The organism is Bradyrhizobium sp. JR3.5, from assembly GCF_054057015.1.
Map to the genome: position 1 here is coordinate 5,739,397 of NZ_JBSRYV010000002.1, position 456,920 is coordinate 6,196,316.

At 64.7% G+C, this 456,920-nt stretch carries 363 protein-coding genes, 54 pseudogenes and 1 riboswitch (2 of these 418 only partly in view); of the genes and pseudogenes, 259 read left to right on the forward strand and 158 right to left on the reverse strand.

The genetic code is table 11. The annotated features are described in order from the left end of the window. The 6 genes from ACVWW1_RS44280 to hpaH all read right to left on the reverse strand — a co-directional run. Nucleotides 1-1,345: the 5' portion of a thiamine pyrophosphate-dependent enzyme gene (locus ACVWW1_RS44280; RefSeq protein ID WP_456660230.1), read on the reverse strand. Its footprint begins 284 nt before the window's first position; only the first 1,345 of its 1,629 coding nucleotides appear in the window; the start codon lies at nucleotides 1,343-1,345; its stop codon lies beyond the left edge, outside the window. Between the two features lie 23 nt (nucleotides 1,346-1,368). Next, complete coding sequence (locus ACVWW1_RS44285) at nucleotides 1,369-2,241, reverse strand: fumarylacetoacetate hydrolase family protein (protein ID WP_456660231.1); 873 nt, start codon at nucleotides 2,239-2,241, stop codon at nucleotides 1,369-1,371. 10 nt (nucleotides 2,242-2,251) lie between these two features. Beyond that, nucleotides 2,252-3,235 carry a 3,4-dihydroxyphenylacetate 2,3-dioxygenase gene (hpaD, locus tag ACVWW1_RS44290; RefSeq protein ID WP_456660232.1) on the reverse strand — a complete coding sequence of 328 codons (984 nt, stop codon included), beginning with the start codon at nucleotides 3,233-3,235 and terminating at the stop codon, nucleotides 2,252-2,254. Between the two features lie 103 nt (nucleotides 3,236-3,338). Next, the gene (gene hpaE / locus ACVWW1_RS44295; RefSeq protein WP_456660233.1) at nucleotides 3,339-4,883 is read right to left on the reverse strand and encodes a 5-carboxymethyl-2-hydroxymuconate semialdehyde dehydrogenase; all 1,545 of its coding nucleotides are present in this window, start codon (nucleotides 4,881-4,883) and stop codon (nucleotides 3,339-3,341) included. Further along, entirely contained in the window at nucleotides 4,876-5,274 is a 399-nt protein-coding gene (locus ACVWW1_RS44300; RefSeq protein ID WP_456660234.1) for a 5-carboxymethyl-2-hydroxymuconate isomerase, read from the reverse strand. The genes hpaE and ACVWW1_RS44300 overlap by 8 nt, the downstream gene beginning before the upstream one ends. Nucleotides 5,275-5,295: 21 nt before the next feature. Continuing rightward, nucleotides 5,296-6,102 (reverse strand): 2-oxo-hept-4-ene-1,7-dioate hydratase, encoded by an 807-nt coding sequence (gene hpaH, locus ACVWW1_RS44305; RefSeq protein ID WP_456660235.1) that lies wholly within the window; start codon nucleotides 6,100-6,102, stop codon nucleotides 5,296-5,298. Nucleotides 6,103-6,218: 116 nt separating this feature from the next. Between hpaH and hpaR the strand changes: the two genes are divergently transcribed. Then, a complete protein-coding gene (gene hpaR, locus ACVWW1_RS44310; RefSeq protein ID WP_456660236.1) occupies nucleotides 6,219-6,755 on the forward strand; it encodes a homoprotocatechuate degradation operon regulator HpaR in 537 nt (178 codons plus the stop codon). Nucleotides 6,756-6,780: 25 nt separating this feature from the next. On the opposite strand, the gene ACVWW1_RS44315 is transcribed toward hpaR, so the two are convergent. Continuing rightward, entirely contained in the window at nucleotides 6,781-7,776 is a 996-nt protein-coding gene (locus ACVWW1_RS44315; protein ID WP_207840801.1) for a GntR family transcriptional regulator, read from the reverse strand. Nucleotides 7,777-8,063: 287 nt separating this feature from the next. On the opposite strand from ACVWW1_RS44315, the gene ACVWW1_RS44320 reads away from it, so the two are divergent. The 11 genes and pseudogenes from ACVWW1_RS44320 (at nucleotide 8,064) to ACVWW1_RS44370 (ending at nucleotide 23,903) form a co-directional block, all read left to right on the forward strand. Then, on the forward strand, nucleotides 8,064-9,209 hold the full coding sequence (locus tag ACVWW1_RS44320) for an ABC transporter substrate-binding protein (RefSeq protein WP_092125095.1): 1,146 nt from the start codon (nucleotides 8,064-8,066) through the stop codon (nucleotides 9,207-9,209). A 72-nt stretch (nucleotides 9,210-9,281) separates the two neighbouring features. Further along, on the forward strand, nucleotides 9,282-10,157 hold the full coding sequence (locus ACVWW1_RS44325; RefSeq protein WP_029082157.1) for a branched-chain amino acid ABC transporter permease: 876 nt from the start codon (nucleotides 9,282-9,284) through the stop codon (nucleotides 10,155-10,157). Next, nucleotides 10,154-11,926 (forward strand): branched-chain amino acid ABC transporter ATP-binding protein/permease, encoded by a 1,773-nt coding sequence (locus tag ACVWW1_RS44330; RefSeq protein WP_456660237.1) that lies wholly within the window; start codon nucleotides 10,154-10,156, stop codon nucleotides 11,924-11,926. The genes ACVWW1_RS44325 and ACVWW1_RS44330 overlap by 4 nt, the downstream gene beginning before the upstream one ends. Continuing rightward, nucleotides 11,926-12,654, forward strand: coding sequence for an ABC transporter ATP-binding protein (locus ACVWW1_RS44335; protein ID WP_176532603.1), 729 nt, complete (start codon nucleotides 11,926-11,928; stop codon nucleotides 12,652-12,654). The genes ACVWW1_RS44330 and ACVWW1_RS44335 overlap by 1 nt, the downstream gene beginning before the upstream one ends. A gap of 36 nt (nucleotides 12,655-12,690) precedes the next feature. Continuing rightward, nucleotides 12,691-13,776 (forward strand): malate/lactate/ureidoglycolate dehydrogenase, encoded by a 1,086-nt coding sequence (locus ACVWW1_RS44340; protein WP_456660238.1) that lies wholly within the window; start codon nucleotides 12,691-12,693, stop codon nucleotides 13,774-13,776. A 49-nt stretch (nucleotides 13,777-13,825) separates the two neighbouring features. After that, complete coding sequence (locus tag ACVWW1_RS44345) at nucleotides 13,826-14,602, forward strand: HpcH/HpaI aldolase family protein (protein WP_456660239.1); 777 nt, start codon at nucleotides 13,826-13,828, stop codon at nucleotides 14,600-14,602. Nucleotides 14,603-14,803: 201 nt separating this feature from the next. Further along, nucleotides 14,804-16,327 (forward strand): UxaA family hydrolase, encoded by a 1,524-nt coding sequence (locus ACVWW1_RS44350; RefSeq protein WP_456660240.1) that lies wholly within the window; start codon nucleotides 14,804-14,806, stop codon nucleotides 16,325-16,327. A 182-nt stretch (nucleotides 16,328-16,509) separates the two neighbouring features. Then, nucleotides 16,510-16,971, forward strand: a complete 462-nt coding sequence (locus ACVWW1_RS44355; protein ID WP_456660241.1) for a GDSL-type esterase/lipase family protein — start codon at nucleotides 16,510-16,512, stop codon at nucleotides 16,969-16,971. 224 nt (nucleotides 16,972-17,195) lie between these two features. Continuing rightward, nucleotides 17,196-20,464 (forward strand): annotated as a pseudogene (locus tag ACVWW1_RS44360) (transglutaminase family protein). Between the two features lie 20 nt (nucleotides 20,465-20,484). Beyond that, the gene (locus ACVWW1_RS44365; protein WP_456660242.1) at nucleotides 20,485-23,028 is read left to right on the forward strand and encodes a circularly permuted type 2 ATP-grasp protein; all 2,544 of its coding nucleotides are present in this window, start codon (nucleotides 20,485-20,487) and stop codon (nucleotides 23,026-23,028) included. Beyond that, nucleotides 23,025-23,903: a transglutaminase family protein gene (locus ACVWW1_RS44370; RefSeq protein WP_456660243.1), complete on the forward strand. Its 879-nt coding sequence runs from the start codon at nucleotides 23,025-23,027 to the stop codon at nucleotides 23,901-23,903. Before ACVWW1_RS44365 ends, ACVWW1_RS44370 begins: the two co-directional genes overlap by 4 nt. Before the next feature lie 45 nt (nucleotides 23,904-23,948). On the opposite strand, the gene ACVWW1_RS44375 is transcribed toward ACVWW1_RS44370, so the two are convergent. Together ACVWW1_RS44375 and ACVWW1_RS44380 are read right to left on the reverse strand one after the other, a co-directional pair. Then, on the reverse strand, nucleotides 23,949-25,451 hold the full coding sequence (locus ACVWW1_RS44375; protein ID WP_456660244.1) for a diguanylate cyclase: 1,503 nt from the start codon (nucleotides 25,449-25,451) through the stop codon (nucleotides 23,949-23,951). Nucleotides 25,452-25,622: 171 nt separating this feature from the next. After that, nucleotides 25,623-27,329 carry a methyl-accepting chemotaxis protein gene (locus tag ACVWW1_RS44380; RefSeq protein WP_456660245.1) on the reverse strand — a complete coding sequence of 569 codons (1,707 nt, stop codon included), beginning with the start codon at nucleotides 27,327-27,329 and terminating at the stop codon, nucleotides 25,623-25,625. A gap of 348 nt (nucleotides 27,330-27,677) precedes the next feature. Here ACVWW1_RS44380 and ACVWW1_RS44385 point away from each other — a divergent pair, with 348 nt between their 5' ends. The 4 genes and pseudogenes from ACVWW1_RS44385 to ACVWW1_RS44400 all read left to right on the forward strand — a co-directional run bounded on the left by ACVWW1_RS44385 (nucleotide 27,678) and on the right by ACVWW1_RS44400 (nucleotide 34,157). After that, a complete protein-coding gene (locus tag ACVWW1_RS44385; protein ID WP_456660246.1) occupies nucleotides 27,678-29,060 on the forward strand; it encodes an ethanolamine ammonia-lyase subunit EutB in 1,383 nt (460 codons plus the stop codon). A gap of 128 nt (nucleotides 29,061-29,188) precedes the next feature. After that, nucleotides 29,189-30,775, forward strand: a complete 1,587-nt coding sequence (locus tag ACVWW1_RS44390; protein WP_456660247.1) for a B12-binding domain-containing radical SAM protein — start codon at nucleotides 29,189-29,191, stop codon at nucleotides 30,773-30,775. 4 nt (nucleotides 30,776-30,779) lie between these two features. Further along, nucleotides 30,780-31,574, forward strand: a complete 795-nt coding sequence (gene eutC, locus ACVWW1_RS44395) for an ethanolamine ammonia-lyase subunit EutC (protein WP_456660248.1) — start codon at nucleotides 30,780-30,782, stop codon at nucleotides 31,572-31,574. A gap of 197 nt (nucleotides 31,575-31,771) precedes the next feature. Then, nucleotides 31,772-34,157 (forward strand): annotated as a pseudogene (locus tag ACVWW1_RS44400) (efflux RND transporter permease subunit). 79 nt (nucleotides 34,158-34,236) lie between these two features. Here the strand turns inward: ACVWW1_RS44400 and ACVWW1_RS44405 are convergent. Next, entirely contained in the window at nucleotides 34,237-34,740 is a 504-nt protein-coding gene (locus ACVWW1_RS44405) for a hypothetical protein (RefSeq protein ID WP_207836402.1), read from the reverse strand. 405 nt (nucleotides 34,741-35,145) lie between these two features. Between ACVWW1_RS44405 and ACVWW1_RS44410 the strand changes: the two genes are divergently transcribed. The 9 genes and pseudogenes from ACVWW1_RS44410 to ACVWW1_RS44450 all read left to right on the forward strand — a co-directional run bounded on the left by ACVWW1_RS44410 (nucleotide 35,146) and on the right by ACVWW1_RS44450 (nucleotide 45,805). Beyond that, on the forward strand, nucleotides 35,146-35,385 hold the full coding sequence (locus ACVWW1_RS44410) for a hypothetical protein (protein WP_173641725.1): 240 nt from the start codon (nucleotides 35,146-35,148) through the stop codon (nucleotides 35,383-35,385). Between the two features lie 196 nt (nucleotides 35,386-35,581). Next, nucleotides 35,582-36,460 carry a squalene synthase HpnC gene (gene hpnC / locus ACVWW1_RS44415; protein ID WP_176532590.1) on the forward strand — a complete coding sequence of 293 codons (879 nt, stop codon included), beginning with the start codon at nucleotides 35,582-35,584 and terminating at the stop codon, nucleotides 36,458-36,460. Then, on the forward strand, nucleotides 36,457-37,293 hold the full coding sequence (gene hpnD, locus ACVWW1_RS44420) for a presqualene diphosphate synthase HpnD (RefSeq protein WP_207836405.1): 837 nt from the start codon (nucleotides 36,457-36,459) through the stop codon (nucleotides 37,291-37,293). The genes hpnC and hpnD overlap by 4 nt, the downstream gene beginning before the upstream one ends. Further along, a pseudogene (gene hpnE, locus ACVWW1_RS44425) lies at nucleotides 37,293-38,544 on the forward strand (hydroxysqualene dehydroxylase HpnE). Before hpnD ends, hpnE begins: the two are co-directional and overlap by 1 nt. Before the next feature lie 66 nt (nucleotides 38,545-38,610). Then, complete coding sequence (shc, locus tag ACVWW1_RS44430; RefSeq protein ID WP_456660249.1) at nucleotides 38,611-40,572, forward strand: squalene--hopene cyclase; 1,962 nt, start codon at nucleotides 38,611-38,613, stop codon at nucleotides 40,570-40,572. Then, nucleotides 40,569-41,438 carry a phosphorylase gene (locus tag ACVWW1_RS44435; RefSeq protein ID WP_456660250.1) on the forward strand — a complete coding sequence of 290 codons (870 nt, stop codon included), beginning with the start codon at nucleotides 40,569-40,571 and terminating at the stop codon, nucleotides 41,436-41,438. The genes shc and ACVWW1_RS44435 overlap by 4 nt, the downstream gene beginning before the upstream one ends. A 284-nt stretch (nucleotides 41,439-41,722) precedes the next feature. Beyond that, nucleotides 41,723-42,367 (forward strand): TetR/AcrR family transcriptional regulator, encoded by a 645-nt coding sequence (locus tag ACVWW1_RS44440; RefSeq protein WP_207836412.1) that lies wholly within the window; start codon nucleotides 41,723-41,725, stop codon nucleotides 42,365-42,367. After that, nucleotides 42,364-44,052 (forward strand): acyl-CoA dehydrogenase family protein, encoded by a 1,689-nt coding sequence (locus tag ACVWW1_RS44445; RefSeq protein ID WP_456660251.1) that lies wholly within the window; start codon nucleotides 42,364-42,366, stop codon nucleotides 44,050-44,052. Before ACVWW1_RS44440 ends, ACVWW1_RS44445 begins: the two co-directional genes overlap by 4 nt. Before the next feature lie 13 nt (nucleotides 44,053-44,065). Further along, nucleotides 44,066-45,805, forward strand: a complete 1,740-nt coding sequence (locus ACVWW1_RS44450; protein ID WP_456660252.1) for a DUF2520 domain-containing protein — start codon at nucleotides 44,066-44,068, stop codon at nucleotides 45,803-45,805. 71 nt (nucleotides 45,806-45,876) lie between these two features. Here ACVWW1_RS44450 and hpnH read toward each other — a convergent pair whose 3' ends face one another. Both hpnH and ispH read right to left on the reverse strand, forming a co-directional pair. Further along, the gene (gene hpnH, locus ACVWW1_RS44455) at nucleotides 45,877-47,037 is read right to left on the reverse strand and encodes an adenosyl-hopene transferase HpnH (protein ID WP_207836420.1); all 1,161 of its coding nucleotides are present in this window, start codon (nucleotides 47,035-47,037) and stop codon (nucleotides 45,877-45,879) included. A gap of 45 nt (nucleotides 47,038-47,082) precedes the next feature. Then, nucleotides 47,083-48,009 (reverse strand): 4-hydroxy-3-methylbut-2-enyl diphosphate reductase, encoded by a 927-nt coding sequence (gene ispH, locus ACVWW1_RS44460; protein ID WP_092125121.1) that lies wholly within the window; start codon nucleotides 48,007-48,009, stop codon nucleotides 47,083-47,085. A 453-nt stretch (nucleotides 48,010-48,462) separates the two neighbouring features. Between ispH and hpnN the strand changes: the two genes are divergently transcribed. After that, nucleotides 48,463-51,078, forward strand: a complete 2,616-nt coding sequence (gene hpnN, locus ACVWW1_RS44465) for a hopanoid transporter HpnN (RefSeq protein WP_456660253.1) — start codon at nucleotides 48,463-48,465, stop codon at nucleotides 51,076-51,078. Nucleotides 51,079-51,165: 87 nt separating this feature from the next. Here the strand turns inward: hpnN and ACVWW1_RS44470 are convergent, their stop codons facing one another. Next, nucleotides 51,166-51,822 (reverse strand): DUF2147 domain-containing protein, encoded by a 657-nt coding sequence (locus ACVWW1_RS44470; RefSeq protein WP_176532578.1) that lies wholly within the window; start codon nucleotides 51,820-51,822, stop codon nucleotides 51,166-51,168. Between the two features lie 102 nt (nucleotides 51,823-51,924). On the opposite strand from ACVWW1_RS44470, the gene hpnO reads away from it, so the two are divergent. After that, complete coding sequence (hpnO, locus tag ACVWW1_RS44475; protein WP_176532577.1) at nucleotides 51,925-53,316, forward strand: aminobacteriohopanetriol synthase HpnO; 1,392 nt, start codon at nucleotides 51,925-51,927, stop codon at nucleotides 53,314-53,316. A gap of 134 nt (nucleotides 53,317-53,450) precedes the next feature. Here hpnO and ACVWW1_RS44480 read toward each other — a convergent pair whose 3' ends face one another. The 4 genes from ACVWW1_RS44480 to ACVWW1_RS44495 all read right to left on the reverse strand — a co-directional run bounded on the left by ACVWW1_RS44480 (nucleotide 53,451) and on the right by ACVWW1_RS44495 (nucleotide 56,166). Further along, nucleotides 53,451-54,215, reverse strand: a complete 765-nt coding sequence (locus ACVWW1_RS44480) for an anti-sigma factor family protein (RefSeq protein ID WP_456660254.1) — start codon at nucleotides 54,213-54,215, stop codon at nucleotides 53,451-53,453. Beyond that, nucleotides 54,212-54,769 (reverse strand): sigma-70 family RNA polymerase sigma factor, encoded by a 558-nt coding sequence (locus ACVWW1_RS44485; RefSeq protein WP_092125126.1) that lies wholly within the window; start codon nucleotides 54,767-54,769, stop codon nucleotides 54,212-54,214. Before ACVWW1_RS44485 ends, ACVWW1_RS44480 begins: the two co-directional genes overlap by 4 nt. Nucleotides 54,770-54,863: 94 nt before the next feature. Then, nucleotides 54,864-55,187, reverse strand: a complete 324-nt coding sequence (locus ACVWW1_RS44490) for a cupredoxin domain-containing protein (protein WP_176532575.1) — start codon at nucleotides 55,185-55,187, stop codon at nucleotides 54,864-54,866. A 25-nt stretch (nucleotides 55,188-55,212) separates the two neighbouring features. Continuing rightward, a complete protein-coding gene (locus ACVWW1_RS44495; protein WP_176532574.1) occupies nucleotides 55,213-56,166 on the reverse strand; it encodes a metallophosphoesterase family protein in 954 nt (317 codons plus the stop codon). A gap of 245 nt (nucleotides 56,167-56,411) precedes the next feature. Between ACVWW1_RS44495 and ACVWW1_RS44500 the strand changes: the two genes are divergently transcribed. Next, on the forward strand, nucleotides 56,412-56,819 hold the full coding sequence (locus ACVWW1_RS44500) for a GFA family protein (RefSeq protein WP_456660255.1): 408 nt from the start codon (nucleotides 56,412-56,414) through the stop codon (nucleotides 56,817-56,819). Between the two features lie 137 nt (nucleotides 56,820-56,956). On the opposite strand, the gene ACVWW1_RS44505 is transcribed toward ACVWW1_RS44500, so the two are convergent. The 7 genes and pseudogenes from ACVWW1_RS44505 to ACVWW1_RS44535 form a co-directional block, all read right to left on the reverse strand. Next, a complete protein-coding gene (locus ACVWW1_RS44505; RefSeq protein WP_456660256.1) occupies nucleotides 56,957-57,193 on the reverse strand; it encodes a hypothetical protein in 237 nt (78 codons plus the stop codon). Between the two features lie 86 nt (nucleotides 57,194-57,279). Beyond that, nucleotides 57,280-58,182, reverse strand: coding sequence for an alpha/beta fold hydrolase (locus ACVWW1_RS44510; RefSeq protein WP_456660257.1), 903 nt, complete (start codon nucleotides 58,180-58,182; stop codon nucleotides 57,280-57,282). Nucleotides 58,183-58,189: 7 nt separating this feature from the next. Continuing rightward, nucleotides 58,190-59,810 (reverse strand): annotated as a pseudogene (locus tag ACVWW1_RS44515) (GMC family oxidoreductase). Nucleotides 59,811-60,007: 197 nt separating this feature from the next. Continuing rightward, a complete protein-coding gene (locus tag ACVWW1_RS44520) occupies nucleotides 60,008-61,315 on the reverse strand; it encodes an MFS transporter (protein ID WP_456660814.1) in 1,308 nt (435 codons plus the stop codon). 245 nt (nucleotides 61,316-61,560) lie between these two features. Beyond that, nucleotides 61,561-61,794, reverse strand: a complete 234-nt coding sequence (locus ACVWW1_RS44525) for a MaoC family dehydratase (RefSeq protein WP_456660867.1) — start codon at nucleotides 61,792-61,794, stop codon at nucleotides 61,561-61,563. 85 nt (nucleotides 61,795-61,879) lie between these two features. Next, nucleotides 61,880-62,011: pseudogene (locus ACVWW1_RS44530) on the reverse strand (MaoC family dehydratase); the annotation flags it as partial. An 11-nt stretch (nucleotides 62,012-62,022) separates the two neighbouring features. Further along, a complete protein-coding gene (locus ACVWW1_RS44535; protein WP_456660258.1) occupies nucleotides 62,023-62,514 on the reverse strand; it encodes a MaoC family dehydratase in 492 nt (163 codons plus the stop codon). A 193-nt stretch (nucleotides 62,515-62,707) separates the two neighbouring features. On the opposite strand from ACVWW1_RS44535, the pseudogene ACVWW1_RS44540 reads away from it, so the two are divergent. The 4 genes and pseudogenes from ACVWW1_RS44540 to ACVWW1_RS44555 form a co-directional block, all read left to right on the forward strand. Further along, a pseudogene (locus ACVWW1_RS44540) lies at nucleotides 62,708-62,767 on the forward strand (hypothetical protein); the annotation flags it as partial. 73 nt (nucleotides 62,768-62,840) lie between these two features. After that, entirely contained in the window at nucleotides 62,841-63,455 is a 615-nt protein-coding gene (locus ACVWW1_RS44545; RefSeq protein WP_456660259.1) for an IclR family transcriptional regulator domain-containing protein, read from the forward strand. 118 nt (nucleotides 63,456-63,573) lie between these two features. Further along, entirely contained in the window at nucleotides 63,574-65,064 is a 1,491-nt protein-coding gene (locus ACVWW1_RS44550) for an amidohydrolase (RefSeq protein WP_456660260.1), read from the forward strand. Nucleotides 65,065-65,348: 284 nt separating this feature from the next. Next, nucleotides 65,349-65,645 carry a hypothetical protein gene (locus tag ACVWW1_RS44555; protein ID WP_456660261.1) on the forward strand — a complete coding sequence of 99 codons (297 nt, stop codon included), beginning with the start codon at nucleotides 65,349-65,351 and terminating at the stop codon, nucleotides 65,643-65,645. A gap of 111 nt (nucleotides 65,646-65,756) precedes the next feature. On the opposite strand, the gene ACVWW1_RS44560 is transcribed toward ACVWW1_RS44555, so the two are convergent. Beyond that, on the reverse strand, nucleotides 65,757-66,182 hold the full coding sequence (locus tag ACVWW1_RS44560; RefSeq protein WP_207836438.1) for a hypothetical protein: 426 nt from the start codon (nucleotides 66,180-66,182) through the stop codon (nucleotides 65,757-65,759). 284 nt (nucleotides 66,183-66,466) lie between these two features. On the opposite strand from ACVWW1_RS44560, the gene ACVWW1_RS44565 reads away from it, so the two are divergent. Further along, a complete protein-coding gene (locus tag ACVWW1_RS44565) occupies nucleotides 66,467-67,639 on the forward strand; it encodes a M20 aminoacylase family protein (RefSeq protein WP_092125137.1) in 1,173 nt (390 codons plus the stop codon). A 328-nt stretch (nucleotides 67,640-67,967) separates the two neighbouring features. On the opposite strand, the gene dapD is transcribed toward ACVWW1_RS44565, so the two are convergent. Beyond that, entirely contained in the window at nucleotides 67,968-68,945 is a 978-nt protein-coding gene (dapD, locus tag ACVWW1_RS44570) for a 2,3,4,5-tetrahydropyridine-2,6-dicarboxylate N-succinyltransferase (RefSeq protein WP_456660262.1), read from the reverse strand. Nucleotides 68,946-69,140: 195 nt separating this feature from the next. Between dapD and ACVWW1_RS44575 the strand changes: the two are divergent. Beyond that, nucleotides 69,141-69,257, forward strand: a pseudogene (locus tag ACVWW1_RS44575) (IS5/IS1182 family transposase); the annotation flags it as partial. 30 nt (nucleotides 69,258-69,287) lie between these two features. On the opposite strand, the gene ACVWW1_RS44580 reads toward ACVWW1_RS44575, so the two are convergent. Then, complete coding sequence (locus ACVWW1_RS44580; protein ID WP_456660263.1) at nucleotides 69,288-70,475, reverse strand: cytochrome P450; 1,188 nt, start codon at nucleotides 70,473-70,475, stop codon at nucleotides 69,288-69,290. 137 nt (nucleotides 70,476-70,612) lie between these two features. Here ACVWW1_RS44580 and ACVWW1_RS44585 point away from each other — a divergent pair, with 137 nt between their 5' ends. Continuing rightward, nucleotides 70,613-71,521 (forward strand): LysR family transcriptional regulator, encoded by a 909-nt coding sequence (locus ACVWW1_RS44585; RefSeq protein WP_456660264.1) that lies wholly within the window; start codon nucleotides 70,613-70,615, stop codon nucleotides 71,519-71,521. Nucleotides 71,522-71,610: 89 nt separating this feature from the next. Here ACVWW1_RS44585 and ACVWW1_RS44590 read toward each other — a convergent pair. Next, nucleotides 71,611-73,234 (reverse strand): annotated as a pseudogene (locus tag ACVWW1_RS44590) (inorganic phosphate transporter). A gap of 596 nt (nucleotides 73,235-73,830) precedes the next feature. Further along, entirely contained in the window at nucleotides 73,831-75,294 is a 1,464-nt protein-coding gene (locus tag ACVWW1_RS44595) for a UdgX family uracil-DNA binding protein (RefSeq protein WP_456660265.1), read from the reverse strand. 254 nt (nucleotides 75,295-75,548) lie between these two features. Between ACVWW1_RS44595 and ACVWW1_RS44600 the strand changes: the two genes are divergently transcribed. The 4 genes and pseudogenes from ACVWW1_RS44600 to ACVWW1_RS44615 all read left to right on the forward strand — a co-directional run bounded on the left by ACVWW1_RS44600 (nucleotide 75,549) and on the right by ACVWW1_RS44615 (nucleotide 81,806). After that, nucleotides 75,549-76,340, forward strand: a complete 792-nt coding sequence (locus ACVWW1_RS44600; RefSeq protein WP_456660266.1) for an ImuA family protein — start codon at nucleotides 75,549-75,551, stop codon at nucleotides 76,338-76,340. After that, a pseudogene (locus ACVWW1_RS44605) lies at nucleotides 76,234-78,013 on the forward strand (Y-family DNA polymerase). The gene ACVWW1_RS44600 and the pseudogene ACVWW1_RS44605 overlap by 107 nt, the downstream one beginning before the upstream one ends. Next, nucleotides 78,010-81,507, forward strand: coding sequence for an error-prone DNA polymerase (locus ACVWW1_RS44610; protein WP_456660267.1), 3,498 nt, complete (start codon nucleotides 78,010-78,012; stop codon nucleotides 81,505-81,507). The pseudogene ACVWW1_RS44605 and the gene ACVWW1_RS44610 overlap by 4 nt, the downstream one beginning before the upstream one ends. An 83-nt stretch (nucleotides 81,508-81,590) precedes the next feature. Further along, nucleotides 81,591-81,806, forward strand: a complete 216-nt coding sequence (locus ACVWW1_RS44615) for a hypothetical protein (protein ID WP_207836449.1) — start codon at nucleotides 81,591-81,593, stop codon at nucleotides 81,804-81,806. Nucleotides 81,807-81,871: 65 nt separating this feature from the next. Here the strand turns inward: ACVWW1_RS44615 and ACVWW1_RS44620 are convergent. After that, nucleotides 81,872-81,952 (reverse strand): annotated as a pseudogene (locus ACVWW1_RS44620) (3-ketoacyl-ACP reductase); the annotation flags it as partial. Between the two features lie 263 nt (nucleotides 81,953-82,215). Further along, entirely contained in the window at nucleotides 82,216-82,503 is a 288-nt protein-coding gene (locus ACVWW1_RS44625; protein WP_050626238.1) for a hypothetical protein, read from the reverse strand. Between the two features lie 153 nt (nucleotides 82,504-82,656). Here ACVWW1_RS44625 and ACVWW1_RS44630 point away from each other — a divergent pair. The 3 genes and pseudogenes from ACVWW1_RS44630 to ACVWW1_RS44640 all read left to right on the forward strand — a co-directional run bounded on the left by ACVWW1_RS44630 (nucleotide 82,657) and on the right by ACVWW1_RS44640 (nucleotide 88,671). Then, nucleotides 82,657-84,050, forward strand: a pseudogene (locus tag ACVWW1_RS44630) (CoA transferase). Between the two features lie 151 nt (nucleotides 84,051-84,201). Then, the gene (locus ACVWW1_RS44635) at nucleotides 84,202-85,449 is read left to right on the forward strand and encodes an efflux RND transporter periplasmic adaptor subunit (protein ID WP_456660268.1); all 1,248 of its coding nucleotides are present in this window, start codon (nucleotides 84,202-84,204) and stop codon (nucleotides 85,447-85,449) included. Nucleotides 85,450-85,535: 86 nt separating this feature from the next. Further along, nucleotides 85,536-88,671, forward strand: a pseudogene (locus ACVWW1_RS44640) (efflux RND transporter permease subunit). Here the strand turns inward: ACVWW1_RS44640 and ACVWW1_RS44645 are convergent. After that, a complete protein-coding gene (locus tag ACVWW1_RS44645; RefSeq protein ID WP_456660269.1) occupies nucleotides 88,664-89,632 on the reverse strand; it encodes an amidohydrolase family protein in 969 nt (322 codons plus the stop codon). The pseudogene ACVWW1_RS44640 and the gene ACVWW1_RS44645 sit on opposite strands and share 8 nt — an antisense overlap. Nucleotides 89,633-89,770: 138 nt before the next feature. Then, a pseudogene (locus tag ACVWW1_RS44650) lies at nucleotides 89,771-91,190 on the reverse strand (TolC family outer membrane protein). Between the two features lie 240 nt (nucleotides 91,191-91,430). On the opposite strand from ACVWW1_RS44650, the gene ACVWW1_RS44655 reads away from it, so the two are divergent. Beyond that, a complete protein-coding gene (locus ACVWW1_RS44655) occupies nucleotides 91,431-93,293 on the forward strand; it encodes an acetyl-CoA hydrolase/transferase C-terminal domain-containing protein (RefSeq protein WP_456660270.1) in 1,863 nt (620 codons plus the stop codon). Here ACVWW1_RS44655 and ACVWW1_RS44660 read toward each other — a convergent pair. Beyond that, a pseudogene (locus ACVWW1_RS44660) lies at nucleotides 93,290-94,070 on the reverse strand (enoyl-CoA hydratase). The gene ACVWW1_RS44655 and the pseudogene ACVWW1_RS44660 sit on opposite strands and share 4 nt — an antisense overlap. Nucleotides 94,071-94,194: 124 nt before the next feature. Continuing rightward, entirely contained in the window at nucleotides 94,195-94,599 is a 405-nt protein-coding gene (locus tag ACVWW1_RS44665; protein WP_456660271.1) for a hypothetical protein, read from the reverse strand. On the opposite strand from ACVWW1_RS44665, the gene ACVWW1_RS44670 reads away from it, so the two are divergent. The 3 genes from ACVWW1_RS44670 to ACVWW1_RS44680 are packed head-to-tail and all read left to right on the forward strand — an operon-like array spanning nucleotide 94,598 to nucleotide 96,392. Further along, nucleotides 94,598-95,173, forward strand: a complete 576-nt coding sequence (locus tag ACVWW1_RS44670) for a hypothetical protein (protein ID WP_456660272.1) — start codon at nucleotides 94,598-94,600, stop codon at nucleotides 95,171-95,173. The two genes, ACVWW1_RS44665 and ACVWW1_RS44670, sit on opposite strands and share 2 nt — an antisense overlap. A gap of 32 nt (nucleotides 95,174-95,205) precedes the next feature. Continuing rightward, the gene (locus ACVWW1_RS44675) at nucleotides 95,206-95,751 is read left to right on the forward strand and encodes a sigma-70 family RNA polymerase sigma factor (RefSeq protein WP_456660273.1); all 546 of its coding nucleotides are present in this window, start codon (nucleotides 95,206-95,208) and stop codon (nucleotides 95,749-95,751) included. Nucleotides 95,752-95,753: 2 nt separating this feature from the next. Next, complete coding sequence (locus ACVWW1_RS44680; protein WP_207836465.1) at nucleotides 95,754-96,392, forward strand: NrsF family protein; 639 nt, start codon at nucleotides 95,754-95,756, stop codon at nucleotides 96,390-96,392. Here ACVWW1_RS44680 and ACVWW1_RS44685 read toward each other — a convergent pair. After that, nucleotides 96,389-97,495 (reverse strand): DUF2336 domain-containing protein, encoded by a 1,107-nt coding sequence (locus ACVWW1_RS44685; protein ID WP_092125155.1) that lies wholly within the window; start codon nucleotides 97,493-97,495, stop codon nucleotides 96,389-96,391. The two genes, ACVWW1_RS44680 and ACVWW1_RS44685, sit on opposite strands and share 4 nt — an antisense overlap. 61 nt (nucleotides 97,496-97,556) lie before the next feature. After that, complete coding sequence (locus ACVWW1_RS44690; RefSeq protein WP_456660274.1) at nucleotides 97,557-98,705, reverse strand: GGDEF domain-containing protein; 1,149 nt, start codon at nucleotides 98,703-98,705, stop codon at nucleotides 97,557-97,559. 418 nt (nucleotides 98,706-99,123) lie between these two features. Between ACVWW1_RS44690 and ACVWW1_RS44695 the strand changes: the two genes are divergently transcribed. The 4 genes from ACVWW1_RS44695 (at nucleotide 99,124) to ACVWW1_RS44710 (ending at nucleotide 103,189) form a co-directional block, all read left to right on the forward strand. Continuing rightward, the gene (locus ACVWW1_RS44695) at nucleotides 99,124-99,693 is read left to right on the forward strand and encodes a sigma-70 family RNA polymerase sigma factor (protein ID WP_092125157.1); all 570 of its coding nucleotides are present in this window, start codon (nucleotides 99,124-99,126) and stop codon (nucleotides 99,691-99,693) included. Next, the gene (locus ACVWW1_RS44700) at nucleotides 99,693-100,439 is read left to right on the forward strand and encodes a hypothetical protein (RefSeq protein WP_207840805.1); all 747 of its coding nucleotides are present in this window, start codon (nucleotides 99,693-99,695) and stop codon (nucleotides 100,437-100,439) included. Before ACVWW1_RS44695 ends, ACVWW1_RS44700 begins: the two co-directional genes overlap by 1 nt. Nucleotides 100,440-100,475: 36 nt before the next feature. Further along, nucleotides 100,476-102,152 (forward strand): S8 family serine peptidase, encoded by a 1,677-nt coding sequence (locus ACVWW1_RS44705; protein ID WP_456660275.1) that lies wholly within the window; start codon nucleotides 100,476-100,478, stop codon nucleotides 102,150-102,152. A gap of 542 nt (nucleotides 102,153-102,694) precedes the next feature. Continuing rightward, complete coding sequence (locus ACVWW1_RS44710) at nucleotides 102,695-103,189, forward strand: TIGR03809 family protein (protein WP_456660276.1); 495 nt, start codon at nucleotides 102,695-102,697, stop codon at nucleotides 103,187-103,189. 22 nt (nucleotides 103,190-103,211) lie between these two features. Here the strand turns inward: ACVWW1_RS44710 and ACVWW1_RS44715 are convergent. The 4 genes from ACVWW1_RS44715 to ACVWW1_RS44730 form a co-directional block, all read right to left on the reverse strand. Next, a protein-coding gene (locus tag ACVWW1_RS44715) for an IS630 family transposase (RefSeq protein WP_456660277.1) occupies nucleotides 103,212-104,155 on the reverse strand; the annotation gives its coding sequence in 2 pieces (ribosomal slippage) (nucleotides 103,212-103,814 and nucleotides 103,817-104,155; 942 coding nt in all). 417 nt (nucleotides 104,156-104,572) lie between these two features. Further along, entirely contained in the window at nucleotides 104,573-105,799 is a 1,227-nt protein-coding gene (locus tag ACVWW1_RS44720) for an IS91 family transposase (RefSeq protein WP_176396397.1), read from the reverse strand. 20 nt (nucleotides 105,800-105,819) lie between these two features. Then, nucleotides 105,820-106,680 (reverse strand): tyrosine-type recombinase/integrase, encoded by an 861-nt coding sequence (locus ACVWW1_RS44725; protein ID WP_029085027.1) that lies wholly within the window; start codon nucleotides 106,678-106,680, stop codon nucleotides 105,820-105,822. 223 nt (nucleotides 106,681-106,903) lie between these two features. Further along, the gene (locus tag ACVWW1_RS44730) at nucleotides 106,904-108,274 is read right to left on the reverse strand and encodes a TIGR03808 family TAT-translocated repetitive protein (protein ID WP_456660278.1); all 1,371 of its coding nucleotides are present in this window, start codon (nucleotides 108,272-108,274) and stop codon (nucleotides 106,904-106,906) included. Between the two features lie 348 nt (nucleotides 108,275-108,622). Between ACVWW1_RS44730 and ACVWW1_RS44735 the strand changes: the two genes are divergently transcribed. Both ACVWW1_RS44735 and ACVWW1_RS44740 read left to right on the forward strand, forming a co-directional pair. Continuing rightward, nucleotides 108,623-109,453, forward strand: a complete 831-nt coding sequence (locus tag ACVWW1_RS44735) for an alpha/beta fold hydrolase (RefSeq protein ID WP_456660279.1) — start codon at nucleotides 108,623-108,625, stop codon at nucleotides 109,451-109,453. Continuing rightward, nucleotides 109,410-109,952 carry an adenylate/guanylate cyclase domain-containing protein gene (locus tag ACVWW1_RS44740; RefSeq protein ID WP_456660280.1) on the forward strand — a complete coding sequence of 181 codons (543 nt, stop codon included), beginning with the start codon at nucleotides 109,410-109,412 and terminating at the stop codon, nucleotides 109,950-109,952. The genes ACVWW1_RS44735 and ACVWW1_RS44740 overlap by 44 nt, the downstream gene beginning before the upstream one ends. Nucleotides 109,953-110,086: 134 nt before the next feature. On the opposite strand, the gene ACVWW1_RS44745 is transcribed toward ACVWW1_RS44740, so the two are convergent. Beyond that, nucleotides 110,087-110,734: a pyroglutamyl-peptidase I family protein gene (locus ACVWW1_RS44745; protein WP_456660281.1), complete on the reverse strand. Its 648-nt coding sequence runs from the start codon at nucleotides 110,732-110,734 to the stop codon at nucleotides 110,087-110,089. Then, a complete protein-coding gene (meaB, locus tag ACVWW1_RS44750; RefSeq protein ID WP_456660282.1) occupies nucleotides 110,731-111,723 on the reverse strand; it encodes a methylmalonyl Co-A mutase-associated GTPase MeaB in 993 nt (330 codons plus the stop codon). Before meaB ends, ACVWW1_RS44745 begins: the two co-directional genes overlap by 4 nt. 157 nt (nucleotides 111,724-111,880) lie before the next feature. Here meaB and ACVWW1_RS44755 point away from each other — a divergent pair. Further along, a pseudogene (locus tag ACVWW1_RS44755) lies at nucleotides 111,881-112,075 on the forward strand (SRPBCC family protein); the annotation flags it as partial. A 298-nt stretch (nucleotides 112,076-112,373) separates the two neighbouring features. Here ACVWW1_RS44755 and ACVWW1_RS44760 read toward each other — a convergent pair. From ACVWW1_RS44760 to ACVWW1_RS44800, 9 genes and pseudogenes are all read right to left on the reverse strand, one after another. Then, the gene (locus ACVWW1_RS44760) at nucleotides 112,374-113,177 is read right to left on the reverse strand and encodes an RsiV family protein (RefSeq protein ID WP_456660283.1); all 804 of its coding nucleotides are present in this window, start codon (nucleotides 113,175-113,177) and stop codon (nucleotides 112,374-112,376) included. A 36-nt stretch (nucleotides 113,178-113,213) separates the two neighbouring features. Then, nucleotides 113,214-115,371 (reverse strand): annotated as a pseudogene (gene scpA / locus ACVWW1_RS44765) (methylmalonyl-CoA mutase). Between the two features lie 12 nt (nucleotides 115,372-115,383). After that, on the reverse strand, nucleotides 115,384-115,854 hold the full coding sequence (locus tag ACVWW1_RS44770; protein ID WP_456660284.1) for a GFA family protein: 471 nt from the start codon (nucleotides 115,852-115,854) through the stop codon (nucleotides 115,384-115,386). After that, a complete protein-coding gene (locus ACVWW1_RS44775) occupies nucleotides 115,851-117,725 on the reverse strand; it encodes a methylmalonyl-CoA mutase family protein (RefSeq protein WP_456660285.1) in 1,875 nt (624 codons plus the stop codon). Before ACVWW1_RS44775 ends, ACVWW1_RS44770 begins: the two co-directional genes overlap by 4 nt. A gap of 106 nt (nucleotides 117,726-117,831) precedes the next feature. Next, the gene (gene folK, locus ACVWW1_RS44780; RefSeq protein WP_456660286.1) at nucleotides 117,832-118,323 is read right to left on the reverse strand and encodes a 2-amino-4-hydroxy-6-hydroxymethyldihydropteridine diphosphokinase; all 492 of its coding nucleotides are present in this window, start codon (nucleotides 118,321-118,323) and stop codon (nucleotides 117,832-117,834) included. Between the two features lie 20 nt (nucleotides 118,324-118,343). Further along, nucleotides 118,344-118,724, reverse strand: a complete 381-nt coding sequence (gene folB / locus ACVWW1_RS44785) for a dihydroneopterin aldolase (RefSeq protein ID WP_092125171.1) — start codon at nucleotides 118,722-118,724, stop codon at nucleotides 118,344-118,346. Continuing rightward, entirely contained in the window at nucleotides 118,721-119,578 is an 858-nt protein-coding gene (folP, locus tag ACVWW1_RS44790) for a dihydropteroate synthase (RefSeq protein WP_456660287.1), read from the reverse strand. The genes folB and folP overlap by 4 nt, the downstream gene beginning before the upstream one ends. Before the next feature lie 98 nt (nucleotides 119,579-119,676). Next, nucleotides 119,677-120,084: a DUF4332 domain-containing protein gene (locus ACVWW1_RS44795; protein ID WP_092125172.1), complete on the reverse strand. Its 408-nt coding sequence runs from the start codon at nucleotides 120,082-120,084 to the stop codon at nucleotides 119,677-119,679. Between the two features lie 62 nt (nucleotides 120,085-120,146). Then, nucleotides 120,147-120,512 (reverse strand): hypothetical protein, encoded by a 366-nt coding sequence (locus ACVWW1_RS44800; protein WP_092127034.1) that lies wholly within the window; start codon nucleotides 120,510-120,512, stop codon nucleotides 120,147-120,149. A 355-nt stretch (nucleotides 120,513-120,867) separates the two neighbouring features. Here ACVWW1_RS44800 and ACVWW1_RS44805 point away from each other — a divergent pair. After that, a pseudogene (locus tag ACVWW1_RS44805) lies at nucleotides 120,868-122,491 on the forward strand (helicase HerA-like domain-containing protein). Nucleotides 122,492-122,540: 49 nt separating this feature from the next. Next, nucleotides 122,541-123,776: pseudogene (locus tag ACVWW1_RS44810) on the forward strand (glycosyltransferase family 87 protein); the annotation flags it as partial. Here the strand turns inward: ACVWW1_RS44810 and ACVWW1_RS44815 are convergent. Next, on the reverse strand, nucleotides 123,759-124,877 hold the full coding sequence (locus ACVWW1_RS44815) for an IS630 family transposase (protein ID WP_456660702.1): 1,119 nt from the start codon (nucleotides 124,875-124,877) through the stop codon (nucleotides 123,759-123,761). The pseudogene ACVWW1_RS44810 and the gene ACVWW1_RS44815 overlap by 18 nt on opposite strands. 201 nt (nucleotides 124,878-125,078) lie before the next feature. On the opposite strand from ACVWW1_RS44815, the gene ACVWW1_RS44820 reads away from it, so the two are divergent. Continuing rightward, entirely contained in the window at nucleotides 125,079-126,479 is a 1,401-nt protein-coding gene (locus ACVWW1_RS44820; RefSeq protein WP_456660288.1) for a M20/M25/M40 family metallo-hydrolase, read from the forward strand. A 220-nt stretch (nucleotides 126,480-126,699) separates the two neighbouring features. Here ACVWW1_RS44820 and ACVWW1_RS44825 read toward each other — a convergent pair whose 3' ends face one another. Both ACVWW1_RS44825 and ACVWW1_RS44830 read right to left on the reverse strand, forming a co-directional pair. Then, nucleotides 126,700-127,479, reverse strand: a complete 780-nt coding sequence (locus ACVWW1_RS44825; protein ID WP_173641786.1) for a class II aldolase/adducin family protein — start codon at nucleotides 127,477-127,479, stop codon at nucleotides 126,700-126,702. A 168-nt stretch (nucleotides 127,480-127,647) separates the two neighbouring features. Next, nucleotides 127,648-129,297 carry a glycosyltransferase family 39 protein gene (locus tag ACVWW1_RS44830; protein WP_176532528.1) on the reverse strand — a complete coding sequence of 550 codons (1,650 nt, stop codon included), beginning with the start codon at nucleotides 129,295-129,297 and terminating at the stop codon, nucleotides 127,648-127,650. Nucleotides 129,298-129,636: 339 nt separating this feature from the next. On the opposite strand from ACVWW1_RS44830, the gene ACVWW1_RS44835 reads away from it, so the two are divergent. Together ACVWW1_RS44835 and ACVWW1_RS44840 are read left to right on the forward strand one after the other, a co-directional pair. Continuing rightward, the gene (locus ACVWW1_RS44835) at nucleotides 129,637-130,596 is read left to right on the forward strand and encodes a hypothetical protein (protein WP_456660289.1); all 960 of its coding nucleotides are present in this window, start codon (nucleotides 129,637-129,639) and stop codon (nucleotides 130,594-130,596) included. A gap of 105 nt (nucleotides 130,597-130,701) precedes the next feature. Next, nucleotides 130,702-131,115, forward strand: coding sequence for a MucR family transcriptional regulator (locus ACVWW1_RS44840; protein ID WP_176532526.1), 414 nt, complete (start codon nucleotides 130,702-130,704; stop codon nucleotides 131,113-131,115). Nucleotides 131,116-131,120: 5 nt separating this feature from the next. Here the strand turns inward: ACVWW1_RS44840 and ACVWW1_RS44845 are convergent, their stop codons facing one another. Then, nucleotides 131,121-131,552, reverse strand: coding sequence for a SufE family protein (locus ACVWW1_RS44845; RefSeq protein ID WP_173641789.1), 432 nt, complete (start codon nucleotides 131,550-131,552; stop codon nucleotides 131,121-131,123). Nucleotides 131,553-131,695: 143 nt separating this feature from the next. Next, on the reverse strand, nucleotides 131,696-132,073 hold the full coding sequence (locus ACVWW1_RS44850) for a DUF5330 domain-containing protein (RefSeq protein ID WP_456660815.1): 378 nt from the start codon (nucleotides 132,071-132,073) through the stop codon (nucleotides 131,696-131,698). 443 nt (nucleotides 132,074-132,516) lie between these two features. Here ACVWW1_RS44850 and ACVWW1_RS44855 point away from each other — a divergent pair. Together ACVWW1_RS44855 and ACVWW1_RS44860 are read left to right on the forward strand one after the other, a co-directional pair. Further along, a pseudogene (locus tag ACVWW1_RS44855) lies at nucleotides 132,517-134,320 on the forward strand (ATP-binding protein). Nucleotides 134,321-134,327: 7 nt separating this feature from the next. Further along, nucleotides 134,328-135,062 (forward strand): peptidoglycan-binding domain-containing protein, encoded by a 735-nt coding sequence (locus tag ACVWW1_RS44860; protein WP_456660816.1) that lies wholly within the window; start codon nucleotides 134,328-134,330, stop codon nucleotides 135,060-135,062. Nucleotides 135,063-135,122: 60 nt separating this feature from the next. Here ACVWW1_RS44860 and ACVWW1_RS44865 read toward each other — a convergent pair whose 3' ends face one another. After that, nucleotides 135,123-135,311 (reverse strand): hypothetical protein, encoded by a 189-nt coding sequence (locus tag ACVWW1_RS44865; protein ID WP_456660290.1) that lies wholly within the window; start codon nucleotides 135,309-135,311, stop codon nucleotides 135,123-135,125. Next, nucleotides 135,289-136,767: a hypothetical protein gene (locus ACVWW1_RS44870; protein WP_456660291.1), complete on the reverse strand. Its 1,479-nt coding sequence runs from the start codon at nucleotides 136,765-136,767 to the stop codon at nucleotides 135,289-135,291. Before ACVWW1_RS44870 ends, ACVWW1_RS44865 begins: the two co-directional genes overlap by 23 nt. A gap of 227 nt (nucleotides 136,768-136,994) precedes the next feature. Here ACVWW1_RS44870 and ACVWW1_RS44875 point away from each other — a divergent pair, with 227 nt between their 5' ends. Next, the gene (locus tag ACVWW1_RS44875; protein ID WP_176532524.1) at nucleotides 136,995-137,339 is read left to right on the forward strand and encodes a DUF1491 family protein; all 345 of its coding nucleotides are present in this window, start codon (nucleotides 136,995-136,997) and stop codon (nucleotides 137,337-137,339) included. On the opposite strand, the gene ACVWW1_RS44880 is transcribed toward ACVWW1_RS44875, so the two are convergent. Next, complete coding sequence (locus ACVWW1_RS44880; RefSeq protein WP_456660292.1) at nucleotides 137,336-138,268, reverse strand: DUF2336 domain-containing protein; 933 nt, start codon at nucleotides 138,266-138,268, stop codon at nucleotides 137,336-137,338. The genes ACVWW1_RS44875 and ACVWW1_RS44880 overlap by 4 nt on opposite strands. 295 nt (nucleotides 138,269-138,563) lie before the next feature. Here ACVWW1_RS44880 and ACVWW1_RS44885 point away from each other — a divergent pair, with 295 nt between their 5' ends. Beyond that, nucleotides 138,564-138,758 (forward strand): hypothetical protein, encoded by a 195-nt coding sequence (locus tag ACVWW1_RS44885; protein ID WP_456660293.1) that lies wholly within the window; start codon nucleotides 138,564-138,566, stop codon nucleotides 138,756-138,758. Nucleotides 138,759-138,762: 4 nt separating this feature from the next. After that, nucleotides 138,763-139,530: a hypothetical protein gene (locus tag ACVWW1_RS44890; protein ID WP_456660294.1), complete on the forward strand. Its 768-nt coding sequence runs from the start codon at nucleotides 138,763-138,765 to the stop codon at nucleotides 139,528-139,530. Here the strand turns inward: ACVWW1_RS44890 and ACVWW1_RS44895 are convergent. Beyond that, a pseudogene (locus tag ACVWW1_RS44895) lies at nucleotides 139,527-140,388 on the reverse strand (LysR family transcriptional regulator). The gene ACVWW1_RS44890 and the pseudogene ACVWW1_RS44895 overlap by 4 nt on opposite strands. Before the next feature lie 181 nt (nucleotides 140,389-140,569). Here ACVWW1_RS44895 and ACVWW1_RS44900 point away from each other — a divergent pair. Both ACVWW1_RS44900 and ACVWW1_RS44905 read left to right on the forward strand, forming a co-directional pair. Continuing rightward, nucleotides 140,570-140,776, forward strand: a pseudogene (locus ACVWW1_RS44900) (MBL fold metallo-hydrolase); the annotation flags it as partial. Nucleotides 140,777-140,858: 82 nt separating this feature from the next. Then, nucleotides 140,859-141,323: a hypothetical protein gene (locus ACVWW1_RS44905; RefSeq protein ID WP_456660868.1), complete on the forward strand. Its 465-nt coding sequence runs from the start codon at nucleotides 140,859-140,861 to the stop codon at nucleotides 141,321-141,323. Here the strand turns inward: ACVWW1_RS44905 and ACVWW1_RS44910 are convergent. The 3 genes and pseudogenes from ACVWW1_RS44910 to ACVWW1_RS44920 form a co-directional block, all read right to left on the reverse strand. Next, on the reverse strand, nucleotides 141,320-141,940 hold the full coding sequence (locus tag ACVWW1_RS44910) for a DUF1254 domain-containing protein (RefSeq protein WP_456660295.1): 621 nt from the start codon (nucleotides 141,938-141,940) through the stop codon (nucleotides 141,320-141,322). The genes ACVWW1_RS44905 and ACVWW1_RS44910 overlap by 4 nt on opposite strands. Beyond that, a complete protein-coding gene (locus ACVWW1_RS44915; protein ID WP_176532518.1) occupies nucleotides 141,937-142,515 on the reverse strand; it encodes a DUF1214 domain-containing protein in 579 nt (192 codons plus the stop codon). Before ACVWW1_RS44915 ends, ACVWW1_RS44910 begins: the two co-directional genes overlap by 4 nt. A gap of 1 nt (nucleotide 142,516) precedes the next feature. Then, nucleotides 142,517-144,791 (reverse strand): annotated as a pseudogene (locus ACVWW1_RS44920) (transglycosylase domain-containing protein). 287 nt (nucleotides 144,792-145,078) lie between these two features. Between ACVWW1_RS44920 and ACVWW1_RS44925 the strand changes: the two are divergent. The 7 genes from ACVWW1_RS44925 to ACVWW1_RS44955 all read left to right on the forward strand — a co-directional run bounded on the left by ACVWW1_RS44925 (nucleotide 145,079) and on the right by ACVWW1_RS44955 (nucleotide 153,658). Next, on the forward strand, nucleotides 145,079-145,600 hold the full coding sequence (locus ACVWW1_RS44925; protein ID WP_456660296.1) for a YcgN family cysteine cluster protein: 522 nt from the start codon (nucleotides 145,079-145,081) through the stop codon (nucleotides 145,598-145,600). 192 nt (nucleotides 145,601-145,792) lie between these two features. After that, on the forward strand, nucleotides 145,793-147,388 hold the full coding sequence (locus ACVWW1_RS44930; RefSeq protein WP_456660297.1) for an MDR family MFS transporter: 1,596 nt from the start codon (nucleotides 145,793-145,795) through the stop codon (nucleotides 147,386-147,388). A gap of 383 nt (nucleotides 147,389-147,771) precedes the next feature. Beyond that, a complete protein-coding gene (locus tag ACVWW1_RS44935; protein ID WP_456660817.1) occupies nucleotides 147,772-148,995 on the forward strand; it encodes an ABC transporter substrate-binding protein in 1,224 nt (407 codons plus the stop codon). 94 nt (nucleotides 148,996-149,089) lie between these two features. Then, nucleotides 149,090-149,965, forward strand: a complete 876-nt coding sequence (locus tag ACVWW1_RS44940) for a branched-chain amino acid ABC transporter permease (protein ID WP_456660298.1) — start codon at nucleotides 149,090-149,092, stop codon at nucleotides 149,963-149,965. A gap of 1 nt (nucleotide 149,966) precedes the next feature. Next, complete coding sequence (locus ACVWW1_RS44945; protein ID WP_176532515.1) at nucleotides 149,967-150,893, forward strand: branched-chain amino acid ABC transporter permease; 927 nt, start codon at nucleotides 149,967-149,969, stop codon at nucleotides 150,891-150,893. Continuing rightward, nucleotides 150,894-152,372, forward strand: coding sequence for an ATP-binding cassette domain-containing protein (locus tag ACVWW1_RS44950; protein WP_456660299.1), 1,479 nt, complete (start codon nucleotides 150,894-150,896; stop codon nucleotides 152,370-152,372). A gap of 41 nt (nucleotides 152,373-152,413) precedes the next feature. Then, entirely contained in the window at nucleotides 152,414-153,658 is a 1,245-nt protein-coding gene (locus tag ACVWW1_RS44955) for an ABC transporter substrate-binding protein (RefSeq protein ID WP_456660300.1), read from the forward strand. Between the two features lie 139 nt (nucleotides 153,659-153,797). On the opposite strand, the gene ACVWW1_RS44960 is transcribed toward ACVWW1_RS44955, so the two are convergent. Together ACVWW1_RS44960 and ACVWW1_RS44965 are read right to left on the reverse strand one after the other, a co-directional pair. Then, a complete protein-coding gene (locus ACVWW1_RS44960) occupies nucleotides 153,798-155,012 on the reverse strand; it encodes an NAD(P)/FAD-dependent oxidoreductase (RefSeq protein ID WP_456660301.1) in 1,215 nt (404 codons plus the stop codon). Nucleotides 155,013-155,094: 82 nt separating this feature from the next. Then, a complete protein-coding gene (locus tag ACVWW1_RS44965) occupies nucleotides 155,095-156,729 on the reverse strand; it encodes a thiamine pyrophosphate-requiring protein (RefSeq protein WP_456660302.1) in 1,635 nt (544 codons plus the stop codon). Between the two features lie 323 nt (nucleotides 156,730-157,052). Here ACVWW1_RS44965 and ACVWW1_RS44970 point away from each other — a divergent pair, with 323 nt between their 5' ends. Next, the gene (locus ACVWW1_RS44970; protein ID WP_092127042.1) at nucleotides 157,053-157,217 is read left to right on the forward strand and encodes a Flp family type IVb pilin; all 165 of its coding nucleotides are present in this window, start codon (nucleotides 157,053-157,055) and stop codon (nucleotides 157,215-157,217) included. 207 nt (nucleotides 157,218-157,424) lie between these two features. On the opposite strand, the gene ku is transcribed toward ACVWW1_RS44970, so the two are convergent. After that, a complete protein-coding gene (gene ku / locus ACVWW1_RS44975) occupies nucleotides 157,425-158,402 on the reverse strand; it encodes a non-homologous end joining protein Ku (protein ID WP_456660303.1) in 978 nt (325 codons plus the stop codon). A gap of 253 nt (nucleotides 158,403-158,655) precedes the next feature. Here ku and ACVWW1_RS44980 point away from each other — a divergent pair, with 253 nt between their 5' ends. The 8 genes from ACVWW1_RS44980 (at nucleotide 158,656) to ACVWW1_RS45015 (ending at nucleotide 163,181) form a co-directional block, all read left to right on the forward strand. Further along, nucleotides 158,656-158,808 carry a hypothetical protein gene (locus ACVWW1_RS44980; RefSeq protein ID WP_173641807.1) on the forward strand — a complete coding sequence of 51 codons (153 nt, stop codon included), beginning with the start codon at nucleotides 158,656-158,658 and terminating at the stop codon, nucleotides 158,806-158,808. Nucleotides 158,809-159,265: 457 nt separating this feature from the next. Beyond that, nucleotides 159,266-159,424: a hypothetical protein gene (locus ACVWW1_RS44985; RefSeq protein WP_456660304.1), complete on the forward strand. Its 159-nt coding sequence runs from the start codon at nucleotides 159,266-159,268 to the stop codon at nucleotides 159,422-159,424. Between the two features lie 163 nt (nucleotides 159,425-159,587). After that, on the forward strand, nucleotides 159,588-159,785 hold the full coding sequence (locus ACVWW1_RS44990) for a hypothetical protein (protein ID WP_173641808.1): 198 nt from the start codon (nucleotides 159,588-159,590) through the stop codon (nucleotides 159,783-159,785). 157 nt (nucleotides 159,786-159,942) lie between these two features. Then, nucleotides 159,943-160,218, forward strand: coding sequence for a hypothetical protein (locus ACVWW1_RS44995; RefSeq protein ID WP_176532504.1), 276 nt, complete (start codon nucleotides 159,943-159,945; stop codon nucleotides 160,216-160,218). Between the two features lie 55 nt (nucleotides 160,219-160,273). Then, nucleotides 160,274-160,690: a hypothetical protein gene (locus tag ACVWW1_RS45000; RefSeq protein WP_456660305.1), complete on the forward strand. Its 417-nt coding sequence runs from the start codon at nucleotides 160,274-160,276 to the stop codon at nucleotides 160,688-160,690. Nucleotides 160,691-160,785: 95 nt separating this feature from the next. Continuing rightward, entirely contained in the window at nucleotides 160,786-161,814 is a 1,029-nt protein-coding gene (locus ACVWW1_RS45005; protein ID WP_456660306.1) for an NAD-dependent epimerase, read from the forward strand. Between the two features lie 61 nt (nucleotides 161,815-161,875). Next, nucleotides 161,876-162,133, forward strand: a complete 258-nt coding sequence (locus ACVWW1_RS45010; protein ID WP_224943030.1) for a hypothetical protein — start codon at nucleotides 161,876-161,878, stop codon at nucleotides 162,131-162,133. Between the two features lie 835 nt (nucleotides 162,134-162,968). Beyond that, nucleotides 162,969-163,181 (forward strand): hypothetical protein, encoded by a 213-nt coding sequence (locus tag ACVWW1_RS45015; protein WP_176532503.1) that lies wholly within the window; start codon nucleotides 162,969-162,971, stop codon nucleotides 163,179-163,181. A 194-nt stretch (nucleotides 163,182-163,375) separates the two neighbouring features. On the opposite strand, the gene ACVWW1_RS45020 is transcribed toward ACVWW1_RS45015, so the two are convergent. After that, nucleotides 163,376-163,564, reverse strand: coding sequence for a hypothetical protein (locus tag ACVWW1_RS45020; protein ID WP_456660307.1), 189 nt, complete (start codon nucleotides 163,562-163,564; stop codon nucleotides 163,376-163,378). 668 nt (nucleotides 163,565-164,232) lie between these two features. Between ACVWW1_RS45020 and ACVWW1_RS45025 the strand changes: the two genes are divergently transcribed. After that, nucleotides 164,233-164,607, forward strand: coding sequence for a helix-turn-helix domain-containing protein (locus tag ACVWW1_RS45025; protein ID WP_176532501.1), 375 nt, complete (start codon nucleotides 164,233-164,235; stop codon nucleotides 164,605-164,607). 12 nt (nucleotides 164,608-164,619) lie between these two features. On the opposite strand, the gene ACVWW1_RS45030 is transcribed toward ACVWW1_RS45025, so the two are convergent. Beyond that, a complete protein-coding gene (locus tag ACVWW1_RS45030; RefSeq protein WP_456660308.1) occupies nucleotides 164,620-164,925 on the reverse strand; it encodes a hypothetical protein in 306 nt (101 codons plus the stop codon). Between the two features lie 95 nt (nucleotides 164,926-165,020). On the opposite strand from ACVWW1_RS45030, the gene ACVWW1_RS45035 reads away from it, so the two are divergent. Next, a complete protein-coding gene (locus ACVWW1_RS45035; RefSeq protein WP_456660309.1) occupies nucleotides 165,021-166,463 on the forward strand; it encodes an undecaprenyl-phosphate glucose phosphotransferase in 1,443 nt (480 codons plus the stop codon). A gap of 32 nt (nucleotides 166,464-166,495) precedes the next feature. Here the strand turns inward: ACVWW1_RS45035 and ACVWW1_RS45040 are convergent, their stop codons facing one another. From ACVWW1_RS45040 to ACVWW1_RS45055, 4 genes are all read right to left on the reverse strand, one after another. Further along, nucleotides 166,496-167,092, reverse strand: coding sequence for a hypothetical protein (locus ACVWW1_RS45040; RefSeq protein WP_456660310.1), 597 nt, complete (start codon nucleotides 167,090-167,092; stop codon nucleotides 166,496-166,498). Continuing rightward, on the reverse strand, nucleotides 167,085-167,864 hold the full coding sequence (locus ACVWW1_RS45045; protein ID WP_456660311.1) for a metallophosphoesterase family protein: 780 nt from the start codon (nucleotides 167,862-167,864) through the stop codon (nucleotides 167,085-167,087). The genes ACVWW1_RS45040 and ACVWW1_RS45045 overlap by 8 nt, the downstream gene beginning before the upstream one ends. A gap of 7 nt (nucleotides 167,865-167,871) precedes the next feature. Continuing rightward, the gene (locus ACVWW1_RS45050) at nucleotides 167,872-169,164 is read right to left on the reverse strand and encodes a hypothetical protein (RefSeq protein WP_456660312.1); all 1,293 of its coding nucleotides are present in this window, start codon (nucleotides 169,162-169,164) and stop codon (nucleotides 167,872-167,874) included. A 125-nt stretch (nucleotides 169,165-169,289) separates the two neighbouring features. Further along, a complete protein-coding gene (locus ACVWW1_RS45055) occupies nucleotides 169,290-169,553 on the reverse strand; it encodes a hypothetical protein (RefSeq protein WP_176532497.1) in 264 nt (87 codons plus the stop codon). Between the two features lie 126 nt (nucleotides 169,554-169,679). On the opposite strand from ACVWW1_RS45055, the gene ACVWW1_RS45060 reads away from it, so the two are divergent. Beyond that, nucleotides 169,680-170,637, forward strand: a protein-coding gene (locus ACVWW1_RS45060) for an IS630 family transposase (protein WP_456660313.1) whose coding sequence is annotated in 2 segments (ribosomal slippage) — nucleotides 169,680-170,015 and nucleotides 170,017-170,637 — 957 coding nt in all. Because the reading frame shifts where the segments join, the coding sequence is not laid out codon by codon here. A gap of 73 nt (nucleotides 170,638-170,710) precedes the next feature. Here ACVWW1_RS45060 and ACVWW1_RS45065 read toward each other — a convergent pair. Then, complete coding sequence (locus ACVWW1_RS45065) at nucleotides 170,711-170,899, reverse strand: hypothetical protein (RefSeq protein ID WP_456660314.1); 189 nt, start codon at nucleotides 170,897-170,899, stop codon at nucleotides 170,711-170,713. 355 nt (nucleotides 170,900-171,254) lie between these two features. Between ACVWW1_RS45065 and ACVWW1_RS45070 the strand changes: the two genes are divergently transcribed. The 7 genes from ACVWW1_RS45070 (at nucleotide 171,255) to ACVWW1_RS45100 (ending at nucleotide 179,806) form a co-directional block, all read left to right on the forward strand. After that, nucleotides 171,255-172,439, forward strand: coding sequence for a polysaccharide biosynthesis/export family protein (locus ACVWW1_RS45070; protein WP_456660315.1), 1,185 nt, complete (start codon nucleotides 171,255-171,257; stop codon nucleotides 172,437-172,439). Between the two features lie 31 nt (nucleotides 172,440-172,470). Next, nucleotides 172,471-173,985 carry an O-antigen ligase family protein gene (locus tag ACVWW1_RS45075; RefSeq protein WP_456660316.1) on the forward strand — a complete coding sequence of 505 codons (1,515 nt, stop codon included), beginning with the start codon at nucleotides 172,471-172,473 and terminating at the stop codon, nucleotides 173,983-173,985. Continuing rightward, nucleotides 173,915-174,712: a hypothetical protein gene (locus ACVWW1_RS45080; protein WP_456660317.1), complete on the forward strand. Its 798-nt coding sequence runs from the start codon at nucleotides 173,915-173,917 to the stop codon at nucleotides 174,710-174,712. The genes ACVWW1_RS45075 and ACVWW1_RS45080 overlap by 71 nt, the downstream gene beginning before the upstream one ends. Before the next feature lie 129 nt (nucleotides 174,713-174,841). Next, nucleotides 174,842-177,115, forward strand: a complete 2,274-nt coding sequence (locus tag ACVWW1_RS45085; protein WP_456660318.1) for a polysaccharide biosynthesis tyrosine autokinase — start codon at nucleotides 174,842-174,844, stop codon at nucleotides 177,113-177,115. Further along, entirely contained in the window at nucleotides 177,099-177,941 is an 843-nt protein-coding gene (locus ACVWW1_RS45090; RefSeq protein ID WP_456660319.1) for a hypothetical protein, read from the forward strand. Before ACVWW1_RS45085 ends, ACVWW1_RS45090 begins: the two co-directional genes overlap by 17 nt. Beyond that, on the forward strand, nucleotides 177,938-178,696 hold the full coding sequence (locus tag ACVWW1_RS45095; RefSeq protein WP_456660320.1) for a class I SAM-dependent methyltransferase: 759 nt from the start codon (nucleotides 177,938-177,940) through the stop codon (nucleotides 178,694-178,696). Before ACVWW1_RS45090 ends, ACVWW1_RS45095 begins: the two co-directional genes overlap by 4 nt. 3 nt (nucleotides 178,697-178,699) lie before the next feature. After that, a complete protein-coding gene (locus tag ACVWW1_RS45100; protein WP_456660321.1) occupies nucleotides 178,700-179,806 on the forward strand; it encodes a glycosyltransferase family 4 protein in 1,107 nt (368 codons plus the stop codon). On the opposite strand, the gene ACVWW1_RS45105 is transcribed toward ACVWW1_RS45100, so the two are convergent. Then, nucleotides 179,800-180,219: a hypothetical protein gene (locus ACVWW1_RS45105; protein WP_456660322.1), complete on the reverse strand. Its 420-nt coding sequence runs from the start codon at nucleotides 180,217-180,219 to the stop codon at nucleotides 179,800-179,802. The two genes, ACVWW1_RS45100 and ACVWW1_RS45105, sit on opposite strands and share 7 nt — an antisense overlap. A 79-nt stretch (nucleotides 180,220-180,298) precedes the next feature. Here ACVWW1_RS45105 and ACVWW1_RS45110 point away from each other — a divergent pair, with 79 nt between their 5' ends. The 4 genes from ACVWW1_RS45110 (at nucleotide 180,299) to ACVWW1_RS45125 (ending at nucleotide 183,793) form a co-directional block, all read left to right on the forward strand. Continuing rightward, entirely contained in the window at nucleotides 180,299-181,096 is a 798-nt protein-coding gene (locus tag ACVWW1_RS45110) for an O-antigen ligase family protein (protein ID WP_456660323.1), read from the forward strand. 2 nt (nucleotides 181,097-181,098) lie between these two features. Next, entirely contained in the window at nucleotides 181,099-182,412 is a 1,314-nt protein-coding gene (locus tag ACVWW1_RS45115) for a polysaccharide transporter (RefSeq protein ID WP_456660818.1), read from the forward strand. Then, nucleotides 182,409-183,023: a class I SAM-dependent methyltransferase gene (locus tag ACVWW1_RS45120; protein ID WP_456660324.1), complete on the forward strand. Its 615-nt coding sequence runs from the start codon at nucleotides 182,409-182,411 to the stop codon at nucleotides 183,021-183,023. The genes ACVWW1_RS45115 and ACVWW1_RS45120 overlap by 4 nt, the downstream gene beginning before the upstream one ends. A 98-nt stretch (nucleotides 183,024-183,121) precedes the next feature. Continuing rightward, complete coding sequence (locus ACVWW1_RS45125) at nucleotides 183,122-183,793, forward strand: class I SAM-dependent methyltransferase (RefSeq protein WP_456660325.1); 672 nt, start codon at nucleotides 183,122-183,124, stop codon at nucleotides 183,791-183,793. Nucleotides 183,794-183,814: 21 nt separating this feature from the next. Here the strand turns inward: ACVWW1_RS45125 and ACVWW1_RS45130 are convergent, their stop codons facing one another. The 3 genes from ACVWW1_RS45130 to ACVWW1_RS45140 all read right to left on the reverse strand — a co-directional run bounded on the left by ACVWW1_RS45130 (nucleotide 183,815) and on the right by ACVWW1_RS45140 (nucleotide 187,237). Beyond that, nucleotides 183,815-184,525 (reverse strand): class I SAM-dependent methyltransferase, encoded by a 711-nt coding sequence (locus ACVWW1_RS45130; RefSeq protein WP_456660326.1) that lies wholly within the window; start codon nucleotides 184,523-184,525, stop codon nucleotides 183,815-183,817. A 17-nt stretch (nucleotides 184,526-184,542) separates the two neighbouring features. Next, entirely contained in the window at nucleotides 184,543-185,853 is a 1,311-nt protein-coding gene (locus tag ACVWW1_RS45135; protein WP_456660327.1) for a nucleotide sugar dehydrogenase, read from the reverse strand. 73 nt (nucleotides 185,854-185,926) lie between these two features. After that, on the reverse strand, nucleotides 185,927-187,237 hold the full coding sequence (locus ACVWW1_RS45140; protein ID WP_456660328.1) for a glycosyltransferase family 4 protein: 1,311 nt from the start codon (nucleotides 187,235-187,237) through the stop codon (nucleotides 185,927-185,929). Between the two features lie 118 nt (nucleotides 187,238-187,355). On the opposite strand from ACVWW1_RS45140, the gene ACVWW1_RS45145 reads away from it, so the two are divergent. The 3 genes from ACVWW1_RS45145 (at nucleotide 187,356) to ACVWW1_RS45155 (ending at nucleotide 194,040) form a co-directional block, all read left to right on the forward strand. Beyond that, nucleotides 187,356-188,507 (forward strand): glycosyl hydrolase, encoded by a 1,152-nt coding sequence (locus ACVWW1_RS45145; RefSeq protein WP_456660329.1) that lies wholly within the window; start codon nucleotides 187,356-187,358, stop codon nucleotides 188,505-188,507. 200 nt (nucleotides 188,508-188,707) lie between these two features. After that, entirely contained in the window at nucleotides 188,708-192,886 is a 4,179-nt protein-coding gene (locus ACVWW1_RS45150) for a heparinase II/III domain-containing protein (RefSeq protein ID WP_456660330.1), read from the forward strand. Then, a complete protein-coding gene (locus tag ACVWW1_RS45155) occupies nucleotides 192,883-194,040 on the forward strand; it encodes a glycosyltransferase family 4 protein (RefSeq protein WP_456660331.1) in 1,158 nt (385 codons plus the stop codon). The genes ACVWW1_RS45150 and ACVWW1_RS45155 overlap by 4 nt, the downstream gene beginning before the upstream one ends. Before the next feature lie 550 nt (nucleotides 194,041-194,590). Here ACVWW1_RS45155 and ACVWW1_RS45160 read toward each other — a convergent pair. After that, nucleotides 194,591-195,121 (reverse strand): hypothetical protein, encoded by a 531-nt coding sequence (locus ACVWW1_RS45160; protein WP_456660332.1) that lies wholly within the window; start codon nucleotides 195,119-195,121, stop codon nucleotides 194,591-194,593. Between ACVWW1_RS45160 and ACVWW1_RS45165 the strand changes: the two are divergent. The 10 genes and pseudogenes from ACVWW1_RS45165 to ACVWW1_RS45210 form a co-directional block, all read left to right on the forward strand. Then, nucleotides 195,011-195,271, forward strand: a pseudogene (locus ACVWW1_RS45165) (calcium-binding protein); the annotation flags it as partial. The gene ACVWW1_RS45160 and the pseudogene ACVWW1_RS45165 overlap by 111 nt on opposite strands. A 68-nt stretch (nucleotides 195,272-195,339) precedes the next feature. Next, a pseudogene (locus ACVWW1_RS45170) lies at nucleotides 195,340-195,459 on the forward strand (calcium-binding protein); the annotation flags it as partial. A gap of 27 nt (nucleotides 195,460-195,486) precedes the next feature. After that, the gene (locus tag ACVWW1_RS45175; RefSeq protein WP_456660333.1) at nucleotides 195,487-195,984 is read left to right on the forward strand and encodes a calcium-binding protein; all 498 of its coding nucleotides are present in this window, start codon (nucleotides 195,487-195,489) and stop codon (nucleotides 195,982-195,984) included. A gap of 203 nt (nucleotides 195,985-196,187) precedes the next feature. Beyond that, a complete protein-coding gene (locus ACVWW1_RS45180; protein ID WP_456660334.1) occupies nucleotides 196,188-196,862 on the forward strand; it encodes a calcium-binding protein in 675 nt (224 codons plus the stop codon). A gap of 70 nt (nucleotides 196,863-196,932) precedes the next feature. Beyond that, the gene (locus ACVWW1_RS45185; RefSeq protein WP_456660335.1) at nucleotides 196,933-198,075 is read left to right on the forward strand and encodes a calcium-binding protein; all 1,143 of its coding nucleotides are present in this window, start codon (nucleotides 196,933-196,935) and stop codon (nucleotides 198,073-198,075) included. Nucleotides 198,076-198,421: 346 nt separating this feature from the next. Then, nucleotides 198,422-199,036: a class I SAM-dependent methyltransferase gene (locus ACVWW1_RS45190; RefSeq protein WP_456660819.1), complete on the forward strand. Its 615-nt coding sequence runs from the start codon at nucleotides 198,422-198,424 to the stop codon at nucleotides 199,034-199,036. Between the two features lie 196 nt (nucleotides 199,037-199,232). Then, nucleotides 199,233-201,467, forward strand: a complete 2,235-nt coding sequence (locus ACVWW1_RS45195; protein ID WP_456660336.1) for a peptidase domain-containing ABC transporter — start codon at nucleotides 199,233-199,235, stop codon at nucleotides 201,465-201,467. Next, nucleotides 201,457-202,803, forward strand: coding sequence for an HlyD family type I secretion periplasmic adaptor subunit (locus ACVWW1_RS45200; RefSeq protein ID WP_176532477.1), 1,347 nt, complete (start codon nucleotides 201,457-201,459; stop codon nucleotides 202,801-202,803). The genes ACVWW1_RS45195 and ACVWW1_RS45200 overlap by 11 nt, the downstream gene beginning before the upstream one ends. Further along, complete coding sequence (locus ACVWW1_RS45205; RefSeq protein ID WP_456660337.1) at nucleotides 202,800-204,836, forward strand: tetratricopeptide repeat protein; 2,037 nt, start codon at nucleotides 202,800-202,802, stop codon at nucleotides 204,834-204,836. The genes ACVWW1_RS45200 and ACVWW1_RS45205 overlap by 4 nt, the downstream gene beginning before the upstream one ends. Before the next feature lie 607 nt (nucleotides 204,837-205,443). After that, nucleotides 205,444-208,314: a glycoside hydrolase family 99-like domain-containing protein gene (locus ACVWW1_RS45210; RefSeq protein ID WP_456660338.1), complete on the forward strand. Its 2,871-nt coding sequence runs from the start codon at nucleotides 205,444-205,446 to the stop codon at nucleotides 208,312-208,314. Nucleotides 208,315-208,663: 349 nt separating this feature from the next. Here the strand turns inward: ACVWW1_RS45210 and ACVWW1_RS45215 are convergent, their stop codons facing one another. Continuing rightward, entirely contained in the window at nucleotides 208,664-209,542 is an 879-nt protein-coding gene (locus ACVWW1_RS45215) for a hypothetical protein (RefSeq protein WP_456660339.1), read from the reverse strand. 538 nt (nucleotides 209,543-210,080) lie between these two features. Between ACVWW1_RS45215 and ACVWW1_RS45220 the strand changes: the two genes are divergently transcribed. Together ACVWW1_RS45220 and ACVWW1_RS45225 are read left to right on the forward strand one after the other, a co-directional pair. Next, nucleotides 210,081-210,503, forward strand: a complete 423-nt coding sequence (locus tag ACVWW1_RS45220; RefSeq protein ID WP_456660340.1) for a hypothetical protein — start codon at nucleotides 210,081-210,083, stop codon at nucleotides 210,501-210,503. Further along, nucleotides 210,401-211,333, forward strand: a complete 933-nt coding sequence (locus tag ACVWW1_RS45225; protein WP_456660341.1) for a glycosyltransferase family 92 protein — start codon at nucleotides 210,401-210,403, stop codon at nucleotides 211,331-211,333. The genes ACVWW1_RS45220 and ACVWW1_RS45225 overlap by 103 nt, the downstream gene beginning before the upstream one ends. 102 nt (nucleotides 211,334-211,435) lie before the next feature. Here ACVWW1_RS45225 and ACVWW1_RS45230 read toward each other — a convergent pair whose 3' ends face one another. The 3 genes from ACVWW1_RS45230 to rfbA all read right to left on the reverse strand — a co-directional run bounded on the left by ACVWW1_RS45230 (nucleotide 211,436) and on the right by rfbA (nucleotide 214,137). Beyond that, on the reverse strand, nucleotides 211,436-212,002 hold the full coding sequence (locus tag ACVWW1_RS45230; RefSeq protein WP_456660342.1) for a hypothetical protein: 567 nt from the start codon (nucleotides 212,000-212,002) through the stop codon (nucleotides 211,436-211,438). Nucleotides 212,003-212,168: 166 nt separating this feature from the next. After that, a complete protein-coding gene (gene rfbB / locus ACVWW1_RS45235; RefSeq protein ID WP_456660343.1) occupies nucleotides 212,169-213,236 on the reverse strand; it encodes a dTDP-glucose 4,6-dehydratase in 1,068 nt (355 codons plus the stop codon). Beyond that, complete coding sequence (rfbA, locus tag ACVWW1_RS45240) at nucleotides 213,226-214,137, reverse strand: glucose-1-phosphate thymidylyltransferase RfbA (protein WP_207836577.1); 912 nt, start codon at nucleotides 214,135-214,137, stop codon at nucleotides 213,226-213,228. Before rfbA ends, rfbB begins: the two co-directional genes overlap by 11 nt. A gap of 109 nt (nucleotides 214,138-214,246) precedes the next feature. On the opposite strand from rfbA, the gene rfbC reads away from it, so the two are divergent. Further along, complete coding sequence (rfbC, locus tag ACVWW1_RS45245; RefSeq protein ID WP_456660344.1) at nucleotides 214,247-214,801, forward strand: dTDP-4-dehydrorhamnose 3,5-epimerase; 555 nt, start codon at nucleotides 214,247-214,249, stop codon at nucleotides 214,799-214,801. Between the two features lie 78 nt (nucleotides 214,802-214,879). Then, a complete protein-coding gene (gene rfbD, locus ACVWW1_RS45250) occupies nucleotides 214,880-215,713 on the forward strand; it encodes a dTDP-4-dehydrorhamnose reductase (RefSeq protein ID WP_456660820.1) in 834 nt (277 codons plus the stop codon). A 377-nt stretch (nucleotides 215,714-216,090) separates the two neighbouring features. On the opposite strand, the gene ACVWW1_RS45255 is transcribed toward rfbD, so the two are convergent. Beyond that, nucleotides 216,091-217,398, reverse strand: a complete 1,308-nt coding sequence (locus ACVWW1_RS45255; protein ID WP_456660345.1) for a UDP-glucose dehydrogenase family protein — start codon at nucleotides 217,396-217,398, stop codon at nucleotides 216,091-216,093. A 227-nt stretch (nucleotides 217,399-217,625) separates the two neighbouring features. Between ACVWW1_RS45255 and ACVWW1_RS45260 the strand changes: the two genes are divergently transcribed. Further along, nucleotides 217,626-219,965, forward strand: a complete 2,340-nt coding sequence (locus ACVWW1_RS45260) for a glycosyltransferase family 2 protein (protein WP_456660346.1) — start codon at nucleotides 217,626-217,628, stop codon at nucleotides 219,963-219,965. Here ACVWW1_RS45260 and ACVWW1_RS45265 read toward each other — a convergent pair. Together ACVWW1_RS45265 and ACVWW1_RS45270 are read right to left on the reverse strand one after the other, a co-directional pair. Continuing rightward, nucleotides 219,906-222,461: a glycosyltransferase gene (locus tag ACVWW1_RS45265; protein WP_456660347.1), complete on the reverse strand. Its 2,556-nt coding sequence runs from the start codon at nucleotides 222,459-222,461 to the stop codon at nucleotides 219,906-219,908. The genes ACVWW1_RS45260 and ACVWW1_RS45265 overlap by 60 nt on opposite strands. Nucleotides 222,462-222,486: 25 nt before the next feature. Next, nucleotides 222,487-223,422 (reverse strand): hypothetical protein, encoded by a 936-nt coding sequence (locus ACVWW1_RS45270; protein ID WP_456660348.1) that lies wholly within the window; start codon nucleotides 223,420-223,422, stop codon nucleotides 222,487-222,489. A 147-nt stretch (nucleotides 223,423-223,569) separates the two neighbouring features. Between ACVWW1_RS45270 and ACVWW1_RS45275 the strand changes: the two genes are divergently transcribed. The 6 genes from ACVWW1_RS45275 (at nucleotide 223,570) to galE (ending at nucleotide 228,047) form a co-directional block, all read left to right on the forward strand. Then, nucleotides 223,570-223,893 (forward strand): hypothetical protein, encoded by a 324-nt coding sequence (locus ACVWW1_RS45275; protein WP_456660349.1) that lies wholly within the window; start codon nucleotides 223,570-223,572, stop codon nucleotides 223,891-223,893. Beyond that, the gene (locus ACVWW1_RS45280; protein ID WP_456660350.1) at nucleotides 223,881-224,855 is read left to right on the forward strand and encodes a glycosyltransferase; all 975 of its coding nucleotides are present in this window, start codon (nucleotides 223,881-223,883) and stop codon (nucleotides 224,853-224,855) included. Before ACVWW1_RS45275 ends, ACVWW1_RS45280 begins: the two co-directional genes overlap by 13 nt. Before the next feature lie 15 nt (nucleotides 224,856-224,870). Next, complete coding sequence (locus tag ACVWW1_RS45285; RefSeq protein WP_456660351.1) at nucleotides 224,871-225,539, forward strand: AAA family ATPase; 669 nt, start codon at nucleotides 224,871-224,873, stop codon at nucleotides 225,537-225,539. A 323-nt stretch (nucleotides 225,540-225,862) separates the two neighbouring features. Beyond that, nucleotides 225,863-226,492, forward strand: coding sequence for a transglutaminase-like cysteine peptidase (locus tag ACVWW1_RS45290; protein ID WP_224943058.1), 630 nt, complete (start codon nucleotides 225,863-225,865; stop codon nucleotides 226,490-226,492). A gap of 162 nt (nucleotides 226,493-226,654) precedes the next feature. Continuing rightward, a complete protein-coding gene (locus tag ACVWW1_RS45295) occupies nucleotides 226,655-226,912 on the forward strand; it encodes a hypothetical protein (protein WP_207836592.1) in 258 nt (85 codons plus the stop codon). Between the two features lie 139 nt (nucleotides 226,913-227,051). Continuing rightward, nucleotides 227,052-228,047 carry a UDP-glucose 4-epimerase GalE gene (gene galE, locus ACVWW1_RS45300; RefSeq protein ID WP_456660352.1) on the forward strand — a complete coding sequence of 332 codons (996 nt, stop codon included), beginning with the start codon at nucleotides 227,052-227,054 and terminating at the stop codon, nucleotides 228,045-228,047. 110 nt (nucleotides 228,048-228,157) lie between these two features. Here galE and ACVWW1_RS45305 read toward each other — a convergent pair whose 3' ends face one another. Next, on the reverse strand, nucleotides 228,158-228,511 hold the full coding sequence (locus ACVWW1_RS45305; protein ID WP_456660353.1) for a VanZ family protein: 354 nt from the start codon (nucleotides 228,509-228,511) through the stop codon (nucleotides 228,158-228,160). 377 nt (nucleotides 228,512-228,888) lie between these two features. Here ACVWW1_RS45305 and ACVWW1_RS45310 point away from each other — a divergent pair, with 377 nt between their 5' ends. The 12 genes and pseudogenes from ACVWW1_RS45310 (at nucleotide 228,889) to ACVWW1_RS45365 (ending at nucleotide 245,364) form a co-directional block, all read left to right on the forward strand. Beyond that, entirely contained in the window at nucleotides 228,889-229,551 is a 663-nt protein-coding gene (locus ACVWW1_RS45310; RefSeq protein WP_092125249.1) for a response regulator transcription factor, read from the forward strand. A 209-nt stretch (nucleotides 229,552-229,760) separates the two neighbouring features. Beyond that, nucleotides 229,761-231,137, forward strand: a complete 1,377-nt coding sequence (locus ACVWW1_RS45315; protein ID WP_456660354.1) for an ATP-binding protein — start codon at nucleotides 229,761-229,763, stop codon at nucleotides 231,135-231,137. Nucleotides 231,138-231,369: 232 nt separating this feature from the next. Continuing rightward, nucleotides 231,370-231,540 carry a hypothetical protein gene (locus tag ACVWW1_RS45320; RefSeq protein WP_176532462.1) on the forward strand — a complete coding sequence of 57 codons (171 nt, stop codon included), beginning with the start codon at nucleotides 231,370-231,372 and terminating at the stop codon, nucleotides 231,538-231,540. 779 nt (nucleotides 231,541-232,319) lie between these two features. Next, nucleotides 232,320-233,714 (forward strand): hypothetical protein, encoded by a 1,395-nt coding sequence (locus ACVWW1_RS45325; RefSeq protein WP_456660355.1) that lies wholly within the window; start codon nucleotides 232,320-232,322, stop codon nucleotides 233,712-233,714. A 353-nt stretch (nucleotides 233,715-234,067) separates the two neighbouring features. After that, nucleotides 234,068-235,192, forward strand: coding sequence for a c-type cytochrome biogenesis protein CcmI (gene ccmI / locus ACVWW1_RS45330; protein ID WP_456660356.1), 1,125 nt, complete (start codon nucleotides 234,068-234,070; stop codon nucleotides 235,190-235,192). A 59-nt stretch (nucleotides 235,193-235,251) separates the two neighbouring features. Next, nucleotides 235,252-235,749 (forward strand): cytochrome c maturation protein CcmE, encoded by a 498-nt coding sequence (gene ccmE / locus ACVWW1_RS45335; protein WP_207836602.1) that lies wholly within the window; start codon nucleotides 235,252-235,254, stop codon nucleotides 235,747-235,749. Continuing rightward, a pseudogene (locus tag ACVWW1_RS45340) lies at nucleotides 235,746-237,733 on the forward strand (heme lyase CcmF/NrfE family subunit). The gene ccmE and the pseudogene ACVWW1_RS45340 overlap by 4 nt, the downstream one beginning before the upstream one ends. Continuing rightward, a complete protein-coding gene (locus tag ACVWW1_RS45345) occupies nucleotides 237,733-238,239 on the forward strand; it encodes a cytochrome c-type biogenesis protein (protein WP_456660357.1) in 507 nt (168 codons plus the stop codon). Before ACVWW1_RS45340 ends, ACVWW1_RS45345 begins: the two are co-directional and overlap by 1 nt. Before the next feature lie 171 nt (nucleotides 238,240-238,410). Then, nucleotides 238,411-240,000 carry a Do family serine endopeptidase gene (locus ACVWW1_RS45350; protein ID WP_456660358.1) on the forward strand — a complete coding sequence of 530 codons (1,590 nt, stop codon included), beginning with the start codon at nucleotides 238,411-238,413 and terminating at the stop codon, nucleotides 239,998-240,000. Between the two features lie 265 nt (nucleotides 240,001-240,265). Continuing rightward, the gene (locus ACVWW1_RS45355) at nucleotides 240,266-240,946 is read left to right on the forward strand and encodes a response regulator transcription factor (protein WP_173643086.1); all 681 of its coding nucleotides are present in this window, start codon (nucleotides 240,266-240,268) and stop codon (nucleotides 240,944-240,946) included. Between the two features lie 3 nt (nucleotides 240,947-240,949). Further along, nucleotides 240,950-242,404: an ATP-binding protein gene (locus tag ACVWW1_RS45360; protein WP_456660359.1), complete on the forward strand. Its 1,455-nt coding sequence runs from the start codon at nucleotides 240,950-240,952 to the stop codon at nucleotides 242,402-242,404. After that, a complete protein-coding gene (locus ACVWW1_RS45365) occupies nucleotides 242,401-245,364 on the forward strand; it encodes a bifunctional [glutamine synthetase] adenylyltransferase/[glutamine synthetase]-adenylyl-L-tyrosine phosphorylase (protein ID WP_456660360.1) in 2,964 nt (987 codons plus the stop codon). The genes ACVWW1_RS45360 and ACVWW1_RS45365 overlap by 4 nt, the downstream gene beginning before the upstream one ends. 149 nt (nucleotides 245,365-245,513) lie before the next feature. On the opposite strand, the gene ACVWW1_RS45370 is transcribed toward ACVWW1_RS45365, so the two are convergent. The 5 genes and pseudogenes from ACVWW1_RS45370 to ACVWW1_RS45390 form a co-directional block, all read right to left on the reverse strand. Continuing rightward, nucleotides 245,514-245,735, reverse strand: a complete 222-nt coding sequence (locus ACVWW1_RS45370) for a formate dehydrogenase subunit delta (protein WP_456660361.1) — start codon at nucleotides 245,733-245,735, stop codon at nucleotides 245,514-245,516. Continuing rightward, nucleotides 245,719-246,555 carry a formate dehydrogenase accessory sulfurtransferase FdhD gene (gene fdhD, locus ACVWW1_RS45375; protein WP_456660362.1) on the reverse strand — a complete coding sequence of 279 codons (837 nt, stop codon included), beginning with the start codon at nucleotides 246,553-246,555 and terminating at the stop codon, nucleotides 245,719-245,721. The genes ACVWW1_RS45370 and fdhD overlap by 17 nt, the downstream gene beginning before the upstream one ends. A 2-nt stretch (nucleotides 246,556-246,557) precedes the next feature. Continuing rightward, nucleotides 246,558-249,435: pseudogene (gene fdhF, locus ACVWW1_RS45380) on the reverse strand (formate dehydrogenase subunit alpha). Nucleotides 249,436-249,447: 12 nt separating this feature from the next. Then, complete coding sequence (locus ACVWW1_RS45385) at nucleotides 249,448-251,016, reverse strand: NADH-ubiquinone oxidoreductase-F iron-sulfur binding region domain-containing protein (protein ID WP_456660363.1); 1,569 nt, start codon at nucleotides 251,014-251,016, stop codon at nucleotides 249,448-249,450. Further along, nucleotides 251,013-251,489, reverse strand: coding sequence for a formate dehydrogenase subunit gamma (locus ACVWW1_RS45390; protein ID WP_456660364.1), 477 nt, complete (start codon nucleotides 251,487-251,489; stop codon nucleotides 251,013-251,015). Before ACVWW1_RS45390 ends, ACVWW1_RS45385 begins: the two co-directional genes overlap by 4 nt. A 256-nt stretch (nucleotides 251,490-251,745) precedes the next feature. Between ACVWW1_RS45390 and ACVWW1_RS45395 the strand changes: the two genes are divergently transcribed. The 3 genes and pseudogenes from ACVWW1_RS45395 to mdoH all read left to right on the forward strand — a co-directional run bounded on the left by ACVWW1_RS45395 (nucleotide 251,746) and on the right by mdoH (nucleotide 256,480). Continuing rightward, a complete protein-coding gene (locus tag ACVWW1_RS45395) occupies nucleotides 251,746-252,642 on the forward strand; it encodes a LysR family transcriptional regulator (RefSeq protein WP_176532448.1) in 897 nt (298 codons plus the stop codon). Nucleotides 252,643-252,892: 250 nt separating this feature from the next. Next, on the forward strand, nucleotides 252,893-254,374 hold the full coding sequence (locus ACVWW1_RS45400; RefSeq protein ID WP_456660365.1) for a glucan biosynthesis protein G: 1,482 nt from the start codon (nucleotides 252,893-252,895) through the stop codon (nucleotides 254,372-254,374). Further along, nucleotides 254,362-256,480 (forward strand): annotated as a pseudogene (gene mdoH, locus ACVWW1_RS45405) (glucans biosynthesis glucosyltransferase MdoH). Before ACVWW1_RS45400 ends, mdoH begins: the two are co-directional and overlap by 13 nt. Nucleotides 256,481-256,488: 8 nt before the next feature. On the opposite strand, the gene ACVWW1_RS45410 reads toward mdoH, so the two are convergent. Then, nucleotides 256,489-258,810 (reverse strand): ATP-binding protein, encoded by a 2,322-nt coding sequence (locus ACVWW1_RS45410; RefSeq protein ID WP_456660366.1) that lies wholly within the window; start codon nucleotides 258,808-258,810, stop codon nucleotides 256,489-256,491. Between the two features lie 192 nt (nucleotides 258,811-259,002). Beyond that, a complete protein-coding gene (locus ACVWW1_RS45415; protein ID WP_456660367.1) occupies nucleotides 259,003-260,376 on the reverse strand; it encodes a cation diffusion facilitator family transporter in 1,374 nt (457 codons plus the stop codon). Between the two features lie 702 nt (nucleotides 260,377-261,078). Here ACVWW1_RS45415 and ACVWW1_RS45420 point away from each other — a divergent pair. Beyond that, on the forward strand, nucleotides 261,079-261,225 hold the full coding sequence (locus ACVWW1_RS45420; protein ID WP_456660821.1) for an MAPEG family protein: 147 nt from the start codon (nucleotides 261,079-261,081) through the stop codon (nucleotides 261,223-261,225). Nucleotides 261,226-261,358: 133 nt separating this feature from the next. Here ACVWW1_RS45420 and ACVWW1_RS45425 read toward each other — a convergent pair whose 3' ends face one another. After that, nucleotides 261,359-261,853 carry a nuclear transport factor 2 family protein gene (locus tag ACVWW1_RS45425; protein ID WP_456660368.1) on the reverse strand — a complete coding sequence of 165 codons (495 nt, stop codon included), beginning with the start codon at nucleotides 261,851-261,853 and terminating at the stop codon, nucleotides 261,359-261,361. A gap of 87 nt (nucleotides 261,854-261,940) precedes the next feature. Between ACVWW1_RS45425 and ACVWW1_RS45430 the strand changes: the two genes are divergently transcribed. The 3 genes from ACVWW1_RS45430 (at nucleotide 261,941) to ACVWW1_RS45440 (ending at nucleotide 264,296) form a co-directional block, all read left to right on the forward strand. Beyond that, nucleotides 261,941-262,492 carry a TetR/AcrR family transcriptional regulator gene (locus tag ACVWW1_RS45430; protein WP_456660369.1) on the forward strand — a complete coding sequence of 184 codons (552 nt, stop codon included), beginning with the start codon at nucleotides 261,941-261,943 and terminating at the stop codon, nucleotides 262,490-262,492. Between the two features lie 261 nt (nucleotides 262,493-262,753). After that, nucleotides 262,754-263,356: a TetR/AcrR family transcriptional regulator gene (locus ACVWW1_RS45435; RefSeq protein WP_456660370.1), complete on the forward strand. Its 603-nt coding sequence runs from the start codon at nucleotides 262,754-262,756 to the stop codon at nucleotides 263,354-263,356. A 73-nt stretch (nucleotides 263,357-263,429) separates the two neighbouring features. Continuing rightward, a complete protein-coding gene (locus tag ACVWW1_RS45440) occupies nucleotides 263,430-264,296 on the forward strand; it encodes a DMT family transporter (RefSeq protein ID WP_456660371.1) in 867 nt (288 codons plus the stop codon). A 118-nt stretch (nucleotides 264,297-264,414) separates the two neighbouring features. On the opposite strand, the pseudogene ACVWW1_RS45445 reads toward ACVWW1_RS45440, so the two are convergent. Beyond that, a pseudogene (locus tag ACVWW1_RS45445) lies at nucleotides 264,415-264,608 on the reverse strand (quinone oxidoreductase); the annotation flags it as partial. Nucleotides 264,609-264,853: 245 nt separating this feature from the next. Here ACVWW1_RS45445 and ACVWW1_RS45450 point away from each other — a divergent pair. Further along, complete coding sequence (locus ACVWW1_RS45450; RefSeq protein WP_456660372.1) at nucleotides 264,854-265,348, forward strand: RlpA-like double-psi beta-barrel domain-containing protein; 495 nt, start codon at nucleotides 264,854-264,856, stop codon at nucleotides 265,346-265,348. Nucleotides 265,349-265,537: 189 nt separating this feature from the next. Here ACVWW1_RS45450 and ACVWW1_RS45455 read toward each other — a convergent pair whose 3' ends face one another. The 8 genes and pseudogenes from ACVWW1_RS45455 to ACVWW1_RS45490 all read right to left on the reverse strand — a co-directional run. Then, nucleotides 265,538-266,506, reverse strand: a complete 969-nt coding sequence (locus ACVWW1_RS45455) for a zinc-binding dehydrogenase (RefSeq protein ID WP_456660373.1) — start codon at nucleotides 266,504-266,506, stop codon at nucleotides 265,538-265,540. A gap of 167 nt (nucleotides 266,507-266,673) precedes the next feature. Further along, nucleotides 266,674-267,669, reverse strand: a complete 996-nt coding sequence (locus tag ACVWW1_RS45460; RefSeq protein ID WP_207836626.1) for an NAD(P)H-dependent flavin oxidoreductase — start codon at nucleotides 267,667-267,669, stop codon at nucleotides 266,674-266,676. 241 nt (nucleotides 267,670-267,910) lie between these two features. Then, nucleotides 267,911-268,345, reverse strand: coding sequence for a CBS domain-containing protein (locus ACVWW1_RS45465; RefSeq protein WP_173641874.1), 435 nt, complete (start codon nucleotides 268,343-268,345; stop codon nucleotides 267,911-267,913). 295 nt (nucleotides 268,346-268,640) lie between these two features. Further along, the gene (gene oxlT, locus ACVWW1_RS45470; protein ID WP_456660374.1) at nucleotides 268,641-269,960 is read right to left on the reverse strand and encodes an oxalate/formate MFS antiporter; all 1,320 of its coding nucleotides are present in this window, start codon (nucleotides 269,958-269,960) and stop codon (nucleotides 268,641-268,643) included. Between the two features lie 235 nt (nucleotides 269,961-270,195). After that, a complete protein-coding gene (gene oxlT / locus ACVWW1_RS45475; protein WP_456660375.1) occupies nucleotides 270,196-271,491 on the reverse strand; it encodes an oxalate/formate MFS antiporter in 1,296 nt (431 codons plus the stop codon). A gap of 259 nt (nucleotides 271,492-271,750) precedes the next feature. Continuing rightward, complete coding sequence (locus ACVWW1_RS45480; RefSeq protein WP_456660376.1) at nucleotides 271,751-271,888, reverse strand: hypothetical protein; 138 nt, start codon at nucleotides 271,886-271,888, stop codon at nucleotides 271,751-271,753. Nucleotides 271,889-272,077: 189 nt separating this feature from the next. Continuing rightward, complete coding sequence (locus ACVWW1_RS45485; RefSeq protein WP_456660822.1) at nucleotides 272,078-273,586, reverse strand: autotransporter outer membrane beta-barrel domain-containing protein; 1,509 nt, start codon at nucleotides 273,584-273,586, stop codon at nucleotides 272,078-272,080. A 373-nt stretch (nucleotides 273,587-273,959) separates the two neighbouring features. Continuing rightward, nucleotides 273,960-276,101 (reverse strand): annotated as a pseudogene (locus ACVWW1_RS45490) (autotransporter-associated beta strand repeat-containing protein); the annotation flags it as partial. Here ACVWW1_RS45490 and ACVWW1_RS45495 point away from each other — a divergent pair. Together ACVWW1_RS45495 and ACVWW1_RS45500 are read left to right on the forward strand one after the other, a co-directional pair. Next, the gene (locus ACVWW1_RS45495) at nucleotides 276,079-276,840 is read left to right on the forward strand and encodes a hypothetical protein (RefSeq protein ID WP_456660377.1); all 762 of its coding nucleotides are present in this window, start codon (nucleotides 276,079-276,081) and stop codon (nucleotides 276,838-276,840) included. The pseudogene ACVWW1_RS45490 and the gene ACVWW1_RS45495 overlap by 23 nt on opposite strands. 79 nt (nucleotides 276,841-276,919) lie before the next feature. After that, nucleotides 276,920-277,165 carry a hypothetical protein gene (locus tag ACVWW1_RS45500; protein WP_456660378.1) on the forward strand — a complete coding sequence of 82 codons (246 nt, stop codon included), beginning with the start codon at nucleotides 276,920-276,922 and terminating at the stop codon, nucleotides 277,163-277,165. 497 nt (nucleotides 277,166-277,662) lie between these two features. Here ACVWW1_RS45500 and ACVWW1_RS45505 read toward each other — a convergent pair whose 3' ends face one another. The 4 genes and pseudogenes from ACVWW1_RS45505 to ACVWW1_RS45520 all read right to left on the reverse strand — a co-directional run bounded on the left by ACVWW1_RS45505 (nucleotide 277,663) and on the right by ACVWW1_RS45520 (nucleotide 281,849). Beyond that, complete coding sequence (locus tag ACVWW1_RS45505) at nucleotides 277,663-280,233, reverse strand: autotransporter outer membrane beta-barrel domain-containing protein (RefSeq protein WP_456660379.1); 2,571 nt, start codon at nucleotides 280,231-280,233, stop codon at nucleotides 277,663-277,665. Between the two features lie 3 nt (nucleotides 280,234-280,236). After that, nucleotides 280,237-280,398, reverse strand: a pseudogene (locus ACVWW1_RS45510) (hypothetical protein); the annotation flags it as partial. Continuing rightward, nucleotides 280,394-281,314: pseudogene (locus ACVWW1_RS45515) on the reverse strand (autotransporter outer membrane beta-barrel domain-containing protein); the annotation flags it as partial. The pseudogenes ACVWW1_RS45510 and ACVWW1_RS45515, both read right to left, overlap by 5 nt. Next, complete coding sequence (locus ACVWW1_RS45520) at nucleotides 281,223-281,849, reverse strand: hypothetical protein (RefSeq protein ID WP_456660380.1); 627 nt, start codon at nucleotides 281,847-281,849, stop codon at nucleotides 281,223-281,225. The pseudogene ACVWW1_RS45515 and the gene ACVWW1_RS45520, both read right to left, overlap by 92 nt. 277 nt (nucleotides 281,850-282,126) lie before the next feature. Here ACVWW1_RS45520 and ACVWW1_RS45525 point away from each other — a divergent pair, with 277 nt between their 5' ends. Further along, a complete protein-coding gene (locus ACVWW1_RS45525) occupies nucleotides 282,127-282,936 on the forward strand; it encodes a helix-turn-helix transcriptional regulator (protein WP_456660381.1) in 810 nt (269 codons plus the stop codon). A gap of 137 nt (nucleotides 282,937-283,073) precedes the next feature. Here the strand turns inward: ACVWW1_RS45525 and ACVWW1_RS45530 are convergent, their stop codons facing one another. Beyond that, nucleotides 283,074-283,580 (reverse strand): DUF2147 domain-containing protein, encoded by a 507-nt coding sequence (locus tag ACVWW1_RS45530; protein WP_456660382.1) that lies wholly within the window; start codon nucleotides 283,578-283,580, stop codon nucleotides 283,074-283,076. Between the two features lie 134 nt (nucleotides 283,581-283,714). On the opposite strand from ACVWW1_RS45530, the gene ACVWW1_RS45535 reads away from it, so the two are divergent. The 4 genes from ACVWW1_RS45535 (at nucleotide 283,715) to ACVWW1_RS45550 (ending at nucleotide 288,202) form a co-directional block, all read left to right on the forward strand. Further along, nucleotides 283,715-284,272, forward strand: a complete 558-nt coding sequence (locus tag ACVWW1_RS45535; protein ID WP_456660383.1) for a DUF2975 domain-containing protein — start codon at nucleotides 283,715-283,717, stop codon at nucleotides 284,270-284,272. 11 nt (nucleotides 284,273-284,283) lie between these two features. After that, nucleotides 284,284-284,523: a helix-turn-helix domain-containing protein gene (locus ACVWW1_RS45540; RefSeq protein ID WP_176535116.1), complete on the forward strand. Its 240-nt coding sequence runs from the start codon at nucleotides 284,284-284,286 to the stop codon at nucleotides 284,521-284,523. Nucleotides 284,524-284,702: 179 nt separating this feature from the next. Continuing rightward, on the forward strand, nucleotides 284,703-285,308 hold the full coding sequence (locus tag ACVWW1_RS45545) for a lipocalin-like domain-containing protein (RefSeq protein WP_456660384.1): 606 nt from the start codon (nucleotides 284,703-284,705) through the stop codon (nucleotides 285,306-285,308). Nucleotides 285,309-285,598: 290 nt separating this feature from the next. Further along, nucleotides 285,599-288,202: an MASE1 domain-containing protein gene (locus tag ACVWW1_RS45550; RefSeq protein ID WP_456660385.1), complete on the forward strand. Its 2,604-nt coding sequence runs from the start codon at nucleotides 285,599-285,601 to the stop codon at nucleotides 288,200-288,202. Between the two features lie 219 nt (nucleotides 288,203-288,421). Here the strand turns inward: ACVWW1_RS45550 and frc are convergent, their stop codons facing one another. From frc to ACVWW1_RS45565, 3 genes and pseudogenes are all read right to left on the reverse strand, one after another. Beyond that, entirely contained in the window at nucleotides 288,422-289,699 is a 1,278-nt protein-coding gene (gene frc, locus ACVWW1_RS45555; RefSeq protein ID WP_456660386.1) for a formyl-CoA transferase, read from the reverse strand. A 61-nt stretch (nucleotides 289,700-289,760) separates the two neighbouring features. Next, on the reverse strand, nucleotides 289,761-291,494 hold the full coding sequence (gene oxc / locus ACVWW1_RS45560; RefSeq protein WP_456660387.1) for an oxalyl-CoA decarboxylase: 1,734 nt from the start codon (nucleotides 291,492-291,494) through the stop codon (nucleotides 289,761-289,763). Nucleotides 291,495-291,581: 87 nt separating this feature from the next. Further along, a pseudogene (locus ACVWW1_RS45565) lies at nucleotides 291,582-292,351 on the reverse strand (GntR family transcriptional regulator). Between the two features lie 144 nt (nucleotides 292,352-292,495). Here ACVWW1_RS45565 and ACVWW1_RS45570 point away from each other — a divergent pair. From ACVWW1_RS45570 to ACVWW1_RS45600, 7 genes and pseudogenes are all read left to right on the forward strand, one after another. Next, nucleotides 292,496-294,625: an acetate--CoA ligase family protein gene (locus ACVWW1_RS45570; RefSeq protein WP_456660388.1), complete on the forward strand. Its 2,130-nt coding sequence runs from the start codon at nucleotides 292,496-292,498 to the stop codon at nucleotides 294,623-294,625. 271 nt (nucleotides 294,626-294,896) lie between these two features. Next, on the forward strand, nucleotides 294,897-295,694 hold the full coding sequence (locus ACVWW1_RS45575) for a sterol desaturase family protein (RefSeq protein WP_456660389.1): 798 nt from the start codon (nucleotides 294,897-294,899) through the stop codon (nucleotides 295,692-295,694). Beyond that, complete coding sequence (locus ACVWW1_RS45580; RefSeq protein WP_456660390.1) at nucleotides 295,681-296,058, forward strand: hypothetical protein; 378 nt, start codon at nucleotides 295,681-295,683, stop codon at nucleotides 296,056-296,058. The genes ACVWW1_RS45575 and ACVWW1_RS45580 overlap by 14 nt, the downstream gene beginning before the upstream one ends. A 12-nt stretch (nucleotides 296,059-296,070) precedes the next feature. After that, complete coding sequence (locus tag ACVWW1_RS45585) at nucleotides 296,071-296,268, forward strand: hypothetical protein (RefSeq protein WP_024579640.1); 198 nt, start codon at nucleotides 296,071-296,073, stop codon at nucleotides 296,266-296,268. Nucleotides 296,269-296,296: 28 nt separating this feature from the next. Then, nucleotides 296,297-296,605 carry a DUF6166 domain-containing protein gene (locus ACVWW1_RS45590; RefSeq protein WP_456660391.1) on the forward strand — a complete coding sequence of 103 codons (309 nt, stop codon included), beginning with the start codon at nucleotides 296,297-296,299 and terminating at the stop codon, nucleotides 296,603-296,605. A gap of 117 nt (nucleotides 296,606-296,722) precedes the next feature. Further along, nucleotides 296,723-297,055: pseudogene (locus ACVWW1_RS45595) on the forward strand (alcohol dehydrogenase catalytic domain-containing protein); the annotation flags it as partial. A gap of 235 nt (nucleotides 297,056-297,290) precedes the next feature. Next, the gene (locus tag ACVWW1_RS45600) at nucleotides 297,291-297,752 is read left to right on the forward strand and encodes a zinc-binding dehydrogenase (RefSeq protein ID WP_456660823.1); all 462 of its coding nucleotides are present in this window, start codon (nucleotides 297,291-297,293) and stop codon (nucleotides 297,750-297,752) included. Between the two features lie 4 nt (nucleotides 297,753-297,756). Here the strand turns inward: ACVWW1_RS45600 and ACVWW1_RS45605 are convergent, their stop codons facing one another. Beyond that, nucleotides 297,757-298,512, reverse strand: coding sequence for a GntR family transcriptional regulator (locus ACVWW1_RS45605; RefSeq protein WP_176532406.1), 756 nt, complete (start codon nucleotides 298,510-298,512; stop codon nucleotides 297,757-297,759). Between the two features lie 116 nt (nucleotides 298,513-298,628). Then, the gene (locus ACVWW1_RS45610; RefSeq protein ID WP_456660392.1) at nucleotides 298,629-300,041 is read right to left on the reverse strand and encodes an MFS transporter; all 1,413 of its coding nucleotides are present in this window, start codon (nucleotides 300,039-300,041) and stop codon (nucleotides 298,629-298,631) included. 369 nt (nucleotides 300,042-300,410) lie between these two features. On the opposite strand from ACVWW1_RS45610, the gene ACVWW1_RS45615 reads away from it, so the two are divergent. The 4 genes from ACVWW1_RS45615 (at nucleotide 300,411) to ACVWW1_RS45630 (ending at nucleotide 303,604) form a co-directional block, all read left to right on the forward strand. Further along, a complete protein-coding gene (locus ACVWW1_RS45615) occupies nucleotides 300,411-300,818 on the forward strand; it encodes a hypothetical protein (protein ID WP_456660393.1) in 408 nt (135 codons plus the stop codon). Nucleotides 300,819-300,971: 153 nt separating this feature from the next. Continuing rightward, a complete protein-coding gene (locus ACVWW1_RS45620; RefSeq protein WP_456660394.1) occupies nucleotides 300,972-301,754 on the forward strand; it encodes an NYN domain-containing protein in 783 nt (260 codons plus the stop codon). A 217-nt stretch (nucleotides 301,755-301,971) separates the two neighbouring features. Beyond that, nucleotides 301,972-302,361, forward strand: coding sequence for a DUF1236 domain-containing protein (locus ACVWW1_RS45625; RefSeq protein ID WP_456660395.1), 390 nt, complete (start codon nucleotides 301,972-301,974; stop codon nucleotides 302,359-302,361). Between the two features lie 181 nt (nucleotides 302,362-302,542). Next, complete coding sequence (locus ACVWW1_RS45630; protein ID WP_456660396.1) at nucleotides 302,543-303,604, forward strand: ketopantoate reductase family protein; 1,062 nt, start codon at nucleotides 302,543-302,545, stop codon at nucleotides 303,602-303,604. Between the two features lie 104 nt (nucleotides 303,605-303,708). Here the strand turns inward: ACVWW1_RS45630 and ACVWW1_RS45635 are convergent, their stop codons facing one another. Genes ACVWW1_RS45635 through ACVWW1_RS45645 form a run of 3 tightly spaced genes read right to left on the reverse strand, consistent with a single transcriptional unit; the run spans nucleotide 303,709 to nucleotide 305,191 of the window. Then, nucleotides 303,709-303,951, reverse strand: coding sequence for a DUF7660 family protein (locus ACVWW1_RS45635; RefSeq protein ID WP_456660397.1), 243 nt, complete (start codon nucleotides 303,949-303,951; stop codon nucleotides 303,709-303,711). A gap of 53 nt (nucleotides 303,952-304,004) precedes the next feature. Further along, complete coding sequence (locus ACVWW1_RS45640; protein ID WP_456660398.1) at nucleotides 304,005-304,607, reverse strand: thiamine pyrophosphate-dependent enzyme; 603 nt, start codon at nucleotides 304,605-304,607, stop codon at nucleotides 304,005-304,007. Nucleotides 304,608-304,615: 8 nt separating this feature from the next. Continuing rightward, on the reverse strand, nucleotides 304,616-305,191 hold the full coding sequence (locus tag ACVWW1_RS45645; protein WP_456660399.1) for a thiamine pyrophosphate-binding protein: 576 nt from the start codon (nucleotides 305,189-305,191) through the stop codon (nucleotides 304,616-304,618). Between the two features lie 186 nt (nucleotides 305,192-305,377). On the opposite strand from ACVWW1_RS45645, the gene ACVWW1_RS45650 reads away from it, so the two are divergent. From ACVWW1_RS45650 to ACVWW1_RS45665, 4 genes and pseudogenes are all read left to right on the forward strand, one after another. Further along, nucleotides 305,378-306,343: a Bug family tripartite tricarboxylate transporter substrate binding protein gene (locus ACVWW1_RS45650; RefSeq protein WP_456660400.1), complete on the forward strand. Its 966-nt coding sequence runs from the start codon at nucleotides 305,378-305,380 to the stop codon at nucleotides 306,341-306,343. A gap of 4 nt (nucleotides 306,344-306,347) precedes the next feature. Further along, nucleotides 306,348-307,244 (forward strand): amidohydrolase family protein, encoded by an 897-nt coding sequence (locus ACVWW1_RS45655; protein ID WP_456660401.1) that lies wholly within the window; start codon nucleotides 306,348-306,350, stop codon nucleotides 307,242-307,244. A 15-nt stretch (nucleotides 307,245-307,259) separates the two neighbouring features. Next, nucleotides 307,260-308,311, forward strand: a pseudogene (locus ACVWW1_RS45660) (hydroxyacid dehydrogenase). A gap of 708 nt (nucleotides 308,312-309,019) precedes the next feature. After that, complete coding sequence (locus tag ACVWW1_RS45665; RefSeq protein WP_176532398.1) at nucleotides 309,020-309,235, forward strand: hypothetical protein; 216 nt, start codon at nucleotides 309,020-309,022, stop codon at nucleotides 309,233-309,235. 87 nt (nucleotides 309,236-309,322) lie between these two features. On the opposite strand, the gene ilvD is transcribed toward ACVWW1_RS45665, so the two are convergent. From ilvD to ACVWW1_RS45680, 3 genes are all read right to left on the reverse strand, one after another. Next, on the reverse strand, nucleotides 309,323-311,167 hold the full coding sequence (gene ilvD, locus ACVWW1_RS45670) for a dihydroxy-acid dehydratase (protein ID WP_456660402.1): 1,845 nt from the start codon (nucleotides 311,165-311,167) through the stop codon (nucleotides 309,323-309,325). 207 nt (nucleotides 311,168-311,374) lie between these two features. Further along, entirely contained in the window at nucleotides 311,375-312,268 is an 894-nt protein-coding gene (locus ACVWW1_RS45675; RefSeq protein WP_456660403.1) for an MBL fold metallo-hydrolase, read from the reverse strand. Nucleotides 312,269-312,275: 7 nt separating this feature from the next. Beyond that, nucleotides 312,276-313,487 (reverse strand): ABC transporter substrate-binding protein, encoded by a 1,212-nt coding sequence (locus tag ACVWW1_RS45680; RefSeq protein WP_456660404.1) that lies wholly within the window; start codon nucleotides 313,485-313,487, stop codon nucleotides 312,276-312,278. A 153-nt stretch (nucleotides 313,488-313,640) separates the two neighbouring features. Here ACVWW1_RS45680 and ACVWW1_RS45685 point away from each other — a divergent pair, with 153 nt between their 5' ends. The 3 genes and pseudogenes from ACVWW1_RS45685 (at nucleotide 313,641) to ACVWW1_RS45695 (ending at nucleotide 315,746) form a co-directional block, all read left to right on the forward strand. Beyond that, nucleotides 313,641-314,342 (forward strand): TetR/AcrR family transcriptional regulator, encoded by a 702-nt coding sequence (locus tag ACVWW1_RS45685; protein ID WP_456660405.1) that lies wholly within the window; start codon nucleotides 313,641-313,643, stop codon nucleotides 314,340-314,342. Further along, nucleotides 314,320-314,878, forward strand: a pseudogene (locus ACVWW1_RS45690) (carboxymuconolactone decarboxylase family protein). The gene ACVWW1_RS45685 and the pseudogene ACVWW1_RS45690 overlap by 23 nt, the downstream one beginning before the upstream one ends. Before the next feature lie 4 nt (nucleotides 314,879-314,882). Beyond that, the gene (locus ACVWW1_RS45695) at nucleotides 314,883-315,746 is read left to right on the forward strand and encodes an SDR family NAD(P)-dependent oxidoreductase (protein WP_456660406.1); all 864 of its coding nucleotides are present in this window, start codon (nucleotides 314,883-314,885) and stop codon (nucleotides 315,744-315,746) included. A 66-nt stretch (nucleotides 315,747-315,812) separates the two neighbouring features. Here the strand turns inward: ACVWW1_RS45695 and ACVWW1_RS45700 are convergent, their stop codons facing one another. Beyond that, nucleotides 315,813-316,496 carry a TetR/AcrR family transcriptional regulator gene (locus ACVWW1_RS45700; protein WP_176532390.1) on the reverse strand — a complete coding sequence of 228 codons (684 nt, stop codon included), beginning with the start codon at nucleotides 316,494-316,496 and terminating at the stop codon, nucleotides 315,813-315,815. Nucleotides 316,497-316,559: 63 nt separating this feature from the next. Between ACVWW1_RS45700 and ACVWW1_RS45705 the strand changes: the two genes are divergently transcribed. After that, on the forward strand, nucleotides 316,560-318,716 hold the full coding sequence (locus ACVWW1_RS45705; protein ID WP_456660407.1) for an alpha/beta hydrolase fold domain-containing protein: 2,157 nt from the start codon (nucleotides 316,560-316,562) through the stop codon (nucleotides 318,714-318,716). A 27-nt stretch (nucleotides 318,717-318,743) separates the two neighbouring features. On the opposite strand, the gene ACVWW1_RS45710 is transcribed toward ACVWW1_RS45705, so the two are convergent. Further along, nucleotides 318,744-319,739, reverse strand: coding sequence for a LysR family transcriptional regulator (locus ACVWW1_RS45710; protein WP_456660408.1), 996 nt, complete (start codon nucleotides 319,737-319,739; stop codon nucleotides 318,744-318,746). 307 nt (nucleotides 319,740-320,046) lie between these two features. Here ACVWW1_RS45710 and ACVWW1_RS45715 point away from each other — a divergent pair. The 4 genes and pseudogenes from ACVWW1_RS45715 to ACVWW1_RS45730 form a co-directional block, all read left to right on the forward strand. Next, a pseudogene (locus ACVWW1_RS45715) lies at nucleotides 320,047-320,235 on the forward strand (ABC transporter permease); the annotation flags it as partial. Between the two features lie 103 nt (nucleotides 320,236-320,338). Continuing rightward, nucleotides 320,339-320,857 carry an ABC transporter permease gene (locus tag ACVWW1_RS45720; RefSeq protein WP_456660409.1) on the forward strand — a complete coding sequence of 173 codons (519 nt, stop codon included), beginning with the start codon at nucleotides 320,339-320,341 and terminating at the stop codon, nucleotides 320,855-320,857. A 75-nt stretch (nucleotides 320,858-320,932) separates the two neighbouring features. Next, nucleotides 320,933-321,958: a sugar ABC transporter substrate-binding protein gene (locus ACVWW1_RS45725; protein WP_456660410.1), complete on the forward strand. Its 1,026-nt coding sequence runs from the start codon at nucleotides 320,933-320,935 to the stop codon at nucleotides 321,956-321,958. 105 nt (nucleotides 321,959-322,063) lie between these two features. Further along, nucleotides 322,064-324,196 carry an ABC transporter permease gene (locus ACVWW1_RS45730; RefSeq protein WP_456660411.1) on the forward strand — a complete coding sequence of 711 codons (2,133 nt, stop codon included), beginning with the start codon at nucleotides 322,064-322,066 and terminating at the stop codon, nucleotides 324,194-324,196. On the opposite strand, the gene ACVWW1_RS45735 is transcribed toward ACVWW1_RS45730, so the two are convergent. After that, complete coding sequence (locus ACVWW1_RS45735) at nucleotides 324,163-324,897, reverse strand: hypothetical protein (protein ID WP_456660412.1); 735 nt, start codon at nucleotides 324,895-324,897, stop codon at nucleotides 324,163-324,165. The two genes, ACVWW1_RS45730 and ACVWW1_RS45735, sit on opposite strands and share 34 nt — an antisense overlap. Here ACVWW1_RS45735 and ACVWW1_RS45740 point away from each other — a divergent pair. The 7 genes and pseudogenes from ACVWW1_RS45740 (at nucleotide 324,896) to ACVWW1_RS45770 (ending at nucleotide 332,977) form a co-directional block, all read left to right on the forward strand. Then, a complete protein-coding gene (locus tag ACVWW1_RS45740; protein ID WP_456660413.1) occupies nucleotides 324,896-325,318 on the forward strand; it encodes a hypothetical protein in 423 nt (140 codons plus the stop codon). The genes ACVWW1_RS45735 and ACVWW1_RS45740 overlap by 2 nt on opposite strands. Next, complete coding sequence (locus tag ACVWW1_RS45745; RefSeq protein WP_456660414.1) at nucleotides 325,315-326,853, forward strand: sugar ABC transporter ATP-binding protein; 1,539 nt, start codon at nucleotides 325,315-325,317, stop codon at nucleotides 326,851-326,853. The genes ACVWW1_RS45740 and ACVWW1_RS45745 overlap by 4 nt, the downstream gene beginning before the upstream one ends. 256 nt (nucleotides 326,854-327,109) lie before the next feature. Beyond that, a pseudogene (locus ACVWW1_RS45750) lies at nucleotides 327,110-329,426 on the forward strand (bifunctional salicylyl-CoA 5-hydroxylase/oxidoreductase). Continuing rightward, a pseudogene (locus tag ACVWW1_RS45755) lies at nucleotides 329,423-330,203 on the forward strand (SDR family NAD(P)-dependent oxidoreductase). Before ACVWW1_RS45750 ends, ACVWW1_RS45755 begins: the two co-directional pseudogenes overlap by 4 nt. Before the next feature lie 11 nt (nucleotides 330,204-330,214). Next, entirely contained in the window at nucleotides 330,215-331,054 is an 840-nt protein-coding gene (locus tag ACVWW1_RS45760) for an enoyl-CoA hydratase family protein (protein WP_176532381.1), read from the forward strand. 1 nt (nucleotide 331,055) lies between these two features. Further along, nucleotides 331,056-331,451, forward strand: coding sequence for a RidA family protein (locus ACVWW1_RS45765; RefSeq protein ID WP_176532380.1), 396 nt, complete (start codon nucleotides 331,056-331,058; stop codon nucleotides 331,449-331,451). Between the two features lie 284 nt (nucleotides 331,452-331,735). Continuing rightward, nucleotides 331,736-332,977: a flavin-dependent oxidoreductase gene (locus ACVWW1_RS45770; RefSeq protein WP_456660415.1), complete on the forward strand. Its 1,242-nt coding sequence runs from the start codon at nucleotides 331,736-331,738 to the stop codon at nucleotides 332,975-332,977. A 134-nt stretch (nucleotides 332,978-333,111) separates the two neighbouring features. Here the strand turns inward: ACVWW1_RS45770 and ACVWW1_RS45775 are convergent, their stop codons facing one another. Further along, entirely contained in the window at nucleotides 333,112-333,564 is a 453-nt protein-coding gene (locus tag ACVWW1_RS45775; RefSeq protein ID WP_456660416.1) for a cupin domain-containing protein, read from the reverse strand. An 84-nt stretch (nucleotides 333,565-333,648) separates the two neighbouring features. Then, complete coding sequence (locus ACVWW1_RS45780; RefSeq protein ID WP_456660417.1) at nucleotides 333,649-334,815, reverse strand: ABC transporter substrate-binding protein; 1,167 nt, start codon at nucleotides 334,813-334,815, stop codon at nucleotides 333,649-333,651. Between the two features lie 292 nt (nucleotides 334,816-335,107). On the opposite strand from ACVWW1_RS45780, the gene ACVWW1_RS45785 reads away from it, so the two are divergent. The 3 genes from ACVWW1_RS45785 to ACVWW1_RS45795 all read left to right on the forward strand — a co-directional run bounded on the left by ACVWW1_RS45785 (nucleotide 335,108) and on the right by ACVWW1_RS45795 (nucleotide 338,239). Further along, nucleotides 335,108-335,602 carry a MarR family winged helix-turn-helix transcriptional regulator gene (locus ACVWW1_RS45785; RefSeq protein ID WP_176532376.1) on the forward strand — a complete coding sequence of 165 codons (495 nt, stop codon included), beginning with the start codon at nucleotides 335,108-335,110 and terminating at the stop codon, nucleotides 335,600-335,602. Nucleotides 335,603-335,605: 3 nt separating this feature from the next. After that, entirely contained in the window at nucleotides 335,606-336,421 is an 816-nt protein-coding gene (locus tag ACVWW1_RS45790; RefSeq protein ID WP_456660418.1) for an alpha/beta hydrolase, read from the forward strand. Nucleotides 336,422-336,595: 174 nt separating this feature from the next. After that, complete coding sequence (locus ACVWW1_RS45795; RefSeq protein WP_456660419.1) at nucleotides 336,596-338,239, forward strand: benzoate-CoA ligase family protein; 1,644 nt, start codon at nucleotides 336,596-336,598, stop codon at nucleotides 338,237-338,239. 47 nt (nucleotides 338,240-338,286) lie between these two features. Here ACVWW1_RS45795 and ACVWW1_RS45800 read toward each other — a convergent pair whose 3' ends face one another. Beyond that, on the reverse strand, nucleotides 338,287-339,900 hold the full coding sequence (locus ACVWW1_RS45800; protein ID WP_456660420.1) for a DHA2 family efflux MFS transporter permease subunit: 1,614 nt from the start codon (nucleotides 339,898-339,900) through the stop codon (nucleotides 338,287-338,289). A gap of 8 nt (nucleotides 339,901-339,908) precedes the next feature. Further along, nucleotides 339,909-341,093 (reverse strand): HlyD family secretion protein, encoded by a 1,185-nt coding sequence (locus ACVWW1_RS45805; RefSeq protein ID WP_456660421.1) that lies wholly within the window; start codon nucleotides 341,091-341,093, stop codon nucleotides 339,909-339,911. 156 nt (nucleotides 341,094-341,249) lie between these two features. Between ACVWW1_RS45805 and ACVWW1_RS45810 the strand changes: the two genes are divergently transcribed. Further along, on the forward strand, nucleotides 341,250-341,960 hold the full coding sequence (locus tag ACVWW1_RS45810; RefSeq protein WP_456660422.1) for a TetR/AcrR family transcriptional regulator: 711 nt from the start codon (nucleotides 341,250-341,252) through the stop codon (nucleotides 341,958-341,960). Beyond that, nucleotides 341,960-342,382: a hypothetical protein gene (locus ACVWW1_RS45815; RefSeq protein ID WP_456660423.1), complete on the forward strand. Its 423-nt coding sequence runs from the start codon at nucleotides 341,960-341,962 to the stop codon at nucleotides 342,380-342,382. Before ACVWW1_RS45810 ends, ACVWW1_RS45815 begins: the two co-directional genes overlap by 1 nt. Nucleotides 342,383-342,392: 10 nt before the next feature. Here the strand turns inward: ACVWW1_RS45815 and ACVWW1_RS45820 are convergent, their stop codons facing one another. After that, on the reverse strand, nucleotides 342,393-344,090 hold the full coding sequence (locus tag ACVWW1_RS45820) for an ATP-binding protein (RefSeq protein ID WP_456660424.1): 1,698 nt from the start codon (nucleotides 344,088-344,090) through the stop codon (nucleotides 342,393-342,395). A 157-nt stretch (nucleotides 344,091-344,247) separates the two neighbouring features. Further along, nucleotides 344,248-345,174 carry a LysR family transcriptional regulator gene (locus ACVWW1_RS45825; RefSeq protein ID WP_207836700.1) on the reverse strand — a complete coding sequence of 309 codons (927 nt, stop codon included), beginning with the start codon at nucleotides 345,172-345,174 and terminating at the stop codon, nucleotides 344,248-344,250. 154 nt (nucleotides 345,175-345,328) lie between these two features. On the opposite strand from ACVWW1_RS45825, the gene ACVWW1_RS45830 reads away from it, so the two are divergent. The 12 genes and pseudogenes from ACVWW1_RS45830 to ACVWW1_RS45885 all read left to right on the forward strand — a co-directional run bounded on the left by ACVWW1_RS45830 (nucleotide 345,329) and on the right by ACVWW1_RS45885 (nucleotide 359,436). Next, nucleotides 345,329-346,360 carry a class 1 fructose-bisphosphatase gene (locus ACVWW1_RS45830; RefSeq protein WP_456660824.1) on the forward strand — a complete coding sequence of 344 codons (1,032 nt, stop codon included), beginning with the start codon at nucleotides 345,329-345,331 and terminating at the stop codon, nucleotides 346,358-346,360. Nucleotides 346,361-346,371: 11 nt separating this feature from the next. Beyond that, on the forward strand, nucleotides 346,372-347,247 hold the full coding sequence (locus tag ACVWW1_RS45835; RefSeq protein ID WP_456660425.1) for a phosphoribulokinase: 876 nt from the start codon (nucleotides 346,372-346,374) through the stop codon (nucleotides 347,245-347,247). Then, nucleotides 347,244-349,267, forward strand: a pseudogene (gene tkt, locus ACVWW1_RS45840) (transketolase). The gene ACVWW1_RS45835 and the pseudogene tkt overlap by 4 nt, the downstream one beginning before the upstream one ends. 15 nt (nucleotides 349,268-349,282) lie before the next feature. Continuing rightward, a complete protein-coding gene (fba, locus tag ACVWW1_RS45845; RefSeq protein WP_456660426.1) occupies nucleotides 349,283-350,365 on the forward strand; it encodes a class II fructose-bisphosphate aldolase in 1,083 nt (360 codons plus the stop codon). A 33-nt stretch (nucleotides 350,366-350,398) separates the two neighbouring features. Next, a pseudogene (locus ACVWW1_RS45850) lies at nucleotides 350,399-351,863 on the forward strand (form I ribulose bisphosphate carboxylase large subunit). Between the two features lie 12 nt (nucleotides 351,864-351,875). Next, on the forward strand, nucleotides 351,876-352,301 hold the full coding sequence (locus ACVWW1_RS45855) for a ribulose bisphosphate carboxylase small subunit (RefSeq protein WP_456660427.1): 426 nt from the start codon (nucleotides 351,876-351,878) through the stop codon (nucleotides 352,299-352,301). 111 nt (nucleotides 352,302-352,412) lie between these two features. Then, entirely contained in the window at nucleotides 352,413-353,333 is a 921-nt protein-coding gene (gene cbbX, locus ACVWW1_RS45860) for a CbbX protein (protein ID WP_456660428.1), read from the forward strand. Then, entirely contained in the window at nucleotides 353,330-354,046 is a 717-nt protein-coding gene (locus tag ACVWW1_RS45865) for an HAD-IA family hydrolase (RefSeq protein WP_456660429.1), read from the forward strand. Before cbbX ends, ACVWW1_RS45865 begins: the two co-directional genes overlap by 4 nt. A 605-nt stretch (nucleotides 354,047-354,651) precedes the next feature. Beyond that, a complete protein-coding gene (gene chvE / locus ACVWW1_RS45870; RefSeq protein WP_456660430.1) occupies nucleotides 354,652-355,719 on the forward strand; it encodes a multiple monosaccharide ABC transporter substrate-binding protein in 1,068 nt (355 codons plus the stop codon). 57 nt (nucleotides 355,720-355,776) lie between these two features. Then, entirely contained in the window at nucleotides 355,777-357,357 is a 1,581-nt protein-coding gene (gene mmsA / locus ACVWW1_RS45875; protein ID WP_456660431.1) for a multiple monosaccharide ABC transporter ATP-binding protein, read from the forward strand. Then, nucleotides 357,354-358,545, forward strand: a pseudogene (mmsB, locus tag ACVWW1_RS45880) (multiple monosaccharide ABC transporter permease). Before mmsA ends, mmsB begins: the two are co-directional and overlap by 4 nt. Before the next feature lie 57 nt (nucleotides 358,546-358,602). Next, a complete protein-coding gene (locus ACVWW1_RS45885) occupies nucleotides 358,603-359,436 on the forward strand; it encodes an inositol monophosphatase family protein (RefSeq protein ID WP_456660432.1) in 834 nt (277 codons plus the stop codon). A 677-nt stretch (nucleotides 359,437-360,113) separates the two neighbouring features. Here ACVWW1_RS45885 and ACVWW1_RS45890 read toward each other — a convergent pair. After that, nucleotides 360,114-361,340, reverse strand: a complete 1,227-nt coding sequence (locus ACVWW1_RS45890) for an ABC transporter substrate-binding protein (RefSeq protein ID WP_456660433.1) — start codon at nucleotides 361,338-361,340, stop codon at nucleotides 360,114-360,116. A 183-nt stretch (nucleotides 361,341-361,523) separates the two neighbouring features. Here ACVWW1_RS45890 and ACVWW1_RS45895 point away from each other — a divergent pair, with 183 nt between their 5' ends. Beyond that, complete coding sequence (locus ACVWW1_RS45895) at nucleotides 361,524-363,155, forward strand: flavin-containing monooxygenase (protein ID WP_456660434.1); 1,632 nt, start codon at nucleotides 361,524-361,526, stop codon at nucleotides 363,153-363,155. A gap of 103 nt (nucleotides 363,156-363,258) precedes the next feature. Continuing rightward, entirely contained in the window at nucleotides 363,259-363,669 is a 411-nt protein-coding gene (locus ACVWW1_RS45900; protein WP_456660435.1) for a (R)-mandelonitrile lyase, read from the forward strand. Nucleotides 363,670-363,680: 11 nt separating this feature from the next. On the opposite strand, the gene ACVWW1_RS45905 is transcribed toward ACVWW1_RS45900, so the two are convergent. From ACVWW1_RS45905 to cobU, 7 genes are all read right to left on the reverse strand, one after another. After that, on the reverse strand, nucleotides 363,681-364,313 hold the full coding sequence (locus ACVWW1_RS45905) for a substrate-binding domain-containing protein (protein WP_456660436.1): 633 nt from the start codon (nucleotides 364,311-364,313) through the stop codon (nucleotides 363,681-363,683). A 19-nt stretch (nucleotides 364,314-364,332) separates the two neighbouring features. Beyond that, complete coding sequence (locus ACVWW1_RS45910) at nucleotides 364,333-364,734, reverse strand: LacI family DNA-binding transcriptional regulator (protein ID WP_456660437.1); 402 nt, start codon at nucleotides 364,732-364,734, stop codon at nucleotides 364,333-364,335. A gap of 90 nt (nucleotides 364,735-364,824) precedes the next feature. Next, entirely contained in the window at nucleotides 364,825-365,562 is a 738-nt protein-coding gene (locus ACVWW1_RS45915) for a CbtA family protein (protein ID WP_456660438.1), read from the reverse strand. Nucleotides 365,563-365,572: 10 nt separating this feature from the next. After that, nucleotides 365,573-365,752 carry a CbtB domain-containing protein gene (locus tag ACVWW1_RS45920; protein WP_176535112.1) on the reverse strand — a complete coding sequence of 60 codons (180 nt, stop codon included), beginning with the start codon at nucleotides 365,750-365,752 and terminating at the stop codon, nucleotides 365,573-365,575. 44 nt (nucleotides 365,753-365,796) lie between these two features. Beyond that, nucleotides 365,797-366,141 (reverse strand): hypothetical protein, encoded by a 345-nt coding sequence (locus ACVWW1_RS45925; protein ID WP_456660439.1) that lies wholly within the window; start codon nucleotides 366,139-366,141, stop codon nucleotides 365,797-365,799. After that, nucleotides 366,119-366,787, reverse strand: a complete 669-nt coding sequence (gene bluB / locus ACVWW1_RS45930; protein ID WP_456660440.1) for a 5,6-dimethylbenzimidazole synthase — start codon at nucleotides 366,785-366,787, stop codon at nucleotides 366,119-366,121. The genes ACVWW1_RS45925 and bluB overlap by 23 nt, the downstream gene beginning before the upstream one ends. After that, nucleotides 366,784-367,287 (reverse strand): bifunctional adenosylcobinamide kinase/adenosylcobinamide-phosphate guanylyltransferase, encoded by a 504-nt coding sequence (gene cobU, locus ACVWW1_RS45935; protein WP_456660441.1) that lies wholly within the window; start codon nucleotides 367,285-367,287, stop codon nucleotides 366,784-366,786. The genes bluB and cobU overlap by 4 nt, the downstream gene beginning before the upstream one ends. 149 nt (nucleotides 367,288-367,436) lie before the next feature. On the opposite strand from cobU, the gene cbiB reads away from it, so the two are divergent. Both cbiB and cobD read left to right on the forward strand, forming a co-directional pair. Further along, entirely contained in the window at nucleotides 367,437-368,378 is a 942-nt protein-coding gene (cbiB, locus tag ACVWW1_RS45940; protein ID WP_456660442.1) for an adenosylcobinamide-phosphate synthase CbiB, read from the forward strand. An 11-nt stretch (nucleotides 368,379-368,389) separates the two neighbouring features. Then, entirely contained in the window at nucleotides 368,390-369,355 is a 966-nt protein-coding gene (gene cobD / locus ACVWW1_RS45945) for a threonine-phosphate decarboxylase CobD (RefSeq protein ID WP_456660443.1), read from the forward strand. 4 nt (nucleotides 369,356-369,359) lie between these two features. Here cobD and ACVWW1_RS45950 read toward each other — a convergent pair. Continuing rightward, a pseudogene (locus ACVWW1_RS45950) lies at nucleotides 369,360-370,809 on the reverse strand (cobyric acid synthase). 11 nt (nucleotides 370,810-370,820) lie between these two features. Further along, nucleotides 370,821-371,474: a cob(I)yrinic acid a,c-diamide adenosyltransferase gene (gene cobO, locus ACVWW1_RS45955; RefSeq protein ID WP_456660444.1), complete on the reverse strand. Its 654-nt coding sequence runs from the start codon at nucleotides 371,472-371,474 to the stop codon at nucleotides 370,821-370,823. Nucleotides 371,475-371,510: 36 nt separating this feature from the next. After that, nucleotides 371,511-371,726, forward strand: a riboswitch (cobalamin riboswitch). Between the two features lie 93 nt (nucleotides 371,727-371,819). Here cobO and ACVWW1_RS45960 point away from each other — a divergent pair. The 7 genes and pseudogenes from ACVWW1_RS45960 to cobJ all read left to right on the forward strand — a co-directional run bounded on the left by ACVWW1_RS45960 (nucleotide 371,820) and on the right by cobJ (nucleotide 379,728). After that, entirely contained in the window at nucleotides 371,820-372,194 is a 375-nt protein-coding gene (locus tag ACVWW1_RS45960; protein WP_456660445.1) for a DUF1636 family protein, read from the forward strand. Continuing rightward, on the forward strand, nucleotides 372,191-373,225 hold the full coding sequence (gene cobW, locus ACVWW1_RS45965) for a cobalamin biosynthesis protein CobW (RefSeq protein ID WP_456660446.1): 1,035 nt from the start codon (nucleotides 372,191-372,193) through the stop codon (nucleotides 373,223-373,225). Before ACVWW1_RS45960 ends, cobW begins: the two co-directional genes overlap by 4 nt. Next, nucleotides 373,225-376,474, forward strand: a pseudogene (gene cobN / locus ACVWW1_RS45970) (cobaltochelatase subunit CobN). Before cobW ends, cobN begins: the two are co-directional and overlap by 1 nt. Beyond that, complete coding sequence (gene cobG, locus ACVWW1_RS45975) at nucleotides 376,471-377,634, forward strand: precorrin-3B synthase (protein WP_456660447.1); 1,164 nt, start codon at nucleotides 376,471-376,473, stop codon at nucleotides 377,632-377,634. Before cobN ends, cobG begins: the two are co-directional and overlap by 4 nt. Beyond that, nucleotides 377,634-378,263 (forward strand): precorrin-8X methylmutase, encoded by a 630-nt coding sequence (locus ACVWW1_RS45980; protein WP_456660448.1) that lies wholly within the window; start codon nucleotides 377,634-377,636, stop codon nucleotides 378,261-378,263. Before cobG ends, ACVWW1_RS45980 begins: the two co-directional genes overlap by 1 nt. Before the next feature lie 2 nt (nucleotides 378,264-378,265). After that, entirely contained in the window at nucleotides 378,266-378,997 is a 732-nt protein-coding gene (locus tag ACVWW1_RS45985) for a precorrin-2 C(20)-methyltransferase (RefSeq protein WP_456660449.1), read from the forward strand. Further along, nucleotides 378,994-379,728 (forward strand): precorrin-3B C(17)-methyltransferase, encoded by a 735-nt coding sequence (cobJ, locus tag ACVWW1_RS45990; RefSeq protein ID WP_456660450.1) that lies wholly within the window; start codon nucleotides 378,994-378,996, stop codon nucleotides 379,726-379,728. The genes ACVWW1_RS45985 and cobJ overlap by 4 nt, the downstream gene beginning before the upstream one ends. Here the strand turns inward: cobJ and ACVWW1_RS45995 are convergent. Further along, nucleotides 379,704-380,454: pseudogene (locus tag ACVWW1_RS45995) on the reverse strand (cobalt-precorrin-6A reductase). The gene cobJ and the pseudogene ACVWW1_RS45995 sit on opposite strands and share 25 nt — an antisense overlap. On the opposite strand from ACVWW1_RS45995, the gene cbiE reads away from it, so the two are divergent. From cbiE to cobF, 6 genes and pseudogenes are all read left to right on the forward strand, one after another. After that, complete coding sequence (gene cbiE, locus ACVWW1_RS46000) at nucleotides 380,453-381,634, forward strand: precorrin-6y C5,15-methyltransferase (decarboxylating) subunit CbiE (protein WP_456660451.1); 1,182 nt, start codon at nucleotides 380,453-380,455, stop codon at nucleotides 381,632-381,634. The pseudogene ACVWW1_RS45995 and the gene cbiE overlap by 2 nt on opposite strands. After that, the gene (locus ACVWW1_RS46005) at nucleotides 381,631-381,999 is read left to right on the forward strand and encodes a cobalamin biosynthesis protein (protein WP_456660452.1); all 369 of its coding nucleotides are present in this window, start codon (nucleotides 381,631-381,633) and stop codon (nucleotides 381,997-381,999) included. The genes cbiE and ACVWW1_RS46005 overlap by 4 nt, the downstream gene beginning before the upstream one ends. Further along, nucleotides 381,996-382,781 carry a precorrin-4 C(11)-methyltransferase gene (cobM, locus tag ACVWW1_RS46010; RefSeq protein ID WP_456660453.1) on the forward strand — a complete coding sequence of 262 codons (786 nt, stop codon included), beginning with the start codon at nucleotides 381,996-381,998 and terminating at the stop codon, nucleotides 382,779-382,781. Before ACVWW1_RS46005 ends, cobM begins: the two co-directional genes overlap by 4 nt. After that, a pseudogene (locus ACVWW1_RS46015) lies at nucleotides 382,778-384,092 on the forward strand (cobyrinate a,c-diamide synthase). Before cobM ends, ACVWW1_RS46015 begins: the two are co-directional and overlap by 4 nt. Further along, a complete protein-coding gene (gene cobA, locus ACVWW1_RS46020; protein ID WP_207836756.1) occupies nucleotides 384,089-384,817 on the forward strand; it encodes a uroporphyrinogen-III C-methyltransferase in 729 nt (242 codons plus the stop codon). The pseudogene ACVWW1_RS46015 and the gene cobA overlap by 4 nt, the downstream one beginning before the upstream one ends. A gap of 7 nt (nucleotides 384,818-384,824) precedes the next feature. Beyond that, nucleotides 384,825-385,575 (forward strand): annotated as a pseudogene (gene cobF, locus ACVWW1_RS46025) (precorrin-6A synthase (deacetylating)). Nucleotides 385,576-385,611: 36 nt separating this feature from the next. Here the strand turns inward: cobF and ACVWW1_RS46030 are convergent. From ACVWW1_RS46030 to ACVWW1_RS46040, 3 genes are all read right to left on the reverse strand, one after another. After that, the gene (locus ACVWW1_RS46030; protein ID WP_173641958.1) at nucleotides 385,612-385,806 is read right to left on the reverse strand and encodes an IS1 family transposase; all 195 of its coding nucleotides are present in this window, start codon (nucleotides 385,804-385,806) and stop codon (nucleotides 385,612-385,614) included. A 353-nt stretch (nucleotides 385,807-386,159) separates the two neighbouring features. Continuing rightward, a complete protein-coding gene (locus ACVWW1_RS46035; RefSeq protein ID WP_456660454.1) occupies nucleotides 386,160-386,666 on the reverse strand; it encodes a YkgB family protein in 507 nt (168 codons plus the stop codon). Nucleotides 386,667-386,702: 36 nt separating this feature from the next. Beyond that, the gene (locus tag ACVWW1_RS46040; protein ID WP_456660455.1) at nucleotides 386,703-387,239 is read right to left on the reverse strand and encodes a carboxymuconolactone decarboxylase family protein; all 537 of its coding nucleotides are present in this window, start codon (nucleotides 387,237-387,239) and stop codon (nucleotides 386,703-386,705) included. A 130-nt stretch (nucleotides 387,240-387,369) separates the two neighbouring features. Between ACVWW1_RS46040 and ACVWW1_RS46045 the strand changes: the two genes are divergently transcribed. After that, nucleotides 387,370-388,356, forward strand: coding sequence for an AraC family transcriptional regulator (locus ACVWW1_RS46045; RefSeq protein WP_456660456.1), 987 nt, complete (start codon nucleotides 387,370-387,372; stop codon nucleotides 388,354-388,356). Between the two features lie 54 nt (nucleotides 388,357-388,410). On the opposite strand, the gene ACVWW1_RS46050 is transcribed toward ACVWW1_RS46045, so the two are convergent. The 4 genes and pseudogenes from ACVWW1_RS46050 to ACVWW1_RS46065 all read right to left on the reverse strand — a co-directional run bounded on the left by ACVWW1_RS46050 (nucleotide 388,411) and on the right by ACVWW1_RS46065 (nucleotide 394,510). Continuing rightward, nucleotides 388,411-389,085, reverse strand: coding sequence for a peroxiredoxin-like family protein (locus tag ACVWW1_RS46050; protein WP_456660457.1), 675 nt, complete (start codon nucleotides 389,083-389,085; stop codon nucleotides 388,411-388,413). A gap of 164 nt (nucleotides 389,086-389,249) precedes the next feature. Next, nucleotides 389,250-390,128 carry a LysR family transcriptional regulator gene (locus ACVWW1_RS46055; protein WP_456660458.1) on the reverse strand — a complete coding sequence of 293 codons (879 nt, stop codon included), beginning with the start codon at nucleotides 390,126-390,128 and terminating at the stop codon, nucleotides 389,250-389,252. 96 nt (nucleotides 390,129-390,224) lie between these two features. Further along, entirely contained in the window at nucleotides 390,225-391,151 is a 927-nt protein-coding gene (locus tag ACVWW1_RS46060) for a response regulator transcription factor (protein ID WP_176532321.1), read from the reverse strand. Then, nucleotides 391,141-394,510: pseudogene (locus tag ACVWW1_RS46065) on the reverse strand (hybrid sensor histidine kinase/response regulator). Before ACVWW1_RS46065 ends, ACVWW1_RS46060 begins: the two are co-directional and overlap by 11 nt. Nucleotides 394,511-394,677: 167 nt before the next feature. Here ACVWW1_RS46065 and urtA point away from each other — a divergent pair. The 7 genes and pseudogenes from urtA to ACVWW1_RS46100 all read left to right on the forward strand — a co-directional run bounded on the left by urtA (nucleotide 394,678) and on the right by ACVWW1_RS46100 (nucleotide 401,557). Next, nucleotides 394,678-395,941 (forward strand): annotated as a pseudogene (urtA, locus tag ACVWW1_RS46070) (urea ABC transporter substrate-binding protein). 167 nt (nucleotides 395,942-396,108) lie between these two features. Continuing rightward, nucleotides 396,109-397,035 (forward strand): urea ABC transporter permease subunit UrtB, encoded by a 927-nt coding sequence (gene urtB, locus ACVWW1_RS46075; protein ID WP_092125363.1) that lies wholly within the window; start codon nucleotides 396,109-396,111, stop codon nucleotides 397,033-397,035. 17 nt (nucleotides 397,036-397,052) lie between these two features. Further along, complete coding sequence (gene urtC, locus ACVWW1_RS46080) at nucleotides 397,053-398,189, forward strand: urea ABC transporter permease subunit UrtC (RefSeq protein ID WP_456660459.1); 1,137 nt, start codon at nucleotides 397,053-397,055, stop codon at nucleotides 398,187-398,189. A gap of 12 nt (nucleotides 398,190-398,201) precedes the next feature. Then, entirely contained in the window at nucleotides 398,202-398,957 is a 756-nt protein-coding gene (urtD, locus tag ACVWW1_RS46085; protein WP_063695194.1) for an urea ABC transporter ATP-binding protein UrtD, read from the forward strand. Nucleotides 398,958-399,163: 206 nt separating this feature from the next. Then, nucleotides 399,164-399,853 carry an urea ABC transporter ATP-binding subunit UrtE gene (urtE, locus tag ACVWW1_RS46090; RefSeq protein WP_050400072.1) on the forward strand — a complete coding sequence of 230 codons (690 nt, stop codon included), beginning with the start codon at nucleotides 399,164-399,166 and terminating at the stop codon, nucleotides 399,851-399,853. Between the two features lie 25 nt (nucleotides 399,854-399,878). Then, the gene (gene fmdA / locus ACVWW1_RS46095) at nucleotides 399,879-401,108 is read left to right on the forward strand and encodes a formamidase (protein WP_176532317.1); all 1,230 of its coding nucleotides are present in this window, start codon (nucleotides 399,879-399,881) and stop codon (nucleotides 401,106-401,108) included. 100 nt (nucleotides 401,109-401,208) lie between these two features. Further along, nucleotides 401,209-401,557, forward strand: a pseudogene (locus tag ACVWW1_RS46100) (FmdB family zinc ribbon protein). 111 nt (nucleotides 401,558-401,668) lie between these two features. Here the strand turns inward: ACVWW1_RS46100 and ACVWW1_RS46105 are convergent. The 5 genes from ACVWW1_RS46105 to ACVWW1_RS46125 all read right to left on the reverse strand — a co-directional run bounded on the left by ACVWW1_RS46105 (nucleotide 401,669) and on the right by ACVWW1_RS46125 (nucleotide 406,496). Continuing rightward, complete coding sequence (locus ACVWW1_RS46105) at nucleotides 401,669-402,454, reverse strand: ABC transporter ATP-binding protein (RefSeq protein WP_456660460.1); 786 nt, start codon at nucleotides 402,452-402,454, stop codon at nucleotides 401,669-401,671. Next, nucleotides 402,451-403,224, reverse strand: a complete 774-nt coding sequence (locus ACVWW1_RS46110) for an ABC transporter permease (protein WP_456660461.1) — start codon at nucleotides 403,222-403,224, stop codon at nucleotides 402,451-402,453. Before ACVWW1_RS46110 ends, ACVWW1_RS46105 begins: the two co-directional genes overlap by 4 nt. Nucleotides 403,225-403,303: 79 nt before the next feature. Continuing rightward, on the reverse strand, nucleotides 403,304-404,248 hold the full coding sequence (locus ACVWW1_RS46115) for an ABC transporter substrate-binding protein (RefSeq protein ID WP_456660462.1): 945 nt from the start codon (nucleotides 404,246-404,248) through the stop codon (nucleotides 403,304-403,306). A 149-nt stretch (nucleotides 404,249-404,397) separates the two neighbouring features. Beyond that, the gene (gene hutC / locus ACVWW1_RS46120; RefSeq protein ID WP_092125371.1) at nucleotides 404,398-405,141 is read right to left on the reverse strand and encodes a histidine utilization repressor; all 744 of its coding nucleotides are present in this window, start codon (nucleotides 405,139-405,141) and stop codon (nucleotides 404,398-404,400) included. Next, nucleotides 405,138-406,496 carry a formimidoylglutamate deiminase gene (locus ACVWW1_RS46125; RefSeq protein WP_456660463.1) on the reverse strand — a complete coding sequence of 453 codons (1,359 nt, stop codon included), beginning with the start codon at nucleotides 406,494-406,496 and terminating at the stop codon, nucleotides 405,138-405,140. The genes hutC and ACVWW1_RS46125 overlap by 4 nt, the downstream gene beginning before the upstream one ends. Before the next feature lie 85 nt (nucleotides 406,497-406,581). On the opposite strand from ACVWW1_RS46125, the pseudogene hutI reads away from it, so the two are divergent. The 3 genes and pseudogenes from hutI (at nucleotide 406,582) to hutU (ending at nucleotide 411,043) form a co-directional block, all read left to right on the forward strand. Next, nucleotides 406,582-407,798 (forward strand): annotated as a pseudogene (hutI, locus tag ACVWW1_RS46130) (imidazolonepropionase). Continuing rightward, nucleotides 407,795-409,354 (forward strand): histidine ammonia-lyase, encoded by a 1,560-nt coding sequence (hutH, locus tag ACVWW1_RS46135; protein ID WP_456660464.1) that lies wholly within the window; start codon nucleotides 407,795-407,797, stop codon nucleotides 409,352-409,354. The pseudogene hutI and the gene hutH overlap by 4 nt, the downstream one beginning before the upstream one ends. Nucleotides 409,355-409,372: 18 nt before the next feature. Beyond that, a complete protein-coding gene (hutU, locus tag ACVWW1_RS46140) occupies nucleotides 409,373-411,043 on the forward strand; it encodes a urocanate hydratase (RefSeq protein ID WP_456660465.1) in 1,671 nt (556 codons plus the stop codon). A 47-nt stretch (nucleotides 411,044-411,090) separates the two neighbouring features. On the opposite strand, the gene ACVWW1_RS46145 is transcribed toward hutU, so the two are convergent. After that, a complete protein-coding gene (locus ACVWW1_RS46145; protein WP_456660825.1) occupies nucleotides 411,091-412,293 on the reverse strand; it encodes an ABC transporter substrate-binding protein in 1,203 nt (400 codons plus the stop codon). Between the two features lie 54 nt (nucleotides 412,294-412,347). Beyond that, the gene (locus ACVWW1_RS46150; RefSeq protein WP_456660466.1) at nucleotides 412,348-413,487 is read right to left on the reverse strand and encodes an acyl-CoA dehydrogenase family protein; all 1,140 of its coding nucleotides are present in this window, start codon (nucleotides 413,485-413,487) and stop codon (nucleotides 412,348-412,350) included. Between the two features lie 81 nt (nucleotides 413,488-413,568). Here ACVWW1_RS46150 and ACVWW1_RS46155 point away from each other — a divergent pair, with 81 nt between their 5' ends. The 4 genes from ACVWW1_RS46155 to ACVWW1_RS46170 are packed head-to-tail and all read left to right on the forward strand — an operon-like array spanning nucleotide 413,569 to nucleotide 418,751. Next, entirely contained in the window at nucleotides 413,569-414,435 is an 867-nt protein-coding gene (locus ACVWW1_RS46155) for a FadR/GntR family transcriptional regulator (protein ID WP_456660467.1), read from the forward strand. A 56-nt stretch (nucleotides 414,436-414,491) separates the two neighbouring features. Further along, the gene (locus tag ACVWW1_RS46160) at nucleotides 414,492-415,301 is read left to right on the forward strand and encodes an enoyl-CoA hydratase/isomerase family protein (RefSeq protein WP_456660468.1); all 810 of its coding nucleotides are present in this window, start codon (nucleotides 414,492-414,494) and stop codon (nucleotides 415,299-415,301) included. A gap of 14 nt (nucleotides 415,302-415,315) precedes the next feature. Then, nucleotides 415,316-417,547: an acyl-CoA dehydrogenase family protein gene (locus ACVWW1_RS46165; protein ID WP_456660469.1), complete on the forward strand. Its 2,232-nt coding sequence runs from the start codon at nucleotides 415,316-415,318 to the stop codon at nucleotides 417,545-417,547. A gap of 10 nt (nucleotides 417,548-417,557) precedes the next feature. Continuing rightward, a complete protein-coding gene (locus ACVWW1_RS46170; RefSeq protein ID WP_456660470.1) occupies nucleotides 417,558-418,751 on the forward strand; it encodes a CaiB/BaiF CoA transferase family protein in 1,194 nt (397 codons plus the stop codon). 17 nt (nucleotides 418,752-418,768) lie between these two features. Here ACVWW1_RS46170 and ACVWW1_RS46175 read toward each other — a convergent pair whose 3' ends face one another. Continuing rightward, nucleotides 418,769-419,263, reverse strand: coding sequence for a MarR family winged helix-turn-helix transcriptional regulator (locus ACVWW1_RS46175; protein ID WP_456660471.1), 495 nt, complete (start codon nucleotides 419,261-419,263; stop codon nucleotides 418,769-418,771). Between the two features lie 195 nt (nucleotides 419,264-419,458). On the opposite strand from ACVWW1_RS46175, the gene ACVWW1_RS46180 reads away from it, so the two are divergent. The 21 genes and pseudogenes from ACVWW1_RS46180 to ACVWW1_RS46280 all read left to right on the forward strand — a co-directional run bounded on the left by ACVWW1_RS46180 (nucleotide 419,459) and on the right by ACVWW1_RS46280 (nucleotide 440,062). After that, nucleotides 419,459-419,785 (forward strand): hypothetical protein, encoded by a 327-nt coding sequence (locus ACVWW1_RS46180; protein ID WP_456660472.1) that lies wholly within the window; start codon nucleotides 419,459-419,461, stop codon nucleotides 419,783-419,785. Nucleotides 419,786-419,798: 13 nt separating this feature from the next. After that, nucleotides 419,799-420,290 (forward strand): annotated as a pseudogene (locus tag ACVWW1_RS46185) (Rieske 2Fe-2S domain-containing protein); the annotation flags it as partial. Nucleotides 420,291-420,429: 139 nt separating this feature from the next. Continuing rightward, nucleotides 420,430-421,119 carry a hypothetical protein gene (locus ACVWW1_RS46190; protein WP_456660826.1) on the forward strand — a complete coding sequence of 230 codons (690 nt, stop codon included), beginning with the start codon at nucleotides 420,430-420,432 and terminating at the stop codon, nucleotides 421,117-421,119. A 12-nt stretch (nucleotides 421,120-421,131) separates the two neighbouring features. Further along, nucleotides 421,132-422,094: a PDR/VanB family oxidoreductase gene (locus tag ACVWW1_RS46195; RefSeq protein WP_456660473.1), complete on the forward strand. Its 963-nt coding sequence runs from the start codon at nucleotides 421,132-421,134 to the stop codon at nucleotides 422,092-422,094. A gap of 27 nt (nucleotides 422,095-422,121) precedes the next feature. Then, complete coding sequence (locus ACVWW1_RS46200; protein ID WP_456660474.1) at nucleotides 422,122-423,345, forward strand: ABC transporter substrate-binding protein; 1,224 nt, start codon at nucleotides 422,122-422,124, stop codon at nucleotides 423,343-423,345. Nucleotides 423,346-423,398: 53 nt separating this feature from the next. Further along, the gene (locus ACVWW1_RS46205; RefSeq protein WP_456660475.1) at nucleotides 423,399-424,682 is read left to right on the forward strand and encodes a CaiB/BaiF CoA transferase family protein; all 1,284 of its coding nucleotides are present in this window, start codon (nucleotides 423,399-423,401) and stop codon (nucleotides 424,680-424,682) included. After that, nucleotides 424,679-425,875 carry a thiolase C-terminal domain-containing protein gene (locus ACVWW1_RS46210; protein ID WP_456660476.1) on the forward strand — a complete coding sequence of 399 codons (1,197 nt, stop codon included), beginning with the start codon at nucleotides 424,679-424,681 and terminating at the stop codon, nucleotides 425,873-425,875. The genes ACVWW1_RS46205 and ACVWW1_RS46210 overlap by 4 nt, the downstream gene beginning before the upstream one ends. Then, entirely contained in the window at nucleotides 425,872-426,321 is a 450-nt protein-coding gene (locus ACVWW1_RS46215) for a Zn-ribbon domain-containing OB-fold protein (RefSeq protein ID WP_456660477.1), read from the forward strand. The genes ACVWW1_RS46210 and ACVWW1_RS46215 overlap by 4 nt, the downstream gene beginning before the upstream one ends. A 275-nt stretch (nucleotides 426,322-426,596) precedes the next feature. Continuing rightward, a pseudogene (locus ACVWW1_RS46220) lies at nucleotides 426,597-427,752 on the forward strand (transporter substrate-binding domain-containing protein). After that, nucleotides 427,749-428,390 (forward strand): ANTAR domain-containing response regulator, encoded by a 642-nt coding sequence (locus ACVWW1_RS46225; protein ID WP_456660478.1) that lies wholly within the window; start codon nucleotides 427,749-427,751, stop codon nucleotides 428,388-428,390. Before ACVWW1_RS46220 ends, ACVWW1_RS46225 begins: the two are co-directional and overlap by 4 nt. Before the next feature lie 127 nt (nucleotides 428,391-428,517). Then, complete coding sequence (locus tag ACVWW1_RS46230) at nucleotides 428,518-429,402, forward strand: transporter substrate-binding protein (RefSeq protein ID WP_456660479.1); 885 nt, start codon at nucleotides 428,518-428,520, stop codon at nucleotides 429,400-429,402. After that, on the forward strand, nucleotides 429,386-429,769 hold the full coding sequence (locus ACVWW1_RS46235) for a transporter substrate-binding protein (protein ID WP_456660480.1): 384 nt from the start codon (nucleotides 429,386-429,388) through the stop codon (nucleotides 429,767-429,769). The genes ACVWW1_RS46230 and ACVWW1_RS46235 overlap by 17 nt, the downstream gene beginning before the upstream one ends. A gap of 125 nt (nucleotides 429,770-429,894) precedes the next feature. Continuing rightward, a complete protein-coding gene (gene urtB / locus ACVWW1_RS46240; RefSeq protein WP_229164622.1) occupies nucleotides 429,895-430,764 on the forward strand; it encodes an urea ABC transporter permease subunit UrtB in 870 nt (289 codons plus the stop codon). A gap of 68 nt (nucleotides 430,765-430,832) precedes the next feature. After that, nucleotides 430,833-431,921 (forward strand): urea ABC transporter permease subunit UrtC, encoded by a 1,089-nt coding sequence (gene urtC, locus ACVWW1_RS46245; RefSeq protein WP_456660481.1) that lies wholly within the window; start codon nucleotides 430,833-430,835, stop codon nucleotides 431,919-431,921. Next, nucleotides 431,918-432,671 (forward strand): annotated as a pseudogene (gene urtD, locus ACVWW1_RS46250) (urea ABC transporter ATP-binding protein UrtD). Before urtC (ACVWW1_RS46245) ends, urtD (ACVWW1_RS46250) begins: the two are co-directional and overlap by 4 nt. Further along, the gene (gene urtE, locus ACVWW1_RS46255; protein ID WP_456660482.1) at nucleotides 432,664-433,356 is read left to right on the forward strand and encodes an urea ABC transporter ATP-binding subunit UrtE; all 693 of its coding nucleotides are present in this window, start codon (nucleotides 432,664-432,666) and stop codon (nucleotides 433,354-433,356) included. Before urtD (ACVWW1_RS46250) ends, urtE (ACVWW1_RS46255) begins: the two are co-directional and overlap by 8 nt. A gap of 32 nt (nucleotides 433,357-433,388) precedes the next feature. Further along, nucleotides 433,389-434,426, forward strand: a complete 1,038-nt coding sequence (locus ACVWW1_RS46260) for an aliphatic amidase (protein ID WP_092125395.1) — start codon at nucleotides 433,389-433,391, stop codon at nucleotides 434,424-434,426. Between the two features lie 82 nt (nucleotides 434,427-434,508). After that, nucleotides 434,509-435,843 carry a purine-cytosine permease family protein gene (locus tag ACVWW1_RS46265; RefSeq protein WP_456660483.1) on the forward strand — a complete coding sequence of 445 codons (1,335 nt, stop codon included), beginning with the start codon at nucleotides 434,509-434,511 and terminating at the stop codon, nucleotides 435,841-435,843. 34 nt (nucleotides 435,844-435,877) lie between these two features. Beyond that, nucleotides 435,878-436,897, forward strand: coding sequence for an alpha/beta fold hydrolase (locus ACVWW1_RS46270; RefSeq protein WP_456660484.1), 1,020 nt, complete (start codon nucleotides 435,878-435,880; stop codon nucleotides 436,895-436,897). A 49-nt stretch (nucleotides 436,898-436,946) separates the two neighbouring features. After that, nucleotides 436,947-437,759: an AAA family ATPase gene (locus ACVWW1_RS46275; protein ID WP_456660485.1), complete on the forward strand. Its 813-nt coding sequence runs from the start codon at nucleotides 436,947-436,949 to the stop codon at nucleotides 437,757-437,759. 14 nt (nucleotides 437,760-437,773) lie between these two features. Continuing rightward, complete coding sequence (locus ACVWW1_RS46280; protein WP_456660486.1) at nucleotides 437,774-440,062, forward strand: VWA domain-containing protein; 2,289 nt, start codon at nucleotides 437,774-437,776, stop codon at nucleotides 440,060-440,062. A 9-nt stretch (nucleotides 440,063-440,071) separates the two neighbouring features. Here the strand turns inward: ACVWW1_RS46280 and ACVWW1_RS46285 are convergent, their stop codons facing one another. After that, the gene (locus ACVWW1_RS46285; RefSeq protein WP_456660487.1) at nucleotides 440,072-440,269 is read right to left on the reverse strand and encodes an ANTAR domain-containing protein; all 198 of its coding nucleotides are present in this window, start codon (nucleotides 440,267-440,269) and stop codon (nucleotides 440,072-440,074) included. Nucleotides 440,270-440,330: 61 nt separating this feature from the next. Between ACVWW1_RS46285 and ACVWW1_RS46290 the strand changes: the two genes are divergently transcribed. After that, complete coding sequence (locus ACVWW1_RS46290) at nucleotides 440,331-440,645, forward strand: hypothetical protein (protein WP_456660488.1); 315 nt, start codon at nucleotides 440,331-440,333, stop codon at nucleotides 440,643-440,645. An 11-nt stretch (nucleotides 440,646-440,656) separates the two neighbouring features. On the opposite strand, the gene ACVWW1_RS46295 is transcribed toward ACVWW1_RS46290, so the two are convergent. Beyond that, nucleotides 440,657-441,820 carry a transporter substrate-binding domain-containing protein gene (locus tag ACVWW1_RS46295; protein WP_456660489.1) on the reverse strand — a complete coding sequence of 388 codons (1,164 nt, stop codon included), beginning with the start codon at nucleotides 441,818-441,820 and terminating at the stop codon, nucleotides 440,657-440,659. Between the two features lie 431 nt (nucleotides 441,821-442,251). On the opposite strand from ACVWW1_RS46295, the gene ACVWW1_RS46300 reads away from it, so the two are divergent. From ACVWW1_RS46300 to ACVWW1_RS46340, 9 genes are all read left to right on the forward strand, one after another. Further along, nucleotides 442,252-443,652 (forward strand): amidase, encoded by a 1,401-nt coding sequence (locus ACVWW1_RS46300; RefSeq protein ID WP_456660490.1) that lies wholly within the window; start codon nucleotides 442,252-442,254, stop codon nucleotides 443,650-443,652. Between the two features lie 17 nt (nucleotides 443,653-443,669). Beyond that, nucleotides 443,670-444,665: an acetamidase/formamidase family protein gene (locus tag ACVWW1_RS46305; protein WP_456660491.1), complete on the forward strand. Its 996-nt coding sequence runs from the start codon at nucleotides 443,670-443,672 to the stop codon at nucleotides 444,663-444,665. A gap of 33 nt (nucleotides 444,666-444,698) precedes the next feature. Beyond that, nucleotides 444,699-445,937, forward strand: coding sequence for an urea ABC transporter substrate-binding protein (locus ACVWW1_RS46310; RefSeq protein ID WP_456660492.1), 1,239 nt, complete (start codon nucleotides 444,699-444,701; stop codon nucleotides 445,935-445,937). A 94-nt stretch (nucleotides 445,938-446,031) separates the two neighbouring features. After that, nucleotides 446,032-446,898 carry an ABC transporter permease subunit gene (locus tag ACVWW1_RS46315; RefSeq protein ID WP_456660493.1) on the forward strand — a complete coding sequence of 289 codons (867 nt, stop codon included), beginning with the start codon at nucleotides 446,032-446,034 and terminating at the stop codon, nucleotides 446,896-446,898. Nucleotides 446,899-446,911: 13 nt separating this feature from the next. Beyond that, nucleotides 446,912-447,985 carry a branched-chain amino acid ABC transporter permease gene (locus ACVWW1_RS46320; protein ID WP_456660494.1) on the forward strand — a complete coding sequence of 358 codons (1,074 nt, stop codon included), beginning with the start codon at nucleotides 446,912-446,914 and terminating at the stop codon, nucleotides 447,983-447,985. Nucleotides 447,986-447,988: 3 nt separating this feature from the next. After that, nucleotides 447,989-448,708 carry an ATP-binding cassette domain-containing protein gene (locus ACVWW1_RS46325; protein ID WP_456660495.1) on the forward strand — a complete coding sequence of 240 codons (720 nt, stop codon included), beginning with the start codon at nucleotides 447,989-447,991 and terminating at the stop codon, nucleotides 448,706-448,708. Further along, on the forward strand, nucleotides 448,698-449,408 hold the full coding sequence (locus tag ACVWW1_RS46330; protein WP_456660496.1) for an ABC transporter ATP-binding protein: 711 nt from the start codon (nucleotides 448,698-448,700) through the stop codon (nucleotides 449,406-449,408). The genes ACVWW1_RS46325 and ACVWW1_RS46330 overlap by 11 nt, the downstream gene beginning before the upstream one ends. 63 nt (nucleotides 449,409-449,471) lie before the next feature. Beyond that, nucleotides 449,472-450,233 carry an SDR family NAD(P)-dependent oxidoreductase gene (locus ACVWW1_RS46335; RefSeq protein WP_456660497.1) on the forward strand — a complete coding sequence of 254 codons (762 nt, stop codon included), beginning with the start codon at nucleotides 449,472-449,474 and terminating at the stop codon, nucleotides 450,231-450,233. A 16-nt stretch (nucleotides 450,234-450,249) separates the two neighbouring features. Beyond that, nucleotides 450,250-451,653: an amidase gene (locus tag ACVWW1_RS46340; protein WP_456660498.1), complete on the forward strand. Its 1,404-nt coding sequence runs from the start codon at nucleotides 450,250-450,252 to the stop codon at nucleotides 451,651-451,653. A 27-nt stretch (nucleotides 451,654-451,680) separates the two neighbouring features. On the opposite strand, the gene ACVWW1_RS46345 is transcribed toward ACVWW1_RS46340, so the two are convergent. Further along, the gene (locus tag ACVWW1_RS46345; protein ID WP_456660499.1) at nucleotides 451,681-452,883 is read right to left on the reverse strand and encodes a serine hydrolase domain-containing protein; all 1,203 of its coding nucleotides are present in this window, start codon (nucleotides 452,881-452,883) and stop codon (nucleotides 451,681-451,683) included. A gap of 223 nt (nucleotides 452,884-453,106) precedes the next feature. Here ACVWW1_RS46345 and ACVWW1_RS46350 point away from each other — a divergent pair, with 223 nt between their 5' ends. From ACVWW1_RS46350 to ACVWW1_RS46360, 3 genes and pseudogenes are all read left to right on the forward strand, one after another. Continuing rightward, nucleotides 453,107-453,781: a helix-turn-helix transcriptional regulator gene (locus ACVWW1_RS46350; protein WP_207836838.1), complete on the forward strand. Its 675-nt coding sequence runs from the start codon at nucleotides 453,107-453,109 to the stop codon at nucleotides 453,779-453,781. Nucleotides 453,782-454,134: 353 nt separating this feature from the next. Beyond that, nucleotides 454,135-455,712 carry a gamma-glutamyltransferase family protein gene (locus ACVWW1_RS46355; protein WP_456660500.1) on the forward strand — a complete coding sequence of 526 codons (1,578 nt, stop codon included), beginning with the start codon at nucleotides 454,135-454,137 and terminating at the stop codon, nucleotides 455,710-455,712. A gap of 180 nt (nucleotides 455,713-455,892) precedes the next feature. Continuing rightward, nucleotides 455,893-456,920, forward strand: a pseudogene (locus ACVWW1_RS46360) (amidohydrolase) (it continues 641 nt past the right edge of the window).

Here is a 456,920-nt window from a genome sequence, read left to right on the forward strand (position 1 = left end):
CGCCGATCTTGAACTGCACGGCAGTGGCGAGCTCCTGCACGCCGAACATGAAACCGCCATCGCCGGTGATCGCGACCACCGGCTTGTTGGGGTTGGCGACCTTGGCGCCGAGCGCGGTCGGGAAACCCGAGCCGAGCGTGCCCTGATAGCCCGAGGTGACGAAAGTGCGCGGCTCGTAGATCGGAAAGCCGTACCAGGAGGCGAAGCCGACCTGCGACAGCTCATCGGTGACGATGGCGTTTGCCGGCAACACCTCGCGCAGGATCTTCAGGTAGGCCATCTGTGGCTGGATGCGCTGGATTTCCTGCTCGGCGGCCGCGGTCGCCTCGCGGATCGCCGCGCGGCGGCCCGGGGTCTTGCTGTAGCCAGCCTTGCGCACGGCCGCGATGAGGTCAGCGGTGCCGGCCTTGGCGTCCGCGATCACGGCGGCGTCGGCCGGCCAGCGCCGCAGTTCCACCGGATCGATGTCGATCCGTACGCATTTCAGGCCGGCCGGCTGATAGGGCCAGCGCGACATCGTCGGCAGCTCCATGCGGGTCCCGATTCCGATCATCAGGTCGGTCTTTGGCCATAGCTTGTAAGCCGCGGCCATTGTGAGCCCGAGCTCGTGCGCGTTGGAGACGATGCCCCGGCCGCTGCGGAATGCGACCACCGGCGCGTCGATCATCTCGGCCAGTTCGAGGATCTCCTCGCGGGCCTCGATGGCGCCGCTGCCGACGAAAATCATCGGCGCCTTGCTGCCGGCGATCAGATCAGCGGCCGCCTTGATGCGGTCCGGATCGGGCCGCGGCGCCGGCAATCGATCGAATGGCTTGACGGGGGCAACCTGGGTGCGCTGGGTGAACACGTCCCACGGCATCTCCAGCGAAGCCGGGCCGCGCCGGCCCGACAGCATCTCCTGGAATGCGCGCGACACCATCGCAGGCGCGTTGTCAGGATATTCGATCCGGTCGGCCCATTTCACGAAGGTGCGCAGCGTCGCAAGCTGGTCCGGCATCTCGTGCAGATGACCGCGGCCCTTGCCGAGAAATTGCGTCGGCACCTGGCCGGTCAGGCACAGCACCGGCTCGTTGCAGCCGAATGCGGTCAGCAGCGCCGCCGAGGCGTTGAGCACGCCGGGACCGGGCACGACGCTGAACACGCCGGGCTTGCCAGAGGAGCGGGAATAGCCGAACGCCATGTAGCCGCAGGCCTGCTCATGCCGGGCGCCGATCACCTTGAGCTGCGCCTGGTGGAAGGCATCGAACAGGCCGTAGATCTGCGCGCCGGGCAGGCCGAACACGGTGTCGACGCCGTGTGCGACGAGGCCGTTGACGATCGCTTCGCCGCCGGATGTTGAGGTCATGGCACTGTCCACTTGCTCTGAGGTTAGGTGGCTTCGTCGACGACGCCGTTGCGCAAGATACCGACGCCTTCGGCCTCGACTTCGACGACATCGCCGGGCTTCAGATAGCGCGGCGGATCGAACCGCGCACCTGCGCCGGTCGGCGTCCCCGTGACGATGATGTCGCCGGGAACCAGCGTCGTGAAGGTCGAGATGTAGTTGATGAGGTAGCGGAAGCCGAAGATCAAGCGCGAGGTGCGGTCGTCCTGCCTGACTTCGCCGTTGACTCGCGTGATCAGCCGGATGTCGGCGATCTGCGCCTCGCTGGTGTAAGGCACGATCCACGGGCCGAGACTGCCGGTGGAATCGAAGTTCTTGCCCTGGGTGACGTTGAATTTGGCGTGGCGCACCCAGTCGCGGATGGTGCCTTCATTGCAGAGCGTGATCGCGGCGATGTGATCGAGCGCGGCGCTCTCCGAGATATGCCGGCCGGCCTTGCCGATCACCAGCACCAGCTCGCCCTCATAGTCGAGCTGCGGCGAGATGTGCGGCCGCACGACGGGCGTGTTGTGGCCGACGAAGGAACGCGGCACCCGCAGGAACATGCTGGGATACTTCGGCGCATCCGAGCCGTCCTTGTACTCGGCATTGCGGTCGGGATAGTTGACGCCGATGCAGATGATCTTGTCCGGCACCGGGATCGGCGGCAGCCAGGCAACTGCGTCGAGCGCGTGGTCGGGCGCGCGCTTGGCGGCGTCCTCCACGAGCCTGGTCAGTGCGCCGGCGGCAATCGCCTCACGCAGCGTCGGATAGTCCTTGGCGAAGCGTGACGAGAGGTCGACGATACCGGTGTCGGTGACGGCGCCATATTGCGTGGCGCCGTTGACGGAATAGGTGGCGAGGCGAGGGGCTGACATCGGTAGCCCCTCAGTCCGCGACCAGCACGTCGGCGACGAAGCGGGGCTCGCGCACCGCCTGGCCGGCGAAGGTCGAGCCTTCCTCGAACCAGGAGCGCGGCGCCGGTGCGCCCCACAGCGTCTGGCGGCGCGGATCGCGCAGCGACCAGCGCAGCGGCTCATGGTCGTGATCGCCGGTGAAATAGTCGCTGGTGTAGAGCTCGATGCGGTGGCCGTCGGGGTCGCGAATGTAGAGGAAGAAGGCGTTCGAAATACCGTGCCGGCCTGGCCCGCGCTCGATGTTCGCGAGAAAGCCGGAGGAGGCCATCACGTCGCAGAGATGCACGATGTTCATCGCGGTCGGCACCCAATAGGCGATGTGGTGCAGGCGCGGGCCACGGCCGTTGGTGATGGCGAAGTCATGGACATTGCCCTTGCGATGCATCCAGGCGGCGGCGATGCGGCCGTTGTCGCCGTCCTCCTCGGCATATTCCGTGAGGCGGAAGCCGAGCCGGGCGTAGAAGTCGACCGTGTCCTGCACCTCGGCGGCGAACACGTTGAAATGGTCGAGCCGCTGCGGATGGCAGCCCTTGTAGAGATCGTAGCGCCGCAACAGATGCGGGCGCTTCTCCATCGTGGCATAGAGCTCGATCTGGAAGCCGAACGGATCGGTGAATTGCAGCGTGCGGCCCTGGAACGGCTGGTCGACGAAGGCGTAGGCGATGCCGTTCTCGGAGAAGAAGGCGGCCGCCTTGTCGAGGTCGCCGTCATTGCCGACCTTGAAACCCAGGCGGTTGCAGGCAGCCTTCGCCGCCTTGCGCAGCACGACCGAGTGATGCTGGTGCTCCTCGCTGGCGCGCAGATACACCGATTTGTCGTCGCGGTCCTCGATATGGAGGCCGACGGTCTTCTCGTAGAAGGTGGCGCTCTTCTCCAGATCCGTGACGTCGAGCACGGCATGGCTGCAGCGGATGATGTTGAACGGCGGATCGAAGACGTGTGTCGGCACTGGCATGGCGTGTTCCCTCAATTTTATCCGTCATTCCGGGGCGATGCGCAGCATCGAACCCGGAATCTCGAGGTTCCGGGTTCGCTTCGCGCCCCGGAACGACGCGCAATCAAATTCCCAGTTTCTGAATCTTGTGCGTCCCGCGCGCGAGCGAGACATGCTTGGTTTCCATGTAGAAGTCGAACGAGTAGTCGCCGCCGTCGCGGCCGATGCCGGAGGCTTTCATGCCGCCGAACGGGGTCGGCAGGTGGCGGACGTTTTCCGAGTTGAGCCAGATCATGCCGGCTTCCAGCGCGTCCGCGACGCGCAGCGCGCGGCCCACGTCGCCGGTCCAGATATAGCCGGCGAGGCCGTACTGCACGCCGTTGGCGATCTCGATAGCGTCGGCCTCGTCGCGGAACGGGATCACGGTCAGGAACGGACCGAACACCTCCTGCTGGGCCACGCGCATGGTCGCGTTGGCGCCGGTGACGAGGGTTGGCTGCACATAGTGCCCGCCGCCCGGACCTTCATGCGGCTTGCCGCCGACCGCAATCGTCGCGCCGTCTTGCCTGGCGACGTCGAAATAGCTGCAGACCTTGGCGAAGTGCCGTTCGTGGATCAGCGGCCCGATCTCGGTCGCCGGATCGAGGGGGTGACCGACCTTGAGTGCCTTCACGCGCGCGGCGAGCTTTGCGATGAAGCCGTCGGCGATGCTCTCCTGGACCAGGAGGCGGCTCGACGAGGTGCAGCGCTCGCCGTTGAGCGAGTAGATCATGAACACGACGGCATCGAGCGCGCGGTCGAGATCGGCATCGTCGAACACGATCACTGGGTTCTTGCCGCCGAGTTCGAAATGCACGCGCTTCAGGGTCGGCGCACCCTGCGCCATGATTGCCGAACCCGTCGTGCTCTCGCCGACGAAGCCGATCGCCTTGATCGCGGGGTGCTCGGTTAGCGCCTTGCCGGCGTCCTCGCCGAAGCCGTGCACGGTGTTGAGCACGCCGTCGGGCAGGCCGGCCTTCTTCGCCAGCCTGACCAGGAGGTCGGCGGTCACCGGCGACCATTCCGCCGGCTTGTGTACCACGGTGCAGCCAGCAGCGAGCGCGGGCGCGATCTTCCAGGTCGAGAGCATGAACGGCGTGTTCCACGGCGTGATCACGCCGACCGGGCCGATCGGTACGCGGGTCGAGATGTTCCAGTGCTCGTCCGAGGGTGTGTTGAGGCCGTCGCGGGCCTCGCCGCATTTGTCGGCGAAGAAGCGGAAATTCTCGGCGGCTCGGATCGCGGCCTTGGCCATGAAGCGGTGTGCCTGGCCGGTGTCGATGCATTCGAGCACGGCGATGTCGTCGGCGCGCTCCTCGATCGCGTCCGCAACGCGATGCAGCAGCTTGCGCCGCTGCGCCGCCGGCATGTCGCGCCAGGCCTTGAAGGCCTTGGACGCCGCGGTTGCGGCACGGTCGATGTCCTCAGCGTTGCCGCGTGCGACCGTCGCCAGCACCGTGCCGTCGATCGGCGATTTCGTTTCAAAAGTCTGGCCCGAGACCGCCGGCACGACCCTACCGTCGATCACATGGCCGATGCCTTCGGCTTTTAATTTCGCAAGCAACGGACCGGCGCGATCGCGGTTGGCCTGGAACACGTCGGCTGTGGATGTCGGGGTGGCTTTATCCATTGACCGTCTCCACCTTCAGTGCGTCGTGGATGTTGTTGCGTTTCCAGCTCGTTTCCTTGTCGTTGATCTGCATGTCGAACGACAGAGCGAACTTGCTGTTGGCGAATACCGGATCGAGATGGGCCGACAGCGCCTCGAAGATGTGCTCGCCGGCCTTCTTGCGCGCGGCGAGGTCGCGGCCTTCGCCTAGCCGCAGCACCATGTCGAGGAAGCCGTAATTCTTGCGGCCGTCGGCGATCGCGCAGTGCTCGCATCTGATGGCGCGCACGCGGATGCCGCCGAGCGGGAAGATGCCGGTCTCGACCGCGGCCTTGCGGACCAGTTCGACGGTCGCGCCCATGTCGACGAGGCCGTCGAGATTGGCGGAGTATTCAATCGTGAAATGCGGCATGCAGCTCTCCTGCTGAGTGCGTCAGGCGAAGTAGCAGCTCACGGAACCGTAAGGTCCGTAGTCGGCTTGGATGGTGTCGCCCTTGCGGGTCTCGATCGGGCGGATGAAGGAGCCTGCCAGCACGATTTGTCCGGCCTCCAGCGCCAGCCCATTCGGGGCGATCTTGTTGGCGAGCCATGCCACCGCGGTCGCCGGATGATTCAATACGCCCGCGGCCAGACCGGTTTCCTCGAGCTGGCCGTTTCGGAAGCAGAGCGCGCCGATCCAGCGCAGATCGGCTTCGAGCGGACGGATCGGACGGCCGCCGAGCACAATACCGGCATTGGCGGCGTTATCGGCGATGGTGTCGAAGATCTTGCGCGTCGCCTTGGTCTCGGGATCGACCCGCTCGACCCGCGTATCCAGGATCTCCAGCGCCGGCACCACGAAGTCGGTGGCGTTGAGCACGTCGAACAGCGTGCAGTTCGGCCCCGCAAGGCGATGCTTCATCACGAAGGCGAGCTCGGCCTCGACGCGGGTTGCGATGAAGCGGTCGGTCGGCACGAGGCCGCCATCGGCAAAGAACATGTCGTCGAGCAGGATGCCGGAGTCCGGCTCGTCGATATTGAGCGCGCTCTGCATCGCCTTCGAGGTCAGGCCGATCTTGTGGCCCTTGACGACGCACCCCTGTGCCACCTTCATCTCGACCCAGGCCTTCTGAATCGCGTAGGCGTCTTCGAGGGTCATGCGGGGGTATTCCAGCGACAGCTGGCGGATTTGCTTGCGGGTCTTTTCCGCTCTGTCGAGCCGTTCGGCGGCAGCGCGGATATCGTCCTTGGAGAGGGCCATGCGTGATACACAAAAGTGGATGTCGGGAGATGATTAACATGTTAAGTGAATTCCCGCAAACTGAATCAGGGGCATGTTGCAACGCAAAATTTTGTTGCTGTGGATTGAGCTGAGTGATGGCACGCAAGAAATCGCTGGATGAGACCCGGCCGGGGCAGGGCGACGACGCATCGTCGCGACGGACCCCGATGCGCGAGTTTTCGCGCTCGCTGCCGATGTCGCTGCTCCGTGCGCGCGAGGCGGTGATGCGGCAGTTCCGTCCGTCGCTGCGCAATCACGGGCTGACCGAGCAGCAGTGGCGGATTTTGCGTGCGCTCACCGCGGTCGATGAGATCGAGGTCACCGAGCTCGCCCGCGTGGCGTTTCTGCTCGGCCCGAGCCTGTCGCGAATCCTGCGTGATCTCGAGGCGCGCGCGTTGATCGAGCGCAAGGCGGCGGAGAACGACGGGCGGCGCGCGGTGGTCTCGATCTCGGCCAAGGGGTTGAAGCTGATCGAGGCGGTGGCGCCGACGTCGGAGGCGATCTACGCCGAGATCACACGACGATATGGCGCGCGCAAGCTTGCCGAGTTGCACGAAATGCTGGGCGCGCTGGAGGCAAGCCTCGCCGGAATGGGCTCGGCCGATGACGCCGAAGTCGAGGCCGACGAGTAATCGCGGCGATGCGCGGCAATGCCGCTCACGCCATGTAGGGCACGCGCGAGATCACGTTGATGGCGCGGAATTCGGCGATCCAGCCGGCGACCTTGGAGTGCGACCACTCGATATGGCGGCGCAACGTCGCGGCGGCCGTATCGCCGTCGCGGGCGCGCAAGGCTTCGATGATCACCAGATGCTCGTCCATGAAGGAATCGATCTGCGGCGCGGTCAGGGCGACCTGGATGTGCTTGCCGATCACGAAAGCGCAATGGGTGCGCTTGAGCGCTTCGATCATCTCGCGATTGATGCCGTAACCCAGGCAGCGGATATGGAGGTCGCCCTCGATCTCATCGAGCTCGCCGACGCCGACGCGGCTGCGGAATTGGATCCCTTCGCGCAGCCGCTCCGCCATCCGGTCAAGCAGTGCGGTCGGAATCCTCGCCGCAGCGGATTTGAGGAGCAGCGGCTCGAGGGTTGCGCGGACCTCGAAGATGTCGCGGAGGCGATCCTCGTCCAGCGGCACGACATACCAATGAGCCTTGGCGCCTTTCTCCAGGATTCCGATCGCCTGCGCACGTAGCAGCAAATTGCGCGCAACCGTGCGCCCGACCCGGAAGTGCCGCGCCAATGCGAGCTCGCTGACGCGGAAGCGTCCGAACAGCGACCGGTAGATGATCTCGCGTTCGAGCTTGTAATAGAGCGTATCCCAGGCGTCGCTGCGCACCGCCTCGACGGGGCCGTCGGTCAGCCCAAACATCTCCGGCGTGATCGGGACGCGCCGCGGGTCGACCTTGCGCTTGCCGGCGATCACGCCGCGGCCATCGAAGCGGCGCACCAGGCCGATGTGCTCGAGCTGTTCGAAGGCCTGCCGCACCGGCGAGCGGCTCGAGCCGAACAAGGTCGCGATCGCCGATTCGGAGAGAACCGTGCCGGGTGGCACGTCACCGGCCCGGATGTGCTTCGCCAATGCGCTCTTGATCAGCGCGTAGGCCGGCTGTTTTCGTCTGGTCTGCGATTTCGCTCTTGGAATCGACATGGATGACTGCCCGCCGGTCACACTATCATGTGATCCCGTCATGGTCGCTGGTAGCAGGCATTTACACACCGTTGCCAGCGACTTTTGACTATTGCGTGCAATGTGCAATCATGTTTAGCTATGTCAAACGCCAGATTGATGGCAGCCGTTGCGCGTCTTGTGCGCCGCAAGCGGCGCTCACGTTTGTTCGTCGTGCCGATTGACGGCTGCGGATAGGCACTCGATCGACGCGTCAGCTCGTTTCAACGCAGCCGATATGCAAGTCGGCGCACCAAAGGGAGGATTGAATGAAACTGACGAGGCGTGAGTTTTCCGCCGGCTTGGCGGCAGGTCTCGCTGCTCCCGCGCTGATGCGCAGCGCCTGGGCGCAGGGAGCGACCATCAAGATCGGCATGTGCGTGCCGGTGACCGGACCGGCAGCTGAGCAGGGCCTGTGGGCCCAGAACGGCGCCAAGCTGGCGCTGGCCGCGGTCAACAAGGCCGGCGGCGTGCTCGGCAAGCAGGTCGAACTCGTCATCGAGGACGACCAGACCACCAATCCGGGCATCGTGCTGGCGTTCTCCAAGCTTGCCGCGCAGTCCGACATCGTTGCCTTCCTCGGCTCGATCCGCTCGACCCAGGTGCAGGCGATGGCGCCCGATGTGATCAAGGTCGGCAAGCCGGTGATGATCGGCGGTACCAATCCCGATCTCACCCATTCCGGCAATCCGTGGCTGTTCCGCTTCCGCCCGAATGACAATTATTCCGGCCGCGTGATCGCCGATTTCGGCGTCACCACGCTCGGCAAGAAGAAATGGGCGATCGTCCATTCCACCGACGCCTTCGGTACCGCGGGCGGCAAGGCACTCACCGAGGCGCTGACCAAGCTCGGCGCGCCGCCGGTGCTTGACCAAGGTTACGCCAACCAGAGCCAGGACTTCACCCCCGTCGTGCTGGCCGTGAAGCAGTCCGGAGCCGACGTGCTCGGCACCTACTTCACCTTCGAGAACGACCTCGGCATCTTTGCCCGGCAGCTGCGCCAGCTCGGCGTCAACATCCCCTGGGTCGGCTCGCCCTCGGTGGTGGCGGTCTCCTCGACCAAGCTCGCCGGTCCGGCGCTGTTTGGCACCTACGGGGTCGCCGACTTCGCCGAAGACTCGAGCGATACCGCGAAGGCGTTCGGCAAGTCCTATCGTGATGCATACAAGACCGCGCCCGACAACCAGAGCGCCTGGCCGTACGACGCGATCACCATCCTGTCGGCGGCGATCAACAAGGCCGGCTCGACCGATCCGAACAAGATCCGCGACGCTATCCTGGCGACGCAGAAATTCGCCGGTGCGGAAGGCGAGTACAATTTCGACAAGAACGGCGACGGCCTGCACGGCTACAATGTCGTGAAGAACGACAAGGGCAAGATCGTTTACGACAAGCATATCGACTTCAACGATTGATCGCGGCTCGGCCTCGCCGGCAAAACCGGCGAGGCCGATCTTCTGCGCACACTGTTCTGATCGAGCGCTGTCATGGATCTGGTTCTACAACTGCTGTTCACCGGCATCGGCATCGGCGCGGTCTACGCGCTGGTCGCGCTCGGTTTCGTGCTGATCTTCCGCGCCACCAACGTGGTGAACTTCGCGCAAGGCGAGTTCTCGATGGTGGCCGCCTATCTGATGGTGGTGTTCTCGGTCGATCTCGGCTGGCCTTACTGGCTGTCGTTCCTGATCGCGCTCGCCGGCATGGCGCTGTTCGGCGTCATCTTCAATCTCGGCGTCTATTATCCGCTGCGCCACCGCACCTATCTGCCTGTCATCATCGCCACCATCGGCGCCTCGATCCTGCTGTCGAACTCGGTGCTGGCGATCTACGGCCCGCAGCCGCAGGTGCTGCAGGGCTGGTTCGATACGCCCGGCATCCAGCTCGGCCCGGTCTATCTCGACAGCCAGTATCTGTTGATCATCGGCGTCACGATCCTCCTGGTGCTGTTCAATTTCTGGTTCTTCGAGAAGACGCTGCTCGGCAAGAAACTGCAGGCGACCTCGCAGGACAAGGAGATGGCGTCGCTGCTCGGCATTTCCGTCTCCACCATGATCATGATCACCTTCATCTATTCGGCCGTGCTCGGCGGTCTCGCAGGCATCCTGGTGGCGCCCGTGCTGTTCGTCTCGATCCAGATGGGCTCGACGATTGCGCTGAAGGCGTTTGCCGCGACCATCATCGGCGGCTTCGGCGATGTCGCCGGCGCCATCGTCGGCGGTCTGGCGCTCGGCGTCATCGAGACGTTCGGTGCCGCCTACATTTCGGTGCCGTACAAGGACGGCTTTGCCTTCCTGGTGCTGATCGCGTTCCTGGTGTTCCGGCCGCAAGGCATCTTCGGCGAACGTGTCGCGGAGAAAGCATGAGCGCCAGCGACAACATGATTCCGGCGCCGGCCGTGCGCTCGAAGCCGCTGATCATCCGCCATCTGCCGTATTTCATCGGCGCGGCCGCGCTGGTGGCGCTCGCCGCCGGCATGCAGTTCGACGGTTACATCCTCAACATCCTGCTGCAGGCGACGACGTTCTCGATCGCGGTGTTCGGGCTTTCGGTCGTGCTCGGCCTGTGCGGCCAGATCAACCTGGCGCAGGCCGCGTTCTTCGGCTTCGGCGCCTATGCCGTCGGCCTCGGCACCGCCGACCTGCATCTGAACTTCTGGCTCTGCCTGGTCGGCGCCTGCGCGATTACGCTGGTTGCGGGCGCGTTCCTCGGCATGTCGACGCTGAGGCTCGGCGGGCACTACCTTGCGATGGTAACGATCTCGTTCCAGCAGATCGTGACGCTGGTGATGATCAACGCCATCGGCGTGACCCACGGGCCAGACGGCGTCGCCAACATTCGCCGGCCCGAGCTGTTCCAGTCCTCGCAAAGCTATCTCGCCTTCTGCGTCGCGATGCTTGCGATCGTCGGCTATCTGGTCTGGCATTTGCCTGACACCAAGCTTGGCCGCGCCATGCGCGCGGTGCGCGACAATGAGCTCGCGGCCGGCGTCAACGGCATCGACGTGTTCCGCACCAAGGTCTACGCCTTCGCGGTGTGCGCAGTGCTCGGCGGCCTCGCCGGCGGCTTGTTCGCCGGCGGCTTTGCCTATGTCAGTCCGGACCAGTTCTCGTTCGCGGAATCCATTCAGTTCCTGACCATGTCGCTCCTCGGCGGCGTGGCCTCGCCGATCGGCTCCGCGATCGGCACCGGGCTGTTGATCCTGATCCCGGAATGGCTGCGCTTCCTGAAGAGTGTGCCGGGCCTCTACCTCGCGATCTACGGCCTGTCGGTGATCCTGATCATCCGCTTCATGCCGGACGGCATCTGGGGCTTCGTGTCCGACGCGTTCACACGCTGGCGCGCGCACAGCATGGCGCCGCCTGTTGCGGGAGCGCTCCTGCTCAAGCCCGCGACGACTGGCGGCGACATCGTGCTCGAAGTCACCGGGCTCTCGAAGCATTTCGGCGGCCTCAAGGCGGTCGATGGCGTCGACATCGCGGTGAAGCGCGGCGGCGTGCATGCGCTGATCGGACCCAACGGCTCCGGCAAGACCACGACGCTGAACGTCTTGTCCGGCCTCTACAAGGCGACCGCGGGCAAGATTGTGCTCGATGGCACCGACATCACCAGCATGGCGCCGCATCAGCGCACGGCGGCGGGGCTCGGACGCACCTTCCAGAACATCCGCCTGTTCCGCTCGATGACCGCGCTGGAGAATGTCGAGATCGGCGCCGAGCGTCCGGGCAACACCATGATCGGGAAGGGCGACGACGCGCTGACCGAGCGGGCGATGGAGGCTTTGACCTTCGTCGGCCTCGGCAACCGCGCCAACGAGTTGATCTCGAGCTTCTCCTACGGCCATCAGCGCCTGATCGAGATCGCGCGGGCGCTGGCGTCGAACCCGACGCTGCTGTTGCTCGACGAGCCGGCTGCCGGCCTCAACTCGACCGAGAAGCTCGAACTGCACGAGTTGCTCAAGCGCATCGCGGCCCAGGGCCTCACCATCCTGATCATCGATCACGACATGACGCTGGTCTCGGAAGCCGCCCAGCACATCACCGTGCTGAACTTCGGACGCCGCATCGCGGACGGCGAGTCGATGGCGGTGCTGCGTCATCCCGACGTCGTCTCCGCCTATCTCGGGAGCGAATGATGCCGCTGCTCGAAATCCGCAATCTCGTGGTCCGCTACGGCGAGATCGAGGCCCTGCGCGGCGTCACCATCGCCGTGGAACAGGGCCAGGTGGTCACGCTGCTCGGCGCCAATGGCGCCGGCAAGTCGACCACGCTGCGCGCAATCTCCGGCCTCGCCAAACCCGCCTCCGGCGACATCCTGTTCGACGGTCATTCGATCGCGGGCCTCGGGCCGGAAGCGATCGTGCGGCTCGGCATCTCGCATGTGCCGGAAGGCCGCCGCGTATTCCCGGGTCTCACCGTGAAAGAGAACATCATGCTCGGCGCGTCGAACCGGAAGGTCGGGGCCGCGCAGATCTCGCGCGAAGCCGACGCGATGTTCGACCTGTTCCCGGACATCCGCGCATTCTCCAACGCGCTCGGCTGGACGCTGTCCGGGGGGCAGCTGCAGATGGTCGCGGTCGCGCGCGGCCTGATGGCCAAGCCGCGGCTGTTGCTGCTCGACGAGCCGTCGCTCGGCCTCGCACCTGTGATTGTACAGGCGGTGTTCCGCATCATTTCGCAGATCAGGAAGGACACCACGGTCTTGCTCGTCGAGCAAAATGCGCGCATGGGACTTTCGGTCGCCGATCACGGTTTTGTTCTCGAAACCGGGCGGATCGTGCTCGGCGGCAAGCCCGACGAATTGTGGGGCAATGAAGCCATCGCCGCGGCCTATCTCGGCGGCCATGCCAAGACCCACGCCTGACAACGTCCCGTGCTTTACTGAGCGAGCTAGTTTTTCATGGTCACCATCAAGGTCGATAATCTCATCAACTTCGTCTCCGAGGTGTTTTCCCATTCGGAGTCCTCTCCGGAAGAGGCGAAACGCATCGCGACCTACCTGACGACGGCAAACCTCACCGGGCATGACAGCCACGGCGTGATCCGCGTGCCCGTTTATGTCAGGTGGAAGAAGATGGGCTCGATCGTGCCGAACCAGACCCCCGAGGTCGTGGTCGACACGCCGTCGCTCGCTGTTGTCGACGGCAAGTTCGGTTACGGCCAGACCGTCACGCCTGTCGCGGTGAGGCTCGGCATCGAGAAGTGCAAGAAGGCAGGGCTTGCGGCGGTTGCGCTGCGCAACTCCGGCCATCTCGGCCGCGTCGGCGACTGGGCCGAAATGGCGGCCGCCGAAGGCCTCGTTTCGGTTCATTTCGTGACCGCCGCAGGCTCGCTGCTGGTCGCGCCTTACGGCGGCGTCGAGAAGCGCCTGTCAACGGCGCCCTATTGCGTCGGCATTCCGCGGCAGGGCCAGGATCCGATCGTGCTCGATTTCGCGACCTCCGTCGTCGCCGAGGGCAAGTGCCTGGTGGCTAGCCGTGGCGGCAAGAAGCTGCCGCCGGGCGCGTTGGTCGATGCCGACGGCACGCTGAGCGAGGATCCGCATGTGCTGTATGGCCCGTACACGCCGGACGGACCGCGCGACCATACCAAGGGAACCGGCGCGATCCGTGCTTTCGGCGACCACAAGGGCTCGGGCCTCGCCTTCATTTGCGAACTGCTCGGCGGCGCGCTGACCGGCACCGGCGCGACGTCGTCGGACCGGCGCTTCGCCAACGGCATGATGGCGTTCTACATCGATCCCAAGGTGATCGACACCAGCAATTTCTTCGACGGCGAAATCACCCGCTACACCGATTTCATCCGCGCCACCAAGCCGATCGCGGGCACGGAGTCCGTGCTGGTTCCGGGCGATCCCGAGCGAAAGACCCGCGCCGATCGCACCAAGAACGGCATTCCCTTGCCTGACGACACCTGGGCGGCGATAGTGAACACCGCGCGCGAAGTCGGCGTCAGTGAGGTCTCGATCCAGCGGGCGACCAGCTGAGGTCAGCCCTCCAAGAACCGCGCAAGAAACACAAAAGGAAACGTGATCAATGGCAAACAAGGTCAAGCAGGTCTGGGCATCGGGCAAGGCGGTGGTCAACGCGTGGCTCGCGATCCCGTCGGGGTTCTCGGCCGAAGTGATCGCACAATGCGGCTTCGACAGCGTCACCGTCGACATGCAGCATGGCGTGCAGGACTACCAGTCGATGGTGCAATGCTTCCAGTCGATGCATGCCCATCCGGTCACGCCGATGGTCCGCGTGCCCTGGAATGAGCCCGGCATCATCGGCAAGGTGCTGGACGGCGGCGCCTATGGCGTGATCTGCCCGATGGTCAACACGCCGCAGGAAGCCAAGAACCTCGTCTCCTACGCGAAGTATCCGCCGAAGGGCGTGCGCTCCAACGGTCCGATCCGCGCCGGCATGTACGGCTCGGCCGGCACCTATCAGCAGGCCGCCAACGACGAGATCGTGCTGCTGCCGATGATGGAGACCAAGACCGCGGTCGAGAACATGGAAGCGATCCTCGATGTCGAAGGCATCGACGGCGTCTATATCGGTCCGTCCGATCTCGGCTTTTCCTACGGCCTGGTGCCGAAGCTCGATCGCGACGAGCCGGAGATCCTCAAGATCTACGAGAAGATCATCAAGGAGTGCGGCAAGCGCGGCCTCAACCCGGGCATCCACTGCTCCGGCGCCGAAGGCGCGGTGCGCGCGATCAACATGGGCTTCAAGCTCGTGACGCTGTCGAACGAAGTCGGCCTGATGCAGGTCTACGCCAAGATGCAGGTCAACCAGACCCGCGAGAAGTCCGGCGGCAAGGCGTAAGGTCTGTCCGCAATGTTAGCTCTGCTCCCTCGCCCCGCTCTTGCGGGGAGAGGGTTGGGGTGAGGAGCCTCCATCCGGCGAGCACTTTGTTTGCGATTGCGCGTGTGCCTTGCCCCTCACCCGAATTCTCGCTGCGCGAGAATTCGACCTCTCGCCGTAAAGGACGGGGAGAGGTGAACATAAAGACGAAGGAGAACTCCCATGGCCTCGGCACAAGTGATCCGTCTGCACGCCGACGACAGCGTCCTGATCGCGCGCGCGAGCCTGCCACCGGGGCTGCAGGTCGCCGACGGCATCACCACGGTCGATCGCATTCCGGCCGGCCACAAGGTCGCGATCAAGCCGATTGCGCAGGGCGAGCCGATCCGGCGCTACGGCCAGATCATCGGCTTCGCGACCCAGCCGATTGCGCCCGGCCAGCACGTGCACACCCAGAACTGCGGCATGGGCGATTTCGCCAAGGACTATGCCTATGGCGTCGACGTCAAGCCGGTGCCGAACTTCGATCTGCCGGCGACGTTCGAAGGCATTCGCCGCGCCGATGGTCGCGTCGCCACCCGCAACTATATCGGCATCCTGACCTCGGTGAATTGCAGCGCCCATGTCGCCGGCATCGTCGCCGACATGTTCAAGAAGAACCCATTCACCGGCGATAACCCGCTCGCTGACTATCCGAATGTCGACGGCGTCGTCGCGCTGACCCACAAGACCGGCTGCGGCATGACCCAGGACGAGCCCTTGGCGCTGCTTCGCCGCACGCTCGGCGGCTATGCGCGGCACGCCAATTTCTCCAACGTCATCGTGCTCGGCCTCGGCTGCGAGGTGAACCAGATCGGCGGCCTGATGGCCGAGCAGAAGCTCGCCGGCCGCCTGCGCGCGATGGACATTCAGGAGGTCGGCGGCACCCGGAAGACCGTGGAAGCCGGCGTTGCCTTCGTGAAGGAAGCGCTTGCCGATGCCAATAAGGTCAAGCGCGAGGCGGTGCCGGCAAGCGAACTCACGGTGGCGCTGCAATGCGGCGGCTCGGATGGTTACTCGGGCGTGTCGGCCAATCCGGCGCTGGGCGCGGCGAGCGATCTCTTGGTCCGTCACGGCGGCACGGTGATCCTCTCGGAGACGCCGGAGACCTACGGCGCGGAGCATCTGCTGACGCGTCGCGCGGTCAGCCGCGAGGTCGGCGAGAAGCTGGTCGGCCTGATGCGCTGGTGGGAGGAATACACCCAGCGCGAGGGCGCCGAGATGAACGCCAATCCGAGCCCCGGCAACAAGGCCGGCGGCCTCACCACCATCCTGGAGAAGTCGCTCGGCGCGATGGCTAAGGCCGGTAGCACCAACCTCGTCGACGTGCTGCGCTACGCCGAGCCCGTCACCAAGAAGGGCTTCGTGTTCATGGACACGCCCGGCTACGACCCAGTCGCCGCGACCGGGCAGGTCGCCGGCGGCGCCAATCTCGTCTGCTTCACCACCGGTCGCGGCAGCGTGTTCGGTTGCAAGCCCGCGCCGTCGATCAAGCTCGCCACCAACACGCCGATGTACAAGCGGATGGAAGACGACATGGACGTCAATTGCGGCACCATCCTCGACGGCGAGGAGAGCGTGCAGGAATGCGGCCAGCGCATCTTCGACCTCATCCTCAAGACCGCCTCGGGCCAGCCGACCAAGAGCGAGAGTTTTGATTTCGGCGGTGCGGAATTCGCGCCGTGGGTCTTGGGCGCGACGATGTAGTTTAGGGCTACGATCTAGCCTCACACTCCGCTGTCGTCCCTGCTTTCGCAGGGACGACGAGTTCTATTGATGTGGCCTCCCGGATTGCGCTTCGCTCCATCCGGGCTACAGGCTGGCGTTTCGATCTGAACGGAGGAAAGATGCGCGCGGGTCGATCGGGAGTCACTGGATGCCTCGCATTCATGGCCGCCTTGAGTCTTGGCGTCGGTTCAGCCGACGCCGCAACCATCGTGGCGCTTGGCGCGAGCAACACCTACGGCAAGGGCGTGGCGCGCGACCAGGCCTATCCCGCGCAGCTCGAAGCGATCTTGCGGGCGAAGGGATTGAACGTCCGTGTCGTGAACGCCGGCATCAATGGCGACACCACGGAAGGGATGCTGCAACGCCTGGACCGTGCCGTCCCGAACGGGACCCGTGCGGTGATTCTACAGCCTGGCGGCAATGACCGGCGCAAGGGCAGCCCCGACCGGACAGCGGATATCCAAAGTCGACTGAGCGCCCGTGGCGTCGCGGTGATCATGCTTCCTAACGGGATGCTGGGCGGGCTCCCGCATCAGCCCGATGGCCAGCATTTGACTCCCGAGGGCTATCACACGCTCGCCAAGCAGCTTGCGTCGCAGGTATCCGGCGCGATCGGCCGCTAGCTATCGCGTAGCCCGGATGAAGCGCAGCGCAATCCGGGACTCTTGCTGCGGATGAAGACCCCGGATTTCGCGGAGCCTGTCATCGGGCGCGCATTCGCGCGACCCGTTGGCTCCATCCGGGCTACGGCTTCGCCCTTGCCTTGGGCAGTCGCTGCCCGTTGTTAGTGCTTGATGTCGACCGGAACCAGTGTTCTGCTCAAAAAAGCTGCTGGAGTCCTCGGTCCGTGTCGATCTTCGTCGCACTGCATCACGTCACGCACTACAAATACGACCGGCCGATCGACCTCGGGCCCCAGACCATTAGGCTCCGGCCCGCGCCGCATACCCGCACGCCGATCCTGAGCTACTCGCTCAAGGTCACGCCATCAAATCACTTCGTGAACTGGCAGCAGGACCCGCAGGGCAACTGGCTGGCGCGCTACGTGTTTCCGGAGAAGGCGACCGAGCTCAAGGTCGAGGTCGACTTCACCGCTCAGATGACGGTGGTCAATCCGTTCGACTTCTTCGTCGAGCCCTATGCCGGCAGCTTTCCATTCGAATACCCCGGCGATCTCAAGACCGAGCTCGCGCCTTATCTTGAGACTGAGGTACCGGGGCCGTTGCTCGCGGCTTATTTGAAGGACATTCCGCACAAGGCCGACTCGACCGTCAATTTCCTGGTCGAGCTGAACGCGCAGCTGCAGAAGAAGATCGGCTACGTGATCCGCATGGAGGCCGGCATCCAGACGCCGGAGGAGACGCTGGCCGCAGGCTCCGGCTCCTGCCGCGACTCGGCGTGGCTCTTGATCCAGGCGCTGCGCCATCTCGGGCTCGCCGCGCGCTTCGTCTCCGGATATCTCATTCAGCTGCGGCCCGACATCGATCCGCTCGAGGGGCCGCGCGAGGTCGAGAGCGATTTCACCGACCTGCACGCCTGGGCCGAGGTCTATCTGCCAGGTGCGGGCTGGATCGGGTTCGACGTCACCTCCGGCATGCTGACGGGTGAGGGACACATCCCGGTCTGCGCCACGCCGCACTACCGCTCGGCGGCCCCGGTGACCGGCACCGCGGGCTTCGCCAATGTCGAGTTCGGCTTCGAGATGAGCGTCAAGCGGATCCGCGAGGCGCCGCGGATCACCAAGCCGTTTTCAGATGAATCCTGGACGCGGCTCGACCGGCTCGGCGAGCAGGTCGATGCCGATCTGCAGAAGGACGATGTGCGGCTGACCATGGGCGGCGAGCCGACCTTCGTTTCGATCGACGATCTGGAATCGCCGGAGTGGAACGTTGCCGCGGTCGGTCCGACCAAGCGCGCGCTCGCCGACGAACTGATCCGCAAGCTGCGCACGCGGTTTGCGCCCGGCGGCCTGCTGCATTACGGCCAGGGCAAATGGTATCCCGGCGAGAGCCTGCCGCGCTGGGCGTTCGGCCTCTACTGGCGCAAGGACGGCAAGCCAATCTGGAAGAATGCCGGCCTGATCGCTTCAGTCGAAAATCAGGGCAAGGCTGGGATCGCCGATGCGGAGCGCATCGCAATCGGCATCGCCGCGCGGCTTGGCCTGAAGGCTGACTACGTCATGCCGGCCTACGAGGACACTGCGTTCTGGCTCGAGCGCGAGGCCGGCTTGCCGGCCAATGTCAGCCCTGCGAATTCCAAACTGACCGATCCGGAAGAGCGCGCACGGCTGGCGCGGGTGTTCGACGAGGGGCTGACCACGCCGAAAGGCTATGTGCTGCCGATCCAGCGCTGGAGCCCGCTGGGCGATCGCGTGCCGGCGCGCTGGCGCAGCGAGCGCTGGAAGATCCGGCGCAGTCATCTGTTTCTCTTTCCGGGCGATTCCCCGCTGGGCTTGCGGCTTCCGATCGCTTCGCTCGAACACGTCCCGCCCGAGGATTTTCCCTACGTCATCGAGCGGGATCCGATGGCGCCGCGCGATGCGCTTGGGGAGATCGATCCGGAGCTTAAGCAGGCGCTCAAGGACATCGAAGAGCCGCTGCCGGTGCGTACCGCGATGTCGATCGAGGTGCGCGACGGCGTGCTGTGCGCCTTCATGCCGCCGGTCGAGAAGGTCGAGGACTATCTCGAGCTGATCGCCGCGATCGAAGCCGCCGCTGAAGAGCTGCAACTGCAAGTCCATGTCGAAGGCTACGCGCCGCCGTTCGATCCGCGGATCGAGGTGATCAAGGTGACGCCGGATCCCGGCGTGATCGAGATCAACGTGCAGCCGGCGCAGAGCTGGCGCGAGGCCGTCGACATCACCCTCGGCCTCTATGAGGACTCCGCGAAGACGCGGCTCGGGGCCAACCGTTTCCTGATCGATGGCCGCCACACCGGCACCGGCGGCGGCAACCACATCGTGGTCGGCGGCAGCAAGCCGGAGGACTCGCCGTTCCTGCGCCGGCCCGATCTGCTGAAGAGCCTCGTGCTGTATTGGCAGCGGCATCCGTCGCTGTCCTATCTGTTCTCGGGCATGTTCATCGGCCCGACCAGCCAGGCGCCGCGCATCGACGAGGCGCGGCATGACGGGCTCTATGAACTCGAGATCGCGCTGTCGCACGTGCCGCCGCCGGGGATGGATGCGCCGCTGTGGCTGGTCGATCGCCTGTTCCGGCACATTCTGGTCGACATCACCGGCAACACCCATCGCGCCGAGATCTGCATCGACAAGCTCTATTCGCCCGACGGTCCGACCGGCCGCCTCGGCCTGGTCGAATTCCGCGCGCTCGAAATGCCGCCCGACCCGCGGATGTCGCTGGCGCAGCAGCTCTTGATCCGCGCACTGATCGCAAAGGTGTGGCGCGAGCCGCAGCAGGGCAAGTTCGTGCGCTGGGGCACCGCGCTGCACGACCGCTTCATGCTGCCGCATTTCCTCTGGGAGGATTTCCTGGGCGTGCTCGCCGAGCTCAAGCAATCCGGTTATGACGTCGAGCCGGAGTGGTATCAGGCCCAGCTCGAATTCCGCTTCCCCGCGTTCGGCCGCATCCATCACGGCGGCGTCGGCCTCGAGCTGCGGCAGGCGCTCGAGCCGTGGCATGTGCTCGGCGAGGAGGGCACCGCTGGGGGTACCGTGCGCTACGTCGATTCCTCGGTCGAGCGGCTCCAGGTGAAGGCGACCGGTTTCGTAGAGGGCCGCCACGTCATCACCTGCAACGGCCGGCGGATGCCGATGACCGAGACCGGCCGCGCCGGCGAGGCGGTCGCCGGCGTGCGCTTCAAGGCCTGGCAGCCGGCCTCCGGCCTGCATCCGACCATCCCCGTGCATGCGCCGCTGACGTTTGACCTGATCGATACCTGGAACGGCCGCTCGCTCGGCGGCTGCGTCTATCATGTCGCCCATCCCGGCGGCCGCAACTACGAGAGCAAGCCGCGGTCAATTCCTACGAGGCCGAGGCGCGGCGGCTGGCGCGCTTCCAGGAGCACGGTCATACCCCCGGCAGGATCGAACCGCCGCCGGAGGAACGCACAATTGAGTTTCCGTTGACCCTCGACTTGCGGACGCCGCTCCTGCAGTAATTGGATGCAGGGGAAGTGCAATGACCGCATCGGGTGGCCAAGGAAGCAGTCAAGGAAGCAGTCAGGAGAGCAGGGCCCGTCCCGGTCAGCGCCGGATGGCGCAGTGGACCCGCGACTATGTCCGGCTGCCCGGCATTCCCGATGAATATATTGCCGAGAACGGCGCGCCGCGGCCGGTCTGGGCGCGCTTCTTCGATGCCTTTGCCGGGCTGTCGCCGGCCGATATCGAACGCCGCTTCGCCTCCGCCGACCGCCATCTGCGCGAGGCCGGCGTTACCTATCGCGCGCCCGGCGATACCTCGGACCGGATCTGGCCGCTCAGCCACCTGCCGCTGATCATCGACGCGGCCGACTGGCGCCAGCTCGCCGCCGGCGTCGCGCAGCGCGCGCAGCTCTTGGAAATGGTGCTGGCCGATCTCTACGGCGAGGGCCGTCTCGTTGCTGACGGTGCCATCCCCGCGGCAGCGATCGCCGGCAGCAGCGAGTATCTGCGCGCGGTCAGCGGCATCAAGCCGCCGGGCGGCCGCTATCTGCATCTCTATGCCGCCGACATCGGCCGCGGGCCCGACGGCCGCTGGTGGGTGCTCGGCGATCGGACGCAGGCACCGTCGGGCGCCGGCTATGCGCTGGAAAACCGCCTGGTGCTGTCGCGCGCCTTCTCCAACCTCTACAAGTCGATGAATGTCGAGCGCGTCGCGCCGTTCTTCGAAGCGTTCCGCGATTCGCTGCGTGCCAGTGCCGACCGCGACGAGCCGCGGATCGGCCTGCTGACGCCAGGGGCGTTCAGCGAGACCTATTTCGAGCATGCCACGCTCGCGCGCTATCTCGGCTTCCTGCTGGTCGAGGGTGACGACCTCGCGGTCTCCGGCGATCGCATCCACATCCGCACCGTTGCCGGGCTGAAGCGGCTCGACGTGCTGCTGCGCCGGGTCGACTCCAACATGCTCGATCCGCTCGAGCTCGACGCCTCCTCCTATCTCGGCGTGCCCGGGCTCGTCGAGGTGCTGCGCAAGAGCGGCGTCGTGGTCGCCAACATGCCGGGCTCGGGCGTGATGGAGGCAAGGGCGCTGCTCGGCTTCCTGCCCAGTCTGTGCCGGCGTCTGCTCTCTGAAGACCTGATGATGCCGCACATCGCGACCTGGTGGTGCGGCCAGAAGTCCGCCCGCGAGCAGGTGCTGTCGCGGTTCGACGAATTCGCAATCGAAGGCGCCTATGGCCGCGGCGTTGCGGATTTTCCAGGCCACGGGCCGGTGCTTCCGGGCGAACTGTCGGCTGCGGACCGCGACCGCCTGAAGGATGCGATCAGCCATCGCGGCATCGACTATGTTGGACAGGAGCTGGTGCGGCTGTCGACCACGCCGGTGTGGGAGAACGGCCGCATTGCGCCGCGTCCGTTCGTGCTGCGGGTGTTCGCGGCGGCGACGCCGAACGGCTGGACCGTGTTGCCCGGCGGCTTCTGCCGGATTGCCGATCGGGCGGATGCGCGCGCGGTGTCGATGGGCGATGGCGCGGTGTCCGCCGACGTCTGGGTGGTCTCCGACAAGGCGGTTGCGACCTCGACCTTGCTGCCAGCGGTCGACACCGTCCGCATCCGCCGCATCGCGGGCGTGCTGCCGAGCCGCGCCGCCGACAATCTGTTCTGGCTCGGCCGCTATCTCGAGCGCGCCGAAGCGACCATTCGCTTGATCCGCGCGCTGTGCACGCCGCTGCGCGATCCGGCGCGGGCCAATGCGACCGGCTCGACGCCGGCGATGCATTCGGCCGAGCGCATCCAGCGCATGCTGGTTGCTTGGAGCGCGGCCTCGCAGACCGCGCGCGCCAATCCCGCCAAGGTCGCGCTCGAAGCGTTGCAGAGCGAGGAGAAGTTCGGCTCGGCGCTGTCGCTGGTGCGATCGGCGCAGCGCACGGCCACCTCGCTGCGCGAGCGGCTGTCGCCGGACGCCTGGCAGGTCATCACCGAGATGGCGGATCGGCTCGCGATCGAGGTTCACGACGATGACGGCGTCGTCAGCGCCGCCGAGCTGACCTTGCAGGAGCTCGCAAGTTTCGCAGGCCTCGCGCAGGAGAACATGAACCGCGCGGCGGGCTGGCGCTTCCTCGAGATGGGCCGCCGCGCCGAGCGCGCTATCAACACCACGCGCTTTGCCCGCCAGTTCGCCTATGACGAAGCCGGTGACGAGGATCTCGACGTCCTGCTCACGCTGGTCGACTGCCAGATCACCTATCGCTCGCGCTATCTGGTGCAGCCGCTGCTCACGCCGGTGCGCGATCTCGCCGTGCTCGATCCCTACAATCCTCGCTCGGTCGCATTCCAGGTCGCGGCGCTGAACGAGCATATCGCCGCGCTGCCGAGCCTGAAGGAGCACGGCCTGATTGAGCGGCCGCAGCGGCTTGCGGTTACGGTCGAGGCGATGTTGACGACGGCCGAAGGCGGCAACCTCGACGTCAAGACGCTGTTTGCGCTGGAGCAGGATCTGCTCAACCTCGCCGATTCGGTCGGGCTGCATTATTTCCCGCACGGACCGAACGCCAGCCGGCCGGAGAAGCTCACGGGGCTGGCGTGATCTACGACATCCGTCACGTCACGACCTACAGCTACGAGACCCAGGTCAGCTTCGCGCGCTGCGCGCTGCGGCTGGAGCCGATCACCGGCGACGGGCAGGAGCTGGTTTCCCATTCGGTCGAGATTCGTCCGAAGCCCGCGGAGCGCACCGCGCGGCGCGACTTTTTCGGCACGCTGACCGAAAGCGTCCTGATCGAGACCGCGCATCGCAGCCTTCGCATCGATTCCCGCTCGCGGGTCACCGTAACGCGGCAGCCGCCGGCGCGTGACGCGGCGAGCCCGCCCTGGGAGTGCGTGCGCGACAACGCGTTCGAGGCATTGAGCCTCGATGCGGGCTCGCCGGTCGGCTACGTCTTCGCCAGCGCGCTGGTGCCGGTGCTGCGGCCGGTGACGGCCTACGCTTCCGCGAGTTTTTCGCCCGGCGGCGGCATCCTTGCCGGTGCGGCCGATCTGATGCGTCGCATCCGCGGCGACTTCAAATACGATCCGAAGGCGACCGTGATCTCGACGCCGCTTCGCGACGTGTTCGAGAAGCGCCACGGCGTCTGCCAGGATTTTGCCCATGTGATGATCGCGGCGCTGCGCGGGCTCGGCCTGCCGGCGGCCTATGTCAGCGGCTATCTGCGCACCATTCCGCCGCCGGGTCAGCCGCGGTTGCAGGGCGCGGACGCAACCCACGCGTGGGTGTCGGTCTGGTGCGGCGGCGAGCTCGGCTGGGTCGGGTTCGATCCGACCAACGATCTCATGGTCGCCAACGACCACATCATTCTCGCCATCGGCCGCGACTTCGCCGATGTCTCGCCGGTCGACGGCGTCATCGTCGGCGCGCGCAAGCAGAAGCTCAGCGTCGCCGTCGACGTGTTGCCGGTGGAGTGAACCGAGGGGGCAGGCGCGCGTTCGGCCGCGCCGCCGCGATCTCGATCAGGCGACCTGCCGCTGGCCCGATTTGTCCCACCCGATCGGGCTGATGATGACGCGGTCGCGGCCTTCATGCTTGGCTTGATAGAGCGCGAGGTCCGCGGCCTTGAGCAGATCGCGCGACGTGCGCTCGTGATCCGGGACGAGGCAAGACAGTCCGATGCTGATGGTCGGCAACTCATGCTCGGATTCGCGCGCCGCGGTCAGCTTCGCGCGAATCTGCTCGGCAACTTCCAATGCGCCCGCCTTGCCGATGCCAGGCAGCAACACCGAAAACTCCTCGCCGCCGTAGCGCGCGCCGAGATCGGTTGCGCGCTTGGTGCTGGTGGCGATGCACCGTCCCACAGTGGCGAGCACAGCATCGCCGGCCTGATGGCCGTACGCGTCATTGAAGGTCTTGAAATGATCGACGTCGATCATCAGAAGCGATACCGGCGACTTTGCGCGCATGCCACGCCGCCATTCGACGTCAAGCGTATCGTCGAGGCGGCGGCGGTTGGCGAGGCCTGTCAGCGCATCGGTGTTCGCGAGGTGCGCGAGCCGGCCTTCCGCGGCGGCTCGGCGTTTGAGAGCGGCCAGCAGGTAGAACATCAGGACGATCGAGAAGCCACAGAGCGCCGCCACCACGCTTCCGATCAGCCAAAGCTGTTGCCACCAGTCGGCATAGATGCCGTCGAGCGCGAGGCCCTCGGCGATCAGCAGGGGATGGTGTCCGACCGCCTGAAAGACATAGAGCCGGCTGACGTGATCGACGATCGATTTCGTCATGTACGAGCCGGACTGCCGTGCCGGGAACTGCTTGAAGACCTGTGAGTCCCTGATGCTTTGTCCGATCTTGCCGATATCGAACGGTGCTCGCATCAGCATGACGCCATCGGTGTTGAACAACGCCATGCTATCGCCGAGGCCGAAGCTCAGCTTGCGAAACAGATTGTGGAAATAGCTGAGCCGCATGCTGCCCGCGACGACGCCGGCAAAGGACCCGTCGGCATTGCTGATGCGGCGGCTCAGGCTGATCAGATATTCGCCGTCTGAAGTCACCCAGGGAGCGCTGATGAACAGTCCGCTGTCGGCTCGCGCCTGATGCACCCGGAAGAAGTCCCGATCGGCGAAATTTGCGGTCCGCGGCGTCAATGTCCGGGAATCGAGCGTGACGTCTCCCGCCGTATTCAGCACGAGGATCGAGCCGAGATCCTTGGCGGTGGCGGCGCGGTCGAACAGCACGACCTGGCGAAGCTCCGGGCTGATCTTGCCGAGCTCCGGCAGCTTGACGCCGTCGGCGACGGCCTGCAGCGACAGGTCATAGAGCTCGATGTTGCGGTCGATCTCGCTGGCGATGGAGGCGACGAGGTTGGTCGCGCCTTCCTTCGCATGCTGATAGTCCTTGCCGGCCATCTCCCAGAGAATGGACGCGCAGATCGCCGAAAAGCACAAGACGAGACCGACCCCGAGCGCGAGGAGCCGTTTGGTCGGCACGGCCCTCGGCTTTGGCAACAGTCCGTTCATTGCTCGCTTCCACTTCCCCGCGCCCCCGCGCACTTTGACTTTCTATAGGGGCATCAAATTGAGAAAGGCGACCGCAAGCACCGGCAATTTGCGCCCGCGCGTTGCGATAGTCTTAACCATTCCAGATTGGTCGGAACCTGACGCCGGGCCCGGACGGATCGCCTGATCCGTTCAGGTTCCGGTCCGTCGCAGGTTCTCAGCGGCATCGCTGCGCAAGTTGCGGAAGAACTGCTCGACCTCGCGCGACAGCGTCTCGGCGGTTGCGGTCAGATCGTTCGATGCCGCGAGCACCGATTCCGCAGCCTTGCTGGTCTGGTCCATGTCGTCGCGAAGCGAGCCGACATTCGTCACCAGGGTTTCGTTGCCCTGAGCGGCCATCTGTGCGTTGGCGGAGATTTCGCGCGTGGCTGCATCCTGCTGGCCGATCGCGCTGGCGATGCTGGCGGTGACGTTGCTGATCTCGCGCACCGCCTGGCCGATCTCACGCACGGCGGCCACCGAGTTGCGGGTCGAGGCCTGGATCAGGCCGACATTCTCGCTGATCTCGGCGGTTGCCTTGGTGGTCTGCCCGGCCAGCGCCTTCACTTCGTGCGCAACGACCGCGAAGCCGCGGCCGGCGTCGCCGGCGCGGGCGGCTTCGATGGTGGCGTTGAGCGCGAGCAGGTTGGTCTGCTCGGCGATCGCCTGGATCAGGTTCAGCACACCGTCGATGCGCTGCGTGGTGGCGGCAAGGCCCTCGATCTCGGTGATCGACCGGTCGGTGCGCGCACCTGCCTGATCGACCGCCCCCGACGACTGCTTGACCTGGCGGCCGATCTCCTCGACCGAGGCGGAGAGCTCTTCGGCTGCGCTTGCCACCGCAGACACGTTGCTCGAGGCCTGTTCGGTCGCGCCTGCCGCCGCAACGGTCCGGCCGCTGGCGTCCGCCGCGACGGTTGCGATGGTCTGCGCGGTTTGACGCATCGTAGCAGCGTTGTCGTGCACCGCGCGGAGCACCTCACCGATGGTGCCGCGGAATGTCTCGACGAAGCTTTCGATATGCCGGCCGCGGGCGTCGCGAGCCTCGGAGTCCTGCACGACTTGCGCGTTCAGGCTGCGATTGCGGTCCATCGCCTCCTGGAAGACCTTGATGGCGCGGGCCAGTGCGCCGATTTCGTCGCTGCGCCCGACATGCGGCACGTCGACATGGTCGGCGCCCTCGGCGACGTGCTTGATGGTCGTGGTGATCTGCGACAGTGGCCGCGCCACCGAGCGGGCGATGATCAGCACGCCGAGCACCACCACGATCAGGGCCGCCGCGCCGAGCCCGGTCAGCAGCAGCGCTAGCTCGCGGTTGGTGTCGGTCTGCTGCGCCAGCTTCTTGCTGCGCTCGGCGTAGACCTTGGACAGCGCCTCGAGGTCCTTGTTCAGTGCGGTGCGCACGTCGCGGTTGGCATCGTTGTCGCCCCACTCGCGCCCGGCGGCGGCGCCGATTTCGATGCCGCGGCGGACCAGCTCTTTCCGGAACTCGATGAATTGCTCGATGCGTTTCTTGAACACCGCGAACTGCGCGGCGTCGTCGGCCTGCACCAGGATCTCCCAGTTCCTCACCACGCCGAGGATGCGGTCGTTGAACGCCAGCAGACCGGCGCCGTATTTCTTCACCGCCGCAGGTTCGGCCGACATGTAGATGCCGCGAGATTCCATCACCACCGCGTAAACCAGCGAGTTGACCCGCTCGACATTGAGCGCGGCGCGGCTTGCGAGGTCGACGGCCGCGGTCAGCTCGGCATTGCGCCGCGCGTTGTAGTCGGACAGGACGGTGATGGCTGCGGTCAGCGCCGCAATCAGCGCAAACGTCGAGTACAGCCTGGCAGCAAGCGAGAATCGGGATGCCATTGGAGGCCGGGATGTGGAGATGGGGGATGTGACGGGGGACGGCATTGAGGGCACTCCAAGAGGCCGGGGAGTACCTTCGGCCAATTAAAGCTTATGCAAAATCTTCATGGACAATTTCTTAACGCGTGCGTTTCGTAGCGGTCGCAACCGTTAAAATCTCTAAATAATACCAATGTCTTATGAGACACGCCGAGGCGGTCGGGTTCCCTCGGTCTGCCGCCGTGTTGAATGACGGACCGCCATCATCATCATTCATCAACATCCCCCGGCGCACCGGGAGAAGCTGATGGCACGACTTTCGCAAAGAGGTGCTAGGTTACGCCGTCCCCAGCCTCGACGCGAATCCCCATGCTCTATCGTCACACCATCGACGCCACCAGTTATGCATTCGACGATCTGCGCATCCTGCTTGCCAAGGCCTCGCCGCCGCGGTCCGGCGACCGTTTGGCCGGCATCGCGGCCGACAGCGCCGCGGAGATGATCGCCGCGCGGCTGGCGCTTGCCAACGTTCCGCTCAAGCAATTCCTCGATGAGCCGGTCATCCCCTATGAGGACGACGAAGTCACCCGCCTGATCCTCGACAGCCACGACGTTGCCGGCTTCCTGCCGGTGTCGTCGCTCACCGTCGGCGGCTTCCGCGACTGGCTGCTGTCGGATGCCGCCACTGGAGACGCGATCAACCGGATCTCGCGCGGCATCACGCCGGAGATGGTGGCGGCGGTGTCGAAGCTGATGCGCAACCAGGATCTGATCCTGGTCGCGAAGAAATGCGAGGTGACGACCCGCTTCCGCAACACCATCGGCTTGCGCGGGCGAATGAGCACGCGGTTGCAGCCGAACCATCCGTTCGACGATGCCAAGGGCATCACCGCCTCGATCCTCGACGGGCTGCTGCTCGGATCGGGCGACGCCTGCATCGGCATCAATCCGGCGAGTGACGATCCGAACGTCATCGGCACCCTGCTGCGGCTGCTGGACGACGTCATCACCCGGCTCGGGATTCCGACGCAAGGCTGCGTGCTGACCCACGTCACGACCACGCTCGGCCTGATCGGGCAGGGGCTGCCGGTCGATCTCGTGTTCCAGTCGATCGCTGGCACCGAGGCGGCCAACCGCAGTTTCGGCGTCGACCTCTCGCTCCTCCGGGAGGCACGGGAAGCCGGGCTGTCGCTCCGCCGCAGCACGGTCGGCGACAATGTCATGTATTTCGAGACCGGGCAGGGCTCGGCCCTGTCGGCCAACGCCCATCACCAGGTCGACCAGCAGACCTGCGAGGCGCGGGCCTACGCGGTGGCGCGGGCGTTCGATCCGCTGCTCGTCAACAGCGTGGTCGGCTTCATCGGTCCCGAATACCTCTATGACGGCAAGGAAATCATCCGCGCCGGGCTCGAGGATCATTTCTGCGGCAAGCTGCTCGGCCTGCCGCTCGGGATCGACGTCTGCTACACCAACCACGCCGAGGCCGATCAGGACGACATGGACAATCTCCTGACGCTGCTTGCGGCCGCCGGCGTGAACTTCATCATGGGCGTGCCGGGCGCCGATGACGTGATGCTGAACTATCAGTCGACATCGTTTCACGATGCGCTCTACGTCCGCGACCTGTTCGGCCTGAAGCGGGCGCCCGAATTCGACGACTGGCTGGCGCGCGTGGGCCTTGCCGGGCAGGACTTCCGCCTCGTTGCCGATGCGGGGCAGCTGCCCGACCTCGCCGCCAGGCTCTTGACCTGACGGGATAGCTAAATTCTGCAGAGCAACTATCTCACCGTTGTGACGTTGGTAAGCGCCACAATGTTGAAGAATTTCTGGCCCAGCGTTCCGCGCCGTGGTTAGATTTGCGGGTGCTTCGGGGTCGATTGATGAGAGCTGAGGGCATAAAGACAGCACGGCGTATCCTCTGCGTCTTTCCGCGCTATACGTCGTCCTTTGGGACCTTCGAGCACGCCTACCCCCTGACCGATGGCGTCAAGGCGTTCATGCCGCCGCAGGGCTTGCTGCTGATCGCCGCATACCTCCCCGAGAACTGGCCGGTGCGTTTCGTCGACGAGAATCTGCGTCCGGCCACGACGGAGGATTTCGAGTGGGCGGACGCGGTGTTCGTCAGCGGTATGCACATCCAGCGCCAGCAGATGAACGATATCTGCCGCCGCGCGCATGACCATGATCTGGTGGTTGCGATCGGCGGCCCGTCGGTCAGTGCCTGTCCGGACTACTACCCTTCATTCGACTACCTTCATGTCGGCGAGCTCGGCGATGCGACGAATGAGCTGATCAAGCGTCTGGAGCAGGACACCAGGCGTCCGGACGAGCAGGTGGTGCTCAAGACCATCGACCGCCTGCCGATGACGGATTTTCCGCTGCCGGCCTATGAGCTCGCCGAAACCAAGAAGTACTTCCTCGGGAGCATCCAGTTTTCCTCGGGCTGCCCCTATCAGTGCGAGTTCTGCGACATCCCCGGGCTCTATGGCCGCAATCCGCGGCTGAAGTCGCCGCAGCAGATCATCGCCGAGCTCGACAAGCTGCGCGCCTGCGGCGCGACCGACACCGTCTATTTCGTCGACGACAACTTCATCGGCAACCGCAAGGCGGCGAGCGAGCTGCTGCCGCATTTGATCGAGTGGCAGAAGCGGACCGGCTATGTCACGCGCCTCGCGTGCGAGGCGACGCTCAACATCGCCAAGCGCCCCGAGATCCTGGAGAAGATGCGCGAGGCCTTCTTCGTGACGATCTTCGTCGGCATCGAGACGCCAGATCCCGACGCGCTGAAGGCGATGCACAAGGATCAGAACATGATGGTTCCGATCCTGGAGGGCGTGCGCACCATCAACTCGTTCGGCATGGAGGTCGTCTCCGGCATCATCATGGGGCTCGATACCGACAAGCCCCAGACCGCTGACGCGCTGCTCTCCTTCGTCGAGGAGTCACGGATTCCGCTCCTCACCATCAACCTGCTGCAGGCGCTGCCGAAGACGCCGCTGTGGGATCGCCTCGAAAAGGCAGGAAGGCTGGTCCATGACGACGGCCGCGACTCCAATGTCGAGTTCCTGCTGCCCTACGAGGACGTGGTCAGTTCCTGGCGCAAATGCATGGAGATCGCCTACCAGCCCGAGAAGCTGTTCGAGCGCTACTTGCATCAATGCAACTACACCTATGCCAACCGCATCAAGGTGCCGGTCAGCCCGGAGATGAAGAGCTGGGCCAACATCCGGCGCGGCCTGATCATGCTTCGCAACATCTTCTGGAAGGTCGGCGTGCTCGGCGACTACAAGCGCGTGTTCTGGAAGTTTGCGCTTGGCCGGCTCAAGCGCGGCGACATCGAGGGGCTGATCTCGGCGACGCTGGTTGCGCATCATCTGATCACGTTTGCGCGTGCAGCCTCCAGCGGCCGGCAGAACGCCTCGAACTACTCGATCCGGCTGCGCGAGGCTTCCGTACCCGCCGAATGACACCATGACCACACCGTCGGCGCCATCGCCCCCGTCGCTTCCCGATTTTCGCGACCTCACGCCGGCGCGTGTCGGTCTCGGCCGGTCCGGAGCCAGCCTGCCGACTGATGCGCTGCTCTCGTTCACGCTCGACCACGCCCGGGCCCGCGACGCCGTTCACGCGGCCTTCGATGTCAGCGGCATTGCGGCCGGTCTTGCCGGCCTTGGCATCACGTCGCACGAGGTGTCGAGCCAGGCGCCCGGCCGGCGCGACTATCTGCGCCGGCCCGATCTCGGACGCATGCTGGACTCAGCATCGCGACGGTCGCTGGAAGGGTGCGGCATCACCGCATTCTCCTGCGCCCTCGTGATCGGGGACGGCCTGTCGCCGACCGCGGTCAATGTGCACGCCGTCGAATTGATCCGGCACCTCTTGCCGCGGCTTGCGGCCGACGGGTTCGAAACTGGTGCGGTGATCGTCGCGTCAGGCGCGCGCGTCGCGCTCGGTGACGAGATCGGGGCCATCATCGGCGCGCGCATGCTGGTGATGTTGATCGGCGAACGGCCCGGCCTGTCCGCGCCCGACAGCCTTGGCGCCTATCTCACCTTCGCGCCGCGGATCGGCCTCACCGATGCCGACCGCAACTGCATCTCCAACATCCACCGCGCCGGGCTGAGTTATCCGGAAGCCGCATTCAGGATCTCGTGGCTTGTGCGCGAGGGACTGGCACGCCGGGTGACGGGGGTCGCGTTGAAAGATGAAAGCGGCGGTGGATCGTCACAGAATGCGCTACCGGGGTGTGACAAATCAGATACTTAATGGTGGGGATCAACGGTTCCCCGCGCATTTGATTCTACCCTCGCGCTTGCGAGCAAAGGGACGGACAGGTAAAACACGCGCCGGTCAATATTCGCGTGTTTTCAAGGACTAGCGCCGATAAGCCGCGCTCACCCGCCTCATTCGCGCCCCTAGACCCAAGCTAGACAGATTGAGCCGTTTTCAGAACTGGACAGGGCATGCTCGAAAAGAACTCCGAAAGTCAGGTCCACGTCGAGAAGGTCGAAAGAGCCGCGGTCGGGCCCCAGCATCGCGTTCGGGATCGAGCGTCTCGGCCTGATCCCGATGCGGGCGCCGATCCTGTCCTGCATCGTGCTCGTCCTGTTGTTGATCGGCGCGGTGTTCGGCGTGCATCGGATCAAGATCGACGACTCGCTGTCGCAGCTGTTCCGTTCCGAATCCAAGGACTACAAGCAATATGAGGCGGTGACCAAGCGCTTCCCGGCGACCGAGTTCGACGTCCTCGTCGTGGTCGAAGGCAAGACGCTGCTGGAGCGCGACAATCTCGGCAAGCTCCGTGACATGGTCACAGACCTGCAGCTCGTCGAGGGTGTGCGCGGTCTGGTGTCGCTGTTCTCCGCGCGCCAGGCGCCGGAGCCCGGCAAGCTGCCGGCGGCGCTGTTCCCCAATGAACTCCCCGAGGGCGCGGCCTACGACAAGTTCGTCGAGACCGTCAAAAGCAACGAAATCATCCGCGGCAAGCTGCTGTCGGAGGACGGCACGCTCGCGCTGGTCGTGCTGTCGCTCGAGCCGGAGGTGGTCGGCAGCAACAAGCTCAGCAAGGTGGTCGGCGACATCAGGAAGATCATGGCCGACGATCTCAGCGGCAGCGGGCTCAACGCCCAGCTGTCCGGCGTGCCGGTCATGCAGCTCGAGATCCGCAATGCGGTCGAGCGCGACGGCCTCACCTACAACATTCTCGGCATCCTCGCCGGCTGCGTCATCGCCATCATCTTCTTCCGCAAGATATCCTTCATGGTGGCGGCGGCGTTCCCGCCGATGATCGCGATCCTGCTCGCGCTCGGCGGCCTCGGCTGGGCCAATTTCAATCTCAACATGTTCCTCAACGTGATGACGCCGCTCATCATGGTGATCAGCTTCTCCGACTCGATGCAGCTGACATTCGCGGCGCGCGACCGGCTGATCGCGGGCCAGGACAAGTTCACCGCATTCAAGAACGCGGTGCTGGTGGTCGGCCCGGCCTGCGTGCTGACGCACGGCACGGCGGGCATTTCGTTCATCGCGCTACAGTTCTCGGATTCCGATCTGATCCGCAAATTCGGCGAGGCCGGGCTTGCGGCGACCATCATCGCGCTGGTCGCGGTGCTGTCGCTGGTGCCGGTGTTCGGCATCCTGCTGGTGCGCAACGAGAAGGTCTTTGCGGTCAAGTTCCAGAGCGCGGACGCCGGGGTGCAGGCGCTGCGCAATTTCTGCTACTGGATCGCGGTGCGGATGGTCGGCCGTCCCGGGCTGTTCAGCCTGCTCGCGCTGATCGTCGTCGGCGGCCTCGGCATCATCTACGCCAATCTCGAGCCGCGCTACCGGCTCGCCGACCAGGTGCCGGACAAGCGGCAGGCGGTGGAGGCGTCGAGCCGGCTCGACGCCAAGCTGACCGGCGCCAATCCAGTCGATGTGCTGATCGAATTCCCCAAGGGCCAATCGCTCTACTCGCCGGAGACGCTGAAGACGATCGCCGACGTTCACGCGATGGTCGAGGACAGCGCCGGCGTCGGCAACGTCTGGTCGCTGGAAACCCTGCGGCGCTGGCTCGCCGAGAAGGCCGGCAGCAACGATGTCGCGACGCTGAAGGAATATGTCAGCGTGATTCCCGAGCATCTCGTGCGCCGCTTCATCTCGAAGGATCAGGATTCCGTCGTGGTGTCGGGCCGCGTCCCGGATCTCGATTCGAGCCAGCTGCTTCCGGTGGTGAACAAGCTCGATCATTCGCTGGATAAGGTACGCGCGGAGCATCCCGGCTACGAGATCGCGGTGACCGGCCTGTCGGTGATTGCCGCGCGCAACAGCGCCAACATGATCGAGAAGCTCAACCGCGGCCTCACCGTGGAGTTCGCGCTGGTCGCGATCTTCATCGGGCTCGCGTTCCGCTCGGTCGTGGTGATGTTCTCCTGCATCCTGCCCGGTATCTTCCCGGTGGTGCTGTCAGGCACGGTGCTGTGGCTGCTCGGGGAGGGGCTGCAATTCGCCAGCGTCGTGGCGTTGACCGTGTCGTTCGGCCTCGGCCTCAGCGCCACCATCCACTTCCTCAATCGCCTGCGGCTGGAGACCAAGCCCGGTGTCACGCCGGAGCTTGCGGTGGAGCGCGCCACGGTGCTGGTCGGCCCGGCGCTGATCCTGACTACGGTGGTGCTGGCCTGCGGCCTCGTCGTCACCGTGTTCTCCGACCTGCCGTCGCTGCGGCTGTTCGGCTGGCTCAGCGCGTTCTCGATGGTCGCGGCCTTGGTCGCGGACCTCTTCATCCTGCGGCCGACCTCGATGTTCCTGATCAACCTGTCGCAAAGGCTCCGCGGCAAGGGCGGGCAACCGGCGCCGATCGAGAAGGCTTGATTGATCGAAAACAAAAGGCCCGGTTCCGAAGCGTTCGGAACCGGGCCTTTTTATTGGCCGGCGAAATCGGTCGGGAATGTCAGGTCTTCGTCATCGTGATCGTGACGCCGCGGATCTCGCCCTTGGAGTCGATCTGCACCACCTGCTTGGAGCCGTTGGTCTGCAGGTTCAGGTTTGCCGCAAAGCCGGACGCCTCGACAAACACGTCGATCCGGCCGCCGCCCGCGGTGCCCTGCAAATTGCCGAAGATGTTGCGGCTTGCCTCGCTCCAGTTGCCGGAGATCCGGTCGCCCTGGCTGGTGACGTCGCTGGAAAGGTCGAACTTGTAGCTGTCGCTCGCGCAATGCAGCGATTGCTTCAGGTTCATGCCCGATGGCGCGACCTTGTAATCCGCCTTGCAACGAATGCGTTCGGTCGTGCCGTTGGACAACGCCACCGTGCCCGTTCCGGTCCACGAGCCGGCAAAACCGGCAAATGGACCATTGGCCTGGGCATGGACTGCGGAGGCGGACAGCATCAGTGCGGCGCCGACGCCCACAGCTCTGAGGGCCTGACCATAAAGGCTGGAACCAAACAGTTTCATTGTGAATTTTCCCATCAAAATCAACGCCTCTTTCGCAAGAAAGCGTCTCGCCGCGTCGAAGGTTTAGTGTCACCCAAGAATGTTAGGTTCAAACGACAGAAGCTGCGCGCGCGAGCCCTGTTGTCAACGAACAGAATCAGAAACCGTTGCCCTCTTGATGGCATCTAGCTTTGCGCGAGTGCGATCCGCAATACCCAAACGCGACAAAGTGATGGCATGAATCATTGTTGTGAATCAATAGCTTAGGCGGGGGTTTACAGCGCCGCAAATTTAGCCGCATTTAGCAGCGCTTGTCGTCAATCCGTTGCCGCGTTACGTGGCGTCTGCAATCCCCAAAATCCGTCCCGGCCATGCCGAAACGCGTTTCGGGAACAGATTTTCTGCTGTCGGAAATGAAGGAATACGATGCGTAAATTTCTCCTGGCTGTTGCCCTGTTGTCGATCCCGCTCTCGTCCAGCGCCTTCGCCCAGCAGCAAGGGCGCGGCGGTACGCCCGATGAGCAGAAGGCCTGCACGCGCGACGTGCAGCGTCACTGCCGCTCCGTCATCGATCAGGGCGATTTCACCATTCTCGCCTGCCTGCAGCAGAACCGCAGCAAGATCAGCGCCGCCTGCGACCAGGTGCTGAAGACCCACGGCCAATAAGACCGAATTCAGGTCTCAAGGGACCGCTATCGACACCGCGGCTGGCAGCCATGCCGGCCGCGGCTACGTATGCTGGCGGTCACAGATAGCATTGGTTTTGGTGGCGTATTCCCCTATATGGGGCTCGCAAATCCCCCGCATGCGCCTGACCGTCCGCGCCTGCGTCGTGCCATGACCAGTGTAGCCCAAATTTCCCATGACCACCGCGAGCGACCTGCGATCCGGAAAGACCCACCGCGACGAGAATTTTCCGGTCGCGTCGTGGATCATTCATCCGCGGCATCGTGCCCTGATCCTGGCCTTCTATAATTTCGTCCGCACCGCCGACGATATCGCCGATCACGGCACGCTGCCGGCCGAGGAGAAGCTGCGCTATCTCGACCTCATGGAGGCCGAGCTGCTCGGCAATGGCGATAGCCAGAAGGAAGCGGTCAGCCTGCGCCGCGCCTTCGCCGAGCGCGGCATGCCGCCGCGGCATGCGCTCGACGTGCTGGTGGCGTTCCGCCTCGACGTCACCAAGCTGCGCTACGAAAACTGGGACGACGTGATCGATTATTGCCGTTACTCGGCAATGCCGGTCGGGCGCTTCATGCTCGACGTGCATGGCGAGGATATTTCGACCTGGGCGGCGTCGGATGCGCTCTGCGCCGCATTGCAGATCAACAACCATCTGCAGGACTGCGGCAAGGACTACCGGAATCTGAACCGCGTCTATCTGCCGCGCGATGCGCTGGCCGCTACGGGTGCGACCGTCGAGATGCTCGGCGAGGCGAAATCGCAGCCGGCCCTGCTCAAATGCCTGCAGGCGCTCGCGCTGCGCACCGCGGCGCTGCTCGACCAGAGCAAGTCGCTCGCCGCCGAAGTGAAGGATTTCCGGCTCGGGCTCGAGATCTCGGTGATCCAGGCGTTCGCCGACAAGATCGTCAACCTGCTGAAGGTGCGCGACCCGCTCAGCGAGCGCGTGCATCTGAGCCCGGTCGAATTGCTGTTGCAGAGCCTTGGCGGCGTCGCCGGCGAGACCGCGCGGCGGGCGATCGGACGGCGTGCGGTCTCCAAGACGGCGGCAGGGGCATGAGTGCTGAGGCGGCGGCCAACGCAAATTACGGAAGCACCGCGTCGGGCAGCTCGTTCTATGCCGCGATGCGCATCCTGCCGCACGCGCAGCGCGAGGCGATGTTCCAGATCTACAGCTTCTGCCGGCAGGTCGACGACATCGCCGATTCCGATGGTCCGCGGCCGGAGCGCCTGGCGGCCTTGCAGCAGTGGCGCGACGATATCGACGCGCTGTATGCGGGGCACCCGCCGGAGCGGCTGAAAGACTATGTCGCGTCGGTGAAGGCCTTCGGCCTGAAGCGCGAGGATTTCGTCGCGATCGTCGACGGTATGGAGATGGACGTGCCGCAGGACATCCGCGCGCCGGATCTTGCGACGCTCGATCTGTATTGCGATCGCGTCGCGAGCGCGGTCGGCCGGCTGTCGGTGCGCGTGTTCGGGCTGCCCGAGGAAGACGGCATCCAACTCGCCTACCATCTCGGCCGCGCGCTGCAGCTCACCAACATCCTGCGCGACATCGACGAGGATGCCGGTCTCGGCCGGCTCTATCTGCCGCGCGAATGGCTCTGGCACGCCGGCATCACCAACAACGACCCGGCCCGCGTCACCGCCGATCGCGCGCTACCGAAAGTGTGCGCGCCGCTTGCCGAGCGCGCCAAGATGCACTTCCAGAAGTCCGACGAGATCATGAAGCGCAATTCGCGCCGCGCCGTGCGCGCGCCGCGGATCATGTCGAAATACTACCGCGCGATCCTCGATCTCCTGATCGCGCGCGGCTTCGCCGCTCCGCGTGAGCCGGTACGTGTGTCCAAGGCCGCCAAGATCGGCATTCTTCTTCGTTACGCGATCATCTGATGCAAAAGACCGTTCATATCATCGGGTGCCGGTATTTCCGGCCTCTCTGCGGCCGTGCGGCTCGCCAATGGCGGCTACAAGGTTGCCGTCCACGAGGCGACGCAGCAGGCCGGTGGCCGCTGCCGCTCTTATTTCGACGCCGCCACCAATCTCACCATCGACAACGGCAACCATCTGCTGCTGTCGGGCAACCGCCATGCGCTGAGCTACGCGCGTTCGATCGGCACCGAGGCCGGCTTGGTGGGACCTGCGCGCGCGCAGTTTCCGTTCGTCGATCTGGGCTCCGGCCAGCGCTGGCAGCTCGACCTCGGCGATTCCCGCCTGCCGCTGTGGGTGTTCGACGAGGCGCGCCGCGTTCCCGACACCGGCCTACGCGATTATCTCGCATTGGCGCCGCTGGCCTGGGCTGGCACCGAGGCGCTGGTCGGCAACACGATTCCCTGCAAGGGCACGCTGTACGACCGCCTGGTGCAGCCGCTGCTGCTCGCCGCGTTGAACGTCGATCCGCCGGAGGGCTCGGCCGGGCTTGCCGGCGCCATCGTGCGCGAGACGCTGCTCGCCGGCGGGCAGGCCTGCCGTCCGCTGATCGCGCGGGATGGCCTGAGTTCGGTGCTGATCGAGCCGGCCGTGAAGCTGCTGCAGGAGCGGGGTCACAGTGTCCAGTTCAGTCACGAATTGCGTACGCTTGGCATGTCGGGTGATCGCATCGGTGAGCTCGACTTCGGCGGTGGCGACAAGATCACGCTGGCGGCCGACGATGCCGTCGTGCTCGCGGTGCCGCCGCGCGCCGCCGCAACGCTGCTGCCCGGCCTGAAAACCCCGACCAAATTCCGCGCCATCGTGAACGCGCATTTCCGCGTCGATCCGCCGCGCGACGCTGCGCCCATTCTCGGCGTGGTCGGCGGTCTCGTAGAGTGGCTGTTCGCGTTCCCGCAGCGGCTTTCGGTGACGATCAGCAACGGCGACCGCCTGGTCGACATGCCGCGCGAGGAGCTCGCGCAGGCGATCTGGCGCGACATCTGCAAGGCATCCGGCGTTTCCGGCGACTTGCCGCCGTGGCAGATCGTGCGCGAGCGCCGCGCCACATTTGAGGCGACGCCGGAGCAGAACGCCCTGCGTCCGGGGCCCACGACGGCGCAAAAAAACCTGTTCCTTGCCGGCGACTGGACTGCTACCGGGTTGCCGGCAACCATCGAGGGGTCGGTGCGGTCGGGTGATCGCGCCGCAGATCTGGTTCTGGCCAGGCGTTAAATTCGACCTGTTAAGCGGCCGCGGCTTTCGATCAGCCGGTCCGCAATGAAGAGGATATCGAGCGAAATGCTTTCGAGAGATCACGGCGTCGCAGTCGATCCGGTCGCGCTGGAGAAGAGCATCTCCAAGGCAACCGAAGCGCTGCTCGGCTATCGCCAGTCCGACGGGCATTGGATATTCGAGCTCGAGGCCGACAGCACCATTCCGGCTGAGTACATCCTGCTGCGTCACTACCTGGCTGAGCCCGTCGACGCCGCGCTCGAGGCCAAGCTCGGCAACTATCTGCGCCGCGTCCAGGGCGCGCATGGCGGCTGGCCGCTGGTGCATGACGGCCCGTTCGACATGAGCGCCAGCGTGAAGTCGTACTTCGCGCTGAAGATGATCGGCGATTCCGTCGACGCGCCGCACATGGTTCGGGCGCGCGAGGCGATCCGTTCGCGCGGCGGGGCTTCGGGCAGCAACGTGTTCACGCGCTTCCTGCTTGCGCTCTATGGCGTCGTGACCTGGCGCGCGACGCCGGTGCTGCCGATCGAGATCATGCTGCTGCCGATGTGGTCGCCGTTCCACATCAACAAGATCTCCTATTGGGCGCGCACCACCATGGTGCCGCTGATGGTGCTCGCCGCGTTGAAGCCGCGTGCCAAGAATCCGAAGGGCGTCGGCATCGACGAACTGTTCCTGGAGGATCCGAAATCGGTCCGCATGGCGCCGAAGGCGCCGCATCAGAGCGCGAGCTGGTTCTGTCTGTTCCGGTCGCTCGACGCCGTGCTGCGCGTGATCGAGCCGATGTTTCCGAAGCGCCTGCGCCAGCGCGCGATCGACGCCGCGCTCGCCTTCACCGAAGAGCGGTTGAACGGCGAAGACGGCATGGGCGCGATCTATCCGCCGATGGCCAACATCGTCATGATGTATGAGGCGCTCGGCAAGGACGAGAGTTTCCCGCCGCGCGCCATCACCCGCCGCGGCATCGACAAGCTGCTGGTGGTCGGCGAGCACGAGGCCTATTGCCAACCCTGCGTCTCGCCGGTGTGGGACACCGCGCTGACCTGTCATGCGTTGCAGGAAGCGGGCGGCGACGACACGCTCGCCAAGGCCAAGCAGGGGCTCGACTGGCTGAAGCCACGCCAGGTGCTGGAGCTGAAGGGCGACTGGGCGGCCAAGGCGCCGGACGTCCGTCCCGGTGGCTGGGCGTTCCAGTACAACAATGATCACTATCCCGATCTGGACGACACCGCCGTGGTCGTGATGGCGATGGATCGCGTGCGGCGCCACAGCGGAACCAGGGAATATGACGAGGCGATCGCGCGCGGCCGCGAATGGATCGAGGGGCTGCAGAGCCGCGACGGCGGCTGGGCGGCGTTCGACGTCAACAACCTCGAATATTACCTCAACAACATCCCGTTCTCCGATCACGGCGCCTTGCTCGATCCGCCGACCGAGGATGTCACCGCGCGCTGCATCTCGATGCTGGGCCAGCTCGGCGAGACCGCCGAGAGCAGCAAGGCGATGGCCGACGGTATTGCCTATCTGCGCCGCACCCAGCTGGCCGAGGGCTCCTGGTACGGCCGCTGGGGCCTGAATTACGTCTACGGCACCTGGTCGGTGCTCTCCGCGCTAAATGTCGCAGGGGTCGATCGCAACGACCCGATGATTCGGAAAGCGGTCGATTGGCTGGCGTCAGTCCAGAATCAGGACGGCGGCTGGGGCGAGGACGCCGTCAGTTACCGGCTGGATTACAAGGGTTATGAAGTTGCGCCGTCGACCTCCTCGCAAACGGCATGGGCCTTGCTTGGATTGATGGCGGCCGGAGAGGTCGAAAATCCCGCCGTTGCGCGGGGGGTGGAGTACCTAAAGGCAACACAGACGGAAAAAGGGCTGTGGGACGAGCAGCGATACACAGCTACGGGGTTTCCGCGGGTATTTTACTTGCGATATCATGGCTACTCGAAGTTCTTTCCGCTCTGGGCGCTGGCGCGGTATCGAAATTTGAGAAGCACCAATAGCAGGGTGGTAGGGGTCGGGATGTGATTGTTGAGGCGGGGGCCGCCGAGACCGTGGGCAGTAGAATTGATCCTCGGCCGGTATTGATTGTGACTGGATTGGTGCAGGAGGCCCGCATCGCAGCCGGTCCCGGCATGATCGTGATCTGCAGCTCGAGCGATCCGCAGCAGCTGCGTGAATTGCTGGCGACGCTGGATCCGACGAGCTTCCGTGGCGTGATTTCGTTCGGCGTGGCCGGCGGGCTCGACCCGTCGCTAAAGTCGGGCGATGTCGTCGTCGCGACCGAAGTGATGTCCGGCGATACCCGTTTCCTGGCCGCATCCGCCCTGAACGAAGAGATGATCGCGAGCGCCGCGCTGAAGCGCCGCCGGATCGTCCGCGGCGGGCTTGCCGGCGTCGAACAGGTGATCGCGGCGAAGGCCTGCAAGGCCGCCCTGCGCTCGATGACGGGCGCAGCCGCAGTCGACATGGAAAGCCATATCGCGGCAGCGTATGCGGCCAAGGCGGGCGTTCCGTTCGCCGCGCTGCGCGTGATCAGCGATCCGGCGCACCGGGCGCTGCCCGAGCTGGCGAAATCCGCGGTGAAGCCGAACGGCGACATCGACCTGCGCAAGGTGCTGCGCGGCATCGTGCGCAATCCGCGGACGGTGCGGGCGCTGGTGTCGACCGGAATCGATTTCAATCGCGCGCTGCGCTCGCTGCGCAGCTGCCGCGGCTTCCTGCTCGGCAGCGACGTGCTGATGCCGGTGGACGACGTACTGGTGGTGAAGGCTCGGCCTGATCCAACTGTCCCGGGCCGGGACGGCGTGGCTCGCCGCCCCAAGCTCAAAACGACCAAGCTCAAAGTAGAGGCCCGATCGCATCGTGATCGGGCCTTTTGCTTTGGTGCCTGATGGTTTGGCTCGATGCCACGCCGATCCGGGTTCCGGGCGTTCAGCGGGCGATTTGCCGGGCGTGCATTTACCGGCTTGCGAGCGGGTGACCCTCGAGGCCTGTTCCTGCCTGCGCGTGGCACGGCAAGTCTCCGACGATCATTGGTCCTTGCAAGCCCAAGCCGCATCGTCCGCACGTGGTGTGCGCCGTCCTGCGACCTCGAACCGCCCCGCGGATGCTTGACAGATACCGGCATTCGACCCAGTATGAACTATGATCCTGTATTCATGAATTAAGGTTCACTATGGCAATCGCGGCGATTCGCCTCAACCAACTCGTCGAGACCAAGGCCCGCATTCTGGATGCCGCCAGGGACGCCGTGGCGCTGAGTGGGTGGAAGGACGCCCAGATCGCCCTGATCGCCTCACGGGCCGGCGTCGCCACGGGCAGCGTGTATCGCTACTTCGACTCGAAGGCGGACCTGTACGCGCAGGTGCTCGCCCTGGTTTCCGAGCGCGAGGTGGCCGTTGTCGCCGCGATCGTCGAGGCGGAGGGATCTGCGTCCCAGTGTCTGGTGGACGCGATCTACACCTTCTCGGTCCGGGCGATGCGCGGCCGCCGTCTGGCCTATGCGTTGATCGCCGAACCCTGTGAGCCCGAGATCGATGCGGCGCGCCTGAAATACCGGGCGGCCCTGGCCGACCAGATCGCAAGGCTGGTCCGGCGCGGCATCGCCAACGGCGAGTTCGTCGATATCGATGCGAATGTCGCGGCATCCTGCGTGGCCGGCGCCTTCATGGAGGCGCTGGTCGGTCCGCTGGCGCCCGAAGCAGCCCCGGACTCCGACGCGGCAAAGGCGATCGCTCAGATGATCGCGGGGCTTTCCGCGCGCATGCTGTTTCGCCATCCCGCGCCTGAATTGACCCCCGTATCGAGAGTTTCCGCATGAATGCGCGTGTCCAGTCGGTTGCCGTCGCGGAAGCAAAATCCAGTGCGTTCGCGTCCCATGAAGTCCGCAATCAGGCGCGGCCAGCCACAGGCTTCAACGCGTTCGATGACGACCGCGCGTTGAGCGATCTGATCGCAAGGATGGTGCCATTGGCGAAGGACAGGCTTTCCGCGCTCGGAGCCCATGCCGGCAGCGAAGCTGTGCAGGAGGCCGCGCGGCTTGCCAATGAGCACGAGCCGAAGCTCTTGACCCATGACCGGTACGGCAACCGCAATGATTGGGTCGAGTTTCATCCGGCATGGCATCAATTGATGGCGCTGGCGTTCCAGAGCGAGGTCCATAGCCTGGCCTGGTCGACGTCCGAGCCACATGGCCATATGGCGCGCGCGGCGCTGAGCTATCTCTGGAATCAGATCGAGAACGGCGTCGGGTGTCCGACCGGGATGGCGTACGCCGCGATCGCCGGGTTTTCCGGCAAGCCGCAATTCAGTCTGTGGCGGGAGCGAACGCTGGCAGCGGATTACGATCCACGCCGGCTTCCGATCGAGGCCAAGCGTGCGACGGTGATCGGTTATGCGATGACCGAGAAGCAGGGCGGCTCCGATCTGCGTGAGACCCAGACCACCGCGCGCTTCGTCGAGCGCGGCGCGCATGGCGAGATCTATGCGATCACCGGCCACAAATGGTTCTTCTCGGTGCCGGTCGCCGATGGATTCTACACGCTGGCCCGCACCCAATCCGGCGTCAGTTGCCTGTTCGTGCCGCGCCTGTTGCCGGACGGCAGCGCCAACCGCATCCACATTCAGCGCCTGAAGGACAAGTGCGGCAACCGCTCGAACGCGTCGAGCGAGATCGAGTATCACGATACGTGGTCGATCCTGGTCGGTGAAGAAGGCCGCGGCATCGCGGAAATCCTTTCGCATGCTCATTTGACGCGGCTGGATTTCGCGGTCGGTTCCGCCGGGCTGATGCGGCAGGCGTTGAGCCTGGCACTGAACCACGCGCAAACGCGAACCGCGTTCGGCAAGCCGATGGCCGAGCTCCCGATGCAGCGCAATGTGCTCGCCGACCTCGCACTCGAGAGCGAGGCGGCGATGCTGGGCGCATTTCGCGTCGCGCGTGCGACCGATGGCCTGCAGACAAGCGAGCACGAGCGGCTGCTGGCGCGGGTCGCCACTCCCGTGGTGAAGTTCTGGAATTGCCAGCGCGCGCCGGCTTTCACCTATGAGTGTCTGCAGGTGCACGGCGGCAACGGCTTCATCATGGAAAATGCGATGGCGCGGCTCTATCGCGAGGCGCCGTTGAACTCGATCTGGGAAGGCACCTCCAACATGATGTGCATGGACGTGCTGCGGGCCATGCAACGGGATGCAAATTGCCGGGACGCGTTCGTCGACGAACTGCGTGCGAGCAGGGGCCTCAATGCGGTCTATGACCGGTGCACGGACGACCTCGCGGATCGCTTGCTGGCACGATATCCGGACGACGGGCATGCGCGGGCGCTGGTCACCCGCATGGCGCATGCGTTGCAGGCGGCCGAGATGTTAAGGCACGGCGATGCCACTGCGGCCGATCTCTTCGTGCAATCCAGGCTTAGCGCGGACGGGATGCATGTGTTCGGCGCGCTTCAGTCGTCGGAAGGCCTTGGCAAGGTCGTCGAACGCGCCTCCGTCATCCGTCATTAAGGGTTCCTGTCATATGCGTCAGACCGAAGCTTGTGCCGTCAACGATGTCAGGGCCATCGTCGGAGAAGAGGAGTGGGCAACCCGGGTCGATCTCGCGGCGTGCTACCGCCTGGTCGCGCTCTATGGAATGACCGACCTGATCTACAACCACATCAGCGCGCAGCTCCCGGGACATGACGATCGGTATCTGATTAATCCGTACGGCATGCTCTACGAGGAGATCACGGCGTCGAGCCTCGTCAAGATCGACATCGAGGGCCGGACCTTGCTGCAGCCCGACCACGGCTACAACGTCAACGTGGCCGGCTTCTATCTGCATGCCCCGATCCATCGCGCACGGCCCGACGTGAAATGCGTTCTGCATACCCACACCCGGGCAGGGACCGCGGTCAGCACGCTTGCCGAAGGGCTGCTTCCGCTGTCGCAGACGGCGATGCGGTTTCACGGGCGGATCGGCTATCACGACTTCGAGGGGCCGGCGATCGATCGCGACGAATGCGACCGCGTCGTCACCGATCTCGGCCGCAACAACGCGCTGGTGTTGCGCAATCATGGCCTCCTGGTCTGCGGCAACACCATTCCGCAGGCGTTCAATGCGATCTACTGGCTGGAGCAGGCCTGCCGGATCCAGGTCGATGCGCTCGGCTGCGGCCGGCCGCTGCACGCGCCGAGCGAGCTGGCGATCGGCAACACGGTGACCTGCTTTGCCGGCACCGAGATCACGCTCGACAATGAGCGAGACACCAATCCGGTGCTGAATGAGGCGCGCGCAAAACCTGCAGGCCGGTTACGGGCTGCTGGAATGGCCGGCGCTGCGACGCAGGCTCGACCGCATCGACGGGAGCTACGCGCAATGAGCAGGTCGCCGGCGGCGTTGCGGATCGGCTTCATCGGTACCGGCCGCGTGGCGCAGACGCTCGCACCGGCATTCGCCCGCGCGGATCTGAACGTCGCGGCCTTTCACAACCGCGGTCTCGATGCCGCGCAGCGTCTCGGATCCCGCGTCCCGTCGGCACGGCCGATGGCCGACGCGCAACAGGTCGTGGATTTCTGCGACATGGTTTTCCTCACCGTGAGCGACGACGCGATCCTGCCGGTCTGCCGCGGTCTGCGCTGGGAGCCGCGTCACCGCGTGGTCCATTGCAGCGGCGCGACCGAACTGGCGGCGCTCGATCATGCGCGGTCCGCGGGCGCCGCAACCGGCGGGTTTCATCCAATGCAGATGTTTGCAAATCCCGACGTCGCGCTTGAAGGGCTGCGCGGATGCACCGTCGGCATCGAGGCGCAAGGCGACTTCCGGCACGACCTTGAACGGCTCGCCACCAGCATCGGCTGCGAGCCGCTGGCGCTGCCGGCCGGCGTGCGGGCGCTCTATCATGCCTCGGCCTACTATGTCGGTCCGTTCCTGATCTCGCTGCTCAAGGAAGGCGTCGAGCTCTGGAAGAGCTTTGGTGCCAGCGAGGCCGACGCGCTGCGCGCCATGATGCCGCTGCTGCGGGGCACCGTCGCGGCCGTTCTCGACGGTGGCCTCGCCAACGGCATGGGTGGCTGCGTGGCGCGCGGCGACGTTGGAACGATCGTCAAGCACCTGCGGGCCCTGGACGAGCGCTTTCCCGCCTCGGGCGCGTTGTACCGCGAACTGGCTCTGCGCAACGTCCCGCTCGGGATCGAGCGTGGCACACTCAGCGCTTCGCGCGCCGCAGAGATCGAGCAGCTGCTGTTGCGAACCCGGCAAGAGCAGGCGGCATCCTGATCCAAGAAAAAAGGGCCCCGGTTCGCCGAACCGGGGCCCTTCAATTTTCTGCTCTCCGCTCGCATGGAGCGTCAGGCGGCGGTGGAAGCCTTCGCTTGCTGCTTGGCAGCGGCGGCCTCAGCCTCGTCGCGGCGGATCTCCGAGAGCTTCTTCTGGACCTGCTCGGCGAAGATGTACTGCGCCGGACGCTGCTTCGACATGTCGATCTCCGGCGCCATCGGGCCAGTGGTCTTGATGCCGCGCAGCGCGACCCACATCGCCTTCAGCGGATTGTTGATCGCAGCGGTCGCCGCGGTCGGCTCGTAACCGCAATGGGCCATGCAGTCGGCGCACTTCTCGTACTTGCCGGTGCCGTAGGTCTCCCAATCGGTGGTGTCCATCAGCTCCTTGAAGGTCTTGGCGTAGCCTTCACCGAGCAGATAGCAGGGCTTCTGCCAGCCGAAGATGTTGCGCGCCGGCATGCCCCAGGGCGTGCACTCGTATTCCTGGTTGCCGGCGAGGAAGTCGAGGAACAGACCGGAATGCATGAAATTCCACTTCTTGCCCTTGCCGAGCGCAAAGACGTCGCGGAACAGCTTCTTGGTCTTGGTACGGTTGAGGAAGTGCTCCTGGTCGGGCGCGCGCTCATAGGCATAACCCGGCGACATCGAGACGCCGACGCCGAGCTCGGTGGTGAAGTCGAGGAATTTGGCGATCTCCTCGGCCGGATGGCCGTCGAAGATCGTGGCGTTGACGTTGACCGTGAAGCCGCGGGCCTTCGCCGCCTTGATCGCGGAGACGGCGCGATCGAACACGCCCTTCTGCGACACCGCCTTGTCGTGATGGTCCTTCAGGCCGTCGAGATGCACCGAGAAGAACAAATAGGGCGACGGCTCGAACAGATCGAGCTTCTTCTCGAGCAGCAGCGCATTGGTGCACAGCGAGACGAACTTCTTGCGCGCCACGAGGCCGCGCACGATCTCGCCGATCTCCTTGTGGATCAGCGGCTCGCCGCCCGGGATCGCCACCATCGGTGCGCCGCATTCGTCGGCCGCGTCCCAGCATTCCTGCGCGGTCATGCGGCGATTGAGGATCGCATCGGGATAATCGATCTTGCCGCAGCCAACGCAGGCGAGGTTGCAACGGAACAGCGGTTCCAGCATCAGCACGAGCGGATAGCGTTTGCGGCCAAGCAGCTTCTGCTTGATCAGATAACCGCCGATACGCATTTCCTTGAAGAACGGTATAGCCATTAGACGATTTTCTTTCTGCACTTATCAAAGGGAAGTGGGTTCAGATCAGCCCGCAGTCAGTTCGGCCGGCAGCCGGAATTCGATATTTTCTTCTCGGCCCGGAACGACCGAGACCGACACCGGTCCGATGCGCCGCAGGGCCTCGATGACATCGTCGACCAAAACCTCAGGTGCCGATGCACCCGCCGTAATGCCGACGGCCTTCGCATCCTTCAGCCAATCCGGGTTGAGCTCGCTCCCATCGGCAATGAGATAACTCGCGACACCAACCTCGGTGCCGATCTCACGAAGCCTGTTCGAGTTGGAACTATTGGCGGCCCCCACCACCAAAATGACGTCCACCAGCTTACTTAGGTCCCTTACCGCAGATTGGCGGTTCTGTGTCGCATAGCAGATATCCCTGATGTCCGGGCCTTGAATATCTGTAAATTTTGCCTGAAGGGCCGCGATGATGTCCCTCGTGTCGTCCACGGACAGGGTGGTCTGGGTGATATAGGCGACCGGGGCATCGGTCGGCAGCCGCAATTCCGCCACATCCTGAACGCTCTGGACCAGCAGGACCGGCCCCGGAACCTGCCCCATGGTTCCCTCGACCTCGGGATGGCCGGCATGCCCGATCAGGATCAGGGCGCGGCCCCTCGAGATATAGCGCTTACCCTGGTTGTGGACCTTGGTGACGAGCGGGCAGGTGGCATTGAGCACCGGCAGGTCGCGGGCCTCCGCCTCCTCCTCGACGCTCCTGGCGACGCCATGGGCACTGAAGACGGTCACCGCCTTGGCCGGCACTTCCGACAGGTCCTCGACGAAGATCGCGCCCTTCTTCTTCAGGCTTTCAACCACGTATTTGTTGTGCACGATCTCGTGGCGGACATAGACCGGCGGGCCATACTTCTGCAGCGCGCGTTCGACGATTTCGATCGCGCGCACAACGCCCGCGCAAAAGCCGCGCGGCTGGGCAAGAAACACTTCCATAGGTCGTCCGTTACGCAAATTGCACCAATCTCATTCCATGCCCTGCGGCCATTTCGGCAACGCACTCCGCCCGGGCGGACGCCGCAACTTCAGTTGCAATGTCCGCACCATCTCAGGTCCTGCACGTGATCCGCGCCCTCAAGGGCATGGAAATACAGGGATTTGTGGCAAAAAGGTAGCGCTTCGAGCGGATGAGTAGCCAGTCAAGTGAGGCGATTGAGGTAATATAGTGTGGATTTCAGGTCCTGCGCCCCTCGGTCTCCCTCACTTGTTCGTCACTTTATCGCCCACTCCCGCGGTCTATACCGGCGACTCGTGGCCGTTCCTGTGCTTTGGAACCTCCTCACCATCTCGTCGAGGAAGATAACCAAAACAACATTAGATCGGTCCCGGGAACTCCGCTACAGAGCGGGCGTTTTCGGCCATGCTTCCCAGAGATTAGAAAGAAACGAAGTGCTGACAAATATTGTCGTCTCCGTTGTTAGAACCTGTACGCGTTTTGCCCTTCCGGTTGTCATTCTCTCGGTGCTGCTGTCGATCGGCGCCGGCTTCTATACGGCCCGCAACTTCTCGATCAACACCGACATCAACAAGCTGATCTCGCCGGATCTGGATTGGCGCAAGCGCGACAACCAGTTCGAGGAAGCCTTTGATCGCGAGCGGCTGATCCTGGCTGTCGTCGAGGCGGCGACGCCCGAGCTGACCAGCTCGGCGGCGAAGGCGCTCACCGCGAAGCTGCAAGCCGACAAGAAGAACTTCGAGGCGATCACCGCGCTTGGCTCCGGCGAATTCTTCGAGAAGAACGGCTTGCTGTTCCTGCCGACCGAAGAGGTCGGCAAGGTCACGGGCCAGCTCGAATCGGCCGCGCCGCTGATCGAGATCATGGCCGGCGACCCTTCAATTCGCGGGCTGACCGGAGCGCTCGAGACCGGCCTTGCCGGCGTCAAGCGCGGACAGGTCAAGCTCGACAACGCCGCTCCGCCCTTCAACCTGATCTCCGAGACCGTCGAGACCGTCCTCGCCAAGGGCAATGTGACCTTCTCCTGGCGTGAGCTCACCAGCGACAAGCCGCTGACCGATTCGGACAAGCGCGCCTTCATCGAGATCAAGCCGATCATCGACTATTCGGCGCTGGAGCCGGGCAAGGACGCAACCGACGCGATCCGCCAGGCGGCGGCCGACCTGAAATTCCCGACCGAGTATCACGCGCGCGTCCGCCTGACCGGACCCGTGCCGATCGCCAACGAAGAATACGCCACCGTGCAGGACGGCGCGATCCGCAACGGCATCGGCACCGTGGTGATCGTGCTGATCATCCTCTGGCTGGCGCTGCATTCCGGCAAGATCATCTTCGCGGTGTTCGTGAACCTGTTCATCGGTCTTGCCATCACCACGGCGGTCGGCCTGATGATGGTCGGGTCGCTGAACCTGCTCTCGATCGCCTTCGCGGTGCTGTTCGTTGGCCTCGGCGTCGACTTCGGCATCCAGTTCAGCGTCCGCTACCGCTCCGAGCGCTACAAGAACGACAACCTGACGCTGGCGCTGGAAAACGCCGCGCGCCGCTCGGCGGTGCCGCTGTCGCTCGCGGCGATGGCGACCGCGGCCGGCTTCCTGTGCTTCCTGCCGACCGACTACAAGGGCATCTCCGAACTCGGCAAGATCGCCGGCGCCGGCATGCTGGTGGCCTTCATCACCAGCATCACGGTGTTGCCGGCGCTGCTCGACCTGCTCAATCCGCCTGGAGAGAAGGAGCCGGTCGGCTACGCCTTCCTGGCGCCGCTCGATCACTTCCTCGAAAAGCATCGCGTCCCGATCATCGTCGGCACGATCCTGGTCACGGTCGCGGGCCTGCCGCTGCTGCACTACATGAAGTTCGACTTCAACCCGATCAATCTGCGCAACAAGCACGCGGAATCGATCGCGACCTTCCTCGACCTGAGAAACGATCCGAACACCGGTGCCAACGCCATCAACGTGATGACGCGCTCGGAGGCCGACGCCAAGAAGATCGAGGCCAAGCTCGAGAAGCTGCCGGAAGTGTCGCGCGTGATGTCGCTCGACAGCTTCGTGCCTGATGATCAGCCGGCCAAGCTGAAGCTGATCGCGCAGGCGGCCAAGACGCTCGGCCCCGCGCTCAACCCCGACTCGGTCGATCCGGCGCCGTCGGATCAGGAGAATGTCGAGTCGCTGAAGAGCTCGGTCGACAGCCTGCGCAGGACCGCGGGCGACGGCAAGGGGGCGGGCGCGGTTGCCGCGCGCCGGCTCGCCGACGCCCTGCAGAAGCTGGCCGATTCGAACCAGTCCATCCGTGACAAGGCCCAGGACGTCTTCGTCGCGCCGATGAAGATCGTGTTCGATCAGCTCCGCAACACGCTGCAGGCCCAGACCGTCACGCTGCAGAACCTGCCGCCGGAACTGGTCGAGAGCTGGAGGACCAAGGACGGCCTGATGCGTGTCGAGGTCGAGCCGAAGGGCGATCCGAACGACAACGACAATCTGCGCCGTTTTGCCGACGCCGTGCTCGCCGCCGAGCCGACCGCGATCGGCGGGCCGGTCTCGATCCTGAAGTCGGGCGATGTCATCGTGAATGCGTTCATCCACGCCGGCATCCTGGCGCTGGTCACGATCGGCCTGCTGCTGTGGCTGACGCTGCGCCGCGTCGTCGACGTGCTGATGACGCTGGTGCCGCTCCTGGTCGCCGGCATCGTCACGCTGGAGATCTGCGTGCTGATCGGACTGCCGCTCAACTTCGCCAACATCGTCGCGCTGCCGCTGCTGCTCGGCGTCGGCGTCGCGTTCAAGATCTACTATGTCACGGCATGGCGGCAGGGCAGGACAAACCTGCTGCAGTCGAGCCTGACGCGTGCGATCTTTTTCAGCGCGCTGACCACGGCGACCGCGTTCGGCAGCCTGTGGCTGTCCAGCCATCCCGGCACCGCGAGCATGGGCAAGCTGCTCGCGCTCTCGCTCGTCACTACGCTCGCGGCAGTGTTGTTGTTCCAGCCGGCGCTGATGGGCAAGCCGCGCGAGGCCCTCAAGGAGGAGGATATCGCCAACGACGTCACCTGACGCGTTCGCGGTCCGCTTTCGATCCGATTTGGCGGCAGCCGCCGCTAAGCCGCGATGTCAGCGGGCGATGTTGCCCGCTCGCTTCCCTCAATGCGTCGGTCGCGCGATGTCGGGGAGCAGGCAGATATCGCCCACGACGTCAGCAGACGCATTGGCGCTGCCTGGGGCAGTGGCTGCCTGCTTTTGACCCGGCTTGGTGGCAGGCGCCACGGCGCCGGTGGTCTTCTGCGGCGCCGCCGATTTGGGCAGGGCTCCCTTCGCTGCAGGGCTGCCCGCGGCAGGCGGGTTGCCGGCGACGCTGACCGGGATCGGCGGACCAACGCGAGTCCAGGTCTCGCCACCACACAGGAAGCCGAGCACGCAGCCCTGGATCTCGAGCTGATCGGTGCCGACGGGCTTGATGGTCGAGCTGTAGAGCTGGCCGTCCTTCGCATTGTAGACTTGGCCTTCCCACGCATCGGTGCCGGCCTTCTTCTTCATGTCGATCAGGATCGGCATGCCAAGCGTCGGCCTGCTTTGCTTCGCGGGATCAGGATTGTTCTTATCCTTGCCGCCGGGGGTTTTTTCCCAGGACACCGCACCCCACATGCTGCCATTACACTGGGCGACGCGGATGGTGGCGACACCGTCGGCGACCTTCCAGTCGCCGGTCGGGTCCGCTGCAAGCGCCGGCGATAATACGGTGGCCAAAAATAAACCTGAAAAGGCTATTGTACGCGCGAAAGTTCTTGGGCAGTGCAACATGGTCCAAACCTGTGCTTAACTAGACGATCCGAGCGGGGGTCAAAACGCCGCTAGCGAGCGTTTTAAGTTGACGAGATGGCCATCAACCGACGTATGTAACGAATGGTAAGTTCCAATTTAGACGTTTCCGAGATTTTTGTGGAGCGCGAGGGGCAGCGCGGTGCCATGCACACGCGTCACCTCAACGAGCAGCTCGTTCGCGTCCTCAAGACCATCGGCTATGACGTCGGCTTCCAGAAGGGGCAAGGCCAATACCTCTTCGATCGTCAGGGGGCTCGTTACCTCGATCTATTGAGCGGATTTGGCGTTTTTGCGATTGGTCGCAATCATCCGGACCTGCGCAAGGCGCTGAAGAGCGTGCTCGACGCCGATCTGCCGAATCTGGTGCAGCTCGACGTCTCTACGCTCGCCGGCGTGCTCGCGGAACGGCTTCTGGAATATGTCCCATATCTGGACAAGGTGTTTTTCGCCAATTCCGGTGCCGAAACCGTCGAAGCAGCGATCAAGTTCGCGCGCGGCGCGACCGGCCGTCCCGGTATCGTCTATTGCGGGCATTCGTTCCACGGCCTGTCCTACGGCGCGCTGTCGCTGACCGATGATTCGAATTTCCGCAGCGGCTTCGAGCCGCTGCTGCCGGGCTGCACCCCGATCCCCTACAACGATCTCGAGGCGCTCGAAAAGGCGCTGTCGTCGCGCCAGGTCGGCGCTTTCATCGTCGAGCCGATCCAGGGCAAGGGCGTCAACATGCCCACCGACGAGTTCCTGCCCGGCGCACTGGCGCTGTGCCGCAAATACGGCACGCTGTTCATCGCCGACGAGATCCAGACGGGCATCGGCCGCACCGGCAAGTTCCTCGCGATCGAGCACTGGGGCATCGAGCCCGACATGGTGCTGCTGGCGAAGGCGCTCTCCGGCGGCCACGTGCCGATCGGCGCGCTGCTGACGCGCAAGAACATCTTCGACAAGATCTTCAACCAGATGGACCGCGCCGTCGTGCATGGCTCGACCTTCGCCAAGAACGATCTGGCGATGGCCGCCGGCATCGCCACGCTCGATGTCATCAAGGCCGAGAAGCTCGTCGAGAACGCCGCCAAGCGCGGCGCCGAGCTGCGCCTTGCCCTGACGCGCATGGTGCCGGGCTATGAGCTGATGAAGGAAGTCCGCGGCAAGGGCCTGATGATCGGCGTCGAGTTCGGTCCGCCGAAATCGCTGCGGCTCAAGGCGTCGTGGAATCTGCTGGAGACCGCCAACAAGGGTCTGTTCTGCCAGCTGATCACGGTGCCGCTGTTCAAGGATCACAAGATCCTGACCCAGGTCGCCGGCCACGGCCTTCACACCATCAAGCTGCTGCCGCCGCTCGTGATCACCGAAGAGGACTGCAGCTGGATCGAAAGATCGTTCGACGAGGTGATCGCCGGCAGCCACAAGGTGCCCGGCGCGATCTGGTCGCTCGGCAAGACGTTGGTCGACAACGCGGTGCGCAAGTCGGCGTAAACTCGTAGAGTCGCACTTTGGCCGAAGGCGTAATGCAGCCGACGAGAGACTGGCGGCGGGTTACGCGGAGCCTGTCATCGGGCCGCGCTTTGCGCGGACCCGTTGGCTAATAACCCGCCCTACCGATCTACAAATCACCCTTCCTTGTTCGCGTGCATCGCGCTCTCGAACTTGTCGCCGAACTCGGTCAGTTCGTCGGCGCCGAGATCGCTGACTGCCCAGTAGTTCAGGCCGCGGTCGCTCCAGCGCCGGATGTTGAAGCCCTGCAAGGTCGAGATCTTCGCGGACTTCCGTTCGGTGCTCGCGGTCTGCGCCACGAACAGGTTGATGACGTGCTGGCGCCGCTTGTAGACCACGGAGCCGATCTCGCGGGCGTTGACGTAGTCGAGCCGGCCGCCGATCAGGGTAAAGCCCTGTGCGGTGAGATCGATCACCGGCGGCGAGACGTCGAGCTTGCCGTTGAACCAGGGCTTGACCGTATGCTGATCGGTCGAGACCACGTCGATCAGGTGGCCGGCCTGCAGCGAGCGCAGATGCGCCGACACCACCTCGTTCTCGATGCGCTGCTCGTCGTCATTGCGGAGCACGATCGCGACGAGGCCCGTTGCGGCCATCGCCGACACGGCGGAGCCCATCGCGAAGCCGCGCAGCACCGAGCGCCTGGTCGGCGCCGCCTGCGGCTGCGGCAACGCCTTCTCGATCTTGCGGCGCAGCTCGAGCGGTGCCTTGTAGCGCACATCGCTCTCGGCGATCGCCTGGCGGATCTCCTGATATTCCTTCATCAGGGCGGCGCAATGCGCGCAACCCTCGATATGGGCTTCCACTTCGCGCGCATGGCCGGCATCGAGTTCGCCGTCGATCAGCGCGTGGACCAGCACTTCGGCTTCCTCGCAGTTCATTTCACTTGCTCCTGTTCCGCGAGCCAGGCCGATCGCAGCATGGCGCGGGCGCGTGCGAGGCGGGACATCACGGTGCCGACAGGCACGGCGGCGACATCGGCGATCTCGCGGTAAGAAAGATTCTGGATTTCCCTGAGCACAAAGGTCTCGCGGAATGGCTCGGCGAGCGCCGCGACCAGCTTGCGCACGGTGTCGCCGTCGAAGCGACGCAGCAGCTGCTTTTCCGGTGTCTCCGGCGCCTCGTTCCACAGCGGGGCCTGATCGCCACCCTCGGGCAGCTCCTCGACCGCGGTGGGGGCGGTCTTGCGGCGTGCATATTCGGCGCGGCAGACATTGCGCAGGATCGCAAACAGCCACGGCTTCATCGCAGGTCCACGGTAGCTGTCGAAATGCTTGTAGGCGCGCAGATAGCATTCCTGCACCGCATCTTCGGCGTCGGCCGCATCGCGCAACAAATAGCGTGCCAGGGTATAGGCGTCGTCAAGGTACGGCAGCGCGGCTTCGCGGAAGCGCCGCGCTTTTTCGGGATCGTCTTGCGACGCTTTGACAACCATCGTGTCCTGCCCGGCATGTCGAGAGACGGCTTGTGCCCGGCCGGGGGCGGAGGGCCACCGGCCGGGCATCGCTGTGATTGTATGGGTGGTCACGTTACCCAACCTTGATACTGCCTGTCATGTGCGGATGCAGCGAGCAGAAATACTTGTACTCGCCGGGCTCCGTGAAGGTGAACGAGAAGGTGCCGTCGGTATCCATGGTCTTGGAGCGGAATTTGCCCGCACACACCACGGTGTGCGGGATGTCGTCGCGGTTGGTCCAGGTCACGGTGGTGCCGACCTTTACCTCGAGCGGGTTCGGCGCGAACGAGAAGTTGTCGATGTGGACCGCGACGTCTTCGGCGCGGGCCGCCGTGACAGGAAGCAGCATGGTCGCGACCACGGCTATACCGAAATCGCGTCGATTGATCGAACTCATCGGTCTCTTCCCTTAGCCTTGTGCCTCAGCCCTGCAGCGGTGTGTCGATGATCGCCAGCGGCTGGCTGTTCTGCTTGAAGTTGATGCTGGCGACGCCGAGCATGCTGCGCAGCTTGGCATCCTCGACCTTCATCGGGCCGGGCGAGGGGGCGGCACCCGGCGCGGGCTGCGGGAAGGCCGTCGAACGCGCGGTGTGGAAGGTGACGTTGCCCTCGACCTTCTGCATCACCTGGTGGATGTGGCCGTTCAGCACGGTGACCGAGCCGAAGCCCTTGACGTACTCCAGTGCGCGGGCGCCGTCCTCGGTACCCCAACCCCATTGCGGATAGACCGTCCACAGCGGGATGTGGGCGAACAGCACGATTGGCGTCGACTTCGAGCGGCCCTTGAGGTCGTTCTCGAGCCATTCCAGCTGCTCGTTGCCGAGATTGCCGAGGCCGCCGCCCTTGAGGTCGACGACGTTGACGAGGCCGACGAAATGCACGCCGCCTGCGTCGAAGGAGTAGTAGCCTGGACCTTTGGTGCCCTTGCCGTAACGCTCCTTGTAGAGCTTGACCTCCTCATCGATGAAATCGTGCTCGCCCGGCACGTAATGCACGTCGAGCTTGGCCTGCGAGATGATGCGATCGGCGTCATCGAATTCGGACGCCTTCGACAGATGCGTGATGTCGCCGGTGTGGATCATAAACGACGGCTTGACCTGCATCGCCCGGACCTTGTTGATGGCCTCCTCAAGCGTGCCGATGGCATTCGGGTTGGCCGGCTTGTCGAAGCCGACATGGCTGTCGCTGATCTGCATGAAGGTCATGCCGGTGGTCGCTTCGGCTGCCGCCGCCGAGCCGACGATGCCGAGCGAATGCGGCACGCCGCCGGTAACCGTCCAGAGTACGCCGGTGCCGGCCCAGGTCATGCATTCCAGCACCTTGCGTCGGCTGACGCCCTTCTCTTCATCGTGGTGGTCGTGATCGTGTCCGCTCATGACAAGTCTCCCATGGGCCCAAGGATTGGGTTTCCGGGGAGGTGATCGGCGGGCCCAGGGGTTTATTCCCGGGGCTTTGAAGGGGGTTGAGGGCCGGGATAACGATTTCGTGAGCCGGAAAGCCGGCCGTGTCAGGGGCCATACGGCCGGCGCGACAGGTGGACGCAAGGGCAAGATGCGCCATTGAAAGTTTGGGGCCTGCAACGCTATCGACCCGGCAAACCACTGATCGGTCGGAGGAAAACATGGCAGAGGTCACCGGCGGCTGTCACTGCGGCGCGATTCGTTACGAGGTGACCGGGGAACCGGTCGTCCATGCGCTGTGTCATTGCACCGATTGCCGGCGCCATGCCGGCGCGCCGATGGTCGGCTGGGTGATGGTCGCAGAAGGCATGGTCAAGGTGACCAAGGGGCAGCCCAGCATCTACCGGTCCTCCGAGCATGGCCGGCGGCATTTCTGCGCGAACTGCGGCACCGGGCTTTTCTACACCAATGGCAACATCTTGCCCGGGTTCATCGACATCCAGAGCGGCACCTATGACGATCCCGATGCGGTGCCGGCCACCATGCATATCCAGGTCGCGGAGCGGCTGCGCTGGATGGAAGCGGCGCATGAGCTGCCGACCATCGAGCGCTTTCCGCCGCCGGTATGACGGGCGGCCGACCGGTGCAGCGGCGCTGATGCGCGCCGCAACATGGCGAGGTCCCGCAACATAGATGAACAACCGCAACAAAGCTGTCTTGCAGCCGTCAGCATAATGTCAGCGCTCCTGCATAAGAATGGCGGACTTCATTCGCCAGACCGGAGATCTTCATGAGCGACCACGCGGGCGTTGAGCATCATCACAAGGCAGCTGAGCATCACGAACACGCGGCGCGTCATCACCGCGAAGCCGCCAAGCACCACGAAGCCGGCGATCACCACAAGGCGGCGCATCACGCGCACAGCGCCCATGGTCACGCCAGCCACGCCCAGCATCACCACACCGAGGCGAGCCGGCATCACGCCGAGCACCACGGCGAACACTAATAAACGTTCCAGTACTGCGTGAGTGGCTTCCGCCGTCCCCCGCAAGGGGACGGCGATTTCTTTTGGCGGGCGTTTGGCTGGTGCTACCCGGCTTGCGCATCAAATGCCTTGAGCGCCGCAACCATCAACCCCGGCGCCTCCTGCGCGACGCAATGCCCGACGTTCTCGAACGTCCAGCGGCTGGCGTGCGGGATCAGGGCCGCGGCGCGATCGGCCATCTCCTTGTAGACCGGCCATGATTGCTGCGCCGTGGCGATGCAGACCGGGCAAGCGATATCGGAGAACCACGGGAACGGATTGCCGCGCGCATCGCCGGTGTAGATCTGCTCCATGGCCTGGAAGATCGGCCCAAGCAGCGCCGACTCGATTTCCGGCGTGCAGCGTAGCTGCATGCGGCCGTCGTCGAGCCGCGCAAAACCGTGATGGACATAGGCCCACAGCGACGGCTCGGTCCACGGCGCGAACGCCGGCGCGGCGCGCAATCGCCGGAACAGATCGTCGGCACTATCGAATTCGGCGCGGCGGCGCAGCACGCCCTGCACCGACGCGCGCGCGATCTCGCTCAGGCCGCCGGTGCGCGGCGTGCGCGGATCCATCGCGGTCGGTTCCGTCACGAACAGCCGCGCGAAGCGGTCCGGCATCAGCTTCGTTGCGAGCATCAGGTCGGTCGCGCCGGCGCTGTGACCGATGCCGTAGATGTCATGGAGATCGAGGCGTTCGACCACCATGCAGACATCGTCGGCGAAATCCTGGAAATGGTAGCGGTCGGCCGGCGGCTTGTGGCTCAGGCCATGGCCGCGGCGGTCGAGCGCATAAACGGTGTAGTCGGCGGCCAGCGCTTCCGCGACCTCGGTCCACACTTCGGCGACAAAGCCGGTGCCGTGCAGCAACAGCGCAGGCGGCTTGCCGGAGGCCGGCTCGCCCCATCGTGCCAGCGCGATCTGCGCGCCGGCATCGCCAACGAGAATGCGCTTCCGGGAGTTCATCGTCGCTCTATCGTGCATCCTGCAGGATCATCGCCGCGGCCTTCTCGGCGATCATCGCGGTCGGCGTGTTGGTGTTGCCGGAGGTGATGGTCGGCATCACGGAGGCATCCGCGATGCGCAGGCCGTTGAGGCCGTAGAAGCGCAGGCGCTCGTCGACCACGGCCATCGGATCGTTTGCCGTTCCCATCTTCGCGGTGCCGACGGGATGGAAGATCGTAGTGCCGATGTCGCCGGCGGCCTTGGCGAGCGCGGCGTCGTCATCGCCGACCGAGGGGCCGGGCAGGAATTCCTCGGGACGATATTTCTCCAGCGCCTTCTGCTTCATCAGTCTGCGCGTGGTGCGGATCGCGTCGGCCGCGACCTGGCGGTCGTCCTCGGTCGACAGGTAATTCGGCGCGATCGACGGCTTGTCGTCGGGCGCGGTCGAGCGGATCCGCACCGTGCCGCGCGAGGTCGGCTGCAGATTGCAGGCGCTCACCGTGATTGCGGGGAAGCGATGCAGCGGATCGCCGAACTTGTCGAGCGACAGCGGCTGCACATGGAACTGAATGTTGGCGCGCGAGCGCGTCGCATCCGAGCGCGCGAAGATGCCGAGCTGCGACGGCGCCATGGTCAGCGGCCCGCGGCGGCGGAAACGCGTAGTCGAGGCCCATCAGGCCGCGGCGCACGAGGTTGTAGTAGGTCTCGTTCAGCGTGCGCACGCCCGATACCTTGTAGATCGCGCGCTGCTGCAGATGGTCCTGCAGATTGTGGCCGATGCCCTGCACGTCAGCCACGATGTCGATGCCGAGCGGCGACAGCCATTCGGACGGGCCGATGCCGGAACGATGCAGCACCTGCGTGGTGCCGATCGATCCGGCGCAGAGAATCACTTCGCCTTTGGCGCGCGCTTCTACCGTCTCGTTGCCCTGACGGAACAGCACGCCGGCGGCGCGGCCGCTCTCGATGATCAGGCGGTCGACCAGCACGTCGGTCTCGAGCCTGAGGTTGCTGCGGTTCAGCACCGGCTTGAGGAAGCCGCGCGCCGACGACCAGCGCCGCCCGCGCTTCTGGTTGACGTGGAAGTAGCTGGTGCCTTCGTTGTCGCCGGTGTTGAAGTCGGGGATGCGCTTGATGCCCATCTCCTCGGCGGCATCGCCGACCGCATCGAGGATCTGCCACGACAGCCGCGGCGCCTCGATGCGCCAGCCGCCGCCTGTGCCATGATGCTCGCTCTCGCCGAGGAAGTGATCCTCCAGCCGCTTGAATGCCGGCAGCACGTCGCTGTAGCTCCAGCCGGTGAGGCCGAGCTGCCGCCAGTGATCGTAATCCGCGGCCTGGCCGCGCATCGAGATCATGGCGTTGATCGCCGACGAGCCCCCGATCACCTTGCCGCGCGGATAGGCGAGCGCGCGGCCGTTGAGGCCGGGCTCAGCCTCGGTCTTGAACATCCAGTCCGAGCGCGGATTGCCGATCGCGAAGAGATAGCCGACCGGGATGTGAAACCAGATCCAGTTATCCTTGCCGCCGGCTTCGAGCAGCAGCACGCGCTTCTTCGGATCGGCCGACAGGCGGTTGGCCATGATGCAGCCCGCCGTGCCTGCGCCGACAATAATGTAGTCGAAATCACCTTCGAGCCTTCGCGGCATGTCCTCGTTCCCGGCAAGCGTCTTTTGTTGACGTCCTTCTATAGCGTTTTCGAGCGAAGTGGAGCCCGGTTCGCGTGAAGAAAACGCGTCAATACAAGAAAATAGAACTCGGTTCTGACAGAGTCAGAATCGAGTTCTATCCAGATGCAGCCGGTCGAGACAAGCCCGGTCGACGGCGCCGGGCGTGCGCTGGATGATCAGGGACGGCTCGGATCGGCGAGCGTGACCTCGGGTCCAGGCCGCGGCACACAGACGATCAGCGTCAGCATGCCGATCGCGAGCACGGCGCCGACCAGGGCGAGCGGTGTGTAGATGCTCCCGGTCGCGACATTCATCCATCCGATCAGGGCAGGGCAGACCGCGCCGCCGAACGAGCCTATCGCGCTGATCAGCGCGATACCGCCCGCCGCGGCGCTGCCTTCCAGCATCGCGTTCGGAATGGTCCAGAACAGGGAGAGAATCGCGAAGATGCCGATCGAGGCGATGGCGAGCAGCGTCACGGTCAGCAGGATGCTGCCTTGCGCGGCCTGCAAGGCGATGAAGCATACCGCTGCGACGAGACCGCAGCAGACCACGTGCCAGCGGCGTTCCCGCGTGCGATCGGAGCTGTAGCCGATCGCGACCATGCCGATCGCCGAGGCGACCGAGATCGCGCCGCTCAGCCAGCCGATCTCGGTGGTGGTCGCCACGCCGACGCGCTTGAGCAGCGTCGGCGTCCACAGCAGGATGGTGTTGAGCGAGCAAAAGAACGCGAAATAGATGAAGGACAAGAGATAGACGCGCGGCTCGCGCAGCGCCGCCGCGAAGCTGCGCGTGGTGCCGGGAACGGCGGCGCGGTCGCGGGCGAGATCGCTTGCGACCAGCCGTCGCTCGTCGGTGCTGAGCCAGTTCGCGGCCTGTGGCCCGTCAGCGAGATAAAGATACGCGGCGACGCCGAGCAGCACGGCTGGAACGCCTTCGAGGATGAACAGCCACTGCCAGCCATGCAGGCCGTGGACGCCCTGCATGTGATCCATGATCAGGCCCGACAGCGGCCCGGCGATGACGCCGCCGAGCGGCACCGCCATCACGAACAGGCTGGTCATGCGGCCGCGCACGCGATCCGGAAACCACAGCGTCAGGTAATACAGGATGCCGGGGAAGAAGCCGCCCTCGGCGGCGCCGAGCAGGAAGCGCAGCAGATATAGGTGATACTGGTTCTGCACCAGCGCGAGCAGCACGGTCACGGTGCCCCACAGCAGCATGATCCGCAGCAGCGTCTTGCGGACGCCGACCTTGACCAGCAGCAGATTGCTCGGCACTTCGAGCGCGACATAGCCGACCGAGAAGATGCCGGCGGCCAGCCCGAACACGGCGTCATCAATGTTCAAATCGTGCAGGAATTGCAGCTTGGCAAAGCTGATGTTGAAGCGATCGATGATCGCAACCGTGTAGCACGCCAGCAGGAACGGGATCAGACGCCAGGCGATCCGTCCATAGAGCCGCGAATGGGCCGCATCCTGCATGAAGGTCTCCTCGAGGAATTTTGTTTTGGTTGTTGAGTCGAATTGGCGCCGCGAAGTAGGCGCGCCCCCTCGCCCCGTTCTTACGGGGAGAGGGTTGGGGTGAGGGGCTGTCTCCGCATAATGCAGCTGAGCCCGCAGAGGCTCCCCTTCACCCGGAACGCATCTGACGATGCGTTCCGGCCTCTCCCCGCAGGCGGGGCGAGGCGAGGTGAAGCGGAGCCCGCCGCGCGCTCTCGATCGTCCCGCTAGCTCGCCTTCGCGCTGGGAAACTCCAGCATCGCTTCGCCGGCGGCGACGGTCTCGCCGCGCTGGTTCTGCACGGCGACATCGACCAGCACCCAGCGCGACTTCGCGGTGGTCTGCTTGGCCTTGATGGTGCCGGCCGGGCGGATGGTGTCCCCGGGCTTCACCGGCTTCAGCCAGCGCGTCTCGAGCCTTCGATGGATCGCGCCGGCAGGAAGCGCCCAGTCGGTCAGCATGCGCGAGATCAGGCCGAAAATTGTTCATGCCATGCATGATGATGCCGCCGAAATTGGTCTTGCCGAAGTCGCCCTTCATGTAGTTGTCGTCGAGATGCAGCGGGTTGTGGTCGAGCGATGCATCGCAGAACAGGCGGATCGATTCGCGCGAGACGGCGAAAGCGGGGCCGTCGATGGTATCGCCGGCCTTGAGAGCATCGAAATTCGCTGAGGTCATCGTGATCCTCCTTACATTGGACGTATGGTCTGGCCGCGACCCGAGCAGATCACGTCGCCATGCTGGTTGAAGAAGACGTTGTCGTGCACCACGAACAGCCGCTCGCGCTTGATGAACTTGTCGAGCGCGCGGGCCTGCAGGGTGATGGTGTCGCCGGGACGGGCAGGGATGTTGTAGCTCCACGACTGCCCGGCATTGACGGTACCCGGCGAGCGCATCCAGTCGTCGGCCGGCGTGCAGGCGAACATCAACAGGATATGGATCGCGGGCGGCGCGATCAGCCCGCCATAAGGCCCGGCCTTCGCGGCGGTCTCGTCGAGATAGAGCGGGTTGGTCTCGCCGACCGCCCGGCAGTACAGCGCGATCGCGTCCTGCGTCAGCTTGTAGGGCAGCGTCTTGCGCGGCTCGCCGGGGACGATGTCGTCCCACACCTTGCGCAGCTTCGCGTCCTTCCAGAAATCGGTTTCGAACGGGGTGGCCGCAGAACTTTCTGCTTGCGCCATTGAGGGTCCTCCTGCTATTCAGTTCGCTAGGCGAACAGTTCATTCGCTGTGTGAATTGACGCTAGCGCGGTCGGGAGCCCCTGACAAGCGGGCACCGCCGCGTCATGTGCAGGCAGCCATGCGGGCTGCGATGTGATGAGCAGAACGACAGCCCGAACCAGATGACGTCGTGAGCAAAGAGAGTGACGGCTTCGTGCGCGCCATCGCGCGCGGTTTCTCGATCATCGAGGCGCTCGGCAAGCCGCCGGGACGGCACACGCTGGCGGAGGCCGCCGACACCGCTGGTCTCAACCGCGCCACCCGCGCGCCGCATCCTCGCGACCCTGGTGGCGCTGAAATATTGCGCCTCGGATGGACGCTATTTCAGCTTGCGGCCGCGCGCGCTCGGGCTCGGCCTGTCCTATCTCAACGCGCTGCCCTATTGGGCGCACGCGCAGCGCGCGCTGGAGAATTTGCGCAACGAGATCGGCGAGTCCTGCGCGATGGCGGTGCTCGATGAGGATGAGATCGTCTATGCGCTGCGTCTGCCGGCGCGGCGAATTCTGTCGGCCAATCTCGGCGTCGGCAGCCGGCTGCCCGCGCATCTGGTGTCGCTCGGGCGCGTCATGCTCGCGGGGCTCCCGCCTGGCACCCGCGAAGCCTATCTCGCGACCGGCGGCTTCAAGCAGGTCACGCCGCGTACCGTGACCGATCCGGAGCGTCTCGGCGAACTGCTCGTGCGGGTCGAGAGCGACGGCTACGCCTGGGTCGATGGCGAACTTGATCCCGCGATCTGCGGCATCGCGGTGCCGCTGCGCGACCCCGCCGGCGCGGTGGTCGCGGCGCTCAGCGTCAACACGATTTCCGGCACGGTCAGCGAGGCCGGCGCGCGCAAGAAATTTCTGCTGCCGCTGCGCCGCACCGCACAGGAGATCCGCAGCCAGATGCTCACGTCAGGCTAGGCGCGCACACGCTCTGGATCAGTCATTGTTTCGGATCACCTTGCCTGCTTAGATCGCGGAGCCGAGCCCGACCTGGCGCTCGGGGTGCAGTATCCGGGTTTCGGTTGGAGCGATTGCCATGAACAAGATTGTTCTCACGCTGCTTGCGTCCGCCGCGCTCTGCGCTTCATTGCCGCTGCGAGCCAATGCTGAACTCGATGTCGCCGCGCTGAAGGGCGCAATCGAGAAATCGGTCGAGGCCGACTATCCGAAACTCGACGCGCTCTACAAGGATCTTCACGCCCATCCCGAGATCGCTTTTCAGGAGGAGAAGACCGCGGCCAAACTGGCTGCCGAGATGCGGGCGGTGGGCTTCGAGGTGACGGAGCACGTCGGCAAGACCGGGCTGGTCGCGATCTACAGGAACGGCGAGGGCCCCACCATCATGGTGCGCACCGAGCTCGATGCGCTGCCGATGGAAGAGAAGACCGGCCTTCCCTATGCCAGCCACGACAAGACCACCTGGCAGGGACGGGAAACCTTCGTGGCCCACAGCTGCGGCCACGACATCCACATGGCGAGCTGGGTGGGCGCAGCCAAGACGCTGGTTGGCCTGAAGGACCAATGGCACGGCACGCTGATGTTCATCGCCCAGCCGGCTGAAGAGATCGTGGCGGGTGCCAAGGCGATGCTGGCGGATGGTCTGTTCACGAGGTTTCCAAAGCCGAATTTCGGCTTCGCCTTGCACGATGGCCCGTTCGCCTACGGAACAGTGCGCTATCGCGTCGGGATCGGCTCGTCCGCCGCCGATGGCCTCTACATCAAATTCCGTGGCCGCGGTGGGCACGGTGCGGTACCGCAGGCGACGATCGATCCCGTGATGATGGCCGCGCGCTTTGTCGTCGATGTTCAGAGCGTGATCAGCCGCGAAAAGGACCCGACCGAATTCGGCGTGGTCAGCATCGGCGCAATTCACGGCGGCACCGCGTCAAATATCATTCCTGATGATGTGGTGCTGCTAGGCACCATTCGCACCTTCAAGCCCGAGGTGCGCGCCAAAATGCTTGCAGGCATCGAGCGGACGGCGAGGGCGGTCGCCGTCATGTCGAATGCGCCGGAGCCTGAGATCAACCTCGCCGAAGGGACCAAGGCCGTGATCAACGATCCCGACGTGGTCGGCACGGCGGAAAACGTGCTGAAGGCGGCGTTTGGCGACAGGTTCGCAACCTCGCCGCCCGGCACGCCCAGCGAGGATTATTCGGAATTCGTCAGCGCCGGTGTGCCGTCGATGTTCTTCAACATCGGTGTCTACGAGCCGGAGCGCGTCGCCGCGGCGCGGGCGGGCAGCGGCCCGCCATTGCCGACCAACCACTCGCCGCTTGTTCGCTCCGGTACCGGAGCCGACCATCAAGACCGGCGTCGAGGCCATGACGCTTGCCGTGTTGAGCGCGTTCGACCGGCAGGCGCGAGGAAATTAGCCACCTGCGGCCGGGCGCGCCCAGGAGATTCTGCTGCCGCTGCGACGCATGTTCTCGCCGTGCAAAAACTTGCAGATCGGTTGCTCAACTTGCTGGAGGAGTCCTGTGGCAGATCCCGTTCGCGCCCCTTTCTACCACGACGGAATGCGTGAGTTGCAGGACCGCTTCGACGGTCGTCGCGTCGCCGACGGCCTCGAGAAGCATCGCCTCCACTTCGAATTCTGGGAACAGGAGCGCAAGCTCATCGAGGAGACGCGGTTCTTTTTCATTGCGACGAGCTATCAGGACAATGTCGATTGTTCGATGCGTTGTGGCGATCCCGGCTTCGTCAAGATCACCGGGCCCGACACGCTTGAATACCCCGAGTATGACGGCAACAACATGTACCGCACACTCGGCAATATTTCACCGCAACCCGAACGTCGGGTTGCTGTTTGTGCGCCTCGACGGCAAGACGTTTCGCGCGCGCATCCGAGGCAAGGCAACGATCCACGACGGCGCGGAAACGCTTGCCCGGCATCATGGTGCGAAGCTTGTCGTCAGCGTCAAATGCGAAATCTTCCCAAATTGCCCGCGCTACATTCCGGACATGATGGGCGCGTCAGCGGATGTGGCGGCGAATCCGTTCGTTCCTCGGCCCGGCTACGAGCCGCCCGCACCGGAATGGAAGAGCCGGGATTACCTCAAAGACGTACTTTCGAAATACGATCCGCATCGGAAACGCGACGCATAGCGAGCAGGCGAGAACGGATCTTGCTCTGCGCCGCGCTTCGAGGGCAAAGCGGACGCGGCTTCCAATCTTGCGCGCCCCAAGCGGATATGGGATCGGCGGAGCAACGCCCGATCAAGGCAGCGGCGCCATATAGGGAATGCCGCCGACCAGAACGAAGACCTGAACCGCATTGCACAGCATGCCGCCCCAATGCAGCCGGCGGAGCCGCCGCACCGCGGTGGGATCGCCCAGGTCTCTCGCGTTCGCCTCGGCATCGAGCCGCCGCAGGAACCATCGGCGCGCCAGCACCGCGAACGCCGCGATCAAGGCGATGCCAAGCGCGACGGCCGGCCGGCCCGCCGCGGCAAAGGCGAGCGTCCCGATTACACCCGAGACCGTCAGCACCAGGAAATAGGCATTGAACATGCCGCGCAGCAGACGCGTGACGGGCGGGACGTCGAGCTTCACGAGCAGGAACGCGGGAGCCGCGAGCAGGAAGTAGCCCATCGGCACCAGCAGGATGATGGTGGAGAACAAGACCGCTTGATCCGGCGTCATGCAGCCGCGCCCTTCTTTTGATGACTAGAGGATTTCGGTGCAGAAACCTTAAGTAGTATCCGCATGAGAAATCCCCGGCACTATTGGGCTTTGGTCGGATGCGATCCCGTCGGGCCAGACATTGGCGAACGGACGCAAGGTCGCCCAGCCCCCATGTCCTGGGCACATTCGGCATCTTATTTGCGAATGCAGGACCCAGGCCGGAGGCATGCCACATCTGTTGGGTGGACCGCCTCTTGCATGCTAGACAAGTCTTACGTCCAACCTCTGAGGCCAGAATTCTCATGCCCATCGTCAACCGCGTCGCCGATCTGCAACCCGATATCCAGGCCTGGCGCCGCAACATCCATGAAAACCCCGAACTGCTGTATGACGTGCACCGCACTGCATCATTCGTGGCCGACCGGCTGCGGGAATTCGGCTGCGACGAGGTCGTGACCGGGCTCGGCAAAACCGGCGTGGTCGGGGTCATCAAGGGCAAGAAGGGGGCGGCCAAGGGCGACGTCAAGGTGATCGGCCTGCGCGCCGACATGGACGCGCTGCCGATCCACGAGGAAACCAACCTGCCTTACGCCTCGAAGACGCCGGGCAAGATGCACGCTTGCGGCCACGACGGCCACACCGCGATGCTGCTCGGCGCGGCGCGCTATCTCGCCGAGACGCGCAATTTCGCCGGCGATGCGGTCGTGATCTTCCAGCCGGCCGAGGAGGGTGGGGCCGGCGCGGCCGCCATGATCAAGGACGGCCTGATGGACCGCTTCGGCGTCCAGCAGGTTTACGGCATGCACAACGGTCCGGGGATTCCGATCGGCTCGTTCGCGATCCGCTCCGGTCCGATCATGGCGTCCACCGACGAGGTCAATATCAACATCGAGGGGCTCGGCGGCCACGCCGCGCGGCCGCACAAATGCATCGATTCGGTGATGGTCGGCGCGCAACTGATCACCGCGCTGCAGTCGATCGTGTCGCGCAGCGTCGATCCGCTCGATTCCGCCGTGATCTCGATCTGCGAATTCCACGCCGGCAATGCCCGCAACGTGATTCCGCAGACCGCGGTATTGCGTGGCACCGTCCGCACCCTGACCCCGGAGGTCCGGCAATTGATCGAGAAGCGCATCGGCGAAGTGGTCAAAGGCGTGGCTCAATTGACCGGCGCCCGGATCGATCTCGACTACAAGCGCGGCTATCCCGTGACCGTCAACCACGCGTCGCAGACCGAATTCGCGACCCGGATCGCCAAGGAAGTGGCCGGCGACGGCAACGTGCATCCGATGCCGCCGCTGATGGGTGGCGAGGATTTTTCGTACATGCTGGAAGCGCGGCCCGGCGCCTTCATCTTCTGCGGCAACGGCGACAGCGCCGGCCTGCATCACCCCGCCTACAATTTCAATGACGAGGCGATCGTCTACGGCACCTCATATTTCGTGAAGATCGTGGAGGACGCGCTGGCGGCGTGATCTTTGCTGTTGGTCGCTGCGCTACCTCTCAATCGTCATTGCATGCGACAAAACGCGAAGCATCTGCGCCAGGGAGCGCGGCGACCAAGCAATTCATGCTTCAGCGAGCGAAGAGATGGATTGCTTCGCGGAGCCTGTCATCGGGCGCGCGTTCGCGCGACCCGTTGGCTCGCAATGACGAGCCAGTGCGCGTATTCATGAGTTCTCATGATGTCCGCTTCGCTCCGCTAACGGCCACGTTGTGCAGCAGCAGCAAATGACGCGAGGGGCCAGAAGGCGACGTCGCTGACGCGCCACATGTCGCCGGCGACGTCTTCGAGTGAGCTGCCTAGCCGTGAAGTTGCGAGTTGAGGCCGTCCCAATTTGCTGTGCGTCTGGTTGCCTCGAGAGCGCCGCTCTGGGAATTGCGACGAAACAGAAGGCCCTTCTGGCCTGAGAGTTCTTTGGCTTTCAGCACTCGGCCATCTTCCAAAAGGATGCGCGCGCCTGCCGTGACATAACAGCCCGCCTCGACGATACAATCGTCACCCAATGAAATGCCGATACCAGCGTTGGCGCCGATCAGGCAGCGTTCACCAACTGTAATCCGCTCTTTCCCGCCTCCGGACAGAGTGCCCATGATCGACGCTCCGCCACCAACGTCGCTGCCGCTTCCCACAACCACACCGGCACTTATCCGGCCTTCGACCATGCAGGGACCGAGCGTACCTGCATTAAAATTGCAAAAGCCTTCATGCATGACGGTCGTGCCCGGCGCCAAGTAGGCTCCGAGCCTTACGCGATCCGCATCTGCAATTCTCACGTCCGCAGGCGTTACATAGTCAGTCATGCGTGGAAACTTATCCACGCCTGTCACCTCAAACGCGAGCGCACGCGTTCGTGCTATCAGTCGTGCGTCCGGTACACGAGAGCATTCACAGGGACCGAGGGTCGTCCAGGCAACGTTGGGCAACTGACTGAAAATTCCATCAAGGTTCAGGCAATTCGGCTGAACGAGCCGGTGGCTCAGTAGATGGAGTCGAAGATATGCGTCGTGCACGTCAGTTGGCGCAGATGCAAGGGAGCCAATTTCCGTACGGATTGGAACGATGTCGACATTGCGGACGTCGTCGTGTCGCGCATATCCGTCTGCCGACCCACCCAACGATCTGTTGATCTCGTCCTTCGTCAGTCGTACCGTTGCCGCGTTGCCGGCCTCCGCGACCAGGCGCAGCTGAAGAAACCAGGAATCCAACACGCGACCGTCAGCGGCAATCGTCGCAAATCCCTCGCCGCTCGCGCCCCTCAGCTCTATCGCCATTTGCATTGCTCTCACCACGACCCTGCACATAGTGCATACGCGAGTTCTCCTGGAATTGGCAACTTCTGCACGCTCAAACACGTCCGCTTTGGGCCATTTTCGACGGATTGAGCGGGGAGTCGATGGGTGATGTCCGCTTCTGCCCGGGGCCGGGCCGAGAGCGTTGCGTCCTACCGGATCCCCGCGATTCAAACTCCCAAGCAACGGGTCGAGAGGCTCTTCAACGGGATCGAACAATGTCTGGTAGCGACGCGCTACGGCAGGCTTGCCGCCGACTACCTTGCCTTCGTTCAACGCGCGTCAATCAGGCCATGGCTGCAGCTTAATGAGTCCGCGTCCTGGATGACCTCACGCATCCCATCGCACCGGCAGCTTCAAAAAAACCGGTCCGCGGAACACCCAGCCGTGGACGACAGGCGGCGCCTCCGCGCGGAGGCGCAAATTGCGCAAGCGCGCGAACAGCATCGGCACCACGATCTTGCCGACCGTGAGCCGCGACACCCAGGTGCCGGCACAGAAATGCGGTCCGGCGCCGAACGCCAGATGCGATTGCTTCGGTCGCGTCACGTCAAAACGATCGGGCTCGGCGAAGCGATTGCCGTCGCGGTTCGCCGCGCCGACGCAGAGCCCGATCTGAAGGCCCTCGGACAGCATGGTGCCGGAAAGATCGACATCGCGCGTGACGCGGCGCGGATACATGCCGATCGGCGAGATCCAGCGCACCGCTTCCTCGAGCGCAGCGGGCCATAGTTCCGGCTGCGCCAGCACGCTGTCCTTCTGCGCCGGGTTTTGCAGGAGACCGAGCACGAGGGTCAGGATCGCATCGCGCGGCTCGTTCAGTCCGCCGCCGATGATCACCTTGATGTTGGCGCGGATGCCCTCGATCGGCATCGGCGGATCGGCGTTGACCATCGAGGACAGGATCGAGGGATTGGGGTGGCTCCGGTGATCGTCGAGCACCGCGTCGATCGCGGCGTCGACATCGGCGCTCGCCTGCATCGCCTTGCGCTCGATCCCGGCATCGGCTGTGTAATTGCCCGCGCCGTCGATCAGCGCCTGCGACCAGTCGGCCAGGATCTGCCACGGCATCGCGCGAAAGCCGATCATCGTCATCAGACTGCGCGAAGCCATCGGCGCGGCGAGCGCTGAGAACAGATCGGCCTCATCGGCAGCGGACAGGTCATCGATCAGCTCTTGCGCGATCGCGGTGAATTTCGGCGCCCAATACTCCTTGATCATGGCCGGGCGGAACGAGGGCTCGATCGCCTTGCGGCCGATCGCGTGCTCGGCGCCGTCCTTGCGCATGAAGGTCGGCCCCATCACCTTGTTGACCAGCGAGGTGGGATTGCCGGCCGAGTAGGTCGCGGGGTCGCGCTCGATCCGCACGATGTCGTCGAATCGCGTCACCAGCGTCAGCCTCGCGGGTTCGACGAACACCGCCGGCGCCAACTCGCGCAGGCGGCGGAAGATCGGATAGGGGTCGTCGAGTAGATCCTGATATGCGATGTCGGTGACGACGGGCACAGTGCTGGTCATTGGTCCTCCCGGGGCGCTTTTTGCGAAGGCTAGCGCTTGAGGCCGTCATCGTTCAATTCGATTGGATCGATATCATCCATCGAAATATTCCATGACATCGTGCTAGGCTGGGCCGCCAGCAAGGCGGGAGGTGCAGCGTGGCGGCCAATTCCTCGATCGATCCGATCGACATCGGGACCTTGCGGACGCTTGTGCTGGTCTACGACCTGCAGTCGTTCTCGGCGGCTGCCAAGCGGCTCGACGTCAACCAGTCCACCATCAGCTACGCGGTCGAGCGGCTGCGCGGCGCGCTCGGTGATCCCTTGTTCGTCCGCAACGGCAATGGCGTGACGGCGACCGAGCGCTGCGCAGCGCTGGTCAGCTGGGCGCGGGACATGATCGGCGAGATCGATGGGCTCGCCTCACCGGTCGAATTCGATCCGGCGACGGCGCAGGGCAGCGTGACGATCTCCTGCAACTATCACGAACGCCAGACCCTGATCCCGCAATTCAGTGCGCGGCTACGTGCCGGCGCGCCGCGGGTCCGCCTCGTGCTGCTCGACGCCGCGGGCCATGGCGACGTCCATCTCAAGCAGAACCAGTGCGACATCGCGCTCGGTCCGGTCGGGGTCGTCGGCGAAAGCTTCTTCCGGCGCCATATCCTCACCGATCACTATGTCTGCGTGATGGATCCGGCCAATCCGCTGGCGCGCAGCCGGATCGCATTATCGGCCTACGCCAAGGCCGAACACGTCTTCATCACCCATAGCGGCGAGTGGCAGCCGCTTTATCTCGAGGCGCTCAAGGCGAGGGAGATCGAGATCGAGCCTTTGGTCAGCCTTCCGAACCACGACAGTCTGGAGCGCATCGTCGCCGGCACAAGGCTCGTTGCGACGATCCCGCACCACCTGGCGCGGGCGATACGCGGCGGCCTGCACGTCGCGTCGCTGCCGTTCCGGGTGCCGATCTCGATCGACATGTATTGGAGCGCCCGGACGGCCAAATCAGGCCTGCACAAATGGGCGCGCGGACTGCTGGCCGAGATCGCGAAAGCTTACGTTGCCTGAGCGCGCCGCGACCGTCAAAAAGCAAAGGGCCCGCACCAATGGCGCGGGCCTTTTGCCCGGCGCGTTGCCGCGCCGAAAGCGTGTCGGCATCAGAACACGTGGTAGAACACGTAGTACAGACAGCCCGAGATGATCATCGCGGCGGGCAGGGTCAGCATCCAGGCCATCGCGATATTGCGGATCGTCGACCATTGCAGGCCGGAGCCGTTGGCGGCCATGGTGCCCGCGATCCCTGACGACAGCACGTGCGTGGTCGAGACCGGCAGGCCGTAGCCGTCGGCCGCCGCGATCGTCGCGGGCCGCCGTGATCTCGGCGCAGGCGCCCTGCGCGTAGGTCAGGTGGGTCTTGCCGATCTTCTCGCCGACCGTGACGACGATGCGCTTCCAGCCGACCATGGTGCCGAGGCCGAGCGCAATGGCGACGGCGAACTTCACCCAGCTCGGGATGAACTTTGTCGCGCCATCGAGCGAGCCCTTGTACTCGTTCAGCGTGGCGACGTCGGCGGCGGTCAGTTCGGCTTCCTTGTCCTTCATCAGGAAGCGGATCGCCTCGGACGCCAGGTACATGTCGTTACGGGTGTTGCCGACCGCATCAGCCGGGAACTTGGCGAGCGAGCCATACTGGGCAACCTGCTGGCCGATGTCGCGCACCAGCACCGCGAGCGACGGATAGGTGCCTTCGTTGATCTGGTGCTGCGCGACATAGTTGGTCACGGCCGGGCGGGGATTGCCGATCACATTGTAACCGGCGGCCTTGCCTTCGATGACCTTGCTGGCCGAGGTCGAGTGCGCGGCGAACTGCTCGATCTGGCTCGCGGGCAAGGCGCGGTTCAGCGCGTAGGCGGTCGGCACGGTGCCGATCAGGATCAGCATGATCAGGCCCATGCCCTTCTGACCGTCGTTCGAGCCGTGGAAGAAGCTGACCAGCGTGCAGGTCAGAATCAGGATGCCCCGGATCCACCACGGCGGCGGCTGGTTGCCGACCGGCTCGCCGAACAGCGCCGGCGTCGCGCGCGCCAGCACGATCTTGAGGATGTAGAGCAGGCCGGCGGCGAGAGCGAAGCCGAACAGCGGCGACAGCAGCAGCGCCTTGGCGATGTTGGTCGCCTGCGACCAGTCAACACCGGAGGTGCCGTCGCGGCCGCGCAGCAGCGCGTTGGTGATGCCGACGCCCATGATCGAACCGATCAGGGTGTGCGAGCTCGATGCCGGCAGGCCGAGCCACCAGGTGCCGAGATTCCAGATGATGGCGGCGATCAGCAGCGCAAACACCATCGCAAAGCCGGCGCTGGAGCCGACCTGCAGGATCAGCTCGACCGGAAGCAGCGACACGATGCCGAACGCGACGGCGCCGCTCGAGAGCAGCACGCCGATCAGGTTGAAGATGCCCGACCAGACCACGGCGACATGCGCCGGCAGCGAGCGGGTGTAGATCACGGTGGCGACCGCGTTGGCGGTGTCGTGGAAGCCGTTGACGAATTCAAAGCCGAGCGCGATCAGCAGCGCGACGAACAGCAGGATGTACGGCAGGAACGAGGTGATGCGCGTACCGGTGGCGTCGACGTCGACATAGATGCTGTAGGCAACAAACAGCAGCGCGGCCGCAACCACGCCCAAATAGATAACGCCGGTCAGAGGATGAAAGCCCTTGTCGAGGTCCGGTCCCTTTTTCAGGGCGGGCTCGATCGAGCCGGGTAACGCCATATCGCTCATGGTAAACTCCTGTCCCAATGCCCCCGATTTTGATCGATGCATATGACAGGCAATTGAAATCCGGCCCGCGAAATGAGCCGGTCCACACCCATGACGGTGGACATCCCGCCGAATTGTTCTGCAACGCATTGAAGGTCCACGGGCCTTCGCGGCCTCGTGGCAATCTTCAGCAACAGACGATCACCGATCGCGCAATGATCGTGACTGAGGTCACCGTCCGGGTTTCGCGGAGCGAGACATTTGGAAGGTGAGGACGCCGGCAGCGAGACGTCGGGCCCGTGAAGCCACGCCACGGGAAATCGAGGTCACCGGAAAACCTGGCAACCAGGAATTCAAATAACCAGAAATCCAGCGCGTGCTGCGGACGAGTGAGTGAGGAGGGAGGATTGCGAGATGAGGTGGCGCGCCGCACGATTGGGGCTAGCAAACCGCGCAGCGCGCCCGCCTCAGGTACGTCATGGCGTGAACATGACGCCCGATACCTATGGAACATGTCACAGTACCACGGATCAATTAAAGGTTGTAGGTATTTGTCAGCGTCCAGAAACAATTTCACGTTGAAGTGTTGTCCCTGGTTCCGCCGGTTATGGCGCAACTCAGGCCGCGCGGGCCGGATTGCGCAACTGATCTGCGGCAATTTTCAGATCGTCGACAAAACGCTGATATTCCAGCGCTCTGGCTTTCTCGTCGGGCAGCCGCAACAGGTAGGACGGGTGTACGGTGACGAGCACCTTGGTTCCGTCGTGATCGATCAGGCGGCCGCGGTTCTTGTTGATCGGGGTGATCTTGCCGAGCACGCTCTGCGCTGCGGTAGCGCCGAGCGCCACCACGAGTTCCGGCCTGATGGCGTCAAGCTCGCGTGCGTACCACTGGCGGCAGGCGCGGATCTCCGGCGTGCCCGGCTTCTGGTGCAGCCGGATCTTGCCGCGCGGCACGAATTTGAAGTGCTTCACCGCGTTGGTGATGTAGACCCTGGCGCGCGCGATGCCGGCGTCCTCAAGCGCGCGATCGAGCATCTGCCCGGCCGGTCCGACAAAGGGATGGCCTGCGAGATCTTCCTTGTCGCCGGGCTGCTCGCCGACCAGCATCAGCGACGCGTCTTGCGGCCCTTCGCCGAACACGGTCTGGGTTGCGTCCTTCCATAGCGGGCAGGCGCGGCAATCGGCGGCCTCTTCGCGCAAGGCAGCGATCGTGTCGTGAGCTTGTTTGTCTTGGATCTGCTTGTCTTTGACTTGTTTGTCTCGGGCTTGCTTGCGGGCCATCGGCTCATCCTGCGGCTTCAGCGGCGCGGCCGCCTTGCGTGCAATGAAGGGGCCGCTGGTCATGCGCATGGCGTCTTCGATCAGCGGCTTAATGATCGAGTCCTCGGGCAGGTTCCTCCAATAGGCCTGCGGCATCTCCATCACTTTCAGCCGCGCGGGATTGAAGAGGCCGTTGTCATGACGCCGCCAGGCCTCCTCGAGCCGATCCTCGCTCGGCACCTCGGATTTGGCGATGCCCGGCGAGATCGAGATCGCGTGCCCGTCCCAATGCGCGCAGACGTCGGGAGTCAGGATCGACCACGGCATGTCGGCGAAGCGGCCGGCGAAGAAAGGTGCGGCGAGCTCGACGATGCGATGCTCCGGCTCGAACCAGGCGACGTAATGCGCCGTCCGCTCGCGGCCGATCTCGCGGAAGCGGAGCTGTGCGTGCATCCTGTCGATGTCGCCATAGACCGCGCGCGCCATCGCGTGGACCTCGGCGACGTCAGGATCATCAGTTGCGCTGAGCAGATCGTGATGGCTGCGAAGCCGCCACAGCAGGCGATAGAGCAGGGCGAAGCGCTCGTCATTGCGATGCAGGATCGCGGCCTTTGCAAGCTCGACGAATATGGCTGTCACGTTGAACCGCGCCTGTGGCGCATCGGGCAAGTCATTCACGCAGGAGGCTGACGACAGTTCGTCGTCCTTGCGTACGGTCCACGTGACCTCCGCAGGCTTCACATCATTCAGCGCCAATCGCCGCGCGGCCTTGCGCCAGCCCTCGAAATCGGTGTCATTGTCGAGCACGATGATACGCATGCGATTGCTCCGTTTCCGTCACGCCGCCATTTTTGGGGCCTGCGCGCCTGACTTGCGGAAGAGCAGGGCCATCCGGTTCGGCGGCTGCTGAATCCCATTGATTCCATTCATGAATCGATGGGCTCACCAATCCGATTGACTCCGCGGGCCCTGTTAGCTTTATATTAGAACATATCATGAACAAATGGGCCAGTCCCTGGTTCTCTGTTCTGGTCAGTGACGGCCTCAAATTTTCAGGTGGAAGGAGCGGCGCAATGAACGGCGCACGCACGGGTACGCTTGCGTCTCTGCGCGGCAGCATCGCGCGCATCGAGGCGCCATCGGAGGCGGCGATGCCGAATCGCATCGCGCTTGGACACACGAGCGCGGACGCGATGCTGCGCGGCGGGCTTGCACCGGCCGCGCTGCACGAGGTGTTCGCGGCCGGCCATCAAGGCGGCGCGGCGACCGGCTTCATCGCCGGGCTCGCCGGGCGGGTGTCAGCGCGCAAGCCGCTGGTCTGGGTGCGGCAGGATTTTTCCGATCGCGAAAACGGCGCGCTATCGATGCGCGGGCTCGCCGAACTCGGCCTCGATCCGCGCCTCTTGGTCACCGTGCGTGCCGCCGATGTCGACAGCGGCCTGCGCACCGCGGCCGACGCGCTCGCCTGCGATGCGCTCGGCGCGGTCGTGCTCGAGATCTGGGGCCATGCGCGCCAGCTCGATCTCGTCGCCAGCCGCAAACTGACCTTGGCTGCGCAAGCCTCCGGCGTCACCGCGCTGGTGCTGCGGATCGCAGCCACGCCGATCCCCTCGACCGCGGAGACGCGCTGGATCGTGCGCGCGGCGCATTCGCCGCCCGGCAATGCGGCTTGCGCCTGGGGCGCCCCGCGCTTCGAGGCCGAACTCGTGCGCAACCGTCATGGCCCGGTCGGGCGATGGATCATGGAATGGAAATGTGATGAGTGCCAATTCAGTGAACCGTCGGCGTATCCTCGGCCTGTGGCTGCCACGCCTGCCCATCGACCGCATCAAGCGCAAGCTCGCGCAGCCCGTCTCGCAAGCTGAAGCACGGGAGGTCGTAGGGCTCCCTCTCCCGCTTGCGGGGGAGGGCTGGGGTGGGGGTCTCGCCACGAGTCCCGCTGAGGAGAGAGCCCCCACCCGGATCGCATCTCGCGATGCGATCCGGCCTCCCCCGCAAGCGGGAGAGGCGAAGAAAGAACTTCGCTTTCTGCTGCAAGCGACAACAGTGCAAAAACTCCCCAGCGTCGTGGTCGCAAAGGACCGCAACGCGATCCTGCTGCACGCGATCGACGAAGCGGCGGTGCGCGCCGGGCTGTCGATCGGGCTGCCGCTCGCCAATGCGCGGGCGATCTGCCCGGAGCTCACGGTCTACGACGCCGATCCCGCCGCCGATCTGAAGACGCTGAACGACATTGCCGACTGGTGCGACCGTTTCACGCCGCTGGTCGCGCTCGATCCGCCTTACGGGCTGTTCCTCGACATCACCGGCTGCGCGCATCTGTTCGGCGGCGAGCGCGCGCTGCTGCAGATCGTCATCAATGCGCTGAGCCGGCGCGGCTTTGCCGTCAGCGCGGCGATTGCCGGCACCTCGATCGCGGCGCGCACGCTGACGCGCTACGCCTCGGGGCAGATCATTGCCGATAGCGCTGAGGCGGAGGCCGTCGGCCCGCTGCCGGTGTCGGCGCTCGGCGCCGATCCTGCCGTCACCACCGGCCTGCGCCGCGCCGGCCTGAAGACCATCGGCGATGTCGCCTCGCGCGCGCCGCATGAGATCTCGGCGCGGTTCGGCGCTGATTTCACGACCTTGCTCGGCCACGCGCTCGGGCAGGGCGATGCCCCGATCAGCCCGCGCAAGCCGCTGCCCGATTACATCGTCGAGAAACGTTTCCCCGAGCCTATCGCGACCGACACCGTGATCGCGCTGACACTCTCAAGCCTCGCCAAGACGCTGGTTGCGGCGATGGACAAGCAGGGCAAGGGCGCGCGGCAGCTGGAAGCGAGCTTCTTCCGCACCGACGGCGCAGTGCGCGCGATCATGGTCGAGACCGGGCGTCCAGTGACGCGGCCGGAGATGATCGACCGCCTGTTCCGCGAGCGGCTCGATGCTCTCAACGATCCGCTCGATCCCGGCTTCGGCTTCGATCTCATCCGTCTCGCCGCAGGGCGTACCGAGATCGTGGTGCAGCAGCAGCGCGATCTCGACGCCACCGTGCACGACAATGACGAGATCTCGGCGCTGATCGACCGCATCGCCGCCCGCATCGGGGGCAAACGCGTCGTCGTGCATCTGCCGCTCGAGAGCCATATCCCCGAACGCGCTGTGCTCGCGCTGCCGGCGCAGCATCATCTGGCCGCGGCGAGCGCTGCCGCCTGGCCGGAGCGCGTCGCCGGCGAGTCGCCGTTGCGACCGCTCAGGCTGTTCGAGCGGCCCGAGCCCATCAAGGTGCCGTTCGCGAGCGTGCCGGACGGTCCGCCGCACCAGTTCACCTGGCGGTGCGCCTTGCATGCGGTGGTGCGGGTCGAAAGGCCCCGAGCGCATCGCGATGGAATGGTGGAAGCAGGACGGCGCGGCGCTGACGCGCGACTACTTCCGCGTCGAGGATGCCGAGGGCCAGCGCTTCTGGATCTTTCGCGACGGCCTCTACGAGAGCGAGCTGCGCGACAAGGCGGGCGAGCCGGTCCCGGCCAACTGGTATGTGCACGGGCTGTTCGCATGACGACGCCAGCGCCCGACTATGCCGAGATCGGCATCACCAGCAATTTCTCCTTCCTGCGCGGCGGCTCCGATCCGCGCGCCTATGTGCATCAGGCGAGCGAACTCGGGATTCCCGTGATCGGGCTCGCCGATCACAACACGCTGGCCGGCGTGGTGCGCGCCTGGAAGGAGCTCGACAGCGACAAGGTCGCCCATCCGCCCAAGCTTCTGATCGGCGCCCGCATCGTCTTCATCGATGGCACGCCCGACATCCTGGTCTATCCGCGCGACCGCGCCGCCTACGGCCGGCTGTGCCAATTGCTCACCCGCGGCAAGCGCGGCGGCGGCATCGAGCGGATCGAGAAGGGCGACTGCCGTCTCGCTCTGTCCGATCTCGTCGACTTCGCCGAAGGTCAGCTCCTGGTGCTGGCGCTGCCGCATCGGTTCGAGGCGGAGAAAGCGCTCGATGTGCTCGCGCAACTCAAGGCCAGTGCCGTCGATGGCGTCTGGCTCGCGGCAAGCCTGCTCTATCGCGGCGACGACAGGCGCCGCCTCGCGCGGCTGCATGGCCTCGCTGCTGATGCCGGCGTGCCGCTGCTCGCTACCAACGAGGTGCTCTATCACCATCCCGCCCGCCGCCCGTTGCAGGATGTGCTGACCTGCATCCGCGAAAAGACCACGATCGAGGCTGTCGGCCGCAGGCTCGAGGCCAATGCCGAGCGGCATCTCAAGCCGGCCCATGAAATGATCAGGCTGTTTCGCGATCTGCCGGATGCGATCGCGGAGACCATGCGCTTCGCGAAACGCATCTCCTTCTCGCTCGACCAGCTCAAATACCAGTATCCCGACGAGCCGGTACCGCCGGGCAAGACCGCGCAGCAGCATCTGGAGGACCTGACCTGGGCCGGTGTCGATAAATATTTTGGCGGCGAGATCGACGAAAAACTTCGCGCCACCCTGAACAAGGAGCTCGCGCTGATCGCCGAGCTGAAATACGCGCATTACTTCCTCACCGTGCACGACATCGTGCACTATGCGCGCAGCCAGAACATCCTGTGCCAGGGGCGGGGCTCGGCGGCCAATTCGGCGGTGTGTTACGTGCTCGGCGTCACCTCGGTCGATCCGACCAAGGTCGATCTGCTGTTCGAGCGCTTCATCTCCAAGGAGCGGCTGGAGCCGCCCGACATCGACGTCGATTTCGAGCATTCGCGGCGCGAGGAGGTGATGCAATATGTCTATCGCCGCTACGGCCGCCACCGCGCCGCCATCATCGCCACCATCATCCATTATCGCCCGCGCAGCGCGATCCGCGACGTCGGCAAGGCGCTCGGGCTGACCGAGGACGTCACCGCCGCACTCGCCGACACCGTGTGGGGCAGCTGGGGCAAGGGCCTCAACGACATGCAGGTGCGGCAGGCCGGGCTCGACCCGAAGAATGCGATGATCAATCTCGCGGTCGAGCTCGCCACCGAGCTGATCGAGTTTCCGCGCCATCTCTCGCAGCATGTCGGCGGCTATGTGCTGACCCAGGACCGGCTCGACACCTATGTGCCGATCGGCAACGCCGCGATGGACGACCGCACCTTCATCGAATGGGACAAGGACGACGTCGACGCGCTTCATATGATGAAGGTCGACGTGCTGGCGCTGGGCATGCTGACCTGCATCCGCAAATGTTTTGACCTGATCGATGACCACAAGGGCAAGCGCTGGGAGCTCGCCTCGGTCCCGCAGGACGAAAAAGAAGTCTACGACATGCTGTGCCGCGGCGAGTCGCTCGGCGTGTTCCAGGTCGAGAGCCGCGCCCAGATGAACATGCTGCCGCGCTTGAGGCCGCGCACCTTCTACGATCTCGTCATCGAGGTTGCGATCGTGCGTCCGGGGCCGATCCAGGGCGACATGGTGCATCCTTATCTCAGGCGGCGGAACAAGCAGGAGCAGGAGATCTATCCGGCTCCGTCGCCCGAGCACGGCTCATCGGATGAGCTCTACAATGTCCTGCACAAGACGCTCGGCGTGCCGCTGTTCCAGGAGCAGGCGATGCGGATCGCGATCGAGGCGGCGCATTTCACGTCGGAGGAAGCCAACGGCCTGCGCCGCTCGATGGCGACCTTCCGCAACCTCGGCACCATCGGCACCTACGAGGAGAAGCTGGTCGGCAACATGGTGGCGCGCGGCTACGATCCGGATTTCGCCCGCAGCTGCTTCGACCAGATCAAGGGTTTTGGCAGTTACGGCTTCCCGGAAAGCCACGCCGCGAGCTTCGCGCAGCTCGTCTACATCTCCTCATGGCTGAAGCACCATCATCCCGATGCGTTCTGCTGCGGCCTGCTCAACTCGCAGCCGATGGGCTTCTATGCCCCGGCGCAGATCGTCGGCGACGCCCGCAAGAACGGCGTCACGGTGCGCGAGGTCGATGTCTCCTTCAGCTTTGCGCAGAACACGCTGGAGGAGCGCGACGGGAAGCATTGCGCAGTGCGGCTCGGCTTCCGCCAGATCGACGGCTTTCATTGGCTGGATGAGGACGAGGAGCGGTTGAAGCGGATGCAGGCCAGCCACAAAGAGGCTGTGCTTCCTCTCCCACTTGCGGGGGAGGGGTGGGGTGGGGGTCTCTCCACGAGTCACGCTGAGGAGAGAGCCCCCACCCGCAGCGCATCCGCGCTGCGGCCTCCCCCGCAAGCGGGAGAGGCGAAGCAAGAGCTCGACTGGGCCGACCGCATCGTCGCGGCGCGCAACCGGCGCCCCTTCACCTCGCTGGAAGACTTCGCCCGTGACACCGCTCTCCCCAAGCGCGCGCTGATCCTGCTCGCCGACGCCGATGCGTTCCGCTCGCTCGGGCTCGATCGCCGCGAGGCGCTGTGGGCGGTGCGGCGGCTGCCCGACAATGTGCCGCTGCCGCTGTTCGAGGTCGTCACCGCGCGCGAGCAGCCGGATGAGGGCGCAAAACCGCTGCCGGAGATGCCGCGTCCCGAGCAGGTGGTCGCCGACTATCAGACCATCCGCCTGTCGCTGAAGGGCCATCCGATGGAATTCTTGCGCGAGATGTTCACCAGAGAGCGTGTCGTCGCCTGCCACACGATCAACCGCAGCAACGACCGCCGCCGGGTCAGTTGTGCCGGCGTCGTGCTGGTGCGGCAGCGCCCGGGCAGCGCCAAGGGCGTCGTGTTCATGACACTGGAGGACGAGACCGGCATCGCCAACATCGTGGTGTGGCCGAAGGTGATGGAGCAGTATCGGAAAGAGGTGATGGGTGCGCGCCTGATCCTGGTCGAGGGCTATATCCAGAGCAGCCCCGAGGGCGTGACGCATCTGGTGGCGCAGCGCATGACCGACCGCTCCCACGATCTGATCGGCCTCGCCAACGAATCTCTCAGCAGCAAGCACCCGGTGCCGGCGGGCCCGGCGCTGATCGAGCCGCTTAACGACGACCGCCGCGATCACGGCGACAACTTGCCGCAAAGGATCCGCCACCCCCGCAACGTCCGCATCCTGCCGCCGTCACGCGATTTTCATTGAGGCCGGCGCGGGCCTCGATTTGACGCAGATCAAAGGCATCGCGGGGCGCTCCCCGTAAGAGATGGACGAAAAAGGAGACTGGAATGTCCGCAACCGAGATCGCGAAGCTTCATTTCTCAGCGGCACTTGCCGAAGCGGAGGCGGCCGGGCTGGATCAAGACAGCCTCTGCCGCTCGCTGCTTGGCCTCGTCGTCTCGAAATATCTTGAAGCCAGGAGCGTCTCCGACGTCCAGTCGGAGCTTCGCTTCGTCGCCGACAATTGCGACCCTGACACGGACTTCGCGTTCATGCGCCCGTAGCACATGAAGCGGAGGGCGGATTACGCCTTCGGCTAATCCGCCCTGTGGTTCAACGAACTTTCTCTCTAGAAATTCACCCGGTTCGAGATCGCGCCGTCGACGACGAGGTTCGAGCCGGTCGTGAACGAGGAGGCCGGGCTCGCCAACACGCGCAGGGAAAGCCGGATTGCTCCGGTCCTACCCCCGAGCTTTCTACCTTTTGCTCGGGGCCCATGGGTGCGATCGGCACCCGGCTTTCCCTGCGCCCTCTGTTCACGAGAGGGCGACACACGAAGCAAACCTCGGGCGGATCACGCCGCGAGAGTGCTCATCCGCGGCTTACGTGCGAATGCTTACACGAAGCTTACAACCGGCTGCCATCCGATCGGTCTTGCGTTCGCAAGCGGATGAATTCTTCGGCAGCTGCATGCTATTCCACCGCGGCCCCCACCGGCGGCCCGCCCGGCGGGCGGTGCAGGAAGGTGATCGACGCATAGGCGCCGACCCACGAGCCGGCCGCTGCGAAGGCGACGTAGAGCCAGTTCTCGGTGTAGCTGATCACCGCATAGGAGGAGAGCACGTACCAGACGCTGCTCCAGGTCGCAGCCGGCACGCGCTTGCGCGCGACGACCGCCGAGGTGAACATGACGTAGACCGCGTCGGTCGCCGCGGTCGCGAGGAAAACGCCGCCGGCGGTGAGGGGATCGATGGCAGCCATTGCAACTCCTGTTCGGGTCGGGCAGAGCCAAGGCATGGTCCGGAAAAGTGTGAAACGGTTTTCCGAGAAGATGATGCCAAATACGGGTTGAGATCGGGCATTGCCATTTTGTCATCATGCTCGGGCATAGAATAATCGCAAACAGGAATGCGCATGCAGGACATCCGTGAAATCCTTTCCGATGTCTGGACCGGCACCGGTGGCGCGCCGTCCGCGCTCGATGCGGTCACGCTGACCGGCAGCGAGCCGCAGTTGCCGTCGTCGTTTCGGGTCGCAGCGGCGGCGCAGGTACCGATTGCCGCGGCGGGCCTTGCCCGGCGGCCGAGATCTGGAAAGCCCGCAGCGGCGAGCAGCAGGATGTCGCGGTCGACATGCGCCATGCCGTCGTCGAATGTCGCAGCGAGCGCTATCTGCGGGTCGACGACAAGCCGCCGCCGCCGGCCTGGGACAAGATCGCCGGCGTCTACCGTGTCCGCGACAACCGCTTCGTCCACCTGCACACCAATTTCCCGCATCACCGCGACGCCGTCTGCAAGGTGCTGGGCTGCAACGCCGAGCGCGACGAGGTCCAGGCCGCGCTGCTGCAGTGGGACGGCGAGGCGTTCGAGACCGCGGCCTATGCGGCCGGCGGCGTCGTCGCCTTGATGCGCTCATATGACGAGTGGTCAGCGACGCCGCATGCGGGAGAACTTGCAAGACTGCCGCTGATCTCGATCGAGAAGATCGGCGAGGCCGCGCCAAGGCCGTGGCCCGCTGGGAAGCGGCCGCTGGCCGGCATCCGGGTGCTCGATCTGTCGCGCGTGATCGCGGGTCCCGTCGCCGGCCGCACGCTCGCCGCGCATGGCGCCGACGTGCTGCTGATCTCCGGTCCCGATCTGCCTGATATCCCCTGGCTCACCATCGACACCGGCCGCGGCAAGCTGACGAGCTTTCTCGAGCTGCGCAGCGAGGAGGGGCGCGCCGTGATGCGCGGTCTCGTCGCGCAGGCCGATATTCTCTCGCAGGGCTATCGCCCCCAGGCGATTGCGCGGCTCGGCTTCTCGCCGGAGGACGCGGCCCGCATCAATCCCGGGATCGTCTATGTGACGCTCTCGGCCTATGGCCATGCCGGTCCGTGGGCGGAGCGCCGCGGCTTCGACTCGCTAGTGCAGACCACGACCGGCTTCAATCATGCCGAGGGGCAGGCCGCCGGCGTCGATGGACCGAAGGAATTGCCGGCCCAGATGCTCGACCACGCCACGGGATACTTCATGGCGTTCGGCGCCATGATGGCCAGGGCACGCCAGGCGCGCGAGGGCGGCAGCTGGCATGTCCGGGTGTCGCTGGCGCAAACCGGGCGCTGGCTGTGGAATCTCGGCCGGCTCGAAGGGGGCCTTGCCACCGAGGATCTGAAGGCGGATGCGGTGCAGCCCTACATCGAGCGGCTTCCGTCCGGCTTTGGCACGCTGAGTTCGGTCCGGCACGCCGCCATCCTGTCGCGCACCCCGGCCCATTGGTCCCGTCCGGCGATGCCGCTCGGCAGCAATCCCCCGGAGTTTCCCGGATGAGACGTTCAGTCGCCGTTCAGGCTATCCGAACTTTAACGACGCGCACCGCCGAAGTGCGATTTTTAGGTTGTTTGAAACGCCAATTCGGCACTATTAGCGCACCGCTGGGGCTGTCCCGCCGGAAGCTGCAACGATCGACCCCGCGGACCGCATGCTGAAAGAGTTTATCAAGCGAATGCAGAGCTTTAGCCGCCCGCGCCTGCTGGTGGCCGCGGCGGTGCTGGTGGTCGCCTGCGCGGGCGCCTATGGCTACACCCGGTTCGGCTCGGACAAGCAGACGCCGTCGGAGGTCTCCAGCCAGTCCCGCAAGGGCGGCACGCGCTATGCGCCATCGCCCGCCGAGTGGGCCAGCCTGACCTTGCAGACCGTGGCCGAGCACACCTTCCGCTCCGAACTGGTGACCGAGGGCAAGATCGGGATCGACGAGGACCGCTCAACCCCGGTCTACTCGCCCTATACCGGGCGGGTGACCCGCCTGCTGGTGCGGCCGGGTGATACCGTGGTGAAGGGGCAGCCGCTGTTCGTGATCGAAGCGGCCGACACTGTGCAGGCGCAGAACGACTACGTCGCCGCGATGACCGGCCTCAACAAGGCCCAGTCGGCGCTCGACCTGGCGCAGATCCAGGAGAAGCGCGCCAAGGACCTGTCCGAGGGCAAGGCAATCCCGCTGAAGGATTATCAGACTGCGCAAGCGGCGCTGGTGCAGGCGCAGAACGATGCGCGCTCGGCGCAGACGCTGCTGGAGGCCGCGCAGAACAAGCTGCACATCCTCGGTTTCGGCGACGAAGCCATCACGACCTTGCAGCAGAAGGGCCGCCTCAATCCGGAGACGACGGTGTTCGCTCCGATCGGCGGCACCGTGGTCCAGCGCAAGGCCGGACCCGGCCAGTATGTCTCGACCGGCGCAAGCGACCCGGTCTATGTGATCGGCGATCTCTCGACGGTCTGGCTGATCGCCTTTGTCCGCGAATCCGACGCCGACAATGTCGCGGTCGGGCAGGACCTCAGCTTCAGCGTGATGGCGCTGCCGGGCAAGGTGCTGAACGCCCGGGTCAATTATGTCGCCGCCGCGATCGACGCGACCTCGCGACGGCTCCTGGTCCGCGCCACCATCGACAACGCCGACAATCGGCTGAAGCCCGAGATGTTCGCCAATGTGACGCTGTATTCGAAGGGCGACCACCCGGCGGTCGGCGTGCCGAAACAGGCGCTGATCTACGAGGGCGACCAGGTTCGCGTCTGGGTCGCGAAGGCCGACGACAAGACCATCGAGCTGCGCCAGATCAAGCCCGGCCTCATCAATGGCGACCTCGTCGAGGTCGCCGGCAATCTCAAGCCGGGCGAGCAGATCGTGACGAAGGGAAGCCTCTTCATCGACCGCGCCGCATCTGGCACCTAGGGCATGATCCGGAAAAGGGGAAACCGGCTTTCCGGATCGACCATGCACACCAAGAAAAATCCTCACCGTTGAAAGTGCCGATCTGAATGGATCGCCTCGTCGCCCTTGCCGTCAATCGCCGCTACTTGATGGTGGCCATGTTCGTGGTCGTCTTCATCGGCGGCCTGCTTGCGTTCAAGCAGCTCAACATCGAGGCCTATCCCGATCCGACCCCGCCGATGGTCGACATCGTGACGCAGAGTCCGGGCCTCTCGGCCGAGGAGATCGAACGCTACATCACGATCCCGATCGAGACCCAGGTCGCCGGCATCAAGAACCTCAAGACCATCCGCACCATCTCGCTGTACGGCCTCTCCGACGTCAAGCTGCAGTTCTCATTCGACTACACCTATGACGAGGCGCTGCAGCAGGTGCTGAACCGGCTGTCGCAGCTCGCGCCGCTGCCCGGCAATGTGCAGCCCGGCATCTCCCCGACCAGCCCGATCGGCGAAATCTTCCGCTACCGGCTGAAGGGGCCGCCGAACTACAGCGTGCTCGACCTCAAGACGCTGCAGGACTGGGTGCTGCAACGCCGCTTCCGCGCGGTGCCGGGCGTGATCGACGTCACCGGCTGGGGCGGCAAGACCAAGACCTACGAGATCCAGGTCGACTTCAACAAGCTGGTCGCCAACGGCCTGACGTTGCCGCAGGTGCTGCAGGCGGTTTCCAACGCCAACATCAATGTTGGCGGCAACACCGTGAACATCGGCTCGCAATCGGCCGTGGTGCGCGGCGTCGGCCTGATCCGCTCGATCGACGATCTCGCCAACACCATGATCTCGCAATCAGGCGGCAATCCGGTGCTGGTCAGGGACGTCGGCGCCGTCACGATCGGCGAGAAGCCGCGGCTCGGCATCGCCGGCATCGACAATGACGACGACATCGTGCAGGGCATCGTGCTGATGCGCCGCGGCGAGCAGAGCTCGCCGACCATTGCCCGCGTCGAGCAACTGGTCAATCAGATCAACAATTCCTCGATCCTGCCGCCGGGCGTCAAGATCGAGCGCATCTACGACCGCAAGGATCTGATCGAGCTCACCACCCACACCGTGCTGCACAACATGGTGGTCGGCATCCTGCTGATCGTGCTGTTGCAGTGGATCTTCCTCGGCGATCTCCGCAGCGCGCTGATCGTCGGCGCGACGATTCCGTTCGCGTTGTTCTTCGCCGTGATCATCCTGGTGCTGCGCGGCGAATCCGCCAATCTGCTGTCGGTCGGCGCGATCGATTTTGGCCTGATCGTCGACGCCACCGTGATCATGGTGGAGGCGATCTTCCGGCGGCTGTCGCAGACGACCGCGCTGTCGGAAGACGAGCGAAGCCACATCTCCGAGGATACGGTGATGGGCATGAAGAGCCATGCGATCCTGTCGGCGGCGGCCGACGTATCGCGCTCGATCTTCTTCGCCGCGACCATCATCGTCGCCGCGTTCCTGCCGCTGTTCACGCTGGGTGGCGTCGAGGGCAACATCTTCGGACCGATGGCGCGAACCTATGCCTATGCGCTGGCGGGCGGATTGCTGGCGACGTTCACGATCACGCCGGCGCTGAGCGCGCTCATCCTGCCGGCGCATATTCACGAGACCGAAACCTGGATCGTCAAGAGGCTCGATGCGATCTACGTTCCGGCGCTGAACTGGGCGATCGCCAATCGCAAGATCGTGATGGCCGGTGCGGCCGGCCTCGTGGTCATGACGATCATCTTCGTGCGGTTCCTCGGCCTCGAATTCCTGCCCAAGCTGGAAGAGGGCAATCTCTGGATCCGCGCCACGCTGCCGCCGACGATCTCGCTGCAGGAGGGCAACGCCTATGTCAACGAAATGCGGAAGCCTGATCAGCAGCCGTCCCGAAGTGGTGTCGGTGGTGTCGCAGCACGGCCGCCCCGACGACGGCACCGACGCCGCCGGATTCTTCAATGCCGAATTCTTCGCGCCGCTGAAGCCGGCCGGCGAATGGCCGGGCACGCATGACAAGGACGTCCTCACCGCGCAATTGCTCGCGCAGTTGCAGGACAAGTTCCCCGGCGTCGAATTCAACTTCTCGCAATACCTGCAGGACAACGTGTCGGAGGCGGTATCCGGCGTGAAGGGTGAGAACTCGATCAAGCTCTATGGCAACGATTTGCAGGCGCTGACCGACACCGCCAACAAGATCAAATCCGTGTTGTCGACCGTGCAGGGTGTCACCGACCTCGCAGTGTTCACCTCGCTCGGCCAGCCGACCGTCCAGATCGACGTCGACCGCGCGCGGGCGGCGCGCTACGGCCTGTCCCCGGGCGACATCAACGCCACGATCAAGGTCGCCGTCGGCGGCGACACCGCGGGCGATCTCTATGAACCCGGCAGCGACCGGCACTTCCCGATCATCGTCCGCCTTGCGCCGGAATATCGCAAGAGCGCGGAGGCGATCCAGAATCTGCGGATCGGGGCAACGAATCCGAATGGCGGGGTCACGCAGATCCCCCTGAGCGAGGTCGCCTCGATCAAGCTGATTTCGGGCGCGGCCTACATCTATCGCGAGCAGCAGGAGCGCTATCTGCCGATCAAGTTCTCGGTGCGTGACCGCGACCTCGGCAGCGCGATCCTGGAAGCGCAGCAGAAGGTCAACGAGCAGGTCCAGTTGCCGCCCGGCTCGCGTATCGAATGGGTGGGCGAGTTCGGCAATTTGCAGGACGCGATCAAGCGTCTGTCGGTCGTGGTGCCGATCAGCCTCGTGCTGATCGCGGTGCTGCTGTTCTTCAATTTCGGCTCGATGGTCGACACCATGCTCGCGATGAGCGTGATCCCGATGGCGATCTTCGGCGGTGTGCTCGGGCTGCTGATCTCGGGCATTCCGTTCAGCGTGTCGGCGGCGATCGGCTTCATCGCGCTGTTCGGCATCGCCGTGATGGATGGCATCATCATCCTGTCGCAGTTCAACCAGCTCATCGACGAAGGCTATGACCGGATGCGCGCGGTGATCCGCACCGGCGAGCTGCAGCTTCGTCCGGTGTTGATGACCTGCGTCGTCGCCGGCATTGGCCTGTTGCCGGCGGCGGTGTCGGAGGGCATCGGCTCGCAGGTGCAGAAGCCGCTCGCCATCGTCGTCGTCACCGGCATGATGCTGGCGCCGCTGGTGATCCTGATCACGCTGCCGGTCCTGATCTCCTACTTCTCGCGCCGGCCGAAGGACAACGTCAGGTAAGGCCGTAGAGCCGTGCCGGATTGTCGACCAGGATGGTCTTGCGCACCGCGGCGTCCGGCGCCCAGACCGGAAGCTGGTTGAGGAGGCGGCCGTCGTCGATCTGGTACAGCGGCGTCACGTCGGTGACCTTCTTGCCTTGGGGTGTCACCGAATCCGGGTGTGGCCAGTCGGTGCCCCAGACGATGCGCTCGGCATTGGCCGCGATCAGCGCCTGGGCCAGCGGCGCGGCGTCGGCATAGTCGGGCGCGAGCCTGGAGGCGCGATAGGCGCCGGAGATCTTGACATACGCCTTGCCGGATTTGACCAGCGCGAGCAGGTCGGCAAATCCCGGCTGGCCCGTGCCGAGCGCGGCCTCGGCGCCGCCGAAATGGTCGAACACCACGGGTACCGGCGCTGCCGCGACCAGGTCCTTGATCGCCGAGATCATGGCGAGGCTGGTGAACAGCTGCACGTGCCAGCCGCGCGCCTTCATCCGCTCGATCGCGGCCGAGAAGCGCTGCCGGCCGACATTGGGATCGTTGACGCCGCCGGTTGCGAGGTTGAGACGGATGCCGCGGAAGCCGGCCTTCTGCATGGTGTCGAGATCGCTCTCGCTGGTCTTGTCGTCGATCACGGCAACACCGCGCGCCGTGGGACCGCGCGCCGTCATGCCGAACAGCGTCGAGGAATTGTCGGGGCCGTAGACGCTCGGCGTCACGATCACCACGCGCTCGACATGCAGCGCCTTGTGCAGCGCGCTCATCTCCTCCGGCGAGGCTGGTTCCGGCGTATAGACGCGGCCGGCGAAGAACGGGAATTTCGCGGGATCGCCATGGATGTGGGTGTGGCAGTCGCAGGCACCGGCAGGCACGTCGAAGTTCACTGGCGTGGATGGTTGCGATGCCTTGGAAAATGCGTTGCTGCTGGTCATGGTCACTCCCGCTGCGATGGAAGCCAGCATCATACTGCGTCGCGTCAGCATTGGACGTCTCCCTGCGTGCTCGGCTGTTATGCGCGCACTCCGCGCACCGGCATTGTTGATGGCCGGCGGGGGCGGAGGTTATCGGCGGAGAGAGCGGGCGGAAAGGGCCGGTTCGCGGTGCGAACCGTTCCACAAGACCTATTGTCCCGACGGCGTGCGCAGGCCATGCCAGGCGTCGCGCACCTGATGGTAGTGCACTTCGGGCAGATAGTCGGGCGTCTTGAGATTGAGCGTCTTGACGTCGAGGCGTCCGGTCGCGCTGAGCAGCGTGTAGGAGGCGATCACGCGGTCGCGCTGTGCGCCGATCAGCCGAGCGCGCGCCGTGATCAGATCCTGCTGGGCGTTGAGCACGTCGACCGTGGTGCGCTGGCCGCCGGCGGCTTCCTTCTGCACGCCGGCCAGCGCAACCTCCGCGGCCTTCACCTCGGACTCGGAGGCCGACACCGCGATCTTGGCGCCCTCGTTGGCGACCCAGGCGCTGACCACGGCGGTCTTGGCCTGGTTGCGGACCTGGTCCAGTACGAGGCGGCTCTGCGCCGCGACTTCCTTGGCCTGCCGGGTCTGCGAGGCCGCGGTGCCGCCGTCATAGATCGGCTGCGTGACCTGGCCGATTACCGAGGCCTGGTCGGTCCCGAAAGTGCCGAGCGTGGGGTCGCTGTCGCGGCTGCGGCTGACGCTGCCCTGCATGGGTGACGTTCGGCATCAGGCTGCTCTCGGCGACGCGGATCGAGGTCGAGGCGACGTCGACGTCGAAGCCTGCGGCCATCACGGCGGGATGCTCGCGCACCGCAAGCGCGATCGAATCCTCGCGGCTGCGCGGCAGCAGCCGGTCGATGGTCTCGGCCGGACGCAATTGCGACGGCGCGCTGCCGACCACCTGCGCATAGGTCGCCTGGCTGATCGCGAAGTTGACCTCGGCGGCGTTGAGATCGGACAGGCCGCGGTTGAGCCGGGCCTCGGCCTGGGCGGTATCGGTCGGCGTGACGTCGCCGGCATTGAGGCGGCGCTGGGTGATCGCCTGGGTCTCCTTCAGGAAGGCGACATTGGCGCGCTGCGCCTCGACCAGGGTCTGGTTAGCCAGCACGTTGGTATAGGCGGTGACGGCGTCGAGCAGCACGCCCTGGCCGACATTGCGCAGGGCCTCGCGGCCGGACTGCACCTGCAACTCGGCGACGCGGACGCTGTTGGCGGTCTTGAAGCCGTTGAACAAGGTCTGGGTCACGGTAACCCCGATCTGCCAGGGCTTCAGCGTCGCGCCCTGGATCACGTTGCCGGGCAACTGGTCGCGCACGGCCTGGAGGCCGAGCGAGAGGCCGGCGGTGATCTGGGGGCGGTAGCCGGCCAGCGCCTGCGGCACGTTCTCGTCGGTCGCGCGCTGGCGCGCCCGTTCGGCATTGAGCTGCGGATTGGTCTGATACGCCTTGGCCATGGCTTCGGGCAGGCTCTCGGCGCGGGCCGCGGTGTCCGTCAGCAGCGCGCAGGCCAGCGCGCCAAGGCCGATGCCCGACAAAAGCACGCGCCTCACTACGTCGCCAACCCTCGCGGCACGCCCAACCATGTGATCCCGCAAACCAAAACCCCGGCAGTCCGCTCTCGCCGATGCCGTCGACACATCTACCTGTTTACGGGCCGGCGCCGCCACAGGCAAACCGCCACGCGACATCTGCACATCATTTCGGTTGTTGTCTGTTGCCGGTTCGTCACAGGCGAACGCAGCTGTCATATGAAGTATAAGTTTGAACCGCCGGCCGCCGATTCAGCGATGCCGGTCATCCCTGCCTGCCCGGGTTCATCGCAGATGCCGAAACTCTTCTCTGATCCCGAGGCGATCGCGGAGCACATCGTTCGTGACGTCGGAACCGAACTTGTGGTGGGGCTGCCGCTCGGCCTCGGCAAGGCCAATCATATCGTCAACGCGCTGTACGCGCGGGCGGTCGCCGACCGCTCGATCAATCTGACGCTGTTCTCGGCGCTGACGCTGGAAAAGCCGAAGCCGAGGAACCTGCTCGAGCAGCGCTTCATCGGTCCCGTGATCGATCGCCTGTTCGGCTTCTATCCGGATCTCGCCTATGCCGAGGCGCTGCATCGCGGCGCGCTTCCGCCCAACATCAAGGTGATCGAGTTCTTCTTCCTCGCCGGACAATGGCTGCATCAGCCATTCGCCCAGCAGCACTACATTTCCGCCAATTACACCCACGCGGCGTCATATCTGCTGTCGCGCGGACTGAATGTCGTGCCCCAGCTCGTCGCCAAGCGCGTGGTCGACGGCGTGCCGCGCTACAGCCTGAGCTGCAACACCGACACGACGCTCGACGTGCTGCGCGCCCGTGCGCAGGGGCGGGCCTCATTCAAGCTGATCGGCCAGGTCAATTCCGAGCTGCCGTTCATGCCGGGGCCCGGCGATCTGCCGGCGGATGAATTCGCCGCGGTGCTCGACAGTCCCGACACCGACTTCCCGCTGTTCGCGCCGCCGTCGGAGCCGATCAGCGACACCAAATATGCGATCGGATTGCACGCCGCGGGTCTGGTCCGCGACGGCGGCACGCTGCAGATCGGGATCGGGCAGGTCGGCGATGCGCTGGCGCAGGGGCTCGTGGTGCGCCACCGCGACAACGGCCAATTCCAAGGCATCATGCAGCGCCTTGCGCCCGGTAGCGCACAACTCGCGGCGGCCGAGACCGGGCCGTTCGAGAAGGGGCTCTATGGCGTCAGCGAGATGCTGTTCGAAGCGTTCCTCGGGCTGATCGACGCCGGCATTCTCAAGCGCGACGTTGGCGGTGTGATCCTGCACGGCGCATTCTTTCTGGGTCCGCAATCCTTCTATCGGGCGCTGCGCGAGATGACGGGCGAGCAGCTGGCGCGAATCCAGATGATGCCGGTGTCCTTCACCAACGAGATCTTCGGCGACGAGGACGGCAAGCGCCGCGCCCGCGTCGATGCGCGCTTCGTCAACAACGCGATGATGGCGACGCTGCTGGGCGCTGCGATCTCCGACGGGCTCGAGAACGGCCAGGTCGTGAGCGGCGTCGGCGGCCAGTATAATTTCGTGGCGCAGGCATTCGCGCTCGAGGGTGCGCGCTCGGTGCTGGCGCTGGAGGCGACCCATCAGTCCGGCAGGCAGACGCAGTCGAACATCCGCTGGTCCTACGGTCACGAGACCATTCCACGGCACCTGCGCGATGTCTTCGTCACCGAATACGGCGTCGCGGATGTCAGGGGGAAGTCCGATGCCGATGTGATCGCCGCGATGCTGCAGGTGGCGGACTCGCGCTTCCAGGGCGAGTTGATGCGGCAAGCCAAGGATGCCGGCAAGCTGCCGCGCAATCACGAAATCCCGGCCGCTCACCGCGAAAATTATCCCGAGCGCATCAGCACTGCGCTGAAGCCCGCACGTGACGCAGGTCTGCTGCCGTCATTCCCGTTCGGCAGCGATTTCACCGACGTCGAGCAACGGCTGATTCCGGCCCTGCAGATATTGCAGCAGGCGCAGCAGACCCCGCTGCAACTCGCCGGCCTGCTGTGGCAGGGGATGCGGCATCCGCCTGACGCCGCCGACCGCGAATGCCTGGCGCGGCTCGGTCTCGACAAGCCGACTCATTTCGCCGAGCGCGCCTATCGCGCGCTCGTCACCGCAGCATTGCAGCGGAGCCGCGTGGATTAACGGTTCTTGTTGACCGGCTTGCGCTTCTCGATGAAGGCCGCCATGCCCTCGGAGCGATCCTCGAGTGCGAAGGTCGAGTGGAACAGGTTGCGCTCGACATTCATGCCTTCCGAAAGCGGCGTCTCGAACGCGCGGTTGACAGCCTCCTTGGCCATGGCGGCGGTCGGACGCGACATCGAGGCGATCTTCTCGGCTGCAGCAAGCGCCTCTTCCAGCAGCTTGTCGGCTGGAACGATCCGCGACACGAGGCCCGAGCGCTCGGCTTCCGCCGCATCCATCATGCGTCCGGTGAGGCAGAGATCCATCGCCTTCGACTTGCCGATCGCGCGGGTCAGGCGCTGCGTGCCGCCGATGCCCGGAATGGTGCCGAGGGTGATTTCCGGCTGGCCGAACTTGGCGGTGTCGGCGGCGATGATGATGTCGCACATCATCGCAAGCTCGCAGCCGCCGCCGAGCGCATAGCCCGCGACCGCGGCAATGGTCGGCTTGCGGCAACGGGCAACGCGGTCGCCGCCGATGGCGGTGGAAGTCGCTGTTGAACATGTCGATGAAGCCCTTCGGTTGCATTTCCTTGATATCGGCACCCGCCGCGAAGGCCTTCTCGCTGCCGGTGATCAGGATGCAGCCGATCTTGTCGTCGGCCTCGAGATCGTCCACCGCCGCGGCGATCTCGCGGAACACGCCGAACGACAGCGCGTTCAACATTTTCGGCCGGTTCAGCGTGATGACGCCGACCGGTCCCTTGCTTTCGACGATGATGAATTCGAACGTAGCCATGACGCAAACCCCGTGCCTGATTTTCCGGGCAATGTGCCCGCTGGCGGGATGCGCTTCAAGTGGCTGAAGCGGCTTTGGTCCGCGGTGCGGCGCTACCCGCGCCGCAAGCCGCGAGGACCTCAGGCTAGGCCATGAACATGCGCGCCGCGGAGGCCACCGTGAGCAGGGCGCCGAAGCCGATGAAGATCTTCCCGATCAGCGAGGTCTGGTCCCAGCTCGCGCTGTCGCTGCTCGCCAGAACCGGGGCCGGCTTGGCTGCGGCTACGACGACAGGCGGCGGCTGCGCCGGGGGCGCCTCCTGCTGGATGGTCTGCGGTTGAGCCGGTTGCGGTTGTTCCGCCGCCTGCTCCTGCTGCAGGGCCCGGTCGAGGTCGTTGAGCTGGTCGGATGCGACCACGCTGCCGTCGGGTTGGGCGTCGCCGGGCTTATCGGAGGCGGCCATCACCGGATTGACGTTGGCGGGCGCGGTGCTCGCATTGCCGTCGCCGGACGTCAGCTCCGCATTGGCATTGGCGACCGTGGCGGGCATGCCCGCCGACGTCACGCTGCCAGCATCGCTGGCGGCCTTCTTGCTCTCGGATTTGTCGGCCGTCTTTTCAGTCGTCTTGGAAGACTGGTGGTGCGCATGGCGCCGGCCATGCCGCGCACTCTGGTCCGCGGACTTGTCGGTTGAAGCATTGTCGGATCTCGCCGCGGCGGGATCCGAACCGGCCGCATGCGCCGGCAACGGTCCGGCGAGACACACACAAAACCCTGTCAGCCCTGTCGCAACCATCAAGGCCAAGCGCCCGCTGGCTTTGATCTTCATTCTGATGATCTCCCCATTTCGCCCGTCCCGAACGCGAAATGAGACCCCGCCGCGTGTCTACACCGGGGCAAAAAAAGGGAATCTTCGGGCATCAGACGGCAAAAGCTGGGCAATTTCGTCCCGGTGGATCGTCGGCAGCAGCTGCACCGATGCGTGTCGGACCGATCGGTGTTATGAGCCCTTCCGTCTGCAAACCCGCCGGAGCGATTCTTTGAGGCTGATCCTCGGCGCGGCGTTGCCTGAGGATAATTATCACGAATTCGTGATGTCGTTGGCGTGCCGCGTAACAAACTGAAAGATCGGCCGAATTGCAATTCAGGAGCCTGCGTGCGCGAACGTGAGGATGAATGGACCGACCTGATGCGGTCGGCCATTTCAGGCGATGACGCGGCGTATCATCGCCTGCTCAAGGCCATCACGCCGGTACTCCGTGCCGCGGCGCGACGTGGCTTGGCGCGCGCGGGACAACCGGTCGATCAGTCCGAGGACATCGTGCAGGACATTTTGTTGGCGGTGCATTTGAAGCGACAGACCTGGGACACCAGTGCGCCGTTCGCGCCGTGGCTGTTCGCGATCGCGCGCAACAAGCTGATCGACGCGCTGCGCCGCCGCGGCAGGCGCATCTTCGTCAATATCGATGACTTCGCCGAGACGCTGCCGGGGGAAACACCGGAGCCGACGGCATCGCCCGGCGAGGTGACCGCCCAGTTGCAGGCGTTGCCGGCGCGGCAACGCGACGTGTTGCAATCGATCGCGGTCGACAGCGCCTCGATCAAGGACACCGCCGCGAAATTCGCGATGACTGAGGGCGCGGTGCGGGTTGCGCTGCATCGTGGGCTTGCAAGCCTGACCGCGAAATTACGGGACCGATGAGCATGGACACCGATCAACTCATTCGAACCCTGACCGCCGACAATGCCTATCGGCCTCGTCCGATCGGTCTTGCGCTGATGATGGCGCTGCTGGCGGCGGCGCCGGTCTCGCTGCTGATCTTCTTCGCCGAGCTCGGCGTGCGGCCCGACGTGATGACAGCGATGCATAATCCGTTCTTCGACCTGAAATTCGCGGTGACGCTGGCGCTCGCCGCCTCGGCGATTGCGGTCAGCCTGCATCTGTCGCGGCCGGAAGCCTCGCTGCGCAGCTTCGGCTGGTGGCTGCTGATTCCCGCCGGCATCCTCGTTGCCGCGATCAGCGGCGAGATGATGATGCCGCAGCGCACGCCGATGATGACGCGCCTGATCGGCAAGAACTCGGTGGCGTGCATGACCGCGATCCCCGCGATGTCGCTACCGCTCTTGGTCGGCGCGCTGTACGGGCTGCGGCAGGGCGCGCCGGCGCGGCCTGCGATCGCGGGCGCAGTCGCAGGCCTGCTCTCGGCAGGGCTCGCGGCCACCGTCTATGCGTCGCACTGCACCGATGACTCGCCGCTGTTCGTTGCCACCTGGTACACGCTGGCGACCGCGATCGTCGCAAGCGTCGGCGCGCTGATGGGAGCGAGGGCGCTACGATATTAGGCCGCGGGCGCCGACTGCTGCATGCGATGGAAGCGCAGCACTTGCTGCGCGGTCGATGGCCGCAGCCGCTCATAGGTGTCCTTGCAGGCCTGCAGATCGGTCGGCTCACCGCCCGAGATGTCGTCGCGCAGATTGATGATCGACCGCACCGTCGACCACGACAGGCCCGAGACCTTGGCCAGGATCATCACGCCCTCGGCGCGGGTTTCGATCATCATGTTCTCGGCGATGCTGACCGAGACATTGGCGAGCGCGGCAAGCGAGGCATTGGTCTCGTCGAACTTGCCGGCCTCGGCGAAGGCCGCGAGCTGGAATTCGTCGAGCCGGCCGTCCTGGTAGAGCGACTTGACCAGCGCATGCGCGATTGTGGTGTCCGGCGTCACGGCGGCGGGCGCCGAGCGCGCGCGTCGCGTCGCCTCCTTTACCGCGATCGGAATCTCCTTGGCCTGCTGCGGATTGGCAGCCTCGAGCCGCTGCCTGACCGTGTCCGACGCCTTGGCGACCAGCTTGAGATAGAGATGCCGCGGGATGCTCGGGCGGAGCCCGACGCAGGTCGACAGATTGTCGTCGCCCTCGGCGCGGCTGACCAGCCGGGTGAAGCCGCGCTCGGTGAATTCCGCGCCGGGATTGTTGACCGCGCTCTGGATCACCTCGTCGTTGCCGCGCAGCACCAGCACGTCGGTGACGGCGCCGCTCAGCGTCTTCCGGTTGGAGATCGCGAGCAGATGCGCCTGGCTCTTGCTGCGCGCCGTTTCGATCAGGGTGTCGTCGTCGAGCCGCGGCGACAGCGTCAGCACGGGGCCTGCGACCTCGATCAGGTCGTCGAATGCAAGGGTACGGATGGTCTGCGGCGGCGCGGTCTCGATCGGGGCGAGGCGGTTGGCGAGCAGCGCCTTGGCCGAGTTTTCGATGTGCTCGAGCAGGCATTGGAAGACGTCGTCGAACAGCACGATCTGCTGGTCCGAATAGTTGACCGAGCCGTTGATGAAGAGGTCGGTCACGCGGCGCAGCGTCTCGACACGGCGTGCGACGGTGCCGTGCGCGAGCGTCGTCTGCAGTTCGTCGAGCAGACTTTCGGGGGCGGTCTCGGGCTTCGAACTCATGACTCTGTCCTGGAGCGGTGGCGACGGATTCTCCGGCGCCGAATAGGGAAATGAAAGGATGTCAGGCGCTGGCGATGCGGTTGCGTCCCCTGGCCTTGGCTGCGTAAAGCGCGCCATCGGCGCGGGCGAGTAATGTGTCGGAGTTTTCGTGCGGCTTGAGGGTCGTGACGCCTGCGGAAATCGTCACCTGCATGCCGGGCGAGAATGCGCTCCAGTCGAGACCGGCGATGATCGCGCGCAGCCGCTCGAGCGCGCGTATCGCCTGATCCTGCGACAGGTCGGGCAGCACCAGCAGGAATTCCTCGCCGCCGTAACGGCCGAAGCGATCGATGCTGCGGAGATTGGCGAACATGCCGATGGCGAAGGTGCGCAACGCTTCGTCGCCGATCGGATGGCCGTAGACGTCGTTGATGCGCTTGAAATGGTCGAGGTCGATCAGCGCCACCGCGCAGGAGCTGCCGTTGCGGGCGCAGCGCGCGATCTCCTCCTCGAGCGTGCGCATGATGCTGCGGCGATTGGAGGTGCCGGTCAATTCGTCGAGCTCAGCGAGCTCCTCGATGCGCCGGTAGGCCTCCTTCAGCTTCACGCCGCTCTGATACAGCGATTGCTGCATCGAGCTCGAGAAGATGCCGAGATACATGCAGCGCCCGATCGTCAGCGCGAACACCAGCATGGTGGCGAGGCGGTCGATCCTGGTGCTGGTCGGCATCCCGATCGCCTTGTCGGTGCCGAGGAACAGCGCAGCGAGGCCCAGCACCATGATGGTCCAGACGATCGCGGTCTGGCGCGCCGAGGTACGCAGCGCACCGAAGCCGAACACCACGAACAGGTTGCAGAGGAACAGCACGCCGACTTCCGGCGCGATGTAGGTGAACACGAGCAGGTTCACCATGTTGACGGCCGATTGCGGCGCGACCAGGTAGTGGTCGCGGAAGCGCTCGTGGAAGCCGCGCTCCGAAAGCAGCACATAGATGGCGACGAGGGAGAGGCCGGTCAGGGCGTAGCCCGCCGCGACCAGGACCGACGTCGTGCCGGCATGCGCGTAGATCAGCAGCACGACGGCATCGAGCACGAAGCAGGCGGCGACCATCGACTGAATCTGGCGGCGCTGCCTGGCCCGGCGCGCCAGGCGCTCGCGCGTCAGCCTGGGACGGCCGCTTTCCGATGCACCCGCGATCGGGCTGGGAAGTGACGACGCAGCGCTGCCCATGGTCTCGCCATTGCTGAAATCCGCCGAAAATTTAAGTGGGAAAGCCTTTAGGTTTGGTATCTTTTGGAACCGAATCTGCTCCGGTGAAACCCGGTCATCACCCTTGTTTCGTAAGGGGAATCCGTTCACGGAGGCGGGTTGGAAGCGATCGGGGCGGGGGCTTGCGGCGGCGCCCGCTTCGCGACAGCGCTGGCTTGCCGGCAAAGCCTTGGTATGGTCGCGCCGGATGGTGCGAGTCCGCGAGAGTTTTCACTATTATGATACCGCTTACCGAGTCTCCGGCGATTTTTCCTCATTGGGATCGTCGACTGTGTCATAGATCACACATGCGGTCAGGACATTGCCGTATTGTGAAGAATCTTGCCTCTCGCGTCGAACCACGCACCACCCCCCTCAGACCAACCTTGCGAGACGGCCATTGAGCGCGACACAGGCGGCTTCAGACGAGGTTCTGATCGCTCGGATCGCTCAAGGCGACCGGCTCGCCATGCAGGTGCTGTACGGACGGCATCATGTCAGGGTGTACCGCTTCGGGCTTCGGCTCGTGCGGGACGAACAGGTGGCGGAGGACCTCATTAGCGAGGTCTTTCTGGACGTGTGGCGTCAGGCGGGCAAATTCGAGGGACGGTCCGCCGTTTCAACCTGGCTTCTGGCGATTACCCGGTTCAAGGCGTTGTCTTCGCTGCGGCGAAGAAAAGACGCCGAACTGGACGATGAGGCCGCGAACGCGATCGAGGACACGTCCGACGATCCGGAAACTGTGGTGCAGAAGAAGGACACGGGTGACACGCTGCGTAAGTGCCTGACGGGACTATCGGCGGAACACCGGGAAATTGTCGATCTTGTCTACTATCACGAGAAATCCGTGGAAGACGTCGCAGAGATCGTCGGGATTCCGGAGAACACCGTGAAGACGCGCCTGTTCTATGCGCGCAAGAAACTTGCCGAGTTGCTGAAGGCAGCCGGTGTCGAGCGAGGTTGGCCATGATGGCTGCGAGCAACAAGAAGGTGCAGGGTCAAGATCCTGACGATGTCGAGATGCTGCTGCCCTGGCATGCGGCCGGCACGCTGAACGCGCGTGACGCGCGCCGCGTCGAGGACGCGCTCGCTTCGGATCCGGAACTGGCCAGGCAGTATGCCGTCATCCGCGAGGAATATGCCGAGACCATCGGCCTTAACGAGAGCCTCGGTGCGCCGTCTGCGCGTGCCATGCAGAAGCTGTTTGCCGCGATCGATGCCGAGCCGGAGCGCAAGCCGTCGGCGGGCGCGCGCATGTCGGCCTCCGTCTCGGAGTTCTTTTCGAAATTGTCGCCGCGGACGCTGGCCTGGTCGTCCAGCCTCGGTGCGCTCGTGGTGTTGCTGCAGGCAGGCGTGATCGGTGCGGTGCTGATGCGCAGCGAGCCGGCCTCGTTCCAGACCGCCTCGCTTGATGCCGCCGAACAACGCAGCGCCCCCAGCGCACCGAGCGCGGCCGTCGCACCCAGTGCGCCGATCACCCGCGACCTCGGCGCCAGCGTGGCGGCGGCACCGACGCGGCTCTTGGTGCGCTTCACGCCGGATGCTAGGATCGCCGACATCACGTCGCTGCTCGACAATTACCAGGGCGCGATCGTCGACGGTAAGGGCGGGATGTTCCGATTGCAGTTCCGCGCGATGGACAAGGATGGCGTCGCATCGCTGATTGCCCGATTGCAGAAAGAGAAGATCGTTAGCCTCGCGGTCGAGACCCCGTAGACGGCGGCTGACGGTCTGCGCCGAGTTGAGGTCACCATGACCGCCAACGGCCGGACCAGATCGACGAACAGAGCGGCCATTGCGGCTGCGGTGTTGTTGCTGGCGTCTGTTGCCGGCTCGGCCTACGCCCAGAATTTCATGCGATCACCGATCGGCGGCAGGCCGCAGCTCTCCATCGGGCCGCGGGTCAATCCCGGCATCGGCGGGGCCGGTGGTAACGCCGGCGGCGGGCTCGACGGCACGGCTGGCCGCGCGCCGCTCCACGGCCCGGCGACGTCGTGGACCGGCGACGGACCGCGATCGAGCATGCCGCCACCCCATGTGCGTGACGCCCCCCGTTTCTCTTCCGATTGCGATGACGGCACGCGCCAATGCTCCGGCCGGCCGGTCGCCGTGAACGGTGGCGGCAAGGGCGCTGCGAGGAAGGGCAGGGCCGGCGGTGGCGGCAGCAGCCGCGCGCAGGACGTGGCGGCCACGCGAACCGCGCCGAACGAGCTCGTGGCGGAGATCGACGGCGCATTGACCGAGACCCAGACCGACGCGCTGGCGCGTCGCCATGGCCTGAGGCGGATCGTCTCGCAGAATATCTCGTTGCTGGGCGCGACCATCGGCCTGTTCCACACGGACGGCAATCGTTCCGCCGACGCGGTGGCACGCGACCTTGCAAGCGACAGCAGCGTCCGCTCCGTGCAGCCGAACTACCGTTACGCGCTGCAGGACCAGAAGCCGGCAGCGGGCGGCAGTGATCCGGCGCAATACGCCCAGACGCAGCTGCATCTGCCCGAGGCGCACAGGCTGGCGCGCGGGATGAACGTCACTATCGCCGTCATCGACTCCGGCATTGATGCCGCCCATCCGGAGCTGGCCAACACGGTTGCGGATACGTTCGATGCGCTCGGTAGCAAGGATGGCCCGCATGCCCACGGCACCGCCGTCGCCGGCGTGATCGCGGCGCGCGTCCGGCTGACGGGCAGTGCGCCGGAAGTGCGGATCCTGGCGATCCGCGCATTCGGTGCGGCAGCCGGCGGCGCCGAGAGCACCTCCTATGTGATCCTCAGGAGCCTCGATTACGCGGTCGCGCACGGCGCGCAGATCGTGAACATGAGCTTTGCCGGACCTAAGGACGCACTTGTCGCGCGCGCCGTGGCCGCCGCCGCGGCGAGGGACGTCGTGCTGGTTGCGGCGGCCGGCAATGCCGGCCCGAAATCGCCGCCACTGTATCCCGCCGCCAATCCCGATGTGATCGCGGTCGGCGGCATCGATGCCGGCGAGCGGCTGATGGCCGCCTCGAACCGCGGCAGCTACATCGCGTTGGCGGCGCCGGGCGCCGATCTCCTCGTGTCGGTGCCGGACGGCAAGTACCAGCTGATGTCAGGCACCTCCTTTTCGGCCGCGTTCGTCAGCGGCATCGCGGCACTGGTGCTGGAGCGCAGTCCGGCATTGAAGCCCGCCGAGGTGCGGAAGGTCCTGACCGGCACGGCCCGCGATCTCGGGACACCTGGACGTGACGATCTGTTCGGGGCCGGGGAGGCGGATGCGCTTGCCGCGGTGATGGCGGCGACCAGCGCGCCCGTCGCGGCCACCGTGGACAAACCGTCGCAGCCTGCACATGAGGCGGACGGCAATAACACTTCCGTGAGCCGCGCGTTGAATGAAGCGGCGCCGTCGATCGCGTCGGACGATTCCGCCGCAAATCACCGCGCCGCGCAGTGATTTTCGGTGCTGGGCGCCTGCAACGGTGCGATGGAACCGGGCGTCGAGAAGGTTAAAAAAATCGCCGGCGATTTGAACGTCCGCCGCTCTCTCACGACTTATGTGTGTGGGAGCGGTTTATCCCTCCCCGGCTATATCAGGCGCGAGCGCCCATCCACCCCAAGCGCCCATATGGCTTTGACCCGTCCGGTTGTCCCCCCGGACGGGTCTTTCATTTTGGGGGCATCCTTGCATGACGCACTGGACGGACGCGGTCGCGCTGCATGATTGCGACGGGATGCGCGCGACAGCCGCGGCTGTTTGCTGTGGATCGTTCGGCTGCGCAGCGATCGGCAGCGACGCGCATCGCCACCACGCAAGTCGATGACTTGACGATGGTTCGGGCAACAAACTCCGTAGTTGAGCGGACTTCATTCATCGCCCGTCCGCGATTAAGAATTTGGTTAGACTTTATTTACCTTTTCCACAGAATATCAGTGTCGCATCCAGTTGATTCGGTTCCGTTGCGTCTGCGTCCGTTTCTTTCCCTGCGGGCAAGTTGAATGACACATCGGACCGACGTGGCCAGAGGCCAGGAGATCGTTGCACGCTGGTGCAACCTTGCCGAGCAAAGGCTGGAGCACCTCAACGAGCTGTTCGAAACCGGACGCTGGCGCCGCTATCACAGCGAGCAGGCCTTTCTCGAAAACATCAGGGAAGCCCGGGCCGCGGTCGACATCTGGCGCGAATTGCTGACCCGCGAAGCCTCGCTCGACAATTCGCCGGTCGATCTGTCCTGGCTCGGCCGCGGCAAGTCGAAGCTGCCGCCGCGCGATCTTTCGTCGGTGCAGCAGCGCCGCTCGGAGACGGCGACATTGGCGGAGGCCGCGATGACCGCAGTCGCGGCCGCGATGGAAACGGCGGCCGAGGTCCTCGAGCAGCCGCCCGTTGTGGCCGACGCACCGCCGCTGGAGATGCCCCCTCGGGTCATGCCGCCGCCGGTGCTCGATCTCGACACCATCCAGCGGCGTTATCCGCTGCTGCGCAACGCGCTGTAGGGCGCTCTAGAGCATGATGTGTTTATACGGAAACGTACCCTGAATTTTTGAGATAGTTGGCGCACTCCTCCTTGGAGAAGACGTCGAGGAGTTCGCCGACCTTGCGCCAAGTCGCTTCGACATCACGCGGCTGCGCGGCTCGCATCAGGTGTTTGAGCTTGGCGAAGACCTGCTCGATCGGATTGAGGTCGGGGCTATAGGGCGGCAGGAAGAGCAGATGGGCTCCTGTGGCGCGGATGGCGTTGCGCGCCGCCTTGCCCTTGTGACTGCCGAGATTGTCGAGAATGACGAGTTCACCCTTTGCGAGGGTCGGCGCCAGCACCTGCTCGACATAGAGGGTGAAGAGCTCGCCATTGATGGGGCCGTCGATGACCCATGGCGCGCTGATCCGGTCGTGGCGCAGCGCCGCGATGAAGGTCATGGTCTTCCAATGGCCGAAAGGCGCAGACGCCTGGAGACGTTGCCCACTCGGTCCCCAGCCTCGCAGCGGCGCCATGTTGGTTTTGATCCAGGTCTCGTCGATAAAGACCAGGCGCGAGGCGTCGATCCTGCCCTGATGGGTCTTCCAGCGCGTCCGTTTACGCGCGATATCGGGACGATCTTGTTCGGCCGGCAGGATCGTTTTTTATTGAAGCTCAGCCCTTCGGCATGGACGAACGTCCACACTGCCCGCACGTCGGTCTTGATCCCGCGCGCAGCCAGTTCCTGCGTCAGCTTCCGCAAAGTGAATGGGCCGGAGCGAATGCGTTTGCGCAGCCAGTCGGCATTGGTGCCGGACAGAACCGGCTTCTTGTGACCGCCGATCTTGCCGGGAGAAACGCCTCCGGTCTCCCGCCGCAGATTCTTCCACTTTGTCACACAGGAAGGACTGATCTGAAGCGCTTCTGCAATCGAACGCACGGTCTCGCCCGCGTCAGCCCGCGCCAGAGCGAGTTCACGAAGATCTTCCGAATAGGGTCGCGTCATCCATGCTGGCCCCCGTTCCAGCATGGAGTTGGAATCAGAAATTGTCCCTTCTGGGAATCTGGAGGGTTCTGTGAGGTCGCGCTCACGCGAGGGCGCGGCAGGCGCTTATGACGCGACCTCATTGAAGCCGGATTGAACGAAGGCGCGGGAGGCTATTCGCGGTTTTGCAGCTATGGGGATTGTTCGAGATCGCCATGCCCGATCTGCTGGCTCGGCGCGTGAGGCAGAGACACAGGAGTGCGCATCCTGGAAGAGTTGAGATCAGACGCGCTTCGCCTGAGATCGCGATAGGCCTTTTGCTGCATCGGACGGTTGTTGTCGCGCAGTGTGACAGCACGGATTCGAGATCGTCCGCGATGATCGAGACGCTGGGAGCGAAATGACGAATGATGATCGTCGTGCACGACATGACTTGGCTCACGATGTGTCGCATCGGAACGGTGATGTTCGAGGGCTGGGGCGTCTGAAGCTATGTCGAAAGCGCTCAATGATGCGCATGACGCCACCACAATCGGGACAGGCAGGAACCTCGGCCCAGGTTTGAGCCTCCGAATCCACAGGCGACGGCTGGCCATCGTTTGGGGCTGTTCGCTCATGATCGAGAAGTTCGCGGCAAAGGGCGAGCTTGGCAGCGCGATGGCGGTTGGCCATGAAGCCGAAGTGGCGGATGCGGTGGAAGCCGTCAGGCAGCGTATGAAGCAGGAAACGGCGAATGAACTCATCGGGCTTGAGATTCATGATCTTTGTCGCGCTGTTTTGGCGATAGTCCTTCCATGAGAAGGCGACATGATCGTCGTCGAGTGCGACGAGCCGGCTGTTGGCGATCGCGACGCGATGGGTGTAGCGGCCGAGATAGGCCAGGACCTGTGCGGGTCCGCCGAAGGGCCGCTTGGCGTAAACAACCCAGTTGATGCGTCGCATGGCGTCGAGGTGGGCCGCAAAGGCAGCCGGCTCGGCCAGAGCTCCGAGATCGCCGAAGAAACGCAAGGCACCGGAGTTGAAGGCTGCCGACAGACGTTTGAGAAAAAGTGTGCGAAATAGTCTGGACAACGGTTTGACGGCCAGGAAGAAGTTCGGTCGGCAAGCGGTCCAGCGCGCGCCATCGGGCGAGAGGCCGCCACCCGGAACGACGCAATGGACGTGGGGATGATGCATCAGCGTCTGTCCCCAGGTGTGGAGGACGGCGACGCCGCCGATCGCACCGCCGAGCCGGCGTGGATTGGCGGCGAGCGTCGTCATCGCCTCGGCGGCAGCCTTGAACAGGATGGCATAGACGACGGCCTTGTTCTGGAAAGCGATCGCGGCGATCGGTGCGGGAAGTGTAAAGACGACGTGGAAATAGGGAACCGGAAGCAGGTCGGCTTGACGCGCGGCGAGCCACGCGGCTCGGGCTCTCCCCTGACACTTCGGACAGTGCCGATTGCGGCAGGAATTATAGGCAACGCGTGTCGTGCCGCAGTCGTCGCAAGCCTGCATGTGGCCGCCGAGCGCCTCGGTCCGGCACGCAACGATCGCGCTCATCACGCGCCGCTCGACCCGCCCCAGATGACCGGCATGTACACGGCGATAGGCGTCGCCATGCCGGCGCAGAATATCGGCAATCTCGATGGCGGGCCTGTTGGAGCGGATGTCGGAGCGGGTCATGACCCGCATCCCGCTGCGGGTCATCCAGGTGGCGTCACCTCCAGCGACAGGCGATCGAGCGGGCTCTGCGTCGCTCGGATCGTATCGGTGGCGACCTGCGTGTAGCGCGCTGTCGACGACAAATTATTGTGCCCGAGCAAGACCTGGATGATCCGGATATCGGTTCCGTTCTCGAGAAGATGTGTCGCGAAGCTGTGGCGCAGCGTGTGCAGCGTGACGCGCTTGGTCAGGCCCGCAGCCTTCACCGCCGACCGGCAGGCGGCATGCAGCACGGTCTGATCGATCGGATGATCTTCGTCACGACCAGGGAACAGATAAAGCCGCGGCCGGGCGAGCCGCCAGTAGGTGCGCAGGATGCCCAGCAGCTGGGGCGACAGCATCACGTTGCGATCCTTCGCGCCCTTGCCGTGGCGCACCTGGATGACGCCGCGGGCGCTGTCGATGTCTTCGATCCGCAGTCCCGCAACCTCCGAGGCCCTGAGCCCGGCCGCATAGGCGGTGGTGAGCGCGGCGCGGCTCTTCAGGCTCGATACCGCTTCAAGAAACTGAACCACTTCGTCGGCGCTGAGAACGACCGGCAGCTTGCGCGGTTCTCGCGCATAGGGAATGCGCTCTGGGATGAGCGCCTCGCCGAGCGTGACGCCGTAGAAAAACCGTAGCGCACAGACGATCTGGTTCAGCGCCGGCCATGAGATGCCGGTCGAGACCAAATGCACCTGGAAGGCGCGGACGTCTTCCAGCTCTAACCGGTCAGGCGATCGGCCAAAATAGCGGCTGAACTTCGAAACCGCGCTGATGTAGGATCTTTGCGTCGCCGGCGACAGATTGCGGACGGTCATGTCTTCGATCATGCGGCGGCGAAGAGGGCTCAAATCGGCCATCTCGATACTCCTGTCTGAGGGGGTGGGCTCCAACACCCACATCCTCTCAGCCAGGAGGCGATCTATGCCACCTTGCCCCCTACGCCCCGGCAGCGGCTTCGTTCAATCCCGATTCCGGCAAAAAACAACATGCTCTAGCTTATCTTTTGAGCATAATCTCCGCGCAAACGCGTTTCGCGTTTGTCGCGAGGGAAAACCGCTTCGCACTTTTCCGGATCATGCTCTAGCGCCGCACCGCGTTCGCGCCGACCACGAGCTGCGCATATTGCTGGGCGCCGCCCACTGACAGGTCGGTGGTAACAGGGCGGGCGTGGTCGAGCCCGACCACCGCGCCGCGCGGGGTTTCCGAGATCATGTTGTTGTTGATCAGCGCGGTGCCCGCGCCCGGCACCACCGAGACGCCGATGCCGACGAACGCCTTGCGCACGACATTGCCCGAAATCGCGACGTCGCGCAGATACTTACCCCAACCGGCGACGATGCCGAAGGTCGGCGCATTCTCGATCACATTGCCGGTGACGGCGCTGTCGGCCTCGACATAGATGCCGATGCCGGCCCCGTCGTTCGGGTCGGTACCGATCGGGCGCTTCAGCAGCAGGTTGCGGATGATGTTGCCCTGGACCACCGCGATGCGGCCGCCTTCGTTGAAATTGCACACGGAGACGCCGATCGCGGCGCCGTCGACGGTGTTGTTGGCGATGACAGCGGCCTCGAACGCGAACTCCGAATAGAGCGCGACCTCGCGGACATTGCTGACGCTGTTGTCGGTGATGTGGATGTTGGAGGCCGAATTGCCGCGCACCGCCGAGAAGTCGCAATTGCTGATGCGGTTGCCGCGCACGATCACGTTGCCGGCGCGGAAGGCGTTGATGGCGTTGCCGTACTGCCCGGAGCCGCCGGGACCGGCCTTGATGTCTTCGATGCGGTTGTCGGCGACGATCGAGCCGTCGTCGCCGATCGCGGTGCGCAGGATCTCGATGCCGTTATCGTTGGTGCCCTTGATGGTGTTGCGCGAGACGATGAGGCCGAGTGCGTCGAACGACACCAGCGCCGTCGACGCGATGCCGGTGAAGACGTTGTTGCTGACGTCGCCCGACATCTGCTCGAACCAGATGCCGCTGCCGCCACTGTCGGTGAACTGGCAATCGGTGATGCGGATGTTGCGGCCGGACAGGCAATGGACGAGGCCGCGCCGCGCCGGCAGCGGAACGTTGCCGCCGTCGAAGGTAAGGCCCATCAGGACGATGCCGCCGGCGCCTTCGCCTTCCAGCAGCGAGGCGCCGCCGTTGAACGCGAGATGGCTGGCGCCGCGCACGCCGATCAGCTGGCTGCCGGGCGCAAGCCGCAACAGGCCGGTGCGATAGACGCCGGGCGGGAACGCCAGCGGCACCTGCGCGCGCGCGGCGTCATCGATCGCGCGCTGCAAATTGCGGGTCTGGTCGTCGGGGCTGCCGGGACGGACGCCATATTGCGTGACGTCGCGGCCGAGCGAGCCGGCCGACTGCGCGGCGCGCGCCGCGTCCGGCGACACTGCAAGCGCGCCGGCGACGCCGGCGGCGGAAGCTCCGATCAGATGGCGGCGGTTGACATCCATGGGCACAGCCCTCGCAAACATTCGCGAGCGGTGACGTTCGCGCCCGAGTGGTAGCGCGAAATGCGGCGCGGCATGGTGAACACACCGACGCAGCCGGGCGATTGTTGGCGGTAGGGTTAACCCCCGGTGCAGCCTGTTCACGTTGTCAAACAACGATCTCGCGGCGTCATCACCGGCGAAAGCGGGTGATCCAGTATTCCAGAGGCCGCAGTCAAGGCGCGGATTAATAGCATTTTCTCCAAAGCAGACCTGCGTCGTGTGCTAATGTTTCTTATTTCGTATTCGCAATTGCCACGAAAAGCTCTTCGACCGTCTAAGCTTCAACACGTCGCGATACTGGAGTTGGATATGGCCGATTTCATTATGCCCCAGACGCAATATGCGCGCAGTGGCGACGTCAGTATTGCCTATCAGGTGACTGGGGACGGGCCGATCGACCTTCTGATCGTGCCTGGCTCGATCTCCCACCTTGAGGTCGTGCATGAGTTGCCGTGCATAAGCAACAACGCGCAGCGGTTAGGACGCTTCGCCCGGATCATAAGCTTTGACAAACGCGGTCAGGGACTGTCCGATCGCGTGTCCGGCGTGCCGTCGTTGGAAGAGCGAATGGACGACGTTCGCGCCGTGCTCGATGCGGTGGGATCCCGCAAGACGGTCTTGTTGGGCATGTCGGAAGGCTGTCCCATGAGCGTCCTCTTTTCGGCCACACATCCAGATCGTGTTTCCCACCTGGTTTTGGTCGGGGGCTTCGTGCGCGCGGGCTACTCGATCCCCGCGGCCCAGTTCGAGGCGTTTGCTGACAGGGCTGTTGCAAACTGGGGCTCGGGGCAGATGATGAAACACGTTGTCGGGCTGGCGGACGCTTCCCAAGAGCAGCTCGCAGCGCTCGGCAAGTTCGAGCGGATGAGTTGCAGCCCCGGTGCCTTCAAGGCGATCATGGTGATGAACCGACTGATCGACGTAACGCCGGTGTTGCAAAGCGTGCGCGTCCCGACTCTCGTGCTGCACAGCCAGGCCGATGCCGTGGTACCCGTATCGGAGGGAACGGAAGCTGGGGGCGGCAATACCTGGCGCGAGATACATCGAATACGAGGGTCTTCCGCACGGTGTCTTCTTTACGGTCGAATGCGAACGAGTGATCGGCGACATCGAGGAGTTTGTCACCGGTCACCGTCCTGAGGCAGGAGAGGATGTCGATCGTGTCCTGGCTACCGTCCTGTTCACGGACATCGTCAACTCCACGACGAAAGCCATCGAGGTCGGTGATCGCCGCTGGCACGAACTGCTTGATTCTCATGACCGCTTGGCAGCACAGGTCGTCGAGAGGCATCGGGGGAAGCTGGTGAAGAATACCGGCGATGGAATCTTGGCGACGTTCGATGGACCTGGACGCGGCGTTCGCTGTGCTCTCGCACTGGGCGAAGCTGCGCGCCAGCTCGGGTTGCCGCTGCGCGCCGGACTGCACACCGGCGAGATTGAGGTGCGCGGCAGGGACGTTGGCGGAATAGCAGTTCACGTCGCCGCTCGCGTGATGGGGCGGTCCGATGCAAATGAAGTGCTCGTATCGCGCGTCGTGACCGACCTGGTCGCAGGAGCCGGATTGAAATTTGCGGAGCGCGGCTCGTTCGATCTCAAGGGCATCCCGGGGGCTTGGGATTTGTTCGCTGCTGTCCAGTAGGCGGGGCCTCACCAACGGCGGCTCTGTTGGCCGACCTTCGACGATTGCTTGTGCCCGTTGCTAGGACATCAGCCTTCTACGGTGCCGAGATACGCGGCGCTTCTGTTTGAGAGGACTCGTCCAACCAGCGTCGCTCACGCGCGCGCGGCCTGCCGGGTCAGCTTCACCAGCTCCATCAGCATGGCTTCGCCGGCATCGACCAGCGCTTCCAGCGTGATGGATGATTTGCCTGATGCGGCCGTGCCGTCATGGGCGAGCGGTGGAACATGGATGAACTGCGCGAGGTGCAGGCCGTTGTTGCCGTTGACGGCTTCGATCCCGCGCCAGCTCAGGTAGTTGCAGAGATAGTTGCCGGCATCGCGCGATGTCCGCGCGTCGATGGCGGTGGCTAGCGCTGCGCGCAGGAGTTTTCTCGTGTGCGGCCCGAACACCCGCGCATCGGCGCCGCTCTCGATCGATCCCTTGCGCGCATGCTGGCCGCCGGCATCGGGAAAGCGCGTCGTCATCGCATTGCGGGCGCGGCTTTCGATCCGCAGATGCGAGGACCGGCCGGCGAGGCCGAACATTAACAGCGCTTGCGGGCGATGTCGTGCGATCAGCTCGGGCAATTCGCGATCGACGGCGGCGTAGGTGACGTCGAAGATGTGGCTCGTCAGCGCGACGTCGTCGAAAGCCGGCCGGCGCAGCCCGGTCAGGCGCTTGACCAGCGGCATGGTCGGGTTGAACGGCGCACCCGGGAACGGCCCGAAGCCAGTGACGAGGATGCGCAGTTTGCCGCTCAATGCAGCATCTCCGCGATCTGCTCGGCGGCGACCGCGGGCGAGATGCGGCCGCCGGCGACCTCGGCCTCCATCTTCTTGACCTTGGCGCGGATCGCAGCGTCCGAGCGCAGCCGCGCCATCATCCGGCTTTCCAGCATCGACCACATCCACTTCACCTGCTGCTCGCGGCGGCGGGCTTCGAATTCGCCCGAGGCGTTCATCGCGGTGCGGTGTTCGAGGATCTTCTGCCAGAGCCGGTCGAGCCCGGCGCCGGTCAGCGCGGAATAAGTCTCGACCGGCGGATGCCAGTGCTCGGAGCGCGGCGCCAGGATGTGCAGCGCGCTGCGATAGTCCGCGGCGGCGAGGTTGGCGCGCTTGAGGTTGTCGCCGTCGGCCTTGTTGATCGCGATCATGTCGGCGAGCTCGACGAGGCCCTTCTTGATGCCTTGCAACTCGTCACCGGCGCCCGGCAGCATCAGCGCCAGGAAGAAGTCGGTCATGTCGCAAACCGCGGTCTCGGACTGGCCGATGCCGACGGTCTCGACCAGCACGACGTCGAAGCCGGCGGCCTCGCACAACAGCATCGCCTCGCGGGTCTTCGCCGCGACGCCGCCGAGCGTGCCCGAGGACGGCGAGGGGCGGATGAAGGCCTGGTCGGAGACGGCGAGCCGCGCCATCCGGGTCTTGTCGCCGAGGATCGAGCCGCCGGTGCGCGCCGAGGAGGGATCGACCGCGAGCACCGCGACCTTGTGACCGCGCTCGATCAGGAACATGCCGAGCGCATCGATGGTGGTCGACTTGCCGACGCCGGGCGAGCCGGTGATGCCGACCCGCACCGCCTTGCCGGTGTCGGGCAGCAGCGCCTGCACCAGCTCGCGCGCCGCCGCCTGATGATCGCCGCGCCGGCTCTCCACCAGCGTGATCGCCCGCGCCAGCGCGGCGCGGTGGCCGGCGCGGAGCTGCTTGGCGAGGGCGTGGATGTCGGGAGAGGCGGGCTTCGGCGAGGTCATGGCCTTGGTTTACAACGGCTGCCGGTTGCAGGCGAGGGCGGAGTCCGCACTCGTCCCCGATCAATCGCGAGATCGGAAATCGGGTGGGCGCGCCCGCTGCCATGCGGTTGATCAGGGCCCGTTCCGCATCACTGCGGGCCAACATCCGGAGCCTGCCATGACCCGAGCCTATTACGGCGCCGTCCTCGACCATCCGCTCGATACCGTGTGGTCGCTGATCCGCGACTTCAACAATTACCCCGCCTATATCGAGGGCGTCAGCGAAAGCGTGATCGAGGACGACAAGCGCGGCGACCAGGTCGGTGCTGTCAGGCGCTTCTACTATCTCGGGCTCTGGGTCAGGCAACGCCTTGCCCGCCACTCGGACACGCAGCATTCGCTGACCTATGCCAGCATCGAGCCATTGCCGTTTCTGGCGGATGCCGGCTCGGACGCGCCGCGCAGCCGACCCATTACGAGGGCACGATGCATCTGCTGCCGGTCGTCGAAGGCAACCGCACCTTCATCGAATGGTCGGTCAAGCTCGACACGGCGCCCGGTGACGCCGATCGCTAGACTAGCACAGCCAGTTCCGGGCGTGGATCCCGGATTGGACCGGCTCCTTGGTCAGAGCGCTGGCGCGTCAGCCAGGCTGAGGCCTACTGAAGCAGCTATTGCGGCTGATCGTCCGCGCCGCTCTTCGGCCGCGTGCCGCCGAAGATCTCCGCGCCTTCCGCCGTCAGATACGGCTTCAGCGTCTCCCAAGGCACGAAGACGACATACTGGCCTTCGGCGTAGGGGCCGACGGCGTAGGGCGGGTAGTGGAAGGTGAGGCCGGAGCTCTTGCCTGACACGGTCGATGGCGCGAGCGTCACGGCGCCGATCTTGAGCAGGGTCGGCTTCAGCTCCTTGTACCACTCGGCGGTTGCGGTCTCGCTGGCACCGCGCCGCTTCTTCTCGGCATTCAGTGCCGAGACGACGGCCTTGCGCATCGCCGTCAGGGTCGGGCCGTTGTCGGCTGTCTCGGTGAAGAAGGGACGGATGCTGATGCGCTTCTTCGCCATTGTATCCCACAGGATGGTGTTGACGTCGGTGTTCGGATGCGCGCCGAGCGTGTCCATGTAGTCGTCGCGCAGCACGCTGACATAGCGGCCGTCGACGACGGAGCGCACCGAATATTTGCGCTCGAATGAATAGCCGCCGCGGTCTTTGAAAAGCTCAGGCTCGTCCTTGCGCGCGGAAGCCGCCTCGGCGGCGTTCTTGTCGATCCACTTCCGGCCTTCGGCGAGGCAATCGGCCGCCAGCGCTGGATCAGCCTTGATCTTGTCGTCGAGATAGACGTTGGCCTCGATGCTCGCATTCTTGATCGTGGCGTCGGGCTTGGGATCGGCAGCGCGTGCGGAAAGGCAGAGGCAAGCCAGCAGGCCGGCAAGACCCATGATGCGGGCAGGCGTCATCGAGCGAGCGGAGCGCATGGAAAACTCCGAGCAAGGGAGGCGAAGGCGGCAGCGTTACTCCGCCGCCGCGCTATGGCCGAGCCGGGCGTTGAGCTTGTGGATCAGCTCCTCGGCGGCGTCGGAGATCACGGTGCCCGGCGGGAAGATTGCCTCGGCCCCTTGCGGCATAGAGCGCGTCGTAATCCTGCGGCGGCACCACGCCGCCGATGATGATCATGATGTCCTCGCGGCCGTGCTTCTTCAGCGCGGCCTTCAGTTCCGGCACTGCGGTGAGATGGGCTGCTGCGAGCGAGGAGACGCCGAGAATGTGGACGTCGTTCTCGACCGCTTGCCGCGCGGCTTCGTCGGCGGTTGCGAACAGCGGTCCGATATCGACGTCGAAGCCGACATCGGCGAAGGCGGATGCGATCACCTTCTGGCCACGGTCATGGCCGTCCTGGCCGATTTTTGCCACCAGGATGCGCGGGCGGCGGCCTTCCGCCTCTTCGAAGGCGTCGATCAGCGCCTGCACCTTTTCGACCTTGTTGGACATGGCCGCTGCCTCTCGCTTGTAGACGCCGGTGATGGACTTGATCTCGGCGCGGTGGCGGCCGAATACCTTTTCCATCGCGTCCGAAATCTCGCCGACCGTGGCTTTGGCGCGTGCGGCGTCGATCGCCAGCGCCAGCAGATTGCCGTTGCCTTCGCCGGCCGAGCGGGTCAGCGCGGCCAGTGCCGCATCGACGTCCTTCTGGTTGCGCTCCTTCTTGAGCCGCGCCAGCTTGTCGATCTGCAGCCGCCGCACGGTGGAGTTCTCCACCTTCAAGACGTCGATCGGCCGCTCGTTCTCCGGCTTGAACTTGTTGACGCCGATCACTGCCTGCCTGCCGGCATCGATCCGCGCCTGCGTCTTGGCGGAGGCTTCCTCGATCCGCAGCTTCGGCACGCCGGCCTCGATCGCCTTGGCCATGCCGCCGAGTTCCTCGACCTCCTGGATGTGACCCCAGGCCTTGCCGGCGAGATCGCGGGTCAGACGCTCGACATAATAGGAACCGCCCCAGGGATCAATGATGCGGTTGGTGCCGCTCTCCTGCTGCAGGAACAGCTGGGTGTTGCGGGCGATGCGCGCCGAGAAGTCGGTCGGCAGCGCCAGCGCCTCGTCGAGCGCGTTGGTGTGCAGCGACTGGGTGTGGCCTTGCGTCGCCGCCATCGCCTCGATCGTGGTGCGCATCACGTTGTTGAAGACGTCCTGCGCGGTCAGCGACCAGCCCGAGGTCTGGCAATGCGTGCGCAAGCTGAGCGAGCGCGGGTCCTTCGGGTTGAACTGTTTCAGCAGCTTGGCCCACAGCAGCCGCGCCGCGCGCATCTTGGCGACTTCCATGAAGAAGTTCATGCCGATCGCCCAGAAGAACGACAGCCGCGGTGCGAAGCGGTCGACATCGAGGCCGGCGGCTAGTCCCGCGCGCAGATATTCGACGCCGTCGGCGAGCGTATAGGCGAGTTCGAGGTCCTGCGTCGCGCCGGCTTCCTGCATGTGATAGCCGGAGATCGAAATGGAATTGTATTTCGGCATCCGTTGCGAGGTGTAGGCGAAGATGTCGGAGATGATCCGCATCGAGGGCGTCGGCGGATAGATGTAGGTGTTGCGCACCATGAACTCTTTCAGAATGTCGTTCTGAATGGTGCCTGACAGTTTCTCCGGCGGCACGCCCTGTTCCTCGGCGGCGGCGACGAACAGCGCCAGGATCGGCAGCACCGCGCCGTTCATGGTCATCGACACGCTCATCTGGTCGAGCGGGATGCCGGCGAACAGCGTGCGCATGTCGTAGATGGAATCGATCGCGACGCCGGCCATGCCGACGTCGCCGGAGACGCGCGGATGATCGGAGTCGTAGCCGCGGTGGGTGGCGAGGTCGAACGCGACCGACAGGCCCTTCTGGCCCGCTGCAAGGTTGCGTCGATAGAACGCGTTGGAATCCTCCGCCGTGGAGAAGCCGGCATATTGCCGGATGGTCCAGGGCTGGTTGATATACATGGTCGGGTAGGGGCCGCGCAGATAGGGCGCGATGCCGGGCCAGGTCTCGAGGAAGTCGATGCCTTCGAGGTCGGCCTCGCTGTAGACGGACTTCACCGGAATGCCCTCGGGCGTCAGCCACGGCTCGGCGCTCGCGGCCGGCATCGCCGTGGCAACGGGCTGGAAGGCGACATCGGCGAAATTGGGAATGCGGGTCATTCCTTGGCTTCCTTAGTCATGGTCCGGATGCTGATGGCTGACGATGGTCACCATCTTCTCCGGTCCGTAATTCTGCATCGTGGTCTGGCTCGGCAGATTGGCGATGCCGACCACCCAACCGTGGCGGGACTCGGTTCCGAATTGCTGCGTCGGGATCACCCGGTCGGGCCGATCGAAGGCGCCGGTCATGATCTCGATGCGGGGACCGTCGATCCGCCGGAAGCTGAGCGGCGTGCCGCAGGCGGCACAGAAGTCGCGCTCGGCGATCGAGGAGGATTTGAACGCCGCCGGCTTGCCGCGGGTCCAGGCGAAATCCTCGTTGTTGATGTCGGCGAAAGAGGCGAACGGCGCACCGGAGGCCTTTTGGCACATCCGGCAGTGACAGATGCTGACGCGGTTCGGTGCCGCGGACACCGCAAAGCGCACGGCGCCGCACTGGCAACCGCCGGTCAGAACGGGTTTCGCTGGTGTCTCTGCCGTCATGCCTGCTCCATCCGCCGATAGGCGTCGCGCAATGTCGCCAGCGCATCACCGCCGGCGAAGACGAACTCACCGATGCCGGCCGCCCGCAGCGCTGATTCCTGGTCGCCGGGCCGCCCTGCCAGATAGATATGCCTTGCTCCGGCGCCGTGAAGGGCCTTGGCGGCCTCAGCGGCGCTGACGGCATAGACCTTATCAGAGGAACAAAGGCACGCCATCGCGGCGCCCGAGGCCGTGAACGCTGCGGCAAGAGCGGCCGCGTCGGCAAAGCCCTCGCTGTCGATGGCCTCGATCCCGCCGGTCTCGAAGAAGCTTTTTGCAAATGTCGCGCGGGCCGTGAAATCCGCTGGCGTGCCCAGGTTTGCGAGGAAGATCTTGGGCCGTGCGCCACGCGCCTTCAGCGCGGCGTCGGACTTGTCGCGCAGCGCCTCGAACGGTTCGGCGAGCCGCATCGGCGCAAGGGCATCGAAGCTGACCTTGGCACCGGCGGTGGACACCGGCGCGGCCGGTTTCACATCCAGCACCGCGAGGTTGGCCTCGTGGAGGTTGGGGAATTCGCTGGCGCCGGTCAGCACGTCGCGGCGCTTCGCCACATTGGCTTCGCGCTGCGCCCGCGTCGCGGCGACTTTCTTCTGTAGCAGCCCCTGCTCGAGCGCGGTGAAGACGCCGCCGGCCTTCTCGATCTCCTGGAACAGCGTCCACGCCGCCTCGCAGAGTTGCGCGGTCAGGGCCTCGATGCCGCCGGCGCCTGCCGCGGGATCGGAGACCTTGGCAAGGTTGGACTCATCGAGCAGCACGAGTTGCGTGTTGCGCGCCACGCGGCGGGCGAAATCGTCCGGCAAGCCGAGCGCCAGCGTGTGCGGCAGCACGGTGATGGCGTTGGCACCGCCGAGCCCGGCGGCAAAGGTCGCGATCGTCGCGCGCAGCATGTTCACGTTGGGGTCGCGCTGGGTCAGCATCCGCCAGGCGGTCTGCGCATTGACGAACATCGGCTTCGGCATAAGGCCGCAGGCCTCTTCGATCCTTGCCCAAAGGCGGCGCAGCGCGCGGAATTTCGCCATGGTCAGGAACTGGTCGGCATCGGCGCTGAGCCGGAATGAGACGGCTGCGCGCGCTGCATCGAGGTCGAGCCCTGCGGCTTCCAGCATGCGCAGATAGGCGAGCGCGGTCGCGAGCGTGAAAGCGAGTTCCTGCACCTCGGACCCGCCGGCATCATGCACCGGCCGGCCGTCCGCCAGTACGAACGGGCCCTTGAAGCCGCGCTTGATCAGGCCGTTGACGACCTGGCCGAACGGCTTTGCGTAGTCGGCCCAGCTGGCTGCCGCCGCACCGCGCACGGCAATCGTGCTGAGCGCCTGGTAATTGAAATGCAGGTCGAGCTTGGCCGGATCGAGCTTGCGGGCCTCGACCATGTCGGCAAACGTCTCGCCGGCGTTCTCGCGCCCGATCACCGGGTTGAGCGCGATCATGATGCCGGCATCGAGATGGACGCCGCCGCAGGCCCGCGCCAGCGTCTTCTTGCTGGCATCGGAAAGACCGAAGCCGCGCGCGCCGGGACCGCCGGCGAACTCGAATTCGAGGCCGGTCGCTCCGTTCTCGAGATCCTGCAAGGCCTGCGCATTGGCCGCTGCGGCGTCGGGGTGGTCGACCCGCTGCAGGATTTGCCAGGGAGAGGCGGCGGCGCGGCCGGGAAGCGGACTTGAGTTGGTCGCGCGGCGGTAGATCGGATCGATCCTCAGGCCATCATAGGTCTTGCCGACCAGCTTCTCGAACGGCGCGCCCTTCAGCACGCCGTCGACCAGCTTCCGCCAGTCGTCATAGGTCGCCGGTGCAAAATCCGAAGCCAGAGCCAAATCGTTAGTCGAGGTCGTCATCCGCCCAAATCGTCCTTCATCGGCCCGCGACGGGGTCCCTTGATTTGGCCGGAAATTGCCACGGGCGGGCGGCCAAGCCAAACGGTTGTTTGAGGTCGTGCGGTTTTTAATCGAGGTCCGCTAGACGGAAAATACCGTCCGTCGAGACCCCAGCCAGCGCATCCGCGACGCGGCGCCCGGCGATGACGCGGTCGGGAACGATCTCGGCCAGCGGCACCAGCACGAAGGCGCGCCCGAACAAACGCGGGTGCGGCAGCGTCAGTTCCGGCTTGTCGAGTGTGACGTCGTCATAGGCGATCAGGTCGAGGTCGAGGGTGCGCGGTCCCCAGCGCAGCTCGTTCTTGCGGTCGCGGCCGAATTTGCTTTCGATCCTGTGCAGTGTGAACAGCAGCGCATGCGGATCGAGGCCGGTGTCGATCTCGATGCAGGCATTGATGAAGCTGTCCTGCTGCTGCTCGCCCCAGGGCGGTGTCGAATAGTCCGATGAGCGCGCCAGGAGCGCGGCCTGCGTCATGCCGCAGATATTGGCGATCGCCTTGCGAAACGTCGTGCGGACGTCGCCGACATTGCCGCCGAGTGCGATCAGGACGTCAGCCATCAGCGTTCAACCTTGGGCGCTCAACTCTGGGATGGCGGATGCCGCGAGCGCGTCAGCACCACGCCGACATCGTCGAAGATCGCGGCGATCGGCGCATGCGGCTTGTGCACGGTGACCTTGACCGCCCTGACGCGCGGGAAGGTGGTCAGGATGTCATCGGCCACCGCGCCGGCGGCGCGCTCCAGCAGCTTGTAGTTGGTGTTCTTGAATGCCGACGTCGCCGTCGCCACCACGTTGGAATAGGACACCGTGTCGGAGAGGCGGTCGGTACGCGAGGATTCCGAGAGGTCGGTATAGAGCTCGAGGTCGATGACGAAGCGCTGCCCGACTTCGGTCTCATGCTCCATCACGCCATGACGGGCATGGATGACGATCCCGGTGATGAAGATCGTGTCGGTCATTGCTGTCCCTCGATTGCCGCGGCCACCCGCAGCGCCTGAACGGTTTCCGCGACGTCGTGCGCACGGATGATGCGGGCGCCATTCCGCGCGGCGATCAGATGCGCCGCGATCGAGCCGCCGATGCGCTGTTGCGGCTCCGAGGCCACGATCGTGCTGATGAAACGCTTGCGGGAGGCGCCGACCAGCACCGGCAGGCGGAACGCGTTGAGCTCGGCAAGCCGCGCCAGTGCGATCATGCTCTGCTCCGGCGTCTTGCCGAAGCCGATGCCGGGATCGAGCACGATCCGGTCGGGCGCAATGCCGGCGCGCGCCGCGATCTCGAGCGAGCGTTCAAAGAACGCGGCGATGTCCCGCATGATGTCGATCGCCGGATCGGCCTGCTCGCGATTGTGCATGATGATCACGGGCACGCCGCGTGCCGCGACGAGCGGCGCCATGCCGGCATCGCGCTGCAGGCCCCAGACGTCATTGGCGATCGCAGCGCCTTGGTCGAGCGCCCAGGCTACGACCTCCGACTTCATGCTGTCGATCGAGACCGGCACGCCGAGCGCGACGACCTCCGCCAGCACCGGCTTCAGCCGCGCCATCTCGGCCTCGGCGGTGACCGGCTGCGAGCCGTAGGGGCGGGTGGATTCCGCGCCGATGTCGATGATGTCGGCGCCCTCGGTGATCAGCCTGCGGGCCTGCGCCAGCGCCTGTTCGGGCGCGATGAACTGGCCGCCGTCGGAGAACGAATCCGGCGTCACGTTCAGGATACCCATCATCGCCGGATAGGACCGCGACAGCAGCGCCGGCAGCACCGCTGATACGGCCGGGCCGGTTACCGCCGATGCTATGGGCCTGATTGCCATCATGCGGTGGCTTTGCGCTGACCGCAGCGGCAAGTCAAGGTGCCGCAGCGATGCGTGGCGCCGGCGGCCGCGGGTGCGGTTAAGGCAGCCTAATAGTGATGCTAATAGGTGATTTTGAGCGGCAGCTTGCGTGCCTGTTCAATCAGCAGCTCGACTGACTTTTCTGACGGCATCACGCGGACGAGCTTACGCCGCACATTGGCGTCCTTCATGCTCTGCGCCAACCGCGACGGGTTGCGCTGCGCGAGCTCGCGCACGGTGGTGACGCCGGCGGCGCGGACCAGCCCGACCTTCGCCTTGCCCATGCCGGGAATCCGCATGTAGTCGGAGATGTTGGCCCATTCCAGCAATTGCTGTTCACTGATCCCGGTCTTGGCGGCGAGCGCCTTGCGTCCCTTGACGGTGCGGGCCGCTTCAAGCAGCGCGTCGGTCGTGCGGATACCCTGCGATTTCAGTTTGGTGGCGCAATAGGCGGACAGGCCTTCGATCTCGGAGAGGGGGTATGTCATGATACTCGTATGCAGGTAACAGGTAGAAGGGAGCGCGCGTGCAGGGGCGTTGGGAAAGTGCTTCAGGCAAACTGGCTGAGGCCCGGTGTCCCCGAGATGATCTCGCCCATTTGATCCGCTCCGATTTTGTCGCGGCCGAACCTGAAAAGTTCACGCGCGACGTTCTGAATTTCACCCATGCTCAGGCCAAGCGCCATCAGCCGGGTGCCGACAGCCATCAGGCCGCCGCCCATCAACCGCGATAGGCCACCGCTGTTGTTGGAGGCGGCGATCGCCGCTTCGGCGCCGGGGATTTGGTCGATCAGAGCCTGGACTTTGTCGGAAGGTCCCTCGTTACGGAGGAAACCCAGAACGATGCCGATGGTTTTCTCAGCGACAGCGCCATCGATGCCGGCCTTCGCGGCCAGCTGTCCAACCAATTCATCCATCTTGCCCCGCCTCAACCGGACTTTGCCGGGTCGTTCTTAAAGATTTATCTTGAGCGCCTGTGTCACGAAATACAAGCGATCCGCGCATTTCAGTTCGTTTTCTTTTTCGATCGCGTCGCGACTGTGGCCTCGCTGCAAGAGTGAGCGGCGGATTCACACCATCTTGTCGCAATGCGCAATGCCTTTCGTCACTTCGCCGGGAATAAAATATGAGGAACCAGTGGCGCGACAATATACGTCAGCTTGCGCTGACGGTTTCAATCGACCGGCAAGATGCAATATGATGGCACTGGTTCGGTATCGAACCTGGGTTCGATGATCGAAACGATCTAAATCTGCGCGAAGAGGCGAAGCGATGGCGACCTCCGACAATAAATTGGCCGATACCGACGAGAGGATTTTTATCGGCAAGGGTGAGGAGACAGCCTGGCTGACGCTGGCGCTGGCCAACCGGCATGGCCTCGTCACCGGTGCAACCGGAACCGGCAAGACCGTCTCGCTTCAAGTCATGGCTGAAGGATTTGCGCGCGCCGGCGTTCCGGTTTTCGCCGCCGACATCAAGGGCGATCTCTCCGGTATCTCCGAGGTCGGCGAGGCCAAGGACTTTATTGTGAAGCGCGCCCAGGAGATGGGCTTGACCTTCCAGCCCGATCAATTCTCGACCGTATTCTGGGACGTGTTCGGCGAGCAGGGCCATCCGGTGCGCGCCACCGTTACCGAGATGGGACCGCTGTTGCTGTCGCGGATGCTCGATCTGAACGACGTGCAGGAGGGCGTGCTCAACGTTGCCTTCCGCGTCGCCGACGAGAAACGGCCTCGCGCTGATCGACATGAAGGATCTGCGCGCCCTGCTGGATGCGATCGCGCCCGACAGCAGCAAGAAGGGCGCCGACGACGGCGAAGATCCGCTGGCGTCGATCCGCAAGGCCGCGCAGAGCTACGGCAATGTGTCCAAGGCGACGGTCGGAACGATCCAGCGTCAGCTGCTGGTGCTCGAGAACCAGGGCGGCGCGAAGTTCTTTGGCGAGCCCGCGCTGACGCTGAAAGATTTCATGCGGACCGACCGCGACGGCCGCGGCATGGTTAATATCCTCGTCGCCGACAAGCTGATGCAGAGCCCGCGGCTTTACGCCACGTTCCTGCTCTGGATGCTCTCGGAATTGTTCGAGGAATTGCCGGAGGCCGGCGACCTGCCGAAGCCGAAGCTGGTGTTCTTCTTCGACGAGGCGCATCTGCTGTTCACCGATGCGCCGAAGGCGCTGATGGACAAGATCGAGCAGGTGGTGCGGCTGATCCGCTCCAAGGGCGTCGGTGTCTATTTCGTCACGCAGAATCCGATCGACGTGCCGGACAAGGTGCTGGCGCAGCTCGGCAACCGCGTGCAGCACGCGCTGCGCGCCTTCACGCCGCGCGACCAGAAGGCGGTTGCGGCGGCCGCGCAGACCTTCCGGCCCAATCCGAAGCTCGATACCGCGCGGGTGATCATGGAGCTCGCCAAGGGCGAGGCGCTGGTTTCGTTCCTCGAGGGCGGCGGCACGCCGTCGATGGTCGAGCGCGTCATGGTGCGCCCGCCGTCGGCGCGGATCGGGCCGATCACGCCGGAAGAGCGCAAGGCGATCATGGATGCGAGCCCGGTGAAGGGCAAATACGACACCGCGATCGACGCCGAATCCGCCTACGAGATCATCCAGAAGCGCCTGTCGGGGGCGGCGGCTCCGGCGGGCGGTGCGGATGGTGGCGAAGGCGGCGGCATCCTCGGCCAGATCGGCTCGATCGCCGCCACGATCTTCGGCACCAACGTCAAGCGCGGCCGCATGTCGACCGGGCAGGTGATCGCGCGCAACGTCACGCGCTCCGTGACCGACAAGGTGATCGGCGGCGTGGCGGCCGATCTCGGCAAGTCGGTGGGAGGATCGGTCGGGGGATCGATTGGCCGCGCTCTCGTGCGCGGCGCGCTCGGAGGATTGCTGCGCAGATAATATTAGAGCTATCATCCCAGCATTGTCGTCATCTGATTGGAACGAACATTTGCTGAGATATCCTTCGCTGAAGGCGCCGTTTCATCTGTTGTTTTTGGTCTGCTGCATCGGGCTGACCGCAGACGTTCTGGTCCCGGAGATTTGGGGACACGGCAAGACGAAGGATTATCCATTGTGGTTCTGGGCCGGACAGCAAGTGCTGCACGGTCACAGCCTTTATCCCGCCGATGCCTCCGGCTATTTCGAGTTCATCTACCCGCCGTTACCAGCGGTGCTCCTCGCGATTCCGGCGTTCTTCGGCAAGATCCCGCTTTACTTGTGCCTTTCCCTGCTCAACGCCGCCGCGTGGTGGATGGTTGCGCAGTTCTCGCACGCGATGGCGGGATCGGGTCGCGAGCCGGGGCCCTGGCTTGAGGCGCTGCCGGGCTGCCTCATGGTGACCTTCGTCATCGATATCTTCGACCTTGGGCAGCCAAACCTGATCCTGCTTGCGATGATGCTCTATGGCTTCTGGCTGTTGCGGAGCGGGCGGTCGTGGCTTGCGGGCGGCATGTTTGCCCTGGCGGCCGCAATCAAGGTGTTCCCGATTGCGGTATTGCCCTATCTCGTCTGGCGCAGGCGCTGGGGCGCGATCGCCGGCATGACTGCATTTCTGGTCTTCTTCCTGTTCGTCCTGCCGGTGCCATTCCGTGGCTTTCAGCACAACGCTGCCGAATTGAAGACCTGGTACCACGGCATGGTTGGGGCGAGTTCGGCCGAGGGGTTTGGCCAGCGGGCCGAGCAGAACTGGTCGTCAGTAAACCAGTCGATCATCGCAGTATCGCATCGGCTGCTGCGGCCGCTGAACTACAATCAGGACGATCCGAGCAAGCCGCCGCGTTACATGAACCTCGTCGATCTCGACTTCGCGACGGCGAACTGGGTCATCGTCGCGGTGAGCATCCTGATCGGGCTTGGCTACATCTGGGTCATGCCGCCGGCCTGGTTGCGGACCGAAAAGTCGGACGCGGAGGAGATCGGCATCCTGTTCTGTCTGATGACGGTGGCTTCGCCATTGGCACGCGAATACTACTTCGTGTGGTTGTTCTTCCCGATCACGGTCTTGATGCATCGTGCCGTTTATCATCCGCGGCCAAAGATTCGGACCGGAACCTGGGTCGTGGTTGCGGTCGTTTGTGCCCTGCTCGGGCTCTCGTTGCCGTGGTATCCGATCGCGCTGCGGGCCTATGGCAATAATGTTGCTGCGACCTTTGTGCTGATCGCGGGCCTAGTGTGGTGGACCAGAAGTTCGCGATATCGAATCTGGATTTGGCGGAGCGTTGTACCGGCAGAAGCGTTCGATGGATGCCAGGATGTCATCGGCGGACTTAGTCCAGCGGAACGGCTTGGGATCGGCGTTGTGCCGGTCGATGAAGGAAGCGATGTCTGCCCGGAGGGCGGCAACGCTTCGATAGATGCCGCGTCTGATCTTCTTGTCGGTCAGGAGTGCGAAGAAGCGCTCGACCTGGTTGAGCCATGACGAACTGGTCGGGGTCAGGTGCACGTGCCACCGGGGCCGCTTGGCGAGCCATCTTCGGATCAATGGCGTCTTGTGCGTGGCGTAATTGTCCATGACCAAATGGACGTCGAGGTCGCGCGGCACGGCAGCCTCGATCTCGTCGAGGAACTTGCGGAACTCGACAGCACGGTGGCGTCCGTAGCACTTGCCGATCACCCGTCCACTGGCAATGTCGAGGGCGGCGAACAGCGATGTGGTGCCGTGCCTTGTGTAGTCATGGCTTCTTCGGGCCGGTTGGCCGGGACGCATCGGCAGCATCGGCTGACTGCGGTCCAGTGCCTGGATTTGGGATTTCTCATCCACACAGAGAACGATGGCGTGCTCCGGCGGCGAGACGTAAAGGCCCACGACGTCGCGCACTTTGGCCACGAAGTTTGGATCGGTCGAGAGCTTGAACGTCTCTAGCCGGTGCGGCTGGAGCCCGAAGGCCCGCCAGATGCGTTGCACCGTCGACACCGACAGGCCGCTGGCCTTCGCCATGCCGCGGGAACTCCAATGGGTGGCGTTCTCGGGGCAACTCTCCAACGTCCTTACGATCAGGGCTTCGATGCGGGCATCGTCAACCGTACGTGGCGCTCCGGAGCGGGGCTCGTCACGCAGCCCGTCCACGCGCCGCTCCACAAAACGCCGCCGCCACTTGCCTACCGTTGACCGGCCCAAGCCCAGCTTGGCCGCCACTTCCTTGTTTTGACCGCCTTCCGCGCAGGTCAGCACGATCCGGGCTCTCAGAGCCAGCGCCTGCGCCGTCTTCCGCCGCGTCGTCAGCGCCTTCAGTTCGGCGCGCTCTTCATCACTCAATGTCAGGGAGGCAAGTTGCCGGACCGCCATCAGATCCTCCGTCACTGCTGCTGCCTCCCAGCCTTGGCACAGCGACGCGAACCTACTGCGAATCTACGATTGCGAACTTGTGACTCGGGACACTAGTCTGGCACATCCGCAAGTCTTCCGGCAAGGAAAGTGGAGAAGCTTTGCCTCCGGCGGCCGGCGCGCTACAACTTGGCGCAATGTCCAACCAATGGGATATAAGCGATGTCCAACGCCAAGCTGCAGCCCGTCCTCGACCGCATCGACGCCGATTTCGACAACAGTCTCGAGCGGCTGTTCACGCTGCTGCGGATCAAATCGATCTCGGCCGATCCGGCCTTTGCCAATGACTGCAAGGCGGCTGCCGATCACCTCGCCAAGGATATCGCAACCCTCGGCTTCAAAACCGAGGTGCGGCCGACCGCCGGACATCCGGCCGTCGTCGGCAAGCTGAACGGCGCGACCGACGGGCGTCCGCATGTGCTGTTCTACGGCCACTATGACGTGCAGCCGGTCGATCCGCTGAATCTTTGGCACCGTCCGCCGTTTGAGCCCGTGGTGACCGACCATGCCGATGGGCGCAAGATCATCGTCGCGCGCGGCGCCGAGGACGACAAGGGACAGCTGATGACCTTCCTCGAGGCATGCCGGGCCTGGAAGGCGGTGACGGGATCGCTGCCGATCGACATTACCATCGTCATCGAGGGTGAGGAGGAGATCGGCTCGAAGAATTTCGTGCCGTTCCTGGAAGCGAACAAGGCTGAGCTCAAGGCGGACTTCGCGCTGGTCTGCGATACCGGCATGTGGGATCCGAACACGCCCGCGATCACGACCTCGCTGCGCGGCCTGGTCTATGATGAGGTCAAGATCAAGGCCGCCAATCGCGACCTGCATTCCGGCGTGTTCGGCGGCGGCGCGCAGAATCCGATCCGCGTGCTGACGCGGATCCTCGGCGGCCTGCATGACGAGAACGGCCACATCGCCATCCCCGGGTTCTATGACGGCGTGAAGGATCTGCCGCCGGACATTCTGGCGCAATGGAAGCAGCTCAATCTGACGGCGGACAGCTTCCTCAAGCCGATCGGCCTGTCGGTGCCCGCCGGCGAGAAGGATCGGCTCCTGATCGAGCAGGTCTCCTCGCGGCCGACCTGCGACATCAACGGCATTGTCGGCGGCTATACCGGCGAGGGCTCCAAGACGGTGATCCCGGCGGAGGCATCGGCCAAGGTCTCGTTCCGCCTGGTCGAAGGACAGGACCCCGAGAAGATCCGCAAGGCGTTCCGCGATTACGTGACGGCGCGCGTGCCGGCGGATTGCAAGGCCGAATTCATCGATCATTCCTCCGCGCCGGCGATCGCGCTCGACTGGAACATGAAGCCGCTGGCGGCCGCCCGCCGCGCGCTGACCGACGAATGGGGCAAGGAGGCGCTGCTGGTCGGCTCCGGCGCCTCGATCCCGATCGTCGCCGACTTCAAGCGCACGCTCGGCCTCGATAGCGTGCTGGTCGGCTTCGGGCTCGACGACGACAACATCCATTCGCCGAACGAGAAGTACGACCTCAAGAGCTACCACAAGGGCATCCGCTCCTGGGCGCGGATCCTGGCGGCGTTCGCCGACGCCAAATAGCGTGAGGTGAGCACGGTCGAAAGCGGCCGCGTAGCCCGCATGGAGTGAAGCGAAATCCGGGACGGTCGATCCGCGGATGCGTTGCCCCGGATTACGCTGCGCTCCATCCGGGCTACGGAAGAGAAGCCTGCACGCGAAAACGCCGCCCGGAATTGGGCGGCGTTTTGATTCAGGTCGTGTAGAGGGTGTTGGCCGCTAGCTTACCCGAAGATTGTGAAATTCAATCACGGTAGCCGGGATTGACGCGGTCGAGCTTGCGCAGCAGAGGTGGCCAGACCAGCTGGGTCGAGCGCAGCTCGGCGCGATCGGGGTTCGACAGCAGCTCGGTGTTCTTGTCGATCGCGTGCTGGTCGACCGGATAGGCGCTTCCGCCGAGCGCGCGGGTCGCCACCTGCATCGAGCAGGCGCGCTCCAGATGGTACATCCGCTCGAAGGCGGACGCGACCGAGCGGCCGACCGTCAGCGTGCCGTGATTGCGCAGCAGCATGTGGTTCTTGGTGCCGAGATCGCGCTGCAGGCGCGGGCGCTCGTCGTGATCAAGCGCGATGCCTTCATAGTCGTGATAGGCGAGGTCGTGGGTGACGAGCTGCGCGGTCTGGTTCAGCGGCAGCAACCCATCGGGGCCGCTCGACACCGCGGTGCCGTCGACCGTGTGTAGATGGAGCACGCAGCCGGCGTCCTCGCGCACCTCGTGGATCGCCGAGTGGATGGTGAAGCCGGCCGGGTTGATGCTGTAGTCGCTCTTCGAGAGCTGGTTGCCGTCGAGGTCGACCTTGACCAGGCTCGAGGCGGTGATCTCGTCGAACATCAGCCCGTACGGGTTGATCAGGAAGTGATGCTCGGGTCCGGGCACGCGCGCTGAGATGTGGGTGTCGACCAGATCGTCCCAGCCGTAGAGCGCCACCAGCCGATAGCAGGCGGCGAGATTGATCCGCTGCTCCCATTCCGCTGCACTGATATCCGACGGGACTTCCTTCAGGCGCGCTTCCGCTGGCGACATGGCCGATGCTCCATTGATGGCTGTTTCCTGCGTCGAACCTAGCGTCGGCGCCGGATCGCGGCAAGGCAGCGTAATGGCGTGACAGTCATGTGAGCATGCGACGGCTGGCCCACGATCTGGAAGATCATGCTTCAGAAGTGGGCAGAAGCGTAGCAGACGTGCTTTGCGTTACGGTGCCGGGATCGCCAGCAGGCTCGAGATGCTGCGGCCGCGGATATCGTAGACGCGGGCGAACACGACGTCGTCGCGCTTGATCTCGACCATCACGGGGGCGGCCAGGCCCTTGCAGTAGAACTCGCCGAGCGTCATCGCGAAGTCGGCGGCATGGCTGTCCCAGCCGATCGTGAAGTCCGGCCCGAGCGCGACCTGCGCGGGGCGCTGCGGTCCGCACACCGCGACCTTCCACTTGCGATGCTGCGGCGGCACTTCCTGCCGCTCCGCCAGCTGCTCGCGCAGTCCGTCGGATGCCTGCTTCAGCGCCAGGCCCCAATAGTCAAGCATGAAGAAATTGTCGGCGGTCCGCACCGTGCCGGCGATGTGGTTGAAGTGCGTGTACTGATACGGATGCAGGCGGATCATTTCGCTGAGCGGCAGCAGCAGGCCGAACGCGAACACGGCGAGCGCCGCAGGCTGCCAGGCGCGGCGGTTCTCGCCGAGCCAGTCCATGCCGCGGGCGAAGGCGACGCCGCCAAGCACCGCCATCGGCGGGATCACGAAGATGAAGTGGCGGATGCCGTTGTAGAGCGCCGGCCGCTTCACCATTGCGATCACCAGCGGCAGCGTCGCCGCCAGCGTCAGCATCAGCATGACCGACTTGCGCTTCGCCGCCACATCGGTGCGCGACAGCGACATGAAGGTGGTGATGACGGCCGCGCTCAGCAGCACCAGCAGCACTTCGGGAAGCTGCAGCGCGAACAGCGTCGGCAGATAGGACCACGGCATGTCCGGCACCGAGACCAGCGCGCCGTCGAACATCTCCTTCCACGGCTTCTCGAAGAAGTGCGAGAAATAGGTCACCGCTTCCAGCGGATGCCCGGGCTCCATGATCGACCACGGCCAGATCAGGCCCATCACGAGATAGCCCAGCACGAGCCCCGGCAGCAGCACATAGATGACATGGGCAAAGCGATGGGTCGCCTCGCGCGGGCCCTGCTTGCGGAATTCCTCGATCCAGAGCGGGATGAAGCCGACCACCGCGTAGATCAGGGCGAGGCCGCCAAGGACGCGGCAGCCGATCGACAGGCCGGCCCCGAGGCCGACGATCAGGATCGTGCGCGGCGAGGGCGCCGGGTATTCCTCGATCAGGCGGACGAGGCCCATGATCAGGACCACCATCGCGACGGCGAACGGCGCATCCTTCGGATTCATGAACATGTGACCGTAGAAGGTCGGGCACAGCGCGAGCAGCAGCAGGGCCGCCAGTCCCGCCAGCGGGCCACCGACGCGGCGCGCCAGGCGCCAGGTTACGCCAAGCCCGATCACGCCGACGATCGCGCCGAGCAGGCGGCGCGTCTCGAACAATTCGAGCGGGATGACCTTGTGCAACAGCGCCGCAGCCATATCGAAGCCGCCGCCGTACATATAGAGATTGGCGAAGGAGAGCGCGCCGGTGTCCTTGAACCCGGACCCGTACATGCGCAGCAGGAGGTCGGCGTATTCAGCGTGGGTGTAGTCGTCCCAGCCCAGACCGTAATCGCGGAATGTGAGGCCGGCGACCACGGCGACCACGCCGAGGACGAGGAAAGCGAGATCGTCGCAGGTCTTCTCCACCGAGCGCCGTGCAGGCGCCTCGAGGGCAGACGTCGTAATCGATGACATAGCTAGTGATACCGGCGTACCTGTGGCCCAGTTTGGCGCTTTAGGGCCTCATTCCCCGGCATCCATAGCGCAGTTCCGTTTCCAAGTAATTGGTAATTGTGGCGTAATTTCCCAGATGCATTGCAATATATTGGCAGCAATTCGTAGCCAGTAAATCTACGGGAGACGGGGGCCTGCACGTGGCCGCAGCCGCGATCAAAAAGCGCATCAGGGCCCTGTTAAGTGGGATTTTAGGGAACTCCGTCTACAATTGGCGGTTGGCGGTGTGGGCAATATGACGGTATCGTGGCGTTGGTGGCCCACGCCGATTTTCGGTCGGATCTCCCGGGGGTTAGTTAGATGATGGTTGGTCTGTTGGTCGTCGGCGTGGGCCTGGTTGTGGCGGGCTTGGCGGCGATCGGCTTGGGAATCCCCTACAAGGAATTCAGCGTCGGCAGCGCGTTGATCACGACAGGCGTGGCTGGCGTTTGCACCGGCGCGATCGTGCTGGCGCTCGCCGCCATCCTTCGGGAACTCCAGGTCATCGCCAGGCGGCTAGATCCTGTTGCCGCAGGCGCCCGGGCCGAGGTTCCGCTAGCGTCTGCAACTTCCCCGCGCAATACCCCCGAGAATCCTGTTTTCCCGCCGCCGCGCGAGCCCAAGGTCGCCGCGCCTCCGCCGCCGGTCCTGCCATCCGCGCCCACGGTCCCACCGCCCTGGCACGACGAAATCCCCTTGCGTGGCGCGCCGGGCGAGGGGCCGCCGCCCGTGCCGGGTGGAGCGCCCCCGGAGGGCGAAGCCACGCCCAAGCGGCGCAACCTGTTGTTTTCGTCCTCGCGGAAGGAACGCGAGCGGGGCCAGAGCCGCACGGCCGAGCCGCTGACGCCGGATCTGCTGTCGCCGGAGCTGCGTCCTGGTCCGGCCGCGGCGGCCGAGCCCGCGCCGGCAACGTTCGACGATGCCTGGCCGAAGGCCGAGCGGCCGAGGTCGGTCGATGTCGCCCCGCGGCGCACGCCCCGGCCGTCGACCTTCGGCGAGACCCAGTCCAGCCGGCGCGGCGCCATCATCGGGCCATCCACCGCCGCCCCAGGAGCAGCCGCCGGTGACCGTGCTCAAATCGGGCGTCGTCGACGGCATGGCCTATTCGCTCTATTCGGACGGATCGATCGAGGCGCAGATGCCGGAGGGCATGATGCGGTTTACCTCGATCGACGAGCTCAGGTCGCATTTGGAGCAGCGGCCTTAAGGTCCGCATCAATACTTGCGGGCGGCCGGTTCGAGGCCGGAAAAATACGGCCGTTCTTGTCAGGTTTGCTGTAATCCGCTCATATTCGCGAAGTAGTACGCGATTCCATTGATGTATTGCTGCACCTGGATACTGTCCGGTGGGCGCCGGGTCGTCGATAGCACGGGGAAGGTTGAGCCATGTCCGATACGTCAGGCAAAACGCCGGTCGAGCTGACCGCAAACATCGTTTCGGCCTATCTCAGCAACAATCCGACGCCGGCCTCGGATATTCCGAGCCTGATCAGCCAGGTCCACGCGGCGCTGCTGCGGGTGTCGAGCGGCCGCGCCGACACGCCGAGCGAGCCGGCCAAGCCGGCGGTGTCGACGAAGAAGTCGATCACGCCGGAATATCTGGTGTGTCTCGAAGACGGCAAGCGCTTCAAGTCGCTCAAGCGCCATCTGCGTACGCAGTACAACATGACGCCCGAGCAATATCGCGACAAATGGGGCTTGCCGGCCGACTATCCGATGGTGGCGCCGAACTATGCGGTGGCCCGGTCGCAGCTCGCCAAGAAGATGGGACTTGGCCAGCAGGCGCGGAAGCGGAAGTAAGGGTTTTACGCGGCGGACGCCAGCGCTTCGCGCGCGTCGTTGCGGATGCGATCGACCATAGAGCGGAGGCCGTTGGAGCGCTGCGGCGTCAGATGGTCGCGGAAGCCGAACTCGTCGAACAGCGCGAGCGCGTCGGTGGCGAGAATTTCCTTCGGCGTGTGCCCGGAAAACAGCGTCAGCACGATCGCGACTAGGCCGCGCACGATGTGGGCGTCGCTGTCGCCGATATAGTTCAGGCGCGGTTCGCCATTGGCATCGCGATCGATCCGCTTCGACAGCCAGACCTGGCTGACGCAACCCTGCACCTTGTTCTCGGCCGAGTGCTCCGCCTCCGACAACGGCTCCAGCGTGCGGCCGAGCTCGATGACATAGCGGTAACGGTCGTCCCACTCGTCCAGCAGCGCAAAATTGTCCCTGATTTCGTCGATCGTCGTCATCGTGGCCCGCGTCCTATTCTCAACGGCTTATATAGGAAGTCGGGCCGCGAATGCGACGAAAATGGAACCGGTTCCCGGTTGTTTTGACGCGTTTTCTTCACGCGAGCCGGCATCCGCCTCACGCGAAAGCGCTCGATTGGCGCTTACGGCATCGGCGGCAGGCGGAATTCAATCGTCTGATCGTCCGCCGTCAGCGTGTCGCGCGACGCGCCCGGGTCGGTATCATCCTTGCCGATCGAGCCGGTGTGGTCGGGCGGCTTCTTGTCGGTGATGATCTGGTAGAGCTTGCGCGCGCCATCGGTCGCGCGCTGGCCGATTGCGGTCGCGGCCTGGCCGCCGACTTCGCAGGCGGAAGGCTGACGCTTGCAGAACTGACCCATGTCGTTGATCGTCGCCGTCGCGGCCGACACCGCGTCCGATGCGCTGATCTGCGGCGTCTTGTCCGCTTCAGGTGTTTTGTCTCTCGGCAGCAGCACGAGCACAAGCCCGAGCCAGAATGCCAAACGCAGCAGGAAGAACATGGCGCGATCCCGGTCGTCTATCTTGTCTTTTGCTTCTTGCGCGGTCGATGCCGCTATTGCCCTCACGGTTAGCATCGGTCGATAAATCGGAAGTGTCTGCATTGAAGTAAATCCGCCGAAAAATCGCGGAAAATTCGCCTGAGTTGATTCGCCGTAAATTTTCGATTGATGGCAGCTGACGGGTGCCAAATCGGCATACTGCGCCGCGTCCACCATTTCGAAACCATAGTTTGTCGCACCCGGAAACCAGCCGTTCACCATCCCCGACAAATGACCGGTGAATGACAGCGTCGAAGCCTCGCCAATGCACGGTGTTTGGCAGCAGGCCGCCCCGCCTTAGCGTTCGCTTAAGTTCGCTCTGACACGTTGGCCTGCAATCACAAAGGAGGCGTTCCGGCGCGTCTGTCTGACGATTAAGCCGAAGCGCGAGTGCTGTGAGTAGTTTGAGTCTGATCCGCGATTGCCTGGATGCGCTGCTGCATCCGTCGGCGCAATATGATGCGCTGACGCGTGCGCGCCACCGTGCCTTCATGGCGCCGCGGCTGCTCGGCAGTCTGGCGGCGCTGGCCTCGTTTCCTGCCTTTCTGGCGATGCGCGGTGCGCCGACGGCGATCGAGGTCGCGGCCTTCGCCTGGCTGATCGCACCGATCCTGCTGTCCTGGTTCCTGTCGCGCACCGGCCGCTATGAAGGCGCGCATGTGCTGTCCTCGCTGGCGCTCGCCGGTCTCGTGATGATGATCGCGGCGTCGACCGGCGGCATCGCGTCGTTCGCGGCGGTGTGGCTTGTCGTGATTCCGATCGAGGCGGCGCTGTCGGCGTCGCGGCGCGTGGTGGCGTTTGCGTTCGCGCTGGCGATGATCTGTGCCGCGCTGCTCAGCGTGCTTGGCCATTACCACGTGCTGCCGGTGGTCGATCCCGCGGTTGCGTCGAACAGCACGCTGGTCGGCTTCGGCGTGGTGTCGGCGATCTTCTATGCGGCCGGGTTGGCCTTCGGCGCGGAGTCACTGGCGCGAACCAGCGTGGCGCTGCTTTACGTCGAGGAAGAGCGCTACCGCCTGCTCGCACACAACATGAGCGACGTGCTGTCGCGGCACAGCCGCAACGGCGCGGTGCGCTTCATCTCGCCCGCGGTCGAGATCATGCTCGGCGTGCCGGCATCGCGGCTGTCCGGCCACGGCCTGTTCGACCGCGTTCATGTCGCCGATCGTCCGGCCTATCTCACCGCGCTGTCGGACGCCGCGCGCGGCGAGTCCCGCAGCGTCGAGTTCCGCGTGCGCCGCGACGGTGCGCGTGGCGAGGCGGCCGCCGAATTCATCTGGGTCGAGATGCGCTGCCGGGCGCTCGAGCAGGCCTCCGCCGATGCCGAGGTGGTCGCCGTGATCCGCGACGTGACCGATCGCAAGGTGCAGGAGCACGCGCTGGAACAAGCGCGCCATGCGGCCGAGCAGGCCGATGCGTCGAAGACGCGCTTCCTGGCCACCATGAGCCACGAGCTGCGGACCCCGCTCAACGCCATCATCGGCTTCTCCGAGATGATCGCGCAGGAAGATGTGCTCGGCCTCGACGCGGCCCGCCGCAAGGAATACGCACAGCTCATCAACGACTCCGGCCAGCATCTGCTGTCCGTCGTTAACGGCATCCTCGACATGTCGAAGATGGAGTCCGGCAATTTCGAGATTTCGCCGGAGCCATTTGCGCCGCGGCCGGCGCTGCTCAATTGCTGCAATCTGGTGGCGTTGAAGGCGCGCGGAGAGCGGTGTCGACCTCGTCACCCGGGTGCCGGACGACCTGCCGATCGTGAATGGCGATTCGCGCGCGTTCAAGCAGATCGTTCTCAATCTGGTTTCCAACGCCATCAAGTTCACCGAGCGCGGCGGCAAGGTGACCGTGTCGGCCGGCGTCGAGGGATCGCGGCTATTGCTGCGGGTCTCGGACACCGGCGTCGGCATCGCTGCCGACGACCTCAAGCGGATCGGCGATCCGTTCTTCCAGGCCGGCAAGACCTATCAGCGCCGTCACGAAGGCACCGGCCTCGGCCTCTCCATCGTCAAGGGGCTGGTTGGACTGCACCATGGCGAGATGAATGTGGAGAGCAAGGTGGGCGAGGGCACCGTCGTGTCGGTCGCGCTGCCGCTGTCGTTCACTCCGCCGGCCGCGGTCGAGCCGTCCAGCAATGTATCGACGCTGAAGCCCGCGCTGCGGTCCGGACTGCAAGAACAAACCCAACAGGTGAAGAAGAGTGCCTAGACAGACTTTGGATGACGACGAAACGCCGCGCCGTCGCCGCGGCGCCAAGGCGGTAGCCATCGCGGCCGAGGACGAACGTGGCCTCGTCCTGCGCCTGCTGCTGCATAGTCCGAAGGATCTGGTTGCGGGCGTGCTGGCATTGTCCGCCATTGTTGCGATCCTGATCAACGCACTGTTCCTGCAGGCTGGCCGTCATCCGTCGCCGATGTTCGGCGGCTCGGTCGTGACGCTGCCGCCGCCGGCCCCGGTTGCCGCCGCCATCAGTCCGATTCCGCGCCCGCGTCCGGCCGAGGCCGCCGCCCGATCGGTCGAGCCCGCTGCCGTGGAACCATCAAGGCCGGTCGACGTGAAGCCGGTGGAGACCAAGCCCGCCGAGTCCAGGTCCGTTGAAGCCAAGCCGGTGGAGCCCAAATCGGTTGAAGCGAAGCCGGTCGATCCGATGGCCAGCCTGGTGATGAAGTCGACCGCCGCGCCGCCGGCATCTGCGCCATCCAGCGTCCCTCGTCCGCCGGCGCCGATCCCGACACAGCATCTGAGCCCGGCCGGCAAGCGCATCGCAGCGGTCCAGCGGACGCTGACCGAATATGGCTACGGCCAGCTCAAGCCGACCGGCACGATCGGTTCGGACACGCAGACCGCGATCGCGAAATTCGAGCGCGCGCGCAAGCTGCCGGTGACCGGACAGATGTCCGATCGCCTCGTGCACGAGCTCAGCACGATGATCGGGCATTCGATCGACTAGATTTTGTCCTCTCGTCATGGCCGGGTGTTACCCGGCCATGATGTCTCTCCTCGACTGTCGTCAGCCGGCTTCGCCCAGCAGAACGTCCCGGACCTCGTCGGAGAACGACTTCTTGCGGCCGGCCACCAGCACCGATTCCGGATCGTCGAGATCCGGAATGCCGCGCGGCATGCCGTGATCGAGCAGGGCCTGCGCGCAGCCGGCCCAATCGCCACCACTGACCGGTTCATTGCAGGACGCCCACGACAAGGTTCCGGACGGCGTTGTCGCCGAAGCCGTGCTGCTCGGTCCATTCCGCGCCGTGCTCGAGCAGGAAGCGTGTCAGCCCGGCATTGCCGCGGAACACCGCGTGATTGAGCGCCGACGCATCCCAATCGCCGCCGCGCACCGCGATGGGCCAGCCCAGCTTGACCATCAGCCGCACCGCATCGTCGCCGCCTGCCGCAGCGAGCTCGGGAAGCAGCCGCAACTGCCTTGGTGAAAGCGATCCCGGAAGATCTGACCGGGCGGCCTGGATCCCCCGCGCTTCGTCTTCGTCGCCGCTGCTGCACGCCGCGACGAAACGCTCGTCATCGGCCAGCGTCTCATCGCCGGTGAGTTGCCGCAGCAGTTCGGCGACCTCGGTCAGTCCAAACTGCAAACCGTAGCGGTAGGCGCTGAGACCGTCCGGTGTCGTGATGTGTGGATCCGCGCCGGCGTCGAGCAAGGCCGCGATGCATGTCCGCGATCGCCGCCGCCGGATCGCCCACATCAGCGGCGATCCGCAATCCGTCAACGGCGCGTTGCGGGCCGGCTCGTTCGGATCGCCGCCGTGCCGCAGCAGCAATTTGAGCGCCGGCAAGTTCTCGTCGTCGAGCACCTTGTACATCGCGTTCGTGCCTGCGATCCGCGCGCCGTGCTCGAGCAGGGCGCCTGTCGTCACAGTGCCCTCGAGCGAGTGGTACAGCGATTCATTGTCGTTCGGATTGGCGCCGGCCTCGAGCAACAGCCGGGTCAGCGCGAGATCGTGATTGCGCCCGGCGGCGCCATACAGCGCCGACAGCGGATTGCTGTCATCGGGCGCGTCGAGCGATCCGGGCGGCCAGCGGCTGCTGATGTGCTGGTCGGGATCGGCGCCGGCCTGCAGCAGCAGGCGCGCGCAGCGATGCAGCCGCGCCTGAAATTCCGGAATCTGCAGCAGGCTGGAATGCGTCACCGCAACCAGCGGCGGCAGTTTTAGGGGACCGCCGGGACGGTTGACCCATGCGGGATCACTGGCTGCAGTGCGCCGTATCGTCTCTTCGTCACCGATGGCGCAGGCGAGATAGGGATCATCGGCCACAAGATCGGGATCCTCGGTAAGCATCCGCACCGCGACGCGCGGATGGGCGCGATCGGTGGTGCCGTCGACGTCTGCGGCATAGACCAGTTGCAGCCAGCGCCGCACCCGGTCGGCCTTGCTCTTACCAGGCGGCAATTGGGCTTCGACATAGCGCCGCAGGTCCGGCCACGAGGCGAAGCCGAGATCGCGAGCCACGCAGGACTGCGCATCGTGGAGCCGCAGATCAAGTGCGGCGATCTGGGCGTCGCTGCGCCCGGCCGCGGCCGGAAGCGCCTGCCGGAAACGGGCGTAAGCCTCCGGGGCCTGTCGCCGGTAAAGGCGAATGAGCTCCTTGGCCTGCTTCTTCAGATATTCGAGATTCAATCGCGCGGGCGATCGGTCCATGGAAACCTCCGTGCATCAATCGCCGATGGTCCACAAAACCGGCTGCACAAAGGCTTTGGTTGGCCGAGTATCAGGTGCAAGTGGGTTCAACCCTTCCCGTGGACCCGGGCGCGGCTTGCACCGCAGATACAAGGATATGAGCGAGGCTTGTGTCGGTCAACCCGCCGGTGCGTGATGTCATCTGTGACAATTGGACGTGGCCGCGGCGCTGGCCTATAGGTCGGCGCATGCGATTGAAAACCAGCATATGGGTCGCGGCGTATCTGCGCCGCTGCCAGACCGAAGGCGTGTTCGGCGCGATCCGCAAGAAGGGCGCCGAGGAAGCCGGCGCCGTGTTCGTCAAGGTGGCGCTGATGGACGGCAATGCGATGCTGTATGCGCCGGCGCCGCAGACGGTTTATGACGACAGCCGTCCGGCCGAGCGGCTGTTCGTGCCGACGGCGCAGCAGCCGGTGTCGGAGCCTTCGGTCGAGGAGCGATTGACCAAGGAGCTCCGCTTCGATCCCGATGCCTGGATCGTGGAGACCGAAGATCGCGCCGGGCGGCACTTTCTCGATCTGGCGAAGGCCTAGCTTCCAGACTTCTGGTTGCGAAAGCCAGGCGCGCTGCCGGGCTGCACCGCGGATCGCGTCTGCGAAGACGTCGCGCGCACGTGATGGCGCTCGTCATCATAGAGCGACGAGCGATACCTGGCGCGCGCCACTGCCATGGTCGAGCCGCGCCATGCCGCCAGCATCACCAGCGCGGAGCGCTCGCTGAGACGATCGTAGAGCCGCGACAGCCGATAGACATAGTTGACCGACGAGCCGGCTTCCGGATTGAGGAACATCAGGATCCGCTGGAATGCGGCGCTCGAGACATCAAGCGCCCGCATCGCGCAGGCGAGCGGCTCGCCGCCGGGATCATTGACGACCTCCGCCGCGATCCGCGACGGCAGGATCAGTGCCTCGCCGAGTTCGAGCGCGAAGTTATCGAGGTCCTCGGCAAATGCCGCCATCTCCAGGATATGGATCGCGCGCGCGGCGCGAGCCGCCGGAATCCGCGCCGCGGCCTTCAGCGGCGTCTCCTGCAGATTGTGCAGGATCTGCGCGCGCTCCTTCGCGCTGGCGGCAAAGAACATGTCGGAGATCTCGGCGGCATCGTTCGGTCGCATCGCAAGGCTCGCGGCCATCCGCAGCTCTGCCTCGGTCGGGATCTTGGCGGGCAGCGCGGACGGTGCGGGTGCGGGAATTGGCGCGGCAGCCGGCATCGGCTGCTCCGGACCGGTGCGGCGCAGCCCGAGCTTGTCCATGATCCTGGCGGGCGTTGCCGGATAGATCGCAAGCCGCGCGCGGACGGCGGCGCGGGTCGCGTCGTCGACCTCGTCGATCAGGCGCGACGTCAGCTCGACGAACTGGCGCTCTTCGTCGGCGGAGTGCGCGCTCGCCTGCACATACAGGTCGGTCAGGACGCGCAGCAAAGTGGGGCGGATGTCGACTCCCTCGCGGCGGGAGAGCGTCATCAGCCCATCGAAACCAGGAAATAGCGGAGCTGCGCTCATCTCGGGCGTACGCGACTTGCCAATAAGACTCGGTTTGAAAACCTTGTGGCAGCGAGCCTACGCAGGCTGTTTTAAGACGCAGTTAAGGAAAACAAGCCGTGAAGGCGAACGCTCGAATTTGCGCGTGTCTATTGAGGCACAGCACCACATCCGTAACCGTCCGTATCGGCGGCTTAAGATGTCGTTAACCATGCGCGTTCTTAACTCGGCGAGCGCGGGGCAAATCATGTCCGTGCGGGGCCAGAGAGAACGGAACATGGGCACCATCGTTGAGTTTCCGGCGGATGCGGCTGCACGGCGGCCGAGCGTTGCCGGCGCTGCCGGCGAAGGCATGGGGACCGTGCTGATCCTTCCCGTCGTGCGGATCGAGCGAACGACGGAGGAGACCAGTGGAGGTCGCGGACCGGAGCGGGGCACTGCGCAGGGCCGTCGTCGCCGACGCCGCTCCTGATCCAATGCCGGAACTTGCGCAGCGGACCGCCGCTCGGCGGTCACTCCCGGCGCTGATCCTGCTGGTTGCGGGCTCGGCGCTCGCTGGCTGCAGCGGCGGCGATTTCGGCCGCACCCGCGCCGACTTCCGCAACGACGACATGCATCGCTGGATGGGTGCCGAAGCGACCGGCAGCGTCGGCAAGAACGCCTCGCAATTCCAGCTCACCGAACACGAACGTCAGCTGCGCGATCTCGCCTATCAGTTCATCGAGCCGCCGCTGTCGCGACCGGCGTGGAAGAGCGTGTACGGCGACTACCAGCCGCTGCCTTCGCCGTGGCGGCAGAGGGTCGTGTTCGATCGCACGGCGTACGGCCGCAATCTGATCGACGAGCCGCATCGCTCGTTCGCCTCGCGCTATTCGCTGCTGATCGACCAGGTCCGCGACGACATCACGCGCTTCGAGCCGTTCTTCGCCACCGCGATCCAGGTGATCGAGCTGGATCGCAAGCGCAGTGCCAGCCTCAAGATGATCGCCGACCTGTCGCCGCGCGAGAAGGCGGACGCGGTGGCGCGGATGGAAGAGAACACGCTGATCGTGCAATGGGTCCAGCAGAGCCTGGAGCGGCGGATCTCGTCCTATCGCTGGGCGCTGGAGCGGTTGGTGATCCAGGCGCCCGACGGCATGGCCGCCGACGCCGAACGCCAGATCAACGAGCTCGCCCGGCTCACCGCCAATGCGCCGCTGGTCTCAGGACCGGCCACGGGCCAGGCCGTGGTGTCGAAGGGCTAGGCCCGCTTCATCTTCCTTGTTGTGGGTCTGACGCGGCGACTGCTCGCCTGCCGCGGCAGGCTCGCAATGAACTCCTTCAGCGCATTTGATGGCGGGTGGGCCGAGGGGTAGGCGAGGCCGACCTGGCGCGTGACGTCGACATCAATCGGGCGTACCGCCACATCCGGATTACCGCGCGCCACGCCTTCGGGAACGATCGCAACGCCGACCCCAGCCGCGACCAGCGCCATCGCCCACTCCTCCGATTCCGCGATCGCCACCGACTTACGTGGCGGCGCGGTCCGCTTGAAGAAATTCCTGCTGCTCGCAGTGGCAGCGATCGATCATCGGAACGCCTGCGAAGTCGGTGATCCGCAGCGTCTCTTTGAGGGTGAGTGGATGTGACGGCGGCAATGCCGCGACGTAGCGCTCGCTCCAGAGCGGGATGAAGTGCTCGCCGGCGCCGATCATGCTTTTTGCGACGATCCGCGCATCGGCCTTCTCATTGGCGCCGACCAGCCGAAGCGCGAGATCGGCACTGCCCGTCAGTGGCTTCAGCAGCGCGATCGTCCGCGCCTGATCGAGCGTCCGCAACAGGCCGAGCGTCAGCGCCTGCCTCGTCGCAGGTTTGCGAAACAGGTTTCGCGCCGCATCCGCCTCGTCGATGATCCTGCGGGCGACGCCGTGAAACTGCGCGGCGGACTCCGTCGGCGCCATGCCCTTCTTGTGCCGGATGAACAGCGTGGTGCCGAGCTCGGCTTCGAGATTAGTGATCGCCGCCGAGATCGACGGCTGCGAGATGAAGCAGCGCTTCGCCGCGGCGGTCAGGTTGCGCTCGCGGTAGACCGCGGCGAAATAGCGGAGTTCGCGGATATCCATAGGCACATCCTATCGTAGTGATAGAAAGACAATATTTTACCTATGGAAACGCGACTGGCAAGTCTGCACCGGCTTCAGCGGAGGATTTGTCATGCGCATCCACCATCTCAACACCGGCACCATGTGCCCGATCGGCAAGCGGCTCGTGAACGGCAGCGGCAGCATCTTCCAGCGCGCCCGGATGGTCTGTCACTGCCTGCTGGTCGAGAGCAATGACGGCCTGGTGTTGGTCGACACCGGTATCGGCCTTGACGACATCGGCGACCCGCCGCGGCTCGGCCGCAAATGGGTGCGGCAGACGACGCCGCGGCTCGATCCGGCCGAGACGGCCGTCCGCCAGGTGAAGGCACTCGGCTTCTCGCCCGACGATGTGCGGCATCTGCTGCTGACGCATCTCGATCGCGACCATGCCGGCGGCGTGCCGGACTTTTCGAAAGGCCAAGGTGCACGTTCATCGCAAGGAGTACGACATGGCGGTGACGCATCAGGTCGCGCCGCCGGAAGGCCGCTACATCACGGCGCAGTGGAAGCACGGTCCGGATTGGGCGTTCTACGGCGCCGGCGGCGAGGACTGGTTCGGCTTCCAGGGCGTGCGCGCGCTCGGCGATCGCGAGCCGGACATCCTGATGGTCCCGCTGCCGGGCCACACGCTCGGCCATTGCGGCATCGCAGTGCGCGACAAGGACAGGTGGCTGCTGCACGCCGGCGACGCCTATTTCCACCACGCGCAGCTCGATGCCAGGCCGCGGATCCCGCTGGTGCTCGGCATGTTCCAGCGCCGCGCCGACATGGATCGCGCGACGCGCATCCAGAACCAGGAACGGCTGCGCCAATTGAAGGCGGCGCATGGCTCTGATGTCACGATCGTCAACAGCCACGATCCCGTCGATTACGAGACCTGCCGTTGCGGCCGGCACGCGCGCGCCGCGAGCTAGCGCTTGCGTGCCGAAGGCGGCGGGGCGGGAGCGGGGAGCGGCGGAGGTGCTTCCTGCTTCGTCGCGACCGGCTCGGCCTGCACCTTGCAGGACGAGGCCGCGAGCGAGGCCTGTGCCTGCGGCATCAGGCCGGGCTCCGGCGCCAGCGCCTTCAGCAGGATCAGGCCGGTCGAGGTCGGCGAGTCGATGATCAGTCGGTCGGCCGCGGTGACTTCCTCGTCCTCCGGCAGCTCGTTGTGCTGCGCTTCCGTCATGAGATCGAGCTCGATCACCTTCTTGCCAGCGGAGCGATCGTTGATCGCGTAATAGGCGACCTCGTTGCGGGTGTAGAACGACACCGACGTATAGGCCTGGCTGACCGGCACGGTGAGCTTGAGCGGCCCGGTGGAGAGATCGTAGCGGCAGATCGCCACCGCGAAGGCCGGATCCATCAGCGGCATCGGCGAGTTGCCCGGGTCGGCCAGCGGCAGCGGCGTCACCTCGTTGAGCCTGGTCATCGGCGTGAGCCGCGAATAGGCGTCCTGCGAGGCGATGCGCGGCAGCGCCAGCACGCTGACGAGATGCACCACGCCGCCGAGCAGCACGCCTGCGAGGATCGTGAACAGCACGCGGATCATGGGCAGCCCGTCGTTGCAATCGAGGGCATCGGCGCGTCGCGCTGGGTGCGGGTCGCGACCCCGACCGGCGTGTCGTAGAGGCGCAGCATCAGCGCGTAGCGCTCGATGCCGCCGGTCGGCAGCCAGTTGCCGGCGCGCGAGCGCGAGGCGATGTGGATCTCGAAGGTGCCATCGGAGGCGCGCATGATCTCCTGGCTGGTGAAGCCGTAACGTTGCAGCGAGTTCGCGACGAGATGGCCCTTGCGGTCGAACAGCGTCAGCGTCCAGAACCGCGCCGCCGGCGTCACGCCGCTGACCACGATGTCGCAGCGGCCGTCGAGCGGCTTGTTCTTGTCGTCGGTGGTTGCCGAAAACGCGATGCCGTCGCCGGTGCCGATCGGCAGCTCGCCGCTGCGCGCGATCGTGGCCCGCGAATAGGGGTCGACGTCGGAGGTGCCGTTCTTCGGTCGCGCGGTCCAGGCGCCGATCTTCAGCGTGCCGAGATCGGTACCGCGCGTCGCCGTCGCGTAGGTCAGGCCGAGGCCAACGGCCGTGGCGATGACGAGGGCCAGCAGGGTTGAGAGGAGGAGCCGCACGTCAGTTCTTGCGTGGCGCAGGTGCTGTCGCGCCGTCCGGCCCGGCCGCGGCAACGTAGTTTTCGGGGAACGCCAGCGCGCTCGAGGACTCCGGCTTGCCGGCCTGCGAGGGCTCGTTCAGCGTGGTCTTGTTGGCCGTCTTGGCGGCCTCGTCGAGCAGCTTCTCGACCCGCACCAGGATATCGGCGCCACGTTTGGTCAAAACCGGCGGCGGACCCGGCTTGGTCTCCAGCACGCGCGGGGCCGCGTTGGCCTGGGCATTGGCCTGCGCCGGCTGCGGCGGCAGCTTCTGCCCCATGCCGACGCCGACGAGTTCCTTCACTTCCACGCCCTGATGCGCGGCGACCATGATGTCGTGCCAGGTCTGCGCCGGCAGCGAGCCGCCGGTCATGCGGTTGGTCGGCGAATAATCGTCATTGCCGTACCAGACCGCGCAGGTGAAGTTGCCGGTGTAGCCGACGAACCAGGCGTCGCGATAGGCGTTGGTGGTGCCGGTCTTGCCCGCGGTCGGAATGCCGTCGAGCGCGGCGCGGCGCGCGGTGCCTTCGCTGACCACGTGGCTCATCATGCCGGCCATGTCGGCGGCGATATTCGGTGGAATGGCTTGCCGCGGCTTCGGACCGTCGCGGTCCCAGCGCCACACCAGATCGCCGGCGCCGGTGCGCACCTCGAGCACCGAGTGCGGCGTCACCGCCTTGCCGCGGTTCGGGAAGGTCGCATACGCAACTGCGTGCTCGATCACCGTGACTTCATCGGAGCCGATCGGTAGCGACGGCGTATCGGGTAGCGGCGCCTTGAGGCCGAAGCGGGCGCGCGACCTCGACGATCTTGGCGCGGCCGGCCTTCGGGCCTTCCTTGCCGCCCAGCGCGATCGAGAGCTTGACCGGCACCACGTTGATCGAGCGGGTGATCGCCTGCGTCAGCGTGACCTGACCCGAATAGGAATGGCCATAGTTCTGCGGGCACCAATTGCCGATACAGACCGGGCCGTCGACGATCTTCGAGTTCGGCGTGAAGCCGTTCAGCAGCGCCGTGGTGTAGACGTAGGGCTTGAACGACGAGCCGGGCTGCCGGTAGGCGTCGACGGCGCGGTTGAACTGGCTCGCACCATAGTCACGGCCGCCGACCATGGCGCGGATGCCGCCGTCGAGATCGGACACCACGGTCGCGGCCTGCGTCGCGTGATAGTCACGCCCGAACTGCCGGAGCTGGTTCTCGATCGCTTCCTCGGCCGCCTTCTGCACGTTCATGTCGATCGCGGTGCGGACCACGAAGACGCGCTCGGTGTAGGACTTCGGGAACGTGTCGACCAGCTTGCGCATCTCGTCGAAGGCGTAGTCGAGATAGTAGTTCGGCGAGTTCTCGTCGCGCCGGTCGACCGCGACCGCCGGATTGCGGCGGGCACCGAATACCTGGCCCTCGGTCATGAAGCCGGCATCGACGAGGTTGTCGAGCACGACATTGGCGCGGGCGCGCGCCGCGGGCAGGTTGATGTGCGGGGCGTATTTGGTCGGCGCCTTGAACAGGCCGGCGAGCATCGCCGCTTCCGCGAGGTTCACGTCGCGCACCGACTTGTTGAAATAGAAGTGCGCCGCGCCGTCGACGCCGAAGGTGCCGCCGCCCATATAGGCGCGGTCGAGATAGAGCTTCAGGATCTCGTTCTTGGTGAGCCGCGTCTCCAGCCAGATCGCAAGGAAGGCTTCTTTCACCTTGCGCTCGATGGTGCGCTCGTTGTTCAGGAACAGGTTCTTGGCGAGTTGCTGGGTGATCGACGAACCGCCCTGGCGGACGCCGCCGGCCTGCGCGTTGGTGACGAGCGCGCGGGCGAGGCCGGGAACGTCGATGCCGAAATGGTCGTAGAAGCGGCGGTCTTCGGTCGCGAGCGTCGCCTTGATCAGATTGTCCGGAAAGTCTTCCAGCGGGATCGAGTCATTATGCTTGATGCCGCGGCTGCCGATCGGGTTGCCGTAACGGTCGAGGAAGGTCACCGCGAGGTCGGACTTCTTCAGCCAGTCCTCGTCGGCGGTCTCGCGGAACGCGGGGATCGCGAGCGTCAGCATCAGGATCATGCCGCCGAGCCCGATGGTCGCGGCCTCGGACAGCGGCTCGATGAACACCCAGCGCTTCCAGCGGCCGACATAGAAGCGGTCCATGAAGGTGGAATAGCGCTCGTAGAGTTCGCGCAGGCCCTTGCCCGACGAAAACAGCGTCGAGTCGATACGCGCATCGAGGTCCAGGAAGAAATTCCGGACCTTCTGTTTCCAATGCGACGGCATGATCTGAAGGACCGGACCCTTGATCAGTTCGACAGCGCTGCGGGCGCCCGAATCGGGCACAGGCCAGCGTCTTGCTTCGATGTTGCGGCAATCCCAAGGCGCTTTTGCGTCGTTGGGGACTCGTTCGTTGTTCTATCCGAGCGGCTGCCATAAACCAATGGCGCGGCTTGTGAATTTAATGAAAGCCCTAACGCTGCCCACCGGCTTTTTCGACCCCGCAATATCACCCCCTTGCGGAGGGAGCGCCGGCGTCCCAAGAAGAGCTTTACCGCCATGTCAGGGATATCATGACCGCACCGCCCAAGCGCCCGTCGGGCCAGGAGGGATTCTTCTGGAAAACCAAGACGTTGGAAGAGATGTCCAACGCCGAATGGGAAAGCCTGTGTGACGGCTGCGCACGTTGCTGCCTGGAGAAGCTGGAGGACGAGGACACCGGCAAGATCTATTTCACCCATATCTCCTGCAAGCTGCTCGATTCCGGCCTCTGCACCTGCAAGGACTACCCGAACCGCTCCGACCAGGTTCCGGATTGCGTCCGCCTGACGCCGGAGAACGTCCGAACCCTGAACTGGCTGCCGCCGAGCTGCGGCTATCGGCTCGTGGCCGAGGGGCGGGACCTCTACTGGTGGCATCCCCTGATCTCCGGCGATCCCAACACGGTTCATGAAGCCGGGGTCTCGGTACGCGGGCGGGTGGAAGGCACCGAACTCGATGTCAACGACGCCGATCTCGAGGATCACATCGTGCGCTGGCCGGCGCTGCTGCCGAAACGGGCGCAATTGAAGAAGCGGCCCAAGATCTCCAAGTAGATTTCCAAGACGCAACGCTGACGGCGCGAGAGCTGGCGCCGGCTGTTGTGCGATCACGTCATCGCGAGAACACCGAGGCGGGATGCACCCATGCGCTGAGGTGCCTGCCTCAGCAGCGAATTGCTGCATAAATTGCGGATCAGAGAATGATTCCATCGCGGCACGCGTCCGCGCAGCAGCATTACGCCCCAAATGAACAAGTATGAACGGCAGAGCCGGATTCCTGCCGACCAAGAGACATTGCCCGACGACATTGCCGAAGAGCTGTCCCGCCTCCCGAGCGAGGTGATCGAACTCAGCGATGCGCCACCGCTGGCGCCGCCGGCACCGCTCAATCCGGACGAAGTCCGCACCATCGTGATCAGCCTGATGCTGACGATGTTCCTGGCCGCGCTCGACCAGACCATCGTCGCGACCGCGCTGCCGACGATCGGGCGCCAGTTTCACGACGTCACCAACCTGTCCTGGGTGATCACGGCCTATCTGCTCGCCTCCACCGCGGTGGCGCCGGTGTTCGGCACGCTGAGCGACATCTATGGCCGCCGCGTCATGATCATCACCTCGCTCAGCCTGTTCGTGGTCGGCTCGGTGCTGTGCGCGATCGCGCCCAGCATGACCATGCTGATCGTTGCCCGCGGCCTGCAGGGGCTCGGCGGCGGCGGCATCATGCCGGTGGTCCAGACCGTGATCTCCGACGTGGTCACCCCGCGCGAGCGCGGCCGCTATCAGGCCTATTTCTCCAGCGTCTGGATGGCCGGTGGCATTCTCGGTCCGGTGGTCGGCGGCGTGTTCGCCGAGCACCTGCACTGGTCGATGATCTTCTGGATCAACCTGCCGCTCGCGGCGGCGGCGCTGGCGCTGCTGCTGCCGAAGATGAGCAAGATCCCGGTGTTCCACCGCAAGCGCAAGGTCGACTGGCTCGGCGGCGTGCTGCTGATGGCCTCGGCCGTCGTGCTGATGCTGGTGCTGACCTGGGGCGGCACGCGTCTGTCCTGGCTGTCGCCGACCATTACGGCCATGATCGGCGCCTCGATCGCGCTCGCCGGCGCCTTCGTCTGGCATGCGCGCCGGGCCGACGAGCCGTTCCTGCCGCTGTCGCTGCTCGGCGGCTCGGTGGTACCGTTCGCGATGGGCGCGGGCGGTTGCGCGCTCGGCGCCATGGTCGGGCTCACCGTGCACCTGCCGCTCTATTACGAGGTGGTCTATCACCTCACCGCCAGCGAGGCCGGCCTTGCGCTGATCCCGCTCGCGGCGATCTCGACCTTCGGTGCTGCGATCGCCGGCCGGACCATGGCGAAGGCCAAGCACTACAAACGTGTCGCGATCGTCGGCACCTCGGTCGCTGCGATCTGCGCCGTCGGGATGGCCGTGACGACGCTGCCGCTGTGGGGATTGCTGCTGTTGATGAGCGTGTTCGCGCTCGGGCTCGGCACCACATTCCCGATCAGCGTGGTGTCGCTGCAGAACGCGGTGGCGCGTCCGCAGGTCGGCACCGTGACCGGCGCGATGAATTTCTTCCGCGCGATGATGGCCTCCTTCACGGTCGCCGCCTTCACCACGATCCTGCTGATGACGCTCGGGACCGACATCTCGCTCGCCGGCGAGCATCATGCCGCTTCCGCCAGCACCGTCGGCGCGATCCCGATGGCCGACATGATCACTGCGTTCCGCTACGTGTTCGGCGCCGCCGCCGTGCTGCTGACCACAGCCTCGATCTGCATGATCACGATGGAAGAGCGCCCGCTCGCCGGTCCCGCGACGCGGCCGGCGGTCGAGATGGCGGAGTAGGGCGCTAGCCAAGCTCACCGCTGTCGTCCCGGCCTTTGCCGGGACGACAATGAGGATGGCTCGCGATTCCAGTTGTCACACCACGCGGTGTCATCACCCGCGCATGCGGGTGATCCAGTATTCCAGAGGCGCTGGTGCTTGAGCCGAGAGGCCGCGGCGTACTGGATCGCCCGGTCGAGCCGGGCGATGACAGTGTGGGTGGAGGTACAGCTTCGCATGGCGACCCACTACTTTAGTTGTCGTCCACGCATGGCGATCTGCGCGCAGTTTCACTTGCTGCGCGTTTTGTCGCAGCTATAGTCCGGCCCCAAGAGCTCGAAGCAGCCGAACAAAAAGAGGAGAGAAACAGGGTGAAGAGAACATCGCGACTGCCTGTTCATGCGATGCAGCAACTTGCCGGAGCGGCCGTGTTGGGCCTATTGGCAGCCAGCCCCGGCGGAGCGCTGGCGGCTGACACCCTCAAGATCGGCGTGATCGCCGAAGCGCAGGCGATCGCCGGGGCGTCGATCCCGCAGGCGGCGCAGCTCGCCGCCGACGAGATCAACGCCAAGGGCGGCATCGACGGCCGCAAGATCGAAATCGTCTCGTACGACAATCACTCGTCCTCGGCGGACTCGGTGCGCGCATTCCAGCGCGCGGTCAACGAAGACAAGGTCAACGTCGTCATATCGAGCTACATCAGCGAAGTCGTGCTGGCGCTCGAGCCCTGGGCTTCGCGCCTGAAGACCCCGTTCGTCACGCCCGGTGCGGCCTCCAACGAGATCAGCAAGAGCGTCCACGCCGACTACGAGAAGAACAAGTACACCTTCCACGGCTATCTGACCTCGGCGGCGCTGGCGCTGTCGGTCTGCGACGCCGCCAAGGAGCTGCTGGTCGATCAGAAGCACATGAAGACCGCGGTCATCATGAGCGAGGACGCGGCGTGGACCAAGCCGCTCGACGTCGGCTACGAGGAGTGCCTGCCGAAGATCGGGCTCAAGGTCGTCGACCATATCCGCTTCTCGCCCGATACCACCGACTTCACGCCGATATTCAACAAGATCGAGGGCACCAAGCCCGACGTGATCATCACCGGCATCTCCCATGTCGGCGTCCAGCCGACGGTGCAGTGGAAGAACCAGCAAGTGCCGATCCCGATGTTCGGCATTTCCTCGCAGGCGACCAACGAGACCTTCGGCAAGGACACCAACGACGCTGCGGAAGGCGTGCTGTATCAGGGCGTGTCGGGTCCGAACGTCGCGGTGACGCCGAAGTCGGTGCCGTTCGCGGAAGGCTTCAAGAAGCGCTACGGCAACTATCCCTCCTATGCGGGCTACACCGCCTATGACGAGGTCTACTACATCGCGGATGCGGTGAAGCGCGCGGGCTCGGTCGAGGCCGACAAGATGGTCGATGCGCTGGAGAAGACCGATTGGGAAGGCACCATCGGACGCGTCCAGTTCTACGGCAAGGACGATCCGTTCACCCATTCGATCAAGTACGGCAAGGGCCTGATCACCGGACTGATGCTGCAGTGGCAGGGCGGCAAGCAGGTCGCGGTCTGGCCGAAGGAGGTCGCCAAGAGCGATCTCAAGTTCCCGAACTTCATCAAGCTCACCACCAACTGATCGATGATCATGCTCCCGGGCCGGTCCCGGGAGCATCCGCATTCAGTTCCGCGTCCTCCACAACAGGCAGCTTTGCTGCCGCGGCCGATTTGAGATGCTTGCCTTACAAATCCTGATCGATGGCTTTGCCATCAGTGCGCTCTATGCACTCGGTGCCACCGGCTTCACCCTGATCTTCGGTGTCTCCGGCGTTCTCAACCTCTCCCACGGTGCCATCATGGTGGCCGCAGCGGTCGCGGCCTGGGCCGCGGCCAGCGTGCTGCACCTCGACATCTATACCGGCGCGCTGTTCGGTGTCGGCGTGGCGCTGATCATGGCGTTCGCAACCTATTTCGCGGTCGTGAAGCCGATCCAGAACTCGAGGCGGATCCCCAACGAGGAGAAGGAAATCTTCGTCCTCACCGGCACCCTGCTGTGGGGCATCATGATCCAGGAGCTGATCGCCTATTTCTTCACCAACAATGCCAAGACGGTGCTGCCGATCGTCGAGGGCGTCGTCGATATCCTCGGCAACCGCACGCCGCGCAACAACATCTTCACCGCGCTGGTGTGCTGTCTCGTGATCGGCCTGCTCTGGCTGCTGGTGAATCGCACGCGGACCGGCAAGGCGGTGCTGGCGGCCTCGATGAACCCGCGCGGCGTCACCTTGCTTGGGCTCGAGCTCACCCAGATCTACATCGTGGTGTGGGGCATCTACGGCATCCTGGCCGGTATCGCCGGCGTGCTGCTCGGCATGTTCTTAGGCGTCAGCTCCTACAGCGTCGGGCCGCTGACCGCGAGCGCGTTCTCGATCGTGGTGCTCGGCGGCCTCGGCAGCGTCTCCGGCTCGCTGATCGCGGCCTTCGTGGTCGGCTATCTCGAGACCATCACGGCCTACATGATCTCGCCGGCCTACCGCACCATTCCGGCGCTGCTGCTTTTGGTGTTCGTGATGTATATCCGGCCTCAAGGCCTGCTCGGGAGGCGCTGAGATGGCCAACTTCTTTACCTCGCGCCTGTTCTTCATTTCGCTGGTCTGCGTGGTGGTTGCCGCGACGCTGCCGTTCTATGTCTCTGGCTACATCCTCGGGCTGCTCACCGTCGCGTTCTATTTCGGCGTGTTCGCGATGGCCTGGGACCTCTTGTTCGGCTTCGCCGGCGAGGTCAATTTCGGGCCGACCTTCCTGATCGGCACCGGCGCCTACACCGCCGGCATTCTCAACAACCAGTTCGGCTGGTCGGTCTATGTCTGCATCCTGCTCGGCGCGCTGGCGTCGGTGGTCGCGGGCTTCGTGCTGGCGCTGCCGGCGCTGCGGGTGAGGGGACCGTATTTCGGCCTGACCACGCTGGTTGCGGTCTTGATGCTGCAGAATTTCATCGTGGTGTTCGCTGACCTGACCGGCGGCGAGATCGGTCTCACCATCCCCGATGTCATCACGATCAATGCCGGCGCCAATTACTGGATCGCACTCGGCTTCATGACTGTGAGCGCCGCGATCCTGTACGGACTGTCGCAATCGCCGGTTGGACTCGTGCTTCAGGCAAGCGGGCAGGACCCGGTGCAGGCCGGCGCGCTCGGCTTCAACATCGTCAAGCACAAGCTCGCAGCCTTTATCGTCAGCGCCTTCTTCTCGGGACTGTCGGGGGCGCTCTTGGTGTTCTACTTCGGCACCGCCTCGGTCGGCACCGTGGTCGACGTCGCGGTCGGCGTGAACGTGATCGTGTCCGCCGTGCTCGGCGGCCGGCGCACCGTGCTGGGCGCGGCGTTAGGTGCGATCTTCCTGATCGTCGCGGGCGAATTCCTGCGTCCGACCGGCGAGCTTGCGACCTTCATCGTCTCGGCGGTGGCGCTGCTCGTCGTGCTATTCTTCCCCGGCGGTTTCCTCGGAGCGGCCCTGTCACGCGAGGCGCGCTCCTAAATGGATCAGACTGTGACCACAGCAACGCTCACCGTCCGTGGATTGACCAAGAGATTCGGCGGCTTGACCGCGGTGAAGAACCTGTCGTTCGACCTGCATCCCGGCGAGATCCTCGGCCTGATCGGGCCGAACGGCTCGGGCAAGTCGACCGCGATGAAGAGCGTGATGGGCATCGAGCGCCCGACCACGGGCGAGGTGCTGTTCGACGGCGAGAACGTGGCCGGGCTGCCCGCGCACAAGATCGCGCGCAAGGGCTTTGGCATGGTGTTCCAGCACTCGCGGCCGCTGAACCGGCAGACTGTGCTCGAGAACATCATGGTCGCGCTATTGCCCGACAGCCTGTTCATGCTGTTTCCCGACAAGGCGCTGACCGAGCGTGCCAGGTGGATCGCCGAACGTGTCGGCCTGGGGGCGGTGATGGATCGCCGCCCGCCGACATTGCCGTTCGCCGATCTGCGACGGCTTGAGCTGGCGAAGGCGATCGCGCGCGACCCGAAGGTGGTGCTGGTCGACGAGCCGTTTGCTGGCCTCACCAGCGCCGAGGTCGGGGTGTTCTCGCAATTGATCCGCAGCTTCCGCGACGAGGGACGCGCGGTGATGCTGGTCGACCACAACGTCAAGAGCGTCGCCGCGCTGGTCGACCGTGTGCTTGCGATGTATCTCGGCGAGGAGATCACGACCGGCCGCGCCGAGGACGTGATGAAGAACGAGACCGTGCGGCGGGTTTACCTCGGCGGTGCGATCGAGACCCATGCACGGCCCGAGACCTCGTTCAAGGACAAGGTGCCGCTGCTGCAGGTCGAGAATGTCAGCGTGCATTACGGCAAGGCGCAGGCGCTGGAGAACGTCTCGATCCACGTCCATGAGGGCGAGTTCGTCTCGATCGTCGGCCTCAACGGCGCCGGCAAGACCACGCTGTTCAACACCATCTCGGGCTTCCTGCCCTATACCGGCGAGATTCTGCGCGGTGGGCAGAAGCTGCGTGGCACCGGGCCGGCCAAGATCGCCCGCTCGGGCCTCGTGCAGTGCCCGGAATCGCGCGAATTGTTCGGCGAGATGACGGTGCGGGAAAACCTTGATCTCGGCGGCCAGCACCTCGACGACGCGGCGCGGGCGAAGCAGCTGGCCTGGCTGTTCGAACTGTTCCCGATCCTGAAGGAGCGCCAGGGCCAGATGGCGCAAACGCTGTCCGGCGGCGAGCAGCAGATGCTGGCGATCGGCCGCGCGCTGATGATGCAGCCGCAGATCCTGATCCTGGACGAGCCGACGCTGGGGCTTGCGCCGGTCATCCTCGAACTGCTGTCGAAGGCGCTCGAAAAATTGCGCCAGACCACCAAGATCACGGTGCTGCTCGGCGAGCAGAACGTGACCTTCGCGCTGCCCCATGCCGACCGCGTCTATGTGCTGGAGCACGCGCGGATCGTCTGGGAAGGCGATCCGGGCCGGTTCGCCGCGGAGGCCGGCAAGGACTTTCTCTGACGCTCAAAGTTTGAAGAATAACAAAACAAGCAAGGGAGATCATGATGCCAGCATATTCAACCGCCACCCGCGTGAGCCTGTTGGCCTCGGCGCTCGCGCTGTGCCTCGCGGCGCCGGCCTATGCGCAGTCCAAGGACCCGATCAAGATCGGAATCATCGCCGAGGTGCAGTCGATCGCGGGTGCCGCAACCCCGGGCGGCGCGCAGATCGCGGCCGACGAGATCAACGCCAAGGGCGGGGTGATGGGCCGCAAGATCGAGATCGTCACCTACGACAACAAGAGTTCGTCGGCGGATTCCGTGCGCGCGTTCCAGCGTGCGGTGAGCGAGGACAAGGTTTCGGCCGTGATCGCGAGCTACATCAGCGAGGTCGTGCTGGCGCTCGAGCCGTGGGCGTCGCGGCTGAAGATGCCGCTGATCACCCCCGGCGCCGCCTCGAACGAGATCACCAAGGCGATCCACAACGACTATGAGAAGAACAAGTACACCTTCCACGGTTACCTGACCTCGGCCGCGCAGGCGCAGCTGGTCTGCGACGCGGCCAAGGAGCTCTTGGTCGACCAGCTCAAGTTCAAGTCGGTGGCGATCATGAGCGAGGACGCGGCCTGGACCAAGCCGCTCGACATCGGCTACGAGGCCTGCCTGCCCAAGGCCGGCCTGAAGGTCGTCGAGCACATCCGCTTCTCGCCCGACACCACCGACTTCACGCCGATCTTCAACAAGATGGAAGCCGCCAAGCCCGACGTGATCGTCACCGGCATCTCCCATGTCGGCGTGCAGCCGACGGTGCAGTGGAAGAACCAGCAGGTGCCGATCCCGATGTTCGGCATCAGCGCGCAGGCGCTGAGCCCGACGTTCTGGGGCGACACCAACGGCGCGGCCGAAGGCGTGCCGTCGCTCGCGGTGGCGACGCCCGACGTCGCGGTGACGCCAAAGACAAAACCGTTCGCGGCAGCGTTCAAGGCCAGGTTCGGCACGCCGCCGGCCTATACCGGCTACACCGCCTATGACGAGGTCTACATCATTGCGGAAGCGATCCAGCGCGCCGGCTCGACCGATCCGGACAAGATGGTCACCGAGCTCGAGAAGACCGACTTCGATGGCACGATCGGCAAGATCCAGTTCTACGGCAAGAACGACGAGTTCACCCACGGCATCAAGTCCGGCCCGGGTGCCGTCACCGGCCTCGTGTTCCAGTGGCAGGGCGGCAAGCAGATCACGGTCTGGCCGAAGGCGATCGCGGAAGGGAAGCTGAAGTTTCCGGATTTTGTGAAGCTGTCGCAGTAATTGCGGCACGAGTGTGCTCCCACGTACTCGTCATGCCCGGGCTCGTCCCGGGCATCCACGTCTCTGGTGCTGCCGTGAAGAAAGACGTGGATGGCCGGGACGAGCCCGGCCATGACGATTGAGAGAGTGAGCCCTAAAATTATTTCCGCGTCGGCGGTGCCGTCTGGATCGTCGGCGCGGCGGCCGCAAGCAGGGCGGCGCGATCGCCGTTGCGCGGCGGGTAGATGCGCTGCTGGTTGATGGTCTGCTTGGTGAGCTTGGCGGCGGCGCCTGACGTATGCACCTCGCGGTCCCAGCCGGTGGTGTAGAGCGCGCCCCAAGCGCCGAGATCGAGCACCGTCACGTACCAGTCGATGGTGAGCGGCAGGAGTTTTTCGCCGAACAGATCCGCGACCACATTGTGGCCGGCGAAGCGGCCCATCGGCCGCGCGAACTGGCAGGACATCACGGTCGGATGCTCGCCGTCGATCAGGCAGGAGGTGACGTCGCCGGCGGCGAATACGCCATTGAGGCCCTCGACGCGCATGCAATGGTCGACCGGGAGGCGGCCGAGCCCGTCGCGCTTGACCGGGAGCGTCGCCGCAAGGGGGCTCGCGCGCATGCCGCCGCACCACACCACGGTCGCGGCCGGAATGATCTCGCCGCCATCGAGCGTGACGCTGACGGCATCGATGGCGCGTACCCTGGCATTCAGCCGCGTCTCAACGCCGAGCGCGGCCAGCGCCTCATTGATGACGGGACGGCCATGCGCGCCGAACGTCGCGCCGACCACCGGATTGGGATCGATCAGGATGATGCGGTGATCGCCGGCGATGCCGGCGCGGGCGAGCTTGGCCGGCATCTCGGCCGCGACCTCGATCCCGGTGAAGCCAGCGCCGACCACGGCCACCGTCGCGCAGGCCGGCGACGGCGGCTGCTTGCCGAGCGCGGCAAGATGCGTGTTGAGGCGTGTGGCTGCTTCGAAGGTGTCGACATTGAAGCCGTGTGCGGCAAGGCCTGATATCGCGGGGCGGACCAGCTCGCTGCCGGTCGTCAGCACCAGCCGGTCGTAGGTCAGCGTGTCCGCGCCGGAGCCTTTCTTGACGATGACCTCGCGCGTGGCCGGATCGATCGCCGTGACGTCAGCCACCCTATGCCTGACGCCGACCGGATCGAGCAGATCTTGCAGCGGCAGCGCGACGTCGCCGAGATCGACCTCGTAATTGCGCACCCGGATGTTGTGATAGGCGTTGCGATCGACGACGAGAATCTCGGTGTCCTCAGCCCGCGCGCCGATCTCGTCGCGCTTGCGGGCCGCACCAAGCGCGGCCCACAGACCGGCAAAGCCGGCACCCAGCACCAGGATGCGCGCCATCTCTCCCTCCGATCCTTTGTCGGAGGGAGCTTGCCCGTGCAGGCGAGGTCAAATCAAGTGGGTGAGGGCGTGTGAGGTGCCCTCACGTCCCCGGCCGCGACACCTCGGTCTCCTTGCTGGTGATGAATTCCAGCAGCACCGGCACGCCTTCCCTCGTCTTCTGGATGCCGCGCTTGATCGCGGGGATGATGTCTTCGGGCTTGGTCACCCGCTCGCCGTAGCCGCCGAAGGCGCGCGCCATCGCGGCGTAGTCGCCGGAGATATCGGTCGAGCGGTATTTCTCGGTCGAGATCGGCATCACCTTCAGTTCGATCGCCATCGAGAAATTGTTGAGCAGGATCGACATGATCGGAATCCGCTCGCGCACCGCGGTCTCGAAATCCATCCCCGTGAAGCCGATCGCGGCGTCGCCCCAGACATTGATGCAGAGCTTGTCCGGTTTTGCCAGCTTGGCGCCCATCGCGAGGCCGAGACCATAGCCGAGCTGCGTGGTCTTGCCCCAGCCGATATAGGACAGCGGCTCGACCGACTTCCAGAACGGCGACAGTTGATCGCGCGGGCTGCCGGCGTCGTGGGTGATGATGGTATTGTGGATGTCAACGGTGTGCTGCAGGTCCCACAACACGCGGTAGGGATTGAGCGGCGCATCGTTATGCGTGAGCTTCGGCATCCATTTGGCGAGCCATTCCTTGTGGGAGGCGGCGATCTCCTCCGCGACCGCGCTGGCGTTGCGGTCCGCGGTCACGGTCTTGCCGATCTCCTCCAGCAGTGCGTCGAGCACGAGGCCGGCGTCGCCGACCAGCCCGATTGTGGCCTCGACATCCTTGTTGAGATGGTTCGGATCGAGCGTCGAATGGATGATGGTCTTGCCCTTCGGCATTGCGATGCCGAACGACGTTTCGGTGAAGGAGCAGCCGATGCCGAAGATCACGTCGGCCTCAGTGAGAAATTTCGGCACCGCGCGCGGTACGGCAAGGCCGCCGGAGCCGAGCGACAGCGGATGCGTCTCCGGGAATGACGACTTGCCGCCGAGGCTGGTGGTAACGGGGATCGCGAGCCGCTCGGCAAGGCGCTTCAGCTGCGGCCAGGCTTTTGCGTAATGCACGCCCTGGCCGGCATAGATCACCGGACGCTTGGCGTTGACGAGCAGGGTTGCGGCTTCCTTCACATGGACGGGATCGGCGCCATAGCGGGTGCGCAGCACCGGTGTGTAGTTCAGGGGCTCCGGCACCTCCTCGTTCCACATGTCGGCGGGGATCTCGACGATCACCGGCCCGCCGCGGCCGTTCTTCAATTTGGTGAAGGCGCGGCGGAAGATGTTGCAGACCTCAGCGGCGATGTTGATCGGCTCCGAGGATTTCGAGAACGCCTTCATCGCCTGGCTGGAATTGAAGTTCGGATCGATGTTGGCAAGCCGGCGCGCATAACCCATCGGCAGCACCAGGACGGGTACGGATTCGCCGTAGCACTGCGCGACACCACCCATCGCGTTCTCGGCCCCCGGTCCGTGCTGCATGCAGAACGCTCCGATCTTCTCGCCCGAGGTGACGCGGGAGATCGCGTCAGCCATGTGCACGCCGATGCGCTCCTGGCGCACCATCACGGGGCGGATGTCGGCACTGGCGGCGTATTCTATCAGGTGGTTGACCGGGTAGCCCGTGAGGATCTCGATCCCCTCGCGCTTCATGATTTCCGCGATCGCGGTGCCGAGCTTCATGACGGTCACTCCCTTTGGATGCGGCCGGTTCGATCCGGCCTCGTTGTCGTCCTGTCCGATAAAGGAACAGGATTCCGCCGCGAGGGTAAAGCGCCGCCGGGGCCGGATCAGGTAGTCCTGATATGCGTTTACGCCCAATCCCGACTTGCCGCCTTGCGGGGCGAGGACGGGATGCAGGCAGAACTAGCAGCGAGTTTCTCTGCAACCCTTAAGCGATCGTTCATTGTGTCCATCAATGGGCCGTCAACCAATGTGGCCTAGTTTTGCTGGAATATTACTACGGCGCGGGAGAAAAAGCCGCGGGCGTCGGACAGGAGCTTTTCATGCGCGCGTTGCTTGCAAGATTTCTGCGCGATGACGTCGGGGCTACGGCGATCGAATACGCCATCATTGCCGGCGGCATCAGCATCGTGATCGTCGCCGGCGTCAGAGGCATAGGCACCACCGTGAGCGGCCAGTTCACCGCCGTCAGTTCGGCATTCAAGTAAGCGCCACCAGCCACGCTTCACACTTTCTGATTCAGTCGCCTCCGCCGTCTCCATTCAGCGCGCGAAGCATCGCGATGCGCGCGAACAAGCCGCCGCCAGATTTCCCGCGTCGATCAGATGCACAACCGCGATCTGCCAGCGCGCCTCCTGCTGGGCGTCTTCCGATAGCTTATGATGTAGTCGGCGGCCTGCGGCAGCGCCGCGACCTCAACCCGCCTTCTTGCGCGCGGCGGTACCTTGCGCACGCGCGGGCTTCTCGGCCCTCTTCGACTCGGGCTTGACGGCCTCCTTCGGCTCGCGCTTGCCGCTGCCCGAGATCGGCAGCAGCATCTCGCGCTGGCCCTCGATGCGCTTCTTCGGCTTCTTGCCCTTCGCCGCCTTTGCCTCGGCCTTGGCCGGAGCGGCCTGCTTCTCGTTGGCGAGGCTCTTCTTCAGCGCGTCCATCAGGTTGATGACATTGCCGCCGGCCTTCGCCGCGGGCTTGGCGATCTTGATGCCGTTGCGCTTCTGGTTGATCAGGTCGATCAGCGCCTGCTCGTAGCGGTCCTCGAAATCCTCCGGATCGAACTCGGCGGACTTCTGCTCGACGATGTGCTTGGCGAGGTCGAGCATATCCTTGGTGATCTTCACATCCTGGATGTCGTCGAAATATTCCTTCTCGCTGCGCACCTCATAGGGGTAGCGCAACAGCGTGCCCATCAGCCCGTTGTCGAGCGGCTCGAGCGCGATGATGTGCTCGCGGTTGGTCAGCACCACGCGGCCGATCGCGACCTTGTCCATGCTGCGGATGGTCTCGCGGATCACCGCGAAGGCGTCGTGGCCGACCTTGCCGTCGGGAACGAGATAATAGGGGCGGATCAGATAGCGGCTGTCGATCTCGCTGCGCGGCACGAATTCGTCGATCTCGATGGTGCGGGTCGAATCCAGCGCAATGTCGTCGAGCTCTTCCTTGGTGACCTCGATATAGGTGTCGGTGTCGACCTTGTAGCCCTTCATGATGTCGTCGGTGGAGACTTCCTCACCGGTCTCCGCGTCGACCTTGGCGTATTTGATCCGGTGGCCGGTCTTGCGGTTGATCTGGTTGAAGGAGACCTTCTCGGTATCCGACGTCGCCGGGTACAGGGCGACCGGACAAGTCACGAGCGAAAGGCGCAAAAAGCCCTTCCAGTTGGCGCGGGGGGCCATAGGGAAACTCCGATTACGCAACCGACGGAACGATCAAGGATAACACCGGGAACCCCGGTTTGAAACAACGCGGCCCGGTGAATTTGGCAACGGCGTTAACCGTGGGCTCAAGCCTGCGCCCGTTTGACGCGGCGGCGGCGTGGTCGTTGGACAGCCGTCAGGCGGCTCGGAACATCGCTCCGGATCACGCGTTGGCCCTCCGAAGGGGAGCGGCAATCGCCGGAATTTCAGGCACTTAAGCAACGAGGTCGCCATGGCAACGGAACGACACGGTCAGATCACAGAAACCCCGACCGAGGCGCGCCAGGCCGAGCCCGGACCATCGGTTCTCGCGCTGCTCACGGCCTCCACGGGGCTCGCAGTCTTGATCCTCGGAATTATCTGGTTCGCCTTTTTCCGGGTGTAACGCTGCGATCGCGGTCTCCGCATGCGAGGTCTTGCTTGTTAAACTGAGATACCAGCAGGGCGGCCACCATGCGCTTGCGGGGTGTGCGGTCGATCACGCCTACAGCTCGCCACGGCCGTCGTGCGTGCGGTCGCATGGCATTCTCTGGCTCGACGATCGATTCGACGCGCGACGCGCATCCGCGGCGCAGAGCGCAATATCACGCAACTGAAAAATTCCGGCGCGCGGCCTACTGAGGTCGCGGGGGCCGATCGCTGACCGTGTCACGCGGAATTTTCTTGAGCCAAGACTTTGTCAGCCAGGACGTGAGCCATGAATCGTCGTCGACGGCCTTCGCCTTCACGAGATTTTGCAGCCGAGATCTGTGACATGCGAAGCGAGTTGCCGCCGTGACGCGTCATGAGATCATCGAAATTGGCTGCTAGCTGATTTGAATCAAATGCGTCTTGAGCTTGAGATGTTCTATCCGCAAGAAGAAAAAAACTCGCTGCTGGCGCGCCTCAAGGAGAAAAGCGTTTCAGGTGTATTCGTCGGCCTGACGCTGCTGGCGATGGCGGGGTGGATTTTTCTGCTCAGCTCGATGTTCCTGAAATTCATGCTGTGGTGGTTCTCCTGAAGCGCCCCGCGCGCGAGCACAGCCGATGTGGGCGCCGGGTCATCGTTGCGCCGTTCGATTGCACAAAAAATTCCAGCGGCTGAACATTCTTTCGGCGCGCGCAATCATGATGTCGTCACAACTCCGAATGTTAATAACATCGAGACTAACGTGGACGAATGTGATGCTCTCTCCTGTTCTCATCCTTGCGGCGGCGTTCGTCGCCGGCTTCTTCTCCGGTTTCGCCACGCGCTCGTGGCGATCGCGCAAGCGCCGCGCGCAATATCGGATCTATGCGCCGTATGTGGCGCCGCCGGCCGCCAAATCGGCGAGGCGGGAACAGCCGGTGACCGCATTCGGCCACATGCGCCGCGCGTTCTAGCGGGCTAGCTCGGCAGAGGTAGCGCGACAGTGGCGTGAGTTGGGGTTGGCGGGCGACATGCAATCGGTCATCTTGTCTTCGTTGCGGCAGCCGGGCTGGGTTCGCGTGCCGGCGGGGTGTTGCCGTTGGCCCGCGCATCGCGAGGGAACTTGCACGCATGAGTGATCTCAGGGGGCATTCGCCAAGGCGGTATGTCGTCGATGTCAGCGGACGGCGCGTGCTGGTCGGACTTACGCTTGAAGAGACGTCGGAATTCGAAGGATTGGACGCCTCCCTGCCGATGCTGGGCGGGGAAGCCCACGGTGCGGAACTTATGCCGTCAGCCGTCGAGGGACGGTGGGTCGAGCTCTATGACAAGCACGACAAGGCCTGGATCAAGTGGAAGGCCGACCTGAGGGCCGGGCAACAGGATAGTTCACCCTTTTTTAACTAAGACCGGGCGATTTTGAGCGATACTGCCTGAGTGGGCCCGAACCGGATACTGACAGATGTTTCAGCTGTTTCTGCGGGCTCGCGCGCAAGACCTGATCAGGTCGCGGCGGAGCGAGGAAGGTTTCAAGGCACGCTCGGCCGAGCGCGATGCCGAGACCGATCGCGCCCGAATCGGATCGATCATGGCAGCGATCGAGGCCGCGTTGCAGGCGGCCGAAAGCGAGCAATCCGGCCTCGGACGCCGTGTCGACGACGTTCTGGCCCGCGCGGCGGTGACGCTGGGCAACGGCACCGACGAGTATCTGGAACGCGAGGCGCTTGACAACTATCATCAAGACCTGTTTGACGCCGAGATCTCCAACGGCCAGCGTCGGCTGAAGGAACTGGCGACCGAGATTGCGCACTTCAAGTTCATGAAGGCCGCGGTACTGAGCCGCTTTCCTGACTACAAACCTCCGGCCGCCAGCAACTGACGCGCCCCGCGGCCGCAACGCCAAGCCGGAAGCTGCGGCCCGCACCTGACGGCGTGCGGCCTGGTCCGGCGCAAGGCGAAAGGCACAGGCGAAACGTGGTGATCGCAGGCAATCTACTCGTCACGGGCTGCGCCGGCTTTATCGGCTTCCATCTGGCGGAGCATTTGCTGCGGGCAGGGCAGCCGGTCATCGGCATCGACAATCTCAACCAGTATTATGATCCGGCGCTCAAGCACGCGCGGCTCGATCTGCTCAAGCAGCACCGTGGCTTCACCTTCCTGGAACTCGACCTCGCCGATCGCGCCGGGATGAAGGCGCTGTTCGAGCGCTATCGCTTCGAGGTCGTGGTGCATCTGGCTGCCCAGGCCGGCGTGCGCTACTCCCTGCAGAACCCGCATGCCTACATGGATTCCAATCTGGAGGGCTTCCTCAACGTCCTCGAGGGCTGCCGGCATACTGCGTGCCGGCATCTGCTGTTTGCGTCGTCATCGTCGGTCTATGGCGCCAACACCAAGCTGCCGTTCTCGGTCCACGACAACGTCGATCATCCGGTCAGCCTGTATGCCGCGACCAAGAAGGCCAACGAGCTGCTCGCCCATTCCTACAGCCACCTCTATCGCATCCCGACGACGGGGCTGCGGTTCTTCACCGTATATGGGACGTGGTATCGGCCGGACATGGCGCTCTATAAGTTTGCGGATGCGATCACCGGAGGGAAGCCGATCCAGTTGTTCAACAACGGCAACATGCGGCGCGACTTCACTTATGTTGATGACGTGGTCGAGGCGATGGTGCGGGTGATCGGCCGCGCGCCCGAGGGCGACTTCAACTGGTCGGGCGCGCATCCCGACCCCGGTTCGAGCAAGGCGCCGTGGCGCGTCTACAACATCGGTAACAGCAGGCCGGAAGAACTGATGCATGTGGTCGCGCTGCTCGAGCAGGGCTTCGGCCGGCAGGCTGAAAGGCAGTTGTTGCCAATGCAACCTGGGGATGTAATGGAGACGTCAGCCGATGTCTCCGATCTGGAGCGTGAAATCGGCTTTCGGCCGCAGACGCGGATCGAGGCCGGCATTGCCAAATTTGTCGCCTGGTATCGGGCTTATCACAATGTCGATCGGACTTAGTGCGCTCCTTGCGAATTCCGGCTCGAGAAAAACCTGGCGCGGCGTGGAACGGAGCGCGGCAATGAGAGTTATCAGTGGTTTTGCATTCGCGTCAGCCGTGATCATCATGTCCGGCGCAATCGTTCCGGCGCACGCGATCGACGCCCAGGTCGCACGCACCTGCGATGCCTTGGTCGCGCGGGCGTTTCCGCCGCGAGAGCCCGGCAATCCTGCTTCGGGCAGCGCGAGGGGCGGGGCGAAGGATCAGCGCGACTATTTCAACAAATGCGTCGCCAATGGCGGCAAGATGGGCGACGACACGCCTCCCAAATCGAAATAGCGCACGATCGCGACGCACGTTGCGAATTAGCGATGCTTATGGCGGTTGGTCGAATCCGCTGCTGTCCGCCGTGGCAATCGTGCAAGCGCATGTGAGACGCGAAGGCATTTCGCTGCCTCTGCTGAAGTCGGAATGCCTCATTACCGCTCATTTCGAATTAGAATAGCATTGTCGCATTCGGCCAGGTCTACGAGGTGAATATCTTGCATGATCGAATGTGTGGCGTTGAGTCCCTCCGCCGCATCGTCAGGGATCCGAATGCTCAGATCCGCGGCCTCGAGATCCGAAACGGATCGAAATATTCTGCGATCAGTGCAGTCGACGCGGTGTCGGTACGCTGCATCCATGCTGCTCGGTTCAACCTGTTATGCGCGGCGAAAAAACTGATTGATCGAAAGCAGCAGATTTAGTGTGTGCATGCCGTGTGTGGTGGAATATCTGGTTCGAAGCTGGAACAGCTCATCACCCCCCGAGCCATTGACGCGGCGACATTGTGATAGCCGGCAGGCGTGTCGCCGGTTTCGACGGCGATCGCTGCGATCAACGATCGTCAAATGATTTCATGCTCTTGCTCGCGCCTCATGGTCAGTGCCGGCTGCGCTCTTTGGCGGCGCGCCGCGTCGCTGCCGCTGACATCCCATCGCGACGACACATTTAAGGCCGTCGATCGAACGTTTCGCGATCAGGTTGTGGAACCTGGTTGAGAAAATTTATCGCGGAGCCACGTTCGTCGCAAACCTGCCCCATTAACCGCATTCCATATGTGTGATCTAACCCTGTCATCGAAACTTCAATCACATCGCTCATACCCCTAACCGCAGAGCGAGGGCGCGCCATGAAGCAGCACAAAGTTCAACATTCGCATCAGCCAATCGAAGAGGCGTTGCTCGCAACCAATCAATCGCTGCGCAACGAAGTCGTTGCGCTGATGCTTGATATCGCCGCGTTGCGTGAAATCCACGAGCGCCCAGCCGCGTCTCGTTCGTTCGGCATGTCGCGTGAGCAGAACGCCCCGCGTGTCGCATTGCGCCGGGTTCACCACAGCTGAAGTCCGTCAGCCTATTTCCCACTGAGCAGAATTTGCGGCCACATCCAAGCCAGTCTGGCGAGGATGTCGGCGCCTGCTGCTATGGACAATTCAATTTTAAATTGAACGTTGTCTCGCCCGATCCTGGTTTTGGGCGAGCTGGCTCGATCTAGGTGATCTTGCCGTGGACAATTTGTGGTCGTGAGGGCAGGCAGTCAGTGCTCTTGCCGCACCGGCTTGTGCGCCACGACGTAGGACAGGCGCTCGCGCAGGATCCACGTCTGCAACATCAACTCGACGGCGGTGTGCCGGAGCTCGGAATTCTCCGCGAGGAGGCGTTCCAAAGCGTCGGTCGCGTCGTTGGACGCGGATTGCTTCCCCTCGAAGACCTTGAGACGCGCCATAGTGTCGATCCTCGTAAAATGTGTCGATCAGAGGCTGGCTCTGACAAGCGTCAGCACAGAATAGTTCGCGGATTGTCGGGCGGTCGTGGTTCCGCCTGATGGCCTCGGGTGGGAAAGCGCCTAATTGATGATTCGCGGATCGAGCTATAAGTGTTAGGTTTTCTGAAAATGATCCTCAAATATGTTGAAACTCTCATGACACCTAACGTCTGAGTAACTACCGCTGCGCGTGCGTGCCCGCAAGCTGCCGGACGCGAAAGGTCGCGGGATTAATTTGTTAGAATGTTGTGAAACTCTCGCCTGACCGGCGGCGTAGATATCGCGGAGAGGCATGGTGCACTCACAATCTGTCGCGGGACCGATTGGATGTTCTCATTTGCTTCTCATTCGGGAATGCAAACGGTGCGCCAGTTATCCAGATCAAATTGTCATGCGCAGAAAGTCGTATAACTTTTTCTGTGAGGTCGTCGTACGGCAGGAATATTGCTCATATATTCCGGTAAACACCTTGCAGCTTCGGTGTTTCTTCGCACAATGCGGCGCTGCCGACGGCAAGTTCGAGGCTCCCGAAGGCCCCCCGGGAAATCCTCAATTTGAATTTCCTGTTGCATTTACATAGCTTATAGGCCATGCGATGATTGCTAATCTAGGGGGCAATGAGATGACCAATGAGGCGTCATTCAACTGACGAGATCAGTTCCAAGGTCAAACAAGCCGAGGAACTCATGGCGCGAGGGCAGTCACAAGCCCAAGCGTGCAAGGTGCTGGGCGTTAGCGTGATGACATTTCACCGCTGGCGCAAGCAGGAGGCTGCACGCGGCCATCACCCGAATGGTACTGTGACCGAGCTTGCCGCTCGCGCAGATGATCGAGATGGTATTCCCCACGCCCACAACCGTATTGACGAATTGCGGCTGGAAAATGAACGGCTGCGCCGGATTGTGACCGACCTGCTGCTCGAGAAAATGAAGATCGAGGAGAAGCTTGCGCTCAGATCCAGCGGCGGGAACGGTTTGCCCCGCCGTGGTGAAGTCCAGAGCTGACGTAAGCTGCCGCTAGTGGATACGCGAGGGCTTGGGAGCCAGCAGCAGCTGGTCGCTCAGATGCGCTTTCTCGGATCTTGCGCGCAGCTCCTCGAGGATCGGACGCAGCCTCGCCTGTGCGAGATCCAGGCCTTTGACAATGTCCTGATTCGGCATTTCGGCCGGAAAGCGGGCTGATCGCAGCTTTGTTTCGACCGCCTTGACCAGCACCTCGACGTCGTCGCGGTGCTGGCCTGCGACGAGCTCGGCGCCCATCAGGCGGATGAGATGGAGGAGGGCCAGCAGCGCGGCCTCGGTTTCGCCAGCCGATGAACTCATAGACGCTCTCTGCCTGATATTGCCGGCAGGTCTTGCGAGCTCACGACCTGCCTGATATTAAACATGTGAATTGTTAACACGAATGTTAATTCCCGATGACGGACCTTTCGGACGCTCGAATAGCGAAGGTACCGGTTAGCTTCGGCGCCTTCTCGTTCGCTTTTGCCTCGCTCGAAACGTTTGCCGTCGTCTTCGAGATGATCATCGTCGGGCTGTCCAGCATCATTGGCGGCGCGGCCTATCACCTGTTTTACTACCACACGGTTTATAGCAACAGCTTCGAGGGTTTTCTAGGGATCGGGGTCCTCGCCGCCATCCTTCACATGTTCGTGGCGAAGTCGCAGGGCCTCTACAATGCGCAGGTGCTGGCCGGTCTCGACCGGCGCTGGAGCAGCCTGCTCGGCGGGTGGCTGCTGGTGGTCCTGCTGATGACCCTGATCATCTTCCTTCTGAAGGTTGGCTCCGGCGTCTCGCGCGGGTCGGTGATGTCGTTTGGCGTGATCGGCGGCCTTGGGCTGGTGGCCGGACGGATGCTGCTGCAGGCGCCGCTGCAACGTGCGATCGACCGCGGCATGCTGGCGACGCGCCGTGCGGTGGTGGTCGGGACGGCGGACGAATTGTCCCGGGTGCGGCAATCGAGCCTGCTGCGCGATTTCGGCCTCAGCGAGGTGCGACGGATCCAGTTGTCCGGCCTGTCCGACGACGCGGGCGACCGCGCCGCCGTCGCGTCAGCCATTCGCGCGGCGCGGGAGTGCGGCGCCGACGAGATCATCCTGGCGATGCCCTGGCAGCAGGAACCGCGCATCCAGTTCGTGTGCGATCAGCTGCGGGCGTCACCGCTGCCGGTACGGCTGCTGCCGGATCGGACGGCGGAGCGGTTCCTGGCGCTGCGGATGGTTGCGTCTGGCCCGATACCGACGCTGGAAATGCAGCGCTCGCCGTTGACCTCGGTTGAGCGTGCCGGCAAGCGGCTGTTCGACATCGTGGCATCGAGTGGTCTTCTGGTGCTGTTCGCGCCGCTTTTGATCGGGACCGCGATTGCGATCAAGCTCGACTCCAGGGGGCCGGTCCTGTTCCGGCAGCGCCGCAACGGGTTCGACGGCAAGCAATTCACCATCCTCAAGTTCCGCTCCATGCATGTGCTCGAGGACGGCGATGTCATCACGCAGGCTCGCGCGAACGATCCGCGGCTGACCGGGATCGGCGCCACGCTGCGCCGCCGCAGCATCGACGAGCTGCCGCAGCTGGTGAACGTGCTGCGCGGCGACATGTCGCTGGTCGGGCCGCGACCGCATGCGCTGGCGCATGACGACAAATATTCGAAGCTGATCGCAAGCTACGCGCAGCGCCAGCACGTCAAGCCGGGCATCACCGGGCTCGCACAAGTGCAGGGACTGCGCGGCGCGACTCCCGCGATCGAGGACATGCAGCTGCGCGTCGCGCACGACCTCATCTACATCAAGAGCTGGAGCTTCATGCTCGACCTGCGCATCCTGCTGCGCACCGTGGGCGCGGTGCTGCGGCACAAGGGAATCTAGCGGATCGGGCATCCGACGTGTGCCGGCGCCCGCTACTCCGGAATGCTCTGGCTGGCGTCCTTGAATTCCGCCTCGATGATGCGCCGGTTGGCATCGGTTGCCACGCGATAGGCCTGGCCGAGCGCCGGCTTCAGCTCCGGCGCGCGGGTGAGGATCAGGCGGACCTGCCGCTGCAGCAGATCGACCAGTTCCAAATCGCGCGTGGTATCGACCTGCGCCAGCAGGATCAGGCGCGGCGCGACCAGGTCGCTGCGGTTGAAGCCGGTGTAGTAGGACATCTTCAGCGCCTTCGATGCGGTCGGGTTCAGCCAGTCGAACCGCCCGGTCGCGGAGGCGAGGCCGAACCAGCTGCCGGCGTCCATCGGCGAGAGCCGCAGCGCGCGGGTGAAGGCGGCTTCGGCCGCCTCGGGCGAGGCCTGCAACTCGCTCCAGCCGTCGGCGAGCCACAGCTCGCTCCTGACCACGCCGAGGGCGGCCGCGAGCGAAGGCTTGCCGCGCAATGCATCGGCGGCGAGCCACCAGATCGACAACGCCAGCGTCGCGGCGCCGATCAGGATTGCGGCCGGCACGAAGGCCGGCGACAGCTGCCGTGGGTGATGCCGGGTCGCGTCAGCCTTCGCATCAGCCATGGCGCGCTGCCCGGTTGCCGGTCATCAGCAGGGTTCGCCGCGCGCCCTCCAGCTTGACACAGGTCAGGCGGCCCGTCGCATAGGCGCCAGTGTCGACATTGATGCGGTTGCGCAGCAGCTCGGCCTCGTGGACCGGCGTATGGCCGTGGACCACGACCTTGCCGAAATCATCTTCCGACACCAGGAAGTCGTCGCGGATCCAGAGCAGATCTTCCTTGCGCTGCCGCTTAAGCGCGACGCCGGGCCTGACGCCGGCATGCACGAAGAAATAGCGGCCGCAGGAAAAGGTGATCGGCAGCGAGCGCAGGAAGGCGAGATGGGCCGGCGGCATCTGGCGGACCAACTGCCCGGCGAGCGCCCTGCGTTCCGCTGCGTCGGGATTGAGCGAGGGCGTCAGTCCATAGGACATCAGCGTCTGCAGGCCGCCGAATTGCCGCCATTGCGCGAGCATGTCGGGATTGACGAGAAATTCCAGCAGGCAGGCCTCGTGATTGCCGAGCAGGCAGACCACGCTGTGGGTCCGGCGGCGTTGTTCGAGCATCGCGATCACATCGCGCGAATCCGGTCCGCGATCGATGTAGTCGCCAAGGAAGACCTGGATCGGCCGCGCCGGACGCGACTTGCGCATATCGGCATCGATCCGTGCGCAGATCTCGTGCAGCAGGTCGGCGTGTCCGTGGATATCGCCGACGGCATAGATGCAGGTCTCGTCGCCGTCGTCATGTTCGAGGTCGCCGGTTTGGCCGACCATACGCCGGAGGAGGCTGCGCATCTGTAGTCTAGCCCGCCTGCAACGGTGAACGGCTGATCCGCTGTGCCAGTCCTGTTCCGATCACGGCTCCCAACACGATCACTCCGGGCAGCGCCGGCAATTCCGGCAAGGTAAAGGCGGCGAGCGTCAGCGTCAGCAACACGGCTGCCGCCGCCGCGGGATAGGACCAGTCACGGCCGCGATTACGTGCACCGGCCGTGAACGCAGCGATGCCCACGATCGTAACCGCGAGTGAAGTCCAGAACATGGCGGAACCGAACTGCGCGATCAAGGCTGCGGCACTGGTCGCCACCACGGGCCGCGTGGTCGCCCCTTGCCAGTCCATGTAGGTCGATGCCAGCGTTGCCGTGGTGCCGGCGCCGCCGCCGAGCGCGGGCAGGTCGGCGAGCAGATTGTGGGTCGACTGCACGAGTTCGGCCGGCGCGTGGACGAAGGCGATGGCAAGCGCCACGTCGGGATGACGGTTGGCGATCGCCGTTGCCAGCGCGATCAGCGCGATCGCAGCCGCAGCGGCAGCGCTGCTCCAGCGATGCAGATGAAGTTTTCGCGCGGCGAAGGTCATCAGGACGAGCGCGATGCCTGCAACGATCGCGATCGCGGCGCCGCGCCGCCCGTACCAGCAGGCGCTGGCAGCGCAGAACAGTGCGCTTGCGGCGAGCAGCCAGCGCAATCGCACCAACTGCGCCGCCGTGCGGCCGTCAGCATGTCCTCCCACGTCGAGCGCGCGCACAAGGCTGAGCGGAACGCCAATCAGAGTGACGACGAGGAATCCGTTTGCTGTCCCGTCGCGCCCAACGTCGGCCGCGCCGAGCCAGGCTTTGATCGGCTCGCTGTACAACAGCAGGATCAGGGTCGCGGCTACGGCCGTCGCTACGATGCTGCGGGTCACCATGTCGGCCCGGCGGGCATCGATCGCGATCGCCGCAGCAGTGACCATGACCGAGAGCAGCGACAGCCAGAGCAGCAGCGCGCCAAGGCTCGCGCCGGTGTCGATCGTGATGCTGCCGCTGAGCGATGCATCCAGTGTTTCGCCGGCGAACTTCCACACCGGATGCGCCCAGAACGGCAGCGGAAGCATCTGGACGATGATCCAGAGCATCGGCGCCAGGGCGACCGCAACGGCGGGCCCGGCAACCCGCTTCAGGAAAGACAGTTCACCTGGACGGATCGCCGTCAGGCTTGCCAGCAGCCCGAGCGACGTTGCTGCGCCGACCAGGCCAATGGCGAGCGATGCGTCGATGAAGCCCACCGGAATCGACGCCCCGATCAAGATGCAGATGAAAGCCGTGACGTTCCACACGGGAGGGGCAAATCCTTGGAAAACAGGTCCTGCGGAAGGTGAGAACGCAAGGCAGCGGGATGCCCCGGGCTCGCTGCGAGGTCAATCGAAATCGGATACGCACGGTGGGGCAGCGTTATGCCGCGTTAATGCGGGCGGCGCAGGGCGACGAGCGGCGTCGAGGTGCGGGTCCGGAGCCGCGGTGCGAAGGTGCTCGCGAGATATCCGCCCTGCAGCGATACCATGGCGGTGATCATGAGCAGCGCGGTCTCCGACCACAAGAGGCGCGCTACGCCGACGGCGGCCAGTAGCATGAGTTCCGCAAGCACGACCGGCACCAGCACCAGACAGTGCTGGCGCAGCCCGAGCACAGCGCCGCCGATCAAATTGCCAAGCAAAACAAATAACATAACCAAACCCTGCGCCCGCATATTATCGGGCCGGATCCTAGAGCATGTTGTTTTTTGCCGGAATCGGGATTCCCAGAAGGGACAATTTCTGATTCCAACTCCATGCTGGAACGGGGGCCAGCATGGATGACGCGACCCTATTCGGAAGATCTTCGTGAACTCGCTCTGGCGCGGGCTGACGCGGGCGAGACCGTGCGTTCGATTGCAGAAGCGCTTCAGATCAGTCCTTCCTGTGTGACAAAGTGGAAGAATCTGCGGCGGGAGACCGGAGGCGTTTCTCCCGGCAAGATCGGCGGTCACAAGAAGCCGGTTCTGTCCGGCACCGATGCCGACTGGCTGCGCAAACGCATTCGCTCCGGCCCATTCACTTTGCGGAAGCTGACGCAGGAACTGGCTGCGCGCGGGATCAAGACCGACGTGCGGGCAGTGTGGACGTTCGTCCATGCCGAAGGGCTGAGCTTCAAAAAAAACGATCCTGCCGGCCGAACAAGATCGTCCCGATATCGCGCGTAAACGGACGCGCTGGAAGACCCATCAGGGCAGGATCGACGCCTCGCGCCTGGTCTTTATCGACGAGACCTGGATCAAAACCAACATGGCGCCGCTGCGAGGCTGGGGACCGAGTGGGCAACGTCTCCAGGCGTCTGCGCCTTTCGGCCATTGGAAGACCATGACCTTCATCGCGGCGCTGCGCCACGACCGGATCAGCGCGCCATGGGTCATCGACGGCCCCATCAATGGCGAGCTCTTCACCCTCTATGTCGAGCAGGTGCTGGCGCCGACCCTCGCAAAGGGTGAACTCGTCATTCTCGACAATCTCGGCAGTCACAAGGGCAAGGCGGCGCGCAACGCCATCCGCGCCACAGGCGCCCATCTGCTCTTCCTGCCGCCCTATAGCCCCGACCTCAATCCGATCGAGCAGGTCTTCGCCAAGCTCAAACACCTGATGCGAGCCGCGCAGCCGCGTGATGTCGAAGCGACTTGGCGCAAGGTCGGCGAACTCCTCGACGTCTTCTCCAAGGAGGAGTGCGCCAACTATCTCAAAAATTCAGGTACGTTTCCGTATAAACACATCATGCTCTAAGCCGGGGTTAAACCGGTCGGCGCGGTGCCGGCCGGCGTTGGAGTAGCCAACGGTTTTGTTAATCGAATAACATTCAGAACGGGCGCAGGTCGCCGTAACTGTAGGTGGCCCAGTAGTCGCGGCCGCCATACGGCCCATAGGCGCCATAGAGCGGCGCGCAGGAATAGCGATCCGGGCAACCGTGCCAGCAGACCCGCTTCCACTGGCAGACATCGCCATGACAATATTGCAGCCGCTGGCAGTTACGGCCGACGCGCTGCACGACGCGTGGAGCAGGAGAAGTACCCAATTCCCCGGCAAAAACGCCAGATCCGCCAAGAGAGCAGCCGAGAGAACCGCCAAACAAGGCGACAGTTCCCAGTACGATCGCCAGCGGCCTCATGCGAGCCATCGAACCCTCAATCGGTTAACTGAAACCATCTCGTTCACAGATAATCGGAACATCACACGAAATCAAAGCCGGAGTGAGGTCACGCGGGCCGTTGCCTCACGGCGGCGCGCCGGTGTCGCTGAATTGCCTCACCTTGTTAACATTATTTATCAATTGCAGTGCACTATATCACGTAATCTTGTGATTATGATAGTCGGCGTGTTACGGCACGGCCGGAGCATTTTAAATGTCGCGTGCGAATTTCATTCGAGCAATGTTATTGCTTGCGGCCGCCTGCTGGGTCGGCGGTTGCCATTACATGCCGACCAACGGTCCGACGAGCTCTGATGTCGTCGCCGGGCAGCGGGATCCGGAAAGCCTGCCCTACGCGATGGTCAAGATCACGCCGCAGGTCGAGAACGTGCTGGCGTCATTCGCGCCGCAACTCGCCGGCGGCATTCAAGGCCCGCCGCCCAAGGACATCCGTTTCGGTATCGGCGACGTCGTCAGCGTCACGATCTTCGAGGCCGCCGCCGGCGGTCTGTTCATTCCGGCCGAGGCCGGCGTGCGTCCCGGCAACTACATCACGCTGCCGAACCAGAACGTCGATACCGACGGCAACATCTCGGTGCCCTATGCCGGCGCGATCCGCGCCAAGAACCGCACCCCGACCGAGGTGCAGCGCTCGATCGTCGATGCGCTGAAGAACCGCGCGATCGAGCCGCAGGCCGTGGTCGCCCTGATCGAGCAGCGCACCTCGCTGATCTCTGTGCTCGGCGAGGTCAACACACCTAACCGCTTCCCCGCCAACGCCGCGGGCGAGCGCGTGCTCGACGCCATCACGCGCGCCGGTGGCCCGAAGGGGCAGGGCTTCGATACCTGGGTGATGCTGGAGCGCGACGGCAAGCGCACCACGGTGCCGTTCGGCCAGCTGGTTTACGAGCCCAAGAGCAACATCTATGCGCATCCGGGCGACACCATCTATGTCTACCGCGAGCCGCAGACCTTCGTCGCCTTCGGCGCGTCGGGCGCGCAGGGCCAGTTCAATTTCGAGGCCTGGCGCATCTCGCTCGCCGAAGCGGTCGCCAAGGCGGGCGGCCTGAACGACTCTTCGGCCGATCCGGCCTCGGTGTTCGTCTATCGCGGCGAGCTGCCGGAAGTGGCGGCCAAGCTTGGCGTCGACGTCAGCAAATATTCAGGGCCGATCATCCCGGTCGTCTACAACATCAATTTCCGCGATCCGGCCGGCTATTTCCTGGCCACGCGTTTCCAGTTGCGCAACAAGGACGTGCTTTATGCATCGAACGCGGCATCTGTCGAGGACGCCAAGCTCATGCAGCAGATCCGCCTCGTCACCGCAACGGTGAACGATCCGATCGTGGCCGCCTACAACGCAACTTTGCTTCGTAATTCGATCAAGCTTGCGCCCTGATACTCGGGCGTGAGCCGGCGCGGCCGGCTTCATGACACGTTTGCGATTAGCTTCCGGCTCGGGCGAGGCGACGGCACTGCCGTTGCCCGTGCGCTGGTCGTCGTGGCTGTTCTGCGCCGTCGTCGCGCTGGCGCCGCTGCCGCTCGGCTCGGTCGGGGTCGTCGCGCCGGCGATCTGGTCGATTCTGCTCGGCGTCGCGCTGCTCGGGGTGTTGCCGATGCCGTTGCGCGGCAGCCAGCTTGCAATCCTCTCGGTAACGGCGCTGCTGGCCGCGCTCGCCACGCTGGTGCTGCACGAGCAGTCGGCGGTGCGGCCCTGGTTGGGCGTGGCGCCGAACGCGCTGTGGGCAGAGGCCGGCAAGTTGCTGCCGGCCGAGCTTCCGCCCGCCGTGACGATCGCGCGCAACCAGCCGTTTTATTCCGCGAGCGTCGGGATCGTCTGCCTGCTCAGCTTTGCGATCGGGGTCGTGCTCGGTGCGAACCGCGTAGTGGCGCGCGGATTGCTGCGGGCGGTGGCCATTGCCGGCTTGGTCTACGCGATCCTCGGCGTCATCACTTTCGCGATCGATCCCACCCGGATCTTCCTGCTTCACGACAAGCAGGCCCATCTGGAGTGGCTGACGTCTCCCTTCGTCAACCGCAACACGGCGGCCATCTATTATGGCTGCTGTGCGCTGATCTGGCTGTTGTTCGGCTGCGAATTGATCGAGCGGCACTGGCCGTCGCACCGGGCAAGCCTGCCACGCCTGTTGGCGCGCCTCGATATGCCGGCACGGCGCCGGCTCGCCGGCCATGCGTTCGGCTGGCTCACTTGCCTGCTGGCGATGTTTCTGACCGGATCGCGCGGCGGCGTCGGGATCTCGTTGCTCGCTGCGGTCGCAGCTGTCGCGATCTTCTTTCGTAACCGGATGCCGCGTCGCTACGGCCTGATCATGGCGCTTTGCGTCGGCAGCCTGGTTGCGCTGGCGCTGCTGCACCTTCTCGGCGGCGGCGTCGGCGCGCGCTTCAGCACGATCGGCCTGTCGGATGAGGGACGGTTCTCGACCTATCGCGCGACGTTGCGGATGATCTGGGATCATCCCTGGCTCGGCGATGGTTTCGGGTCCTTCGAATGGGTCTATCCGGCCTATCGCACCGACGACATCTCGTTGCGCGGGACCTGGAACCGGGCCCACAACAGCTGGCTCGAGCTGGCGTCCGACGGCGGAATGTTAATGACCGGCGCGGTCATGATCGCGCTGCTCGGAGCCTTCGGGGTGCTCGCGCATGGCGTGCGGACCCGTCGCCGCGACGCGATCGTGCCGCTCGCGGCGCTCGGCGCGTCGACCGCCGGCGCACTCCATTCGATGATTGATTTCTCGCTCCAGATCACCGGCTATGCCGTTGTTATCGCCGCGATGCTCGGGGCGGGCCTGTCACAATCCTTCCGCTCCGGCAGGGGCGCCGGCAGTGCTCGCGGCGACAGGGACGCCTGTATTGCGGCCGGTTCGCCAGTTAACGCTGATTTCGCGCCTGAGCCCGGCGGCGCGGCCGGGCAGGGGTTTTAATTGGCGCGATAACTCTGACTATGCTAACGAACTGTTAGTATTCGTTAGGGAGATAGCGGTGTTCACATTTGAACGAACCGGCGGCTTTTCCGCCTTGCGCCTGGCGATATTGGCGATATTGGCGATGTTGGCGCTGGCGGCGCCCGGCGGCGCCGCGATGGCGGAACCGCCCGGCGGGCTGATCCAGCTCTCGCAGGCGGTCACGAATTTCAAGGCCAATCCGGAACAGTTACTGACCCAATATCCGAACGCCGGCGTGGAATTGACCTCGCGGGCGCGCGATTTCGCCCTCAACGATCCGACGTCGCTCGATCCGCTCGTTGCGCTGCTCGCCAAGGCCAGCAAGGACCAGAAGACCGCGATCGCCGCCGGCCTCGCCCAGGCCGCGCGCATCGTCGTGCGCAGCAATCAGCCCTACGCGACGCGCATTCAGCAGGCGATCGCCGACACCAAGGACCTCGACACCGTGATGGCGTTTGCCGCGGCGTCGGGTGATAGCGGCACCGCTGCGACCGGCGCCGGCGGCGCGGGCAGCGCCGGTGCATCCGGCGGCCAGACCAGCGCCCTCGGTGCCGGCGGCGCAGGCGGCGGCACGCTCGAGGCCATCAACGGCAACAGCGTGAACACCGGCATTTTCAGCTTTACCTCATCGGTTACCGGATCCGGCAACGGGACGACGGGTACGACTACCGGCGGCACCACGCTGCTTTCAACAGTTACTCCCTGAGCGGGCGTCCGATCCCCAATGGAGAACTCTCTGCAGCAACGCGCTTTGGTGTCGGCGGCGGGACGCTTCCCGGGATCACTGGAGGGCGCGAGGGCAGGGTGTATCCTGCCGGCGCGGCGATAGGACGAGATGCTTCAGCGTAACCAGATTTCGCCGTCTGTCGATCTGAGAAATCGTCCGGCCGAATTGCCGTCGCTGGCGGAGACCTTCGACGCCTTTGTCACCTATCTGCTCCGGCAGTACTGGGTGATCCTCGGGACGGCGGGCCTCTGCCTGTTCGGCGGCATCTGCTACCTGATGACGGCGGCCCCGAGCTATACCGCGCTCGCCACGATGATCATCGACACGCGCAAATTCCAGACCTTCCAGCAGCAATCGCCGGTGAGCGAGCTCCCGGTCGATTCCTCCGCGGTCGAGAGCCAGGTCGAAATCCTGAAATCCGAGAACGTGGCGCTCGCGGTGATCCGCGACCTCAAGCTCAACGAGGATCCGGAATTCATCGGCTCCAGGGCCGGCGCGGCGGGAGCCGTGCTCGATTTCGTATCCGGCCTGTTCGCCGGTAGCGCGCCGCCCAACGAGTTCGACCGGACTCGGCGCGCGGTCCGCACCTTCCAGAAGCAACTCGACGTCCGCCGCCGCGGCATGACCTATGTGATCGAGGTCTCTTTCCGCTCGCTCGATCCGGAACGCGCTGCGCAGATCGCCAACGGTGTTGCCGACGCCTACATCGTCGACCAGCTCGATTCCAAGTATCAGGCGACCCGCCGCGCCAGCGTCTGGCTGCAGGACCGCATCCAGGAGCTGCGCACGCAGGCATCCAATGCCGAGCGCGCGGTGCTCGACTACAAGAAGACCAACAACATCGTCACATCCAGCGGCAAGTTGCTCAACGAGCAGCAGCTCGGCGAGCTCAACACCCAGCTGGTCCATGTGAAGTCGCAGGTCACCGACGCCAAGGCCAAGCTCGACCGCATCGAGGCGGTGGTGAAGGGCGGCGTCGCCGACGCAACGGTTGCCGATACCCTGAACAACCAGGTCATCACCAAGCTGCGATCGCAGTATCTTGAGCTGGCCAACCGCGAGGCCGACTGGTCGTCGCGCTACGGCTACAATCACCTGGCCGCCGTCAATCTGCGCAACCAGATGCGCGAGATCCAATCGTCGATCATCGACGAGCTGAAGCGGCTCGCCGAAAGCTACAAGAGCGACTATGCGATCGCCCTGCAGCGTCAGACCGAGATCGAGCGCGCCGTTAACGAGTCGGTTTCGCAGTCGCAGTCCACCAACCAGGCGCAGGTCACGCTGCGCGAGCTCGAGAGCTCGGCCCAGACCTACCGCTCGCTCTATGACAATTTCCTGCAGCGCTACATGGAAAATGTGCAGCAGCAGTCGTTCCCGGTCAGCGAGGCGCGGGTGATCACGCGTGCCTCGCGTCCGCTCAGCAAGAGCCACCCGCAGACCTTGGTCGTGCTCGCGCTCTCGGCGCTCGGCGGCCTGATCGCCGGGCTCGGGCTCGGCGTGTTGCGTGACCTCTATGACCGGGTGTTCCGCACCGCTGAAATGGTCGAGACGATCCTCGACGCCGATTGCGTTGCCATCGTTCCTCGCCTCTCGCCAAGCCAGCTGAAGGCGCCGGTGGTCGTTCGTCCCAACCTGCCGGTCGGCGCGCGCATGATCCAGCGCGGCGATGAACCGGTGCTGTGGGCTGCAATCGATTCGCCGTTCTCACGGTTCTCGGAAGCAATTCGCTCGATCAAGGTCAATGCGGACCTCAACGTCACCAAGCCGTCGAAGATCCTCGGCCTGACCTCGGCGCTGCCCAACGAGGGCAAGTCGACGCTGGCCTTCGTGTTCGCGCAGCTGGTCGCACAGAGCGGGGCACGCGTGCTCCTGGTCGATTGCGACCTGCGCAATCCCTCGCTCAGCCGCAAGGTCGCCGCGAGCGCCGAGCGCGGCATTCTCGACGTCCTGTCGAACAATGCGACATTGCAGGACACGTTGTGGCGCGATCCCGAGACCGGCCTTGCCTTCCTGCCCGGCGCCACACGGTCGCGCATCGCGCATTCGCACGAGGTGCTGGCCTCCGACCAGATGAAGGATTTCATCGACGGGGTCCGTAGCCATTATGATTACGTGATCGTCGACTTCCCGCCGCTGACGCCGGTGGTCGATGTCCGCATCACCGCGCACTTCGTCGATTCCTTCGTCTTCATCGTGGAATGGGGCAAGACCCAGGTGCAGGTGGTCGAGCGGGCGCTGCGCAGCGCGCGCGCGGTCAACGAGAACCTGCTCGGCGTCGTGCTCAACAAGGCCGATATCGCCGCGATGAGCCGCTATAGCGGCTACGGCGGCAAGAACTACTACTACAACTCGCATTATGGGCGATATGGCTACACCGAGTGAGACGCACGGTGCGATGCCCGGGCGTGCCGCCATCTGGCTTGCGCGCGGCTTCCTGGCCGCGGTCGCGTGCTCGTCGGTCGCCTGGGGCGCGACCACCTTGCCGGCCTTCGTGGCCCAGACGCGGCTGGATGGCGCCAGGGACCTGATCCTGCGCAACGTGCCGGTCAGCGATGCCGAGCTCGATGACCTCGGTCCGCTGTTGTCGCGCACCGCGGCGCGATCGGATTGCATGCCGGCGGTCGACCGCAGCGCGGCGGTGATCCGGCTGCGGCTCGCCGAGAACGCGCTCGCATCTGGCGATCGGGTGGACGACCGGATGGGCGAGCTCGACGCGGCCGTCCGCAAATCGCTCGGCTGCGCACCGGCCGATCCGTATCTCTGGCTGGTGCTATTCTGGCTGCGCAACACGAGGCAGGGCTTGAGCGACGCCAATTTCGACCTGCTGCGGATGTCTTACCGGCTCGGACCCAATGAGGGCTGGATCGTCGTCAAGCGCAGCGCGATGGCGCTCGCGATGCTCGATGCCCTGCCGCCCGATTTGTCGGGCGCGGTCGTTGCCGAGTTCGCACGTCTGGTGAAGACCGAATTGTACACCGAGGCGATCGATCTCTTGAAGGGCCCTGGCTGGCTGCACCGGGACAGGCTGCTGGCCGGCCTTGCGGCTGTCCCGCAACGGAACGTCGACATCCTGACCCGCACCATGGCCGACATTGGATACGATCTCGACCACCTCTCGCCGGCAGAGCGACGCGATCTGGAACGCAAATCGAACGTCCGCCTCGATGAGCTTGCCCGAATGCCGCCCGCAGCGATGGCTAGACCATGACGATGGAATTCAGCATCGGACAGCACAACGCGCATTATGAGGGCGTCTATTCGGCGCAGGAGCGCGACTGGCGCCGCGTCTGCGCGGTCGACAAGGCCGATCATATCGCCGGCTTGCTCGGCGCGTCCGCCTCCAGTGTCGGCAGTGTGCTCGAGGTCGGCTGCGGCACCGGCGCCGTGCTGGCGCGGCTGTCCGCGATCGGCATCGGCCGCGACTTCACTGGCATCGACGTCATCGATCCCGCAACCAATCTGGAGATCGACGGCGCCGCTTCAGCCCCGTTCCGCTGGTCGAGCTATGACGGTGCAACGATCCCGTTCGCCGACGGATCGTTCGACCTCGTCTATGCCAGCCACGTGCTCGAGCACGTGCCCGAGCCGCGCGCGTTCCTGCACAAGCTTGCCCGGGTGGCGCGGAATTTCATCTATCTCGAAGTGCCGTGCGAGCTGCATGCGCGGACCAATCGCCGGGCGCTGCAATCGACGCTCGACATCGGCCACATCAATTTCTACACGCCGGACACGTTTCGCCTGGTGCTGGAGACCGCGGGGCTCGATGTTGTCGGCTTCGGTACCTATGATCACAGCCTGCCGGTGCACGCCTTTTATTCATCGCGAGTCAAGGGGCTTGCCAAGAGCCTTGTGCGGAAGTCGCTGTTGTCGGTCAGCCCCGAGCTTGCGACCCGGCTTGCGACCTATCATTGCGGGGCGCTCTGCCGGCGCGCCGAGGCGGCGCCGCCGCCGCGGGACCGATAAGCCATGGCGCCGCGCGTGGTCGTCTTCAACAACATGATCACACCCTACACCAACCGGCTCTACAACGCGCTGGTTGACCGTGGGCTCAATCTCGCGGTGCTGTCCTGTACCGCGCAGGAGGCCGATCGCTCCTGGGCGGGATCGTTCACGCCGCGCTACGCGACGCGCACGGTGCCCGGTGTCTCGATCCCGCTGTCGCGGTCGCGTTACACCCATCTCAATATCGGGATCGGGCGCGCCTTGAACGCGCTCGCGCCCGACCTGCTGTTCGTCAACGGGCTTTATCCCTCGATGTTGGCCGGCGCGGCATGGGCGCGCGCCAACGGCAGGGCGCTTGCGTTGACGATCGACGGCTGGCGCGAGACGATGCCCAACACGGCCTATCATCGCCTGGCGCGGCCATGGCTGCTGCGCCAGTGCGACGCGGTCGTGTGCTGCAGCGACAAGGGCAGGGCGTATTTTCGTGGCGAGCGTGTCGGCGACGACGATCTGTTCGTGGTGCCGCTGGTGCCGGCATGGGATCCGCCGGACACCGTCCCGGGTTTCAACGACCGTCCATTTCACCTGCTCTGGTGCGCCCGCATCAACGACGACGCCAAGAACGCGATCTTCTTCGAGAGCGCCGCCATCGCGCTCGGCCGGGTCTTGCCCGGCTTAAGGGTTCGCGTGGTCGGGTCCGGCGCTGCCGAGCAGCGCATGCTGGCGCGGCTCGGGGGCGCCGGCATCGATGTCAGCCACGACAGCCATGTGCCGTGGCAGGCAATATCGGAGGTCTATCTGCAATCGCGGTTGTTGCTGCTGCCCTCGTTGCTGGAACCGTGGGGTCTGGTGTGCAACGAGGCCTTGCAGTGTGGGGTTCCTTGCCTGGTGTCGCCCCATGTCGGGGCGGGCGGCGAGTTGGTGCGCGACCAGGTTAATGGCCATGTTTGTGCGCTCGATGAGCAGCTCTGGGTCGACGCGGCGCGCGGCCTGCTCGAGCATCCCGCGCGCTGGGAGGCGATGTCGCGGCATGCCCGGCAGAGCGTGCGAAAGGACGCACTTGCCGACGCCGCGGCGCGCCTTGCGGCCGCGGTCGATCATCTCTTAGCCCGGCAGGAAGCCGTTCAATGATCGGCAGATGGTGGTTTCGAACCGAGGTCTTTCTGCACGCTTATCTGGTGATGGTGCTCGGCTGCATCTATTTCCTGTTCAATTTCATCGAGGGCATCTCGTTCGCGGAACGGGCCGGGGAGTCCACGCTGTTCCGCGGCGCGTGGCTGCTGCTTTACATCTTGCTGTTGCTGCACGTTGCGGTCGATCGGAAGCGTTTCGGCCTGCTGATGCTGCAATCGCATCTCTACCTGACGTTCATTGCCTTCGCGCTGGTGTCGCTGGCGCTGAGCGCCGACGCCGCGGGCGCGTCGATCAAGTTCGCGATGTATCTCCTGACCACGCTGTTCTCGGCATGGGTCGTGATCAGCTGCCCCGTCGATCGGCTCGTCGACACCCTGTTCCGGATCGGAATCGCGGTGCTGATCGTTCACGTCCTGCTGTTTCCGGTGATCGGCTCGCAATGGGACTACGACCCGCTGCATCGGCCGACCGTGCTCGGGACCCAGGCCTATGCCGGCGTGTTCGGCCAGCAAGAATCTCGCGGGCGCCTTCTTCGGTCTCATGGTGCTGATCTGTTTCGTCCGCATGCTGGCGGGGCCGCGGCGGCAGTTCGGCTGGTCGCTGTTGCTGATGGGGTGTCATCTCTTTGCGCTCGCCGCGGCCGGCGCCGCAGGACCGCTGATCAGCATGTTGACGGCACTCGCCGTGACTTTCGGGCTGCTGCTGGTGGTGCTTGGCCGCAGGGGAGCTGCCTCAATCTACTGGCTCGGCCTCGCCTTTGTTGCGCTGGTCATGTTCGCCGTGCCGAGCGACGAGTTGTACGGGCTGGTCGGCCGCAGTGGAAACCTGACCGGCCGCTCGTTCCTCTGGGCGGTCTGGCCGCATTTCTTCTGGCAACACCCCTGGCTCGGCTACGGCTTCTCCGGGTTCTTCAACGAACTGCCGAACTCGCCCGTGAACGAGCTGACGAGCATGGCGCCATGGAACACCGAGTTCGGCTCGTTCGAGAATTCCTATCTCGATGCTTTCCTCCAGTTCGGCCTGCTCGGCGGCGCGTTCTATATGCTGCTGCTGGCGCGGGCGCTATGGAACACCATCGTCTTCACCTTCGAGCGGCGCGGGATGTACTGGCTGGCGCCGTTCGCGATGCTGCTGTTCGTCGTGATCGCGTCAGCCAACGATTCGAGTCAGCTGCTGCACAACTATTTTGGCTGCGTGCTGGTGTTCTGGTGCTATTTCGGCCCGGAGGCCAGGCTGCAAATGGCGCCGCGGCGGGCGTTCACCAGACTGGGTGTGAGTGAGGCGTGAGTGTGTTGACCGACAGGTTGGATCGCGTGGCCGCCCAGACCAGGGTAGTCGGAGCCGTGAGCGGAGCGCTCCGCCGGCTGCGGCGCGCCGGGGGCAATGTCGCGCTCGGCCTGATCGATCAGGCCCTGCTCAGCGGCTCGGCCTTCGTGCTGACGATCGTGCTGGCGAATGTGCTCGATATCAATTCATTCGGCCAATTCAGCGTCGCCTGGTCGTTCTCGATCCTGATCGAGGCGGTGTTTCTGCGCGGCTTGTTCGACGATGGGCTGCCGGCGACCGCGCATCGCATCCCGAAATCGCGGTGGCCGCAACTGCGGCTCGGCCTCTATCTGTCGTCGCTGCTGCTCTCGGCGGCGCTTGGCCTGCTGCTGGTGATTGCCGGCCTCGTGATCGGTGCGGTCGGCGGCGTCGCGGGCGGGCTCGTGATCGCAACCGGGCTCGCGATCCCGGCGGTTCGGCTGCAAAGCATGTTCCGCCGCATCTGCTATCTCGATGGGCGGCTGGCCCGCGCGGTGGCGTCGTCGCTGACCTATTGCGCGGCGCTCGTCGTCTCGGCCGGGCTGATGATCACGCTCAAGCTGACCGGCGCTGCCGCCGCGATGGCGTGCATCGCGATCTCCGCGGCACTCGCCGGCAGCCTGTTGCTCGCTCACACCAGCGACCTGGCCTGGCCGCAGACCCGGATCTTCCGCGGCTCGCTGCGACGGCTGTTTCGGAACGGCCGCTGGTTCGTCGCGACCTCGCTCACCTATTGGATCGGCAGTATCGGGCTGATCCCGGTTTGCGGCTTCCTGATCGGGCTGGACGCGAGCGCGTCGCTGCGGATCCTGCTGTTGGCGTTCGCACCGCTCAGCCAGTTCTGCGCGACGATGTTCTCGGTCCGCCTGCCGGAAATCGCAGCCGAGCTGCGCGCCGGCCGGCGCAGTGCGGTCGCCGCTGCTGCGCGCGAAAATGCCGTGCTGCTCGGCTCGATCGCGCTCGCCTATGGCGCGATGGTCGTGCTGCTCGGTCAGCGCATGCTCGCGCTTGTCATTCACGGCCAGAGTTACGAGATCGGGGCCGGCAGCATCGCCTTGATGGGGACAGCGATGGCGCTCGACGCGGTGTGGCTTGGCCTCGCGCTGCCGCTGTTTGCGACCGGCAGGCCGCAGCGGTTCATGCTGAGCCGGATCGCTGGCCTCGTCGCGCTGTGCTGCGTTCTGCCGCTTGCGGCGGAAGCCTGGCAGGTGATGGGAGCGGTAGCGGCGATGGTGGCCTCCAGCGCGGCTTCGGTGATCGTGGTCGTGCTGACCAATTCGGTGCGGGAGAAGACATGACCGACGACGCACCCGGCCGCGCGCTGCAGCGGCTGCATATCGGCGCCTTCAATTGCGGAATCGAGGGCTGGATCAACACCGACATCACGATGCATCTGTGGATCGCGCGGGTGCCGCTCGCGGCGAAAGCGTTGCATCTCGCCGGCCTGCTGAGCGCCGCCCGCTATGCCGAGCACCGCCAGGGGAAGTTTGCCGCGCTCCGCTACATGGATCTGACCAAGCCGTTGCCGTTCGCGGATGGCAGCCTCGCGGCGGTGTTCAGCGCACATGTTTTCGAACATCTGTTTCCTGACGAGGTCGAGCGGCTGGCGCGCGAGATCGCGCGGGTGTTGGCGCCGGGCGGGGTATGCCGTATCGTCGTCCCCGACATGGAAAGGATCGTCGCGCTCTACGATCCGGCAGCGCCAGCAGGCCTTCCTCAAGGGCGTGTTCGAGATCGAGCGCCGCAAGGAGGCCGCCTTCGCGCATCACTGGGGCTTTACGCGCGCCTCCCTCGCGGCGCTGTTCCGCGACGCGGGCTGTTCCGAGACCCACACCCGGGCCTATCGCGAAGGCATCTGCCCCGACATCGACCGGCTCGACAACCGGCCGGACGAGTCGATCTTCTTTGAGGCGATCAAGTGAGCGGAAGCAGGGAGCCGATATGCCGTTGCGTGAAGAATTGCGCGTGCCGTGCTAGACCGACGCAACCGGTAGCAGGAGACTGACATTGCTGGGCGCAATTCAAGCCCGATTTTCCGGTGCAGCGCGCAAGCGGCGCGGCGAGTTCCTCGTCCGCACCGTGAACCTGCCGCTCGACGCAAAGATCCTCGATCTCGGCGGCGGCACCGGCCGGCACATTCGCGCGGTTCTGCCCCGCCATACCGACATCACCGTCTGCGACATTTCGGGCGACGATTTGAAGGCCGCGCGCGAGCGCTTCGGGTTCAAGACTGTCCTGCTGCAGGAGACCGAACGCCTGCCGTTCAACGATCAGGCATTCGACTTCTGCTTCTGCTCGTCGGTGATCGAGCATGTTACCGGGCCCAAGCAGCACGTCGTGACGATCGAGGACGACACGGCATTCCGGACTATCGCGCGCGAGCACCAGAATCGCTTTGCCGGCGAGATCGCGCGGGTCGCGAGGTCGTTTTACGTGCAGACGCCGTATCGGTACTTTCCGATCGAGAGCCATACCTGGCTGCCCGGAATCATCGTCCTGTTGCCGAGGCGACAGCAAATCGCACTGATCGAAAGGTTTAACCGCTTCTGGTTCAAGCGGACCGCGCCCGACTGGCACCTGTTCGACGGGCGCGAGATGACGGAGACATTCCCGGACGCGAAGATCTATCGCGAGCGATATCTCGGCATGACCAAGTCGCTGATGGCGATCAAGGCGTGAGGCAGGCATCTGCCCGCCGCATCAATCGTCGCGGCGGGCGAGCATATTGATCAGCGTGCCGACCGCGGGCCGGCGATCGAGCGCCGGCGGGAGCGGCGAGCCGCCAAAGCTGACGCCGAGCATTGTGAGACCATGTTGTCGCAGCAGGCCCTGCATGACGGCCGGCGTGGTGTCGAATTTGGAAAAGGCGAGGTAGCGGAACAGCGGCCGCGAAGACACGCGCGACGAAGCCGCATGTGCGAGCTTGTAGCCCTGGCGCAACAGCGATCCGCGATTGGGCACCGAGACCAGCAAAAGCCCGCCGGGCCTGAGCACGCGATGGATCTGGGCGAGGCACTGCGCCACGTCGGGGACATATTCCAGCACGCTCGCGCAGAGCACGCCGTCGAAGGATCGATCCGCAAACGGCAGGTTTGCGATGGTCGGAATCTGCCGGAACGCGAGCCGGTCGGCCGGAGCGCCGTCCGCGGGGCGGTCGCGTGCAGCTGCAATCATCTCCGACGAGGCGTCGACGCCGGTAACGTTGCAGCCGCACGCGGCGAGCAGACGGGAGAGCGTTCCGGTGCCGCAACCTGCATCCAGCCAACGCTGGCCATTGAGGTCCGCGTTCCCGATCAGATCGAACATCGCGGCGGTGCGCGCCTTGAAGGTGCGGCTCTGATGCAGCCTCTCCCATTCCGACGAGATCTCGTCGTGAAAGCGGATTTCGGGTCGGTCGCGGGTCTGGGCCATGGTAGCCGCGGTGTTCCCTACCAGTGGAAGCCGCTCACTTTGGCGCGCACCTCTCGGGGCAGTCCAATGTCCGACAGTTCCAGCACCACCTGATCGGGCCGGGTTGCCTTCAGTGCCGCAACGAAGCGCGGATCGGCCGTCGTCAGCACGATGATGTCGGCCCATTCGATCGTCGCCGTCACATCGTCATGCAGCAAACCGACCAGCTCAGGGTTGCGCATCAGGAATTCCCGGTTGGCGCCGATCAGTTGCGACAGCTGCACGTTCGGGTCGTAGATCCGGATGTCGCGCTGCTCACCGCGCAAGCTTTTGACCAGCTCGACGAAGGGGCTGTCGCGGACATCGTCGGTGCCGGCCTTGAAGCTGATGCCGAGGAACGCGATGCGGCGGCCGTCATGCGACAGGATCCAGTCGGCGCCGCGCGACATGATCATGTCGTTGCTTGGCAGGATGCTTTCGAGCACCGGCGTCGACAGTCCACGGCTGTGCGCGAGGTGCTTTAGCGCCTTGACGTCCTTGGGCAGGCAGGAGCCGCCGAAGGCAAAACCCGGCCGCAAATAGGCAGGCGAGATGTTGAGCCTGGTGTCCTGCAGGAAGATGTTCACGACGTCGCGGCCGTCGATGCCGAGCGTCTTTGCGATGGTGCCGATCTCGTTGGCAAAGCTGACCTTCAGCGCATGCCAGCTGTTGTCGACATATTTGACCAGTTCGGCGGTCTCTACCGGCGGCGTGATCTTGGCGCCCGGCAAATCCTTGTAGAGCGCCATGACGCGGTCGGCGGTTTCCTGGTTGAAGGCACCGACCACGGTCTTGGACGGCGCGTTGAAATCCGCAATCGCGCTGCCTTCGCGCAGGAACTCCGGATTGAAGGCGAGGTCGAAATCGCGTCCGATCTTGTTGCCGGAGGCTTCCTCGATCAGCGGCCCGACGGTGTCGCGGGTGGTGCCGGGCAGCACGGTGGAGCGGATCGTCACGGTATGCGGCGCGTTCTTCGCGCGCAGCCCGCGGCCGATCTCGATAGCGACCTGCCGGATCGCGGTCAGGTCGAGATTGCCGTTGCCGGACGACGGCGTGCCGACGCAGACCATCGATATGTCGCTGTTGACGATCGCCTCGGTGGCGTCGGTGGTTGCGGTCAACTGACCCGTTGCAACCGCGTGCGCCACCTTGTCCGAGATGCCCGGCTCGATGACCGGCGATCGACCCTCGCGGATCAGGTCGACCTTCGCGATGCTCTTGTCGACGCCGATGATCTGGTGGCCGAGCTCGGTGAAACAGGCCGCGCAGACCGTTCCGACATAGCCAAGGCCGAAAATGCTGACGTTCATGCCTCGACCTTCGACAATCCAGCGACCTGCGCGTGGCCGCGTCGTGTTTTGCGTGAGTGAGGCGGCGGGGCGTTCAACGCGATGCCCGCCCGGCAGCTGCATTGGCGCTGACGCCGGGCGCCTGCGAGGTCGACCGCTCCGCGGTGGCGGTCGCGCGTGGGGCGCGGCTCTGCCAGGGAAGCTTCCTGGCGAACAACGCCTCGTAGGCGGCGAGCAGCTTCGGCTCCTCATGCGTCCAGGACAATTCGCGCTCGACGCGCCTGCGGCCAAAGGCCCCCATCGTCTGCCGCAGCGCCGGATTATCGATCAGCGTGATGATCTTGCCGGCGAAATCCTGCGGGTCGTTCTTCGCCGCATAGAGCGAGGCGTCGAGCGCGGAGCGCCGGCCTTCGCGAACCTCGAACTGAACGATCGGCCGTCCGAGCGCCATGTACTCCATGATCTTGTTCATGGTGGAGACGTCGTTCATCGGCGTGACGCGATCCGGATTGACGCAGACATCTGCGGTCGAGAGCATCGTGAACAGCGCGTCATCCGCGACGGCGCCGGTGAAGTTCACGTAGTCGGAGAGCTGCATCTCCGCGCAGAGCTTGACCACCGCATTCCACTCCGGCCCGGTGCCGGCGATGTTGAACTGGATGTCGGTACGGCCGAGATCGTGCACGATGTGGCCAATCGATTGCAGCAGGAGATCGATGCCTTCCGACTGGCCGATCACGCCGACATAGCCGACGCTGTAGCGCCGGCCGCGGCGCCAAGCCGGATCGGCGGGGCGGGAGCGCACCCGTTCGAGATTGGGGCCTGAGCGCACCACGAAGACCCGGTTGGCCGGCATCCGGCCACGGGTGATCGCGATCTCGCGATAGGATTCGTTGGTCGCGATCGAGATGCTTGCGGTCTTGAAGGTGAGATATTCGACCAGCCGGAGCAGATGCCAGAAGAAATCCCTGCGGCCGAATTTTGCTTCGTAGAGCTCGGGATTGACGTCGTGATGATCGAACACGAAGCGCTTGCCGCCGAGCTTGAACAGCAGGCCGATCAGGAAGATCAGGTCGGGCGGATTGCAGCCATGGATCACGTCGAAGCCGTGCTTCCACGCGACCTTGATCGCAAGCCACGTCTCCCAGAACAGTGCGACCGGATATTCGATGAGATAGGCGGCGATCCCGCGCGCTTCCACCGGCATCGGATGACGGTAAATGTGAATGCCGTCGAGGCACTCGTAGGATTCGGTATGGCCGCGGCCCTTCGGGCAGATCACCGAAACTTCATAGCCTGCCTTGCGCAGCGACGTTGCCTCGCACCACACCCTGCGATCGAAAGGAACCGGAAGGTTCTCGACGATGATCAGGATCCGCCGCGGTGATGGTTCAGCTCTCGACATCTGCGATGATCTATACCATTGACCTAACAACATCACAATCTGACTAACATCGGCATTAACATGCGTAGCTTCCATTTTGCAAATCCCGCCGCGGATGTGACGGCGACGAGACACCGACATGGCAGGTAGAGTGAGGGATTGGGCACAAAGGGCGTCGATCGCGCTGGTTTTGAGTGCGCTGGCGCCGCTGGCTCACAAATGGCCGCTGCAGTGGGCCGGTGCGGCGGCAAACGATGTGCTCAATGTGAGCCATGTGAACGTGGTGATCCCGCCGACGCTTTTCGGCATGACGATCAATGCGATCGGGCAGTCACAGCCATGGCCGGCGCTCAAGTTTGACGGCGTCCGCCTGTGGGGCGCGATCTACTGGGCGCAGATCAACCCGGCGCCCGGCATCTACAATTGGGCGCGCTTCGACGCCATTCTTGCGGCGGCGGAGCGCGAGCACGTCGAGATCGTCCTCAATCTCGCCTTCACGCCGCGTTGGGCCGCGTCGGTGAAGGATGCGCCGCCAGCATTCACGCCGGGCGCAAGCTCGCCGCCTGCCGATCTCACATCATGGGACGAATGGGTGCGTGCGGCCGTTACGCGCGCCGCCGGCCGCATCAAATACTGGGAAATCTGGAACGAGCCCGAGGATCCCAAATATTACTCGGGCGATATCGCGACCATGGTCCAGATGCAGAAACGGGCCTACGAAATCATCAAGGCCAGCGATCCCGCCCTAACTGTGCTGACGCCGTCGTCCAACGGCACGCCGGACGGCTATCGCTGGCAACAGGCCTTCATGGCGCAAGGCGGCGGACAATATGCCGATGTCTTCGCCTTCCACGGCTATACGAGCGAACCCGAAGCGGTGATCGGAATCATCGCCCGCTTCAAGCAGATCCTCGCCGCGCACGATCTCTCCACAAGGCCGATCTGGGACACCGAGGCCGGCTGGTCGTCCCACGAGGACAACCCGGATGGCTTTCTGGCGCGCGCCTATATCCTGAAATGGATCAGCGGTGTCGACCGGTTCTATTGGTACGAGTTCGCCGGCGGGGGCAGCGACTTCGGCAAATTGTGGGACCGGGCGCGCGGGGCTGCTTCCGAGCGGAATTGCCTATCGCACGGTCCAGTCATGGTTGGTCGGCGCCAGCGTCGTGGCGGCAGGCAGGACGTCGCCGTCGACCTGGCGCGTCGAACTCCGCATGCCGGATGGCCGCAACGGCTTGATCCTCTGGACCACCAAGGGGCGGTCCGTACATCGGGTCGACCCGCGTTTTAGCCGTTACCAGGGCCTGGACGGCGGCGAAGGAGCTGTCGCCAACGGTGAGGTCGAGATCTCGCCCAAACCGGTCCTGTTGCTGGAATGATAACGATGTTAAACCCTCGGCGATGAGATAACGATGACGATGTTCCCGGCTTCGTTGCGGGCGGCGGGCGCGATACAACGGGCACTGTTAACTTGAGGCGATTGATCCGACCGTGAAGCAGATCGCGCAGAACTATAAGAGCGGCGAGCTCAAGCTGATCGACGTGCCGGCGCCGCGCTGCCGCCCCGGTGGGGTTTTGGTGCGCACGGCATTTTCGGCGGTGTCGACCGGCACCGAGATGATGAAATTCACCGAAGGCCGGCTGTCGCTGCTCGGCAAGGCGCGTGCGCGCCCCGATCAGGTTGCCAAGGTGGTGCGCTCGGTCCGCCAGCAGGGATTGCTTGCGACCTATCAGAAGGTGATGAACCGGCTCGATTCCTACACGCCGCTCGGTTATTCGCTGTCGGGCACCGTCGTGGAGGTGGGCGAGGGGGTCGGCGGTTTCTCGGTCGGAGCGCGGGTCTGCTGCGGCGGCAATCAATATGCAACCCATGCTGAACTTAATTGGGTGCCGGTGAACCTCTGCGTGCCGCTGCCAGACGGTGCAGCGCTCGACCAGGCCGCGTTCACGACGATCGCCTCGATCGCGCTACAGGCTATGCGCCAGTCGGAAATCGGTTTCGGTGAGACCGCCTGCGTGATCGGCCTCGGACTGATCGGGCAGATCATGGTGCGCCTGCTACGCAGCGCCGGTGTCGTGGTCGTCGGGCTCGACAGGCTGGAGCCGCGCTGTCGTCAGGCGGAGGCGGCGGGCGCCGCAATCTGCGCGGTCGCATCTGATGATGCTGCGGCCGGGTTTCGCGCCCGGATCGACCAGCTGACCGCGGGCAACGGTGTCGATTGCGTGTTCATCACGGCGGGCAGCGACGATCCGGATCTCGCGTCGCGTTCGGCCGCGTTGCTGCGCGACCGCGGCCGCATCGTCGACATCGGCAAATGCACGCTGAACCTGCCGTGGAACGAATTCTACGACAAGGAACTCGACGTTCGATTCTCGCGCTCCTACGGCCCCGGCCGCTACGATCCGCTCTACGAGGAGGGCGGCATCGACTATCCGATCGGCCATGTGCGCTGGACCGAGAAGCGCAACATGGAGGCGATCGTCGCTCTGCTCGCCGATGGGCGGCTAGATTTTTCGTCGCTGATTTCCGAAGTGGTGCCGCTGGAGCAGGCAACGTCGGCATTCGAGCGCATGAGCCGGGGCGAGGTTGGTCTCGGCATGGTGTTCGCCTATCCGGACGCCGCTCCCCGCGCGATGCAGATGGTCTATCGTCCGGCCGTTGCGCTGCGCAGCGGCCGGGTCCGGCTCGGCGTCATCGGCGCGGGCAATTATGCCTCCAGCATGTTGTTGCCGCAGCTTGCAAATCACGCGCGCGTCGATCTCGTCGAGGTCGCCACTAACACCGGCCTGAGCGGCGCCACCGCGGTGCGCAAGTTCGGCTTCGCGCGTGCCTCGACGGATGCGGCCTCGGTGCTCGAGGCCGACGACATCGATGCCGTGCTGATCGCAACGCGCCATGCCTCCCACGCCGACCTCGCGACCCAAGCACTGTGCGCCGGCAAGGCGGTGTTTGTCGAGAAGCCGCTCGCGATCGACACAAGCTCGCTCGATCAGTTGGAGCAGGTGATCCGCGAGACCGGCAACAACAGGCTGATGGTCGGCTTCAATCGCCGCTTCTCGCCGCTGCTGCAGGGCATGCGCGCGGCGTTCGCGCCGGTGGGACCGCAGGCGCTGCAATATCGCGTGATCGCCGGCCCGCTGGAGAAAACATCCTGGTATCTGCAGGCCGAGAGCGAGGGCAGCCGCTTCGTCGGCGAGGGCGGCCATTTCATCGACGTATTGTCCTGGTGGCTCGGCGCCGAGCCGGTGCGCGTCTCGGCGCGTACCGTGGGCAAGGACGTCGACAATCTCGTCGCCACGTTCGATTTTTCCGACGGCTCGGTTGCGAGCCTCAGCTATCTCACTGGCGGCGATCCGCGTGTGCCGAAGGAGGCGCTCGAAATATCGGCAAGCACCGGCTTTGCCGCCTTCGACAATTTCGCGGGCTTCGAGGTCTGGCACGCCGGACAGCGGACCGCGAAGAAGGCGCGGCTCGACAAGGGGCAGCGGCCGATGCTGGATGCCTTCATCGCCGCGGTCGCATCGGGGGCCGCGATGCCGATCGGGCCCGAATCGCTGCTTGCGACCACCCGCGCAACGCTCGCGGTGCAGGAGAGCGCCGCCGGCCGGGATGCCGGTCGATCTAACGATCGGCGCAGCAGAGCAGGGCGTCGCGCGCGCATCGACCGGCGTGAGATGAATCCGGCCTGGTATCTGCGCAGGCTGCAGCGCATGGAGCCGTCCGAGCTTGCGGGCCGGGTGAACGATCAGCTGCTGCGCCTGCTCTGGCGCATCACGCCGCCCGATGTCGCACGGCACGCCAGCGCCCGGCTTGTCCCGGGCCCGCGGCAGCCGCGGCTGAAGCTGCTGCCTTTGCCGGCGCACGCTCCGCAGCAGGCCACCGAGCGGCTGATCCATGCTGCCGACCGGATTCTCGCCGGACATTGGCAGGTCTTCGCCAGAGATCATGATGCTTTGGGCGAGCGGCCGGACTGGTTCGTCGATGTCCGCAGCGGCAAGCGGGCGCCCGCTGACGTGTACGCGTTTGCGGTGCCCTATCGCGACGAAGCCGCGGTCGGGAACATCAAATACATCTGGGAGCCGTCGCGTCACCACCATCTCACGGTGCTCGCATCGGCGTATTACCTGACCTCGGACGAACGCTACGCCAGGCGCGTGGCCGCGCATCTCACAAGCTGGTGGCGCGAAAATCCGTTTCCGCGCGGCCCGCACTGGATCAGCGGCATCGAGCTCGGCGTGCGGCTGATCTCGTGGGCCTGGGTGCGCCAGCTGCTACAGAACTGGCCCGGCGCGCCTGCGCTGTTCGACGACAATGACCAGTTCCTGACGCAGCTCTATGCGCACCAATACTGGCTGTCGCAGATCCCGAGCCGTGGCTCCTCCGCCAACAACCACATCATCGCGGAGGCTGCCGGGCAGTTTGCGGCGGCCTGTGTGTTTCCCTTTTTCCGCGACAGCGCGCTGTGGCGCCAGAATGCCGCCAGGACGCTGGCAGACGAGGCTGTTGCGCAAACCTTCGCCTGCGGCAGCAATCGTGAGCTCGCGACCGATTATCACGGCTTTGTCCTCGAACTGCTGCTGGCCGCGGCAGTGCAGGGCGAAGCGTCCGGGCACCAGCTGGGCGACATGGTCTGGACCACGATGTGCCGCATGAGCGACGTCATCGCCGCGATGCTCGACGACCGCGCGCGTCCTCCGCGTCAGGGTGATGGCGACGAGGGCATTGGCCTGCTGCTCGACGATCACGCCGGCAATCGCTGGCTCGGTTTGCTCGGCACCGGCGCGCGCCTGTTCGGCGATCTGCCGTGGTGGCCCAAGCTGCCGGAGCCCGATCTGCGCACGTTTTTTCTGACCGACGGCATCAAGGCGCGTGCGATCGCCGCGCGGCCCGCGCGCCGCCCGCATTTGCTTGATGAGGCGGGACAGACCTTTCTCGTCGATGCCGACCGAGCGGTGTGGTGCCGCTGCGATCACGGCCCGCATGGCTTCGGCCGCATTGCGGGGCATGCGCATGCGGATGCGCTGTCGCTCGAATGCCGGATCGGCGGCGTCGATATCCTCGCCGACCCCGGCACCTATTGCTATCACGGCGATCCGCGATGGCGGGCCTATTTCCGTTCCACGCTGGCGCACAACACGCTCTGTCTGTTCGGGAGCGACCAGTCGGTGTCGGGCGGGCCGTTTCTGTGGACGCGGCATGCGCAGAGCCGGCTGATTGCGTCGAGTGGCCTGGACGATCGTGATGCGGACGCAAGCTGGGTCGCGGAGCATTCGGGATATCAGGACACAGCAGATCGTCTCGTGCATCGCCGTTCGGTGCAATTGCAGCGTCAGGCGGCGCGGCTCGTCGTCACCGATATTGTGCTTGCCGATGAGGGGCTTGCGGTGCCGGCGAGCCTCAGCTGGCATCTTGGTCCCGACGTCGAATGCAAGCTCGAAGGACGAATTGCGCAGCTGTCATGGCCCGGCGGACACGGCGAGCTCGAGCTACCGGCGGCGCTTAGCTGGACAGTGTATCGCGGTGACGAAACCGTGCCGGCCGGCTGGTATTCGCCGTCGTTCGATCTCAAGGTGCCGGCGACGACGCTGATCGGTTCCGGAACGCTGGCCGCCGGCCAAAGCCTGGTGACGGAGCTGCGTTGGTTTCCCGAGCCGGCACGCCGATCATGAAGATACTGGTCGCTCACAACCGGTATCAGGGGGGCCGCGGCGGCGAGGACGTCGTGTTCGAGGCCGAAGTCGATTTGTTGCGCGGCGCAGGACACAGTGTTGAGACGCTCACGGTCAGCAACGAGGCGATCAATTCGCTTGCCGCGCGGATCGCGACGACGCTGTCGATCGCCGATAATGCGGAGGGAAAACGGGCCGTCGCGGAGGCGCTCGACCGCTTTCGTCCCGACATCGTCCACGTCCACAATTTTTTTCCGCTGCTCTCGCCCGCCGTGTTCGATGTCTGCCGGCAACAGCGCGTGCCTGCGGTAGTGACGCTGCACAATTATCGCACCATCTGCACCGGTGGCATGTTGCTGCGCGACGGCCGTATCTGCCACAAGTGCCTGGACCGCGGCCATCTCTGGGGCGTCGCCCATCGCTGCTACCGCGGATCGCTGCCGGGCTCGCTGGCCTCGGCCCACATGATCGCGCGGCACCAGCGTCGCGGCACCTGGACGCGTCCCGGTCTGCGCCTGATTGCGCTGACGCAGTTTGCCCGAACGTTGTTCACGCAGGCCGGCTTCGATGCCGGCCGGATCGACGTGAAGCCGAACTTCATGGCCGATCCGGGTGCACCCGATCCGGCGATGCCGCGCACAGGGCTGCTCTATGTCGGACGGCTGAGCCGCGAGAAGGGCGTCGGCGTGTTGCTCGACGCTGTTGCGGGGACCGGCATGCCCTTGCGGATCGTCGGTGAAGGACCAGAGCGCGCTGCGCTCGAAGCTCGGGCGCCCGCCAATGTCAGGTTCCTCGGCGCGCTCTCGCGTGCAGACGTGCTTCGGGAGATGGCGAGTGCCCGGGCGCTGGTCGTGCCGTCGCTATGGTACGAGGGATTTCCGATGGTCGTGGTCGAAGCCTTCGCGCAGGGTACGCCGGTGATCGCATCCGAGATCGGCGGACTTGCCGAGGTGGTGAGCGCCGGCAAGACCGGCGCTCTGGTGCCGCCGGGCGATACGGCAGGGCTCAGACAGCGGATTGTTGAGCTTCTGGGCGCGCCCGATCTCGCAACGGCATGGGGGCAGGCTGCACGGACCGCCTATCTCGATCGTTACGCGCCGGACGAGAATCTGCGGCTGCTCGAGGCCATCTACGCGCGTGCCGCCGCTGGATGATTGCCGCAGACGGTTGCTTCGCGCGTAATCGGGCTCCGTCTTGCCGTTGCCGCGCTCTTGTCCCTAACGGGTTCCGACGAATCTGATGTTAATTTGTTATATCGGATGCTTGAACCCGCCTCCTCCGGCTTTGGGCGAGCGGCTCAATTACCCCGATTCTACGATCGATTCCCCGGTTTTTGTCCGCTTGACGCTCGCAGCCTGCAACCAGAACCCGGCATAACGCCGCTCGCGTGCCGGCCGGTTGTGATGTTTGACGCTTTTCTGAAAAAGCTCTCACGCGGCGCAGAAATATTTTTTCAGATCAGAAAATCGCGTCGAAGCGCGCGCAAAGGCTGCGAAATTCCGCGCCCTGGCGCCATCTTGGGAGTGGATGAAACCCCGTATAATCACTACCCTTTTTTGCATTGCGGCTAACATTTGTGAGCTGCCTGCGTTGAATGTTAGTCCGCGACCGAGGTGGTGCTAAGTCTCACATAAGTCTCATGGAACCAGACGTTAATAGCGCATTGCTGATTGACACTCCGGTATTGAGGACTTAACAATGGACTTAACAAGTTCGTAACCTGTGTCCACATTTGAGCTGCGTCGCAACAAACCAGTTGTGAATCAACAGCTTAAGTGGGGGCGAGCGGCTTGAATCCTCGTATCCCAAGCAGGGGCTACATCGATGGCGACTTACAATCTCGACCAGACTGACCTCAAACACGCGATCAACTCCACGATCGATCACGCGACCCAGCAACAGATTCTTGACTATCTGATCAACGCAGGGGTCGGATTCACCAGCCCGGACGACGGAACGCAGATTCCGGTGCAGGTGGGTGCCGGGATCTCCAACCCGGATCCGGCTGCCAACGTTCTCATCGAAACCAACGCCAATAACACTGTTAACACTGACGCCAACCTGAAGGCGATCATCGAGGCCACCAACAGCGACGTGACGCTGTCGGTCAACGGCAGCACCCCGGTGCTGGTCGCGACCGGCTCCGGCAACGATCAGGTCTTCATCAACAACACCGGCGATACGACGGTCCTCGCCGGCGGCGGCAATGACACGATCTTCGGTGGCGCGGGTCATGACTCGCTCAGCGGCGGTGCCGGCAATGACGTGCTTGTCGACAACGCCTCCGGTCACAGCACGCTGGATGGCGGCACCGGCAACGATCTGCTGGTCGGCACTGGAGCCGACACGCTGCTCGGCGGCTCCGGCAACGACACGCTCTACGGCGGTACGTCGTCTGATCTGGTGGGCGGTCGCGGCGACGACGTGCTGGTTGGGGCGGTACGGGCAACAATCTGCTCAGCGGCGGCACCGGCAACGACGCGCTCTACTCGAACTCGGATGCGTCGCACGGCTCGCGGCTCGACGGCGGTGCGGGTAACGACTCGCTCTATGGTGGTGCGGGTGCCGATACGCTGTATGGCGGCGCCGGCAACGATCTCTTGGTCGGCGGCACCGGCACCGTTGCCGAGTACGGCGGCGCCGGCAAGGACGTGCTCTACTCGGGCAGCGATGCGTCGCACGCGACCTCGCTCTACGCTGGTGACGGCAACGACTCGCTCTATGGCGGTGCTGGCAACGACACGCTGTATGGCGGCTCCGGCAGCGACACGCTGGTCGCCGGTTCGGGCAACCAGACGCTGCTCGGCGGCGGCGGCAACGACTCGTTCGTTGGTTCCGCCTCCGGTACGGCCTCGATGGTCGGCGGCTCTGGTCAGGACTACTTCTACCTGTCCAACCTCCACAGCAGCGACACCATTGACGGTGGTGCCGGCAACAAGGACTCGCTGACCTTCCTGGATCACGCCTCGACCGATGTGACCGGAATCACCGCGGGCAAGGATGGTTCTCTGGACGTCAACTTCAGCAATGGCCAGGTGACCCAGATCAGCAACATCGAATACCTGATCTTCAACGATGGTCACTCGACCAAGCTGTAAGATCCCAGGTCTGCACTAAACTAGCTCTGCACTAAGCCAAGGCGCCGCCTCAACCATGGTTGAGGCGGCGCTTTTTTTCGATTGCAGGTGGTGCTCGAAAATGTTGTCTGATAGTCTTGCAGCCTGCTCCAATTGTGAGTCATCGAGATAATTTGAGTATTTGCTTAGAGATGACGTAGCGCGTCGAAGCAGGGGCTCCATCGATGGTGACGCAAAACCTGAATCAGACGGGGCTCAAGGCCGCGATCAGCTCCACGATCGATCACGCAACCCGGCAACAGATTCTCGACTATCTGATCAGCGCGGGGATCGGTTACACCAGCCCGGATGACGGCGCGACGATCCCGGTCGAGGTGGGGGCGGGGATCAGCAACCCGGATCCGGACGCCAACGTTCTGATCGAAACCAACGCCAATAATACGATCAAGCTTGATCCCAACCTGAAGGCGATCATCGAAGCCACCAAGAGCGACGTGACGCTGACCGTGAACGGCGCCGCCCCGGTGCTGATCGCGACCGGCGCCGGCAACGACGAAATCACCTTTAACAACAACCGCGGGACGACGGTTCTTGCCGGCGCTGGCAACGACACGGTGTACGGCGGCGGCGTGGGTCACGAAACGATGGACGGCGGCGCCGGCAACGACTGGCTTTGGGGCGGTACCTCAGCGCAACTGTTTGGCGGTAGCGGCGACGACACGCTGCTGTCCGGCGGCCCGGTGTTCGATACGAGCGTTTCCAGTGCGCTTTACGGCGGTAGCGGCAACGACGAGCTGCTCGGTGGCTGGGGCGATGATAGCCTGTATGGTGGCGCCGGTGACGACTGGTTGAGCGCGGGGTTTCGGCAACCAGTTTCTCGACGGTGGCGCGGGCAATGACACGCTGGTCGCCGGCACATACAGCGATCAGATCTACGGCGGCGCCGGCGACGACCTGCTCTACGCGAACTTGTTTGCGTGGTACGGCTCGTTTCTGTCGGGCGGTGACGGCAACGACACGCTGGAAGGTGGTGCCAGTGGCGTTGCCGACACGCTGGATGGCGGCGCCGGTGACGACCTGCTGCAGGGCGGCACCGCCACTGCTGCGGAGTACGGTGGCAGCGGCAACGACGTTCTCAAGTCAGGCGCCGGTTATGGGCTCGGCACGTTGCTCGATGGCGGTGCGGGCGACGACACGCTGGTTGCCGGTGCAGGGTATAGTCCTGCCAATATCGGTTCCGACACGCTGGACGGCGGTGCCGGCAACGACCTGCTGATCGGCGCTGCCGGGACTGTTGCGGAGTATGGTGGCAGTGGCAACGACGCGATCTACTCGCACTCGGATGCATCGCACGGCACGATCCTGGACGGCGGTGCGGGCAACGACTCGCTCTATGGCGGTACCGGTGCCGACTCGCAGGATGGCGGCGCCGGCAACGACCTGCTGGTCGGTGGTATCCGCACTGTTGCCGAATACGGCGGCAGCGGCAAAGACGTGCTCTATTCGGGCAGCGATGTGTCGCACGCGACCTCGCTCTATGGCGGTGCCGGCAACGACTCGCTCTATGGCGGTGCCGGTGCCGGCTCGCTGGATGGCGGCGCGGGCAACGACCTGCTGGTGGGCGGCACCGGCACTGTTGCGGAATACGGCGGCGCCGGCAACGACGTGCTCTACTCGGGCAGCGATGCCTCGCATGCGACCTCGCTCTACGGCGGTGACGGCAACGACTCGCTCTATGGCGGTGCCGGCAACGACACGCTACGTGGCGGCTCCGGCCACGATACGATGGTTGCCGGCTCGGGCATGCAGACGCTGATCGGCGGCAATGGCGGTTCGTCGTTCGTTGGCTCCGCCACGGGCACGGCCTCGATGGTCGGTGGCTCGGGTCAGGACTACTTCTACCTGTCCAACCTCCACAGCAAAGACACCATTGACGGTGGCGCCGGCAACAAGGACTCGCTGACCTTCCCGGATCACGCCTCGACCGACGTGACCGACATCAGTGCAGGCAAGGACGGTTCTCTGGACATCAACTTCAGCAATGGCCAGGTGACCCAGATCAGCAACATCGAATACCTGATCTTCAACGATGGCCACTCGACCAGGTTGTAACATCCCAGGTCTTCACGAAGTGAGGGGGCCGTCTCGACCTCGGTTGGACGGCGCTTTCGTTGGTGTGCGAACAGGGTGATCGGAACTTGTCGATCATTCGGCGTCGGATCGGGCGAGCTCCGTCTCAAGTTCCGCTCCAGGCAGCCCGTTAACGTACGTTAGAACGTTAGTTCGTCACATTCGGACCACGTAGCTTTTGTAAAGGCGTGTGGCTCGCTCGATTGGGTGGTGCCGTGGCCGATGGTTTTCCCGCGGCGCCGGCAACTTCGGTCAGGACGAGCGATCGCTGCAGAAATCAGCCGCTTAATGCGCGAACCGCGGAGCTCTCGAATTGGCCAAGAAGAAAATGCTGAACGCCGGCGCTGGATCGACGGTTGCCAAGCGGATCCAGCCGCTCCTGACGTCGCATGAGTGGGAGGAGGTTCGCCTCGATGTCGACGGCAGCGTGAGTCCGGATATCGTCGGCTCGATTACCGATCTCGCGAAATTGTGCCGGCCGGCGTCGTTCGACGCGATCTGGTGCTCCCATCTGATGGAGCATCTCTATGCCCATGAGATACATCCCACATTCGTCCAGTTCCGCGAGGTTCTCAAGCCGGACGGGTTCGCGCTGATCATGTCGCCCGACCTGGAGGCGGTGGCTCAGCACATGCTGACCCAGGGTCTCGGTGCGGTCGCCTATGTCTCGCCGGCCGGTCCGATACGGCCGCTTGACATGATCTACGGCCATTCCGGCGCGATCGAGCAGGGACGCCACCACATGGCGCACAAGACCGGGTTTTCGTGCGACCGGATGGGAAACCTGCTGCTGAGCGCCGGGTTTCCGACGGTGTCCGTTCGCAGCGGGAACTTCGAGGTCTGCGCGTTGGCGCTCATGCCGGAGGCCCAGGAGAGGCGGCTCCGGCCGCAGCTCGAGGCCTGCGGCTTCGACTTCCGGGAGACGGAGACCGTCGCCCCGTGATTGTTGATGTTAAATAATGTTATAAGGGTTCCGTGGTTAAACCACCGATAGCAATGGCCGGAACCGGCTTCTGTGCTTGTTGCGACACACATCTTTTCGGAACCATGCGCTGAAAATGCTGCGTTAGCGAACTAACAGTGATAAGTTATATCTCGCTAAGGACCGGATCTTGCGCAGTCGAAACCTCGAGGCTTCCATGACCAAACACCTCTCGCTCGTCGGCGCACCTTCGGTGGAGGCGCTGCCGCCCTCGGGTCTCGCCTGTCTCGTCATCGTGGCAAGACAGCATGGTTTGCACCTGACGCCGTCCCAGCTCATCCATGACAATCTGCTGGACGACCAGGAAGTCACGCTTGCCGAGCTTTTGAAGTGCGCGAATTCCTCGGGCATGACGGCAAAGGCCGTCACGCTGGACTGGAAGGGGCTGAGCCATCTCAAGCGGGCGCTGCCGGCAATCGTTCGCCTGCGCGATGGCAGCCACATGGTCTTGCTGCGCCTCGAAGGCGATGAAAACAGCACCCGGGTGGTCTTGCAGGATCCGAACGCGAGCGAGGATGCGCTGCTCGTCATCGATCAACCGCGCTTTGAGGACATCTGGTCGGGCGATGTCGTCATGGCCAAGCGCGATTACGAGATCTCCGACGAGACCCAGCCGTTCAGCTTCGGCTTTGTCACCGCATTGCTGTTCCGCGAACGGCGGATCCTGCGCGACGTCGCGATCGCGGCGCTGATCCTGGGCTTCATGGGCCTGGCGCCGATCATGTTCTGGCGGCTGCTCTCCGACAAGGTGATTTTCTACAAGGCCTACAACACGTTCTACGTGCTGTGCATCGCCATGTTCGTGGTCATCATGTTCGAGGCGGCGTTCACCTTCCTGCGGCAATATTTGGTGCAGCGCCTGACGGCACGCCTGGACGTCAAATTGTCGACCTATGTGTTCGAGAAGGTGCTCAATCTGCCGATCGACTACTTCGAACAGAACGCCGTCGGCCTGATTTCGCGGGACATCCGCGAGGTGTTTCGAATTCGCGGCTTCCTCACCGGGCAGTTGTTCGGGACCGTTCTCGATTCGACGACGCTGTTCTTCTTCCTGCCGGTCATGTTCTTCTTCAGCCCGATCATGACGTTGATGGTTCTTGCCTTTGCCGGGGTGATCGTAACCTGGCTTATCCTGATGCTCCCGACCTACCGGAAGAAGTCCTCGGCAACGCTGGCGGCCGAAGGCGCACAGGGCGCGTTCCTGATCCAGAGCCTGAACGGCATGCGGACCATCAAATCGCTGGCGCTCGATACGCGGCAGCGCCACATGTGGGATGTGCTTGTGGCGCGCGTCGCCAAGGCGCGTCTTGCCGAAGGCCTGACCGGAACCGCGATCCAGACGGTGGTGCGTCCGTTGGAACGGTTGGCGGTGAGTGCGCCCTATGCGTTCGGTGTCTACCTGGCCGTGTCGAGCGGCGATCCGGTCTATGTCGGCGCGCTGTTTGCCTTTCTGATGCTGTCGCAACGCGTTGCCGGCCCGCTGATGCAGATGGCCCAACTCATCAACCAGTACGACGAGGCGCGCACGGCCGTCACGATCGTCGGCCGGCTGGTGAATCAGCCGCCTGAGGAGGGACGTTCCGGCCATGGCGTGCGGGTCCCGCTCAAGGGACTGGTCGAATTCTCCGGCGTCACGTTCAAGTACAAGGGGGCGGTGTCGCCGGCGCTGAACAACATCTCGTTCGAGATTCCGCTCGGCACCACGCTGGGCGTGATGGGCAAGAGCGGCTCGGGCAAGACCACGATCACGCGGCTGTTGCAGCGGCTGCACTCCGACTACGGCGGCCTGATCAAGGTCGACGGCATCGATGTCCGCGAATACGATGTCGACCATCTCCGGCGCAACGTCGGCGTCGTGCTGCAGGAGAACTTCCTGTTCAGCGGCACGATCCGCGAGAACATTTCAGCCGCGAAGCCGGATGCGACCTTCGACGACATTGTCAGGGCGGCGCGTTTGGCCGGCGCCGAGGAGTTCATCGACAAGCTGCCGCGCGGCTACGAGACTTATATCTACGAGGGATCCACGAATCTTTCCGGCGGGCAGCGTCAGCGCCTCGCGATCGCGCGAGCGCTGATCGTCAATCCTCCGATCCTGATCCTGGACGAAGCGACGAGCGCGCTCGATGCCGAGAGCGAGACGATCGTGAACGCGAATATTTCGCGGATCGCCCAGGGGCGCACGCTGATCATCATCTCGCACCGGCTGTCGTCGCTCACGAAGGCCGATGCCATCCTCGTGCTCAATCGCGGCGTGGTCAATGACATCGGGCGCCACGACGAGCTTCTGGAACGAAACGACATCTATAGCTCGCTCTGGTACCAGCAGAATACGCATCTCGTGCCGGCGGGCCGCAACGAGAAGAACTTCAGGAGTCCGACCCTTGTCTCCTAATCAGGCTTCGCTCGCGACCGTTCGCCAGTTCCAGTCCGAAACCGATGCCATCCGCGAGGCGGCCGAGCCGTTGCTGGCTCGCGCGACGCTGTTCGTGCTGTCGGCGTTCCTGGTCTCCGTCGTGGCGATCATGTGCTTCACGCGCGTCGATCGGGTCATCACAAGCGTGGGCGGCAGGATCGTTCCGGTCGATCAGATCAACGTGCTGCAGGCCCTGGACGCATCGATCATCAAGACGATCGATGTTCGGGAAGGTGAGCAGGTTGAGACGGGTCAGCTGCTCGCGACGCTCGACTCGACCTTCACCGTGGCCGATGTCACGCAGTACAAGCTGCAGATTGCCAGCCTTGACGCACAGGTTGCCCGCGACGAGGCCGAATTGTCCGGAAAGCCGCTGACATTCGGTCAGTCCAACGATCCGGAAGTCACCCGGTACAACGCCTTGCAGAAGGCGCTCTACGACCAGCGCGTCGCCCAGTACAACGCGCAGGTGAACAGCTACGACTCCAAGATCAGCCAGACCGAAGCGACGATCCAGAAGTCGAAGAAGGACGACGAGCGTTACAGTCAACGTGCCGAGATCGCCGGCAAGATCGAGGACATGCGCTCGACGCTTGCCGAAAGCGGCAGCGGGTCCAAGCTGAACCTGTATCTGTCTCAGGATAATCGCCTGGAGTTGCTGCGCCAGATCGACAACACGCACAACACCTTGCTGGAAGCGCAACACCAGCTGGAATCGTTGAAGGCCGATCGCAAGGCCTTCACCGAGCAATGGAATGCGCAGCTGAGCCAGGATCTGGTCACGACGCGCAACAGCCTGGATACCGCCCGCTCGAACTATGACAAGGCCATCAAGCATCAGGACCTGGTGCGGTGGACGGCTGCCGAGCCGTCGGTCGTCCTGACCCTTGCCAAGCTCTCGGTTGGATCGGTCCTGAAGCCGGGCGATCCCTTCATCACGCTGATGCCGCTCAAGACCCGGCTCGAGGCCGAGATCCAGATCCTGTCGCGCGATGTCGGCTTCGTCCGGCCGAACGACCCCTGCACGATGAAGGTCGACGCCTTCAACGCGGCGGAGCACGGTACCGCGCAGGGCAAGATTCGCTGGATCAGCGAAGGCGCCTTCACGACCGATGACGACGGAAAGCCGGTCGATGCCTACTACAAGGCGCGATGCTCGGTCGATGAGACCAACTTCAAGGACGTTCCGAAGAATTTCCGCCTCATTCCCGGCATGACGCTGCAGGGCGATGTCAATGTCGGCACCCGTTCGGTGGCGATGTATCTGCTCGGCGGCATGCTGCGCAGTGCAAAAGAAGCAATGCGCGAGCCATGACGGTATCGACGCGATCCCTTCTCGACTTGCTCCGGCCCGGTTCCTCCCGTTCAGACCCATCGCAGTTTGAACGGGGGCTGGAGGCTTACGAGAACCGGCAATATCTGGAGGCGTTGCGCTTGTGGCGGCTTGCGTCGCGCGCGGGCAACCCGGAGGCGGATTACCGGATCGGACTGCTCTATGCGCGGAACGAGGGCGTCATCGGCAACATTCCGGACGCGGTCGCGTGGTATGAGCGCGCCGCCCTGAACGGACACACCGACGCGCAATTCCAGCTCGGCCTGATCTACTTCCACGGGTTTCAGGCCGCGCTCGGACCGAACAGGCCCGAGATGTGGCGGCAATCCACCGCAGCGCGGCTGGGTGACAAGGCGACCAACCTGCACGATCTGGTGTTCCCGAACGGAATCGGCGTGCCCAGGGACCTCGACGCCGCCTTCCTCTGGATGTCGGTGGCGGCGGAGGCCGGCAAGGCGGACGCACAGGCGCTCCTGGGCGACATGTACGCCAACGGGCAAGGCTGCACCAAGGATCACGCTGTTGCCCTGCGCTGGTACGAGGCCGCGGCCGAGCAGAAGGCGGCGGCCGGCGAATTTGCGCTTGGCGACGTGCATTATCAGGGACGCGGTGTTCCCGTCGATTTTGCGCAGGCCGCGATCTGGTATCACAAGGCCGCGGAGCAGGGGCATGTGCGCGCGCAGGTTGCGCTCGCTTTCATGTGTCTCAAGGGCACCGGGCTGCCCGAAAATGTCGAAGAGGCCGCGCGACTGTTTCAGAGTGCCGCTGCCCATGACGATAACATCGCGCTCTACAACATCGCGCTGTTGCGGCTGAGCGGCAAAGGGGTGGCCAAGGACCTCGACAAGGCCGAGACCGCGCTGCGCAAGGCGGCACGGAAGGATTACCTGCCGGCGATCCAGGCGCTGGCCGAGTTCTACGCCCTCGGCACCGCCGCCGAGCCGGATCTGCGCGAGGCGGCGTACTGGTACGAGAAGGCGGCCGAGCGCGGCGACGCGCAGGCGCAGTTCTTTACCGGGCGCTTCTACGCCACCGGCACCGGCGTTCCACCCAGCATCCGTCAGGCTGCGAAATGGTTCGAACGCGCCGCCGAGAGCGGCCATGCCACGGCGGCCCACAACATCGCGGTGTTCTATCTCAACGGCAACGGCGTGACGCGCGATGTCGCGGCCGCGATCAAGTGGTTCGAGCGCGCGTCCGAGGGAGGCATCAGCGCCGCAGGCGTGCAACTCGGCCGGCTCTACTCGGCGGGCAACGGTGTGCCGCGCGACCAGGTGCGCGCTGCCGAATGGCTCAGCAAGGCGGCCAAGGGCGGCGACGCCGATGCAAAGACGGCCTATGCCCTGTTTCTCATCCAGCAGGAGCCATCCGAAGCGGGTCTTGCGCAAGCGCGCATGTTGCTCACCGATGCCGCCGAGGTCGGTCATTCCGCCGCGGCATTCCAGTTGGGCGGTCTTCACATGGGAAGGTCCGGTGGCGCCGTCGATCTACCGGCCGCGGCCCAATGGTTCAAGCGCGCGGCAAGTGCCGGCCATGTCGAGGCCCAGCACACATTGGCGTTGCTGTATTCCGATCCCAAGAGCGCCCTCAAGGATCCGCAGGCGGCAGCCGGCTGGATCGTCAAGGCTGCCGATGGCGGCAGCGCCGCAGCGCAGTTCAAGCTCGCGGTGATGTATTGCACCGGGCAGGGCATCGAGCAGGATCTTGCCCAGGGCGTGAAATGGTACGAGGCCGCGGCGCGCCAGGGCCATACGACCGCGCAATACAACCTTGCCGTGATGCTCGGGCGAGGTCAGGGCCGCGACGCCGATCCGGCGAAGGCGGCCGAGTGGTTCGCGGCAGCTGCGGAGCAGGGCATGGCCGAAGCCCAAGTCGCCATTGGCGATGCACTGCGTGCCGGCAACGGCGTCGCGCAGGACCGCGATCAGGCGCTGCGCTGGTATAGACAGGCGGCGCAACAGAACAACGAAGGTGCGCTGCGTCGTCTGCAGGCGATGGGCGAGAGCGTCGGCTGAGATTGTTGGAGGCGGACATCACGTCGCGCGCAGGCAATGGCAGAGACAGTGACACGGCTTTGTTTTTGGGCGCGAAGGCACTGAAGCGTGCATGTCCGCGTGACAATCTAGGCAGAACTAACAATGGCTTTCATATCGACGATAGAGAGATTGCGTTAATGTGGGTTCGCGGAATAAATGCTCATTGCACCTCTGGTTGTGTGAAGATGATCGATAAGAACCGAGAGGTCACGATCTGGAGCGTGTCAGGCAATGTGATCCCGGGGTCGAACGTCCGCGTGACCGGGAAGGAAACCGGAGCCGGCGTTAAACGTTGGCAGGAGATTGAGTGGCAATGAACAAGATGGTCGAACGGAGCGTCAGGGATACGAAGGATATGTTGCCCGTTGCCAGTCCGGTTCAGCAGGAAGACCATCCGCAGAGCCTGTTCCTGGATCCCGATATCAGCGATCTCCAGTCAGGATCGCGATTGCGTGGCGCGATCCTCGAATATTCGGGGCGGGGAATCTCGGGTTGGATTGTCGATGCCCAGTCGCCAGCTTCAACGGTTTCGATAGCGCTCTTTGTCGCTTCCCACTGTGTCGAAGAGGGACGCACCGGCCGATCCATGCCGGCCCGCATCGGTCCGCGGAGCGTGATCGGACGTCCAGGATTCCGGATCGATCTATCCACGCCGGGTGTGCGCCGTCGGCTGGCGCGCGCCCTCCGAAACACGCTCGTGGAGCCCAAGCATGCGCAGATCTATCTGCGCATCAGCCTGAACGATGGCGAATACTACGAGATACCGCTGTTCGAGAATTTTACGCCGAGCGAAGTGGTCGTAGCGTTAGGCTTCGCGATCGAAGACTACGATGATCTGCTGTTTCCGAACAACGACAACAGGACAATTGCCGGACCGGCGGCCGTCGCCACCAAAGAGGTGCGCTACATTTGTTTCTACCTGCCGCAGTTCCATTCATTTGAAGAAAATGACAGGTGGTGGGGACCGGGGTTCTCGGAGTGGACCAACGTCGCGCGCATGCGCGCCCAGTTTCCGGCTCACGAATCGCCGTGGTTGCCGGCCGATCTTGGATTCTATGACGTCCGGCTGCCGGAAACGCGCCGCCAGCAGGGCGATCTCGCGCGCAAATACGGCATCGATGGATTTTGTTACTACGTCTACTGGTTTCAGGGACGACGGCTGCTGGAAAAGCCGCTTCAGCTCCTGCTCGAGGACGGCGAGCCGAACCTGCCTTTCTGCATCTGCTGGGCCAACGAGAACTGGTCCCGCCGGTGGGACGGCTCGGATGCCGAGCTCCTGTTGGGACAAAATCACTCGCTCGACGACGACGTCCGCTTTATCGACGACATGGCCGACCTGCTGCTCGATGAGCGTTACATCACTGTCGATGGTCGAAAGATCATCGTCGTCTACAGGCCGTCATTGTTGCCGGACAAGCAGCGTCTGTTCGAGATTTGGCGCGAGAGGGCCAGAGAGCTTGGAATCGGCGAGCTGCTGATCTGCAATGCGATGACCTTCGGAGAGTTCGATCCGCGTGACGTCAATTGTGATGCTGCGATCGAGTTTCCGCCGCACACGGTCTCGACCCGGGAGGTGCCGCCGGCCGACGTCGATGCTCCGCCGACCTTCGCCGGAAAGGTGTACGACTATGTCGATGCGATGCGATCGTCGATCGGCAAGACCTACGATTTCCCGTTCTTTCCTGCCGTGATGCCGCGCTGGGACAATACGCCCCGCAAGGGCGCGCGCGGTCACGTCTTCACCAGGTCCAGTCCGGAGGCGTTCGAGGTCTGGCTTCGCGACGCGACGCTGCGGGCCAAGGGCAACAGCTTCTCCGAGTCATTGGTGTTCATCAATTCCTGGAACGAGTGGGCGGAGGGTGCTCATCTCGAGCCGGATTCGCGTCATGGACGAGCGTTTCTCGACGTCGTGCGAAGGGTGGCTTCGGCTGAGCCGATTTCGGCGCAGATCCGGAATAGCCCGGATCTGCTCGATTGCCTGAGCAGGCAGGAGCTCGAGTGGGCGGTGAAGGAGGCTTCGACCCATGTCGAAGTGCTCGCAAACCTTCACCGATCAGGTCTCACTCATTCGGGCGTGCAGCGCGTCAGGAACGGCACGCCGGTCGAGGCAGAAGGCGCATCCGATAATCCGGCAGGTTCATTGCTGGTCATCGAGAACATCAATTCTCAGTCGGGCGAGCGGGTGATCGTCGATCCGCGCTTCGAGATTTTGGTGCGGGGTTGGATCTGCGCGGGCAATACGTTCGAGGCAAGCCGGCAACGAACGGGATTCCTGGTGCTGTCGGCGTTTGCGCCGGATAGCGCGGTCAATAGCGGGTACTGCCTGATCGTCGATTGGCACGAGCGCGTGGACGTGAAGGAGTATATGAAGGCCGAAAGCAAGGACTGCTATTTCGGCTTCCAGCTGTCCTTCTCGATTCGGGATTTGCCGGATGGTGAATATCAGCTCGCGGTCCTGGAGGTCCGGCGACGGAGCCAGCGCGCTGGTGCGGTCCCGCCATTCGATCATCGTGAGACGTTGAGGTCGCCGCCGATGCTCGCAAGTGTCGTCATCGCGTGCTACAAGCACGAGCAGTATCTCGAGGAATGCCTCGAGACTGTCTATCAGCAGACTTTTGCCGACATCGAGCTCGTCATCGTCGACGACCATTCGCCGGACAAGAGTTTTGAAGTCGCACAGAAGGTGATCAAGAAGCGGTCGTTTGGAAAGCGCTTTGTTTCCTGCAAGCTGCTCAAGAATCCGCAAAACCTTGGCGCCCACTACACCTGGAACAGGGCATTGTCGCTGACGAGCGGCGACATGATCTTCCTTTTGAATTCGGACGATGCCTTTTCTAAGGAGCGGGTTCGGCTGTTCGCGGATCAATATGCCAATGAGCGGCTGTTCTTCGGCTTCTCGGCCGTTGAGCCGATCGACGAGCACGGCAAGTCGATCAGCAACTACCAGTTTCCCACGCGCCTGCGCTATGCAATCGATCGGGCCCAGATCGCAGGTGCGCCGCTGTCATGGACATTCCTGGATTCCCAGATTGCCGCGTCGACCGGAAACTTCGTCTTCAGCCGTGAACTGCTGCGGCAGGTGGGCTGGCTCGCCGACCTCAAATACTGTCACGACTGGGACTTCGCCCTGCGCGCCGTCACCAAGGTCGAGCCGACCTATCTCGAGTCCGACCGCTATCTGTATCGACTTCACTCAACCAACAGCTTCCGAAGTCTGAGCAAGGTGGCCGAGAGTGAGACCAAGGCTTGCATGGAGTCGTATTGCCTGAATGCAATCTCGTCGCGGCCGCAAAACAAGACCTGCCTCAGCCCGTCCAATTTCGGCGATTCGTTCTACGATTTCGTGAAGCTGCACCCGAACTTCAATTATTGGGTCAAGCAGATCTACGCGCCCTATCATCCGGAACATCGGACGGTGGAGTCGAACGATCGGACCAGGCCGCTTCGTTGGCGCTGATCGGAGACGGAAAGCCGGCCTTGTCCGTTCCGATGCAATCGGAATGGAGCCCTGATTGAGAGTGCGGCGCGGCTTCACGCAAGCCGCGACACACGTCTCTAAGACCGACCTAGAGCGGGATGAATTTTGGTTGAATCGGCTTGCCGCGATTTCGGTTCACCTCTCCCCAGCGGGGAGAGGTCGGATTGCTCTCGGCGATGCGAAGCATCGTCCGGTGCAATCCGGGTGAGGGCTCTTGCTCTCTCGATAGACCGTAACCCCTCACCCGATTTGCTGTGCAAATCGACCTCTCCCAAAGGGAGAGGTGAACTTTCGACGCCGTTCCAGCTCAACCTAATCTCATGATGCTTTAGCAGAGGTTTTTCGACGCCGTCTTTGCGGTCGCCTTAAGAACTTCGCGCAGCGCTTCCAGGCGATCGGTTTGGCAGGGCACGGTGGGGACCAGCCAGCCACCTTCGTCATTTTCGTTCCAGGCATAGATCAGCACCGCGGGGGCCCGGCGATCCGGCGCACGGCTGTTCACCCAGCTGATCGATTGCGCCAGATGGCCGGCCAATTCCTTCTTCGTTGGCGCGGTGTAGAAATTAGTGACCCCATCGCCGGGACGCTGCTTGGTCTCCCAGGGCACGGGACGTTCGATGCGCGGGCGCCTGTCCCATCCGGTCATCACCGTGGGCACGACCGGGACCTGGCTCGCGGCCAGATCGTTCCAGCCCTTTTCGGCATACTTCGCAAGATCTGCAAAGCTTCCGCGGCCGTTGCCGGTTGTGATCGCATATGACCCGACCGCATCGGCGCCCAGATTGGCGGCCTCCTGGCTCAGGAATTTCGTGTCTCCCGCCAGCACGATGTAAGGATCGGCAAGCCCGGCGCCGTTGGCGTCGGATTTGAACTTGCCGAGCTGGGTGCGCAGACCTTGCACGCCCCCCCAGCTTCGCTGCACGTCCGCTCCCTTGATGAAGCCCAGGAAGTACAGCGGCCGATCATTCTCCACCCTCAGATAGTTCTTGTCCGCCATGAGGCCGATGTGCTCCTGGGGCAGTGAAGACAGCTTGGCTGCCGATCCCCATCGCCCGAGCTCGGTGAACATGCAGTATCTCAGTTCGGCTGCCTTTGGCCGGGCTCTGAACGCGTAAAGGGCTTTCGACATCGGGTGGTTTGCGCCGTAGGCGGCAAACGCCCAATAGTCCAGCCCTGCGAAGATGGCCTGGTCGATCTCCTTGTCCATCTCGGCCTCGATCGAAGCCGAAAAATCGAGCGCGTTGGGATCGCGGTTCATCTGCGTTCCGAAGAACGGCGTTCGCCAGCGATATTTTTCGGGACCGAGCGATTGCTTCATGGCTTCGGTCGGCTGCGAGCCCGGCGCATACCAGGCGTCCCATCGGATCGCTCCGACCAGCGGCCGGGAGGGTGCCGCGGCCGCAGCAGGATGGCTGGAACCCAGGACGCTGAGCGAGCCGGGCAGGAGGCTTGCGGATAACGATGTCAAAAACATCCGTCTCGTAAGCGCGAACGGCTTACGGACTGCTGCATTCTCATTGTTCATTGGCGACCTCCGATCGTTCCCGTCCGGTGCGACGGTTTCGTGCAAATGACAGCGAGCCCTCTGCTTCTATTGTATTGATTTTCCTCGAAATAACCTTACAACAGTTAAATGTGAGCGCTACGTGTTATAGCCTTATTCTTGTAGGATAAGTGCGCTAATAGGGAATTCGTGGTGCGAACCAATGGTAATTGCTTGTTGATCTCGTGGGGAGCGGCTCAGGTTGGACATGGAAATTCCTGCATTGTCTAGTTTCAGCTCAGGCGTGAATCTCGATACGCTTCCAGCAAGTGAGATCGAGACAAGGCTTCGAGATTTCTTTTCCGGGCGGATCGCAAATCCGAAGCCCGACGACCTCATCCAATCGGTCGAGCAGTTGGAGCAGCAATACGGCCACTACAAGGAATTCCAGTTTGCAAAGGCGGCAGCGCTTGTGCAGGCATGTGATTTCGCCGGAGCGCGCGCGCAATCCTTCTCGACCTCGTCAAGCAGCTGCCGTCCGACTCGCGGATATTGCATCGCCTTGCGATCGCGGATCTCAACATGGGATCAGCTCACGAAGCGCAGGACGTCTATCTTTCCGCGCTCGCTGCGGCCCCGAAAAGCGAAAATCTGCGGCGCGAGTTCGCCGGCCTCTTGCGCGTGATGGAGGCGAAGAAGCTCTATGTCGGGGTCGATCGGAAGAAGCACGGCCTGGCCGCCGTGTGCGCCATCAAGAACGAGGGCGACGACCTCTTGGAATGGCTGCACTTTCACAGACTGGTCGGAGTCGATCACTTCTACCTCTACGACAACGGCAGCACCGACAACACGCGCGACGTGATCGAATCCTTCCCTTGGCCCGAAATGATCACCTATCATTTCGTGGAGGGCGAATTTGGCCAGATGCGCGCGTTCTCTCATGCGATCGACAGCTATCGCAATTGCTCGGAATGGTGCGCCTTCATCGATGCCGATGAGTACCTGTTTCCGACCAAGGCCGGCAACATCAAGGACGTCCTGGCGGAGGTTGGATCAGCGCCGGCAGTGGCGGTGCATTGGTTGAACTTCGGATCGAACGGTCACGACGCGAAGCCGGCCGGCTTGTGCATCGAGTCCTTCACGCGTCGCGCTCCGGACGACTTCCCGGATCATTTCATCATGAAGTCGATCATTCGGCCGGACACCATCGTGTCCTACCTGCATCCTCATCAATCGCTCGTCCTGGGGTGCTACGTCCAGGAAGACGGCACGCCCGTTTTCCCGATCGGCGGCCGCTGTACGGCTCCCAAGCGGGACAAGCTCGTCATCAATCACTACTACACCAAGTCGCGGCAACAATTGCTGAAGAAGCGTGAGCGCGGCAGGCCGCTCGCCGATGGCGATCCCGAGAAGATCCGCGCGATGGAGTTCTTCACGTTGCGGGATCGCAACGATATCGAAGACGCGACGATCCAGCGGTTCCTGCCGGAGCTGAAGAAGCTGGTCCAGAGCTGAACCCGGGGAAAACAAGAAGGGCGCGCCAATCGGCGCGCCCTTTTGTTTTGTGCATTGAACTGATCGTCGACCGTAGCGGCCGGCCACAGCGGCTCTGGTCGGCTATAGCGGCTCCAGGCGGTATTTCGCGAGCAGGGCTTGTGCCGCATCGACGTCGATCCTTGGCGGCCTTTGGAAGACGGACATATTGTTGGCACGCGCGATCTCCCGCGCGACCGTCCGTACCGAATGGTAGTGGGGACGGTTCTCGAAGTCGTGAATTGCGATGAAGGCTCCCGGCGCGGCGTGCAGCACGCACTGCACGAAGCAGGCCACGCGAAACCGGCCGTCGACGAAGTACAAGTCCGCCGTCTTGCTTTCCGGACGCTCCCAGATGCGTTCGTGATAGTCGGGCCAGGAGCTCTCCTTCTCCTTCTCCACCGGGTAACCCCACTCGCGCAGCTTGCCGATATCGACGTGCAGCAGCTGCGGCTGGGTGCTCGCACCGCGCGTGGCGTCGGCGACCTTGGAGAGCCATTCCGAGGAGGAATCGATGGAAATGACCCACTCCTTCTTGGTTTGACAGGCGAGCCAGGTGCTGCCGCCCGACCCGAATTCCAGATAGCGCGTCGAGAGATCCACGAAGCTTTTGAACAATGTCTGTTCCTGGCCGTCCATTGCGATGTTCATGGCGGGATCCCTTGGTTTCTCGATTTGTTGTCTGGCGGCTGGTTGCCAATCCACCGTCGGAAGGCGGTCGCGGCTCGTCAAGCCACGATGAGATCCGGTTGAATCTTCATCGCGCTTCCCGGCTTGCTGTTGGCTATCCACGCCGACGGCTTGGAGAGAGCGGCGATTACTGGTTCAGCCCGACGCGCTCCACCTTGTAGCCGCGCTCCAGGATCGCGCGCCACCAGGGTTGCTCGTCGACATACCAGCGCACTGTCTTGGCGATGCCGGTCTCGAAATTCTCCTCGGCGCGCCAGCCGAGCTCGGTCTCGAGCTTGGTGGCGTCGATGGCGTAGCGGCGGTCGTGGCCGGGCCGGTCGGCGACGAAATTGATCAGCTGGCGCCGCGGGCCTGCCGCAGCCGGCATGACGTCATCGAGCAGGTCGCAGATGCTTTCCACGACGTGCAGGTTGGTGCGCTCGTTGCGGCCGCCGACATTGTAGGTCTCGCCGACCTCGCCGCGTTCCAGCACCAAGGTCAGCGCCTTGGCGTGATCCTCGACGAACAGCCAGTCGCGGACATTCTGGCCGTCGCCATAGACCGGCAGCGGCTCGCCGGCGAGCCCCTTGATGATCATGTGCGGGATCAACTTTTCCGGGAAGTGATAGGGTCCGTAATTGTTGGAGCAGTTGGTCACCAGGGTCGGCAGCTCGTAGGTCTCGCGCCAGGCGCGTACCAGATGATCGGACGACGCCTTGCTGGCCGAATAGGGCGAGTTCGGCGCATAGGCCGTGGTCTCGGTGAACAGGCCTTCGTCGCCGAGCGACCCGAACACCTCGTCGGTCGAGATATGCAGGAAGCGGAACTGGTCGCGCTTCTCGGACGAGAGCGTGCGCCAGTGACGCAGTGTCTCCTGCAGGATCGTGAAGGTGCCGACGATGTTGGTCTGGATGAATTCGCCGGGGCCGTCGATCGAACGGTCGACATGGCTCTCCGCCGCAAGATTCATCACCGCATCGGGCTGATATTTCTCGAACAGCCGGCGCAGGACCTGCGCCTCGCAGATGCAGGCCTTTTCGAAAGTGTAGTTCAGGCTCTCGGTCGAGCCGGGCAGGGAGGCCAGGTTCGCCGCATAGGTCAGCTTGTCGATGTTGACGACGCGGGCGTGGGTGTCTCGCAGCAGGTGCCGGACCACGGCGGAGCCGATGAAGCCGGCGCCGCCGGTGACGAAGATCGTCGATCCCTTAAACCGCATGTTTGAATACCTCGGCAGTGCGGGGCTGACCCTGGAACGAGCGGTAGACCGACAGCAGATACTCGCCGTAGCTGCTCTTGGCGGTCTTCTGTGCCACCCTCGCGAAGGCTTCCAGCGAGATGTAACCCTGGCGCAGGGCGATCTCCTCGGGGCAGGCGATGCGCAGGCCCTGGCGCTGCTCCAGGATCTGGACGAAATGGCTGGCCTCGACCAGCGAGGAATGGGTGCCGGTGTCGAGCCAGGCGAAGCCGCGGCCGAGCACCTCGACATAGAGGTCGCCGCGCTCGAGATAGGCCTTGTTGACGTCGGTGATCTCGATCTCGCCGCGCGGCGACGGCTTGATGCCGGCGGCGATATCGACCACGTCATTGTCGTAGAAATAGAGACCGGTGACCGCGACGTTGGACTTCGGGCGTTTCGGCTTCTCCTCGATCGACAGCGCCCGCCCGGTGCCGTCCAGCTCGATCACGCCGTACTGTTCGGGCGCGTTGACGACGTAGCCGAACACGGTGGCGCCCTTCTTGCGGACCGAGGCGGCCGACAGCATGCTCGGCAGGCCGTGGCCGTAGAAAATGTTATCCCCTAACACAAGGGCGACCGAGTCATCGCCGATGAAGTCGCGTCCCACGATGAAGGCGTCGGCGAGACCCCGTGGGGTCTCCTGGGTGGCATAGGCGAACCGGACACCCATCTCGCTGCCGTCGCCGAGCAGGCGCTGGAACAGCGGCTTGTCCTGCGGCGTGGAGATGATCAGGATGTCGCGGATTCCGCCGAGCATCAGCGTCGACAGCGGATAATAGATCATCGGCTTGTCGAAGACGGGCAGCAGCTGCTTGGAGACGACGGTCGTCACGGGGTAGAGACGCGAGCCGGTGCCACCGGCAAGGATAATGCCTTTCATGGTCCCTCACAGTTTGATTATCAAAACATAACATATAGCGTGCGCCGCACAAGTTTGTTATGAGGTGGAAATTAACATTTCGGGCGCGTCAAACTGGAACAAATGTTAAATGAACGTCATCAAGACCGAGCTTCCTGAAGTTCTGATCGTCGAGCCGAAGCTGTTCGGCGACCAGCGCGGCTTCTTCCTCGAGACCTACCAGTCGCCCCGTTATGTCGAGCACGGCATCACGCGCCCCTTCGTGCAGGACAACATGTCCCGCTCGGCGTACGGCGTGCTGCGCGGGCTGCACCTGCAAAACCCGCTCACTCAGGGCAAGCTCGTCTCCGTGCTGCGCGGCAAGGTGCTGGACGTTGCCGTCGACGTGCGTGTCGGCAGCCCGAACTTCGGCAGGCATGTCGCGGTTGAACTGAGCGAGGACAACCGCCGTCAGCTATGGGTGCCGCGCGGCTTTGCCCACGGCTTCGTGGTGCTCTCGAAAACTGCCGACTTCTTCTACAAATGCGATGACTTCTACAGTCCCAAGGACGAGCTCTCGATCCGGTGGAACGATCCGGCGATCGGGATCAAATGGGGCGTCGATAAGCCGCAACTGTCGGCCAAGGATGCGGATGCGCCGCTCCTCGCCGACGCCAGCAATCTCCCTACCTATGGACAAATCTGATGCGGATTCTCTTGACGGGAAACGCGCGGCCAGGTCGGCAGTGCGCTCAAGCCTCTGCTGGAAGGCTACGGCACCATCATCGCGCCGCCGACCGCGGAGTTCGATCTGTCGAAGCCGGAGATGTTGACGGGCGAGCTTGAGAGACTGAAGCCCGATCTCATCATCAATCCGGCCGCCTATACGGCCGTCGACCGCGCCGAGGACGAGCGCGAGCTGGCGTTCCTGGTCAACGCCAGGGGACCCGAAGCGCTGGCAAAATGGGCGGCAGCGAACCGCGTGCCGCTGGTGCATTTCTCCACGGACTACGTTTTCAACGGTTCAGGCGACCGGTCGTGGCGCGAGGACAGCCCGACCGAACCGTTGTCGGCCTACGGCGCGAGCAAGCTTGCCGGCGATCTCGCGATCCAGGCGGCCGGCGGGGCGCATCTGATCGCGCGCACCTCCTGGGTCTATGCCGCAAAGGGCACGAATTTTCTGCGCACCATCGCGCGGCTTGCCGGCGAGCGTAAGGAATTGCGGATCGTGGCGGATCAAATCGGCGCGCCGACGACGGCACAGGCGATTGCGAGCGCGGTCGCCGGCATCGTCCTGCCGAACATCACCACGCTGCACGATCAGCTCGCGCGCAGGGGCGGTGTCGTCAATCTCGTTTGCGCCGGCGAGACCAGCTGGCACGGCTTTGCAACCGCCATTGTCGGCGGGCTGAGGTCTCGTGGCGTCACGCTCGCGGTCGACAATATCGTTCCGATTGCGACGGCCGATTTCCCGACCAAGGCGGTGCGTCCGGGCAATTCGCGGCTGGATCTGACGCGGCTCAAGACGCAGTTCGGGGTCGCGATGCCGACGTGGCAGGAAGCGCTCGCACGCGAGCTGAACTCGTATGTCCAGCTCAGCGCGCCCGCCCACGCCTAAAGCGGGATGAGTTTTGGTTGAATCGGCTTGGCGCGGTCTCGGTTCACCTCTCCCCGTTGGGGAGAGGTCGGATTGCTCTCGGGCGATGCGAAGCATCGTCCGGTGCAATCCGGGTGAGGGCTCTTGCTCTCTCGGTAGACCGTAACCCCTCACTCGATTTGCTGCGCAAATCGACCTCTCCCAAGGGAGAGGTGAACTTTCGACGCCGTTCCAGCTCAACTTAATCTCATTATGCTCTGGAGCTCAGAATGTGATGCGGCGTCCCCGCGCCAAACACGCGGCGTTTGCGCTGGGCCGATGCTGAGACAACAAGCAAAAAGCGCGATGGGGATTCAACCTCATCGCGCTTTGGTATTAGACGGCGCCGGCACGGCCGCTTAGCGCGGCCGGCCGATGCTGTCGTAGGTGAAGCCGTGCGCGGCCATCTCGTCCGGCCGGTAGATGTTGCGCAGGTCGACGACGACCGGATGCTTCATTTCCTGCTTGATGCGCTTCAGATCGAGCGCGCGGAACTGGCGCCACTCGGTCACGATCACCAGCGCATCCGCTTGGCGGGCGCATTCATAGGCGTCCTTGCAGTACTCGATCTCGGGCAATTCCTTGCGCGCCTGCTCCATGCCGACCGGATCGTAGGCGCGAACCTTGGCACCGAAGTCGATCAGGCCGTTGATCAGCGGGATCGACGGTGCCTCGCGCATGTCGTCGGTGTCGGGCTTGAAGGTCAGGCCAAGCACGCCGATCGTCTTGCCGCGCAGCTCTCCGCCGAGCACGTTGGAGACCTTGCGCGCCATCGCGCGCTTGCGGTTGTCGTTCGCGGTCAGCGTGGCTTCGACGATCTTCAGCTGGACGTCGTGATCGAGCGCCGTTTTGAACAAGGCGCGGGTATCCTTCGGGAAACACGAGCCGCCATAGCCTGCGCCGGCATGCAGGAACTTGGTTCCGATCCGGTTGTCGAGCCCGATGCCGCGCGCGACTTCCTGTACGTTCGCCCCGACCTTTTCGGAGAGATCGGCGATCTCGTTGATGAAGGTGATCTTGGTGGCGAGGAAGGCATTTGCGGCGTATTTGATCAATTCCGCCGTGCGTCGTGCGGTATAGAGGATCGGCGCCTGGTTCAGGTAGAGCGGGCGATAGACTTCGCCCATCACCCTCTTGGCGCGCTCGTCCTCGATGCCGACGACGATCCGGTCGGGATGGCGAAAATCCTGGATCGCGGCGCCTTCGCGCAGGAATTCGGGGTTCGAAGCAACCGCGAAATCCGCGTCGGGACGGGTCTCGCGGATCAGGCGTTCCACCTCGTCGCCGGTGCCCACGGGCACGGTCGACTTCGTCACCACCACGGTGAACTTCTTCAGCGCTGCGCCGATCTCGCGGGCGGCAGCGTAGACGTAGCTCAGGTCCGCGTGGCCATCGCCGCGCCGCGACGGTGTTCCCACCGCGATGAAGACGGCATCGGCGTCGCCGACGGCCCCGGCCAGCTCCGTCGTGAAGGTCAGCCGTCCGGCGGCGGCATTGGTCTCGACGAGCTTATCGAGGTCGGTTTCGTAGATCGGGATCTTGCCGCGCTTCAGGGCTTCGATCTTGCCGGCGTCCTTGTCGACACACACGACCTGATGGCCGAAATCGGCAAAACACGCTCCGGATACGAGACCTACATATCCCGTTCCAACCATTGCAATCTTCATGAATCCGCTCGTCGATCAGTGTGGAGAGGAGGAGTTAGCACTAGCACAATTGGCGCCGATAACGCCAAGTTTTATAACGTATCGATTGTGTTGAAGCGCGGCGGCTTTTTGTGCAAACGGTGATGGCCTCAGTGCAGTTGAGTGCTCGCTAGTCACCTAGGGCGCGCCATGGACACATTCTCAACTTGAAATCGACCGACAATCGAGCCGCCGTTTGAGGGGTGGACATGAGCACGAAGACGATAGGCAAGCAGAGGCCCTCAGGAGCTGAATACGCGTCGTTGCAAACGCAATTCTCCAGATACGATCGCACCACGTTTTCTGGATTTGTTTATGACCGCGCCGATCCGACCCGACGCTACGCCGTCGAACTGCTGGTCGACGGCGAGCCATACATGTCATCATTGTGTGACGAGTTTGTAACAGAGCTTGCCGATGCCGGAATCGGCGACGGTCGATTTGGCTTTACGTTCAACGTACAGGATGAGGTCAGCTCGAACGCTGCGATCATCGAGGCAAGACTGGCAAATATCGGAAGTCCCGTTGGTGCTCCGATTCGCTGCGATGTCGCTGCACCGGAAGCGCAGTGGCACCGAATCGGCGATATCAAATGGGCCGGAGGCTTGCGCTTCGAGGGCTGGCTCTCGCAGGACGTCGACGAAGACATCGAGATCCTGATCGCGCAACGGCCGGTGATGACCGTGAAGCCGACCGGGTGGACCAACGTCGCGCGGGGCAGCGAGTTCGGCGTCGGCCGCCGGATCGATTTTCATCTGCCCGAGCATTTTGCCGATGGTCGCGTGCGTGGGCTGTCGGCGCGGACAATTTCGGGACGGAACCTGATCGCGGAGCCGGTTGCATTCGTCGCTTTCGAGCGCGGCCTGGAGCAGATGATCGCCGAACTCGGACGCTGGGATAGCGAGCGGCTGCGCGGACAATTGTTCGATCAGCTCCTGCCTGCCTCGGTGCCATTTCACACCTATCGCAGCTGGAAAGAGCGGTTCTCGCCGACAGCACCGTCTGACGTTCCATCCGAGGCCGCGGTCGTCCTGATCGGGGACGCCAGGGTGGACGAAAGCATTGAGAGCCTAGAGGCCCAGCGGCACGCGGCCTGGTCGGCGGTGTCTCTGCCGGCGCGGGGGTTCAGTCAGTTCGATTCCGGCGCTGCGCGCGAGTTCGTCGACGGCGATGCCGCCAATAGCGCGTTCTTCGTCTTCTGCCTGAGCGGGACGATCCTTGCGGAAGATGCCTTGCAGCGCTTCGCCGATGTGTTCGCGTCCGAGCCCGGTTGCGAGCTCGTCTATGGCGACGTCGAGGTCGCGTCCGGCGCCGGCGCGGTCTGGCCGCTGGCGTTCTCGGCATTCGATCGCGAACGTGCGCTCGAGCAGGGCTATGGCGCGTATTGCTTTGCGGTGCGCCGGGAACGTGCCGTGGAAGCGCTGCGATCGGCGACGTCACTCTACGACATCTTCATTGGCTGCGTGGATGCCGAGCGAACCTATCATCTGCCGGGATCTGTTGCGGCGTTGCCGCGAATTGATGCGTCCGTCGCAACCGCCGAACTGGTCGCTGCAAGCCAGGCGTATTTTGCCAGGACTGGCGTCGAGGCGAATGTCGAGCCGCGGAAAGCGGGGCTTCTTCCAGCTGTGCGGGTCAAGCGCGCGGTCGATTGGAACGAGCGCACCACCATCATCATCCCGACCAGAAACCGCGCCGAACTCCTCAAGCGCTGCATCGAGACGGTCCTGCCGGCCGCACATGAGACCAACGCCCGGCTTCTCGTCGTCGACAACAGCTCGAGCGAGCCGGAAGCGCTGGACTATCTCGAGGGTCTTTCAGCGGACGACATCGACGTTATTTCGGTCGAGGGGCCCTTCAACTTCGCAGCCATCAACAACGCCGCCGTCGATTGCGTCGACACGGAGAACATCTGTTTCCTCAACAACGACGTCCAGGCGCTCGACGACGGCTGGCTGGCGGAGATGCTGTGGCGGCTGTCCGCTCCCGACGTCGGAGCCGTCGGCGCAAAGCTGCTCTGGCCGAGCAGCGTCGTGCAGCACGGCGGGGTGGTGCTGGGCGCCAATTTTTCCGCCGCGCACGCCTTCAACGACCGGATGGATGGTGATCCCGGCTACGGCGATCTGCTCCAGGTGGCGCACGAATGTTCGGCGGTGACGGCCGCGTGCCTCTTGATGCGCAAGCGCGATTTCGTGGCTGTCGGCGGCATGGATGAGGTCCGCTTTCCGATCAGTTTCAACGATATCGATCTGTGCCTGAAGCTGCGCCAGCTCGGAAAGCGGATCGTATTCACGCCGGACGCGAAACTCGTTCACCTGGAGTCGGCAAGCCGGGGCCGTGATTCCGCGCCGGACCGCAAAGCGCGCTTCGGGCGCGAGCTGGCGATGCTGCGCGCGAAGTGGGGCGAGGTGCTGCTCGATGATCCCTATTACAGCCCGCTGCTCGGGCTGGACTCGACGCCGTTCTCCTCGCTCGCATGGCCGCCGCGGTCATGGAAGCCGCGCGCCAACCTCCCGCCTGTGCCGACTGCTCCTCCGATCGGGATGTAACTGCACATCTTCGACCACCCAGTCGAGGACGGCGGCAACCGTTTCATCGGCGTCAAAGCCGGGCTGCAGCTTCAGGTCGGTCTTTCGGCTACGTCCCGGCGGTGTCGGAAGCCATTCCGTCGCGGCGGCCGGCAATCCGGTCGCCAGCAGAGCGTCGACCAGCGGATGCCCGAATGCCGGTTCGCCGATGTCGAGAACCAGTTTCGTGATGTTGTGACCTTCGATCAGTGTCGCGACGTCGTCGACGGCGATTTCGCCGGTGACCATGACATTCGTCCGCTGCATCAGCTTGAGATCGTCGAGGGTGGTGCCGAGCACGATGATCTCGGTGTCTGCATGGGCATTGGCGATTTGATCGCTGAGCGCTCTGACGAAGCGAGATTCCGCCGCGCTGCCGCGCAGCGCGAGCAGGCCGAGACGCGCCGGGCCGCTCGCCGCAGGATGCCGCGCCGGCCGCACCAGCGGGTCGCTCGGCCTGACCACTTGCAGGCCGAGAACCGAGACCGAAAAGGCTGCCCCGTCTTCGCCGATCGCGATCACGCCTCGGGCCCCTTCGACGAGACCGGTCCAGTCCGGATGGAGGCCGGATCCAATCGCGGCGCGGTCGGCAAGTCTGGTGTCGGTGATCAGCAGCTCGTAGGCGAAATGTTGCGTGAGCTGCACGAGACATGCCCTGGGGATGCGGTTCGGTTCCGAAATCTCGAGCGAGCGGATTCGGAGATCGGCGAGAAGCTGCAGAAGGGCCTCGCGGCCCTCAGCTGTCGCAACGTCGAGTGCGATCGACTGCGGGGCTCCGCCGTCCGGAGCGAAGATCGCAGCCAGCTGGCGTTGTCCCTCGGCGCGGAAGTGAACGATCAGCCCGCGCTTGTCGTCCGCCGCGAGCTGCCTGCACCGCCTGATGGCAATCGCGCGGCCAACGGCGGAGCCGCAGAGGATGACATGCGGGCTGGCGGCGCACTGTTCGTTGGAGAGCAGCTTGAGCTCAAGCGCCATGCGGCAATCGCGCAGCGGATCGGCAAGCAGGAACGCCGCGCACTCCGTCGCATATCGCCGGTAACGGTGTTCGAGCACGCGAAGATTGCGCAGCACCAGCGAACGCTTCTCGCCAAGAAACGAGCGCGAACCTTCATGTCCGACAAAGACCGACGGGATGCACACATTGCGGAAGCCGGCCTCCGCGGCGCGCAGGCAGAAGTCGACGTCTTCAAGATAGCCGCGATAGAAGTCGTCGGAGAGCTCATGCACGGCGTCGAGGCATTCGCGGGTGATGTAGAGGCAGAACCCGATGCCGTTGGGAATGTCGATCGCGATCCCGGAATTTGCCGTGCCGGCAAGCTCGTCCAGCAATTCCAGCTCGTCGGGCGAGGGCAGGGGGTTCGACCGGTTCGGAATTGGAAAGCTGGTATATTCGCCGTTGTTCGAGAGCGGGGTCGCCGTGCCCACGCCGGGCGTCGATTGCACGGCGCTTCTCAAGCGTTGCAGCGCGTATTTCGGCACCGTCGTATCCGAGTTCAGCAGCACGACATCGCCGGTATCAGTTTCGGCAAGCGCCCGGTTGACCGCGCCGACAAAGCCGAGATTGTGCGCGTTGGTCAGGAGCCGGATGCGCTGCTCGGAAGCCAGTTCGCCGAGCAGGCGCTTGATATCGGGCTCGGGCGACGCGTCATCGACGGCTACGATGGTCGCGCCCGGCGTGCAGGCCACGGCCGTCAATGCGCTCTCGATGCAGGCGCGCGTCGCGGCCAAATCCCGGTACACCGGAATGATGATGGTGAGCGGCAGAGTTTCAGCGCTCCCGGCGCGAGGCGGCCGTTGCGGTGGGGCGCGGCGATCCGGCGCGCGGTTGGCCGGGAGCTGAACGCTCGCGATGACGCGGGCCGCCTGTGCGATCTCGAGGCGCTGCGAGGCCGCGGACGCCGGCCGCATCAGACGGAAGCTCGCAGCACGTCGTCCATCGAGTGCAAATCTGTGACGAGGATCGGCGGGAAGCTGGACGGTGCTGGATTGATCCGCTTGCGCCAGTGAAAGGTGCGGGTCATCAGTTCCTCGCCACGTCACCCATCCCTTCACTTCCTCATCCAGGAAATCGATACGGGCGCAGCTGTCCTGACCGCTCTGCTCGAGCAGCAGGAGAGCGCTCCTGACTGAATCCGGATCGTCATCGCGCCGCGTGACGCTTCGTGCGGCTTCGATCTGCGCAAGGCGGTCGCCCCAAGCCATCATTCGCCGCGCGGCGGCAAGGTCGTCCGGCTCGAGCTCGAGCGCTTTGGCTACGCTGGCGACAGCCGCATCCTTGAGATCGAGGCGAAACAGCGCTTCCGCGCGGAGCAAATGGGCGCGGGCGCCCGGATGCGGCAAGATCCGGCAGCGGCGGTCGGCCAGCGCGAATGCGCGCCGGAAATCACGTGCCTCGAGCGCTCCAACGGCGGCTCGCTCGAGATCGACGTGGTGGAGCGTTCTGGACGTAAAGGCGATCCTGCGCGCGTCGGCGGTCAAATGTCGCCCTTGTCTGCCCGCATGGTCAGCCCGCCGTCTTGACGGCGTTCTGCCGGCTCCGGAATACGCGTACCCGTCCGTCGAGGCGGGGTGCCTCCTGGCGCGGCATCGGCGGAGCGGGTTCAGCGTGCCTTGGCTGCCGAGGCGCGAGGGGCGCTGCCTGCGCCCGGTGCTCTTCGAGACTGAGCTTGAGGCCCACCAGGGGTTCCCGGCCCGAAGGGCCCGACACCACAATCCGGTTCCCGGTTACGCGCAGGGCGGGAGCTCCGAGGAAGATGGTTTCGGCGGCGATGGCGTAGCGATCCGCGCCGGGGCCTGTGGCTTCCAGCGAGAACCCCGTGATGGCGAGCGCGCGTCCCCGGGTTCCGGCAAAGGTTCCGAGCGGAACGAACTGGTTGTCGCCGCGCTGCGGCCTGGCGAACTTGACCGCATATTGCAGGTTGAGATCGTGTGGCTTGTTCGGCCATTCGAGGGAAATTCCCTCGATTCGGGCTGGCGCGGCCGGTCCGGCAATCCACGTATTCGGGCCGACCGTCACGTCACCCAAACCCGCGACATGCGCGAGCAGCTTGAGGGCGCTCAGCTCGTCAGGGCCGGCCTCGGGCTCGTAGGTGTCGAATGGCTGGCCGGCCGGCTGACCGATCGGCTGCACGGCCGGTTGTCCCTGGCTCAGCGGTTCGATCTTGATATTGGCGGCGGTCGAGCCCCCGGCGCGCCCTGCCGTGACCTCGACGATCAGGCGGCTTGGCCGGGCCACCGACACGACCAGCGCGGTCTCGGGCGCAAACAGGGTTCCATTGGCCGCATCGGGCCCGGTAATGATGTTACAATTGTTAAGGCTGGTGCGATCGGCATAGACGCGCACCACCGGAGGTGATGTCTTGTCTTCCGCGCCATTGTAGCGAACCAGGAAAAGACCCCGTGCCAGGTCAATGGTTTTCTGCTGAATCTGTTCGTTCATGGTCGCCTGCGAGCCTAACGGAATGGGTCGATATGTTTCCCACAGTGTGCCCCAAAAATCTATGTGATAGAAGGGGGCTTAATGTTAATCCGGTGAGATAGTTCGCACGTGCATATCGAAGACACCCTGCCGGTCATGATATCGAGCATGACCCCAATCGACGACCGCGCGGCCGGGGGGCGCGCCCGCCCGCCAATGAACGTCCTCTTCGTCCACAACAACTTTCCAGCCCAGTACCGCCACATTGCGCGTGCGCTCGCGGAGCAGCCCGGAAACAAGGTCGTTGCGGTCGGTTCATCGACCGCGAGCACGACGCGGGATATCCGGCTGCTGAAATATTCGACGACCAAGTCGGACTCCGCGATGGTCCATCCCTTTGCCCGCCGCTTCGATGTCGAAGCGCGCGGCGTGCCGAAGAGGTCCTGTATGCGCTGTCGTCGCTGTCGGGGCAGGGCTTCGTGCCCGACCTGATCTTCGCGCATCCCGGTTGGGGTGAGACGCTGCCGCTGCGCACGATGTTTCCGAAAGCGCGGATCATCCTCTATTGCGAATTCTACTACGGCGCCGAGGGCAGGGACGTCGGCTTCGATCCCGAGTTTCCGATGACGGGCCTCGACGGCAATGTCGCGCTCCATCTGAAGAACGCGACGACGCTGCTGGCGCTCACGGAATGCGATTCCGGCGTTTCGCCGACGCCATGGCAGAGGTCGACCTTCCCCCGCGAGTTTCAGAGCAAGATCGATGTCATCCACGAGGGCGTCGACACCGACGAGGTGAAGCCCAATCCCGTCGCCAGGTTTCAGCTTCCGAACGGCGCGACACTGTCGGCGGACGACGAGGTGATCACCTACGTCTCGCGAAATTTGGAGCCGGTGCGCGGATTCCATGTCTTCATGCGATCGCTGCCGAGGATATTGGCTGCGCGGCCGAATGCGCAGGTGGTGATCGTCGGCGGCAGCGGCACATCCTACGGCGCGAATCCACCGAAGGGCTCGAGCTGGAAGTCGATGTTCCTGGACGAAATCAGATCGGACATCGACCTGCGCCGCGTGCATTTCCTTGGCCGGATTCCCCGGGAACAGTATCTCGCGCTGCTGCAGATCTCCTCGGTGCACGTCTATCTGACTTATCCCTTCGTGCTGTCATGGTCGCTGCTGGAGGCCATGAGTGCGGGATGTGCGGTGGTGGCATCCGACACGGCTCCGCTTCGCGATATCATCTCGGACGGCAACGGCCTGCTGGCGCCGTTTTTTGATACTGATGCGTTGTCGGATCAGGTAGTCTCGGTGCTGTCACGGCCGAAAGCCTTCAAGAAGATACGGATGAAGGCGAGGAGCTTTGTGCGAGACAATTACGACGCAAAGCGGGTCTGTCTGCCCCGGATGCTGACGCTCGTCGATGAAGGTGTCCTCCCGCGCACGCACGGGGGATAACGCCAGGAGCTAGCGATGCCGCTTGTCATCTCGGTTGCCCAGCGCAAGGGCGGGGTCGGAAAGACGACTCTTGCGGTCTTGCTGGCTGCAGAACTGGATCGGCGTACGGGCGTGGTGGGACTGGTCGACGCCGACTCCCAGGCGTCCGCCTGTCACTGGGCCGAGCCCGGCAATCTGTCGTTTCCCGTCTACCAGCTTGATCCGGAAACCCGGCCGGTTGCCGAATGGGCCAGGCTGATGCGCCAGATTCCCCATCAGATCATCGTCGTGGATTCCGCGCCCAACGACCGGGTGCTGGGCGCCGTGCTGGCGGTCGCCAATATCGTGCTGATGCCGTGTACGCCGTCGGGCCTCGACATCGAGGCCACCGCGCGGACGATCGACATCGTGCGGGAGGTGCGTGCAGCGCGGCGAACCGCGCTCCGTGCCATGATCGTGCCGAATCGCGTCGACCAGCGCACGCTCGAGGGGCCAGCAGTTGATCGAGGAGCTGGATACGCTCGACGAAGAGATCGGGCCGATGATCGGAAGCCGCTCGGCCTATGTTCGCGCCGTCGCGCTGGGACAATCGGTTGCCGATTTCGCCAGCGGTACGCCCGCGGATCTCGAGATCAAGACGCTCGCCGATCTCGTCATGAGCTGGTGCGGGATCGCGCCCCGGCAGCGCATGACGGTCTAGATTGAACAGAGCGATCCGGCTGCTTCACATCAGGCTGACCGTGCCTGTATGGGAAGAGGAAATCCCGCGCCACAACCGCCCCGTCATCTGACGGCGGCGTCTGCCGAAACCGCAGGAAAATGCGCCGGAAGCGCCGATAAAGCCGCGATCCGTTGACCGGCACGCGCGTTATCATTCGGCAGCCGAAAGGCTTGCCGGCGCGGGAACCTGACTTGGTTAACGGACTGCTCGCGCGCCTCTCGGCATTTGAAGCAAATGCCGCCGCGCGCCTGAGCCCAAGCTCAAGACATTTCCCGTAAATGCTTCCAGGCACGGTGGGGAGTGAAGAATGTACAACGTCAAGAGAGTGATGGCCTTGCTTCTGGCCGTCATTGCGCTCGGGACCAGCGCGCAGCACACGCAAGCTGGAATGATCGGCTTCCCGCTGCCGCTGCGCGGCGTGGTCGAGAAGATCCGCTTCAGCGAGCCGACGCTGGCGCCGATGGCCTACACCATGTTCTGCATGCGCTATGCCGACGAATGCAGGCAGAAGCCCCGCGCCCGCATGGTATTCCGCGGTGGTGCCACACGTCTTACCAAGCAGCGCATCGCCGACCTGATCGAGGTCAATGCCTCGGTCAATCGCAGCATCGCGCCACAGCGCAACGCGCGCGGCCTCGCCGGCGAGGAATGGTTGATCAATCCGGCGCGCGGTGACTGCAACGACTACGCCGTCAGCAAGCGCCATGAACTGCTGGCGCGCGGCTGGCCGATGCGCGACCTGCTGCTGAGCGAGGTGGTGACCTCCTGGGGCGAGCATCATCTCGTGCTGGTGGTCCGCGCCGATGGCGGCGACATCGTGCTCGACAATCTGAACGCGCAGATCCGCAGCTGGTCGCAGGCGCGCTATCGCTGGGTCAGGATGCAGACCCCGGCGAACCCCGATCACTGGGCCGCCGTCGCGCAGGCTGGCGCCTGAACTTCTGAGTTAGCCCCATCGATTGAACGTGGCGCGGCGAGACATTTCGCCGCGCCATTTTCGTATGAGGGATGATGAAGATTGCGAGGGCGCTGCGACAGCATTCCGGAACGATTGCAGGCGTGACCGGTTGATCCCGGTCCAACCCATCGAGGCATCGACATGAAGCTGGCCGGCCTTGTCACGATTGCGACGCTGGTCGTCGCCACAGCCGGTCCCGTGCTCGCACAGGGCACCGGGCAGACCACACAGGGCGCAACGCGCTACTCGATCGACGGCCCGGGCGGCGGTGTCCCGACATCGCGGCCGCAGGCGACCCAGCCGGTCCCGCCGGCAACACCGGTTTACCCCTATGGAAGGCCACCACGACACGCGGCGCCGGTTGGGCAGCAGACCAACGTCCCGCTGGGGTCGCGTTAATCGTCACTGCGGCAGCAAATCCGTTTGCTCTTAACGCTATTCCCATCGTCATTTTGCTGCGCCGGACGGAATGTCGTACCCATGCGATCAATGCGGTGGTTGAGGCGCAGGATTGGTCCGCGCAGGGACGGCATTTTCAATGGCGAGCAGGGGTTCGATCCTCATCACAGGGGGCGCGGGATACATCGGGTCCCATTGCGCCAAGGCAGTCGCCGAGGCCGGGTTTCTACCGGTCGTCTACGACAACCTCTCCACCGGCCATCGCAATTTCGTGCAATGGGGACCGCTCGTGACCGGCGACGTCGCCGACCACGACAAGATCGCCGCCACCATCCGCGAGCACAATGCGCTGGCTGTGATGCACTTCGCCGCGTTCAGCGCGGTCGGCGAGTCCGTCGCGGATCCGCAGAAATACTTTGGCAATAACGTTGCCGGCACGCTCGGCCTGCTGCGCGGCATGCGTGAGGCAGGCTGCGACCGCCTGGTGTTTTCCAGCACCGGCGCCGTCTATGGCAATGCCGGGCGCGATCCCATTCCCGAGAGCGCCGCAGGGCCGACCGTCAATCCCTACGGCCGGTCCAAGTTCATGATCGAGCAGATGCTCGATGATTATCGCGCCGCCTATCAGTTCAAATCGGTCTGCCTGCGCTACTTCAACGCCTGTGGCGCCGATGCATCCGGCACCATTGGCGAGCTCCGCGATCCCGAGACGCATTTGATTCCGCGCGCGCTGATGGCGCTGCTCGGGCACGTGCCGGATTTCGCGATCTTCGGCGAAGATTATGAGACGCCTGACGGCACCGCGGTGCGCGACTACATCCATGTCGACGATCTCGCCGCCGCCCATATCGCGGCGCTCGAGCTGCTGTTGAAGGGGGGCGCCGGCGGTGTGTTCAACCTCGGCACCGGCACCGGCTATTCGGTGCGCGAGGTGCTCGACGCGATCCGCGCCGAGACCGGCGAAGCGGTGCCGAGCGTGGTGTGCGAACGCAGGGCCGGCGATCCGCCGATCCTGGTTGCCGATCCCTCCAGGTCGGAAAGCGGCCTCGGTTTCAAGGCGAGCCGGTCGGATCTCGGTCGCATCATTCGCTCGGCCTGGGCGTGGCACCAGAAGGCGCATCCGCGCCGGCGATAGGGCATGATCCGGACCCGAAGGGCCGCGTTAGCGCAAAGCGCGAAGCGGCTTTCCGTTGCGACAAACACGGAACGCGTTTGCGCGGAGATCATGCTCAAAATGGCGGAAGACTAAGCTGCGTCCGCGCGCGACCTCAGCCGGCCGAGCTGGCTGCGCAGCACCAACAGGATGAGGCGACCTGCGCCGATGCCGGCAAGACCTCCCGCCACCTTGACGATCGCGTCGAGCAGGCGGCCGTGACGGTCCGGTGTCAGCAATTGCATCGCTTCGAGTGTGAACGAGCTGAAGACGACAAAGAGCAAGATCAGCGCGGTACGCCGCGGGTAACCCAGCACAAAGGCCATTGCCATCACTGCAAACGCCGCGAAGCGCTCGGTCTGAGGATGGAAAAACGACGGACGGTCCTGGACCGGCGACAGCGTCACGAACGCGATAAAGGCAAGCGCAAGCCAGCCCGCAATCACGCCAAACCTCCGTATCTTTGAAATATGCGACAAAGTATTCCCGGTCCTGTACCGCAGACGACCCCGGGCTGGATTAGCGCATCACCCGTGTCAGCGACATGGAAATGGTCGCCGAAGGTTAACTTGCCCGCCGATTGTGACAGACACGACGGGTCGTCCTGTTGCCAAATGAAAGGTATCAAAATACCACATGTTGAAACTCAATCCCACTTGGCGCGCATCTCTCAGTGGGAACCAGTGACGCTTGCGCGGGTTCCCGGGATGGTGCACCTGACGAAAAAATAAGGTTTCGCCTGTGGCTCCATTCATAGGGCCGTTCACGGCCGGGAGCCTCATTTGATGCCGGAATATCGCAATGCTCACTCTCGGAGGCCAAAGTGCGTCTGCTCGTCGTTGAGGATGACCCGGATCTGAACCGCCAGCTCACCACCGCGCTGACGGACGCCGGCTATGTGGTCGATCGCGCGTTCGACGGCGAGGAGGGGCATTTCCTTGGCGACAGCGAGCCCTACGACGCGGTCGTGCTGGATATCGGCCTGCCGAAGATGGACGGTATCTCGGTGCTCGAGGCCTGGCGGCGGAACAAGCGGGTGATGCCGGTGCTGATTCTCACCGCGCGCGACCGCTGGAGCGACAAGGTTCAGGGGTTCGATGCCGGCGCCGACGACTATGTCGCAAAGCCCTTCCATCTGGAGGAGGTGCTGGCGCGGATCCGCGCGCTGCTGCGCCGCGCGACCGGGCATGCCCAGGTCGAGCTGACCTGCGGGCCGGTGGCGCTGAATACCCGCACCAAGCGGGTCACCGTCAACGGCAACCCGATCAAGCTGACCTCGCACGAGTACAACCTGCTCGACTATCTGATGCACCACACGGGGCGGGTAGTCTCGCGCACCGAACTGGTCGAGCACCTCTACGACCAGGACTTCGACCGCGACTCCAACACGATCGAGGTGTTCGTCGGCCGCATCCGCAAGAAGCTGGAAGTCGATATCATCCAGACTGTTCGGGGCCTCGGCTACATGCTGTCGCCGCCGACCTAAAGCGCTTTCTCAAGCGAACCGGTCCGCGTGAAGAAAGCGCGACCAAACAAAAGGATGAGGGCATATCCTGTTCAATCGGATCATGCTCTTAGAGTGCTTGATCGGCGTATACGGGCATTGGCATGATCCGCGCCGGGAGAACTGGATTCGCCAATGTTTGAATCCCTGATGTCTGTTGCCGCTGACACGCTGTTCGAGCCCGTGCTCTGATGGGCGGCAGCTCGCTTGCGACCCGCCTGTTCGTCTCGGCGACCGCCTGGGTGGTGGTGATCCTGGCGATCACCGGCGTGATCCTGTCGTCGGTCTATCGCGACGCCACCGAGCGCGCCTTCGATCGGCGGCTCAATCTCTATTTGCGCACCCTGATCGCCGAGGTGGCGACGCCGGACGAGCCGGCGGACCGCCAGTTCCAGTCGCTCGGCGAGCCGCTGTTCGACCTGCCGCTGTCGGGCTGGTACTGGCAGATCACCCGCACCGACACGGAAAAGGGCGAGACCCGCGCCTCACGCTCGCTGTGGGACAAGAAACTGCCGAAGCTCGAGGAGCACGGCGCCGAGTTGACTGCCGCCGGCGTCCGCCTCGGCTATGTCGACGGACCCGAAGGCCAGAGCCTGCGCGTGGTCGAGCGCCCGGTCGACCTCGGCGCAGACGGCAAGTTCCTGGTCAGCGTCGCCGGCGATGCCACCGAGATCTTCGATGAGACGCGCAGCTTCGACTATTATCTCGGCGGCACCTTCGCAGCCCTCGGCATCGTGCTGCTGCTGACCACGATCTTCCAGGTGCGCTACGGCCTCGCGCCGCTCAAGCGCATATCCGATGCGATTGCCGATATCCGCTCCGGCCGCGCCGAGCGGCTGGAGGGCCGGTTTCCGGTCGAGATCGCGCCGCTCGCGCGCGAGACCAACGCGCTGATCGATGCCAACCGGGAGATCGTCGAGCGCTCGCGCACCCATGTCGGCAACCTCGCCCATGCGATCAAGACGCCGCTGTCGGTGATCGTGAACGAAGCCGGCGCGCATGCCGGCGATCCCTTTGCCAGCAAGGTGCTGGAGCAGGCCGACCTGATGCGTGATCAGGTCGCGCATCACCTCGAGCGTGCGCGGATCGCCGCCCGTGCCACCATCGTCAGCACCATCACCGACGTCGCCCCTGTTATCGAGGCGCTGCGCCGGACCATGGAGAAGATCCATCGCGATCGCGATCTCGCGATCGAGGCGAAGGCCGACCCGGCAGCGCGGTTTCGCGGCGAGCGGCAGGATCTCGAGGAGATGGTCGGCAATCTCGTCGACAACGCCTGCAAATGGGCGGCCTCGCAGGTGCTCATCGAGGTCAGCGTGGTCCCGCCGGAGGCGTCGGGCGCTGGCCCCAGGCTGCGCATTGTGGTCGACGACGACGGGCGCGGCCTGTCGGAGGCCGAGCGCGCCCAGGTGGCGCGGCGCGGCCAGCGGCTCGACGAATCGAAGCCCGGCTCGGGGCTCGGCCTGTCCATCGTGACCGATCTCGCCGGTCTCTATGGCGGCAGTCTCACGCTGAATGACGCGCCGATCGGCGGTCTGCGGGCCGAGCTCGTGCTGCCGGCGGTGTAGGGCATGATGGAATTCGGTTGAATGGCGGTCGCAAAGGCGGTGCGCTCCCGCTCCGCTCGCAGGTGCTGTCCGTTTTTAATCCCTCGTGCGGTACGCAATCTGTTCTTGCCCATGATCTAGATCAAAGAATTTAGATCCAATCCCGGGTTCTCCGTGGGTGAACGGAGTTCCAGAAGTCGTATTGCGCGGATTGTTCCCCGTGCAATCATCCCCCGATCTCGGGAGGCGGCCCATGAAGGACATGCAGGCGCACTTAGAGAAGCTTCGTGTCGAGGCGGAAGAGTGCGAGCTAATCAGCAAGCTGGCGACCAATAAGACCAAGAAAGAACTGTTCGCTAAGTTGGCCGCACATCACCGGACGCTGGCCGATGAAGTCGAGCGGACCATGAAGGAAGCCCGATAGCAATTTTGTGTTCCCATGTGGAAGCCGGGATGGCGCTAATTGCAAGTCAGCTTGAACTACGAGGCCCGGCGAAGGCCGAACCTTTCTTCTTCACCCCAAAGAAACGGCCCCAGCGCCGGGGGAACGCTGAGGCCGTGTCCAAGTGCTGTCCGTTTTGAGCACCGGGACCACGCGACAACGGAACGTCACCGGGGCTGTTCCTAACCGTGAAAAAGAAGCGGCCCCAGCGAGGGGGCGCAAGCCGGGACCGAGTTTGCATACGTCATCCGACGCACCCGGCGGGGACGCCGGACGTAAAACAACCGCCAGCCGACACGCCTCGTTCCTGGGGCGCGCAGAGAAACGGCCCCAGCACCCTTGGAGATAATGCTGGAGCCGTTCTTTATTCCCATTCTCACGCCGAGCCGCCGGTTGCCGATAATTGGCGGCCCATTCTGGGCTTGTAATTTGATCTTAATGAAATGCCCTGCCCAATCCCGAAAGGATCGAATCAGCTGGCTGTTCCAGAAATCACCTGTGTGAATCGAACGCAAATAAACTGCCACTTTTTCCCGGGTGTTTGACAAGTGTCCTGGTTCCCCGGAGCAAGTGTCCGAATTAGGACAGCACCGCTTGCGGTTCGCAGACATCATATGCGATTTGCCCTGCGGAGCCGGCGCAGCCTTTTGGGCGGCGTTGCCGTCAGTATTCCTAAACGCGTTCTTAACGCGCCGACCTCTATCATCGCGGGCGGACGGGCTGCGGCGTTTGCCGGGCACCAAGCTTTCACGACCGGGCGCATGAGCCAGAAATCGACCGAGCGGCTGAGGGATTATCTCGCGCAGCTTCCGCCGCAATCGCAGGCGCTGCTGATGCGGGAGCTGGAGCGTGCCGTCGAACGCGGCGATGATGTCGCGATCGCCAATCTGGTGCTGGAGCAGCTGCGCAAGATCGTGCGCGGGGTCGAGCAGGACGAGCAGATCCAGCCGCGCAGCGACGATCCGGCGCGGCTCCTGTTCCGGCCGCTCGAGCCGTTCCTTGCCGAAACCAATTTTCCGACCCGAGCCGGCCAGCTCCGTCGTGCCTCGCTGCTGCCGATCTGGCAGTGGCTCGCCCGCGAGGGCGCGCCCGAGGCTATCAGCGAATTCGAGGCGGCGCTGGCGGCCGCCTCGGAGAGCGGCCCGATGGAGGTCGCCGCGCGCAAATTCCAGCTTGCGGCCGCGGAAGCCATCCTCAAGATCGCGGGGCCGACCCAGGACGACCGTCAGCGCGCGCTGGCGCGCGTCGGCCCGCCGAGCGTTGTCGAGGACCTGCTGCCGATCGGCCTGGTGCTGCAGGCCCGCGAGGCCCTGGAAACCCTGGGCAGCCGGCTGCCGAGCCAGATCAGGGTGTTTTCCGATTCCCAGATCGCCTCGGCGATGGAGGCGCTGAAGCTGCCGTCGCTGCAGACGCCGCAACTGCTGCCGTTCGCATTGTCATTGATCGCGCAGCGGCTCGCCGCGCCGTGGCAGATCATCCGCCTTGCCATCAAGATGGCAGCCTCCGACGATGAGCTGCGGGTCGCCGCAACGCCGTACGGCATCGCCGTCACCATCGCGCTGCATGACCTGTCATTCGTCGCAGCCTGTCTGCGCACCGACATCAAGCGCGGACATTTCGATTATGTCGGCGAGCAGCTCAAGACCCTGCATGACGGTGTCCGCGGCCTGCGCACCGAGCTCGATCTGCGCAACGATTCCACCTGGGGCCGCCAGCTCACCTCGGTGCGTGCCGATACCTCCAACGCGCTGCAATCGGAGATCGACAGCGTGCCGGGCCGGGTCCGCCGCATCCTGCGCCAGCGCGCCGACAAGGACATCGCGGCCGGCGCCAAGATCGATGTGTCCGAGGTCGAGGACGCCGCCGCCCTGATCGATTTCGTCGCGGTGTGCCGCACCTATGCCAGCGAGCTCGCCATCAACGAGGTGACGCTGCGGACCTTCTCGGACCTGCAACATTATGTCGAGCAATCGACCGAGGGGCTGGTGCAGTCGCTGCGCGGCGGCGACGCGCGGGTCCGGGCCTTCCGGCAGCAGCAGGTCAAGGCCGCGATCCGCTTCTGCGAGGTGCTGTTCGGCCATGACTACGCTTCCCTGATGAACAGGGCGGCCGAGAACGCCGTGACCGGCGAGCGCAAGTCGTCCAGGGCAGGGTAGCGAGATCGCCGGCGTTCTGGACGGCAAACCGACGAGCCCGCCATGTCGGGACGGCAAGCATTTGCGCAATTTCGGAATAATGGAAGTGTGGCGCTGATTTGCCCGACATGTCAAGTCGTCAAGCGAGCGCCGGCGGAAGCCTGCACCTTTGCATGGGGTTGTTTTCGATATTTTGGTATTGCGCGGCTTCGCCCGGAAACGCCGTTGCAATACCGCCGGAATCGCACTGGAAACGGGCTGATTTCGACCTTCGGTCGATCCAGTAATTGTCAATTGCCGCGCTTGGCGCCGTTAGTGTAAAGCGCTTCTAAGGCGGCTTGCCGGAAGCCGCCGCTCCATCCGGGAACCGCTTGATGACGCTGTGGTTTGTGTTCGCGCTGATGACGGTCGCGGCGATCTTTGCCGTGCTGTGGCCGCTCAGCCGCCGCGGACGGGCGGATACCGGCGGCAGTGAGGTCGTGGTCTACCGCGACCAGCTCGCCGAAATCGACCGCGACATGGCCGCGGGGATCATCGGCGCCGCCGAGGCCGATGCTGCGCGGATCGAGATCAGCCGCCGGCTATTGGCCGCCGCCGACCAGAGCGAACATGAAACCCGGGTGCCAGGCAGTCTCAGTCTGCGGCGCGCCGCCGCGATCGTGGCCCTGGTCGGGCTGCCGGTCATCGCTTCGGGCTTCTATCTCGCGCTCGGCTCGCCGCGCCTTGGCGACTTTCCGCTCGCCGAGCGCAGCCGGGTGGCCGATGCCAACCAGCCGCTCACCAATCTGGTCGCGCAGGTCGAGGCCCATCTGGAAAAGGACCCGACCGACGGCCGCGGCTGGACCGTGCTGGCGCCGGTGCTGTCGCGACTCGGGCGCTACGATGACGCGGTGCGTGCCTATCGCAATGCCATCACCTATGCCGGCGACAGCGCCGATCGCCGCGCCGATCTCGGCGAGGCGCTGATGGGGGCCGCCGGCGGCGTCGTCACCGCGGACGCCAAGGCGGAGTTCGAGCGCTCGGTCGCGCTGAATGCCGACGACGCCAAGGCCAACTATTTCCTCGGCCTCGCCGCCGAGCAGGACGGCCGCAAGGCCGACGCCGCCGCGATCTGGCAGAAGATGATGGCGAAGGCGCCGTCCGACGCGCCATGGCGGCCGCTGGTGCAGGCCGCGCTGGTTCGCGTCGGTGGCGCCAGCGCACCCGGTGGCGTCAGCGCACCCGCGCTGCCTGACGGCGCGGTGGCGGCGGCCAAGGACATGAGCGAGGCCGATCGCGGCACCATGATCCAGGGTATGGTCGATCGGCTGGCGACGCGGCTGAAGACCAACGGCGACGATGTCGAGGGCTGGCTGCGGCTGGTTCGCGCCTATCTCGTGATGGGACAGCGCGACAAGGCGATGAGCGCGCTTGCGGATGCCCGCCAGGCGGTGGCCAATGATGCGGATCGGTTGCGCCAGCTCAATGAGGGGCTGAAGAGTCTCGGATTGGATGGATAACGCATGATGCCGAAACATGTGCGGCGGTTTTCGGCGAATGTCATGCGCAAGGATGAACTATGACCAGGAAGCAACGGCGTTTGACACTGATCGGCTGCGCGCTCGTCGTGCTCGCGATCGCCGCAGGCCTGGTGCTGAACGCGCTGCGCGATTCCATCGTGTTCTTCTCGACGCCGTCGATGGTCGCCGAAAAGCATCTCGGTCCGGGCAAGCGGTTCCGCCTCGGCGGGCTCGTTGAGCAGGGCTCGCTCAAGCGCGGCGACAATCTTGCCGTGACCTTTACCGTCGGTGACGGCGGCGCGACGCTGCCGGTCGCCTACAAGGGCATCCTGCCGGACCTGTTCCGCGAGGGGCAGGGCGTGGTGGCCGAAGGCGCGCTCGATGCTGACGGCGTGTTCCGCGCCGACACCGTGCTCGCCAAGCATGACGAGACCTACATGCCGAAGGATGTCGCCGATGCCCTGAAGAAGCAGGGCCACTGGAAGGACGACTACGGCGCCAAACCAAACAGCATGCCGAGCGCCTCCGCGGCGCCGACCCAGGGAGCCATGCGGTGATCGCAGAAAGCGGACATTATGCCCTGGTGCTCGCGCTCGCCCTCGCGCTGATCCAGTCGATCGTGCCGATCGTCGGCGCGCGCTGGCGCGATGCGGCGCTGATGAACGTCGCGCGCTCGACCGCGCTCGCCCAATTGCTGTTCGTCGCGGCGTCATTCGCGGCGCTGGTGACGCTGCACGTCACCTCGGATTTCTCGGTCGCCAATGTCTACGAGAATTCGCATTCGCTGAAGCCGCTGCTCTACAAGATCACCGGCGTGTGGGGCAACCATGAAGGCTCGATGCTGCTCTGGGTGTCGATCCTGGCGCTGTTCGGCGGCCTCGTCGCGGCCTTCGGCAACAACCTGCCGCTGTCGCTGCGCGCGCATGTGCTGGCGGTGCAGGCCTGGGTCGCCAGCGCCTTCTACCTGTTCATCCTGATCACCTCGAACCCGTTCCTGCGCATCGCCAATCCGCCGATCGAGGGACGCGACCTCAATCCGGTGCTGCAGGATATCGGCCTCGCAGTGCATCCGCCGATGCTCTATCTCGGCTATGTCGGCTTCTCGATCTCGTTCTCGTTCGCGGTGGCGGCGCTGCTCGAAGGGCGGATCGACGCCGCCTGGGCGCGCTGGGTGCGGCCGTGGACGCTGATGGCGTGGATCTTCCTGACGCTCGGCATCGCGATGGGCTCCTACTGGGCCTATTACGAGCTCGGCTGGGGCGGCTGGTGGTTCTGGGATCCGGTCGAGAACGCCTCGCTGATGCCGTGGCTGGCCGGTACCGCGCTGTTGCATTCGGCGCTGGTGATGGAGAAGCGCAACGCGCTGAAGGTCTGGACCGTCCTGCTGTCGATCCTGACGTTTTCGCTGTCGCTGCTCGGCACCTTCCTGGTGCGCTCCGGCGTGCTCACCTCGGTTCACGCCTTCGCGACCGATCCGACGCGCGGCGTCTTCATCCTGCTGATCCTGTTCGTCTTCATCGGCGGCAGCCTGTCGCTCTATGCCTGGCGCGCGCCGGCGCTGAAGCAGGGCGGGCTGTTCGCGCCGATCTCGCGCGAAGGCGCGCTGGTGCTCAACAATCTGCTGCTCATACCACCGCCTGCGCGACGGTGTTCATCGGCACGCTGTATCCGCTGGCGCTCGAGGTCCTCACCGGCGAGAAGATCTCGGTCGGCGCGCCGTTCTTCAATTTCACCTTCGCGCCGCTGTTCGTGCCGCTGCTGCTCGCGGTGCCGTTCGGGCCGCTGCTGGCCTGGAAGCGCGGCGACCTGCTCGGCGCCGCGCAGCGGCTGATGGTCGCCGGCATCGCAGCGCTGGTTGCGATCGCGCTGGTGTTTGCGTGGACCTATGGCGGCGCGACGCTGGCGCCGCTCGCGATCGGGCTTGCGGCCTTCGTGATCATGGGCGCGCTGTGCGATCTCGCCGAACGCATCGCGCTGTTCCGGATTCCGCTGTCGCTCTCGCTGCGCCGTGCACGCGGCTTGCCGCGCGCGACCTGGGGCACGGCCTTCGCGCATGCCGGTCTCGGCGTCGCACTGATCGGGATCGTCTGCGAGACCACCTGGAACAGCGAATATATCGGCTCCATGAAGCCGGACGACGTCGCCCGGGTCGCCGGCTACGAGCTGCGGCTCGACGGTCTGAACCCACGGCAGGGGCCGAACTTCCGCGAGATGGTCGCGCAATTCACCGTGACGCGGGACGGCGAGAAGGTCAGCGTGATGACGCCGTCGAAGCGCAATTTCACCACCCGCGGCGCCTCGACGACCGAGGCCGCGCTGCTGACGCGCGGCGCGAGCCAGCTCTATATCTCGCTCGGCGATACCTCGGCCGACGGCGCGATCGCGGTGCGCATCTATCACAAGCCGCTGGTGCTGATGATCTGGTGGGGCCCGGTGCTGATGGCCTTCGGCGGCATGCTGTCGCTGTCCGACCGCCGCTTGCGGGTCGGCGCGCCGAAACCGGCGGCGAAAGCGGCGCGCGCATTGCAGGCGGCCGAGTGATGCGGTCGCGCGCCCTTGCGGCCGCCGCGCTTGCGGCGACCCTGATGCTCGGTGCGATGCCCGCCCGGGCCGTGCTGCCCGACGAGATCATGGCAGACCCGGCGAAGGAGGCGAGGGCGCGCGAGCTCTCCAAGGAACTGCGCTGCATGGTTTGCCAGAACCAGTCGATCGACGATTCCGAGGCGCCGCTGGCGCGCGACCTCCGTCTGCTGGTGCGTGAACGGATCTCGGCCGGCGACAGCGACCGCCAGGTGATCGATTTCCTGGTGGCCCGCTACGGCGAATTCGTGCTGCTGAAGCCGCGCCTCAACGAGCATACGCTGGTGCTGTGGCTGACCCCGCCGCTGGCGCTTTTGCTGGGCGGTTTTGCGCTCTGGCGGCTCGGCCGGCGCAAGGCAAATCCGGCCGCCGGCGGGGGCGATTCCACCCCAGGGCTGACGTCCGACGAAGAGGCGCGCCTGGAACGGCTGCTGACGCCCGAATCCGCGCCGGACAAGCCGCTTTAGTTCCTTTCTAAGCCCTTAATTTGCATGCGCTATTCTGCCGCAGCGGCGCCCGGCTCAATTACCAAAGTTTAATTCCGCAGCCAGCGCGCTGTAAGGCTGATGACCCCATGTTCAGGCGCATCAGGTGCTCACCCCCGCACCGACTGATTCTGGCCCTGGAGATCTCAACACATGACCGACCGTCCCGACCTCTCGACCCTTCCGTCCTACAAGGCGCCCAAGCGCTCGCTGTTTTCTGTCCGCAAACTCGCGCTGATGGCGTCGGTCGTGGCCGGCCTCGGTGCCGCCACCTACGGCTTCAGCCCCACCCACAGCCCGGCCGACCTGTTCACGACGCCCGCGCATGCGCAGGTCAATAACGAGGTCAAGAAGGTTCAGCAGCCGGTCGGGTTTGCCGACATCGTCGAGCGGGTGAAGCCGTCGGTGATCTCGGTCAAGGTCAACATTCGCGAGAAGGTCGCGAAGGACGACAGCAATAGTAATGACGATTCGCCGTTCCAGCCGGGTTCACCGATGGAGCGCTTCTTCCGCCGCTTCGGCGGTCCGGATGGCTTGCCCCCGGGCCTGCGCGGTGGACCGCGTGGCGGTGGCGTGGTGACGGGCCAGGGCTCCGGCTTCTTCATCTCGGCTGACGGCTTCGCCGTGACCAACAATCACGTCGTCGACGGCGCCGACAAGGTCGAGGTCACGACCGATGACGGCAAGACCTATTCCGCCAAGGTGATCGGCACCGATCCGCGCACCGATCTCGCGCTGATCAAGGTCGAGGGCGGTTCCAACTTCCAGTTCGCCAAGCTCTCCGACACCAAGCCGCGCATCGGCGACTGGGTGCTGGCGGTCGGCAATCCCTTCGGTCTCGGCGGCACCGTGACGGCGGGCATCGTCTCCGCCTCCGGCCGCGACATCGGCAACGGTCCGTACGACGATTTCATCCAGATCGATGCGCCCGTGAACAAGGGCAATTCGGGCGGCCCGGCGTTCGACGTGTCCGGTGAGGTGATGGGCGTCAACACCGCGATCTACTCGCCGTCCGGCGGCAGCGTCGGCATCGCGTTCTCGATCCCGGCCCAGACCGTCAAGAGCGTCGTTGCCCAGCTGAAGGACAAGGGTTCGGTCAGCCGCGGCTGGATCGGCGTCCAGATCCAGCCGGTGACCTCCGACATCGCCGACAGCCTCGGCATGAAGAAGGCCGAAGGCGCGCTGGTGGCCGAACCGCAGGCCAACGGCCCCGCGGCCAAGGCCGGCATCGAGTCCGGTGACGTCATCACCGCCGTCAATGGCGAGCCGGTGAAGGATGCGCGCGAACTCGCCCGCACCATCGGCGGCCTCGCGCCCGGCAATGCGGTGAAACTGAACGTGCTGCACAAGGGTCAGGACAAGACCGTCAACCTCACGCTCGGCCAGTTGCCGAACAGCCTGGAAGCCAAGGCTGACACCGACAACAACGGCGACAAGGGCAACGCGTCCCGTGGCACCGACGTGCCGAAACTGGGCCTCACTGTGGCACCCGCCAACAGCGTGGCCGGCGCCGGCAAGGAAGGCGTGGTCGTGACCGAAGTCGATCCCAAGAGTGCTGCCGCTGAGCGGGGCTTCAAGGAAGGCGACGTGATCCTCGAGGTCGCCGGCAAGACCGTCGGCACCGCCGGTGAGGTGCGTGATGCAATCACGGCGGCGCGCAATGACAGCAAGAACAGCGTTCTCATGCGCGTGAAGAGCGGCGGTTCGTCGCGCTTTGTGGCAGTGCCGCTGGCCAAGGGATAACTATCTATGAGTTGGAACGCGTCGCCGGCATTCGTCGCCCCCGCCGACGGCGCGTTCCAGGGGGCGGGCCCCTTGCTCGCTCCCTATGTTGCCTTTCGATGGAATATGCCCCCCTCTGTCGGAAGGTCTCAGGGCGGTGAGGTCCCCCAGCTTCACCGCCCACTTTTTTCAAACAATCCGGAATATTCGCGGTCGTCTTGCATGTGCAGGCCGGCCGCGCCATGCTGACAGAGGGCCCATTCCCGTGACCGCAACCGCTCCGCAAATGCGCATCCTGATCATCGAAGACGACCGCGAGTCAGCCGACTATCTGGTCAAGGCATTCCGCGAAGTCGGCTATATCGCCGATCTCGCCTCCGACGGCGAGGAAGGCCTGTCGATGGCGGAAACCGGCGACTACGACGTGCTGGTGGTGGATCGCATGCTGCCGAAGCGGGACGGCCTGTCGCTGATCGGTCTCCTGCGCGACAAGGGCAACCGGACACCGGTCCTGATCCTCTCCGCGCTCGGCCAGGTCGACGACCGCATCAAGGGTCTGCGCGCCGGCGGCGACGACTATCTGCCAAAACCCTATTCCTTCGCCGAGCTGCTCGCGCGCGTCGAGGTGCTGTCGCGGCGCAATGTCGGGCCGGCCGAGGAGACCACCTACCGGGTCGGCGACCTCGAGCTCGATCGCCTGTCGCATCGCGTCGCCCGCGGCAAGGACGAGCTGACCTTGCAGCCGCGCGAGTTCCGCCTGCTCGAATATCTGATGAAGCACGCAGGCCAGGTGGTGACGCGCACCATGCTGCTCGAAAACGTCTGGGATTATCATTTCGACCCGCAGACCAACGTCATCGACGTCCACATCTCGCGGCTGCGCTCCAAGATCGACAAGGGTTTTGAGCGGCCGCTGCTGCATACCATCCGCGGCGCGGGGTATATGATCAGAGATGGCATTAGGTAGATCGTGACGGCCTTCGGCAAACTGATCCGGACCACGGCGTTTCGGCTGACGCTGGTCTACCTGTTCCTGTTCGCGCTGTTTGCTGCCTCGCTGCTGGCTTATTTCGCCTGGAACACGCGGCGGCTGATCACCGAGCAGATCACGACGACCGTCAACGTCGAGATCGGCGAGATCACCGCCATCTATAACCGTCGCGGCCTGCACGGCCTGCTGACCACTATGGGCAATCGTGCGCTGCGGCCGGGCGCCAACCTCTATCTCCTGACGGCGCCGAACGGGCAGGCGCTGGCCGGCAATGTCGGCTCGCTGGCGCCTGGCGTGATGAGCGTCCAGGGCTGGAGCGAGACCGCCTATCGCCGGTTCGACGACCAGGACAAGACCGATCACCGCGCGCTGGTGCGGGTCACCGAGATGGACAACGGTTTCCGCCTCCTGGTCGGACGCGACCTCGAGGAGCGGCGGCGGCTGTTCGGCATCGTCGCCAAGGCCGCGCAATGGTCGATCCTCGTCGTCGTCGTGCTCGGCATCGGTGGCGGTATCTTCGTCGCGCGCCGCGTGCTGCGCCGGATCGACGCCATGACCGGCACCACCAAGCGCATCATGGCGGGCGATCTGTCCGGCCGACTGCCGGTCGGCCGCAGCGGCGACGAGCTCGACCGTCTCGCGGAAAATCTCAATGTCATGCTGGAGCGCATCGAGGCGCTGATGACCGGGTTGAAGGAGGTCTCCGACAACATCGCCCATGACCTCAAGACCCCGCTGACGCGGCTACGCAACCGCGCCGAGGAGGCGCTGGCGCGGTCGGGCTCCGAGGCCGATTATCGCGCGGCGCTGGAGCGGACGATCGAGGAGTCCGACGGCTTGATCCGCACCTTCAACGCGCTGCTGATGATCGCGCGCGCCGAGTCCGGCCAGGCGCGTGGCAACATGGACGATTTCGACGGCGCCGACGTCGCCAACGGCATCCACGAACTGTACGAGCCGCTCGCTGAGGACGACGGCATGACGCTGCAGGTGAAGACCGCGCCGGCGCCGATTCACGGCAACCGCGAATTGATCAGCCAGGCTGTCGCCAACCTGGTCGAGAACGCCATCAAATATGGCAAGCCCGGAGCGGGCCTGGAGCCGATGAAGGCCGATGCGCGGGAGATCCTGATCGAGGCCCGGCGCGAGGGCGATCAGGTCCTGCTCAGCGTCACCGACCACGGTCCCGGCATCCCCGAGGGTGATCGCAAGCACGCGGTGGAGCGCTTCGTCCGGCTCGAGGCGAGCCGCACCTTACCCGGTTCCGGTCTCGGCCTCAGCCTGGCCTCGGCGGTTGCCACGCTCCACGGCGGCGAGCTGCGGCTCGGCGATGCCCATCCGGGGCTGGTGGCCACCCTGGTGCTGCCGGCGCGGGCGGGCGGCAGTGACAGGCTTGCGGCTCAAACGCAGGATGTGCCACAGAAGGCGGCATGAATGCCGCCGCGCCGGGAAACGCGGATCGATACCTTCTGGCCGCGCGGTTCGCGGACGGACCGCGTGTCGCCGCTCCCGTATCCGCCGATCAGCGCCTGACCGACTGGTTCGCCGAGCTCGAGCCGGCGCAATCGGCTGCGCTCGCGGCGCTGCTGGAGCACCCGTTCGCTCGGGACATCTTGCGCGGCATTGCCGAGTTCTCGCCCTATCTGTTCGAGCTCGCGAGGGCTGATGCCGCGCGGCTGATCCGGATCCTGTCATGCGACCCGGAGTCGCATCTTGCGAACCTGATCGAGACGACCTCGCGCGACGTGCTCGCCGCCGGCAGCGAGGCCGACGTGATGGTTCTGCTTCGCCGCATGAAGGCGGAGGCCGCGCTGATGATCGCGCTGTGCGATATCGGCGGCGTCTGGCCGGTGATGCGGGTGACGGCGGCGCTGACCGACATTGCGGTGAATTCGGTGCAGTCGGCGCTGCGATACTTGTTTCTGCAGGAGGTCGCCCGCGGCCGCATGACTGCCGTCGATCCTGAGCATCCGGAAGCAGGCTCGGGCCTGATCGTGCTTGCGATGGGCAAGATGGGCGCGGGCGAGCTGAACTATTCCAGCGACATCGACCTGATCGTGTTCTTCGATCGCACGGCCACCTCGCTCGCCGAGGATATCGAGCCGCAGCCGTTCTTCGTCCGCGTCACCCAGGCGATGGCGCGGATGCTGCAGCAGCGCTCGGGCGAGGGCTATGTGTTCCGGGTCGATCTCAGGCTGCGTCCGGACCCGGCCTCGACCCAGGTCGCGATCTCGACCGACGCGGCCTTGCATTATTACGAGCGCGAGGGGCGTACCTGGGAACGCGCCGCGATGATCAAGGCGCGGCCCTGCGCCGGCGATCCCAAGGCCGGCGAGGCGCTGATCGCCGAGCTCGCGCCGTTCGTCTGGCGCAAGCATCTGGATTTTGCCGCGCTTGCCGACGTCCACGACATGAAGCGGCAGATGCAGACCTATCGCGGCCAGAGCGAGATCTCGGTCGAGGGCCACAACGTCAAGGTCGGCCGCGGCGGCATCCGCGAGATCGAGTTCTTCGCCCAGACCCAGCAGCTGATCGCCGGCGGCCGCCATCCGGAGTTGCGGGTGCGCCCGACGCTGGAGGCGCTCAATGTCCTCGCCGAGAGCAACTGGATCACCTTTGAGGCGCGCGACGAGCTGACGACGGCCTACGAATTCCTGCGCCGGGTCGAGCACCGGCTGCAGATGATCGCCGACGAGCAGACCCATTCGCTGCCCGAGGAGCCGGAAGCGGTCGAGCGCTTTGCGCATTTCTTCGGCTACGAGAATCGCGAGGCCTTCGCCAGGGACCTGCTTGGCCAACTCAAGATCGTGCAGAACCATTACGGCAAGCTGTTCGAGGGCGACGATCCGACTGGGAGCGCGAAGCTGCCGGATGTCGATTACGGGGCAGGCCCCGAAGACGGTCGCCTGATCGAGCATCTCGCCAGTCTCGGCTTCAAGAAGCCGGTCATGGTCGCCGGCACCGTGCAGCAATGGATCAAGGGTGATTATCGCGCGTTGCGCGTGGAAGCGACGCGGGCGGCGTTCCTCGAATTCATTCCCGGCCTAATCGATGGGCTCGCGGATGCCGAGGAGCCTGACGATGCGGTCGCGGCATTCGACCGTTTCCTCGGCGCGCTGCAGCGGGGTGGCCGGCTGATCTCGCTGCTGAGCCAGAACCGCGATTTCGTCGCGCTGGTGGCGCTGATCCTTGGCGCGGCGCCGCGGCTCGGTGACATGCTGGCACGGAAGCCGCAGATCATGGATGGCCTGGTCGATCCGCGCTTCTTCGGCGCGATGCCGGACAAGAAGGAGCTGTCGGAGCGGCTTGCCGTCACGCTCCAGGATGCATCGTCCTATGAGGACTTCCTCGATCGTCTGAGGCTGTTCGGCCAGGAGAGCCTGTTCCTGATCGGCACGCGGATCCTGTCCGGCACGGTGTCGGCGCAGCACGCCAGCACGGCCTTTGCCGACGTCGCGGAAGGCATCGTGCACACCGTGCACGGTCTCGTCACCGACCAGTTCGCCGCGCAATATGGTCGGATCAAGGGGCAGGAGACCGCGATCGTCGCGATGGGCCGGCTCGGCAGCCGCGAGATGACGGCGTCCTCCGACCTCGATTTGATCCTGCTCTACGATTTCGACAGCGAGGTGCCCGACTCGGATGGCGAGCGTCCGCTGCACGGCGCGCAGTATTTTGCCCGCTTCACCCAGCGCCTGATCAGCGCCTTCACGACCCGGACCAATTACGGCGTGCTCTATGAGGTTGACATGCGGCTGCGGCCGTCGGGGCGGGCCGGCCCGGTCGCCTCGCGGATCGATTCGTTTTCCGACTACCAGGAGCGCGAAGCCTGGACCTGGGAGCACATGGCGCTGACGCGCGCGCGCGTGATCTCGTCGTCACCGCAGTTCCGCGAGAGGATCGAGGCGATCATCCGCAGCGTGCTGACCCGGCCGCGCGATGCAGTGTCGACCGCGGCTGACGTTGCCGACATGCGGCGCGCGATCGCGCTGGAGAAGGGCGAGGACGATGTCTGGGACCTCAAGCTTGCCGCCGGCGGGCTCGTCGACATCGACTTCATCGCGCAATATCTGCAGCTCGCGCACGCCTCAGCGAAGCCGGAGATCCTCAGCGTCTCGACGCTGCAGGTGCTGGAGCATGCCGCCAAGCTCGGCCTGCTCGGCCAGTCCGAGGCCGAGATCCTGCGCTCGGCGGCGCGGCTCTATCATGACCTGACGCAGATCCTGCGGCTGTGCGTCACCGGCAAGTTCAATCCGGAGACCGCGGGCGAGGACCTGCGGCGCGTGATGGCGCGGGCCGGGGACGCGCCGGACTTCTCCGCGCTGGAGGCGCGCCTGCGCGAGACGCAGAGTGAAGTGCGCCGCGTCTTCAACGCGATCGTGGGCGGGGGGTAGGGAGAAGGAAGCTCGACCCGTCATCCTGAGGAGCGCGTAGCGCGTCTCGAAGGATGCACGGCCACCAGCCGGGCCGTCGCCCTTCGAGACGGCCGCTTCGCGGCCTCCTCAGGGTGACGGTGAGAAAGACAAGCAAGCTTTCGAAGCGGCTACGCCTGCTGCTTCAGCTTCTGCAAGGCGTCGCGGACGTCGGGGTCGAGGCCGGAGCCGCCGGCGTCGAGATGGGCGAAGATCTGCTTGCGCATCCGCGGATCCCAGAACTTCCAGATGTGCTCGGAAATGCCCTGCACCGCGCGGTCGTGCCCCTGGCTGTGGAAGAACTTCCCGATCTGGTTCGCCATATAGACCAGTTTGTCAGGCGACGACGACATAAGCGGACTCCTTGCCGGGCACCGCGCCTGTGACGCGTTCCGGATGCGTAAAGATTTCAAATCCATCGGTGCGGGCGATCGCGGCAAGCGTGATGCCGGCGGCATCCGCCATCCTTACCGCAAGCGCGGTCGGGGCCGACACGGCAGCAATCAGCGGTGCGCCGATTGCGGCGGTCTTCTGCACCATTTCGACCGAGACGCGGCTGGTTAGCAGCACGATGCCATCGCTTGCGACCACCTTGTCGCGGGCCAGCGCGCCGGCGAGCTTGTCGAGCGCATTGTGGCGGCCGACATCCTCGCGCAGCGCGACGATGCCGCGCGTCGCCGTCCAGAACGCGGCGGCGTGCACGGCGCGGGTCTGGTGGTTGATCTCCTGCAGCGGCGCGACCGCCGCCACCGCGGTCATGATCTCGCGCGGCGCGAAGACGCGGCCCGCGGGCACCACCGCGGCCGGCCGGACCGCCTCGCTGATGGAATCAAGCCCGCATAGGCCGCAGCCGGTCGGGCCGGCCATGTTGCGTCGCCGCTCGGCGATCCGCTCGGCCTTGTCAGGCTTCAGCCACATCCGAAGCTCGATGCCGTCGTCGAGTTCGACGATGTCGAGGGTCTCGATCTCGTCGGCCGACCGCACGATGCCTTCGCTCAGGCTGAATCCGACCGCGAAGTCGCCGAGGTCCTCGGGCGAGCCCATCATCACGGCGTAGGTGCCGCCATTATAGGTCAGAGCAAGCGGCGTCTCTTCCGGGATCAGGCGCGCGCCCTCGCTGAAGACGCCGTCGCGCCAGACCTTCCGTATCGCCTTGTGGACAGGTTCGCGCATCATTACTCCGCGGCTTCCACCACCGGCGCGATGCGGCGGGAGTGGCGTGCCTGCTCGTCATAGGCCTTCTGCCAGTCGGACGGACCGTTCGACGGCGAGATCTGCACGGCGGTCACTTTGTACTCAGGACAGTTGGTCGCCCAGTCCGAGAAGTCGGTGGTGATGACGTTGGCCTGGGTGTCGGGGTGATGGAATGTGGTGTAGACCACGCCCGGCGCCACGCGATCGGTGATCTCGGCGCGCAGCGTGGTCTCGCCGGCACGGCTCGCCAGCCGTACCCAGTCGCCGTCACGCACGCCGCGCTGCTCGGCGTCGTGCGGATGGATCTCGAGCCGGTCCTCGGCATGCCACACCACGTTCTCGGTGCGGCGGGTCTGCGCGCCGACATTGTACTGGCTGAGGATGCGGCCGGTGGTGAGCAACAGCGGGTAGCGCGGGCCGGTGCGCTCGTCGGTCGCGATATATTCGGTGATGATGAACTTGCCCTTGCCGCGCACGAAGCCGCCGATATGCATCACCGGCGTGCCTTCCGGCGCCTTCTCGTTGCAGGGCCACTGCACCGAGCCGAGTTCATCGAGCTTGGCATAGGAGACGCCGGTGAAGGTCGGCGTCAGCGCGGCGATCTCGTCCATGATTTCCGACGGATGGTTGTAGTGCATCTCGAAGCCCATCGCCTTGGCGAGCAGGATCGTCACTTCCCAGTCGGCATAGCCGTTGCGCGGCGTCATCACCTTGCGGACGCGCTGGATGCGGCGTTCGGCGTTGGTGAAGGTACCGTCTTTCTCGAGGAAGGTCGAGCCGGGCAGGAAGACGTGGGCGTAGTTCGCGGTCTCGTTCAGGAACAGATCGTGGACGATGACGCATTCCATCGCCGACAGCGCCGCCACCACATGTTTGGTGTTCGGGTCGGACTGCAGGATATCTTCGCCCTGCACGTAGAGCCCCATGAAGGAGCCCTCGACCGCGGCGTCGAACATGTTGGGGATGCGCAGGCCGGGCTCGTTGTTGAGCTTGACGTTCCACATCGCCTCGAACTGCTCGCGCACCGCGTCGCCGGAGATATGACGATAGCCGGGCAACTCGTGCGGGAACGAGCCCATGTCGCAGGAGCCCTGCACGTTGTTCTGGCCGCGCAGCGGGTTCACGCCGACGCCGGGCCGGCCGATATTGCCGGTCACCATCGCGAGGTTGGCGATCGCGATCACGGTGGTCGAGCCCTGGCTGTGCTCGGTGACGCCGAGCCCGTAATAGATCGCGCCGTTGCCGCCGGTGGCATAGACCCGCGCCGCCTCGCGCAGAGCGTTCGGATCGACGCCGGTCATGATCGCAGTGGCTTCCGGGCTGTGCTTGGGATCGGCGACGAAAGCCGCCCAGTCCTGGAATTCGCTCCAGTCGCAGCGCTCGCGCACGAAAGCTTCGTCGACGAGCCCTTCGGTGACGATGACATGGGCGAGTGCGGTAAGCACCGCGACATTGGTGCCCGGCATCAGCGGCAGATGCAGCGCCTTCACATGCGGCGATTCAACCATCTCGGTGCGGCGCGGATCGATCACGATCAGCTTGGCGCCCTGGCGCAACCGCTTCTTCAGCCGCGAGGCGAACACCGGATGAGCCGAGGCCGGATTGGCGCCGATGATCAGCACGACATCAGTGTCCTCAACCGAATCGAAATCCTGCGTGCCGGCCGAGGTGCCGAAGGTCTGCGACAGACCGTAGCCGGTTGGCGAATGACAGACGCGGGCGCAGGTGTCGACATTGTTGTTGCGCGAAGCCGGCGCGGATCAGCTTCTGCACCAGATAGGTCTCTTCGTTGGTGCAGCGCGACGAGGTGATGCCGCCGACCGAGTCGCGGCCGTATTTCTGCTGGATGCCCTTGAATTTCGCGGCGGCGAAATTCAACGCCTCGTCCCACGACACTTCCTGCCAGGGATCCTCGATCCGCTCGCGGATCATCGGCTTCAGGATGCGCTCCTTGTGGGTGGTGTAGCCCCAGGCGAAGCGGCCCTTGACGCAGGAATGGCCGCGATTGGCCTTGCCGTCCTTCCACGGCACCATGCGCACCACTTCCTCGCCGCGCATCTCGGCCTTGAAGGCGCAGCCGACGCCGCAATAGGCGCAGGTCGTGACGACCGAATGCTCGGGCTGGCCGATCTCGATCACGGATTTTTCGGTCAGCGTCGCGGTCGGGCAGGCCTGCACGCAGGCGCCGCAGGACACGCATTCGGAGCCGAGGAAGCTCTCGTTCATGCCGGGCGAGACGCGGCTGTCGAAGCCGCGGCCGGAGATCGTCAGCGCGAAGGTGCCTTGCACTTCCTCGCAGGCGCGGACGCAGCGCGAGCAGACGATGCACTTCGAGGGATCATAGGTGAAATACGGATTGGATTCGTCCTTCGGCATCCAGTTGTCGTTTTCGCAGCCGTGCGATTTGGCGAAGACGTGGTTCTCGCCTTCATAACCGTAGCGCACGTCGCGCAGGCCGACCGCGCCCGCCATGTCCTGCAATTCGCAGTCGCCGTTCGCGGCGCAGGTCAGGCAGTCCAGCGGATGGTCGGAGATGTAGAGCTCCATCACGCCCTTGCGCAGCTTCTTCAGCCGCTCGCTCTGGGTGTGCACGACGAGGCCGGGCATCACCGGCGTGGTGCAGGAGGCGGGCGTGCCGGCGCGTCCCTCGATCTCGACCAGGCAGAGGCGGCAGGAGCCGAAGGCGTCGACCATGTCGGTCGCGCAGAGCTTCGGGATCTGGGTGCCGGCTTCCATCGCCGCGCGCATGATCGAGGTGCCCTCGGGCACCGTGATCTGATTCCCGTCGATGGTCAGCGTGACCATCGCCTCGGACTTGGATTTTGGCGTGCCGAAATCGATTTCCTGGATCAGCGACATCGTGATCTCCTGTTATTCCGCGGCCTGCAGGCGGGCCGGTGCGGGACCTAAATCTCCGCCAAAATCTTCCCGGAAGTGCTTCAGTGCGCTCATCACGGGGTAGGGCGTGAAGCCGCCGAGCGCGCAGAGCGAGCCGAACTTCATGGTGTTGCAGAGGTCTTCGATCACGGCGAGGTTTTCCGCCACGCGCTCGCCGCTGATGATCTTGTTGATGGTCTCGACGCCGCGGGTCGAGCCGATCCGGCACGGCGTGCACTTGCCGCAGGATTCGACCGCGCAGAACTCCATCGCGAAGCGCGCCTGCTTGACCATGTCGACGGTGTCGTCGAACACCACGACGCCGCCATGGCCGATCAGGCCGTCGCGCGCGGCGAACGCCTCATAGTCGAACGGCGTGTCGAACAGCGCGCGGGGGAAGTAGGCGCCGAGCGGCCCGCCAACCTGCACCGCGCGCACCTCGCGTCCGGTGAAGGTGCCGCCGCCGATCTCGTCGACGAGCTCGCCGAGCGTGACGCCGAACGCGGTCTCGAACAGGCCGCCATATCTGACATTGCCCGCGAGCTGGATCGGCATCGTGCCGCGCGAGCGGCCCATGCCGAAATCGGCATAGGCCTTGGCGCCGTTGTCGAGGATGAAGGGGATCGCGGCGAACGACAGTACGTTGTTGATCACGCTCGGACGGCCGAACAGGCCCTTATGCGCCGGCAGCGGCGGCTTGGCCCGCACGATGCCGCGGCGGCCCTCGAGGCTCTCGAGCAGCGAGGTCTCTTCGCCGCAGACATAGGCGCCGGCGCCGACGCGGACCTCGAGATCGAACTCATGCTTGGTGCCGCCGATGCGCTTGCCGAGGAAGCCGGCGCGCCGGGCGGCGGCGATCGCCGCGTTCATCGCCTCGACCGCATGCGGATATTCCGAGCGGATGTAGATGTAGCCTTTGGTTGCGCCTACCGTGACACCCGCGATCGTCATGCCCTCGATCACGACGAAGGGGTCGCCTTCCATGATCATGCGGTCGGCGAAGGTGCCGCTGTCGCCTTCGTCGGCATTGCAGACGATGTATTTGCGGTCGGCGCTGGCCTGCGCCACCGTCTTCCACTTGATGCCGGTGGGGAAGCCGGCGCCGCCGCGGCCGCGCAGGCCCGAGGTCGTAACGTCGGCAAGGATCTGGTCGGAGGTCAGCGCCAGCGCCCGCTCCAGACCCCTGTAGCCGCCATGGGCGCGGTAGTCGTCGACCGAGCGCGGATCGACCACGCCGCAGCGGACGAAGGTCAGCCGGGTCTGGCGCTTCAGCCAGGGAATCTCATCCGTGACACCAAGCCGCAGAGCGTGCTGGCCGTTGCCCGCCATCGCATCGAGCAGGGATGGCACGTCCGCCGGCGTCACCGGGCCGAACGCGATACGGCCCTCGGTGGTCGAAAGCTCGACCATCGGCTCCAGCCAGCACAGCCCGCGCGAGCCGTTCCTGACAATCTCGATCGCTGCGCCACGTGCTGCTGCGGCCTGCGCGAAGGCGAGGGCGACCTCGTCGGCGCCGACAGCGACGGCCGCGGCATCGCGGGGGACGTAAATTCGCATCGTCATCGCTGTGCCTCCGCGACCAGCGCGTCGATGCGCGCTTCATCGAGCCGGCCGACCAGCCGGCCATCCAGCATCGCTGAGGGTGCGGTGGCGCAGAGCCCGAGGCAGTAGATCGGCTCCAGCGTTACGCGCTCGTCCGCCGTGGTATTCCCCAGGGAAACGCCGAGCTTGGCCTCCGCGCGCGCCGCAAGCCGGTCGCCGCCGGCAGCCTGGCAGGCCTCGGCGCGGCAGAGCTTGAGGACGTGGCGTCCGGCCGGTTGTTTGCGGAAGTCATGGTAGAAGGTGAACACGCCGTGCACCTCAGCGCGGGACAGATTGAGCGCCTCCGCCACCATCGGGATCGCGGGCTCCGGCACGTAGCCGAAGGCTTCCTGCAGCGCGTGCAGGATCACCAGCGTGGCGCCTTCAAGCCCGGCATGCCCGGCGATGATCTCCGCGCCGCGCGCCTTATCCCAAGGTTCGTATCCCACCGTCATCAGCGCTTCTCACGATCAGTTTTTTGCTTTGCACATGAGAATTGGAATCCTTCGAAACATCAATAAAGCTGTCTCATGCGGCGATTGCGAAACGCGATTAATAGTGTTGCCGAATGGGTCGATCCGGGATCGCAATAATGTTCTGGAATCACGGACTTCCGGGACGCTTTGGATTTCGGTATCGCACCCCGACCGTGCTACCTATGGGCACGTCGGGCCGCCATTGGGGGCGCCGTTTTCCGAAGGAGTTTGAACCTTGATCGACAAGCTGGAACTTCTGCTGGCGCTGGCCAAGGAACGGCATTTCGGCCGCGCTGCGGAGGCCTGCGGGGTCACCCAGCCGACCATGTCGACCAGTCTCAAGCAGCTCGAGGAGATCCTCGGCGTCATGCTGGTGCAGCGCGGATCGCGGTTTCAGGGTTTCACGCCGGAGGGCGAACGGACGCTGGACTGGGCGCGGCGCATTGTCGGCGACACGCGGGCGATGAAGCAGGAGATCAACAGCCTCAAGGACAAGCTGTCGGGCGAGATCCGGATCGCGGCGATCCCGACTGCGCTCGGCATGGTGGCCTCGCTCACCACGCCGTACCGGGCGCGCCATCCCGATGTGCGGTTTCGCATCCAGTCCTGCACGTCCGCCGACGTGCTCGGCCTGCTCGAAAATCTCGAGGTCGATGCCGGGCTGACCTACATCGAGAACGAGCCGATCGGCAAGGTCCGCACCATCCCGCTCTACAACGAGAGCTATCGTCTGCTGACGGCGCCGGATGCGATGTTCGGCGACCGCAAGCAGGTGACGTGGAAGGAAGTCGGCACCGTGCCGCTGTGCCTGCTCACGCCCGACATGCAGAACCGGCGTATCATCGATCGCGCGCTGACCTCGGTCGGTGCGGAGGCGACGCCGTCGCTGACATCGAATTCACTGCTCGTGCTCTACACCCATGTGAAGACCGGACGCTGGGCCAGCGTGATGCCGGCCAAGCTCGCCGAGACGCTCGGCCTCGCCGATGCCGTGCGCAGCATTCCGATCGTCGATCCGGTCGTCGACTACAGCATCGGCCTGGTGATCCCGCAGCGTGATCCGATGACACCCTTGATCGCAGCCCTGGTGCAGGTCGCACGCGAGGTCGCGCCGAAGCTGGAGAGCGCGTAGCTCTCAGTAATCAGCCACGGGTCTTCCTCCACCGATCTTATGCTCGGCGATTGCCTGGCATGATGCGCCAGAAAGCAATTGCGCGTTGTCTCCTTGCCTTGAAGCAAGTCCTGGTACCCAACCCGGGGGCAATCTTCTGTTGCACGCAGCAACAATGGAACTCACAGACGGTTCGGCGGTTTCATTGCGGCGTCCCGGTCAGCAAGCAGGAGCTGCTTTGAATCGTCGCCAGTTACTCCACGGATCAGCCATGTTGCCGGCACTGATGCTCCTGCCGCAGCGGGAGGCCGCAGCCGCAGGGAATACGCCGGGCGCACCTTTCAACGCGTCGATGGTGAGGGAGCTTGCCCGCAATCTCGCCAGCAAGTCCTTCGAGGCGCCGGACGAGAAGTTACCGAATGGCCTGACCGACCTGAACTACGATCAGTACCGCTCGATCCGCTTCGTGCCGGAGCGCGCGTTGTGGCACGGCCAGAAGCTGCCGTTTGAAGCGCAGTTCTTCCACCGTGGATTCTTCTACAAGAACAAGGTCAAGATCTTCGAGGTCGCCGACGGCAAGGTCAGCGAAGTCAGCTACAGCAAGGACATGTTTTCGTTCGGTGAGACCGTGCCTGCGTTCACCGAGACCGAGCTCGGCTTTGCCGGATTTCGGATCCACGCGCCGATCAACAAGCCGGACTATTACGACGAGGTCTGCGTCTTCCTCGGAGCGAGCTATTTCCGCGCAGTCGCCAAGGATGAGACCTATGGCCTGTCGGCGCGCGGCCTGTCGATCGATACCGGCGAGGCGAAGGGCGAGGAGTTTCCGTTCTTCAAGGCGTTCTGGCTCGAGCGTCCGGTGCCCAACGCGACCTCGCTGGTGATTCATGCCTTGCTCGACAGCAAGAGCTGCGCGGCGAGCTATCGTTTTACGATCAGGCCGGGCAAGACGACGGTGTTCGATGTCGAGGCCACGCTGTATCCGCGTGCCGATCTCGAGCATGCCGGCCTTGCGCCGATGACCAGCATGTTCTTCTTCGGGCCCAATGATCGCAACGAGGTCGATGACTTCCGGCCGTCGGTGCATGATTCCGACGGGCTTGCGATCTACAACGGCAAGGGCGAATCCCTGTGGCGTCCGCTGAGCAATCCGCGCGACCTCCAGATCAGCACGTTCCAGGACATCAATCCGCACGGCTTCGGGCTGATGCAGCGGGAGAAGAATTTCTTCGCCTATCAGGACATCGAATCGAGCTTCGAGAAGCGTCCGAGCTTGTGGGTCGAGCCGATCGGCGACTGGGGCGAGGGCGCGGTGATCCTGTTCGAGATTCCGACCAAGGAAGAGATCCACGACAACATCGCCGCGTTCTGGCGGCCGAAGACGCCACTCAAGGCCAAGAGCGAGACCAACCTGACCTATCGCCTGCATTGGGGGCCTGACGCGCCGAAGCCGCATTCGCTCGCGCGCTTCACGCGCAGCGGCATCGGCGCGCATGGCGAGAACAGCAAGCTGTTCGTGCTCGACCTGTTCGGCGACAATCTGAAGGGAATCGATCCCGCCAGCATCAAGGGCGTCGTGACGGCGGAGAAGGCCGAGATCACGAACATCGTCACGCAGCCGAACCCGAATACGGGCGGGTGGCGGCTCAGCTTCCAATGCGCCGTCAAGAAGGAGCCGATCGAGCTGCGTGCCCATCTGGCGCAGGATGACAAGCCGCTCTCGGAGATCTGGGTCTATCGATGGGCGCCATAGTCACGTCGCCTCGTCCCGACGTCGCGGCAACGGCCGGTGGCTTCCTGCCGCACGAGAGCCCGCTTGCGATGTCGGCGGCCGATCTCGGCCAGCCGCCGCGCGCGGTGAGCAAGCCGGTGTCGGTCGGTGCGGGCATGTTGATGCGCCGCGCCTTCATCGTGGTGCTGACGGCGGCGCTGACCGGCGCGGGCGCCTACGAGATGTACATGGTGGTCCAGGTCGGCGGCGTGACGATCATGGAATGGATGGTGCTGGCGCTGTTCGTCGCACTGCTCGCATGGATCGCGTTCTCGTTTGCGTCGGGGCTGGCCGGCTTCTTCGTGCTGCTTCGGCGCAACGGGAATGCCTTGCTGATCCGCGACGATGGTCCGTTGCCGCGGCTCGCGAGCCGGACCGCGGTCCTGCTCCCGACCTACAACGAGAATCCGCATCAATTGATGGCGCGCCTTGCGCGCGATATACGAATCCATCGAAGCGACCGGGCAGGGCGGAAGCTTCGACTGGTTCGTGCTCAGTGACACGCGCGATCCCGATATCTGGATCGCCGAGGAACAGGCGTTCCTGGCGTTCAGCGATGCCTGCGGCGGGAGGCTCTACTACCGGCATCGCGCCGACAATACGGCGCGGAAGGCCGGCAATCTCGGCGAGTGGATCACGCGGTTTGGCGGCGCCTACCGGTTCATGATCGTGCTCGACGCCGACAGCCTGATGTCGGGTGATACCATGGTGCGGATGGTTTACGCCATGGAGACTAATCCGCAGGCGGCGCTGCTGCAGACGCTGCCGGTCATCGTCAACGCGCGCAGCCTGTTCAGCCGGCTGCAGCAATTTGCCGGCCGTCTGTACGGACCGATGGTCGCCGCCGGTGTCGCGTGGTGGCACGGCTCCGAGGGCAATTACTGGGGACACAATGCCATCATACGGATCCAGGCCTTTGCCGAGCAGGCGGGCCTGCCTGAACTGTCCGGACGCAAGCCGTTCGGCGGACATATCCTGAGCCACGATTTTGTCGAGGCAGCGCTGATGCGGCGCGCCGGCTGGGGCATCTACATGGCCCCGATGCTCGGCGGCAGCTACGAGGAGGTGCCGCCGTCGCTGCTGGATTTTGCCGCCCGCGACCGCCGCTGGTGCCAGGGCAATCTGCAGCATCTCGCGGTGCTGACCACGCGCCGCCTGCACTGGATTTCGCGGCTGCATTTCATGGCGGGGATCGGCTCCTACATCACCGCGCCGATGTGGCTTGCGTTCCTGCTGCTCGGAATTCTGATCTCCTTACAGGCGCGCTTCATTCGCCCCGAGTATTTTCCGAAGGGCTTCTCGCTGTTCCCGAACTGGCCGGCGCAGGACCCGGTGCTCGCCGCCTGGGTCTTTGGCCTCACTATGGCGCTGCTGATCGTGCCGAAGCTGCTCGGCTTCATCCTGTTGCTGGCGCGCTCGGATGTCCGCCGGCAATTCGGCGGCGGCTTCCGGGCGCTGGCAGGTGTCATCGCCGAGGTGCTGATATCCGCGATGATCGCACCGGTCATGATGGTATTCCAGTCGATCGCCGTCATCGAGATCCTGCTCGGGCGGGATGCGGGCTGGCAGACGCAGCGGCGCGACGACGGCGAGGTCGAGCGACGGGAGCTCTATCGGAAATACGGCGTCCCGACCGCCTGCGGTGTCGCGATGGCGGCGAGCGCCTATGCGGTGTCACTGCCGCTGCTGCTGTGGATGTCGCCGGTGATCGTCGGTCTCTTGTTTGCAATCCCGATCGGCGCCTGGACTGCCAAGCCTGCGCTGCGTGCGTTGTTCATGACGCCGGAGGAGGTCGGGCCGCCGAGCGTGCTGGTGCGTGCCAACGAGCTGGCGTTGTCGCCCGCCCACGCCTCGGCCCCTGCGCTCGCAATGCTCCGGCAGGATTCCGACTTGCTGCATCGTCATCTCGCGTCGCTAACGTCGACGGGGCGCCGCGGTCCAGGCGAGATCGATCCTGACCTCGCGATGGCACGCGCGCGGATCGAGGCGAGCGGGAGCTTCGACGAGGCGGTCGAGCATCTCACGCCGCGCGAGACGCTTGCCGTTCTCGGCGATTCCGTCCTGCTGGAAGGCGTGCTTACGAAGTAGGGTGGGGCCTAAGCCGCCTCTTGCAGCTTCGCCCGCGAGCTACGCGGATCGCGCGGCAGGGTGATGCGGACGACGGTGCCGACGCCGAGCTTGGAGCGCAGCTTCATCGAGCCGCCATGCAGGTTGGTGAGCGAACGGGCGATCGCAAGTCCGAGGCCCGAGCCCTGGTAGCTCTTGGTGAGCTGGCTCTCGACCTGCTCGAACGGCTTGCCGAGCCGCCGCAGCGATTCCGGCGCGATGCCGATGCCGCTGTCGGCGATCAGGAGCACGATCGAGTCATCCAGCATCTGACCGCGCATCAGCACGCGGCCGTTGTCGGGCGTGAACTTCACGGCGTTGGAGAGCAGGTTGACAATGATCTGCTTGACCGCGCGGCGGTCGGCGACGACCGAGATCGTGCTTTCGATATCCGATTCCAGCGACAGGCCCTTGTGCTCGGCGCGGCCGGAGACCACCCGCAGCGACTCGGCGAGGATGCCGGAGAGGTCGAGCGGCTCCATGTCGAACTTCATGCGGCCGGCCTCGATCTTCGACATGTCGAGGATGTCGTTGATGACCTCGAGCAGGTATTTCCCCGAGGTCAGGATGTCGTGGCAGTACTCCGCGTACTTGTCCGAGCCGAGCGTCCCGAACAGGCCAGAGCCCATGATCTCGGAGAAGCCGATGATGGCGTTGAGCGGCGTGCGCAACTCATGGCTCATATTGGCGAGGAACTTCGACTTCGCGGCGTTGGCGTCCTCGGCGCGGGTCTTCTCCTGCGAATACTTTTCGGCGAGGTCGGCGAGCTCGACGGCCTGCCGCTCCAGCTCGGATTGCGAGCGCTGCAGGTCGATCACGGTGGCGCGCAGGCGCAGGTCGTTGTCAACCAGCTTCTGCTCGTGCGCCTTGATGCGGGTGATGTCGGTGCCGACCGAGACATAGCCGCCGTCCTTGGTGCGGCGTTCGCTGATATGCAGCCAGCTGCCGTCGTCGAGCTGCGCCTCGAAGGTGCGGGCGCCGGGCGCCGGCACGCCGCTCTCGTGCAGGCGGGTGCGCACCTCGGGCATGCTGCCGACCTCGATCACGGTCTCATAGGAGGTGCCGGGGCTCACCGCGGTATCCGGCAGCTTGTGCAGCCGCTGGAAGTGCGAGTTGCAGAGCACGAGGCGGTCCTCGGCGTCCCAGAGCACGAAGGCCTCCGGAATGGTCTCGATGGCGTCGCGCAGCCGGAGGTCGGCTTCCACTGACTTCTCGGCGAGGCTCTTCTGTTCGGTGATGTCGACGGCGATGCCGATCAAATGCAGGCCGCTGTCGGCCGCGGCGTGGCTGAGCTCGCAACGGACGCGCAGCCAGATCCAGTGGCCGCCGACATGTCGCATGCGGAAGCTCTGGTCGATGTGATCGATCTTGCCCGAGATCAGCTGCTCGGCGATGTCGAACAGGTTGATGTCGTCGGAGTTCACCAGCGCGTTGACCTCGCCGAAGGTGAGGAGGTCGTTGCGGGTATCGAGGCCGAGCAGGGTGAACATCGACTGCGACCAGAAGATCCTGCCGCGCGACAGGTCCCAGTCCCACAATCCGCAGCGGCCGCGATTGAGCGCGGTGTCGATCCGGCCGCGCACGGCGTCGTTGATCAGGTCGCCCTCGCGGGCGCGGGTCGATTGCCAGTGGAAGGCGAAGCCGAGGATCAGCACCACGAAGCTCGTGGTCGCCGACAGCGTCACCGAGAGCGCGGCGTCCGATCCCCAGATCGGCTCGTTCATCTCCTGGATGACGACGACCTGGCCGGGCAGCGACTTGACGAGCTGCGAGATCGCCAGCGCGCCGGTGCCGCCCGGCAACGTCATGTCACTGACGGCGCCCTGCTGGCCCGGTGCGACCAGGAGCTGCGCGGTGGAGACGATGTCAAGGACGCGGTCGTTCTCGCCGGCGCCGTCGATCGGCACGCGGGCCAGCACGCGGTGATCGGCGCTGGTGATGATGACGTGGCGGCCATCGGCGATGCCCCAGGACGGGATCAGGTCGGGCAGCAGCTCCTGCATCTGCTCGATATTGGCGAGCCGGTCGCGCCGCACCGAGGTCAGGCGGTCGAGACGCTCGGCGAGGATGTCGGAGAGCGCGGCCAGGTCGCGCTTCATCGCGCCGCGCTTCTGCCGGTTCTGGTCGATCACCTGGACGAAGGCGCCGAGGCAGATGGTGACGAGGAAGGCGATGATCAGCGTAGGGACAGCGCGGCGCAGTGCAGGCTCGGCCGTCAAGAGCCTGTGATAGGCCGGTTTCGCGATCGACTGCGCCAATCCCTTGATCGAATCGGATTGGACGCAAGCGTTCGCTGCATGCGCGCGCGCCATGCCTTAGACCCCCATCTAAGCTGATTTTTTACCATGTTCGGATGCTCCCCACGTCGCATCCGAATCATGATGATTTGAATCCAGATTTCCCGGGCTGTCGAGAGTCAACGATTCGTTAATGCGAAAAAAATCTTGTCCAAGAGAGAATCACCGGGCGCAAAGTGAGTCCGAAACAGGAACGGCTCCGTAGAATTACGCGCGCGTCGGTTCTGCGTGACTGATCACACGCTTCACGGTTGGGAATGCGCGGCGCAGCTTGCGTTCGATCTCGTCGACGCTTTCGTGCACCTTGATCACACTCATCGAGGGCTCAGCGCGGCAATGGAAGTTGACGATCTCGCCGGCATCGCTGTTGCGGACCCGCACATTATGGATGTCATGGATCGCGCCACCATCGGCAAAGCCGGTCAGTGCGGTCTTGATGGCTTCTACGCGGTCGGGCTCGGCGTCGGTTCCCCATGGCAGTTCCGGCTGCAGCGGCTCGATATGGGTGTCGACCTCGACGTCCTCGCCAAAGTCCTCGCGGATCGCGCGCTCGAGTTCGTGGGCGATGTCGTGGGCGGCGTCCAGCGCCATGTCGCTGTCGACCTCGAGATCGATGCCGACGATCAGCTTGCCGCCGATGTCGTGGACGGTGACATGGTGGATGGCGAGACCGGAATTGCGCGCGATCACCATGATGCGCTCGCGCACGCTCTCATTGTCGCGCGCCACCGGCACCGCCGTAAAGGTGAGGTCGGCGTCCCCCAACGCCTTGGTCACCGCCTGCTGCGCCCTGCGCTTGATGTCCTCGACGCGGTCGATCGGGTAGGTGCGCGGCACGGTGACAAAGGCATCGATGAAATGCGTGGCGCCGACCATGCGGACCCGCAGCCGCTCGACGTCGACCACCCCCGGCACGGCTTCAATGGCGGTGGTGGCCTTTTCCAGCGCGCCTTCGGGCGCGCGGTCGAGCAGGGTCTCGACCGTCTCGCGGGCCATGCGCAGGCCGAGCAGCGCGATCATCACGGCGACCGCGATGGCGGCTGCGGCATCGCCCCACCAGAAGCCGAGGCCGGCCAGCACGAGGCCGACGATGACGGCCGCGGATCCCATCACGTCGGAGGCGAAATGCAGCGCGTCGGCGGCCAGCGCCTGGCTCTTGGTGTCGCGCGCGGCGCGGTGCAGGGCGCGGGCGCGCCACAGATTGACCCCGATATCGAGGACGAGGACGACGAAAGGAATGGCCGAGATCGACGGCGGCGGGGCGCCTTCGCGCAGATGGCTGTAGGCCTGCACCAGGATGCCGCCGGCGAGCACATAGAGCAGGGCGATGATACCGAGCGCCGAGACGCTCTCGAACTTGCCGTGGCCGTAATGATGCTCGGCGTCGGCCGGCTGGTCCGACACCCGCACCACCGCCCAGGTGATGATGGTGGCGACCAGGTCGATCGACGAATGCAGCGCCTCTGATATCAGCGCCAGCGATCCGATCGCGATGCCGACGACGAATTTTGCGACCGCCATGCTGCCGCTGGCAAGGATCGAGATCGCGGCGACGGAGGTCTTGGTGGAGGATGCGCTCATGGGCGGCGGTTTAGCAGGGAGTCTGTGAACATCAAGTGTCGTTCGCAACACGCAATCGCAACTCACTTGCAAGTGCATCGTTGTGTCAAACTTACGTGTTACGGCTTACTTCGTGCTCCCCCCGGCGAGACCGGGCTTGCTTGTCGCCGCCCTCGCAAGACGCTTTCGCGTTCTGCGAGAGGACACCTGCCACTGGGGCGTCAGGACCACACGACTTCACCGTCCGCCTCATGCATGCTCGTCAGTCACGCACGCGGCGGCCACCGCATCTCACCGCAACACCCGTGACGATCGCGAAGCGTCCCTCGATCGGGTGAGACGGGCAGACCATGAGTTGAACTTCTGATAAAGCAAAATATTTTAGAGCTTGAGGATTGACAGGTTTTGGTGAGTTGCCCGTCGTGTCGAATGAACAACACTCGTCGCAGGACGACCTTCAGGCCGTCAACATTTCCTTATAGGACATTCCGGCGTAGGCGAGGTCTCGATCTTTGGGGCGGTCTTCGCGGTGAGCCTTGTCGCGCTGTCATTGCCAGTTTCGCTTCGCCGCGCAAAGGTCGGGGAGATGGTCGGCGACGGCGCCGATGAGACGCCGCGCCGACGCATCCGCGCCCAAGGCAATTTTGTCGAATACGCGGCTCTCGGGATTATCTCGCTGGGCTGGTCGAGGCGCATGCCGTTCCGGCCTGGATCGTCGTTGCCATCGGAGCAACGCTCGCATCTGGGCGGCTGCTGCATGCAATCGGCATGCTTGGCGGATCGGCGCTGGTGCGCGGCTTTGGAATGCTCTTGACTTATGCGGCGCTGCTTGTCGCGGCTGGACGGATCATCATGGATGCTGTCCTTTGAGGCGGCGCCGCGCTTTAGGATGGGTGGAATGCAGCGAAACCCGTGGTCCCTCCGCGCGGGCACTTGATGCGTATCGCTTCCGCCCTCGTTCTTCGAGCTATGGCGCACCAGTCGCTCCACTCGTCGGATGCGACTATTTCAGTTGTGTGTTTGCGATCGGCATGATCGACGCGACGTGCCAGCCGTTTGCATCGTGAACCAACGTCTGGCTGATCAGGAACTTGTTGTCTTGCGACGGCTGGCCCGGAAGGCCCCGCGTGAAAACGATCGGAACAAGGATCTGCATGACGTCGCTTGAGACCACCGCGGCACGGAATTGCGACATGTCGGGCTCGAGATGCCATGTGCCCTGGTAGTATTCCTTGAACCGATCGGCGACGGCATCGGGCCCTCTGGTCTCGACGCCTCGCCCGTACCAAAGCATGTCGGGTGAATTCCACAGCATCGCCTTCACGCCGGTGACGTCATGGGCATTTTGCGCGGCGACGAATTTGGCAAAGAACCCGCGCGCCTCGGCTTCACCGGCGGCGGCGGATACTCGCCAGCCCGCGGCGATCGCCAATGCGATAAGGAGAAATGCGGTGCTGACCGAGCGATGGCGCATGAAGGCCGAGAGGTTGCTAGGCATGGTGCGAGCCCTTATTGATGATATATATCATGATTGCATTCATGATGATTATCATGTATAGAGTCAAGCGGGTTCGGAGACGCGCACATGAAAGTGAGCAGGGAACAGGTCGCAGAACATCGCGCACGGATATTGGCTGTCGCCGCCAGCCTGTTTCGGCAGCGAGGCTTCGACGACGTCACTGTAGCTGAGGTGATGAAGGAGGCGGGCCTGACGCACGGCGCCTTTTACGGGCACTTCCCGTCCAAGGAGGCGCTGGTCGCGGAAGCAGTCGGGCAAGCGCTGCCCGTGGCGCCTGACACGGCCGAGCCGCGCCGCCGGGCGGGGGAATTTGCCAACGGTTATCTCAGCGTCAAGCACCGCGACAACCGCGCCACCGCTTGCCTGTTCTCAAGTCTGGGAACGGAAGCCGCGCGAGGCTCCGCTGATCTCCGGCAAAAAATGACCGCAGCCGTCCGCAGCCGGATCGATCATCTCACTGTTGATGCAGGGGGCGACACGCCGCGGGGGAAGCGGCGCGCAGCGATCGCCGCTTGGTCGGCCATGGTCGGCGCGATGGTGCTTGCCCGTTTGGTCGACGATGAGAAACTCTCAAAGGAAATCCTGAGCGAGACGCGGGCGTCTCTTCCTTTTGCATAGGGAGCACCGCGCAGGACGGACCAGCGCAGCGCGACCCGTCGCTACAACTCGACGAGACGGCGAATGCGCTGTGCTGATCCGTCCGGCGGGTTTGCAGGTCGTGATGGCGAGCGGGCGCTTCGCGATGTCGCCAAAGCACCTACGAATTCCGCCAGCCCTGCCGCGGCTCGCCGACTCGTGACCAAAGCGATCGCTTGCCATATCGAGACCAATTGGTCTATATATCGGCAATGAGCCGCCAAGCCCCAGTGCAATCGCTCCGTGGTCGCCCGCGAAGCTTCGACATCGAAGCCGCCGTCGAACGCGCCATGGATGTGTTCTGGTCGCGCGTGTAAGGGGGGGGGGGGGGGCTATCACGCCACGGCGCTGCCGGACCTGCTGCGTGCGACGAAGCTCTCGCGTGGCAGTCTTTACGCCGCTTTCGGCGACAAGCACTCGCTCTTCCTGCGCGCGCTCGATCGCTACATTGCCGATGCGCTGACTCGGATGGATGTCGAACTCGACCCCCGCAAGGAACCGGTCGCCGGCCTGCGGGCCTACCTTGCCGGTTACGTCGAGCGCGCCAGCGGCGCCAATGGTCGGCGCGGATGCCTGCTGGTGGCGACAGCCATGGAACTGGCCGGCCATGATGCCGAGGTTGGCCGTCGCGTCGCGGGTTTTTTCAAAACTATGGAGGCCAGGGTGGCAGACGTACTGTCTCGCGCGGAGGCAGCGGGCAGATTGGCCGATGGCGTCGAGCCTGCAAGTGCCGCCCGAATTCTCGTCTGTTTCGTTTGGGGGTTACGGGTGGTCGCCAAAACGGCACAGACACGGATCACATGGCAAGCCACCGCTGACGCGCTTCTCGATCGCTTCATCAGATAAACAATAAGCCATGGACGCTCTCGCTATTGGTGCGCCCATATTTGGACTGATCGGTCTTGAAAGGAATGATGCCATGACTGCCATCCAGATCGTCTGCGCAGTGGCCGTTCCCCTGCTCTGGGGTTTTCAGTTCGTGGCCATCAAGGTGGGCGTCACGGAGTTTCCGCCGCTGTTCTTCCTCGCACTGCGCTTCCTGGCGATCGCGCTGCTGCTTGTTCCGTTCGTCAAAAAACCCACGCGTCAACAGTTCGGCCCTATCGCAGCTATTTCGATCTTCCTAGGTGGACTGAACTTCGGGCTGTTCTATGTTGGTCTTGGGCTCGGCTCGGGAAGCATATCGGCTGTCGCATATCAACTCGCGCCGCCTTTCACCGTCCTGCTGGCCTGGCCGCTGCTCGCGGAGAGGCCGTCTCTCGTCACGTCAGCCGGAGTGCTGCTTGCATTCGCTGGCGTGGTGGTGTTGGCAGCGGGGCCGGGGCTGTCCGCAAACGCGCTTCCGCTGCTGCTTGTGGTCGGGGCAGCCTTCGCGTTCGCGGTGTCCAACGTCCTGACGAAACGCTACGGCCCGTTTGATCCCCTGATGCTGATGGGATGGTCGTCGCTGCTCACGGTGCCGCAGGTGATGTTGATGTCGTTGCTGCTCGAATATGGACAAGCGGCCAGCCTTGTCACGGCTGATGGACGTGGCTGGCTGGCGCTCGCCTACACGATCTTCATCGGAGGCATCGTCGGGTTTGGCCTCTGGTTCTGGCTGATCGGGCGTTGCTCGATGAGCCGCGTCGCCCCGTTCGGTCTGCTGCTTCCGGTGTTCGCCCTGATCTCGAGCGTGATGTTCCTTGGCGATCAGGTGACGCCGAAGCTGGTTGTCGGCGGGCTGCTCGCGATCTCCGGCGTCGCCATCACACAGGTACGACCGGCGCAACTGCGTAGGGCGGATTAGCCGACCGGGTCCGCGCGAAGCACGGCCCGATGACGGGCTCCGGCGCCCCAATCCGCCGTTGCATCCGAAGAAAGAACGGCGGATTACGTTTCGCTAATTCGCCCTACGCGCCTCGCCGCTACAGCGTCACCACGATCTTGCCGAGGTGCTCGTTGGCATGTGTTCGAACACCTTGCCGATATCGGCGAATTTGTAGGCCTGGTCGCTCGACAGCTGCAGCTTGCGCGCCTCGACCGCGGGCCAGATGTCCTTGCGCACCTCGTCGATGATTTCTCTGACCTCCTCGATCGAGCGGGTGCGGAAGGTGCCGCCGAGATGCTCTTCACGCGCTGTCGAAGACCGCTCCACTCAGTCATTTTGCTGACGCATTCTCTGTCTTAGACGGGCGCGAAACTGAAGACACGGTGTGAGGACCGCCCTTGTTCTCATAATGGTTCCGTCGCCGGAACTGGCGCGAATCCGCAAAGAATTGGCACGCGTTAACGCCTCCGCGTTCGTTTGACGATGTTTTGCGGCATCGGGAACCGGACGATCGAAAAAAATCAATCAAAGGAGTTATGATGCTGTTCGGCTCGAGCGCCGCGATTTGCGGCGCGCTGGTTGCGCTCGCCATTTCTGGCACCGCTGCTCGAAGTGAAAACGGTGCGGTTCATTCAAGCGCCGTCGTCAACGCCGCGTGTGAGGATGCGATCGTTGGCGCGGCATCCATGTACAATCCGTTCAAGCCCGGCAAGGAGGAGGGCGGTCCGAGCACTGCCTCCGGCGAGCGCTATGATCGCTCGGTCTGGGCGGCTGCCATCAAAACGAGTTTGCGTGGGAAGTTTGGTGGGGTCCAATTTGGCGCGAGGCCGAAATATGCCCTCGTCGAGGCTGTCGGCAAGAAGGTCATCGTGAAGATAAATGACGTGGGGCCACTACGGCCTGGCCGCATCATTGACCTCAATGAGCGGACGATGCGCTATTTCGATCCAAGCCTGGAGCTCGGAGTCATTGGTGGCGTAAAGGTCAGCCCGCTTGCGGGGGATTATTGGATTCCCGGACCGGTCGGCTGAACACTGCACGCGAAAGAGCCAGAGCACAGCACGCAGCAGGCGCGGATTAGCGCACCGGGTGCGCGCGAAGCGCGGCCCGATGACAGGCTCCGGCATCGTCCGCGCTTGCATCCGTCAAAAGAGGACGGATTAGGTTTCGCCAGTCCGCCCATCGCTCGCAATGACGATGACAATCGCTGGAGCCTGCTGCTACAGCGTCACCACGATCTTGCCGAGGTGCTTGTTGGCTTCCATGTGTTCGAATGCCTTGCCGATGTCGGCGAATTTGTAGACTTGGTCGATCGGCAGCTGCAGCTTGCGCGCCTCGACCGCGGGCCAGATGTCCTTGCGCACCTCGTCAAAGATTTCTCTGACCTCCTCGATCGAGCGGGTGCGGAAGGTGACGCCGATGTAGTGGATGCGGCGCGCCGCGTGCAGGTCGAAGTTGAAATCGGCATGGGCGCCGCCGAGCCGGCCGACATTGACGATGCGGCCCTTGACCTTGGTCGCCTTGAGGTTCTGGTTCGCGACGGGTCCCGAGATCTGATCGACGATCAGATCGACGCCTTCGCCACCGGTGGCCTGCAACACCTGATCGACCCAGCCGGGGTCTTTGGAATCCACCGCGAGATCGGCGCCGAATTCCTTTAAGCGCCCGCGGCGCATCGCATCGGTCGAGGATCCCACCACGAGCTTCGCGCCCTTCAGCTTTGCGATCTGCATCGCCATCAGGCCGACGCCGGAACTTGCCCCCTGGATCAGCACGGTCTGGCCCGCCCGCAGCGCGCCGTTGGTGACGACGGCATTGTGCATGGTGGCGAGCGCGACGGGCAGGGTGGCGGCCTCGTCGAAGTTCATGTTCGATGGGCTGCGGAACAGCCTGCCGTGATCGGCGAGCGTGTACTCGGCGAACGCCGCGCCGCCCGAGCCCATGATCTTGTCGCCGACCTTGACACCCTTGGCATCGGGGCCGAGTTCGGCAACCTCGCCAGCCCATTCCATGCCGAGCACGGTGCCGACGCCGCCGGCCGCGCCGTGGGCGTGGCCCTTGGTCATGCCGAGATCGGCGCGGTTCAGCCCGCAGGCGTGAACCTTGACCAGCACCTGCGTGCCCTTCGGCGTGGGCTTCGCAACGTCGGTGATTTCAGGGCCGTTGGCTCCGTACACATAGGCTTTCATGGGCTTCTTCTCGTTGTGTCGTCGAATTCGAGGTGACTCTGAGCTCCGTCATCCTGAGGAGCGCGCAGCGCGTCTCGAAGGATGAACGGCTCCGGCCGGTGGCCGTCGACCCTTCGAGGGCCGCTGAAGAAGCGGCCACCTCAGGGTGACGGATCGCTACTCGATGCTTACTCCGCGGCCTGGCGCTTGCCCACCGATGTCATGCGGTCCAGACGCTCGCGGATGATCGCTTCCGCCTCGCTCACGATGCGCGAGATCAGTTCGGCGCAGGACGGAATGTCGTGGATCAGGCCCTGCACCTGGCCGGCCGACCAGATGCCTTCGTCGGCATCGCCGGTGGCGTAGACCATCTTGCCGCGGGCGCCGGCGACCAGCTCGCGCACGTCCTCGAACTTGGCGCCTTCCTTCTCCATCTGCACGACCTTGGTCGAGACCGCATTCTTGGCGACGCGCGAGGTGTTGCGCATGGTGCGGAAGATCAGCTCGGTCTCGCGCTCGTCATTGGCGACGATGCGTTCCTTCACCAGCTGATGGATCGGGCTTTCCTTGGTGCACATGAAACGCGTGCCCATGTTGATGCCTTCGGCACCGAGCGCCAGCGCTGCGACGAGGCCGCGGGCATCGCCGAAGCCGCCCGAGGCGATCATCGGGATCTTCACCTTGTCGGCAGCGGCCGGAATCAGGATCAGGCCGGGGGTGTCGTCCTCGCCCGGATGGCCGGCGCATTCAAAGCCGTCGATCGAGATCGCGTCGGCGCCCATCCGCTCGGCGGACAGCGCGTGGCGGACGCTGGTGCATTTGTGCAGCACCTTGATGCCGTGCCGCTTGAACTCGTCGACGTGTTCCTGCGGCTTGTTGCCGGCGGTCTCGACGATCTTGATGCCGCTCTCGATGATGACCTGGCGGTATTCGGCATAAGGCGGCGGCTTGATCGCGGGCAGGATGGTCAGGTTCACGCCGAACGGCTTGTCGGTCATCTCGCGGCAGCGCGCGATTTCCTTGCGCAGATCGTCCGGCGTCGGCTGCGTCAGCGCCGTGATCATGCCGAGCGCGCCGGCATTGGCGACGGCGGCAACCAGCTCCGCGCGCCCGACCCATTGCATGCCGCCCTGCACGATCGGGTGGTCGACGCCGAACATTTCGGTGAAGCGTGTCTTGATCATTCTGCCCTCGTTTCCATCAGAATTTTCCGCGACGCGGACGGCCGCGCACGCTGTTGTTTTTGGATGTCGAGGGAAGGATGCAGTCCTGTCCGGCAAATGTCTACCGGCGACCTGCGGCGCGCCCATGCGGAAATGACGGGGCGCGGCAGTCAGGCGAGGGCGAAGTCTTTGGTTGTTTGCTCCAGGCGCCGGTGATCGGCACGCAGCGCCTGGCCGAGAGCAATGACAAGCGAGATGTTTGTTACGCCGGCACCGCGTCCTTCTTCGACGCCGAAGTTTCCTCGTCGAACGCGGCCGCGATGTCGCGCATGCTGATGACGCCGATCAGGCTGTAATTGTCGATCACGGGCACGTGGCGAATGTGGTGCTTGGTCATGAGATGACGGATGTGCTCGAGCGTATCGCTCGAGGTGCACGACACCAGCTGCTGTACCGAGACGAACTGCGAGACCTTCATGCTGGCGCCGGCCGCACCGTGCTCGGCAATCGCACGCACCACGTCGCGCTCGGTGAACATGCCGACGGCGGTGTTGCCCTCGGTGCGAACGACATCCTTGACCACCAGCGCGCTGATATTGCTGGCGCGCATCAATTGCGCGGCGATCGCCACCGTCTCGTTCATGCGAACCGTGGCAACGCGAGGGGTCTTCTTGCGCAGGATATCTCCGACTTGCATGGCAACCTCCTTGGTTATCGTTGATTGGATTCTGGTATACAAAATGCCAATTGTCAACGCGGCCGTTAGGGAAATCTACCACCAGGAAACCGCCGAAATAGGCAGAGTCGCTGACGTTTCGGACGATTGTGACCTGGTGTGAGCGGGTTGGCCATCTGCCGTCCTTGGCGTATCTGGTATCTGGCATCCCTGCGCTCCCCAAACGAAAGAGGCGCACCGAAGTGCGCCTCTATCAGTCCACCAGGAAGTCCCGAAATCAGGCCGGTATTTCAAGCCGCCATTTCAGGCCGACATTTCAGGCCGTCTTGGCATTCGTCGTGGTCTCGGCAGCGGCCGCGGCAGCCTCGTTGCCGTTGATGAAGGCGCGGCGCATCGGCTTGATCACGAACAGCGCCATCAGTGCCGCGGTGGCGTTGAGCGCAACCGCGATCACGAACACCGCCTGCCAGCCATAGCTGGCGGCAACGATGCTGGCGGCCGGCACCAACAGCGCGGCGGTGCCCTTCGCGGTGTAGAGCATGCCGTTGTTGGTGGTCGCGAACTTCGAGCCGAAGGTGTCGCCGGAGGTCGCCGGGAACAAAGAGTAGATCTCGCCGAACACGCCGAAATAGACCGCGGTCGCCAGCACGAACACCAGCGGGTTATGGCCCCAGGTGGACAACGTCAGCAGCATCAGCGCGCCGGTGCCGAACGCGATGAACATGGTGTGCTCGCGGCCGATATTGTCGGAGACCCAGCCGAAGAACGGCCGTCCGAACCCGTCGAAGATGCGGTCGAGCGAGATCGCAAAGGTCAGAGCGGCCATCTGGAAGCCGGCGAGCGAGACCGGCGTAGTGGCGATCTTGTAGTCGTGCGCGATCGGCGCGATCTGCGCTGCCGCCATCAGGCCGCCGGATGCAACCATCACGAACACCAGATACATCACCCAGAAGATCGGGCTGCGCAGCACCTGCGGCGGCGTGAAGTCGATCTTGGTCTGCGGCAGATTGAGCTGCTTCTTCTTCGGCGGGATCGTGACCGCAGGCTTCTGGATGAAGAAGGCGAGCAGGAACACGATCAGGCCTTGCCCTATGCCGAAATCGAAGAACGCGGTCTGATAGCCGCTCGAGGCGATCATGTTGGCGATCGGCACGACGGTCAGCGCCGCGCCGGCGCCAAAGCCCGCGGCGGTTGCGCCGGCGGCGAGGCCGCGGCGATCGGGAAACCATTTCAGCGCATTGCCGACGCAGGTGCCGTACACCGAGCCGGCGCCGATGCCGCCGATGACCGCCGCGGTGTAGAGCAAAGTGAGTGAATCCGCGTAGGAGTTCAGCACCCAGGACAGCGTGATCATGACGCCGCCGAACATGATGACGATCCGCGGGCCGTATTTGTCGACGAACCAGGCTTCGACCGGCACCAGCCAGGTCTCGGTCACCACGAAGATCGTGAAGGCGAACTGGATCGCCGCGCGGCCCCAGTGATGCGCGCCGTCGATCGGATCGACGAACAGCGTCCAGCCATATTGCAGGTTCGCGATCATCGCCATGCAGACGATGCCCATGACGAGCTGCAGCCAGCGGAAGCCACTGGACGAAGGTTGAGCTTGTGTTACGGCGGCATTGCTGGAAACCATCGAATCCTCCCGAGCGCGCCTGGTCTTGTGACCCAGTGTCGCAATTCTTGTGGCGTATCGTCGCAAGCGCTTAACGGGAGGTTGGTATACTATATTCCAGAAAGCAAGCCCATCTTTCTGCTGCATTGCAGCAAAACTGGCATACGACGCGCCCATTCGGGCTGCTCGTGAACGCCGAAAATGAAACGCCCGGCGTTCGGCCGGGCGCTTTCGTCAGCAGAAGATTGGCGCGTTGCTAAGCCATCGCCGCCGATTTCGCGACCACGATTTTCCGCCATGGCTTGAGCACGGCGATCGCGAGCAGCGAGGCAAGGATGTTGGCGCCGGCTGCGATGATGAACACGTTGTCCCAATGGCCCGACGACTGCTGCATGTAGTTGGCGATCGGCACCAACAGCGCGGCGGTGCCTTTCGCGGTGTAGAGCAGGCCCGCATTCGTCGTCGCGAACTTGGCGCCGAACGTGTCGGTGCAGGTCGAGGGGAACAGCGAATAGATCTCGCCCCAGGCAAAGAACACGAAGCCCGAGAGCAGCACGAACCAGACCGGGTCGTGGCCCCAGAGGTAGAGCATCCAGATGCCGAAGCCTTCCATGCCGAAGGCGATGAACATCGTGTTCTCGCGGCCGATCATGTCGGAGATCCAGCCGAAGAACGGACGCGTCAGACCGTTGAGGACGCGGTCGATGGTGGCCGCGAAGGTCACGGCCGTCATCGTCACCGCCATCAGCGTGACCGGCACGCTGTCGACCTTCCAGTCGACCGCGATCGGCTTCAGGTTCGCCGTCACCATCAGGCCGCCGGCGCCGACGATCACGAACATGAAGTACATCAGCCAGAAGATCGGCTGCCGCAGCACTTCGGTCGGTTGATAGTTGCGCCGGGTCTGGATGATGTTGGCGTTCGCCACGACGGCCGGCACCTGACCGGCCTTCGGCGCGAGCAGGAAGAAGGCGAGCAGCACGATGATGATGCCCTGGCCGAGACCGAAATAGAGGAAGGTGGTCTGGAAGCCGGAGTCCTTGATCATCGCCTGGATCGGCGCCACCGTGAGTGCGGAGCCCGCGCCGAAGCCGGCTGCGGTGATGCCCGCCGCAAGGCCGCGCTTGTCGGGAAACCATTTCAGCGCATTGCCGACGCAGGTGCCGTAGACGCCGCCGGCGCCGATGCCGGCGATGATCATGCCGAGATAGTAGCCGTTCAGCGAGGTCGCCTGCGCGTTGATCGCCCACCCGATCGCGCAGAGGATGCCGCCGATCAGCACGACCAAACGCGGACCGTATTTATCGACGAACCAGCCCTCGACCGGCACCAGCCAGGTCTCGAACAGCACGAAGAGCGTGAAGGCCCACTGGATCGATGCACGATCCCATCCGAACTTCTTCTGGATGTCAGGGACGAAGAACGTCCACCCGTATTGATAGTTTGCGATCATCACCATCGCGGCGACGCCGATCGCAAGTTGCATCCAGCGATAGGTATCGCTGACACGCGCGGCCGCGGGCGCCGCAGTTGCCTGAACCATGTCCGACATTGATCCTCCCAGTGCGCGCTTTGTCATTCTGCTTGTGGCGCGGCTCGGTCATCTTGGTATTTGATATGCCAAGGTTCAAGCTGTCGCAGAGGTTGCGTGCGCATATGCCGCAGAGGACTGAAGGCGGTCACCGCAATGAGAGTAATTCAGCGCGCAAAAAAATGGCCCCGAAAATCGGGGCCATTGGTCGAAGGTTCAATGTCAGATCGCAACTTGCGACGAAACGGTCTCGGTGCAGCGCGCGCGAAATCCTCAGGCCTCAGAGGCCGACGCGCGGCAGGTCGCCATTGCCGTTGGAGATCTCCGCGCTCTTCATCAGCAGGCGGTCGATCGAGGCCATCAGGCGGCCGAACAGCGTGGAGGAGGGCGCGAGCGTGAGGGCGGTGGTCTTGGACATTGGTGTCCCCTTTGGCTGGAGGGCCAGCAACGGGCCGGCTCATCATCTGCGGCCAAATTATGTATACCAGATGCCAGAGACAATGGGCTTGTTTGCATAGCAGCATGCGCGACTGTGCATTGCAGCAAAATGGGCTGATTGGCATCCCGGATCGGAGGGGAACGGGCGGAGCCCGGAGGTTCCGCCGGGTCAGAATCTCCAGCTAAAACAGGCCTTTACCGAGTGATCCTGCACCCGATCGGCAAGCTGTCCGACATAGGCGATGCCGACGCTGGCCTGCGGCGTGATCCGCAGGTCGAGCCCGCCTTCAACCAGCGCCGCGTTGCGCGCCAGCGGCCGGCCGGCCACGCTGAAACTGGTTCCCAGGCTCTGGAACGCGAGCGCCGCCGTCGGGGTGACATCGCCAAAGGCGTATTGCCAGGCCACCGAGGCCCGCGGCGTCAGCTGCATGCCGTTGGTCAAAGCGATGCTCGTGGCGATGCGGGCGCCGAGCGAGGAGTAGCCGACATCCTGGTTGCCGCCAGCGCCGCGCAGTGCGGCGGCGCCGCTGCCACCGGTCTCGGCAAAACTGTCGGTGTCGAGATGGGCCCAGGCGAGGCCGGCGAACGGCTCGAGCGCGATCTTGCCCAGGTTGAGGCCGTAGCCGATCTCGCCGAACACCTGCGCCGTGGTGGCGTTATAACGCGCCCGTGCGCTGTCGAAGAAATCGGGGAAGACGATCGAGCGGCTGGTGTCGAGCGTGCTGAAGCTTGCGCCGGCGCCGCCGCGCAGGTTGAACGCGCCGTAGCTCGCGCCGACATAGCCGGCGAGGTGCGCAGTTTCGATATCGGCCGAGCTGTTGCGATCGCCGACATGAACGGTCGAGCTGGTGTAGCCGCCGGCGATGCCGGCGATCCAGTTCGGTGCGAAGCGGCGATCGACGCCGCTGAAGAAGCCGGCGAGGTCACGCGTCATGCCCGCCGCATTGCCGTCGCCGTTCAGCCGGCCCCAGGCGCCGACGCCCTGGGACCAGAATGTGGTGTCCGGGATCGGCGCGGGGCCGGCGAGCGGCAGCGCCTTGATCGGAAACGCCGACCTCTCCGTGCCGGCATAGGCGAGCGCGGAGCTGACCGAGAGTGAGTCCATCGCGGCGGTCTGCGGGCCGCCCGAGCCGAGCGCGGCCATCGGCCCGCTGCCGCCGGCGAAGGCGGCCTGCCGCAGACGTCCCAGCACGGCATCGCGCAAATAGCGCGAGTCATCCAGCATCGCGGTCTGCGAGGAGGCGTGGACTTCGCCGGACAGTGCGTCGAACGCCTGCCGCGCGCCGGCAGCGCTCCGGTTCAGCACGGCGACCATCAACGGATCGCGCTGCTGTCCGCTCGCATCCAGTGCGCCGGCGACGGCGATCTGGTTCGGTGTCTGCGCGACGCTCGTGAGCGAGGTGGTGTTGCGGGCGAGCGTCAGGAACACGTCGTTGGCGTTGTAGCTCAGCGACGGGGTGAGGAATACCAGGCTGCTGGTGACGTCAATGAAGGTGCCGCTGACGCCGCCATTGGCGGTGAGGATGGTGTAGACGGTCTGCGGCGCATAGGTGCCGGTCTGCGCCAGCGCCAGCACGTTGCCGCCGCCGAGCGTTGCGGTGCCGGTGGCTGCGATCTTGTCGGACTGGCCGGCTGCATTGGCTTCGACCTGATAGATCGCGCCGGCTGCCAGGGACACGTTGCCGGCGACGTTCAACGTGCCGATCGAATTGCCCGGCGCGACCGTGCCGCCGCCGGCAACGCTGAGTCCGCCAATAGTGCCGATGCCGCCGATCGTCGCGCCGCTGCTCACGGTCACGGCACTGACGAGGCTTGCGCCCGCATGGGTGTCGTCGCCGACCACGAGCTTGCCGGCATTGACACTGGTCGTGCCGGTGTAAGTGCTCTGGCCGTTCAAGGTCAGCGTGCCGGCGCCGAGCTGATCGACATTGCGCGGTACCGCCGATCGACCCGGAGAATGTCACGGCGTCGGCGCGGTTGAAGGCAAGCGTGCCGTTGTCGGTGACGTTGCCGGTGATCGAGCCGGCCGTGCCGCCGTTGCCGATCTGCAGCGTACCCTGCGAGATCGTGGTGCCGCCGAGGTAATTGTTGGTGCCGGTGAAGATGGTGGTGCCGGTGCCCCTCTGCTCGAACGCGCCGCTGCCGGTGACCGTGCTGCCGAAAGTGTAGGTGTCGGAGCGGTTGATGGCGAAGATGCCGTTGGGGACCACCACCCGGCCAAGGAAGGAGCCGGAGGTGCCACCGTCGCCGAGCTGCAGCGTGCCTGCGCTGATTCCGATGCCGCCGGTCAAGCTGCTGTTGCCGGTCAAGGTCAGCGTTCCGGCGCCGAGCTTGTACAGCGAGCCATTTCCGGCGATCGACTGACCCAGGGTGAAATTGTTGGCGGCATCGGCGATATCGAATGCGCCGTCGCCGGTTCCCAGGTTGATGGCGCGCGTGGTGCCGGTGAAGCTGGTGCCGGTGACCCGCAGCGTGCCGCCGGTGTTGAAGTTCAATGCGCCGGCCGCGGCGCCGAGATTGCTGTCCGAGGATGCCGACAAGGTGCCCAACGAAATGGTGGTGCCACCGCCATAGCTGTTGGTGCCGGTCAGGATGGTGGTGCCTTTACCGCGCAGTTCGAACGAACCGCTGCCCGAGATGTTGCCGCCGAACGTATAGGTGTCGGAGCGGTTGACGGCAAAGATGCCATTGTTCACCACGTTGCCGGCGATCGAACCCGAGGTGCCGCCGTCGCCGAGCTGCAGCGTGCCGGCCGAGATAGTGGTGCCACCGGCATAGACGTTGCTGCCGGTCAGGATCGTGGTGCCGGTGCCGCTCTGCACGAATTTGCCGCTGCCCGAAATGCTGCCACCGAACGTATAGGTATCGGAGCGGTTGACGGCGAGGGTGCCGTTGTTCGTCACGTTGCCGATGATGGAGCCCGATGTTCCGCCGTCGCCGAGCTGTAACGTGCCGGCGGAGATGGTGGTGCCGCCTGTATAGCTGCCGGTGCCGGCCAGCACCTGCTTGTAGTTGCCGCTCTTGATCAAGCCGCCCGCGCCGGACACGGCACCATAATAGAAAGCGGTGGTGATGTTCGAATTCAGGCTCATGGTGAGATTGCCGCCGGCGAGATCGACGGTGCCGGTGTCGGTCGTCCCGGACGATAGGGTCGCGACCGTCTCATTGCTGAGCAGGCGCAGCGTGCTGTTGCCGAGGACGAAGACGCTGGAGTTGTCGCCGATGGCGTTGCCGCCTTGCACGGCCAGGGTGCCGCCGAGCAACTGCGTGCCACCCGTATAGGTGTTGTTGCCCGACAGCGTCAGGGTGCCGTCGCCGGTCTTGGTGAAGAGGCCGTTGCCGCTGATCGAGCCGGCGAAGGCGCTGTCGTCACTGCGATTGAAGATGAGCCGGCCGTTGTTGACGACGTTGCCGGCGATTGCGCCCGAGGAGCCGCCGTTGCCGACCTGCAGGGTGCCGTTCGAGATGGTAGTGCCGCCGTTATAAGAGTTGTTGCCGGTCAGGATAGTGGTGCCGGTGCCGCTCTGCACGAAGGCGCCGCTGCCCGAGATGGCGCCGGCGAGCGTGAAGGTGTCGGAGCGCTTGACCGCGAGCGTGCCGTTGTTCACCGCGTCGCCGGTGATCGCGCCCGAGCTGCCGCCGTTGCCGACCTGCAGCGTGCCCTGCGAGATGGTGGTGCCGCCGTTATAAGAGTTGTTGCCGGTCAGAATGGTGGTGCCGGTGCCACTCTGCACGAAGCTGCCGCTGCCCGAGATGGCGCCGGCGAGCGTGTAGGTGTTGGAGCGTTGGACCGCGAGCGTTCCGTTGTTCACAACGTCGCCGGTGATCGAACCCGAGGTGCCGCCATTGCCGAGTTGCAGCGTGCCGGCCGAGATCGTGGTGCCGCCGCTGTAGTTGTTGTTGCCGGTGAAGGTCAGCGTTCCAGCGCCGGACTTGGTCAGCGCGCCGCTGCCTGTGAACGCGTTGCTCACGACGAAGTTGTTGGCACCGTTGACGATCTCGAAGCCGCCGCCGCCCCAATTGATGGTCCGCGACGTGCCGGTGTAGCCCGTGCCGGTCACCTGCAAGGTGCCGCCATTGAAGGTCAGGGGACCCGAGGCGCCACCGAGATTGGTGTCCGACGACACCGACAACTTTCCGCCCGAAAGCGTCGTTCCGCCGGTGTAGGTGTTGGCGCCGGCGAGCACGATCATGTCCAGCCCGTTGACCGCTACGCTGCCCGCCCCGGACACCACGCCAGAGACCGAAAGGCCGACCGCGCCCGAGTTGAAGACAACGACGGAGCTGGAGCCGAGCCTGATGTTGTTGCTGAGCGTCAGCCCGGAGTTGAGCGCGGCGACGGTCGCGCCGGCGCCGCTGATCAACTGGACGTCGCCGACGATCGTCGAGCCGGTGAACAGGTTCAGCGAATTGCCGGTTCCGCCGAACCGAGATCGCGGTCCCGTAGGTCAGACCATCATTGTTGAGGCCGCCGCGGATCACGCCGTGATTGTTGATGACGGTGCTGCCATTGGTCATGATGCCGACGCCGGCGGCCGCGCCGTTTGCGTCGCCCCCCGCGATGGTGCCGTTGTTCGTCACCACGCCCATGCCGACGAAATTGATGCCGGTGCCGCTGTCGCCGGCGGATGCACCGATCCCGCCTTTCCCGCCGACGACGGTGCCGAAGTTGTCGATCGACGTCGCATTGCCGAGGACGAGTATGCCGTCGCCACCGCCGCCGCCACCGCCGGGGTTGCCGCCGACACCACCGGCTCCGCCACGGCCTCCCGTGATCGTCGCGGTGTTGCTATAAAGCGGGCCGAGCGCGGTGGAGACGATGCCCGCGCCGCCGCCACCACCGCCTCCGCCGTTGCTTGCGCTGCCGGAGGTGCCACTTCCGCCGACGCCACCTGCGCCGCCCGTGATATCGCTGCTGATGTTCAGCGATGACGCTGAGGAGAAATAGGCTCCGCTGCCACCGCCGCCGCCACCGCTGGCGAAGTTGAAGCCGTTCGGTCCAGGGCCTCCGGTGCCTCCAACGCCACCGCCGGTGCCGCCGGCATTCTCGCCCGCCGCGCCGTCGCCGCCGATGCCGTTGCCGGGGCTGGGGTTGCCGGGCACCGCGACCGTTGTACCGGTGCCACCGTCGAACGCCGAGCTGTTTCCGCCGCCACCATTTCCGGTGCCGCCGCTGCCGCCGCGGGGTGAATCGAATCCGGGTCCGCCGGCTGCGCTGCACGCGGTTGTGTCGACCGTGCAGGTCGCCTGGGCGTGAGCCGGAACCGCGAAGCCCATCGTGCCGAGGATCAGCGCGAGCGGCGAGACCGTGGCGAGGGTACCAAGATATCTTGCGCGCGATTTCGTGTTGAGATGGGCGGCATGCGCGCCGACGAACTGTCCTGCAGCGAAATCCACTGCTGCGTATTTCCGCGTGGTCACCGCATTCAGCCCCCGGCAATGACTCAAGATGTCGCGGCGTTCATCGGGTATGCGCGTGCGATGCCCTGATGATGTCGCGCGATGTGTCGGAGTCGACAACGCAGACAGAATCCGTAACGCGATGCGATCTGGCCACTACCCAAAGGGGTATGTTGACGCGCGCACGAACGATAAGACAGCGAGCGAGGTTTTGCTGCAACAGACCGGTTGCGCATTCGCTGCAAATTGCGCGCAAAATTGAATCAAGACCGCTGTCTTCCCGGTAGCGGGTAGAGAGCGGGGTATCGATTGGTGCGACAATCTGTTCTCGACGTCGCGCCCTGGAGTCGCAGCTCAGAACTTCCAGCTAAAGTTGCCTTTCACCGAGTGATCCTGCACGCGGTCGGCGATTTGTCCGACATACGAGACGCCGACGCTGGCTTGCGACGTGATGCGCAGATCCAGACCGCCTTCCACGAGCGCCGCGTTGCGCGCCAGCGGCACGCCATTGACCGTGAAGCTCGCGCCGGTGCTCTGGAATGCAAGCGCCGCGGTCGGCGAGACGTCGCCGAAGGCGTACTGCCAGGCCACCGAGGCGCGCGGCGTCAGCCACATCCCGTTGGCAAGCACGAGGTTGCTGGCGAAGCGGGCACCGATCGTGGAGTAGCCGACGTCCTGGTTGTTGCGGCCGCCGAGCAGCGCCGCGCTGCCGCTGCCGCCGGTCTCGTTGAAGCTGTCGTTATCGAGATGCGCCCAGGCAAGGCCGGCGAACGGCTCGAGCGCGATCTTGCGGAGGTTGAAGCCGTAACCGATTTCGCCGAACACCTGCGCCGTGGTGGCGTTATAACGCGCCCGCGCGCTGTCGAAGAAATCGGGGAAGATGATCGAGCGGCTGGTGTCCAGCGTGCTGAAGCTGGCGCCGGCGCCGCCGCGCAGGCTGAACGCGCCGTAATTACCGCCGACATAGCCGGCGAGATGCGCGGTGTCGATGTTGGCCGAACTCGACCGGTCGCCGATGCGCAGCGAGGAATTGGTGTAGCCGCCGGCGATGCCGGCGATCCAGTTCGGTGCAAAGCGATGGTCGACGCCGCTGAAGAAGCCGGCGAGGTCGCGCGTCATGCCGCTCGCATTGCCGTCGCCACCGAAGCGGCCCCAGGCGCCGACGCCCTGGGCCCAGAACGTGGTGTCGGGAATCCGCGCAGGCGCCGCGAGCGGCGGCGCCTTGAGCGGGAAGCCGGGACGGCTGCCGCCGGCATAGGCGAGGGCCGAGGAGGCTGCCATCGAATCCATCGTCGCGAGCTGCGGACCGCCACTGCTGAGTGCGGCCATCGGCCCGCCGCTTTCGGCGAACGAGGACTGCCGCAACCGGCCCAGCACCGCATCGCGCAGATAGCGTGAATCATCGAGCATCGCGGTCTGCGTGCTCGCATGCAATTCGCCCGACAGCGCATCGAAGGCCTGCCGCGCGCCGGCGACGTTTTGATTGAGGATGCTGATCACCAGCGGGCTGGTCTGCGCGCTCGCCTCGAGCGCGTTGGACACCGCGAGCTGGTTCGGCGTCTGCGCGACATCGGGGAATGTCGTGCTGTTGCGCGCCAGCGTCAGGTAGACATTGCCCGGATCATAGGTCAGCGACGGGTTCAGGAAGGTGAGGCTGCTGGTGACGTCGGCAAAGGTGCCGGTGACGCCGCTGTTTGCGGTGAGGATGGTGTAGGTGGTTTGCGGTGCATAGGTGCCGTTCTGCGCCAGCACCAGCACGCTGCCGCCACCGAGTGTCGCCTTGCCGGCGGCAATGATCCGGTCGGACTGGCCGGCGGCGTTGGCCTCGACCTGGTAGATCGAGCCGGCCGCGAAGCTGACATTGCCCGAGACGTTCAGCGTGCCGATCGAATTGCCTGGCGCCACTGTGCCGCCGCTCGCGATGGCGAGGTTGCCGACGGTGCCGTTGCCGCCGAGCGTGCCGCCGGCGTTGACCGATGTGAGCGACGAGGACGCGATCGAGCCGTTGACGCTGAGCGTGCCGCCGTCGACGGTCGTTGTGCCGGTGTAGGTGCTGTTGGCGGTGAGGATGGTCCTGCCGGCCTCCACCAGCACCGATCCTGCGCCTGTGATGACGGGATCGAAGGTGTAGTTCGCAGAGGTGTGATTGAAGACGATGCTGCCGTTGCCCGAGCCGAATGTGACAGTCGGCGTGTTCAACGTGCCCGGCGCCGCGGCGGCCTGGCCGAGCCCGGCGCCGATGTTGACCGTGCCGGTCGAGCCGGTCTCATTGGCAACAGCGAAAAGCGGCGTCGAAACGCTGCCGCCATTCTGGATTGTCAGCGAGCCGGTGCCGGCATCACCGACAAGCAGAACGAAGCTGTTGCTCCAGGACGAGCCGGAGCCAGTGACCGTGACCGCGCCATTCGACCCGGCAGCAAAGCCGACGGCGCTGCCAAGCATGCTGGCCGTTGCACCGTTCTGGATTGTCAGAGTACCGGTGCCACCACCTCCGACATCGAGAACGCCGCCATGGGTCCAGGACGAGCCAGCGCCGTCGATCGTCACGGTGCCGTTCGAGCCTGCATAGTAGCCGATACCGGCGATGCCACGGGTGACGCCGGGCGCGGTATTGACCGTGCCGCCGTTCTGGATGTCGAGTGTGCCGGTGCCGGAGTACCCGACATAGATGAAGGCCGCGCTGCTCAGCGACGAACCCGCGCCGTTTACGGTGACGCTGCCGTTGGAGCCGACATTGGAGCCGATAAAGGTCGATACGTTGCTGACCGCGCCGCCGTTCTGCACATTGAGCGCGCCGCGGCCGGTATATCCGACCTTCAGATCCTTGCCGACGACAAGCGATGAACCCGCGCCATCGACCGTCACGCCGCCGCTGGATCCGACGAAATAGCCGACATAGGCATTGGAGCCGCTGCCGTTGCGCACGACGCCGCCGTCCGCGATCGTCAGCGTGCCGGTACCCGCCGTGCCGACATAGAGTTCGGCAGCGTTGGTCCAGGACGAGCCGGAACCGGTGACCGTGACGGACCCGCCCGCTCGAACTGGGGGTAAAGCCGATGCGGCCGTTGAGATCGTCCACGGCGCCGCCAGCCTTGATTGTCAGCGCTCCGGTGCCGTTTGCGCCGACATAGAGGTCGTCACTCATGGTCCAGGACGAGCCGGAGCCAGTGACCGTGACCGCGCCATTCGACCCGACAGCAAAGCCGACGTCGCTGCCAAGCATGCTGGCCGTTGCACCGTTCTGGATTGTCAGAGTACCGGTGCCACTAACTCCGACATCGAGAAAGCCGCCATGGGTCCAGGACGAGCCAGCGCCGTCGATCGTCACCGTGCCGTTCGAGCCAGGATCGTAGCCGATACCGGCGATGCTGCGGGTAACGCCCGGGGCGGTGGTGACCGTGCCGCCGTTCTGGATGTCGAGTGTGCCGGTGCCGGAGTAGCCGACATAGATGAAGGCGGCGCTGCTCAGCGACGAACCCGCGCCGTTCACGGTGACGCTGCCGTTGGAGCCGACATTGGAGCCGATAAAGGTCGATACGTTGCTGACCGCGCCGCCGTTCTGCACATTGAGCGCGCCGCGGCCGGTATATCCGACGTTCAGATCCTTGCCGACGACAAGCGACGAACCGGCGCCATCGACCGTCACGCCGCCGCTGGATCCGAAGATATAGCCGACATAGGCATTGGAGCCGCTGCCGTTGCGCACGACGCCGCCGTCCGCGATCGTCAGCGTGCCGGTACCCGCCGTGCCGACATAGAGTTCGGCAGCGTTGGTCCAGGACGAGCCGGGACCGGTGACCGTGACGGACCCGCTCGAACCGGGGACAAAGCCGATGCGGCCGTTGAGATCGTCCACGGCGCCGCCAGCCTTGATTGTCAGCGCTCCGGTGCCGTTTGCGCCGACATAGAGGTCGTCACTCATGCTCCAGGACGACACGGGGCCGGTGACCGTCACAGTTCCGCTCGAGCCGGGCAAAGACCCGATGAGGCCATTGCTGCCGGTCACGGTGCCGCTGTTCTGGATCGTCAGCGTGGCCGGTGCCGGCCACGCCGACGTTGACGCCGACGCTGAACCACACCGAGCCGAAGCCATCGACCGTGACGGTGCCGTTCGAGCCTGCATTGTTGCCAACAAAGCCATTGACGGAGTTCATCGTCCCGCCGCCGGAAATCGTCAGCTGGCCGCTGGCGTTTTGGCCGATATAGATGTTACTGGCTTGGCCCGCGAGCGCTGGGAGCGCCACGGGATGGGGCGAGGTGGTATCGATAACCGCGTTGTCCGGGAACGCCGGAAGCGTGTTCGGGAGCCAGTTGCCGGTGTCGGTCCAAAGGGTCGAATTGGCGCCGGTCCAGACAATGTCTGCCGCATGGGACGGTATCGACGTTACCGCGAGCAGCCCCAGCGCAACCAGCGATGTCGTGCACAACAAGCCATGCCTGAAGATGGTATGCCCGTGGCGCGCGAGCGATCGCGCTTCAATGCAGCCGGAACGTGTATCGTCGCATTTTCCTACAGCGGGACGATCCGCTGCGTCTTCCAATGGGGTCACCGCGTTCAGTCCCGGTAGTAACTCGAATTGTTGCAACTTTCGCCGGGGCATGCGCGTTGCTGCCCGAGACGATGTCGCGCGCTGTGTCGGACTCGACACAGCGGAGAGATTCCGCAATCGAACGCGATCTGGCCATTACCCTAAGGGGTATACCAACGCGCGCACGAGCGATAAGACGGCGAGCGAGGCTTTGCTGCAACATGTGGGCTCGTCGCGACGTTGCAGCGATCGCCAAAAAATCAAATCAAACCTGGTCGATCAGAATCCCATGGAACGGGACAGCAAACTCAACGACGAAATCATTCGTCTCTACGAATCCGAACCCAATCTGCATACGCTGCCGGGCATCTTGTTCGCCGGCGTCGGCCGTCTGGTCGATGCCGAGGTGGTGAGCTTTACCGAGTTCCATCGTCCGAGTTGGGATTTCCGGTCGCTGATTTCGGTCGGAGACGATCCGGACGCCCGTGCCCGCGGCATGCAGGCGTTTGCCAAGCACATGCACTCGCATCCGTTCTGGCAGCATGATCCGGCGTTCTACGGCGAACGCGCGTTGCGCGAGTCGGATTTCTTCAGCGACGAGGAATTCGTCGAACTGCCGATCGCCAAGGAGGTGTTCCTGCCGTCGGGCGCGCGCCGTATGCTGGGGATCGTGTTCGAGCACGCCAGCTATGTCGTCACGGTCGTCGGCCACCGCGTGGTGGGGCGGCCGGCCTATAGCGACGAGGAGCGCGACCGCATGCAGGGATTTCGGCCGCACATCCTGCGCAGCTACCGTCAGGCGCAGGAACGAACGCTGGCCGCGCTGACGCCGGGCGATCGATTGCGGCTGGCATTCCCTGCTCTGACGCCGCGCCAGATCGAAGTGGCGTCATGGATCGCGCAGGGCAAGTCGAACGAGGAGATCGCGAGTATCCTCGGCGTCGGGCTCGATGCGGTGAAGGCGCACGTCAAGGCGATCAACAGCAAGATCGATTCCGACAGCCGGCGCGCCGCGATCGTGATCGCCCACACCACGCCGCCATTCGCCGACCTGCCGCCGCTGTGGAAGCTCGGCCTCGACGCCGAGGCGCCGGAGTAACGCGGCCAGCTGCGCAGGTCGCGCTGCACCGGAGTCGTCAGCACGGTTGCATAAAGAAGGCCGCCCAAACCGGGGCGGCCTCGAGTGAAAGGGTTTGCTTTTCTTCTTGGCCGATGAAGGGTCGGGGCCAGATCCCTTCACCGCGTCCAGTCTTCGCCCGCGCACAGCGTTCCCATGCAGCCGCGAACGTTCAGCGTGCCCGATGACACCAGCGTCACCGAGCTCTCATAGGTCTTGCCGTCATCGGCGTTGTAGATCCTGCCGGCCCATTTGTTCGGGCCTGCGGGCTGCATGTTGATGAAGAGCGAAATGCCCATCACCGGCCGGGTCCGCTGCGCGGGATCGGCATTCTTGTCGTCGCGCTGCGGCTTGCCGGTGGCCTTCTCGGTCGGCTCCCTCAGCCAGACGACGCGGCCGCACAGCGCGCTGCCGCAGCGCTGGACCTCGATCCTGGCGTCGCCGGACTGGGTCAGCCAGACGCCGGCCGGATCGTTGGCCTTGTCGGCGGCTTTGGCGGCATCGGCGGCGCTGCCGAGCAGCGGAATGTGGAATGCCGCCACGATCAGGCGGCGCGTGAGGTGCGCGTGGATCAGCTGTTTCAGGGCGCTGCGGAGGCCGTCAATATCTGGGGGTAACGTCATCATCCACCTTATTCATGAAAAATTTCATGATAAACATGAAATAGATCACGTTTAAGGTTGAGTCAACAACATTACCGCAGCATGATGCGGCCCGGCCGTAACGGCCTGTACGGGCAAAAAATTATCGGATGGATGCGATGAGGAAATCGGTTCGCGAGCAGCGCCAGCTTTGGTTTCGCCGGCTCGATCGGGCGTTCTGGGTGATCTGGGCCGCGCTGCCGGTCGTGCTGTGGCTGGCCTATTACCGCACCACGACGGCTCCGGTCACGATTGCGGAAAGCCTGAACGGCGAGCAGGCGAAGTGCGCCAGCATCGTCGCCAACCCGCTCACCATGTCGACCATGGGCCAGCTGCTGTTCTGGTCGCTGTTTGCGCTTGGGGTATCGTTTTACGCCGTGCTGATCGGCATGCTTCATCGCATGGTGAACCGATTCGCGAACGGCCGGATTTTCGCCTCCGAGACACTGCAGGGCGTCTGGTGGATGGGGATCTTTCTGGTGGTCTGGCCGTTCGTCGATACGATCACGACCAACGCGGTGATCTATGTCCTGTATCGGATCGGAGACATCAAGTTCCTGCTGCTGAACTACAACCTCGATGTCGGCACCATCGCCGGCGGTGTGTTCCTGATGGCGCTGAAGTTCGTGCTTGAGCACGCCATCCTGTTGCAGTCCGAAAACGATCTGACGATCTGAGGGTGATGCTCGTGCCCATCGTGGTGAACCTCGATGTCATGCTCGCAAAGCGCAAGCGCCGCCTCGGAGACCTTGCGGACGCGATCGGCATCTCTATCCAGAACCTGTCGATCCTGAAAACCGGCAAGGCCAAGGCGATGCGCTTCTCGACGCTGTCGGCGATCTGCCGCGAACTGGACTGCCGCCCGGGGGATATTCTGGAATATGTGCCGGGCGATGAGGGTGAGGCCGAAGGCGGCGAGGGGGGCTAATGGCTTGCTGATTGCGCGAGCACCGAGGTTAGACCGGCCGCCAAAATCGGCTGATCTGTGCTCGCCGAGCAGCGGCGAATGGGCGACCTCGCTCGGCGAATCCGGCAGCGTGCGATGCCCGGCTGCGAAGCGGATTTGGCTTCTCGGATGCCTTCAAGCCCGCTTGTGACCCAACGGACATGCCGACCTTGTCTTACTTGCTTCGACCGGGCGTGGTAAAATATCCGGGGATTGCGGTGCTCGACCGACCCTATCAATCCTTCTCTTGGGAGAGAAAAGTGCATTTGCGAGTGGCTCTTGCCGCATGCGCCATTGCGGCTTTTGGATCGTTCACGATGACATTCGACGCGCTGGGCCAGACATCGCTCAAAGAGCAATTGGTGGGCACTTGGACGCTGCTTTCGTGGGAGCAGAAGAAAGGCGACGGCACCAAGGTCGAGCGTTATGGGACCAGCCCGAGGGGCATCGCCTTCTTTGATGCGGGTGGGCGGTACATCATCACGGTGATGCGACCAGATCGAGCCAAATACGCGAGCAATGCCTTGTGGCAAGGCACCCCTGAGGAAAACCAAGAAACGGCCGACGGCACGATAACCTACTTCGGAACGTATTCAATAAACGAGGCAGATAGCAGCATCGCAATCAAGGTCGAAGGCAGTTCCTTTCCAAACTGGAATGGCACTGATCAGAAGCGCTTCGTTGCGATTGCGGGAGACCGACTGACGCTGACCGTTCGTCCTCCGGCTGGAGACGTAGTCGACGTGATTTGGAAGCGAGCGGAGTAATTGAACCTCACGTCAGCTCTTAACCCGAAGCGATCGTCAGGGCGACAGCGAGAGTTCTTGCGCCAACAGGGAAAATGATTGCTGATGATCTCACCGACACGCGGCGGGATCGGACCGATTCGTATTCCGGATGCTGCTGCGCGTAGTGTACCATCGCTGTTAGGTCAATGGTGCTGCCCGATGGCCCCTCGTTCCGAAGTTGGCTAGCGCCTCTCTACTCACGATCGTGTGGCCATGTTTTGGTCAAAACTGCGTCCGCATTCTTGAGATGCCCACTGCAAAGGCTCGCGATGGAAAGGGCAAGGTTCGCCAAGGCCAGGATTTTCGCGTTTGGCGACGCTCGGAGCGTTGCGACCTACGCGGTCGAAATCCTGATAGTTGCCACAATTTACGCTGGTCTTGCCGAATCCGCGCGATTGCTTCCCGCAATAAATCCAGCCGCGACACCGCTATGGCCACCAACCGGGCTTGCGCTCGCGCTGGTCCTGCTGCGCGGCTACCGGATCTGGCCCGCGATCCTGGTAGGGGCTCTCTCACCTTACCTCATGGCCGACCGATCGCTCCTGGAGATCGGCGCCGCCGGGATCGGCAGCCTCCTTGCCGCATGTGCCGGGACATGGCTGATCGGCCGCTGGTCGAACGGTCGGCAGACGTTTGCCACACCGTCCGGTGTCGCAAAGTTTGCAATCATTTCCTTTGCGCCGACCACGATCATCAGTTCAGCCATCGCCTTGGCCGGCTTCACGCTCATCAACGAAGCAAGCTTTTCCGATTCCGTCGTCGCCGGGTTGACCTGGTGGCTTGCGGACGCTGCTGAGGCCCTGGTGATTGCTCCGGTCATCGTGCTCTGGGCGACGATGCCCTTACGCATTGCTTCCAAATGGGCTCTGTTGGAATCGATCACGGTCGCTGCTCTCGCTGGTATCATCGGGCTCGCTGCTTACAGCCCGCTGATCGGTAGCGATCTCGTCAGCAACGGCCTCGACGTATTGCTGCCCCATCGGAGCCTTCTGGGCTTTCTGGTTCTGCTGCCCTTGATCTGGGCCGGCCTGCGCGGCGATCGATGCACCATGGCGACGGCCGCCTTGATTTTCATCGGAACTGCCGTGTGGGGGTTCTCGGTGGGAAATGATCCATTTCCGAAAATCGATCCGAACGGAGCGCTGTTATCCTTGTTCGTGCTTTCGATCATCGTGTCGGCGCCTCCTCTTGCCCTCGCCGCGGCAAGTGCGACGCGCCAGGCCAGGGAAGCCCATTTGCTTTCCGTCCAGGACCAGCTGAACAGTCAACTTGAACGGAAAGCGTTGGCGCTCGACAGCATCAGACGGCACTTCCAGACCCTCATCGAAGGCGTTGTCGACTATGCAATCTTTGCGCTTGATAGGGAAGGACACGTCACGAGCTGGAATAGCACCGCTCAAAAGATCATCGGCTACACCTCGGAAGAAATCATAGGCAAGCACTTCGGGATATTCTATCGGCCGGATGAACGCCGCGCGGGTTCACCGACACACGCGCTGGAGTCGGCAATCGAAGGCGGCAAGTACGACGTAGAGGGTTGGCGTATCAGAAAGAATGGTACGCCGTTCTTCATCACGGGCTCAGTCTCTTCGAGCCGTGATGACGCAGGAAATCTGATCGGCTTTATCAGTATCCTGCGCGACGCGACGGAGCGGCGCGACGCGGAGGAGAAGCTGGTCCAGGCGCGCGAACAGCTCGCGATGTCTCAGAAGATGGAGGCAATCGGCAAGCTGACTGGCGGGATCGCACACGACTTCAACAATCTATTGATGATCATCGGAGGAAGTGCCCAGATATTTCAACGCCTGCTTGATCCAAAACTGCCAAAGGCCATCGAAGCCATACAAACCGCGGCCAAACGCGGCGAGAGTCTCACGCGCCAATTGTTGACGTTCTCTCGTCACCAGCATCTCAGCCCGACGGTCGTTGATCTGAATGCGTCCATCAAGAACATGCGGACCATGATTGAGAGCTCGCTGCGCGGGAACATCGTGTACAACGAGAACGTTGGCGACGGTGTTGCGCCGGTCAAGGTTGACCTCGCCGAACTTGAACTTGCGATCGTCAACATCGCCGTCAATGCGCGAGATGCAATGACAAGCGGCGGCACATTCACGTTGTCCGTCCACGCGGTCACCGCAAATCAGGAAACCGGCGGCGATCGCCGTGGGAAGGCCTTCTTTGCGATCACACTTGGCGATACCGGCACCGGTATTCCGCCAAATCTTCTATCCAAGATGTTCGATCCGTTTTTCACGACCAAGGAGGTCGGCAAGGGGACCGGGCTCGGTTTGTCCCAGGTTTATGGTTTTGCGCACCAGGCGGGCGGAACCGTAACGGCAGACAGCAAGGTCGGACAGGGAACAACGATTACAATCTATCTGCCGTCCTGTGCGGACGAGCAGATCACCAGCAAAGAGCTCGCCGCTGCCCGGGCAAGGCCAAGCCAGCCGCCGCGGCAGACGGTTCTCGTTGTCGACGACAGCCCCGAAGTGGCGGATGTGACATCCTCGCTGTTCGAGCATCTGGGTTATGAAACCATCTACCGAGACTCGGCCGAAGCGGCATTGAAGTTGCTCGATACGGGTACAAAGATCGATCTCGTCTTCAGCGATATCGTCATGCCAGGGACCATCGATGGCGTCGGGCTCGCGAGAGAAGTTCGGTCGCGATACCCCGGTTTGCCCATAGCCCTTACAACCGGTTACAGCGATGCCGCAAAAGCAGCTCCGCCAAGTCTAAGAATACTCCGCAAGCCGTTCGATACCGAGGCGCTAAGAGACTTTATCCAGGATCTTGCGCCGCCGAGATCGACACGATCATCCGCCGCACCCTTGGCGTCAAGCACCGCCGACGCGGTGCGCAGGAGTTGACCGGTCGCACCACTGCGGGCATTGCTCGGCGGTACCGCAGTGATCGAGCAGGCTATTGTCGCAAAAGCTGAATGGGTTATCCGTATCTCGCCCTGGGCAGACATGTGGCATCGAGCTCATCAATGTCCGCCATTGATGCGCGGAGGTCAGACGAGCAGCCGGAACAAAAATGGCCGCGGTTGTCCGCGGCCATTTGTCGTTTTGATTGAGCGCAGGCCGTTATTCGGCGGCCTGCTTGCGCGGCGGATCGAGCGCGCCGGAGTCGTGGATCTCGGCGACCTGGTGATCGCTGAAGCCGAGCACCTCGCGCAGGATCTCGTCGGTGTGCTCGCCGAGCAGCGGCGAGCGGGCCACTTCGCTCGGCGAATCCGACAGCTTGATCGGGTTGCCGACCGAGATGTACTTGCCGCGGGTCGGGTGGTCGACCTCGACTACCGTGCCGGTCGCACGCAGCGACTGGTCCTCGATGATCTCCTTCATCGACAGGATCGGGCCGCAGGGGATGTCGTCCTTGTTCAGGATCTCCATGGCCTCGAACTTGGTCTTCGTCATCGTCCACTTTTCGATGCGCGCGAAAATCTCGTTCAGGCGCGACAGGCGGGCCGGCGGCTTGGCGTAGTTCGGATCGGTCTTCCAGGTCGGCTCGCCGATCACGTCACAGATCTTTTCCCAGACCGGCGCCTGGGTGATGAAGTAGAGGTAAGCGTTGGGATCGGTCTCCCAGCCCTTGCACTTCAGGATGCGGCCGGGCTGGCCGCCGCCGGAATCGTTGCCGGCGCGCGGCACCGCGTCGCCGAACGGGATGCCTTCGCCGTACTGGCTGTATTCCTTGAGCGGGCCGTGGGCGAGGCGCTGCTGGTCGCGCAGTTTGACGCGGGCGAGGTTGAGCACGCCGTCCTGCATCGCCGCGGTGACGCGCTGGCCCTTGCCGGAGTGGGTGCGGTGATAGAGCGCGGTGACGATGCCGAGCGCGAGGTGCAACCCGGTGCCGCTGTCGCCGATCTGCGCGCCGGTGACGAGCGGCAAGCCGTCGCGGAACCCGGTGGTCGAAGCGGCGCCGCCGGTGCACTGCGCGACGTTCTCGTAGACCTTGCAATCCTCATACGGGCCGGGGCCGAAACCCTTGATCGAGGCGACGATCATCTTCGGGTTGATGCTCTGGATCTTCTCCCAGGGGAAGCCCATGCGATCGAGCACGCCGGGGCCGAAATTCTCGACCAGCACGTCGCACTGCTTGATCAGCGCGGTCAGCACTTCCTTGCCCTTCGGGTTCTTGGTGTCGAGCGTGATCGAGCGCTTGTTGTGGTTCAGCATGGTGAAATACAGGCTGTCCACGTTCGGGATGTCCTGCAGCTGGCCGCGCGTAATATCGCCGACGCCGGGACGCTCGACCTTGATCACGTCGGCGCCGAACCAGGCCAGCAATTGCGTGCAGGTCGGACCCGACTGGACGTGGGTGAAATCGAGAATGCGAACGCCCTTGAGCGCCTTGGTCATATCTATTGCTCCGTACTCTGTCTGCCCCTGCACCCGCAGGGAGTGATTGGGGTTAGGGGGGTTACTTCTTCTTGTTCAGCGCGCTTTGCGGATTGAGGTTGCCGATGCGGCCGCTCTCCGAGCCCGCCGCCGGGTCGATGACGGCGTTGATCAAGGTCGGCTTGCCGGAATCCAGCGCCGCATTGACCGCGCGCTTCAGCTCGTCGGGCGAGGTGGCGTTGACGCCGACGCCGCCGAAGGCTTCCATCATCTTGTCGTAGCGCGAGCCCTTGACGAACACGGTGGTTGCCGGATCCTCGCCCGCGCTGTTGACGTCGGTGCCGCGATAAATGCCGTCATTGTTGAAGATCACGACGCAGATCGGCAGCTTGTAGCGGCAGATGGTCTCGACCTCCATGCCGGAGAAGCCGAACGCGCTGTCGCCTTCGACCGCGAGCACGGGCAGGCCGGTCTCGACCGCGGCCGCGATCGAATAGCCCATGCCGATGCCCATCACGCCCCAGGTGCCGACGTCGAGCCGCTTGCGCGGCTTGTGCATGTCGACGACGCCGCGGGCGAGGTCGAGCGTGTTGGCGCCTTCGTTGACGAAGATGGTGTCGGGACGTTCCGCGATGATCGTGCGGAGCGCGCCGAGCGCACCGTGATAATCCATCGGCGAGGCGTTGTTCATCAGCTTCGGCGCCATCTTGGCGACGTTGTCGTCGCGCTTCTTCGCCACGGTGGCGAGCCAGTCGCCCGGTGCGGCCGACCAGTTGGCGCCCATGGCGTCGAGGAAGGCGGACACGCAGGAGCCGATATCGCCGACCACGGGGGCGACGATCTCGACGTTGGAATCCATTTCCTTCGGCTCGATGTCGACCTGGATGAACTTCTTCGGAGCTTCACCCCAGGTCTTGCCCTTGCCGTGCGAAAGCAGCCAGTTGAGGCGGGCACCGATCAGCATGACGACGTCGGCTTCCTTCAGCACGGTCGAGCGCGCCGCACCCGCGCATTGCGGATGCAGATCGGGCAAGAGGCCCTTGGCCATGCTCATCGGCAGGAACGGTACGCCGCTCTTCTCGACGAAATTCTTGATCGCCTCGTCGGCCTGCGCGTAGGCTGCGCCCTTGCCGAGGATGATCAGCGGGCGCTTTGCGTTCTTCAGCACGTCGAGTGCACGCTTGACCGCCGACGGGGCAGGGAGCTGCGCCGGCGCAGCATCGATCACCTTGACCAGCGACTTCTCGCCGGCCGCCGCGTCCATGACCTGGCCAAACAGCTTTGCGGGCAGGTCGAGATAGACGCCGCCCGGACGGCCCGACACCGCGGCGCGGATCGCGCGGGCAAGGCCGATGCCGATGTCCTGGGCGTGCAGCACGCGGAACGCCGCCTTGCAGAGCGGCTTGGCGATCGCGAGCTGGTCCATCTCCTCATAGTCGCCCTGCTGCAGGTCGACGATCTCGCGCTCGGACGAGCCCGAGATCAGGATCATCGGGAAGCAGTTGGTGGTGGCGTGGGCAAGGGCCGTGAGGCCGTTGAGGAAGCCGGGCGCCGACACCGTGAGGCAGACGCCGGGACGCTTGGTCAGGAAGCCGGCGATCGAGGCCGCATAGCCGGCATTCTGCTCGTGGCGGAACGAGAGCACGCGAATGCCCGCCGCCTGGGCCATGCGGCCCAGGTCCGTGATCGGGATACCCGGCACGCCATAGACGGTGTCGATGCCGTTGAGCTTGAGCGCATCGATGACGAGGTGGAAGCCATCGGTCAATTCCTGCTCGGTGCCCGGTGCCTCGGACTTCGTAGCGGTATTCAGCATCGGCATCGTCTCCCTGATCGTTCTTGGTTCGGACGATCTGATCGTCGTCTGAAGCGGGTGGACTCTCAAACTTACGTGAACGGTTCTCTATGTGAATAATTCTTGGCCGTGCGCCTCGACATAGGCGGCAAGGCCGAGCGTGTGATCGCGGGCGCGCTTTTCGGCGAGCTCGGTGTCGCGCGCTTCCAGTGCCTCGATGATCCCGAGATGCTCGGGCAGCGAGGTCGCGGTGCGGTCCTTGCGGCCGATCGTGAGCTGGCGATAGCCGCGCACATGCAGCAGCAGGTCATTGGTGAGGTCGACCAGCACAGGTGATTCCGACAGCGAGATCAGCGCCTGGTGGATAGGCGATGTTGGCCTTGGAATATTCCTCGACGTGATCCTGCGGCAGGCGATCGTCGCTGAAGTCCTTGAAGAAGTCGCGCAGCGCCGAGATGTCCTTCTTGCGCGCGGTGGTCGTGATCAGCCGCGCCGCCATGCTCTCCAGCGCCGCCCAGGCGCGGATCATGTCGACGATCTCCGCCTTGGTGCGGCGGACCACGACGATGCCGCGGCGCGGCACGGTCTTTACGAATCCGTCTTGCTCGAGCATCGCGATCGCTTCGCGGATCGGCGTGCGGCTGACGCCGAGACGCTCGGACAATGCGCGCTCGTCGAGCATCACCGGCTCCGGCGTCGCGTAGATGTCCATCTTCAGGATCGCTTCCTTCAAGGCCTCATAGGCCTTGTTCTTGAAGCTCGTCTCCGGCGCGATCCGGACGATGGCGATATCTGTGTCAGCCATAGTGGGCGACGCCTTGGTCTGTTTCGGTTCTGGCACGACTCGTCTCCTCCTCTTGGAGACGTCTTCTTAGCAGAAGAAAGTACCTTAGATTTTTGGCATGCCAAATACCAGAATGTCAAGCTGCCCACATTTTTCGATATTTTTGCACGTCGACCGACCTTGACAATTACGTTTTTGGCATACCAAATGCCACGAAATCTGTCCCAGGAGGAAGCCAATGTCAAATTCGAAGGATGCGGTCCGCAAAATTCTCGATGCGGTCAGGGCCGACAAGCGCACGAGCCTCACCGCGCCCGAAGGCAAGGTGGTCTGCGACGCCTACGGCATTCCGGTGCCGAAGGAAGGCGTCGCCAAGTCGGCCGCTGAGGCCGCCCGGATCGCCACCGATATGGGCTTCCCGGTGGTGATGAAGATCGTCTCGCCCGACATCCTCCACAAAACCGAGGCCGGCGGCGTCGTGGTCGGCGTCAAGAGCGCCGCGGACGCCGAGAAGAGCTACGAGACGATTCTGGCCAACGCCAAGAAGTACAAGGCCGATGCCAAGATCGAGGGCATCCAGGTCCAGCAGATGCTGGGCGGCGGCACCGAGGTGATCGTCGGTTCGATCACCGATGGTTCGTTCGGCAAGCTGGTCGCCTTCGGCCTCGGCGGCGTGCTGGTCGAAATCCTCAAGGACATCACCTTCCGCCTCGCGCCCGCGACCAAGGACGATGCGCTGTCGATGCTCGACGGCATCCAGGCGCATGAGATGCTGAAGGGCGTCCGCGGCGGCGAGCCGGTCAACCGCGAGGCGCTCGCCGATGTCATCGTCAAGGTGTCGCAGCTGGTCAGCGATTTCCCCGAGATCGTCGAGCTCGATCTCAATCCGGTGTTCGCGACCAGCAAGAACGCGATCGCCGCCGACGTCCGCATCGTCGTCGACTTCGACTACAAGCCGCGTCCAGCGCCGCGCCCGACCGAGGAAATCGTCGCCGCAATGAGCCGCATCATGCAGCCGAAGGGCGTTGCGGTGATCGGCGCCTCCGCCGAGGACGGCAAGATCGGCAACTCCGTGATGAAGAACCTCATCAACGGCGGCTACAAGGGCGAGATCTATCCGATCCACCCGAAGGCCGCGGAGATCCTCGGCTACAAGGCTTACAAGAGCGTCAAGGACGTGCCCGGCGTGATCGACACGGCGGTGTTCGCGATTCCGGCGAAGTTCGTCGCCGGCGCGCTCGTCGAGTGCGGCGAGAAGAAAATCCCGGGCGCGGTGCTGATTCCCTCGGGCTTTGCCGAAGCCGGCGCGCCTGAATTGCAGGCCGAGATTGTCGAGGTCGGCAAGAAGTACAACATCCGCCTGATGGGGCCGAACATCTACGGCTTCTACTATACCCCGGCCAATCTCTGCGCCACGTTCTGCACTGCCTATGACGTCAAGGGCCACGCGGCGCTGTCGTCGCAGTCGGGCGGCATCGGCATGGCGATCATCGGCTTCTCGCGCTCGGCCAAGATGGGCGTGTCGGCGATCGTCGGCCTCGGCAACAAGTCCGACATCGACGAGGACGATCTGCTCGCCTTCTTCGAGCAGGATCCGAACACCAATTTGATCGCACAGCACTGCGAGGACCTGAAGGACGGCCGTGCCTTCGCCGAGGCCGCCAAACGCGTCTCCAAGAAGAAGCCGGTGGTCGTGCTGAAGGCCGGCCGCACTTCGGCCGGCGCGAAAGCGGCGTCGTCGCACACCGGCGCGCTCGCCGGCAACGACAAGATCTACGAGGACGTGTTCAAGCAGTCCGGCGTGATCCGCGCGCGCTCGCTCCGGCAGCTGCTCGAGTTCGCCCGCGGCGTGCCGGTGCTGCCGACGCCGAAGGGCGAGAACGTCCTGATCATCACCGGCGCCGGCGGCTCCGGCGTGCTGCTCTCCGACTCCGTCGTCGACAACGGCCTGTCGCTGATGCAGATGCCGCCGGATCTCGATGCGGCGTTTCGCAAGTTCATCCCGCCGTTCGGCGCGGCTGGAAATCCTGTGGATATCACCGGCGGCGAGCCGCCGATCACCTATGTCAACACCGTGAAGCTCGGTCTCTCCGATGAGCGCATCCACGCACTGATCCTCGGCTACTGGCACACCATCGTGACGCCGCCGATGGTGTTCGCGCGCAACATGGTCGAGGTGAAGAAGGAGATGGAGGCCAAGGGCTTCGTGAAGCCGATCGTCGCCTCGCTCGCCGGCGACGTCGAAGTCGAGGAAGCCGCCGAGTATCTCTATCAGAACGGCATTCCGGCCTACGCCTATTCGACCGAGCTGCCGGTCGAGGTGCTCGGCGCCAAGTACAAGTGGGCCCGCGGCGCGGGACTGCTCTGATCGTCTGATCTGCCGAACACCAGAGGCCGCCTCGGACATCGTCCGGGGCGGCTTTTTATTGGGGCGCTCCATTCGGGCCTTTGCCGGCGATGGGGGGATGGGCGACATCAGCCCGATCGTTCGAAATCAGCCCGGGCTTTCCTGCTCCGTCTTGCGCCGGTTCCGCGCGCCATCCCTTTTTTCTCGACCGCGTCTTGCCCGTCAAGGCAGCTTGCTTTCCGTGACTGATGTGCTACTGATATGTCAGATAAGAATGATGGAAGGTGCCGCGATGGAGTTGGCTGCAACAGGGATGACCGACCGCCAGCGCAAATATCGCGCGACCTACCGCGAGCGCGTGGTGGGCTGGTACAATGGCTGGCTGCACGTCGTGCTGATCTACACGATCGGCTTCACCGCGCTGTACGTCTACCTGGCCAATGTGCACGACGTGAAATGGTGGGAATACCTCACCATTCCGGCGGTGTTCCTGATTGCGAACTTCTTCGAATGGGCGGTGCATCGCTTCGTCATGCACCGGCCCTCGAACGTGCCCTTGCTGCGCGCGATCTACAGCCGCCACACCCTGATGCACCATCAGTTCTTCACCGAGGAGGAAATGCGCTTCGCCGACCATCACGACTGGCGCGTCACCTTCTTCCCGCCCTATGCGCTCGTGGTGTTTACCCTGATGTCGATCCCGCCGGCGATCGTCGCCGGTCTCGTGATCTCGGCCAATACCGGCTGGCTGCTGATCACCACGACGACGTCGATGTATCTGATCTACGAATTCATGCACTTCTGCTGCCACGTCGATGAAAATGCCTTCGTGCGCAACATGCCGTTCGTCAACACCATCCGCCGGCATCATACCGCTCATCACAACCAGTCGATCATGATGGAGCGGAACATGAACCTGACCTTCCCGGTGATGGACTATGTGTTCGGCACCTCCGATCTCAATCGCGGCCTGCTTGGCCACATCTTCAACGGCTACAGCACGCGCTATGTGAAGACCGACATGCGACGGACGGCGAGGACGCCGCGGGTCGTGGTGAAGGAGCAATCGGTGCCGCATGCCGCAGCTTGAACCCAATCTCGCCGGCCTCGCCTGGTTCGGCCTGCTGTGGAGCGTGTGCTGCATCGGCTTCCTGCAGCTGGCCGGGATGTATCCGCTGCGCGGACGCGCCGTTCTGCCGGTGACGATGACGACCGCATTATGGGCGATGTTGCTCGCCGGCACGCTGGCATTCGCCCTGATCGAGCTGCGCTGGACCACCGTCGTTGTGGTAGGCGGTGTGCTGTTCCTGTTCCTGCCCGGGCTGTTTCAGGCGCTGCCGGAATGGTGGCGCGACGGACGCGTGGGATTGCGCTTGTCATGTTGCGCCATGATTGCGGCGCTGGCGCTGCTGGTCGGCGTGGCTGCACCGTCGTTTCACATCTGGATGACCTGAAGGGAGGTCTCGATGCCAAGCCACATCAAGCTCATGCTGTCGCTGGCGTGCCTCGCCACGGCGGCCTGCGGATATTTTTTCATGGTCTATCTCGGACAGCAGGGACCGAGCTACGCGGTCGCCTTCCTTGGCGTATTCGCTACGGTCGCGATGTGGATCTTCCCCGAGGTCGTCAAGAAGGACCTCAAGATGCGTCCGCCGGGATCCTGACATGATGCTGCAGCACAGGGAGACTCGCATGGCGAGCTATGCCGGAGACCGCACCATCGACGGCATTTCCGTGCTGGTCGACGGCGAGCCGCTGTCACCGCATTACGACCAGCTTCGGCTCACCGAACACGGATTTGAATGGAGCTACGAGGGGCCCGAGCCGGCACAACTGGCCTTCGCGCTGCTCTATGATCATCTGCACGACGCGGCCGCGGCGAAGGCGCTGCACGAGAGCTTCATGCGGCGCATCGTCGCCAATTTCGGCAATGAATGGGAGCTCTCCTCGGCCGATCTCGACGAGGCGGTCGCGGCACTGCGATCCGAACAAGCGGCCTGACCCGACGCGGATTTCTCCGCCGGAGAATTCTTTGAGATGACCCTGACCTGTCGCGCGGCGGTGCTGCATCAAAGCGGAACGCCGCTCTCCATCGAGCGCGTTTCGCTTGCTGCACCGATGCCGACCGACGTCGTGGTGAAAGTGCGTGCCGCGGGGCTCTGCCACACCGATCTGGAGGTGATCGACGGATCGCTGCGCTATCCCTTGCCGATGATCCTCGGGCACGAGGCGGCCGGCGTGGTCGAGCAGGTCGGCAGCGCGGTGCATGACGTGCGCGCCGGCGATCACGTGATCCTGTCCTGGAATCCGCATTGCGGGCATTGCTTTCACTGCGACCGCGCGCAGCCGATCCTGTGCGAGAGCTATCTCGCCAGGGGCGCGGAAGGCGTGCATTTCGACGGTGCGTCGAAGGCGCAGCTCGCGGGCGGCGGCAGCCTGGCCCACCTGATGTTCCTCGGCGCATTCTCGGAATACCTCGTGCTGCCGGCGCAGCAGGCGATCGTCGTGCCAAAGGACATTCCGTTCGACCGTGCGTGCCTGATCGGCTGCGGCGTCATGACCGGCGTTGGCGCCGCGCTGAACGTCGCCGCCATCGGCTATGGCGATACCGTGATGGTCACCGGCTGCGGCGCGGTCGGGCTGGCAGCGGTGCAGGGCGGCCCGGCTCGCCGGCGCCGGTGCTGTTATCGCGGTCGACCTCGACGATGCAAAGCTTGCGCTGGCGCGGCAACTCGGCGCGACGCAAGTCGTCAACGCGGCGCGCGAGGACCCGGTCCGGTTCGCCAAGGAGGCGACACGCGGGCGGGGCGCCGACGTCATCCTCGAGGCGGCGGGCCATCCCAACGCCTTCCGGCAAACCGCGGAGGCGGTGCGGCCGGGCGGTGAGGTGATCTGGCTCGGCAAGATCGACGTCACGCAAGACGTGAGTTTCCGCTGGGGCGCGTTGATGGGCGAGAAGCGATTTCGCCGCTCGAGCTACGGCGGCGCGCGGCCACGGCGCGACTTCCCCTTGCTGGCGCAGGCCTATCTCGACGGCCGGCTCAAACTCGACGAGCTGATCACCGGCCGCTGCAGCCTCGACGGCATCAATGATGGCTTCGAGGCGCTGCGGCGCGGCCGCTCGATCCGCACGGTCGTCGAACTTTGAGGGATTACAGCGTCGAACGCGCAAAGCTTTCGATATAGTCGATCAGGCTGTCGGACGCCGCGCCCGCGGCGTCGACGCGGCGCTCGGCGACGGCTTCGGCGACGTCGGCATGCAGCCGCGCCGCGAGCGGCAGGTCGGCCGCTTCCTTGTAGTGCTGGTACCAGAACCGGCGCGACAGGCCGTGCATCAGGCCCATGGCGCGGGTGGCGAACTCGTTGCGCGACGCGGCCGAGATCAATGTGTTGAACTGGTGATCCAGCCGCATGAACAGCAGATCGTCGGATTTTTCTGCCGCGCGCCGCATGCCGGCGGCGATCTCAGAGAATTGCGCGCGCTGCTCGCTGGTGGCGCGCTCGGCGGCGCCGCGCGCCATCAGCCGTTCCAGCTCGCGGCGGACTTCGAGTAGGCGGAGCTGGGCGCGCAGGTCGATCTCGGACACCAGCACGCCGCGACGGGCCAGGATGTTGACGAGGCCGTCGCGCGACAGCCGCTGCAGCGCCTCGCGGATCGGGGTGCGGCCGATGTCGAGCCGCTTGGCGAGCACGAGCTCGGAGAGCGCGGTGCCGGGCGGCAGTTGCAGCGTCACGATCAGCTCTTCCAGCTCGGCATAGGCGCGATCGGTGAGGGTGACGTCGCCTTGCGGGAGGCGGGCCTGCGCGGCAGCGCGCGGCTTGGCGGCGGCGGACGATGGCCGCGCCGGCCGGCGGTTTCCTGCTGCGCGGGCGCGCACCGTGCTGGATCGCTTGTTCGAATCTGCCATCGGGATCTTGAGTGCTGCTGTACAGCAGATATCTCACACGCCCCGCTGGCAGTGACAAGGCCGCTCGACGGGCGCTACACCGAATCCGGCCGCGTGCAGCGAACAGCGGCGCATCATCAGTGCGAAATGCTCTCCAGCGTCCGGCCGCGGGTTTCCTCGCCGAGCAACAGCACCGCCAGCGCCGCCACCACGAACGCGCCGGCGCCCAGCGCGAACACGCCGCTCTGCCCTGCCGCTGGCAGGATCACGCCGATCACATAGGGGCCGATCAGCGAACCGATTCGGCCGATCGCCGAGGCAAAACCGGTTCCGGTGGCGCGGACATGGGTCGGGTACAGTTCAGGCGTATAGGCGTAGAGCGCCGACCACATGCCGAACAGGAAGAACTGCATGCAGAGGCCGGCAATGATGAGCTGGGTCTGGTCCGCCGCCGAGCCGTAGAAGTGGCAGGCGATCGCGCCGCAGAGCAGGTTCATCACCAGCGTCGCCTTTCGGCCCCAGGATTCGACGAGCCACGCCGAGACCAGGAAGCCGGGAATGCCCGCGAGCGAGATCAGGATGGTGTAGAACACCGATTTGGTGATCGGGAATCCCTTGGCCTGCAGCAGCGCGCCGAGCCACGTGGTCAGACCGTAGAAGCCGAGCAGGGCGAAGAACCACAAGGTCCACAACATCGCGGTCCGCTTGGCGTAAATGCCCGAAAACAGCGTCCTCAGGCCGGTCACTTCCGACGCGGGTGCGGCCGCCTGGCGCACCACCGGCGGCAGCTCCTTGCTGCCGAGACGATCGCGGACCCTGCTTTCGATGTCGCGCACGGTCGCTTCGGCCCGCTCGGAATAGCCGTGGGAAGCGAGCCAGCGCGGCGATTCCGGAACGTAGCGTCGCACCACGAGCACGAACACGGCCGGGATCGCCTGCATGATGAAGACCCAGCGCCAGTCGGCGGCCTGCAGCACGAAGTAGGTCAACAGGCCCGATGCGATGAAGCCGAGCGGCCAGAACCCTTCGAGGAACGCGATGTAGCGGCCGCGGTTGCGGGCCGGCATGATCTCCGAGACCATCGACTGCGCGACCGGAAACTCCATGCCCATGCCGAAGCCGAGCAGCAGGCGCGATGCGCCTAGCGCGGTCGCCGTCGTCGAGAGACCGCAGCACAGGCTGCCCAAGCCCCAGAAGATCATGCTGACCTGGAAGACGCGGGCGCGGCCGAAACGGTCCGCCAGCAGGCCCGCGGACGCGGCGCCTATGAACATGCCGAGGAAGCTCATGCTGGACAGCAGCCCGGCTTCCGCCGTCGACAGGCCGAAGGTCTGGCGGATCGAGCCGAGCACGAAAGTCAGCGCGGCCAGGTCCATGCTGTCGAAGAACCATGCGGTCGCGATGATTCCGAATATCCATTGCTGATAGGAGGTCAGCGGCAGGCGTTCGAGCCGCGCCGCGATGTCCGCGACCTGCTGCGCTTGCGCGGTGCGCGCGACGGCGGCCGGAGCCCGGCTTCCGGCCGCTGCGGTGACGTCGGAAATGGTCATTGGTGTCCCCCCCAGATGGACGTTGCCGGGTTCTTGTCGGCCCTGTTTCATAAAATGTCACACGGATAGCAGTAATATGTCAATTGGTGATCACGCGCGTGAACTGGCAGGAGCGAGCCGGCCTCCGCGCCGGACAGGGCCGGGGACAAATCGGCGCGCGGCGCTGGCCTGCTGTGATCCGATCGACGTTCGATGCCGCTTCGGACACCTTCCGAAGCGGCATCAAAGCCCGGTTAACGGCATCCGAGAAATCGGGGCCTGTCCGATAATCCGGCTTTAATGGGGGCCGACTAAAAGGTCTCGTGGTGGCGACGTACCGGATGCCTGGAGGTATCCGATATTGGGTCCGGAGGAGGCGTTTTCCCCATCATGTCAGTTCAGGTCGATTCGGATTTTGCGAGCGACGATCGCGCACGGGCGCAGATCGGCGCGGCGGTGAGCTATCTGCTCAGGGACGCGACCGGCGCCGCGCGTGAACATGCCGTCGAGATGATTGTCGAGATGGTGCGTGATGTCGCAAGCCGGCCGGCCGGTCTCGAAGCGGCGTCCCTTCAGCCGCTCATGAGCGGCGTCACCTATCGGGATTTTGTGATCGATGCCTACCGGCGCGATGTCGATCGCTGGCGCGCGACCATCCGCCGGTCGAACGGCAAGAAGATCCGGATCGCGTCTCCGCCGTCGGTGCGCGACGAGGCAACGACGACAGCGGATGCGATCACCGCGGAGAAGGCCATCGAGTTCGCGAGGCGCGCGATCGATTTGGGCGAGGTGCTCTGACCACACCGCCCGAGGGTGGCTTTCGCCGCGAAAGTCCCGGCGATGCCACCGACCCTATGCTTGGGACGCGCGATGTGCTCCGATGCGACGGCTGCGTCGGTTCCGGAGCCGTCAGCGGAATCTTGATCCATCCCATCCCAGCAGAGAGAAGCCATGCCTTCCGAACTCCGTTCGCCCCGTCTGGCGGTCCTGATCGACGCCGACAATGCATCTGCAAGGATCGCCGATGGGCTGTTCGAGGAGATCGCCAAGATCGGCGAGGCCAGCGTGCGCCGCATCTATGGTGACTTCTCCAATCCGAGGTCCAAGGGTTGGGCCGACATTCTGGCCAAGCACGCCATCATCCCGCAGCAGCAATTCGCCTATACGACCGGCAAGAATGCATCCGACATCACCCTGGTGATCGACGCGATGGACCTGCTGCACAGCGGCCGGTTCGATGGCTTTTGCCTGGTGTCGTCGGACAGCGATTTCACCCGGCTTGCCGCCCGCATCCGCGAGCACGGCATCGACGTGTTCGGGTTCGGCGAGCAGAAGACGCCGGAGAGTTTTCGGCAGGCCTGCCGCAGGTTCGTCTATACCGAGAATTTGCGCGGCGGGGTGACGAGCAATCAGGACGCCGCGGTACGCGCCCAGCCGTTGCAGCCGCCGGACGCCGCCACGCCCATCCTCAAGAAGGTGATCGGCCAGATGGCCAGCGAAGACGGCTGGGTAACGCTTGGCGAGGTCGGACGGCAGCTGGCCAATCTGGCGTCGGATTTCGATCAAAGGACTTACGGCTTCCGCACCCTGAGCGAACTGGTGCGCAGGACAAATGCCTTCGAGATCGAACAGCCCAAGGGCGGGACGACGCGAATCCGCATCAAGCAGGCGGCGGCACCGCCGCCAAGACGGCGAACGCCAAGACGACGAGCCGATCAAAAGCCGCCGGAATGAACGGCGCGCAGCGCGCTACTGCTCTGAACCATCTCTGAATCTGAACCAACGATGAATGCCGCTTTGGGGACGATCCGGAGCGGCATTTTCATTTTTGCTGGAACTGAGGCGAGTTGCTGCGGAACTGGAATTTGCGCGCAAGTTGTCGCGTTGGAACTGGAACGTCTCGTTCCCTGCGATGTTGAAGGGGCGTCTCATAGCTCGGAGGAGGAGAATCATGAACAAGCGTTTTGCCGTGTCCCTTGTCGCCGCTGCGTCGCTGCTCGCGTCCGGCTCGGCTTTCGCACAGTCCACGACTGCAGCGGGCGCCGCGAACGGTGCGCGGACCGGTGGCGAGATCGCAGGCCCGGTTGGCGAGATCGTCGGCGGCACGGTTGGTGCTGCGGTCGGCGCCGGCCTCGAGATTCCGAATGCGGTGATCACCTCGATCCCGCGCGACGAACCGTCGGTCGTGGTGCGTGAGCGCGTCGTGGTCGGCGAGTCGCTGCCCGACACCGTCGTGCTGCGCCCGGTGCCGCGCTACACCGAATACCGCTACGCGATCGTCAATGATCGCCGCGTGATCGTGGAGCCGCGCACCCGCCGGATCGTCAAGATCATCGACTGATCGCGCTGATATTTCCAACTGCAAAAATCCTCGCGGGCTCATCGCTCGCGGGGATTTTCGCATGGCACGGGCCCGCTTTTTTCATGAGGTGCCTGGTTGGCCTGCCGGCCCGATCCCCTAGACTGGTCCGCAATAAGCGGGCGCAGCCAGCGGCCGCCTCAATCAAGAGCAGGGTGAAAACATGGGTCGGAAGATCGCGATCGTCGGCGCGGGTGCGGTCGGCGGCTATGTCGGAGCGCATATGGTGCAGGCGGGTGAGGACGTCACCTTCATCGATCCCTGGCCCGAGCATGTCGAGCACATGCGCAAGCACGGATTGCGCGTCACGCACGCGATGGATGTCCCCGAGTTCTCGGTGCCGGTGCGCGCACTGCACGTCACCGACGCGCAGCAGCTGGCGAAAGAGAAGCCGGTCGACATCGCCTTCGTCTGCATGAAGTCCTACGACACGGCTTGGGCGACCATGCTGATCCGGCAATATCTGGCGGCTGACGGCTACGTCGTGTCGCTGCAGAACTGCATGAATGAGGAAACGATCGCCGGCATCGTCGGCTGGGGCAAGACGCTCGGCTGCATCGCGAGCAGCATCACCGTCAATCTGCCCGAGCCCGGCCATATCCACCGCGGCGCCGGCAAGGGTGGGGCGGCGCATACCGTGTTTCGCGCCGGCGAGGTGCATGGCCGTATCACCGCGCGGGCGGAGGAGGTTTGCCGCCTGGTCGGCTACTCCGATAGCGCCAAGGTGACCGGCAATCTCTGGGGCGAGCGCTGGTCCAAGCTCGTCGCCAACGTGATGGGCAACGGGCTCTCGGCCTGCACGGGCCTGGCCGGCGGCGAGGTGCTGCAAAGCGAACCGCTGCGCCGCTTCTCGACGCGGCTCGGCAGCGAGGCGATCCGCGTCGGCCAGGCGCAGGGCTATCAGCTGGAAGAGATCCTGCATCTGCCGCCGGAGACGATCGCGCGCGCCGGCGAGGGCGACGAGGCCGCGGCGCGCGCCTGCGACGAGCAGCGCTTCAAGGATAGTAAGCGCACCTCATCGGCGCAGCGCCCCTCGATGGGCCAGGACATGCAGAAGGGTCGCCGCACCGAGATCGAATTCCTCAACGGCTTCGTGGTGCGCGAGGGCGAGAAGCTCGGCCTCGCCTGCAATGCCAACGCCGTGCTGACCGACATCGTCAAGCGTGTCGAACGCGGCGAGCTCGCGCCGGATCCCCGGCACATCACGGAATTGCGGATGAATTGAGCGGCGACCACCTCAAGGTTGATTACCGTCATTGTGTAATGTCGAACAGGCTTTGCCTGCCGAATACGTTCGGTGCACACGATGCACCGTCAACGCTATTCCGTCTATTCGTAGATTTTTGCAGCTGCCAGAATGTCGGCGAAGGTCGACCAGGTCGGGGATACGACAGGCGCCTTCCCAGTATTACGATAATAGTTATCCATCGATCGGACCCATGATGCCATCGCCTCAAGAAAGCGGTCCACTGTTGGATTTTCCCACTCATGCGAGTTCTTATCGAAGTCCTGCTTCATGGCTTCGATAAAATCTGCAAGATCGTCCTTCGACGAGACAGATGAGCTGTTCACTCAGAATTCTCCACGCGCCGGGCGGCTGCGCCCCCTGTCAACTAAATAGGTGCCTACAGCAACTGCCTCACTCCCATCCCGTGCATGAAGCGCTCGCGGATCTGCACGGGGTCGCGGCGGGTGGTGCCGGTGCCGGGCTTGTCGTCGATGCGGACGCCGATCAGGGTCGGGCCGAGGGTCTGTTTCGATTGCTCGATCAGCCGCTCGAAATCGTCCTCGTCGGCGGCCCATGAGCTGTTCGCGATCCCGCTGGCGAGCGCGACCGCGACGATGTCGGTATGAACAGCCGCCGGCGTCGGCTGCGCGCCCGTGATCTGGTAGATGCCGTTGTCCATCACCACCATGGTGAGATTCTTCGGCGCCAAGGTCGCGATGGTCGAGAGACAGCCGAGCTGCATCAGCAGCGAGCCGTCGCCTTCCAGCGCGAACACGCGGCGCTTCGGCTGCGCCAGTGCGACGCCGAGCGCGATCGGAAACGCAAGTCCCATGCTGCCCAGCATGTAGAAGTTCTGCGGGCGGTGGCCGGCGGCCCAGAGATCGAAATTGGTGTTGCCGATGCCGCCGATCACGGCTTCGTCCTTCAGCCCGGCGACGAGGCGCTGGGTGAGATCGAAGCGGTTCATCACCTTGGTGTTGCGCGCTTGTGTGCTGGTCATGGCTGATCTCACTTGTCGAAGGTCTTGCCGCCGGTCAGCAGCGGCGAGAGGATCAGCGCCACCGGCGCCTGGGTGGTGACGGCCTGCTTGATCGAGCGGTCGGCGATGAATTCGAGCTCGTCGAGCCGGGTGATGGTGTGATGTTCCATCGCCAGCGAATCCAGCACCGGGCGCATGGTGCGGCAGACCAGCGCCTGGCCGTAATTGAACTCTCCGAGCGTGCCGCGCTCGGAGACGAACATAATCAACGGGATCTGGTAGGGCACCGCGAGCGAGGCCAGCACATTGGCAAGCGTGGCAAAGCCCGAGGTCTGCATCAGCACCGCGCCGCGCGTGCCCGCCATCCAGGCGCCCGAGACGATGCCAACGGCCTCTTCCTCGCGCGCGGTCGGAAACGTCGTGAAATACGGATCGGCGTGCAGGTCGTTGATCAGCGTGGTCAGCACCCGGTCGGGCACATAGGGCACCAGCTTGATCTCGTTCCGCTTCAGCGTCTGCAGCACGATGCCGTGCCAGGTGGTCGCCGCATCCTGGGACTTTTCCTTGGCTTTATCCTTGGACGAGGCTTGTTCCGCGGCCGCCATCCTGTTCTCCCTCTCGCGCGACGCTGATGATCGCTTGCGCCATGAAACTTGACGCGGTGCATGTGATTGTCAACATGTCGCGGCCGCAACGCGATCTGCGCAATTCGGCCATCGCAGCGCCGAACCGGCGTGCGATACAGGCGGTAACGATCAAGGGACGGAACGATCAAGGGACGGGAGGCGTCGATGGCCGGATGGGTCTGGCGGACCGCCATTGCGGCAGCGGCCACGGTCGTGGCCGGCCTTGCGTCCGCGCAGCCATACCCGGCAAAGGCCGTTCATATTCTCGTCCCATATCCGCCCGGCGGCGGCGTCGACGTGCTGACGCGGACGCTGGCCGAAGCCGTGTCGAAAACCTGGACGCAGTCGATCGTGGTCGAGAACCGGCCGGGCGCCGGCGGGGTGATCGCCTCGCAGGCGATCGTGAGCTCCGCGCCCGATGGCTACAATCTGATCATGGTGGCGAGCGGCCACGCCACCAATCCGTTCCTCTATCCCAAGCTGCCGTACGACACGTTCAAGGATTTTTCGCCGATCTCGCTGCTGGCATCGTCGCCGAATGTGCTGCTGGTGCGCGCGGACTCGCCGTTCAAGTCGGTCAGCGACGTCATCGCCGCGGCGAAGGCGAAGCCTGGCAGCCTGTCCTTCGCCCATGCCGGCAACGGCACCTCGACCCATCTTGCCGGCGAACTGCTCAACAGCCTCGCGAAGATCGATCTCAACGCCATCCCCTACAAGGGCGGCGCGCCCGCGATCAACGATCTGCTCGGTGGACAAATTCCGATGTCGTTCAACAACGGGCCGGAATCGGTCGGGCAGTTGCAGGCCGGCACGGTCCGCGCGCTGGCGGTGACGACGGCGGCACGTGCGCCGTTCTTGCCGGACGTGCCCAGCATGTCGGAGGCCGTGCCGGGCTACGACACCGAGGTGTGGTGGGGGCTGCTCGGACCCGGCAACATGCCCGCCGATCTCGTTGCGAAGATTTCGCATGATTTCGTCGCGGCGGTGAACACCGATGCCGTGAAGGAGCGTCTCGGCAAGCTCGGCGCAATTCCGATCGGCTCAGCGCCGGACCAGTTCGCGGCCAAGATCAAGGCCGACTACGATAAATGGGGGCCGATCATCAAGGCCGCCGGCATGAAGGCGGAGTAAGTCGATGGCTGCATCAGAGATTCCCGCCTGTCTGCCGCCGCGTCCGGTGACGCCGCCGCGAGAGAAGCTGCCGCCAAAGGCCTGCGATACGCATGCGCATGTATTCGGCCCGGCGGACCGCTTCCCCTATGCCGGCGATCGCAGCTACACGCCGCCGGACGCGCCGCTCGCGACCTATCTCGGCATGCTCGATGCGCTGGGTTTCACCCGCGGCGTGCTGGTGCAGGGCAGCGCGCATGGCCACGACAATTCGGCGATGCTGGATGCGTTGCAGCGCGAGCCGGCGCGGCTGCGCGGCGTCGCGGTGGCCGATGCCGATGTGGCGGCGGGCACGCTGCGGCAATGGCATGTGCTCGGCGTCCGCGGCTTGCGCTTCAACCATTTCTTCCGCGGCGGACAGTTGCACTATCGCGGCGGCATTCCGCTCGGCGTCGCCGAGACGCACGCGGGCGTGATGGCCGAACTCGGCTGGCATCTGCAGCTCTGGATCGACGTGAAGGATTTGCCTGACACGCTCCCGACACTGAAGGCGCTGGGCCTGCCGATCGTGGTCGACCACATGGGCCGCACCGATGCCGCCGCCGGGATCAACACCGCGGGCTTTCAGAGCCTGCTGCGCGCGGTCGGCGAGGGCTGGTGCTGGGCCAAGCTCTCGGGCGCGCATCGCCTGAGCCGGCGGGCGCCCGATTATCCGGACGCGCGGCCGTTCCACGAGGCGCTGGTATCAGCCAACTCCGAACAGCTGGTGTGGGGCGGCGACTGGCCGCATCCGCGCATCGAGGGCGAAATGCCCGACGCCGGTCATCTGCTGACGCTGTTCCAGGAATGGACGCCGGACGCCGCGACACGCCACCGCATCCTCGTCGACAATCCCGCACGACTCTATGGCTTCCCAAACTGAAAGCTGCCCGAAGACATGACCGTCAACAACAAGCGCGTGTTCTACGTCAAATACCTCGCCCACGAGATCTACGTCGACATCCTGAAGAAAACGGCCGGATGTCCGGCTCGACCGTCTGGAGAACGAGACGCCGGAAGCGCAATTCGCCCCCGTTCTGGCGGACGCGCATGCCTATCAAATCGGCGCCGCCCGCGACGAGCTGGCGCCGCATTTCCATGCCCATGCGGAGCTGTTGAAGCGCGCGCCGAACCTGTTGATCGTGTCCTCGAACGGTGCCGGCTTCGATCCGGTCGACGTCGATGCCTGCACGGCGGCGGGCGTGCTCGTGGTCAACCAGTCCGGCGGCAACGCCAACTCGGTCGCCGAGCACGCGCTCGGCATGATGCTGACGCTGTCGAAGCGCATCATTCAGTCCGATCGCCGGCTGCGGCGCGAGGCCGATGTCAACCGCAACGATCTGATCGGCAACGAGCTGAACGAGAAGACCGTCGGCATCGTCGGCCTCGGCAATGTCGGCCGCCGCATCGCCGAGCTGTGCAAGGGCCTCCTGCACATGAAGGTGATCGCCTACGATCCCTATCTCACGGCCGGAGGAGATGGCGAAGCGGGGCGGGAAGAAGGTCGAGCTCGACGATCTCCTGCGCCGCGCGGACTTCGTCTCGATCTCCTGTCCGCTGGACGGCAAGAGCCGAGGCATGATCGGCGCACGCGAATTCGCGCTGATGCAGCCGCACGCCTATTTCGTCACCACCGCGCGCGGCTTCATCCACGACGAGAAGGCATTGGAAGAGGCATTGCGCGAAAAACGCATTGCCGGTGCCGGTCTCGACGTCTGGTCCAAGGAACCGCCGCCGCCGGATCATCCGCTGCTGCAGTTCGACAATGTGCTGGCGAGCCCGCACACCGCCGGCGTCACCCGCGAGGCGCGCATCAACATGGGCCGGATCGCGGCCGAGCAGATCCTCGACGCCCTCGACGGCAGGCGCCCGCCGCGCATCATCAATCCCGAGGTCTGGCCGGTTTACGCCAGAAGGTTCGAGAGGGCGTTCGGGTTCATGCCGGGGTAGGTCGACGATCATTGCTGTCAACGATGAAGTCAGCCAGGTGAGGTGACCAGGCTGGTCAGGCCCCCCTTGCGGGGGCCGCGGCTGCGCGCAGCTAAAATATCGAAAACAACCCCACGCAAAGAAGCTGACGGCTGCCGGCGGTTCGGCCAGGCAACTTGACGCGTCGGGCAACTCAGGGGTAGATTTCCAATATTCAGAAATCGTGCAAGTGCCCGGCCTTGCGGGGAGAGATACCGCAAGGGCGGAGGGAACTGTCCGCCGGTGCGTGCCTCACGCAAATGGCCAGTCGTGCGAGTGTTGTTGCGCGCGCAAAAACACCGGAGAAAATCTCCTTCGTCGTAGCCTCGATCGAGGCAATAAACCCACTGCCAAGGCACCGCCTCACAACGCGTCCGTTGTTATTTTCCCTGAGATATCGACGGCTTAGCTCGAAATCGCCATTTTCCCTTTGTGCCCGCCCGTTCCGGGTACGGAAGGAAGAAGATCATGCGACAGGTCCAGTCACTGCTCCGCAACGCGCCCGCCAGGATCGGCCGCCGCATTGCGCAGATCGTCGCGATCGCTGCCGCCAGCCTGCCGCAGGCCGGCGCGTAGTTTTCCACCCGCAGCGAAGCGCCGCATCCGTGCGCGCGAAATTAACTCACTCCCATTTCGCGTTAGTGCTAACGTGGTACCCCCAGGCTCTGCCGGCGCAGCAGGGAGGGTTCCATGTCACGTTTCGTTGTTCAGTTCATGAAGGACGTGCTCGGCGGCAACGGCCGCCAGCGCGAGGTTTGCCAGGGCGAACTCGAGGTCGACGCCTCGAGCGAAGGCCAGGCCACCGAAATGGCCAAGCTCAAATTCTGTCAGGAACAGGCGCTCTGCGACTGGTCACTGCACGCCGACCGCATCCGGATCGAAGCGGCCGACTTGCAAGTGACCTGATGTGTCCAGAGCCCCGTTCCAATTGAATCGCAACGGGAATCTGGACTATTGTTTTGGGGTGTTTTCGCTCGAAAACGCTTGGGCCGACTACTCCGGCAGGATGCGCACCGCACCCTTCGCCGCGCTGCTTGCGAACGCCGCATAGGCCTTCAGCGCGGTCGAGACGGCGCGCTTGCGCGGTGCCGCCGGCTTCCACGCCGCATTGCCCTTGGCTTCCATCGCCGCGCGGCGGCGCTTGAGTTCGGCATCGTCGACCCTGAGGTTGACCTTGCGGTTCGGGATGTCGAACTCGATGACGTCGCCTTCCTCGACGAGACCAATCAGGCCGCCTTCGGCGGCTTCCGGCGAGACGTGCCCGATCGACAGGCCGGACGATCCGCCTGAGAAGCGGCCGTCGGTGATCAGCGCGCAGGCCTTGCCGAGGCCCTTCGACTTCAGATAGCTGGTCGGATAGAGCATTTCCTGCATGCCCGGGCCGCCGCGCGGACCTTCATAGCGGATCAGCACGACATCGCCGGCCTTGACCTTGTTGGTGAGGATGGCTTCGACCGAAGCATCCTGGCTCTCGAAGATGCGGGCCGGGCCCGAGAACTTCAGGATGCTCTGATCGACGCCGGCGGTCTTCACGATGCAGCCGTCCTCGGCGAGGTTGCCGAACAGCACCGCGAGACCGCCGTCCTTGGAATAGGCGTGCTCGGCGTTGCGGATGACGCCCTCGGCGCGATCGACATCGACGTCGTCGAACCGGCGGTCCTGGCTGAAGGCTTCCTGGGTCGGCACGCCGCCCGGCGCGGCGCGGTAGAAGTTGCGCACCTTGTCGCTTGATGTCCGCACCACGTCCCAGCGGTTCAGCGCGTCGTCCAGCGTCGCGGCATGCACGGTCGGTCCATCGGTCGTGAGCAGCCTGGCGCGGTCGAGCTCTCCGAGGATCGCCATGATGCCGCCGGCGTGATGCACGTCCTCCATGTGGACGTCCTGCACCGACGGCGCCACCTTGCACAGCACCGGGACCTTGCGCGACAGCCGGTCGATATCGGCCATCGTGAACGGCACTTCGCCCTCGCGCGCGGCGGCGAGCAGATGCAGCACGGTGTTGGTGGAGCCGCCCATCGCGATGTCGAGCGTCATCGCGTTCTCGAACGACTTGAAGTTCGCGATGTTGCGCGGCAGCACCTTGGCGTCGTCCTGCTCGTAATAGCGGCGGGCGAGATCGACGATCAGATGGCCGGCCTCGACGAACAGGCTCTTGCGGTCGGCATGCGTCGCCAGCACCGAGCCGTTGCCGGGCAGCGCGAGGCCGAGCGCCTCGGTGAGGCAGTTCATCGAATTCGCGGTGAACATGCCGGAGCAGGAGCCGCAGGTCGGGCAGGCCGAGCGCTCGATCACCTCGACCTCTTCGTCCGACACGTTGGAGTCGGCGGCGGCCACCATCGCATCGATCAGGTCGACCGCCCGCTTCTTGCCCTTGAGCAGGATCTTGCCGGATTCCATCGGGCCGCCCGAGACGAACACGGTCGGGATGTTGAGGCGCAGCGTCGCCATCAGCATGCCGGGGGTGATCTTGTCGCAGTTGGAGATGCAGACCATCGCGTCGGCACAATGCGCGTTGACCATGTATTCGACGCTGTCGGCGATCAATTCGCGCGAGGGGAGGCTGTAGAGCATGCCGTCATGGCCCATCGCGATGCCGTCATCGACCGCAATGGTGTTGAATTCCTTGGCGACGCCGCCGGCCTTCTCGATCTCGCGTGCGACGAGCTGGCCGAGATTCTGCAGATGGACGTGGCCGGGCACGAACTGGGTGAAGGAGTTGACCACCGCGATGATCGGCTTGCCGAAATCCTCGTTCTTCATGCCGGTGGCGCGCCACAGGCCGCGTGCACCCGCCATGTTGCGGCCGTGGGTGGTTGTGCGGGAGCGATAGGCGGGCATCGTAAATCCTTCTCAAATCCTTGGGCTGTGGGCGCTTTTTAGGGAGATGGCAGCCCTTATGCCCGCCCGCAGCAGCCGATTCAAGCGCGGAACCGCATGGCAGAACCCCGCTATCTGAGTTCGATCCCGGCCTCTGTGGCGACGGCACGCAGGAGACGGGCCGCGGCTCGTTTCGCGGCGCCCTCCCGATCCGATTTTCTCAGACGCTCAACCCTCGAACCTGAACCTGAAGGCCTCGCCATACCTGACCACGCGGCCTGCGGTCGGGGCGGGGAAGTGCCCGGTCAGCAGATAGCTCGGCGTATCCGCCAATTCCTCCAGCAGCGTCACGCGGGTGGCGAGCGCCGCCGCGGGATCGACATCGGCGGCATTCGACAGCCACGGCTCCGCGCACTGGATCGGATGATGGATCACGTCGCCCGATATCACGGCATGGTCGCCGCTCCCATTCAGATGGATCTGCATGTTGCCGGCGGTGTGGCCCGGCGCCGGCGCAAAGCGCAGGCCCGTGTCGCGGTCGTCGAACAGCAGGTGGTCGGTCTCGACGAATTCGGCCTGTCCGGCCGCGACGACCGGCAGCACCGAATCCTCGAACGAGCCGTGATTGACCGGCGTCGGCGGGTTCGCCCGGTGCGCGGCCTCCCAGTGCCGAAACTCGGCGCGTCCCATCAGATAGCGTGCTTTCGGAAAGGTCGGCACCCAGCGCCCGTTGATCAGTCGCGTATTCCAGCCGACATGGTCGACATGCAGATGCGTGCACATCACGAAGCCGACCTGTTCGGGCCGCACACCGAGCGCGGCCATGTTTTCCAGATAGGGCTGGTTGAGATTGTTCCAGGCCGGCACCCGCGGACGTGGCTTGTGATTGCCGCAGCAGGTGTCGACAACAGCGGTCCAGCGCGGCGTGCGCACCAGATAGGAGTGGTGGCTCAGGATGAAGCGGCCGGTCTCCGGCTCGATATAGCGATGATCGAGCCAGCTTCGGTTCGCTGCGATCACCTCGTCCGTGACATTGGCGAACAGCCATGTCTTGTCGAAGGCGAGCGAGGGGATTTCGACCAGCCGGTCGATCCGCATACTGCCGATCGTGATCTGGCGCATGCGGTGCTCAGTTCTTGATGAGGTCGCCGAACGGCACCCAGCGCGTGCCGTCGTAGCGGATCAATTGCAGGCTGGTCATCGGTGTATACCGCTCCGGCGAGTTGCTGACCTCGGTGCCGTTGATCAGCATCGGCAGATGCAGATCCTTGATGCTGGTCGCCTGCTTCATCACATTGGCGCGGGTAAGGTCGTTGCCGGCGGCCTTCAGCACCGCGACCAGCGTCTGCGCGATGGTGTAGCCGTAGACATTGAGCCAGTCGCTCTTGTTGGCGTCGGGCAGATACCTGTCCATGAAGGCGACCCATTCCTTGTAGCCGGCGTCGTCCTTCAGCGCCGGGTCGGTCGAGTCCTTCAGGTACTGGCTCGAGATCACGCCGGCGGAATTGTCCTTTCCGGCGGGTTCGAGCACGCCGCTGATCGAGGCCGAGACATTGGAGATGATGGTGGTCGGCTTCCACCCGATCTCGCCGATCTTGCGGATCGCCTGCGCCGCGAATTTCGGCGTCGCCGCGACCAGCACGACGTCGGCGCCGCTGCTCTTGAGCAGCAGGATCTGCGTATCGACGGTGGGGGCGGTGGTCTCGTAGGCCGCTCGCGCCACGATGGCTTCGGTGCTGCCGAGGCCTTCCTCCAGCGCTCTTAGATAGTCCTTGCCGAGGTCATCGTTCTGATAGAGCACACCGACCTTGGCGTTCGGGTGGCTCGCCTTGATGTATTTGGCGTAGGCGATCGCCTCGTCGCGATAGGTCGGCTGCCAGCCGACGGTCCACGGAAAATTCTTCGGATCGTCCCACTTCGCCGCACCCGAGCCGAGGAAGAGCTGCGGCACCTTCCTGTCGTTGAGATATTTGTGCACGGCGCTGTTGGTCGGCGTTCCGACCCCGCCGAAGATCAACAACACCTCGTCGCTCTCGACCAGGCGGCGCGTCTGCTCCACCGTCTTGGGCGGGCTGTAGGCGTCGTCGGCGATCATCATCTGGATGCGCCGGCCGTTGATGCCGCCCTCGTCATTCACCTTGCGGAAATAGGCCTCCGCCGATTTCGCGATTTGCGCGAACGCCGAGACGGGGCCGGACAGCGGCGCTGTGGTTCCGATCTTGATCGTCTTATCGTCGGCGCCTGAGTCATATTTCGCGCTCTCGGCTCGGGCGGTACCGACGGCGATCAGCGGCAGCAGCAAGAGGGCCGCGCGCAAATGAGAGCGGACGAGGCGCGCCATGACGGTATCTCCCCAAATTGCCCTCCGCCTCTTTAGGAGCGGAGTTGAAACGCGAATACTTCGCCCGCCGCTTGCGGGCCGGACCGCCGCCGTGCAGACGAACGATCGTTCGTACGGTTGACTAGCGAACGATCGTTCGTTAGTCAAGGCGTCATGGCGGCTTCCCCATCCAGCGCGGCCGACGCGGTCGTGACCTCCACCCGCGAGCGCATCCTCAGCGAGGCGCTCAGCCTGTTCGCGCAAAGCGGCTATGGCGGCGCGTCGATGCGCGAGCTTGCGCGCCGCGTCGGCATCCGCGAGAGCAGCCTCTACAATCATTTTCCGGGCAAGGCCGCGATCCTCGAAGCGGTCGTCAGCGAGCACGGTCCGGCGAGTTCGGCCGACCGGCTCGAGGCGCCGCGCTACCGGCAGCTCGCGCAGCAGCCGGCGGCGTTCTGCCGCCAGTTCGCGCTCGATCTCGTCGAACAATGGTCGGATCCGCGCGAGCATCAGTTCCAGAAGGTCATCACCGCCGAACGCAACCGTGTGCCCGGCATCCGCGCCAAGTTCGCCGACCACTTCTATGCGCGCGAACAGAATCTGATGACGGACTACTTCCGCGGCTTTGCGCTCGCCGGACTGATCACGACCACAGACCCGCGCGAGGCGGCGCGGCTGTTCGCCGCCGGCCTGATCTATGTCAGGCTCGAACATTATGTGATGGGCGCGCAGGCCTCGCCGCGACCGAAGGTGATCGAGGCGATCGACCGCTATCTCGCGTTCTTCCTGTCGCTGATTGCGGCAAAGGACGCAGACATCTCGGACAAGAAGCAACGAAAAAAAGGAGAGACGCGTGGCAAGGCTGCCTCTGATTGATCCGGATACCACGAGCGGCGACATCCGCGCGGCGTTCGACCGCATGCCGGTCAAGCTCAACATCTTCCGCATGATGGCCCATGCGGAGGCCAATGCGATGCCCCTGATGCGGCTCGGCAATTCGATCCTGCACAAGCAGAAGCTGTCGGCGGTCAACCGCGAGCTCCTGATCCTGCAGGCCGCGCAGCTCGAGGGCGGCGCCTACGAGTGGCGGCAGCATGTGCCGATCGCGCTCGGCGTCGGCGTCACCCAGGCGCAGATCGATGCCGTCGAGCGCGGCAGGTACGACGATGCCGCGCTCAATGCGGCCGAGCGGGCGCTGCTCGGCTTCGGCCGCGAGGTGGTCGAGAAGGTCCGCGTCGGCGAGGCGGCTTTCGCCGGGATGCGCAAGCATTTCAGCGATCAGGAGATCGTCGAGGCGATCGTCACACTCGGCTTCTACCTGATGATGGCGCGGCTGACGGAGGCGACCGAGACCGATCTCGATCCGCGCCGCCGGCATGGCCGTCTATGAGGGCGGCAAGAAGCGGGGTTGATGGGATGTCGGAGACTTCGCAAGAGGCCAAGCAAGACACGAAGCCGGAGCGCTATGTCCGTCCGCTGAGCGCGGAGTCCTCGGGCATGGCGCCGGGCAGGGGACGCCTCAACGGCCGCCGCATCCTGGTGGTCGGCGGCGGCCAGCGCGTGTTCGATGCCGCGACCGATCCGATCGGCAATGGCCGCGCCATGAGCCTGCTGTTCGCGCGCGAAGGCGCCCATGTCGCGGTTGCCGACCTCAACCGTGGCTCCGCCGAGGATACGGTCGCGCGCATCGCGGCTGACGGCGGTCGCGCTTTCGCGATCGCTGCCGACGTCACCAGGGAGGCCGATGTCGTCAGGATGATCGCCGAGGCGCATCACGCCATGGGCGGGCTCGACGGCATGGTGCTCAACATCGGCACCTTCGGCAAGACCGGGCTCGACAATGTCAGCGCGGAGGAATGGAACAGGATCTACGACGTCAATGTCCGCGGCCCGATGCTGTGCTGCCGCGCCGCCTTGCCGAAGTTCGCCGATGGCGGCTCGATCGTCTTCATCTCCTCGATCGCGGCGCTGAAGGCGGGATCGCAGATGGCGGTCTATGATTCTTCCAAAGCGGCGCTTGGCGGCCTGATGCGCAACATCGCGCATACCGGCGCGCGGCGCGGCATCCGCGCCAACCTGGTCTATCCCGGCTTGGTCGACACCCCGAACGGCCGCGAGGCCGGTGCGGGACGGCCGTCGCGCGGCAAGGGGCAGGTTCCGTTCGGCCGCCAGGCGACGGCGTGGGAGATCGCCTATGCGGTGCTGTTCTTCATGTCGGATGAGGGCGTCTACGTCACCGCGCAGACGCTCGCGGTGGATAGCGGCCTGAGCGGACTGTGAGCGAGGCGCCGCTCCGGCGGCTGTCGCAAGCCAGACCGCGGCCCCCGGCGTAGCCGGATGATCCGGTCAACTCTCCGGCAGCTTGGACAAGACGCTCTTTGAAACCGGGCAAGTCAGCGTGGCTTCAAGCGTGTCGAGAATATTCTCGATCGTGAAGGGTTGGCCCCATAGCCGGCTGCTTTTGGTGTTGCGCAACTCGAGCGCAGCTTCGTGGGCGGACAGGATCGCGTTGGCGTAGATGGCGAGGATCGAGAGCCGCTGTTCGACGATCGGCGCCGGGAGTTGCAGCATCTGCTTCAGCTGATTGAAGCATTCGATATAGCTGGCATTCCAGCGGCCGTTCAGCGCCTCACGCAACGCCTTGGGATCGGAGGCCTGCAGGTTCGAGGTGAAGCGGATATATCCCCGCCATCGCTCGTCGTCACCGAGCTCGATCACGGGCATGACCAGCACCACGATCAGCTCGCGAATGGTTTTAGGTCCGCCGCGCGCCTCGATCTCGCCGAGCATGTCACGCCGCCGCTCTTCGAGCACAGTCGCACCGTCGACGACCATCTGCCGGATCAGCTCTTCCTTGGACCGGAAATGATAGTGCAGCGCGGCGTTGTTGCGCTGTCCGGCTGCGTCGACGATCTGCTGCACGGTCACCGCGTCGACGCCATGGCGGGCAAACAGCATTTGCGCGGCCGCCTTGATCTGGTTCCGCGTCTCTTCCGAAGTCGCGCGCGTGCCCTTCCGCCTGCTTGACATGCGAACTGATCCTGGATTAATTAAGTGAAATCGCTTAATTCGGACTCGGAGAGGAAGCAGGTCATGCGTGTACTCGTCGTGGGCGGCGGCATCGGTGGACTGACTACAGCGATTGCGCTGCGTCATCAAGGCATTGACGTTCTCGTGCTCGAGCAGGCCAGGGCATTGAACGAAATCGGCGCCGGCATCCAGATTGCCGCGAACGCGGCGATCGTGTTGCGCGAGCTTGGATTAGAGGCCGCCATTCGCAGCGTAGGCGTCAAACCGCAATCCTATGACTACCGCGACCTGCGCACCGGCAAGATGCTGTACCAGGCTCCGCTGGGCGATGAGGCCGCCAAGCGCTATGGCGCACCGATGTACAATATCCATCGCGCCGACCTGGTTCAGATCCTGTCTGACGCGGTGCCGCCCGAAGCCAGACGGCTTGATGCCCGCTGCGTGGCAGTCTCGCAGGACGCCGACGGCGTCGCAGTGAAGCTCGCGAATGGCGAGACCGTGCGCGGTGACGTGCTGATCGGATGCGACGGCATCCATTCGGTCGTGCGCGAGCATCTGCGCGGCCGGGAGGAGAAGCACTTTGCCAACATTCTGATGTGGCGTTCGCTGATTCCGGCCGAGCGGATCGAAGGCCTCGATCTGGAGGAGCGCGGCAATTACTGGTTCGGCCCGGGCCGGACGCTGATCACCTATTGGGTGCGGCCGAAAAATCTCTATAGCATCCTCGCTTCGGTGCCTGCGCACGAGGTGACACGGGAATCCTGGGACGAGACCGGCGACATTTCCGAACTGCTGGGCTCCTTCAATGACGCCGAGCCGCGTGCGCGAAAAATGCTCGAGCAATGCCAGAGCGCATTCATCACCGGCATGTATTATCGCGATCCGATCGATTGCTGGAGCTCCGGCCGCATCACGCTGCTCGGCGACGCGGCTCATCCGATGGTGCCGTTTCTTGCCGCCGGTGCCGGCCAGAGCATCGAGGATGGCTGGACGCTTGCGCGCGTGCTGTCGCGACGGCAGAACGATGTCCCCGGCGCGCTGAAGGAGTACGAGCTTCGGCGGCTGCCGCGCACGACGCGGATCCAGGCCGGTGCGCGTGCGGTGGTCAAGCTGATGCACGAGACCGATGCCGATCGCCTGCGCCACCGCAACCACCGCTGGAAGGGCATGGCGCGCATCGATCCGCTGGCGGAGACCAGCTGGGGCCTCGCGTGGGACTATGATGTGGTCAAGGCCACCGAAGGGCCGCCCGGCGAAGTGCTCAATGTCACCGGCCTGCGCGAAGGCAAGCGCTTGCAGCGTCCGGAAGCGCAGCGCGCGTTCGACCTCTGGAAGTATGCGTTCCGGCCTGAAGATGTCGCACGTGGTCATGACGGGTTGCGCGAGGCCTATGACCGTTTCCTCGTGACCAACTTTCCGCTGCCCGCAAGCGTGGCCGCGGTGGAGGACGAGCTTGGCGACGTCAAGGCCTGGCGCGTCGCGGCTCCGGACGCGCAGGGTGGCAACGTCGTGCTGCACTTCCACGGCGGTGGCTATCTGATCGGGTCCGCCAGGGGCTCGTTGGAATATGCAAGCCGGCTTGCGGCTGCGGTGGAGGGGACCTGCTACACCGTCGATTACCGGCTCGCACCGGAGCATCCCTATCCGGCCGCGCTCGACGACGCGGTGGCCGCCTATCGCGCATTGCTCGCGCGCGGCATTCCCGCGGGCTCGATCATGGTCTCCGGCGAATCCGCTGGCGGCGGCCTTGCCGTTGCAATGGTGCTGGCGCTCCGCAATGCCGGCGATCCGTTGCCGGCGGCGATCCTCGCCGCGGCGCCTTTCGCCGATTTGACATTGTCGGGTCCGACGATCCGCCAGTTCAATGGCGACGATCCTGCGGCCAACCGCGACCTGCTCACGTTCATGGGGGCGTCCTACTTCCAGGGGCACGAGCCGACCGATCCGCTGGTGTCGCCGCTGTTCGGCGATCTCACCGGCCTGCCGCCGCTGTTCCTGACCGCGAGCCGGGGCGAGGTGCTGCTCAGCGATACCACACGGCTGGCCGAGCGCGCGGAGCAGGCCGGGGTCGAGGTGACGCTGCGGGTGGTCGAGGACTCAGTCCATGTCTACCCGATCTTTCCGTTCCTGCCCGAGACGCGGGCGACAATGGAGGAGGTGGCCGCCTGGGCGCGGCGCCATCTCCGTCGCGAGGATGCGCGGCCGCAGGCTGCCGCATGATTGCTTGTTGCAGCGCTCGAGGCGCTCTCATTCCGCGGCGAGGCTGATCGGCGCCGGGATGCCCACCTTGGGGCGCGTCCTGGCCGCACGGCGGTTCTTCTTGCTGAAGCGGCTACCTGCGAGCGACGCCGCGGCGGCGCGCAGCTGCTCGCGCAGCCATTGATTGGTGGTGTCGCCCTCGGCGGTGGCATGCCAATAGAGATAATTGACGTGCGGGCTGATCGGGAACGGGCAGGGGAAGCACTGCAACAGCCCGGGATCCTCCAGCACGGAGGCGGCGCTCTCCGATGCCGTCAGCAGCATGTTGCTGCGGCTCACGACATGGCAGGCAGTCGCGAAGTTCTGGCAGGTCAGGCGAACGGTGCGCGTCAGGCCGAGCCGCTGGAACTGGAAGTCCTCGAACGACAGGCCGCTGCGCCGCGACGTCACGCAGACGTGTTCCATGCGCAGGTACGCCTTCTTGTCGAGCCGTGTGCCGAGCTCGGGATGGCCGCGCCGGGCGAACACCGCGATATGCTCGGTCAGGATCTGCTCGCGCCGCACCTCGGTGGAGAGCGGCAGCAGCGTATCGATCGCGACGTCCAGCGTTCCGGCGGCAAGCTCGCGCTCCAGATTGTTGCGCTCGCTGCGCACGGTGGCGATCTCGACCAGCGGCGCGACGGCGCTGATCCGGTTGATCAGCGCGCTCAGCATTGGCGCCTCGAGATTGTTGCGCAGGCCGATCACGAACCGCTTCGGCGTCCTGGCCGGATCGAAGCGGTTGGTATGGGTCAGCGTCGTCTCGAGGCCGTTGAGGGCCTGGCGCACGGTGGTGATGATCTGGCGCGCCAGCGGGGTCGGCGTCATCACGTGATGGCGGCGCACGAACAGCGGATCGTTGAACATCGCGCGCAGCCGGCTCAGCGCATGGCTGACCGCGGGCTGGGTCAGATTGAGGCGGAAGCAGGCGCGGCTGACGCCGCCTTCGGTGTAAATCGCGTCGAACACGACGAACAGGTTCAGATCGATATCGCGTACATGCATGGAAATAATCAATCCGTATCCGTCGAATGCATTTGACGAATATGAGTTGGCGCTCTTAAAGTCTCAAGCAAAATAATACCTGGAGGAAACGATGAGCGTGCAATCGCCATCGCGCGGCGTTGCTGTCCCTGCGGCATCATCTCGCTCGGGCACAATGTTCGCAAAACCGAGCCAGGAGCAGATCGTGCTCCTGATCACGATCGCGCTTCTGGTCGTGTTCGGCCTGACCCTGAACGGTTTTGCCAGCGTTTCCAATCTCCTGAATCTGTTGCGCAGTATTTCCATCCTTGGCGTGCTCGGCCTCGGCATGGGGCTGATCGTGATCAGCCGCGGCATCGACCTCTCCGAGGTCGCGATCATGGCGGGTTCCTGGGCGATCGCCCTGATCTACATGCAAAACGGCATGCCTGTTTTCACGGCAGTGCTGCTGGCGCTGGCCATTGCGGTGCTGATCGGCGTCGTCAACGGCGTCATGGTCGCCTTCGTGGAGGCGCCGGCGCTGTTCGTGACGCTGGCCGCCGGCTTCGTGATCTATGGTCTCGCCTTCTGGATCGCGCCGGCCTGGGTGGTCTACGCGCCGAAGGATGCGCCGGGGCCTGATGTATCTCGGCGCCGGGCGGCTGTTCGGCATCCCGGTTCCGATCCTGGTGTTCGCGGTCTGCGCGATCGCGATGCACCTGTTCCTGTCGCGCACCTCGATCGGCCGCTTCATCTATTCGCAGGGCGACAATCCGGAGGCCGCGCGGCTGACCGGCATTCCGCTGCGTCCACTGATCGTGCTGGAGCACGTCTTGGTTGCGCTGCTCGCCTGGATTGCGGGCCTGGTCTGGGTCGGCACCACGGGCAGCATGCAGATGGCGATCACGCAAGGGACAATGATCTTCGACGTCGTGCTGGTCGTCGTGATCGGCGGCATCAGCCTGATCGGCGGCCGCGGCAGCGTGTTCAGCGTCGTGGTCGGCTGCGTCCTGATCGGCACGCTGCTCAACGCCTTCACCATCATGGACGTCAACAGCGAGGTGCAGAACATCATCAAGGGCGTGGTGCTGCTGGCCGCGATCGTGCTCGACAACTGGCTGCATCCCCGCGACGAGGAGACCGCGCGGCAAGGAGACTGAAACAAGGCGACTGAGCGCGCCGCGCCAATCAAAAAGAAATCCAATCAATCAAAAGAATTTTGTGTGGAGGAGACGATGAAGACGACCAAGTTCTGGACGATCCTGCTCGCCGGAGTGACGCTCGCCGGGATGCCGTTTGCGGCATCGGCACAGGAGGAAGGTACCAAGGCCGGGCGCGAGCTGCGCACCGCCTACGACAAGTCGCTGCAGGGCAAGACCATCGCCTATCTGCCGATCGCGCTCGGCGTGCCGCTCTCCGATGAGTGGGGCCGCGTGGTGCAGGAAGAGGCTGAGTGGCGCGGCATGAAGTATGTCGTGCGCGACCCCAACAACAATCCGTCCGCCATGCAGCAGGCGCTGACCGCGCTGGTCGACCAGAAGCCCGACGTCCTGATCGTGCAGAACCCGAGCGTGACGCTCTTGATGAAGGACCTGAAGCGTGCCGAAAGCCAGGGCACGCATGTGATCCAGGTCAATATGGCCTCGAACTACAAGTCTGGCGCCTTTGTCGGCGTCGACTGGCGCGAGATCGGCAGGATGCTCGCGAACGAGGCCGTCAAGGCCTGCGGTACCGGCTCCGGCAAATCGGGCAAGGTGCAGATCGTGCAGGGCGAATTGACCGCAGCCGCCAGCGTCGATCAGGTCGGCGCCATCATGGAGGTTCTGAACAAGGATCCCAACATCAAGGTGGTGTCGAACCAGGCGGCGAACTGGGATGCCAACACCGCGCTCAACATCACCGCCACCGTGATCCAGCAGCATCCCGATCTCTGCGCCTCGATCGGCTTCTGGGGCATCATGGAGTCGGGCGCCGCGCAGGCGATCCGCAATGCCGGCAAGATCGACGACGTGAAGGTGTTCGCCTCGGGCGAGGGCTCGCAGCTCGATTGCGACCAGGTCACTTCAGGCAATTTCAGCAAGTTCCTCAGCTACAAGGCGACCGAGCAGGGCCACGACCTGATGTTCGCGGCCGAGACGCTGCTGATGTCCGGCGACAAGCCCGGCACGAAAAACCTGTCCTATTACACGCGGCCGATCTGGATCGATAAGTCGAACGCCTCGCTCGGCGGCACCTGCTTCGCGCTACCCAAGAAAAACTAACAAGGCGCGAGACAGCCGGCGCGGGGGGCATTCCCGCGCCGGCTGTATCACGGGTCAGAATCCGGAAACGTTGAAACCGGATCAGGGAGTGCTTTGGCGATGTCGATGGCAGTTGATTCCTTTGCCGCATCGGTGCGGCGGTTTTCACCCCGGCTCCTGCTGTCGGAGCTGTTGCTCAAGCAGTGGTTCGAGCCGGTCGTTCCCTTCACCGTGATGATCGGGCTGTGGGCGTATTTCGCGCTCACCATTCCCGACTACGCCTCGGTGCAGAACTCGGTGTCGCTGCTGCGGCTGTTCGCCGAATTCGGCTTTGTCGCGCTCGCGATGGGCTTCTGCCTCGTCACCGGCGGCATCGACCTGTCGGTCGGTGCGATCTTCGCGTTGTGCAATTTCGCGGCGCTCTATTTCCTCCTGGTACGCGAATGGCCGGTCGGCCTTGCCGTGCCGGCGACGCTTCTGGTCGGCGCGGTGCTCGGCAGCATCAACGGCTTTTTGATCGGCTTCCTCAAGACGCGGCCGTTCCTGACCACGCTGGTGACCCTGATCATCCTGCGCGCCTCGGTCAATCTGCTCAACACCAGCTATGCCCAGGTGTTCGCGACCAACTCGGTCGAGAGCGACGCCTGGGATTTCATTGGCGGCGGCAGCGTGCTCGGCATTCCCGTCAATGCGGCGACGCTGTTCGTGGTGATACTGGTCTGCCACATCTTCCTGTCGCGCTCGCGCTATGGCTGGCATCTCACCGCGATCGGCGCCAGCCGCAAGGCGGCGCGCCATGCCGGCATCCGCGTCCGCCTGATGCTGTTCATGACCTATGTTCTGTCGGGCACGCTGTGCGCGGCGAGCGGTATCTTCTATGCGGCACGTCAGGCCTCGACGGATTCCACCACCGGCGTCGGCTGGGAGTTCCAGGCGCTGACCGCCGTGGTGCTCGGCGGCGTCTCGCTGGCCGGCGGCAAGGGCACGGTGTGGCGGGCGATGATCGGCGCGCTGATCATCTTCCTCTTGATCAACGGCCTCGTGCGCATGGGCATTCCGGGCTATGTCACCTCGGCGGTGACCGGCATGATCCTGCTCGCTGCGGTCGGCATCGACGTCAAATGGTCGAAGAACCGCGGCAAGGCGATCCAGAAGATCTATGTCAATCCGGCCTTCGTGCCGCTCGCGTCGGCGCCCGCGGTGCAGCCCGGTGCGGCCTCGCCCTATGCGCAGAACGACCGGCTGATCAACGCGCAGGCGATCGGCGTCGACCAGGTCGAGGGGCCCGAGGACGTCATCCTCGATCGTCAGGGCCGTCTGTACGGCTCGACCCGCGACGGCAATGTGATCCGCTTCTCCGGGCCTGAGTTCAAGACCCGGGAGGTGTTCGCCCATATCGGCGGCCGGCCGCTCGGCATGCAGTTCGATCGCGACGAGAACCTGATCGTCGCGGTCGCCGGCATGGGCGTCTACGGCATCGCGCCTGATGGCCGCATCTTCAAGGTCACCGATGAGACCAACCGCACCTGGTACAAGCTGAACGACGATTCCCGCCTGCGCATGGCCGACGATCTCGACATCGCGCCCGACGGCAAGATCTATTTCAGCGACTGCACCACGCGCTACGAGATGACTACCAATACCCTCGACATCCTCGAGGGCCGGCCGAACGGCCGCGTGGTCTGCTACGACCCGGCGACCAAGACCACGCGCACGGTGATCAACCACTTCTATTTCCCGAACGGGATCTGCGTCTCCCATGACGGCAAGTCGATCCTGATTGCGTCGACCTCGCTGTGCAAGGTGTTCCGCCACTGGATCGAGGGGCCGAACAAGGGCAAGACCGAAGTGCTGATGGACGAGTTGCCGGGCAACCCCGACAACATCAACCGCGCCTCCGACGGCACCTACTGGCTGGCGCTGGTCGGCATCCGCACGCCGACCTTCGACCTTGCCGCGCGAAAGCCCGGTTTCCGCCTGCGCATGGTCAAGCAGGTGCCAACCGACGAGTGGCTGGCGCCGGCGCTCAACCATGGCTGCGTGCTGAAGTTCAATGAAAAGGGCGAGGCGCTGGAATCCTGGTGGGATCCGACCGGCATCTCGCACTCGACGCTGACCTCGATGCGCGAGCATCAGGGCTATCTCTATCTCGGCGGGCTCGAGAACAACCGGATCGGCCGCATCAAGCTCGATGGCGTCGACGACAGCTGGACCGGCTACGATGCCTATTGGGGTGCCAAAAGCAGGGTGACGAAATAATGGGATTCTTCGATCATCTGCTGCGCGACATCCGCAGCGTCATCGACCGCGACGGCGGCCAGAACGCGATCCCGCCGCTCGACGGCGCGATGAGCCCGAACGACCGGCTCGACACCGCCGTGCCGATCGGCGCGCCGCTGCCGGGCGTCGACGACGTCATCGCCGCCGGCGATGGCGCGATCTTCGTTTCCGCCGGTCGCCAGGTGCTGAAGCTCAGCGGCGCGGATTTCGCGACCCGTACGGTCGTCGCCGAGTTCGAGGATGATGCCGGCGGGCTCGCATTGCATCCGGACGGCCGTCTCCTGGTCTGCGTCGCGGGCAGGGGGCTTGCCGCGATCGATCCTGCAAAGCCCGCGCCGCGCTGGCTGGAGGCCGCCGGCGGCAGCGCGCTCACGGGGCTGTTGTCGGTCACGGCGGCGCCCGATGACCGCATCTATGCGGTGGAAGGCAGCACCGGTCGGCGCCCAAGCGAGTGGCGGCATGATTTGATGGAGAAGCGCGCCGGCGGCCGCCTGATCAGCTGCGATGCCGGCCTCGACAATCCGCAGGTGCTGCTGCGCGATCTGCCATATCCCTACGGCGTGATGGTCTCGGCCGATGGCGAGAGCCTGTGGCTCACCGAAAGCTGGGCGCATCGGCCTCAGCCGGTTCGCGCTCGCTGGCAACGGGCTTGGCCCGCGCGAGACCGTCGCCACCAACATGCCGGGCTATCCGGCGCGGCTGCATCCGGACGGCCATGGTGGGGTGCTGCTCGGTATCTTCGCCCGCCGCACCCATCTGATCGAGTTCGTGCTCAAGGAAGACGACTTCCGCGAGGAGATGATGGCGACGATGCCGCCCGATTACTGGGTGGCGCCGGCGCTGGTTGGCGGCAGCGATTGCCTGGAGCCGATGCAGATCGGCAGCGTCAAGGCACTCGGCATCCAGAAGCCATGGGCGCCGCCACGTTCCTATGGCCTGCTCGTGCATCTCGATGCCGCGGGCGAGGCCAGCGACAGCCTGCACAGCCGCGCCGGCGGGCGCTTCCACGGCATCACCGCCGCCTGCGCGACGCCTTCGGGCATCGTGATCGCGGCGCGCGGCGCCGGACGGCTGCTGCGCTACACGGGAGAGCTGCGATGAATGACGGTGTGACGCAGGCGGCACCCGCCACCCAGTCCGCAACCCGCGAGCCGGTGCTTCGGATCAGCAACGGCTCCAAGATCTATGGCGGTGTCCACGCCATCGAGGGCGTCAATTTCGATCTCTATCCCGGCGAGGTGCATGCGCTGGTCGGCGAGAACGGCGCCGGCAAGTCGACGCTGTGCAAGGCGATCGCAGGCGCGATCAATCTTACCTCCGGCGACTATCTGCTCGACGGCAAGCCCGCCAACTTCGAGCAGCCGCGCGACGCGCTCGATGCTGGGATCTGCATGGTCTATCAGGAGACCAGCCTGGTGCCGACCATGACCGCGGCGCAGAACATCGAGCTCGGCAATGAAAAGCTGCTGACGCGCTTCCGCACGCTGAACATCCAGGCCCAGCAGCTGCTGCAGTCGCTCAATTTCCACGTCGATCCGGCAACGCCGGTGGCGCTCCTCGGCACCGCCAAGAAGCAGATGGTGGAGATCGCGCGCGCGATCTACAACAAGGCGCGCATCATCATCTTCGACGAGCCGACCGCATCGCTGACGCCGGAGGAGATCGTCCACTTCTTCCACCTGGTGCGCGACCTGCGCGCCCGCGGCGTCTCGATCATCTATATCTCCCATGCGCTGGAGGAATCGCTCCAGATTGCCGACCGCATCACGGTGCTGCGCGACGGCAAGCTGGTGATCACGGCGCCCGCCAAGCAGCTCACCCGCGACGCGCTGGTGCAGCACATGGTCGGGCGCGAGGTGGCGCAAGCGGTCTATGGCGGAAGAGAGAAGACCCATCAGCGCCGCGAGAAAGTGCTGACGGTCGAGAATGTCACCATGGGCATGGCGGTCAAGAACATGTCGTTCTCGGTCTATGCCGGCGAGGTGGTCGGCATCGCCGGCCTGATCGGCTCCGGCCGCACCGAGATCGCCAAGATCGTCTACGGCGCGTTGAAGCGCAACTTGGTCAATGGCGGCACCATCCGGCTGCGCGGCAAGCCGATCCGCTACCGCGTGCCGCGTCAGGCGATCAATGACGGCATCGCCTACATCACCGAGGACCGCAAGGCCAACGGCTTCTTCGAGACCATGGTGGTCGACGACAACGTCTATATCGGCAGCCTCGCCACGCGGAAGGGCTGGAGCTTCCTGCTGTCGCGCGCCAGGCGCAGCAAACTCGCCAATTACTGGGTCGAGCGGCTCAAGATCAGCGCGTTGCAGCGCAAGGCCAAGATCATCGAGCTGTCCGGCGGCAACCAGCAGAAGGTGGTGCTGGCCAAGACCCTGGTGCAGGAGCCCTCGATCATCTTCTTCGACGAGCCGACGCGCGGCGTCGACGTCGGTACCATCCCGCACATCCACGGCGAAATCCGCCGGCTCGCCGACGAAGGCAAGGCGGTGGTGGTGATCTCGTCCTATCTGCCGGAGATCCTCGCGGTCTCCGACCGCATCCTGGTCGCCCGCACCGGCCGCATCGTCGCCGAGTTCGATGCGGCCGACGCGACGCAGGACAAGATCCTGTACGCCGCGGTGCATTGAGGGCGCGCAGCGCGCCACAAACTCAGTGTCGTCCCTGCGGAAGCAGGGACCCATAGCCACCAATTGCTGTTGGTTTACAGCGCTGGGGCCACAGCCCATTTCAACAACGCGATCCTGTGGTTATGCCCTGCTTTCGCAGGGACGACAGCTATGGGTGGGTCCACGCCGCCCTTGACAATTATTTTAAGTATAAAATATTATCCCTCATCGGCTCCCTGGGGAAAACGACCCCGGCCGAAGCCAACGGGAGAACGCCATGCGCATCGTTTGCATTGGAGGCGGGCCGGCCGGGCTCTACTTCGGCATCCTGATGAAGATGCTTGATCCCGCGCACCAGATCTCCGTGGTCGAGCGCAACCGGCCCTATGACACATTCGGCTTCGGCGTGGTGTTCTCCGATGCGACCATGGACAACATGCGCAAATGGGACCCGGTCACCGCCGACACGATCGAGCAGGCCTTCAACCACTGGGACGACATCGAGGTCCTGATCAAGGGCCGCCGGATGCGCACCACCGGCCACGGCTTCGTTGGCATCGGCCGCAAGCGGCTGCTCAACATCCTGCAGGCGCGGGCCGAGGAGCTCGGCGTCGAGTTGATCTTCGAGCGCGAGGTCAATTCCGATCTCGAGTTCCCCGACGCCGATCTGATCGTGGCGTGCGACGGTGTGAATTCGAAGGTCCGCGCCAAATACGCGGAGACCTTCCAGCCCGACATGTTGATGCGGCCGAACCGCTATATCTGGCTCGGCACCAACCGACCGTTCGATGCCTTCACCTTCGACTTCCGCAAGACTGAGCATGGCTGGTTCCAGTCGCACATCTACAAGTTCGAGGAGGGCGCGGCGACCTTCATCGTCGAGACCACCGAGGAGGCCTATCTCGCCCACGGCCTCGACAAGATGGATCAGGGAGAATCCATCGCGTTCTGCGAGAAGGTGTTCGCGGAAATCCTCGAGGGACATCATCTGGTCTCCAACGCGCGGCATCTGCGCGGCTCGGCTTGGCTGTCGTTTCCGCGGCTGATCTGCGGCAAGTGGACCGCGTTCAACGGCAACAGCCATGTCGTGCTGATGGGCGATGCGGCCCACACCGCACATTTCGCGATCGGCTCGGGCACCAAGCTCGCGCTGGAAGATGCGATCGAGCTGACCAACCAGTTCAAGATCCACGGCGCGACCAAGGACAGCATTCCCGCCGTGCTGAAGGCTTACGAGGAGCTGCGCCGGGTCGACGTGGCGCGGATCCAGAACGCCGCGCGCAACGCGATGGAATGGTTCGAGGTGGTCGGCTCGCGCTACGCCGACACGCTGGAGCCGGAGCAGTTCATGTATTCGCTGCTGACCCGCTCGCAGCGCATCAGCCACGAGAATTTGCGGCTGCGCGACAGAACGTGGCTCGAAGGCTATGAGCGCTGGTTCGCGGAGCGCAGCGGCGTGCCCGCGACCAACGACCGCGTCACGCCGCCGATGCTGACGCCGTTCCAGATCCGCGGCCTGTCGCTGCACAACCGGATCATCGTCTCGCCGATGGCGATGTATTCCGCGGAAGAGGGCGTGCCGAACGACTTCCATCTGGTGCATTTCGGCTCCCGCGCGCTCGGCGGCGCGGGCCTGCTGTTCACCGAGATGACCTGCGTCTCGCCGGAGGCGCGGATCACGCCCGGCTGCTGCGGCCTGTGGAACGACGCGCAGGCGGCGGCTTACAAGCGCATCGTCGAGTTCGTGCATCGCAGTTCGCAAGGGAAGATCGGCATCCAGCTCGGCCATGCCGGCCGCAAGGGCTCGACGCGGGTCGCGTGGGAAGGCATGGACGAACCGCTGCCGGACCACAACTGGCCGCTGGTGTCGGCCTCACCGGTGCCTTACCTGCCCGACGGCCAGGTTCCGGAGCCGATGAGCCGCGCCGAAATGGACGAGGTGCGCGACCAGTTCGTTGCCGCCGCCAGGCGCGCCGCCGCCGCGGGCTTCGATATTCTGGAAGCTGCACTGCGCCCACGGCTATCTGCTATCGAGCTTCCTCTCGCCGCTGACCAATCGCCGCAGCGACGGCTATGGCGGATCGATCGAGAACCGCGCGCGTTATCCGCTGGAAGTGTTCCGCGCCATCCGCGCGGTGTGGCCGGAGGACAAGCCGATGTCGGTCCGCCTGTCCTGTCACGACTGGGCCGAGGGCGGCAACACGCCCGAGGATGCGCTCGCCTTCGCAAAACTGTTCAAGGTGGCCGGTGCCGACCTGATCGACTGCTCCTCGGGCCAGGTCTGGGCCGACGATCATCCGATCTATGGCCGGCTTTACCAGACGCCGTTCGCCGACAAGATCCGCAACGAGGTCGGCATCGCCACCATCGCGGTCGGCGCGATCTCGGAGGCGGACCACGCCAATTCGATCATCGCCGCCGGCCGCGCCGATCTCTGCGCGATCGCGCGGCCGCATCTCGCCGACCCGGCCTGGACGCTGCACGAGGCCGCGAAGATCGGCGTCAAGCAGGTCGCCTGGCCGAAGCAGTATCTGTCGGGCAAGTCGCAATACGAGGCCAATCTCGAACGCACAGCCGCGGGAGTGAAGGCATGACACGGTTCTGGCCCAACGCCCATGCGCTCGTGACCGGTGCCGGTTCCGGCATCGGGGCCGCAACGGCAATCGCGCTCGCAAAAGCCGGTATACGCGTCAGCATCGCCGGACGCCGGATCGATGTGCTGAAGGCGACGGCTTCGTTGCTCGGTGAGCGCGCTGGCGCAGTTGTCGCGATCGACGTGACCGATGAAACGGCGGTGACCAAGGGTATCACGCAGATCGAGGCCGAGGCGGGGCCGATCGATATCCTCGTCAACAATGCCGGCAAGGCCGCCAGCGCGCCGTTCGACAAGACGAACGCGGCGCTATGGGCGGACATGCTGGCGAGCAATCTCTCCAGTGTGTTCCTGGTGACGCACGCCGTGCTGCCGGGGATGGCGCAGCGCGGCCGCGGGCGGGTGATCAAACGTGGCCTCGACTGCGGGCCTCACCGGCTACGCCTATGTCTCGGCCTATGTCGCCGCCAAGCACGGCGTCGTCGGCCTGACGCGCTCGCTGGCGCTGGAGTACGCCCGGCGCGGCGTCACCGTGAATGCGGTCTGCCCCGGCTACACCGATACGCCGCTGGTGGCGGATGCGGCCGCCAACATCGTCGCCAAGACCGGGCGCAGCGAGCAGGAGGCGCGGGCTTCGCTCGCCAAGGTCAATCCAATGCAGCGGCTGGTCACGCCGGAGGAGGTCGCCGACAGCATCCTCTGGCTTGCCTCCGAGGGCGCATCGTCAATCAATGGACAAGCTGTGGCGGTTGCCGGCGGCGAAGTCTTTACCGGGTGAAGGAACACATCATGTCCGAGATGAAAGCAAAGCTCCGTCCGTTCAGGGATTATCCTGCAAAACACTTCCGTTGGTCGACCGACGCGAGCGGCCGTGTCGCAACCATCACGCTGAACCGGCCGGACAAGAAGAACCCGCTGACCTTCGAGTCCTACGAGGAGCTGCGTGATCTCTTCACCAATCTCAAATATGCCTCCGACGTCCGCGCCATCGTGCTGACCGGCGCCGACGGCAACTTCTGTTCCGGCGGCGACGTGTTCGAGATCATCGAGCCGTTGACGCGGATGGCGATGCCCGACCTGCTCGCCTTCACCCGGATGACCGGTGAGGTGGTGCGCGCGATGCGCAAATGCCCGCAGATCATTGTCGCCGCGATCGACGGCATCTGCGCCGGGGCCGGTGCGATGCTGGCGCTGGCGTCCGACCTGCGGCTGGCGACGCCGCAGGCCAAGACCGCATTCCTGTTCACCCGCGTCGGCCTTGCCGGCGCCGACATGGGGGCGTGCGGATTGTTGCCGCGCGTGATCGGGCAGGGCCGTGCTGCCGATCTGCTCTACACCGGCCGCGCGATGAGTGCCGACGAAGGCTTTGCGTGGGGCTTTCACAACCGCCTCGTGCCGCCGGCCGAGCTCGCCGCCGCCGCGCAGGACCTGGCGCGCTCGCTTGCGGATGGACCGTGGTTCGCCCATGGCGTGACGAAGACGATGTTCAATCAGGAATGGGCGATGGGCGTCGACGAGATGATCGAGTCCGAAGCGCAGGCGCAGGCGATCTGCATGGTGACGGGCGATTTTCGCCGCGCTTTCGAGGCCTTCGCCGCCAAGCAGAAACCCGCCTTCGAGGGCAATTGAGATGATCGAGATCCTGCAACCGGACGGATGGGCGAAGCCGATCGGCTACGCCAACGGCATGGCCGCGCGCGGCAAACAGCTCTTCATCGCCGGCCAGATCGGCTGGAACGGGCAATGCGTGTTCGAGAGCGACGATCTCGTGGCGCAGATCGGCCAGACCCTGCGCAACATCGTCGCGGTGGCCGCCGCCGGCGGGGCCGGGCCGGAGCACATCGTGTCGATGACCTGGTTCTTGCTCGATCGCAAGGAGTATTCCGCGCGGCTGAAGGAGATCGGCGGGGTCTATCGCGACGTGATCGGCCGGCGGTTTCCGGCGATGACCGCGATCCAGGTTGCCGGCCTGATCGAGGATCGCGCCAAGGTGGAAATCCAGGCCATCGCCGTGGTGCCGGATTAATGGAGGCGCGATCTTGCTGATCCCGTCATCCTGAGGAGCGCGGAACGCGCGTCTCGAAGGGTGAACGGCCCGGCTGGTGGCCGTCGACCCTTCGAGGCTCGCTCCGCTCGCGCCTCAGGGTGACGGGGAATGATTGGAGTCCGCTGAGCCAATGTTAAGGCTAAGCCTAATCATCGCAGGCCGGTCCTAGTCCTGGGCGACCAAGCCGCTTGCGGCCGGGCGCGGGGGCGTGCGACCTTAGGCGAAAGCGTAAAAGCGTCCTGTTGTGAGTGGAGTAAGGGACGATGAAGGCGATTATCGTCGGAGGCGGAATCGGAGGCCTCACCACTGCGCTGATGCTGCGGTCGCGCGGCATCAGTTGCGAGCTGTACGAGCAGTCGGAGACGATCCGCGAGCTCGGCGTCGGCATCAATACGTTGCCGCATGCGATCCGCGAGCTGGCGGGGCTTGGCCTGCTCGACAAGCTCGACGAGGTCGCGATCCGTACCTATGAGCTGTTTTATCTGACGCGGCACGGCCAGCAGGTCTGGCACGAGAAGCGTGGGCTCGATGCCGGCCACGACGTGCCGCAATTCTCTGTTCATCGCGGCCGCCTGCAGGGCGTGATCCATCAGGCCGTAATCGACCGGCTTGGCGCGGATGCGATCCGCACCGGCTGCCGGCTCGGCTCCTTCACGCAGGACGAGGGCGGCGTGTCGGCCTATTTCTTCGATCGGAGCGGCAGCCACGTCCACACCGCGCGTGGCGACATCCTGATCGGCGCCGACGGCATCCACTCCAAGGTGCGCGAGATGCTGTTTCCGGATGAGGGCGGGCCGTGCTGGAACGGGCTGATGCTGTGGCGCGGCGCGACCGATTGGCCGGCCTTCCTGACCGGCCGTTCGATGATCATCGCCGGCGGGTTGAATGCCAAGGCCGTGATCTATCCGATTGCGCCAGGCTCGAGCCCGGCAAGCCGCCTCACCAATTGGGCGGTGCTGGTGCGGATCGGCGACGGCTCCTCGCCGCCGCCGCGCCGCGAGGGCTGGTCCAATCTCGGCCGCCGCGACGAGATGATGCCCTATCTCACGAGCTTCACCATCCCGCAGGTCGACTTCGCCGGCCTGATCAACGCGACGCCGGAGTTCTGGGAGTATCCGTGCTGCGACCGCGATCCGCTGCCCTATTGGTCGAGCGGCCGCGTCACGCTGCTCGGCGACGCCGCGCACCCGATGTATCCGGTCGGCTCGAACGGCGCGTCGCAGGCCATCCTCGATGCGCGCTGCCTCGCCGACATGCTGGCGCAAGCGGAGCATCCGCGCCAGGCGTTGGCCGGCTATGAGCGGCAGCGGCTGCCGATGACCGCCGACATCGTCGCCTCCAACCGCCGCGGCGGGCCGGAGGGCGTGATCGACGCCGTCGAGCAGCTCGCGCCACAGGGTTTTACCGACGTCGACACCATTCTCAACTACGAGGCGCGCGAGGCGATCGTGCGCGGCTATGCCGCCAAGGCCGGCTTTGCCGCGCGCGTCGTGGCGCGGCAGTAAGTCTTTGAAGAAGGAGACGCCCGGCCGGCCATCTCCACTTCGTCATTGCGAGGAGCGAAGCGACGGCGCAATCCATCGTTCCGGGATCGCCGAACTATGGATTGCATCGCTTCGCTCGCAACGACGGAGGAATCCTACGCCGGAGGCGGCGGCAGGAAGTGAATGTTGTGCTCGGCGGCGAGCCGCACCACGTCGTCCGGGTTCTGGTCCTTCATGTTGTGGATCGCCCAGAACAGGTCGTAGAGCCTGCGCGTCGGCGACACCCAGAACAGCGTCTTGGCCGGCTGCTGCGACTTGTTGAAGATACCGTGCGGCTTGCCCGCCGGCAGGCGCACCAGATCGCCTGGCGTTGCCGATTCATCGGCGCCGTCGAGCATGAAGTCGAGCTTGCCCTCGAGGATGTAGAGATACTCGTCCTGGTCGGGATGGATGTGCGGCGGAACGAAGGTGCCCGGCGGGAAGGTGGCGTGCCAGGAGAAGGAATGCTCGGTGCGGCTCTTCGGCACATAGGTCTGGCCGAGGATGCTCCAGGAAATGCCCTGGATGCCCTCATTGGCGCGGGTGATGCCGGCGATCTCGTCTTTCATGTTTGTACTTCCTCCATGTTTCAATTTTGCGCGTTTTCTTCACGCGAACCGGTATCCACTTCGCTTGAAAACGCTTCGTGTGAGCTACTTGGCCGCGCAGTCCTTGGCGTAGCGGTCGCCATAGTTCGAAAACACCTTTTCGACGATCTCGGTCTGGAATTTGCCGTCCGGCCGCTTCGCGACCCTGGTGAGGTAGAAATCCTGGATCGGATAGCCGTTGTTGTTGAACTTGAAGTTACCGCGCAGCGAGGTGAAGTCGGCCTTTCTCAGCGCCGCTGCGACTGCGTCCTTGTTGGAGAGGTCGCCCTTCACGGCCTTGACCGCGCTGTCGATCAACAGTGCAGCGTCATAGGCCTGCATGGCGTAGGTGCCGGGCACCCCGTTGTAGGCCGCCTCATAGGCCGCGACGAACTTCTTGCTCTGGAGATTGTCAAGGTTCGGTGCCCAGTTCGCACCGCCGAACATGCCGACGGCGGCGTCCTGCTGCGCGGGCAGGGTGGATTCGTCGACGGTGAAGGCGGAGAGCACCGGCACGGTGGCGCCAGCCTGCTTGTACTGCTTCACGAGGTTGACGCCCATGCCGCCCGGCATGAAGGTGAACAGCGCGTCCGGCTTCAGCGAGCCGATCTTGGAGAGCTCGGGCTGGAAATCCAGCGTGTTCAGCGGCGTGTAGGATTCCTCGACGATCTCGCCCTTGTAATCGAGCTTGAAGCCGGCGACGGAATCGCGGCCGGCCTGATAGTTCGGCACCAGCAGATAGACGCGCTTGTAGCCGCGGTCCTGCGCCACCTTGCCGAGGACCTCGTGCACCTGATCGTTCTGGTACGACGTCACGTAGAAGAACGGGTTGCACTCCTTGCCGGCGTAGCTGGAGGGACCCGCATTCGGGCTGATCAGGAAAGTCTTGCTCTCGGTGACCGGGCGGTGGATCGCCTGCAGGATGTTGGAGAAGATCGGGCCGACCACGAAATCGACCTTGTCGCGCTCGAGCAGGCCGCGCACCTTGACCACCGCACCGTCGGGCTTCAGCTCGTCATCGGCATTGACGATCTCGACCTCGCGGCCGGCCATCTTGCCGCCGAGGTCCTTGACCGCGAGCGCAAAGCCGTCGCGGACCTGCTGGCCAAGCGCCGCGGCTGGTCCGGAGGTCGTCACCAGCACGCCGATCTTGATCTTCTCCTGTGCGGTAGCCGGGGCGACCGCGATACCGAGCAGCGCCGCCAGTCCCACGAGCTTCGTCAATTGCTTCATGTCTCTCCCCCAACCACTGGCTTGATGTTTCGGCTTCGGCCCATTTGGCCTCAGCTTAGTCTGACGCGTGCAACCGCTGCAAGCGATGTGGCATTGCGTCAGGCGACCGTCGCGCACCATGCCGGCGCAGCACATGCAAGCGCCGCGCCAATTGCTTGAAGTTTAAAGAAATTGCAGGATCGGCCGGGCATGTCGGGCTGGATTCGCAATTGTCCTTGCAGGGCGCCGCGAATTGCTTGAAGCTGAAAGCAATCGGTCCGACCGAAACCTGCCGCGGAGGCACGATCGCCGCATGATCCTCGATTCCGAAACCAAAGCCGTCGAACTGCCCGACGATCACGGCACCGAGCTCAGGCTGTGGCTGCGGCTCTTGACCTGCACCACGCTGATCGAAGGCGAGGTGCGCAGCCGGCTGCGCGAGAAGTTCGACGTCACGTTGCCGCGCTTCGACCTGATGGCCCAGCTCGACAAGGTGTCCGACGGCATGACGCTGTCGGACCTTTCGAAGCGGATGATGGTGTCGAACGGCAACGTCACCGGGCTGGTCGAGCGCCTGGTCGAGTCCGGCCATCTCGATCGCCGCACCTCGGAGACCGACCGCCGCGTGCAGTACATCCGGCTGACCAAGCTCGGCCGCGCCGAATTCCGCAAGATGGCCGCCGAGCACGAGAAATGGATCGCCGATATCTTCGGCGACCTGTCGCCGAAGGACATCCGCGAACTGATGCGGCTGCTCGCCAAGGCCAAGGGCTCGGCGCAGCGCTCCGCCAAGGCGAGGACTGCTTAAGCGGTGAGCGGGATCGATTACGAGGTCGAATACAACAACCGCGCGCGCGTGCCGGAAAACCCGGCGCTGATGGCCGGCTGGGCGAGGGACTCCGCGGCCTATCGCGAGCAGCATCCGCCGCGGCGGCTGAGCTATGGTCCCGGCAGCCGTAACGTCATCGACCTGTTCGAGGGTAACGACGACGGGCCGCTCGTGGTCTTCATCCACGGCGGCTACTGGCAGGCGCTTGACGGCTCGTCATCGAGCCACTGCGCGCGGGGCCTCAATGGCCACGGCATCAGCGTCGCGGTGCCGAGTTACGACCTCTGCCCCAACGTCACAGTCGCCGACATCATCGCCGAGATGCGCGCGGCGTCACGCGAACTGGCGAAGCTCGGCCGGCCGCTGGTCGTGTCAGGACACTCCGCGGGCGGACATCTTGCCGCATGCATGCTCGCGACCGATTGGCCGGCCTACGATGCGTCGTTGTCGAAGGATCTGGTCAGGGCCGCTTACGCGATCTCCGGCCTGTTCGAGCTCGAGCCGCTGGTCGGCACCTCCATCAACAAGGCGCTTGGCCTTGACCGCGACGCAGCAAGGGCGGCGAGCCCGCTGCTCTGGAAAGCGCCGACAGGCGCGACGCTCGATGCGGTGGTTGGCGGCGCCGAGAGCGCCGAATATCACCGACAGAGCCGGACCATCGCCGACGTCTGGGGCAAAGCGGGCGTGGCAACGCGGTTCGGCACTGTGCCCGATGCCAATCATTTCACCGCGATCGCACCGCTCGCCGACCCGGACTCGGCGATGGTCGCGCGGCTGAAGCAGCTCACACAGATCTGAGGTTTGCGGGACCGCGCCATTTCCGCGCGATATCCACCCTTGCGTCAAATTATTTTAAGTATAAAATGATTGGCGATCGGAACGCTGCCGGGCGTCCTCGATACTGGTCTTCTCGATATTTGGTCTTGGCGACAAGACCTTGGCCTTTCTGGATGGAAAGTGAGGGGCAATCGAATGTCAGGCGAATTTCCCGGGCTCGGCCCATCCGGGCATGTCGACGATTTCGCGCGGCGCAACCTGCCGCCATCAGCGCAATGGCCGCAGCTGCTGCTCGACCGGCCCGAATTCAGCTATCCCGATTATCTCAACGCTGCGGTCGAGCTGACCGACCGCATCGTCGAGCAGGGCATGGGCGATCGCATCGCGCTGATCGGCAACGGCCGCCAGCGCACCTACAAGGAATTGACCGATTGGTCGAACCGCCTGGCGCATGCGCTGGTGGAGAATTACGGCGTCAAGCCCGGCAATCGCGTCCTGATCCGCTCGGGCAATAATCCCGCGCTGGTCGCGGCCTGGCTCGCGGCGACCAAGGCCGGTGCCGTCGTCGTCAACACCATGCCGATGCTGCGCGCCGGCGAACTGGCCAAGATCGTCGACAAGGCCGAGATTGCGCTGGCGCTGACCGACAGCCGCATCGCGGACGAATTGGTGGCCTGCGCCAAGACCAGCAAATTCCTCAAGCAGGTCGTCAATTTCGATGGCACGCAGAATCACGATGCCGAGCTCGACCGGATCGCGCTGAACAAGCCCGTCAAGTTCGATGCGGTGAAGACCGGCCGTGACGACGTCGCGCTGCTCGGCTTCACGTCGGGCACCACGGGTGAGCCGAAGGCGACGATGCATTTCCACCGCGATCTCCTGATCGTGGCGGACGGCTATGCCAGGGAAGTGCTGAAGGTGACGCCGGACGATGTGTTCGTCGGCTCGCCGCCGCTCGCGTTCACGTTTGGCCTCGGCGGGCTGGCGATCTTCCCGCTGCGCTTCGGCGCCACCGCGACATTGCTGGAGAACGCGGCGCCGAGCGAGATGATCCGGATCATCGAGACCTACAAGGCGACGATCTGCTTCACTGCGCCGACCGCCTATCGGGCGATGATGGCGGCGATGGACAAGGGTGCCGATCTGTCGTCGCTGCGGCTCGCGGTCTCGGCCGGCGAGACGCTGCCGGCGCCGGTGTTCGAGAGCTGGACCAGGAAGACCGGCAAGCCGATCCTCGACGGCATCGGCAGCACGGAGCTGCTGCATATCTTCATCACCAACCGCGCCGGCAGCGCCGTCGCTGGCACCACCGGCACGCCTGTTACCGGCTACCAGGCGAAGATCGTCGACGAGGACATGAACGAGCTGCCGCCGGGGCAGGTCGGCAAGCTGGCGGTTCGCGGCCCGACCGGTTGCCGTTATCTCGCCGACTCCCGGCAGACCAAGTACGTTCGCGATGGCTGGAACGTCACTGGCGATGCCTTCGTCAGCGACGAAAACGGCCGGCTGTCATTCGTGGCGCGCGCCGACGACATGATCATCTCGGCGGGCTACAACATCGCAGGTCCCGAGGTCGAGGCGGCGCTGCTCGGACATCCCGATGTCGCGGAATGCGCGGTGATCGGCACGCCTGACGAGGAGCGGGGACAGATCGTCTCGGCCTTCATCGTGCTGAAGCCGGGCGCGCGCAGCGACGATGTCGAGGTCAAGCTGTTGCAGGATCACGTCAAGGCGACGATCGCGCCGTACAAATATCCCCGCGCGATCTCTTTCGTCGAGGCGTTGCCGAAGACCCAGACCGGGAAGATCCAGCGCTTCAAGTTGCGCGAGGCGAGCTGAGAATCGGGCGACGGCTTCTGGCCGTCGCCCCGGGGATCAACGAGAGATCAATGCGCCGCGCTGCCGCCGGCGGTGTTCTTCGGCTTGCCGGTCAAGAGGATCGCGATCGCGGCGAACACCAGCACGATGCCGATCACGGCAAAGGTATCGCTGAAGCCGAGCACCAGGGCCTGGCGCTTCACGATGTTGCCGAGCGCCACGATCGCTTGGTTGTGCGCGGTCGCCGGATCGGAGATGCCGTGGCTCAGGAAGTAGTTGGTGACCTCGGCGATCCGGGTGCGAACTTCCTCGCGGCCGAGATCGACCGACTGGCCGATGATGTTGGAGTGGAACTGCTCGCGCTTGGTGACGATCGTGGCGAGCAGCGCCGTGCCGATCGCGCCGCCGAGGTTGCGCATCATGTTGGAGATGCCGGAAGCTGCGGCTGCATCCTGCGGCGCGACGCTGCCGAGGCTGACGGCGGACAGCGGGGCCAGCATGATCGCCTGGCCGATCGCGCGGACGATGTTCGGGATGAAGAACTGGTCGCCGGAGTAATCGAGCGACATCTGTATGTTCATGAAGGATGAGACCGCGAACAGGATCATGCCGGTGAAGGCGATGAAGCGCGGGTCGAAGCGCTGCATCAGCTTCGGCACCAGCGGGATCAGGATCAGCTGCGGCAAGCCGGTCCAGGCCAGCACCTGGCCGATCTGCTCGGCATTGTAGCGCTGCACCTGACCGAGATAGGCCGGCAGCAGGTAAACCGAGCCGAACAGCGCGAACCCGACGAACACCGCCGAGATGGTGCCGAAGCCGAAGCTGCGCTGAGTCAAGAGCCGCAGCCGGAGCAGCGGTTTCTCGACCACGAGCTCGATCCAGACGAACAGGGTCAGGCTGACGGCGGCGATCACCGCGAGCTTGACGATGAAGGGCGAGCCGAACCAGTCGTCCTTGTTGCCTTCCTCGAGCACGGCCTGCAGCGACGCGAGGCCGATTGCCATCGTGGCGATGCCCAGCCAGTCGCCCTCGCGAAGCAGATGCAGCTGCAGCGGCTGGCGTTCCAGCGTGAGATAGAGGGTGACGACCATGACCGCGGTCGGAATCACGTTGACGAAGAAGATGGTCTGCCAGCCGTAATTCTCGGTCAGGTAGCCGCCGATGGTCGGGCCGATCGCCGGGGCAAACGTCACGGCGAGCGCGAACATCGCAAGGCCGATCGGCTGCTGCACCTTCGGCAGCTTGGTGAAGACCAGCGTGAAGGCCATCGGGATCAGCACGCCGCCGAAGAAGCCCTGCAGGCCGCGCATCGCGATCATCGACGGCAAATCGTGGGTGAAGGCGCAGGCGACCGAGAAGATCGCAAACAGGGTGGCGAAGCCAATGATGATCTTGCGGAACGAGAACACCCGGCTGAGAAAGTCGGTCAGCGGGATCACCACGATCTCGCCGATTAGATAGGACGTCGAGATCCAGGAGCCGTTGTCGACGCCGGTTCCGATGCCGCCCTCGATGTTGAGCAGTGAGGCGTTGGTGATCTGGATGTTGAGGATCGCCATGAAGGCGCCGATCATCGCGGCGACGATGGAAATCCAGACGGCCATGCTGGCGCGGTTGGGATCGACCGCTGCCGCTGCCGCGCGGGGCGCAGCAGCCGGGGAGGAGAGCGCGAGATCGGACATGACATCACCTATTTGAAAGAGGCGACAGCGAGCTTGGGAGATGCGCTGGAGCGCGGAGTTTCCTCGGCAGGATGCGACAGCGTCGCGATGGAGGGGATCACCGACATGCCCGGCCGCAGGTCGACATTGGTTGCGTCGAGCACGATCTTCACCGGGATGCGCTGCACCACCTTGGTGAAGTTGCCGGTGGCGTTGTCCGGCGGCAGCAGCGCGAACTCCTGGCCGCTCGCCGGCGCAAGGCTGTCGACATGACCGCGTACGACCTGACCGGGGAACATGTCGACCTCGATCTCGACCGGCTGGCCCTTGCGGACATTGGTGAGCTGCGTCTCCTTGTAATTCGCGATCACGTAGGCGCCGGTGGCCGGCACCAGCGACATCAGTTGCGTGCCGGCCTGGACGAACTGGCCGGTACGCAGCGTGCGGTTGCCGACGACGCCGTCGATCGGCGCGGTGATGGTGGTGTAGCCGAGATTGAGCTCGGCCTGATTCTGGAGCGCGGTCGCCCGTCCCAACGCCGCAACCGCCTGGGCGATCTCGGCCTTGAGCAGTTCCACCTGACGCTCTGCGGAGGCGAGGTTTGCGGTGTCGCGGGCGATGGCGGCCTGCGCGCTGGCGTAGCGCGACTGCGCCTGCTGCGCGTTCTGCACACTGCCGTAGCCGGTGCCTGCGAGGTCGGTGTAGCGCTTGTTCTCTTGCTCGGCGAAGATCTGCGTCGCGGTGTCCACCGCAAGCGTCGCGCGCGCCGCCTCGATCACCGAGTGCTGCACGTCGAGCTGTGCGCGTTTGCTGGTGATCGCGGCTTCGGCGGCAGCGACGTCGGCCTTCGACTGATCAAGCGCGACCTTGAAATCGCGCTCGTCGATCCGCGCCAGGATCTGGCCGGCGCGCACATGCTCGTTGTCGCCTACCAGCACCGCGCTGAGATAGCCTGACACCTTCGGTGCGATCGTCGTGTTGTCGGCCTTCACATAAGCGTCGTCGGTCGAGACCTGAAAGCGGCCGACCGTCCAGTAATCCCAGCCATACCAGGCGCCGCCCGCCAGAAGGGCGAGTGCCGCGCCGGTCATGAGCAGGCGGCGAAGCTTGCCCTTTGCGGCGGGCTTGGCCGCCTCCGGATTTGCGATCAACTGCTTGGCGGTCTCGGCCGGAACCTGGCTCTCGGCCTTGAAGGACGTTTCATGCTGGCTCATGGCAGGCGCTCCTGATCGTTCTACCCTGCTGGGAAACCGTAGGAATTTTGCTTTCGGCGGCCCAAGGTAATTAGGAAACTTGATGTTTTCCAAAATAGAGCCCATATTGGGACTGTCAATAGAATGACAGTCATCATCTAAAAGCATGGCTCGCGGATGAACCGGAATGACAAAGACCAGACAGAGCAGACCGCGCCGGCGCCGGAACGGCGCGGCCGCGGGCGGCCACAGCTTCGTTCCGACGACGAGACGCGCGCGCTGATCTATGAGGCTGCGCGGCGCGAATTCTCGGAGCGCGGCTTCGCCGCGGCCAGCATCGCCGACGTCGCCTGCCGCGCCGGCGTCTCCACCAAGACGCTCTATCGTTTGATCCCGACCAAGCTGGCGCTGTTCGAAGGCATGGTGACCGACCGGGTGGACCGGTTCGTGTCCATCGTGAATCTCGGCGCCTGCGACGGCCGCAATGTTGCGGCGGCCCTGGAGGCCGCTCTGCTGGTCTGCGCTGAGCTCATTCTCGATGCCGAGGTCATCGCGCTGCAGCGGATCATCCTGGCCGAGAGCGACAAATTCCCTGACATCGCCGAGACGTTCTATGAAAAGGCCATGCAGCGCTCGATCGCCGCGCTGGCGAATTGGCTCGGCGTCCAGCAGCGGCGAGGGCGGATCGTGCTCGATGACACCGAAGCCGCAGCGGGCATGCTGCTCGGCATGCTGGTGTTCAAGCCGCAGCGCGACGTCATGTTCGGGCACAAGCCGGCACCATTGCACAGCGAGATGACAGCGCGCGCCAAGGCTTGTGCTGCGCTGTTCCTGTCCGGATGCGCCGTGCCGGCCGACCGGGCCAACAAGCAGAGCGGAGGCGTGTGATGCCGGAGCCGGCTGCGACCTATACTGTCGAGGCGCAGATCTCGCGCGACGACCGGTCCAAATGCGAAGACGTGCTGAAGCTTTGGATGGCGGCGCTCAATCGCCATGATGCTTCCGCCATGGACGCACTGATGCACTTCCCGCATGTGCGGATCGCCGGCGGCGTGGTCACGGTCTATCAGCAGCCCGGCAACAATCCGATGGACCTGTTCGAGCGGCTGCGCAAACAGGATGGCTGGCATCACAGCGTCTGGAACGAGACCAAGCTCGTGCAGTCCTCGCCGGCCAAGGCGCATTACGCCGTCCGCTATACGCGCTACCGCGAGGACGGATCGGTCATCGGGATCTATGATTCCCTCTGTGTGCTGAGCCTGCTCGGCGGCGCCTGGAAGATCCAGAGCCGCTCGAGCTTCGGGCCCTGATGTCGCCGCGCTACTTGGCCGCCACCGCTGATGCCGGAGGCTGGGCCAGCACCTGCCGGATCATTCGGGCGAGGTCGGATTTGCGGTAGGGCTTGGGCAGCAGCGTGACATCGGGGTCGAGACGGCCGTGGTGGAAGATCGCGTCCTCGGTGTAGCCCGATGTGAAGAGCACGCGCACCGAAGGCAGCCTGGCGATCACGGCATCGGCCACCTGCCGGCCATTCATGCCGCCGGACATGATGACATCGGTGAACAGCACGTCGCAGACGAATCCGTTGTCGACGGCGGCCAGCGCTTCCGGGCCGTTGGCGGTGACCATGGTGCGGTAGCCGAGCTGCTCGAGCTGGGCGGCCACGTAATTGCGGACCAGCGGATCGTCCTCGACGACCAGGATGGATTCGTGGCCGCCGCGCGTGTCGACCGGAGGAGGCGGCTCGACGTCGACCATGTCGCCTATGCTGCGCGGCAGATAGAGCTTGATCGACGTGCCGTGGCCTTCTTCGGAATAGATCTTGAGATGCCCGTCGGACTGCTTGATGAAACCGTACACCATGCTCAGCCCGAGGCCGGTGCCCTTGCCGGTGTCCTTGGTGGTGAAGAACGGCTCGAACACCTTTTCGCGGATCCCCTCCGGGATTCCGCCGCCGGTGTCGCTGACCGCGACCATCACATATTCACCTGCCCGCACATCCAGGTTGGTGGCGGCATAGGTCTCGTCGAGGATGACGTTGCTGGTCTCCAGCATCAGCTTGCCGCCATCCGGCATCGCATCGCGGGCATTGAGGGCGAGATTGAGCAGCGCGGTCGACATGTGGTTGGGGTCGATGAACGCCGGCCAGGCGTCGGGTTCGAGCGCGGTTTCGATTTCGATCTGCTCGCCGAGCGACGGGCGCAGCAGCCGCGCGGTGTCCTGCACCAGCGTGTTGAGGTTGGCTTCTCGCGGTTGCAGCGGCTGCTGCCGCGAGAAGGCCAGCAGGTGCTTGGTCACCTCGGCACCGCGAAACGCGGCGTCGCTGATCATCTTGGTGACGGATGACAGCGCGGCATCGTGTTCGACGGCCTCGGCAAGGATGTCGATCAGGCCGGTGATGACGGTCAGGATATTGTTGAAGTCGTGCGCGATGCCGCCGGTGAGGTGTCCGACGGCTTCCATCTTCTGCACCTGGCGCAGCTTCTGCTCGGCTTCGAGCTGTTCGCGGGCGGCCTCGACCTCGCGGGCGCGCGTGAAGATTTCCGCTTCCATCTGCTCGGTGCGCTCGCGCAGCCGGTCCGCCAGCTGGTCTTGCTCGGCCCCGCGCTGCTTCAGCTGAACGAAGCCGGTGACGTCTTCGACCCGATGCATGATGTAGGTGAACTGACCATTCGGTCCGAACACCGGCGTGTTGCGCGGGCTCCAGTAACGTTCCTCGAATCCGCCGCCTTCTGACTCGGGCTTACGGATATCGTATTTCTGCACCGACATGGTGTCGGGGCGGCGGAACTGGACCACGCGTTCCAGCGAGGCGCGCAGGTTGCGCACGCCGTCGGCGGCCGGATCGTCCGGATTATCGGGAAATACGTCGAACAGCCCGCGCCCAAGGATCGCGGCGCGCTCGGTCTTGGTGGCGCGCAGATAGGCGTCGCTTACTGCCACGATGCGGAAGTCAGGCTGCGTCAGCACCAGATAGAGGCCGGGCGCCGCCTCGAATAACGCCTTGAAGTCAGGCATGGGCGGGGACTGGTTCTGCAGTTCATCCTCCCTCGCAGGGATACGGTCCGCGCGTGACCGCGATTAAGATGTGGCACGCGTTCGCGGGAACTTCAATGCTTAACATACGGCGTTAACTCGATTTTTTCGATCGAACGGGTATCGCAACGTCGCGGCGCTAGCGCGAATTCGGCAGATAGCGCCAGCCCTCCTTGCCCAGGAAGTCCAGCATGGCCTGTGCGGGCGGCAGCAGGATCTTGTCGGTGCGCCTGATTGCGTGCCACTGCCGGACGATCGGCAGGCCCTTCACCTTGAGCACCACCAGCCGGCCATCCTCCAGTTCATGGAACACGGTGTGCTGAGAAATGAAGGCGATGCCGAGTCCGGCCATGACCGCCTGCTTGATGGTCTCGTTGCTGTCCATCGCCATGCCGAGCTTCGGCTCCAGTCCGACCCGCTCGAAATATTGCTGCATCAACATCCGCGTGCCCGATCCCTGCTCGCGGGTGATGAAGGTTTCATTGGCGAGCTCCGATGTCGCGACGTGCCGCCGCCGCGCCAACCGGTGATCGGGTGCGGCGATGATGAAGTGCGGATGCCGGCCGAGCGGCTTCATCTCGACTTCGACATCGGCCGGCGGCCGGCCCATCACCGCGATGTCGAGATCGTAGCCGCGCAGCGCGTCGCGGATTTCCTCGCGGTTGCCGATCCTGAGCGTGACCTCGATCTTGGGAAAGCGGCGCGAGAACGCCGCGATCGCGAACGGCACGAAGTATTTCGCGGTCGAGACCGCGCCCATCGCGACGCGGCCGCCGCTGCGGCCTGCGATCATGTCGAGCGACTGCTCGCAGTCCTTGAGCGCCGCCTCGATCCGCTCGATGAGCGCCAGCACATGCGCGCCGGCATCGGTCAGCGCCATGCCGTCGCCGGTGCGCTGGATCAGCGGCAATCCCGCGAGCGCCTGCAGGTTGCGGAGCTGCAGCGTCACCGCGGGCTGCGTCAGGTTCAGCTGGTTGGCCGCCGACGTGATCGAGCGGGCCGCGTGCACGGCCGACAGCGCGCGCAGCTGGCGGATCGTGAGATCCCGCGAGAAGTTGCCGGCCATGACAGCTCCATAAGAAATACTTTGTCCAGACCCAAGATAATGAAATTTCCCTAATTGGGCAATTCGCGCGTTGATAGGCCGAAGGCGACTCCCCTGCGGTCGCCTCTCGACACCTCGGGACAGAGGGCGCGATCAAAGGGAGAGGCCGGTGGAGATTCGTCCTGCATTGCATGCCCATCTGGAGTGGCCGACGCAGCACAACCCGCTGCGCGCCGCGACCGTTGCGGTGATCGAAGCCCTTGCCGGCGCCGCGATCGAGCTCTCGCGCATCATCGCCGCCGGGCCGCTCGCCGGGATCGGCGGTGAGAGCGGCGGGATCAATCCCGACGGCGATCGCCAGAAGACCATCGACATCGTCGCCGACCGCCTGATGCGGGATGCCCTGCGCACCGCGCCGGTCGCCGCGGTTCTCTCGGAGGAGGTCGAGCTGCCGGAGACGCTCGATCCCGATGCGCCGCTCTGTGTCGCGATCGATCCGCTCGATGGATCCGCCAATCTCGAAAACAACATCTCGATCGGCACGATCTTCTCGATCCGGCCGAAGGGGAACGACATCATCTCGACCTTCTTCGAGCCCGGTACGGCGCAATGTGCCGCGGGCTGCTTCATCTACGGTCCGCAGACCGTGCTGGTGCTGGCGCTCGACCAGTGCGTCGACTGCTTCACGCTGGATCCGCGAACCGGCGAGTTCGTCCTGACTGCGCGTGACCTCCGGGTGCCGCAGAACGCGACGGAATTCGCCATCAACGCCTCGAACCGGCGGCACTGGAGCGGCCCGGTGCGCAACTACATCGACGAGTGCCTTGCCGGCGTGAACGGAGAGCGCGGGCAGGATTTCAACATGCGCTGGATCGGTTCGCTGGTGGCCGAGGCCTACCGCATCCTGATGCGTGGCGGCGTGTTTCTGTATCCGGCGGATGCGCGCCAGGGCTACCGTGAAGGCCGGTTGCGTCTGCTGTACGAGGCGCATCCCATCGCACTGATCATGGAATGGGCGGGCGGTGCTGCCTCGAGTGGCCGGTCGCGCATTCTCGAACTCTCGGCACGTACGCCGCATCAGCGCGTGCCGCTGATCATGGGATCGGCGCGCGCCGTGCGCGATGTCGATGCGATCCACCTGACCGTCGAGCCGTTGTTCGAGAGCAGCGATGCCCCGCTGTTCGCGCGGCGCGGCCTGTTCCGCTGAGGGGGGAGCGCATGTCTCGTCGACATCCCATCATCTCGATCACCGGCTCGTCCGGTGCCGGCACCACCTCGGTGAAGAAGACGTTCGAGAACATCTTCCGCCGCGAGAATGTGGTCGCGGCCTATATCGAGGGCGACGCGTTCCACCGCTACGACCGCGCCGAGATGCGCAGCCAGATGCTGGAGAAGGCCGAGCGCGGCGACAAGCATTTCAGCCATTTCAGCCCCGAGACCAATTTGTTCGAGGAACTGGAGAAGCTGTTCAGCGACTATGCCGAGACCGGCACCGGAACGACGCGGCACTATGTGCACGACGAAGAGGAATCGCGGCTCTACGGCGCCAAGCCCGGCACGTTCACCGCGTGGGAGGCGCTGCCGGAGAATTCCGACCTCTTGTTCTACGAGGGCCTGCACGGCGCCGTGGTCACCGACAAGGTGAACGTCGCGCAGCACGCCGATCTCAAGATCGGGGTCGTGCCGGTGATCAATCTCGAATGGATCCAGAAGCTGCATCGTGACCGCAGCCATCGCGGCTACTCCACCGAGGCGGTGACCGACACCATCCTGCGCCGCATGCCCGACTACGTGAACTACATCTGCCCGCAATTCAGCGAGACCGACATCAACTTCCAGCGCGTGCCGACGGTCGATACGTCGAACCCGTTCATCGCGCGCTGGATCCCGACGCCGGACGAATCGATGGTGGTGATCCGGTTGAAGAGCCCGCGCGGCATCGATTTTCCCTATCTGCTCTCGATGATCCCGAACAGCTTCATGTCGCGCGCCAATTCGATCGTGATTCACGGCGCCAAGCTCGATCTCGCGATGCAGCTCATCCTGACCCCGTTGATCCTGCAATTGATCGAACGAAAGAGGCGAACGATATGACCGCACTTGCGTCCGTTGCCAGCCGGCCCGAAATCAGCCACGACGAGATGGCCAACGCCATCCGCTTCCTTGCCATCGACGCGGTGGAGCAGGCGAAATCCGGCCATCCCGGCATGCCGATGGGCATGGCCGATGTCGCGACCGTGCTGTTCACCGACTTCCTGAAGTTCGACCCGGCCGATCCGGCCTGGCCCGACCGCGACCGTTTCGTGCTGTCGGCCGGTCACGGCTCGATGCTGCTCTATGCGCTGCTCTATCTGACCGGCTACGAGCGCATGACGCTCGATCAGCTCAAGGCGTTCCGGCAATGGGGATCGCAAACTCCGGGACATCCCGAATACGGGCATACGCCCGGTGTCGAGACCACGACCGGGCCGCTCGGGCAGGGGATCGCGACCGCGGTCGGCATGGCGCTCGCCGAGCGCTTGGTGAACGCCCGCTTCGGCGACGATCTCGTCGATCACTACACCTATGTGATCGCCGGCGATGGTTGCCTGATGGAAGGCCTCAGCCATGAGGCGATCTCGCTCGCCGGCCATCTGCGGCTGAACCGGCTGATCGTGCTGTTCGACGACAACCACATCTCGATCGACGGCGCCACCTCGCTGTCCTGCTCGGACGACCAGACGGCGCGGTTCAAAGCCAGCGGCTGGAACGTTTGCCGTATCGACGGCCACGATCCGCAGGCGATCTCTGCGGCGATCAGGCAGGCGCGAGCGAGCGATCGTCCGTCGCTCATCGCCTGCCGCACGGTGATCGGGTTCGGTGCCCCGAACCGGCAGGGCAGCGAGAAGGTGCACGGCGCGCCGCTCGGCGCCGATGAGGTGGCGAAGACTCGCAGCGCGTTGCGCTGGCCGTATCCGGCCTTCGAAATCCCAGATGCCGTGCTGGCCGAGTGGCGCGAACTCGGTGGTCGCGGCCGTGACGCGCGGCGGGCCTGGATCGAGCGCTCGCGCAGCGCCTGCAAGGCGGGTAACGGCGAGCGGTCTCCGTTCCACGATGCCCTGAACCGGAAACTGCCCTGCGCCTATGCCGAGGCGATGGCGAAGCTGGTGGAGCGGTTCGCGACCGAGCGGGGCCGAAACTCGCGACGCGGCAGGCCTCGCAGCAGGTGATCGACGTGATCGCGGAAGCGCTGCCCAATCTCTTGGGCGGATCGGCCGACCTCACGCACTCCAATCTGACGCTGGCGAAGTCGCAGGTCTCGGTGCGGCCGGAAACGCTCGACGGCAGCTATATCCATTACGGCATCCGCGAGCACGGCATGGCGGCGGCGATGAACGGCATCGCCCTGCATGGCGGGTTCATTCCCTATGGCGGCACCTTCCTCAGCTTTGCCGATTACAGCCGGCCGGCGATCCGCCTCGCAGCGCTGATGGGCATCCGCGTCATCCACGTGATGACCCATGACTCGATCGGGCTCGGCGAGGACGGGCCGACGCATCAGCCGGTCGAGCATCTGGCGGCGCTGCGGGCGATCCCGAACCTGCTGGTGTTCCGTCCGGCCGATGCGGTCGAGACTGCGGAAGCCTGGGACTGCGCGCTGAAGGCAGAGACCTCGCCGTCGATCCTCTGCCTGTCGCGGCAGGCACTGCCGACCGTGCGCGACGGCAGCAAGGACAACCGGGTTGCGCTCGGCGCCTACGTTCTCGTCGAGCCGGCCTTCGGGCGTGACGTCACCCTGATTGCAACGGGTTCGGAGGTGGCGATCGCGCTCGAAGCCGCAAAGCTGCTGGCGGAAGCAGGGGTGCAGGCCGCGGTCGTCTCGGCCCCGTGCTTCGACCTGTTCCGCCAGCAGCCGCGCGACTATCGCGCCCAGGTGCTGGGCAGCGTCCCGCGCGTCGGCGTGGAAGCCGCGGTCGAGGGCGACTGGGCGCGCTGGCTCGGCGACGACGGCGTATTCGTCGGCATGACCGGCTTCGGCGCTTCGGCGCCGGCCGACGTGCTGTACCGCGAATTCGGCATTACCCCTGTGGCAGTTGCCGCTGCAGCAAAACAGCTCATGCAACGAGCGAATTGAAAGGAGGACGCCATCATGGCGCGGATAACCTTGAGGCAATTGCTGGACCACGCCGCCGAACGCGGCTACGGCGTGCCGGCCTTCAACATCAACAACATGGAGCAGGGCCTCGCCATCATGGAGGCGGCGGCGGCCTGCGATGCGCCTGTGATCATCCAGGCTTCGCGCGGCGCGCGGTCCTACGCCAACGACATCATGCTGGCCAAGATGATCGATGCGCTGGAGGAAATGTATCCGCAGATCCCGCTCTGCTTGCATCTCGATCACGGCAACGAAGAGGCGACGTGCGCGACTGCGATCCGCTACGGCTTCACCTCCGTCATGATGGACGGTTCGCTCAAGGCCGACGCCAAGACCGCGGCCGACTATGACTACAATGTCGATATCACCCGCCGGGTGGTCGATATGGCGCACTGGGTCGGCGCGTCGGTCGAAGGCGAGCTCGGCGTGCTCGGCTCGCTCGAGCACGGCGGCGGCGAGCAGGAGGATGGTCACGGCGTCGAGGGCCAGATCAGCCATGATCAGCTGCTTACCGACCCGGACCAGGCGGTCGATTTCGTCCGCGCCACCAAAGTCGATGCGCTCGCGATCGCGATGGGCACCTCGCACGGCGCCTACAAGTTCACGCGGCGACCCGACGGCGAGATCCTGGCGATGCGCGTGGTCGAGGAGATCCATACACGCCTGCCCAATACGCATCTGGTGATGCATGGCTCGTCCTCGGTGCCACAGCCGCTGCAGGACATGTTCAACCAGTTCGGCGGCGAGATGCCGCAGACCTGGGGCGTGCCGGTCGAGGAGATCGTCCGCGGCATCAAGCACGGCGTGCGCAAGGTCAACATCGACACCGATTGCCGGCTGGCGATGGCTGCGGCCTTCCGCAAGGTCGCCGTGCAGTCGAAGAGCGAGTTCGATCCGCGCAAGTTCCTGAAGCCCGCGATGGACGCGCTGCGCGAACTCTGCCGTGACCGCTTCGAGCAGTTCGGCACGGCCGGCAACGCCGCTCGGATCAAGGTGGTTGCACTGCCGGAGATGGCCCGTCGCTATCGCGCCGGCGCGCTCGATCCGCAGATTGGAAAGATCACCCAGGCCGCCTGAGCAGACGGCGACGAACGACGACAGGAGATTGAGATGAACATACAGCCATCGATTACCGTGCGCGGCAAGGATCGCTACAAGTCCGGCGTGATGGAATACAAGCGGATGGGCTATTGGGAGCCGAACTACGAGCCCAAGGACACCGATGTCATCGCCCTGTTCCGCGTCACGCCGCAGGACGGCGTCGATCCGACCGAAGCCTGCGCGGCGGTGGCGGGCGAATCCTCGACCGCGACCTGGACCGTGGTGTGGACCGATCGGCTGACCGCCGCGGAGAAATACCGGGCGAAGTGCTATCGCGTCGATCCGGTGCCGAACTCGCCGGGCAGCTACTTCGCCTATATCGCCTATGATCTCGACCTGTTCGAGCCGGGTTCGATCTCGAACCTGACCGCCTCGATCATCGGTAACGTGTTCGGCTTCAAGCCGCTGAAGGCGTTGCGGCTCGAGGACATGCGGCTTCCGACCGCCTATGTGAAGACGTTCCAGGGCCCGGCGACCGGCATCGTCGTGGAGCGTGAGCGGCTCGACAAGTTCGGCCGTCCCTTGCTCGGCGCCACCGTGAAGCCGAAGCTCGGCCTGTCCGGCCGCAACTATGGTCGCGTCGTCTACGAGGCGTTGAAAGGCGGGCTCGACTTCACCAAGGACGACGAGAACATCAACTCGCAGCCTTTCATGCACTGGCGCGAGCGCTTCCTGTACTGCATGGAGGCGGTCAACCGCGCGCAGGCCGCGACCGGCGAGATCAAGGGCACCTACCTCAACGTCACCGCGGCGACCATGGAGGACATGTATGAGCGCGCCGAGTTCGCGCATGAGCTCGGCTCCAACATCGTCATGATCGACCTCGTGATCGGCTACACCGCGATCCAGTCGATGGCGAAGTGGGCGCGCAGGAACAATATGATCCTGCATCTGCATCGTGCCGGTCACTCGACCTACACCAGGCAGCGCAGCCATTGGCGTCTCGTTCCGCGTGATCGCGAAATGGATGCGGCTCGCCGGCGTCGATCACATCCATGCCGGCACCGTGGTCGGCAAGCTCGAGGGCGACCCGAACACCACGCGCGGCTACTACGACATCTGCCGCGAGGACTTCAACCCGATGCAGCTCGAGCACGGCGTGTTCTTCGACCAGAACTGGGCGAGCCTCAACAAGCTGATGCCGGTGGCCTCCGGCGGCATTCATGCCGGTCAGATGCACCAGCTGCTCGACCTGCTCGGTGAGGACGTCGTGCTGCAGTTCGGCGGCGGCACGATCGGCCACCCCCGCGGCATCCAGGCCGGCGCCACCGCCAACCGCGTCGCGCTGGAAGCCATGATCCTCGCCCGCAACGAGGGCCGCGACTACGTCCATGAGGGACCGGAGATCCTGGCCAAGGCGGCGCTGACCTGCACGCCGCTGCGCGAGGCGCTCGACGTCTGGAAGGACGTCACCTTCAATTACGAGTCGACGGACGCCCCCGATTTCGTTCCCACGCCGAGCATGGCGGTCTGACAGGAGTTTCTCATGCGCGTGACCCAAGGCTGCTTCTCTTTCCTGCCCGATCTCACCGATGAGCAGATCGCCGCGCAGGTGCAATACTGCCTCGACAAGGGCTGGGCGGTGAACATCGAGTTCACCGACGACCCGCACCCCCGCAACACCTATTGGGACATGTGGGGCCTGCCGATGTTCGACCTGCGCGATGCGGCGGGCATTATGAAGGAGCTCGCCGACTGCCGGCGGGTCTATGGCGACCGCTACATCCGGATCTCCGGTTTCGATTCCAGCCACGGCTGGGAGTCGGTTCGCATCTCCTTCATCGTCAACCGGCCGCGCGAGGAGCCGGGCTTCCGGCTCGACCGCCAGGAGGCTGCCGGACGCAACCTGCATTACGCGACGCATTCCTATGCCGCGAGCCGCCCCGAGGGCGAACGCTACACCGATCGTTGACCGCGTCCGGCTAGCAAGCCAGGCGGATTGCTCCCTCGACCGTCCTGGTCCGGATGCACTTCTCCGTCGTCGCCGCCGCGGCGACGGAGCTTTTCTCGACGCGAGAGGATAATGACGCAACCGCAAGAACAGATCCGCGAAACGCCGCCCGAGACCATCGACCTCGGGCATGAATTCGCCGACCTCGGCATTGGCGAAGTGCTGGACCAGCTCGATTCCGAATTGATCGGTCTCAAGCCCGTGAAGACCCGTATCCGAGAGATCGCATCGCTGCTGCTGGTCGAACGCATCAGGCGGAAGATGGCGCTGGCGACGACGTTCCCGACGCTGCACATGTCGTTCACCGGCAATCCCGGCACCGGCAAGACCACGGTCGCGCTGCGGATGGCCGGCATCCTGCACAAGCTCGGCTTCGTCCGCAGCGGCCACGTCATCAGCGTCACGCGCGATGACCTTGTCGGGCAATATATCGGCCACACCGCGCCGAAAACGAAAGAAATATTGAAGAAGGCGATGGGCGGCGTGCTGTTCATCGACGAGGCCTATTACCTGTACCGTCCCGAGAACGAACGCGACTACGGCCAGGAGGCGATCGAGATCCTGCTCCAGATCATGGAACAGCAGCGCGAGGATCTGGTGGTGATCCTGGCCGGCTATGGCGACCGCATGGAGAAGTTCTTCCAGAGCAATCCGGGGTTCCGCTCGCGCATCGCGCATCATATCGACTTCCCGGACTATTCGGATGGCGAGCTGCTCTGGATCGCCGAACTGATGTTGCAACAGCAGTATTATCGTTTCTCCCCGGAAGCACGCGAGGCCTTCACCCGGTACATCGGCATCCGCAAGCAACAGCCGCTGTTCTCCAATGCGCGCTCGATCCGCAACGCGCTCGACCGCATCCGGCTCCGCCAGGCGAACCGGATCGTGGCGAAGCTCGACCGCACGCTCACGACCGACGACGTGATGTCGATCGAGGCCGGCGACGTGCTTGCCAGCCGCGTGTTCGCGAAAGGGGCGGGCGAGGCGCGATGAACCGGGCGCTCGCCGGCATCAGGAGCGCCGGGATGCGCCACATCATTGCGGGCGCCCGCGCCTTGATCTTCGATGTCGACGGCACGCTCGCCGAAACCGAGGAAGTGCATCGCCGCGCCTTCAATGAGGCGTTCGCCGAGGCCGGCCTCGATTGGTTCTGGGACCAGGTCACCTACGCGCGGCTGCTTCGGGTCGCCGGAGGCAAGGAGCGCATCCGCGCCTTCGACCAGCGCAACGCGGTTCCGTCGCTGACATTCGCAGACATCGCCGACCTGCACGGGATCAAGACCAAGCGCTACGCCGCGCTGATCGCGGCGGGTGACTGCCCGTTGCAGCCGGGCGTGAGGGCATGGCTCGCCGGCGCGCGCAGCCGCGGCCAGCGCCTGGCGATCGCCACGACGACCTCGCATGGCAATATCGATGCGCTGCTGTCGGTTGCGCTGGGGCCGGCCTGGGCCGATCTGTTCGAGGCGATCGTGGCCGGCGACGACGTGCCGCGGAAGAAGCCGGCACCCGATGTCTATGTCGAGGTGCTGGCGCGGCTCGCGCTTGGCCCGGCCGATTGCATTGCCGTCGAGGATTCCGGCAACGGCCTCATCGCGGCGTCGCGGGCGGGCATCCCCGTGGTCATCACCCGCAGCACCTATTTCAGCGACGACGATTTTGCCGGAGCGTTGCTTGTTGTTGACGATCTGTCTGACATCGATGCCTGAAGGCCGCTGCCGCCGGCCGACAGTTCTGACTAATTTATTCTGTAGCTTAAATAAATGATGCTTGCCTCCGTTACATAGTAGGGGCACAATCTCCAGAAGCAGCGCCGCACCTAGCGGATAGTGAGGCTCGCTCAATTATTTCGGGAGATAACGCCTCGTGACCCTCCATGTCGCCGGTCAATTTATTTGGACATCTAAATAAATGGCCAGTCGGTGCGCGCATTCATATAGTAGGGGTGGCATCCACCAAAGGTTGCTCAAGACGGTGACGTACCACCAGCAGAAATTCTGGCGGGTGGTCGCGCTTGCCAACAGTTCCGGGAGACCGGCGCCTCATGATCCTCCACGTCATTCCCACACCTCGTTCATCCCACGGCATGACTCGCGGGTGAACTTGGTATTGCAGGATCGACATGGCTGACCGTGCGGAGTGAGCATTGGCGCTGTTGACGGGTTCAATCGACATTCCGCAATTTCGGGTCGTGACGGTCCTGGCGCCGATCCGACATCGCCGTAGATCTGCGGCCGGCCCAAGAACGATAGCCGTCGATTGACGCGGTCCACGGCAACGGTACCCTCAACTCAAAAAACCAAGGGAGCGAAGCATGTTCAAACTGAAGGTCTCGTTGATCGCACTGGCGTTGGCAGGTCTTACTGCGACCTCACCGGACGCACGCGCCCAGAGCAAGCCGACCATCGGCATCGCGATGCCGACCAAGTCCTCGGCGCGCTGGATCGACGACGGCAACAACATGGTCAAGGTGCTGAAGGAACGCGGCTACGGTACCGACCTGCAATATGCCGACGACGACATCCCGAACCAGCTCTCCCAGGTCGAGAACATGGTGACCAAGGGCGCCAAGGTCCTGGTCATCGCGGCAATCGACGGCACCACGCTGTCCGATGCGCTGAAGCAGGCCAAGGCCCAGGGCATCACGGTGATCGCCTATGACCGCCTGATCCGGGACACGCCGAACGTCGACTATTACGCGACCTTCGACAATTTCCAGGTCGGCGTGCTGCAGGCAGGGTCGATCGTGAATGCGCTCGGACTGAAGGACGGCAAGGGGCCCTTCAATATCGAGCTGTTCGGCGGCTCGCCCGACGACAACAACGCCTATTTCTTCTACGACGGTGCGATGTCGGTGCTGAAGCCGTATATCGACAGCGGCAAGCTTGTCGTTGCGAGCGGCCAAACGGGCATGGGTAAGGTCGCGACCTTGCGCTGGGACGGCGCGACGGCGCAGGCACGGATGGACAATCTGCTCAGCGCCTTCTACGGCAAGAAGCGCGTCGATGCGGTGCTGTCGCCCTATGACGGCCTGTCGATCGGCATCATCTCCTCCCTGAAGGGCGTCGGTTACGGCAGCAAGGATCAGCCGATGCCGTTCGTCAGCGGCCAGGATGCCGAGGTGCCCTCGATCAAGGCCATGCTGCGCGGCGAGCAATATTCGACCATCTTCAAGGACACCCGCGATCTCGCCAAGGTCACGGCCGACATGGTCGATGCCGTGCTGAGCAAGAAGGAGGTCAGTGTCAATGACACCAAGACCTACAACAACGGGGTCAAGGTGGTTCCGTCCTATCTGCTGAAGCCGGTCGTGGTGGATAAGACCAATTGGGAGAAAGTCCTGATTGACAGCGGCTACTACAAGCGTTCGCAATTCGACTAAGGCGGGCGAGCGGGGCTGATAGCGCCGAGGCCTAGTGGCGTTGCGGGATGTGATCCGATGACGGCGATGCTTGAGATGCGTAACGTCAGCAAGAGCTTTGCCGGCGTGCAGGCGCTGCGCGACGTCAATTTCACCGTGGAAGCCGGGCAGATCCATGCGCTGGTCGGTGAGAACGGCGCGGGCAAGTCGACCCTGATGAAGGTGCTGAGCGGGGTCTATCCCGCCGGCAGCTATGAAGGGTCGATCCTGTTCGACGGCGAGGAACGCCGGTTCCGCGACATCAACGACTCCGAGGCGCTGGGGATCATCATCATCCACCAGGAGCTGGCGCTGATCCCGCTGATGTCGATCGCCGAGAACATCTTTCTGTCGCGCGCGCCGTCGCGGTTCGGGGTGGTCGACCGCAATGCGGTGTACCGGCGGACGGCCGAGTTGCTGGCGCAGGTAGGCCTGCGGGAATCGCCGGACACGCTCGTCACCGATCTCGGCGTCGGCAAGCAGCAGCTGGTCGAGATCGCCAAGGCGCTGTCGAAGAAGGTGCGCCTCCTGATCCTGGACGAGCCGACCGCGAGCCTCAACGAGGCCGACAGCGCCGCGCTGCTGGACCGGCTGCTGGTATTCCGCGAGCAGGGCATCGCCTCGATCCTGATCTCGCACAAGCTCAACGAGGTCGCGCGGGTCGCCGACCGGATCACGGTGCTGCGCGACGGCCGCACCGTCGACAGCCTCGATTGCCGGACCGAGCAGGTCGACGAGGACCGGATCATCCGCAGCATGGTCAACCGCGATCTCGCGCATCGTTTCCCGGAGCGAAACGTTGCGATCGGCAATCCCGTGATGACGGTCGAGAACTGGTCGGTGTATCACCCGCTGCACACCGCCCGGCAGGTGATCAAGAACGTCGATTTCAGGGTGCGCCGTGGCGAGGTGGTCGGTATCGCCGGCCTGATGGGCGCCGGCCGCACCGAGTTCGCCATGAGCCTGTTCGGCAGGGCCTGGGGCTACAATATCTCCGGCAGGATCAGCCTTGACGGACGCGAGGCCAACCTTGCCAGCGTGCCGGCCGCGATCCATGCCGGCGTTGCCTATGTCACCGAGGACCGCAAGCAACTCGGGTTGATCCTCGCCGACGACGTCCGCAAGAATGTGACGCTGGCGAGCCTTCGCCAGGTGTCGGATCGCGGCGTGATCGACGATGTCGTCGAGCTGAAGGCCGCGAGCGATTACCGCAACCGGATGCGGATCCGATGCTCCGACGTCTATCAGGAAGCCGGACAGCTCTCAGGCGGCAACCAGCAAAAGGTGGTGCTGTCGAAATGGCTGATGACCGATCCGCAGGTGCTGCTGCTGGACGAGCCGACCCGCGGCGTCGACGTCGGGGCAAAATACGAGATCTATTGTATCATCAACGAGCTCGCGGAGGCCGGCAAAGGCGTCGTGGTGATCTCGTCGGAAATGCCGGAACTGCTCGGCATCTGCGACCGGATCTGTGTGATGAACGACGGCGCCTTCGTCGGCGAGTTCGCGAAGGGCGACGCGACGCAGGAGAAGATCATGCGCGCCATCATGCGCAATGTCAGGATGTCCGGGAACGGCGCCCACGACAGCGGGGTACGGGCGGGAGGCGGAGCACAATGACCGACAAGACGGTGTCACTTCCCGAGACTCCCAAGCATTCCGGCTTCATCAAGAACAATCTGCGCAACTACGGCATGCTGCTGTCGCTGCTCGCGATCATGCTGTTTTTCGAGATCGTGACCGACGGCACGCTGTTGCAGCCGGTCAATCTCACCAATCTCGTGCTGCAGAACAGCTACATCGTGATCATGGCGCTCGGCATGCTGCTGGTGATCGTCACCGGGCATATCGACCTTTCGGTCGGCTCGGTTGCGGGATTCGTCGGCGCGGTCGCAGCGGTGCTGATGGTGACCTATCATGTCGACTACCCGATCGCCTTCATCGTCTGTCTCTTGATCGGTGCCGCGATCGGCGCGGCGCAGGGCTACTGGGTCGCCTATTTCAAGATTCCGTCCTTCATCGTGACGCTGGCGGGCATGCTGGTGTTCAAGGGCCTTGCGCTCGCGGTGCTGCAGGGCCGGTCGGTCGGTGCCTTTTCCGCCGACCTTCCAGAAGCTGTCGTCGGGCTTCATCCCCGAGCTGTTTCCGAGCGCCGGCACGCTCTATCCGACCTCGCTTCTGATCGGCGTCGTGCTGGCGTTCGCGTTGGTGCTCGCGAGCGCCAAGAGCCGGGCGCGCGAGCAGTCGCACGGCATCGAGGTCGAGCCCTACGCGTTCTTCATCGCCAAGAGCATCGCGCTGGCGGGCGCGGTGCTCTATTTCACCTATCTGATCGCCTCGCATCGCGGCCTGCCGAACGTGCTCGTCATCATGACGGTGCTGATCGCGCTGTACGGTTTTGTCACGCGGCGGACCGTGATCGGCCGCCAGATCTATGCCGTTGGCGGCAACGCCAAGGCGGCGAAGCTCTCGGGCGTCAAGACCGAGCGGCTGACCTTCTTCACCTTCGTCAACATGGGCGTGCTGGCGGCGCTCGCCGGGCTGGTGTTTGCTGCCCGCCTCAACACCGCGACGCCGAAGGCAGGCCTCGGCTTCGAGCTCGACGTGATCGCCGCCTGCTTCATCGGCGGCGCCTCGGCCTATGGCGGCGTCGGCCGGGTCAGCGGCGCAGTGGTCGGTGCCATGATCATGGGCGTGATGAACAACGGCATGTCGATCCTCGGCATCGGCATCGATTATCAGCAAGTGATCAAGGGCCTCGTCCTGCTGGGCGCCGTCTGCATCGATGTCTACAACCAGCGCCGTTGATTGCCGCGCAGTCATGATCCTGCGATAGGATGCCGGCGCAACGCAGGAGAATGCCGCGTGAAACTGTCCCATGCCGATGCGCAAAATATCGGAAACATCCTCGCCGAGGTCGGCCGCACCGAGATCATGCCGCGGTTCCGCCGTGTGCGGGAGATCGAGGTCCGCACCAAGACATCGGCATTCGACGTGGTGACCGAAGCCGACGAACTTGCCGAGCAGGCGATCTCGGCGGCGTTGCTCCGGGCGTTTCCGAATGCGGTCGTGATCGGCGAGGAGGGCACGGCACGCGATCCGGCCGCGCTCGATCAGTTCGGAACCGCTGAGCTTGCCTTCATCATCGATCCGATCGACGGCACGAGGAATTTTACGTCGAGCCTGCCGCTGTTCGGCACAATGGTGGCCGCCACGATGCGCGGCGAGATCGTGTTCGGCGCGATCCATGACCCGGTCAGCAACGACACTGCGTTCGCGCTGCGCGGCGAGGGGGCGTGGCTCGAAATGCCGGACGGCAGGCGGCATGATTTGAAGGTGGCCCCGGCCGTGCCGGTCAAGCAAATGGAAGCGGTGATCGGCGTCAACTTCCTGCCTGAGCCGCTGCGGGCAATTGTCGCCGGCAATCTGTCCAGGCTTGGCGTCAGCGCCTGGCTTCGATGCGCCGCGCACGAGTACCGCATGGCGGCGTCGGGCCATTGCCATCTCTTGTTCTACAACAAGCTGATGCCGTGGGATCATGCCGCGGGCTGGCTGTTGCATCGCGAGGCCGGCGGCTACAGCGCACACTTCGACGGATCGCCCTACAAGCCGGTCAATCTGACCGGCGGCTTGCTCTGCGCGCCCGACGAAGCGAGCTGGCATGCGGCACAGCAGGCGATCCTGACGCCGGCAGGGTAGGGTGGGACGTGCGTGAGTTCTGATTCAACTGTCAAACAGCTCGTCCGTGTCGTGACCCGCGCATGCGTCGCCACTAACCCCGTCATCCCCGCGCAAAGGCTTCGCCTTTGTCGCTGGAGGAGCGCGTAGCGCGTCTCGAAGGATGCACGGCCCCACTGTGGCCGATTCATCCTTCGAAGCTCGCCGAAGAGGCTCGCACCTCAGGATGACTGGTCGGATAGGGTTCAACTGTCGAACAGCCTGTGCGGTGTCGTCCCTGCGAAAGCAGGGACCCATAACCACAGGACTGGATTGTTGGAATGAGCTGTGGCTCAAGCTCCGCAAGCCAATTCGCATTCGTGGCTGGGTCCCGGCTCAAGGCCGGGGACGACGGTGAGGATGGTTCTCGATTCAAGTTGTCACACCACGCGATGTCACCACCCGCGCAGGCGGGTGATCCAATATTCCAGAGGCGCCTGTGCTTGAGCCGAGAGGCCGCGGCGTACTGGATCGCCCGGTCGAGCCGGGCGACGACAGTTGAGGACGGGGCGCAGCTTTGCATTCTCGCGACATGAATTGCCCGAGCTTTGCCGTTCGTTTCGCTCTCTCTTGAGCAGAGGGCGCAGGGAAAGCCGGGTGCCGATCGCACCCATGTTAGCGACCGGAGGCACCACCTCAAGGCATGATGCCCGGTGGCACTATTCGCTGCCGACCTCGCCGGTGATGATGTTGCCGAACAGCTTCCAGCTCTCGCCTTCGAACCGCATCAGCTGCGACTGTTCGATCGGACGGAAGTCAGTCGCGCTGGTGTTGATCCTGATCCCGGGCAGGATCATCTTCGGCGCAAAGTCCTTCAGGCCGGCAGCCTGCTTCATCACGTTCTCGCGTGTGAGATCATCGCCGCACTGCCTCAGCACCTGCGCGAGCGTTTGCGCGGCGGCGTAGCCATAGACGTGATTGCCGTTGGTCTTGTCGCCGTCGGGCATGTACTTGTCCATGAACGCCCGCCATTCCCTGGTTTCGGCATCGTCATTCCAGATCGTGTCGGTCGGATCCTTGAGGTGGGCGACCGAGATAATGCCCTGCGAATGCTCGATGCCGGCGGCGCGCATCACCGAGGCGACCGACGTCGCGGTGGAGGTCAGGAAGAAGGTCGGCTTCCAGCCGAGTTCGGCGACCTTCTTGATGGTCTGCGCCGCGCCCTTCGGCGCCGCCCAGGTGAACAGGATGTCGGCGCCGGAGGCGCGCAGCGCCACGATCTGCGAATCCAGCGTCGGATCGGTCAGCTCGTAGGACTTGTCGGCGACGATCATGCTGGCTGCCTTGTCACCAAGGCCGTCGCGCAGCCCCTTGAGCGCATCCTTGCCGGCATCGTCGTTCTGCCAGAGCACCGCGATCTTGCCGTTCGGGAATTTGTCGAGGATGTATCTGGCATAGATCCGCCCCTCGCTCTGGTAGTTCGGCTGCCAGCCCATCGTCCAGGGAAAGCCCTGGGGATCACCGAAGCGCGTCGCACCCGATGCGACGAAGAGGTGAGGGACCTTCTTGCCGTTGAGATATTTCTGGATCGCGACATTGGGCGCGGTGCCGAGCGGCTGGAACACCAGCAGCACCTCATCGCCCTCGACCAGCTTGCGTGCCTGCTCGACCGATTTCGGCGGCGAGAAGCCGTCGTCGTAGCTCACGAAGTTGATCTTGCGTCCGTTGATGCCGCCCTGGTCGTTGATCATCTTGAAATAGGCAGCCTCGGTCCGGCCGATCGCGCCGTAGGCCGAAGCGGGGCCGCTATAGGGCATGATGTTGCCGATCTTGATCTCGGTATCCGAGACCCCTGGGCCGTAGTTCTTCTGCGCGAGCGCCGGCGACAGTGCGCCGATCGTTACCGCGGCCGCCAGGCACGCGCGAAGACAAAATCCGTCCAACATTCCTCACTCACTCCCTGATTGTCCGCTGATCGCCTTGTGACGTGCGCGCGGGGCCCCTTGCCGAGGGCCGGCGCGTTGACGTCCGGCGACAATTATCGTATGCGCTTCCGGTCTGGAAACGTTTCCAGACTAGCGCGCGTTGCCACCGATGGCAATATTCCTGCGGCCTGAGAGATGTGACAAATGAGCAGACTGGAGCAGACGAGCCCGGACCATGGCGCGAGGCCGCCGCTGGTCGCCGAATGCGATGCCGTCGTGGTCGGTGCCGGCTTCGGCGGGCTCTATGCGATCTATCGGTTGCGCGAGCTCGGGCTGAAGGTGATCGGCATCGAGGCGGCGTCCGACGTCGGCGGCACCTGGTACTGGAATCGCTATCCCGGCGCGCGCTGCGACATACCGAGCCTGTTCTATTCCTACAGCTGGTCGGAGGAGCTGCGGCAGGAATGGCGCTGGAGCGAGAAATACGCCGCCCAGCCGGAGATCCTGCACTACGCGCAGCACGTCGCCGACCGGTTCGATCTGCGCTCCCTGATTCGCTTCGACACCCGTGTGACAAGCGCCGATTGGGACGAAGAAGGCGAGAGCTGGACGTTGCGCACCGATCGCGGCGATTGCATCGTCGCATCGACTTGCGTGATGGCGACCGGCAATCTCTCGGTGCCCAACAAGCCGAAGCTCGCGGGCCTCGCGCGTTTTCGTGGACCGGTCTATCACACCGGGCAGTGGCCGCATCGGGAGATCGATTTTTCCGGCTTGCGCGTTGCCGTGATCGGTACCGGCTCGTCGGGTGTACAGACGATCCCGATGGTCGCGAAGGCGGCGAGCCACCTGACCGTATTCCAGCGCACGCCGAACTATTCTGTGCCTGCACGGAATGCGCCGCTGTCCGAAGCCGACATCGCTGCCGCCGAGCCCGTGATCGCGAAATATCGCGAGAGCCTCGAGACGCCGGAGTTCGGGCGGGTGCCCGCGAATGCCTTCGACGCGCCGGTGCCCGGGCGGGACGTGCAATGGGCGCGCTATGAGCAGCTGTGGGAGCAGGGCGGCGGCGGCATCCTGACCGCGTTCCCGAACATCCTGACCGACGAGGCCGTCAACGACGTCGCCTGCGACTTCGTGCGCGACAAGATCCGCGGCATCGTGCACGACAGGGCGACGGCGGAGGCACTGTCACCGCAGGATTATCCGCTCGGCGTCAAGCGCATCTGTATCGATACCGGTTATTTCGCGACCTACAATCTGCCGCACGTCGAGCTGGTCGATCTGCGCGCGGAGCCGCTGACGACAGTCATCGAGACCGGCGTCGAGACCGCGACGCGGTCCTTTACGCTCGATGCACTGGTGCTGGCGACGGGCTATGACGCGATGACCGGGGCGCTCGCCGCGATGCAGATCCGCGGGCGGGATGGCGCGACCCTGAACGAGGCCTGGGCCGACGGGCCCAGCGCCTATCTCGGCCTGATGGTGTCGGGCTTTCCGAACCTGTTTGTCGTGACCGGGCCGGGCAGCCCGTCGGTGATCGGCAATGTGATCCATGCCTGCGAGAACCATGTCGAGTGGATCACGGCCTGTCTCGACAACATGCGCGCCAAGGGATTGACGCGGATCGAGCCGGAACGCGACGCCGAGCGGGCCTGGATGGCGCATGTCGCCGACGCCGCCAGCCGCACGCTCTATCCGAAGGCGAATTCCTGGTACCAGGGCGCCAACATCGCCGGCAAGCCGCGGGTGTTCATGCCCTATGTCGGTCAGGGCTACCGCCACCGCATCGCGCAGATCGCGCAGCGCGATTATGAGGGTTTCGTGCTGCGCTGAGATTAGCGCGACCGCGGTCTCGCTCCGTCATTGAGAGGGGCGATAGCCGGCAATGACGAAATGCTGGAACCGTTTCCAGACTGGACAGATGAGAGGATTGCGAATGGAAATCAAGCGCGCAGGATCGATCGCAAGCCGGCGCGGCAGCGCCGATTGGTTCAGCGGCACGGTATGGGCTGACGGGATCGTCAATGCACCCGCACCCGCGCGTGTGCAGGCCGCGCGCGTCACCTTCGAGCCGGGTGCGCGTACGGCGTGGCACATCCATCCGCTCGGCCAGACGCTCTACGTCACAGCCGGCGCCGGATATGTGCAGAGCTGGGACGGCCCGATCCGCATGATCCGTCCAGGTGACGTGGTATGGATTCCGCCGGGCGAGAAGCATTGGCACGGCGCGGCGCCAACCACGGGCATGAGCCATATCGCGATCCACGAAGCGCTCGACGGCGACTACGCGACCTGGATGGAGCACGTCTCGGACGCGCAATACGCAGCGGCGCCACTGGCCGATTGATCGCCGCGGCGTTACTGCCGCCCCCGCGCGGGCGTTGCCGGCGCGGCGCAGGAATGGCGCAGGATGAGGCGCGTCGGCAGGAACACCGGGGCGCTGCTGCCGGCTTTGTCGGGCTCGCGGATCCGCTCCAGCAACAGCCGCGCGGCGGTACGGCCGACCTCGTTCATGTCCCAGCTCAGGGCTGAGATTGCGGGCGTCGCATGGCGGGCGAGGTCGGTGTCGCCGCTGCACACGATCGATACGTCCTGCGGATAGCGCAGGCCGTTGCTGGTGATCGCCTCCAGCACTTCGGCCAGCATGCTGGTGCCGAGCGAGATGATCGCGGTCGGCGGTTTTGTCATTTGCAGCAGCTGGCACACCGAGCTGAAGGCGGTGTTGGCGCCCTGCATGTGCGGGCGGATCAGGGTTGGATCGACCTCGATCTTCGCCTCCTGATGCGCCTGCCGGTAGCCCGCAAGCCGTTCCGAGCTCGGCAGCACCGCATCACTTCCGGTCAGCAACGCGATCCGGCGATGGCCGAGGCCGATCAGATAGCGCGTCGCCTCCAGCGCGCCGCCGCGGTGATCGACGCGAACCATGACGCTATCGGGTACCTCGCGGTCGACGGTGACGCAGGGCAGGTCGAGCGTCGCCAGTCCCTTCATGAAATCCTTGTGGGAAAAATCAATTGTCGCCGGCGAACAGCAGCAATCCATCCATCTGGCGCCGGCGCACCGCAGACAAGAACGCCGCCTCGCGCGCCTCCTCATGCTTGGTCGCCGCCAGCATCAGGAGGAAGCCGGCGCGCTGGAATTCCTCCTCCGCCGCGCTCACCATGCCGGTGTAGTGCGGGTTGGAGAAATCGGCCACCATGCAGCCGATCGTATTCGACGCCCGCGAGCGCAGCGCCTGCGCCGCCTGGTCGGGCTCGAACCCGAGGCGCTTCACGGCGCGCATGATGCGGGCATGCAGTTCCGCGCTGGTGTAGATGCCGCCATTGAGCGTGCGGCTGACGCTTGAGACGGAGACGCCGGCCTCGGCCGCGACGTCACGAATCGTCGGTCGTGTCCGCCGCGTCTTGGTCATCGGTGGTCGGGCCCTGTCGGTTCGGCATCGCTGAACCTAATCAGGCCCCGCCGCGAATCTCAAATGATTCCTGTCGCCATCGTGGTGGCGTCACGCCGATGCGGGCCGGTCGAAATAGGCGAACGCGGCGCTGGTCAGGCTGCCAAGCAGCGACCAGAACACCAGGCTGGTCAGCGTGACCGCGACCACGAACTGATGCGACAATGACGAGGGCACATTGGTCTCGATATGCTCCAGCTCGGGCGCGCCGATCAAATGCGGCAGCATGATCAGGACGACGCCGGCGATGGCGGCCGGCATCGAACGCCGAAAGACGATCAGCCCGAGGCCGGCCGATGTCGCCAGCACCGCCGTCACCCACCAAATCTGACGTGACATCAGTGGTGCGGCGGGGACCCCCGGCAGTTCAGGCGGCAGCCCAAGGCCCGGCGCAATCGTGAAAACGGCAAAGCCTGCGAGGCCCCACATCAGGCCTTCGTGCCACGAGATCGGCTCGCCGGTCGCGCCGCTGCGCACCGAAAAGAAGCCGCAAAGCAGCAGCGCAAAGCCGATCGCGGTCAGGATGTTCGCTCCCGCGGTATAGAGATTGCGCTCCAGACCGTCGCGCGGCTCCCACGCCTCGGTGCCATGATCATGATCCGCATGATCGTGGATGAGGATGGCCCGCGGTGGCGCGGCGGCTTCGTGCTTGTGCTCGGCCGCCTTCTCATAGACCTCGGCCTTGAGGATCAGCGGGACGGTGCCGAACTGCTGGACCGCTGTGACGATCAGGCCAACGATGAATCCGGCAATGACCGAGGAGAAGACGATCGAGCGAAACGTGCTCATGCCGACGAGATCAGTGGCAGGGGAATGCGTTGGAATGGCGCACATCGTGCGCGGCGTTGTGGATCACGTCGATGTGCGAGAAGCCGACCACTCCGACAATGAACAGGCCGAGCGACATCGCCATCAGGGATTGCGAAAGCCGTCCGACCTGTCGGGCGGCGACCGGCAGATGCGTGACCTGGGATTGCATGACCTGGGATTGCATGACCTGGGTTTGTGCGGCCGGGGACTGGCTCATGGTCGTTCTCCACGTTCGATTTGGTCGGCTTCTAGCAGCTTTCGAGCGATGTCGCGACTGGTAAGATGCAGATTTGTTCCAAGGGGGATGCGCTTGCGCAGGATCTTGGCGCGTGCCGCGGCCCTGAACGCGTCTTCAAACCGCGCGAAATAGCCGAGGCAGCCTTCCGGCGTCGGGTCGGCGCCAAGCAATGTTCGAAACGCGCCCCGATGTACCGCGCAGATGGCGCCGTGCTCAGGGATGGGAAAAACCAGGGAGGCGATGTCGGCGCGCCAGTGGGCGGCGCTGTTCGAGGCGCCGCTGCCGCTCGGAGGTTGGTCAGCGCCGGATGGTGAATTCATCCGGACCTCGTCGTGATTCCCACTTCGCCTGCTCGAGCTCCGGACGGTCGCATTCCACCTGGGGGTAACCGATGCAGAGGTAGCCGATGAATTTCCACGTGTCAGGTATCTCCAGAATCTCGTGAACGCGGCCTGGATTGAAGATCGAGACCCAGCCGAGCCCGATGCCTTCCGCGCGCGCGGCAAGCCACATCGAGCAGATCGCGGCGACCACCGAATATTCTGTCGTCTCCGGCATCGTCGCGCGCCCGAGACCGGAGCCGATGCGGTTGGTCTTTTCGGCAAACACGGCCAGATGGCCGGGCGCCTCTTCGAGGCCGGATAGTTTCAATGCGGCATATTTTGCTGCACGCTCACCGGAATAGGATCGCAGCGCGTCGGCGTTGCAGCTCTTGAAGTCCTCGATCACCGCGCGGCGCCGTGCCGCATCGTCGACAATGACGAACCGCCAGGGTTGGCTCAACCCGACCGAAGGCGACAGGCAGGCGATCTCGATCAGCCGCTCCATCGTGCCGTCCGGCAGCGGATCGGCTAAGAAGCGCCGCACGTCGCGCCGCCACACGAACAGTTCGTGCAGTTGCCGACGAAACGCCTCGTCGAATGCGACCGTCGCGGGGCCTTTGGCGGGATCGATCGTGTTGCTCATTTCAGCTTCATCGGCAGGCCCGCAACGACGAACTCGACCTCGTCCGCCACGCCGGCAAAGCTCTGGTTCATGAGACCTGCGGCGTCGCGGAAGGTCCGCGCCAGTGCGTTGTCAGGCACGATGCCGAGGCCAACCTCGTTGGTGACCATGATGACCGGGCTGCGCTGGCGCGCCAGCGCGTCCGCCAGCCGCGCGACTTCCTGCGACCAGTCGCGCTCGGCATGCAGCAGGTTGGACAGCCAAAGCGTCAGGCAATCGACCAGCCTTGCGCCGCTGCCATCGGTCTCGGCCAGCGCCGCCACGAGGTCGAGCGGCACCTCGCGTTCGATCCAGTCGCTGCCGCGGCGCGCACGATGCCTGGCGATGCGCTCATCCATTTCCGCGTCGAGCGCCTCGGCGGTCGCAACATAGACCGGCTGACCTGGAAAGCTGCGCGCGCGCAATTCGGCACGCCGGCTTTTTCCGGACCGGGCTCCGCCGGTGATCAGAATGACGGCCATAGGGTCTCCTGTCGCGAACCGGTATCCGCTTCGCCTCGAAAACGCTCTAACCACCAATCGCGGCAAAAGACAAAGCCGAAATCCGCCATGGAGGGCTTGCACTCGGCCGACGTCTTGCGCATCAGGGGGATCGCGGCGAGGAGAGGTGCGTGGGTTTTGCGGGAGCAATGGCTGTGGCGATGGCTGTGGACGCCTTGATCGGCTGGCCGGATTGGCTGTTTGCCCGCATCGGCCATCCCGTGACCTGGCTCGGCCGGCTGATCCATCTGGTCGATACCGCCTGGAACCGGGCCTCCGATCCGCCGGCGTTTCGGCGCATCGCCGGTGTCGCGGCTGCCATCCTGGTGTTCACGCTGGCAACGGCGCTGGGTTGGGCCGTGCAGTCTTTGCTCCCATCCGGATGGGTTCGCGTCGTCCTTGTCGGTGTGCTGGCGTGGCCGCTGGTGGCGCTGCGCTCGCTGCATGACCATGTCGCCGCGGCGGCAAATCCGCTTGTCTCCGGCGACATCGGGGCCGCGCGTGCGGCGGTCGCACAAATTGTCGGACGCGATCCCGCAACGCTCGACGACGCCGGCATCGCGCGCGCGAGCATCGAGAGCCTTGCCGAGAATGCATCCGACGGCATCGTGGCGCCGGTGTTCTGGGGTGCGCTGTTCGGCCTGCCGGGAATCCTTGGCTACAAGGCGATCAACACACTGGATTCCATGATCGGTCATCGCACCGAGCGGCATGAAGCCTTCGGCTGGGCCGCTGCGCGGATCGACGATCTCGCCAATCTCGCTCCGGCACGGCTGACCGGCCTGCTGTTCGTGCTGCTTGCGCCGCGCTTCTCGCAGGCGTGGTCGTGCATGCTGCGCGACGCAAGCCGCCATCGCTCGCCGAATGCCGGATGGCCGGAAGCTGCGATGGCCGGCGCGCTCGGTGTGCGGCTTAGCGGGCCCCGCATCTATCACGGCAGCATCGCGAACGAGCCCTGGCTGAACGAAGGCGCGCGCGATCCGGCTGCCGCGGATGTCCTCACCGGGCTGAAACTCTATCGTTACGCCATGATGCTGTTGGCCGCGGCGTTCGTGGCCCTGGCGCTGGCGTGAAGGAGCGGCGCATGCGCGAGCATGGCGGAAATCTCGATGTCGCCCAGCAGCACTTCGGCGGCGCCGCGGAGGATTGGATCGACCTGTCGACGGGGATCAACCGGGTGCCTTATCCTGGCGTCGATGTCGAGCTGCGGCAATGGAGTGCGTTGCCTTCGCGATCCGATATCGAGTCGCTGCAGAACGCCGCGCGGCAGGCCTACCGCACCGACGCGCCTATCGTGGCGATGGGCGGTGCGCAGGCCGCAATTCAGTCGTTGCCGCATCTGGCGCCGCGCGGGCGGGCACGGATCCTTGCGCCGACCTACAATGAGTATGCCGGGATGTTGTCGGCCGCCGGTTGGGACGTGACCGAGGTGTCCGATCTCGCAGCGCTTGCGGGAGCGGACATTGGCATCGTCGTTAATCCGAACAATCCGGATGGCAGGTGCCATGATCGGCACGAACTGCTCGCGCTGCTGCCGCGCGTTGGCCGGCTCGTCATTGACGAGAGTTTTGCAGACGCTGTACCCGACCTGTCAGTTGCAGGAGAGGCCGGACAATCCGGGCTCCTGATCCTGCGCTCATTCGGCAAGTTTTACGGACTTGCGGGCTTGCGGCTCGGCTTCGCTATCGGCAGCGGGCCGGATATCGCCGCGCTTGCGGCGATGGCAGGCCCATGGCCGGTTTCGGGTGCAGCAATTGCGATTGGACGGCGCGCGCTGCTCGATCGCGACTGGGCGAGGGCGACGACCGCACGGCTGGCGGACGACTGCGTCAGGCTCGATGCGAAAGCGCAATCGCGGGGCTGGACGCTGCTCGGCGGCACGTCGCTGTTTCGTCTCTACGAGACCGGCGACGCGCTGGCCGCGCAGGACAAGCTTGCCCGCGGCCAGATCTGGTCGCGCGTCTTCCAGCAAAAGCCGGGATGGTTGCGCCTCGGTCTGCCGGGCAGCGAGGCCGAATGGTCCCGTCTTGCCGCCGTGTTGTCGCGTTGATGGTTTAGCGCGCCAGCGCGAGCAGGCCCTCGACATCGAGATGGGCCTCGATGTGCTCGGCGAGTGCGTCGAGCGCGCTCTCGACCCTGGCGCCATACGGCTGATCCGCCGCAGGAATATCGAGCCGCGCAAGGAACGCCTTGCGAAATCCGTCCGAGGCGAACAGGCCGTGCAGATAGCTGCCGTGAACGCGCCCGTCACCCGACATGGCACCTTCCGGCGAGCCGTCAAGCATTGAAAAGGGCCGCGCGCGATCCGGGCCATCGGTGCGTCCGATGTGAATTTCGTAGGCGCTGATCGGCTGATGGGTCGCAGCGTGCACCGCGCTGACGCGGGTCAGCGTCTTCTGTTCGGTCATGGTCGTCGTGACGTCGAGAAGTCCGAGGCCGCGCGTTTCGCCGGCGAGTCCCTCGATCCCATCAGGGTCGGCGACGCTCTGCCCAAGCATCTGGTATCCGCCGCACAGGCCGAGGATGTGGGCCGCCGCGGCGATGATGCGCCAGCAGGTCGATGTCCCAGCCTTGCGCGCGCAGGAAGGCGAGATCGCCGCGGGTCGATTTCGAGCCGGGCAGGATGACGAGCTTCGCGTCGCCCGGAATGGCTTCACCCGGCCGCACCATCACGAGATCGACGCCGGGTTCGAGCTTCAGCGGATCGAGGTCATCGAAGTTGGCGATCCGCGACAGCGCCAGAAACGCGATCTTGCACTGGCCGGGCTTGCGCGCGTCGCCAAGCCCGAGCGCGTCTTCGGCCGGAAGCTCGCCGGCGCGAACGAACCAGGGCAGCACGCCGAAGCCGCGCCACGCGGTTCGGGCTTCGATCAGCCGGTAGCCGTCGTCGAACAGCGTCGGATCGCCACGGAATTTGTTGATGACAAAACCCTGGATCATCGCAGCATCATCGGGGTCGATCACCGCCTGGATGCCGACGAGCTGCGCGATGACGCCGCCGCGGTCGATGTCGCCGACCAAGACCACGGGCACGTCGGCCCTGCGCGCAAAGCCCATATTGGCGATATCGGACTTGCGCAAATTGACCTCGGCGGGGCTGCCGGCGCCTTCGACCAGCACCAGGTCGGCGCGCGCCTTCAGGCGCCCAAAGCTCTCCAGCACCGCGCCCATCAGCGATGGCTTCATGGCGGCATATTCGCGCGCGCGGGCGGTCGCGATCCGCTTGCCGTGCACGATGACCTGCGCGCCGACGTCGGTCTCCGGCTTCAGCAGCACCGGGTTCATGTCGGTGTGCGGCTCGACGTCGGCGGCGAGCGCCTGCAAGGCCTGCGCGCGTCCGATCTCGCCGCCGTCGACGGTCACGGCGGCGTTGTTCGACATGTTCTGCGGCTTGAACGGCAGCACGCGCAGGCCGCGCCGTTTCGCGGCACGCGCGAGGCCGGCGACGATGAGCGACTTGCCCACGTCCGAGCCGGCTCCCTGGATCATCAATGCGCGCGCCATGGCAATAGCAGTCAGAACTCGACGCCCGGCTGGGCCTTGATGCCGGAGCGGAAGGGGTGCTTCACCAGCGTCATCTCGGTGACGAGATCGGCAATCTCGATCAATTCGTCCTTGGCGTTGCGCCCGGTGAGCACGACATGCGTCATCGGCGGCTTCGACGTGGTCAGGAAGTCGACGACATCGGCGATCGCCAGATAATCGTAACGGAGCGCGATGTTGATCTCGTCGAGCACCACCATCCGCAGGCTCGGGTCTGCGATCAGCTGCTTGGCTTTTTCCCAGCCGGCCTGCGCTGCCGCGATGTCGCGGGCGCGGTCCTGCGTCTCCCAGGTAAAGCCTTCGCCCATCGCGTGGAATTGACAGAGATCGCCGAAATGCCCGGTGAGCAGCCGGCGCTCGCCGGTATCCCAGGCGCCCTTGATGAATTGCACCACGGCGCAGGGAAAGCCGTGCGCCACGCAGCGCACGATCATGCCGAAGGCGGAGGACGATTTTCCTTTGCCGGCGCCGGTATGAACGATGATCAGGCCCTTTTCACCGCTCTTGGTCGCCATGATCTTGTCGCGGGCGACCTTCTTTTTCGCCATTTTGGCCGCATGCCGCGCTTCCAATGAAGGGTCGGCGCCGACGGCGCCATCTTCAGCGTCGTTTCCATCAGAAATCATCACGGTCCTTCGGCTTGACAAGTGCGAGGCCAGGACGAATGGTGACCCCGCGTTGGTTCCTGTCCTACGACAGGCGAAGAGGGAATGCGATAGGGCTCGGACCGCAAGGTTTGCCCGAAGCGCAGCCGCCCCCGCGACCGTGACCGGAGAGATGCCCAAGCCACTGATTCCCTGATGGAGTCGGGAAGGTGGGCATCACGGGAGAAATCCTACTCCGCAAGCCGGGAGACCTGCCGACGCAGTGTGTTTGAGACCGGCGGACGGGGTGTTCCGCGACGGGGAACGAACCTGTTCACGTCAGGTTCGTGTGCCTCATCGCTTCCCGCAGTCAATCCAGGAAGGGCGATGAGCGTTACACTTCATGTCTGTATCACCTGCCGCGCCGGCCAGACGCTCGCCGAAGGCGAGCTCGCGCCCGGTGCGCGCCTGCATGCCGCGCTTGTTAAGGCGGGCGTGCCCGATGACGTCAATCTGGTTCCGGTCGAATGCCTCTCGGCTTGCAGCCAGGGCTGCTCGGTCGCGCTCAGCGCGCCGGGCCGGTGGTCTTATGTTTATGGCCGCTTGTCGGCTGATCATGCCAAGGATGTGATCGCAGGAGCCGCCGCCTACGCCGCAGCGCCTGACGGCATCGTGCCGTGGCGCAGCCGTCCCGAAATCTTTCGCAAGCAATCGCTTGCCCGAATTCCCCCCATCGCCGTCGTGCCGGAGGCCGCAGAATGATGACGCTCGCCAAGGTTCCGGTCACCGTCGTGACCGGCTTTCTCGGGTCCGGCAAGACGACGCTGATCCAGCATCTGATCCGCAATGCCAACGGCAAGAAGCTCGCGGTGCTGGTGAACGAATTCGGTAGCGAAGGCGTCGACGGCGACATCCTGAAGTCGTGTGCGGACGCCAATTGCCCGACCGAGAATATTGTCGAGCTCGCCAACGGCTGCATCTGCTGCACCGTCGCCGACGATTTCATCCCGGCGATGGAGCAATTGCTCGCGCGCCCTGTGAGGCCCGATCATATCGTGATCGAGACGTCCGGCCTCGCGCTGCCGAAGCCGCTGCTGAAGGCATTCGACTGGCCGGAGATCCGTTCGCGGATCACGGTCGACGGCGTGATCGCGCTGGCCGATGCGGAGGCCGTTGCTGCCGGCCGCTTTGCGCCGGACCCGGCCGCCGTGGATGCGCAGCGCGCGGCAGATGAGAATCTCGACCACGAGACGCCGTTGTCCGAAGTGTTCGAGGATCAGATCGCCTGTGCCGATATCGTGCTGCTGACCAAGGCCGATCTCGCCGGTGCCGAGGGGATCAAAGCGGCCAAGGCGCTGATCGCGGCCGAGATGCCGCGCGAGGTGCCGATGTTGCCCATCGTCGACGGCGCGATCGACGCCCGCGTGATCCTCGGTCTTGAAGCGGCGGCAGAGGATGACCTCGCGGCGCGGCCGTCTCACCATGACGGCGAGGACGAACACGAGCACAACGACTTCAATTCCGTGGTGATCGATCTTCCGGAGATCGCGGATGTCGATGCGCTGATCGCGTCGATCAAGGGGCTGGCGCGCGAGCAGAACGTGCTGCGCGCCAAGGGCTACATCGCGGTCGAAGGCAAGCCGATGCGGTTGCTGGTGCAATCGGTCGGCGAGCGGGTCAGGCATCAGTTCGACATGCCCTGGGGCGCGCGCGCGCGGCAGTCAAAGCTCGTCGTGATCGGCGAGCACGGTGATATCGATGAAGCCGCGATCAGGGCGCGACTAGGTGTCTGATGCACGTCGTCTTCCGCGAGAGCCGCGGCCTTGAGGAGACCGCGACGCCAAGGGACCTCGGCCAGGATCCGGCCGATCTCGTGGTGCTGTCGTTTTCCGACAGCGATCTCGCCGCGTTCGCGGCCGGCTGGCGGCGGGGCCGCGCGGCGCTGCCGTCGCTGCGGCTCGCCAATCTTGCGGAGCTGCGCCATCCGCTGTCGGTCGATACCTATATCGAGCGGACACTGTCGCATGCGCGCGGCATCCTGGTGCGGCTGATCGGCGGCGAGCCCTATTGGTCATACGGGCTGGCCGCGGTGCATCGTCTGGCGAAGGAACGCGGCATCGCCCTGGTGGTGCTGCCGGCGGATGGTCGCGACGATTTGCGGCTGGATGAATTCTCGACCCTCCCGGTCTCGACGCTGCGCCGCCTGAAGGTGCTGTGCGACAAGGGCGGCCCCGTTGCCGCGCAGGCCGTGATCGCGCAACTGGCGCTGGCGTCCGGCCTCTATGCCGGGCCTGTCGTCGGCGAGATCGATCTTCCCGAGATCGGCGTCTACGATTCGCGGCGCGGTGCCGTCGCGGCGCTGCCGGCATCGGATGGCCGGCCGCTTGTGCTGGTGACCTTTTATCGCTCCTATCTGGCGGCCGGCGACACGGCGCCGGTCGATGCGTTGATCGAGGCTTTGCGCGAAAAGGGATTCGATGCCCACGGCGTGTTCCTCACCTCGTTGAAGGCGGCCGGCGTGGCCGATTGGCTGCGCGCTCAGTTCGCGCAATGCTCGCCGGCCGCCATCGTCAATGTGACCGCGTTCTCTGCGGCGGGTGACGACGGTACGACGCCGTTCGATGCCGCATCGTGCCCGGTGTTCCAGGTCGCTCTGTCGACGGCGCAGCGTGAGGATTGGGCCTTGTCGCTGCGCGGCCTATCGCCCGGCGATCTCGCGATGCATGTGGTGTTGCCGGAGGTCGACGGCCGCCTGTTCACGGGTGTCGTGAGCTTCAAGTCGCCAGGCGAGCGCGATCCCGATCTGCAATTCGCGCATCTTGCGCATCGGCCGGATGCCGAGCGCGTCGCAGCGGTCGCTGCGCGCGTGGCGGCCTGGCATCGGCTTGCCGGCAAGCCCGCCCCGGGACAAGCAGTTTGCCGTCGTGCTCTCGAACTATCCCGGTCGTCCGCATCAGATTGCGCATGCCGTTGGTCTGGATGCGCTGGCTTCGGTGGAGACGTTGCTGGCCGATCTCGCAACCGCGGGCTTTGACCTTGCGCCGGTGCAGTCGCTGGGCGGCGTGCTGCTGCACCGGAAGCTGACATGGGACGTGGCTCATTATCGCGCGGCGATCTCGAGCCTTCCCGAGCTGCTACAGGACGAACTTTCGCGCGCATGGGGCGCGCCGGAGGATGATCCCGATTGCCGCGACGGCGCGTTTCATTTCGCGGCGATCCCGTGCGGCAAGTCGATCATCGCGGTTCAGCCGGAACGCGGTGACGTCGGCCAGCGCGATGCCGATTATCACGATCTCTCGCGCACGCCGCGTCATGCCTATGTCGCATTCCATCTGTGGCTGAGGCAGCAGGGCATCGATGCCGTCGTCCACATGGGCGCGCATGGAACGTTGGAATGGCTGCCCGGCAAGTCGGTTGCGCTGTCATCCGCATGCTGGCCGGAAGCGCTGATCGGCGATCTGCCGGTCGTCTATCCCTTCATCGTCAACGACCCCGGCGAGGCCGCGCAGGCCAAGCGCCGGATCGGTGCCGTGACAATCGGCCATCTGCCGCCGCCGCTGGCGCTGGCGGCGGTGCCGGAGGGCTTGCGCAGTCTCGAGCGGTTGCTCGATGAGTATTCGACTGCGGACGGTCTCGATCCGGCGCGGCGGCAGCGCCTGATTGCCGCGATTCGCGAGGAAGCCCGCATCGCCGGGCTGGAGGACGATCTCGGTCTCGCGGCGTCAGTCTCCGCAGCCGAGGCCATTCCCCAGATCGATCGTTTCGTCTGCGATCTCAAGGAAAGCCAGTTCGGCGACGGCCTGCATGTGTTCGGGCAAGGTGCTTGCGGCGAGGCGGAGAGGGCCGCGCTGCGCGATGCGCTCGCCGGTCGGCGTGTTGCGCCGGGGCCGTCGGGCTCGCCCTATCGCGGGCGGAGCGACGTGCTGCCGACCGGACGCAATCTGTTTGCGGTCGATCCGCGCGCGGTGCCGACGCCGTCGGCGCATGCGCAAGGCGTGAAGCTCGCCGAGGAGCTGCTGCGCCGTCATTTGCAGGATCACGGCGACTGGCCGAAAGGGCTGGTCGTCGATCTCTGGGGCTCCTCGACGATGCGCACCGCCGGCGAGGACTTTGCGATGGCGCTGCATCTCGCCGGGATCGCGCCGCGCTGGGATCATGGGTCGGGCAGGGTGTCGGGCTACGACATCATCGCGCCGGCGGAACTCGGCCGTCCGCGCATCGACGTGACGCTGCGCGTGTCGGGGCTGTTCCGCGACGTCTTCTCCGGTCTTGCGCAGTTGTTCGAAGCTGCGACCGAGGCGTTGTCCGAACGCAGCGAGGAGAGCGACGAGAATCCTTACCGGCAGCACGTCTCGCGCGTGTTCGGGCCTCGTCCCGGACATTATGGCGCCGGCATCGCGTCTGTCCCGGACGTCTTCACGGAGCAGGCGCGTGACGCGGCCGGCGAAGCCTGGCTGTCGGCATCGTCCTGGGCCATTGCATCCGATGGCGAGATCAGGCCTGACCGTGCCGGCATCGAGGCACGGCTCGCCTCTGCCGACAGCTTCGTCCACACCCAGGACTTGCCGGAGACCGATTTGTTGCTGGCGGCGGACTATGCCGCGCATGAGGCCGGCATCGCCGCCGCGGCGCGGCGGCTCGGCGCAAAGGTCCCGTCGCTCTATCACCTCGATGCGACGCGGCCGGATCAGCCGCATGCGCGGTCGTTGACCGAGGAGATCTCGCTTGTGGTGCGGGCGCGCGCCGCCAATCCCGCGTGGATCACTGGCATGATGCGCCACGGCTTCCGCGGCGCCGCCGAAATATCGGCGACCCTGGAGCACATGGCGGCGTTCGCGCATCTCGCTGGTGCAGTGCCGCCGCACCTGTTCGACCTCTATTACGACGCGACGCTCGGCAATGACGACGTCCGCGCCTTCATGGCGCGCGAGAATCCGGCTGCGGTGGCTGCGATCGAAACCTGCTTCATCCGGCTGCACGACGCGTCGCTCTGGCAGACGCGGCGCAATTCGATCGCGGCGGCGCTGCAGGAGGCCTCATGAGCGCGGTCGCGATCAAGGGTTGGTGTCCCGGCGCGCTGCGGCCGATGCAGTCGGGCGATGGCCTCGTGGTGCGCATCCGTCCGCGCGGCGGGCGGCTGGACGCTGCGCAGGCGGCGGGAATTGCTGAGCTCGCTGCGCGATACGGCAACGGCCTGATCGATCTGACCAGCCGCGCCAATCTCCAGATCCGCGGCGTCAGCGATGAGGGTTATCCGCCCTTGATCGACGGGCTCGCCTGCCTCGGGTTGCTGGACGCGGATTCGGATACCGAGGCGCAGCGCAACGTTCTGGTGACGCCGTTCTGGACCGCCGATGACGACACGCCTTCGCTCACGGCCGAACTTGAGCGGGCGCTCGCCAGCGCGTCGCTCGGTCTTCCGACCAAGTTTGGCTTCGCAATCGATGACGGCAGCGAGCGGGTGCTGGCCGGCGCGTCTGCGGATATCAGGATCGAGCGCGATCGCAATGGCGGACTGCTGGTGCGTGCCGATGGCGCACGGTACGGTCGCTCTGTCTCGCGCGGAGAGGCGGTGGATATCGGACTCGCGATAGCCGAATGGTTTGTCACCTCCGGCGGAGCCAAGGGTGAGAAGCGGCGGATGGTGGCTCACCTGGCCGGTGGAGCGAGCCTTCCCGAATTGCTTCGCGGCGACGCCGAGCCCGTGGCCCGATCGGCGGACCCTGTGCCCGGCCTCTATTCGACTGGTGCGCTGGTTGGCGTGGCCTTTGGGCAGATGCCGCACCGGACGCTCAGCCATCTCGCCGGGGGCGCGCAGGCTCTGCGCATGACGCCGTGGCGGATGGTGCTGGCGGAGGGGATGCATGAGATGCCCCGTGGGGCGGACCTGGTCACTGATCCCGATGATCCGGCGCTTCGCGTGATCGCTTGCAGCGGCGCACCGCGCTGTCGCGAGGCGCATGCCGACACGCGTGCATTGGCATCGGCGCTTGCATCCTTTGTCCCGGCGGATGCCCGGCTTCACGTGTCCGGTTGCGCCAAGGGCTGCGCCCATTCCGGTTCGGCTGACGTCACCCTGGTTGCGTCACGCGAGGGCTTTGACCTCATCCGCGACGGCACCACGCGGGATGCGCCGGTCATGCGAGGTCTGACCCGTTCGGACCTCATCGCGAATCCCTCCGTGCTGACGGGAGGCCATTGATGCCGCACGTCTATGAGACCGATGGTGCGGCGATCTATCGGCAGTCCTTTGCGACGATCCGGTCGGAGGCCGACCTTGTCCGCTTTACATCAGACGAGGAGCCGGTGGTCGTGCGCATGATCCATGCCGCGGGCATGGTGGGTCTGGAAGCGCATGTCCGCTTCACGCCCGGCATGGCTGCGCGCGCACGGACAGCCTTGCAGGAGGGCGCGCCGATCCTCTGCGATGCGCGGATGGTGTCGGAGGGAATCACGCGTGCGCGGCTGCCGGCCGGCAACGCCGTCATCTGCACGCTCGGTGATGTCAAGGTTGCCGAACTCGCGCAATCGATGCACAACACGCGCTCCGCGGCGGCCCTCGAGCTGTGGCGGCCGCATCTGGCCGGAGCGATCGTCGCGATCGGCAACGCGCCGACGGCGCTGTTCCATCTGCTCAACATGCTGGAAAATTCTGATTGCCCGAGGCCGGCGGCGATCATCGGCTGTCCGGTCGGCTTTGTCGGAGCGGCCGAGTCGAAGGCGGCATTGATGGCAGCGCCGCCCGTGCCGGCGCTGACGGTCGAGGGACGTCTCGGTGGTTCGGCGATCACAGTCGCCGCAGTCAATGCGCTGGCGAGCCGGAGCGAATAGCGATGGGACGCATCATTTGCTGCGGCCTTGGCCCTGGCGACCCGGAGCTGATGAGCGTGCGCGCCGACCGCGTTGTGCGTGCGGCGAAGCACGTCGCCTATTTTCGCAAGAAGGGGCAGCTCGGACAGGCGCGGCGCATTGTGGAAGGATTGCTCGCCGCCGATGTCAGTGAGTATCCGATGGAATATCCGGTCACCACGGAGATCGGCTTCGACAGTCCGGACTATGCGCGGCTGCTCGCGGGCTTCTACGACGAATGGGCCGAGCGCCTGGCGCGGCTTGCGCGCGCGATCGACGTCGTCGTGCTCTGCGAGGGCGATCCTTATTTCTACGGCTCGTTCATGCACCTGCATGCGCGCTTGCAGGGGCGTGTCGAGATCGAGGTGATCGCCGGCATTCCCGGTATGGTCGGTTGCTGGAATGCGGTCGGCCAGCCGATTGCGCTTGCCGACGATGTCACGACTGTGCTGATGGGCACGCTGCCGGAGGTCGAGCTCGAGCAGCGGATGCGGGGCTCCGACGCCCTTGTCGTCATGAAGACCGGCCGCAATCTGACGAAGATCCGCCGCGCGCTCGCCTCCGCCGGCCGTCTCGACGATGCGTGGCTCGTCGAACGCGGCACCATGCCGGATCAGCGCGTCGCCCGGCTCGCCGATCTTGCTGAGGCGGACTGTCCGTATTTTGCGATCGTGCTGGTGCACGGGCAGGGGCGGCGCAGGGGGGCGGCCCAATGATCGGCACGCTGACCATCGCGGGCCTGGGGCCGGGCGACGAAGCGCTGATCACGCCGGAGGTCTCCGCTGCGCTCGCAATGGCAACCGACATCGTCGGCTATGCGCCCTACGTGACGCGCGTGCCGCCGCGCGAAGGGTTGACGCTGCATCCCTCGGATAATCGCGTGGAGCTACAGCGCGCCGCTGAAGCGCTGCGGCTTGCGTCCGAGGGGCGGCACGTCGTCGTGGTGTCCTCGGGCGATCCCGGCGTGTTTGCGATGGCGTCCGCTGTGTTCGAAGCGCTCGAGGGCGCGCCGCAATGGCACGACCTGCCGATTCGCGTTCTGCCCGGTGTGACGGCGATGCTGGCGGCTGCCGCCAGTGCCGGCGCGCCGCTCGGTCATGATTTTTGCGCGATCAACCTCTCCGACAATCTCAAGCCCTGGCCGCTGATCGAGCAGCGCCTCCGGCTCGCGGCCGAAGCCGATTTTGCGATCGCGATGTACAATCCGCGCTCGGCGAGCCGCGCTGATGGTTTTGCGCGGACGCTCGAGATTATGAAAGAGGCGGGCTGCGGCGAGCGCATTGTGATTTTCGCGCGCGCCGTCAGCACACCCGAGCAGCGCATCGAGACGGTCGAATTGCGAGACGCGAGGCCCGAGATGGCCGACATGCGGACGCTTGTGATCGTCTGCAATTCGACGACGCGCCAGGTCGGCCGCTGGGTCTATGCGCCGAGGCAGGTCCGATGACCGAGCCATTCCATCACCTCGCTCACGCTTTCGACCCGCGGCCTCTCGGGCAGCGGCGGCCGCGTGATCATGATGACGGGAAGGCCAAGCGCCCGGGCGGCATCGATCCTTGGCGCGCGCGCCACCTCCGCCGGAATTGCGAGCGACGATCCACGCGATGGAGCGCGCACGCATCAGCGCGAGCTCGCTCTCGAGCGTGAATGGGCCGCGCGAGACGATGACGTCGGCACCGGGCAATGGCAGCGTCTCCTCCGGCGAATCGACGAAACGCAACGTATAGGCATGTTGCGGCCGGCTGCCGAACGGCGCGATGTGCTGGCGGCCGATCGCGAGGAACACGTTGGCGCGGCTGTCCGGCAACGCCGCGACCGCCGAGACGACGTCCGCGACCTCGATCCAGCGGTCGCCGGACGTCTTGTCCCAGGGGGCACGTTCGAGCGCGAGCAGCAGCGTTGCGGTTTGCGCGCACGCGGCGATCGCGTTGCGGCTCATTTCGGCAGCGAAGGGATGCGTCGCGTCGATCACATGCGTGATGCCCTCGCGATGCAGATAATCGGCAAGACCGCTGACTCCGCCGAACCCGCCGATCCGCATCGGCAGAGGTTGTTCGGCAGGAGCGGCGGTGCGCCCACCATAGGAATAGACCGCGTCGATCCCCGCGCGGGCCATCGCAGCGGCAAGCGAATTGGCGTCGGCCGTTCCGCCCAGGATCAGGGCGCGCATCATGGGTAATCCCTGGTTGACCATCATCGGCATCGGCGAAGATGGCCTTGCCGGCCTCTCCGACGCAAGCCGAAAGGCGCTTGGTGAAGCCGAAACGGTGTTCGGCGGCGAAAGGCATCTGGCGCTGGCCGGAATCACCGAGCGCGGCCACGTCTGGCCGGTGCCGTTCGATGCGGAGATCGTGCTCGAATGTCGGGGGCGACCAACTGTTGTGCTCGCCTCGGGTGATCCGTTCTGGCATGGCGTCGGCGGAAGCCTCGTCGGGAAGTTGCAGGTCGGTGAGTGGGTCGCGCATTCCGCGCCGTCGACGTTCTCGCTGGCGGCGGCACGTTTGGGCTGGCGTCTCGAGAATGTCATCTGTCTCGGCCTTCATGCCGCACCCTTCGAGCGGTTGTTGCCGCATCTCGCGCGCGGTGCACGGATCATTTGCCTGGTGCGCGACGGCAGCGCGGCTTCCGATCTCGCGCGCTGGCTCACGGAGCGCGGCTGGGGGCCGTCGGCGGTGTGGACGCTTTCGGCGCTTGGCGGACCGCGTGAGTCCATCGCGCAGCATCGCGCTGACAGCTATGCCGGCGATTCAAGCGACAGTCTCGTCGCTGTTGCGCTGGAGGCCGCGGGAGCGCAAGGGATCGCGCGCAGCTCGGGTCTTCCCGACGCACTCTTTGTGCATGACGGGCAACTGACCAAGCGGCCGGTCCGAGCGCTTGCGCTGTCGGCGCTTTCGCCGCGGCCGGGTGAGCAGCTATGGGACATCGGCGCCGGCTCGGGCTCGATCTCGATCGAATGGGCGCTTTGCGGCGGGACGGCGATCGCCGTCGAGGCCCGCGGCGAACGCGCCGCCAACATCCGCAGCAATGCGGCGAGCTTCGGCTTGACGCATCGGGTCACGGTCATCGAGGGCAAGGCGCCCGGTGCTTTGTCGAGCCTTGAGGTGCCTGATGTGGTGTTCGTCGGCGGCGGCCTCAATGCTGATATGTTCGATGCGATCTGGTCGCGCATTTCATCGGGAACGCGACTGGTTGCGCATGCGGTGACCCTGGAAACCGAGGCGCTGCTTTCCGATCTGCATCAGCAACTTGGCGGCGAACTGGTGCGGATCGAGATCGCGCAGGCCGAGCCCCTCGGCCGGTATCGCTCCTGGAAAGCCGCGCGGCCGATCGTGCAATGGAGCGCGGTCCGATGAAGGTCGCGGGCTTGGGGTTCAGGCGCAATGCCAGCGTCGCGTCGTTGCGCGAAGCGCTCGACGCGGCCGGCGGTCCAGAAGGCCTTGCGGCGGTTGCGACGGTGAGTGACAAGGCCGATGCTGTGGCATTGCGAGCACTGGCACAGGAACTGGGGTTGCCGATCCGGGGCATTCCCGCCGAGATGTTGGCTGAGATAGAAACCGCGACACAATCCGAATTCGTCAGGGCCAGGTTCGGGACGGGTTCGGTGGCCGAAGCAGCCGCAGTCGCAGCCGCTGGGCGCGGCGCGCGCCTGATTTCGGTCAGGGCCGTATCGCAGGATCGGACGGCCACTGCGGCGATCGCAGAAGGAGACGGTGAATGACGGTGCATTTCATCGGCGCGGGGCCGGGCGCCGCCGATCTCTTGACCCTGCGGGGCCGCGATCTCATCGCCGCTTGCCCGGTTTGTCTTTACGCCGGATCGTTGGTCCCCGAGGGCGTGCTGGCGCATTGCCCGAAGGATGCGCGCATCGTCAACACGGCGCCGCTCTCGCTCGACGAGATCATCGCCGAGATCGCCGCGGCGCATGCCGAGGGCAAGGACGTGGCGCGGCTGCATTCGGGTGATCTCTCGATCTGGTCGGCGATGGGCGAGCAGCTGCGCCGGTTGCGCGCGTTGCAGATTCCCTATTCGGTCACGCCCGGCGTGCCGGCTTTCTCGGCGGCTGCTGCGGCACTGGAGGCCGAACTGACGCTGCCCGGCCTTGCGCAGTCGGTGGTGCTGACGCGCACGCCGGGTAGGGCCAGCGCGATGCCTGATGGCGAGACGCTGGCGGCCTTTGCCGCGACCGGTGCGGTGCTTGCGATCCATCTCTCGATCCATCTGCTGGACAAGGTCGTTGCCGAACTCACGCCGCACTATGGCGCGGATTGTCCGGTGGCGATCGTCTGGCGCGCGAGCTGGCCGGAGCAGCGCATCGTGCGCGCCACGCTTGCGACGCTCGATGCCGCGGTCGGCCCGGAACTCGAACGCACCGCGCTCATCCTGGTCGGCAAGACGCTCGGCGCCGGTGAGTTCGCCGAGAGCCGTCTCTATGCGGCCGACTATGACCGCCGCTATCGCCCGGTCGGAGCGGAGCCGCGCTTTCCGGGATCATCGCAATGACCGCGGGGCTTGTGATCTCTGCGCCTGCATCGGGCGTCGGCAAGACGACGCTGACCACCTGGCGTTGGCCCGCGCCTATCGCAATCGCGGGCTGAAGGTGCAATGCCTCAAGAGCGGGCCGGACTATATCGATCCGGCTTTTCATGCGGTCGCGACCGGACGCGCATCCGTCAACATCGACAGCTGGGCGATGTCGCGCGATGCGATCGTGCATCTGGCAAACCGCGGCGCGGACGCTGATCTCGTGCTGGCCGAAGGCTCGATGGGATTGTTTGACGGCGTCGCGACGCGCGGCGTCGCGGGTACCGGCGCCACCGCCGATATTGCCGAGATGATGGGATGGCCGGTGCTGCTGGTGATCGATCCCTCCGGCCAGGCACAGACGGCGGCGGCGGTCGCGGCGGGATTGCGCGATTTTCGGCCCGGCGTGCGGCTTGCGGGCGTCGTGCTCAACCGCGTCGCCAGTCCGCGGCACGAAGCGCTGGTGCGGAGCGCCATGGCGGGCGCGGGCATTCCAGTGTTGGGTGCGCTACCGCGATACGCCGAGATCGCCTTGCCGAAGCGGCATCTCGGCCTGGTGCAGGCCGAAGAGCAGGCCGAGATCGACGCTCTGATCGACGAGGCCGCACGCTTCGTTGTCGAGCATGTCGATCTCGACGCCGTGCTGAAATCGGCGCGCGCCTGGTCGCCGCAATCGGCCGTGCGGAGCCTCGACATCACGCCGCCGGGTCAGCGCATTGCGCTCGCGCGCGACGCCGCATTCTCCTTTGTCTACCCGCATATGCTGGAAGCCTGGCGCGCGGCCGGCGCCGAGATCGTGACGTTCTCGCCACTTGCCGACGAAGCTCCCGACGCGGACGCCGATGTGTGCTGGCTGCCCGGTGGCTATCCCGAACTGCATGCCGCCCGGCTTGCCTCCAACAAGCGGTTTCTTGGGCAGCTGCGTGCCTTTGCGGAGACGAAGCCGGTGCACGGTGAGTGCGGGGGCTACATGGTGCTGGGCGCCGCGTTGACCGATGCCGAAGGCGTGCGCCATGAGATGGCGAGCTTGCTCGGCCTCTTGAGACCAGCTATGCCAAGCGGCGCATGCATCTGGGCTACCGGCTCGCCGAGCTTGCCGCTGCGATGCCCGGGCATGGTCCGGGTGCACGTCTGCGCGGCCACGAATTTCACTATTCGACGATCATCGCACAACCCGACATGCCGCTTGCGGTGGTGCGCGATGCGACCGGCTCGATCGTTGCGGAGACCGGATCGCGGCGGCGCAACGCAACGGGTACATTCTTCCATCTGATTGCGGAGGACCGGTGAGCGGATTCGTTTCCTTCGTGTCGGCCGGCCCCGGCGATCCCGAGCTCCTGACCATGAAGGGAGCCGCGCGGCTGCGCGAGGCCGACGTGGTGCTCTATGATGACCTCGCCTCGGGCGCGATCCTTGATCTCGCGCGCTCCGGCGCCAATCTCGTCGCGGTCGGCAAACGCGCCGGCCGCCTCTCGGCGAAGCAACATCATGTCAGCCGGCTGCTGGTCGACTACGCGGCGGCCGGCGTGCGCGTGGTGCGGCTGAAATCCGGTGACGCCGGCATCTTTGGACGGCTCGAGGAGGAGATCGAGGCGTTGCGCGCGGCCGGCATCGGCTACGAGATCATTCCCGGCGTGACCTCGGCCTCGGTTGCCGCGGCGCAGGCCGGCATTCCGCTGACGCGGCGGCTGACCTCGCGCCGCGTCCAGTTCGTGACCGGCGCCGATGTCACGGGCGAGTTGCCCGCGGATTTGAATTGGGGGGCGCTGGCCGATCCCGAGGCGACCACCGTCGTCTATATGGGGCGGCGCACCTTTCCGGCCTTGGCCGCAAGGCTGATCGCGCATGGCCTCGCCCCCGAGACGCCGGCACTGTTGGCGGAGTCGCTCGGCCACGCCGACGAGCGGCTCGTTCGCACCACGATCGCAGAGCTCGCCGAACGGCTTACGCATGCAGGCGCTGCCACCGCGGCGGCCGTTATCCTGTTCGGTGCGCTGGCGCCGGAGCAAGGTTGATACGACCATGTTGACGCTTTCCCTGATCGGTATCGGATGTGGCGATCCGCAGCAGCTCACGCTTGCTGCGATAGCCGCCATCAATGCTGCCGACCTGGTCCTGATCCCGCGCAAGGGGACCGCGAAGTCGGATCTTGCCGACTTGCGCCGAACGATCAGCGCAGAGGCGTTGAACAACGACCGCACGCGCATTGCCGAGTTCGACCTGCCGGTGCGTGACGCCGGCGAGGCGAACTATCGCAAGGGCGTCGACGATTGGCACGATGCGGTGGCCGCAACCTGGTCACAGGAAATCGCGCGCCATCTCGGCGGCGAGGGGCGCGTCGCCCTGCTGATCTGGGGCGATCCTTCGCTCTACGATTCGAGCCTGCGGATTGCGCGACGGCTCGATCCGTTGCCGTCGATCGAGGTGATCCCGGGCATCACGTCGATCCAGGCGCTGTGCGCGGCGCATGCGTTGCCGCTCAACGAGATCGGCGAGCCGTTCCTGGTCACGACCGGCAGGCGGCTCCGCGTGGCCGGTTTGGCCGCCGGGCGTCGAAACCATCGTCGTGATGCTCGACGGCGGCGCCGCCTTCCAGACGCTGGATCCGGAGGGCTTGAAGATCTGGTGGGGCGCCTATCTCGGCATGCCCGATCAGATCCTCATGGCGGGCGAGCTGGCGGAGGCAGGCCCTCGCATTGTCGCCGCGCGCCGCGATGCGCGTGAGCGGCACGGCTGGATCATGGACGCCTATGTCCTCAAGCGGCGATCGTGATCGAGGGATTGCGTCGGCAGTCGACGCAGCGGGGGGCTATCCGGTCTTCAATCCGCGAATTGAGGGTTGGATCGTCAGGCGGTAGGCGACGAGCGTGTCGCCATCGAACTGCTCGAGGGTTGTCTCGCAGACCGGGCAGCGATACTCGCCCTTGCTTCCTGATCCGGATGCCAGCTCAAGGCGCCGGAATCCAGCCCCGCAGCGCGGACATGTGACGTCGCCCTTCTTCATCAACTCACCCCAGAACAACACCGGCGGTATCTTGTAACCCGGAGCGCACGGCAGAACTACATTCATGGCCGGGAGAGCGACCGATCATTCCTGCATGGCAACGCCGATGCGATCGAGATCGAACATCCGGACCGCCAGTCCGATCCCGCACAGGAACGGACCGGCAACTGCAACGCATTCCGCAAACTCGGCAACAGCTTATGGCGTGACGTCGAAGCCCGATCTGACCTCGCCCGCACCGCAACAATGGCTGCGATGTCGCGACGCCCGCGCTTTCCCCGCCCCCCGATCAACGCGCGATCGCCGGCGAACCCGAGGTTCGCCGGCGATCCATCGCCGTCAGCGGACGCCACCTATTGTCGCGTCAGGCGAACCACGTCCTGCCTCAGAAGGTAGAGCGACACGGCGAGCAGAACGACGTCCTTCATCAGGAAGGGTACGTTGCCGGTCATTGCAGGGAAGCCTCCAGCGGCAACGTCCCAGCCATCAGGCATGAACGGGATGATGGTGACGGTCGCGATGAAAGTGCCGGTCGAGCCGAGGGCGCCGAGCACGCCGAGGCGCTTGTCCCAGAAACCCGCCAGCAGCAGCGAGCCGAACGTCCACTCCGAGGCGCCGAGGAAGTAGCTGGCGCCGGCATGGCCGAAGACTGGATAGAGCCGCCAGATCAGCGGCCCGTTGCTGATGAACGGGACCAGCCGTTCGAATTCGTACGGAAACCACTTCTGGTAACCGAAGAACAGGAACATGATCACCATCGCGGCGCGGACGACGTGGTAGTCGAGATCTTCAGCGAGCAGGCCGGACCGGTATAGCGTGCGGACAAGTGGACTTTGCGTTGTGTTGGAAAGCGTGGTCATGGTCGTGATCCCTTCGTGTGACATCGCGCGGTTGCTCTAGGCGACCGCGGGGAAGTCGATGTCGGTGTCGTTGATGCGGTTGAAGACGTTGGTGAAGACGATGGTCGCGAACGCCAGGCTGATCTCGACCAGCTGCGCGTCGCTGTAGCCGGCGGCCTTGATCGCGACGAAATCCGCGTCGCTGACGGTGCCGCTCGACTGTGCGAGCTTACGGACGAAATGCACCAGCGCATCGCGCTTGGCGTCACCGGTCGGCGCGCCGTCGCGGATCTGCTGGAGGACGTCCGCGTTCACGCCGGCGAGCCTGGCGAGATGGGAATGCGCGGCGACACAGTAGTCGCAGCCGCCGGCGGCGCTGATGACGAGCTTGATGATCTCCCGATCGCGCTTGGAAAGGCTTCCGCTGGCGAGCACCGCATCGGCGGCGAGCATCGACTTGAGCGCGGCCGGGCCGTGGGCGGCGATCGCCGCGTAGGCGTTCGGGACGCTGCCGGCCGCCTTCTTGATCTGGGCGTAGATCTGGCCCGACGGGCCGGTATCGGTTTCGAGATTGGGGACTGAGAGACGGGACATGGTGGCACTCCTTGTTGGGGTTGGTGAACGATTACGGAGTGACAATAGGATCGAGATGTGAGACACTGAATGTCGATATAGCTCATATATATGCTCGATCGTCTCAATCCGGTCGCTTTGGGGGACTGCCATGGATTGGCTCAGTCGGCTGTTCGCGATGATGCCGGTGCGCGGGCGGCTCGACCTGCGTTGCAGCTACAGCGTGCCGTGGCGCATCGACCAGGGGCCGGGCGCGTCCAACGAGATTCCCTATCATGCGGTGCTTGCCGGCTCGGCGATCCTGGACGATCCCGCAGGCGGTCGGCCGTTGCTGCTGAAGACCGGCGACATTCTCCTGCTGCCAGGTAACCCGCGACACGTGATGCATGACGGCAGCGGGGCGACACCGCTGCCGGCGCGCAACCGGGCGGCACAGAATTTCACGATCAGCGAAAACCTGGGTTCGGACGAACGGCTCGACCTGCTGTGTGGACACTTCGCGATTGCGCCCCCGCACGACCGTCTGTTGCGCACCTATCTTCCGCCGCGTCTTGTCGTGCATGCCGGCCCGCGGACGGGAAAGGGAACCGCCGCACAACTCGCCGGGCTCGTGTCCCTGATGCGCAGCGAAACGGCCGACGATCATCTGGGCGGCCGCGCCATGCTGGACGCGCTGTCCACGGCGATGTTTGCGCTTGTGCTGCGGCTTGCGAGCGAGACCGATGACAGGTCACACGGTCTGCTTGCACTGGTCGGCGATCCCCGTCTTGCGCCGGCGGTGGCGGCCATGTTCAACCAGCCTGCGCGCGCGTGGTCGCTGCCGGAGCTGGCGCGTCTCTGCAACATGTCGCGCGCCACGCTTGCACGGCAGTTCCAGGAGAAGCTTGGGCGATCGGCCAGCGATCTGCTTGCCGATATCAGGATGATGCTTGCGGCGAACGAGTTGAGGAGATCATCGCTGTCGACCGGCGCCGTTGCGGAGATGGTCGGCTACCAGTCCGAGGCCGCATTTCAGCGCGCCTTCAAGAGCCATATGGGCGTGACACCGGCGCAGTGGCGAAAGGCGCAACCGTCTGAACCGGATGCCGTGATGGGTGTCGCCGCACCGGGTGATCCGCCAGGCGCCGTACAGGTTTGACCCACGACAGGCAAGCGGCCGATGGGCGATCGCCACCGGCCGCTCTGCGCGCTGTCATGCCTTCACGGCCGCCGCCTGCTGGAGAACTGCGATCATGTCCTCGGGCTCCGGGCGGCGGGTATAGTCGGGGTTCACCTCCGAGTAGAGGATCACGCCATCCTGTCCGATGACGTAGCGGGCCGGCATCGGCAACGTCCAGCTCGGATCGTCGTTGAAGGTCGGCAGATCGTTCTTCAGCTGCTTGTAAAGTTCGACCAGATAGTCGGGCAGATGGAAGCGCAGTCCGAAGGCGTCGCCGATCTGGCCCTTGACGTCGGACAGGATCGGGAACGAAAGCTTGTTCTGGCGCACTGACTTCCGGCTGTTCGGCGCGGTCTGCGGCGAGATCGCGACCAGCGAAGCGCCGTATTTGTCGAATTCCGGCTTGGCGGCTTCCAGCGCCTGCAGCTCCATGTTGCAATACGGGCACCAGACGCCGCGGTAGAAGCTGAGCACCAGCGGGCCGCGCTTCAGCAGGTCGGCCGAGTTGACGATATTGCCGTCGGGATCCCGCAGCGAGAAGGCAGGGGCGACATCGCCCGCCTTCTTGGCGCGCTGGGCCGCACCGGACGCGACAAGCTCTGCGGTGGCACGGTGCATGATCTCGATGACGGCTGGCGGAACGTTGTAGGGCGGCTTTCCGGCTTCGAAATCGGCCTTGAAAGCGTCGAGCTTGGCTTGCAGCGACATGGCGGTTCTCCTTGGCTTCTGCGTGGTGGACGGCAGCGCCGTCCGTTTGTTGAAATCACACGCAGGAAGCTAAATGAGATGGCCGCACAGGGTAGCGCTGCCGCTGGACTAGCGCTTATTCCTGGCCGGAATAGGCGCGAACCGCTTCAACCGGCGGATGACGCTCAAGCATTGAAGCTGCGCTCGAAGAAGTTCACGAATGCGCGGGCCTTGGCAGTCGCGGCGCGCCCGGTCGGAAGCACGGCCCAGAGATCGAGCGCGGGCAGGCTCCATTCCGGCAGGACCGCACGCACCGTGCCCGCTTTCAGTTCGGGGCTGAACATCCATTCCGAGGCGATCGCGAGCCCGGCATCGGCAAGCACCGCAGCCCGGACGCCTTCGGCCGCGGTGACCCGCAACCGGCTCCGCACCGTGACGGCCAGTTCGGTGCTCTCGCGCTGAAAGGACCACACGCTGCCCTCGCGCAGATAAACGACGGCCTGGTGCCGGCTCAATTCGCTCGGCGTGGCCGGCGTGCCGGCGCGGTCGAAATAGGCCGGTGTGCCCAGCACGAGGCGCTTGCATCTCGCGACACGGCGGGCAGTCAGCGTCGAATCCGTCATCTTGCCCATCCGCAGTGCGACGTCGATGCCTTCCTGCACAAGATCGATCTGGCGGTCGTCGAGCACGACCTCGAGCTCCAGCTCCGGGTGCTGCGCGAGAAACTTCGGCAGCATCGGAATGAGATGGATCCGGGCGAAGGTGACAGCGGCGCAGACCCGCAATCGTCCCTTGAGGCCGGCTCCGGCGCCGCGCGCCGCGATCTCGGCCTCGGCCGCCTCTTCAAGCGCGCGCCTGGCGCGCTCGAGATAGCCGAGCCCCGCTTCCGTCGGGGTAAGCCCGCGGGTGGAGCGCGTGAGCAGCTTGACCCCGAGAAATTCCTCGAGCTGTGCGACTGATTTCGAGACTGCCGGCTGGCCGACCCGGAGCTGTCGCGCCGCTGCGGAGAACGAGCCGGTCTCGACCACCCGCACGAACGTCTCCATCGCCGCCAGACGATCCATGGCTATTCTCCGCAGGAATGAGCGATCATGCCCATCCTGTCATGGTCCGAGGCGATTGGCCATCTTCAGACGCGCGCCGGCAGCGAAGGCGGCAGGCTACGACTTGCGATGCCTGGCGTTGACCGCGATCGCGGCGGCGGCGGTGCGATTCTCGACGCCGAGCTTGGCGTAGATCTGCTCGAGGTGCTTGTCGACGGTGCGTGGGCTTAAGCCCAGGATCTGCGCGATGTCGCGGTTGGTCTTGCCCTTGGAGAGCCAGGACAGCACCTCGCCCTCGCGGGTGGTCAGGCCGAGCTCGCTGGAGAACTCGGCCGGCATGTCGCCGCTGGTGTCCTTGGCCAGCCGCAGCAGGAATTCGTTGGGCCCGAGCTTGCCCATGAATTGCAGGCGAAGCTGCTCGCTGCCGGGGAATGGCGCCACGGTTGCGGTCTTCGCTCCGGCTTTCCCCTTCTGCGCCTGTTCAAGCCATTGCGGCATCGGCTCCGGCAGCACGAAATTGTCGGCGGCATCGGCGAGCGTATCCGACAGCAGCCGCTGTGCCTGCGGCGTCGCCCATAGCAGGGCGCCTGAGCTGTTGACCGCGAGCAGATAGCGGCCGGAGACGTCCAGCGCGGCGCGGGCGCTCTGGGTCATCCGTGCGTTGGCGAGATGCACCCGGATGCGCGCCAGCATTTCCTCGACGACGATCGGCTTGGTGACATAGTCGACGCCGCCGGCCTCCAGCCCACGCACGATGTGCTCGGTTTCGGCCAGCCCCGTCATGAAGATGATCGGCACGCCGTCGAGCCCGGCGTCGCGCTTCAGCCGCCGGCAGGTCTCGAAGCCGTCCATGCCGGGCATCACGGCATCGAGCAGCACGATATCGGGCGTGATCTGGTCGACGATGCGCATCGCGGAGGCGCCGTCGAGTGCGACCATCACGGTCATGCCGGCGCCGTCGAGCGCGTCGGTGAGCAGGCGCAACGTCTCGGGCGAGTCGTCGACGACAAGGGCAACGTCGCGCTTTCGCTGTTCAATGGTCATAGCTGTGCAAAGTTTTCAACGTCGCCATATATTGATCAAGATCGAAACGGTCGATCAGCGTGCGCATCTGGCCGACGAAATCGGCATGTTCGGGACATTCGTTGCCGATCTCGTCGAGCTTGAGCTGGATCGCCCTGATATAGCCGAGCTGGCCGAGGCTGATCAGCTCTTCGACATATTTCACCGGCGGGGCGCGAACCCGTGTCGGGCTTCCATTGCGGGGGCGGAACCTGCTCGGCCTCATACTGCCACTCGATCTTGAGCAGTTGGCGGATGCTCTCGAGCAGCCGCGGGATGTCGATCGGCTTCATCAAATAGCCGTCGTGGAACGGTTGCGCCAGCGGCGCGCCATGGGCTTCCAATGCGCTCGCGGATATCATCAGGATGCGGGCCTGGTGATGACCTTCGGAGCGCAAGGTTTCAGCGACCGTCCAGCCGTCCATGCCCGCCATCGAGATATCGAGCAGGAACATGTCCGGCCGACAATGCTGCGCGAGGGCCAGGCAGCCCGGCCCGTCAGGCGCACTGAGCAGGATGAAGCCGAGCGGCGCCAGGATCTCGCGTAGCAGGTCGCGGTGGGTCGGGTCATCGTCGGTGATCAGGATCGTCTTGCGCGGGCCGTGATAGCCGTACACCGGAGCGTCGACCGGCGCATCGCGCCGTGGATTGGTGACTTCGGAGAGCAGCAGCTTGACGCGGAAGGTGCTGCCGGTGCCGACCGTGCTCAAGACCTTGATGTCGCCGCCCATCACACCCGCGAGCAGGCGGCTGATGGTGAGGCCGAGCCCGGTGCCGGTCTGCGGCTGGGTGACGCCGAGCGCGCCGCGCTCGAACGGCGCGAAGATCCGTTCGAGATCGTCGGGCTGGATGCCCGGCCCGGTATCGATCACCTCGAACTCGGCGACCGGGCTGCGATAATGCACCACGAATTGCACCTTGCCGGTCTGCGTGAACTTGATCGCATTCGAGAGCAGGTTGATCAGGATTTGCCGCAGCCGCTTCTCGTCGGCATAGACCACGACCGGCAGCACGGCCGGCCGCCTGAACACGAAGTCGATGCTCTTGGCTGCGGCCTGCAGGCGGAACATGCCGACCAGCTGCTCGAGGAAATCGTTCAGCCGCACCTCGTCGCGCGATAGATAGAGGCGGCCGGCCTCGATCTTGGAGATATCAAGAATGCCATCGATCAGGCCCGACAGATGATCCGCGCTACGGCGGACCACGCGCACTTGCCCGCGTGGCCGCACCGGGAGGCTGTCGTCCTGCTCCAGCAGCTGCGCATAGCCGGAGATCGCATTGAGCGGCGAGCGAAGTTCGTGACTGAGACCCACGACGTATCGGCTCTTCGCGAGATTGGCGGCCTCGGCGACTTCCTTGGCGCGCTGCAGCTCGGCGTCGGTGCGCTTGTGGGCGTCGATCTCCTGGATCAGCAGCGTGGTCTGCCGGCGAGTTTCGTCTTCCGCGGCACGCCGGCTCTGTTGCGCCAGCACGAACAGCCAGGCGACGACGCCGATGATGAGGGTCAGCGCAAAGAACACCTTCCACAGCACGTCGGCCAATAGCTCGTTGGCATGCATGGCTGCGGTGGTCTGCAGGTAGATCAGGCCGAGCACCAGCGCCACGAGGCCGGCCGAGACGGCGAACACGCCGAGGTAATGTCCGAGCTGCGAGTTGATGCGGGCGTAGATCGGCTGCGGCATCACCTTGCCCAGGGCTTCCGAGACCTGTGCGCCGATCCGCCCATGCGGCTTGCAGAGGTCGTGGCAGCGGGCGTCGAGCGAGCAGCACAATGAGCAGATCGGGCCGGCATAGGCCGGGCAGGCGGCCATGTCCTCGGGCTCGAACGCATGCTCGCAAATACAGCACTGGATCGATTCAATGTTCTGCCAGCTCCGCTTCGGCTTGCGGGCGATGTAGTACTTGCCGCCGGTCGCCCAGGCAATGAGGGGAGCCGTGATGAAGGCAACCGCAAGCGCGACGAAGGCCGACAGCGCCTTCGCCGTCGGGCCGAACAGGCCGTAGAACGCGCTGATCGAGACCACGGTCGCGATCGTCATGGCACCGACGCCGACCGGATTGATGTCGCAGAGATGTGCGCGCTTGAACTCGATATGCTGCGGCCGCAAGCCGAGCGGCTTGTTGATGACGAGATCGGCCACCAGCGCGCCGACCCAGGCGATTGCGACGTTCGAGTAGAGCGCGAGCGTCTGCTCCAGCGCCTTGTAGACGCCGATCTCCATCAACAGCAGCGCGACCACGACGTTGAACACCAGCCACACCACGCGGCCGGGATGCGAATGGGTGAGGCGGGAGAAGAAGTTCGACCAGGCGATCGAGCCGGCATAGGCGTTGGTGACGTTGATCTTGACCTGGGACAGGATCACGAACGTCCCGGTCAGCGCCATCGCGAGATCCGGCTGCGACAGCACGTAGCGGAAGGCTTCGAGATACATGTTCGCCGGCTCGGCCGCGTGCTCGGCCGAGACGCCGTGGCTGAGCGCGAAGAAAGCGAGGAACGAGCCGGCGAGCAGCTTGAGCGCGCCGAGCACGATCCAGCCCGGACCGGCGCTGAGCAGTGCGATCCACCAGGCCTTTCGCGAGGTGCGGCGGTCGCGCGGCAGGAAGCGCAGGAAGTCGACCTGCTCGCCGATCTGTGCCACCAGTGCGAACACGACGGAGGCCGCCGTGCCAAACAGCAGGAGATCGAGGTTGCCCGCGGGATCACCGTGCTCGCCGGCGAACTTGCGCCACTCGGTGAACGAATGCGGGTTGGCCCAGGCAATCGCCGCGAACGGCATGATATGCAGGATCACCCACAGCGGCTGGGTCCAGACCTGGAAGCGGCTAATCAGCGTGATGCCGTAGACGACCAGCGGAATGATCACGACCGCGCTGATCAGGTAGCCGATCGGCCGCGGGATGCCGAAACACATGTCCAGCGCGCTGGCCAGGATCACGGCCTCGATCGCGAAGAAGATGAAGGTGAAGGAGGCGTAGATCAGCGAGGTGATGGTCGAGCCGATATAGCCGAAGCCGGCGCCGCGGGTCAGCAGGTCGATGTCGATGCCGCTTTTCGCGGCATGGTAGGCGATCGGCAACCCGCAGAGGAAGATGATGACGCTGACGACCAGGATCGCGGCGGAGGCGTTGATCGCGCCGTAGTTCAGCGTGATGGTGCCGCCGATCGCCTCCAGCGCGAGGAAGGAGATCGCGCCGAGCGCGGTGTTGGCGACGCGGGCGGCGGACCAGCGCCGCGCGCTCTTGGCGGTGAAGCGCAGCGCGTAGTCTTCCAGCGTCTGGTTGGCGACCCATTGATTATATTGGCGCCTGACGCGGTCAATCCGCTGCCGCCCTGCCACTCGCTCTACTCCTGGTCCACGATGCTCTGATCGCGGGCAAATCCCGTACCAAAAACCTACGTCGCTATTTTGCGGTGCAGTATACGCGATCTCACGTATCAGTGCGCTGCACAAAAGTGAGCAATCCTCGCCTGATCAATAAGCGTTCTCGAACCAATGGGGTGCTCATGTCAGACGAAACCAGACCAGGCCTGAAGTCTCCGCTCCGCCGCAAGCTCTTGATGGGAATGGCGGCTTTGCCGGCTGTTTCGATGCTGGGCCGACCCGCTTTTGCCGACGTTCCTGCAACCTCCGCGGTCAACACCACGGGTCTTGCAGTCACCGATAGCGAAGTCACGGTGGGCATCCTGCATTCGGTGACTGGCACCATGGCGATCTCGGAGACCGGGTCGGTCGAGGCCGAGAAGCTGGCGATCGAGCAGATCAACGCCGCCGGCGGCGTGCTCGGCCGCAAGATCAAGTTCATCCAGGAAGACGGCGCGAGCGACTGGCCGACCTTCGCGGAAAAGGCCAAGAAGCTGCTGGTCAACGACAAATGCGCAGCCGTGATGGGCTGCTGGACCTCCGCCTCGCGCAAGGCGGTGCTGCCCGTGTTCGAACAGTATAACGGCATGTTGTACTATCCGACCTTCTATGAAGGCCTCGAGCAGTCGAAGAACGTCATCTACACCGGCCAGGAGGCGACGCAGCAGATCATCGCCGGCCTCGACTGGGTCAACAAGACCAAGGGCGCCAAGAGCTTCTATCTGCTCGGCTCGGATTACATCTGGCCCCGCACCTCGAACAAGATCGCGCGCAAGCACATCGAGAACCATCTGCAGGGTTGCAAGGTGGTCGGCGAGGAATACTTCCCGCTCGGCTCGACCCAGTTCAATTCGGTCATCAACAAGATCAAGCTGACCAAGCCCGACGTGATCTACGCGATCATCGTCGGCGGCTCGAACGTCGCGTTCTACAAGCAGCTCAAGGCGGCCGGCATCGACCTGTCGAAGCAGACGCTGCTGACGATCTCGGTCACCGAGGACGAGATCGACGGCATCGGCGGTGAGAACATCGCCGGCGCCTATGCCTGCATGAAGTACTTCCAGTCGCTCGACAATCCGAACAACAAGGCCTTCGTGCCCGCGTTCAAGAAGATGTGGGGCGAGAAGACCGTGATCGGCGACGTGACGCAGGCCGCGTATCTCGGCCCGTGGCTGTGGAAGTTGACGGTGGAGAAGGCGCAGAGCTTCGACATCGACAAGATCGCGGCGGCTTCCCCCGGCGTCGAGTTCAAGGGCGCGCCGGAAGGCTATGTCCGGATCCACGAGAACCATCATCTGTGGTCGAAGAACCCGCGTCGGACGCGCCAAGGCCGATGGCCAGTATGAGCTGATCTACGAGACCGCCGATCTCGTCGAGCCGGATCCGTTCCCCAAGGGCTACCAGTGAGCCAGTAGCCCGCATGAGCGGGGCGATATGCCGGGCCATCCCGGGTATCGCACCCGCTCACCCGGCCACGAAGCTCCACAACGCATCGCGGCGTCGACGTCATCGTCCTCGCCACGGAACGAGCGTCGCTTGACCGGCGGCGCGTGCCCCTTGGACTGGAGGACCAGATGTTCGGCGACTATTCGATCAGCGATCTCGGCGCCATCCTTGCGATGCAGGGATTTGCCGGGCTCATCCTGTTCTCCGTCTATGTGCTGATGGCGCTCGGGCTTGCCATCATCTTCGGCCAGATGGGCGTCATCAACATGGCCCATGGCGAGTTCATGATCCTCGGCGCCTACGTCACCTGGATGACGTCGAACGCCGTGCAGCACGTCGCGCCCTGGCTGTTCCCCGGTTACTTCTTCATCGCGATGATCCTGGCATTCATCGCCTCGGGCGCGCTCGGCATGCTGGTCGAATGGGCGCTGATACGCCATCTCTACAAGCGCCCGCTCGACACGCTGCTGGCGACCTGGGGGCTCAGCCTGATCCTGCAGCAGGCCTATCGCTCGATCTTCGGCGCACGCGAGGTCGGCGTCGAATTGCCGGAATGGATGATGGGCTCCTGGCAGGCGACCGACTCGATCCAGATCCCGATCAACGGCATGTTCGTGATGGCGCTGACCATGCTGATCACGATCGCGGTCGCCTATGTGCTGTTCTGGTCGAGCTGGGGCAAGCAGGTGCGCGCCGTGGTGCAGAACCGCGTGATGGCCGGCGCCGTCGGTATCAACACCGAGAAGGTCGATCGTTACACCTTTGGCCTCGGTTGCGGCATCGCCGGGATCGCAGGCTCGGCCTTCACCATGATCGGCTCGACCGGGCCGACCGCCGGACAGCTCTATATTGTCGACACCTTCCTGGTCGTCGTGTTCGGCGGCGCCGCTTCGCTGTTCGGCACCATCGCCTCCGCCTTCTCGATCTCGCAGACCCAGTCGACGCTGGAATTCTTCCTGTCGGGATCGATGGCCAAGGTGATCACGCTCTTGACCATCGTCGCGATCCTGATGGTGCGTCCGCAGGGGCTGTTCGCGCTCAAGGTCCGCAAATAAGAACAAGCAGGCAGGTCATGGTCATCAACTCGCGCTTTTTCAATCGCTCCGAACTGCTCGGCTTCCTTGCGCTCGCGGTCTTGTTGCTTGTCATCCTGCCGCTGTCGCTGGATATCTTCCGCCTCAACCTGGTCGCCAAATACCTGACCTACGCCTTCGTCGGCATCGGCCTCGTGCTGTGCTGGGGCTACGGCGGCATCCTGAGCCTGGGGCAGGGCGTGTTCTTCGGCCTCGGCGGCTACTGCATGGCGATGTACCTCAAGCTCGAGGCGTCCTCGGTCGCGAACACCAAGATCCAGTCGACGCCGGGCATCCCCGACTTCATGGACTGGAACCAGATCACGCAGCTTCCGCTGTTCTGGAAGCCGTTCCACAGCTTTCCGGTCACCGTACTGGCGATCTTGCTGGTGCCCGCCTTGTTCGCGCTGATCATCGGCGCCGCCATGTTCAAGCGCCGGGTCGGCGGCGTGTACTTTGCGATCATCACGCAGGCGATCGCCGCGATCCTCACCATTCTGATCGTGGGGCAGCAGGGTTACACCGGCGGCATCAACGGCATTACGGATCTGCGCACGCTGCACGGCTGGGACATCCGCACCGATCACGCCAAGTTCATTCTGTATTTTGTCGAGGTTGTGTTGCTGTTCGGATGCATCGTTGCCGCGCAATTCATCCGGCTGACAAAACTCGGGCGCATCCTGGTGGCGATGAGGGAGCAGGAGGATCGCGTGCGCTTCTCCGGTTATAGCGTCGCCAATTTCAAGATCTTCGCGTTCTGCGCCGCGGCGGTGTTCGCTGCGATCGGCGGCGCCATGTTCACGCTCGAGGTCGGCTTCATGTCGCCGTCCTTCGTTGGCATCGTGCCGTCGATCGAGATGGTGATCTACACCGCGGTCGGCGGACGGATGTCGATCTTCGGCGCGGTCTGGGGGGCGCTGCTGGTCAATTTCGCCAAGACCAGCCTCTCGGAGTCGTTCCCGCAGCTCTGGCTGTTCGGCCTCGGCGCGCTGTTCATCGCAGTCGTGCTGGCCTTCCCGAACGGGCTCTCGGGCATCTGGGCGGACCATATCCAGCCCAGCATCGATCGCCTGTTCGCATCCCGCAAATCGAAATCGGCGGCCGGCCTGATCGCCGACGGCGCACCGGCCGAGTGAGGAGGGTCCATCATGCTCGTCGGCCATCAGCCCAAGGATTTCCTGCTCGCTGTCTCCGGCCTCACCGTGTCCTTTGACGGCTTCAAGGCGGTGAACGATCTCTCCTTCTATGTCGAGGAGAACGAGATCCGCGTCATCATCGGCCCGAACGGCGCCGGCAAGACCACCGTGCTCGACCTGATCTGCGGCAAGACCCGGGCCACGTCAGGCTCGATCCAGTTCCGCGGCCAGGAGCTGACCCGGCTGCGCGAGAACGAGATCGTGCAGGCCGGGGTCGGCCGCAAGTTCCAGACGCCGTCAGTGTTCGAGGATCTCACCGTGTTCGAGAATCTCGAAATCTCCTACCCGCGCGGCCGCACCGTGTTCGGCTCGCTGACTTTCCAGCGCGATGACGCGGTCAAGCAGCGGGTCGAGGAGGTCGCGGAGATGATCTTCCTGAAGGACCGCCTCAACACCTATGCCGACCAGCTCAGCCATGGCCAGAAGCAGTGGCTCGAGATCGGCATGCTGCTGATCCAGGACCCGGACCTCCTGATGCTCGACGAGCCGGTGGCCGGCATGAGCGTCTCCGAGCGCGCCAAGACCGCCGAGCTGCTCAATCGCATCATCAAGGATCGCTCGGTGCTGGTGATCGAGCACGACATGAAATTCGTCGAGGACATCGCGCACAAGGTCACGGTGCTGCATCAGGGCCAGATCCTGTCCGAGGGGACGATGGAGCACGTCAAGAACGATCCGAAGGTGATCGAAGTCTATTTGGGGCACTGATCGATGATCGAAACGCCACGAGCGGCAGCCGCGCACTCGGTTCACCTCTCCCCTTGTGGGAGAGGTCGGTTCGCATCGATAGATGCGATCCGGGTGAGGGGTTGCGCTCTCTCGTGGGACCGAACCCCTCACCCGAATTGCTGCGCAATTCGACCTCTCCCCGTTGGGGAGAGGTGAAGAAGACGATCCGGCAATAGAGGACGCACATGCTGGCAATCAATGATCTTCACGTCGCTTACGGCCAGAGCGAGGTGCTGCACGGCCTCAACGTCTCCGTCGCGCCGAACGAGATCGTCGCCATCATGGGCCGCAACGGCATGGGCAAGACCACGCTGATGAAGTCGCTGATGGGTATCCTGCCGGCCAAGAGCGGCAAGGTGACCATGGATGGCACCGAGCTCGGCGCGATGAAGAGCTACGAGCGGGTGGCGAAGGGGCTCGCTTACGTGCCGCAGGGCCGCATGATCTTCTCCACCATGACCGTGAAGGAGAACATCGAGACCGGGCTCGTGGTGTCAGGCGGCTCGGAAGTGCCCGGCGACATCTATGAGCTGTTCCCGGTGCTGCTCGAGATGAAGGGCCGCCGCGGCGGCAACCTCTCGGGCGGACAGCAGCAGCAGCTCGCGATCGCCCGCGCGCTGGCGACCAAGCCGAAGGTGCTGCTGCTCGACGAGCCGACCGAAGGCATCCAGCCGTCGATCATCAAGGACATGGCGCGCACCCTGAAGCGGATCCGCGATGAACGGGGGCTGTCGATCGTTGTCTCCGAGCAGGTTCTGAGCTTCGCGCTCGACATCGCCGACCGCGTGCTCGTCATCGAGAACGGCGAGATCGTCCGCGACGATCCGCGCGCCAGCGTCGATGCCGCGCAGATCTCCAAATACCTGTCCGTCTAACCAGTAGCCCAAGGGGAGCATCTCGATGCCAGATACACTGATCAAGGTCGATCTCAGCAAGTCGGCCTATGAAAACGACAAGATTCACAACCGCTGGCATCCGGAGGTTCCGATCGTCGAGTGGGTCAGCCCCGGCGACGATTTCATCATCGAGACCGTCGACTGGACCGGCGGCTTCATCAAGAACAACGATTCCGCCGATGACGTGCGCGACATCGATCTGTCGATCGTGCACTTCCTGTCCGGCCCGATCGGCGTCAAGGGCGCCGAGCCCGGCGATCTCCTCGTCGTCGACCTGCTTGACGTCGGTCCCTTGAAGGAGAGCCTGTGGGGCTTCAACGGCTTCTTCTCCAAGCAGAATGGCGGCGGCTTCCTCACCGACCATTTCCCGCTGGCGCAGAAGTCGATCTGGGACATCAAGGGCCTCTACACCTCGTCGCGTCACATCCCCGGCGTCAACTTCGCCGGCCTGATCCATCCCGGCCTGATCGGCTGTCTGCCCGATGCCAAGATGCTGGCCGCCTGGAACAAGCGCGAAGCCGAGCTGATCGCGACCAATCCGACCCGTGTGCCGGGTCTCGCCAATCCGCCGTTCGCGCCGACCGCGCATGCCGGCCAGGCCAAGGGCGACGTCAAGGCCAAGATCGGTCTTGAGGGCGCCCGCACCGTGCCGCCGCGCGAGCATGGCGGCAACTGCGACATCAAGGATCTGTCGCGTGGATCGAAGATCTACTTCCCGGTCTATGTGCCGGGCGGCGGGCTTTCGATGGGCGATTTGCATTTCAGCCAGGGTGACGGCGAGATCACCTTCTGCGGCGCGATCGAGATGGCCGGCTGGCTGCACATCAAGGTCGACGTCATCAAGGACGGCGTATCGAAGTACGGCATCAAGAACCCCGTGTTCAAGCCGTCGCCGATCACGCCGAACTACAAGGACTATCTGATCTTCGAGGGCATCTCGGTCGACGAGGCCGGCAAGCAGCATTATCTGGACGTCCACATCGCCTATCGCCAGGCCTGCCTGAACGCGATCGAGTATCTGAAGAAGTTCGGTTACTCCGGCGCCCAGGCCTATTCGATCCTCGGCACTGCGCCGTGCCAGGGCCACATCTCCGGCGTGGTCGACGTACCCAACGCCTGCGCCACGCTGTGGCTGCCGACGGAAATCTTCGACTTCGACGTCATGCCGTCGTCGGCGGGACCGATCAAGCACATCAAGGGCGACGTGCAGATGCCGATCTCGCCCGACAAGTGATCCTTCGAGTGATCCCTGCGCGAAGGGTGCGGGACGGCTGCGTATTGGCCGCCCCGCATCCATCGCCGGATGTCACAACGACTGCGCAAGGATTAAGGAAATGCCGATCTACGAATATCTCTGCAACGATTGCGGTCCCTTTACCGACATGCGGCCGATGGCGGAATGCGACCTGCCGCAGGACTGCCCGCAATGCGATACGACGTCGCCGCGTGTGATCCTCACTGCGCCGGCCGTTCTTCTGCATGCCCTCGGAGAAGCGCAAGGCGCACGCCACCAACGAGCAGAGCCGGCACGCGCCGAAGACGCTCGATCAGTACAAGGCCGCGCACGGCCCGGGCTGCGGCTTTTGTTCCACGGGAAAGAAGAAGCCGGCGCGGCTGATGACCAAGACCAAGAGCGGCGCCAAGGGCTTTCCGACCGCACGTCCCTGGATGATCAGCCACTGACGGCCGAGCATGATCCGGAAAAGTGCGAAGCGGTTTTCCGAAAAGATCATGCTCTAACAACATACTAAAGCGTGATGATTCAACACGATCCCATCGCGCTTTAGCTGATCGTCAGGCCTGTTCGGCGACCTTCAGGGCCCCGGTGCGGATCTCCTCGACCAGCCGCTCCTTCAGTGCGACGAATTCGGGCGTGGTCTTGATCTTGTAGGAGCGGGGATGCGGCAGGTCGACCACGATCTCGGCCTTGATGCGGCCGGGACGCGCGCTCATCACGATGACGCGGCTGCCGAGGAAGATCGCTTCCTCGATGTCGTGGGTGACGAACAGCACCGTCTTCTGGTCGCGCTCCCAGATCCCGAGCAGCATCTCCTGCATCAGCGCACGCGTCTGGTTGTCGAGCGCGCCGAACGGCTCGTCGAGCAGCAGGATCTTCGGATCATTGGCCAGCGCCCGGGCGATCGCGGTGCGCTGCTGCATGCCGCCCGACAGCTGCTTGGGCCAGTGGTTCTCGAAGCCGGATAATCCGACCCGGCGAATGAAGGCGTCGGCGATGTCATGGCGCCCTTGTTGCTGAACGCCGCGCTCGCGCAGGCCGAAGGCGATGTTCTCCCGCACGGTCAGCCAGGGAAACAGGGTGTAGGACTGAAACACCATGCCGCGATCGGCGCCGGGGCCGGTGACCTCACGCCCGTCGAGCGTGACGCGTCCGCTGGTCGGCCGATCGAGCCCGGCGATGATCCGGAGCAGGGTGGATTTTCCGCAGCCGGACGGGCCGAGGATGGTGACGAAGTCGTTGTCGCCGACGTCGAGCGTTGTCGGCTCGAGCGCCCTTGTCGGCGCGTTGCCGGCGCGGGCGGGGAAGGTTCGCGAGACCTGATCGATCCTGAGCGCGGTCATGCGAGCTTCCACGGGAACAGCCAGGCGTTGAACGCCTTGAACAGGAAATCGGAGATCAGGCCGATCAGCCCGATGACGATGATGCCGAAGATGATCTGGCCGGTGTTGAGCAGCGCCTGGCTGTCGGTGATCATGTGCCCGATGCCGGACGATGAGCCGATCAGTTCGGCCACGATGACGTAAGTCCAGGCCCAGCCCAGCACCAGCCTGAGGATCTCTGCGATCTCGGGGGCCGCGGAGGGCAGCAGCACGCGGCGAATGACGCCGCTGTCGCCGGCACCGAGCGTGTAGGCGGCTTCGACCAGGTCGCGCCGCGTGGCGCCGACGGTCACGGCCACCATCAGGATGATCTGAAACACCGCGCCAATGAAGATCACGAGCAGCTTTTGCAGCTCGCCGATGCCCGCCCACAGGATCAACAGCGGGATGAAGGCCGATGCCGGCAGATAGCGCGCAAAGGACACGAAGGGTTCGAGAAAGGCCTCGACCGGCTTGTAGGCCCCCATCAGCACGCCGAGCGGCACTGCGATGACCGCGGCAAGGGCAAAGCCGCCGATGACGCGCCAGATCGTCATCCCGATGTCGAACAGGAAGCCTTGCTTGGCGAGCAGCTCATAGCCTTCCTGCACCATGGTGAGCGGGTTGGCGAGGAATGTCTTCGACACATGGCCGCCGAACGTCGCCCAGGACCAGAGGGCGACGAACAGCACGAAGAAGGCGAGGCCGTAGACCACGCGCTGCGTCGATGTTGTGGGTTCGAGGGGACGCATCAAATTTGTCCAGGCGTATCTCATGCGCCAGTCCCGCCCGGCTTGTCGCGGGGCGGGACCGGCCGAAATGATGGCTGCGTTACTTGATGAAGCTCGCGTCGTAGATGTCTTCAACCTTCGGCGCGGCCTTGATGATGCCGACCTCGAGCAGGAGCTCGGCGGCATCCTTGTTGAAGGTGAGGAAGTCGCCGGCGAAGAACTTCTGATTGGCGGCCTTGTCCTGCCAGCGCAGGTACTTTGCCGAGTTGCCGAACTGCTCGCCGGACTGCTTCACGTCCGCGCCCATGATCTCATAGGCCTTGGCCTGATCCTTGGCGATCATGTCGAGCGCCTCGAAATAGCTGTCGGCCAGCGCATGGGCCGCCTTCGGATTGTCGGTCAGGAATTTCGGGGTGCAGCCGAACGTGTCCATCACGATCGGATAGTCGAGCGTGGTGGCGATGATTTTGCCCTTGTCGGGGGCGGCGCGCACGGTCGACAGATAGGGCTCGTAGGTCATCGCGGCGTCGTTCTGGCCGGAGACGAACGCCTGCGCCGCGGCGGCGGGCTCCAGATTGACCACGGTGACGTCCTTCACCGAGAGGCCGTTCTTCTTCAGCATCCAGGCCAGCGCGAAGTAGGGCGAGGTGCCCGGCGCCGATGCCGCGACGGTCTTGCCCTTGAGGTCCTTGATCGCGGCGACGTCGTTGCGCACGGCCATGCCGTCGGCGCCATAGCTCTTGTCGAGCTGGAAGATCTGCTTGGTCGCGACGCCGTTGGCGTTCCAGGAAATCCACGTCTCCACGGTCGTCGCTGCGCACTGGATGTCGCCCGAAGCGATCGCGAGATGCCGGTCCTTCTGCGGGATCTTCTTCAAGGTCACGTCGAGGCCGTTCTTCTTGAAGATGCCGGCCTCCCTGGCGAGCGTCAGCGGCGCGAAGCCGGTCCACCCGGAAATGCCGACGCCGACCTTGACGTCATCCGCGAACGCGGCGGTGGACGCGAGCAAGGCTGCGATTGCGGGCAATAGCTTGAACGAACGCATGATTGTCGACCCCTTGGACGATGGATTGAACCCTGTTGATGTCTTCACGTCAGTGATGTCTTCACGTCAGTCGCGGCGGATTGCCGCATGAGCATGTCGGTGGATGGTGGCCCATGATGCATTGCATGAAATATGCCGCGCAAGCCGTCTCAGCCTCCCTTGAAGCGAGCCACCAGCCGGTGCGTCTCGCCTGGATAATGCAGCCGCACCGCCGTTACCGTGCGCGCGCTGCGCCAGGTGTAGCGGTCGATCACGAGGCAGGGCGCACCGACCGCGATGTCGAGCGCCTTCGCGGTGCGATCGTCCGCAACGACCGCGCTGATCGTATGTTCAGCCTCGGTCCACGGCACATGGTGCAGCAGCCATGATCCCGGAGGTTCGCGCGCAAAATCCGCCGTCGCGGCCTCCGGAACCGTGGAGAGATCGATCAGCCTGTCTTCGACCGCAAACGGCACATTGTCGGCGCTGTGCCGGCAGGCAATCGCGATCACCTTGCCGGCCGTGCTCACGCCAAGCCGGGCGCGATCGGCCGCGGTCGCGGTGCGACGCCGGCAATCGATCAGCTGATAGCCGTAGCTGCGGCCGAGCGCCGTGATCTCGGCGCGCATGTCGGCAATCTTGAGCACCGCCGACAGATGCTGTGGACGGCGTACGAATGAGCCGGCACGCCGCCGCCGCTCGATCAAGTCGGCCTGTGCCAGTTCCGACAGCGCCTTGTTCACGGTCATGCGCGAGCAATGATAGCGCTCCATGAGCTGGTGTTCGAAGGGGATGCGGTGGCCCGGTGGCCATTCGCCGGTCAGGATCCGTGTCTCGATATCGAGCCGGATCCGCTTGTAGAGCGTCGGCTTTTCGGCTGCGCGCGGCTTGGCTCGATCGGAAGCGAGGCTCATGCGACGAGCCTCCGGACGCTGGCATTGAACCGCTCGCGCGCCTTGTCGCGCAGCCGGTGCCGGCCGCCTGTGACCAGTTTGTCGCCGCCGGCCCAGACGCAGTCGATCGCGTCGCTTCCGGACGCAAACAGCCAGCCGTCGAGCACGGCGTCGCCCGATCGTCCCGCCAGGGATGGGTGTGCGGTATCGAGGCTGACGATATCGGCGCGCGCGCCAGATAGGAGGCCAGCGTTGGTCTGCGCCAGGGCCTGCGCGCCGCCCGCGAGCGCGTGATCGAACAGGGCACGGCCGGTGGATGCGCCGGGACGCCCCGAGAGCACGTTGCGCTCGCGGTGCTTCAGCCGCTGGCCGTATTCGAGTTGGCGAAGCTCGTCGGCGACGCCGACCAGGACGTTGGAATCGGTTCCGATGCCGAAGCGGCCGCCCGCAGCAAGGAATTCGCGCGCCGAAAAGATGCCGTCGCCGAGGCTTGCTTCGGTGACCGGGCAAAGGCCGGCGACGGCGCCGCTGCCGGCGAGCGCAGCGACTTCCCGTTCCGTCATGTGGGTCGCGTGAACCAGGCACCAGCGACGATCGACGGGCGCATGTTCGAGCAGCCATTGCACCGGCCGCTGCCCCGACCAAGCCATGCAATCCTCAACTTCGCGCACCTGCTCGGCGGCGTGGATGTGGATTGGATCCGTCCCGGCAAGCGGAATGATCGCCGCGAGCTCATCCGGCGCCACAGCGCGCAGGCTGTGCGGAGCGATGCCGATGTTGGCACCCGGGAGTGTTCGGATTGCCTCGCGCGAGGCCGCCATCAGCGCGGCGAACTGATCGACCGAGCAGATGAAGCGACGCTGCCCGGCATGCGGTGCCGCGCCGCCGAACGTGCCGTGGGCATAAAAGCTCGGCAGCAGCGTGAGCCCGATGCCGGTGGCCTCAGTCGCCTCCGCGATGCGCACGGCCATCTCGGCCGGATTGGCGTAAGGCGAGCCGTCCCGATCATGATGGAGATAGTGAAACTCTCCGACCCGGGTAAAGCCCCGCTCGAGCATCTCGACATAGAGCAGGTTCGCGACGGCCGCGACGTCGTCCGGCGTCATCGTCAGCGCAAAGCGATACATCGTCTCGCGCCAGGTCCAGAACGTGTCGGTCGTATCGCCGCGCAGTTCGGCAAGGCCGGCCATGCCGCGCTGAAACGCGTGGCTGTGCAGGCTCGCCAATCCCGGAACCGCCAATTGGTGACGTTCGTCGCGCGCGGCGGGGGGCACATCTGCCGTCACCGAGGCGATCGCGCCGTCGGTGACCACGATTTGCACATCATTGGCCCAGCCCGAGGGCAGCAGCGCGAATGCGAAATGCAGTCGTGTCATTTTTCCATGCCGGCTGGACAGAACTCCGACACGATTATATGTCTAGACATATAAGTCAAGCATCCCACCTTAAGGGGACGATCGCATGGCAGAGCGTTTCGACCGCATCTGGCACAACGCCCGGCTCGCCACGATGCGCGGCGATCGCGCCGATCTCGGCGAGATCGAGCGCGGCCTGATCGCGGCGCGCGACGGCCGCATTGTCTATGCAGGCGCGCGGACCGACTTTCCTGTGGATGCGGACGCCGTGGAGCGGATCGATTGCGGCGGCCGCTGGATCACGCCCGGGCTGGTCGACTGCCACACTCATCTGGTCTTTGGCGGCAACCGCGCGCACGAGTTCGAGCGCTTCGTCTGAAAGGCGCGAGCTATGAAGAGATCGCGCGCGCAGGCGGAGGCATCGTCTCGACCGTTGCCGCCACGCGCAGCGCGACCGAGGCCGAGCTTGTCGCCGGCGCACTGCCGCGGCTGGACGCGCTGATCGGCGAGGGCGCAACCACCGTCGAGATCAAGTCCGGCTATGGCCTTAACGTCGAGACCGAGATGCGGCAGCTTACAGCGGCACGCAGCCTCGGCCGCTTGCGGCCAGTCGCGATCCGCACATCCTTTCTGGGCGCGCACGCATTGCCGCCCGAAGCCAATGGCGACAAGGACCGCTACATCGATCGGGTTTGCAACGAGATGCTGCCGGCGGTGGCCGAGGCCGGCCTTGCCGATGCCGTCGATGCTTTTATGGAGGGCATCGCATTTTCCGGAGAGCAGACGGTCCGGGTGTTCGCGGCGGCGCGTGCGCTGGGGCTGCCTGTGAAGCTGCACGCAGACCAGCTGTCGAATCTCGACGGCGCGGCACTCGCCGCAAAGTTCTCCGCGCTCTCGGCCGACCATCTGGAGCACACCGATGAAGCCGGCGTTGCCGCGATGGCCAAGGCGGGGACAACAGCGGTGCTGCTGCCCGGCGCGTTCTATTTCATTCGTGAAACACAGAAGCCGCCGGTCGAGTTGTTCCGCAGCCATGGCGTGAACATGGCGCTGGCGACCGACTGCAATCCCGGCAGTTCGCCGCTGACCTCGCTTCTGCTTACGATGAACATGGGCGCAACGCTGTTCCGGATGACCGTTGCCGAATGCCTCGCCGGGGTGACGCGGGAGGGAGCGCGCGCGCTCGGCATGCTCGCCGAGACCGGGACGTTGGAGGCCGGCAAATCGTGTGATCTGGCGATCTGGGACATCGAACGCCCCGCCGAGTTGGTCTATCGCATCGGCTTCAATCCGTTGCACCGACGGGTGTGGAGGGGCCAATGAGCGATCCGGATGTCCCGATTGTCGTGAAGCCCGGAACGGTCGGCCTCGACGTGCTGGCGCGCGTGCTCGTAGGCGCGCCCATCGTGCTCGATCCGTCGTTCTGGCCGCGCGTCGAGGCAGCCGCGGGGATCGTCGCGAAAGCGGCGCATATCGCCGTTCCCGTGTACGGCATCAATACCGGTTTCGGGAAGCTGGCCTCGACGCGTATCGCGCCTGATCAAACCGCACTGCTTCAGCGTAATCTCATCCTGTCGCATTGTTGTGGAGTAGGCCCCGCCACGCCGGAACCGATCGTGCGCCTGATGATGGCGTTGAAAGTGATTTCGCTTGGCCGCGGCGCGTCCGGCGTGCGCCGCGATGTCATCGAGCAGTTGCAGGGCATGCTGGCGCGCGGCGTCACGCCGCTGGTGCCGCAGCAGGGCTCGGTCGGCGCCTCCGGCGATCTGGCGCCGCTCGCCCATATGACCGCCGTCATGATCGGGGAGGGGCAGGCATTCCTTGATGGCAAGATCGTACCGGGTCGTGACGCGCTTGCGGCTGCCGGGCTCGCGCCGTTGACGCTCGGCCCCAAGGAGGGACTCGCGCTGATCAACGGCACGCAGTTTTCGACGGCCTATGCGATTTCCGGCCTGCTGCGTGCGCATCGTCTGGCGTGTGCTGCACTGGTGACCGGTGCGCTGTCGGTCGACGCGGCGATGGCCTCCACGGTGCCGTTTCGTCCTGAAATTCAAGCTTTGCGCGGCCATGGCGGGCAGATCGCCGCGGCTGCTGCTCTGACCGCGCTGCTTGACGGCAGCGACATCAGGCAATCGCATCTCGAAGGCGATGAGCGCGTGCAGGACCCGTATTGCCTGCGCTGCCAGCCGCAGGTCGCGGGCGCCGTGCTCGACCTGCTCGTACATGCCGCGCGTGGACTGACGATTGAGGCCAATGCCGTGACGGATAACCCGCTGGTCCTGGTCGAGACCGGCGAGATCGTCTCGGGCGGCAATTTTCATGCTGAGCCGGTGGCGTTCGCCGCCGACCAGATCGCGCTGGCGCTCTCGGAGATCGGCGCCACCAGCGAACGCCGGATCGCGACCCTCGTCGATCCCGCGCTGAACTTCGGCTTGCCGCCGTTCCTGACGCCCGAGCCCGGCATCAATTCCGGGTTCATGATCGCCGAGGTGACAGCGGCGGCGCTCTATGCCGAGAACAAGCAGCGTGCGATGCCGTGCTCGATCGATTCCACGCCGACCAGCGCCAACCAGGAGGATCACGTCTCGATGGCCGCGCACGCCGCGCGCCGGCTGTCCGACATGGCCGACAACCTCGCGGCCATCCTCGGCATCGAGCTTCTGGTCGCCGCGCAAGGCATCACGCTGCGCGCCCCGCATGCGACCAGCGCGCCACTCGCTGCGGTCATTGCCGCGCTGCGCGAGCACGTTCCGGCGCTCGCTGCGGACCGCTACATGGCCGACGATCTCGCGCGGGCCGCGTCGCTGATCGAAGCCGACGCGTTGCCGGCGGCCGCGGTCGCGGCCCTTTCGTCCGATCCGTTTCCAAAACTTGCTTAGCCGACAGGGACATCCGTCATGAACCGCCGACTGGATAACGAACGTATCATCCGCGCTCCCCGCGGCACCGACATCAGCGCGAAGAGCTGGTTGACGGAAGCGCCGCTGCGGATGCTGATGAACAATCTGGACCCTGATGTCGCCGAGCGTCCGAGCGAGCTCGTGGTCTATGGCGGCATCGGGCGTGCGGCGCGCGACTGGGAGAGCTTTGACCGGATTGCCGCCTCCTTGCGCAAGCTCGAGGGCGACCAGACGCTGCTGGTCCAATCCGGCAAGCCGGTCGGGATTTTCCGCACCCATGCGGATGCGCCGCGGGTCCTGATCGCGAATTCGAACCTGGTGCCGCATTGGGCTACGCTCGACCATTTCAACGAGCTCGACCGCCAGGGCCTGATGATGTTTGGCCAGATGACGGCAGGCTCGTGGATCTACATCGGCAGCCAGGGCATCGTGCAGGGAACCTACGAGACGTTTGTCGAGGTCGGCCGCCGGCACTATGGCGGCAGCCTCGCCGGCAGATGGATACTCACGGCGGGCCTTGGCGGCATGGGCGGCGCCCAGCCGCTGGCCGCGACCATGGCCGGCGCTTCGATGCTCGCCGTCGAGTGCCAGCCGAGCCGCATCGAGATGCGGCTGCGCACGGGGTACCTCGACCGGCAGGCGACGACGCTCGATGAAGCGCTGGCGATCATTGCCGACGCGGCCAAGACCCGGAAGCCGGTCTCGGTCGGCCTGCTCGGCAATGCGGCCGAGATCTTTCCGGAGCTGGTGCGCCGCGGCGTGCGCCCGGACATCGTCACCGACCAGACCAGCGCGCACGATCCGATCAACGGCTATCTGCCCAAGGGATGGACGCTCGCCGAATGGGAGGCGCGCCGCGCCGCCGATCCGAAGGCGGTCGAGACCGCGGCCAAGAACTCGATGGTCGATCATGTCCAGGCCATGCTGGACTTCCACGCGCAGGGAATCCCGACGCTCGACTACGGCAACAACATCCGCCAGATGGCCAAGGACATGGGCCTGAAGCAGGCGTTCGACTTTCCGGGTTTCGTTCCGGCCTATATTCGTCCGCTGTTCTGCCGCGGCGTGGGGCCGTTCCGCTGGGCGGCGCTGTCCGGGGATCCCGAGGACATCTTCAAGACCGACGCCAAGGTCAAGGAGCTGATGCCCAACGATGGCCATTTGCACAACTGGCTCGACATGGCGAAGGCGCGCATCAAATTTCAGGGGCTGCCGGCGCGGATTTGCTGGGTCGGGCTCGGCGACCGCCATCGGCTTGGCCTTGCCTTCAACGAAATGGTCGCGCGCGGCGAGCTCAAGGCACCGATCGTGATCGGCCGCGATCATCTCGACAGCGGGTCGGTGGCAAGCCCCAACCGCGAGACCGAAGCGATGCGGGACGGCTCCGATGCGGTGTCCGACTGGCCGTTGCTCAACGCGCTGCTCAACTGCGCGAGCGGCGCCACCTGGGTGTCGCTGCACCACGGCGGCGGTGTCGGCATCGGCTATTCGCAGCACGCCGGCATGGTGATCGTCGCAGACGGCACGCCGGAGGCGGCGCGCCGGCTCGAGCGCGTGCTGTGGAACGATCCGGCGACGGGGGTCATGCGCCACGCCGATGCGGGCTATGAGACGGCGATCGAATGCGCCCAGGCCAATGGCCTCGATCTGCCGAGCCTGCGCGCGTGAGTTGATGTTGGCGAGAAGCCGCTGATGACGGTTCTCGCCGACCCGGCTCAATCGGCCGACAGCGGCTCGCCGGTCAGCGACCAGCTCTCGCCATCAAACGTCGCGATCCGCAAGGTCCTGAACGGCGTGTAGTCGCCGGGCCGGGTGCTGATCGAGACGCCCGGCAGCATCATCGGCAGCCGCTCGCCGTTCAGCGACGTCGCCTGCTTGATCAGGTTTTCGCGGGTCAGGTCGTCGCCGCATTTGCGCAAGGCCAGCTCCACGGCGTGCACATTCATATAGGCAACCAGCACGGAATAGTCGTCCGGGTTGGCCGAAGCTGCGTACGTCTTCAGGAAATCCTTGTAGGCCTTGACCTCGTCGTCATTGGCCCACGCCGGGTCGCCGGGCTGCTTGAGGAATTGGGTGGTGACCAGCCCCTTCGATGCCTCGAGGCCCGCGGGCTTCAGGATGGTTTCGACCGATGCCGTCGAGCCGCCGATCACGTGCAGCGGTTTCCAGCCCAGCTCGTAGACCTTGCGGATCGATTGCGCGGCGGCCTTCGACGACGACTGCTCGATCAGCGTGTCGACCCCGGCAGCCTTCAGCTGGACGATCTGCGAGTCGATCGTCGGGTCGGCAAGTTCGTAGGAGGCCTGGGCGACGATCAGCTCGGCCTTCGGACCGAGACCCGCGCGGAGGCCCTTGAGATAGTCCTTGCCGTAGTCGTCATTCTGGTAGAGCACGCCGATCCTGGCGTCGGGCTTTGTGCGCAGGAGGTATTTGGCGACAACGCGGCCTTCGGTTTCGAAGTCCGGATAGAGCGGGATTGTCCACGGGAACGTCTTGGGATCGTTGAAGCGGCGTCCTCCGGCGGTGATGAAGAGCTGCGGCACCTGCTTGCCGTTGAGGTATTTCTGGATCGCGACGTTGGGCGCGGTGCCGATCGTACCGACCTCGGCCAGAATGCCGACGTCCTCGATCAGCTTGCGGGATTGCTCGACCGCCTTCGGCGCGCTGTAGGCGTTGTCGAGCTGGGTGAAGTTGATCTTGCGGCCGTTGATGCCGCCCTTCGTATTCAGCATCTCGAAGTAGCCGACCACGGCGCGCCCGGCACCGGCGCCGAAGGCAGAGGCGGGGCCGCTCAGCGGCGTCGATTGGCCGAGCTTGATCTCGGTATCGCTGGCGCCGGGTCCATAAGCTTTCTGCGCGTAGGCAGGCGCCGCCAGCAGGGCTGACAGCGCGACGGCCGCCAACGCCCGGTCTATGATGTGGTTCAAGGTCGTTCCTCCCTGTAATTCGTTTCTTATTGCAATCGATCTGCGCTAGCGCAGCAGCTCGCGGGCGATCACCACCCGCTGGATCTGGTTGGTGCCTTCGAAAATCTGGGTCAGCTTGGCGTCGCGCATCATGCGTTCGACCGGGTAGTCCATGGTGTAGCCGTAGCCGCCGAAGATCTGGACCGCGTCGGTTGTCACCTTCATCGCCACGTCGCTGCCGACGCATTTGGCCATGCTGGCAAGCACGTTGAGCCGCTTCCAGTCGCCGGCATCGCCGGCGCGGGCGCATTCATAGACCAGCGCACGGGCGGCCTCGATCTGCATGGCCATGTCCGCGAGCATGAACTGCACGCCCTGGAATTCGGCGATCGGTTGCTTGAACTGCTTGCGTTCCTTGGCGTAGGCGACGCAGGCATCGAGCGCGCCTTGCGCGAGGCCGACCGACTGGGCGCCGATGGTCGGGCGATTGAGGTCGAGCGCGCGCATCGACGCGCGAAAGCCCTTGCCTTCCTCGCCGACGAGGTTTTCGGCCGGGACCCGGACATTGTCGAAGAAGATCGGGGTATTGGGGGCGCCGCGAAAGCCCATCTTGCGCTCGTGGCGGCCGAACGTAATGCCCGGCATCTTCTTCGGCTCGACGATGAAGGCGCTGATTCCGTCGGCGCCGGCGCCGTCGCTGGTCCGTGCCATCACCACGATGTAGTCGGCGACGACGCCGTAGCTGCACCACTGCTTGCGGCCATTCAGGACATAGCTGTCGCCGTCCTTCCGGGCGCGGGTATTGAGCGCGGCGACGTCGGAGCCGGCCTGCGGCTCCGAGATCGCAATCGCCGTGACCACACCGCCCTGGGCGATGATCGGCAAATATTTCTGGCGCTGCTCCTCCGAGCCGAAATGCAGCAACGGCATGATAAACATGGTGTTGAGCGCCGCGATCGATGCGCAGGCGGGCGAGACCTTCGAGATTTCCTCGCGCGCGATGCAGGCCATGGTCAGGTTGCCGTTCGGGCCGCCGTAGCGCTCCGGCACCCAGAGCTGCATCAATCCCATCTCGCCGAACAGCTTGACCAGTTCGAGCGGGAAGCGGTCGGTCTCGTCGATTTCGGCGGCGATCGGCGCCACGTGCCTGGCGACCATCCTGCGCACGTTGTCGCGAAAGGCGACCTGCTCCTCGGAAAAACTCATACGGACTCCCCGTCTGTTTTCTTTGCCGGAAGCCAAAAAGGGGCTTCCATTGAATGGGTGATCCATTTAATAATTCACCGCATGAGCACCAAGTCAAGCCCTCGCGCGCCGCAGCGCCCCCGTACCGCCTCGCCGAACCGCAGGGAGCGGGCCACCGATCTCCGTGCGGCCGGCTCCGCGGCCGCGCCGACATTCAAGCCGATCCACACCAGGCGGACGTTCGAGGAGATCTGCGAGCGCATTCGCGAGCAGCTGGCGCTCGGCGTGCTGAAGCCCGGCGACAAGCTGCCGGCCGAGCGCGAGCTGGCCCAACAGCTTGGGGTCAGCCGCAACGTGCTGCGGGAGGCGCTGCGCAGCCTGGAGATGGCCGGCGTGTTGCGGCTGCAGAAGGGCGTCAAGGGCGGCGCCTTCATCCAGCAGGGCGACACCCGGCGCATGAACGAGGTCATGCGCGACATGCTGAGCCTCGGGACGATATCCGTGCGGGAATTGTCGGAAGCGCGGGTCCACGTCCTCGACCTCGTGGTGCAGCTGGCATGCGCAAATGCCCGGCGCACCGACCTCGATGCGCTGGAAGCCAATATCGAGCGGACCGAGCTCGCCACGAAGGAAGGCCGGCTGCTCGATCGGGTCGAATGCTCGCGCGAGTTCTACAAGCTGCTGGCGGCCTCGACCGGCAACAAGGTGATCGCGATGATCGTGGATTCGGTCACCGAGATCCACATGCGCTTTGTCTACGCCAAGGTCGCTTCCAGCGGGGTCGCGATGGCGCGGCTCGCGGAGAAGCGGCGGCAATTCCTGGCGGCGCTGAGCGAACGAGACGTGGCGCTGGCAAGCCGGCTGCTGCGGTCGCACCTGGAATCCGTGCAGCGCATGCTGGAGCAGGATCCGGGTGCCATGTCGCTTCACGTCGCGTTGGCCGACGTGCAGCCCGGGCTGCGCCGGTAGCGCGCCGCGCCGGCGAATTAATCAACACTCAAACAGCAACAACAATGGAGGCAAACGTGTCCAACTACGCCAAGTATGAATGCCTGACGGTCGAGGTCGCGGACAAGGTCGCGACCGTGACCTTGAATCGCCCGCAGGCGCGCAATGCCATCAATCAGAAGCTGATCCGCGAGCTGCGAACGATCTGGGACGACCTCGCCGACGATCATGCCGTCAATGCCGTGGTCCTGACCGGCGCCGGCGACTTCTTCAGCGTCGGTGGCGACGTGAAGGCGATGTCCGAGCGGCCGGGCGGCGACGTGCTCGAGGAGGGCGAAGTCCACGATCCCATGATCAGCCGGCGCGGCGTCACCCGCCAGCTCGAGCTCGACAAGCCGATCATCGCGGCGATCAACGGCGACGCCATCGGCCTGGCGGCGACCCATGCGCTGCTCTGCGACATCACCGTGATGGCGGAAGATGCGCGGATCGGCGACACCCACGTCTCGCGCGTCGGTCTGGTCGCAGGCGACGGCGGCACGGTGATCTGGCCGCTGCTGGTCGGCATCAACAAGGCCAAGGAATTCCTGATCCGCGGCACGCTGCTGAAGGGCAAGGAGGCGGAGCGGATCGGGCTGGTCAATCACGTCGCGCCGCGCGCGGAGGTACTGGCCAAGGCCCGCGAGATCGCGGTCGAGCTCGCCAACGGTCCGACCTGGGCCATTCGCTGGACCAAGCTGTCGATCAACCAGATCGTCAAGGAGCGCGTGAACATGCTGCTGGAGGCCTCAATGGCGCTTGAGCAGGTGACGTTCGAGACCGCGGACCACAAGGAGGCGACGATGTCGTTCAAGGAGAAGCGCAAGCCGAAGTTCGGCCAGGCATAGCTCGGGGCTGGGCAATGACGGCGACCGAAGCGTCGAATGACGATGTCGCAGGAATGCTGCGCGATTCCTTGCGCCGCTTCCTCGACGAGCATTGGCGTTCGCGCGGCGCAACGGCGTCGTCCTCGCCGGACGAAGTGTCGGCGATCTGGCGCAAGCTGGTCGGGCAAGGCGTCGCCGCGCTTGGTGCAGAAGGTGGCGAAGGCGGACTCGCCGAGATTCTTGTCGTCATGTCGGAGCTTGGCCGGGCCGGATGTCCGGCGCCGATGTGGTCTGCGGCGCTCGCCAATCTTGCGATCTCCGGATCGCAGGTCGACGTCGTGGTGGATCTGCTGGAGCGGCTGCATTCCGGGAAGGCGATCATCGCCTTCTCGTTTGGTGCGCTGGACCCCGACCCTGGCACGGGCTCGATCCAGGTCATGGACCTCAGGGCAACAGGTGTGCTCCGCTTTGTCGAGGCCGCGGGAGGCGCCACGCATCTTCTGGTCGCGCTCGATCAAGCCCATCTTGCGCTGATCGATCTTGGCGGTCCCGGTGTCGAATGCGTTGCGACCCGCGCGATGGGGGCATGGGGGCTCTCCGAGGTCAGGCTGAACGCAGCGCCGCTCACGTGCATTCCCGTCGGGATGGTCGATCTGGACGATCTCCGCACCAAGGGCAGAGCGGCGTTGACCGCGCGCGCTTACGGCGCGGCGCGGCGGGCGTTTGAGCTGGCGGTGGACTACGCCAAGGAGCGGCACCAGTTCGGACAACCGATCGGCAAGTTCCAGGCCATTCAGCACAAGCTGGCCAACTGCCTGATCGCGCTCGAAGGCGTCAGGCTGATCCTCGAGCATGCCGCCAGACTGCACGATGGCGGCGACGACGACTGGCGCTACTTCGCCGATTGCGCATCGGCGTTCTCCGGCAATGCGCTGCGGCAGGTCTCGCTGGAGACCCAGCATACATTCGGTGCGATCGGCTATGCGGAGGAGCACGAGGCGCCGATCCATTTCAAGCGCGTGCACCTCGATACGATCGCGCTCGGCGGCGCCTCGGATGCGAAGTGCAGACTTGCCGCGCGACTGTTGGATGCGGGTGGCGCCGGGTTGCCGCAATACAACCTCGGGTCCGCCGGAAATGCGTTTCGCGAGCAGATCCGGCTCTGGCTCACGCAAAACTGGACCGGAGACACAAAGCAGGCGTTCGACCAGAGGCCATTCGCCAAGCGCGAGTTCGATGCGAGCTTCGCCCGAAATATCGGCGAGACCGGATGGATCGGGCTCGGATGGCCGGAGCAGTTCGGCGGCCAGGCACGCTCTCCGCTGGAGCAGATCGCCTTCATGGAGACGATGGAGCGGGGCGAGGCGCCGCGGATCGGTGCGGCGATCCAGGCCAACGCGTTGATGATGTTCGGCACGGCAGAGCAGCAGCAAAAATATCTTCCGGAAATCCTGCGCGGCGAAGCCATGCACGGCATGGGTTACAGCGAACCGCAGGCGGGCTCGGACCTCGCGGCGCTGCGCACCAGTGCGATCAGGGACGGCGAGCACTGGGTGATCAACGGCCAGAAGATCTGGACCACCACCTGGTGGGGCAAATACATGTTCCTCGCCGCGCGAACGGACAAGGATGCAAAGCCGCCGCATGCCGGCATCAGCATGTTCATCGTGCCGATGGATGCGCCGGGCATCACCATCCATCCATCCGTCACCATGTATGACGGTACGTTTGCCAACATCTTCTACGACAATGTCCGCATTCCCGCCGAGAATTTGGTTGGCGAGGTCAATGGCGGCTGGAAGGTGCTGACCGGCGCGCTCGCCTTCGAGCGAGGGCTGGTCGGTGGCGGGATCGTCCTGAAGGTCGCGCACGCCTTCGAACAGCTGCGTTTGCATGTGATGGCGAGACAAGGTGAGCGGTCTCTCGCCGATGACGTCCGCGACAGGATGGCGACCCTGGCATCCGAGATCGAGATCGGTCGTCTATTAATGATGCATTGTGCCGAGCTTGCCGCCGACGGCATGACGCCGCCGGAATATGGCGCGATCAGCAAGGTGTTTTCCGGAGAGCTGATGGAGCGATTCGGCGAGGCCGCGCTCGACATTCTCGGCATGCGCGCCGCGCTGTCCGAACAGATGCCGGGCGCGATCGACAATGGCCGCTTTGAGCAGAACCTGCGGCATTCGCTGATGTGGGTCATCAGCATCGGGACCAATGAGATTCAGCGCAGCCTGATCGCGCAACGCGCGCTCGGGCTGCCGAGATAGGATAGATCGGATGCAGAAGGATGGCGACAGGGCGCCGCTCGCCGGGGTGCGGGTGCTGGACTTTTCCATCATGGTGGCGGGGCCGTATTGCGCGCGGCTGCTCGCTGACGTCGGTGCCGAGGTGATCAAGATCGAGCCGCCGGAAGGCGACGACATGCGGCTGCGGACGCCGCTGCGCGAAGGCCACAGCACCTATTTCGGCCAGCTCAATGCCGGCAAGCGCAGCCTGGCGCTCGACCTGAAGAACGCCGATGCCATCAAGCTCGTGCATCGCATGGTCGCGGAGGCGGACATTCTCGTCGAGAATTTCCGCCCCGGCGTCATGGACCGCCTCGGCCTTGGCTACGAGGCACTTCGCGAAATCAACCCGCGCCTGATCTATTGCTCGATCTCGGGCTATGGCCAGACAGGCCCCGCCGCCGAGCGGGCCGCTTACGCCATGATCGTGCACGCCGAGAGCGGATTCGATACCTCGCTCATGCGCTATGCCGGCGACCGGCAACGTCCGGCCGCCGGCGCGATCTTTGTCGCCGACATCCTCGGCGGCATCTTCGGCTATTCCGCGATCCAGACCGCGATGGTCCAGCGCGAACGCACCGGGAAGGGGCAGCGCGTCGATGTGGCGTTGTTGGATTGCATGCTTAACCTGCTGGTCTACGAGCTCCAGGAAGCGCAATTCCCGATCCGCTCGCCGCGTCCGACCTATGGGCCGGTGCGCACGCGCGATGGTGATATCCTGATCGCTCCGGTCACGCCGCGCAATTTTGCAGCGCTATGTGAGGTGACGGGGCAGGACGAACTGGCGAACGATCCGCGCTTTGCGACCATTCCGGCGCGCGGTGCCAACTGGACCGCCATGATGCAGGTGATCGAGCAATGGACCGAGCGCCACACCGTCGCCGAATGCATCGCGGCGTTGGATCGTGCCGGTGTTCCCTGCGCCGAGTACCGGACGCCGGGCGCGGCGCTGACCGATGCCCATCTGCGTCAACGGGGCGTGTTTGGGACGGTCTCGGATGGCGCCGGCGAATTCGTCGGCGTCAATGCGCCGTGGCAGATGTCCGGGGCCGATACGTCGATCGGAAGTCAAGTTCCCGGGATTGGCGCGCAGCGCGACGATGTGCTGTCGCGGATCCTGGGATTGTCGCCGGACGCAATCGCGGCGCTCGCCGCTGCGGGCACGTTTGGCAGGGCGCAGGCCTAGGCGGGGCGCCGGCGATCTCAGGTATCGGACGGAGCGTCCGGCGGCGGAGCTTTCGCGATCGCCAGCAGACATTTCAGGAAATGCGCGCGGTCTTCCTTGCGCAGGGGAGCCAGCATGATGTTTTGCAGCTCGGCGGCCGCGGGGATGACGGCCAGAAGCGCTTCCTCTCCCTTGGCGGTGATCTGCACCTGGAGCGAGCGGCGGTCGTCCGGATTGTTCTTCTTGGAAACCAGCCGGCGTGCAACCATCCGCTTCAGCATCTCGCTGAGCGTGTTGCGGTCGCAACTGATTCGTTCCGCCAGCACCGAGGGGGTGAGAGGACCCAATTGGTACAGCGCCATCAGCACGCCGAACTGCCGCGGCGTGATGTCGCTCTGGCGCGTCATGCTCTGATAGAGCCCGTCGTAGCGGGCCTCCAGCAGCCGCAGCAGAAATCCGACGCCGCCTTCGAGTTGCCAGTCGCGGGCAATGTCCGTCGCCGAGTTCGCCTTCATACCCTTGTCGGCTGCCATGCCGTCGTTGGACTCCGATTTTTCGAATTCGCGTAGCCGTTAGCAGCTTGGCCTGACGTCCTCAACCCTGCGGTGAACCGCACCCCGGCCTGTTCCCGGCACGATGCAACTGCTTTCGGCCTTGTCACGCATTTGGCAATGTAGTACGTATACGTATCAAATGCGATGCCAATACATCGTTCAGGGGGGTTGAACTTGGACCTGCGTGAGCTGCTGTCGATTCCCTATTTGCTCGAGGCTGAGGCGGTCGAAACCGAGCCGGGGCACTGGCGGGTTCGCCTTGCCTATCCGGAGCTGCCGGGATGCACGGCGGAAGCCGCCGTCGTCGAGGACGCACTGCGGGAACTGGAGCGGCGGCGCATCGAATTGATCGTCGGCCTCGTGGAGGAGGGCAAGCAGCCTCCCATTCCGCGCAAGCCGCTCACCGCATCCGATCCACTCTGGACCGCTCAGGATCTCGGACTGTCTGACCGTGTCGCCGCGCTTCTCGGCGGCGCGGCGGGCCCGGCCACACGCAATTGAAGGAGGCAAACCCATGCTCTCGCGCGAAGACAATGAACGCCTGGTGAGGGTCGGGAAGGGAACGCCGCTCGGCGACCTGTTTCGGCTCTACTGGATTCCCTTCCTGCCGTCGGCCGACCTCGCCAAGGACGGACAGCCGAAGCGCATCCGGCTGCTCGGCGAGGATCTGGTCGCCTTCCGCGACACCGAGGGGCGGGTCGGGCTAGTCGACCAGGCCTGCCCGCATCGCGGCGCGCCGCTGATCTTCGCACGAAACGAGGATTGCGGGCTGCGCTGCGTCTATCACGGCTGGAAATTCGACGTCACCGGCGCGGTGACGGACATGCCGGCCGAGCCGGTGCGGAGCCGCCTCAAGGAGCGGGTGCGGATCAAGGCCTATCCCTGCAAGGAGCGCAACGGGATGATCTGGACCTATATGGGTCCCGACCAGGCCGAGCTTCCGCCGCTGCCGAACCTCGAATGGAATCTGGTGCCAGCCGAGCAGGTGCACATCTCGATTCGCGTCCAGGAGTGCAACTGGCTGCAGGCGGTCGAGGGCGAGATCGACTCGGCGCACGGCCCCGCTGCTGCACGGTCGGCTGGACGCCCAGGGCACGACGAGCGCCTGGATCCAGAAGCGCGACCTGCGGCCGACCTTCGAATGCATCAAGCAGGACTTTGGCATGAGCATCGCCGCGCGGCGCAATTACGATGCCAACACGCTGTACTGGCGCGTCAATCAGTTCCTGCTGCCGTTCTATACGCTGGTGCCGCCGCTGTCTCCGTTCCCGGATCTGAGCGGGCACGCCTGGGTGCCGATCGATGACGAGAACACGCTTTGCATCATGTTCTCTTATCATCCGTCGGAGCCGCTGCTGGAGAAAACGCGGCAGGTCTTCGCCGAAGGACACAAGGGCCGCGAGAGTGGCCATGCCAGCCGCCACGCGCTGGTCCAGCACCCGGTGACGGTTCCGTATGCAGGCTACTGGACCAAATACAATCCGCAGAACGGCTTTCAATTCGACTACGAGGCGCAGCGCACCACATGGTTCTCGGGCCTGCCGGGGCTCTGGGTGCAGGACGGAGCCTGCCAGAGCGGCGTCTCGCCGATCTTCGATCGCACCAGGGAGACGCTCTGCTCGAGCGATACCGGCATCGCGATGACGCGGCGCTTCATTCTGGAAGCGCTCGGCGCCTATCGCGATCACGCGATCAAGCCCAAGGGTGTCCTGGACCCCGACGTGTTCATGGTGCGGGCGGTGTCGCTGCGGCTGCCGCCGGAGGATTCCTGGGTCGATGTCGGCGCGCCGTTCATGCGGGCGAAGCTCGGCGCCGATTTCGGGTACGAGCTGTGAGCGCATCCCGCCATGGCTGACGTGACGCAGGACGTGCTGGTCAAACGCATCGGCTACGAGGCCGAGCGGATCAATTCCTACGAGCTGATCGCGCGGAGAGGCGGCGAGCTTGCGCCGTTCACCGCCGGCAGCCATATCGACCTGCATCTGCCGAACGGCATGTTCCGCAGCTACTCGCTGGTGAACGATCAGCGCGAGCGGCACCGGTACGTGATCGCGGTCAACAAGGATGCCGAGAGCCGCGGTGGCTCCAGCTTCATCCACGACTCCGTGAAGGTCGGCGACATCGTGACGATCTCCGGGCCGCGCAACAATTTCGCGCTGCACGAAGCGGCAGAGCATTCGGTCCTGATCGCCGGCGGCATCGGCATCACGCCATTGCTGTCGATGATCCGGCGGCTGGAGGCGCTCGGACGCCGCTGGGAGCTGTTCTATGCCGCGAGGACGCGCGCCGCCGCCGCATTCCTCGACGAGCTCGACACATTCCGATCCGATCTTCGCTCCAGGATACATCTCGATTTCGATGACGAGCGATCGGGGCGTCTGTTCGACCTGCCGGCGATTGTCGGAAACGCGCCGGCCCACGCGCATCTTTATTGCTGCGGTCCGGCGCCCATGCTCTCGGCATTCGAGGCAGCGGCGGCCGATCGGCCTTCGGATCGCGTACATGTCGAATACTTCCAGGCGCGGGAAGCGCCCGCTACCGAGGGCGGCTTCGACGTCAAGCTCGCGCGAAGCAACCGCACGATTGCGGTCGAGCCCGGCAAGACGATCCTCGATGCATTGCTGGATGCCGGCATCACCGCGAACTACGCCTGCACCGAGGGGGTCTGCGGCACCTGCGAGACGCGCGTGCTCGAGGGCACGCCGGATCATCGCGACCAGTTCCTGAGCAAGGAAGAGCAGGCGGCGAACAAGAGCGTCATGATCTGCTGCTCGGGCGCCAAGTCCCGCACGCTCGTGCTCGATCTCTAGGACAACAACATACGACGGGTGGAAGCAATGAAGTATCTTTCGCATATTGCCGGAATGGCCCTGCTGGCCGTATGCGCCAGTTCGTCCGCGTCGGCGGACGCTGCGCGCTCCCTGAGGATCGGCGTGCTCAACGACGCATCCGGCCCTTATTCGGACAATGCCGGGGAAGGTTCGGTGACGGCGGCCAGGATGGCTGCCGAGGATTTCATGCGGCTTCACCCGGACTTCAAGGTCGAGATCGTCTCGGCCGATCATCAGAACAAGGCGGATGTCGGCGCGGCAATCGCGCGCCGCTGGATCGATCAGGAGAAGGTCGATGCGGTCGCCGACGTGCCGAACTCGGCCGTCGGGCTCGCCGTCAACGAAGTCGTGCGCGGCACCAAGGCGGCGCTGATTGCATCGAGTGCGGCGTCCTCCGATCTGACCGGGAAATACTGCTCGCCCAACACGATCCAGTGGACCTTCGACACCTGGGCGGCCTCGCACACGATCGGTGCCTATCTCGTGCGTCACGGCGGCAAGAAATGGTACTTCATCGCGACCGACAATGCGCTCGGCAAGTCGATGGTGCGCGACGGCACGGCCGTGATCGGCGCCGGCGGCGGCACCGTTCTCGGGTCGATCAATGTGCCGATCAACAATGCGGACTATGCGTCGTTCATCCTGCAGGCCGAGAGCTCCGGCGCCGATGTGATCGCGTTCGCGACCGCCGGCGGCGACACGGTCAGCCTGATCAAGCAATCCGCCGAGTTCGGGCTGAAGCAGAGCGGACGCACCTTCGCGGCGCTGTTGACCACCACCAACGATGTCGAGTCCAGCGGCCTTGCGGTCGGGGAGGGGCTGATCATCACCCAGCCGTTCTACTGGGACCTCAACGATGCCAGCCGCGCCTGGTCGGCCAGGTTCAGCGCACGTCAGCACGGGCAATCGCCGACCGCCTTTCACGCCGGCGTCTACTCCTCCGTGCTGGCCTATCTCAACGCAGCGTTGGCGGCACGAACCAACGACGCGCCGGCCGTGATCGAGAAGTTGAAGGAGAAGCCGATCGACGACGCCTTGTTCGGGCCGGTCGTGGTGCGCGCGGACGGCCGTGCCATTCACAACATGTACATCTTCAAAGTGAAGAGCCCGAATGCGTCGAAGAGCAAGTGGGACCTTCTGGAGCAGGTCGGCGTTCTCACAGGGCCGGAGGCATTTCGGCCGCTCGAGCAGGGCGGATGCTCGCTCGTCGAGCCTCCGAAGAGCAATTGACGGCGACCGCCGCGCCCCTCGGATCAACCCTTCTCAAACTGACGGACCTCCCGATGCTGGATCAGCTTGAAGCCGACTTCCCCGAGCACACGCCGCGCCCCGTCGATGCGCCAAGGGCGCTCGAGGGGATCCGGGTAATCGACTTCTCGCATTTCATCGCGGGACCGTTTGCGACCATGATCCTTGCCGACATGGGCGCCGAGGTGATCAAGATCGAAGCGCCGGGCCGCGGTGACGATTTACGCCGCTATCCCCCGGTGCATCCCGATCTCAGGCACGGTGCGCCGTTCCTCTGGACCAACCGCAACAAGCGCAGCGTCGCCCTCGATCTCAAGTCCCCCGAGGGCCTGAAGGTCGCGCGCGAGCTGATCGCGACGGCGGACGTCCTGGTCGAGAATTTTTCGGCTGATGTGATGACACGGCTGGGGCTCGACTATCAGAGCTGCCGCAAGATCAAAGCCGAGATCATCTATTGCTCGGTGTCGGCCTATGGCCGCGACGGGGCATTTTCGGACCGGCTTGGCTTCGATCCGATCGCGCAGGTCGAGAGCGGCTTCGTGTCGATGAACGGCTATGCCGACCGCGAGGGCGTGCGCGCATTGTCGCCGGTGATGGATATCAGCACCGCGATGATGGCAAGCAATGCAATCCTCGGCGCGCTGTTCGCGCGGGAACGCAGCGGGCAGGGCCAGGCCATCGAGGTGTCGTTGTTCGAGAATGCCGTCCTGATGACCGGCTACGCGACCATGCAGTCGCTCTTCAGCGGCGCCGATCCGAAGCGAAGCGGCAATACCAGTCCAGACACCTGTCCGTCGGGTGTGTTCCTGGCCAGCGATTGCGCCTTCTATATCAACTGCGGCAACGACAAGATCTTCCAACGCCTGATGGCGCAGGTTCTCGAGCGCGAGGATCTCGCCGCGGCCGAGATCTATGCAACCGGCCCCGATCGGATCCGCCGTCGCGAGGAGTTGTTTGCGATTCTCGGCGATGCCTTTGCCCGGCAGCCCTGGTCGCACTGGCAGTCGCGGATGCGGGCGGCCGGGGTGCCCTGCGGTCAGGTGCGCACCGTCGGCGAGGCGATCCGTTCCCCGGAGGCGAGGGAGCGCGGGATCGTCACCCGGATCCCGCACGAGACGCTGGGTTGGGTGCCGAACGTAAACCTGCCGATCCGCTATTCGCGAACACCGATCGTTGATCCCGTTGCCGCACCAGCCATCGGGCAGCACACCGAGAATGTCCTGCGTGAGTTGCTCGGCTACGACGAGGCGGAGATTGCGCGCCTCGCCGCAGGCGGGGCTTTCGGCAGCCAGCCCGCGCGACAGGATGCCAAGTCGTGACGGCGCGCGCGCGAGACGAGCGGACGCTGCGGGGCCGTGTGGCTGTCATCGGGATCGGTGAAACGGAATACTATCGCCACGGCGCTTCTCCCGACCCGGAATTCAAGCTCGCGCTGAAAGCCATTCTGGCGGCGTGCGAAGATGCCGGGCTCGATCCGCGCAAGATCGACGGCTTCTCGTCCTACAGCGATGATCGCAGCGAGGCCTCGCGGCTGGCCGCGGCGCTGGGTACGTATCGACTGCGTTCAGCGACCATGCAATGGGGTGGAGGCGGCGGCGGTTGCTGTGCTGCGGTTGCCAACGCGGCAGCCTCGATCGTCGCGGGCCTCGCCGATTGTGTCGTGGTGTTCCGCTCATTGGCGCAGGGCCAGTATGGCCGCTTCGGGCGGGCGGGCGGGATCCACACGGTTTCGGGCGAGCGGTCCTACCTGATGCCTTACGGTGTGCTGGCGCCGCCGCAGCGCTTTGCCATGCGGGTGCAGCGCTACATGCACGAGCATGGCGTGCGACGAGAGGCGTTGCGCGCGATTGCGCTCGCCTCCTATCACCATGCCCAGGCCAACCCGCGTGCCGTGATGCACGGCAAGCCGCTGGACGTCGAGAAATACGATGCCTCGCGCTGGATCGTGGAGCCCTTCCATCTCTATGATTGCTGCATGGAAAATGACGGCGCGGCGGCATTGTTGCTGGTATCGGCAGAGCGCGCCGCGGAATTCCAGCACAAGCCGGCCTATCTGCTCGGTGCGGCCTTCGGATCCGGACATCGCGCGGCGGCGACGGCGCACAACGCGCCGCTCTACGCCACGGCGAGCTTCGACACCGTCGCGCCCGATCTTTACCGCATGGCCGGAGTAGGGCCGTCCGATGTCGGCGTGGTCCAGGCGTACGAGAATTTCACCGGCGGTGTCGTGATGGCGCTGGCGGAGCACGGCTTCTTCAAGCCGGAGGAGGCCAACGACTTCCTGACATTCGACAACCTGATCGCGCCGTCCGGGCGGCTGCCGCTCAACACCAGCGGCGGCAATCTCGCCGAATGCTACATGCACGGTTTTGAGCTCGTGCTGGAAGCGGTTCGCCAGGTGCGCGGCACCTCGACGAGCCAGGCTCGACGCAGCGACGTCGCAATGGTCATCGGAGGTCCGATGGTCTCTCCCGCGAGCGACCTCATTCTGGGTTCGGAGGCCACCATATGAGCAAGCCGAGCGCGCGCTATCTTCCGGCGGGCCTGCCGATCCCGGTCGCAGAACCTGACGGCCTGTCTGCGCCTTATTGGGAGGGATTGCGTCAGGGCAAGCTGCTGGTGCAACGCTGCAGCCGCTGCAGAACGTGGCAGTTCGGACCGGAGTGGCTCTGTCACCACTGCCACGCCTTCGATCCGGCATGGACCGAAGTCGCGCCGCGCGGCCGGATCTTCAGCTGGGAACGCGCGTGGCATCCGTCGCATGCGGCGCTGAAAGGGCATGGACCGTACATCGCGGTGCTTGTCGAATTGCCGCAGGCTGGCGGCATTCGCATGGTCGGCAATCTGCTCGGCGATCCCGAACAGGTGGTGACAATCGGCGCAGATGTCGAAGGGGTCTTCGAGCATCACCTGGACTCGGATCCGCCTTGCTCCTTGCTGCAATGGCGCCGGCCGTAGGTTTCTTAGGAGTTACTGCTCCATCCCTGCGCTCGATACGGGCAATCGATCGCGCGTCTACCGGAGATAGATGGTCCTTGGATCGCTGCACCTGTGATGCGTCGCGGGTGACATCCGGTTTGCCTGCTTTCGCGTCAGCGCCGCTGACAGGATGAGCTGCCTGGGTCCTTGTCTCGCGGCAGATGACATGCAATCTTCCGCCCCCGGCAATGCTGTTCGAGAGCAACAAGAACAATAATCCCTCTCGTCCCTCCAATTCTGTCGAGGGCCTGATCATGTCGAACCTTACCCAAGCGACCTCCGCTCCATGGCGGATAGGCGTGCTGTTCTCGCGAACCGGCTTCATGTCGGTGATCGAGGAGACCCAGTATCAGGGCACGCAGCTTGCGATCGAGGAGGTGAACGAGGCAGGCGGGGTCTGCGGCCGCGAGCTGGTTCCCGTCGCCTACGACCCTGGCTCGGATTCGGCCGCCTATGGCCACTACGCCAAACGGTTGATGGTGGAGGATCAAGTCAGCACTATATTCGGCTGCTACACCTCGTCGAGCCGCAAGGCGGTGCTGCCGGTGGTCGAACGGCTGAACGGCCTGCTGTGGTACCCGACGCTCTATGAGGGTTTCGAGGCGTCGCCGAACGTCATCTACACCGGCGCCTCGCCGAATCAGAACAGCCTCGCGCTGTGCCGCTATCTGATGGATACGTTCGGAACACGATTTTATTTCGTGGGGTCGGACTACATCTATCCGCGCGAGTCGAACCGGGTGATGCGGGAACTGCTGAAGAGCAACGGCGGCTCGGTCGTGGGCGAACGCTACGTCAATGTCTACGCGCGCTGGCAGGACTTTGTCCCGATCATCCAGGACATCAAGCGGGTCAGACCCGACGTGATCTTCTCGACCGTCGTGGGGGAGGGTACGGTCTTCCTTTATCAGGCCTACGCGAATGTCGGGCTCGATCCCAAGCAAGTGCCGATCGCCAGCCTGACCACGACGGAAGCCGAAATCGCCGCCATGGGTTTTCGACGTCGGCGAAGGACACGTCACCGCGGCATCCTACTTCCAGGGCGTCGAGGGCAGCGCCAACAGCGCGTTTGTGCAGCGCTTCAAGAAGCGGTTCGGCGCCGACATCTCCACCAACATGTGCGCCGAGGCATCCTATTTCCAGCTGCATCTGTTTGCGAAGGCGCTCGAGCAGGTCAATTCGCTCGACACCGAAGTGCTGCGCTCGATGGTGTTCGGCACCAGCTTTGATGCACCGCAAGGTGCGGTGACAGTCAACCCGATGTCGGGTCATACTGATCTGTGGACGCGCATCGGACGCGCCAACCGCCAGGGACAGTTCGATGTGGTCAGCCAGTCGAAGGAGCCGGTGCATGCGGATCCGTTCCTGATCGGGTATGGTCGTGCAACGCAAACAGGAAGCGTCCAATGAACGAGCAGTCGCGTAAGCCGTCGCTGAGCCGAGACGTCGGCGGACGCAAGACCATGGTTCAGGAACTTGCCGATCTGTCGGCCGTCGTGGTCGCGCCGGTCGATGATCAGGTCGGCATGTTGCTGCGCGAATTGCAGCGATTCAGGATGCGGGTGCGCCAGGTCTGGCCGATGCCGGAGAGCGTGCCGGCCGATGCCGACGTGGTGTACTGCGAATACTCGCCGGATCTGGCGCGGCGCCTGCCGTGGATTCCAGGCGATGCGCGTTCCGCGCTGGTCGTGATCCTGCCGGCTACGGAGGCCGTTCAGGCCGATGCGCTGTGTCATGCCACGCCCAACGCCGTTCTGCCGCGGCCGTTCACGCAGAATGCAGTGTTGTCCAACCTCGTGCTGGCGCGCAGTCAGTTCAGCTACGAACGGCGGCTTCGCAGCAAGATCGAGAAGCTCGACGACAATCTGCGTTCGATGCGCACGGTGGAACGCGCCAAGGCCATCCTGATGGCGACGCGGCAGATGCCGGAAACCGAAGCCTATGGCTTTATCAGACGACAGGCGATGGATCGTCGCGTGTCGGCAAGTGCAGTCGCCGCGGCGATTGTTGACTCGTTCGAACTGCTTGGCTACGATCATCAACAGTAAGCCCCAATAGCGGGGCCGGCGGCGACAGCGCCGCCTTCGACACAACCGGCAACAAAGCCCTCCCAATGCTCGCGTAAGCGCGCATCGGGAGGGCTTTTTGTTTTTTCAGTCCTGAAGGGAGCTAGGGATGAGCATTTCACGGCGGACTTTGCTGAGGAATACCGCGGCGCTTGGTGCATTTGCCGGCGCCGGACTGCCGCATATCTGGATCAAGAACGCCGACCTCGCGTACGCCGCGGGCGGCGAGATCAAGGTCGGCGTGCTGTTCTCGCTGACGGGAACGACCGCGATCATCGAGGAATCGCTCAACAAGGCGACGCTGCTTGCGATCGAGGAGATCAACGCCGCCGGCGGCATCAAGGGCAGCAAGATCGTGCCGATCGTCGAGGATCCTGCGTCTGATCCGGCGACGTTCTCGGAGAAGGCCCGCAAGCTCGTCGTCGGCGACAAATGCGTCAGCGTGTTCGGCTCCTACACCTCGGCGAGCCGCAAGGCGGTCCTTCCGGTCTTCGAGCGGCAGAACAATCTCTATTGGTATCCGACGCTCTATGAGGGCCGCGAGTGCTCGAAGAACGTCATCTACACCGGCGCGGTGCCGAACCAGCAGCAGGACGAGTTCGTGCCCTGGCTGGTCAAGAAGTTCGGCAAGAAGTTCTATCTGATCGGCTCCAACTACATCTATCCGAAGGAAGAGAACAATTACTGCAAGAAGCTGCTCGAGAAGCTCGGCGGCGAGGTCGTGGCGGAAGAATATGTGCCGCTCGGCCATTCCGAATTCTCTTCCGTCATCAACAAGATCCGCTCGACGCAGCCGAACGTGATCTTCTCCACCGTGGTCGGCGATTCCGTGGTCGCACTGCATCGTCAGTACAAGGCTGCCGGTCTCGATCCCGAGAAGATGCCGATGGCGAGCCTGACGACCTCCGAAAACGAGGTCGCGGCGATGGGGCGGGGAGGCTGCCGCCGGTCACTTCACCTCGGCGCCGTACTTCATGGTGCACAAGTCGCCTGAGAACGAGAAGTTCGTCGAGGCCTACAAGAAGCGCTGGGGCGCCGACAAGGTGACGCATTTCGTCTCTGAGGCCTGCTACTTCCAGACCTATCTGTTCAAGCAGGCGGTCGAGAAGCTGGCAACCAGCGATCTCACGCCACCGAACATCCGCGACGCGGTCAAGGGCCAGGAAGTGATTGCGCCGCAGGGCAAGGTCCGGATCGAGCCGGAGAACCTGCACACCTGGCTATGGCCCAAGATCGCGCAGGCGAAGTCGAACGGCCAGTTCGAGATTCTCGTCGAGGCCAAGGATTGGCTGAAGCCCGTGCCCTACGCGGCCTATCCCGGGCAGTCCTGCACCGAGAAGGGCCTGGTCGAGAAGAGCTGACGGGGGCTGACGACGGCCGTCGGCGTGCGGCGCCGGCGGCCGGCTTCCGGCAACGAAAGCAGCCTCACGCACACATGCGAGGGGCGCGCAGGGCGCCCAAACCAACATCGAAAGCGGATCCCGACGTGGACCAACTCATCGAACAAATTGTCACAGGCCTCAGCATCGGATCGATTCTGCTGCTGGTGGCGCTGGGACTGTCGATCATCTACGGCTCGATGGGCATCATCAATCTCGCCCACGGCGAGTTCGTGATGCTTGGCGCTTACGCCGCTTGGGTGTTCCACACCTATCTCGGTCTCGGTCTGCTCGCGAGCCTCGTTCCGATCTTCCTGGTGGTTGCCGCGTTCGGCTGGGTCATCGAACGCTACGTCCTCAGCCTGCTCAACAACCGGCCGCTCGATACGATTCTTGCGACCTGGGGCGTCGGCATCATGCTGCAACAGGCGGTGCGGCTGATGGTCGGCAGCGAGTTGCGCTATGTGCAGCTGCCGCCGGCGCTGGCCGACAGCATGGACGTGTTCGGCATCCCGATATCTTCGTATCGGGTGTTCCTGTTCGTCGTGTCGATCGCGCTGTTCGGGGCGACCTGGTTGCTCATGAATCGCACCACGGTCGGAATGAAGCTGCGGGCCATCATCCAGGATCGCTCGGTCGCCGCCTCGTTCGGCATCAACGCCAAGCGGGTCTATGCGCTGACCTTCGCTTACGGCGCGGGCCTTGCCGGGCTTGCCGGCGCGCTGGTGTCGCCGCTCAAGAGCGTGTCGCCCGATATGGGCACCGGCTACGTGGTCGACGCCTTCATGGTGGTCGTGCTCGGCGGCGTGCAGAGCCTCGCCGGCACCGTGGCGAGTGCCTTCATCCTCGGGGAACTCTCCGGCGGCATCGCCTTCCTGCAGAACGACACGGTCGCCAAGACGATCGTGCTGCTCGCCATCGTCGTGCTCATCCGTTTCCGCCCCGAGGGGCTTTTCACCGCACGCGTGCGGGCCTGAGACAGATCGCTCATCTATGCCGTCGAATATTTCCAACTCCAGCGGATTGCAGCGCCTGATCGCGCAACTTGCCCCGGTTGCTCATCGTTTCCGCGCTGGTGTTCGCGCTCCCGGTGCTGCTCAACAATGACTTCCTGCTCAACAAGGTCGCGCGCTATCTCGTGCTGGGCATCCTGACGATATCGCTAGGGCTGTCCTGGGGCTTCGGCGGCATCCTGAATCTCGGCCAGGCGATGAGCTTCGGGCTCGGCTCCTACGCGATGGCGATGGTGCTGAAGCTCAAGACCGTGCCGGTGCATACGGGGGCGAGCGGACTGCCGGACTTCATGGTCTGGAACAATGTCCAGCATTTGCCCTGGTTCTGGGAGCCGTTCCGGTCGCTCAGCTTCGCCATCGCCGCGGGCCTGCTCGTGCCGGCGCTGGTTGCGGCGGGACTCGGCTGGTTCATGTTCCGGGGGCGGGTCACCGGCGTCTACGTCTCGATCATCACGCTCGCCACCATGGTGGTGATCAATCTCGTGATCATCGACCAGCAGAGCTACACTGGCGGCTTCAACGGCATCACCGATCTCGCCCAGCTCGAGCTGTTCGGCGTCGCGTTCGATGCCTATGGCCGCGCGACCTACTATCTCGTTGCCGGGTGCGTGCTGCTCAGCCTGCTGGTTGCCTTTGCCTTCACCAAGTCCAGGGCCGGCCTGATCGTGCAGGCGATCCGCGACCACGAGAGTAGGGTGCGCTACTTCGGCTACGACGTCGCGCTCTACCAGATCTTCGTGTTCGCGCTGTCGGCTGCGATCGCGGGCCTCGCCGGCATGCTCTACACGGTCGTGATGGAGTTTGCCTCGCCGACCTTCCTCGGCGTGCAGCTCTCGCTCTCGGTGGTGGTGTGGTGCGCCGTCGGCGGCAGGCAAAGCCTGGTCGGCGCGTTCCTCGGCGCGGTGCTGGTCGCGGGCATGCAGGGCGCGCTGTCGGAATCCGCGACGTTCCTGGAAACCTGGACGCTGGTGATGGGCGCGCTGTTCGTGCTCGTGGTGCTGTTCCTGCCGAAGGGGCTCGCCGGCCTCGCGCAGGCCATTTGGCGCTGGGTTGCCCAGCGTAGACAGGCCGCTAGCGGCGCGGTTGCACGGGGTGTCAGCCAGACGGAGGGCAGCACATGAGCTCCCATCTCGATCTGCGCGACGTCTCGGTCAGCTTCAACGGTTTCAAGGCGCTCAATTCGCTCAACATGAGCGTCGGCAAGGGCGAGCTACGCTGCCTGATCGGGCCGAACGGCGCCGGCAAGACCACGGCGCTGGACATCATCTGCGGCAAAGTCAAGCCGAGCGCCGGCACCGTCAGCTTTGATGGCACCGCGCTGCAGGATCTCGAGGAATACGAGATCGCCCGCGCCGGTGTCGGCCGCAAGTTCCAGGTGCCGAGCGTGTTTCGCGAGCTCTCGGTCAGCGACAATCTCGAAGTGGCGCGGGCGCGCCGCACCTCCGTGTTCGGCAATCTGCGCTGGAGTATCGGCAATGCCGGCCGCGACGACATCGAACGTCTTGCCGAACTGGTCGGGCTCACCGAACAGCTCGACCGGCCCGGCCGCCTATCTGTCGCACGGCCAGACCCAGTGGCTGGAGATCGGCATGCTGGTCGCCCAGGACGCCGAGCTGATCCTGATGGACGAGCCGACCGCGGGCATGACGGCACAGGAAACCCGCAAGACCGCCGAACTGTTTGCGCGGCTGAAGGGCAAGCACACGCTGATCGTGGTCGAGCACGACATGGGCTTCGTCAAGGCGATCGGCGACATCATCTCGGTGATGCATATGGGCCAGATGCTGGCCGAGGGCACCGCCGCGGAAGTGGAGGCGCATCCGGAGGTGCGCCGCGCCTATCTCGGATCGGGAGGCATCAGCCATGCTTGAGCTGACCGACGTCGACGCATTCTATGGCAACAGCCGCGCGCTGCAGGGCATCAACCTGATGGTCGGCAATGGCGAATTCCTGTCGGTGCTCGGCCGCAACGGCGTCGGCAAGACCACGCTGATGCGCAGCATCCTCGGCCTGATGGACCGGTGCACCGGACGCCTGTCGCTCGACGGCGCCGACATCTCGCCGTTGCGCACCCATCAGCGCGCCAAGTCCGGCATCGCCTATGTGCCGCAGGGCCGCGGCATCCTGCCGCGCTTCACCGTGCGGGAAAATTTGACGCTCGGGACCTTCGCCGCGAAATCGGCCAACGGCATCGAGGAGTGGGTGCTCGAGCTGTTTCCGGTGCTCAAGGAGTTTCTCAACCGCTACGGCGGCAATCTCTCCGGCGGTCAGCAGCAGCAGCTTGCGATCGCACGCGCGCTGCTTGCCCAGCCCAAGGTCATCCTGCTGGACGAGCCGACCGAGGGCATCCAGCCGAACATCGTCGAGCAGATCGAGGACGTGATTGTCAAACTCAATCGCGAGCGCGGAATCACGGTGGTGCTGGTCGAACAGAATGTCGCGTTCGCGCGGCGCGCGTCCCACCGCTTCGCGTTGCTCGAAAAGGGACGCGTCGTCGCCAAGGGCGCGATCGGTGAGCTCACCGATGATCTCATCCAGCTCCACATGGCCGTGTAGCGGGAATTATCGTTCAGAAAGGGAGTCGAGACATGTTGCATGGAGACATATCGAGCAGCAAGGACACGGTCGGCGTCGCCGTGGTCAATTACAAGATGCCGCGTCTGCACACCAAGGCCGAGGTGCTGGATAACGCGCGCAACATCGCCAAGATGGTCGAGGGCATGAAGCTCGGTCTGCCGGGCATGGATCTCGTGATCTTCCCGGAATACTCGACCCACGGCATCATGTACGACTCCAAGGAGATGTACGAGACGGCTTCGTCGGTGCCGGGCGAGGAAACCCGCATCTTCGCCGACGCTTGCCGCAAGGCGAAGGTCTGGGGCGTGTTCTCGCTGACCGGCGAGCGCCATGAGGAGCATCCCAACAAGGCGCCATACAACACGCTGATCCTGATGAACGACAAGGGCGAGATCGTCCAGAAGTATCGCAAGATCATGCCGTGGGTGCCGATCGAGGGCTGGTACCCCGGCGACTGCACCTACGTCTCGGAAGGGCCGAAGGGCCTGAAGATCAGCCTGATCATCTGCGACGACGGCAATTACCCGGAGATCTGGCGTGACTGCGCGATGCGCGGCGCCGAGCTGATCGTCCGCTGCCAAGGCTACATGTATCCGGCCAAGGAGCAGCAGATCCAGATCTCGAAATCGATGGCCTGGGCCAACAACTGCTACGTCGCGGTCGCCAACGCCTCCGGATTCGACGGCGTCTATTCCTACTTCGGCCATTCCGCGCTCATCGGCTTCGACGGCCGGACGCTCGGCGAGTGCGGCACCGAGGAGAACGGCATCCAGTACGCCCAGCTCTCGGTGTCGCTGATCCGCGATGCCCGCCGCAACATGCAGTCGCAGAACCATCTCTTCAAGCTGATGCACCGCGGCTATACCGGCCTGATCAACTCCGGAGAGGGCGACCGCGGCCACGCGGTCTGTCCGTACACCTTCTACAAGAACTGGATCACGGACCCCGAAGGTACGCGGGAAATGGTTGAAGCCATGACCCGTCCGACCGTCGGGACCGACGAATGTCCGATCGAGGGCATTCCGAACCAGAAAGTCGCACATCGTTGATTTGGAAAAGCCGAGCCGTGCCGGCGCGATCATTCGCGCCGGCGCGGTTCTGAAACTGTTGCAACGGGACACGGGGGTTACCATGAGCAGCGAAGCCAATAGCGGACTGGTGCATCAGACCGAGGGGCAGATTGACGACCTTCTCGGCCATGAATTCGAGCATGAGCCGGTGCCGATCAGCGCCCGGCGCAGCGCCTTCTCGGTCACCATGGTGTGGTTGGGCTTTCCGATGATCATCACCGGCGCGATGACGGGATCGCTGCTGGTGCTGGGGATGGGCTTCAAGAATGCACTGGTGGCGATGATCATCGGCAATCTGATCATGTTCGCCTATGTGGGCGCGCTCGGCCTGATCGGCACCAGGCGCGGCATGAACTTCGCACTGATCGCGAGCATCGTGTTCGGAAAGAAGGGTTATGTGCTGGCGTCGGGCCTGCTGTCGACCCTGCTGCTCGGCTGGTACGCGGTGCAGACCGGCATCACCGGCGCATTGATCTCCTCGACCTACGGCCTCAATTATGTGGCGATGACCATCGTCGCAGGCGTGCTCTATATCGGGATCACCTTCGTCGGCGTGAAGGGATTGCACTATATCGGGCTGGCGTCGGTGCCGTTGTTTGTCGTCCTCGGCCTCTGGGTCGCGGCCGACGCAGCCTCGACCACGACGGCAGCGGCGATCTTCAGTTATGCCGGTAATAATGGCGTAGCCAGCATGTCGATGGGCGTCGGCCTCACGGTGGTGCTTGCGCTGTTCATCGACGCCGGCACGGTGACGGCTGACTTCAACCGCTGGGCGCCGAGTCCGCGGGCATCCCTGTTTGCCACGTTCAGCGCGTTTCCGTTCGCCAATTTGGTGGCCATGCTGGTCGGCGGCGTGATGACGGCTGCGCTTGCGGTGCCGAACGCCAATCCGTTCGGTGTCGACAACATGTTCGGCTACATGAACGGCAAGCAGCTCACCTGGCTCAGCATTCTTGCCTTTATCTTCCTCTACGCCAATCTCGGCTCGGTCTGCTCGCACTGCCTTTACAATGCGGCCACCGGCTGGTCGCGTATCCTCGGCACCAACATGCGGCTGATGGCCGTGATCCTCGGCGCCATCGGCATCGTGGTTGCCGCGGGGAATGTCTGGGCGTTCTTCATCCAGTGGCTGTCGCTGCTCGGCATTCTCGTGCCGCCGATCGGTGCGATCATCCTGGTCGATCAGTATTTGTTGCGCACCGGGGCGCGTGCGGACGTGGACTGGCGTGCGAAGCCGTTCATCGCCTGGGGCATCGGGTCGCTGTGCGCATTTGCGGTTGAAAATCTGATGCCGGGGCTGTCCACTGCGATCTCCGCCGCGCTGGTCGCCGGCATCGTGTACGGGGCGATCGCGCGGGTGGAATCTTCCACCGAAAAGGTGGCGCGTCCCGCGTAAGCGACAAGCTCGATCAAGCAAGAAGGATACATCAATGAGCGTCGACTATCAGATCTATGATCTCGGCAATCTGGCCTTGCAGCGCAGCGCGACCCTCCGCGACTGCAAGCTCGCCTACAAGACGTTTGGCCAGCTCAACGCGGCCAAGGACAACGTGATCGTCTATCCGACCTGGTACTCCGGCCAGCACACCGACAATGAATGGCTGATCGGGCCGGGCATGGCGCTCGATCCGGCGAAGTACTTCATCATCATTCCCAATATGCTGGGCAACGGCCTGTCATCATCGCCGAGCAACACGCCGGAGCCTTATAACGGGCCGCGTTTTCCGCAGGTGACGGCCTATGACAATGTCCGCGCTCAGCACCGGCTGGTGACCGAGAAATTCGGCATCAAGCACATCCGTCTGGTCGTCGGCTGGTCGATGGGCGCGTTGCAGACGTTCCATTGGGGCGCGCTCTATCCCGATATGATGGACCTGCTGGCGCCGTTCTGCGGCTCGGCCAAATGCTCACGCCACAATTATGTGTTCCTCGAAGGCGTCAAGGCCGCACTCACGGCAGATGCGGCCTGGAAGGAGGGCTGGTACACCGACAAGCCGGCCCGGGGCCTGCGCGCCGCCGCGCGGGTCTATGCCGGCTGGGGCTTTTCGCAGGCCTTCTATCGCGAGCAGCTCGACATCAAGACGATGGGCTTTTCGTCGCTGGAGGATTTCCTTGTGGCGTTCTGGGAGGGCTTCTTCCTGCCGAAGGATCCCAACAATTTGCTCACCATGCTGTGGACCTGGCAGAACGGCGATATCAGCGCCAACGAGATCTACAATGGCGACTTCAAAGCTGCGCTGAGGGCGATCAAGGCCAAGACCTATGTCATGCCCGGGCAGACCGATCTCTACTTCCCGCCTGAAGACAGCGAGAACGAGGTCGCGAACATGCCGAACGCCAAGTTCGTGCCGGTGCCGTCGATCTGGGGCCACTTCGCGGGTGGGCCGGGGACCAACCCGGTCGATGTCGCCTTCATCGATACCAAGCTCAAGGAGCTGCTCGCATCGTGAGTTCGAACGGTTGCGAACGGCTGCCTGCGCGATCATGGGAGGCGTGAGCTTGTCCAATCCCGCTTTGCTGCTCGACCAGTACCGCATTCGCCAGGAGCCGTATTACCGGCCGCTCAAGGATGAGGTCGAACTGTTCGGTGCGGCCTATGCGAACCGCATGCCGGTCATGCTGAAAGGCCCCACCGGCTGCGGCAAAACCCGCTTCATCGAATACATGGCCTCGCGGCTCGGCCGTCCGCTGATCACGGTCGCCTGTCATGAGGACATGACGGCGGCGGATCTGGTGGGACGCTGGCTGCTCGATGCCGAGGGCACGGTGTGGAGCGACGGGCCGCTGACGACGGCCGTGCGTCTCGGCGCGATCTGCTACCTCGACGAGATCGTCGAGGCGCGCCAGGACACCACGGTCGTGATCCATCCCTTGACCGACGATCGGCGTGTGCTGCCGCTGGAAAAGCGTGGCGAACTGATCCACGCGCATTCCGACTTCCAGCTCGTGATTTCCTACAATCCGGGCTACCAGAGCGCGATCAAGGACCTCAAGGAATCCACCAAGCAGCGCTTTGCGGCGCTGGATTTCGGCTACCCCGACCGGTCGGCGGAAACCGAGGTGGTGTCGCGCGAGGCCGGCATCGAACCGAACCTCGCCGATCTGCTGGTGAAGATCGCCCAGCACAGCCGCAATTTGAAGGGCCAGGGTCTCGACGAAGGCGCTTCGACCCGGATGCTGGTCAATGCCGGCCGCTTGATCGGATGCGGCATCAGCCTCGAAAAGGCGTGCGAGACGACGATCGTGGTTCCCTTGACCGACGATGCGGACACCAGGAACACGTTGCGTGACGTGATTTCGGCCTCTGCGTGAATGGAAGCCCGGAGGTGGCGGTCGCGCAAATCAGTTCGCTCGATGGCTTCCGATCCGGGCGCCGGCTTGCGGCGCTGTTGCGCGGCCACGACGAGATCGCCTTGGCGGTGCAGGCGGCGCGGGCCGCCTTGCACCGGACGGGTTCGTTCGATCGTCTGACGGCCTGGGACGAGGCGGTGCACGACCTGTTCGAGGCCAACCTCGGCCAGGCCGTGGTTCTGGGCTTTCTAAAGCTATCGGAGCAATGGCCCGCGCTGCGATCGACCGATGATCTGATCGCGATCGGACGCGCCGCGGGCGATATCGGCCGCAGCGCCGGAAGCCGCGCCGCCCATGGGCTGCTGACCGAATTGTCCAAAGTGCTGCCGCGGCTTGCGGGTGCTGGAGAACTCACGGCGGTTCTTGCAGCGCTTGGTCAACTCGCAGATGCAGGCCCGGAATCGGTGGGCCTTGCGATCGGCCGGCTGGAGCCGCTGCTCGCGCATGCCGGTGCCGACGATTTTTCCGCCTGGGTTTCGGCGGGCTTGCGCGCAAGCGGTGGCCGCGCATCACGCCGGCGCGCCTATTTCGCGCTCGACGATCCGCTCTCGGTGCGGCTGTTCGCGGTCGGCCGGACCGGCGATGATTTTGCGCGGCTGGAAAAGCGCCTCGCCGCAACCACGATCGCGCTCTGGAACAGGAAGCCGCGTTTCCGCAAGCTTGCGGTTGCGCCGACGCCGGTGCCACGGCGCGCCTCGCTCGCCGCCGGCCTGATCGGGCTCCCGGAGACCTTCCCTGGTTTTGCGGGCGATGAGGCGGATAGCATCTATCTCGCCGCGGTCGCGCATGCCGGCGCGCATCTGGTGCACTCCACTGTCCGCTTTCCCGTGGGGCGGCTGAAGGCGCTGCAGATCGCGCTGGTCTCGCTGATCGAGGATGCCAGGGTCGAGACGCTGGCGCTTCGCGAGATGCCCGGGCTGCGCCGACTGTGGTTGCCGTTTCACAGCGCGACGCCAGCTGGCCAGGCAACTGCCGCCGGACTGATGACGCGGTTGGCGCGGGCACTGATCGATCCGGACTATCAGGACCCGGATGCGTGGGTGGCGAAGGGGCGCGCGCTGTTTGCCGATGCCGCCGACCGCTGGATTGATCCGGCCATCAGCCGCGAGATCGGCGGGCTGCTCGGCAACGACATCGGGCAGATGCGGCTGCAGTTCAATGCCAGGAGCTATGTCGTCGAACCGGCCTATCGCGATGACAATCTGGCGCTGTGGGATTTTGGCGATCAGCCGGACAGCCCGACCGAGACGATCGAACTTGCGGTCGATTCGGTGCGGATCGAGCGCCGCGACGACGCCGATGGGCAGTCCACCGACGACAACGCTAGGCCCGACGAAACGCTGCGCGCGAAGGCCGCAGCGGTGACCCTGCTGGACGGGTTTCCGGTCGCGACCTATCCCGAATGGGACTATGCCACGCGCACCGAGCGCGCGGACTGGACCACGATCCTGGAGGCTGACGCAGCGGTTTCCGCACAGCCGTTCGACCCTTCGACGGATGCCGAGGCGATGCGCTGGATCACCGAGTTGACCCGCGACGCCTCGATCGGCCGCCGTATCAGACACAAGGGCCAGCGCGACGGCGACGCGCTTGACATCGACGCAGCAATCGCGGTGACGATCGAGCGCCGCGCCGGCAGCATCAGCGAGCCCAGGGTCTACCAGCGCGATGCGCCGGGACCGCGTGATCTCGCCGTTCTGCTGCTGCTCGACCTGTCGCAATCGACCGCCGACCGTGATCGTCGCGGCCGGACGGTTCTCGACGTCGAGCGCAAGGCCGCCGCGATCATGGCGACGGCGGTCGAGGCCGCCAATGATGCGATCGCGGTGCACGGCTTCAGCTCCGACGGCCGCGAGCGCGTGCGCTATCTCCGCATCAAGGGCTTCGAGGAGCCGATGGACGCCGTCGTGCGTTCGCGTCTCGCGGGTCTTGGCAGCAGCCATTCCACCCGGCTCGGTGCCGCGTTGCGCCACGCCGGGGGCTACCTCGCGGGACGACGCGCATTCCGCAAGGTGCTACTGGTTCTGACCGATGGCGAGCCGTCCGACGTCGATGTGCCCGATCCGCAATATTTGGTGGAGGACGCGCGCCGTGCCGCTCAGCAGCTGCGGCGGCGCGGCACCGATATATTTGCCTTCGGCATCGGTGAGGACAGATTTCGCCAGCTCGATCGCATTTTCGGCGAGCGCCATGCGCTCCGGGTGCCCCGTATCGAGGTTTTGCCGCAACGGGTGATGCAGCTTTATGCGGAACTGAAGAAGTAGTCGCAGGAGCTAACCGGCCGCTCGGGGCAGGGAGCCCTTTACCGTGATCTCGGCCGAGAGCTCCTCGATGGTCTTGCGTTGCTCCATGGCCGCGCGCCGGATCAGCGCAAAGGCGGCCGGCTCAGCGAGTGCATGCGTGTGCATGACCTGAAGGACGGCGGCGAGCACGACGCGGCGGGATCGAAGGCGCTGTTCGAGCTTGAGCACCTGCTGCTTGAGCTCGTTGGTGCGCTCGCTTCGCTCGAAGGCGAGGACGAGGGCGGCATAGATGCCGGCCGAAGCGCAGCGGCTTAACCAGGAACGAGGCCGGATCGAGGTCGAGCACCAGCTTCAGGCGGCTCGGCGTCTCGGTGCCGAGCAGGGCGATGACCGGGCTTCGCCCCAGCGACGCGCGCTGCGCCGGCGAGGTGAGCGGCAGGAACTCGTCGTCGATCAGCGTCACGTCCGGCCGGCAGTCGATATCGGCGCCGCCGTCCCATGTAAGGATGTCGATCCCGAGACGCTCGAACTGGCGCCTGACGATGGTGGCGTCGCGCTCGTCCTTGATGGCGACGAGCGCCTTGCGCCCGCGCAGCGAAAATGACGACGGTTTGCTCATTTCACAACCCGCAAATGCGGCGCATTCGGCAACGTTCCATCCCTTGCGGGGCCGGCGGCGATGTCGAGCTGCGCCAGATAGGGATCCGGCTTAACCGGAGCTTCAGCTTCCCAGAAGATGTCAAACTGTCCGTCGGCGTTGGAGACGGCGAGCCGCGGCGTCAGGACGCAGTGGTTGTTGCTGCCGTCGATCCAGACCGGGCCTTGCGGCGAATTGTAGCGATGGCCGGCCGCGGCGCGCCGTACCTCGCCGATATCGGACGTGCCGGCACGCTGCAATGCGCGGGCCAGCAGATAGACCGCGACATAGGCGGACTGCCCGTCCACCGACGGGCTAGAGTGCGCGCCGTGACGCGCCTTCCAGCGCGCGACGAAGGTCTGGTTCTCGGGCAGGCGAATGCTTTCGAAATAGGCCGACGACGTGATGCAGCCGGCCGATGCGGGGCCAGCGATCTTGAGCTCGGGCTCGCACAGGCTGCAGCTCAGCATCGGGATGTCGAGACCTGCCGCTGTGGTTGCGGCATGAAACGCACGGATGAAATCATAGCTCGAACTGCCGACCAGCGTGTTGAACACAACCGGCGGCCGACGCCGCACGATTTCGTCGACGATGTGCGTGACCGCGCTTTCACCGAGCTCGAGCAGGCGTTCCGCGAGAATACGTCCCCGCGCCGCCGTCACCAGCTCGCGGGTGACGCGATTGGTTTCCCAGGTCCAGACATAATTGGAGCCGACGCAGAAGATCTCGCGCGACAGATTGTCGAGCACATAGCGCACCAGCGGCAGCACGTTGTGATTGGGCGAGGCGCCGACATAGATGACGTTGTCGGAGCACTCGAACCCCTCGTAGCGGGCCGGATACCAGAGCAGGCGGTCGGTGCGCTCGACGATCGGAAGCACTTGCTTGCGCGATGCCGAGGTGTAGCAGCCGATGATGTGCTCGACCCCGACATTGCGAATGAGATCGTCGCAAACCGTATGATATTCCGAAATGATGCCGCGGGGATCGCGGACATGCGCCGATATCGCGAAGTCGAACTCGTCCTGCTCGTTGATCTCGTCGACCGCCATCATGGCGCTCTTCAGGATCTCGCGCCCCATGGCCTGATAGGGCCCATGCTGCGAGCAGATAATGCCAACGGGAATGGACGGCTTTGTCATCGACGACTTTCAGTGCAACTCATGCAGGAAACCATCTTCGCAGAGACCGGCGCAAGTGGTCATGCCGATTTGCTGCGCAGCACCTCGCGAAATTTGTGCAGCCAGCCTCGTTGACAACGCGCTGCACACCTCCTTAGAATTTTCTCCTACAGGGCTTCCTGTCGAACCTTGCGTGCGTCGATTTGGCCGATGACGTCCCGATCGCCGCGCAGAGTGCTCCGTTCGATCCCGGACCCACGCGATAGTTCATAGCCGCGGCATTTGGGCCATTCGTCACCTTCGTTTGGAGGGGCGGGTGGCTTTTTGCTTTTGCCGCCAAAATAAATTGGCGACACATCCGTGTCGCCAAGCCGGAGGCGCATGCGCGGTGATGGGCAGTGCCTGCGCTTGCGTCGTGCCAAATGCGGTGCCAAGTGCGGGGATGAGAAACGATGCCGACAACGGAACTTCACTATCTCGGGCTCACTGAGGTCGGGCAGCAAATCCACGCCAAAAAGCTCTCGTCGGTTGAGGTGACGAGAGCGATGCTCGGGCGGATCGAGCAGCTCGACGGCAAGCTCAAGAGCTACGCGTATGTAATGGGCGATGCGGCGCTTGCGGAAGCCGCGGCAGCCGACAAGGCGATCGCCTCCGGCAAGATCAAGGGGCCGCTGCACGGCGTGCCGATCGCTGTCAAGGATTTGTGTTGGGTCAAGGGCGCGCCGGCCGCGCACGGCATGACCATTCATCGCGACTTCCGTCCGAGTGAGGATGCCACCGTGGTCGCGCGGCTGAAGGACGCAGGCGCTGTGATCCTCGGCAAGCTGCAGCAGACCGAGGGCGCCTATGCCGATCATCACCCGAAGATCGATCCGCCGAAGAATCCGTGGAATGCCGATCTGTGGTCCGGCGCATCGTCGAGCGGTTCCGGCGTCGCCACCGCGGCGGGGCTTTGCTTCGGTTCGCTTGGAACCGATACCGGCGGGTCGATCCGCTTTCCCTCGGCCGCCAACGGCATCACCGGGCTGAAGCCGACCTGGGGACGCGTCAGCCGTTACGGCGCTTTCGAGCTCGCCGCAACGCTGGATCACATCGGTCCGATGGCGCGCAGCGCGGCCGATTGCGGCGCGATATTGGCCGTGATCGCGGGCCAGGATCCGAAGGACACCACGTCCGTGCCGCTATCCGTGCCGGACTATCTCGCTGGTTTGTCCGGAGACTTGCGCGGCGTGACGATCGGGGTCGATCGGCGCTGGACCAGCGAGGGCATCGACGAGGCTGCCGGCAAGGTGCTCGGCGAAGGTCTGCGTGTTGCTGCCGATCTCGGTGCGAAGATCAAGGAGATCATCTTCCCCGATCCGAAGGCGGTCATCGAGGACTGGTTCCCGCTGTGCGGCATCGAAGTGGCCGTCGCACATGAGGAGACTTATCCGGCACGCAAGGACGAATATGGTCCGGCGCTTGCCGGCCTGCTCGATCTCGGCCGGGCGCAATCCGGCATGGACTATCAGAAGATCGTGCTGCGGCGCGAGGCGTTTCGCGGCGCCGTGCGACTGCTGTTCGAGACGGTCGATCTGATCGCGGTCCCCGCCCAGGCGTTCGCTGCGCCGACATTGGCCAGGATGGCCGCGCTCGGCGAGGACCCGTCGCTGATTACCGGGCTGCTGCGCTTCACCTGTCCGTTCGACATGACCGGCAGCCCGACCGTGACGCTTCCCGGCGGCTTTGCGCCAAACGGCGGTCCGGTCGCCTTCCAGTTTGTCGGCCGTCATTTCGACGAGACAAGTCTCGTCCGTGCGGGCGATGCCTTCCAGCGCGTCACCGACTGGCACAAGCGCCATCCCGCGATCTGAGTTGAGGAGCCGTTCGCATGACCGAAGACTGGTTGAAGAGTTCCATCATGGCCAAGCGGGCCGTCGCCAAGGGCGCGACGGGCACGACCCATAGTTTGACCATCGCGCAACAGGGCAGCTTCCATTACGTCTATGGACCTTATGCCAAGCCGACCCTATCGATCGATCCGGGCGGGGTGGTCATCGTCGAGACTGAGGATGCCTTCGGCGGCGTGCTCACCAGCGAAAGCGACAGCCCGACGGCGAAGCTGAACTTCCCTTATCTCAACCCGCAATGCGGGCCGATCGCGGTCAAGGGCGCCAGGAAAGGCGATTGCCTCGCCGTCTATATCCGCGACGTCGAGACCCGCGGCGCGCAGCCGGCAGGCACCACCTGCATCATTCCGGAGTTCGGCGGCCTGGTCGGGACCGCATCCACGGCGCTGCTCAATCCGCCGCTGCCGGAGCGCGTCAAGAAGCTGCACGTCGACCGCAACGGCGTGCGCTGGAACGACAAGATCACGCTGCCTTATGAGCCGTTCATCGGCACCATCGGCGTGTCGCCCGAGATCGAGGCGATCTCCTCGCTGCAGCCCGACTATCACGGCGGCAACATGGACCTGCCTGACGTCGCACCTGGCTCGATCATCTATTTTCCGGTGCATACCGAAGGCGGGCTGCTCTATGTCGGCGACTGCCACGCCACGCAGGGCGACGGCGAGCTCTCGGGCGTCGCGCTCGAACAGCGCGCCACAGTCACGCTGCAGATCGATCTGATCAAAAACTGGAGCTTCGCCTGGCCGCGGCTCGAGACGCGCGACTTCATCATGACGATCGGCAGTGCGCGGCCGCTCGAAGATGCGGCGCGGATCGCCTATCGCGAGCTCGTGCGCTGGATGAGCGCGGACTACGGCTTCGACGAGATCGACGCCTACATGCTGCTCAGCCAGGCCGGCCGCATGCGGCTCGGCAACATGGTCGACCCCAAATATACGATGGGGGCGTCGATCCTGAAGAATTACCTCAAGGCGTGACTTCCACATCATTCAACGACAAGGAACATCGCGATGAATTCGGGGCGTATAGTCGGAATGGCTTTGCTTGGTGCCGTGCTCGGGACGGCAGTCATTGGTGCTGCTCAGGCGGCCGACCCGCCATTGAAGGTCGGCTTGCTGGAGGACGTCTCCGGCGATCTGGCATTCATGGGTATGCCGAAGCTGCACGGATCGCAGCTCGCGGTCGAGGAGATCAACAAGAGCGGCGGCATTCTCGGCCGCCAGATCGAGCTGATTCACCTTGATCCTCAAGGTGACAATGCCCGCTATCAGGAGTTCGGCCGAAGGCTGCTCAACCGCGACAAGGTCGACGTGCTGATCGGCGGCATCACCTCGGCGTCGCGCGAGGCGTTGCGTCCGATCGTCGATCGCACCACCACGCCGTACTTCTACACGAACCAGTACGAAGGCGGCGTCTGCGATGCCTCCATGGTCAGCATGGGCGCGGTGCCGGAGCAGCAGTTCTCGACCTTGATCCCCTGGATGGTCCAGAAATTCGGCAAGAAGGTCTACGTCATCGCCGCCGACTACAATTTCGGCCAGATCTCCGCGGAATGGAACCGCAAGATCATGAAGGACCTCGGCGGCGAGGTCGTAGGAGAAGAGTTCATCCCGCTTGGCGTCTCGCAGTTCGCGCAGACGATCCAGAACATCCAGAAGGCGAAGCCGGATTGGCTGCTGACGATCAATGTCGGCGCCGCGCAGGACTCATTCTTCGAGCAGGCGGCCGCGGCCAACCTCAATTTGCCGATGGGGTCTTCGATCAAGATCATGCTCGGCTTCGAGCACAAGCGGTTCAAACCGCCGGCGCTCAACAACATGCATGCGACCGCGAACTGGTTCGAGGAGATCGATACGCCCGAAGCCAACGATTTCAAGAAGCGCTGGCACGCCAAGTTCCCCGACGAGCTCTACATCAACGACATGGGCTACAACGCCTACAACGCGCTCTATATGTACAAGGCGCTGGTCGAGAAGGCGAAGTCGACCAAGCTCGAGGACATGCGCAAGGTGATCGCGACCGGTGATGCCTGCATCGACGCACCCGAGGGCAAGGTCTGCATCGATCCGAAGAGCCAGCATACGTCGCACCGCATGCGCCTGATCTCGGTCGGACCCAAGCATGAGGTGACGGTCGAGAAGGATTACGGAACGATCCAGCCATACTGGCTCGGCGAGATCGGCTGCGACCTCACTAAGAAGAACGACAAGGATCAGTACACGCCGAGTCATCTTCCCAGCAAATCGTGATGCAAGCGGGCACGAATCTTGCTCGTGTTTTGCCTCACGGCTTTGAAGCGAACCGGCGCCGCAATGATGCGGCGCCGTGATCACGGAGAGTGGAATGTCGGCGGAACTCTTCTCGGTATTCTATCAGTTCGCCGACGTCTTCGCGTTCCTGATCCTGTCGGCCGCGGGCCTTGCCATCGTGTTCGGCATGATGGGCGTCATCAACATGGCGCATGGCGAGTTCATCATGTGCGGGGCCTATGTGACGGTCGGGCTCGTGAATGTCGGCGTGCCGCTCCCGATCGCGCAGGTCCTGGCCGCGCTGACCGCGGGGATCATCGGCATGATCGTCGAGTACCTAGTCGTGCGGCGTTTCTACAAGCGTCCGCTCGACTCCCTTCTGGCGACCTGGGGCCTCAGCCTGATCGTGACGCAGTCGATGCTGCTGATCGTAGGCTCCGCGGTGCGCGGTATCGGCACGCCGGAAGGAAGTTTTGCGATCGGCGGCTACACATTCTCGACCTATCGCCTCGTGCTGTTCGGCTGCGCGGTGGCGGTGCTGGCCGGGCTCTACATCGTCTTCATGAAGACGCGCTTTGGCGTGATCGCGCGCGCGACGATGCAGAACGCTGCAATGGCGAAGGCGCTGGGCGCGCGCACGGGACGCATCTATTCCATCAGCTTCGGGATCGGCACGGCACTCGCGGGGCTCTGCGGCGCGCTCTACGCCCCGACCATGACGCTGATCCCGACCATGGGTGCGACCTTCGTGGTCGAGAGCTTCGTCACCGTCGTGATCGGCGGCGCCAATGTCTTGCTCGGAACCGCGCCGGCCGCGGTGTTCCTGGCGATGATCAGGATGGCGTTGAATGCGAGCTACGGGCAGATCATCGGACAGATCGGCATGCTGTTTGCAGTCATCCTGATCATACGCGTGTTGCCTGAGGGACTATCCAGCGTGCTGGTGCGTCGTGGCCGCTAGACGGGAATTTCTGATGTTGAAGCTGCTCGACGGTCCGCAGACGCTCGGACGAGGCAAGGTCTTCTGGTCCTGCTTTGTTGCCGTGCTGGCGGGCGCGCTGATCTATCCGCTGTTCGCCGACTCCTATGATGTCGGCAACTTTGCCTACTTCCTGATCTGGATCTTCATGGCGCTCGGGCTCTGCCTGATGTGGGGGTATGGCGGCATGCTGTCGTTCGGCCAGACCTTCTTCTTCGGCATCGCAGGCTACGGCTATGGCGTGCTCGCCATCAACATGGGTGGGGGCACGGCCACGATCGCCGCACTCGTGCTCTCGGTTGTCATCGCGATGATGGCGGCGGGGGTCCTCGGCTATTTCATGATCTGGGGCGGCATCAGCGGGATTTTCTTCGGCATCGTGACGCTGTCGGCGACGCTGGTGCTGGCCTTCTTCCTCGGGCAGACGGCCGGGCCGGAATGGCATATCGGTCCGGCCCGGCTCAACGGCTTCAACGGCATGAAGGGAATGGACCCACTCACCGTCGGCAGCTTCGACATCGAGGGATCTGCGCTCTATTACGTCATGATCGCACTGATCGTGATCGTCTATGTCGCGTTGCGCATGCTGGTGAACTCGAGCATCGGCAACGTGATCGTGGCGACGCGGGAAAATCCGCAGCGCGCCGAGATGCTCGGCTACGACGTCCGCAAGTATCAACTCCTGACCTTCGTGATCGGCAGCGGCCTCGCGGGCCTCAGCGGCGCGCTGTACACGTCCTGGGGGCAGTTCATCACGCCGTCCAGCATCGGCCTGCCGGCGGCGGCGATGCCGATCGTGTGGGTGGCGTTCTCCGGACGCAATGATCTGACCGCGACCCTGGTCGGGTCGTTCCTGCTGCTGTTCGGCTTCCAGACCATCACGGTCTACAGCCAGCAGGCCGCGCTGGTGCTGATGGGCGTGCTTCTGCTCGCCACCGTGATGCTGGCGCCCCAGGGCTTTGTGCTCGGTATCGGCAAGCTCGTCGTCGACTGGTGGTCCAGGCGCCGGCGGCGCGACGAGGCCCCCGCGCTGGCGGATGCCGGCCGTCTGCAATCGGACGAGACCTGAACCATGGCGCTGGTCGATGTAAAATGCGTCTCCAAGCGCTTCGGTGGATTGACCGCCGTCTCCGAGGTCGACTTGACGGTCAATGCCGGCGAGGTCCATTGCCTGATCGGGCCCAACGGGGCCGGGAAGAGCACGCTGTTCAAGCTGATCGTCGGCCTCTATCCGCCGACCACCGGCAGCATCTTCTTCGACTCCGTCGATATCACCGCGGAGCGTCCCTACGCGCGGGTGCAGCGCGGCATGAGCATCAAGATGCAGGCGCCGAGCGTCTTCAAGGAATTGCCGGTGCGACAGAACATCCAGATCGCGCTGCAGGAGCGGCTTTCGGACGCGGAATGCCGGGTTGAGGAGGAACGGCTGCTGGCGCTGCTCAATCTGGCTGATGATAGCGGCAAGCTTGCCGGTGCGCTGTCGCACGGCCAGCAGCAATGGCTGGAGATCGGGATGGCGTTGGCATTGCAACCGCAGCTCTTGCTGCTGGACGAGCCGACCGCCGGCATGTCGCCGGAAGAGACCTACAAGACCGGCGAACTGATCAAGTCGTTCAATGCCGAGGGCATGACGGTTCTTGTCGTCGAGCACGACATGGCGTTCGTGCGTCAGGTCGCCCAGCGCGTCACTGTTCTGCATCTTGGCAAGATCTTCGCGCGCGGCAGCTTGGAGGCGATCCTGGAAGACGAGAAGGTCGCGGAAATCTATTTGGGTAAGACCCATGCCCATTGATCGCATCCTGGACGTATCGGGACTTTGGGCGGGCTACGGCGCGACGCCGATCCTGCAGGGCGTCAGCATGCAGGTTGCGCGCGGCGAGATCGTCGGCGTGATCGGCCGCAACGGCGTCGGCAAGTCGACCCTGATGCGCTGCCTGATCGGGCTGCTGCAGTCCTGGCGCGGCACCATCACCTTCATGGATCAGGATGTCACGGAGCTCGAGGCCGATGCGCGAGCGCGCGCCGGCTTCGGCTACATCCCGCAGGGCCGCGATGTCTTCCCGCAAATGAGCGTCGATGAGAACCTGCAGGTCGGTGAACTGATCGGTGGACCCGATGGAAAGAAGCTGCCGGAGCTCGTCTATGAATATTTCCCGCGCCTGAAGGAGCGCCGGCGGCAGATCGCCGGCACCATGTCGGGCGGCGAGCAGCAGCAGCTAGCGATCGGCCGCGCGCTGATCGGCAATCCGTCGTTGATGATCCTCGACGAGCCGTCCGAGGGCATCCAGCCCTCGATCGTGCAGCACATCTGCGAGGCGCTGCAATCGTTCCGAGCCGAGCTCGGGACCACGATCATCTTCGTCGAGCAGAACCTTGACACCATCCTGGCGATCGCCCAGCGCTGCTACATCATGGAGAAGGGCAAGATCACGCGATCGCTGGCCGGTGAGGAGGTTAACGCGGACAATGTTCGCGCGCAGCTGCTGCTTTGATCGGCCACGCCATGTGGTGAGGAAGTGCGCGTTTCATAATCGATAACAACGGAGGGAATGGAGATGGATCTGGGACTCAAGGGCGCAAAGGTTCTCGTGACCGGCAGCACCAGGGGGATTGGGCGCGCGATCGCCGACACATTCGCTGCGGAGGGTGCCAATGTCGGCATCTGCGCGCGCAATCAGGCGGATGTCGACGGAGCGGTTGCCGCAATCAAGGCCAAGGGCGTTGCGGCGTTCGGCGGTGCCGTCGACGTCTCGAACGGACCGGCGCTGAAGACCTGGGTCGCCGACATGGCTGGAAAGCTCGGCGGCATCGATGTCGTGGTCGCCAATGTCAGCGCACTGTCGATCGGGCAGGACGAGGAGAGCTGGGAGAAGGAATTCTCCACCGACATGATGGGGACGGTGCGGCTTGTCAACGCCGCGATGCCCTATCTCGAGAAAAGCGCGGCGGCGGCGATCGTCACCATCTCCAGCGTGTCGGGGCGCGAGGTCGATTTTGCCAGCGGTCCTTACGGGACGTTCAAGGCCGCGATCATCCACTACACGCAGGGCCTCGCCTACCAGCTCGCAGCCAAGGGCATCCGGGCCAATTCGGTGTCGCCGGGCAACACCTATTTCGAGGGCGGTGTCTGGAACATGATCAAGGACGGCAATCCCGAACTGTACAAGACCGCGCTGGCGCTCAATCCGACCGGCCGGATGGGCACGCCGCAGGAGATGGCGAATGCCGCCGTGTTCCTGGCGAGCAAGGCGGCGAGCTTCATCACGGGGACCAACCTCGTCGTGGACGGCGCGCTGACGCGCGGCGTTCAGTTCTAGCCGGGGCCACAACGACATGTCAGCGGATCCTCTGCACTACAAGTCGATCATCGAAATCTCCGGGCTCATTCGCCGCGGCGAGGCAAAGCCTTCGGAGATCACCGAGGCGATCCTGAGCCGGATCGCGAAATTGGATGGGCAGTTTCATGGCTACGCGCACGTCCTTGCGGAGCGGGCCATGGCGCAGGCCAAGCAGCACGATGCCGAGATCGCCAAGGGCATCTGGCGCGGCCCGTTGCATGGCGTTCCGATCGCCCTGAAGGACCTCTGCTACACGACGTTTGCACCGACCGCTGGCGGCACGACAATCCATGCGAAGTTCGTGCCGTCCTTCAACGCCACGATCGTGGACCGGCTCGAGGTCGCCGGCGCGGTCACGCTCGGCAAGCTCAAGATGACGGAGGGGGCCTATACCAGCCATCATCCGGCGATCCAGGCTCCGCTCAATCCGTGGAATGTGAACTATTGGGTCGGCTCCTCGTCGACCGGATCGGGCGTCGCGACGTCGGCGGGGCTCTGCTACGGCTCGATCGGCAGCGACACCGGCGGCTCGATCAGATTTCCGTCGGCGACCTGCGGCTTGACCGGCATCAAGCCGACCTGGGGCCGTGTCAGCCGGCACGGAATCTTCCCGCTGGCGGACTCGCTCGATCACGTCGGACCGATGTGCCGCAGCGCTGCCGACGCCGGAGCAATGCTCGGCGTCATCGCCGGCGCGGATGCCAACGATCCGACCGCCTTGCGCGCCCCGGTGCCGAACTATCTGGCCGGCGTCGGCGAGAGCATCCGGGGCTTGAGGATCGGCGTCGATCGCAGGTACACCCAGGAGGGAATCGATCGCCAGGTCGTCGCCGCCCTGGTGCAAGCGGAGCGCGCGCTTGCCGATCTCGGTGCCGACATCCGGGAAGTGCATTTCCCGCCCTATCAGAAGCTGGTCAGCCAGTGGATTGCGATGTGCTCGGTGGAAACGGCGGAGGCGCATCTGGACACCTTCCCGTCGCGGAAATCGGAATACGGGCCGGACCTCGCGCAACTGATCGAGCAGGGCAGGGCGACGAGTGGTGTCGACATCGCGGCGATCCATCACGAGCGGCTGAAGTTCGCAGGCAGCCTCGCTGCGATGTTCGAGGATATCGATCTCTTGCTGATCCCGACGATGCCGGTGCCGATCCCGACGCTCACCAAGATGAGCGAATACGGCGCCGACCCCAGCGTCCTCCTGAACATTCTGCGCTTCACGGCGGTGTTCGACTTCTCGGGCAGCCCGACCATCACGCTGCCGATGGGCATGGCGTCGGACCAGATGCCGCTCAGCATGCAACTGGTCGGCCCGCATCTGTCCGAGGACGTGCTGGTCCGCGCCGGCGCCGCATTCCAGTCGGTGACGGACTGGCATACGCGGCGGCCGCCGATCGGATGATGCCGCGTCAATGGCGGTCGCGCTTTATCAGGCCTTGCCGGCAAGTCTGGCCGCAATCGCACGGTAGCCGCGCATCCACATGTGATCGAGATCGAGGTTCATCGGCAGCGGCTGCGAGGAGACGCGCGCGATCACGGTCTCGTTGGCCGGATCGATGTAGATCCATTGGCCGTGGATGCCGACCGCGGCGAACGGGGTTTCGTTGCGATCAATCGTGTACCACTTGTTGCGGTAGTTGCCGTTCGGAAACACCTTGGTCAGGTCGCCGCGCGACCAGGCCTCGGCATTGCCGTTTTGCCTGATGTCGTCGACCCACCAGCCCGGGACCACCTGCCGTCCGTTGCTGATGCCGTGGTTGCGCATCATCTCGCCGAAGCGGGCGAGATCGCGCAGTGTCGCGCAGATGCCGCCGGCGACGCGCGCCGCGCCGCGCGAGTCGACGGCGATGTAGGCGTCGTGCTCGGCGCCCATCGGCTGCCACAGATACTGCGCGAGGATCTTCGCGTAGGACATGCCGCAGGCGCGCTCATAGACCCAGCCGAGCACGTCGGTGTTGGTCGAGACGTAGTGGAAGGTTTGCCCATGCGGTGTACCGTTCGGCCGCAGGGTGCGCAGATAGTCGCGTAGGTTGGTCGGCGGCACGGTCGGGTCCGGCGGCTCCCAGCCGGTCGAGCGCCGGTAGTTCAAGACGTCGCCGTCGCGCGCCATATAGTCCTCGTCGAAGCGGATGCCGACGCTCATGTCGAGCAGGTGGCGCACCGTGCAGCTGCCGCCATAGACCGATCCCTCCATCTCCGGGATGTAGCGCGTCACCGGCGCGTCGGGATCGAGCTTGCCGTGATCGGCCAGGATGCCGCCGAGCGTTCCGGCGACCGACTTGCTGACCGAAAAGATCAGATGCGGGGTGTCCGGTGCCAGGCCGTGGGCATACCATTCGAAGGCGACTTGTCCGCGATGCGACACGACGATGCCGTCGGTGTGGCTTGCGCGCAGCGCCTGACCGACGCCGACCGTCTCGCCGCGCGGGTTAGCGAAGCTGACGTCGTCGAGATGGCGCGGCGCAAAGGATAGCGGGGTCGGCGTCGAGGCGCGCGCGATGTTGGCGGTGGGCAGCAGTTCGCGGACATTGCGGAATGCCCACTCGCTGAAGGGATGCTGGCGCCAGTTGGCGAGCGTGACTTGTTCGTCGGCCGCCGACGGGAAGGCGGCCATGATGCGACGCGAGTTCATTGTTGATCCAATAATGATACCGGGGACAAAAGTTCCGTATAGCTCGCGCCGCTCGCAATCAACCGGATGGTGGAGGTCATGGCCGGGTTACTCCGGCGTAACCGTTTCAGGGACGAGCGCTTGGCCCGCAATTTGCTTGACTATGTCCGGCGTCTGTCTCAGCGTGCCGGCGATGCGACGCGCAGACGTTCGCCATCGGGGAACATCGATCGGGAGGTAGGTCATGATCGCGCTTCTGGGCCGACCGGATCCGGCAACCACACAGGCCATCCAGTTCGCGCGCGGGATCCTCGAAGGCTCGGCGACCGCGTTCTACGAGGTCGACGGCAATCTGACCCTCAACCGCTTCGTGCTCTCTAGCAACGTTCCGCCGAGCTTCCACGACCAGTATCTCGCCGGCATGAACCGGCTCGATCCGTTGCATCCGCGCTCCGCGAGCAACCGGCCGATCGCCCGGCTGAGCATCGCGCTCGACCAATGCGCGTCCCAGGAGGCGGCGACCTATCGTGCGTTTGCCGGCCAATGCGGCGTCGCCGACATGATCGAGTTCTTCTTCCGCCGCAACGACCGGATCGTGGCCGGAATGAGCGTGCTCTGGGCGCCGGGCTGTGCGATTCCCGACGGCAGCATGCACATCGCCGAGAAGATCCACGATTACCTCGAATTCAACCTGACCAGCCGCCTGTCCCCGAATCCGGACGAGCCGGCGCGCTACGGACTGACCTCGCGCGAGATGGAAGTGGTCGAGCTGTTGTGCTGCGGCCGCACCAACCGCGAGATCGGCGAGTGCCTGAGCATCGGTCTCGCGACAGTGAAGACGCACCTGATCCATATCTTTGAGAAACTCGGCGTCGAGACCCGCTCCGCCGTCGTCGCGCTGATGTCCCGGCCGCATTGAGGCGCGGCTCTTTCCTCCCGTCGTCCCTCCCGGCGAAGGCCGGGACCCATACTCCGCGGCGGATATGTCGGTGGGACGCGTCGTTCTAGCGTTGCGCAACAATCACCTTCGGTGGTAATGGGTCCCGGCCTTCGCCGGGACGACGTTTGTTGCGCCGCCTGTGGGTCAAGCATCCGCGCTCTCGCAACATGTTTTGTCCGAGCTTCGTTATTCGCTTCACTCTCGCGTCCACCCGATCCACCGTTAGGTGGATTGCTGCCTGTCGGGCTGCCGATCGAGAGTTCCTCGAGGACCGGTGTCGTTTTCGACAATGTTGGCGAGCGGCTGCCGCTCGCAGCATTGAAGGAAGCGACATGCGTGATTTCATGGCCATCGGCCGCTCGGTGGCGGTTGCGGAGCGTGGCATGGCCGCGACCTCGCACCCGCAGGCGACACTTGCCGCGGTCGAGATGTTGAAAGCCGGCGGCAATGCCGTCGATGCCGCGGTGGCGGCGGTGGCGGTGCAGGGCGTCGTCGAGCCGCAGATGACCGGGATCGGCGGCGACTGCTTTGCGCTGTATTCGCCCAAGGCCGGGGAGCCGATCGCGCTGAACGGCTCGGGCCGCACGCCCGCCGGCACCGATACTGAAAAATATGCCGGCAGCGGCGCGCGCGACATTCCGCCGACCGCGCCCGAGGCCGTGACCGTGCCGGGCGCCATCGACGCGTGGTGCAGGCTGGTCGCCGATCACGGCAGCAGGTCGCTGGAGGAGATATTCCGGCCAGCGATCGCGGCGGCCGAGCAGGGCTTTTGCGTGACACCGCGCGTCGCGGAAGACTGGCGCCGCTTCCGGGCGCGCATCGAGATCGACGCCAATGCCGCCACGCAGTTCCTTCCCGGGGGCAAGACGCCTGAGGTCGGCGACATCCGAATGCAGCCTGCGCTTGGCCGGACCTTGCGGCTCATCGCGCAGCACGGGCGCGAGGCGTTCTACGCGGGCGAAGCCGCCGACGAGATGGCCGGCATCTTGCGCGGATTGGGTGGTGCCCACAGCATCGAGGATTTCGCGGCGCAGACCTCGGACTACGTGCGCCCGATCTCGGCGCGCTACCATGACCACGACGTGATCGAGTGTCCGCCGAACGGGCAGGGCCTGGCGGCGCTGATGATCCTGCGCACGCTCGCCGGCTTCGATGTCGGCGTCCTGGCGCAGGCCGATCGCATCCATCTGCTCGCCGAAGCGACCAAGGCCGCCTACCGCGTGCGCGACGCCTTCTTCTGCGATCCCGCTGCCGGCAAGGTCGATCCGGCCGCATTCCTTGCCGACGACTATATCGGGCGGATCCGCAGCAAGATCGACATGAGCCGCGCGTCCGCGCCCGCGATCTGGGACGATATCGAGCATCGCGACACCGTCTATGTCACGGTGGTCGACCGCGACCTCAACGCCGTCTCGCTGATCAACTCGCTGTTCTATCCGTTCGGCAGCGGCATCTACGCGCCGAGATCGGGCATCCTGCTGCACAACCGCGGCTGGAGCTTTCGCGCCAGGCCCGGACACCTCAATTCGCTCGGGCCGCGCAAGCGCCCGATGCACACCATCATCCCGGGCCTGCTGCGCAAGGACGGCAAGACCGTGATGTCGTTCGGCGTGATGGGTGGGCACTACCAGGCCGCCGGCCATGCCAATCTGCTGTCGAACATCTTCGACATGAAGATGAATATCCAGGCGGCGGCCGAGGCACCGCGCTCCTTTGCCTTCGATGGTGCGCTGTCGCTGGAGACGACGATATCACCAGCGATCCGCGACGAACTGCGCGCCCGCGGCCACGATGCCCGCTTCTCCGAGGAACCGATCGGCGGCTGCCAGGCGATCCGCATCGACCATGCTCGCGGCGTTCTGTTCGGCGCCTCCGACCACCGCAAGGACGGGCTGGCGTTGGGCTTTTGAGAGGGCGCCTGCCCGCACTGCGGGGGGCGGGCGGAGCATCCACCGGACGGTGGATTGTTCCAAATGCCGACATGTCGAACGTTTGGCCGATCATGCCGGCGCCGTGCACGGTTTCGCCGCTGTGCACCGCACGGCGAAGGCTGATCGCTCCGGACTTTCCCAATCGAGAAGTTGATCCGTATGAACAATACATTCGCCGACACGGTCTTCCGCAACGGCCGGATCTACACGTCGAACCGGGCGCAGCCTTGGGCGGCGTGCGCAGCCGTGAAGGCCTGCCGCTTCATCGCCGTGGGCGAGGAGCGCGACGTCGCGTCGCTCATCGGCGAGGGGACCAAGACCGTCGATCTCGGTGGACGAATGGCGATGCCAGGCATCATCGACATCCACAATCACATCATGATGGGCGGGCAGGCCGACCTCTACGAGCTGCGCTTCTCCAACGCCGACAGCGTACCAAGGATCGCCGAGACCTTGCACAAGGCTGCTTCGGTGGCTGCGCCCGGCGCCTGGATCGTCGGCGGGCAGTTCGGCAACAATCTCCTGAACGAGATGAACACCGCGGAGTCCTGCGCGCTGCTGGACGCGGCGTGCCTCGGACATCCCGTCGTGCTGCGCGACGACACCTATCACAATCGCTGGGCGAGCTCGGCGGCGCTGCGGCTGGCCGGCGTGCAGGCCGAGACCCCCGATCCGACCGACGGCGAGATCGGCCGCGACCTCAAGACCGGGACGCTGACCGGCATCATGATCGAGGCCGCCTCCGGCCTGGTCGAGCGGGCGCTCGCGGCCTCCGGTCACTACACGGCCGAGATGGACCGCGCGGCGGTGGCGCGTTCGATCTCGGTGCTGAACGCCTATGGCGTCACCGCCTTCATCGACGCCGCCAGCATGCAGCCGATCATGGCGGCGCTGAAGGGGCTCGACGACCGGGGCGAGCTGACCGCCTGGGCGGTCTGCGCGATGCCGGTGGTCGAGCCGGGCTTCATGTTCGGCAAGGCCGGCGAGGAGCTGTTTGCGCTGCGCGAGCAGTATCGCGGCGCGCATGTGAAGCCGGACTATGTGAAGGTGTTCCTTGACGGCGTGCCCGGCGCCAAGACCGCGGCGTTCCACGAGCCCTATGTGGCCGATCCCGTGCGCGGCTGCTGCTTCCGCGGATCGACCATGCTGACCGTGCCCGATCTGATCCGCTGGCTCGGGCGCTGCGA

What these genes read in the sequence shown, in the direction of transcription:
- ACVWW1_RS44525 (WP_456660867.1), bottom strand. Translation starts at nt 61,794, where the DNA reads ATGCTGACCGACTGGGCGCTTCCTGCCGGCGCGATCCATCGAAGGCTC.
- urtE (WP_456660482.1), top strand. Translation starts at nt 432,664, where the DNA reads ATGCTTGAGCTGACCGACGTCGACGCATTCTATGGCAACAGCCGCGCG.
- ACVWW1_RS45920 (WP_176535112.1), bottom strand. Translation starts at nt 365,752, where the DNA reads ATGCAATCCCAGGTCACGCATCTGCCGGTCGCCGCCCGACAGGTCGGA.
- ACVWW1_RS44840 (WP_176532526.1), top strand. Translation starts at nt 130,702, where the DNA reads ATGTCCGATACGTCAGGCAAAACGCCGGTCGAGCTGACCGCAAACATC.
- cbiE (WP_456660451.1), top strand. Translation starts at nt 380,453, where the DNA reads ATGGGTAATCCCTGGTTGACCATCATCGGCATCGGCGAAGATGGCCTT.
- ACVWW1_RS44720 (WP_176396397.1), bottom strand. Translation starts at nt 105,799, where the DNA reads ATGACCCGCTCCGACATCCGCTCCAACAGGCCCGCCATCGAGATTGCC.
- ACVWW1_RS44775 (WP_456660285.1), bottom strand. Translation starts at nt 117,725, where the DNA reads ATGACGACCTCGACTAACGATTTGGCTCTGGCTTCGGATTTTGCACCG.
- cobD (WP_456660443.1), top strand. Translation starts at nt 368,390, where the DNA reads ATGCGCGAGCATGGCGGAAATCTCGATGTCGCCCAGCAGCACTTCGGC.
- ACVWW1_RS45095 (WP_456660320.1), top strand. Translation starts at nt 177,938, where the DNA reads ATGACGATGGAATTCAGCATCGGACAGCACAACGCGCATTATGAGGGC.
- ACVWW1_RS45855 (WP_456660427.1), top strand. Translation starts at nt 351,876, where the DNA reads ATGCGCGTGACCCAAGGCTGCTTCTCTTTCCTGCCCGATCTCACCGAT.
- ACVWW1_RS45910 (WP_456660437.1), bottom strand. Translation starts at nt 364,734, where the DNA reads ATGACCAAGACGCGGCGGACACGACCGACGATTCGTGACGTCGCGGCC.
- cobO (WP_456660444.1), bottom strand. Translation starts at nt 371,474, where the DNA reads ATGATTTCTGATGGAAACGACGCTGAAGATGGCGCCGTCGGCGCCGAC.
- ACVWW1_RS44980 (WP_173641807.1), top strand. Translation starts at nt 158,656, where the DNA reads ATGGCAACGGAACGACACGGTCAGATCACAGAAACCCCGACCGAGGCG.
- dapD (WP_456660262.1), bottom strand. Translation starts at nt 68,945, where the DNA reads ATGCAAATGGCGATAGAGCTGAGGGGCGCGAGCGGCGAGGGATTTGCG.
- ACVWW1_RS46350 (WP_207836838.1), top strand. Translation starts at nt 453,107, where the DNA reads ATGATCGCGCTTCTGGGCCGACCGGATCCGGCAACCACACAGGCCATC.
- ACVWW1_RS44795 (WP_092125172.1), bottom strand. Translation starts at nt 120,084, where the DNA reads ATGACATACCCCCTCTCCGAGATCGAAGGCCTGTCCGCCTATTGCGCC.
- ACVWW1_RS45865 (WP_456660429.1), top strand. Translation starts at nt 353,330, where the DNA reads ATGAACCGGGCGCTCGCCGGCATCAGGAGCGCCGGGATGCGCCACATC.
- ACVWW1_RS44285 (WP_456660231.1), bottom strand. Translation starts at nt 2,241, where the DNA reads ATGTCAGCCCCTCGCCTCGCCACCTATTCCGTCAACGGCGCCACGCAA.
- ACVWW1_RS44880 (WP_456660292.1), bottom strand. Translation starts at nt 138,268, where the DNA reads ATGACGCTCTCCCGCCGCGAGGGAGTCGACATCCGCCCCACTTTGCTG.
- ACVWW1_RS46200 (WP_456660474.1), top strand. Translation starts at nt 422,122, where the DNA reads ATGAAGTATCTTTCGCATATTGCCGGAATGGCCCTGCTGGCCGTATGC.
- ACVWW1_RS44380 (WP_456660245.1), bottom strand. Translation starts at nt 27,329, where the DNA reads ATGGCATCCCGATTCTCGCTTGCTGCCAGGCTGTACTCGACGTTTGCG.
- ACVWW1_RS45915 (WP_456660438.1), bottom strand. Translation starts at nt 365,562, where the DNA reads ATGAGCACGTTTCGCTCGATCGTCTTCTCCTCGGTCATTGCCGGATTC.
- ACVWW1_RS44655 (WP_456660270.1), top strand. Translation starts at nt 91,431, where the DNA reads ATGCCGAAACTCTTCTCTGATCCCGAGGCGATCGCGGAGCACATCGTT.
- folK (WP_456660286.1), bottom strand. Translation starts at nt 118,323, where the DNA reads ATGGCTGACGTCCTGATCGCACTCGGCGGCAATGTCGGCGACGTCCGC.
- ACVWW1_RS45355 (WP_173643086.1), top strand. Translation starts at nt 240,266, where the DNA reads ATGCGCATCCTGATCATCGAAGACGACCGCGAGTCAGCCGACTATCTG.
- ACVWW1_RS44940 (WP_456660298.1), top strand. Translation starts at nt 149,090, where the DNA reads ATGCTTGCCTTACAAATCCTGATCGATGGCTTTGCCATCAGTGCGCTC.
- ACVWW1_RS45760 (WP_176532381.1), top strand. Translation starts at nt 330,215, where the DNA reads ATGTCCGAGATGAAAGCAAAGCTCCGTCCGTTCAGGGATTATCCTGCA.
- bluB (WP_456660440.1), bottom strand. Translation starts at nt 366,787, where the DNA reads ATGAGCAACACGATCGATCCCGCCAAAGGCCCCGCGACGGTCGCATTC.
- ccmI (WP_456660356.1), top strand. Translation starts at nt 234,068, where the DNA reads ATGACGCTGTGGTTTGTGTTCGCGCTGATGACGGTCGCGGCGATCTTT.
- ACVWW1_RS44345 (WP_456660239.1), top strand. Translation starts at nt 13,826, where the DNA reads ATGGCAAACAAGGTCAAGCAGGTCTGGGCATCGGGCAAGGCGGTGGTC.
- ACVWW1_RS45100 (WP_456660321.1), top strand. Translation starts at nt 178,700, where the DNA reads ATGGCGCCGCGCGTGGTCGTCTTCAACAACATGATCACACCCTACACC.
- oxlT (WP_456660375.1), bottom strand. Translation starts at nt 271,491, where the DNA reads ATGTCGGACATGGTTCAGGCAACTGCGGCGCCCGCGGCCGCGCGTGTC.
- eutC (WP_456660248.1), top strand. Translation starts at nt 30,780, where the DNA reads ATGACCACACCGTCGGCGCCATCGCCCCCGTCGCTTCCCGATTTTCGC.
- ACVWW1_RS44820 (WP_456660288.1), top strand. Translation starts at nt 125,079, where the DNA reads ATGTCCAACGCCAAGCTGCAGCCCGTCCTCGACCGCATCGACGCCGAT.
- ACVWW1_RS46055 (WP_456660458.1), bottom strand. Translation starts at nt 390,128, where the DNA reads ATGGATCGTCTGGCGGCGATGGAGACGTTCGTGCGGGTGGTCGAGACC.
- ACVWW1_RS46030 (WP_173641958.1), bottom strand. Translation starts at nt 385,806, where the DNA reads ATGAAGAAGGGCGACGTCACATGTCCGCGCTGCGGGGCTGGATTCCGG.
- ACVWW1_RS45040 (WP_456660310.1), bottom strand. Translation starts at nt 167,092, where the DNA reads ATGGCTGATGCGAAGGCTGACGCGACCCGGCATCACCCACGGCAGCTG.
- ACVWW1_RS45135 (WP_456660327.1), bottom strand. Translation starts at nt 185,853, where the DNA reads ATGAACGTCAGCATTTTCGGCCTTGGCTATGTCGGAACGGTCTGCGCG.
- ACVWW1_RS45780 (WP_456660417.1), bottom strand. Translation starts at nt 334,815, where the DNA reads ATGAAGCAATTGACGAAGCTCGTGGGACTGGCGGCGCTGCTCGGTATC.
- ACVWW1_RS45905 (WP_456660436.1), bottom strand. Translation starts at nt 364,313, where the DNA reads ATGAAGGGACTGGCGACGCTCGACCTGCCCTGCGTCACCGTCGACCGC.
- ACVWW1_RS45695 (WP_456660406.1), top strand. Translation starts at nt 314,883, where the DNA reads ATGTCGGAGACTTCGCAAGAGGCCAAGCAAGACACGAAGCCGGAGCGC.
- ACVWW1_RS44500 (WP_456660255.1), top strand. Translation starts at nt 56,412, where the DNA reads ATGGCAGAGGTCACCGGCGGCTGTCACTGCGGCGCGATTCGTTACGAG.
- ACVWW1_RS46005 (WP_456660452.1), top strand. Translation starts at nt 381,631, where the DNA reads ATGAAGGTCGCGGGCTTGGGGTTCAGGCGCAATGCCAGCGTCGCGTCG.
- hpnO (WP_176532577.1), top strand. Translation starts at nt 51,925, where the DNA reads ATGGTAAGTTCCAATTTAGACGTTTCCGAGATTTTTGTGGAGCGCGAG.
- ACVWW1_RS46165 (WP_456660469.1), top strand. Translation starts at nt 415,316, where the DNA reads ATGACGGCGACCGAAGCGTCGAATGACGATGTCGCAGGAATGCTGCGC.
- ACVWW1_RS45450 (WP_456660372.1), top strand. Translation starts at nt 264,854, where the DNA reads ATGATGCTGTTCGGCTCGAGCGCCGCGATTTGCGGCGCGCTGGTTGCG.
- ACVWW1_RS44490 (WP_176532575.1), bottom strand. Translation starts at nt 55,187, where the DNA reads ATGAGTTCGATCAATCGACGCGATTTCGGTATAGCCGTGGTCGCGACC.
- ACVWW1_RS46320 (WP_456660494.1), top strand. Translation starts at nt 446,912, where the DNA reads ATGTTGAAGCTGCTCGACGGTCCGCAGACGCTCGGACGAGGCAAGGTC.
- ACVWW1_RS46230 (WP_456660479.1), top strand. Translation starts at nt 428,518, where the DNA reads ATGAGCATTTCACGGCGGACTTTGCTGAGGAATACCGCGGCGCTTGGT.
- ACVWW1_RS44355 (WP_456660241.1), top strand. Translation starts at nt 16,510, where the DNA reads ATGGCCGCCTTGAGTCTTGGCGTCGGTTCAGCCGACGCCGCAACCATC.
- ACVWW1_RS44830 (WP_176532528.1), bottom strand. Translation starts at nt 129,297, where the DNA reads ATGTCATCGATTACGACGTCTGCCCTCGAGGCGCCTGCACGGCGCTCG.
- ACVWW1_RS45270 (WP_456660348.1), bottom strand. Translation starts at nt 223,422, where the DNA reads ATGAACGAACAGATTCAGCAGAAAACCATTGACCTGGCACGGGGTCTT.
- ACVWW1_RS46195 (WP_456660473.1), top strand. Translation starts at nt 421,132, where the DNA reads ATGGCTGACGTGACGCAGGACGTGCTGGTCAAACGCATCGGCTACGAG.
- cobG (WP_456660447.1), top strand. Translation starts at nt 376,471, where the DNA reads ATGAGCGCGGTCGCGATCAAGGGTTGGTGTCCCGGCGCGCTGCGGCCG.
- ACVWW1_RS45045 (WP_456660311.1), bottom strand. Translation starts at nt 167,864, where the DNA reads ATGCGCAGCCTCCTCCGGCGTATGGTCGGCCAAACCGGCGACCTCGAA.
- ACVWW1_RS45385 (WP_456660363.1), bottom strand. Translation starts at nt 251,016, where the DNA reads ATGACGATGCGAATTTACGTCCCCCGCGATGCCGCGGCCGTCGCTGTC.
- ACVWW1_RS45985 (WP_456660449.1), top strand. Translation starts at nt 378,266, where the DNA reads ATGGGACGCATCATTTGCTGCGGCCTTGGCCCTGGCGACCCGGAGCTG.
- ilvD (WP_456660402.1), bottom strand. Translation starts at nt 311,167, where the DNA reads ATGCCCGCCTATCGCTCCCGCACAACCACCCACGGCCGCAACATGGCG.
- ACVWW1_RS45025 (WP_176532501.1), top strand. Translation starts at nt 164,233, where the DNA reads ATGAGGCGTCATTCAACTGACGAGATCAGTTCCAAGGTCAAACAAGCC.
- ACVWW1_RS45580 (WP_456660390.1), top strand. Translation starts at nt 295,681, where the DNA reads ATGCCGCAGCTTGAACCCAATCTCGCCGGCCTCGCCTGGTTCGGCCTG.
- ACVWW1_RS44550 (WP_456660260.1), top strand. Translation starts at nt 63,574, where the DNA reads ATGAACAAGATTGTTCTCACGCTGCTTGCGTCCGCCGCGCTCTGCGCT.
- ACVWW1_RS44325 (WP_029082157.1), top strand. Translation starts at nt 9,282, where the DNA reads ATGGATCTGGTTCTACAACTGCTGTTCACCGGCATCGGCATCGGCGCG.
- ACVWW1_RS46060 (WP_176532321.1), bottom strand. Translation starts at nt 391,151, where the DNA reads ATGACCATTGAACAGCGAAAGCGCGACGTTGCCCTTGTCGTCGACGAC.
- ACVWW1_RS44670 (WP_456660272.1), top strand. Translation starts at nt 94,598, where the DNA reads ATGCCCGCCGACGTCACGCTGCCAGCATCGCTGGCGGCCTTCTTGCTC.
- hutH (WP_456660464.1), top strand. Translation starts at nt 407,795, where the DNA reads ATGAGCGATCCGGATGTCCCGATTGTCGTGAAGCCCGGAACGGTCGGC.
- ACVWW1_RS45590 (WP_456660391.1), top strand. Translation starts at nt 296,297, where the DNA reads ATGGCGAGCTATGCCGGAGACCGCACCATCGACGGCATTTCCGTGCTG.
- ACVWW1_RS44850 (WP_456660815.1), bottom strand. Translation starts at nt 132,073, where the DNA reads ATGTTCTTCCTGCTGCGTTTGGCATTCTGGCTCGGGCTTGTGCTCGTG.
- ACVWW1_RS44450 (WP_456660252.1), top strand. Translation starts at nt 44,066, where the DNA reads ATGCGTCAGACCGAAGCTTGTGCCGTCAACGATGTCAGGGCCATCGTC.
- urtD (WP_063695194.1), top strand. Translation starts at nt 398,202, where the DNA reads ATGCTCGTCGGCCATCAGCCCAAGGATTTCCTGCTCGCTGTCTCCGGC.
- ACVWW1_RS46260 (WP_092125395.1), top strand. Translation starts at nt 433,389, where the DNA reads ATGTTGCATGGAGACATATCGAGCAGCAAGGACACGGTCGGCGTCGCC.
- ACVWW1_RS44955 (WP_456660300.1), top strand. Translation starts at nt 152,414, where the DNA reads ATGATGCCAGCATATTCAACCGCCACCCGCGTGAGCCTGTTGGCCTCG.
- ACVWW1_RS45180 (WP_456660334.1), top strand. Translation starts at nt 196,188, where the DNA reads ATGGTGACGCAAAACCTGAATCAGACGGGGCTCAAGGCCGCGATCAGC.
- ACVWW1_RS45255 (WP_456660345.1), bottom strand. Translation starts at nt 217,398, where the DNA reads ATGAAGATTGCAATGGTTGGAACGGGATATGTAGGTCTCGTATCCGGA.
- ACVWW1_RS44580 (WP_456660263.1), bottom strand. Translation starts at nt 70,475, where the DNA reads ATGACCAGCACTGTGCCCGTCGTCACCGACATCGCATATCAGGATCTA.
- chvE (WP_456660430.1), top strand. Translation starts at nt 354,652, where the DNA reads ATGTTCAAACTGAAGGTCTCGTTGATCGCACTGGCGTTGGCAGGTCTT.
- ACVWW1_RS46205 (WP_456660475.1), top strand. Translation starts at nt 423,399, where the DNA reads ATGCTGGATCAGCTTGAAGCCGACTTCCCCGAGCACACGCCGCGCCCC.
- rfbA (WP_207836577.1), bottom strand. Translation starts at nt 214,137, where the DNA reads ATGAAAGGCATTATCCTTGCCGGTGGCACCGGCTCGCGTCTCTACCCC.
- ACVWW1_RS44700 (WP_207840805.1), top strand. Translation starts at nt 99,693, where the DNA reads ATGGCTGCGAGCAACAAGAAGGTGCAGGGTCAAGATCCTGACGATGTC.
- ACVWW1_RS45825 (WP_207836700.1), bottom strand. Translation starts at nt 345,174, where the DNA reads ATGGCCGGCAACTTCTCGCGGGATCTCACGATCCGCCAGCTGCGCGCG.
- ACVWW1_RS45960 (WP_456660445.1), top strand. Translation starts at nt 371,820, where the DNA reads ATGAGCGTTACACTTCATGTCTGTATCACCTGCCGCGCCGGCCAGACG.
- ACVWW1_RS44315 (WP_207840801.1), bottom strand. Translation starts at nt 7,776, where the DNA reads ATGTCGATTCCAAGAGCGAAATCGCAGACCAGACGAAAACAGCCGGCC.
- ACVWW1_RS45090 (WP_456660319.1), top strand. Translation starts at nt 177,099, where the DNA reads ATGGCTACACCGAGTGAGACGCACGGTGCGATGCCCGGGCGTGCCGCC.
- ACVWW1_RS45215 (WP_456660339.1), bottom strand. Translation starts at nt 209,542, where the DNA reads ATGGACAAGGAGATCGACCAGGCCATCTTCGCAGGGCTGGACTATTGG.
- ACVWW1_RS44375 (WP_456660244.1), bottom strand. Translation starts at nt 25,451, where the DNA reads ATGAACGGACTGTTGCCAAAGCCGAGGGCCGTGCCGACCAAACGGCTC.
- ACVWW1_RS44950 (WP_456660299.1), top strand. Translation starts at nt 150,894, where the DNA reads ATGGATCAGACTGTGACCACAGCAACGCTCACCGTCCGTGGATTGACC.
- ACVWW1_RS46330 (WP_456660496.1), top strand. Translation starts at nt 448,698, where the DNA reads ATGCCCATTGATCGCATCCTGGACGTATCGGGACTTTGGGCGGGCTAC.
- ACVWW1_RS45620 (WP_456660394.1), top strand. Translation starts at nt 300,972, where the DNA reads ATGCCTTCCGAACTCCGTTCGCCCCGTCTGGCGGTCCTGATCGACGCC.
- ACVWW1_RS45155 (WP_456660331.1), top strand. Translation starts at nt 192,883, where the DNA reads ATGAAGATACTGGTCGCTCACAACCGGTATCAGGGGGGCCGCGGCGGC.
- ACVWW1_RS45525 (WP_456660381.1), top strand. Translation starts at nt 282,127, where the DNA reads ATGGAACGGGACAGCAAACTCAACGACGAAATCATTCGTCTCTACGAA.
- ACVWW1_RS45605 (WP_176532406.1), bottom strand. Translation starts at nt 298,512, where the DNA reads ATGGCAGATTCGAACAAGCGATCCAGCACGGTGCGCGCCCGCGCAGCA.
- ACVWW1_RS44925 (WP_456660296.1), top strand. Translation starts at nt 145,079, where the DNA reads ATGACCGCACCGCCCAAGCGCCCGTCGGGCCAGGAGGGATTCTTCTGG.
- ACVWW1_RS46125 (WP_456660463.1), bottom strand. Translation starts at nt 406,496, where the DNA reads ATGACACGACTGCATTTCGCATTCGCGCTGCTGCCCTCGGGCTGGGCC.
- ACVWW1_RS44990 (WP_173641808.1), top strand. Translation starts at nt 159,588, where the DNA reads ATGCTCTCTCCTGTTCTCATCCTTGCGGCGGCGTTCGTCGCCGGCTTC.
- ACVWW1_RS45260 (WP_456660346.1), top strand. Translation starts at nt 217,626, where the DNA reads ATGAGCACGAAGACGATAGGCAAGCAGAGGCCCTCAGGAGCTGAATAC.
- ACVWW1_RS44725 (WP_029085027.1), bottom strand. Translation starts at nt 106,680, where the DNA reads ATGGCCGATTTGAGCCCTCTTCGCCGCCGCATGATCGAAGACATGACC.
- ACVWW1_RS45615 (WP_456660393.1), top strand. Translation starts at nt 300,411, where the DNA reads ATGTCAGTTCAGGTCGATTCGGATTTTGCGAGCGACGATCGCGCACGG.
- ACVWW1_RS44330 (WP_456660237.1), top strand. Translation starts at nt 10,154, where the DNA reads ATGAGCGCCAGCGACAACATGATTCCGGCGCCGGCCGTGCGCTCGAAG.
- shc (WP_456660249.1), top strand. Translation starts at nt 38,611, where the DNA reads ATGCTTTCGAGAGATCACGGCGTCGCAGTCGATCCGGTCGCGCTGGAG.
- ACVWW1_RS44665 (WP_456660271.1), bottom strand. Translation starts at nt 94,599, where the DNA reads ATGCCCGCCACGGTCGCCAATGCCAATGCGGAGCTGACGTCCGGCGAC.
- ACVWW1_RS45630 (WP_456660396.1), top strand. Translation starts at nt 302,543, where the DNA reads ATGGGTCGGAAGATCGCGATCGTCGGCGCGGGTGCGGTCGGCGGCTAT.
- ACVWW1_RS46150 (WP_456660466.1), bottom strand. Translation starts at nt 413,487, where the DNA reads ATGAGTTTTTCCGAGGAGCAGGTCGCCTTTCGCGACAACGTGCGCAGG.
- hpnD (WP_207836405.1), top strand. Translation starts at nt 36,457, where the DNA reads ATGAGTGCTGAGGCGGCGGCCAACGCAAATTACGGAAGCACCGCGTCG.
- ACVWW1_RS44645 (WP_456660269.1), bottom strand. Translation starts at nt 89,632, where the DNA reads ATGCTGACGCGACGCAGTATGATGCTGGCTTCCATCGCAGCGGGAGTG.
- ACVWW1_RS44565 (WP_092125137.1), top strand. Translation starts at nt 66,467, where the DNA reads ATGCCCATCGTCAACCGCGTCGCCGATCTGCAACCCGATATCCAGGCC.
- ACVWW1_RS44760 (WP_456660283.1), bottom strand. Translation starts at nt 113,177, where the DNA reads ATGCGCTCCGCTCGCTCGATGACGCCTGCCCGCATCATGGGTCTTGCC.
- ACVWW1_RS44390 (WP_456660247.1), top strand. Translation starts at nt 29,189, where the DNA reads ATGAGAGCTGAGGGCATAAAGACAGCACGGCGTATCCTCTGCGTCTTT.
- ACVWW1_RS44615 (WP_207836449.1), top strand. Translation starts at nt 81,591, where the DNA reads ATGTCCGCAACCGAGATCGCGAAGCTTCATTTCTCAGCGGCACTTGCC.
- ACVWW1_RS45675 (WP_456660403.1), bottom strand. Translation starts at nt 312,268, where the DNA reads ATGCGCCAGATCACGATCGGCAGTATGCGGATCGACCGGCTGGTCGAA.
- ACVWW1_RS45075 (WP_456660316.1), top strand. Translation starts at nt 172,471, where the DNA reads ATGACACGTTTGCGATTAGCTTCCGGCTCGGGCGAGGCGACGGCACTG.
- hpaE (WP_456660233.1), bottom strand. Translation starts at nt 4,883, where the DNA reads ATGGATAAAGCCACCCCGACATCCACAGCCGACGTGTTCCAGGCCAAC.
- ACVWW1_RS45610 (WP_456660392.1), bottom strand. Translation starts at nt 300,041, where the DNA reads ATGACCATTTCCGACGTCACCGCAGCGGCCGGAAGCCGGGCTCCGGCC.
- ACVWW1_RS45775 (WP_456660416.1), bottom strand. Translation starts at nt 333,564, where the DNA reads ATGAAAGACGAGATCGCCGGCATCACCCGCGCCAATGAGGGCATCCAG.
- ACVWW1_RS45350 (WP_456660358.1), top strand. Translation starts at nt 238,411, where the DNA reads ATGACCGACCGTCCCGACCTCTCGACCCTTCCGTCCTACAAGGCGCCC.
- ACVWW1_RS44485 (WP_092125126.1), bottom strand. Translation starts at nt 54,769, where the DNA reads ATGGTTGTCAAAGCGTCGCAAGACGATCCCGAAAAAGCGCGGCGCTTC.
- ACVWW1_RS45345 (WP_456660357.1), top strand. Translation starts at nt 237,733, where the DNA reads ATGCGGTCGCGCGCCCTTGCGGCCGCCGCGCTTGCGGCGACCCTGATG.
- ACVWW1_RS44885 (WP_456660293.1), top strand. Translation starts at nt 138,564, where the DNA reads ATGGGCACCATCGTTGAGTTTCCGGCGGATGCGGCTGCACGGCGGCCG.
- ACVWW1_RS46315 (WP_456660493.1), top strand. Translation starts at nt 446,032, where the DNA reads ATGTCGGCGGAACTCTTCTCGGTATTCTATCAGTTCGCCGACGTCTTC.
- ACVWW1_RS45705 (WP_456660407.1), top strand. Translation starts at nt 316,560, where the DNA reads ATGCGTGTACTCGTCGTGGGCGGCGGCATCGGTGGACTGACTACAGCG.
- ACVWW1_RS45390 (WP_456660364.1), bottom strand. Translation starts at nt 251,489, where the DNA reads ATGACGGTGGGATACGAACCTTGGGATAAGGCGCGCGGCGCGGAGATC.
- ACVWW1_RS45545 (WP_456660384.1), top strand. Translation starts at nt 284,703, where the DNA reads ATGCCGACCTTGTCTTACTTGCTTCGACCGGGCGTGGTAAAATATCCG.
- ACVWW1_RS46115 (WP_456660462.1), bottom strand. Translation starts at nt 404,248, where the DNA reads ATGCGTTCGTTCAAGCTATTGCCCGCAATCGCAGCCTTGCTCGCGTCC.
- rfbB (WP_456660343.1), bottom strand. Translation starts at nt 213,236, where the DNA reads ATGCGGTTTAAGGGATCGACGATCTTCGTCACCGGCGGCGCCGGCTTC.
- ACVWW1_RS44410 (WP_173641725.1), top strand. Translation starts at nt 35,146, where the DNA reads ATGCGTAAATTTCTCCTGGCTGTTGCCCTGTTGTCGATCCCGCTCTCG.
- ACVWW1_RS44445 (WP_456660251.1), top strand. Translation starts at nt 42,364, where the DNA reads ATGAATGCGCGTGTCCAGTCGGTTGCCGTCGCGGAAGCAAAATCCAGT.
- rfbC (WP_456660344.1), top strand. Translation starts at nt 214,247, where the DNA reads ATGAACGTCATCAAGACCGAGCTTCCTGAAGTTCTGATCGTCGAGCCG.
- urtC (WP_456660459.1), top strand. Translation starts at nt 397,053, where the DNA reads ATGGTCATCAACTCGCGCTTTTTCAATCGCTCCGAACTGCTCGGCTTC.
- ACVWW1_RS44635 (WP_456660268.1), top strand. Translation starts at nt 84,202, where the DNA reads ATGCTGAAAGAGTTTATCAAGCGAATGCAGAGCTTTAGCCGCCCGCGC.
- ACVWW1_RS45290 (WP_224943058.1), top strand. Translation starts at nt 225,863, where the DNA reads ATGTACAACGTCAAGAGAGTGATGGCCTTGCTTCTGGCCGTCATTGCG.
- ACVWW1_RS45425 (WP_456660368.1), bottom strand. Translation starts at nt 261,853, where the DNA reads ATGCCTAGCAACCTCTCGGCCTTCATGCGCCATCGCTCGGTCAGCACC.
- ACVWW1_RS46310 (WP_456660492.1), top strand. Translation starts at nt 444,699, where the DNA reads ATGAATTCGGGGCGTATAGTCGGAATGGCTTTGCTTGGTGCCGTGCTC.
- ACVWW1_RS44845 (WP_173641789.1), bottom strand. Translation starts at nt 131,552, where the DNA reads ATGACGACGATCGACGAAATCAGGGACAATTTTGCGCTGCTGGACGAG.
- meaB (WP_456660282.1), bottom strand. Translation starts at nt 111,723, where the DNA reads ATGACCTCGCCGAAGCCCGCCTCTCCCGACATCCACGCCCTCGCCAAG.
- ACVWW1_RS44690 (WP_456660274.1), bottom strand. Translation starts at nt 98,705, where the DNA reads ATGGGCAGCGCTGCGTCGTCACTTCCCAGCCCGATCGCGGGTGCATCG.
- hutC (WP_092125371.1), bottom strand. Translation starts at nt 405,141, where the DNA reads ATGAGCCTCGCTTCCGATCGAGCCAAGCCGCGCGCAGCCGAAAAGCCG.
- hpnH (WP_207836420.1), bottom strand. Translation starts at nt 47,037, where the DNA reads ATGGCTATACCGTTCTTCAAGGAAATGCGTATCGGCGGTTATCTGATC.
- ACVWW1_RS45645 (WP_456660399.1), bottom strand. Translation starts at nt 305,191, where the DNA reads ATGGCGGCCGCGGAACAAGCCTCGTCCAAGGATAAAGCCAAGGAAAAG.
- ACVWW1_RS46225 (WP_456660478.1), top strand. Translation starts at nt 427,749, where the DNA reads ATGAACGAGCAGTCGCGTAAGCCGTCGCTGAGCCGAGACGTCGGCGGA.
- ACVWW1_RS45820 (WP_456660424.1), bottom strand. Translation starts at nt 344,090, where the DNA reads ATGCCTGACTTCAAGGCGTTATTCGAGGCGGCGCCCGGCCTCTATCTG.
- ACVWW1_RS44960 (WP_456660301.1), bottom strand. Translation starts at nt 155,012, where the DNA reads ATGGCGCGCATCCTGGTGCTGGGTGCCGGCTTTGCCGGTCTGTGGGCC.
- ACVWW1_RS45035 (WP_456660309.1), top strand. Translation starts at nt 165,021, where the DNA reads ATGACGGACCTTTCGGACGCTCGAATAGCGAAGGTACCGGTTAGCTTC.
- ACVWW1_RS44625 (WP_050626238.1), bottom strand. Translation starts at nt 82,503, where the DNA reads ATGGCTGCCATCGATCCCCTCACCGCCGGCGGCGTTTTCCTCGCGACC.
- ACVWW1_RS44335 (WP_176532603.1), top strand. Translation starts at nt 11,926, where the DNA reads ATGCCGCTGCTCGAAATCCGCAATCTCGTGGTCCGCTACGGCGAGATC.
- ACVWW1_RS44930 (WP_456660297.1), top strand. Translation starts at nt 145,793, where the DNA reads ATGAACAAGTATGAACGGCAGAGCCGGATTCCTGCCGACCAAGAGACA.
- fdhD (WP_456660362.1), bottom strand. Translation starts at nt 246,555, where the DNA reads ATGCGCGAACCTGTCCACAAGGCGATACGGAAGGTCTGGCGCGACGGC.
- hpnC (WP_176532590.1), top strand. Translation starts at nt 35,582, where the DNA reads ATGACCACCGCGAGCGACCTGCGATCCGGAAAGACCCACCGCGACGAG.
- ACVWW1_RS46290 (WP_456660488.1), top strand. Translation starts at nt 440,331, where the DNA reads ATGCCGGCCGAAGCGCAGCGGCTTAACCAGGAACGAGGCCGGATCGAG.
- ACVWW1_RS45370 (WP_456660361.1), bottom strand. Translation starts at nt 245,735, where the DNA reads ATGTCGTCGTCGCCTGACAAACTGGTCTATATGGCGAACCAGATCGGG.
- ACVWW1_RS45785 (WP_176532376.1), top strand. Translation starts at nt 335,108, where the DNA reads ATGATCCTCGATTCCGAAACCAAAGCCGTCGAACTGCCCGACGATCAC.
- ACVWW1_RS45550 (WP_456660385.1), top strand. Translation starts at nt 285,599, where the DNA reads ATGGAAAGGGCAAGGTTCGCCAAGGCCAGGATTTTCGCGTTTGGCGAC.
- ACVWW1_RS46355 (WP_456660500.1), top strand. Translation starts at nt 454,135, where the DNA reads ATGCGTGATTTCATGGCCATCGGCCGCTCGGTGGCGGTTGCGGAGCGT.
- ACVWW1_RS44610 (WP_456660267.1), top strand. Translation starts at nt 78,010, where the DNA reads ATGACGACGCCAGCGCCCGACTATGCCGAGATCGGCATCACCAGCAAT.
- ACVWW1_RS45015 (WP_176532503.1), top strand. Translation starts at nt 162,969, where the DNA reads ATGAAGCAGCACAAAGTTCAACATTCGCATCAGCCAATCGAAGAGGCG.
- ACVWW1_RS46300 (WP_456660490.1), top strand. Translation starts at nt 442,252, where the DNA reads ATGCCGACAACGGAACTTCACTATCTCGGGCTCACTGAGGTCGGGCAG.
- ACVWW1_RS45190 (WP_456660819.1), top strand. Translation starts at nt 198,422, where the DNA reads ATGCTGAACGCCGGCGCTGGATCGACGGTTGCCAAGCGGATCCAGCCG.
- ACVWW1_RS46040 (WP_456660455.1), bottom strand. Translation starts at nt 387,239, where the DNA reads ATGTCCCGTCTCTCAGTCCCCAATCTCGAAACCGATACCGGCCCGTCG.
- ACVWW1_RS46110 (WP_456660461.1), bottom strand. Translation starts at nt 403,224, where the DNA reads ATGCGTCCCCTCGAACCCACAACATCGACGCAGCGCGTGGTCTACGGC.
- ACVWW1_RS44365 (WP_456660242.1), top strand. Translation starts at nt 20,485, where the DNA reads ATGACCGCATCGGGTGGCCAAGGAAGCAGTCAAGGAAGCAGTCAGGAG.
- ACVWW1_RS45365 (WP_456660360.1), top strand. Translation starts at nt 242,401, where the DNA reads ATGAATGCCGCCGCGCCGGGAAACGCGGATCGATACCTTCTGGCCGCG.
- ACVWW1_RS44985 (WP_456660304.1), top strand. Translation starts at nt 159,266, where the DNA reads ATGTTCTATCCGCAAGAAGAAAAAAACTCGCTGCTGGCGCGCCTCAAG.
- ACVWW1_RS44320 (WP_092125095.1), top strand. Translation starts at nt 8,064, where the DNA reads ATGAAACTGACGAGGCGTGAGTTTTCCGCCGGCTTGGCGGCAGGTCTC.
- oxc (WP_456660387.1), bottom strand. Translation starts at nt 291,494, where the DNA reads ATGCTGAATACCGCTACGAAGTCCGAGGCACCGGGCACCGAGCAGGAA.
- ACVWW1_RS45315 (WP_456660354.1), top strand. Translation starts at nt 229,761, where the DNA reads ATGGGCGGCAGCTCGCTTGCGACCCGCCTGTTCGTCTCGGCGACCGCC.
- ACVWW1_RS46325 (WP_456660495.1), top strand. Translation starts at nt 447,989, where the DNA reads ATGGCGCTGGTCGATGTAAAATGCGTCTCCAAGCGCTTCGGTGGATTG.
- ACVWW1_RS45625 (WP_456660395.1), top strand. Translation starts at nt 301,972, where the DNA reads ATGAACAAGCGTTTTGCCGTGTCCCTTGTCGCCGCTGCGTCGCTGCTC.
- ACVWW1_RS45810 (WP_456660422.1), top strand. Translation starts at nt 341,250, where the DNA reads ATGAACCGGAATGACAAAGACCAGACAGAGCAGACCGCGCCGGCGCCG.
- ACVWW1_RS44470 (WP_176532578.1), bottom strand. Translation starts at nt 51,822, where the DNA reads ATGTTGCACTGCCCAAGAACTTTCGCGCGTACAATAGCCTTTTCAGGT.
- ACVWW1_RS44595 (WP_456660265.1), bottom strand. Translation starts at nt 75,294, where the DNA reads ATGCGTATCATCGTGCTCGACAATGACACCGATTTCGAGGGCTGGCGC.
- urtB (WP_092125363.1), top strand. Translation starts at nt 396,109, where the DNA reads ATGTTCGGCGACTATTCGATCAGCGATCTCGGCGCCATCCTTGCGATG.
- ACVWW1_RS45030 (WP_456660308.1), bottom strand. Translation starts at nt 164,925, where the DNA reads ATGAGTTCATCGGCTGGCGAAACCGAGGCCGCGCTGCTGGCCCTCCTC.
- ACVWW1_RS45650 (WP_456660400.1), top strand. Translation starts at nt 305,378, where the DNA reads ATGGCCGGATGGGTCTGGCGGACCGCCATTGCGGCAGCGGCCACGGTC.
- ACVWW1_RS44480 (WP_456660254.1), bottom strand. Translation starts at nt 54,215, where the DNA reads ATGAACTGCGAGGAAGCCGAAGTGCTGGTCCACGCGCTGATCGACGGC.
- ACVWW1_RS45720 (WP_456660409.1), top strand. Translation starts at nt 320,339, where the DNA reads ATGTATCTCGGCGCCGGGCGGCTGTTCGGCATCCCGGTTCCGATCCTG.
- ACVWW1_RS45210 (WP_456660338.1), top strand. Translation starts at nt 205,444, where the DNA reads ATGCCGGCCCGCATCGGTCCGCGGAGCGTGATCGGACGTCCAGGATTC.
- ACVWW1_RS45085 (WP_456660318.1), top strand. Translation starts at nt 174,842, where the DNA reads ATGCTTCAGCGTAACCAGATTTCGCCGTCTGTCGATCTGAGAAATCGT.
- ACVWW1_RS45765 (WP_176532380.1), top strand. Translation starts at nt 331,056, where the DNA reads ATGATCGAGATCCTGCAACCGGACGGATGGGCGAAGCCGATCGGCTAC.
- ACVWW1_RS44910 (WP_456660295.1), bottom strand. Translation starts at nt 141,940, where the DNA reads ATGATCCGCGTGCTGTTCACGATCCTCGCAGGCGTGCTGCTCGGCGGC.
- ACVWW1_RS44680 (WP_207836465.1), top strand. Translation starts at nt 95,754, where the DNA reads ATGGACACCGATCAACTCATTCGAACCCTGACCGCCGACAATGCCTAT.
- ACVWW1_RS46050 (WP_456660457.1), bottom strand. Translation starts at nt 389,085, where the DNA reads ATGTCGCTGCAAGCCAAGCTCGACGCTTTCAAGGCCGATTTCGAAGCC.
- ACVWW1_RS45680 (WP_456660404.1), bottom strand. Translation starts at nt 313,487, where the DNA reads ATGGCGCGCCTCGTCCGCTCTCATTTGCGCGCGGCCCTCTTGCTGCTG.
- ACVWW1_RS46345 (WP_456660499.1), bottom strand. Translation starts at nt 452,883, where the DNA reads ATGAACTCGCGTCGCATCATGGCCGCCTTCCCGTCGGCGGCCGACGAA.
- fba (WP_456660426.1), top strand. Translation starts at nt 349,283, where the DNA reads ATGGCGCGGATAACCTTGAGGCAATTGCTGGACCACGCCGCCGAACGC.
- ACVWW1_RS44405 (WP_207836402.1), bottom strand. Translation starts at nt 34,740, where the DNA reads ATGAAACTGTTTGGTTCCAGCCTTTATGGTCAGGCCCTCAGAGCTGTG.
- ACVWW1_RS44935 (WP_456660817.1), top strand. Translation starts at nt 147,772, where the DNA reads ATGCAGCAACTTGCCGGAGCGGCCGTGTTGGGCCTATTGGCAGCCAGC.
- ACVWW1_RS45415 (WP_456660367.1), bottom strand. Translation starts at nt 260,376, where the DNA reads ATGAGCGCATCCTCCACCAAGACCTCCGTCGCCGCGATCTCGATCCTT.
- ACVWW1_RS45120 (WP_456660324.1), top strand. Translation starts at nt 182,409, where the DNA reads ATGACCGACGACGCACCCGGCCGCGCGCTGCAGCGGCTGCATATCGGC.
- ACVWW1_RS45800 (WP_456660420.1), bottom strand. Translation starts at nt 339,900, where the DNA reads ATGTCCGATCTCGCGCTCTCCTCCCCGGCTGCTGCGCCCCGCGCGGCA.
- ACVWW1_RS44300 (WP_456660234.1), bottom strand. Translation starts at nt 5,274, where the DNA reads ATGCCGCATTTCACGATTGAATACTCCGCCAATCTCGACGGCCTCGTC.
- ACVWW1_RS46155 (WP_456660467.1), top strand. Translation starts at nt 413,569, where the DNA reads ATGAGCACCAAGTCAAGCCCTCGCGCGCCGCAGCGCCCCCGTACCGCC.
- ACVWW1_RS44945 (WP_176532515.1), top strand. Translation starts at nt 149,967, where the DNA reads ATGGCCAACTTCTTTACCTCGCGCCTGTTCTTCATTTCGCTGGTCTGC.
- ACVWW1_RS44350 (WP_456660240.1), top strand. Translation starts at nt 14,804, where the DNA reads ATGGCCTCGGCACAAGTGATCCGTCTGCACGCCGACGACAGCGTCCTG.
- ACVWW1_RS45900 (WP_456660435.1), top strand. Translation starts at nt 363,259, where the DNA reads ATGGAAATCAAGCGCGCAGGATCGATCGCAAGCCGGCGCGGCAGCGCC.
- ACVWW1_RS45455 (WP_456660373.1), bottom strand. Translation starts at nt 266,506, where the DNA reads ATGAAAGCCTATGTGTACGGAGCCAACGGCCCTGAAATCACCGACGTT.
- ACVWW1_RS46295 (WP_456660489.1), bottom strand. Translation starts at nt 441,820, where the DNA reads ATGACAAAGCCGTCCATTCCCGTTGGCATTATCTGCTCGCAGCATGGG.
- ACVWW1_RS46170 (WP_456660470.1), top strand. Translation starts at nt 417,558, where the DNA reads ATGCAGAAGGATGGCGACAGGGCGCCGCTCGCCGGGGTGCGGGTGCTG.
- ACVWW1_RS44440 (WP_207836412.1), top strand. Translation starts at nt 41,723, where the DNA reads ATGGCAATCGCGGCGATTCGCCTCAACCAACTCGTCGAGACCAAGGCC.
- ACVWW1_RS44385 (WP_456660246.1), top strand. Translation starts at nt 27,678, where the DNA reads ATGCTCTATCGTCACACCATCGACGCCACCAGTTATGCATTCGACGAT.
- ACVWW1_RS46335 (WP_456660497.1), top strand. Translation starts at nt 449,472, where the DNA reads ATGGATCTGGGACTCAAGGGCGCAAAGGTTCTCGTGACCGGCAGCACC.
- ACVWW1_RS45585 (WP_024579640.1), top strand. Translation starts at nt 296,071, where the DNA reads ATGCCAAGCCACATCAAGCTCATGCTGTCGCTGGCGTGCCTCGCCACG.
- ACVWW1_RS45575 (WP_456660389.1), top strand. Translation starts at nt 294,897, where the DNA reads ATGGAGTTGGCTGCAACAGGGATGACCGACCGCCAGCGCAAATATCGC.
- ACVWW1_RS44875 (WP_176532524.1), top strand. Translation starts at nt 136,995, where the DNA reads ATGCGATTGAAAACCAGCATATGGGTCGCGGCGTATCTGCGCCGCTGC.
- ACVWW1_RS45770 (WP_456660415.1), top strand. Translation starts at nt 331,736, where the DNA reads ATGAAGGCGATTATCGTCGGAGGCGGAATCGGAGGCCTCACCACTGCG.
- ACVWW1_RS45325 (WP_456660355.1), top strand. Translation starts at nt 232,320, where the DNA reads ATGAGCCAGAAATCGACCGAGCGGCTGAGGGATTATCTCGCGCAGCTT.
- ispH (WP_092125121.1), bottom strand. Translation starts at nt 48,009, where the DNA reads ATGGAAGTGTTTCTTGCCCAGCCGCGCGGCTTTTGCGCGGGCGTTGTG.
- ACVWW1_RS45570 (WP_456660388.1), top strand. Translation starts at nt 292,496, where the DNA reads ATGTCAAATTCGAAGGATGCGGTCCGCAAAATTCTCGATGCGGTCAGG.
- ACVWW1_RS44825 (WP_173641786.1), bottom strand. Translation starts at nt 127,479, where the DNA reads ATGTCGCCAGCGGAAGCGCGCCTGAAGGAAGTCCCGTCGGATATCAGT.
- ku (WP_456660303.1), bottom strand. Translation starts at nt 158,402, where the DNA reads ATGGCCCCCCGCGCCAACTGGAAGGGCTTTTTGCGCCTTTCGCTCGTG.
- ACVWW1_RS45400 (WP_456660365.1), top strand. Translation starts at nt 252,893, where the DNA reads ATGTTGCCGGCACTGATGCTCCTGCCGCAGCGGGAGGCCGCAGCCGCA.
- ACVWW1_RS46035 (WP_456660454.1), bottom strand. Translation starts at nt 386,666, where the DNA reads ATGACCACGCTTTCCAACACAACGCAAAGTCCACTTGTCCGCACGCTA.
- cobW (WP_456660446.1), top strand. Translation starts at nt 372,191, where the DNA reads ATGATGACGCTCGCCAAGGTTCCGGTCACCGTCGTGACCGGCTTTCTC.
- ACVWW1_RS45465 (WP_173641874.1), bottom strand. Translation starts at nt 268,345, where the DNA reads ATGCAAGTCGGAGATATCCTGCGCAAGAAGACCCCTCGCGTTGCCACG.
- hpaH (WP_456660235.1), bottom strand. Translation starts at nt 6,102, where the DNA reads ATGGCCCTCTCCAAGGACGATATCCGCGCTGCCGCCGAACGGCTCGAC.
- ACVWW1_RS46215 (WP_456660477.1), top strand. Translation starts at nt 425,872, where the DNA reads ATGAGCAAGCCGAGCGCGCGCTATCTTCCGGCGGGCCTGCCGATCCCG.
- ACVWW1_RS45230 (WP_456660342.1), bottom strand. Translation starts at nt 212,002, where the DNA reads ATGAACATCGCAATGGACGGCCAGGAACAGACATTGTTCAAAAGCTTC.
- ACVWW1_RS45890 (WP_456660433.1), bottom strand. Translation starts at nt 361,340, where the DNA reads ATGTTGGACGGATTTTGTCTTCGCGCGTGCCTGGCGGCCGCGGTAACG.
- ACVWW1_RS44905 (WP_456660868.1), top strand. Translation starts at nt 140,859, where the DNA reads ATGGCGGTGACGCATCAGGTCGCGCCGCCGGAAGGCCGCTACATCACG.
- ACVWW1_RS45805 (WP_456660421.1), bottom strand. Translation starts at nt 341,093, where the DNA reads ATGAGCCAGCATGAAACGTCCTTCAAGGCCGAGAGCCAGGTTCCGGCC.
- ACVWW1_RS44995 (WP_176532504.1), top strand. Translation starts at nt 159,943, where the DNA reads ATGAGTGATCTCAGGGGGCATTCGCCAAGGCGGTATGTCGTCGATGTC.
- ACVWW1_RS44340 (WP_456660238.1), top strand. Translation starts at nt 12,691, where the DNA reads ATGGTCACCATCAAGGTCGATAATCTCATCAACTTCGTCTCCGAGGTG.
- ACVWW1_RS45980 (WP_456660448.1), top strand. Translation starts at nt 377,634, where the DNA reads ATGCCGCACGTCTATGAGACCGATGGTGCGGCGATCTATCGGCAGTCC.
- ACVWW1_RS44600 (WP_456660266.1), top strand. Translation starts at nt 75,549, where the DNA reads ATGAACGGCGCACGCACGGGTACGCTTGCGTCTCTGCGCGGCAGCATC.
- ACVWW1_RS45735 (WP_456660412.1), bottom strand. Translation starts at nt 324,897, where the DNA reads ATGTTGGTGGCGACGGTCTCGCGCGGGCCAAGCCCGTTGCCAGCGAGC.
- urtE (WP_050400072.1), top strand. Translation starts at nt 399,164, where the DNA reads ATGCTGGCAATCAATGATCTTCACGTCGCTTACGGCCAGAGCGAGGTG.
- ACVWW1_RS44535 (WP_456660258.1), bottom strand. Translation starts at nt 62,514, where the DNA reads ATGGCGCAAGCAGAAAGTTCTGCGGCCACCCCGTTCGAAACCGATTTC.
- ACVWW1_RS46045 (WP_456660456.1), top strand. Translation starts at nt 387,370, where the DNA reads ATGGATTGGCTCAGTCGGCTGTTCGCGATGATGCCGGTGCGCGGGCGG.
- folB (WP_092125171.1), bottom strand. Translation starts at nt 118,724, where the DNA reads ATGACCGACACGATCTTCATCACCGGGATCGTCATCCATGCCCGTCAT.
- ACVWW1_RS45440 (WP_456660371.1), top strand. Translation starts at nt 263,430, where the DNA reads ATGACTGCCATCCAGATCGTCTGCGCAGTGGCCGTTCCCCTGCTCTGG.
- ACVWW1_RS45640 (WP_456660398.1), bottom strand. Translation starts at nt 304,607, where the DNA reads ATGACCAGCACACAAGCGCGCAACACCAAGGTGATGAACCGCTTCGAT.
- ACVWW1_RS44705 (WP_456660275.1), top strand. Translation starts at nt 100,476, where the DNA reads ATGACCGCCAACGGCCGGACCAGATCGACGAACAGAGCGGCCATTGCG.
- ACVWW1_RS45195 (WP_456660336.1), top strand. Translation starts at nt 199,233, where the DNA reads ATGACCAAACACCTCTCGCTCGTCGGCGCACCTTCGGTGGAGGCGCTG.
- ACVWW1_RS45410 (WP_456660366.1), bottom strand. Translation starts at nt 258,810, where the DNA reads ATGGCGCGCGCGCATGCAGCGAACGCTTGCGTCCAATCCGATTCGATC.
- ACVWW1_RS44685 (WP_092125155.1), bottom strand. Translation starts at nt 97,495, where the DNA reads ATGAGTTCGAAGCCCGAGACCGCCCCCGAAAGTCTGCTCGACGAACTG.
- ACVWW1_RS45140 (WP_456660328.1), bottom strand. Translation starts at nt 187,237, where the DNA reads ATGTCGAGAGCTGAACCATCACCGCGGCGGATCCTGATCATCGTCGAG.
- ACVWW1_RS45815 (WP_456660423.1), top strand. Translation starts at nt 341,960, where the DNA reads ATGCCGGAGCCGGCTGCGACCTATACTGTCGAGGCGCAGATCTCGCGC.
- ccmE (WP_207836602.1), top strand. Translation starts at nt 235,252, where the DNA reads ATGACCAGGAAGCAACGGCGTTTGACACTGATCGGCTGCGCGCTCGTC.
- ACVWW1_RS45530 (WP_456660382.1), bottom strand. Translation starts at nt 283,580, where the DNA reads ATGATGACGTTACCCCCAGATATTGACGGCCTCCGCAGCGCCCTGAAA.
- ACVWW1_RS46340 (WP_456660498.1), top strand. Translation starts at nt 450,250, where the DNA reads ATGTCAGCGGATCCTCTGCACTACAAGTCGATCATCGAAATCTCCGGG.
- ACVWW1_RS45055 (WP_176532497.1), bottom strand. Translation starts at nt 169,553, where the DNA reads ATGTTATTTGTTTTGCTTGGCAATTTGATCGGCGGCGCTGTGCTCGGG.
- ACVWW1_RS45205 (WP_456660337.1), top strand. Translation starts at nt 202,800, where the DNA reads ATGACGGTATCGACGCGATCCCTTCTCGACTTGCTCCGGCCCGGTTCC.
- ACVWW1_RS45145 (WP_456660329.1), top strand. Translation starts at nt 187,356, where the DNA reads ATGGCAGGTAGAGTGAGGGATTGGGCACAAAGGGCGTCGATCGCGCTG.
- ACVWW1_RS45835 (WP_456660425.1), top strand. Translation starts at nt 346,372, where the DNA reads ATGTCTCGTCGACATCCCATCATCTCGATCACCGGCTCGTCCGGTGCC.
- ACVWW1_RS46105 (WP_456660460.1), bottom strand. Translation starts at nt 402,454, where the DNA reads ATGACCGCGCTCAGGATCGATCAGGTCTCGCGAACCTTCCCCGCCCGC.
- ACVWW1_RS46305 (WP_456660491.1), top strand. Translation starts at nt 443,670, where the DNA reads ATGACCGAAGACTGGTTGAAGAGTTCCATCATGGCCAAGCGGGCCGTC.
- ACVWW1_RS44835 (WP_456660289.1), top strand. Translation starts at nt 129,637, where the DNA reads ATGATGGTTGGTCTGTTGGTCGTCGGCGTGGGCCTGGTTGTGGCGGGC.
- mmsA (WP_456660431.1), top strand. Translation starts at nt 355,777, where the DNA reads ATGACGGCGATGCTTGAGATGCGTAACGTCAGCAAGAGCTTTGCCGGC.
- oxlT (WP_456660374.1), bottom strand. Translation starts at nt 269,960, where the DNA reads ATGGTTTCCAGCAATGCCGCCGTAACACAAGCTCAACCTTCGTCCAGT.
- ACVWW1_RS45655 (WP_456660401.1), top strand. Translation starts at nt 306,348, where the DNA reads ATGGCTGCATCAGAGATTCCCGCCTGTCTGCCGCCGCGTCCGGTGACG.
- ACVWW1_RS46270 (WP_456660484.1), top strand. Translation starts at nt 435,878, where the DNA reads ATGAGCGTCGACTATCAGATCTATGATCTCGGCAATCTGGCCTTGCAG.
- ACVWW1_RS44735 (WP_456660279.1), top strand. Translation starts at nt 108,623, where the DNA reads ATGGCCGATTTCATTATGCCCCAGACGCAATATGCGCGCAGTGGCGAC.
- ACVWW1_RS45895 (WP_456660434.1), top strand. Translation starts at nt 361,524, where the DNA reads ATGAGCAGACTGGAGCAGACGAGCCCGGACCATGGCGCGAGGCCGCCG.
- ACVWW1_RS45295 (WP_207836592.1), top strand. Translation starts at nt 226,655, where the DNA reads ATGAAGCTGGCCGGCCTTGTCACGATTGCGACGCTGGTCGTCGCCACA.
- ACVWW1_RS44730 (WP_456660278.1), bottom strand. Translation starts at nt 108,274, where the DNA reads ATGGATGTCAACCGCCGCCATCTGATCGGAGCTTCCGCCGCCGGCGTC.
- ACVWW1_RS45665 (WP_176532398.1), top strand. Translation starts at nt 309,020, where the DNA reads ATGTCACGTTTCGTTGTTCAGTTCATGAAGGACGTGCTCGGCGGCAAC.
- cobJ (WP_456660450.1), top strand. Translation starts at nt 378,994, where the DNA reads ATGATCGGCACGCTGACCATCGCGGGCCTGGGGCCGGGCGACGAAGCG.
- ACVWW1_RS45430 (WP_456660369.1), top strand. Translation starts at nt 261,941, where the DNA reads ATGAAAGTGAGCAGGGAACAGGTCGCAGAACATCGCGCACGGATATTG.
- cobM (WP_456660453.1), top strand. Translation starts at nt 381,996, where the DNA reads ATGACGGTGCATTTCATCGGCGCGGGGCCGGGCGCCGCCGATCTCTTG.
- ACVWW1_RS45460 (WP_207836626.1), bottom strand. Translation starts at nt 267,669, where the DNA reads ATGATCAAGACACGCTTCACCGAAATGTTCGGCGTCGACCACCCGATC.
- ACVWW1_RS45020 (WP_456660307.1), bottom strand. Translation starts at nt 163,564, where the DNA reads ATGGCGCGTCTCAAGGTCTTCGAGGGGAAGCAATCCGCGTCCAACGAC.
- fmdA (WP_176532317.1), top strand. Translation starts at nt 399,879, where the DNA reads ATGCCAGATACACTGATCAAGGTCGATCTCAGCAAGTCGGCCTATGAA.
- ACVWW1_RS45480 (WP_456660376.1), bottom strand. Translation starts at nt 271,888, where the DNA reads ATGTCCAAGACCACCGCCCTCACGCTCGCGCCCTCCTCCACGCTGTTC.
- ACVWW1_RS45710 (WP_456660408.1), bottom strand. Translation starts at nt 319,739, where the DNA reads ATGCATGTACGCGATATCGATCTGAACCTGTTCGTCGTGTTCGACGCG.
- ACVWW1_RS44495 (WP_176532574.1), bottom strand. Translation starts at nt 56,166, where the DNA reads ATGAGCGGACACGATCACGACCACCACGATGAAGAGAAGGGCGTCAGC.
- ACVWW1_RS44520 (WP_456660814.1), bottom strand. Translation starts at nt 61,315, where the DNA reads ATGCAGGATGCGGCCCATTCGCGGCTCTATGGACGGATCGCCTGGCGT.
- ACVWW1_RS44870 (WP_456660291.1), bottom strand. Translation starts at nt 136,767, where the DNA reads ATGGACCGATCGCCCGCGCGATTGAATCTCGAATATCTGAAGAAGCAG.
- ACVWW1_RS45160 (WP_456660332.1), bottom strand. Translation starts at nt 195,121, where the DNA reads ATGACCCGCGCCACCGAAGATCGTGTCATTGCCGCCGCCGGCGAGGAC.
- hutU (WP_456660465.1), top strand. Translation starts at nt 409,373, where the DNA reads ATGAACCGCCGACTGGATAACGAACGTATCATCCGCGCTCCCCGCGGC.
- ACVWW1_RS44815 (WP_456660702.1), bottom strand. Translation starts at nt 124,877, where the DNA reads ATGGCGGTCCGGCAACTTGCCTCCCTGACATTGAGTGATGAAGAGCGC.
- galE (WP_456660352.1), top strand. Translation starts at nt 227,052, where the DNA reads ATGGCGAGCAGGGGTTCGATCCTCATCACAGGGGGCGCGGGATACATC.
- ACVWW1_RS45010 (WP_224943030.1), top strand. Translation starts at nt 161,876, where the DNA reads ATGAGAGTTATCAGTGGTTTTGCATTCGCGTCAGCCGTGATCATCATG.
- ACVWW1_RS44965 (WP_456660302.1), bottom strand. Translation starts at nt 156,729, where the DNA reads ATGAAGCTCGGCACCGCGATCGCGGAAATCATGAAGCGCGAGGGGATC.
- ACVWW1_RS45070 (WP_456660315.1), top strand. Translation starts at nt 171,255, where the DNA reads ATGTCGCGTGCGAATTTCATTCGAGCAATGTTATTGCTTGCGGCCGCC.
- ACVWW1_RS44510 (WP_456660257.1), bottom strand. Translation starts at nt 58,182, where the DNA reads ATGAACTCCCGGAAGCGCATTCTCGTTGGCGATGCCGGCGCGCAGATC.
- ACVWW1_RS45320 (WP_176532462.1), top strand. Translation starts at nt 231,370, where the DNA reads ATGAAGGACATGCAGGCGCACTTAGAGAAGCTTCGTGTCGAGGCGGAA.
- cbbX (WP_456660428.1), top strand. Translation starts at nt 352,413, where the DNA reads ATGACGCAACCGCAAGAACAGATCCGCGAAACGCCGCCCGAGACCATC.
- ACVWW1_RS45535 (WP_456660383.1), top strand. Translation starts at nt 283,715, where the DNA reads ATGAGGAAATCGGTTCGCGAGCAGCGCCAGCTTTGGTTTCGCCGGCTC.
- ACVWW1_RS45745 (WP_456660414.1), top strand. Translation starts at nt 325,315, where the DNA reads ATGAATGACGGTGTGACGCAGGCGGCACCCGCCACCCAGTCCGCAACC.
- folP (WP_456660287.1), bottom strand. Translation starts at nt 119,578, where the DNA reads ATGATGGCAATCAGGCCCATAGCATCGGCGGTAACCGGCCCGGCCGTA.
- ACVWW1_RS44800 (WP_092127034.1), bottom strand. Translation starts at nt 120,512, where the DNA reads ATGGATGAATTGGTTGGACAGCTGGCCGCGAAGGCCGGCATCGATGGC.
- ACVWW1_RS45685 (WP_456660405.1), top strand. Translation starts at nt 313,641, where the DNA reads ATGGCGGCTTCCCCATCCAGCGCGGCCGACGCGGTCGTGACCTCCACC.
- ACVWW1_RS45740 (WP_456660413.1), top strand. Translation starts at nt 324,896, where the DNA reads ATGCCGGGCTATCCGGCGCGGCTGCATCCGGACGGCCATGGTGGGGTG.
- ACVWW1_RS45110 (WP_456660323.1), top strand. Translation starts at nt 180,299, where the DNA reads ATGCCGGCGTGTTCGGCCAGCAAGAATCTCGCGGGCGCCTTCTTCGGT.
- ACVWW1_RS46175 (WP_456660471.1), bottom strand. Translation starts at nt 419,263, where the DNA reads ATGGCAGCCGACAAGGGTATGAAGGCGAACTCGGCGACGGACATTGCC.
- ACVWW1_RS46265 (WP_456660483.1), top strand. Translation starts at nt 434,509, where the DNA reads ATGAGCAGCGAAGCCAATAGCGGACTGGTGCATCAGACCGAGGGGCAG.
- ACVWW1_RS44970 (WP_092127042.1), top strand. Translation starts at nt 157,053, where the DNA reads ATGCGCGCGTTGCTTGCAAGATTTCTGCGCGATGACGTCGGGGCTACG.
- hpaD (WP_456660232.1), bottom strand. Translation starts at nt 3,235, where the DNA reads ATGCCAGTGCCGACACACGTCTTCGATCCGCCGTTCAACATCATCCGC.
- ACVWW1_RS44710 (WP_456660276.1), top strand. Translation starts at nt 102,695, where the DNA reads ATGACACATCGGACCGACGTGGCCAGAGGCCAGGAGATCGTTGCACGC.
- ACVWW1_RS45225 (WP_456660341.1), top strand. Translation starts at nt 210,401, where the DNA reads ATGGGATCAGCTCACGAAGCGCAGGACGTCTATCTTTCCGCGCTCGCT.
- ACVWW1_RS45700 (WP_176532390.1), bottom strand. Translation starts at nt 316,496, where the DNA reads ATGTCAAGCAGGCGGAAGGGCACGCGCGCGACTTCGGAAGAGACGCGG.
- ACVWW1_RS45730 (WP_456660411.1), top strand. Translation starts at nt 322,064, where the DNA reads ATGGCAGTTGATTCCTTTGCCGCATCGGTGCGGCGGTTTTCACCCCGG.
- ACVWW1_RS45130 (WP_456660326.1), bottom strand. Translation starts at nt 184,525, where the DNA reads ATGGCCCAGACCCGCGACCGACCCGAAATCCGCTTTCACGACGAGATC.
- ACVWW1_RS45285 (WP_456660351.1), top strand. Translation starts at nt 224,871, where the DNA reads ATGCCGCTTGTCATCTCGGTTGCCCAGCGCAAGGGCGGGGTCGGAAAG.
- ACVWW1_RS45725 (WP_456660410.1), top strand. Translation starts at nt 320,933, where the DNA reads ATGAAGACGACCAAGTTCTGGACGATCCTGCTCGCCGGAGTGACGCTC.
- ACVWW1_RS45925 (WP_456660439.1), bottom strand. Translation starts at nt 366,141, where the DNA reads ATGAATTCACCATCCGGCGCTGACCAACCTCCGAGCGGCAGCGGCGCC.
- hpaR (WP_456660236.1), top strand. Translation starts at nt 6,219, where the DNA reads ATGGCACGCAAGAAATCGCTGGATGAGACCCGGCCGGGGCAGGGCGAC.
- cobU (WP_456660441.1), bottom strand. Translation starts at nt 367,287, where the DNA reads ATGGCCGTCATTCTGATCACCGGCGGAGCCCGGTCCGGAAAAAGCCGG.
- ACVWW1_RS45795 (WP_456660419.1), top strand. Translation starts at nt 336,596, where the DNA reads ATGTCAGGCGAATTTCCCGGGCTCGGCCCATCCGGGCATGTCGACGAT.
- ACVWW1_RS44770 (WP_456660284.1), bottom strand. Translation starts at nt 115,854, where the DNA reads ATGACGGCAGAGACACCAGCGAAACCCGTTCTGACCGGCGGTTGCCAG.
- ACVWW1_RS44560 (WP_207836438.1), bottom strand. Translation starts at nt 66,182, where the DNA reads ATGACGCCGGATCAAGCGGTCTTGTTCTCCACCATCATCCTGCTGGTG.
- ACVWW1_RS44890 (WP_456660294.1), top strand. Translation starts at nt 138,763, where the DNA reads ATGCCGGAACTTGCGCAGCGGACCGCCGCTCGGCGGTCACTCCCGGCG.
- ACVWW1_RS45275 (WP_456660349.1), top strand. Translation starts at nt 223,570, where the DNA reads ATGACCCCAATCGACGACCGCGCGGCCGGGGGGCGCGCCCGCCCGCCA.
- frc (WP_456660386.1), bottom strand. Translation starts at nt 289,699, where the DNA reads ATGACCAAGGCGCTCAAGGGCGTTCGCATTCTCGATTTCACCCACGTC.
- ACVWW1_RS45000 (WP_456660305.1), top strand. Translation starts at nt 160,274, where the DNA reads ATGTTTCAGCTGTTTCTGCGGGCTCGCGCGCAAGACCTGATCAGGTCG.